This is a genomic window from Serratia marcescens (assembly GCF_006715005.1).
Classification (GTDB): Bacteria; Pseudomonadota; Gammaproteobacteria; order Enterobacterales; family Enterobacteriaceae; genus Serratia; species Serratia montpellierensis.
In genome coordinates this window covers 3,745,520-4,203,467 of the sequence record NZ_VFMJ01000001.1, presented here as the reverse complement: position 1 = coordinate 4,203,467, position 457,948 = coordinate 3,745,520, and the positions used below count along the sequence as shown (strand labels likewise).

The 457,948-nt window shown below is 57.8% G+C and carries 425 protein-coding genes, 10 tRNA genes, 11 pseudogenes and 2 other annotated features (2 of these 448 cut by a window edge); of the genes and pseudogenes, 270 read left to right on the top strand and 176 right to left on the bottom strand.

Going from position 1 to position 457,948, the window contains the following annotated elements:
• The 11 genes from FHU12_RS27470 to FHU12_RS20440 form a co-directional block, all read left to right on the top strand.
• Positions 1–6,056 carry the 3' portion of a hemagglutinin repeat-containing protein gene (locus FHU12_RS27470; RefSeq protein WP_141971471.1) on the top strand. 5,029 nt of this gene lie to the left of the window's left edge, so 6,056 of the gene's 11,085 nt are visible here — the last part of the coding sequence; its start codon lies off the left edge, out of view; it ends in the stop codon at positions 6,054–6,056.
• Positions 6,043–6,270, top strand: a complete 228-nt coding sequence (locus FHU12_RS20490; RefSeq protein WP_055313698.1) for a hypothetical protein — start codon at positions 6,043–6,045, stop codon at positions 6,268–6,270. Before FHU12_RS27470 ends, FHU12_RS20490 begins: the two co-directional genes overlap by 14 nt.
• 25 nt (positions 6,271–6,295) lie before the next feature.
• The gene (locus FHU12_RS20485; RefSeq protein WP_185742334.1) at positions 6,296–6,928 is read left to right on the top strand and encodes a hypothetical protein; all 633 of its coding nucleotides are present in this window, start codon (positions 6,296–6,298) and stop codon (positions 6,926–6,928) included.
• Positions 6,918–7,196: a hypothetical protein gene (locus tag FHU12_RS20480; RefSeq protein ID WP_141971469.1), complete on the top strand. Its 279-nt coding sequence runs from the start codon at positions 6,918–6,920 to the stop codon at positions 7,194–7,196. Before FHU12_RS20485 ends, FHU12_RS20480 begins: the two co-directional genes overlap by 11 nt.
• A 258-nt stretch (positions 7,197–7,454) precedes the next feature.
• Entirely contained in the window at positions 7,455–8,615 is a 1,161-nt protein-coding gene (locus FHU12_RS20475) for a glycosyltransferase family 9 protein (protein WP_141971467.1), read from the top strand.
• A gap of 144 nt (positions 8,616–8,759) precedes the next feature.
• Positions 8,760–9,092, top strand: a complete 333-nt coding sequence (locus FHU12_RS20465) for a hypothetical protein (RefSeq protein WP_141971466.1) — start codon at positions 8,760–8,762, stop codon at positions 9,090–9,092.
• Positions 9,093–9,402: 310 nt separating this feature from the next.
• The gene (locus FHU12_RS20460; RefSeq protein WP_141971464.1) at positions 9,403–9,807 is read left to right on the top strand and encodes a TIGR03757 family integrating conjugative element protein; all 405 of its coding nucleotides are present in this window, start codon (positions 9,403–9,405) and stop codon (positions 9,805–9,807) included.
• 1 nt (position 9,808) lies between these two features.
• Positions 9,809–10,816 carry a TIGR03756 family integrating conjugative element protein gene (locus FHU12_RS20455; protein WP_141971462.1) on the top strand — a complete coding sequence of 336 codons (1,008 nt, stop codon included), beginning with the start codon at positions 9,809–9,811 and terminating at the stop codon, positions 10,814–10,816.
• 10 nt (positions 10,817–10,826) lie between these two features.
• On the top strand, positions 10,827–12,308 hold the full coding sequence (locus tag FHU12_RS20450) for an integrating conjugative element protein (protein ID WP_141971460.1): 1,482 nt from the start codon (positions 10,827–10,829) through the stop codon (positions 12,306–12,308).
• 16 nt (positions 12,309–12,324) lie between these two features.
• Complete coding sequence (locus FHU12_RS20445) at positions 12,325–12,696, top strand: hypothetical protein (protein ID WP_141971458.1); 372 nt, start codon at positions 12,325–12,327, stop codon at positions 12,694–12,696.
• Positions 12,693–14,204, top strand: coding sequence for a conjugal transfer protein TraG N-terminal domain-containing protein (locus tag FHU12_RS20440; RefSeq protein ID WP_141971456.1), 1,512 nt, complete (start codon positions 12,693–12,695; stop codon positions 14,202–14,204). The genes FHU12_RS20445 and FHU12_RS20440 overlap by 4 nt, the downstream gene beginning before the upstream one ends.
• A 35-nt stretch (positions 14,205–14,239) precedes the next feature.
• Here the strand turns inward: FHU12_RS20440 and FHU12_RS20435 are convergent, their stop codons facing one another.
• Positions 14,240–14,539: a hypothetical protein gene (locus FHU12_RS20435; RefSeq protein WP_141971454.1), complete on the bottom strand. Its 300-nt coding sequence runs from the start codon at positions 14,537–14,539 to the stop codon at positions 14,240–14,242.
• 632 nt (positions 14,540–15,171) lie between these two features.
• Between FHU12_RS20435 and FHU12_RS27640 the strand changes: the two genes are divergently transcribed.
• The 3 genes from FHU12_RS27640 to FHU12_RS27630 all read left to right on the top strand — a co-directional run bounded on the left by FHU12_RS27640 (position 15,172) and on the right by FHU12_RS27630 (position 16,132).
• Positions 15,172–15,267, top strand: coding sequence for a DUF5375 family protein (locus tag FHU12_RS27640; protein ID WP_521084104.1), 96 nt, complete (start codon positions 15,172–15,174; stop codon positions 15,265–15,267).
• A gap of 59 nt (positions 15,268–15,326) precedes the next feature.
• Positions 15,327–15,533: a primase-helicase zinc-binding domain-containing protein gene (locus FHU12_RS27635; RefSeq protein WP_521084103.1), complete on the top strand. Its 207-nt coding sequence runs from the start codon at positions 15,327–15,329 to the stop codon at positions 15,531–15,533.
• 344 nt (positions 15,534–15,877) lie between these two features.
• On the top strand, positions 15,878–16,132 hold the full coding sequence (locus tag FHU12_RS27630; RefSeq protein ID WP_521084102.1) for a hypothetical protein: 255 nt from the start codon (positions 15,878–15,880) through the stop codon (positions 16,130–16,132).
• Here FHU12_RS27630 and FHU12_RS20420 read toward each other — a convergent pair.
• Positions 16,113–16,477: pseudogene (locus FHU12_RS20420) on the bottom strand (transposase); the annotation flags it as partial. The gene FHU12_RS27630 and the pseudogene FHU12_RS20420 overlap by 20 nt on opposite strands.
• Before the next feature lie 85 nt (positions 16,478–16,562).
• Here FHU12_RS20420 and FHU12_RS20415 point away from each other — a divergent pair.
• Positions 16,563–17,429, top strand: a complete 867-nt coding sequence (locus FHU12_RS20415) for an iron-containing alcohol dehydrogenase (RefSeq protein WP_185742333.1) — start codon at positions 16,563–16,565, stop codon at positions 17,427–17,429.
• 29 nt (positions 17,430–17,458) lie between these two features.
• Complete coding sequence (locus tag FHU12_RS20410; protein WP_141971450.1) at positions 17,459–18,061, top strand: NAD(P)H-dependent oxidoreductase; 603 nt, start codon at positions 17,459–17,461, stop codon at positions 18,059–18,061.
• A gap of 81 nt (positions 18,062–18,142) precedes the next feature.
• Here the strand turns inward: FHU12_RS20410 and FHU12_RS20405 are convergent, their stop codons facing one another.
• From FHU12_RS20405 to FHU12_RS20390, 4 genes and pseudogenes are all read right to left on the bottom strand, one after another.
• Entirely contained in the window at positions 18,143–18,847 is a 705-nt protein-coding gene (locus FHU12_RS20405) for an IS6 family transposase (RefSeq protein ID WP_141971449.1), read from the bottom strand.
• A 211-nt stretch (positions 18,848–19,058) separates the two neighbouring features.
• Positions 19,059–19,643: an aminoacyl-tRNA hydrolase gene (pth, locus tag FHU12_RS20400; RefSeq protein ID WP_185742332.1), complete on the bottom strand. Its 585-nt coding sequence runs from the start codon at positions 19,641–19,643 to the stop codon at positions 19,059–19,061.
• Positions 19,644–19,696: 53 nt separating this feature from the next.
• A pseudogene (gene tnpA / locus FHU12_RS20395) lies at positions 19,697–20,141 on the bottom strand (IS200/IS605 family transposase).
• 259 nt (positions 20,142–20,400) lie between these two features.
• Positions 20,401–21,276: a LysR family transcriptional regulator gene (locus FHU12_RS20390; protein WP_141971447.1), complete on the bottom strand. Its 876-nt coding sequence runs from the start codon at positions 21,274–21,276 to the stop codon at positions 20,401–20,403.
• Between the two features lie 98 nt (positions 21,277–21,374).
• Here FHU12_RS20390 and FHU12_RS20385 point away from each other — a divergent pair, with 98 nt between their 5' ends.
• The 7 genes and pseudogenes from FHU12_RS20385 to tnpB (FHU12_RS20355) form a co-directional block, all read left to right on the top strand.
• Positions 21,375–21,710 (top strand): SMR family transporter, encoded by a 336-nt coding sequence (locus FHU12_RS20385; RefSeq protein WP_141971446.1) that lies wholly within the window; start codon positions 21,375–21,377, stop codon positions 21,708–21,710.
• Positions 21,711–21,713: 3 nt separating this feature from the next.
• Positions 21,714–22,044: pseudogene (mdtI, locus tag FHU12_RS20380) on the top strand (multidrug/spermidine efflux SMR transporter subunit MdtI).
• 234 nt (positions 22,045–22,278) lie between these two features.
• Positions 22,279–22,632 (top strand): annotated as a pseudogene (locus FHU12_RS20375) (IS110 family transposase); the annotation flags it as partial.
• Between the two features lie 221 nt (positions 22,633–22,853).
• A protein-coding gene (locus FHU12_RS20370) for an IS3 family transposase (RefSeq protein WP_141971445.1) occupies positions 22,854–24,066 on the top strand; the annotation gives its coding sequence in 2 pieces (ribosomal slippage) (positions 22,854–23,140 and positions 23,139–24,066; 1,215 coding nt in all).
• Positions 23,132–23,247 (top strand) — a sequence feature (AL1L pseudoknot). Its footprint overlaps the gene before it by 116 nt.
• A gap of 90 nt (positions 24,067–24,156) precedes the next feature.
• Positions 24,157–26,793 carry an excinuclease ABC subunit UvrA gene (locus tag FHU12_RS20365; RefSeq protein WP_141971444.1) on the top strand — a complete coding sequence of 879 codons (2,637 nt, stop codon included), beginning with the start codon at positions 24,157–24,159 and terminating at the stop codon, positions 26,791–26,793.
• 213 nt (positions 26,794–27,006) lie between these two features.
• Positions 27,007–27,411 (top strand): IS66-like element accessory protein TnpA, encoded by a 405-nt coding sequence (tnpA, locus tag FHU12_RS20360; protein WP_260440749.1) that lies wholly within the window; start codon positions 27,007–27,009, stop codon positions 27,409–27,411.
• Positions 27,408–27,634, top strand: a pseudogene (gene tnpB / locus FHU12_RS20355) (IS66 family insertion sequence element accessory protein TnpB); the annotation flags it as partial. The gene tnpA (FHU12_RS20360) and the pseudogene tnpB (FHU12_RS20355), both read left to right, overlap by 4 nt.
• Positions 27,635–27,665: 31 nt before the next feature.
• Here tnpB (FHU12_RS20355) and tnpC read toward each other — a convergent pair.
• The 5 genes from tnpC to FHU12_RS20330 all read right to left on the bottom strand — a co-directional run bounded on the left by tnpC (position 27,666) and on the right by FHU12_RS20330 (position 31,354).
• Positions 27,666–29,258, bottom strand: coding sequence for an IS66 family transposase (gene tnpC / locus FHU12_RS20350; protein WP_141971442.1), 1,593 nt, complete (start codon positions 29,256–29,258; stop codon positions 27,666–27,668).
• A gap of 30 nt (positions 29,259–29,288) precedes the next feature.
• Positions 29,289–29,639, bottom strand: a complete 351-nt coding sequence (gene tnpB / locus FHU12_RS20345; protein WP_141971441.1) for an IS66 family insertion sequence element accessory protein TnpB — start codon at positions 29,637–29,639, stop codon at positions 29,289–29,291.
• Positions 29,636–30,049, bottom strand: a complete 414-nt coding sequence (gene tnpA / locus FHU12_RS20340; protein ID WP_141971440.1) for an IS66-like element accessory protein TnpA — start codon at positions 30,047–30,049, stop codon at positions 29,636–29,638. Before tnpA (FHU12_RS20340) ends, tnpB (FHU12_RS20345) begins: the two co-directional genes overlap by 4 nt.
• Before the next feature lie 80 nt (positions 30,050–30,129).
• Positions 30,130–30,681 (bottom strand): DUF2913 family protein, encoded by a 552-nt coding sequence (locus FHU12_RS20335; protein WP_141971438.1) that lies wholly within the window; start codon positions 30,679–30,681, stop codon positions 30,130–30,132.
• Between the two features lie 184 nt (positions 30,682–30,865).
• A complete protein-coding gene (locus tag FHU12_RS20330; RefSeq protein WP_141971436.1) occupies positions 30,866–31,354 on the bottom strand; it encodes a hypothetical protein in 489 nt (162 codons plus the stop codon).
• A gap of 10 nt (positions 31,355–31,364) precedes the next feature.
• Between FHU12_RS20330 and FHU12_RS27205 the strand changes: the two genes are divergently transcribed.
• Positions 31,365–31,532: a hypothetical protein gene (locus FHU12_RS27205; protein ID WP_185742331.1), complete on the top strand. Its 168-nt coding sequence runs from the start codon at positions 31,365–31,367 to the stop codon at positions 31,530–31,532.
• 628 nt (positions 31,533–32,160) lie between these two features.
• Here FHU12_RS27205 and FHU12_RS20325 read toward each other — a convergent pair.
• Positions 32,161–33,264, bottom strand: a complete 1,104-nt coding sequence (locus FHU12_RS20325) for an ISAs1 family transposase (RefSeq protein ID WP_141971434.1) — start codon at positions 33,262–33,264, stop codon at positions 32,161–32,163.
• 1,035 nt (positions 33,265–34,299) lie between these two features.
• Between FHU12_RS20325 and FHU12_RS20320 the strand changes: the two genes are divergently transcribed.
• From FHU12_RS20320 to FHU12_RS20265, 12 genes are all read left to right on the top strand, one after another.
• Positions 34,300–35,199 carry an integrase domain-containing protein gene (locus FHU12_RS20320; protein WP_141971432.1) on the top strand — a complete coding sequence of 300 codons (900 nt, stop codon included), beginning with the start codon at positions 34,300–34,302 and terminating at the stop codon, positions 35,197–35,199.
• Between the two features lie 533 nt (positions 35,200–35,732).
• Positions 35,733–36,071, top strand: a complete 339-nt coding sequence (locus FHU12_RS20315; protein ID WP_141971430.1) for a hypothetical protein — start codon at positions 35,733–35,735, stop codon at positions 36,069–36,071.
• Between the two features lie 90 nt (positions 36,072–36,161).
• Complete coding sequence (locus FHU12_RS20310) at positions 36,162–36,536, top strand: hypothetical protein (protein ID WP_141971428.1); 375 nt, start codon at positions 36,162–36,164, stop codon at positions 36,534–36,536.
• A 97-nt stretch (positions 36,537–36,633) separates the two neighbouring features.
• Complete coding sequence (locus FHU12_RS20305; RefSeq protein WP_141971426.1) at positions 36,634–37,212, top strand: hypothetical protein; 579 nt, start codon at positions 36,634–36,636, stop codon at positions 37,210–37,212.
• A 73-nt stretch (positions 37,213–37,285) separates the two neighbouring features.
• Positions 37,286–37,771: a hypothetical protein gene (locus tag FHU12_RS20300; protein ID WP_141971424.1), complete on the top strand. Its 486-nt coding sequence runs from the start codon at positions 37,286–37,288 to the stop codon at positions 37,769–37,771.
• A gap of 86 nt (positions 37,772–37,857) precedes the next feature.
• The gene (locus FHU12_RS20295; RefSeq protein WP_100395943.1) at positions 37,858–38,460 is read left to right on the top strand and encodes a DUF3085 domain-containing protein; all 603 of its coding nucleotides are present in this window, start codon (positions 37,858–37,860) and stop codon (positions 38,458–38,460) included.
• A gap of 75 nt (positions 38,461–38,535) precedes the next feature.
• On the top strand, positions 38,536–39,546 hold the full coding sequence (locus FHU12_RS20290; protein WP_141971422.1) for an ArdC family protein: 1,011 nt from the start codon (positions 38,536–38,538) through the stop codon (positions 39,544–39,546).
• 11 nt (positions 39,547–39,557) lie between these two features.
• Positions 39,558–39,836, top strand: coding sequence for a TA system toxin CbtA family protein (locus tag FHU12_RS20285; protein ID WP_141971420.1), 279 nt, complete (start codon positions 39,558–39,560; stop codon positions 39,834–39,836).
• On the top strand, positions 39,829–40,101 hold the full coding sequence (locus FHU12_RS20280; RefSeq protein WP_141971418.1) for a hypothetical protein: 273 nt from the start codon (positions 39,829–39,831) through the stop codon (positions 40,099–40,101). Before FHU12_RS20285 ends, FHU12_RS20280 begins: the two co-directional genes overlap by 8 nt.
• A gap of 111 nt (positions 40,102–40,212) precedes the next feature.
• Positions 40,213–41,136 carry a DUF1281 domain-containing protein gene (locus FHU12_RS20275; protein WP_141971416.1) on the top strand — a complete coding sequence of 308 codons (924 nt, stop codon included), beginning with the start codon at positions 40,213–40,215 and terminating at the stop codon, positions 41,134–41,136.
• A 114-nt stretch (positions 41,137–41,250) separates the two neighbouring features.
• Positions 41,251–41,646: a hypothetical protein gene (locus FHU12_RS20270; RefSeq protein ID WP_260440748.1), complete on the top strand. Its 396-nt coding sequence runs from the start codon at positions 41,251–41,253 to the stop codon at positions 41,644–41,646.
• Between the two features lie 161 nt (positions 41,647–41,807).
• Entirely contained in the window at positions 41,808–42,143 is a 336-nt protein-coding gene (locus FHU12_RS20265; RefSeq protein ID WP_141971414.1) for a colicin E1 family microcin immunity protein, read from the top strand.
• A 23-nt stretch (positions 42,144–42,166) separates the two neighbouring features.
• On the opposite strand, the gene FHU12_RS27465 is transcribed toward FHU12_RS20265, so the two are convergent.
• From FHU12_RS27465 to FHU12_RS20240, 4 genes are all read right to left on the bottom strand, one after another.
• Complete coding sequence (locus FHU12_RS27465; RefSeq protein WP_260440747.1) at positions 42,167–43,894, bottom strand: colicin-like pore-forming protein; 1,728 nt, start codon at positions 43,892–43,894, stop codon at positions 42,167–42,169.
• A 561-nt stretch (positions 43,895–44,455) separates the two neighbouring features.
• Positions 44,456–44,866, bottom strand: coding sequence for an Exc2 family lipoprotein (locus FHU12_RS20255; protein WP_141971413.1), 411 nt, complete (start codon positions 44,864–44,866; stop codon positions 44,456–44,458).
• A gap of 2 nt (positions 44,867–44,868) precedes the next feature.
• Positions 44,869–45,186 carry a plasmid mobilization protein gene (locus FHU12_RS20250; protein WP_141971411.1) on the bottom strand — a complete coding sequence of 106 codons (318 nt, stop codon included), beginning with the start codon at positions 45,184–45,186 and terminating at the stop codon, positions 44,869–44,871.
• A gap of 315 nt (positions 45,187–45,501) precedes the next feature.
• On the bottom strand, positions 45,502–46,506 hold the full coding sequence (locus tag FHU12_RS20240; protein ID WP_141971407.1) for an IS110 family RNA-guided transposase: 1,005 nt from the start codon (positions 46,504–46,506) through the stop codon (positions 45,502–45,504).
• Positions 46,507–46,861: 355 nt separating this feature from the next.
• Between FHU12_RS20240 and FHU12_RS20230 the strand changes: the two genes are divergently transcribed.
• Positions 46,862–47,997 (top strand): IS3 family transposase gene (locus FHU12_RS20230; protein WP_221627855.1). Its coding sequence is split into 2 segments (ribosomal slippage): positions 46,862–47,108 and positions 47,108–47,997, totalling 1,137 coding nucleotides; the frame shifts between segments, so codons are not numbered across the junction.
• 35 nt (positions 47,998–48,032) lie between these two features.
• Here the strand turns inward: FHU12_RS20230 and FHU12_RS20225 are convergent.
• A pseudogene (locus FHU12_RS20225) lies at positions 48,033–48,572 on the bottom strand (cysteine peptidase family C39 domain-containing protein); the annotation flags it as partial.
• Entirely contained in the window at positions 48,565–49,839 is a 1,275-nt protein-coding gene (locus tag FHU12_RS20220; protein WP_141971403.1) for an HlyD family secretion protein, read from the bottom strand. The gene FHU12_RS20220 and the pseudogene FHU12_RS20225, both read right to left, overlap by 8 nt.
• Before the next feature lie 362 nt (positions 49,840–50,201).
• On the opposite strand from FHU12_RS20220, the gene FHU12_RS20215 reads away from it, so the two are divergent.
• Positions 50,202–50,879: a LuxR C-terminal-related transcriptional regulator gene (locus FHU12_RS20215; protein WP_141971401.1), complete on the top strand. Its 678-nt coding sequence runs from the start codon at positions 50,202–50,204 to the stop codon at positions 50,877–50,879.
• A gap of 169 nt (positions 50,880–51,048) precedes the next feature.
• Here FHU12_RS20215 and FHU12_RS20210 read toward each other — a convergent pair.
• A pseudogene (locus FHU12_RS20210) lies at positions 51,049–52,157 on the bottom strand (IS110 family RNA-guided transposase).
• A 554-nt stretch (positions 52,158–52,711) separates the two neighbouring features.
• Between FHU12_RS20210 and FHU12_RS20205 the strand changes: the two are divergent.
• From FHU12_RS20205 to FHU12_RS20160, 10 genes are all read left to right on the top strand, one after another.
• Positions 52,712–54,334, top strand: coding sequence for a TolC family protein (locus FHU12_RS20205; protein WP_141971399.1), 1,623 nt, complete (start codon positions 52,712–52,714; stop codon positions 54,332–54,334).
• Positions 54,335–56,479 (top strand): type I secretion system permease/ATPase, encoded by a 2,145-nt coding sequence (locus tag FHU12_RS20200; RefSeq protein ID WP_141971398.1) that lies wholly within the window; start codon positions 54,335–54,337, stop codon positions 56,477–56,479.
• The gene (locus tag FHU12_RS20195) at positions 56,460–57,749 is read left to right on the top strand and encodes a beta-barrel domain-containing protein (RefSeq protein ID WP_260440746.1); all 1,290 of its coding nucleotides are present in this window, start codon (positions 56,460–56,462) and stop codon (positions 57,747–57,749) included. Before FHU12_RS20200 ends, FHU12_RS20195 begins: the two co-directional genes overlap by 20 nt.
• Positions 57,750–57,764: 15 nt before the next feature.
• Entirely contained in the window at positions 57,765–58,226 is a 462-nt protein-coding gene (locus tag FHU12_RS20190; RefSeq protein WP_141971396.1) for a phage tail assembly chaperone, read from the top strand.
• Positions 58,227–58,331: 105 nt separating this feature from the next.
• Positions 58,332–60,881 (top strand): phage tail protein, encoded by a 2,550-nt coding sequence (locus tag FHU12_RS20185; protein ID WP_141971394.1) that lies wholly within the window; start codon positions 58,332–58,334, stop codon positions 60,879–60,881.
• Between the two features lie 613 nt (positions 60,882–61,494).
• Positions 61,495–62,079: a fimbrial protein gene (locus FHU12_RS20180; RefSeq protein WP_141971392.1), complete on the top strand. Its 585-nt coding sequence runs from the start codon at positions 61,495–61,497 to the stop codon at positions 62,077–62,079.
• A 54-nt stretch (positions 62,080–62,133) separates the two neighbouring features.
• Complete coding sequence (locus tag FHU12_RS20175) at positions 62,134–62,829, top strand: fimbrial biogenesis chaperone (RefSeq protein ID WP_141971390.1); 696 nt, start codon at positions 62,134–62,136, stop codon at positions 62,827–62,829.
• 14 nt (positions 62,830–62,843) lie between these two features.
• Positions 62,844–65,339, top strand: a complete 2,496-nt coding sequence (locus tag FHU12_RS20170) for a fimbria/pilus outer membrane usher protein (RefSeq protein ID WP_141971388.1) — start codon at positions 62,844–62,846, stop codon at positions 65,337–65,339.
• A 15-nt stretch (positions 65,340–65,354) separates the two neighbouring features.
• Positions 65,355–66,419: a fimbrial protein gene (locus FHU12_RS20165; protein WP_141971386.1), complete on the top strand. Its 1,065-nt coding sequence runs from the start codon at positions 65,355–65,357 to the stop codon at positions 66,417–66,419.
• A 585-nt stretch (positions 66,420–67,004) separates the two neighbouring features.
• Positions 67,005–67,673 carry an ATP-dependent Clp protease proteolytic subunit gene (locus FHU12_RS20160; RefSeq protein ID WP_141971384.1) on the top strand — a complete coding sequence of 223 codons (669 nt, stop codon included), beginning with the start codon at positions 67,005–67,007 and terminating at the stop codon, positions 67,671–67,673.
• Positions 67,674–67,704: 31 nt separating this feature from the next.
• On the opposite strand, the pseudogene FHU12_RS20155 reads toward FHU12_RS20160, so the two are convergent.
• Positions 67,705–68,121 (bottom strand): annotated as a pseudogene (locus FHU12_RS20155) (ABC transporter transmembrane domain-containing protein); the annotation flags it as partial.
• A gap of 5 nt (positions 68,122–68,126) precedes the next feature.
• A protein-coding gene (locus FHU12_RS20150) for an IS3 family transposase (protein ID WP_141971382.1) occupies positions 68,127–69,340 on the bottom strand; the annotation gives its coding sequence in 2 pieces (ribosomal slippage) (positions 68,127–69,046 and positions 69,046–69,340; 1,215 coding nt in all).
• A 39-nt stretch (positions 69,341–69,379) separates the two neighbouring features.
• Here FHU12_RS20150 and FHU12_RS20145 point away from each other — a divergent pair.
• Positions 69,380–70,315: pseudogene (locus FHU12_RS20145) on the top strand (Rpn family recombination-promoting nuclease/putative transposase).
• A 318-nt stretch (positions 70,316–70,633) separates the two neighbouring features.
• The gene (locus tag FHU12_RS27460; RefSeq protein WP_260440745.1) at positions 70,634–70,936 is read left to right on the top strand and encodes a hypothetical protein; all 303 of its coding nucleotides are present in this window, start codon (positions 70,634–70,636) and stop codon (positions 70,934–70,936) included.
• Positions 70,937–71,415: 479 nt separating this feature from the next.
• Here the strand turns inward: FHU12_RS27460 and FHU12_RS20135 are convergent, their stop codons facing one another.
• Complete coding sequence (locus FHU12_RS20135) at positions 71,416–71,718, bottom strand: PerC family transcriptional regulator (RefSeq protein ID WP_042785956.1); 303 nt, start codon at positions 71,716–71,718, stop codon at positions 71,416–71,418.
• A gap of 244 nt (positions 71,719–71,962) precedes the next feature.
• Between FHU12_RS20135 and FHU12_RS20130 the strand changes: the two genes are divergently transcribed.
• The 4 genes from FHU12_RS20130 to FHU12_RS20115 all read left to right on the top strand — a co-directional run bounded on the left by FHU12_RS20130 (position 71,963) and on the right by FHU12_RS20115 (position 73,477).
• On the top strand, positions 71,963–72,211 hold the full coding sequence (locus FHU12_RS20130; RefSeq protein WP_042785957.1) for a CsbD family protein: 249 nt from the start codon (positions 71,963–71,965) through the stop codon (positions 72,209–72,211).
• A 69-nt stretch (positions 72,212–72,280) separates the two neighbouring features.
• Entirely contained in the window at positions 72,281–72,631 is a 351-nt protein-coding gene (locus FHU12_RS20125; RefSeq protein WP_141971380.1) for a hypothetical protein, read from the top strand.
• A gap of 155 nt (positions 72,632–72,786) precedes the next feature.
• The gene (locus tag FHU12_RS20120) at positions 72,787–73,080 is read left to right on the top strand and encodes a phage holin family protein (protein WP_260440744.1); all 294 of its coding nucleotides are present in this window, start codon (positions 72,787–72,789) and stop codon (positions 73,078–73,080) included.
• Between the two features lie 103 nt (positions 73,081–73,183).
• Entirely contained in the window at positions 73,184–73,477 is a 294-nt protein-coding gene (locus tag FHU12_RS20115) for a YqjK family protein (protein WP_141971378.1), read from the top strand.
• Positions 73,478–73,616: 139 nt separating this feature from the next.
• Here FHU12_RS20115 and FHU12_RS20110 read toward each other — a convergent pair whose 3' ends face one another.
• The 5 genes from FHU12_RS20110 to FHU12_RS20095 all read right to left on the bottom strand — a co-directional run bounded on the left by FHU12_RS20110 (position 73,617) and on the right by FHU12_RS20095 (position 77,052).
• Complete coding sequence (locus tag FHU12_RS20110) at positions 73,617–73,850, bottom strand: hypothetical protein (RefSeq protein WP_042785960.1); 234 nt, start codon at positions 73,848–73,850, stop codon at positions 73,617–73,619.
• A gap of 131 nt (positions 73,851–73,981) precedes the next feature.
• Complete coding sequence (locus FHU12_RS27200; protein ID WP_185742330.1) at positions 73,982–74,146, bottom strand: hypothetical protein; 165 nt, start codon at positions 74,144–74,146, stop codon at positions 73,982–73,984.
• Positions 74,147–74,413: 267 nt separating this feature from the next.
• Positions 74,414–74,638, bottom strand: a complete 225-nt coding sequence (locus FHU12_RS20105) for a YgdI/YgdR family lipoprotein (RefSeq protein WP_042785961.1) — start codon at positions 74,636–74,638, stop codon at positions 74,414–74,416.
• An 80-nt stretch (positions 74,639–74,718) separates the two neighbouring features.
• Positions 74,719–75,672, bottom strand: coding sequence for a YrzE family protein (locus tag FHU12_RS20100; RefSeq protein WP_260440743.1), 954 nt, complete (start codon positions 75,670–75,672; stop codon positions 74,719–74,721).
• Positions 75,673–75,916: 244 nt separating this feature from the next.
• A protein-coding gene (locus FHU12_RS20095; protein ID WP_221627855.1) for an IS3 family transposase occupies positions 75,917–77,052 on the bottom strand; the annotation gives its coding sequence in 2 pieces (ribosomal slippage) (positions 75,917–76,806 and positions 76,806–77,052; 1,137 coding nt in all).
• Between the two features lie 513 nt (positions 77,053–77,565).
• On the opposite strand from FHU12_RS20095, the gene FHU12_RS20085 reads away from it, so the two are divergent.
• From FHU12_RS20085 to FHU12_RS20065, 5 genes are all read left to right on the top strand, one after another.
• Complete coding sequence (locus tag FHU12_RS20085) at positions 77,566–78,363, top strand: SDR family NAD(P)-dependent oxidoreductase (protein ID WP_260440742.1); 798 nt, start codon at positions 77,566–77,568, stop codon at positions 78,361–78,363.
• A gap of 127 nt (positions 78,364–78,490) precedes the next feature.
• Positions 78,491–79,168: a helix-turn-helix transcriptional regulator gene (locus tag FHU12_RS20080; protein WP_141971372.1), complete on the top strand. Its 678-nt coding sequence runs from the start codon at positions 78,491–78,493 to the stop codon at positions 79,166–79,168.
• Positions 79,169–79,562: 394 nt separating this feature from the next.
• Positions 79,563–81,023: an ATP-binding domain-containing protein gene (locus tag FHU12_RS20075; RefSeq protein WP_141971370.1), complete on the top strand. Its 1,461-nt coding sequence runs from the start codon at positions 79,563–79,565 to the stop codon at positions 81,021–81,023.
• Positions 81,017–82,567 carry a TraI domain-containing protein gene (locus FHU12_RS20070; RefSeq protein WP_141971368.1) on the top strand — a complete coding sequence of 517 codons (1,551 nt, stop codon included), beginning with the start codon at positions 81,017–81,019 and terminating at the stop codon, positions 82,565–82,567. Before FHU12_RS20075 ends, FHU12_RS20070 begins: the two co-directional genes overlap by 7 nt.
• Before the next feature lie 67 nt (positions 82,568–82,634).
• Positions 82,635–83,648 (top strand): tyrosine-type recombinase/integrase, encoded by a 1,014-nt coding sequence (locus tag FHU12_RS20065; protein WP_141971366.1) that lies wholly within the window; start codon positions 82,635–82,637, stop codon positions 83,646–83,648.
• A 199-nt stretch (positions 83,649–83,847) separates the two neighbouring features.
• Here the strand turns inward: FHU12_RS20065 and FHU12_RS20060 are convergent.
• The 6 genes from FHU12_RS20060 to aspA form a co-directional block, all read right to left on the bottom strand.
• Positions 83,848–83,923, bottom strand: a tRNA-Phe gene (locus FHU12_RS20060).
• A gap of 160 nt (positions 83,924–84,083) precedes the next feature.
• Entirely contained in the window at positions 84,084–84,659 is a 576-nt protein-coding gene (gene dicD, locus FHU12_RS20055; protein WP_004929655.1) for a division control transcriptional repressor DicD, read from the bottom strand.
• Between the two features lie 39 nt (positions 84,660–84,698).
• Complete coding sequence (locus FHU12_RS20050; protein ID WP_141971364.1) at positions 84,699–86,417, bottom strand: protein-disulfide reductase DsbD; 1,719 nt, start codon at positions 86,415–86,417, stop codon at positions 84,699–84,701.
• Positions 86,393–86,716: a divalent cation tolerance protein CutA gene (cutA, locus tag FHU12_RS20045; protein ID WP_004929657.1), complete on the bottom strand. Its 324-nt coding sequence runs from the start codon at positions 86,714–86,716 to the stop codon at positions 86,393–86,395. Before cutA ends, FHU12_RS20050 begins: the two co-directional genes overlap by 25 nt.
• Before the next feature lie 109 nt (positions 86,717–86,825).
• Positions 86,826–88,127: an anaerobic C4-dicarboxylate transporter gene (locus tag FHU12_RS20040; RefSeq protein ID WP_016929379.1), complete on the bottom strand. Its 1,302-nt coding sequence runs from the start codon at positions 88,125–88,127 to the stop codon at positions 86,826–86,828.
• 249 nt (positions 88,128–88,376) lie between these two features.
• On the bottom strand, positions 88,377–89,813 hold the full coding sequence (gene aspA, locus FHU12_RS20035; protein WP_004929659.1) for an aspartate ammonia-lyase: 1,437 nt from the start codon (positions 89,811–89,813) through the stop codon (positions 88,377–88,379).
• 370 nt (positions 89,814–90,183) lie between these two features.
• Between aspA and FHU12_RS20030 the strand changes: the two genes are divergently transcribed.
• The 5 genes from FHU12_RS20030 to FHU12_RS20010 all read left to right on the top strand — a co-directional run bounded on the left by FHU12_RS20030 (position 90,184) and on the right by FHU12_RS20010 (position 95,220).
• Positions 90,184–90,672: an FxsA family protein gene (locus tag FHU12_RS20030; protein WP_019453406.1), complete on the top strand. Its 489-nt coding sequence runs from the start codon at positions 90,184–90,186 to the stop codon at positions 90,670–90,672.
• A gap of 189 nt (positions 90,673–90,861) precedes the next feature.
• Positions 90,862–91,155, top strand: a complete 294-nt coding sequence (locus FHU12_RS20025) for a co-chaperone GroES (RefSeq protein ID WP_004952634.1) — start codon at positions 90,862–90,864, stop codon at positions 91,153–91,155.
• A gap of 44 nt (positions 91,156–91,199) precedes the next feature.
• On the top strand, positions 91,200–92,846 hold the full coding sequence (gene groL / locus FHU12_RS20020; RefSeq protein ID WP_084826953.1) for a chaperonin GroEL: 1,647 nt from the start codon (positions 91,200–91,202) through the stop codon (positions 92,844–92,846).
• A 225-nt stretch (positions 92,847–93,071) separates the two neighbouring features.
• Entirely contained in the window at positions 93,072–94,697 is a 1,626-nt protein-coding gene (locus FHU12_RS20015) for a methyl-accepting chemotaxis protein (protein WP_141971362.1), read from the top strand.
• A gap of 178 nt (positions 94,698–94,875) precedes the next feature.
• The gene (locus FHU12_RS20010) at positions 94,876–95,220 is read left to right on the top strand and encodes a DUF4156 domain-containing protein (protein WP_141971361.1); all 345 of its coding nucleotides are present in this window, start codon (positions 94,876–94,878) and stop codon (positions 95,218–95,220) included.
• Positions 95,221–95,303: 83 nt separating this feature from the next.
• Here the strand turns inward: FHU12_RS20010 and epmB are convergent, their stop codons facing one another.
• Complete coding sequence (epmB, locus tag FHU12_RS20005) at positions 95,304–96,332, bottom strand: EF-P beta-lysylation protein EpmB (RefSeq protein ID WP_141971359.1); 1,029 nt, start codon at positions 96,330–96,332, stop codon at positions 95,304–95,306.
• Between the two features lie 42 nt (positions 96,333–96,374).
• On the opposite strand from epmB, the gene efp reads away from it, so the two are divergent.
• The 4 genes from efp to sugE all read left to right on the top strand — a co-directional run bounded on the left by efp (position 96,375) and on the right by sugE (position 97,910).
• Complete coding sequence (gene efp / locus FHU12_RS20000; RefSeq protein ID WP_141971357.1) at positions 96,375–96,941, top strand: elongation factor P; 567 nt, start codon at positions 96,375–96,377, stop codon at positions 96,939–96,941.
• Positions 96,942–97,015: 74 nt separating this feature from the next.
• Positions 97,016–97,147, top strand: a complete 132-nt coding sequence (locus FHU12_RS19995) for an entericidin A/B family lipoprotein (protein WP_049202118.1) — start codon at positions 97,016–97,018, stop codon at positions 97,145–97,147.
• 121 nt (positions 97,148–97,268) lie between these two features.
• A complete protein-coding gene (locus FHU12_RS19990; RefSeq protein WP_033636766.1) occupies positions 97,269–97,400 on the top strand; it encodes an entericidin A/B family lipoprotein in 132 nt (43 codons plus the stop codon).
• A 192-nt stretch (positions 97,401–97,592) separates the two neighbouring features.
• Complete coding sequence (gene sugE / locus FHU12_RS19985; RefSeq protein ID WP_004929669.1) at positions 97,593–97,910, top strand: quaternary ammonium compound efflux SMR transporter SugE; 318 nt, start codon at positions 97,593–97,595, stop codon at positions 97,908–97,910.
• On the opposite strand, the gene blc is transcribed toward sugE, so the two are convergent.
• The 5 genes from blc to frdA all read right to left on the bottom strand — a co-directional run bounded on the left by blc (position 97,904) and on the right by frdA (position 101,825).
• The gene (gene blc / locus FHU12_RS19980) at positions 97,904–98,437 is read right to left on the bottom strand and encodes an outer membrane lipoprotein Blc (RefSeq protein ID WP_141971355.1); all 534 of its coding nucleotides are present in this window, start codon (positions 98,435–98,437) and stop codon (positions 97,904–97,906) included. The genes sugE and blc overlap by 7 nt on opposite strands.
• An 84-nt stretch (positions 98,438–98,521) precedes the next feature.
• The gene (frdD, locus tag FHU12_RS19975) at positions 98,522–98,881 is read right to left on the bottom strand and encodes a fumarate reductase subunit FrdD (RefSeq protein ID WP_004929672.1); all 360 of its coding nucleotides are present in this window, start codon (positions 98,879–98,881) and stop codon (positions 98,522–98,524) included.
• A gap of 12 nt (positions 98,882–98,893) precedes the next feature.
• Positions 98,894–99,286: a fumarate reductase subunit FrdC gene (frdC, locus tag FHU12_RS19970; protein ID WP_025305010.1), complete on the bottom strand. Its 393-nt coding sequence runs from the start codon at positions 99,284–99,286 to the stop codon at positions 98,894–98,896.
• A 15-nt stretch (positions 99,287–99,301) separates the two neighbouring features.
• Positions 99,302–100,036, bottom strand: a complete 735-nt coding sequence (locus FHU12_RS19965; protein WP_108680078.1) for a succinate dehydrogenase/fumarate reductase iron-sulfur subunit — start codon at positions 100,034–100,036, stop codon at positions 99,302–99,304.
• Positions 100,029–101,825: a fumarate reductase (quinol) flavoprotein subunit gene (gene frdA, locus FHU12_RS19960; protein WP_063991637.1), complete on the bottom strand. Its 1,797-nt coding sequence runs from the start codon at positions 101,823–101,825 to the stop codon at positions 100,029–100,031. Before frdA ends, FHU12_RS19965 begins: the two co-directional genes overlap by 8 nt.
• A gap of 385 nt (positions 101,826–102,210) precedes the next feature.
• Here frdA and epmA point away from each other — a divergent pair, with 385 nt between their 5' ends.
• Positions 102,211–103,188, top strand: a complete 978-nt coding sequence (gene epmA / locus FHU12_RS19955) for an elongation factor P--(R)-beta-lysine ligase (RefSeq protein WP_141971353.1) — start codon at positions 102,211–102,213, stop codon at positions 103,186–103,188.
• Between the two features lie 67 nt (positions 103,189–103,255).
• Here epmA and mscM read toward each other — a convergent pair whose 3' ends face one another.
• The 3 genes from mscM to rsgA all read right to left on the bottom strand — a co-directional run bounded on the left by mscM (position 103,256) and on the right by rsgA (position 108,636).
• On the bottom strand, positions 103,256–106,603 hold the full coding sequence (gene mscM, locus FHU12_RS19950; protein ID WP_141971351.1) for a miniconductance mechanosensitive channel MscM: 3,348 nt from the start codon (positions 106,601–106,603) through the stop codon (positions 103,256–103,258).
• Between the two features lie 13 nt (positions 106,604–106,616).
• Positions 106,617–107,510 carry an archaetidylserine decarboxylase gene (gene asd / locus FHU12_RS19945; protein WP_141971349.1) on the bottom strand — a complete coding sequence of 298 codons (894 nt, stop codon included), beginning with the start codon at positions 107,508–107,510 and terminating at the stop codon, positions 106,617–106,619.
• A 76-nt stretch (positions 107,511–107,586) separates the two neighbouring features.
• Positions 107,587–108,636 (bottom strand): small ribosomal subunit biogenesis GTPase RsgA, encoded by a 1,050-nt coding sequence (rsgA, locus tag FHU12_RS19940; RefSeq protein WP_004929686.1) that lies wholly within the window; start codon positions 108,634–108,636, stop codon positions 107,587–107,589.
• Positions 108,637–108,881: 245 nt separating this feature from the next.
• Between rsgA and orn the strand changes: the two genes are divergently transcribed.
• From orn to FHU12_RS19920, 4 genes are all read left to right on the top strand, one after another.
• A complete protein-coding gene (gene orn, locus FHU12_RS19935; RefSeq protein ID WP_033636776.1) occupies positions 108,882–109,427 on the top strand; it encodes an oligoribonuclease in 546 nt (181 codons plus the stop codon).
• Between the two features lie 192 nt (positions 109,428–109,619).
• A tRNA-Gly gene (locus tag FHU12_RS19930) sits at positions 109,620–109,695 on the top strand.
• 66 nt (positions 109,696–109,761) lie between these two features.
• Positions 109,762–109,837: transfer RNA gene (locus FHU12_RS19925), tRNA-Gly, on the top strand.
• A 54-nt stretch (positions 109,838–109,891) separates the two neighbouring features.
• Positions 109,892–109,967: transfer RNA gene (locus tag FHU12_RS19920), tRNA-Gly, on the top strand.
• A 311-nt stretch (positions 109,968–110,278) separates the two neighbouring features.
• On the opposite strand, the gene queG is transcribed toward FHU12_RS19920, so the two are convergent.
• Positions 110,279–111,418, bottom strand: coding sequence for a tRNA epoxyqueuosine(34) reductase QueG (gene queG / locus FHU12_RS19915; protein WP_141971347.1), 1,140 nt, complete (start codon positions 111,416–111,418; stop codon positions 110,279–110,281).
• Between queG and nnr the strand changes: the two genes are divergently transcribed.
• The 16 genes from nnr (at position 111,417) to FHU12_RS19835 (ending at position 130,040) form a co-directional block, all read left to right on the top strand.
• Positions 111,417–112,931, top strand: a complete 1,515-nt coding sequence (nnr, locus tag FHU12_RS19910; RefSeq protein WP_141971346.1) for a bifunctional ADP-dependent NAD(P)H-hydrate dehydratase/NAD(P)H-hydrate epimerase — start codon at positions 111,417–111,419, stop codon at positions 112,929–112,931. The two genes, queG and nnr, sit on opposite strands and share 2 nt — an antisense overlap.
• Before the next feature lie 10 nt (positions 112,932–112,941).
• A complete protein-coding gene (tsaE, locus tag FHU12_RS19905; protein WP_141971344.1) occupies positions 112,942–113,412 on the top strand; it encodes a tRNA (adenosine(37)-N6)-threonylcarbamoyltransferase complex ATPase subunit type 1 TsaE in 471 nt (156 codons plus the stop codon).
• A 7-nt stretch (positions 113,413–113,419) separates the two neighbouring features.
• Complete coding sequence (gene amiB, locus FHU12_RS19900; RefSeq protein ID WP_141971342.1) at positions 113,420–115,216, top strand: N-acetylmuramoyl-L-alanine amidase AmiB; 1,797 nt, start codon at positions 113,420–113,422, stop codon at positions 115,214–115,216.
• Between the two features lie 22 nt (positions 115,217–115,238).
• Complete coding sequence (gene mutL / locus FHU12_RS19895; RefSeq protein ID WP_141971341.1) at positions 115,239–117,122, top strand: DNA mismatch repair endonuclease MutL; 1,884 nt, start codon at positions 115,239–115,241, stop codon at positions 117,120–117,122.
• Entirely contained in the window at positions 117,115–118,056 is a 942-nt protein-coding gene (miaA, locus tag FHU12_RS19890) for a tRNA (adenosine(37)-N6)-dimethylallyltransferase MiaA (protein ID WP_141971339.1), read from the top strand. The genes mutL and miaA overlap by 8 nt, the downstream gene beginning before the upstream one ends.
• Before the next feature lie 114 nt (positions 118,057–118,170).
• Positions 118,171–118,479 (top strand): RNA chaperone Hfq, encoded by a 309-nt coding sequence (gene hfq, locus FHU12_RS19885; protein ID WP_089196439.1) that lies wholly within the window; start codon positions 118,171–118,173, stop codon positions 118,477–118,479.
• A 98-nt stretch (positions 118,480–118,577) separates the two neighbouring features.
• Positions 118,578–119,858, top strand: a complete 1,281-nt coding sequence (gene hflX / locus FHU12_RS19880) for a ribosome rescue GTPase HflX (RefSeq protein WP_004933675.1) — start codon at positions 118,578–118,580, stop codon at positions 119,856–119,858.
• A 68-nt stretch (positions 119,859–119,926) separates the two neighbouring features.
• Positions 119,927–121,177, top strand: coding sequence for an FtsH protease activity modulator HflK (gene hflK, locus FHU12_RS19875; protein WP_033636782.1), 1,251 nt, complete (start codon positions 119,927–119,929; stop codon positions 121,175–121,177).
• Between the two features lie 3 nt (positions 121,178–121,180).
• Positions 121,181–122,185 carry a protease modulator HflC gene (hflC, locus tag FHU12_RS19870; RefSeq protein WP_004933669.1) on the top strand — a complete coding sequence of 335 codons (1,005 nt, stop codon included), beginning with the start codon at positions 121,181–121,183 and terminating at the stop codon, positions 122,183–122,185.
• A 61-nt stretch (positions 122,186–122,246) separates the two neighbouring features.
• Positions 122,247–122,447, top strand: a complete 201-nt coding sequence (locus FHU12_RS19865) for a DUF2065 domain-containing protein (RefSeq protein WP_004933666.1) — start codon at positions 122,247–122,249, stop codon at positions 122,445–122,447.
• A gap of 98 nt (positions 122,448–122,545) precedes the next feature.
• Positions 122,546–123,844 (top strand): adenylosuccinate synthase, encoded by a 1,299-nt coding sequence (locus FHU12_RS19860; RefSeq protein WP_025159583.1) that lies wholly within the window; start codon positions 122,546–122,548, stop codon positions 123,842–123,844.
• 233 nt (positions 123,845–124,077) lie between these two features.
• The gene (gene nsrR, locus FHU12_RS19855) at positions 124,078–124,503 is read left to right on the top strand and encodes a nitric oxide-sensing transcriptional repressor NsrR (RefSeq protein ID WP_141971336.1); all 426 of its coding nucleotides are present in this window, start codon (positions 124,078–124,080) and stop codon (positions 124,501–124,503) included.
• Between the two features lie 59 nt (positions 124,504–124,562).
• A complete protein-coding gene (rnr, locus tag FHU12_RS19850) occupies positions 124,563–127,037 on the top strand; it encodes a ribonuclease R (RefSeq protein WP_049205727.1) in 2,475 nt (824 codons plus the stop codon).
• Between the two features lie 61 nt (positions 127,038–127,098).
• Entirely contained in the window at positions 127,099–127,830 is a 732-nt protein-coding gene (rlmB, locus tag FHU12_RS19845) for a 23S rRNA (guanosine(2251)-2'-O)-methyltransferase RlmB (protein ID WP_099817063.1), read from the top strand.
• A 116-nt stretch (positions 127,831–127,946) separates the two neighbouring features.
• Positions 127,947–129,575 carry an isovaleryl-CoA dehydrogenase gene (locus tag FHU12_RS19840; RefSeq protein ID WP_069100488.1) on the top strand — a complete coding sequence of 543 codons (1,629 nt, stop codon included), beginning with the start codon at positions 127,947–127,949 and terminating at the stop codon, positions 129,573–129,575.
• A 66-nt stretch (positions 129,576–129,641) separates the two neighbouring features.
• Complete coding sequence (locus tag FHU12_RS19835) at positions 129,642–130,040, top strand: DUF350 domain-containing protein (protein WP_047025083.1); 399 nt, start codon at positions 129,642–129,644, stop codon at positions 130,038–130,040.
• Here FHU12_RS19835 and FHU12_RS19830 read toward each other — a convergent pair.
• Positions 130,037–130,312, bottom strand: coding sequence for a YdgH/BhsA/McbA family protein (locus FHU12_RS19830; RefSeq protein ID WP_033638652.1), 276 nt, complete (start codon positions 130,310–130,312; stop codon positions 130,037–130,039). The genes FHU12_RS19835 and FHU12_RS19830 overlap by 4 nt on opposite strands.
• Before the next feature lie 123 nt (positions 130,313–130,435).
• Entirely contained in the window at positions 130,436–130,744 is a 309-nt protein-coding gene (gene bsmA, locus FHU12_RS19825; RefSeq protein WP_038879199.1) for a biofilm peroxide resistance protein BsmA, read from the bottom strand.
• A 127-nt stretch (positions 130,745–130,871) separates the two neighbouring features.
• Between bsmA and yjfP the strand changes: the two genes are divergently transcribed.
• Together yjfP and FHU12_RS19815 are read left to right on the top strand one after the other, a co-directional pair.
• Complete coding sequence (yjfP, locus tag FHU12_RS19820) at positions 130,872–131,624, top strand: esterase (RefSeq protein ID WP_141971334.1); 753 nt, start codon at positions 130,872–130,874, stop codon at positions 131,622–131,624.
• 124 nt (positions 131,625–131,748) lie between these two features.
• Entirely contained in the window at positions 131,749–132,111 is a 363-nt protein-coding gene (locus FHU12_RS19815; RefSeq protein WP_141971332.1) for a hypothetical protein, read from the top strand.
• 99 nt (positions 132,112–132,210) lie between these two features.
• On the opposite strand, the gene FHU12_RS19810 is transcribed toward FHU12_RS19815, so the two are convergent.
• Positions 132,211–132,477, bottom strand: a complete 267-nt coding sequence (locus tag FHU12_RS19810; protein ID WP_004933636.1) for a YdgH/BhsA/McbA family protein — start codon at positions 132,475–132,477, stop codon at positions 132,211–132,213.
• Complete coding sequence (locus FHU12_RS19805) at positions 132,474–132,695, bottom strand: hypothetical protein (RefSeq protein WP_141971330.1); 222 nt, start codon at positions 132,693–132,695, stop codon at positions 132,474–132,476. Before FHU12_RS19805 ends, FHU12_RS19810 begins: the two co-directional genes overlap by 4 nt.
• A 236-nt stretch (positions 132,696–132,931) precedes the next feature.
• Here FHU12_RS19805 and rpsF point away from each other — a divergent pair, with 236 nt between their 5' ends.
• The 5 genes from rpsF to FHU12_RS19780 all read left to right on the top strand — a co-directional run bounded on the left by rpsF (position 132,932) and on the right by FHU12_RS19780 (position 134,845).
• A complete protein-coding gene (gene rpsF / locus FHU12_RS19800; protein ID WP_004933634.1) occupies positions 132,932–133,330 on the top strand; it encodes a 30S ribosomal protein S6 in 399 nt (132 codons plus the stop codon).
• Between the two features lie 8 nt (positions 133,331–133,338).
• Positions 133,339–133,656 carry a primosomal replication protein N gene (priB, locus tag FHU12_RS19795; protein ID WP_049233092.1) on the top strand — a complete coding sequence of 106 codons (318 nt, stop codon included), beginning with the start codon at positions 133,339–133,341 and terminating at the stop codon, positions 133,654–133,656.
• Positions 133,657–133,660: 4 nt separating this feature from the next.
• Positions 133,661–133,888: a 30S ribosomal protein S18 gene (rpsR, locus tag FHU12_RS19790; RefSeq protein ID WP_000135199.1), complete on the top strand. Its 228-nt coding sequence runs from the start codon at positions 133,661–133,663 to the stop codon at positions 133,886–133,888.
• Positions 133,889–133,927: 39 nt separating this feature from the next.
• Complete coding sequence (gene rplI, locus FHU12_RS19785) at positions 133,928–134,380, top strand: 50S ribosomal protein L9 (protein ID WP_004933629.1); 453 nt, start codon at positions 133,928–133,930, stop codon at positions 134,378–134,380.
• A gap of 111 nt (positions 134,381–134,491) precedes the next feature.
• Entirely contained in the window at positions 134,492–134,845 is a 354-nt protein-coding gene (locus tag FHU12_RS19780) for a DUF488 domain-containing protein (RefSeq protein ID WP_141971327.1), read from the top strand.
• A 3-nt stretch (positions 134,846–134,848) separates the two neighbouring features.
• On the opposite strand, the gene FHU12_RS19775 is transcribed toward FHU12_RS19780, so the two are convergent.
• Positions 134,849–135,520: an OapA family protein gene (locus tag FHU12_RS19775; RefSeq protein WP_141971325.1), complete on the bottom strand. Its 672-nt coding sequence runs from the start codon at positions 135,518–135,520 to the stop codon at positions 134,849–134,851.
• A gap of 267 nt (positions 135,521–135,787) precedes the next feature.
• Between FHU12_RS19775 and bamJ the strand changes: the two genes are divergently transcribed.
• Positions 135,788–136,408: a BamJ family beta-barrel-assembly machinery protein gene (gene bamJ, locus FHU12_RS19770; RefSeq protein WP_004933618.1), complete on the top strand. Its 621-nt coding sequence runs from the start codon at positions 135,788–135,790 to the stop codon at positions 136,406–136,408.
• Between the two features lie 43 nt (positions 136,409–136,451).
• Here bamJ and ytfE read toward each other — a convergent pair whose 3' ends face one another.
• Positions 136,452–137,117 carry an iron-sulfur cluster repair protein YtfE gene (ytfE, locus tag FHU12_RS19765; RefSeq protein WP_141971323.1) on the bottom strand — a complete coding sequence of 222 codons (666 nt, stop codon included), beginning with the start codon at positions 137,115–137,117 and terminating at the stop codon, positions 136,452–136,454.
• 113 nt (positions 137,118–137,230) lie between these two features.
• The gene (locus FHU12_RS19760) at positions 137,231–139,183 is read right to left on the bottom strand and encodes a bifunctional 2',3'-cyclic-nucleotide 2'-phosphodiesterase/3'-nucleotidase (RefSeq protein ID WP_141971321.1); all 1,953 of its coding nucleotides are present in this window, start codon (positions 139,181–139,183) and stop codon (positions 137,231–137,233) included.
• Between the two features lie 253 nt (positions 139,184–139,436).
• Here FHU12_RS19760 and cysQ point away from each other — a divergent pair, with 253 nt between their 5' ends.
• Positions 139,437–140,177, top strand: a complete 741-nt coding sequence (cysQ, locus tag FHU12_RS19755; protein ID WP_033644177.1) for a 3'(2'),5'-bisphosphate nucleotidase CysQ — start codon at positions 139,437–139,439, stop codon at positions 140,175–140,177.
• Position 140,178: 1 nt separating this feature from the next.
• Here cysQ and FHU12_RS19750 read toward each other — a convergent pair whose 3' ends face one another.
• The gene (locus tag FHU12_RS19750; RefSeq protein ID WP_025159587.1) at positions 140,179–140,736 is read right to left on the bottom strand and encodes a YtfJ family protein; all 558 of its coding nucleotides are present in this window, start codon (positions 140,734–140,736) and stop codon (positions 140,179–140,181) included.
• Between the two features lie 330 nt (positions 140,737–141,066).
• On the opposite strand from FHU12_RS19750, the gene FHU12_RS19745 reads away from it, so the two are divergent.
• Positions 141,067–141,273, top strand: a complete 207-nt coding sequence (locus FHU12_RS19745; protein ID WP_004933604.1) for a stringent response modulator YtfK — start codon at positions 141,067–141,069, stop codon at positions 141,271–141,273.
• 68 nt (positions 141,274–141,341) lie between these two features.
• On the opposite strand, the gene paeA is transcribed toward FHU12_RS19745, so the two are convergent.
• Both paeA and msrA read right to left on the bottom strand, forming a co-directional pair.
• Positions 141,342–142,673 (bottom strand): polyamine export protein PaeA, encoded by a 1,332-nt coding sequence (paeA, locus tag FHU12_RS19740; protein WP_049270169.1) that lies wholly within the window; start codon positions 142,671–142,673, stop codon positions 141,342–141,344.
• Positions 142,674–142,853: 180 nt separating this feature from the next.
• Entirely contained in the window at positions 142,854–143,495 is a 642-nt protein-coding gene (gene msrA / locus FHU12_RS19735; protein WP_164063737.1) for a peptide-methionine (S)-S-oxide reductase MsrA, read from the bottom strand.
• A 304-nt stretch (positions 143,496–143,799) separates the two neighbouring features.
• Here msrA and tamA point away from each other — a divergent pair, with 304 nt between their 5' ends.
• The 3 genes from tamA to FHU12_RS19720 are packed head-to-tail and all read left to right on the top strand — an operon-like array spanning position 143,800 to position 149,683.
• On the top strand, positions 143,800–145,518 hold the full coding sequence (gene tamA / locus FHU12_RS19730; protein ID WP_185742370.1) for an autotransporter assembly complex protein TamA: 1,719 nt from the start codon (positions 143,800–143,802) through the stop codon (positions 145,516–145,518).
• Positions 145,515–149,333 carry an autotransporter assembly complex protein TamB gene (tamB, locus tag FHU12_RS19725; protein ID WP_141971319.1) on the top strand — a complete coding sequence of 1,273 codons (3,819 nt, stop codon included), beginning with the start codon at positions 145,515–145,517 and terminating at the stop codon, positions 149,331–149,333. The genes tamA and tamB overlap by 4 nt, the downstream gene beginning before the upstream one ends.
• 2 nt (positions 149,334–149,335) lie before the next feature.
• Complete coding sequence (locus tag FHU12_RS19720) at positions 149,336–149,683, top strand: gamma-glutamylcyclotransferase family protein (RefSeq protein ID WP_033648686.1); 348 nt, start codon at positions 149,336–149,338, stop codon at positions 149,681–149,683.
• A 53-nt stretch (positions 149,684–149,736) separates the two neighbouring features.
• Here FHU12_RS19720 and ppa read toward each other — a convergent pair whose 3' ends face one another.
• Positions 149,737–150,267 carry an inorganic diphosphatase gene (gene ppa, locus FHU12_RS19715; RefSeq protein WP_004933594.1) on the bottom strand — a complete coding sequence of 177 codons (531 nt, stop codon included), beginning with the start codon at positions 150,265–150,267 and terminating at the stop codon, positions 149,737–149,739.
• A 260-nt stretch (positions 150,268–150,527) separates the two neighbouring features.
• Between ppa and FHU12_RS19710 the strand changes: the two genes are divergently transcribed.
• Positions 150,528–152,081 (top strand): methyl-accepting chemotaxis protein, encoded by a 1,554-nt coding sequence (locus FHU12_RS19710; RefSeq protein WP_141971317.1) that lies wholly within the window; start codon positions 150,528–150,530, stop codon positions 152,079–152,081.
• A 45-nt stretch (positions 152,082–152,126) separates the two neighbouring features.
• Here the strand turns inward: FHU12_RS19710 and fbp are convergent, their stop codons facing one another.
• Positions 152,127–153,131, bottom strand: a complete 1,005-nt coding sequence (gene fbp / locus FHU12_RS19705) for a class 1 fructose-bisphosphatase (protein WP_004933587.1) — start codon at positions 153,129–153,131, stop codon at positions 152,127–152,129.
• Positions 153,132–153,300: 169 nt separating this feature from the next.
• Here fbp and mpl point away from each other — a divergent pair, with 169 nt between their 5' ends.
• Positions 153,301–154,680 carry a UDP-N-acetylmuramate:L-alanyl-gamma-D-glutamyl-meso-diaminopimelate ligase gene (mpl, locus tag FHU12_RS19700; protein ID WP_033636810.1) on the top strand — a complete coding sequence of 460 codons (1,380 nt, stop codon included), beginning with the start codon at positions 153,301–153,303 and terminating at the stop codon, positions 154,678–154,680.
• 196 nt (positions 154,681–154,876) lie between these two features.
• Here the strand turns inward: mpl and yhcN (FHU12_RS19695) are convergent, their stop codons facing one another.
• The 3 genes from yhcN (FHU12_RS19695) to argR form a co-directional block, all read right to left on the bottom strand.
• On the bottom strand, positions 154,877–155,140 hold the full coding sequence (gene yhcN, locus FHU12_RS19695; protein ID WP_025305042.1) for a peroxide/acid stress response protein YhcN: 264 nt from the start codon (positions 155,138–155,140) through the stop codon (positions 154,877–154,879).
• Between the two features lie 120 nt (positions 155,141–155,260).
• Positions 155,261–155,524 carry a peroxide/acid stress response protein YhcN gene (gene yhcN, locus FHU12_RS19690; protein ID WP_038879766.1) on the bottom strand — a complete coding sequence of 88 codons (264 nt, stop codon included), beginning with the start codon at positions 155,522–155,524 and terminating at the stop codon, positions 155,261–155,263.
• Between the two features lie 403 nt (positions 155,525–155,927).
• The gene (gene argR / locus FHU12_RS19685) at positions 155,928–156,398 is read right to left on the bottom strand and encodes a transcriptional regulator ArgR (RefSeq protein ID WP_016929335.1); all 471 of its coding nucleotides are present in this window, start codon (positions 156,396–156,398) and stop codon (positions 155,928–155,930) included.
• Positions 156,399–156,862: 464 nt separating this feature from the next.
• Between argR and mdh the strand changes: the two genes are divergently transcribed.
• Positions 156,863–157,801 carry a malate dehydrogenase gene (gene mdh / locus FHU12_RS19680; protein WP_004933569.1) on the top strand — a complete coding sequence of 313 codons (939 nt, stop codon included), beginning with the start codon at positions 156,863–156,865 and terminating at the stop codon, positions 157,799–157,801.
• 68 nt (positions 157,802–157,869) lie between these two features.
• Here the strand turns inward: mdh and FHU12_RS19675 are convergent, their stop codons facing one another.
• Positions 157,870–158,130 (bottom strand): helix-turn-helix domain-containing protein, encoded by a 261-nt coding sequence (locus tag FHU12_RS19675; RefSeq protein WP_141971315.1) that lies wholly within the window; start codon positions 158,128–158,130, stop codon positions 157,870–157,872.
• Positions 158,131–158,310: 180 nt separating this feature from the next.
• Between FHU12_RS19675 and FHU12_RS19670 the strand changes: the two genes are divergently transcribed.
• Positions 158,311–158,667 carry a DNA-binding protein gene (locus FHU12_RS19670; RefSeq protein ID WP_141971313.1) on the top strand — a complete coding sequence of 119 codons (357 nt, stop codon included), beginning with the start codon at positions 158,311–158,313 and terminating at the stop codon, positions 158,665–158,667.
• 48 nt (positions 158,668–158,715) lie between these two features.
• Here FHU12_RS19670 and ispB read toward each other — a convergent pair whose 3' ends face one another.
• Positions 158,716–159,687, bottom strand: a complete 972-nt coding sequence (gene ispB, locus FHU12_RS19665) for an octaprenyl diphosphate synthase (protein WP_141971311.1) — start codon at positions 159,685–159,687, stop codon at positions 158,716–158,718.
• Positions 159,688–159,957: 270 nt separating this feature from the next.
• On the opposite strand from ispB, the gene rplU reads away from it, so the two are divergent.
• From rplU to cgtA, 4 genes are all read left to right on the top strand, one after another.
• On the top strand, positions 159,958–160,269 hold the full coding sequence (gene rplU, locus FHU12_RS19660; RefSeq protein ID WP_004933561.1) for a 50S ribosomal protein L21: 312 nt from the start codon (positions 159,958–159,960) through the stop codon (positions 160,267–160,269).
• 17 nt (positions 160,270–160,286) lie between these two features.
• Positions 160,287–160,544: a 50S ribosomal protein L27 gene (gene rpmA, locus FHU12_RS19655; protein ID WP_004933559.1), complete on the top strand. Its 258-nt coding sequence runs from the start codon at positions 160,287–160,289 to the stop codon at positions 160,542–160,544.
• Positions 160,545–160,649: 105 nt separating this feature from the next.
• Positions 160,650–161,621: a DMT family transporter gene (locus FHU12_RS19650; protein ID WP_141971309.1), complete on the top strand. Its 972-nt coding sequence runs from the start codon at positions 160,650–160,652 to the stop codon at positions 161,619–161,621.
• A gap of 16 nt (positions 161,622–161,637) precedes the next feature.
• Positions 161,638–162,810, top strand: a complete 1,173-nt coding sequence (gene cgtA, locus FHU12_RS19645) for an Obg family GTPase CgtA (RefSeq protein ID WP_025305047.1) — start codon at positions 161,638–161,640, stop codon at positions 162,808–162,810.
• Positions 162,811–162,846: 36 nt separating this feature from the next.
• Here the strand turns inward: cgtA and pmrB are convergent, their stop codons facing one another.
• From pmrB to dacB, 3 genes are read right to left on the bottom strand one after another with little or no spacing between them, the layout of a single operon-like run.
• Positions 162,847–163,908 carry a two-component system sensor histidine kinase PmrB gene (pmrB, locus tag FHU12_RS19640; protein WP_141971306.1) on the bottom strand — a complete coding sequence of 354 codons (1,062 nt, stop codon included), beginning with the start codon at positions 163,906–163,908 and terminating at the stop codon, positions 162,847–162,849.
• Entirely contained in the window at positions 163,905–164,567 is a 663-nt protein-coding gene (gene pmrA, locus FHU12_RS19635; RefSeq protein ID WP_019453348.1) for a two-component system response regulator PmrA, read from the bottom strand. The genes pmrB and pmrA overlap by 4 nt, the downstream gene beginning before the upstream one ends.
• 8 nt (positions 164,568–164,575) lie before the next feature.
• The gene (dacB, locus tag FHU12_RS19630; protein ID WP_025305050.1) at positions 164,576–166,009 is read right to left on the bottom strand and encodes a serine-type D-Ala-D-Ala carboxypeptidase; all 1,434 of its coding nucleotides are present in this window, start codon (positions 166,007–166,009) and stop codon (positions 164,576–164,578) included.
• 256 nt (positions 166,010–166,265) lie between these two features.
• Here dacB and greA point away from each other — a divergent pair, with 256 nt between their 5' ends.
• Positions 166,266–166,742, top strand: a complete 477-nt coding sequence (gene greA / locus FHU12_RS19625) for a transcription elongation factor GreA (RefSeq protein ID WP_025305051.1) — start codon at positions 166,266–166,268, stop codon at positions 166,740–166,742.
• Positions 166,743–166,854: 112 nt separating this feature from the next.
• Here the strand turns inward: greA and yhbY are convergent, their stop codons facing one another.
• On the bottom strand, positions 166,855–167,148 hold the full coding sequence (gene yhbY / locus FHU12_RS19620; RefSeq protein ID WP_004933536.1) for a ribosome assembly RNA-binding protein YhbY: 294 nt from the start codon (positions 167,146–167,148) through the stop codon (positions 166,855–166,857).
• A 143-nt stretch (positions 167,149–167,291) separates the two neighbouring features.
• Between yhbY and rlmE the strand changes: the two genes are divergently transcribed.
• The 19 genes from rlmE to yedF all read left to right on the top strand — a co-directional run bounded on the left by rlmE (position 167,292) and on the right by yedF (position 186,868).
• A complete protein-coding gene (gene rlmE / locus FHU12_RS19615) occupies positions 167,292–167,921 on the top strand; it encodes a 23S rRNA (uridine(2552)-2'-O)-methyltransferase RlmE (RefSeq protein ID WP_004933533.1) in 630 nt (209 codons plus the stop codon).
• 56 nt (positions 167,922–167,977) lie between these two features.
• A complete protein-coding gene (gene ftsH / locus FHU12_RS19610) occupies positions 167,978–169,909 on the top strand; it encodes an ATP-dependent zinc metalloprotease FtsH (protein ID WP_004933529.1) in 1,932 nt (643 codons plus the stop codon).
• A 92-nt stretch (positions 169,910–170,001) separates the two neighbouring features.
• Entirely contained in the window at positions 170,002–170,838 is an 837-nt protein-coding gene (gene folP, locus FHU12_RS19605) for a dihydropteroate synthase (RefSeq protein WP_141971304.1), read from the top strand.
• 4 nt (positions 170,839–170,842) lie between these two features.
• Positions 170,843–172,180: a phosphoglucosamine mutase gene (gene glmM / locus FHU12_RS19600; protein ID WP_141971302.1), complete on the top strand. Its 1,338-nt coding sequence runs from the start codon at positions 170,843–170,845 to the stop codon at positions 172,178–172,180.
• Between the two features lie 220 nt (positions 172,181–172,400).
• On the top strand, positions 172,401–172,736 hold the full coding sequence (secG, locus tag FHU12_RS19595; RefSeq protein WP_004933519.1) for a preprotein translocase subunit SecG: 336 nt from the start codon (positions 172,401–172,403) through the stop codon (positions 172,734–172,736).
• 70 nt (positions 172,737–172,806) lie between these two features.
• A tRNA-Leu gene (locus FHU12_RS19590) sits at positions 172,807–172,893 on the top strand.
• Positions 172,894–172,953: 60 nt separating this feature from the next.
• Positions 172,954–173,030, top strand: a tRNA-Met gene (locus FHU12_RS19585).
• 217 nt (positions 173,031–173,247) lie between these two features.
• Positions 173,248–173,700, top strand: coding sequence for a ribosome maturation factor RimP (rimP, locus tag FHU12_RS19580; protein ID WP_004933515.1), 453 nt, complete (start codon positions 173,248–173,250; stop codon positions 173,698–173,700).
• 21 nt (positions 173,701–173,721) lie between these two features.
• Positions 173,722–175,230: a transcription termination factor NusA gene (nusA, locus tag FHU12_RS19575; protein WP_019453340.1), complete on the top strand. Its 1,509-nt coding sequence runs from the start codon at positions 173,722–173,724 to the stop codon at positions 175,228–175,230.
• A 23-nt stretch (positions 175,231–175,253) separates the two neighbouring features.
• Positions 175,254–177,941: a translation initiation factor IF-2 gene (gene infB / locus FHU12_RS19570; protein WP_141971299.1), complete on the top strand. Its 2,688-nt coding sequence runs from the start codon at positions 175,254–175,256 to the stop codon at positions 177,939–177,941.
• Between the two features lie 70 nt (positions 177,942–178,011).
• A complete protein-coding gene (gene rbfA / locus FHU12_RS19565) occupies positions 178,012–178,422 on the top strand; it encodes a 30S ribosome-binding factor RbfA (protein WP_004933508.1) in 411 nt (136 codons plus the stop codon).
• Entirely contained in the window at positions 178,422–179,366 is a 945-nt protein-coding gene (truB, locus tag FHU12_RS19560) for a tRNA pseudouridine(55) synthase TruB (protein ID WP_039567792.1), read from the top strand. Before rbfA ends, truB begins: the two co-directional genes overlap by 1 nt.
• A gap of 124 nt (positions 179,367–179,490) precedes the next feature.
• The gene (gene rpsO, locus FHU12_RS19555; RefSeq protein ID WP_004933502.1) at positions 179,491–179,760 is read left to right on the top strand and encodes a 30S ribosomal protein S15; all 270 of its coding nucleotides are present in this window, start codon (positions 179,491–179,493) and stop codon (positions 179,758–179,760) included.
• A 256-nt stretch (positions 179,761–180,016) separates the two neighbouring features.
• Entirely contained in the window at positions 180,017–182,134 is a 2,118-nt protein-coding gene (gene pnp / locus FHU12_RS19550) for a polyribonucleotide nucleotidyltransferase (RefSeq protein ID WP_025305055.1), read from the top strand.
• Positions 182,135–182,262: 128 nt separating this feature from the next.
• On the top strand, positions 182,263–183,147 hold the full coding sequence (gene nlpI / locus FHU12_RS19545; protein ID WP_004933495.1) for a lipoprotein NlpI: 885 nt from the start codon (positions 182,263–182,265) through the stop codon (positions 183,145–183,147).
• A gap of 116 nt (positions 183,148–183,263) precedes the next feature.
• Positions 183,264–183,344 carry a protein YrbN gene (yrbN, locus tag FHU12_RS27580; RefSeq protein WP_099032700.1) on the top strand — a complete coding sequence of 27 codons (81 nt, stop codon included), beginning with the start codon at positions 183,264–183,266 and terminating at the stop codon, positions 183,342–183,344.
• On the top strand, positions 183,334–185,271 hold the full coding sequence (locus FHU12_RS19535; protein ID WP_102985550.1) for a DEAD/DEAH family ATP-dependent RNA helicase: 1,938 nt from the start codon (positions 183,334–183,336) through the stop codon (positions 185,269–185,271). The genes yrbN and FHU12_RS19535 overlap by 11 nt, the downstream gene beginning before the upstream one ends.
• A 146-nt stretch (positions 185,272–185,417) precedes the next feature.
• Positions 185,418–186,632, top strand: coding sequence for a selenium metabolism membrane protein YedE/FdhT (yedE, locus tag FHU12_RS19530; protein ID WP_141971297.1), 1,215 nt, complete (start codon positions 185,418–185,420; stop codon positions 186,630–186,632).
• Complete coding sequence (gene yedF, locus FHU12_RS19525; protein WP_004933486.1) at positions 186,629–186,868, top strand: sulfurtransferase-like selenium metabolism protein YedF; 240 nt, start codon at positions 186,629–186,631, stop codon at positions 186,866–186,868. The genes yedE and yedF overlap by 4 nt, the downstream gene beginning before the upstream one ends.
• 38 nt (positions 186,869–186,906) lie before the next feature.
• On the opposite strand, the gene FHU12_RS19520 is transcribed toward yedF, so the two are convergent.
• Positions 186,907–187,920 carry a luciferase-like monooxygenase gene (locus FHU12_RS19520; protein ID WP_049294845.1) on the bottom strand — a complete coding sequence of 338 codons (1,014 nt, stop codon included), beginning with the start codon at positions 187,918–187,920 and terminating at the stop codon, positions 186,907–186,909.
• 230 nt (positions 187,921–188,150) lie between these two features.
• Here FHU12_RS19520 and FHU12_RS19515 point away from each other — a divergent pair, with 230 nt between their 5' ends.
• The 3 genes from FHU12_RS19515 to FHU12_RS19505 are packed head-to-tail and all read left to right on the top strand — an operon-like array spanning position 188,151 to position 191,394.
• Positions 188,151–189,122, top strand: coding sequence for an HlyD family secretion protein (locus tag FHU12_RS19515; RefSeq protein WP_141971295.1), 972 nt, complete (start codon positions 188,151–188,153; stop codon positions 189,120–189,122).
• The gene (locus FHU12_RS19510) at positions 189,104–190,258 is read left to right on the top strand and encodes an ABC transporter permease (protein ID WP_141971293.1); all 1,155 of its coding nucleotides are present in this window, start codon (positions 189,104–189,106) and stop codon (positions 190,256–190,258) included. Before FHU12_RS19515 ends, FHU12_RS19510 begins: the two co-directional genes overlap by 19 nt.
• Positions 190,255–191,394, top strand: a complete 1,140-nt coding sequence (locus tag FHU12_RS19505) for an ABC transporter permease (protein ID WP_141971291.1) — start codon at positions 190,255–190,257, stop codon at positions 191,392–191,394. Before FHU12_RS19510 ends, FHU12_RS19505 begins: the two co-directional genes overlap by 4 nt.
• Positions 191,395–192,582: 1,188 nt before the next feature.
• Here the strand turns inward: FHU12_RS19505 and FHU12_RS19500 are convergent.
• Positions 192,583–193,824, bottom strand: a complete 1,242-nt coding sequence (locus FHU12_RS19500) for an SPM autocatalytic domain-containing protein (RefSeq protein ID WP_141971289.1) — start codon at positions 193,822–193,824, stop codon at positions 192,583–192,585.
• A gap of 830 nt (positions 193,825–194,654) precedes the next feature.
• The gene (locus tag FHU12_RS19495; RefSeq protein WP_221627854.1) at positions 194,655–195,053 is read right to left on the bottom strand and encodes an Ltp family lipoprotein; all 399 of its coding nucleotides are present in this window, start codon (positions 195,051–195,053) and stop codon (positions 194,655–194,657) included.
• A gap of 504 nt (positions 195,054–195,557) precedes the next feature.
• Between FHU12_RS19495 and FHU12_RS19490 the strand changes: the two genes are divergently transcribed.
• The 3 genes from FHU12_RS19490 to FHU12_RS19480 all read left to right on the top strand — a co-directional run bounded on the left by FHU12_RS19490 (position 195,558) and on the right by FHU12_RS19480 (position 198,597).
• Positions 195,558–197,384: a fimbria/pilus outer membrane usher protein gene (locus FHU12_RS19490; RefSeq protein ID WP_185742329.1), complete on the top strand. Its 1,827-nt coding sequence runs from the start codon at positions 195,558–195,560 to the stop codon at positions 197,382–197,384.
• A 355-nt stretch (positions 197,385–197,739) separates the two neighbouring features.
• Positions 197,740–197,973: a YgdI/YgdR family lipoprotein gene (locus tag FHU12_RS19485; protein ID WP_141971285.1), complete on the top strand. Its 234-nt coding sequence runs from the start codon at positions 197,740–197,742 to the stop codon at positions 197,971–197,973.
• Positions 197,974–198,378: 405 nt separating this feature from the next.
• Positions 198,379–198,597 carry a TM2 domain-containing protein gene (locus tag FHU12_RS19480; protein ID WP_141971283.1) on the top strand — a complete coding sequence of 73 codons (219 nt, stop codon included), beginning with the start codon at positions 198,379–198,381 and terminating at the stop codon, positions 198,595–198,597.
• 147 nt (positions 198,598–198,744) lie between these two features.
• Here the strand turns inward: FHU12_RS19480 and FHU12_RS19475 are convergent, their stop codons facing one another.
• On the bottom strand, positions 198,745–198,966 hold the full coding sequence (locus FHU12_RS19475) for a DUF2188 domain-containing protein (protein ID WP_141971281.1): 222 nt from the start codon (positions 198,964–198,966) through the stop codon (positions 198,745–198,747).
• A gap of 971 nt (positions 198,967–199,937) precedes the next feature.
• On the opposite strand from FHU12_RS19475, the gene FHU12_RS19470 reads away from it, so the two are divergent.
• The gene (locus FHU12_RS19470) at positions 199,938–200,726 is read left to right on the top strand and encodes an alpha/beta hydrolase (RefSeq protein ID WP_141971279.1); all 789 of its coding nucleotides are present in this window, start codon (positions 199,938–199,940) and stop codon (positions 200,724–200,726) included.
• A 13-nt stretch (positions 200,727–200,739) separates the two neighbouring features.
• The gene (locus tag FHU12_RS19465; RefSeq protein WP_025305079.1) at positions 200,740–201,282 is read left to right on the top strand and encodes a chorismate mutase; all 543 of its coding nucleotides are present in this window, start codon (positions 200,740–200,742) and stop codon (positions 201,280–201,282) included.
• Positions 201,283–201,409: 127 nt separating this feature from the next.
• Here the strand turns inward: FHU12_RS19465 and FHU12_RS19460 are convergent, their stop codons facing one another.
• A complete protein-coding gene (locus tag FHU12_RS19460; protein ID WP_141971277.1) occupies positions 201,410–202,288 on the bottom strand; it encodes a U32 family peptidase in 879 nt (292 codons plus the stop codon).
• An 11-nt stretch (positions 202,289–202,299) separates the two neighbouring features.
• On the bottom strand, positions 202,300–203,295 hold the full coding sequence (ubiU, locus tag FHU12_RS19455) for a ubiquinone anaerobic biosynthesis protein UbiU (RefSeq protein WP_048321239.1): 996 nt from the start codon (positions 203,293–203,295) through the stop codon (positions 202,300–202,302).
• A 258-nt stretch (positions 203,296–203,553) separates the two neighbouring features.
• Between ubiU and ubiT the strand changes: the two genes are divergently transcribed.
• Both ubiT and FHU12_RS19445 read left to right on the top strand, forming a co-directional pair.
• Positions 203,554–204,075: a ubiquinone anaerobic biosynthesis accessory factor UbiT gene (gene ubiT / locus FHU12_RS19450; protein ID WP_039567957.1), complete on the top strand. Its 522-nt coding sequence runs from the start codon at positions 203,554–203,556 to the stop codon at positions 204,073–204,075.
• Positions 204,069–204,572, top strand: a complete 504-nt coding sequence (locus FHU12_RS19445) for a GNAT family N-acetyltransferase (protein ID WP_033648656.1) — start codon at positions 204,069–204,071, stop codon at positions 204,570–204,572. Before ubiT ends, FHU12_RS19445 begins: the two co-directional genes overlap by 7 nt.
• On the opposite strand, the gene FHU12_RS19440 is transcribed toward FHU12_RS19445, so the two are convergent.
• From FHU12_RS19440 to speFL, 4 genes are all read right to left on the bottom strand, one after another.
• Complete coding sequence (locus tag FHU12_RS19440; protein ID WP_141971275.1) at positions 204,559–204,864, bottom strand: GIY-YIG nuclease family protein; 306 nt, start codon at positions 204,862–204,864, stop codon at positions 204,559–204,561. The two genes, FHU12_RS19445 and FHU12_RS19440, sit on opposite strands and share 14 nt — an antisense overlap.
• 86 nt (positions 204,865–204,950) lie before the next feature.
• Positions 204,951–206,267: a putrescine-ornithine antiporter gene (gene potE / locus FHU12_RS19435; protein WP_047571695.1), complete on the bottom strand. Its 1,317-nt coding sequence runs from the start codon at positions 206,265–206,267 to the stop codon at positions 204,951–204,953.
• A 62-nt stretch (positions 206,268–206,329) separates the two neighbouring features.
• Positions 206,330–208,492 (bottom strand): ornithine decarboxylase SpeF, encoded by a 2,163-nt coding sequence (gene speF, locus FHU12_RS19430; protein WP_122004259.1) that lies wholly within the window; start codon positions 208,490–208,492, stop codon positions 206,330–206,332.
• 274 nt (positions 208,493–208,766) lie between these two features.
• A complete protein-coding gene (gene speFL / locus FHU12_RS19425; RefSeq protein ID WP_004933443.1) occupies positions 208,767–208,871 on the bottom strand; it encodes a leader peptide SpeFL in 105 nt (34 codons plus the stop codon).
• A gap of 433 nt (positions 208,872–209,304) precedes the next feature.
• On the opposite strand from speFL, the gene FHU12_RS19420 reads away from it, so the two are divergent.
• Positions 209,305–209,745 carry a YhbP family protein gene (locus FHU12_RS19420; RefSeq protein WP_141971273.1) on the top strand — a complete coding sequence of 147 codons (441 nt, stop codon included), beginning with the start codon at positions 209,305–209,307 and terminating at the stop codon, positions 209,743–209,745.
• Positions 209,746–209,775: 30 nt separating this feature from the next.
• Entirely contained in the window at positions 209,776–210,408 is a 633-nt protein-coding gene (locus tag FHU12_RS19415; protein WP_033652768.1) for an NAD(P)H-binding protein, read from the top strand.
• On the opposite strand, the gene phnP is transcribed toward FHU12_RS19415, so the two are convergent.
• The 11 genes and pseudogenes from phnP to phnF form a co-directional block, all read right to left on the bottom strand.
• Complete coding sequence (gene phnP / locus FHU12_RS19410; RefSeq protein WP_141971271.1) at positions 210,365–211,147, bottom strand: phosphonate metabolism protein PhnP; 783 nt, start codon at positions 211,145–211,147, stop codon at positions 210,365–210,367. The two genes, FHU12_RS19415 and phnP, sit on opposite strands and share 44 nt — an antisense overlap.
• Before the next feature lie 12 nt (positions 211,148–211,159).
• Entirely contained in the window at positions 211,160–211,762 is a 603-nt protein-coding gene (locus FHU12_RS19405) for a DapH/DapD/GlmU-related protein (RefSeq protein WP_015376431.1), read from the bottom strand.
• Positions 211,759–212,328 carry a ribose 1,5-bisphosphokinase gene (phnN, locus tag FHU12_RS19400; RefSeq protein WP_141971269.1) on the bottom strand — a complete coding sequence of 190 codons (570 nt, stop codon included), beginning with the start codon at positions 212,326–212,328 and terminating at the stop codon, positions 211,759–211,761. The genes FHU12_RS19405 and phnN overlap by 4 nt, the downstream gene beginning before the upstream one ends.
• Positions 212,328–213,420, bottom strand: a pseudogene (gene phnM, locus FHU12_RS19395) (alpha-D-ribose 1-methylphosphonate 5-triphosphate diphosphatase). Before phnM ends, phnN begins: the two are co-directional and overlap by 1 nt.
• The gene (phnL, locus tag FHU12_RS19390) at positions 213,420–214,124 is read right to left on the bottom strand and encodes a phosphonate C-P lyase system protein PhnL (RefSeq protein ID WP_141971267.1); all 705 of its coding nucleotides are present in this window, start codon (positions 214,122–214,124) and stop codon (positions 213,420–213,422) included. Before phnL ends, phnM begins: the two are co-directional and overlap by 1 nt.
• A gap of 16 nt (positions 214,125–214,140) precedes the next feature.
• Positions 214,141–214,929: a phosphonate C-P lyase system protein PhnK gene (gene phnK / locus FHU12_RS19385; RefSeq protein WP_038879071.1), complete on the bottom strand. Its 789-nt coding sequence runs from the start codon at positions 214,927–214,929 to the stop codon at positions 214,141–214,143.
• On the bottom strand, positions 214,929–215,789 hold the full coding sequence (locus FHU12_RS19380; RefSeq protein ID WP_004933420.1) for an alpha-D-ribose 1-methylphosphonate 5-phosphate C-P-lyase PhnJ: 861 nt from the start codon (positions 215,787–215,789) through the stop codon (positions 214,929–214,931). The genes phnK and FHU12_RS19380 overlap by 1 nt, the downstream gene beginning before the upstream one ends.
• Entirely contained in the window at positions 215,782–216,867 is a 1,086-nt protein-coding gene (locus FHU12_RS19375; protein ID WP_141971265.1) for a carbon-phosphorus lyase complex subunit, read from the bottom strand. Before FHU12_RS19375 ends, FHU12_RS19380 begins: the two co-directional genes overlap by 8 nt.
• On the bottom strand, positions 216,867–217,448 hold the full coding sequence (gene phnH, locus FHU12_RS19370) for a phosphonate C-P lyase system protein PhnH (protein ID WP_141971263.1): 582 nt from the start codon (positions 217,446–217,448) through the stop codon (positions 216,867–216,869). The genes FHU12_RS19375 and phnH overlap by 1 nt, the downstream gene beginning before the upstream one ends.
• Positions 217,449–217,451: 3 nt before the next feature.
• On the bottom strand, positions 217,452–217,895 hold the full coding sequence (gene phnG, locus FHU12_RS19365; RefSeq protein ID WP_141971261.1) for a phosphonate C-P lyase system protein PhnG: 444 nt from the start codon (positions 217,893–217,895) through the stop codon (positions 217,452–217,454).
• A complete protein-coding gene (phnF, locus tag FHU12_RS19360; protein ID WP_015376439.1) occupies positions 217,896–218,624 on the bottom strand; it encodes a phosphonate metabolism transcriptional regulator PhnF in 729 nt (242 codons plus the stop codon).
• A gap of 227 nt (positions 218,625–218,851) precedes the next feature.
• Between phnF and FHU12_RS19355 the strand changes: the two genes are divergently transcribed.
• A complete protein-coding gene (locus FHU12_RS19355) occupies positions 218,852–219,907 on the top strand; it encodes a permease (protein ID WP_141971259.1) in 1,056 nt (351 codons plus the stop codon).
• A 50-nt stretch (positions 219,908–219,957) separates the two neighbouring features.
• Positions 219,958–220,143, top strand: a complete 186-nt coding sequence (locus tag FHU12_RS19350) for a hypothetical protein (protein ID WP_141971257.1) — start codon at positions 219,958–219,960, stop codon at positions 220,141–220,143.
• A gap of 366 nt (positions 220,144–220,509) precedes the next feature.
• Here the strand turns inward: FHU12_RS19350 and FHU12_RS19345 are convergent, their stop codons facing one another.
• The 5 genes from FHU12_RS19345 to FHU12_RS19325 all read right to left on the bottom strand — a co-directional run bounded on the left by FHU12_RS19345 (position 220,510) and on the right by FHU12_RS19325 (position 228,831).
• Complete coding sequence (locus FHU12_RS19345) at positions 220,510–222,402, bottom strand: restriction endonuclease (RefSeq protein WP_141971255.1); 1,893 nt, start codon at positions 222,400–222,402, stop codon at positions 220,510–220,512.
• A 391-nt stretch (positions 222,403–222,793) separates the two neighbouring features.
• A complete protein-coding gene (locus FHU12_RS19340) occupies positions 222,794–224,476 on the bottom strand; it encodes a DUF262 domain-containing protein (RefSeq protein WP_141971252.1) in 1,683 nt (560 codons plus the stop codon).
• A gap of 424 nt (positions 224,477–224,900) precedes the next feature.
• Complete coding sequence (nrdG, locus tag FHU12_RS19335) at positions 224,901–225,365, bottom strand: anaerobic ribonucleoside-triphosphate reductase-activating protein (protein ID WP_141971250.1); 465 nt, start codon at positions 225,363–225,365, stop codon at positions 224,901–224,903.
• Positions 225,366–225,533: 168 nt separating this feature from the next.
• A complete protein-coding gene (gene nrdD / locus FHU12_RS19330; protein WP_004933403.1) occupies positions 225,534–227,672 on the bottom strand; it encodes an anaerobic ribonucleoside-triphosphate reductase in 2,139 nt (712 codons plus the stop codon).
• A gap of 244 nt (positions 227,673–227,916) precedes the next feature.
• Complete coding sequence (locus tag FHU12_RS19325; protein ID WP_141971248.1) at positions 227,917–228,831, bottom strand: LysR family transcriptional regulator; 915 nt, start codon at positions 228,829–228,831, stop codon at positions 227,917–227,919.
• Between the two features lie 105 nt (positions 228,832–228,936).
• Between FHU12_RS19325 and FHU12_RS19320 the strand changes: the two genes are divergently transcribed.
• Positions 228,937–229,461 (top strand): NAD(P)H-dependent oxidoreductase, encoded by a 525-nt coding sequence (locus FHU12_RS19320; RefSeq protein WP_141971246.1) that lies wholly within the window; start codon positions 228,937–228,939, stop codon positions 229,459–229,461.
• 28 nt (positions 229,462–229,489) lie between these two features.
• Here FHU12_RS19320 and treC read toward each other — a convergent pair whose 3' ends face one another.
• The 3 genes from treC to treR all read right to left on the bottom strand — a co-directional run bounded on the left by treC (position 229,490) and on the right by treR (position 233,852).
• Entirely contained in the window at positions 229,490–231,154 is a 1,665-nt protein-coding gene (treC, locus tag FHU12_RS19315) for an alpha,alpha-phosphotrehalase (RefSeq protein WP_141971244.1), read from the bottom strand.
• Positions 231,155–231,351: 197 nt separating this feature from the next.
• Complete coding sequence (treB, locus tag FHU12_RS19310; RefSeq protein ID WP_019453304.1) at positions 231,352–232,767, bottom strand: PTS trehalose transporter subunit IIBC; 1,416 nt, start codon at positions 232,765–232,767, stop codon at positions 231,352–231,354.
• Positions 232,768–232,904: 137 nt separating this feature from the next.
• Complete coding sequence (gene treR / locus FHU12_RS19305; protein WP_141971242.1) at positions 232,905–233,852, bottom strand: trehalose operon repressor TreR; 948 nt, start codon at positions 233,850–233,852, stop codon at positions 232,905–232,907.
• Between the two features lie 423 nt (positions 233,853–234,275).
• Between treR and mgtA the strand changes: the two genes are divergently transcribed.
• The 4 genes from mgtA to FHU12_RS19285 all read left to right on the top strand — a co-directional run bounded on the left by mgtA (position 234,276) and on the right by FHU12_RS19285 (position 240,640).
• Positions 234,276–236,984, top strand: a complete 2,709-nt coding sequence (mgtA, locus tag FHU12_RS19300; protein WP_141971240.1) for a magnesium-translocating P-type ATPase — start codon at positions 234,276–234,278, stop codon at positions 236,982–236,984.
• A gap of 210 nt (positions 236,985–237,194) precedes the next feature.
• Positions 237,195–239,591 carry a family 20 glycosylhydrolase gene (locus FHU12_RS19295; RefSeq protein ID WP_141971238.1) on the top strand — a complete coding sequence of 799 codons (2,397 nt, stop codon included), beginning with the start codon at positions 237,195–237,197 and terminating at the stop codon, positions 239,589–239,591.
• A gap of 141 nt (positions 239,592–239,732) precedes the next feature.
• Complete coding sequence (locus FHU12_RS19290; RefSeq protein ID WP_047569570.1) at positions 239,733–240,311, top strand: hypothetical protein; 579 nt, start codon at positions 239,733–239,735, stop codon at positions 240,309–240,311.
• Positions 240,312–240,373: 62 nt separating this feature from the next.
• On the top strand, positions 240,374–240,640 hold the full coding sequence (locus FHU12_RS19285; RefSeq protein ID WP_141971236.1) for a hypothetical protein: 267 nt from the start codon (positions 240,374–240,376) through the stop codon (positions 240,638–240,640).
• Between the two features lie 47 nt (positions 240,641–240,687).
• Here the strand turns inward: FHU12_RS19285 and ridA are convergent, their stop codons facing one another.
• The 5 genes from ridA to argF form a co-directional block, all read right to left on the bottom strand.
• Positions 240,688–241,074, bottom strand: coding sequence for a 2-iminobutanoate/2-iminopropanoate deaminase (ridA, locus tag FHU12_RS19280; protein WP_004933379.1), 387 nt, complete (start codon positions 241,072–241,074; stop codon positions 240,688–240,690).
• Between the two features lie 157 nt (positions 241,075–241,231).
• Entirely contained in the window at positions 241,232–241,696 is a 465-nt protein-coding gene (gene pyrI / locus FHU12_RS19275) for an aspartate carbamoyltransferase regulatory subunit (RefSeq protein ID WP_038879023.1), read from the bottom strand.
• Between the two features lie 12 nt (positions 241,697–241,708).
• On the bottom strand, positions 241,709–242,644 hold the full coding sequence (gene pyrB, locus FHU12_RS19270) for an aspartate carbamoyltransferase (protein ID WP_141971234.1): 936 nt from the start codon (positions 242,642–242,644) through the stop codon (positions 241,709–241,711).
• Between the two features lie 424 nt (positions 242,645–243,068).
• Positions 243,069–244,637 (bottom strand): ABC transporter substrate-binding protein, encoded by a 1,569-nt coding sequence (locus FHU12_RS19265; RefSeq protein ID WP_141971232.1) that lies wholly within the window; start codon positions 244,635–244,637, stop codon positions 243,069–243,071.
• Between the two features lie 194 nt (positions 244,638–244,831).
• The gene (gene argF, locus FHU12_RS19260; protein ID WP_141971230.1) at positions 244,832–245,851 is read right to left on the bottom strand and encodes an ornithine carbamoyltransferase; all 1,020 of its coding nucleotides are present in this window, start codon (positions 245,849–245,851) and stop codon (positions 244,832–244,834) included.
• 162 nt (positions 245,852–246,013) lie between these two features.
• On the opposite strand from argF, the gene rraB reads away from it, so the two are divergent.
• Positions 246,014–246,460 carry a ribonuclease E inhibitor RraB gene (gene rraB, locus FHU12_RS19255; RefSeq protein WP_141971228.1) on the top strand — a complete coding sequence of 149 codons (447 nt, stop codon included), beginning with the start codon at positions 246,014–246,016 and terminating at the stop codon, positions 246,458–246,460.
• 52 nt (positions 246,461–246,512) lie between these two features.
• Entirely contained in the window at positions 246,513–247,277 is a 765-nt protein-coding gene (gene miaE / locus FHU12_RS19250; protein ID WP_015376459.1) for a tRNA isopentenyl-2-thiomethyl-A-37 hydroxylase MiaE, read from the top strand.
• Between the two features lie 15 nt (positions 247,278–247,292).
• On the opposite strand, the gene FHU12_RS19245 is transcribed toward miaE, so the two are convergent.
• The 5 genes from FHU12_RS19245 to pepA form a co-directional block, all read right to left on the bottom strand.
• The gene (locus FHU12_RS19245; RefSeq protein ID WP_141971225.1) at positions 247,293–248,900 is read right to left on the bottom strand and encodes a GMC family oxidoreductase; all 1,608 of its coding nucleotides are present in this window, start codon (positions 248,898–248,900) and stop codon (positions 247,293–247,295) included.
• Between the two features lie 226 nt (positions 248,901–249,126).
• Positions 249,127–249,630 (bottom strand): GNAT family N-acetyltransferase, encoded by a 504-nt coding sequence (locus FHU12_RS19240; RefSeq protein WP_004933360.1) that lies wholly within the window; start codon positions 249,628–249,630, stop codon positions 249,127–249,129.
• 200 nt (positions 249,631–249,830) lie between these two features.
• Complete coding sequence (locus FHU12_RS19235) at positions 249,831–252,707, bottom strand: valine--tRNA ligase (RefSeq protein ID WP_141971223.1); 2,877 nt, start codon at positions 252,705–252,707, stop codon at positions 249,831–249,833.
• A 12-nt stretch (positions 252,708–252,719) separates the two neighbouring features.
• Positions 252,720–253,169: a DNA polymerase III subunit chi gene (locus FHU12_RS19230; protein WP_025305119.1), complete on the bottom strand. Its 450-nt coding sequence runs from the start codon at positions 253,167–253,169 to the stop codon at positions 252,720–252,722.
• Positions 253,170–253,400: 231 nt separating this feature from the next.
• Positions 253,401–254,912 carry a leucyl aminopeptidase gene (gene pepA / locus FHU12_RS19225; RefSeq protein WP_033636874.1) on the bottom strand — a complete coding sequence of 504 codons (1,512 nt, stop codon included), beginning with the start codon at positions 254,910–254,912 and terminating at the stop codon, positions 253,401–253,403.
• A gap of 282 nt (positions 254,913–255,194) precedes the next feature.
• Here pepA and lptF point away from each other — a divergent pair, with 282 nt between their 5' ends.
• The 6 genes and pseudogenes from lptF to FHU12_RS19195 all read left to right on the top strand — a co-directional run bounded on the left by lptF (position 255,195) and on the right by FHU12_RS19195 (position 260,941).
• Entirely contained in the window at positions 255,195–256,289 is a 1,095-nt protein-coding gene (lptF, locus tag FHU12_RS19220) for an LPS export ABC transporter permease LptF (protein ID WP_141971221.1), read from the top strand.
• Positions 256,289–257,359 carry an LPS export ABC transporter permease LptG gene (gene lptG / locus FHU12_RS19215; RefSeq protein ID WP_019453290.1) on the top strand — a complete coding sequence of 357 codons (1,071 nt, stop codon included), beginning with the start codon at positions 256,289–256,291 and terminating at the stop codon, positions 257,357–257,359. Before lptF ends, lptG begins: the two co-directional genes overlap by 1 nt.
• 133 nt (positions 257,360–257,492) lie before the next feature.
• Positions 257,493–258,209, top strand: a complete 717-nt coding sequence (locus FHU12_RS19210) for a LuxR family transcriptional regulator (RefSeq protein WP_141971219.1) — start codon at positions 257,493–257,495, stop codon at positions 258,207–258,209.
• A gap of 1,070 nt (positions 258,210–259,279) precedes the next feature.
• Positions 259,280–259,364: transfer RNA gene (locus FHU12_RS19205), tRNA-Leu, on the top strand.
• Between the two features lie 221 nt (positions 259,365–259,585).
• Positions 259,586–259,997, top strand: a pseudogene (locus FHU12_RS27300) (tyrosine-type recombinase/integrase); the annotation flags it as partial.
• Between the two features lie 68 nt (positions 259,998–260,065).
• On the top strand, positions 260,066–260,941 hold the full coding sequence (locus FHU12_RS19195; protein WP_141971217.1) for a phosphorothioated DNA-binding restriction endonuclease: 876 nt from the start codon (positions 260,066–260,068) through the stop codon (positions 260,939–260,941).
• Between the two features lie 77 nt (positions 260,942–261,018).
• On the opposite strand, the gene FHU12_RS19190 is transcribed toward FHU12_RS19195, so the two are convergent.
• The 8 genes from FHU12_RS19190 to FHU12_RS19155 all read right to left on the bottom strand — a co-directional run bounded on the left by FHU12_RS19190 (position 261,019) and on the right by FHU12_RS19155 (position 271,781).
• Positions 261,019–261,984 (bottom strand): 5'-nucleotidase, encoded by a 966-nt coding sequence (locus FHU12_RS19190; RefSeq protein ID WP_141971215.1) that lies wholly within the window; start codon positions 261,982–261,984, stop codon positions 261,019–261,021.
• Between the two features lie 118 nt (positions 261,985–262,102).
• Entirely contained in the window at positions 262,103–262,651 is a 549-nt protein-coding gene (locus FHU12_RS19185; RefSeq protein ID WP_141971213.1) for a hypothetical protein, read from the bottom strand.
• Between the two features lie 56 nt (positions 262,652–262,707).
• Entirely contained in the window at positions 262,708–263,829 is a 1,122-nt protein-coding gene (locus tag FHU12_RS19180; protein WP_141971211.1) for a restriction endonuclease subunit S, read from the bottom strand.
• Positions 263,826–265,460, bottom strand: a complete 1,635-nt coding sequence (locus FHU12_RS19175; protein ID WP_141971209.1) for a type I restriction-modification system subunit M — start codon at positions 265,458–265,460, stop codon at positions 263,826–263,828. The genes FHU12_RS19180 and FHU12_RS19175 overlap by 4 nt, the downstream gene beginning before the upstream one ends.
• A gap of 63 nt (positions 265,461–265,523) precedes the next feature.
• Positions 265,524–268,937 (bottom strand): DEAD/DEAH box helicase family protein, encoded by a 3,414-nt coding sequence (locus FHU12_RS19170; protein ID WP_141971207.1) that lies wholly within the window; start codon positions 268,935–268,937, stop codon positions 265,524–265,526.
• A gap of 172 nt (positions 268,938–269,109) precedes the next feature.
• Entirely contained in the window at positions 269,110–270,027 is a 918-nt protein-coding gene (locus FHU12_RS19165) for a restriction endonuclease (RefSeq protein ID WP_141971205.1), read from the bottom strand.
• A 91-nt stretch (positions 270,028–270,118) separates the two neighbouring features.
• Entirely contained in the window at positions 270,119–271,243 is a 1,125-nt protein-coding gene (locus FHU12_RS19160; RefSeq protein ID WP_260440741.1) for an HNH endonuclease, read from the bottom strand.
• Between the two features lie 229 nt (positions 271,244–271,472).
• Positions 271,473–271,781 (bottom strand): hypothetical protein, encoded by a 309-nt coding sequence (locus tag FHU12_RS19155; RefSeq protein WP_141971201.1) that lies wholly within the window; start codon positions 271,779–271,781, stop codon positions 271,473–271,475.
• A gap of 406 nt (positions 271,782–272,187) precedes the next feature.
• Here FHU12_RS19155 and FHU12_RS19150 point away from each other — a divergent pair, with 406 nt between their 5' ends.
• The 4 genes from FHU12_RS19150 (at position 272,188) to FHU12_RS19135 (ending at position 274,199) form a co-directional block, all read left to right on the top strand.
• Positions 272,188–272,601 carry a putative T6SS immunity periplasmic lipoprotein gene (locus FHU12_RS19150; protein ID WP_141973037.1) on the top strand — a complete coding sequence of 138 codons (414 nt, stop codon included), beginning with the start codon at positions 272,188–272,190 and terminating at the stop codon, positions 272,599–272,601.
• Between the two features lie 149 nt (positions 272,602–272,750).
• Positions 272,751–273,578 (top strand): RNase A-like domain-containing protein, encoded by an 828-nt coding sequence (locus tag FHU12_RS19145; protein WP_141971199.1) that lies wholly within the window; start codon positions 272,751–272,753, stop codon positions 273,576–273,578.
• Between the two features lie 4 nt (positions 273,579–273,582).
• Positions 273,583–273,870 (top strand): contact-dependent growth inhibition system immunity protein, encoded by a 288-nt coding sequence (locus tag FHU12_RS19140; RefSeq protein ID WP_141971197.1) that lies wholly within the window; start codon positions 273,583–273,585, stop codon positions 273,868–273,870.
• Complete coding sequence (locus FHU12_RS19135) at positions 273,867–274,199, top strand: contact-dependent growth inhibition system immunity protein (RefSeq protein WP_141971195.1); 333 nt, start codon at positions 273,867–273,869, stop codon at positions 274,197–274,199. The genes FHU12_RS19140 and FHU12_RS19135 overlap by 4 nt, the downstream gene beginning before the upstream one ends.
• A gap of 39 nt (positions 274,200–274,238) precedes the next feature.
• Here the strand turns inward: FHU12_RS19135 and yjiA are convergent, their stop codons facing one another.
• The 12 genes from yjiA to FHU12_RS19075 form a co-directional block, all read right to left on the bottom strand.
• Positions 274,239–275,201, bottom strand: a complete 963-nt coding sequence (yjiA, locus tag FHU12_RS19130) for a GTPase (protein WP_141971193.1) — start codon at positions 275,199–275,201, stop codon at positions 274,239–274,241.
• 21 nt (positions 275,202–275,222) lie between these two features.
• Positions 275,223–275,426, bottom strand: coding sequence for a YbdD/YjiX family protein (locus tag FHU12_RS19125; protein WP_004953088.1), 204 nt, complete (start codon positions 275,424–275,426; stop codon positions 275,223–275,225).
• A 214-nt stretch (positions 275,427–275,640) separates the two neighbouring features.
• A complete protein-coding gene (locus tag FHU12_RS19120; protein ID WP_033648584.1) occupies positions 275,641–277,821 on the bottom strand; it encodes a carbon starvation CstA family protein in 2,181 nt (726 codons plus the stop codon).
• A gap of 261 nt (positions 277,822–278,082) precedes the next feature.
• Positions 278,083–278,967 (bottom strand): LysR family transcriptional regulator, encoded by an 885-nt coding sequence (locus FHU12_RS19115; RefSeq protein ID WP_141971191.1) that lies wholly within the window; start codon positions 278,965–278,967, stop codon positions 278,083–278,085.
• Positions 278,968–278,994: 27 nt separating this feature from the next.
• Positions 278,995–279,687, bottom strand: a complete 693-nt coding sequence (locus FHU12_RS19110) for an MgtC/SapB family protein (protein WP_019453282.1) — start codon at positions 279,685–279,687, stop codon at positions 278,995–278,997.
• Between the two features lie 112 nt (positions 279,688–279,799).
• On the bottom strand, positions 279,800–280,579 hold the full coding sequence (locus FHU12_RS19105) for an ABC transporter ATP-binding protein (RefSeq protein WP_141971189.1): 780 nt from the start codon (positions 280,577–280,579) through the stop codon (positions 279,800–279,802).
• 585 nt (positions 280,580–281,164) lie between these two features.
• On the bottom strand, positions 281,165–282,247 hold the full coding sequence (locus FHU12_RS19100; RefSeq protein WP_141971187.1) for a porin: 1,083 nt from the start codon (positions 282,245–282,247) through the stop codon (positions 281,165–281,167).
• 32 nt (positions 282,248–282,279) lie between these two features.
• Complete coding sequence (locus FHU12_RS19095) at positions 282,280–283,071, bottom strand: ABC transporter ATP-binding protein (protein WP_141971184.1); 792 nt, start codon at positions 283,069–283,071, stop codon at positions 282,280–282,282.
• Positions 283,072–283,086: 15 nt separating this feature from the next.
• Complete coding sequence (locus FHU12_RS19090; protein ID WP_260440739.1) at positions 283,087–284,697, bottom strand: ABC transporter permease; 1,611 nt, start codon at positions 284,695–284,697, stop codon at positions 283,087–283,089.
• Between the two features lie 594 nt (positions 284,698–285,291).
• Positions 285,292–285,981, bottom strand: coding sequence for a trehalose-6-phosphate synthase (locus tag FHU12_RS19085; protein ID WP_141971182.1), 690 nt, complete (start codon positions 285,979–285,981; stop codon positions 285,292–285,294).
• A 13-nt stretch (positions 285,982–285,994) separates the two neighbouring features.
• Positions 285,995–286,405, bottom strand: coding sequence for a GNAT family N-acetyltransferase (locus tag FHU12_RS19080; RefSeq protein ID WP_141971180.1), 411 nt, complete (start codon positions 286,403–286,405; stop codon positions 285,995–285,997).
• A 29-nt stretch (positions 286,406–286,434) separates the two neighbouring features.
• Positions 286,435–287,805, bottom strand: a complete 1,371-nt coding sequence (locus FHU12_RS19075; RefSeq protein WP_141971178.1) for a glutamine synthetase family protein — start codon at positions 287,803–287,805, stop codon at positions 286,435–286,437.
• Between the two features lie 242 nt (positions 287,806–288,047).
• On the opposite strand from FHU12_RS19075, the gene FHU12_RS19070 reads away from it, so the two are divergent.
• Positions 288,048–288,347: a hypothetical protein gene (locus FHU12_RS19070; RefSeq protein WP_077791580.1), complete on the top strand. Its 300-nt coding sequence runs from the start codon at positions 288,048–288,050 to the stop codon at positions 288,345–288,347.
• A 424-nt stretch (positions 288,348–288,771) separates the two neighbouring features.
• On the opposite strand, the gene FHU12_RS19060 is transcribed toward FHU12_RS19070, so the two are convergent.
• The 4 genes from FHU12_RS19060 to FHU12_RS19045 are packed head-to-tail and all read right to left on the bottom strand — an operon-like array spanning position 288,772 to position 290,441.
• Positions 288,772–289,167, bottom strand: a complete 396-nt coding sequence (locus FHU12_RS19060) for a hypothetical protein (RefSeq protein ID WP_141973035.1) — start codon at positions 289,165–289,167, stop codon at positions 288,772–288,774.
• A complete protein-coding gene (locus tag FHU12_RS19055) occupies positions 289,167–289,526 on the bottom strand; it encodes a hypothetical protein (protein ID WP_237731039.1) in 360 nt (119 codons plus the stop codon). Before FHU12_RS19055 ends, FHU12_RS19060 begins: the two co-directional genes overlap by 1 nt.
• Complete coding sequence (locus FHU12_RS19050; RefSeq protein ID WP_127146464.1) at positions 289,495–289,905, bottom strand: putative T6SS immunity periplasmic lipoprotein; 411 nt, start codon at positions 289,903–289,905, stop codon at positions 289,495–289,497. The genes FHU12_RS19055 and FHU12_RS19050 overlap by 32 nt, the downstream gene beginning before the upstream one ends.
• On the bottom strand, positions 289,902–290,441 hold the full coding sequence (locus tag FHU12_RS19045; RefSeq protein WP_025305148.1) for a hypothetical protein: 540 nt from the start codon (positions 290,439–290,441) through the stop codon (positions 289,902–289,904). The genes FHU12_RS19050 and FHU12_RS19045 overlap by 4 nt, the downstream gene beginning before the upstream one ends.
• Before the next feature lie 136 nt (positions 290,442–290,577).
• On the opposite strand from FHU12_RS19045, the gene FHU12_RS19040 reads away from it, so the two are divergent.
• A complete protein-coding gene (locus FHU12_RS19040; RefSeq protein ID WP_141971174.1) occupies positions 290,578–290,790 on the top strand; it encodes a hypothetical protein in 213 nt (70 codons plus the stop codon).
• Here FHU12_RS19040 and FHU12_RS19035 read toward each other — a convergent pair.
• Positions 290,780–291,697, bottom strand: a complete 918-nt coding sequence (locus tag FHU12_RS19035) for a LysR family transcriptional regulator (protein WP_141971172.1) — start codon at positions 291,695–291,697, stop codon at positions 290,780–290,782. The two genes, FHU12_RS19040 and FHU12_RS19035, sit on opposite strands and share 11 nt — an antisense overlap.
• 168 nt (positions 291,698–291,865) lie before the next feature.
• On the opposite strand from FHU12_RS19035, the gene FHU12_RS19030 reads away from it, so the two are divergent.
• The 7 genes from FHU12_RS19030 to FHU12_RS19000 all read left to right on the top strand — a co-directional run bounded on the left by FHU12_RS19030 (position 291,866) and on the right by FHU12_RS19000 (position 299,097).
• Complete coding sequence (locus FHU12_RS19030) at positions 291,866–292,564, top strand: CoA transferase subunit A (protein ID WP_004933280.1); 699 nt, start codon at positions 291,866–291,868, stop codon at positions 292,562–292,564.
• 11 nt (positions 292,565–292,575) lie between these two features.
• Positions 292,576–293,229 carry a CoA transferase subunit B gene (locus FHU12_RS19025; protein ID WP_141971170.1) on the top strand — a complete coding sequence of 218 codons (654 nt, stop codon included), beginning with the start codon at positions 292,576–292,578 and terminating at the stop codon, positions 293,227–293,229.
• Between the two features lie 14 nt (positions 293,230–293,243).
• Positions 293,244–294,428, top strand: coding sequence for an acetyl-CoA C-acetyltransferase (locus FHU12_RS19020; protein WP_141971168.1), 1,185 nt, complete (start codon positions 293,244–293,246; stop codon positions 294,426–294,428).
• Between the two features lie 18 nt (positions 294,429–294,446).
• On the top strand, positions 294,447–295,370 hold the full coding sequence (locus FHU12_RS19015; protein ID WP_033641735.1) for a 3-hydroxyacyl-CoA dehydrogenase family protein: 924 nt from the start codon (positions 294,447–294,449) through the stop codon (positions 295,368–295,370).
• 45 nt (positions 295,371–295,415) lie between these two features.
• Positions 295,416–296,807, top strand: coding sequence for a GntP family permease (locus FHU12_RS19010; RefSeq protein WP_033641736.1), 1,392 nt, complete (start codon positions 295,416–295,418; stop codon positions 296,805–296,807).
• A 12-nt stretch (positions 296,808–296,819) separates the two neighbouring features.
• Positions 296,820–297,590 (top strand): 3-hydroxybutyrate dehydrogenase, encoded by a 771-nt coding sequence (locus FHU12_RS19005; RefSeq protein WP_141971166.1) that lies wholly within the window; start codon positions 296,820–296,822, stop codon positions 297,588–297,590.
• A 370-nt stretch (positions 297,591–297,960) separates the two neighbouring features.
• Positions 297,961–299,097 carry a porin gene (locus FHU12_RS19000; protein WP_033641738.1) on the top strand — a complete coding sequence of 379 codons (1,137 nt, stop codon included), beginning with the start codon at positions 297,961–297,963 and terminating at the stop codon, positions 299,095–299,097.
• Positions 299,098–299,131: 34 nt separating this feature from the next.
• Here FHU12_RS19000 and FHU12_RS18995 read toward each other — a convergent pair whose 3' ends face one another.
• The gene (locus FHU12_RS18995) at positions 299,132–299,953 is read right to left on the bottom strand and encodes an AraC family transcriptional regulator (RefSeq protein ID WP_050594400.1); all 822 of its coding nucleotides are present in this window, start codon (positions 299,951–299,953) and stop codon (positions 299,132–299,134) included.
• 120 nt (positions 299,954–300,073) lie between these two features.
• On the opposite strand from FHU12_RS18995, the gene FHU12_RS18990 reads away from it, so the two are divergent.
• The 5 genes from FHU12_RS18990 (at position 300,074) to idi (ending at position 303,475) form a co-directional block, all read left to right on the top strand.
• Positions 300,074–300,451 (top strand): hypothetical protein, encoded by a 378-nt coding sequence (locus tag FHU12_RS18990; RefSeq protein WP_141971165.1) that lies wholly within the window; start codon positions 300,074–300,076, stop codon positions 300,449–300,451.
• 10 nt (positions 300,452–300,461) lie between these two features.
• On the top strand, positions 300,462–301,337 hold the full coding sequence (locus tag FHU12_RS18985) for a helix-turn-helix domain-containing protein (protein WP_141971163.1): 876 nt from the start codon (positions 300,462–300,464) through the stop codon (positions 301,335–301,337).
• Positions 301,338–301,569: 232 nt separating this feature from the next.
• Entirely contained in the window at positions 301,570–302,490 is a 921-nt protein-coding gene (locus FHU12_RS18980) for a L,D-transpeptidase family protein (RefSeq protein WP_025305160.1), read from the top strand.
• A 140-nt stretch (positions 302,491–302,630) separates the two neighbouring features.
• A complete protein-coding gene (locus FHU12_RS18975; RefSeq protein WP_141971160.1) occupies positions 302,631–302,858 on the top strand; it encodes a non-oxidative hydroxyarylic acid decarboxylases subunit D in 228 nt (75 codons plus the stop codon).
• 41 nt (positions 302,859–302,899) lie between these two features.
• Positions 302,900–303,475 (top strand): isopentenyl-diphosphate Delta-isomerase, encoded by a 576-nt coding sequence (idi, locus tag FHU12_RS18970; protein ID WP_141971159.1) that lies wholly within the window; start codon positions 302,900–302,902, stop codon positions 303,473–303,475.
• 55 nt (positions 303,476–303,530) lie between these two features.
• On the opposite strand, the gene FHU12_RS18965 is transcribed toward idi, so the two are convergent.
• Positions 303,531–303,833 (bottom strand): DUF5862 family protein, encoded by a 303-nt coding sequence (locus tag FHU12_RS18965; protein ID WP_004933246.1) that lies wholly within the window; start codon positions 303,831–303,833, stop codon positions 303,531–303,533.
• Positions 303,834–304,375: 542 nt separating this feature from the next.
• Between FHU12_RS18965 and FHU12_RS18960 the strand changes: the two genes are divergently transcribed.
• Genes FHU12_RS18960 through FHU12_RS18940 form a run of 5 tightly spaced genes read left to right on the top strand, consistent with a single transcriptional unit; the run spans position 304,376 to position 309,754 of the window.
• Complete coding sequence (locus FHU12_RS18960) at positions 304,376–304,783, top strand: ExbD/TolR family protein (RefSeq protein ID WP_141971157.1); 408 nt, start codon at positions 304,376–304,378, stop codon at positions 304,781–304,783.
• A gap of 1 nt (position 304,784) precedes the next feature.
• Positions 304,785–305,531: an energy transducer TonB family protein gene (locus FHU12_RS18955; protein ID WP_141971155.1), complete on the top strand. Its 747-nt coding sequence runs from the start codon at positions 304,785–304,787 to the stop codon at positions 305,529–305,531.
• A 39-nt stretch (positions 305,532–305,570) separates the two neighbouring features.
• Positions 305,571–307,814, top strand: coding sequence for a TonB-dependent receptor family protein (locus FHU12_RS18950; protein ID WP_141971153.1), 2,244 nt, complete (start codon positions 305,571–305,573; stop codon positions 307,812–307,814).
• A gap of 46 nt (positions 307,815–307,860) precedes the next feature.
• Positions 307,861–308,511, top strand: a complete 651-nt coding sequence (locus FHU12_RS18945; RefSeq protein ID WP_141971151.1) for a MotA/TolQ/ExbB proton channel family protein — start codon at positions 307,861–307,863, stop codon at positions 308,509–308,511.
• Positions 308,504–309,754: a phospholipase D-like domain-containing protein gene (locus tag FHU12_RS18940; RefSeq protein WP_141971149.1), complete on the top strand. Its 1,251-nt coding sequence runs from the start codon at positions 308,504–308,506 to the stop codon at positions 309,752–309,754. The genes FHU12_RS18945 and FHU12_RS18940 overlap by 8 nt, the downstream gene beginning before the upstream one ends.
• A gap of 38 nt (positions 309,755–309,792) precedes the next feature.
• On the opposite strand, the gene FHU12_RS18935 is transcribed toward FHU12_RS18940, so the two are convergent.
• From FHU12_RS18935 to aptA, 4 genes are all read right to left on the bottom strand, one after another.
• Positions 309,793–310,902 (bottom strand): DmpA family aminopeptidase, encoded by a 1,110-nt coding sequence (locus tag FHU12_RS18935; protein ID WP_141971147.1) that lies wholly within the window; start codon positions 310,900–310,902, stop codon positions 309,793–309,795.
• Between the two features lie 2 nt (positions 310,903–310,904).
• On the bottom strand, positions 310,905–312,281 hold the full coding sequence (locus FHU12_RS18930; RefSeq protein WP_141971145.1) for an APC family permease: 1,377 nt from the start codon (positions 312,279–312,281) through the stop codon (positions 310,905–310,907).
• A gap of 126 nt (positions 312,282–312,407) precedes the next feature.
• A complete protein-coding gene (locus tag FHU12_RS18925; protein ID WP_141971143.1) occupies positions 312,408–313,916 on the bottom strand; it encodes a CoA-acylating methylmalonate-semialdehyde dehydrogenase in 1,509 nt (502 codons plus the stop codon).
• Positions 313,917–313,926: 10 nt separating this feature from the next.
• The gene (gene aptA, locus FHU12_RS18920; RefSeq protein WP_141971141.1) at positions 313,927–315,267 is read right to left on the bottom strand and encodes an omega-aminotransferase AptA; all 1,341 of its coding nucleotides are present in this window, start codon (positions 315,265–315,267) and stop codon (positions 313,927–313,929) included.
• A gap of 135 nt (positions 315,268–315,402) precedes the next feature.
• On the opposite strand from aptA, the gene FHU12_RS18915 reads away from it, so the two are divergent.
• Positions 315,403–316,332 (top strand): LysR family transcriptional regulator, encoded by a 930-nt coding sequence (locus FHU12_RS18915; protein ID WP_025305173.1) that lies wholly within the window; start codon positions 315,403–315,405, stop codon positions 316,330–316,332.
• 141 nt (positions 316,333–316,473) lie between these two features.
• Here FHU12_RS18915 and FHU12_RS18910 read toward each other — a convergent pair whose 3' ends face one another.
• A complete protein-coding gene (locus FHU12_RS18910; protein WP_141971139.1) occupies positions 316,474–317,601 on the bottom strand; it encodes an iron-containing alcohol dehydrogenase in 1,128 nt (375 codons plus the stop codon).
• Positions 317,602–317,830: 229 nt separating this feature from the next.
• Here FHU12_RS18910 and FHU12_RS18905 point away from each other — a divergent pair, with 229 nt between their 5' ends.
• From FHU12_RS18905 to FHU12_RS18895, 3 genes are all read left to right on the top strand, one after another.
• Entirely contained in the window at positions 317,831–318,589 is a 759-nt protein-coding gene (locus FHU12_RS18905; protein ID WP_141971137.1) for a helix-turn-helix transcriptional regulator, read from the top strand.
• A 101-nt stretch (positions 318,590–318,690) separates the two neighbouring features.
• The gene (locus FHU12_RS18900) at positions 318,691–319,992 is read left to right on the top strand and encodes an NAD(P)/FAD-dependent oxidoreductase (protein ID WP_033636959.1); all 1,302 of its coding nucleotides are present in this window, start codon (positions 318,691–318,693) and stop codon (positions 319,990–319,992) included.
• A gap of 18 nt (positions 319,993–320,010) precedes the next feature.
• Complete coding sequence (locus FHU12_RS18895) at positions 320,011–320,376, top strand: cupin domain-containing protein (protein WP_015376517.1); 366 nt, start codon at positions 320,011–320,013, stop codon at positions 320,374–320,376.
• 39 nt (positions 320,377–320,415) lie between these two features.
• Here FHU12_RS18895 and FHU12_RS18890 read toward each other — a convergent pair whose 3' ends face one another.
• The 4 genes from FHU12_RS18890 to FHU12_RS18875 all read right to left on the bottom strand — a co-directional run bounded on the left by FHU12_RS18890 (position 320,416) and on the right by FHU12_RS18875 (position 324,402).
• A complete protein-coding gene (locus tag FHU12_RS18890) occupies positions 320,416–321,222 on the bottom strand; it encodes an alpha/beta fold hydrolase (protein WP_141971135.1) in 807 nt (268 codons plus the stop codon).
• A gap of 96 nt (positions 321,223–321,318) precedes the next feature.
• Positions 321,319–322,431 carry a histone deacetylase-like amidohydrolase gene (locus FHU12_RS18885; RefSeq protein ID WP_141971133.1) on the bottom strand — a complete coding sequence of 371 codons (1,113 nt, stop codon included), beginning with the start codon at positions 322,429–322,431 and terminating at the stop codon, positions 321,319–321,321.
• Positions 322,428–323,615, bottom strand: coding sequence for an MFS transporter (locus FHU12_RS18880; protein WP_141971131.1), 1,188 nt, complete (start codon positions 323,613–323,615; stop codon positions 322,428–322,430). Before FHU12_RS18880 ends, FHU12_RS18885 begins: the two co-directional genes overlap by 4 nt.
• A 139-nt stretch (positions 323,616–323,754) precedes the next feature.
• On the bottom strand, positions 323,755–324,402 hold the full coding sequence (locus tag FHU12_RS18875; RefSeq protein WP_141971129.1) for a helix-turn-helix transcriptional regulator: 648 nt from the start codon (positions 324,400–324,402) through the stop codon (positions 323,755–323,757).
• A 482-nt stretch (positions 324,403–324,884) separates the two neighbouring features.
• On the opposite strand from FHU12_RS18875, the gene FHU12_RS18870 reads away from it, so the two are divergent.
• The 7 genes from FHU12_RS18870 (at position 324,885) to FHU12_RS18840 (ending at position 332,346) form a co-directional block, all read left to right on the top strand.
• Complete coding sequence (locus FHU12_RS18870) at positions 324,885–326,597, top strand: arylsulfatase (RefSeq protein ID WP_141971127.1); 1,713 nt, start codon at positions 324,885–324,887, stop codon at positions 326,595–326,597.
• A complete protein-coding gene (locus tag FHU12_RS18865) occupies positions 326,594–327,778 on the top strand; it encodes an anaerobic sulfatase maturase (protein WP_141971125.1) in 1,185 nt (394 codons plus the stop codon). The genes FHU12_RS18870 and FHU12_RS18865 overlap by 4 nt, the downstream gene beginning before the upstream one ends.
• Positions 327,779–327,907: 129 nt before the next feature.
• On the top strand, positions 327,908–329,401 hold the full coding sequence (locus FHU12_RS18860; RefSeq protein ID WP_141971123.1) for an APC family permease: 1,494 nt from the start codon (positions 327,908–327,910) through the stop codon (positions 329,399–329,401).
• Positions 329,376–329,966, top strand: coding sequence for a DUF3156 family protein (locus FHU12_RS18855; RefSeq protein WP_089197653.1), 591 nt, complete (start codon positions 329,376–329,378; stop codon positions 329,964–329,966). Before FHU12_RS18860 ends, FHU12_RS18855 begins: the two co-directional genes overlap by 26 nt.
• Complete coding sequence (locus FHU12_RS18850) at positions 329,959–330,741, top strand: SDR family NAD(P)-dependent oxidoreductase (RefSeq protein WP_043136148.1); 783 nt, start codon at positions 329,959–329,961, stop codon at positions 330,739–330,741. The genes FHU12_RS18855 and FHU12_RS18850 overlap by 8 nt, the downstream gene beginning before the upstream one ends.
• Before the next feature lie 11 nt (positions 330,742–330,752).
• Positions 330,753–331,550 (top strand): molybdenum cofactor biosynthesis F family protein, encoded by a 798-nt coding sequence (locus FHU12_RS18845; RefSeq protein ID WP_141971121.1) that lies wholly within the window; start codon positions 330,753–330,755, stop codon positions 331,548–331,550.
• A gap of 4 nt (positions 331,551–331,554) precedes the next feature.
• On the top strand, positions 331,555–332,346 hold the full coding sequence (locus FHU12_RS18840) for an SDR family oxidoreductase (RefSeq protein WP_141971118.1): 792 nt from the start codon (positions 331,555–331,557) through the stop codon (positions 332,344–332,346).
• A gap of 56 nt (positions 332,347–332,402) precedes the next feature.
• On the opposite strand, the gene hpaR is transcribed toward FHU12_RS18840, so the two are convergent.
• Positions 332,403–332,855, bottom strand: coding sequence for a homoprotocatechuate degradation operon regulator HpaR (gene hpaR, locus FHU12_RS18835; RefSeq protein ID WP_004933183.1), 453 nt, complete (start codon positions 332,853–332,855; stop codon positions 332,403–332,405).
• A gap of 325 nt (positions 332,856–333,180) precedes the next feature.
• Here hpaR and FHU12_RS18830 point away from each other — a divergent pair, with 325 nt between their 5' ends.
• The 11 genes from FHU12_RS18830 to hpaC all read left to right on the top strand — a co-directional run bounded on the left by FHU12_RS18830 (position 333,181) and on the right by hpaC (position 343,840).
• Positions 333,181–333,813: a fumarylacetoacetate hydrolase family protein gene (locus tag FHU12_RS18830; RefSeq protein WP_060434146.1), complete on the top strand. Its 633-nt coding sequence runs from the start codon at positions 333,181–333,183 to the stop codon at positions 333,811–333,813.
• Positions 333,810–334,574 carry a fumarylacetoacetate hydrolase family protein gene (locus FHU12_RS18825; RefSeq protein WP_141971116.1) on the top strand — a complete coding sequence of 255 codons (765 nt, stop codon included), beginning with the start codon at positions 333,810–333,812 and terminating at the stop codon, positions 334,572–334,574. The genes FHU12_RS18830 and FHU12_RS18825 overlap by 4 nt, the downstream gene beginning before the upstream one ends.
• On the top strand, positions 334,571–336,025 hold the full coding sequence (gene hpaE, locus FHU12_RS18820) for a 5-carboxymethyl-2-hydroxymuconate semialdehyde dehydrogenase (protein WP_141971114.1): 1,455 nt from the start codon (positions 334,571–334,573) through the stop codon (positions 336,023–336,025). Before FHU12_RS18825 ends, hpaE begins: the two co-directional genes overlap by 4 nt.
• Before the next feature lie 37 nt (positions 336,026–336,062).
• Positions 336,063–337,136, top strand: coding sequence for a 3,4-dihydroxyphenylacetate 2,3-dioxygenase (hpaD, locus tag FHU12_RS18815; protein WP_089180517.1), 1,074 nt, complete (start codon positions 336,063–336,065; stop codon positions 337,134–337,136).
• Positions 337,137–337,186: 50 nt separating this feature from the next.
• The gene (locus FHU12_RS18810; RefSeq protein WP_004933172.1) at positions 337,187–337,573 is read left to right on the top strand and encodes a 5-carboxymethyl-2-hydroxymuconate Delta-isomerase; all 387 of its coding nucleotides are present in this window, start codon (positions 337,187–337,189) and stop codon (positions 337,571–337,573) included.
• Between the two features lie 14 nt (positions 337,574–337,587).
• A complete protein-coding gene (hpaH, locus tag FHU12_RS18805) occupies positions 337,588–338,391 on the top strand; it encodes a 2-oxo-hept-4-ene-1,7-dioate hydratase (protein WP_141971112.1) in 804 nt (267 codons plus the stop codon).
• A gap of 76 nt (positions 338,392–338,467) precedes the next feature.
• Entirely contained in the window at positions 338,468–339,262 is a 795-nt protein-coding gene (hpaI, locus tag FHU12_RS18800; RefSeq protein ID WP_074055321.1) for a 4-hydroxy-2-oxoheptanedioate aldolase, read from the top strand.
• Positions 339,263–339,265: 3 nt separating this feature from the next.
• Entirely contained in the window at positions 339,266–340,636 is a 1,371-nt protein-coding gene (hpaX, locus tag FHU12_RS18795; protein WP_141971110.1) for a 4-hydroxyphenylacetate permease, read from the top strand.
• A gap of 34 nt (positions 340,637–340,670) precedes the next feature.
• Positions 340,671–341,567 (top strand): 4-hydroxyphenylacetate catabolism regulatory protein HpaA, encoded by an 897-nt coding sequence (gene hpaA, locus FHU12_RS18790; protein ID WP_038878427.1) that lies wholly within the window; start codon positions 340,671–340,673, stop codon positions 341,565–341,567.
• Positions 341,568–341,745: 178 nt separating this feature from the next.
• Entirely contained in the window at positions 341,746–343,308 is a 1,563-nt protein-coding gene (gene hpaB / locus FHU12_RS18785; protein ID WP_043136111.1) for a 4-hydroxyphenylacetate 3-monooxygenase, oxygenase component, read from the top strand.
• A gap of 16 nt (positions 343,309–343,324) precedes the next feature.
• Positions 343,325–343,840, top strand: a complete 516-nt coding sequence (gene hpaC / locus FHU12_RS18780) for a 4-hydroxyphenylacetate 3-monooxygenase, reductase component (protein ID WP_004933156.1) — start codon at positions 343,325–343,327, stop codon at positions 343,838–343,840.
• A gap of 33 nt (positions 343,841–343,873) precedes the next feature.
• Here the strand turns inward: hpaC and ampH are convergent, their stop codons facing one another.
• Both ampH and FHU12_RS18770 read right to left on the bottom strand, forming a co-directional pair.
• A complete protein-coding gene (ampH, locus tag FHU12_RS18775) occupies positions 343,874–345,016 on the bottom strand; it encodes a D-alanyl-D-alanine-carboxypeptidase/endopeptidase AmpH (RefSeq protein ID WP_141971108.1) in 1,143 nt (380 codons plus the stop codon).
• A gap of 127 nt (positions 345,017–345,143) precedes the next feature.
• On the bottom strand, positions 345,144–345,902 hold the full coding sequence (locus FHU12_RS18770; RefSeq protein WP_141971106.1) for a FadR/GntR family transcriptional regulator: 759 nt from the start codon (positions 345,900–345,902) through the stop codon (positions 345,144–345,146).
• A gap of 235 nt (positions 345,903–346,137) precedes the next feature.
• On the opposite strand from FHU12_RS18770, the gene FHU12_RS18765 reads away from it, so the two are divergent.
• From FHU12_RS18765 to fucP, 7 genes are read left to right on the top strand one after another with little or no spacing between them, the layout of a single operon-like run.
• Positions 346,138–346,878 carry an SDR family oxidoreductase gene (locus FHU12_RS18765; protein WP_141971104.1) on the top strand — a complete coding sequence of 247 codons (741 nt, stop codon included), beginning with the start codon at positions 346,138–346,140 and terminating at the stop codon, positions 346,876–346,878.
• Positions 346,879–346,903: 25 nt separating this feature from the next.
• On the top strand, positions 346,904–347,749 hold the full coding sequence (locus FHU12_RS18760) for a fumarylacetoacetate hydrolase family protein (protein ID WP_063991488.1): 846 nt from the start codon (positions 346,904–346,906) through the stop codon (positions 347,747–347,749).
• 14 nt (positions 347,750–347,763) lie between these two features.
• The gene (locus tag FHU12_RS18755; protein ID WP_049239760.1) at positions 347,764–349,041 is read left to right on the top strand and encodes an L-fuconate dehydratase; all 1,278 of its coding nucleotides are present in this window, start codon (positions 347,764–347,766) and stop codon (positions 349,039–349,041) included.
• 14 nt (positions 349,042–349,055) lie between these two features.
• A complete protein-coding gene (locus FHU12_RS18750) occupies positions 349,056–349,919 on the top strand; it encodes an amidohydrolase family protein (protein ID WP_141971102.1) in 864 nt (287 codons plus the stop codon).
• Entirely contained in the window at positions 349,897–350,673 is a 777-nt protein-coding gene (locus FHU12_RS18745; RefSeq protein WP_141971100.1) for an L-fucose dehydrogenase, read from the top strand. Before FHU12_RS18750 ends, FHU12_RS18745 begins: the two co-directional genes overlap by 23 nt.
• Positions 350,670–351,029, top strand: coding sequence for an L-rhamnose mutarotase (locus FHU12_RS18740; protein ID WP_015376547.1), 360 nt, complete (start codon positions 350,670–350,672; stop codon positions 351,027–351,029). Before FHU12_RS18745 ends, FHU12_RS18740 begins: the two co-directional genes overlap by 4 nt.
• Before the next feature lie 40 nt (positions 351,030–351,069).
• Positions 351,070–352,299, top strand: a complete 1,230-nt coding sequence (gene fucP, locus FHU12_RS18735; RefSeq protein WP_141971098.1) for an L-fucose:H+ symporter permease — start codon at positions 351,070–351,072, stop codon at positions 352,297–352,299.
• Position 352,300: 1 nt separating this feature from the next.
• Here the strand turns inward: fucP and FHU12_RS18730 are convergent, their stop codons facing one another.
• On the bottom strand, positions 352,301–353,503 hold the full coding sequence (locus FHU12_RS18730) for an MFS transporter (protein WP_141971096.1): 1,203 nt from the start codon (positions 353,501–353,503) through the stop codon (positions 352,301–352,303).
• A 108-nt stretch (positions 353,504–353,611) separates the two neighbouring features.
• Between FHU12_RS18730 and FHU12_RS18725 the strand changes: the two genes are divergently transcribed.
• A complete protein-coding gene (locus FHU12_RS18725) occupies positions 353,612–354,523 on the top strand; it encodes a LysR family transcriptional regulator (RefSeq protein WP_141973033.1) in 912 nt (303 codons plus the stop codon).
• A 10-nt stretch (positions 354,524–354,533) separates the two neighbouring features.
• Here FHU12_RS18725 and FHU12_RS18720 read toward each other — a convergent pair whose 3' ends face one another.
• The gene (locus FHU12_RS18720) at positions 354,534–355,730 is read right to left on the bottom strand and encodes an MFS transporter (RefSeq protein ID WP_141971094.1); all 1,197 of its coding nucleotides are present in this window, start codon (positions 355,728–355,730) and stop codon (positions 354,534–354,536) included.
• A gap of 136 nt (positions 355,731–355,866) precedes the next feature.
• On the opposite strand from FHU12_RS18720, the gene FHU12_RS18715 reads away from it, so the two are divergent.
• Complete coding sequence (locus FHU12_RS18715; RefSeq protein WP_141971092.1) at positions 355,867–356,463, top strand: TetR/AcrR family transcriptional regulator; 597 nt, start codon at positions 355,867–355,869, stop codon at positions 356,461–356,463.
• Positions 356,464–356,484: 21 nt separating this feature from the next.
• Here the strand turns inward: FHU12_RS18715 and FHU12_RS18710 are convergent, their stop codons facing one another.
• The gene (locus tag FHU12_RS18710; protein ID WP_141971090.1) at positions 356,485–357,564 is read right to left on the bottom strand and encodes a GGDEF domain-containing protein; all 1,080 of its coding nucleotides are present in this window, start codon (positions 357,562–357,564) and stop codon (positions 356,485–356,487) included.
• A gap of 259 nt (positions 357,565–357,823) precedes the next feature.
• Here FHU12_RS18710 and FHU12_RS18705 point away from each other — a divergent pair, with 259 nt between their 5' ends.
• The gene (locus FHU12_RS18705) at positions 357,824–358,108 is read left to right on the top strand and encodes a DUF1435 domain-containing protein (RefSeq protein ID WP_141971089.1); all 285 of its coding nucleotides are present in this window, start codon (positions 357,824–357,826) and stop codon (positions 358,106–358,108) included.
• A gap of 88 nt (positions 358,109–358,196) precedes the next feature.
• Here FHU12_RS18705 and FHU12_RS18700 read toward each other — a convergent pair.
• The 4 genes from FHU12_RS18700 to FHU12_RS18685 all read right to left on the bottom strand — a co-directional run bounded on the left by FHU12_RS18700 (position 358,197) and on the right by FHU12_RS18685 (position 359,552).
• Positions 358,197–358,283 (bottom strand) — tRNA-Leu (locus tag FHU12_RS18700).
• A 42-nt stretch (positions 358,284–358,325) separates the two neighbouring features.
• Positions 358,326–358,412: transfer RNA gene (locus FHU12_RS18695), tRNA-Leu, on the bottom strand.
• Between the two features lie 36 nt (positions 358,413–358,448).
• A tRNA-Leu gene (locus FHU12_RS18690) sits at positions 358,449–358,535 on the bottom strand.
• Between the two features lie 72 nt (positions 358,536–358,607).
• Positions 358,608–359,552 carry a LysR family transcriptional regulator gene (locus FHU12_RS18685; protein ID WP_141971087.1) on the bottom strand — a complete coding sequence of 315 codons (945 nt, stop codon included), beginning with the start codon at positions 359,550–359,552 and terminating at the stop codon, positions 358,608–358,610.
• Positions 359,553–359,670: 118 nt separating this feature from the next.
• Here FHU12_RS18685 and FHU12_RS18680 point away from each other — a divergent pair, with 118 nt between their 5' ends.
• Entirely contained in the window at positions 359,671–360,663 is a 993-nt protein-coding gene (locus FHU12_RS18680; protein ID WP_141971085.1) for an aldo/keto reductase, read from the top strand.
• 50 nt (positions 360,664–360,713) lie between these two features.
• Here the strand turns inward: FHU12_RS18680 and rsmC are convergent, their stop codons facing one another.
• Positions 360,714–361,754 carry a 16S rRNA (guanine(1207)-N(2))-methyltransferase RsmC gene (gene rsmC, locus FHU12_RS18675; protein ID WP_141971084.1) on the bottom strand — a complete coding sequence of 347 codons (1,041 nt, stop codon included), beginning with the start codon at positions 361,752–361,754 and terminating at the stop codon, positions 360,714–360,716.
• Between the two features lie 146 nt (positions 361,755–361,900).
• Between rsmC and FHU12_RS18670 the strand changes: the two genes are divergently transcribed.
• The 16 genes from FHU12_RS18670 (at position 361,901) to yjjJ (ending at position 377,608) form a co-directional block, all read left to right on the top strand.
• Positions 361,901–362,338 carry a DNA polymerase III subunit psi gene (locus tag FHU12_RS18670; protein ID WP_141971082.1) on the top strand — a complete coding sequence of 146 codons (438 nt, stop codon included), beginning with the start codon at positions 361,901–361,903 and terminating at the stop codon, positions 362,336–362,338.
• Positions 362,283–362,726 (top strand): ribosomal protein S18-alanine N-acetyltransferase, encoded by a 444-nt coding sequence (gene rimI, locus FHU12_RS18665; protein ID WP_141971081.1) that lies wholly within the window; start codon positions 362,283–362,285, stop codon positions 362,724–362,726. Before FHU12_RS18670 ends, rimI begins: the two co-directional genes overlap by 56 nt.
• Positions 362,727–362,880: 154 nt before the next feature.
• Complete coding sequence (relB, locus tag FHU12_RS18660) at positions 362,881–363,186, top strand: type II toxin-antitoxin system RelB family anti-toxin (protein WP_185742328.1); 306 nt, start codon at positions 362,881–362,883, stop codon at positions 363,184–363,186.
• A 3-nt stretch (positions 363,187–363,189) separates the two neighbouring features.
• The gene (locus tag FHU12_RS18655; RefSeq protein WP_141971078.1) at positions 363,190–364,455 is read left to right on the top strand and encodes a type II toxin-antitoxin system HipA family toxin; all 1,266 of its coding nucleotides are present in this window, start codon (positions 363,190–363,192) and stop codon (positions 364,453–364,455) included.
• Positions 364,456–364,601: 146 nt separating this feature from the next.
• Positions 364,602–366,191, top strand: a complete 1,590-nt coding sequence (prfC, locus tag FHU12_RS18650; protein ID WP_141971076.1) for a peptide chain release factor 3 — start codon at positions 364,602–364,604, stop codon at positions 366,189–366,191.
• Positions 366,192–366,708: 517 nt separating this feature from the next.
• The gene (gene osmY / locus FHU12_RS18645; RefSeq protein ID WP_141971074.1) at positions 366,709–367,323 is read left to right on the top strand and encodes a molecular chaperone OsmY; all 615 of its coding nucleotides are present in this window, start codon (positions 366,709–366,711) and stop codon (positions 367,321–367,323) included.
• Between the two features lie 161 nt (positions 367,324–367,484).
• The gene (locus FHU12_RS18640; RefSeq protein ID WP_004857650.1) at positions 367,485–367,646 is read left to right on the top strand and encodes a DUF1328 domain-containing protein; all 162 of its coding nucleotides are present in this window, start codon (positions 367,485–367,487) and stop codon (positions 367,644–367,646) included.
• A gap of 68 nt (positions 367,647–367,714) precedes the next feature.
• Positions 367,715–367,900, top strand: coding sequence for a CsbD family protein (locus tag FHU12_RS18635; protein WP_060422311.1), 186 nt, complete (start codon positions 367,715–367,717; stop codon positions 367,898–367,900).
• Positions 367,901–367,910: 10 nt separating this feature from the next.
• Positions 367,911–369,029 (top strand): patatin-like phospholipase family protein, encoded by a 1,119-nt coding sequence (locus FHU12_RS18630; protein ID WP_141971072.1) that lies wholly within the window; start codon positions 367,911–367,913, stop codon positions 369,027–369,029.
• Entirely contained in the window at positions 369,026–369,808 is a 783-nt protein-coding gene (locus tag FHU12_RS18625) for a TatD family hydrolase (RefSeq protein WP_141971070.1), read from the top strand. The genes FHU12_RS18630 and FHU12_RS18625 overlap by 4 nt, the downstream gene beginning before the upstream one ends.
• 184 nt (positions 369,809–369,992) lie before the next feature.
• A complete protein-coding gene (locus tag FHU12_RS18620) occupies positions 369,993–371,270 on the top strand; it encodes a NupC/NupG family nucleoside CNT transporter (protein WP_038630188.1) in 1,278 nt (425 codons plus the stop codon).
• A gap of 370 nt (positions 371,271–371,640) precedes the next feature.
• Positions 371,641–372,420, top strand: coding sequence for a deoxyribose-phosphate aldolase (gene deoC, locus FHU12_RS18615; protein WP_141971068.1), 780 nt, complete (start codon positions 371,641–371,643; stop codon positions 372,418–372,420).
• Positions 372,421–372,486: 66 nt separating this feature from the next.
• On the top strand, positions 372,487–373,812 hold the full coding sequence (gene deoA / locus FHU12_RS18610) for a thymidine phosphorylase (RefSeq protein ID WP_141971066.1): 1,326 nt from the start codon (positions 372,487–372,489) through the stop codon (positions 373,810–373,812).
• A 193-nt stretch (positions 373,813–374,005) separates the two neighbouring features.
• Positions 374,006–375,229, top strand: coding sequence for a phosphopentomutase (gene deoB / locus FHU12_RS18605; protein WP_141971065.1), 1,224 nt, complete (start codon positions 374,006–374,008; stop codon positions 375,227–375,229).
• A gap of 166 nt (positions 375,230–375,395) precedes the next feature.
• Positions 375,396–376,127, top strand: a complete 732-nt coding sequence (gene deoD, locus FHU12_RS18600; RefSeq protein WP_141971063.1) for a purine-nucleoside phosphorylase — start codon at positions 375,396–375,398, stop codon at positions 376,125–376,127.
• A gap of 137 nt (positions 376,128–376,264) precedes the next feature.
• The gene (gene yjjJ, locus FHU12_RS18595) at positions 376,265–377,608 is read left to right on the top strand and encodes a type II toxin-antitoxin system HipA family toxin YjjJ (RefSeq protein WP_141971061.1); all 1,344 of its coding nucleotides are present in this window, start codon (positions 376,265–376,267) and stop codon (positions 377,606–377,608) included.
• A 1-nt stretch (position 377,609) separates the two neighbouring features.
• On the opposite strand, the gene FHU12_RS18590 is transcribed toward yjjJ, so the two are convergent.
• Positions 377,610–378,293 (bottom strand): YtjB family periplasmic protein, encoded by a 684-nt coding sequence (locus tag FHU12_RS18590; protein ID WP_141971060.1) that lies wholly within the window; start codon positions 378,291–378,293, stop codon positions 377,610–377,612.
• 110 nt (positions 378,294–378,403) lie between these two features.
• On the opposite strand from FHU12_RS18590, the gene serB reads away from it, so the two are divergent.
• From serB to FHU12_RS18570, 4 genes are all read left to right on the top strand, one after another.
• The gene (gene serB, locus FHU12_RS18585; RefSeq protein WP_016929162.1) at positions 378,404–379,381 is read left to right on the top strand and encodes a phosphoserine phosphatase; all 978 of its coding nucleotides are present in this window, start codon (positions 378,404–378,406) and stop codon (positions 379,379–379,381) included.
• A 19-nt stretch (positions 379,382–379,400) separates the two neighbouring features.
• Positions 379,401–380,786, top strand: coding sequence for a DNA repair protein RadA (gene radA, locus FHU12_RS18580; protein ID WP_025159617.1), 1,386 nt, complete (start codon positions 379,401–379,403; stop codon positions 380,784–380,786).
• Positions 380,787–380,844: 58 nt separating this feature from the next.
• A complete protein-coding gene (nadR, locus tag FHU12_RS18575; RefSeq protein ID WP_141971058.1) occupies positions 380,845–382,116 on the top strand; it encodes a multifunctional transcriptional regulator/nicotinamide-nucleotide adenylyltransferase/ribosylnicotinamide kinase NadR in 1,272 nt (423 codons plus the stop codon).
• A gap of 134 nt (positions 382,117–382,250) precedes the next feature.
• Positions 382,251–383,684: a glycosyltransferase family 39 protein gene (locus tag FHU12_RS18570; protein WP_141971057.1), complete on the top strand. Its 1,434-nt coding sequence runs from the start codon at positions 382,251–382,253 to the stop codon at positions 383,682–383,684.
• Positions 383,685–383,715: 31 nt separating this feature from the next.
• On the opposite strand, the gene FHU12_RS18565 is transcribed toward FHU12_RS18570, so the two are convergent.
• Positions 383,716–384,717, bottom strand: coding sequence for a zinc-binding alcohol dehydrogenase family protein (locus tag FHU12_RS18565; RefSeq protein WP_141971055.1), 1,002 nt, complete (start codon positions 384,715–384,717; stop codon positions 383,716–383,718).
• Positions 384,718–384,814: 97 nt separating this feature from the next.
• On the opposite strand from FHU12_RS18565, the gene FHU12_RS18560 reads away from it, so the two are divergent.
• Positions 384,815–385,726, top strand: coding sequence for a LysR family transcriptional regulator (locus FHU12_RS18560; RefSeq protein WP_141971053.1), 912 nt, complete (start codon positions 384,815–384,817; stop codon positions 385,724–385,726).
• Positions 385,727–385,752: 26 nt separating this feature from the next.
• Here FHU12_RS18560 and FHU12_RS18555 read toward each other — a convergent pair whose 3' ends face one another.
• Complete coding sequence (locus FHU12_RS18555; protein WP_141971052.1) at positions 385,753–386,760, bottom strand: NADP-dependent oxidoreductase; 1,008 nt, start codon at positions 386,758–386,760, stop codon at positions 385,753–385,755.
• A gap of 14 nt (positions 386,761–386,774) precedes the next feature.
• Complete coding sequence (locus FHU12_RS18550) at positions 386,775–387,743, bottom strand: SDR family NAD(P)-dependent oxidoreductase (RefSeq protein WP_141971050.1); 969 nt, start codon at positions 387,741–387,743, stop codon at positions 386,775–386,777.
• Between the two features lie 162 nt (positions 387,744–387,905).
• Between FHU12_RS18550 and FHU12_RS18545 the strand changes: the two genes are divergently transcribed.
• Positions 387,906–388,811, top strand: coding sequence for an AraC family transcriptional regulator (locus tag FHU12_RS18545; protein ID WP_141971048.1), 906 nt, complete (start codon positions 387,906–387,908; stop codon positions 388,809–388,811).
• A 30-nt stretch (positions 388,812–388,841) separates the two neighbouring features.
• Here FHU12_RS18545 and ettA read toward each other — a convergent pair whose 3' ends face one another.
• The 4 genes from ettA to yfiR form a co-directional block, all read right to left on the bottom strand.
• Positions 388,842–390,509 carry an energy-dependent translational throttle protein EttA gene (gene ettA / locus FHU12_RS18540; protein ID WP_063991457.1) on the bottom strand — a complete coding sequence of 556 codons (1,668 nt, stop codon included), beginning with the start codon at positions 390,507–390,509 and terminating at the stop codon, positions 388,842–388,844.
• Between the two features lie 142 nt (positions 390,510–390,651).
• Positions 390,652–391,149, bottom strand: a complete 498-nt coding sequence (gene yfiB / locus FHU12_RS18535; RefSeq protein ID WP_141971046.1) for an outer membrane lipoprotein YfiB — start codon at positions 391,147–391,149, stop codon at positions 390,652–390,654.
• 38 nt (positions 391,150–391,187) lie between these two features.
• Positions 391,188–392,435 carry a diguanylate cyclase DgcN/YfiN gene (dgcN, locus tag FHU12_RS18530; protein WP_141971044.1) on the bottom strand — a complete coding sequence of 416 codons (1,248 nt, stop codon included), beginning with the start codon at positions 392,433–392,435 and terminating at the stop codon, positions 391,188–391,190.
• Positions 392,432–393,037, bottom strand: coding sequence for a regulatory sequestration protein YfiR (gene yfiR, locus FHU12_RS18525; RefSeq protein ID WP_141971042.1), 606 nt, complete (start codon positions 393,035–393,037; stop codon positions 392,432–392,434). Before yfiR ends, dgcN begins: the two co-directional genes overlap by 4 nt.
• Positions 393,038–393,676: 639 nt before the next feature.
• Between yfiR and sltY the strand changes: the two genes are divergently transcribed.
• On the top strand, positions 393,677–395,605 hold the full coding sequence (sltY, locus tag FHU12_RS18520; RefSeq protein ID WP_260440738.1) for a murein transglycosylase: 1,929 nt from the start codon (positions 393,677–393,679) through the stop codon (positions 395,603–395,605).
• Between the two features lie 54 nt (positions 395,606–395,659).
• Positions 395,660–395,989, top strand: a complete 330-nt coding sequence (gene trpR, locus FHU12_RS18515) for a trp operon repressor (protein ID WP_016929152.1) — start codon at positions 395,660–395,662, stop codon at positions 395,987–395,989.
• A 10-nt stretch (positions 395,990–395,999) separates the two neighbouring features.
• Here trpR and yjjX read toward each other — a convergent pair whose 3' ends face one another.
• Complete coding sequence (gene yjjX, locus FHU12_RS18510) at positions 396,000–396,518, bottom strand: inosine/xanthosine triphosphatase (RefSeq protein ID WP_141971041.1); 519 nt, start codon at positions 396,516–396,518, stop codon at positions 396,000–396,002.
• A gap of 101 nt (positions 396,519–396,619) precedes the next feature.
• Between yjjX and gpmB the strand changes: the two genes are divergently transcribed.
• A complete protein-coding gene (gene gpmB / locus FHU12_RS18505; protein WP_038878534.1) occupies positions 396,620–397,267 on the top strand; it encodes a 2,3-diphosphoglycerate-dependent phosphoglycerate mutase GpmB in 648 nt (215 codons plus the stop codon).
• Here the strand turns inward: gpmB and robA are convergent.
• Positions 397,264–398,133, bottom strand: coding sequence for an MDR efflux pump AcrAB transcriptional activator RobA (robA, locus tag FHU12_RS18500; RefSeq protein WP_126179571.1), 870 nt, complete (start codon positions 398,131–398,133; stop codon positions 397,264–397,266). The genes gpmB and robA overlap by 4 nt on opposite strands.
• A gap of 340 nt (positions 398,134–398,473) precedes the next feature.
• Between robA and creA the strand changes: the two genes are divergently transcribed.
• On the top strand, positions 398,474–398,953 hold the full coding sequence (gene creA, locus FHU12_RS18495; protein ID WP_141971039.1) for a protein CreA: 480 nt from the start codon (positions 398,474–398,476) through the stop codon (positions 398,951–398,953).
• Positions 398,954–399,005: 52 nt separating this feature from the next.
• Here the strand turns inward: creA and arcA are convergent, their stop codons facing one another.
• Positions 399,006–399,722 (bottom strand): two-component system response regulator ArcA, encoded by a 717-nt coding sequence (gene arcA, locus FHU12_RS18490; protein WP_004933003.1) that lies wholly within the window; start codon positions 399,720–399,722, stop codon positions 399,006–399,008.
• 629 nt (positions 399,723–400,351) lie between these two features.
• Here arcA and FHU12_RS18485 point away from each other — a divergent pair.
• The 5 genes from FHU12_RS18485 (at position 400,352) to thrC (ending at position 406,083) form a co-directional block, all read left to right on the top strand.
• Positions 400,352–401,038, top strand: coding sequence for a tRNA/rRNA methyltransferase (locus FHU12_RS18485; protein ID WP_141971037.1), 687 nt, complete (start codon positions 400,352–400,354; stop codon positions 401,036–401,038).
• 194 nt (positions 401,039–401,232) lie between these two features.
• Entirely contained in the window at positions 401,233–401,319 is an 87-nt protein-coding gene (thrL, locus tag FHU12_RS18480; protein ID WP_071845095.1) for a thr operon leader peptide, read from the top strand.
• Positions 401,258–401,375 (top strand) — a sequence feature (Thr leader region). (Overlaps the previous gene by 62 nt.)
• Positions 401,376–401,399: 24 nt before the next feature.
• A complete protein-coding gene (gene thrA / locus FHU12_RS18475; protein ID WP_141971035.1) occupies positions 401,400–403,859 on the top strand; it encodes a bifunctional aspartate kinase/homoserine dehydrogenase I in 2,460 nt (819 codons plus the stop codon).
• Position 403,860: 1 nt separating this feature from the next.
• The gene (gene thrB / locus FHU12_RS18470) at positions 403,861–404,790 is read left to right on the top strand and encodes a homoserine kinase (RefSeq protein ID WP_103687289.1); all 930 of its coding nucleotides are present in this window, start codon (positions 403,861–403,863) and stop codon (positions 404,788–404,790) included.
• A gap of 3 nt (positions 404,791–404,793) precedes the next feature.
• Positions 404,794–406,083, top strand: a complete 1,290-nt coding sequence (gene thrC / locus FHU12_RS18465) for a threonine synthase (protein ID WP_141971034.1) — start codon at positions 404,794–404,796, stop codon at positions 406,081–406,083.
• Positions 406,084–406,129: 46 nt separating this feature from the next.
• Here the strand turns inward: thrC and yaaA are convergent, their stop codons facing one another.
• Together yaaA and FHU12_RS18455 are read right to left on the bottom strand one after the other, a co-directional pair.
• The gene (yaaA, locus tag FHU12_RS18460) at positions 406,130–406,906 is read right to left on the bottom strand and encodes a peroxide stress protein YaaA (RefSeq protein ID WP_060434199.1); all 777 of its coding nucleotides are present in this window, start codon (positions 406,904–406,906) and stop codon (positions 406,130–406,132) included.
• 106 nt (positions 406,907–407,012) lie between these two features.
• Positions 407,013–408,449 (bottom strand): alanine/glycine:cation symporter family protein, encoded by a 1,437-nt coding sequence (locus FHU12_RS18455; protein WP_025301518.1) that lies wholly within the window; start codon positions 408,447–408,449, stop codon positions 407,013–407,015.
• 382 nt (positions 408,450–408,831) lie between these two features.
• On the opposite strand from FHU12_RS18455, the gene tal reads away from it, so the two are divergent.
• From tal to FHU12_RS18440, 3 genes are all read left to right on the top strand, one after another.
• The gene (gene tal / locus FHU12_RS18450) at positions 408,832–409,785 is read left to right on the top strand and encodes a transaldolase (protein WP_004932982.1); all 954 of its coding nucleotides are present in this window, start codon (positions 408,832–408,834) and stop codon (positions 409,783–409,785) included.
• A 151-nt stretch (positions 409,786–409,936) separates the two neighbouring features.
• Complete coding sequence (gene mog, locus FHU12_RS18445) at positions 409,937–410,524, top strand: molybdopterin adenylyltransferase (RefSeq protein WP_141971032.1); 588 nt, start codon at positions 409,937–409,939, stop codon at positions 410,522–410,524.
• Between the two features lie 124 nt (positions 410,525–410,648).
• Positions 410,649–411,956, top strand: a complete 1,308-nt coding sequence (locus FHU12_RS18440; RefSeq protein ID WP_141971031.1) for an MFS transporter — start codon at positions 410,649–410,651, stop codon at positions 411,954–411,956.
• Between the two features lie 44 nt (positions 411,957–412,000).
• On the opposite strand, the gene satP is transcribed toward FHU12_RS18440, so the two are convergent.
• Positions 412,001–412,600, bottom strand: a complete 600-nt coding sequence (gene satP, locus FHU12_RS18435; RefSeq protein WP_141971029.1) for an acetate uptake transporter — start codon at positions 412,598–412,600, stop codon at positions 412,001–412,003.
• A gap of 324 nt (positions 412,601–412,924) precedes the next feature.
• Here satP and dnaK point away from each other — a divergent pair, with 324 nt between their 5' ends.
• The 4 genes from dnaK (at position 412,925) to nhaR (ending at position 418,564) form a co-directional block, all read left to right on the top strand.
• A complete protein-coding gene (dnaK, locus tag FHU12_RS18430) occupies positions 412,925–414,838 on the top strand; it encodes a molecular chaperone DnaK (RefSeq protein ID WP_141971027.1) in 1,914 nt (637 codons plus the stop codon).
• Positions 414,839–414,944: 106 nt separating this feature from the next.
• Positions 414,945–416,069, top strand: a complete 1,125-nt coding sequence (gene dnaJ / locus FHU12_RS18425) for a molecular chaperone DnaJ (protein ID WP_004932969.1) — start codon at positions 414,945–414,947, stop codon at positions 416,067–416,069.
• Between the two features lie 236 nt (positions 416,070–416,305).
• Positions 416,306–417,472, top strand: coding sequence for a Na+/H+ antiporter NhaA (nhaA, locus tag FHU12_RS18420; RefSeq protein WP_141971026.1), 1,167 nt, complete (start codon positions 416,306–416,308; stop codon positions 417,470–417,472).
• 192 nt (positions 417,473–417,664) lie between these two features.
• Positions 417,665–418,564, top strand: a complete 900-nt coding sequence (gene nhaR / locus FHU12_RS18415) for a transcriptional activator NhaR (RefSeq protein WP_025159627.1) — start codon at positions 417,665–417,667, stop codon at positions 418,562–418,564.
• Between the two features lie 71 nt (positions 418,565–418,635).
• Here the strand turns inward: nhaR and rpsT are convergent, their stop codons facing one another.
• Positions 418,636–418,899 carry a 30S ribosomal protein S20 gene (rpsT, locus tag FHU12_RS18410; protein ID WP_004932960.1) on the bottom strand — a complete coding sequence of 88 codons (264 nt, stop codon included), beginning with the start codon at positions 418,897–418,899 and terminating at the stop codon, positions 418,636–418,638.
• A 390-nt stretch (positions 418,900–419,289) separates the two neighbouring features.
• Between rpsT and ribF the strand changes: the two genes are divergently transcribed.
• The 5 genes from ribF (at position 419,290) to ispH (ending at position 425,130) form a co-directional block, all read left to right on the top strand.
• Positions 419,290–420,228, top strand: a complete 939-nt coding sequence (ribF, locus tag FHU12_RS18400) for a bifunctional riboflavin kinase/FAD synthetase (protein WP_141971024.1) — start codon at positions 419,290–419,292, stop codon at positions 420,226–420,228.
• Between the two features lie 156 nt (positions 420,229–420,384).
• Positions 420,385–423,201 carry an isoleucine--tRNA ligase gene (ileS, locus tag FHU12_RS18395; RefSeq protein ID WP_141971023.1) on the top strand — a complete coding sequence of 939 codons (2,817 nt, stop codon included), beginning with the start codon at positions 420,385–420,387 and terminating at the stop codon, positions 423,199–423,201.
• A 13-nt stretch (positions 423,202–423,214) separates the two neighbouring features.
• The gene (gene lspA, locus FHU12_RS18390) at positions 423,215–423,724 is read left to right on the top strand and encodes a signal peptidase II (RefSeq protein WP_025301524.1); all 510 of its coding nucleotides are present in this window, start codon (positions 423,215–423,217) and stop codon (positions 423,722–423,724) included.
• Between the two features lies 1 nt (position 423,725).
• The gene (fkpB, locus tag FHU12_RS18385) at positions 423,726–424,196 is read left to right on the top strand and encodes an FKBP-type peptidyl-prolyl cis-trans isomerase (RefSeq protein ID WP_038628869.1); all 471 of its coding nucleotides are present in this window, start codon (positions 423,726–423,728) and stop codon (positions 424,194–424,196) included.
• The gene (gene ispH, locus FHU12_RS18380; RefSeq protein WP_141971021.1) at positions 424,177–425,130 is read left to right on the top strand and encodes a 4-hydroxy-3-methylbut-2-enyl diphosphate reductase; all 954 of its coding nucleotides are present in this window, start codon (positions 424,177–424,179) and stop codon (positions 425,128–425,130) included. The genes fkpB and ispH overlap by 20 nt, the downstream gene beginning before the upstream one ends.
• A 273-nt stretch (positions 425,131–425,403) precedes the next feature.
• On the opposite strand, the gene FHU12_RS18375 is transcribed toward ispH, so the two are convergent.
• Positions 425,404–426,309 (bottom strand): LysR family transcriptional regulator, encoded by a 906-nt coding sequence (locus tag FHU12_RS18375; protein WP_237731055.1) that lies wholly within the window; start codon positions 426,307–426,309, stop codon positions 425,404–425,406.
• Between the two features lie 212 nt (positions 426,310–426,521).
• Between FHU12_RS18375 and pvcA the strand changes: the two genes are divergently transcribed.
• From pvcA to kefC, 8 genes are all read left to right on the top strand, one after another.
• On the top strand, positions 426,522–427,487 hold the full coding sequence (gene pvcA / locus FHU12_RS18370) for an L-tyrosine isonitrile synthase (RefSeq protein WP_141971018.1): 966 nt from the start codon (positions 426,522–426,524) through the stop codon (positions 427,485–427,487).
• A gap of 95 nt (positions 427,488–427,582) precedes the next feature.
• Entirely contained in the window at positions 427,583–428,446 is an 864-nt protein-coding gene (locus FHU12_RS18365) for a TauD/TfdA dioxygenase family protein (protein WP_049272798.1), read from the top strand.
• 24 nt (positions 428,447–428,470) lie between these two features.
• Positions 428,471–429,730 carry a glycosyltransferase gene (locus FHU12_RS18360; protein ID WP_141973027.1) on the top strand — a complete coding sequence of 420 codons (1,260 nt, stop codon included), beginning with the start codon at positions 428,471–428,473 and terminating at the stop codon, positions 429,728–429,730.
• 263 nt (positions 429,731–429,993) lie between these two features.
• Positions 429,994–430,815, top strand: coding sequence for a 4-hydroxy-tetrahydrodipicolinate reductase (gene dapB, locus FHU12_RS18355; RefSeq protein WP_060422408.1), 822 nt, complete (start codon positions 429,994–429,996; stop codon positions 430,813–430,815).
• A 470-nt stretch (positions 430,816–431,285) separates the two neighbouring features.
• The gene (gene carA, locus FHU12_RS18350; RefSeq protein WP_141971017.1) at positions 431,286–432,434 is read left to right on the top strand and encodes a glutamine-hydrolyzing carbamoyl-phosphate synthase small subunit; all 1,149 of its coding nucleotides are present in this window, start codon (positions 431,286–431,288) and stop codon (positions 432,432–432,434) included.
• Positions 432,435–432,450: 16 nt separating this feature from the next.
• A complete protein-coding gene (carB, locus tag FHU12_RS18345) occupies positions 432,451–435,675 on the top strand; it encodes a carbamoyl-phosphate synthase large subunit (RefSeq protein WP_141971015.1) in 3,225 nt (1,074 codons plus the stop codon).
• A 171-nt stretch (positions 435,676–435,846) separates the two neighbouring features.
• Positions 435,847–436,404, top strand: a complete 558-nt coding sequence (gene kefF, locus FHU12_RS18340; RefSeq protein WP_141971012.1) for a glutathione-regulated potassium-efflux system oxidoreductase KefF — start codon at positions 435,847–435,849, stop codon at positions 436,402–436,404.
• Entirely contained in the window at positions 436,397–438,250 is a 1,854-nt protein-coding gene (gene kefC, locus FHU12_RS18335; protein ID WP_141971010.1) for a glutathione-regulated potassium-efflux system protein KefC, read from the top strand. The genes kefF and kefC overlap by 8 nt, the downstream gene beginning before the upstream one ends.
• Before the next feature lie 35 nt (positions 438,251–438,285).
• Here kefC and FHU12_RS18330 read toward each other — a convergent pair whose 3' ends face one another.
• Positions 438,286–438,900, bottom strand: coding sequence for a LysE family translocator (locus FHU12_RS18330; protein ID WP_015376619.1), 615 nt, complete (start codon positions 438,898–438,900; stop codon positions 438,286–438,288).
• A gap of 126 nt (positions 438,901–439,026) precedes the next feature.
• Between FHU12_RS18330 and FHU12_RS18325 the strand changes: the two genes are divergently transcribed.
• From FHU12_RS18325 to FHU12_RS18310, 4 genes are all read left to right on the top strand, one after another.
• Positions 439,027–439,827, top strand: a complete 801-nt coding sequence (locus tag FHU12_RS18325) for a threonine/serine exporter family protein (RefSeq protein WP_141971008.1) — start codon at positions 439,027–439,029, stop codon at positions 439,825–439,827.
• The gene (locus tag FHU12_RS18320; RefSeq protein WP_055316103.1) at positions 439,824–440,288 is read left to right on the top strand and encodes a threonine/serine exporter; all 465 of its coding nucleotides are present in this window, start codon (positions 439,824–439,826) and stop codon (positions 440,286–440,288) included. The genes FHU12_RS18325 and FHU12_RS18320 overlap by 4 nt, the downstream gene beginning before the upstream one ends.
• Positions 440,289–440,431: 143 nt before the next feature.
• Positions 440,432–440,914: a type 3 dihydrofolate reductase gene (gene folA, locus FHU12_RS18315; RefSeq protein WP_141971006.1), complete on the top strand. Its 483-nt coding sequence runs from the start codon at positions 440,432–440,434 to the stop codon at positions 440,912–440,914.
• 180 nt (positions 440,915–441,094) lie between these two features.
• A complete protein-coding gene (locus FHU12_RS18310) occupies positions 441,095–442,984 on the top strand; it encodes a PhoX family protein (protein WP_141971004.1) in 1,890 nt (629 codons plus the stop codon).
• A gap of 44 nt (positions 442,985–443,028) precedes the next feature.
• On the opposite strand, the gene apaH is transcribed toward FHU12_RS18310, so the two are convergent.
• The 6 genes from apaH to lptD form a co-directional block, all read right to left on the bottom strand.
• On the bottom strand, positions 443,029–443,880 hold the full coding sequence (gene apaH / locus FHU12_RS18305; RefSeq protein ID WP_141971002.1) for a bis(5'-nucleosyl)-tetraphosphatase (symmetrical) ApaH: 852 nt from the start codon (positions 443,878–443,880) through the stop codon (positions 443,029–443,031).
• A gap of 2 nt (positions 443,881–443,882) precedes the next feature.
• Positions 443,883–444,260 (bottom strand): Co2+/Mg2+ efflux facilitator ApaG/CorD, encoded by a 378-nt coding sequence (apaG, locus tag FHU12_RS18300; protein ID WP_016929119.1) that lies wholly within the window; start codon positions 444,258–444,260, stop codon positions 443,883–443,885.
• A 12-nt stretch (positions 444,261–444,272) separates the two neighbouring features.
• The gene (gene rsmA / locus FHU12_RS18295; RefSeq protein ID WP_060422426.1) at positions 444,273–445,091 is read right to left on the bottom strand and encodes a 16S rRNA (adenine(1518)-N(6)/adenine(1519)-N(6))-dimethyltransferase RsmA; all 819 of its coding nucleotides are present in this window, start codon (positions 445,089–445,091) and stop codon (positions 444,273–444,275) included.
• Positions 445,084–446,076: a 4-hydroxythreonine-4-phosphate dehydrogenase PdxA gene (gene pdxA / locus FHU12_RS18290; RefSeq protein ID WP_141973025.1), complete on the bottom strand. Its 993-nt coding sequence runs from the start codon at positions 446,074–446,076 to the stop codon at positions 445,084–445,086. Before pdxA ends, rsmA begins: the two co-directional genes overlap by 8 nt.
• Positions 446,063–447,364 carry a peptidylprolyl isomerase SurA gene (gene surA / locus FHU12_RS18285; RefSeq protein WP_048232625.1) on the bottom strand — a complete coding sequence of 434 codons (1,302 nt, stop codon included), beginning with the start codon at positions 447,362–447,364 and terminating at the stop codon, positions 446,063–446,065. The genes pdxA and surA overlap by 14 nt, the downstream gene beginning before the upstream one ends.
• 65 nt (positions 447,365–447,429) lie before the next feature.
• Positions 447,430–449,790 carry an LPS assembly protein LptD gene (gene lptD, locus FHU12_RS18280; RefSeq protein WP_141971000.1) on the bottom strand — a complete coding sequence of 787 codons (2,361 nt, stop codon included), beginning with the start codon at positions 449,788–449,790 and terminating at the stop codon, positions 447,430–447,432.
• A gap of 228 nt (positions 449,791–450,018) precedes the next feature.
• Here lptD and djlA point away from each other — a divergent pair, with 228 nt between their 5' ends.
• Positions 450,019–450,840 carry a co-chaperone DjlA gene (gene djlA, locus FHU12_RS18275; protein WP_015376627.1) on the top strand — a complete coding sequence of 274 codons (822 nt, stop codon included), beginning with the start codon at positions 450,019–450,021 and terminating at the stop codon, positions 450,838–450,840.
• Between the two features lie 143 nt (positions 450,841–450,983).
• Here the strand turns inward: djlA and rluA are convergent, their stop codons facing one another.
• From rluA to FHU12_RS18260, 3 genes are all read right to left on the bottom strand, one after another.
• Positions 450,984–451,634, bottom strand: a complete 651-nt coding sequence (gene rluA, locus FHU12_RS18270) for a bifunctional tRNA pseudouridine(32) synthase/23S rRNA pseudouridine(746) synthase RluA (RefSeq protein ID WP_043135978.1) — start codon at positions 451,632–451,634, stop codon at positions 450,984–450,986.
• Between the two features lie 57 nt (positions 451,635–451,691).
• The gene (rapA, locus tag FHU12_RS18265; protein ID WP_141970998.1) at positions 451,692–454,598 is read right to left on the bottom strand and encodes an RNA polymerase-associated protein RapA; all 2,907 of its coding nucleotides are present in this window, start codon (positions 454,596–454,598) and stop codon (positions 451,692–451,694) included.
• 247 nt (positions 454,599–454,845) lie between these two features.
• The gene (locus FHU12_RS18260; RefSeq protein WP_141970996.1) at positions 454,846–457,212 is read right to left on the bottom strand and encodes a DNA polymerase II; all 2,367 of its coding nucleotides are present in this window, start codon (positions 457,210–457,212) and stop codon (positions 454,846–454,848) included.
• A gap of 214 nt (positions 457,213–457,426) precedes the next feature.
• Between FHU12_RS18260 and FHU12_RS18255 the strand changes: the two genes are divergently transcribed.
• A protein-coding gene (locus tag FHU12_RS18255) for a DedA family protein (protein ID WP_126179554.1) crosses the window boundary here: on the top strand, positions 457,427–457,948 show its 5' portion. The gene runs 249 nt beyond the window's last position; 522 of the gene's 771 nt are visible here — the first part of the coding sequence; it begins with the start codon at positions 457,427–457,429; its stop codon lies beyond the right edge, outside the window.

Here is a 457,948-nt window from a genome sequence, read left to right as displayed (position 1 = left end):
AACAGCTGACTTTCCAGGATGATGCGGCGGCGCAAACCACCCGCTACGGCACTCTGCTGGCCATTGATGCGGCGGGCAAGCGCGCACAGGTGCGGGTCAAGGACAATAAGGGCCAACTGACCGACCTGTGGGTCAATTACCTGGCGCTCAAGCCGAATGCCGATGGCAGCTATGCGATGACGTTCTACGAGACGCGGGGGGGAAACCAGCTGTCGAATATCCCGACGCCTTACCAAAACGGCTTCCATTGGGAGCACGACTGGACGCAGGTGATGACCTGGGATCCCGAAAAGCATGTCGATATCGACAGCGCGCCGTTCATCACCGATTACAACAACTTCCGCGAACGTACCGAGAGCGGCACGGTGACGCGCGACAAGCTGGTGAGTGAGGGGATCGGCGCGCGTATTCTGGCGGGCGGCAACATGGTGCTGCGCATCACGGGAGCGTTGCTCAATGACGCCAGCGTCATTACTGCCAACGGCAATCTGACGCAGGACGGCGGCGGCAGCGTGGACAACCGCGGTTACTCGGTTAATGAGCGGCGCCAGGCGGCTATCGTTGACCATTATGACAAGGACACGCATCACTGGTACCCCACGTTCAACCGGGACGAAACCACGGCGCTGGTGACCGTTGACGGGGTGATCACCGGCAATGGCACGGTCACCATCAACGGAGCCCGCATCACCAACACCACGGTCAATCAGGCGCAAATCAGTCAACTTGATGCGGCGTTGAAGGCGGTAGATGCCGAACGCGCCGAGCTTGAGCGCAATCCGCTGGCCTTCACGGTAGAGGGCGCTGCCCGACCTGACGGCGATACGGCGTTGGCACCGGGCGAGCAAATGACAAGACCGGGCGCCGCGCCGTCCTCGCCGCTGGGGCGCCCACTGCTGCCGTCTGAGCTGGCGCTGACGCAGTTACAGCACCTGGGCAATGTGGCCACCGCCATCCCCAATAACGGCTTGTTTAGTCAGCATACGGCGACCGGCAGCCCGTTCCTGGTGGTGACCGATGAACGCTTTACCCGCCGCGACAACTTTATCAGCAGCGACTATATGCTAGAACGCGTAGGGTATGACCCCGCGCAGGCCCATAAGCGCCTGGGCGACGGCTTTTACGAGCAGCGTCTGGTGCGCGAGCAGGTGCTGGCGCTGACCGGTAAACCGTCCGTCAAGGGCTGGGATGCGATGGAGCAGTATCAGCAACTGATGAACAATGGCAGCAAAGTCGCCCAGGACTTCCATCTGGTGCCGGGCGTGGCCCTGACGCCGGAGCAAATTGCAGCGTTGCAACAGGATATCGTCTGGCTGGTGAGCGAGACGGTGCAAACGGAAGGCGGCCCGCAAACGGTGTGGGTACCGAAGGTGTACCTGGCACAGACTACGCTGCGCCTGACCGGCGATGGCGCGGTAATTGGCGGCGGCGACCTGCAACTCTCGGCAAACAGCATCACCAATGCCGGCAACCTGTTTGCCGACAAAGCCCTGACGGTCGACGCCGGGCAGTTCCTGCATCAGGGCGGCGACATCAAAGCCGGCAGCATTGACGTGCAGGCCGACAGTCTGGCCATGAGCACTAACCTGCAGGATGCGCTGCGTCAGGCGACGATGAGCGCCGGCGATATTCGCCTGCGCGGTACCGATATCACGCTCACGGGGGCGAAACTGGATGCGGCCGATACGCTCAGCCTGAGCGCGCGTAACGATCTGACCATCACCGCCGCGAAAAGCAGCCATACCGCCGATCTTGAGGTTATCTCCGGTTCAATGGGTAACCGCACCCGCGGCGGCACGGAAGCGGCAGGCTCCCGGATGGCGCACGTCAGCGGCGAATGGCAGCAGGCTCAGGGGAGTGAGCTTAACGCCGGCGGCAACCTCACGCTCAATGCCGGGCGAGACGTCACGTTCACGGGCAGCCAGGCCAGCGCCGCCGGCAGCACCCGCGTGCAGGCCGGCGGCGATATCAACATCAGGGCCGAAAGCACCACCAATACCACGCACCTGGACGCCAACAGCCGTACTTCATCAGTCAGCAACGACCGCCAGGAAGAGCGCCTGACATTAAGCGCACTCAGCGGAGACCAGGGCGTCACCCTGGTGGCGGGCAACCGCCTGTTGGCCGAAGGCGCGCAGATTGACAGTAAAGAGGGGCGTATTGGCGTCAGCGCGCGGGACGTGACCATTAAAGACGCGCGCACCCGCGCGCAGGACCAGGACAGCGAAAACAAACGCGAGGCTAAAACCAAAAGCCGTCGCATCGAGCAAACCGAGCGCGAAATCAGCACCGGCAGCACTTTCAGTGGGCGCGACGGCGTGACGGTAGTCGGGCGTGAAGGCGACGTCACGGTCATCGGCAGCACCTTGCACAGTGACCAGGGCGCCATCGCCCTGCAGGCGAAAAACGATGTGATCCTTAACCACACCACCGACAGCGAGCATCGCGTCTCCAACGAGGAAAGTCGCGGCCGGAAAACCAAGGGTGAGCGCGCCGAAGAAGTCCTGCGGGAAAACGTGGTGGGCAGCACCCTCAGCGGGCAGGGCGGCGTCACGGTGGTAGCGCAGAACGGCAGCATCATCGCCACGGCAAGCACCCTGCACAGCGACCAGGGCGCCATCGCCCTGCAGGCGAAGCAGGATGTGACCCTCAATACCGCCACCGAACGCGAGTCGACCCTCAGTGAAGAGCGGTCACAGAAAAAAGGCTTCCTGAAAAAAAGCAGCAGCCACAGTATCGCCAATGACGCGACCACGCGCGAGAAAGGCAGCCTGCTGAGCGGCAACAGCGTCAGCGTCAGCGCCGGCAACGATCTGACGGTCACCGGCTCGGCCATTGCCGCTGACCGGGACGTGAACCTGCAGGCCGGCCGTAACGTCGACATCGGCGCGGCCACTGAGACCGACACGCATTACCTGCTGGAAGAGAAGAAAAAAAGCGGCCTGCTGGGCAGCGGCGGCATCGGCTTCACCATTGGTAAACAGTCGAGTAAACACGAAATCGACGAGAAAGGCAGGACTCAGAGCCAAAGTGTCAGCACCGTCGGCAGCAGTCAGGGCAGCGTCAACATCACGGCGGGTAACCAGTTGCACATCGGTGGCGCCGATCTGATCGCGAACAAGGACCTGGCGTTGACCGGCGACAGCGTGACTATTGACCCCGGCTACGATCAGCGTACGCGCAAAGAAACCTTCGAGCAGAAACAGAGCGGCCTGAGCGTGGCGCTGTCGGGCACCGTGGGCGGCGCGCTCAACGCGGCCGTCAGCTCGGCGCAACAGGCAAGAAAAGAAGGCGACGGACGCCTGAACGTGCTGCAAAACACCAAGGCGGCGCTGTCCGGCGTGCAGGCCGCACAGGCCTGGGAGCGGGACAATGCGCTGACCGCCTCGGCGGAGGCGAAAAACGCCGCTGCCGGTTTACAGCCGGGAGACGAAGATGCGGCGCAGGGCGCCACCAATACGGTAGGCATCAGCGCCTCCTACGGCAGCCAGTCGTCGAAAAGCGAAACCCGCACCGACAGCCGCCAGTCGCAGGGCAGCACGCTTACCGCCGGGCAAAACCTGTCGATAACGGCGAGCGGCAAGAACCACAATACGCAAAGTGGCGATATCGCCATCACCGGAAGCCAGCTGAAAGCGGGCAAAGACCTGTCGCTCGATGCGGCGCGGGACATTACCCTGCAGTCGGCGCAGAACAGCGAAAGCACCGTCGGCAAGAACAGCAGCAAAGGCGGCAACGTCGGTGTCGGCATCGGCGCCGGTTCGGGCGGCTATGGCATCAGCGTCTCGGCCGGCGTCAATGCCGGCAAGGGACATGAGAACGGCAACGGCCTGACCCATACCGAAACCACCCTGGATGCGGGCAGTAATCTCAAGGTGACCAGCGGCCGCGACACCACGCTTACCGGCGCGCAGGCCAGCGGCGAAAAGGTTACCGTCGACGTGGGCCGTGACCTGACGCTGCAAAGCCAGCAGGACAGCGACCGCTATGATGCCAGGCAGCAAAACGCCAGCGCGGGCGGCAGTTTCACCTTCGGCTCGATGACCGGTTCAGCCAACGTGAGCGCCAGCAAGGACAAGCTGCACAGCAACTTCGACTCGGTAAAAGAGCAGACCGGGCTGTTTGCGGGCAAAGGCGGGTATGACGTCAAAGTCAAAGAACATACCCAGCTTGATGGTGCCGTCATTGCAAGCCAGGCGGACAAAGAGAAAAACCGCCTCGATACCGGCACGCTGGGCTGGACGGACATCCACAACCAGGCGGACTACAGCGCAACGCATAGCGGCGGGTCATTCAGCACCGGCGGGCCGGTGGGCAAAGACCTGCTGACCAATATGGCCGGCGGCATGCTGTCGGGTGCCAACAACAGCGGGCATGCCGAGGGCACGACGAAGGCCGGCGTCAGTGAGGGTACGCTGATAGTCCGCGACACCGACAAACAGCAACAGGATGTGGCGCAGCTGAACCGGGATACCGAGCATGCCAACGACGGCAGCATCAGCCCGATATTCAACAAGGAGAAGGAGCAGAACCGGCTGAAGCAGGCGCAGTTGATTGGGGAGATTGGCGGCCAGGCAATGGACGTCATCCGCACGCAGGGCGATATCGCCGGGCTGAAGGCACAGAAAGACCCGGCGGCGCTGGCGCAGGCCCGAGAGCAACTGGAGAAGGCCGGCAAACCGACGAACGATGTGGCGGTGATGAAACAGGCGTACGACAACGCGATGCGGCAATACGGCACCGACCTGCAGAAGGCGGCGCAGGCGGTGACGGGCGCGCTGACGGCGCTGGCGGGCAATAATCTGGCCGGGGCACTGGCCAGCGGTGCATCGCCGTACCTGGCGACGGAAATTAAAAAGCGGGTCGGTGAAGACAATATCGCCGCCAATGCGATGGCGCACGCGATGCTGGGCGCAGTGACCGCGCAGCTGAACAACCAGTCGGTCGCGGCAGGGGGACTGGGCGCGGGTGGCGGTGAACTGGCGGCGCGCTACATTGCCGGCCAGCTGTTCCCGGGCAAGACGGCAGAGCAGCTGAGCGAAAACGAGAAGCAGCAGGTCAGCGCATTGAGCCAGTTGGCCGCAGGGCTTGCAGGCGGGCTGGTGACGGGCGATACTGCAGGAGCGGTGACCGGTGGGCAGGCCGGCAAGAATGCGGTGGAGAATAACTATCTGAGCAGTACAGAAGCCAGAGCGCTTGATAAAGAACTCTCCGACTGTAAAGCATCCGGTGGTGACTGTAACGCAGTGGTTGAAAAATACATAGAAATCAGCAACAAGAACAGCAAGGAACTGATTGATGCTTGCTCCGGTGGTGGCGTTGCCTGTGTGACATGGGAAGAGCTTATTCAGGGGGCGACAAATGTTGCTAATGATGCGCATCCGTCGCAAATCCGGCTGGATGTAAAGCTGAAAGATCCGAGTGCGGCAGCACTGGTGAATTACCTAAATGGAACTGACCTTAAATTCCTAAAAGACAATATCACCACTGGAGATCGCCTGTTATCTGTAATAAGCGATCCGACCCCATGGCCGGTTGCGGTTATGGGCGGGAAAGCGATTATCACCAATACCGTTACCAAGGGTAAAGAACAATTAATTGCTGTTGGGGTGGCATCTGCGGCCAGTGCAGGAATTCAGTACGGCACGACTGGTGAAGTGAAACTCTCTGACGTGATCGGATCAGGAGTGATTGGAGCTATAACTGCGGGTAAAGGTTATAACCCTACAGTATCTTGGAATGCAGCGGGTGGTTACTATCAAGCGGAGATTAAAGGCGACGATCCGTTTATGGGGGCTCTACTAAGTAAGGCTGGCGCATCGGCTGGTTATGCTGCGGGTAATGTTATCAAGGTGCCTATGAGTAAGGTACTTAATCCAGTGTCGAAGCAATATGAATGGGTTCCAACAGGAGTCTGGACTATCACAAAACCAGCCCCTCAAAATAACTTACCTTCACTTTCTGGAAATGTAGCTGACTCAGCTGTTTCTGGGTGGTTCTCTGACGCATTGCAAAACTCTATAAAAAATAAGGAGAATGGTAATGTTAATAAGTAAAAAGTCACTACTGGTCCTGTTGTATTTGTGCGTTGCCTTCTTTTTAATGATTTTTTTTGTAAGTTTTATTTTTCAAGTGGTGGGGTACTGGATTGGTGGCGGCGATCAAATGCTAGGGTACTTGAAGGAGAACTTTCATAAAGTATTGAATACAGCTTTAGTGGGGGTTGGTGTTGGATTTGCCTACTGGTTATTTTACTACCGAAAGATATAGAGCATTTTGCTATGAAAGCGGATAATTGCAGAAGAACCGATCTGTCGGAATTTTTGTAGTTGAGAATAACCATCTGAGCTTGCCGAATGGGCTAATGGATGCAGGGCGAGCCACTTCGACACTGAGCAAGTTTATGACGGAGCATGGTGCCACGCCGGAAGAGGTAACACAGGCGCAGAGCGACCTGGCAAAAGGTCTGGGAACAGGGGCACCACAGCCGGCTACCGAGCTTGTGAAAAAATGGGCACTATTGATGAGCACAGCAGCGACAATGGGCACGGGGTCAACCGCCGGTGCAGGAGCGGCCGCAACGGGAGGGGCTATTGGTGGTGCAGCGAATGTCAGTACGCAACTCACGGTGAATGGAGACAAACCCTTCAGCTACACCGATGCACTACTTGCAATAGGGACAGGGGCATTATCGCAAGGTAAAGGCCCGTTGCTGACAGGTGGTGTCAGTGTTGGCGGTGCTTATGTTGGCAGTACGATCAAAGGTGAAGATCCGACCAATGCGATGATTGGGGCTGGTAAAGTTGTTACTGATAAGTTGAAACCTATTATTAGTGATGGCTCTGCAGAGCTAATTGGAGCTGGAACTGGTGCTATAACATCAGAATTAACAGGAAGCAAAACCCAAGAAAAATTGGATGGTAAGTAAAATGTTACCTAAAAAAGTTAATTTTCATTTGCTAGTTTTTCTCATTGGATACTGCGTTATCTTTTTGTTTTTATTTGTTATGTTATTGGTTTTTGGAATAAGTGTGTATGCTTATTTTAAGATTGGGGTTTTAAATTACGGATGGGATGATGTAATTTACTCAGGAAAAACTGCTCTAGCCGGAGGCATTCCCTTAGGTATAGGTTGTTGGATATTGTCTAAGCTTGATGAACGGAAGCGTAATGCCCCCCACCCACCCGAAGAATAGCGGTCTGATTCCAGTCAATGATTGGGGGGGGAACTGTTAGATACAAGGAAGTAAGCCAGTAAAAACAAATTACACAGATTTAATTTATTTATTTTTACTGCACTGACTACTATTTGAAGTCCACAATGCTTCGGACAACCTTTCCAGGTAATGAGAACCAAATGGCACATAGTTAAAATACTCAGTATTGTTCGGTGGTTAATAAGATACTTCTCTCATGTGTTAATGAGCGGTCCCATATGAAAAGTGGAGGGAGTTGTGAGTAAGGATTTGGAAATTTCTATTTCAAGTGGTCGTTTCAAGAAGTTAAGGGAGTGGAACAGGAGACGAAATTATTACTTCAAGGAAGTAAAGCTTAATATCAAGATTTATATTGCAAAGCTTATCTGGGATAAGCGTAGAAAAAGCAATTTTGATATCAAAGCAATCAAAACTGTACTGCTCCTTCGCAATGAAGGAACAATCGGAGATGTTGTGGTTTCAACGCCACTAGTGAAGTGCCTTTATGAGTCGGGTTATACAGTTGATTTACTACTGACAAAGTCAAGTAGCGTAGCTATGAAATACAACCCCTATATCAGGAATATCTACGAAGCTGGGGACTGTAACAATGAGGTTTTCTTGAAGAGATTTAGTCACACCGTGGCTGAGTCGACAATGAGAGCGTTGAATGAAAATAATTATGACCTGGTGGTTGATCTTTGCCTGTTCGACACCCCTGTGCATAGGATGATGCTTTTTCGAGACTTAAACGCAAAGTTTGTTCTTGGATTTAATAAATGGAATTTCATTAATCACTACAGCAAATCAATTCCATTTAAGAATGGTACGGAACATGTGACAAAAGCCATTTCCTTGGCAGCGCATAACATGGGGCTTGACTTTAAAAATAGTCACACCTATGACTTGCATATCCCTGACGCGATTGCTTCCGAAGTGCGAAAGTATTTAAGCGTATGGGAGGGGGGAATTAAAATTGTCATTAATGCTTTCACTGGAAGTCCAGAAAGAAACTTATCTCAAGAGCAATTAACTCAAACTATTGAGATGATTAACGAGAAATCAGATGACATCATCATTATTATTCTTGATCACAGGAAAGAACTGAATGTGTCTCTTCCCGATAATGTTGCGATAAATCCATTCAATTCACTGCATCATGTTATGGAACTGATTAGACAAGTTGACTTGGTTATCTCTCCAGATACTTCGATTGTACATATATCTGCTGCATGGAAGAAACCACTAATATCTGTTTACAAAAACATAACTGACAATAATTACTTGTGGGCGCCGGATTATAAAGAAGCGAGTCAGATTATTGTTAATAAGAGAAAGATATCTGATGTGGAAAACGTTCCAGAACTTATATTGCAAGAGGCACGGAGTCGCGGGTATCTAAATAGAATGGATCCTTGAATCTTAGACACCCCGACACTGATGTTAAGATAGGTCCTGTTTACTTTGGAGATTGCAATGGCCTGATAGTTTTAACGTAACCTACTCTATAGGTGGTGGTCGCCCTGTAATTAAAGACATTAGTAATACTCCTGGAGGGGGGGGATGAACAATCTAGATGCTCTACACAGTAAAATTGGTCAGTTATTGGTGGATACAGGGCCTAAAAATGCCAAGGAGATTATTGCTCGTGCAAAATTATCTCTTGATGGTGAGTCATGTGAATATGAATATGATTATATTGATCAGGAAGATAACGAAGACTGGTTTGTACCAGATAAATTAGCCAGTTATGATCTTCGTCTTCTTCTGGTTGAGATGAGGGATTTTTATATCAAGAATAATATGACTAACGGGAAGTCCGCATGGACTTCTTGTGAATTAATCGTTGACATTCCAGCAGCTAAAATATGCATAAGCTTCCAATACGATGACTAACAAAACTCCCGGTCTGTTGACCCAGCTCATTGTTTTTATGTATGTTTTTAAACCCTGAGATTGCTGCTGTAATCGGGTGAAGAGAATGTAGCGGTGATTTTTCACATTTTCGCAACGCTAATCCCAAATACGATGGGCTAGTGATCTGCGATAATCAACTGGGATATCAAGAGGCAAGTATCGGCGTGCCACTACGGACTTACCCCGTAGGGGAAGAAAAATTTTTAGAAATCAATAAAGACTTCTTTGCTGCCTTTCTGACCATGTCGTAGCACCCTATGTGGATTCTATCCACGCAGGAGTGCACGCCATGAAAATCAGCACGTTGCTGACGTTGTTTCCTCTGCTGATGCCGGCATCGGTGCTTGCCGGCACGGTACTGTATACCGATTCCCACCATCCCCCGACGAATAATGATGCTTCCGTGACCGTGATTTATCTTGACGATCCGGTGCAGTTGCAGACGCAGCTCTTTGGCGCACTGTCGTCGAACCCGGATGAAGCGCAGCGGCAGGCGCAAGCCGTACTGCAGTCACCACAATGGCAGGCGCATGAAAAGGAGCTGGCCACGGTTTACCGCGCGGTGGTGCGCGCGTGGGGACTGGGCGTCAAAAAAGTCCCCGCGGTCGTGTTTGACGATCGAGATGTGGTGTATGGCACCGCTGATATCGCCCGGGCCACCGCGTTGCGCGCGAAGTCACTGGAGGGGCAGTGATATGCAACGAGCTCCCTTGCAGCTGGCGTCTTCCGGACAACCCCGGCTGACCCTTAAATCCCTCGGTGTGGCCATGATGCTGTCTGCAGCCGGCGTGCCGGCGGCGAATGCCGCGCTCAACAGTGCACAGATTGTTGCCAGTGCGGTGTCGCAGTCCTGCATCAGCTGGCGCGTCAGCGGTATTTGCTACTGGTTGTTCTGCAGTTGGGGCGGCTGCACTGTCCGAACTTCGGTCAAAGTTAGTCATTTCATCCCGGAGGCGGTGGTGTCGGCGTACAACACCCCGGGAGGCAACCCGTGGCGTGAGATGTCGATGGTCAGTCAGGCCGCCGGCGGACTCGAAAGCAGTATCACCAGCGCACTGGGCGGTGTTGCTGCCGGCGGTGGCAACAATGAGCTGAAAACCCCCGGGCAGCGTAAAACCAACCTTCACTTCAAGTATGCCGATGCCATTGGTCATCCGGCGACGACCCTGATTGGCGGCAGCATTGCCGGCTATTCGTGCCGCAGTGCGGCGACCCCCTTCGTGCCGTATTTCCTCAGCACGCTGGACAGCCTGGTATGGCGTACTGGCATGCCGGAATCCCTCTATCCCGAAGCATTGGTGCCTGGTCAGCGTGAGGTCGGCAGTCAGGCGGCCGCGAATATGTGGGGCAACGTCTATCCCCGTTCGGGATTTGTGACTCAGGTCGATGACGACAAGGCGGGTGCTCTGGTGGCACAGCGGGTGGCGGACATCATCACTCGCTCTGGTCAGCCGCACGTCTACCAGCCCCTGATGGGCCAGCGCTCGGAAGGGTACTGGCCTCCCGGGGAGGTTAAGGAGAACACCGGTACCCGCAACCATAAATGGCAACGCCTTGCGCCGCAGTTGAGCCAGTCCTGCGCCGTATTCCCGGACGGTGACCATACGCCGGCCGCGGATGCGAACGCTGCCTTTGCCCTGTGGCAACCCTACAGCTGCTGCCAGCGCCGCGGGCAGCGTTTCCTCTACAGCACGGATTTTTGAGGCATGAACGATGAATAACACGATGAATAAATCACTCTGGGGACGGCGCAGCCTGCTGTCTCTGTTGGTTGTCAGCAGTATGGCATTGGTCGGCGTAAATGCGCACGCTGACGACAATGACGATAACGGCACCCTGTTTGGTATTTCGTTGCCCCAGGTGAATGACAGCAACGTGGGGTACGGGAAGAGCGTCAGCGGCGCGGTCTCGGACAAGCTGTTTTACTCCCTGGGCGGCGGCTCGGTGATTTCACAGCCGGCGACGCGCGGCAACATGCAACGGCTGGGTATGAACCTAGGCTGGAGCTCGGATCTGATGTGCGGCAATTTCGACCTGAAGACCACCATCGGTAACCAGCTCAACGGGGTGACGGACGGCTTCAAGAACCTGATGGGCAGTGTTATCCAGGGTGCTACCGGTGCGGTGGCCAGCCTGCCAGCGATGGCTATCCAGCGAGCCAACCCGGGACTGTATGAAATGCTGACCAACGGGGTCCTGCAGGGCGGTGTCGCGTTCGACAAGGCGCAGCTGAATTGTCAGAACCTCTCCAAGCGGATGATGGATATGGCGGACTCCGGCGGCTGGAGCCAGGCCGCCGCGATGGAGGAAGCCAAGAGCCTTATCAATAACGGGGATGCCGATGCGGTGCGGTCGATGAATGCCACGGAGAAAGTGACCGGACAATCCGGCCAGACCTGGATCGGCGGTCAAAAACGGGGGGGCGCCGGTCAGCCGGCGATCAAGCCAACGCACGATCTGGCGGCCGCTGGCTACAACATGATGAATGCGTTGCCGGTCACCAGTACCTCCAGCGTATCCGGCAGCAGCTGCACCGGCGGTGCCTGTACCAAATATGCCAGCAGTGAAGAAGCGGCTGCCGCTGTGGTCAAGGTGTTGGGGGATTCCTCCCTGCGCACCTGTAAAGATGCGGCGCAATGCACCAGTGGTGAAGGCAGTGAGCAGCCAGGCAGTACCGTGGCCGGCACCGGCTTTGCCCCGATGCTGGAAGAGGCGACGAAGGAGAATAACGAGCAGTTGGCCAAACTGGTCAACGGGGCAGAGAAACCCACCTCGGCCAACCTGGTCAAACTCAAAACGGGCAGCCTGGCGGTGACCGCCGGCGTCATCAAGGCACTGCAGCGCGACCCGGATAATGCTGCCCTGGTCGGTCGCCTGGCCAGCGAACTGGCGATGGCGGACACCATTGAAACGGCCTTTATCATGCGCCGTATGGTCACCACCGGCATGTCAGAGCCCAATGCTGCTGTCCAGAAAATGGTGATGGAAGAGGGCGACCGGCGTATCGAGGCGCTGGATCGCGAAATCACGGCGCTCAAGAACGAGATGGAGATGAAGCGTGAGATTGCGCGTAACGCGGTGCTGACCATCATCGACAGGGAGAACAACCGTGCGGAAACCAACCCGCAGCGTCAGTCGGTTGACAGCCCGGATACCAGGTTCAACCAGCTGGCCGTACCGGAAAGCGACCAGTAAGCGAGGGGATGTATCAATGACTGGAACAGAGAAACAAGGTGTGTCGCCCCGCAGGGGCGGCCGGCTCGGTCACCGGGCAAAGCGTGTCCTGCAGATGCTGGGCATGCTGGTGATTGCGATGATAGTGGCGCTGGGCATGGCCCACTGGGGTGTCAATCACCCGGGAGAGAGTGCCGCGCTGCGTGACTGGGTGCACAGCACCCGGTATGGCTGGCTGAGCTGGCGCCTGGCGCTTTATGTGGCGCTGGCCTGGGGATTCTGGAAAGTCTGGCGCGCGCCGGGCTGCAAACCGGAATACCGGCAGCCCCTCAAGCGCATGGCCATCGCCTGCGCGGTATTTGCCCTGGCCTGTGAATACAGCCTCTTCGGCGGAGGGCTGAACTTATGATGACCAACAGCTATCTGGAGTATTTCCTGACGTTGCTTGGCTGGCTGATTAACAACGGTCTGTGGGAGCTGCTGGTCAGTACGGGGCTGTTTGTGCTGCCGTTGCTATTCAAGGTAGTGGCCATCTGGCTGAGGGTGCGTGAGGAAGGGGAGGATGAGGGCAACAAAGGGATGCTGTCTCTGCCACGCATCGAAAACCTGCTCTACGGGGCATTTTTTGTGATGCTGGCCTGCTGCCTGCCGCTGATGAATGTAAGCCTCGACACCATCAAGTACGACAGCAGCCGGGCGGCGACCTGTGGCACCTGGACGCCGAAGAAGCCGGATGAAACGGGCTACGCCAACATCATGTCGAGCCTGAATGGCCAGACGGCGAAGGTGCCGGTGTGGTGGTTATTGATGCATAAGCTGTCGAAGGGGATCACGTCGGCGGCCGTAGCCACCATTCCGTGCAGGCCAGATCTGCGGCAGGTCCGTTTTGAAGTCCAACACAGTCGGGTCAACAACCCTGCGCTGGCGAAGGAACTGCAGGACTTCACCAACGACTGCTACGCGCTGGCATTATATACCTGGCAGAACCGCGACCAGGGCCAGACGACGGACAAAGCCACCCTGCGTGACATCGAGTGGCTGGGGTCGAAAACCTTCCTGAACGGCGGGTACTACAACAACCTGCAGTCCAAAACTCCGCGTACCAGTTTCCCCTGGAATGAGGGGCGGGACAGCGGCCGGCCAAACACTGGACGAGGGGGATATCCAACCTGCAGCGAGTGGTGGTCAGCCGGCGAAACGGGGCTGGAAGCCCGCGTGGTGAAACAGGTCGATCCGGGCGTCATGCTGCGGATGTCTGCCGCGCTGAAGATGATGGGGCAACCGGATGCGGACTATAAAGAGGCGGTGGTGCGCCGCCTGGTCAGTCCGGATAACCTGACGGTCTCCCAGGGCGGACGCGCTTATGCCGGTTACGGCGGCAATGCAGACTTTACCTTGGACAACTCGGTTAACCGGCTCGCGTCGCTGGGCGGAACCGCGCTGGGGAGCCTGGCGGCGTACCCGGCATTTGATGCGATGCGTCAGGCACTGCCGATGGTGCAGGCGGTGCTGCTGATGGCCGTCTACATCATGGTGCCGCTTATCCTGGCGTTCGCTGCCTACGAGTACAAGACGGTGATTACGGTGACGTTCGTGGTGTTTGCACTCAATTTCCTGACATTCTGGTGGGAACTGGCGCGCTGGCTGGACAGCTGGTTACTGGAGGCATTGTACAGTTCGGACTCGCACAGCCGCTGGAATGTGGCCGGGTTCCAGAATAGTGCCGATGACCTGATTATGAACCTAGTGATGGGCTGTATGTTTATTGTGTTGCCCATCGTTTGGATGGGAGCGTTGTCATGGGCTGGTGTAAATGTTGGCCATGCTATTGCTTCCGCAGTGAATAGCGGTACAGAAACAGCCAAAAACACTGGGGGGAAAGTTGGTGATGCTGTAACAAATAAAATTACCCGATAGCCGAGACTAACTGACCGAGAAAAACAGCACCTCGGTCAGTTATCGCTAGGAGATTTATACGGAGCCCCGTCATATTCGTTGTTCATTACAGCACTTTCGTATGCATAGTCCGATGAATTTTTTGGGTTTTCCAGGCTATTGTTTTCATGGGTAACTTCCCCCGCAAGGTTTTGCCCAGCGTTTTGAAGAATGAATGCGATCGCCCAAATAAAAAGCATACAGCCGACTACGAGAAGTCCCCCGAACAGCATTGCTGCGACCGAAGCGATGAGAGCGATAACAATCGGAACATGGCCTATCCAGGCAGGTAGCCTGTTCTCTCGTACCTTAGACACGCAAAGTCGATCCCATCTCATAACCACATTTTTCAGACGACTCCACTTTCGGGCAGCCCAGACACCGCGCTGGTAGCCCTGTTGATCTCTGGCTCGGCTCATAATGCCTCTATTCACCTGCTTAGCCGTTTGACCACTATAGCCTAAATAATAACCAATGGCTATTTGCTTGGTCCTGCAGGAGGCATGTTGCACATGCTTGTTTTTTCTTTTCGCTCAGCCAGAACATAACTTAGTAGCATCAGTTGGCTATTGACCCTGACCCAAAATCCTGCTCCATACAGAAACAGAATTCCTGCATGATAATGACTCCCCTGAGCGGAGGTTGTGCTGGGGAAAAAAGGCGCTTTGCTCTGTCAATGCCTAGGTGATTTCTGCAGTAAGGCGCTTTCACAGACGAGGCGTGAGTTGGCTGAGCTGGGTTGCCAGCTTCTTAATCTTCCTGGGACACGAGTTTTTCGGGGGAGAGATATTGCTGGGGCAGATCGAACACAGCCGGGTGAGCCCGGGTTACATGCTGGACGAACTGCAGATGGCGATTGCCCTATGCCTATAGGGGGCATTTTGTGCGTCAGTACGGCATGGATATGGTGTGCACGATGTTGAGTGACATAGTATAGCCAGACGTTCTGGTGGCTGCGCCACGCCTGACCTCGCTGGGGCAAAAGATGATGGACGAGCTGTGCAGTGACAGCCTGTCGGCGGCACAGCATGCCACCGTATACTGAGGAGAGAAGGGAATGAGCGCCCAGTTCGTTTCCCAGACCGTACGCACCGCCACCGGCCGGTGATACTCCCGGCTCTTGGTATCACCTTGCAGCCGAACGGCAAGCCGCAGCCGTGCCAGACCTGTGGCGGTAAAGACCGCTTCCGCTTCGACAACCAGGACGGACGCGGCACCTCGTTCAGCAATCAGTGCGGGGCAGGTGACCTGCTGCTGCCGCTGCACAATGCCGGAAGCGAGGTGGTCAACGTGTTGGAGGCTGGCAGGTGAAAGCCTCCGGCCACACCCTCTGCGGTCCGGACAACGCGGGTATCTGGCTCACCGAGGGCTAGGCTACCGGCCTCACCGTGCACCAACTGACCGGTGAGACGGTGTGCGTGGCGCTGAACGCCAACTACCTGGCGGCCGTGGCGCAGCAGCTGCGTAGCCACTACTGGGATGCACGGCCGCCGAGGCGGCCAAACTAACCTGCGGTGTCCCGGCGCTGCCACCAACGGAGGGCGACTGGAACGAAGTTTATGGCCGGGAAGGGGACGAGCGCGCAGCTCTAGGTGTTCAGCCAGCCGCCGTAGCCGAGCCCCTTCGACACGCTGAGCGATGCCGACCTGAAAACCATGAGCGCCAGTGAGAAAGCCGAACTGCTGGCCGTGCACTACGGCAACACCTTGGCGGTGCCAACGGTGGAGGAAGAACTCTGCTGCTATACGCGCGGTGCCAAGCAGGTGCTGCCACACCGGCAACTGAGCCGGAAGATTGCCGCGCTGTTCCAGAAGGTGCGCACACCGTTCCCCTCCGCCGTTATCAACAGCTTTTTGGACACCCTCAAGCTGATATACCGCAGATGGGCGACCCGGCCCGGGCGACATTGAGTACCCGACACATCGTCATCACCCCCCATACAGTACGGTGCTCATTGATAAAGCGGTACTTCAATCGGGCTCCCTTGCAAAGTGCCGCGCGGCCTTTTTCAGGATATCCCGTTCTTCTTCGGTACGTTTTAGCTGTGCCCGTAGTTTCAGGATCTCGCTTTTGGCTTCCAGTAAATCCCTAGCATGCTGTTCGCTGTTATCAGGTTTGATAGCCCGTAGCCACTTGTAGAGGCTGTGTGCAGAAACACCCAGACGGTCAGATACTTCGGCAACGGAATAACCGCGTTCCGTTATCTGACGGACGGCTTCTTCCTTAAATTCAGGTGTAAATCGTGGTGTGCCCATACGCTCCTCCTATGCTCAAACTATAGGGCAGGATCGTCTACCGGGGTGGGGTCAGTCCAACTATAGGGCAGGATCGTCTACCGGGGTGGGGTCAGTCCATAGTATTGATGTGGCAAAAGCGATAGCTACATTAATAACTAATGGCGGTGAGTTAAAAGATTTTTTTTATCCTAATAAACTCAAGGTTGCTGCTGCACCAATAATTGCAGTGCCCACAACTGCTGGTAGCGGTAGTGAAGTAACGCCTTTTGCTGTAATTTCAGATAAAGAAAAGGGAACTAAAGAAAATATCATAGATATTAAATGTTCTCCAGCCATTGCCTTACTTGACCCTAATGTTTTGCTTAAAGCCCCCCACCATATTATGGCATCGACGGGTATAGATGCGATGGTTCATGCAATAGAAGCATATACTTGTAATCGTTCAGTACTTTATACTGATATTTACGCAATTAAAGCAATTGAATTAATCGCTAATAATTTAATAAATGCATGTGAAAACCATGATATTGAAAGTTGCACTAACATTATGTTAGCTAGTAATATGGCTGGTATTGCTTTTGGATATTCAGATGTTGCAGCCATACATTGTCTTGCTGAGGCATTAGGTGGCCAATATAATATTCCACATGGAGTAGCATGCTCTATATTCCTACCAACAGTTACAGAATATAATATTCCTTCAAACCCGAAAAAATACGCAGATATAGCCAGAGCTATGGGAATTGAAAAGGAAAGTATGACGACAGAACAGTTAGCTAATTCCGTTGTTCCCGCGCTAAAAAAACTCTGTCAAGACCTCAAGTTGCCAAAGTTAAAGGATATAGCTATAGTTGATCCAATACATTTCAAAGCTATCGCTATCAAAGCATCCCAAAATGCGTCTAATAGCAGTAACCCAGTAAAATTTAGCGTGAATAATTACCTGGATATTATAAAAAAAACCTACTAACTATTTTCTCAGTGGAGTGGAAAATCATAATGAAAAATATTTTTATTGTAAATTCTTCGACGGTATTTGGATCCTCAAAAGGTTCGCTAAATAATTACCTGGATGATGTTGCTGTAAAATATTTTGAAAACCACAGCTTTAATGTGAAAACGACAAACGTCAGATCAAGCTACGATATAAGTGAAGAGGTTGAGAAGTATTTATGGTCGGACTTTGTTATCTATCAACTCCCCGCATGGTGGATGGAGATGCCTTGGACTTTGAAAAAATATATTGATGAAGTTTTTACGGCTGGGGAAGATATATATACGAGTGGTGATGGAAGGAGTAGGAAAGATTTATCTAAAAAATATGGTAGTGGTGGATTGTTAGTAAACAAAAAATATATGTTATCTGTTACATGGAATGCTCCGAAAGAAGCATTTTTAGATAAAAATCAATTTTTTGAGGGGAATGATATCGACAATGTTTTTTTCGCTTTCCATAAAGCCCATCAATTTATAGGTATGACTCACTTACCTGCATTTGGTTTTTTTGATGTTATAAAAAATCCAGATATTGATAGAAATGTAAAGGCGTACATAAAACATCTACATGATATTTTTAAAGACTGTCATAGATTTTCAGCGTGAAATACCTGGGCCGGTTCCTGAAGCGGCACGGCACTGTTGCAAAGTTAGCGGAGAGATAGCCTTTTGTCTTATTCAAAGGCCTTACATTTCAAAAACTCTGCTTACCAGGCGCATCTCGCCCAAGGGATCTCCATAATAAAATGGTGAGACCTGGCCTTTGCGTAGTGCACGCATCACCTCAATCCCTTTGATTGTGGCGTAAGCTGTCTTCATGGATTTAAATCCCAGCGTGGCGCCGATTATCCTTTTCAGCTTGCCATGATCGCATTCAATGACGTTATTCCGGTACTTAATCTGTCGGTGTTCAACGTCAGGCGGGCATCGACCTTCGCGTTTGAGCAGTGCAAGCGCATGGCCATAGGTAGGCACTTTATCCGTGTTGATAAAACGCGGGATCTGCCACTTCTTCACGTTGTTGAAGATTTTACCCAGGAACCGGTATGCAGCTTTGCTGTTACGACGCGGGGAGAGGTAAAAATCAACAGTGCGGCCCCTGTTGTCGACGGCACGGTAAAGATAAGCCCAGCGGCCATTGACCTTCACGTACGTTTCATCAATGTGCCATGGGCAAAAATCGGAAGGGTTACGCCAATACCATCGCAGTCGCTTTTCCATTTCAGGCGCATAACGCTGAACCCAGCGGTAAAGGGTAGTGTGATCGACATTCACGCCGCGTTCTGCCAGCATCTCCTGCAGTTCACGGTAGCTGATGCCGTATTTACAGTACCAGCGTACCGCCCACAGGATGATGTCACGCTGAAAATGCCGGCCTTTGAAGGGGGGCACGTGCTGCTCCGTCAGCAAAAGGTGACGATGAGTTTATCACCTGCCGATTTTTGCAACAGTGCCGTTTATAGTACCGCAGTCTCTCCCCCCTTTAATTTTTGACAGAAGTGCAGACAGAAACCGTAAACACCGGCGTTGACATGCCGGGCAAGCCCTTATAGTACAAAAATTCCCGTTCCCCAAACTGACCCCTATTGTAGCTTCGCTCACGTTAGGCCGAGAAGGAATGTAATCTTTCCCTTGCACGATTAACACCAACAGTTTGCAATAATTCAAAACACTCGATTGCTTTATCCATTGCCTGGTAAATTAATTTCAACTCTTCTTCTTTTGGATCCTGCATAACATAATCTATTACATTACCTTTTCTTCCCGGATGACCTATCCCTATACGAAGCCGATAGAAATCAGGGTTATGCCCAGTTGCATTAACTATATCAATAACCCCTTTATGTCTATCGTGTACTCCACTATATTTTATTTTAGCTTGACCCGGCGGAATATCCAGATCATCATGAACGATTAAGAGTTCGTCATTCTTAATTTTCAATCTCTGCATAAGCGAAAAAATAAATGCGCCACTATTATTTAATGGCAGTAAAGGAATAATAACGCTAACAGCTTCTCCATTTATGTTTATGATTGCAGTTTTATATGGTTGACCTCTAACTTTAGTCATCGTTGCATGATACTGACTTACCAATCGGGTAATGAAAATGGATCCTGAATTATGCCTATTCCACTCATGAATTTGTCCTGGGTTACCAAGACCCACAGCAAGTTTTATTAATGCCAACACGTCACCTTAATCCGAAAAATGAACAACCCCGCCGCAAGCAGCGGGGTATCTCAAAACAGTGCCAATTGATGATCTGAATGCAATTTGTGGTATTCATTGCCTTGATTTTTTGACGTACTGCCCAATCATCTGCTCATCTCCATGCTTGCTGACCGTACTTGCAAAATAGCCGTCAGTCCAAAACTCACCTCCCCACAGAGCCTTCTTCACTTATGGGCAGCGTCTGAATACTTTACGAGCAGTCAGGCTTTTGATTATCGTAACGATTTTGGTCACGCTATACGTAGGCACTGATTGCACGAGAAAATGCACGTGATCTTTGTCCGTACCTATTTCGAGAAACTTCACCTGATAGCGTAGCTCTATATCCAGACACACCATTTTCAGAGTTTCATCAACACGATCATCAAACACCGCACGCCGATATTTTGCTGGCAAAACAAGATGGTACATTAGCACTGTAATATTATGGCTTTTATGGATGTATTCGCTCATCCAGTTAGTCTACGCCGCAAGCGGCGGGGAATATAACCCTCAGAGATTTAAAGACACCTAATCCTAGCAAACAGTGTAACTTTGACAGTCGGCTTGAGTAAAATCTATATACGAAATAACTCATTTTTAGCGATGTCTGCGATTAATGTAACATGTATTTCTATATGGCCGTGTCCCGTTTGCAAAGCTTCCGATGCTCTTATCTTGGCAGCAATTGTAGCGCTCTGTCCGGCACTGCTGCAGCTTGTGTTGCGGGTACTCATGTCGAAAGCTTCAGCAACTCGGCAAATCGAGTCGAAATCCACTCCGTGTTCGGGTCCAGTTGCCCACCATGGCACCATATCATGCGTACCGGCAGCGGCGGCAACACCAACGATGGGCAAAACACCTGCCGCAGTGACTTTAGGTAGCTTTCGTGCTTTGCGATGTTGACTGGCAGGATAGCCCACCCCAAGTTATCGGCTATCATTTCGGCGATACAGTAAAAGCTATCCGAACGCCACAACCTCGGGCTGTATGCAATGGCCTGCTCGTCCTCGGCATGAATCAGTAATTGCCGGTAGCGAGCCAAGTCTTTACGCGCCACCGGCTGCTCATCCAACAGTGAATGACCGCTGGCCACGAATATCCCCTGAGGCAGTGAGCCAATATAGCGTTGATCGAAACAATTCCGCAACGGCCCTCGATCAAAATGGAAAGCAATATCAGCACGCTTTTGATCAACATAGCTTGCGACCTCATTAGCAGTGCCATTGAAAAGCGCCAGCTCCATGTAGGGGAAACATTCGGATATTTCGTGCACCAAGTGACCGATCGCGGTATAGGGCAGCGCCTCGTCGAACGCCAGTGCTAGCTTGGCCTTGCCGCCGTCCGACAGCAATAGCGCCAGCTGATCTAACGACTGTGCTTGCCGCAGCAGCTCCTGCGCTTCCAGCAACAGCAACTGACCCACGTCGGACAAGGTAACCCGATGCCTGGTGCGATCAAACAGCTCCACACCCAAATCGGCCTCCAGCAAGCCGATGGCCGTGCTGACGGCTGACTGCGCCTTGCCCAAATGGCGTGCAGCCGCGCTGATCGAGCCGTGTTCAGCGGCGGCGATAAATTGACGTAACTGGTCGAGATTCCATTGCATACAGACATTCCATCAAAAAAAAGGATGGGCTTCATCTTTCTTCCGCCCATATCTATAAACATAATAACACCGTTTTAAGCAAATCGACGGAGAAAAACATGAGACTTCAACCCTGGCTATTCCTGTTTGTGGCAATTGCTGCAGAAGTCACGGGAGTGACAGTGATGAAATTTGTGTCAGGTTCGGGCTCTGTCACTGCCTTTATCTTTATGTATGCCACGATCGGCCTCTCGTTCTATTTTCTGGCGATGGCGGTAAAGGATTTGCCCATCGCCCTAGCTTATGCCACTTGGGAGACAATCGGCCTGATAACCATTGCCTTCATCGGTTTTTGTTTTTTCACCGAGAGTATGGGCATATACAAGCTATCGGGAATGGCCGTTCTAATCGCTGGTGTTGTCATGGTTAATTTCGGAGCGACAAAACGTTGGTGAATTATGCAACACACTGAATTCATTCATTACGCCCTCATGGCAATCGCTATTTCGCTGGAGGTCGTCGCCAATATATTCATCAAGTATTCGGACGGGTTCAGAAAACGCCTGATGGGTTTACTGGGTATTTTCTGCATCTTGGTGTCATTCACCGCTTTATCCCAGGCAGCAAAGGGCATTGACTTGTCGATTGCCTACGCACTGTGGGGAGGTTCGGGCATTCTGCTGACCGCAGTGGCGGGATTAGTGCTCTTTAAACAAAAGCTCACGCCAGCTCGGCTGGTTCGGAATTGTTTCAATTATGCTGGGCATCTCAATTCTCAAACTGGCGTGATCGCTGTAAGCTCCCCCAAACATCCATTTTCGATAAGGCAATCAAAGGAAGAATATCCCTGCCGTCTGGATGTTCCTGCGGTGTTGGACCAAGAGAATGAAATGAACGCATCCCAACTATTTGAGAGGGGCGAAAGAGGCGGTAGGTGGGGTGTGTGGATCCTCGCAGACTTCCGGCATCATGGTGCCCAATACGAGAGGCATAAAGCTCTCTGATAACTGGAGGATCCACGAGATGAAATATACCCCTATTGGTATCGATATCGCAAAACATCTGATGCAGGTTCACTTCATTGATAAGCACACTGGTGAGGTTATCGATAAACAGATTAAACGTGATTCGCTACTGGAATACTTCAGCAATCGTGAACCTTGCCTGATTGGCATGGAGGCCTGCGGCGGTTCCCTGCACTGGGCACGTGAGTTGGAAAAACTGGGGAATAAGGTCAGGTTACTCCAGGGGAAATTCGTCAAGGCCTGCGTGATGGGCAACAAAAATGACGTCATGGATGCGCGTGCTATCTGGATGGCGGTTCAGCAGCCGGCTAAAGCTGTCGCTGTGAAAACCGAGGAGCAGCAGGCGGTACTACATCGAGGCCCGCAGCATCGACTGCAACAAAGCTGGATATAGAGCTGCAACCTACCGTCAACGTCAACACCATGGAAGCCTTGCAAACGGGATGCGTTCATATAGCCGCCACATGGTATAGCAGTCACTGAGTTCGATTGTTATCGCGCGGGCTCCGCCCCGTTCCAGCAACTGAATAGCACCGGTTGAATTAGAACCTATACTGTTAAAGTAGAGGATCTATGAATACGACCAAACGTTACTCACCCGAAGTTCGGGAGCTCGCCGTAAATCTGGTGCTGGAAACACAGTATGAACATGCCTCTCAGTGGCAGGAGATCTGCTCCATCGCGCCCAAAATTAGTTGCATTCCGGAGACGTTACGTCTGTGGATCAAGCAGCATGAACAACGCCTGGCGGTGAAGGTCAATCTCAATGCGGATGAGCGGCAGCGTCTTAAAGAGCTCGAACGAGAGAACCGCGAGCTTCGCCGTAGCAACGATATTCTGCGACTGGCGTCAGCGTATTTGCCCAAGCGGAGCTCGACCGCCACTGCAAGAAATAGCGCCACTGACGGCACCGTTGATGGAACAACATGGGGTCGAGCCGGTATGTCAGGAACTGCATATTGCCCCGGCAACCTATTACTGGCAGCGAAAGCAACAGCAAAATCCGGAACTCCGCAGCGTCCGCCAGCGGCGCGATGAAGAGCTCAGTCAGGAGGTTGAACGCGTCTATGATGAGAGCAAACGGCTCTATGGCGTGAGGAAGGTCTGGCTCCAGCTTCGGCGCGAAGACATCAAAGTGGCGCGTTGTACGGTAGAACGACTGATGCGGGCAATGGGCCTGTTTGGTGTCCGCCGTGGCAAAGGCGTGAAAACAACGCGCAGCGATGAAAATGCGACTACCCCGGATGACCTGGTGAATCGACAGTTCGTGGCGGAACGGCCAAATCAGCTTTTGGTGGCTGATTTTACCTACGTTAGCCCAGCTCCAGGCTTCGTGTATGTGGCCTTTATCGTCGATGTGTTCGGCGGCAGCATCTTTGGCTGGCGGGTCTCAACGTCGATGGAAACTTATTTGGTACTGGATGCGCTGGAGCAGGCGCTCTGGGCCTGGCGTCCGGGTAAAAGGGGTATCCATCATTCAGACCGGGGGTCGCAATATGTCTCACTGGCGTACTCAAATCGACTGAAAGAGGAGGAAATACTGGCGTCAGTCAGCACCACCGGCGACTCCTACGATAATGCGATGGCAGAGAGTATCAACGGCTTATACAAAACGGAGGTGATCCGCAGCCAGAGCTGGAAAAACCGGACGGAAGTGGAGTTGGTCATGCTGGTCTGGGTAGACTGGTACAACAACAAAAGGCTGCTTGGTCGCCTGGGCTATATCCCTCCTGCTGAAGCTGAAATGAACTATTACGCTTCGGTGTTAACGGCAGAGTATTGCTAAAATTACTCTCTAATAAAGTCGGGGTTATTCAAACAGAACCATGTGGCCATGATCTGATCTTGGATGGACTCACGTAATACAGGAAATACTATGTCAAAGAAACTTTACGGTCATCCTCAGGTCCTGGCTGACGACAGCAATTCTGTTGTGGTTCGCGGTGCTAGGGAGAACAATCTTAAAGATGTGGATGTTTCTATTCCGCGCAATACACTGGTTGTCTTTTCTGGCGTGTCAGGCTCGGGTAAGTCATCACTGGCCTTTGGTACTATTTATGCCGAAGCGCAACGGCGCTACTTTGAATCGGTTGCCCCTTACGCGCGTCGCCTCATTGATCAGGCCGGCGTTCCGGACGTGGACAGCATTGATGGACTGCCTCCAGCCGTTGCCCTTCAGCAACAACATGGTGCTAATAACTCGCGCTCCTCTGTCGGCAGTGTGACTACTTTATCCAGCTTGGTGCGAATGATGTACTCCCGGGCGGGTTCCTATCCGGCCGGACAACCGATGCTGTATGCCGAGGATTTTTCTCCCAACACACCACATGGGGCATGTCCTTCCTGTCACGGCTTGGGCCATATCTATGAGGTGACTGAAGCGCTGATGGTGCCCGATCCCTCACTCAGTATTCGTGAAAGAGCCATTGCCTCCTGGCCCCGAGCCTGGTACGGACAGAATCTGCGAGACATTCTGGTGACCCTGGGCTATAACATCGATATTCCTTGGAAAAGCCTTCCAGCGGAAGACCGCCAGTGGATCCTGTTTACCGAAGATACCCCTACTGTACCGGTCTATCCTGGACTTAGTCCTGAAGACACGCGCGCCGCCGTCAGGGAAAAGCTGACTCCAGGTTATATCGGAACTTTCACGGGGGCACGACGTTATGTTCTGCATACCTTCGCCAACACACAAAGCATGCTGATGAAAAAACGCGTCTCTCGCTTTATGGAAAGCAAGCTGTGTCCTGTCTGTCACGGGAAAAGGCTGAAACCTGAATCATTGTCCGTCACCTTTGCCGGTGTGGACATCGGTGAATTTATGCAGATGCCCTTAGACCAATTGAGAGAACTACTCCTTCCGATTTCCAGGGGGGATTCCAGCGCCCACCACGCTGATGCGGATGTCGACAGAGATATCCGCCGTCGGGACCGGACAGAACACACTGAATCCGGCAAAGAGTCTCATCCCATTTTTGTGTTATCGGAAGAGAAACGATTAGCCGCACAGCGGCTGACCAGAGGTGTCATGAACCGGTTGTATCAGTTGCAGAAACTGGGGCTTGGTTATCTGACACTGGACAGAGCAACTCCTTCTCTGTCCGCCGGAGAGCTTCAGCGACTGCGTCTTGCCACTCAGCTTAGTTCAATGCTATTTGGTGTAGTCTATGTTCTTGATGAACCATCAGCAGGTTTGCACCCTTCGGACAGCCATGCGCTCTACGATGCGCTTGAAAATCTCCGGGATACCGGCAACTCAGTTTTTGTTGTTGAACATGATCTTGACCTTATGCGACGGGCACAATGGTTGGTTGATGTGGGCCCGGAGGCCGGTGAAAAAGGAGGACATATTCTCTACAGTGGTATGCCGGAAGGTCTGAAAGCAGTTTCTGAATCCAGAACAGCGCGTTATTTGTTTGATGAAGTGCGACAACCGCAATCTTTCGCCCGTCAGCCATCAGGATGGCTGACACTACGAGGTATTCGCCGACATAATCTTAAGGGGATTGATGTTGATATTCCATTGGGCGTGCTGACTACTGTCACGGGGATATCTGGTTCCGGTAAATCTAGCTTGATTGCTCAGGCATTACCTGAGCTGGTATTTTCTTCTCTTGGCCATGGGCCAGAATACGTGCATTCCGAAGCAGAGGAACCGGCTGTAACTGAGAAAACTTACGGTACCTTGAGTGGAGATATCGAATTGATAAAACGGCTGGTTCAGGTTGATCAGAAACCGATAGGTCGGACACCCCGTTCTAATCTAGCAACGTATACCGGGCTGTTTGACCATATCCGTAAGCTCTTTGCTGGGACACCTGCCGCGAAAAAACATCATTACGATGCGGGTCAGTTCTCTTTCAATGTGGCAAAAGGTCGTTGTGAAACCTGTGAAGGAGAAGGCCTTGTCAGTGTGGAGCTGTTGTTTATGCCTAGTGTGTATGCGCCGTGTCCAACCTGTCATGGAGCACGTTATAACCAAAACACTCTCAGGATCCGCTGGCAGGAGCGAAACATCTCAGAAGTACTTCAGATGACGGTGGATGAAGCCTGTCAGTTTTTTGCTGATGAAGAACCTGTGGCACGCCCCCTCCGGTTGCTGGGAGAAATAGGTTTGGGTTACCTACGTCTTGGGCAGCCAGCTACTGAATTTTCGGGAGGAGAAGCACAACGGATAAAGCTGATAACCGAACTACAGCGTAGTCAGCACGGACACACGCTGTACATCCTAGATGAACCAACAACCGGCCTGCATGCCTTAGATGCAGACCGTCTTTTGGTGCAGCTGCAGCGGCTTGTTGATGCAGGCAATTCCGTGATAATGATTGAACACGATATGCGTGTGGTTGCTCAGGCGGATCAGGTCATCGATATTGGTCCAGGAGCCGGCCATGAAGGGGGGCGCTTGGTTGCCGCAGGCTCTCCCGAACAAGTATCACGAGCGATGGAAAGTATTACCGCACAATATCTTGCAAAGGTGATATCACTTAACGGTAGCACGCCTGCTGCGTGAGCTCGCCTGCTGCGCAACCGAAGTCCTTTCCACCTTCCTCGACGCATTTTATACTGTGTTTCATGTACGTACCGCGACCTGCAAAGCTTCTGTTCCAGCACAACGAGGGCTGGGAACGCTTCCTTGGTAAGAGCCCCGTGGAGGACGTCTGTCAGATCCCTGTCAATCCGGCGATGATAGTGTCCACTTAAATTTAGATGGACACTATCACAGGTGACAGAGCCCACAGCCCGGCGCAAACGCGCATCTTACCCCATGTCGTTCAAAATCGACCTGGTTCAGCAATCGCTGCAACCCGGTGCCAGCGTGGCCCGACTTGCCCGCGAGCACGGTATTAATGACAACCTGCTGTTTACCTGGCGTCAGCGCTATCGCCATCTGGTCGACGCCCCCGTTGATGACGGTGCGGGTGAGGCCAGCACCATCACGGACAACATCGTTCCCGTTGTTCTCGAACGCCAGTTGCCGTTGCTACCCGCAGCGGTACCGGCATCATCGCCCAGGCCTGAGCAGACCTGCGAGATAGTCATCGGCCGCGCACGCCCGAAGCTGTCTGGCCACCTTACGCCGGCCATGCTGGCAACGTTGGTTCGCGAATTGAAGCGAGGTCGCCGGTGATCTCACTTCCTGCGGGTTCCCGCATCTGGCTGGTCGCCGGACCGACATGCGTAACGGCTTCAACGGCCTGGCGTCGCGCGTGCAGAGCGTCCTCAACGACGATCCGTTCAGCGGCCATCTGTTCATCTTCTGCGGACGCCGCGGCGATATGATAAAACTGCTGTGGGCCGACGTGGATGGGCTCTGCCTGTTCGTCAAACTCCTCGAACATGGTCACTTCGTCTGTAAGCGTTAAGCGAGCGCCGTATTGACGGCTATTTATTGGTGAGATCCACATTCCATGGCAGGAGTTCAGCCACTTTGTTCGACGGCCACTCCGGCAACACACTAAGGATATATCTGAGGTAACCTTCCGGATCGATGCCGTTCAGCCTGCACGTTCCGATCAGTCCATACAGCAGAGCTCCGCGTACACCGCCATGATCGCTGCCGAAGAAGATGTAGTTCTTTTTACCCAGGCATATCGCCCGTAAGGCCCGCTCCGCTGCATTGTTATCTGCTTCTGCAAGACCGTCATCGCAGTAGTAGCACAGGGCATCCCACTGGTTCAGGGCATACGCGAACGCTTCACCCAGACGGGATTTTTTCGAGAGCGTCGCGCTTTTTTCTACCAGCCACTCATGCAGGGATGCCAGCAGTGGTTTGCTTTGGGATTGTCTCGCTGCCAGCCGCTCAGTTGCCGGGAGACCACGTATGGCTTCTTCGACTGCGTACAGCTCACCGATACGTTTCAGGGCTTCCTCTGCTGTAGCCGTTTGAGTACTTATATAGACGTCGTGGATTTTTCTGCGTGCGTGGGCCCAGCAGGCCGCTTCTGTTAACGGGCCGCCTTCACGTTCTACGCTGAACAACCGATCGTAACCTGCGAACGCATCCGCCTGCAGCACACCATGATAGTGCTGAAGATGTTGCTGAGGATGTTTACCCTGCCGGTCTGGTGAGAAGGCGAACCATGCTGCTGGCGGGTCTGACGAGCCAGCGTTCCGGTCATCGCGAACGTACGTCCAGATGCGCCCGGTTTTCGTCTTCTTTCTGCCCGGGGCCAGTACCGGCACCGGGGTATCATCCGTATGCAGCTTGTGGCAGTCCATCACGTAGTGATGAAGGGCCTCATCCAGCGGGGCCATTAACCGGCAGCACGCATCCACCCAGTTGGAGAGCAGAGCCCGGCTCAGCTCCACGCCCTGACGGGCAAAGATTTCGCACTGGCGATAGAGCGGCAGGTGCTCGCAGTATTTGGCCGTTAACACGCGGGCCAGCAGACCCGGCCCGGCGATACCCCGATCGATGGGGCGTGATGGCGCAGGCGCTTCAACGATGCAGTCGCATCGGGTGCAGGCCTTTTTCACTCTGACCGTACGGATCACTTTCAGGGCGCTGGAGACCAGTTCCAGCTGCTCCGCGCTGACTTCGCTGAGGTACTCCATATCGTTGCCGCATTCAGGACAGCAGCTTTCCGCAGGCTCCAGACGATGGATCTCGCGGGGAAGATGTTCAGGGAGAGGCCGGCGGTGGCGGGACTGTCGAAGCTGGCGCGGAACCTGCGGATCTTTATCCCGACCGTTATAACGATCACTTTGTTGCTCCTGCTGTTTCAGCAGGGCTTCGGCTTCTTCAACCTGGCGGCGTAGTTTTTCTGAACGGGTTCCGAACAGCATCCGGCGTAGTTTTTCTATCTGAGCCCGCAGATGCTCTATTTCACGCTCTTCGTTCTCTATTTTCTCTTCAGCGCGAGCCAGCGCCGAACGCAGGAACGACTCAGTCTCTGCAACGAGGCTGAGCTGGCTGTCTTTCTGGCGAATCGCGTCTTCCAGCGCAGCGATACGGGCGAGATAGTCCTGACTCATGACCCCATTTATAATGCGGTCATGTTCTTTTTACAACATCGTCAGTGAGTTAAGGCGTGCTGTTTTTGGCTGGCGCCAGTCCAGCTTATCGAGGAGCATAGCAAGTTGTGTGCGGGTGATCGCGATTTTGCCGTCGCGTACAGCTGGCCAGATAAACTGGCCTTCTTCCAGACGTTTGGTAAACAGGCACAGACCGCCAGCATCAGCCCAGAGGATCTTCACGGTGTCCCCTTTGCGGCCACGGAAGATAAACAGATGCCCGGAGAACGGATTTTCATCAAGTGCATGCTGTACCAGCTCGCCCAGACCATTGAACGATTTACGCATATCCGTGACCCCGGCAACCAGCCAGATGCGGGTGCCTGACGGGAGAGATATCATTGACTTCTCCCGGTCAGCTCACGAAGCAGCACTGCCAGCAACTCCGGTGACGGGTTATCCAGCGTCATTTTGCCGTGGCGGAACTCAACACAACAGGAGGTGGCATTCAGCGCTGAGAACTGATCCGGGTTTGTGTTCGTCTCACCTGTTGGCGCTGGATCCGGTATCACCTCAACAGGCAGCATAGTCGGTGATGATGAAGATTCGATTGTTGCCGGAAGGCGGCGTGATATACGGCCTTCATCCTGCCAGAGCCGTAGCCATTTGAAGATGACGTTATCATTGACGCCATTTTCACGGGCGATCTGAGCAACGCAGGCTCCGGGACGGGAAGCAAGTTCGACCATACGAAGCTTGAAGTCATTGGGATAATTTTTACGGGGTTCTTTTCGCCAGGATTGGGATTCCATACTTAGATGTCCGTCTGTACAGGTGGACGTCTAAGTTACCAGTACTGGCTTAATGGCTACATACGGCGCTGGGTTTACGCTTACGATTGGTCCATTAGCGTCAGGAGTATGTCGAAATCCCCCACAATCCGAAGCTCCAGCGGGCTGATTAAGCGACCATCATCTGAATAGACGGCATGTAGTGCGCTTTCTTCAGTATAAAACCCATTGGGCGGGCATGATGCCGGAAAGCGCTCATCCTTCCAGGACTTATTGTCCATGGTGAAGTTTTTCCAGCCTTGCTCTTTCAGTTTTTCGGTAACGTAAGTAAGACGAAACAAGTCTGACTGTGTGCTTAAAGGCTCAGTACAGGATTGCCACAGGTATTGCAGCTTTTCTCGAAGCTTACTGGAAGGACCCTTTTTTCGCCCCTGCTCAAGCAGGAAAGCGATATCAATGGCAACACACTTCGGAAATCGCTTTTGCTTTTGGGCGGTGGCCAGCCAACGAACCAGAAATAGATGCTCCGACAACGGTGTGCTGGCGATGCCATCCTGACGAGCGATACCCAACGCAACAAGCGCGCAAAATGCCAGATTGCTCAGTGCTGACAGAGTGATTTCTGGTTCGTTTCCTTGCGTATCGGTTTCCATTCTCTTCCCTATGACTTTTCAGCTTCGCTGATATCCTCTGCAGTGTAATAGTGATACCTAGTGCTGTTCTATGACTTGCTATAATACATAAGCAAATCTTAGCATAATGATTTATATAACAATATGCATTGTTTGTGCGAGGTTAAGGGCCTCTATTACGGTTCTGAAGCCCTTTGTCACAGAATTACTCTTTCCTTCTCGGACAGTCTAGTTCTGTTAAGTTTAAACCTTTTATCCTGATGTTTGCTTTTCTTTCAATCTCATTACCAGGTTCTATCGATAAGTAGTAAATATCATTAACTTTAGTAACAAGGTTCAATTTGACGAGCTCGTTGTTGGAGTTGTTCTCATTTATATAAATGCGAGGTATCCCATTTCTGAGAACTTCGTTGCGTAAAAAACAGGTGTTGTCTAATGTTATGCCAATTCGATTTGATGTTGCTTGAGCTAAATTTTGCGAGAAAGTGAATGATAGCAACATAGCTGTCTCGGCAATAATAATGGCGGCAAAGAATAGAGTGCTTAAATTTCTGCTTCGTTTGGATGTTGATAAAGATGGTAGTTTTAGAAGGAAGTGAGTTACAGCGACTGTGATTGCAAATGTACCATCACCGATAGAAATAAACTCAGGCTTGAATAAGAACGACAGAAAAAGAATTAACAACAATATCATGATGAGTTCTATGACTGGAATTGTTAAGCATAGCAGTGCTCTTACAAAGAGTGTTGCTGTTTTAATGCTTACTGTTCTGATTTTTATAGGTGGGTTATTTGTTACCCTGCTGATGGAGCATGTATGTGAGGTTGCTATTGATAGGGTGAGCGCTATGCCTGTTATTACTATTAAGTAGATGAATACTATGTTTACGGAGCTGGCTTTGATAAGAATGAAGGGCCACAGGCAAATTAATAAGTTAAAGAATGCCATGATTGTTTTTTTGTATTTGTGTATTTTTTTTGCAGGGGTTTATGTAGATGAGGCAAAGAAATGAATTTTGAATCGACTCTTTGTTTACATATAAAATGGCGATCATGAGTGTGAAAATTAAAGTCAACATGAAAAGAGCTAGGGTGCCAGCACTAATTAGTATGCCTGGAGATATAAGGTCGATAAAATTGATGTTATGTTTTATCGAGAAGAAAAACAAAAGCATTGAGCCATAAACGGTTGAAGTGAACGTCATTAATGTTACTGCTTTTGAAGCTGTGTCTAATTGTGTTCTATATTTAATGGTTAAGCCGGTTTTTCTTCGCGAATTTGTTCTAGTATTCATTCCTCTTCCCTCTGTGTTGTTACTCCTGTGTATAAGGTTAGCAAGTGGCTTCATTTGTGCATTGAGAATTTTTGCGGCAATCATGTTTTTGGGAAATAACTCAACAGGATAGAGGCCAAGTGACGCCGACCCGGTGATTAAAATTCAGCTATTTGTAAGTTTATATACTCGATGATACAGGGCAAACGCATACTTTGGTTTTATTTTAACCAAAGATGATTTCGCTCCTGAACTTATCACTCCAGCCAGCCTGTTTTAGCTTACTGCGCATACTGTCTTTTTGAGGATGGAGCCTCGCGAGATTCAGCGCGAACCGCCTTATCACGGCCACATTTTCGGCTCCGTCTCCGGCTCTGATGCGACTGTCATCTTCGTTAAACGTTACATCAAGTACCCAGTGTGCTTTGTTCTCTACTTCCCAGTGGCTGCGGATGGCTCCGGCTATTCGCTCTACATCCGGCGGAAGTGAACTTATATAATACTGTTTCTCACAGGACAGCGGCTCTGTTTTACCGGTATGCCGTTCACGTTCAACTTCTATCACTGTCTGCAATCCCCGCCAGTGAGCACTTTCCGTGATCCATTCATTGACTCGTAACTGCCGGTAACGCCTGATTTCTGTTCGCCCGTGCCCCGCATCGATTTCTTCAAACCGAGCCAGGTATTCCGGGTTGTCGCGGCTGACTTTAGTGAAGTAAGCGGCAATTTCGTTGCGTAACTCTTTGTGGTTATTTTTTACGCACAGAACATAATCCACCCCTCTGCCAATAATTTTATCGGCTATCTTTTTTTGCGTATTCATGGCGTCAACGCTGATTAGCGCACCATTGATGTTCAGCGTATCCAGCAAAACAAGCACTGAAGCATTCTCGTTCTTTTTACCCAACGACTTCGTCTGGGCCAGTATCAGCCCCTGCTGCTTGCTCCATGCCGTAATGCTGTGCAGAGCAGAACCGTGATCACCCTGATATGAGTGGCGTAGCGTCTTGCCATCAATGGCAATCTGCTCATGCCCCTGTTCCTGGCGAACCTCATTCACCCAGTTAATAAACGCCTGGTTCATTTTTTCCGGCTCTATCGCCCTGATAAGCCGGGCTATCGTATCGTCGACCGGGATACCATGCGGGTAAGTTCTGTACTGCCGCAACCATTCGATTTTCTCATCGCCAAATTGTTTGATATCTTTCCAGCCTTCAGCGCCAGAGACCACGGCACAAACGGTAAGAAAAACAATGTCCAGGAAGTCGTACCTGATGTTGATGTTTTTGCGTAGGTCATCCAGCTCACTGAAGTGATCGATAAAGCACATGCCGCTATCTCTTTCATTTATTGGGATAGTTTCTGATCACCTGAACACGATTAAGTTCACTCAAAGTACGATCTTGCCCTGCTCGATGATAAACCATATATTGACGCATCTTGCTATTATCGTTTAAGGTAGCCATGTTGTACCGTCGTCTCTATGACGACCAGCCAATGCCTCAGCACTCCGTGAGAGGCGCCTTAGGGTGAGTGCCAGCCAATGTTTCATGTGACCTGTGAGAAACGCCTTCGGGTGGTCACAATATCCTCGTAGCCTGGAAGAGGATGCCCATGTGGCGGTACCTCCGTTTACCCTTTGAGAACGGAGATCACGACTGTGATGAAGGTTCATTAACGACTCAACCGCGCCAGTCCTGGTACGGTTCCTTTCACCAATAACGTATGTGTTATGTCTTTCAGCTACAAAACTCGCCAAGGCGAGGTTTTACGCTTCAACGTTCTGATTATTTTATCTTTTTCGACGTGTTGCTGACGATGCGACTTTTGAACGCACGTATAAGGCCATTTGGTACATTTGGCCGCTTACGTGAGTCTCATTAGGAGCAGAGGAGCGCGCGTCACTTGTGAAGTGGCGAAGACACTACCAAGTGACGCGCGTAGCGCATAACGTCTCAACCCACGTACGACGTGGCTTTCAACGTTTAACTACCATCTGACCAACATGTAGTCTGTGTCAGTACGGTTTTAAACACTTATTCACTTCAACGTAATAACGACGGAAAACATCGTCTTGAACGTTTCACTATCTAAAAGGAAGAAATCGACTCGGTATCGATGGCGACACTACGAACAGTAGTGTTGGAGGCAGCTTGACGAAAGTCAGCTCTGCATTAGCAGCAAACGGATCAGAGATCTGGGGTGCCTCGCAAGAACTCAACATTTCGCCGCCCCGATGCACAGATACCAGTCGAGACGCAGGAAGCGCAAAAGCAACCGTGTCGTCGGGGTTGAAATTACTGGGGTACCGATCCGTCTGCTTCTTTTAAAGCAGATGGACGTGTATCCCATTGGAGATGTTAAGATGTCCAGATTCGGTAAACAGCTGGGAAAACAACTTGTCACGCTAGCTCGTCAGGGACGAGGGAGTTTTAAAACCGTTGCTGACCGTTCCAGAATTGCAGACCGTTTTTCTGAAAGTCTGGCAAAATTAAATATTCAAATTCGTGATGTAAAACACATCAAGACGACCCATATCGAAAAATATATTCATAGCCGGCTGGCTGAAAATATATCGCTTCGCACATTGCAAAACGAGATGGCAGCTGTGCGCTCAATCATGTCAGCTGCGGGTCGGAATAAACTGGCTGATCCCAACCATGAGAAATTGAGTAACCAGGCTTTAGGGATTTCAGGTGCTAACCGTGATGGAACAAAAACCCCTATTTCGGATGAAAAGTTAACTGCTGTCATCAATCACGTCTTAAAAAAAGATGCAGGGGTAGCATTGGGTGTTCAGTTGTCTCGCTATTTAGGTTTGCGAACGGAAGAAACTGTTCAGTCAGCAAAGTCATTAAAAACATGGCGGCAGGCTTTAATTAATGGAGACGAGCGTGTTCGGGTTGTGTTTGGCACGAAAGGCGGTCGTCCTCGCGATACGACCATTTTTAATCGTGAGAAGGTTTTATCTATTTTAGAGGCGGCAATAAAACATTGTGATGATCACAATGGGAAACTGATTGATAAGCCTTCATTGCATACAGCAATAGAACGTTATCGAAATATTGTTCGTGAGGCAGGAATGACAGGGAAAGATGCTCCCCATAGTTTGCGATACGCGTATTCACGCGATGCGGTGACTCATCATGTTAAAAATGGAATGAGTCGCGTAGAAGCAGAGGCATTGGTATCGATGGATTTGGGCCATGGTGATGGCCGAGGGCGTTATATTAAGCGAGTCTATTTCAAAGGTGATGTGGAGTAACGGATTAATCGCATTCAGTGTGCGGGATTTTATTAATTTAAAATTTTCTCAACGGTATACGTGAATATGATTTATCGTACATAAGGTCGCAGCTCTCACAGGGCTGCGACCTAAAAATGATAATGGTACTGAGATGTTACGTTATTAGGATAATAGGAAATATTAATCCAAAAACAGGTGCGTATGGCCTATTGACAGAGCAGCGATTTGCTCGGAAAATAAACATGCTTACTCGTTGTCTTCGGACAACCAGCCAATGCTTCAGCACTCTGTGAGAAGCGCCTTCGGGTGAGTGCCAACCAAAGTTTCAGCGGTCTGTGAGAAACGCCTTCGGGCGACTGCGAATATCCTCGTAGCCTGAAAGAGGAAGCCCCAGTGGCGGTAACCCTGTTTAACCTTTGAGAACAGGGATCACTTAACGGTGATGAAGGTATTGACCGATGTCATAACGACTGCGGTTGCTGCAATCTGATCCCCCGGGGAAATACCTTTCCCCTGGGAGCGGTGTTTCCCTTTTTTACAGGAGAAACACCATGTCTGTTTTTACTTCTTCAGTTGTTCCTGATTTCTTCTCAACCCTGCACCGTGTCAAATCGGCTGTCCAGCGAATACCTTTTCGCATGGCGCCGCCGCGTTTTACTGACTGGTACGTCAATGCAGCCGGTAATTTTGCCGTTCGCGCGCATGTTATCTGCAGTGATGAGGGTTCGGTCAGCGCGTTACTGACGCTGCGCAAAGGTTGGTACAAAGGCGAATATACCTACGCAAGCACCCATGTTGTGCTGTCTTGCAAGCATACCGAGCGCAGAAAAGCGTACCGACTCGCCAGCCAACATGCTGAGCATTTGGCCAGACTGCGTTACCGCTTTTAGAGCGGTCGGTTTACCCACTTCATACCCTGACGGGGATTTACACCCGTTATGGGGATAAATCCCGCTTTTCTTTTTGTGGAGGATTTATCGATGCATACCCAGTTACCCAACGTACTTGACGTGAAAACCGCGCTTGATGCGTTTCATTTCCTTTGCCTGGTTGAAGGTAAGCTCATGAGTATACGGGCTTGCCAGCGTCTGGGACTGGGTCTTGAACGTGAAGACCCCTCTGAGCTGAATGATGTGGAAAATGCCGTTATCAATGCGGGAGAGGCCTTTGGTGGTTTCCTGCTGGTCATGCAGTACGGCTATATATCGACGCTTTCCGCTAACGGGCAAGCACTTATGGCTCACCTGGATACACTGAGCGCAGATATTCACGCGTCTTATTGGGCGCAGGCCGTGGAGCAAGGCAAGCGCTATGTCGAAGCCGACATTGCGATTGGCGAGCTCGAGGTTTGGTGATCGGCACGACAGCCTGACAGACACACACCCTGACGGGGATTTATTCCCGTCCGGGGGATAAATCCCCCCCAAATTTTTTGTTACCGGAGGATTTATCGTGAGTATGAACGTGTATTTTGTCGCACCACCGTCCCAGGACGCGTGGATTGATTTCACCCTGGCGGTGACCGAGGTGTTCTGGCTGTTGCCGGAAGAGGCCCGGCCAGAAGGTATCACGGAAGCCGGTCAGCTGTTTGATGGTATGATCTTCGAAACGGCCGGTTTACGTGTATCACCGGGATCAGAGGAAAATATCCCGATGCAACAGGTGCCTTACGTCAAAGAACGTATGGGGTTCTTTCAGCACCCTGATTTTTTTCACCGACTGGTTCTGATACTGATTCATAACCTGTGCCCTGGCTCTGTACGGATAGAGCGGAACGACTCCAGACTTTCCAAAAATCCAGGATGGGAGTTGCCACTACTCTGGTTGCGCCACCACCTTAAACGCCCAGAACTTCTTGCTCCGGGTGAAGTGGATGAGGCGGCACTGGCTGATGACTCTATTCTTTACCATTTGGAAGGGTATAACAGTCACAACGATGATCCCGATGAACTGCTTTGTCGCTGGCGCGTTATTGTCGGCATGGATGAAGTGCTGGCGGTGCGTCTGAATCAGGCGCATTCGGCGGCATAGTCGCGATTTTTAATTCACCCGGCAGGGCCTCCCTGCAGGGGAGCTCCTGTCCGTATACCGAGAGGAGTGACCCATGGGACTTGATATCAACTTTTTCCGTCAGCGTAAGGCTGACTATCCGAAGTTGCCGGTAAACGGCGACTGGACACCCGTCGGCGACTGGGTGCCGTGTTCACCAGCGTGGCTGGAGGACGGCGGTGATTGCGTGCAGGCGCCGCGAATATACAACCACAATACGTGTAACCACTACCATCCGCCGCTGCTGGTTCACACCTGTCATTTTCGCGGGTTTACTGCGTTGATGCATTGGGTGGCCAACAGTGTCGGGGATGTCAAAAGCGGTGAGCTGATGGCGTTCGACCGTAACGACGTCCAGATGCTGGATTTGTGTCTGTCGCGGCTGAATGAAGCGAACTGCCATGATGAGTTTCCTTCTGAATCTCGTGACTACGGCGGTATTTACTGGACGCAAGTCGATTTGCTGAAGGCGTACGTTAACAACGTGCTTGCCGGTTTTGATTTCAGTCGGGACCACCTTTACTTCCGGGCTTCGTGGTAACACCTCCCACTGGCCATAACGTTTCATTTCCCTGGAGGGGCTTTTCCTCCCGGGGAAGTCCGTCTCCGCAACTCAGGAGACTTATCATGTTGCATTTTAACCCTGCAGAACTGCGCGCCGTGGTGGCTGAAGTACGCGCCAATCAGTGTGCGCTGGTGTTGGCCAAGGATAATGGCGTCTATCTGATGCCGGCCGTGGGCGAACGAAACGCCACCGGCCGTATCAAACACCTGGCGTATGCCGACGGGTGTCATCCTGACAAGGATGAGGCCTGGTATGAAACGTCCCGGCAGCTTGCCGGCGGCGACGACTTTGGCGAGGAGCTGGTGCTGAACGACAGTTGTATCGAGCGAATACTGTCGCAAGGCCATGAGCTCTGGATACATCTGTTACCCGAAACGGTCTATATGCACGTTGCCACGGTTAACTGGGTGTGTGTCGCCGATTATCGGCGGGTGACCGCGCGCATGCTGCAGCTGGCCGAGGTCCATTACTCGGTCTGCGTCAGCCAGGATGAGTTTAAACACTGGCGTGAGCGGGCCATCAACCTGCTGGCCACGGCCTGTCATACCGATTGCAAACGGGCAAAGCCCGCCGATCGGGCTGATTACCTGGCTCTGTTCGAACGGCTGAAACAGCGTGTTGACACAGTGAATCCGAAAGGGGCGCTGCGTTACCCTGCTCTCTAACCACTTTTCCTGTCCCCTGGGGCGTATTCTTCGCCGCCAGGGGAAGAATGCGCCTTTTTCATTGAGGAGCATTCCATGAAGAAAACATTACCATCACGCCGGTCGGCAAAAGCCCGTCGCGAACGACCAGACCTGTACCAACAGGTCACGGACAACATCATTGGTGCCATCGAGCGTGGCACCTTACCCTGGCGCAAGCCCTGGCGGACTGACCGGAACCGGATTTATACCGGGTCTGTCATGCCGCAGAACGGCACGACGGGGTACCACTACAGCGGCGTGAATGTGCTGCTGTTATGGATAGCTGCGGAAGAGCGCGGTTTTCACTCCAATCGCTGGCTGACTTATAAGCAGGCGGAAGCCGTCGGTGGCCATGTACGTGCCGGCGAAACGGCAACCCTGGCTGTGGTATTCAAACCCTGGGACAAGCAGGTGGAGGATGCTGATGGCCGGCAGCTGTTTGACGAAGAGGGGAAACCGCTGAAAATGCGAATACCCATGCTGAAGCCGCTGTACCTGTTTAACGTTGCCCAATGCGACAACCTCCCCGAGACCGTTGTCGGCGTTATGCCGACAACCGAGACGGATGAGGGTGATGCGTTGGTTGATGCGAAAAAGCAGGCTCAGGTTAACACCCTCGTTGAGGCCTGCGGCGTTCGGGTTGAACAGGTTTACCAGGACAGGGCGTTTTACTCCCCGCTCCGGGACCAGATTGTCCTGCCACAGGCTCAGCAATTTCGGACTGAGGCGGATTACTGGTCGACGTTGTTGCATGAGCTGGTGCACAGCACCGGTCATGCAACACGGCTCAACCGTGAGGGTATAATGTCTTCCTCCCGTCGGTTCGGCGACCCGGTGTATGCGTTCGAGGAACTGGTGGCGGAGCTTGGCAGCGCCTTTATGTGCGCGCAGCTTGGCGTCTTTGGTGACATCCAGCACGACAGCTACCTTGAGCACTGGCTCAGGGTGTTGCGTGAAGATAAGCGCGCGCTGTTTCGTGCGGCCAAACAGGCCCGTGAGGCATCAGAATTTTTGCTGAAGCCTCTGGCGGACCCGGTGACAACCGATCCAGCCGTTGCGGCATGAGGAGTCTGGTGATGACGATTGAACAACATTACTGGCAGACCATTGCCGGCAGGTTACTGGCCAAATATTTTGGCCTGGCGTTAAACGATACCGATCTGTGTGAAGCGGAGTGCGTGATGGCTTTACAGGAAGCGGGAGTACGGCCGTTTGAGGCGATCAACAACCTGGTGGATAAATACCACCTGGTACGACTCGGCGCCAATCCCTTTACCTCATCATCACCGTATCTGCGCCAGGTGGAAGAGCTGGGCGTGATCGGTGAAACAGAACAGGAGATAACCGATGACTAAAGCCACCAACAAGGGGCTGCAGATAACCGTTGATCCTGAGATTGCCAGCGAGCTGGCCTACATGCTGAAGCTTCAGCAGACCTGTGGCGCCGTTGTTCAGCTTGAGAATGTCGAGGGCCTGATCCATTACATTCTGGCGAGTATTGCCGATGGTAGCCGACGTCCGGGCTCGTGGGAGCGCGGAATATTGGTACAGCTGGGATTGGTCGCTAATGGCGACGAACATCAGGTATACCGGGCTCACTATGGCGAGCAAGCCCACTAAGGACAGGATCAGCGTCCTGGCCATCATGAGGTAACACCTAACCCAACGGGGGAGACTTTCCCCCGCTGGGGAAAGCTCCCTCTTTTTTCTTGTAAGAAGAGGAGAACGACCATGTCGAACTGGTACAATAACCGTTTAGTGATCACTGGCCAATCCGTTTTTGTTGATGAACTGCAGCAATGGGTCAATGGCCATGTTGTTCCTGACTACCGTCATGCTGTCCAACAAAGCTGCCGGCTGTTCCTGGCCGGGTGTGCCGGCATACTGAAGCCGGCGACGACAAAACCCGGTGTTTACGTGCCTTACCCGGCACTGTTAACGCAGCTGGGGATTGCATCGCCTCAGAATCTGGCCTTTGAACACTGGTTCGGGTTGCTGAAGGCAGATGTACCGTTAACGGGTGAGAACATTCGCCTGATAGAGCGACTCTACCGCCAGTCGGGTATCGATGCGGTGAAATGGGAGAACATCCCCAACGTCGCGAAGGCGCATATGGTGGATGTACTGTCGCGTCAGTATGCGGACTGGTTCGGCCTGGTGGGGGTTAGCCCTGATATCGATGCCGGCATCTGCTGGGAACGTTTGGGGATGATGCCTGAATATACCGCACCGTGCGATATGCTGATGCTGATCCCGACGCGTCTGGCGACCGAACTGAATGGCTCTGGTGGACTGCTGCGTGATGTGCCGACCACTGTCGAGCTCTATGGTCGACAGTACGGCGTCGAATGGCCGGCAGGCCATCATGTCGGCTGCGTACGGGATGGCATTAACACGTTGACAGTGCACTTTGATTCCCCGTGGTACCCGCCAGCCGGCGAGGTTATCGGGACCGTATCGGAGCGGTTCAGTTGCCAGGTGGAACATACCTGGACTATGCCTGATGCGGAACGCAGTGGCTACGATCGTTACGACCGTGGTGAGCATGTCGACGGTGGACGAATAGCGGCTGAGGTTGAGGCTGGTGAGGTGATCCACCTGACCTACGCCGATAAGGATTCTGTGCCGTTGTCACCGAATGCAGCCGCCGGCTAATCACCGTCTTTTGTTGAAGCACTAACGTATGGCCACCGGTATCCCGGTGGCCTTTTTTTCCCGTGGGGGAGTTCTCCCACTGCGGGTGAACTCCCTTTATTAACGGAGTTCACCATGCTGACGTTTACTGAAGCACAAAACCAATTCATCGGCCTCTTTGGCCAAACGGCACGCTACTATCACCGGTACAAGGTCTTTTCTGACTTTGTTCAGTGCAGCGCGATAGCAATACACAACCGCTTTTGTCCGGACGACGCGCTGGAGAAGCAGTACATGTCGCTCATCAAAGGGTATGAACGTGAGGATGTCGAACGCCTGGCGCACCTACTTGCTCTGGTCCGAATAGCACTGGCCGCTAAACCTTGTGATTTTTTGGGCATGGCTTTCATGAGTCTGGAGCTTGGTGATAGACATCGTGGGCAGTTTTTTACGCCCTGGAGTGTGGCATCCATGATGGCCAAACTGCCCCCTACTTGGGGTTCCGGCGTAACACCCCGAACTAGAAACTAGCAAAATTATTGCAAAGACCCTCAGAAAAGGGTTTTATTATATCAACCCACACTTTGTGTTTAATGGAGATGGAATGGCGTTTACTACTTTAATAGAGCGAAAGTATACTTCTGGTGATTGCATTGACGTTCAATTTAAATAGCTAGCTCCGTGGAGGGTAAATGAATAAGAAATACTATATCCGAAATATGCCTTTTGGATGCTTTATGTTTTTATGTTTTTTTTACTTGTCTTGGGGAGATGAATTTAATTATAAATATATATTATTGTCGGTGAGCATTTTTGGATTGGTGTTTTATCCCGTTTCAAAATGGATAGTGGAAAGTTTTATATTGACCTTCACGACAAAAGAATTTTGGAATAGAGGTTTGTTTATGGATACGCCTGGGAAAATGGGCGGACTAGCGATTTACTATGGGACTGTTTTTTTATTATCAATGCCAATAATAACGATATTTGTTTTTGTTATTTTTATGAAAAGGCTACTTAGCAAGTAAGCAGCCTTTTCTATAATTACAACTCAAATGCCGATAAATTTATTCACTTGTTCCATTGCATCATCATCTATTAACACACCAACTCCTGCCATTATTAGACTATAGCCCAATAGCCCTACTGGTCCTCCTAGGATAATACTAAACGCAAAACCCGTAACCGCAGAGGCGGCCATGCCTGCCGCAATAGCTTCTGTTTTGACAAAAAACGGGCGCCAGTTATCAGTTTCTATTGCCTCTTTTAAAGCTCCGGCCCATTCTGCAGCATCGATAGCAAGGCTAGTATAGCCTAACCCTTTACCAAATTTACTTATATTCCTAGCCACTTGCTTAACGTCAACCGATTCCAAAGCTTTTGCAATGGCTTCGCGATCTTTTTTATTGATCTTTTTGTTAATGTTTGCCTTGTATTTATCATAGGCTTTCAGCGCATCATTTACATTGCGAACGTTTTTTCCTTTAGCCTGATCTGCTAATAATTTAGCAAGCTTTTCAGCTTTTTCTCCGTAAACCTTGAAAACTTCCTTATAAAAATCCGCAGTAAATTTAACAGCATCTTGTATTTCTTTCTCCTCCCTTTCTTTTGCCTCTCGAGCTAATTTCTCAGCTTCTTCCCTGGCTTTACGGGCAGCCTCTTCACGCTGACGTTGCTCTTCCTGACGTCGAGCCGCTTCGGCCTTTTCCGCCGCCACTTGCGCCTGAACATCGTTCAGCTGTTGCTGTTTCTGACTTTCCTGACTCCGTGCTTCGCCCAACCGGCGATTCACATCATTCAGTGCGCCCTGACTGGCTGCCGCTTCTCCCGAGAGCCGTTCGGCTTCCGCCTTGTTTCTCTGCGCGTCGTTCCATCGGTCTTCTTCCCACTTGCGTTGCTCCAGACTCAACGCATCGCCAGGCGTAACAATTTTTTCCTTCAGCGCCAGATTCCTGGCTTCTTCTTCTCGCTCATGGGCGGCTTGAGCGTTTTTGCTGCTGACCTCCCCCTCCAGACGCTGCCGCTCTTGCTCCAGGGCGTTAGCCTGATTGCGAACGTCTTCCAGTTCACGCGCGGCATTCACCTCTCGTACATCCTGCCACGCATCCAGCGCCGCAACGTCCGCCATCAGCTTGTTGAGGCGGGCCACGCGCAGGTCTTTTTCACTCTGTTTCACCGGAATACCGTTCCGCAGTGCGTCACGCTCGTCCATCAGCCGTTTCTGCCGGTCGCCATCGAGACGAACATCACGCGGATTCTCCCGCCAGCGGGCGAAAGAGACTTCAAAGTCGGCATTCAGTTTGTTGGCTTTGGCTTCATCAAGCGTAATTTCCTGCGCCATTTCATCCACCGAGGCAACTGCCTGCTCTGCTTCCTTCCTGAGCTTATCCGCACCGGTTAAGCGGCTGGCCTCATCGCTCAGGACTCGCATGCGCTGACTCGCTGCCTCGAGTTTCTGTGACGCGTCGGATTCCACGTTCTGAAAGAACATTAGATCCTGTTCGAACTGCGCTGCCTTTTTGGCATTGGCCGCAACCCCCAATGAGTCAGGACGTCCGGCGACGTAGTTGGTGCCATATCCGTTGAGGTTGGTGTAACCGCTTGGGGGAGTACTCCCTGAAGGCCAAACAGTCATCCCTGGTTCCGTATCTCCTATGCCGGGCGGCGTATCGACGCCCGTTGTCGGCCAGCCCCACGACTCACCGTTCCATTCATACCCAAGCTCAAGCATTTTTTTCCATTCAAGGCCGTCACTGTCTGCCAATCCTGATTTAGCCATCGTTAAACTCCTTCTTGATTTCAATAATAAGTACTGTATATGCATGCAGTAATAAAGAAAGTTACGCGCTTATCTATGGACTATCAATGGATGATAGTAGTTATCATTTACATAATGTGAGAAAAGATTAGCAGGCCGTAATGCTATAGTTGGGGTTATCGGGTCGCGCAGGAGGGAAGTTCCCCTGCGCGACCCGATAACCCCTTACGGGCTTCTGCGGCAATTCTCAGGATGTGGTCAGGCGTCACTACACGTAGCCACGTCTTTTACCCTTGACAGGTCTTTGGGGGCGCTTAGGCCGTATTTCGCGCTTACTTCGCTGCGCAGGTCATCGAAAGTCTGTTTGGCCATCTCCCCGGCTGGAGATAGCGCAAACGACAGCATCCCGGAGGTGTACCGGTGCTCGAACGCCATGAAATCTATCAGCAGGCGGGTTTGTCTGGAGAGCCGCGCAGGACTTGCGGCGGGTGCGCTTCACGGCCCGCCCGTTCCTGACTGGTGATGTACTCGACCGGCCCATGCCCGCCGGTGCCGTTCCGGGAGAAGCCAATAATCATCAGCTCAACGCCCCATGTATCCGTCCCAGTAGGTCGCCGAGGCCTCACGGGCAAGCAGGTCTTTGAGCCTGTAATTAATGCCTTTTTCTTTATTTTCCAAATCAATACCGACATCACCATAATGCTTGTCATACCCTTTAAAAAAAACGGGGCTGTAGTAAGAGTTTCGTTTCTCCTTTGCCTGTGGCTCAGGTATTCCCTCAACCCGATCTTCTTTACCCTCGTGATAAATACTTGTCAGGAAAGGAAGTATATTCTCGTAAACATCAGATCGACTCACAGGCAATACGTTAACTACACCATTTGCATAGCGCGTGGCATGCTTCTCCGGGCTGCTCTTGGTTGGTCCATCTGAAGCGACACAGCCCGACAGCAGCAACACAGAAAGTCCCAGTAAAACCAATATTTTCCTCATCACTACTCCTTGTTTTCCCTCGTCAATTCCAACACGGCGCGCTCGATGGCCATCAGGTGACTGACTGCCTCGACCGCCAGCGCACCGATGCGCCAGGTGTTCACACAGCGGGCAATCATGTTCAGGTTGTCGTTGATGCGGTTGAGCATTGCCACTCGTTCGCGTTCGTCCTGGCAATTACGTACCAGGATGCGGCCAATATGGGCACGCACCAGCTCGAACATGGTCATACCGGCATCGGCATCGGCAGCCAGCTGCTGCAGCTGCGCGTGTTCCTCATCGGAAAGCCGTACCTGCAGGATGCATTTTTTCGGTTTCATGCGGCCAAACTAGCCAAAGATCGCCATGGGCACAACATATTACTGAGGTCAGTTTGGTTATCGAATCTATGGTCACTCCCGTTTTTGCAACACTGATTTTCGACGATATCATTGGCTTGCTTAAATCTATCCGGCGTCTAAATCGCGCCACGATGAGTTCCGCGCCTGATGAACCTCAGAAAAATTATACGGCTTCAGATGAGCCATTCCGATATACAGGTTCTTCAACAGGCCGGTCGGCCGTTTGTATCATCAATGATCAGTATTCGCAAAATCAGATAAGTGATTGTTTAAGCTATTTATTGCTATAGATACTTATGACGCGAACGTCTCTTGTCGCGTCGTAAGCGCCCAGGCTATTCTGGCCAGCTTGTTTGCCAGTGCACAGGTCACAACAAAGTTGCTTTTTCTGCACAGCAATTCCCTGACCCAGTCCGCCAGTTTGCCTTTCTGGTGTTCCAGTTTTTGAATGAACACTCTGGCGCACTGAACAAGCATGGTTCGGATCTTTTTGTTACCTCGTTTGCTGATACCCAACAGAGTTGTTCGACCGCCGGAGCTATACTGACGTGGAACCAGCCCCGTTGCCGCTACTAAGTCTCGACTGCTGGCGTAGTGTTTCCCATCGCCAAGCTCAGTGGAAATAGTACTGGCCGTCAGAGTTCCCACACAGGGAATGGTCAGTAAACGTTGTCCGACCTCATCTTCGTTTAACTTTTGCTTTAATTGAGTTTCCAGCTCCTTTATTTGCTCAAGAAGATAATGGTAATGTTGCTGTAGTCTCTGCAATAACTGACTGAGATACAAGGGTAAATTATTATCTTCAAGGATAGTGCTCAGTCGGCTGATAATAGTCGGTCCCCTCGGAACGCTGATACCAAACTCCAACAGGAAAGCATGCATCTGATTAGTCGTTTTAACCTTATCCTGCACAAATGATTCTCGTACCCGATGCAAAGCACGCATGGCCTGCTGAGATTCCGTTTTTGGCTGAACGAAGCGCATTGATGGGCGTGATGCGGCCTCACAGATAGCTTCAGCATCAAAGAAATCATTTTTGTTGGTTTTAACGAATGGACGGACAAATTGTGGAGATATTAGTTTTGGAGTATGTCCCAGCTCAGTTAATTTGCGGGCCATGAAGTGAGAACCGCCACAGGCTTCCATTGCAATGGTTGTTGCAGGACAAGTTGCCAGAAATTCAATCAGCTTTGGCCGGGTAAACTTTTTACGGTAAACCGCTTTCCCATGACGGTCCTGACAACGGACGTGGAAAGAATTTTTATCCAGATCGATACCAATGAGCGCAATGTTTTCCATGATGGTTCTCCATTTTAAGCCTGTTCACAGCATACAGCTGTGAGGGAGGGAGTGACCATCTCATTAATTATTGTACGTTAAGGCTATTTTTTTACCTTTCGACTTTAGCTGGTTTCAGGCGACGAAACTTGCCTGAAGCCTGTATCCGGTTGCTTTTCCAGATATAATCGTCTATCAGTTTGATGTACTCCCAGCCTAACAGCGACAAATGCGACATGGACTGACCCCACCCCGGTAGACGATCCTGCCCTATAGTTGGACTGACCCCACCCCGGTAGACGATCCTGCCCTATAGTTGGACTGACCCCACCCCGGTAGACGATCCTGCCCTATAGTTTGAGCATAGGAGGAGCGTATGGGCACACCACGATTTACACCTGAATTTAAGGAAGAAGCCGTCCGTCAGATAACGGAACGCGGTTATTCCGTTGCCGAAGTATCTGACCGTCTGGGTGTTTCTGCACACAGCCTCTACAAGTGGCTACGGGCTATCAAACCTGATAACAGCGAACAGCATGCTAGGGATTTACTGGAAGCCAAAAGCGAGATCCTGAAACTACGGGCACAGCTAAAACGTACCGAAGAAGAACGGGATATCCTGAAAAAGGCCGCGCGGTACTTTGCAAGGGAGCCCGACTGAAGTACCGCTTTATCAATGAGCACCGCACTGTATGGGGTGTGATGACGATGTGTCGGGTACTGCATGTCGCCCGGGCCGGGTTCTACGCGTGGCTGCACAACCCGGTCTCGGCGCGTGATAAAGATAACCAGCGTCTGCTGACGCTTATCCGTGATTCATATTCACTGAGCGGAGGCGTATACGGTTACCGGCGGGTTCATGGCGATCTGAACGAAATCGGGGAAACCTGCGGCAAAAACCGGGTGGGCCGTATTATGCAACTGAACCGGATTAAAGCCGTGCGGGGCTATAAAGCACCACGGCGTATCGCCGGCCGACCTTCGGTGGTTGCTCCTAATCGCGTACAGCGGCAGTTTACCGTTGTCCGGGCCAATCAGGTCTGGGTCACCGACATCACTTATATCCGGACCTGGCAGGGATGGTTGTATCTGGCGGTGGTTATCGACCTCTTTGCCCGTAACGTGGTGGGTTGGTCGATGAAGCCGACCCTCTCACGCGAACTGGCACTGGATGCGCTGATGATGGCGGTCTGGCGACGTAAACCGGACAGCGAGGTCATCGTGCACTCAGACCAGGGCAGCCAGTACGGCAGCGACGACTGGCAACGGTTCTGTCGGGCCAATAACCTGGCACCCAGTATGAGCCGGCGTGGCAACTGTTGGGATAATGCGGTGGCCGAATCGTTCTTCAGTTCACTGAAAAAAGAACGCATCAGGAAGAGAATATACAAAACCCGGGATCTGGCCCGGGCGGATATCTTCGATTACATTGAAGTGTTCTACAACCGGGCCCGGCGTCACAGTCACCTTGGCGGCGTCAGTCCGGAGGCCTTTGAACGGGCCTCGTCGTGAGGACAGGATATGTCTACGGTCGTGGGGTCAGTCCAAAATATTTTGCCGAGCGTCCATTTAAGGCCGTGCACACTGCCTGTCAGCGTGCCAAGACTGAACGTGTTGCGAACAGTATTTGCGTTAAACGCACTGCCCGGCCAGACTTCAAGTGCCACACCGGTAAAGCTGGCCGACAATTCTGACAGGCTGACAGTACGCCGCCCACGAGCAGGGTCATGCAATACGACACGATTTTGTCCAACGCTTACCAATACGACAAAATGATTGAACTCCCAGTGGAGGACGCACGGCATCTTCAGCGCACCGAGTTCATTGATGTCCAGGGATAAAGGGCGAGTGGATAGCCCAAGTTGGTCGGCCATACCAATCAACCCGGCCAGAGTGGTGCCGCGCGCTGACAAATTGAATTGTTGTCGCAATGCAATCAGATCGACATTCTTGCCATAGTGCCCGCAGATCATCGCCAGGCAAGCTAGACCGCATTCCGATGCTTCGGTTTGATGTACCAAAGGCATTCGTTTGAAAAGATGTATATCCAGCTGATTAACCAGGCGTTTAAAAGAAAAATTAGTCATTCACCGGTCCCGTAGCGCTTTGTTTCATGTCGTAGAAAGGTGACAGCATCCATTGATAAACTTTTCTCTTTTCCAGAAACAGGGTGCTTTGCGCCTTCATACCGTTTTCCAGACTGAGGCGTTTACCATGGTAGGAAATAGCCTGCTTTTCTGGTCGTACAATCACTTTGTAATACGGTATGGCGGCAGTCAGCGCAGCTTTCGGTGCGCCCTGGTAAGTCTGCATTTCCTGCGGCGACGCCGGAGCTTTGGATATGACGGATACCGTTCCGGCGAACTGACCGAATTTCTCCGCCGGGAAAGCGTCATAGCGTACATTGACCCTATCGCCAGTGGAAATATAGGGGATGGCATCGTTAGGCACCCAGAGCACCAGTGCATAGTGGTCGACCTTGTCAGGAAGCATTTGCAACAGGCTGTCGCCGACGTTCACCATCTGACCAACGGTGACGCTCAATGAATCAACGCGTCCTTCGGATAATGCGCGTACAATGATCACCCCGCTTGCATCAATATTCAGCAGTTCCTTTTGCAGCTCGTAACGTTGCAGTTCCATCTGGTAAATCTGATTATCAAATTCTGCAGCCTGAGTGTGGATCTGACTTTCCAATGCAGTGATCTGCAGCGCATTCTGCTCGTTCTGTCCGCTCAGACCCAGCAGGTTATTTTGTTGCTGGTAATACAGCGCAACCTGATTGGTGAGTTGATCCTTGTTGATCAGTCCTTTGGCCTGATAATGTCGGTAGTTCTGCATGTTCTCCTTCATAATACGTATCCCTTCCTGAGCCCTGCGAAGGATATCGGTGGAGCGTTCAAACGCTGCTGTATATTGCGCTTTCTGTTTTTCCAACATTGCGAGGGTGGCCCGTTTATTGCCCTCCAGACGACTGATGATTTGTGCAATACGGGCCTGTTGACTATTTATATCCCGGCGCTGATTGTCACTGACCACACCGCTGCGGGTACTCTTGCTGACGTCAATTTGATAGATAGGGGTGCCGGCAGTGATGAGCTGGCCTTCAGTGACTAATTGTTTTACCACCACCCCCTGGACGGTAGAGTAAACGTTGGCAGCACGCGGGTAGGAGGTGATCTCGCCGGTTACGTTGGCTCGACGGGTGTAGGTACCGGCGATAATGAAAGTAAGAAATGCAACGATAAAAAATAGGCAGAGCCCTGTCATGAGCCAAAAGGGAATGCCGGGCAACAGCAATGCCCGTCCCCGCCATTTCATTTTTTGATGGTTAATCGCTTCCTGCCGAAACACTGTCTGCCTTCCTTATCATATTGATTGAAATGTGATTATAAGCTTACTCCAAAGGGGGGCTCATGCAAAATTTGTGGCTGCTCTAGATAATCAAGGTCATCGAAAACAGCCCAAATAATATTGATTGTTAGGATATTGAGAAGGGGGAGGGGGAGGAAGAGGGGGAAAACGCTAGGCGTACTGACTACTGGCATTAGAATTATCACTTAAAAAAGAAAGGTTAAAAAGTAGATGGCATAAAAAAACGAGAACATTCTTAAAATCAAACAGGATTTTATCCTGTTTTTTTTGCAAAACGCGATCCATTATAATGTGGATATTGAGTTTTGTGGCATTTAGATCTAATATTCTATAGGGTTAGTGTGGATGGCTCTACTATCATGGAGGATTCAATATTGATAAGTAAGGCAAGTAGCGAGAAAGATCAATTATTGGCGGTGTTAGGCAGGGATGTATTCTTTAGATGTGCTGTAAAGCACATTGCAGAGGGGGTATTTGGAAAAGATAGAGTGTTAACATATCGATCATCAAATGATTTTTTACGAGCTTTGTCAGACAACGATAAAGTAAATACAGCTATTGTTGATTACGATGTATTGTACTCCGAGAATTTTTCATTATTAGATGCTATAAATGACTACTTCCCAAAATTAAATAACATTGTAGTGATTTCGAATCCTAATATACAACTAGTTTCACTTATTAGAAGTCTGAATATTAATAAGATCATATCTGCGAAAGATGATATCTCCTCCTTTATTAAAGTGTTAACTATTGAGAGGCATGAAGAGTATTACAGCCCACGTATCATCAGAAAAATAAAAAACATGTCCATTAAACCGCCATTGCTAACCATAATGGAGAGATATGTTTTAAAGAATCTAATTAAAGGCGTGTCACCCAGGTTAATTGCAACTTGGAAAGGTATTAGTATAAAGACAGTAAGTACACATAAAAATAAGGCATTAAATAAAATAAATGTAGGAAACCTTAATGATCTTGTTTTGCGTAATAAAATAAATGTGGCTTATCGTAAATAAGAGAAGTTTAAAATTTATTTAATATAAATCTGTACTCTGGTTGCAATAATGCTAGGGGCGGTAGCGTGGGGGTTTATTAAACAATCATGGGATAACACGCTCAGGTTGCGTCAAATCACACGCAAGGAGGTTTTAATAAATGGGGGGCCTATTAAGTTGTCAAGCATGTTTATGATGCTGCAGGGATATAAAAAGCCCCGCCACGCATCATGGCGAACAGGACGTCACAGCGCCGCTTTGCCAGAGCGATAAGTGCCTGGTTGTGTCGTTTTCCCTGGCTAATTTTCGTGTGTAGTAGGCCCTGGAGATCGGAGCTCTGAGTGCCGCGAAGGCCGACAGGAACAGCGCCCGTTTGAGGCGTTTATTACCCCGCCGAGAGGGATGCTCCCCGCATATGGATGAGCCGGAGCGTCGGGTTACCGGCGTAAGACCGGCATAGGCCGCGAGATTTGCCGCAGAGTCGAAGGCGCGGCAGGCGACCTCTGTGAGGAGTCTGGCTGCGGTCCTGACACCGGCTCCGGGCATGCTGGTCAGGACCGGGTAAAGAGGGTGAGCAAGAACCCGTTGTTCTACCTTAAGTGTCACCTCGCCTCTTTGCTGACGCAGCATGATGAGCTCGAGTGCCAGTCGTGGCAGAACAACGGCAGCAGCATTCGTGTCGGGAACGACGACGCTTTGCTGTGTCAGTGCCTGAGTGATATCTGCAGCAAGGCGCTTTACCAGACGAGGCGCGAGTTTGCAGAGCTGCGTTGCCAGTTTCTTCTCACCCAGTGAAGCGAGTTTTTCGGGTGAGGGATATCGTTGGAGTCACTGCCGGGTGATCCAGTCGCGGACCGAGAACGCGCTCAAGAGCCGGATGTATCTGGGTCAACAGGCCGCGGATACGGTTGCTGGCCTGTGTTGTCTGTTCGGCGAGATCATCATCGAAGCAGCAGAGCATGGAGAGTTCGGTGATTTGCTCGTCAGCCAGCTTCAGCGTGCGTAGCGCGTGAGGCAAAGTACGGGCCACTTCAGCGATGATGGCCGCATCGCGGGTATCGGTTTAGGCTTCACCGGCGTGTAAGTCGGCGATGCGGCGCATTGCCAGCCTGGGAAGGTATCCGACAAGGATGCCTTCAGAACGGGCAATGACCAGAAGTATATGACCATGCTGTTTCAGGTCAGGTATCAGCTACTGAGTTTGGTTTTGTCGCTAGGTAATTATTTATAAAACAGTGGCTTGTGTAAACCACTAACGGCAACAGCGTGATGGATATATTTACCAACATCAACGCCAATAAAGACCTAGACTGATTTGTAATCGCTGGATTCGGCCATTCTGTCCCCCTGTTTATACGGGTTAACCAGACAACCACGGGGAGCTGGTACCGGCATCCACGTTACAGACGGTCCCGGCATAAAGTGCCTGACCAGGCTCCTATTGGCGGTTACCATCGCACCACCAGACCCGGTGACATCATGCCTCAGGATCATGGCCGACTGGGGCAGTAATCATGCCGGATCTGGCTGGTTAGCAACCGTAGTATAAGCGGTACGAATAAGGTAACGGGGGTAGAATAAAAAAGATGTGGTGTGCAATCGGTTTATGAAAAGCTGGTATTGAAATTTGAGTTTATGGGATAAATACATAGTGATTATAAAGTGGACTAAGTAAGAAGATGCATATGTAAATCAAATTGAAATTGTCTCTTATTGTTATCAGTATGAGAATTAAAGTGTTGTCCCGTATTGTGAAAGAAGTGAACATAATTTTTTGCTATTTCTCCAATATATCATCTCTTACTTATCTATAATATAAATTTTAATTTTATAAACAGGCTGAATCCGCAACTATGAAACTAATCTCGAATAAATACATAGGCGATAAGTATGGAAAAAATAAAGGATGGCTAATTGGTTTGTTAATTGTGTCACCTGTTTTTTTTTCTTATAAAGCCAATGGTAAGGATGATGTAATATATCCTGTGGTTTTTGATGATGAAAAATCACTGAACGAAAATTTTTTGCCGTTAAAGGATAAGGAAAACCCTAAAATCTTATCTAAAAATTATGAGGTAAGCTCAAAAAAGAATACAGCGAATAAAAATGAAAGCACTGATAGTGATATTTTTAAGGGAAAGTCAAGAAATAAGGATTACTTAAGCTACTATGAAGAAGAACGAATTGACTTAAATAATGGATTAAGTGAAGGTGGCGGCAAAGCAATCAAATATCAACAGCCCAGCGGTTATTATAATTTAAGGCAAGTGATAGATATGGCAATAAGTTGGCATCCTGCTATAAAAAGATCTAGCCGTGATCTTGAACGAATTAGAGAAACGATAAATGAAGCTATGGCTGCTTACTATCCATCTTTCAATGTAGGTATTCAATCTGGATTGCAAAGTAACGATTATGGTAGTGGGAATGAAAATACAAACAAACTAAAAATGGCAGCAGAACAGGTTATTTATGATTTTGGAAAGACCAAGTATAAGGTAAGGTTGAATAAATCAAATGCATTACATTCTGAAAATGAGTTGGATAAAGAAATCAATAATATTGCATATCAAGCGGTAACAATATATCTACAAGTGGTGAAGTATAAAAAATTATATAAAATAGCAGAAGAGCAACTCATAGGTTTTAATAAGATAAATAAAATCGCAAAATTACGCTCTGAGCTAGGAGCAAGTGCGGAATCCGATTATTCTCAATCAAAAGTGCGCTTGGCTTCCTCAGTGGCTTTATTAAATGATTACAAGGCGCAATATAATCGTTGGTCATCAGCGCTAGATAATATAACTAATGCTCATGTTTCAAAATCAATTCTCGTGGAGTTTCCTGTTTTAGATAATGATATATGTTTAAATAGTTTGGAAAATATAAATAATTCACCAGCAATACTAGCAGCAAAGTCACAAATAGAAGTTGCTGAGAGTCAAGTAAACTTGTCAAATACAGAGTTTTATCCCAGCATATATCTTAGCCCGTTCTATGAATATCAACTAGATAGGCAAGGCAAAGAACGTCGATATAACAGTGACTATAATCGTGATAAGTTTGGAGTGTTTTTAGATATTAAAGTTCCAATCTATCAAGGTGGTGCTACTTCATCAAGAGTTAGGCAGTCGGAACAAGCCTTATATGCAGCAAGGTATAATTGGGATAACGAATTATATAATGCAAGGTCGAAAATAACAGAAGCATCTAGTCAAGTGCGTAATTCAAGGCTAAGCTTAGATGCGAAAATAAATAGAGTAAAAGATGCAGTGCGTACCAGAGATCTTTATATACTACAATATGAAAAGCTAGGTAATCGGTCATTTTCAGATTTAATTAATTCCGAGGCTGAGATTCATCAGACAAACATAGACATAATTAACAGCAAATATAATATAATAAGTTTCTCCGTTGAATGTTTATATCAAACAGGAAAACTAACGAACAAAGAAAGAGTTATAAAGGAAGAGTAAATGAATAATGATTTCCTAGATGATGTAATAGATAGTAAAGAAGCGGAGGATAAATATTTCCTGACCCGCTGGAGGTCGGCTATTGTTCAAATAGCCCATCATTATCGGCTAAATATTTCAGAGCAGAATATATTAATAACTGAACTATGGAGTTATAATTTAGGAAGGGAGAAGATAATTAAAAATATGGCCAGGCAAGCCGGGCTTTCGCTAAAAATAGATAGTGGTAAGGATTACATATTCAATACTTGGCTCTTTCCTCAGGTGCTTGAGATGAGCAATGGACAGCTAGCTATACTTAAAAGTATTGATTCTAAAGGCAATTACATTATATCATTTATCGAAGATGATGGATTAGTATCAGTTGTTGGTCGTGATGATATAAACTCGAAAGTTAGTCGTATTGTTACACTGCGGCCTATAAAAACTCAACAAGACCCTCGTTCAGATAAGTATATAATACCGTTCAGAAAACATTGGGCCTGGAAAATTGCGTTCCCTAATCTAAAACCATATTATGTAATTATACTTGGTTCATTTTTCGTAAATATCCTTGGTTTGGCTGGAATAACATATTCGATGCAGACTTATGATAGAATAATTCCCGCTCAATCAATTCCAACCATGTGGGTGTTGTTTATTGGAGTTATACTGGCTTTTGTTTTTGATTTTCTTTTGAGGATAATGCGATATAGTATAATTGACATGCTTGGTAAGAGAGCCGATTTAATAATTTCAGATCGGGTTTTTGGTCGCTCATTAAGGATTAAAAATGGTTATCGTCCTAAATCCACCGGGACGTTTATATCTCAATTGCGTGAATTAGAACAAGTAAGAGAAATGATGACCTCGTCTACAGTCATAGCGATTGCAGATTTACCTTTCTTCTTCTTATTCTTAGCTGTTATTTACTCTTTGGCGGGGATTGTTTTTTTAGTGCCATTAGTGGGGATGGTACTGATGGTCTTACCTGGATTACTTTCTCAAAAAAAACTTTCTATTCTTGCTAATTCATCTATGCGAGAATCTAGTCTAAGAAATGCTATTTTAGTAGAAACAGTACAAGGGCTTGATGATATAAAATATTTGCAAGCAGAGTATAGATTTCAACAGCAGTGGCTTCATTACACTAATGCAACTGCAGACAACTCAATAAAAATAAAAAAATTAACACATACTCTAACAACTTGGTCGTTTTTTATTCAAAATAGTGTTTTTGTATGTGTTGTATTGGTAGGAACACCTTTTGTGATGGAGGGGAAACTATCCACAGGTGCTTTAGTAGCATCATCAATTCTCAGCTCCCGTATGATGGCGCCTATATCTCAAATAGCAAATATACTTACTCGATGGCAACAGACAAAAGTTGCTATCTCTGGCATTGATAACATAATGAAATTGCCCGTTGATCATCAAGAAGACTCAAGAATGGTACATAAACCGGCAATCTATGGAAAATATAAAATTCGTGATGCTGCTTTCATACACAATGATGAGAGTACTATGGCCGCTGTAAAGATAAAAAAACTAGATATTAAGCCTGGTGAAAGGATCGCGCTTCTTGGTAGAAATGGCTCTGGTAAATCATCATTGCTGAGTGCTCTAGCAGGCATGATGCTTAAAACAAATGGAGAATTGATTCTTGACGACATCAATTTATATAATATTGACCCATCTGACGTTCGTAGAGATGTTGGGTATCTAACTCAACACTCAAGATTATTTTATGGCACCATAAGAGAAAACTTAACATTAGGTATGCCATTATGTAAGGATGAAGATCTTTTTCAGGCTATAAGTTTAACAGGTGCAATTAATTTCATTAATCAACTTCCCGATGGGCTAGATTATCTTCTTCAAGAAGGTGGTGGCGGGTTGTCTGGGGGGCAACAGCAGATACTATTACTCAGCCGCTTACTTTTAAGGAATCCAAGTGTGATTTTATTAGATGAGCCTACTGCAGCACTAGACGAGCTTACAGAGGACGAGTTTGTTAATAATATGAAAGATTGGCTAAAAGGTAAGACTGTTATTATCGCAACACATAGAAAAAAAATTCTAGAGTTAGTGGATCGAGTCATAGTAGTTTCAAATGGGGAAATGCTTTTAGATGAGAAAAAAAAGGATGTTATCGCAACTCTTTAGCAGATTTAAAATGAATAGAGTTGCAATAAAAGAAAAGTTAAAGTCAATAAATTATTTTTTTTTCAAAAATGAAGATTTGAATTCAGAAGCGGACAGTGTAGATGATTATATAGCTTGCTATTCAGGTAAGAAAGGGGAAAGGGGGAAGATACAATTAACTCTAGCTATTATTATATTTTTCTTGTCTTTCTTAATTTTATGGGCATATATATCTGAGATTGATGAGGTTTCAAAAGGTAATGGCCAGGTTATTCCTAGCTCTAAAGAGAAGATAATTCAATCCATGGATGGAGGTATATTAAAGAGGCTATATGTTAAAGAAGGACAAATAGTTACGCCCGGTGAAGCTTTAGTACAGATGGATACGACCAGGACACAAGCATCAGTCTCAGAAACAACTGAAAGATATCATGCTTTACTAGCCCAGCAAGCACGCCTTAAGGCTGAAGTTAACAGCACAAAGATAGTTTTCCCAGAAGATTTGAAAAAAAAAGCAGAGCTAATTGAAGCTGAAACTAGACTTTTTGAGTCTAGGAAAAAACACTTTGAAGACTCATTGGTTAGCTTAAGGGACTCAAGGCTTCTGTTACAAAGAGAGTTAGATATAAATTCTAAGTTATCAAAATTAGGAGCGTCTAGTTCTGTTGATGTTATTAGATTGAAAAAACAGTTAGTTGATCTAAATATGAAAGAGGCTGACCTTATCTCTCAGTATTATTTAAAGTCTCGAGAAGAACTATCTAAAGTTTCAACAGAGATAAGTTCTCTGAGTCAAGTTATTCTCGGCAAGAATGATTTGTTATATAAATCTACGGTCAGATCTCCTGTTCGTGGGATAGTAAAAAATATAGTTACTAATACTATAGATGGTGTTATATCTCCTAATGGCATTATCATGTATATAGTCCCTTTGGACGACAGTTTACTAATTGAAGCTAAAATTTCTCCTCGTGATATTGCATTTATTCGCCCTGGGCAATCCGCGAGGATTAAAATCACTGCATATGAATATTCTATTTATGGAGGGCTTGATGGAGAAGTTGTAACTATATCGCCTGATACAATTAAAGATGAGCAAAGGCCTGACATTTTATATTATCGAGTTTATATAAGGACAACTAAGGACTATCTTGAAAAAATAAAGGGAAAGCGTTTTTACATCAGCCCGGGCATGATTGCTAGCGTTGATATTCGAACTGGAAGTAAAACTATTTTAGATTATTTGGTAAAACCTTTTAATAAAGTAAATGAAGCTCTTAGAGAGAGATGATTAGAGGATTTAAAGATGGAAAAATCGAGTGAATATAATAAAGTTTGTATCTCAGGTAAAGAGTTTTACATTATAAAGTTAGAACCTTGGAAACGTTTGACTTTCATTGCTGACTTTCAAAAAGAATTTCTAGTTCCTGTGATTAATAGCATTGGTAATGGTAAGTTAAGTAATATATTAAACGGTGATGAATTACCTGATAACGAGGTGATGTCAATTATTAGTTCACTGTCACAAACCATTGATGGGAAAACGGTAGAGAAATGGGCAAAAAGAATAACGGATGAAGGTGTCGTAATCTATATTAATGATAACAAAGAAAAGGCAAAGCTGTCTTTTGTTCAGTTGAATGATATGTTTAAAAACCCTATTGATATTATTGTTTTAATGAAGGATGCAATTATCTTTAATATGGAGGGAGTATCAACGCTCTTTGATAGTTTCAAAAGAAATCAAAGTAATGAGGAAGGAATTTAATTTTTTTAATAATCACAAATCGAATCGAAATATCACTTATATTAAAGTGTTGTGTTGTTTTAAATATATCATCATTATATAAGCCATCTCAGAGGAGAACACGCTATGATGGATAAACTTGAGGCTTACACCTCTAAAAAGGCTAAGTCTAACTTAGTAGTTAATAAAGATATTGTATCAGTCCCTCCCTCAGCTAGCGTAGTTAAAGTCGGAATATCTCCAGGGGATATAGCCGGTGTAAAAAAAACGGGGACTAGTCTAATAATATATGATAAAAACGGCAAGCAATTAACAATAAATGATTTTTTTAAAAAAACAAACAACTCCAATATAAAACTTGTTTTTGAGGATGCTGTTTCTCATTCACTCTATGAAGCAAAATACGATGCTGAGAATTTTGCGGGCCTGTCTTTCTCAAAGCTAAGCTCTTTCGACGAGGCCTTTATCTCTGATAGCGAAAATATCAACCCTGCCGTTTGGGTTATTCCTTTAATAGCCGCAGGAGTTGGTGCAATTGCCATAGCCACTCATAAAAACTCTTCTGGTTCTAAGGCGGACCCAGAGCCAAAACCGGACCCAGAGCCGAAACCGGACCCAGAGCCGAAACCGGACCCAGAGCCTAAACCGGACCCAGAGCCGAAACCGGACCCAGAGCCTAAACCGGACCCAGAGCCTAAACCGGACCCAGAGCCTAAACCGGACCCAGAGCCGAAACCGGACCCAGAGCCGAAACCGGACCCAGAGCCGAAACCGGATCCGGACCCTGAAAAAGGTATGCTCCAAAAACTGATGGAGTTCATATCAAGTTTAATCAAAGATATTTCCACTATTTCAGGGAAAGTAATTTCCGGTATTTATGACATGTTTAAAGGTGTCGGCTCGTTCATCTGGGACGGCATCAAGGGTATTGCTTCAGTACCGGGAAAAATCTTTGAGGGGATCAAGGATTTAGTCAAGGGGGTCGGCTCGTTCATCTGGGACGGTATCAAGAGTGTCGCTTCGGTGCCGGGAAAAATCTTTGAGGGGATCAAGGATGTAGTCAAGGGGGTCGGCTCGTTCATTTGGGACGGCATCAAGGGTATTGCTTCAGTACCGGGAAAAATCTTTGAGGGGATCAAGGATATAGTCAAAGGTGTCGGTTCGTTCATCTGGGACGGTATCAAGAGTGTCGCTTCGGTGCCGGGAAAAATCTTTGAGGGGATCAAGGATGTAGTCAAGGGGGTCGGCTCGTTCATCTGGGACGGCATCAAGGGTATCGCTTCAGTACCGGGAAAAATCTTTGAGGGGATCAAGGATGTAGTCAAGGGTGTCGGTTCGTTCATCTGGGACGGTATCAAAAGTGTCGCTTCGGTACCGGGAAAAATCTTTGAGGGGATCAAGGATGTAGTCAAGGGTGTCGGCTCGTTCATCTGGGATGGCATCAAGGGTATCGCTTCGGTACCGGGAAAAATCTTTGAGGGGATCAAGGATGTAGTCAAGGGTGTCGGTTCGTTCATCTGGGACGGTATCAAGGGTGTCGCTTCGGTACCGGGAAAAATCTTTGAGGGGATCAAGGATGTAGTCAAGGGTGTCGGTTCGTTCATCTGGGACGGTATCAAGGGTGTCGCTTCGGTACCGGGAAAAATCTTTGAGGGGATCAAGGACGTAGTCAAGGGTGTCGGTTCATTCATCTGGGACGGTATCAAGGGTATCGCTTCGGTACCGGGAAAAATCTTTGAAGGTATCAAGGATGTTGGTTCATTCATCTGGGACGGTATCAAGGGTATCGCATCGGTACCGGGAAAAATTTTTGAAGGGATCAAGGATATCGGTTCGTTCATCTGGGACGGTATCAAGGGTGTCGCTTCGGTACCGGGAAAAATCGTTGAAGGGATCAAGGATGTCGGTTCATTCATCTGGGACGGTATCAAGAGTGTCGCTTCGGTACCGGGAAAAATCGTTGAAGGGATCAAGGATGTCGGTTCATTCATCTGGGACGGCATTAAGAGTGTCGCTTCGGTACCGGGGAAAATCTTTGAAGGGATCAAGGATGCTGGCTCATTTATTTGGGATAGTGTGAAAACCGTAGCCTCAATTCCAGGAAAAATAATAAATGAAGTCAAAGAAACCGTTAAGGGGAGTTGGGATTTCATAAAAGAGATGGGAAATGATATACATTCTGGTTTGGAGAAAACTGTCAATATTGCGTCTAAAGCAGTTTCTGTTTTCACTGACGCACTCAGTGCTATCACATCCCCAATTAAAGATATCGGAGGGACTATAAAAGATGTTGTTACTTCGTTAAGTGACGGAGTGAAGGCTATAGCTGAACCATTTACAAAAATTGCTCAAGCCATTACTACCATTATTGAAAAAATACCATCCTTGCCAGATCTCGGCAAGATTCCTTTCATAGGTGATCTATTTAAGGGTTCTAAGGAGAATGCAATCGAGTCAAGATCCCTAGATAAGCCAAAAGATGTTGATGAAAATATTTCATTAGTAAAATCTTTAGTAAAAGATAATGGAATGATTTCACTAAATAAATTACCAGGCGGAGACAAGAGCGATGCTACTGTTAAACTTAACAAAGAAGTGGGGTCTGACTGGATAAATGCTTCACATTTACATAACGATGTCTTCAACGATATAAATCATAATCTATCTGCAGCATAATGTTTATGTGTGATATTCTATTCTGCAAGTTAATTTTATTTAAATTATTATTGCTACACTAATATAGTGCAATAGTTCATAAGTTTAGCCTGCAACGATAACTAAGTTACTATGTGAATAACGAAGTTAAAGTTGCAGGTTTTTGTTTTAATAGGTAGTAATGAGGGCTTTGTCAATTGATGAAGGTAATAATGTTAGAGAAATAGTCGAATCAGCATGGGCTTTAAAAGGCATTTTTTTAACTTGCGCCAATAGTAAAAATTAAAAAAACTCACTAATATTGTTATGCTTTTTAAGCGCGCTAACAATTTCAATATTATATGTGTAAGGTTGGAGGAAATGAGAAATATACGACGCTATACTTGGTTGATAGTGTTCCTATTATCATTTGCATTTTGGTTGTTAGTGTTGGTTGTAATATTAAAATTAAATGCGGTTTGAATTTTTAACAAGCCAGAGAGGGGTGGGGATCAAATGGGGAGGTGTACTTTAATGAGCGTCATGCAGTAAGTTAATTTTAATGATACTTTGGAAATAGTTGGTTAAATCATGTGTGCTAATTGACATAATTACCTATTACGATAAATAAATTCTTTTGACAAAGGAGTTGGAAATGAAAAAAAATAGCATATACTTGGCTATGTTGACTGCCATGCTAACCTCTGCTGGTACAATGGCAGCAGATAATTCCGCCGGTGGCGTTATTTCGTTTAGCGGTGCCGTTACGGATACCACTTGTACCATCAATGGCGGGAAAAGCGCCGATTTTACCGTTGCGCTCAGCCCGATTTCCGTGACTGATGCGGGCACCGTGGTCGGCCCCATCACCAAAAACAAGAAATCTTTCTCGCTGACGTTCTCCGGCTGCACGCCGGCGGCGGGAACGGCCGGTACACCGCTGAAGATCTACTTCTCTTCGGCGAATAATATCTCTACCGACGGGAAATATCTGCTGAACAGCTCCGTGAATGAAAGCGACGCCGCCGTAGCGAAAAACGTCGGTTTTTCTCTGGCTGAGCCGGGTTCATCCACGCCGATTCCGTTGAACGTGCCTTATGTAACCAAGATCAAAGGCGATAAAACGGCGCCGGATGCCGAAACGCTGACGCTGGACGCCTATTACTACAAGACCAATGCGTTGGAAGCAAAAGTGGGGGAATTGAGTTCCAACGTGACTTACACCATTTCTTACCTGTAATTGCTATTAAGCCAGGCCTGCGCCCAAGGCAAAGGCCTGGCTTCTGGGGTGACTATGAAACAGTGCTTAATCTTTGCTGGATTGTTTCTCAGCAGCTTTTGCGCCGATGCCAATATTGTAATTAATGGAACGCGCGTTATTTATCCGGAAAAAAACAAGGATGTTATCGTTCAGTTAGTCAACAATGGTGACGATCCGGCACTGGTGCAGGCATGGATTGATGACGGTGATATAAACTCGACGCCTGAAACGGCAAACGTGCCGTTCTTGTTATCCCCACCGGTTGTGAAAGTTGCCGGAAATAATGGCCAGCAATTACGCATACAAAAAATGAGCGCGGCGCTTCCCGGCGATCGTGAGTCGGTATTTTATTTGAATGTGCTGGATATCCCGCCTACGCCGGAGAATTTGCAGGGCGTCAATACACTGCAATTAGCCATCAAATCACGTATCAAGCTATTTTATCGCCCGGCAGGGTTAACCGGCAGTGTCAATAACATCACCGACTTCATTGAACTCCAGGCGGAGGGGAAGGGATTTAAGGTTATCAACAAAGGCCCTTACTATTTTACGTTGGCCAATGTTGATCAGAAAGGCAAAAAGAATCTGTTGGTCGATTCAGTGATGGTTGGGCCGTATTCCAGCCTCTTTGCCCCGACCAAAGTTGGCGTGAGCCGGAATATTCCCTACACCCTGCTCTATATCGACGACCTGGGGGCTTATAAATCTAAAGCCATTACAGCCCGCTAACGTGAAGAACGGCTATGAAGCTTAAACTAAAATTGCTTTCGATACTGACCGCATCTGTATTCATACCGTTAAATAAAGCATCGGCGATGAAATTCGACACTTCTCTATTGGCCGGTGCGTCCAGCGAATCCGATCTGTCGCGTTTTTACCTCAATAATGACATGCCGGCAGGCACGCAAACGGTCGACGTGTATGTCAACCAGAGTTGGAAAGGGCGGTTCTCGTTGCAGTTTGGCGAACATAAAGGCGATATTCGCATCGCCCATCGTGACGCCGCCCTGTTGGGCATCGATATGAGTAGTTTGTCCATCGGGGTGGACAAGGGGCCGATCCCCGTCCAAACGTTGGTGCAAGGAGGAAGGGCGGACTTCGATGTGGGGACGTTGAGCCTTAAGCTGACGGTGCCCCAGTCGCGAGTGATTCGCGCAGAGGCCGGCTATGTTGATGCCAAATTTTGGGATCGCGGCGTGCCTGCGTTGCTGCTGGCCTATAACACCACCTATTACCACGTGCAGTCGTTGCAGGGCGACAAGGCGTCAAACGACGATTTCTATACCGGTTTGGAATCGGGGGTCAATCTGGCGGGTTGGCAATTCAGAGACAGCAGCAATTTCCGCAGCAGTTCGCGGCAAGGCAGCGATTGGCAAAATAATACTCGCTATGTGCAGCGTGGCTTCGCCGCCATCAAATCGAACCTGACGATGGGCGATTTCTATTCGCCGGGTGATTTGTTCGACTCGATTCGGGTACGGGGCGGCGCTTTAGCCTCGGATATCAACATGCGGCCCAATTCGCAGCAGGGCTTTTCGCCGATAGTACGGGGCGTGGCGCAGAGCAATGCCCTGGTGAAAGTATTGCAAAACGGCAACCTCATCTATCAGGAGAACGTGCCGCCGGGCGCCTTTACGCTGGACAACCTATTGCCGACCGGTTCTGCGGGGGATCTGTTGGTCGTGGTCAGGGAAGCCGACGGGCGGGAACAATCCTTTACCGTGCCGTTTTCCGCCGTTCCCAACATGTTGAAGCAGGGCGTCAGCAAATACGGCCTGGTGGCCGGTAAGGTCAATCAGACGGATACCGACTATGCGCCCGCTTTTGTTCAGGGCACGCTGCAGTACGGCTTCAATAATCTGGTCACCGGTTACGCCGGTACGATCCTCAGCGAGGACTATCGCGCCTGGCTGCTGGGCAGTGGCTGGAATCTGCCGTTCGGCGCGGTATCCGTCGATGTGACTCAGGCCTCGACGCATTTGCAGGATCGCAATGAGAATGGGCAAAGTTTTCGGATCGCCTACAGCAAGTTTTTGGACGCTACCGCAACCAACTTCACGCTGGCGGCATACCGTTATTCGACCAAAGGTTATTACAGTTTCAACGATGCCATCTACACCCATCAAGGCTACCGCGAGCGTGACAAGCGCTTTCACGATTATTGGAACGATCGGGATGACGATGAGCTTGCCCCGCTGGATTTGAATACCTGGGACGCCGTTCGAACCGCTCGTCCGCGCAATACCTTCAATTTGAACCTGAATCAGAGGCTCGCAGACGGGTGGGGCACGCTCTATTTCTCCGGCACCCAGCGCGACTATTGGTCGGATACGAATAAAAGCCGGGAATACCAGCTCGGGTACTCAAACGCCTTCGCGCGCGTCAGTTACAACATTTCCGCGAGTCGCGTGAGAAACTCCGATCGCAAAGAAGAGACGCGGTTTTATCTCTCTCTGAGTGTGCCGTTGTCGATGTTCGACAACAATGCCTATCTCAGCACCAGCTTATCCGCCACCGATTCGCACTATCAGCAAAGTTCGCTGAGCCTGAGCGGCAATGCGCTGGAATCAAACCGTCTGAGTTATGCGCTTGCCGGCAGCAATCAAAGCGGCGGTAACAGCATGGCGAGCATGAATGCCGCCTATCGCGCCAACGCGACGACTGTCGGCGGCTCTTACAGTGAATCATCAGACTATCGACAGTTGGGCATTAGCGCCCGCGGCAGCCTGGTGGCGATCCCTTGGCATTTGCTGGCGTCCAACGAAATGGGCAACACCATGATGGTGGTGGACGCGCCCAAGGCCAAAGGGCTGATGGTGAACGGCGACGAGAGCATCGTCACTAACGACGAAGGGCTGGCTTTGGTGCCTTATGCCACGCCTTACCGGCAAAACTCCGTGACATTGTCGGATACCGGCAACAGTTCCGGCGCCGAGATCGTCGGCAATATCGTACACAGCGTGCCCTATGCCGGCGCCGTCAACTATTTGAGATTCGAAACCGATCAGCGTCGGCCTTATACGCTGCGCGCCTTTAAGCGCGGCAATAAGCCCCTGCCATTTGGTGCGGAGGTGGCGGATCAAAGCGGGCATGCCATTGGCTTCGTCGGGCAGGCCAGCGTCCTGTATCTGCGGGGGGAGCAGCAGCCAACGTCGCTGGAGGTCAGGCTGAATGACGGTGTCTGCAAGATTGAACGCCCGAAAATCTCGATGGACAGCGCAGCCAACACATGTCGATAAAAGGATAATTACACCATGCTCAGGATACTCACACTGACCCTGTCCCTGTTGTTCAGCGGTTACAGCTACGCTTCATGCTACGGCAACGGCATCCAATATGCGCCGCCTATCTACGTCGATTTGTCGGATAAGCTCAGCGATAAAACACCGGTCTGGGAAGGCAGTTTTTATACGCAATACAGTGGTTCATTCAGTTGTTCAACCTCGAGCAGCGAATTCGGCTATACGCGCATCCTGTCAACCGACAGCACAAAGGCGACCATCCTGGGATTCAACAACGGTAAATATTGGATACGCGCGGAAATAACCAACGACATCGCCAACAAAAAACTTAGCGGTTGGGGATCGCACTCCGCTTCGGAATTGAATCAGCCGATGAATATTCGTTTCAGTCTGGTCAGCAAGACGGGCAAATCGATACCCGGCGACACGGTTAGCCTAAAGGACGTGATGTTCGTGACCGATCTGAGCGGGATGTCCTTGCTGGAGATCATTTTATGGCCCGCCAAGCAGTTGCTGAAGATCTTGACCTGGCTGCTCAACGACTTCAATTGGCCTTACGAGCAGCGCGATATGTACGGACAGCCGATGACCATCAAGTATGCGCCCAAGATGACGACCTGCACTTTCGACAATGCCGGCCTGGCGGTGAAGTTGCCAACGCTGGGGATATCGCAGATTACTCAGGGGGCGCAAAATGGCCTGACGCCCTTTACGCTGAATATCAGCTGTCAGAATCGGCAAAGTGGCGGCACGGCCGATCGGGATATCACTATGTTTTTATCCAGCAATAATCTGTTGTCTTCGGATAATACGGTTTTGATTGATAAAAGCCCTGAGGCGGCAAAAGGCATTGGCATCCGGCTGGTCAAGATGGCTTCGCCGAATAATCCCGTCACGCTGTCGCTTTCCAGCGTGACGCCAGGCACGGCGACTTCATTATTTCATGTGGGAGCCGGCAATGCCTTGGATGCGCAATTTTCTATCCGTATGGCTGCATATTACTATCCATTTACAATCAATAGTATGAGCTCGGGGTTAATTAATACGACAGCGACAGTTAATATAATTTACAAATAAGATTTATCACTAAATATAAGCTTTGTGTAATTAATTTAGACGTTAAATTGGTTATATTTAATAAATAATCTCTTTGCATTGCAGTGGCTTGGTGGTTCAATTGATTTCTTTTTTATTTAAAGTGTTGTTCAGAACGTTACCCAGTATGTAAGCTATAACCAGTTATGCCTGGTGCATTTTCGAATAAGGTATTGGTGGTTGTTCAGAACCAGCCTTTCGTTGCTGGCTTTTTGTTAAATCAAGGTATTTGGATTGAGTATTTTTTTTATGATGGTGTTGTACATAAAGATAAGGGACAGGATTCTCTTGTTACAATTTAACCTATATTTTAATGAGCATGCTCTAAAAATTCCGTATACTTCGGCGTCTCAGCATACGCGGCGTAATATCGATGAGCTATCGCTCCACATATCGGGTTCTAGACGTATTGACACGTTGCGAGAATATCCAATAAGTTATTTGCGTGTCCCGCTGCCAGGAGTTAGTTTGGCTTGAATGTGTATGAAAAAAAATTTATTTATCTTCGAGAAATAAGATGATTATCCTAGTGGGTCATTATTGTTTATAATCCTAAAGGATTAAGCTATGTTGAGAACGTCAATTGTTGTACTTGCGTTGGTTATTCCTGCTATTACACATGCGGAGATGCACTGGGTAAAAAATGATAAAATAAAACCGGATAACGTAGATACGGTTAAAATTGTCTATAACGGTGATGTAACTCCGACACTGGTGGCTGAGTTGATTTCAGCCCTCGATGAGATCAACGTGAATTACCCTGCCGCAAAATCTATTAAATTATTCATCAGCAGTTTTGGCGGTAGTATGGAAAGCGGATATTTGGCATATCAAGCCGTTAAAGGATCTAAGATTCCGGTTGAGACTATTAATGCCGGTATGACGGCATCTTCAGCGACATTAGTCTATTGCGGTGCGCCGAAGAGATATACTTTTCCTGATGCATCCTTCATGTTACATCCGTCCGCATCGCCAAACCTCAAAGCTGAGTGGATCAGGCCGAATGACGTCGAGTTTATAAGAAAGGACGTCGAGGACGGAAACAAATATTTTAAAAGCATCTATGGTAGTTGTACAACATTGGCACGTCAGGACGTTGAAAAAATTCTTTTTAGTAATGATTATGCCAGATACTTACGTCCAAAAGACGCGGAGAAGATAAAACTGTCTCAGGGAGTTGTAGAAGGGATCGCATCGACTTCCGTCTCTTATTATATTACGGAGGTTAAGAATTGAGTGCGGGATACCTTTCTTGATAATTCCTTTAGGGAAGGTCTGGTTTACGGTTTTCTCGTGGAGGTAGAGCAATATCGGCAATGCGTTTGTTATGCAGGCTCATCATGCGCAGCTGCAGTTAAAATTCTATCAGCGACTCTATACGGACAGAAAACTGCCCCTGCAAGGCACCGAAGGCGACGAACATGCCGATGGTCATCAGATTGTCGATCACTTGGCTGGTGCTCAGCCACAGTATGACGACCAGGTCGCAGGCCTCCACGAAGGTGTTGATCCCTCCAAACAGCATGTCTATTTTGGCTACCTGGATATCGGTGTTGATGGTGTCGATTTCAAGGTTGAGCCAGTGAGCGATGCGGCGTTCCGCCATGCCATGCATCTTGATCGTGGCAATACCGTACAGCGTCCCCATAAAATACGTGCCGGAGCGGGCATTTCTCACCAGTGTAGTGGTCAAGTAATACTGGCCACGGTTTTATAGTAAGAACGGTATCTGTTCTCTGATTCTTCCGGCGTTAGCCCCCCGTTGTAATGATGAGGTCTGACGCTATTGTAGTAATTCAGGATATAACCGCCGATTTGACGCCGGGCCTCATCACTCCCTGCGTAACCATTTGTCGGAACCCATTCTGTTTTCAGACTACGGAAGAAGCGTTCCATTGGGCTGTTATCCCAGCAGTTCCCTCGCCGACTGACGCTTTGCTTTATCCTGTAACGCCAGAGAACTTGTTGATATTTAAGGCCGGTATATTGGCTTCCCTGATCGCTATGGAACATGACCTCCCGGGGTTGGCCACGCATCTCATAGGCCATCCGTAGGGCACTACTTACCAACGCTGTATCGGCATTCGCTGACAGACTCCAGCCGATAATTCTGCGGGCAAAAAGATCCATGACAACTGCCAGATAGCACCAGCGATTTCCTGCCCAGATGTACGTAATATCTCCGCACCATACACGGTCTGGCTCCGGCACAGCGAACTGACGGTCGAGTAAGTTCGGCAAGCATGTATGTTCCTGACGGGCATTTTTATACTGATGTTTTCCGGGCTGACAACTACTCAGATTCAGGTATTTCATGAGACGCCCGGCACGGTAACGACTCATCGGGACGCCGTTCTGAGTCAGCATTTCAGCCAGAGTGCGTGCGCCAGCAGAGCCCCGACTCTGGTTCCATGCTTGGCGTATTTCGCTGCACAACCTGACTCGCGCTGGATTGACAGTATCGCGTCGTTTTCGCCAATATCGGCAACTGCTACGATGTATTCCCAGAGCGGAGCAAAGGGTAACAACCGTGTGGCTGTCACTCAGTCTGGCAACTATCGTGAACCGTTCAGTGAGTCGGACATCAAGAGCGCAGTAGCCTTTTTTAATATCGTATTCTGTTCCTCCAGGCGGCGAACCTGCTTTTCCAGCTCGCGGATACGTTGCTGCTCTGCAGTAATGGGGGTAGCAGAGTGCGTGATCCCCTGACGCTCTCGCCTGAGCTGGCGTACCCAGCTCTCAAGCGTGGTAGAGCCGACATTCATCGCCTCACTGGCTTGCCGATACGAGTATCCCTTATCAACAATCAGCTGTGCACATTCCAGCCTGGACTCAGGGGTGAAAGTACGCTTAGTTCTCTTGTTCATTAAGTCACCTGTTTCATGTTGAGGTGAGAATATCACCTTTAATCAGGTGGCCAAATTTACTGTGCCACTACAGTTTTGTTGCGTTTCGAGTGGGAATGGGGCGATGCCACTTTCCGACAATTTCTGACGCAACCTGAAATTTCCCGTGACTTCATGGACATACACCTGCCGGCCGACCTGCGGGCCATCTGTAACCTCAGCACGCTGAAGCTGGAGTCCGGCTCCTTTGTCGAAGATGACCTGCGCCAGTATTTCAGCGACGTGCTCTACAGCCTGAAAACCACCGCCGGCGCTGACGGTTACATGATGGTCCTTATCGAGCACCAGTCCAGCCCGGATAAGCACATGGCGTTTCGCCTCATTCGATATGCCGTTGCCGCCATGCAGCGTCACCTCGACGCCGGCCATAAATCGCTGCCGCTGATCATCCCGATACTTTTCTATACCGGCAAACGCAGCCCATACCCTTACTCGACTAACTGGCTGCAGGAGTTTGATGATCCGACGCTGGCCAGGAAACTGTACACCGGCATTCTCCGCTGGTTGATGTGACCGTCATCCCCGACGAAGAGATCATGGGCCACCGCAGCATGGCCGCCCTGACTCTGCTGCAGAAACATATCCGTCAGCGCGACCTGACCGAACTGACCGACAGACTGTCCGCCATTCTGCTGGCCGGCTATCTCTTCGCCCCAGGTGATTTCGCTGATACACTATATTATCCAGGCCGGTGAATCCGAGGATGCGCAGGCATTTGTCCGCGAACTGGCCCTGCGGGTTCCGCAACATGAGGAGGAACTGATGACTATCGCACAACAGCTTAAACAAAAAGGTATCGAGAATGGTATCGAGCAGGGTATCCAGTTGGGTGAACAGCGCGGCATTGAAAAAGGTGAGCGTGAAGCCTCACTGAAAATTGCCCGTGCCATGCTGGCCAATGGCCTCGATCGCGATTCGGTGATGCAAATGACCGGGCTGACAGCTGACGACCTGGCCCAAATTCGCCACTAATCCTTTGCGTCGACGGGCAGGACAGCCATTGACAGATAAAACCGCATCCGTTTCCCCGGAAAACACCACCTCAGCGCTCAGCCATCTGGCGTTCTGCGCCCTGGCGGCACTGGGGCTGGCACGCCCTATGCCGAAAACCTGTTCCTGATCCGTTGGCTGGCCATCGCCCAAAAGCAAAAACGCTTCCCAAGGAGCGTGGCGATTGATATCTAGTGGTTACTCGACCGCGGCCGTAAGCACGGCCCGGCTGGTCACCTGCGCCAGCATCTGGAATACCTGTGGCGTTTCTGCAGCGGCAACCTGGCCGCTCAGTCCGACATGTTCCGGCTCACCTACGCCTCTGAAACCCTGAAAGACCAGGGCTGGGACAATTATCTGCTGGACGCGAAAGAGTGGAAGTCCGGCGTCGTGCCGACACCGTCACAGCATAACGGGTTCTATGTCGAAAAAACGGCGCTGAACGCCGCTTTTGCCCTGGACGGTCGCCATCTGCACTCTGTCACATTTCGGGTGATCGGTGACGCCGACCGGTTTATGCATGTGATGGCCGAGTACGGACTGTGTACGCGCCGGCAGGGCAGCACGTCAGCCTACCACACCATAGCGCTCGAACCAGCATAATACCGCTACCGTCACGGTTCACATATTCCGCCAACGGCGCCGTCCCCTGCTGCCAAGACGATATCCACAAATTTGGGGGATAACCTGTGCGCATCGCCGGTAAAAATATTCACCTCAAAATGTGGGGCTAGTGCCCACCTCGCGGTTGACCTCACTATAGTCCCTTACCATTCCTCGTCGGTTTTATATTGAACTGGTTATACATACAGTGTGGTTATAATAACACGTTTCGTTTCCGACCAGAGGAGAACGCCCAATGAGCAATGTATCACGACCCCGCTAACACAGGACGTGGCCAAGTCGCGCTAAAGCACTGTAAGCGCCATTACCGCCACCGAGAAGGCGTTCAGCAAAGGTGCTAATGCACAAGGGCAACAATCCCGACCGGTCCGCTCGGCCTCGACATTGTGATCGGTAGGGATCTTCCGGTCGCCGCATCACCCAAATTGGGTTCCGGCGTAGAACCCCTTCCTGTTTGATTATTCCATTCGCCACAGATCCGGGTCGTTCGGCATGCCGTTTCTCGCCACGAGCGTCGCGCCCGCCGGCGCGGTGCCGTCACTGACACGGCGGACCTGTGCTGGCGCCCGTGCCAGGCAATAGCGCAGGCGCTGCAGCACCGCTTCTATCACGTGGTCGTCTGCCTCACGAAGCAGTACCTGCTGCCAGCGCGTGGCGGCACGCCGCCACAGCCCCTGCGACTCCAGGCGAAGAGCTGTTTTATCAGCAGGCAAAGCAACATAAGGCGAAGTGTTACCACGACAATAATACTGTGCACCCATACAATCTCTCCTTATCGAGGGTTACGCCAAAACCGCCAACATTTTCGGCTAGAGGTTTTACACTAAGAATACTGTGGTCAATTTGATTATATTATGGTCAAAAGCACCAAGCAGTTCATGCTTAGCTATCAAAAAAGCTGCTATAGCGTGTGTTTGAGTATTTGGCACAGTTTTTGTATAACGTTTATGCTGGCGAAATAAAGCTGGTTAAATATTCTGAGTCATAACCGTTATGGAGAACATCATGTTTGGGAAAGCTGAAGACAAAGTAAAAGAAGTTGCTGGCGAAGCGCAGGAAAAATACGGTGAACTGACCGACGATTACGGGCACCAGGTAAAAGGAGCGGCCCGTAAAGTCGCGGCACAGGGGAGTCAGGCAGCTCAGGAGGCTGCTGAAGTCGTACGTGATAATGTGGAAAACAATCCATTTGCGGCGATCTCCATCGCTGCGGGCATTGGCTTACTGATTGGTCTGCTCATTGGCCGTAAATAAGATAAACGCGGGCGCAAAGCCCGCTTTTTCTGATAGCGGGCGCTTTGCTATAATTTAAAGGAGTTAAAAATGAATATATTAAATATGGTTATCCTTTCTGCAACATTGGTATCAACAGGCGCTCTGGCCGAATCTATCAATGCTGAACATTTAAAAAACAAAGCAGGGCAGAAGGCTGAGCAGGCCACCAATCGTGCTGAAGAAACGGCTCACAAGGCAAAAAACCGGCTGGAGGAGAAACAACTTCAGGCTGAAAACCGGCTCAAAAACGGCGGAGAAGCAACCGCGACAGATAAGGTAAAGGAAAACTCACAGAAAGCCTGGAACCGGACCAAGGAAACCACAGAAAAAGGCTGGAATAAAACAAAAGAAGCCGCTCAACAGGCGGGTGACGCGGTAAGCGAAAAAGTAGGCCATTAACTCGATTCCCCGGCCTGTCCGGGGATACCGGATTAAACTTCGCGTTAACCTCTCTGGGCTGCGATTTAAAAAACACGGCAGAGCTATTGCTCGCCGGTCAGTGATGAAGCACAGTGGCAAAGAAGCCCTGTCGTACAAAACAGAAGGACGCCGTTATGAGAAAAATGAATGATCCGCAGCGGGGCCCCTCCCGTGGCCTGATAGACACTATTCGCCGCGTATTTACCGCCCTTACCGGAACGCTGCATACCCGCCTGGAGCTTGTAGCCGTTGAGCTGGAAGAAGAGAAAAGCCGCATTACCCATCTCCTGATAATGGTGGGGCTGACCCTTCTTTTCACTGCGTTTGGTATTATATCCCTTCTGGTGTTTATTCTGTTGTTAGCCTCACCGGAACATCGCCTCATGGTACTGGGGGGGCTTCCGCTATGTTTATTGTTCTCGCATTAGCTTCGAGCATTTTCATCAGACAAATAATTTCCCGTAGCAGAATATTGCCAGAGACCCGCAGACAACTCAGTAAGGATTTGAGCATTCTTAAGGGGGATGAAGCATGAATGTCAGGGAACTCAGGGAAAACCGTAAACAACAACTGTTGCAACAAATAGCACAACAGCGACAGATATTGAGCCTGTTAAAAAGTGATTGGCTAAGACTGTCGGAACCCGTTGATCGCGGCTGGCAGGCATTATACCGTTGCCGGGCTTTTACCGTTCCCGGTATCGGGATAGCCGCCCTGTATGCGCTCAAATCTAAACCAAGTCGTCTGTTCATATGGCCACGCAGAGCTGTGGCCGCATGGGGGGCAATGAAATTTATTCGTCAACGGATCCGCCTGTTCAGATAACAAGACAAGAGGCTGGTTTAGGTTCTCGCGCTCCATGATTGAACCACCGCCCCTAGTCTGTTTCAGCCTTCGAAAAATCTGGGGTTCCCATGTAGAACCCCCTTATTATCGCCTTCAGCCAGCTGCCTACGCTTTCGCATTATTTGCCAAACGCCCGTTCACGAGTTTCCAACTCCTCATCGCTGGCCAGTAACCCGTCAACTGAGACATCCCTATCTTTCCAGGCCAACAATGACCTGATGTCGTCAGAGCGTCGTTGACGATGCGCTTTGAGCATGTTGCGCCGCCGGGCGTTGTCGGCCATTGCCTTGCGCGCCAGTTCGCCGCGCGCCTTCAACATGGCCAGGTACAGCCGGTATTCCTGTTTATCCATGGCATGATTTCCTTATTGGGGATGGATGGGTCGTGCCAATTTGATATTGGGAGTAGTCGTCTCATCCGGGGCGTATTGACGTTTAGGATGAGATCGACTTTCCAGAGTTTGCACGAACCATATTAACCTCATCATTTTTCAATTACAGCAGGATCTGAGCTATATCCAGAAGCCTTTTCAGCATCCCTTACCTGCTCCCGCAAAGATTTATTAGGGGTTTCAGGACAACCTACAAGAATTAACGTAAAAATAAACATCAGTGTAAATCGTAAAATTGCCAGGCTGTATTTATTCACCAGGCTTTCCTTAATTTATTAAAAGAATAAAGCACGCTCCAAACCTATTCCATTAAAGTTAGTTACATCTTTTTATATGAGAATCCCTCTATAAAAAAGTGGTTTCTTAGACGGCATCTTAATGGTTGGATGATGGGTGTAACATTTTAATAACTATAGATACCAATCAGTTCTGTTGATTAATGAAGACCCTTGTAATAAGGGGCTTCATTAAAAAATAACACTGTTACTTAACTAATTTATTTTACTTCTATCCTCTTAACTTCATTATGGGATCTCTGAAATTTCTTTCACTTCAGACTGGTTAATTTGCTGTTTGACGCCATTAGCATCGGTGTAGCCTACCAAGCCTGCGCTGGTCTGGGCCGGTTTAACTTTACTGACTATAGTACGGCCGTCATGTGTATAGATGGCATAACTTGAACGTGTGCATCCCGATAGGGCCATGATGGAAAAAATGACGGTCGCAGCGTACATTAGCGATTTTCTCATAAGTCTCTCCTTAACAGCATGAACATAGCTAAAATTGCACTCAATCTGATTAGATCTCTTGATAACGCTAAACCAGCCTATCAGCTTCGAATATGACGGGCATTCGTCTTTACGCCCCATAACCCGGCCAACGCACTGATGATTGCTCCAAGAAGCAAGGCAAAGAATGACCACAGAGCCGCACGCGCCAATGCATCTGCAGCTGCGGCAGCCTGCTCACGTGCTTTCTGTTTAAGCTCGGCATACTTTTGCTTCGCCTCATTAATTTTCGCTTCTGCTTCATCGAGACGTTGCTTAACGATTTGAGCTGTTTTTTCTTTTGTATCGATCAAGTTAGTGACTGTTTTATCAACCTCTGCAGGAGACATGTCGGTGTTTTCACTCAGCGCTTTTTTCAATGAGTCCTGGTTGACATCCTGAGTAATTGCATCCGCGCGCTTTTTCAGCTTACTAATAAGTTTCTGTATGATAGCGTCATTGCTATCAGGCTGGTTGAAGAAAGCCTTAATCGCATCACTCAAATCCGCTTTAGCACCATTAAGCTGCTGCTGCATAAATTCTGGCTGCAACGAAGGTATATCGCTCTTTTTCAATGCAGCTACCACATCCGATTTTAGGTTTTCCGGCTCAAGTTTTGTGTCGATGTCCAACTGGTCAAAGAGATTTTTTCCCACATTTGTCACTCCGGAAGCACCGTTTCCAAGCGCAGAGCCTGCACCTGAAAGCAGGCTACCTGAGGTAGAAGCTATGGCGCCGAGCGCATTACCAGTCATCTTAACGGCTGAGCCAACCAACAAGGTTCCCAGAACTGCAGCAACAATGAGCGCTGTAGCCCACACCAGGAAGCCATGAATGAGACCATCATTTGCTGCCAGACGACCGGCGACGAAAGCGCCGATGGCAAGACTGACAATAATCGAGATTGCAGACCAGACGGCAACGGTGGTTCCCGCTCCATTTACCGGATCGTCCGAAGCCGGGTCAACAATGGAAAGCCCAAGACTTGTACCCAGCGTTGACAACAGTAATGACACGGCCAATACAGTGATCACACCGCCTATTACGCTACCCCATGATATTTTTTTTCAACAACCATCCCATTTCCCATTTTCATTTACGATCCTTTTCATGTTGTTAACATTGTGTTAATGTTTGCTGAAAGAGATGCCACAGTCTCAATCGAGCCATAACAAACATAGCAATAATAATCAGTTATGCCAAATCTACGGAAAAAAATCGTTACTGGACTGACCCCACGACCGTAGACATATCCTGTCCTCACGACGAGGCCCGTTCAAAGGCCTCCGGACTGACGCCGCCAAGGTGACTGTGACGCCGGGCCCGGTTGTAGAACACTTCAATGTAATCGAAGATATCCGCCCGGGCCAGATCCCGGGTTTTGTATATTCTCTTCCTGATGCGTTCTTTTTTCAGTGAACTGAAGAACGATTCGGCCACCGCATTATCCCAACAGTTGCCACGCCGGCTCATACTGGGTGCCAGGTTATTGGCCCGACAGAACCGTTGCCAGTCGTCGCTGCCGTACTGGCTGCCCTGGTCTGAGTGCACGATGACCTCGCTGTCCGGTTTACGTCGCCAGACCGCCATCATCAGCGCATCCAGTGCCAGTTCGCGTGAGAGGGTCGGCTTCATCGACCAACCCACCACGTTACGGGCAAAGAGGTCGATAACCACCGCCAGATACAACCATCCCTGCCAGGTCCGGATATAAGTGATGTCGGTGACCCAGACCTGATTGGCCCGGACAACGGTAAACTGCCGCTGTACGCGATTAGGAGCAACCACCGAAGGTCGGCCGGCGATACGCCGTGGTGCTTTATAGCCCCGCACGGCTTTAATCCGGTTCAGTTGCATAATACGGCCCACCCGGTTTTTGCCGCAGGTTTCCCCGATTTCGTTCAGATCGCCATGAACCCGCCGGTAACCGTATACGCCTCCGCTCAGTGAATATGAATCACGGATAAGCGTCAGCAGACGCTGGTTATCTTTATCACGCGCCGAGACCGGGTTGTGCAGCCACGCGTAGAACCCGGCCCGGGCGACATGCAGTACCCGACACATCGTCATCACACCCCATACAGTGCGGTGCTCATTGATAAAGCGGTACTTCAGTCGGGCTCCCTTGCAAAGTACCGCGCGGCCTTTTTCAGGATATCCCGTTCTTCTTCGGTACGTTTTAGCTGTGCCCGTAGTTTCAGGATCTCGCTTTTGGCTTCCAGTAAATCCCTAGCATGCTGTTCGCTGTTATCAGGTTTGATAGCCCGTAGCCACTTGTAGAGGCTGTGTGCAGAAACACCCAGACGGTCAGATACTTCGGCAACGGAATAACCGCGTTCCGTTATCTGACGGACGGCTTCTTCCTTAAATTCAGGTGTAAATCGTGGTGTGCCCATACGCTCCTCCTATGCTCAAACTATAGGGCAGGATCGTCTACCGGGGTGGGGTCAGTCCAGTCTCGCCATTCACGTTGACGCTAAAATTGGTGCCGACCTCGACACGAGCGCATGGCGAGCTTATTCCTCTATTTCGCGATATGAAGAAAATCGAATCCTGATGAAACTCATTATTCGATAGAAATAATAATTTCAGTCGAGTACGGGCATCCAATAGCGTAACTATCTGTTGATTATGAGTTAATTGTTGATTGAAGTATGGATTGATTGTATGAACCACACCTGAAGTTGTCCAGGTAAGTCATCGAACAGGCAATAGGATCGCATTTAAAGTAAAATAAATCATTATGAGCCGTAGAGAGTCATACAGCTTTCACTCTGAAGTGTGGCTAGTGAGTGTAGCGCCCCAGCGAGGAGTCGTTATGAAAGTACATACGGATTTCCTCTGGTTGCCTTTTATAATTAAAAGGGTGTAGTCTTTTCAATAGCATTTCGTTACCCATGGTATGAGTAATGATTCTCTACCGTCAGATATTTACAACCAATCTTGAGGATTTTTTAATGTCAGCAAAAGTAGTTGTAATAACAGGTGCGCTTTCTGGGATTGGCGAAGAGTGTTGCCGTCAGTTTGCAAAAAACGGTTATAATGTAATATTTTCCGGCCGAAAAACCAAGCGTGGTGAAGAGCTACAAGAGGAGCTGAGGGACATTAATTCTCAAAGTCACTTTGTGCTTGCTGATGTTGCTTTTGAAGAACAAGTGGCCTCCTTGATGGAAATGGCCTGTCAAATGTACGGTAAAATTGACACGGTAATTCACAGTGCAGGAACAGAGGGGCTACCCGCACCCTATGCTCAAACTACCGTCGAAGACTTTCATCGGGTATTTGATACTAATGTCCTGGGCACACTGCTTGTGATGAAGCATGCTTTGCCTGTTATGTGCAAGCGGGGGACTGGCAGTTTAATTAATATATCTTCGCAAGCTGGATTGGTTGGTATCCCTAGAGGAAGCGTGTACGCTGCCAGTAAACATGCAGTCAATGGGCTTACGCGCTCCGTAGCACTTGAGGTCGCAGCTAAAGGTATTAGGGTTAATGCGATTGCGCCAGGCCCCGTTGATACTGATATGTTTGATCGCTTTGTTGGCCGGAATGAAGAAGCGAAAGCCGAATTTCTTAGTCGAATGCCTACCGGGCGTACAGCAACTACTGGGGAGATTGCTGCTACGGCTTTATTTCTCTCCTCCGATGCTGCTCGGTCCATCATAGGACAAATCATTACGGTTGATGGTGGGTATTCGGTTGGTTAGAACAAAGCCTGATGCTGTAAAGCCCACCATATTGAGTGGGCTTTACAGTATCAAATGGGTTTGAATCCATATCCACCTATTGTCAACACCTCACTTACAGCTTGTTTCCAGATATCTGAGGCATTCTATGAAAAAGGGAAAACGGATTTTCACAGGAGCAGAGCAAGCCCTTGAGCCAACAATTGAATCCTATATGGACAAACCATTAATTCATGCTGGCGGTGGTATTATCCTTGTGAAGGACCTGAACCACCGCTTTGTGGCATCTAACGCGGTATTTAGTCGTTTCTCAGGCGTACATCCACATAAGCTTCAGGGGCTTAATGACTTTGACATGCCCTGGGCTGATAGAAGGGATATTTATACCAATCATGAGAATGCGATTCTATCTGGCGAGCGTTATAATGTTCTTGAACCTTTGCCTGGAGTGATTAAGGCCTTTTTGCACACATCCAAAGAAATTATTTATGATGCAAACGGGTATCCTGCAGGAACGCTTGCAACTGCTATTATCATGAATGGTGTCTTTGATTTTTCTAACATAGCTGGAACATCAAAACTTATGAGAGTATCCCCCTACCAAGGGGTGAACCTTACTGCTAATGAGGCTAAGATCCTGTTTTTTGTTCTTAAGGGAGTGAAAAGGAAACAGGTTTCAGATGTGATGAATATTACACCGGCGAACTATGATTATTATTTGAGAAACATTAAGTTTAAATTTCATGCTGGTTCAATAGTGAATCTAATAGAGATTTGCATTGAGCGTGGGTATCATGAAAACTTTCCTTTTCAGATGGTTGTGTAATATGTTAACTTTCATGACCTATGAAAACTCATAGGTTTTCATTTTTTGGTATTTGATTCTCTGGTCTGTTAACTTTATCCTGTAATCACTGAATAGGTGGAGTGTTAATTTTCCTGCATCGAAGCGATTGCAATACCAGGGGAGTATAAGAAGATAAAAAGACCGTGTGCCGGTCAAGTGTATTAATTTTTAATCTGCAACAACATTGGGCGCTAAATATTAATGGTGTGTGACCATAGTATTTGGCGTTTTTTTTAAGACTACTGCAACAGCAATACAACGTAAGGCAATTTACCCTGTAAATCTTTTCTTTCGGAAAAAGGTTTTTTGGTGGCGCTTGTCGTGCTGAACTGCGCAGGATAAGCGCCGGTCATGTGATTACGGAGTGCTGCTGATGTCTTATTCTGATACGCCCGAACAGGCTGCCATCATCGGTTGGTCTGGCCATCGCCTGGTGGTCAGGCCCTTTGCCGGCACCGGCAAAACGTCCACGCTGGTTCGGTTTGCCCAGGCAAACCCGGACCACAAAATGCTTTATCTCGCCTATAACCGTGCAGTCAGGGATGAGGCCGAGCAAAAATTCCCGTTCAACGTCGAATGCAAGACGTCACACCAGCTGGCCTGGCCCAACTTTGGGCGCCATTACCGGCAGCGGCTGACGGCTAATCTGCGTATCACCGACGTGGCCCGTCAGCTCAATACCCGCCATTGGCCACTGGCCCGCACATCTATCACGACGTTTAACGCCTTCCTCTGCAGCGGAGATGCTGAATTAGGCCCGCAACACCTGCCTAATGAAGAGGCGCGTAGCGGCCTGTCTCCCGATAAAATTCTAGCGGCCGCGCATCTGCTGTGGCGTGAGTCTGCGTGCCAGGACGGCACCTTCCCTGTCACCCATGACATTTACCTCAAGCTTTATCAGCTCTCGCAGCCTGACCTCTCCAGACGCTGGCAGACGCTCTTGTTTGACGAGGGGCAGGATGCAAATCCGGTGACGCAGTCGCTGGTACTGGCGCAGTGCTGTGATGTGGTGCTGGTTGGCGATCGGCATCAACAAATCTATCGGTTCCGGGGCGCGGAGAATGCTCTTGACGCCTCAGAGCTGGCTTATGCGGACCAGCTTTACCTGACTCACAGTTTCCGTTTTGGCCCCGCCGTGGCCCGGGTGGCCAACAGGCTGCTGGCCCGACAAGGCGAAACGGTGCCCGTGGTCGGGGAGTGGGGAAACGACAGGGTTGTGACGTGTTTACCCGATGACGTAAAGGCGCAATCTGTTGCCGTATTGAACCGCACGGTGGCCGGTGTCATCGGCGCGGCACTGGATGCCAGTCTGGCCGGCAAGAAGGTGTATTGGGTCGGCGGTATCGTCGGCTACAAGACCGAGGAACTGGAAGACCTGTACTGGTTCTCGGCGGACATGCCCGAACGAATGCACTCCCCGCAGCTTTCCCGGGATTACCGTAACTTTGAGGAGTTTGAGGCGGTGGCCAGGGCGACCAAAGATGCGGAAATGAACCAGGGGCTCCGGTTGCTTGACCTGTACTTCCCGCTGCCGAAAAAGCTACAGGTGATGCGTGAGCATGCGGTTACTGACGAAAGTCAGGCGCAGGTGACCGTGTCGACGGCGCACCGCAGCAAGGGACTGGAGTGGCCGGTGGTGGTGCTGGACGAAGATTTTGCGGATATCACGGACCCTTTGATGACCGAGTGTGAGCGTACCGATGAAACCAACCTGCTGTATGTCGCCGTGACCCGGACCAAGGAAACGTTGGTGCTGAACGGATTGCTGCAGATGCTGATGGAGAAGGGCGACGAGGGCGAGGATGTTGCCGACACGGGAGACCCTGTATGCTGAAAGCCATCAAAGAGATGCTGGTTGGGACCAGGGAAATGCTGGTGAGGTCAACAGCACGCGTTTCAACCCCGCAGAGCCCAGCAGGCTATTTTATGCCGGCGACCGCCGAGCAGTTGCTAGACACGGCATCTCGCAAGCAGTGTCTGCAGCAACTGTGGGAGAACAGCGTACTGCCCAAAGACCTCTATACGGATTTCTATCTGCAGCCGCTGAATCAGCTAATGACGCTGATGCAGGTACTGCCGGCTGCGCAGCAGGGGGAGTATGCCCGGGAGGGCGGGTTGGCTGAGGTAACCCTCCAGACGGTGGCCTATGCGGTGCGCCTTGCCAAGGGACATATGCTGCCCCCGGGAGCGGCGCCGGAAGAACAGGCAGCCCAAAATGTGCAGTGGAACATGGTGGTGTTCTATGCGGCACTGTGGCACTACCTGCCGCTGTTTAGCCAACTGGAGGGTGAGCTCCGGAGCGGTCAGCCCTGGTTAGTTGGTGTGGTCATCCCCATAGAACCTTACCGCTTTCGGTTCACTGCTACCTCGTCAGATCCGGTATTGGTGACAAGTCAGAGCACGATGATTGCGGCACGTTTGCTGCCGGCAGCGGTCACCGACTGGCTGTCAGCACTGCCGGTGTCCATTCAGTCGTTGATGCTGATTGCGTTACGTCAACCGAGTGCATTACCGGTGATAGACGACATTGTCCAGGAGGCGGTCAGGCTGGCCCGTGGCGAGGATTTATTGGCTGCCCTGCAGGAAGGTGGGGCTGCGCTTGTAACACCGGCAGTGCCATTAACGCCGATGGTGCCGGCAGTTGAAAAAGAAACTTTCACTCCGCCGGTGTCGTCGATTGATTTGCAAAGCACAGTCAGCAGCACCCACTCACCTCTTATCGAGGAACAACTGCTGGCAGAGATAGCAGGCCCGTCTAACGGGAATGCACCGTCTGCTCCGGTGAACCAGGCAAAACAGGCATTAGGAGACGCCCCTCACGAAGATGAAGGCCCTATGCCTGCTGATAATCCTGTGCTTACTGCTGAAGTGGCTCAGGAGGTTGACGCAGCCGAAGTAAACCAGGAGTCAGACGGAGGCGATGATATCGCTTCCGAAGCGGCGTTTTCAACCCCCAAACTTGGCGCTCCTCAAATACCAACACCGGCTATTGAAGCTAATGAAGGGGTAGCGCCCGGAGACGCATTTTGGCGTTGGTTAGCTGATGGACTCAATTCTAATCAAATCCTCATTAACACTGGAGAGGCTAGGGTTCATCTTGTTTCTGGTTTTGTCTTTATAACCGTGCCTGGAGTTTTTTATTTGTATTTGAAACAGACGGGTCTGGATGGCTCTCAGCGAGAAGTCCTTCAGGAAGACTTTGAACGCCTGGAAAAACACCGCAGGGGGAAGGGTAAGCGATTTTATTTTGCGTACCTGTATAAAACATCAGAGTGCACAGGTGCGTTTAAACGAACCAAAGGTTATCTCGTTAAAGCAAGTTTGCTCTATCGGGGCGAAAAACTACCTGACGACAGTCCGGTATTAGTGATCCCTTAACAGGGATTAATCGTGTCATGCGAACATATCATGCTCGCATGATTTTTGTTTAAGCTAGGGAGATATCATGCATAAATTGCGTGCTATGGATTGGGAAACTCTGCTTGAGGAATATTTTTTCTCAAAAGCGCTACGTCCAGAAACTGAAAAGAGTTATTTCCGTGTCGTTGCCGTTTTCAGGAAGTTTATTGGGTATGACAAGTTACCTGATGACGTTACAAATCGAGAGCTGATTTTGTGGCGTAGAGACATGCTTGGAAGGGGGATTACAACAAGTACCTGGAATAATAAAGCTCGCCATTTGCGTGCGATCTACAATCAGGGGATAAAGAAAAAATGGTTAAACATAGAGGAAAATCCTTTAAACGAAACGCAAGTACCACCAGGTAGTAAGCGTAAAAAAATACTGAACCGTGACCAGTTGGTCAGGATTAATCTGGTGTTAGAGCAATTTGAAGAACGCGAAAAAAGCCACGTGGGCAAAAGCCGTTCCTGTGCTCTTTTTCCTGTTTGGTATTGGCGGACGGTTATCGACGTTTTGCGTTCGACGGGGATGAGACAAAACCAGTTGTTACATATACGTCTTATGGATGTTGATCTTGAGGCAAACTCGATGTTGCTGTGTAAAGAGGGGAGTAAAACTCATCGTGAGTGGTTGGTTCCTATCGTCAGTTTTGTCCGCGAACGTATGCGAATACTTGTTAGTCGGGCAATTGAACAGGGGGCCGAACCGGCAGATTATCTGTTCGATGTGGCGCGATTCTTGGCGCCATTGGGTGAGGTTGACTCAGAGCCAGCAATACAACCTGTTCGCTCGTTTTTCACCAGACTAACAAAAGAGTGTGGTTTTAAGGTAAGTCCACATCGGTTCAGGCATACACTGGCGACTGAGATGATGAAGTCACCAGATCGTAATTTGGCAATGGTTAAAGGTCTGCTGGGACATCGAAGTGTCAGTACAACGATGGAGTATGTTGAGCTGGATTTGAAGATGACAGGGCAAGCACTTGAGAATGAATTATCACTGTATATGGATGTCGCCACCAACGGTGAAAAAGGGCGCAGACACGCCTTGACATAATTTTAACAAGCTGTAAAAATCACCAGTGATCGAGAAAAGGACGCCTGTGCAGGAACGCAGGCATCCATTTTAAGAGGAACCTAGTTATTAACATCGAGTGTGCAAATTCGAAAAAACATTGCGATATCAATCTGTTAGTTCCATTGTTTTGCCCGTTAAAGGGATTGCCTCTAACCAGCTCGCTTTCATGCAGAATTAATGGTGCCCGGACTCGGAATCGAACCAAGGACACGGGGATTTTCAATCCCCTGCTCTACCGACTGAGCTATCCGGGCAACGCGCAGCATTAAACCGTATTGGCCGAAATCCGTCAACGGCTTTATGCGTGAAAGACGTTAAAATGCCTCCGGTTGCTGGCTTTTCAGGCAAAGGGCGCAAAAAATGCGCCTGTTCTGGCTATCACCTTGGGTTGGCTGTGCCGGCAACCCTGCCGATTCAGCTCAACGCCCCGTTGCGGCGGCACTGCGCTACCTGCAAGATGTCTTCCGCCAGTCGTTTGGCGACCGATACGTCCTGGAGCTGACGTTTTACCAGCAGTTTGCTCAGGCAGCCTTCCTGAATCAGCTCCATTTGCTGTGCCACCATGTCGGCGTCGTCGGCGTCCATGTCACGCAGCAATTCGCGGGTCAGCTCCAGCGAGGTCAGCTTTTGCTGCTCTGCCAGTTGGTGGATCGGGTGATCCGTTTCTGGGAAGAAGCTGCAGGCGGCAATAAACAGGCAGCCGGGATAGCGGTCTTGCTGCACGTATTCCGCCAGTACGTCATAGCGCGCCAGCAACTTTTGCTGCGGGCTCAGGCTTTCGTCCAGCAGCAGCTGGCGGCGCCAGGTGTCGATCTGCTGGCCGTGGTAGCGCAGGCAGTCGTACAGCAGCGCTTCGCGATCCGGCCAGAACCGTTTGAGATCGCCGGGCTGAACGTCGAGTTTTTCCGCCAGCATCTCTAATGTGGCGGTCGCCAGGCCCTGTTGTTCCAACAGACCCAGCGCAGTATCAAGGACGTGTTCACGTTGCACTTGTGCTTCCTCCCATTCACTTCCGATCTTCAGTGTCAGTTATCGCATCACTTTCTGCAAATGCGCGTTGAAGGCTTCCGCCTTCATAAAACCGGTGACCCGCTCGGCCGTCAGCTCGCGGCCTGCCGGATCGAAGAACAGGATCGTCGGCAGCCCCAGCACCTGCAGGTGCTTCAGCAGCGCCGCTTGTTCCGCGCTGTTAGCGGTGACGTCCGCCTGCAGCAGCACCGCGTTGGCCAGGCTCGCCTGCACCGCTGCATCGCTGAAGGTGTATTTCTCGAACTCTTTGCAGGCTACGCACCAGTCGGCGTACAGGTCCAGCATCACCGGTTTGCCCCGCGCCTGTTGCAGCGCGAGATCGAGCTGTTCGACGTTGTTGATGCGGGTAAAGGCCAGATGCGGTTGAGCCGCCTGCTGCGCCTGGTCGGTGCCGAAAGCCCAGTCCTGCAGCGGCCGCGCGGCGATCACCGCTGCCGCCAGCAGCAGCAGTTGCAGAGCGCGCGTCCAGCCACGTGTGCTTCTCAGGCTCAGGGCGAAGGCCCAGCCGAAGAATGCCAGGCCGAGCAGGCTCCACAGGCGCAGGCCCCACAGGTCGCCGATCACCCGCTCCAGCAGGAACACCGGTAGCGCCAGAATGACGAAGCCGAAGGCCTCTTTCACGTACTGCATCCACGGGCCGCTGCGCGGCAGCAGGCGGTTGCCGAACAGGGTGACGATCACCAGCGGAATGCCCATCCCCAGCGCGTACAGGTACAGCGTGCCGCCGCCGGCCCACAGATTACCGCTCTGGGCGATATACAGCAGGATGGCGCTGAGCGGCGCGGTGGTGCAGGGCGAACAGATCAGCCCGGCCAGGGCGCCCATCAGGAACACGCCGGTCAGTGAGCCGCCGCGCTGGGTGTTGCTCCAGTTCGCCAGCCGGGTTTGCAGCGCCGAGGGCAGCTGCAGGGAATAGAGGCCGAACATCGACAGCGCCAGCGCGATGAACAGCACCGACAGGCCAATCAGGACGTAAGGATGCTGCAGCGCCGCCTGGAACTGCAATCCGGCGGCGGCCACCACCAAGCCCAGCAAGGTGTAGGTGAGCGCCATGCCCTGCACGTAAACCACCGCCAGCGCCAGAATGCGGCCGCTGCTTTGCGGCCGGTCGCGGCCGAGGATGATGCCGGAGATCAGCGGATACATCGGCAGTACGCACGGGGTGAAGGCGATGCCGATGCCGATCAGCAATGCCCACAGCGGCGAGAACGGCAGGCTGGCCGGTGTGGCGGGGGCTTCAACTGGTGCAGCGGCCGAGAGCGGCGCGGCTGCGGTGGCGCTGACCGCATCCAGCGGGATGGTTCGGGTTTCCGGCGGATAGCAGAAGCCGGCCTCGGCACAGCCCTGATAGGTGACGCTGAGGCTGGCGTTGGCCGCCGCCTGTTGCAGCGGCACCTGCAGATTCAGCTGCTGTTTGAAAATCGCCACTTCGCCGAAGAACTCGTCCTTGTGGCTCACCCCTTCGGGCAGGGTAAAGGCGCCGAGCGTCGCCTGCTGCGGCACCAGTTTGATCTGCTGGCGATACAGGTAGTAGCCGGGGCGGATCTGCCAGTTCAGCGTTACCTGGCTGCCCTGCTGTTTGAAATCGAAGGCGAAGGCCTGATCGACAGGCACGAACTGGCTGCCGCCTTTCGGCGCGAACAGCGAAGCCTGCGCCGCCTGCGGCAGGAAGAACAGGCTGCACAGCAGCAACATCAGTTTAAGGAAGCGTTGATCCATAACAGGTAGTCTTTATCTCCGGCCATCACCGGCAGCACCAGCAACTCGGGCGTCTGGTAGGGGTGATGTTGTTTCAGGGTGTCGAGCAGGGCCTGCTGACGGCGGCGATCGCTTTTGAACAGCATCTGCACTTCGTATTCCTGTTCCAGTTTCCCTTCCCAGTAATACAGCGAGGTGGCGCCGGGCAGCAGTGTGGCGCAGGCCGCCAGCTTATCGCCCAAGACCCGCGCCGCCAGTTCCTGGGCGCTGGCTTCATCGGGTGCGGTACAGAGTATGACGACAGCTTCGCAATCAGACATCTTCAGCCCTCTCATCGATTCGAATGGGCACTATACCCTGAAGGCGGATTGGCTAGAAGGCGAGTTTATCGCCAAAAGGAAAACCGGGGCCGCAGCCCCGGTCGAAGCCTTACAGCATGACGCTGCCGAGCAGGAAGCCGAATACCACCGCGAAGATCACGCCCATGGTGCCGGGAATGAAGAACGGATGGTTGAACACGAAGCGGCCGATGCGCGTGGTGCCGGTGTCGTCCATTTGCACCGCGGCGACCAGCGTCGGGTAGGTCGGCAGGATGAACAGGCCGGAAACGGCGGCGAAGGAGGCGACGGCGGTCAGCGGCGACACGTTCAGCGCCAGCGCCATCGGCATCAGCGCCTTGGCGGTGGCGGCCTGCGAGTACAGCAGCGCCGAGCAGAAGAAGAAGATCACCGCCAGTAGCCACGGGTGCGCCTGAATGACGCTGCCGGCCGTCTCTTTGATCCAGTCGATGTTGGCCTGCACGAAGGTATCGCCCAGCCAGGCGACGCCGAGGATACAGATACAGGCGCTCATGCCGGCCTTGAAGGTGCTGGAGTTCAGCACCATGTCGGTGTCGACGCGGCACAGCAGGGTGGTCAGCGTGGCGACGCTCAGCATGATGATCAGGATGGCGTTGGTGGTGTTCATCAGCGGCTTGGCCACCAGGCCCAGGCCCGGGCTGTTGATGATGGCGTAAGCCACTACGCACAGCACGCCCAGCAGGAACAGCAGCACCGAGGTTTTGGCGCGCGGTTTGATCGCCAGCGCGTTGTTGCCGCGCAGGGTGATCAGACCCTCTTCCAGGCGTTTCAGATACACCGGGTCGTTAGACAGCTTGGAGTCGAACAGCCAGGTCACCAGCAGCGACATCACCAGCACGGCGCAGAAGGTGGACGGGATCACCACCATCAGCAGGTGCAGGTAGCTGACGCCGTGGCCTTCCATCACCGAAGACATGTACACCACCGCGGCGGAGATCGGCGAGGCGGTGATGGCGATCTGGGCGGACACCACGGCGGTCGACAGCGGGCGGCAAGGCTTGATGCCCTGTTCTTTCGCCACTTCGGCGATCACCGGCAGCGCCGAGAGCGAGATGTTGCCGGTGCCGGCGAAGATGGTCAGGAAGTAGGTGACGATAGGGGCGAGAATGGTGATGTGCTTGGGGTTCTTGCGCAGCAGCTTTTCGGTCTGCTGCACCAGGTAATCCATCCCCCCGGCGACCTGCATCGCGGAGATCGCCGCGATCACCGCCATGATGATGGAAATCACGTCGAAGGGAATGCTGCCCGGCTTGACGCCGATCAGCGCCAGGACCAGAACGCCCAACCCCCCCGCGAACCCGATACCGATACCGCCCAACCTGGCCCCTAAAAAGATGGCCAGCAGAACGATAACCAATTCTACGGCTAGCATAGTGTTTACTCCTTAAAATGAGATATCCCGTCATCCTTGAAACTGCATCGGTGTTGGCTGCGAGCACTCACCCCAGTCACTTACTTAAGTAAGTGACTGGGGACTTGCGCTCTTGCCGCCTTGATGCAGTCCCAATGATTTAGGGTGTAAATTGAAAATAAAACGTTAAAATTTTGTGGGCGCCGGAAAGTAAAAAGGCACGCTATCCAGAGGATTTAGCGTGCCTTTCAGGGCTACCGGGTAGGTCTGTTATTGTTCATTTTCATCCGTATAGCGTTTAGCTTTATAGGCCGGGTGCATCAGGTTCTCCACGGAGAAGATGTCATCCAGCTCGGCTTCGGTCAGCAGGCCGCGTTCCAGCACCACTTCGCGCACGCTCTTGCCGGTTTCGGCGCAGATCTTCCCGACGATGTCACCGTTATGGTGGCCGATGAACGGGTTCAGATAGGTGACGATACCGATCGAGTTGAAGACGTAGTGTTCGCAGACTTCTTTATTCGCGGTGATGCCGTTAATGCATTTTTCCAGCAGGTTGTAGCAGGCGTTGGTCAGGATGTGGATCGACTCGAACATCGCCTGGCCGATCACCGGCTCCATCACGTTCAGCTGCAGCTGGCCCGCTTCGGCCGCCATGGTAACGCAAGTGTCGTTGCCAATCACCTTGAAACACACCTGATTGACCACTTCCGGCACCACCGGGTTCACTTTGGCCGGCATGATGGACGACCCCGCCTGCAGCTCCGGCAGGTTGATTTCGTTCAGGCCGGCGCGCGGGCCGGAGGAGAGCAGGCGCAGGTCGTTACAGATTTTGGACAGTTTCACCGCCAGGCGTTTGAGCGCGCTGTGCACCATCACGTAGGCGCCGCAGTCGGAGGTAGCCTCGATCAGGTCTTCCGCCGGCACCACCGGCAGGCCGCTGACTTCCGCCAGTTTTTGCACCGCCAGCGGCTGATAGCCTTCCGGGGTGTTGAGCGCGGTGCCGATGGCGGTGGCGCCCAGATTCACTTCCAGCAGCAGCTCCGCGGTGCGGTGCAGGTTGCGGGTCTCTTCGTTCAGCAGCACGCTGAAGGCGTGGAATTCCTGGCCGAGGGTCATCGGCACCGCGTCCTGCAGCTGGGTGCGGCCCATTTTCAGGATGGTTTCGAACTCTTTCGCCTTGCGATCGAAGCCTTCACGCAGCTGGTTGATGGCGTCGATCAGTTTCTGGTTGGAGGCGTACACCGCGATGCGGAACCCGGTCGGGTAGGCGTCGTTGGTGGACTGGCACTTATTGAGGTGATCGTTCGGGTTCAGGTACTGGTATTCGCCTTTTTGATGGCCCATCAGCTCCAGGCCGATGTTCGCCAGCACTTCGTTGGTGTTCATGTTCAGCGAGGTGCCTGCGCCGCCCTGGAACACGTCCACCGGGAATTGATCCATGCACTTGCCTTTATCCAACACCTCGTCGCAGGCCTGGATGATCACGTCGGCGATTTTGCGCGGGATGGTTTTGAGTTCTTTATTGGCCATCGCCGCGGCCTTTTTCACCATCACCATGCCGCGAACGAACTCGGGGACATCGCTGATTTTGCTGTTGCTGATATAGAAGTTTTCAATCGCACGCAGAGTGTGAACTCCGTAGTAAGCGTCTGCGGGGACTTCACGTGTTCCTAACAGGTCTTCTTCGATACGAATGTTGTTTGACATGAGAACCTTCTCTATGTGTTGCTGCCGAATTAATAATTTGTCAGGTCAAGGCTAGTAAGGGCACAGCCTAAATTAATATTGCCGAAGGCTTGGGGCGTGAAACGATTAACCAAATCGCCCGTTGCTGCCCAGATCATATGCTGGTTGGTAAGAAATGACTGAACCCAGATCACCTTATGGTGTTTAAGGATATGCCCTTTTCCGGTTCTGTGACTTCTTTCACGTTTGTGAACTTTAGCAATAAAAACCGGCTCTCGGTTGAAATGGTGGGGTGATGCCCTCATTGTAATGGTGTCGGCCGTTTACGGCCTCTTTTTTAGCGCCGTCGCCCCCATGGCGGCCGTGCTTTACCTACCGATAGGAGAACCAGGTGCGCTGGTTACCGCTACTGCTGATATTTCTGCTGGCTTACATAGAAATATCCATTTTTATCAAAGTCGCCGCCGTGCTCGGCGTGGCTGTCACCCTGCTGCTGGTGGTGTTCAGCTCCTGCGTCGGCATTTCGCTGGTGCGCAATCAGGGCATGAAAACCTTCGTGCAGATGCAGCAAAAACTGGCGGCCGGCGAAAGCCCGGCGGCGGAAATGGTGAAAAGCGTTTCGCTGGTGCTGGCGGGCTTCCTGCTGCTGATCCCGGGCTTCTTTACCGACTTCCTCGGCCTGTTGCTGCTGCTGCCGCCGGTGCAAAAATCGCTGACGCTGAAGCTGATGCCGCACCTGTCGGTTTATCGCCCCGGCGGTTGGACGGGGGGCGACGCCGCCAACGGCAACACCTTCGACGGTGAATTCCAGCGCAAGGACGACGAACGCCCGGTGCTGGAACACCGCCCGGATGAGGAGCGCAAGCCCCACGATCGTTAAGCAAACGCGGCTCAGGCCGCGTTTTTCATCTCTGTCGCCTCCGCCCGACCAAAAATGCGAAATTTTTTTCGTTAGCCCCCTTGAAGGGGGCTGGAACGCCCCCATCTCAAATCCCACGAGGCCGGTAATAACAACCATCCGGTGTACAACCCTAAATCTGATAGAGACCTTCTTACAGGAGAGCGTTCAATGAGTATTCGTCCATTGCATGACCGCGTTATCGTCAAGCGCAAAGAAGTTGAATCAAAATCTGCTGGCGGCATCGTCCTGACTGGCTCCGCTGCGGGTAAATCCACTCGCGGTGAAGTGGTTGCAGTGGGTAAAGGGCGTGTGCTGGAAAGCGGCAACATCCAACCGCTGGATGTGAAAGTTGGCGATATCGTGATTTTCAACGACGGCTACGGCGTGAAAGCAGAGAAGATCGACAATGAAGAAGTGTTGATCATGTCCGAAAGCGACATTCTGGCAATTGTTGAAGCGTAATTGCGCTTTATCTTCTGAACTGAACGAGTTGAAGGGAAATACCAATGGCAGCTAAAGACGTAAAATTCGGCAATGACGCTCGCGTGAAAATGCTCCGCGGCGTGAATGTTCTCGCTGATGCAGTAAAAGTGACTCTGGGCCCGAAAGGCCGCAACGTAGTGCTGGATAAATCTTTCGGCGCACCGACCATCACCAAAGACGGCGTTTCCGTTGCGCGTGAAATCGAACTGGAAGACAAGTTCGAGAACATGGGCGCACAGATGGTGAAAGAAGTGGCCTCCAAAGCGAACGACGCGGCGGGCGACGGCACCACCACTGCAACCGTACTGGCTCAATCCATCATCACCGAAGGTCTGAAAGCGGTTGCTGCAGGCATGAACCCGATGGATCTGAAGCGCGGCATCGACAAAGCGGTTATCGCTGCGGTTGAAGAACTGAAAAAACTGTCCGTACCTTGCTCCGATTCCAAAGCTATCGCTCAGGTAGGCACCATCTCCGCCAACTCCGACGAAACCGTGGGTAAACTGATCGCGGAAGCGATGGAGAAAGTGGGCAAAGAAGGCGTTATCACCGTTGAAGAAGGCACCGGCCTGCAAGACGAGTTGGACGTGGTTGAAGGTATGCAGTTCGACCGCGGTTACCTGTCCCCATACTTCATCAACAAGCCGGAAACCGGTTCTGTTGAGCTGGAAAGCCCGTTCATCCTGCTGGCTGACAAGAAGATCTCCAACATCCGCGAAATGCTGCCGGTGCTGGAAGCCGTTGCCAAAGCAGGCAAACCGCTGCTGATCATCGCTGAAGACGTAGAAGGCGAAGCGCTGGCGACTCTGGTGGTCAACACCATGCGCGGCATCGTGAAAGTGGCTGCCGTTAAGGCACCTGGCTTCGGCGACCGTCGTAAAGCCATGCTGCAGGACATCGCGACCCTGACTGCCGGTACCGTTATCTCTGAAGAGATCGGTCTGGAGCTGGAAAAAGCCACCCTGGAAGATCTGGGCCAGGCAAAACGCGTTGTGATCAACAAAGACACCACCATCATCATCGATGGCGTGGGCGACGAAGCGACCATCCAGGGCCGCGTTGCTCAAATTCGTCAGCAGATCGAAGAAGCGACCTCTGACTACGATCGTGAAAAACTGCAGGAGCGCGTAGCGAAACTGGCCGGCGGCGTTGCCGTTATCAAAGTTGGCGCAGCCACTGAAGTTGAAATGAAAGAGAAGAAAGCCCGCGTTGAAGACGCCCTGCACGCGACCCGCGCCGCAGTGGAAGAAGGCGTGGTTGCCGGCGGTGGCGTAGCGCTGATCCGCGTTGCAGGCAAAATCGCCGCGCTGAAAGGCGACAACGAAGACCAGAACGTGGGTATCAAAGTTGCGCTGCGCGCAATGGAAGCCCCTCTGCGTCAGATCGTGGTCAACGCCGGTGAAGAAGCTTCCGTTATCGCCAACCAGGTGAAAGCGGGCGAAGGCAGCTACGGCTACAACGCTTACTCTGAAGAATACGGCGACATGATCGCGATGGGTATCCTGGATCCGACCAAAGTGACCCGTTCTGCTCTGCAGTACGCGGCTTCCGTGGCTGGCCTGATGATCACCACCGAATGCATGGTCACCGACCTGCCGAAGGCTGACGCACCGGATCTGGGCGCAGCAGGCGGCATGGGTGGCATGGGCGGTATGGGCGGCATGATGTAATCATCCCCCACACGCTTGTGTGCTGAGAACCCCGGTCAAACGACCGGGGTTTTTTTTATCTTAAAAATCAATAAAAAGAATGTTTATTTAGCCTGTTATTAGTTCACTGAATGAATTATTGCATTATTTTTCTTTTGCCCTAAACCGTTGCCGTTTCGTACCGATATAGCCCCTACCAGGCGGGGAATTTTCCCTCGCCGGTGTGACTGTCAACGGAGACGACTTATGCTGAAAAATATGAAAATAGCCACCTGGCTGATGTTGATGCTGTTGCTGCTGGGCTTGATGCCCATGGGAACCGGCGCCATCGCCTTCTATTTCATGCAGCAAAACGGCAACAGCATCGGCAGGATGAGCACGTTCTCCGACGAGGAAGCGGCGCTTAACCGCAGTTGGCGTGCTTTGCTGCAAACGCAGACGCTGATCGACAACATGGCATTCGAGCGCTGGGCGCAGACCAGCAGAGCCGATATTCAGCAGGGTATCGATGAGGCGCGCGGTGAGCTGCGCAGCGCCGACGTCGCGTTCAACCTGTTTTGGGAGACGCCGGGCCTGACGGTATCGCGCCCGGATCTGGGCGAGGCGATGAAAAAGGTCTACCTGGCGCAGCAGGCGGTGCTGAAGCAAGAACTGACGCTGTTGGCCGATACGCCGCAGGCGGCGCTGATCGAGCGGCTGCACGCCATGGCGGCAGAGAAGCGCCAGGTGCGCCAGCGGCTGGATAACCAGTTTGCCGACTACATGCGGGCCACGGTGGCCGCCCACCGTCTGGCGGTGGAAGAGGCGGAGCAGACCCAAAAAGTCTTCGCACGCCTGCTGAGCGGCACCCTGGCGGCGATCCTGCTGTTGCTGGTCGCCGTGCAACGTGATTTCCGCCGGCGTTTGATTCTGCCGCTGCGCCAGATCGCCGAACACTTGCAAAAGGTTGGGCGTGGCGATCTGCGCAGTGAGATCGCGGTACGCAACAACAATGAGATCGGCATGCTGTTCGCCAGCCTGCGGACGATGCAGCAGGAGCTGAGCGCCACCGTGCAGCAGGTGCGTGACGGCGTGGAGTCGATCAACCACGGTACGCACGAGATCGCCGTCGGCAACGCCGATCTTTCCAGCCGCACTGAAGAACAGGCCAGTGCGCTGACGGAAACTGCCGCCAGCATGGAACAGATCACCGCTACGGTGCGGCAAAACGCCGATAACGCCAACCAGGCCGCCGGGATGGTCAATCAGACCGCCGGCATTGCCCGCAACGGCGAAACGCTGATGGCCAGCGCGGTTGACAAGATGCGGGCGATCAACGACAGCGCGCGCCAGGTGGGGGATATTACCAGCGTGATCGACGGCATCGCTTTCCAGACCAATATCCTGGCCCTGAACGCCGCCGTGGAGGCCGCCCGCGCCGGTGAACAGGGACGGGGTTTTGCGGTGGTGGCCGGCGAGGTGCGCAACCTGGCGCAGCGCTGCGCGACTTCGGCCAAGGAGATCAGCGGGCTGGTCGACGGCGTGACCGGCGATATCGCCGCCGGCGTGCGGCTGGTGGAACAGGCGGGCGAGACGATGAATGCCATCGTCGGCTCGGTGAACCAGGTGACGTCGCTGATGGATAACATCTCGTACGCGTCGGAAGAGCAAAGCAAAGGCGTTGAGCAGGTCGGAGTGGCGGTGACCCAGATGGATCAGGTGACCCAGCAGAACGCCGCGCTGGTGGAGGAGGTGGCGACCACCGCCGTCGGCGTGGAGGAACAGGCGGCCCTGCTGGCGCAGGCGGTGGCGGTATTCAAACTGGCGGAGGGGGAATCGCGCCAGGGCGACGTGGAGGCGCAGGCATCGGCGACCGTTGCCGGTTGGGCCTAACGCCGCCGCACTGTATTTGATGATATTTTTGCCGCCCGGGGCGATTTAGCTGGTAAACTGGTAAGTCATCAGCTGTCGCTCAAGACGTTGGCCCGCTCGCGTGGCAACGGGTGCTTAAGAGATGGCATCGCTTTCTGATAAGCTTTTGCGTAATTCTCAACATCGAATGGGGAACAAGATGCGGATTAAAGCCTTACTGGGTCTCTCGGCAGCGATGCTGCTGGCGGGTTGCAGCAGCACTCATGAACTGACCGCTGCGGGTCAGCAGATCAAGTTCACCGACAGCAAGCCGGCGGCGGAATGCCAGCTGCTGGGGGAAGTGACCGGCACCCAGAGCAACTGGCTGTCCGGCAACGGCGGTGAAGGCAGCTCCATGCGCGGTGCGGCCAACGATCTGCGCAACAAGGCGGCGGCCATGGGCGGCAACGTGATCTACGGCGCCAACAGCCCGAGCCAGAATCTGCTCTCCAGCTTCGCACCGCTGGACAGCAAAATGGTCGGCCAGGTTTACAAGTGCCCATAAGGCGCTGAGGCCGCAGCCGCAAAGAGATAAAAAAAGAGGAATGCCATGGCATTCCTCTTTTTCGTTACGGCATTTAGCGCACGTCACTCCGGCATCAGGCGCAGGTCGATCGGCGTTTTGCTCGGTTCGCCGCCCACTTCACGCGTCAGGCGCGGCACCAGATAACCGGACACCTTGCTCAGCAGCGCCTGCATGATGGCGCGCGCTTCATCGTCGCTGACCATGAAGTGCGCCGCGCCCTGCACCTTGTCCAGCACGTGGATGTAATAGGGCAGGATGCCGGCGTCGAACAGCGCGTTGCTGAGCGCCGCCAGCGTATCGGCGTCATCGTTGACCTCGCGCAGCAGCACGCTTTGATTGAGCAGCGTGACGCCGGCGAGGCGCAGCTGGGCCATGGCGCTCTGCAGCTCGCGGTCGATTTCGTTGGCGTGGTTGATGTGCGTGACCATCAGCACCTGCAGGCGCGAGGCCGACAGCAGGCGGCACAGCGCCGGCGTAATGCGCGCCGGGATCACCACCGGCAGACGGGTGTGAATGCGCAGGCGCTTCAGGTGCGGGATGGCTTCCAGCTCGCCGACCAGCCACTCCAGCTCGCTGTCTTTGGCCATCAGCGGATCGCCACCGGAAAAAATGATCTCATCGAGTTCCGGGTGTTGGCGGATATAATCCAGCGCCTGCCGCCAGTTGTTCTTATTGCCCTGATTATCCTGATAGGGGAAGTGGCGGCGGAAGCAGTAACGGCAGTTGACTGCACAGCCGCCTTTGACCAGCAGCAGCGCGCGATTGCGGTATTTGTGCAGCAGGCCCGGCACCACGCTGCGCTGCTCATCGAGCGGATCGGTGGTGAACCCTGGGGCGTTGATGAACTCCTCTCTGGCGGTCAGCACCTGGCGCAGCAGCGGGTCGTTGGCATCGCCGGGGCGCATGCGCGCAGCGAAGGCGCGCGGCACGCGCAGGGCAAACAGCCGGCGGGCATCGCGCCCCTGCGGCAGTTCCGGGTGCGTATTCAGTGACAAAAGCTGCAGTAATTCATCAGGATCGGTAATAACATCGGCGAGTTGATGCAACCAATCTTCTCTATGTGCCGTACTTTGGGTTATAATGTGTGCCATTTTTTTGGCTAAGCTACCAGTTCAAATATTCAGAGGGCCATCATGGCGACTTATTCTAGCAACGATTTCCGTCCGGGTCTTAAAATCATGTTCGAGGGCGAACCTTACGCCATCGAAGCCAGTGAGTTCGTTAAGCCGGGCAAAGGCCAGGCGTTCGCACGCGTGAAAATGCGTCGTCTGCTGACCGGCAGCCGCGTGGAAAAAACCTTCAAGTCTACCGATTCTTGCGAAGGCGCAGACGTGATGGACACCAACATGAACTACCTGTACAGCGACGGTGAGTTCTACCACTTCATGCACCCTGAGTCTTTCGAACAGCATCAGGTTGACGGCAAAACCGTAGGCGACGCGGCCAAATGGCTGCAGGACAACGCAGAGTGCATCATCACCCTGTGGGATGGCCGTCCAATCGCCGTTCAGCCGCCGAACTTCATCGAAGCGGAAATCACCGATACCGATCCGGGCCTGAAAGGCGATACCGCAGGGACTGGCGGCAAGCCGGCTACCCTGAGCACCGGTGCCGTGGTTAAAGTGCCGTTGTTCGTCCAGATCGGCGAAGTGATCAAAGTTGACACTCGCTCTGGCGAATACGTCTCTCGCGTTAAATAAATAAGTTTCAAAGCAGAGGAACCCCCGTGGTTCCTCTGTTTTATCCCATCCCCGTTCGTTGGCAGAAAACCCGCATGTTCAAGAAAACGTTGTTGGCCGTGCTCTCCCTGTTGTTCCTTTTCTCCCTTAGCGGTTGCAATACGTTTCGCGGTTTCGGCGAAGACGTTCAGCATCTCGGCGGCGCCATTTCCCGCACGGCCGGCTGATCCCGCCCTTTAACCCGATGTATTTGCGCCACAAAGCCGGTGGCAATCCCACTCCTTGCGCCAATTTTGACTAAGCTTAGAAAGCCGTACTTTTTCATCAACGACAAATAAGGACTTTCTTATGCTGAAGAAAAGTATTATCGCGATCTTCTCTTTGATGATTTTGACCTCGTTGACCGCCTGTAACACCACCCGCGGCGTGGGTGAGGACATTCAGGCCGGCGGCAAGGCCATTCAGCGCAGCGCGGAATAATCCGTTCTCCCTCCGGCGGCGTTCCGCGTGCGGAGGGCCGCCGCATTTCCTCCTCTTGCCTGAGCGTTAACGCTGCTGCTATCCTGCCGCAGTGCGGGTGAGGTTGCCCGCCGTTCATCACCCCGCTGAACGGGACGACCCGTTTACGCGTCATTTTTTCGGGGACGACCCCAGTGGTAGGGAGGCCGTCTCATGGCCTGGATTATTCTGCTTATCGCCGGTTTGCTCGAAGTGGTTTGGGCTATCGGTCTGAAATACACCCACGGTTTTACCCGGCTGACGCCGAGCATCATCACCATCGCCGCGATGGTGGTCAGCATGTTGCTGTTGGCCAACGCCATGAAAACGCTGCCCGCCGGTACCGCCTATGCGGTATGGACCGGTATCGGTGCGGTAGGTGCAGCCATCATGGGCATGGTGCTGTTGGGCGAGTCGACCAATATCGCGCGCATCATCAGCCTGTGCCTGATCGTGGTCGGCATTCTCGGGCTGAAGTTCAGCAGTCACTGAGCGGCGGACTGTTGCACCCAAATCAGCTTGTCGGTGGCGAAACCGTAGCCCTTGGCCGTCTGCAATAAGCTGTCGCGTACGCCGGCGTCAAGCGTCGGCGTGCGCGACAGGATCCACAGATAGTCGCGGTTTGGGCCGCAAACCAGCGCGTAGCGGTAGTCCGGGTCCAGGGCAATCACGTTATAGCCGCCGTAGAAGGGGCCGAAGAACGACACTTTCAGCGCCGCGACCTGCGGTGAGCCGATAAAGTAGGCTTTGCCTTCGCTTTCTTGCCATTGCTGTTTCTGCGGATTGAAGCCGCGATTGATGACTTTCAGTCCGCCGTCGGCGCGTGGGCTGTAGTGGGCGGTCACCTGCTGCAAACCGCGTTCAAAACGATGATCCAGACGCGCGATTTCGTACCAGGTGCCGAGATAGCGCTGACTGTCGAAAGGGGTCACGACCTTGATGTCTTTGGGCGGGGAGACGCTGCAGGCGACGGAGAGCAGGGCGGAAAGCATGACGCTAAGGTTTGACCATAAACGCATCGGTGACTCCTGTTTACCGGGGGCGAGTAGACAGTGTAGCCGATGAGAAAAGGGCGGCCAACGGGCGTTGGCCGCCGAAGCGGTTTACAGGGTGACGACGCCGATAACGGTGACCACGCTGAGGATCGCCGCCAGACCGTAGAACACCCATTTGCCGGCCGGTACGTGGATCTTCAGATCGTGCATCGCATGATGGATACGGTGCAGGCCGCACCACAGCGGCAGGATGATCATCAGCAGCAGGAACAGGCGGCCGATCAGGCTCTGGCAGAACGCCAGCACGCGTTCGTAACCCAGTGCTTCACCGGGGAACAGCCCCAGCGGCAGCAGAATGCCGACCAGCAGCACGATGGCCGGCGCGACGATCGCGCCCCACATGCCGCCGGCGCCGAACAATCCCCAGAAAACCGGCTCGTCGGAGCGTTTAGGTGCTTGATTTATCATGTTTCCTCCGGATTAGAACAGGGCCACGGCCAGGATGACCACGCTGACGACGATCGTGACGGCCCACAGCCCTTTCACGATGGGGCCCGGCCCCATTTTCTCGCTGTTGACCACGATATTGGCGGCCTTCGGCGCCAAATCGAACCAGGTTTTGGTGTGCAGCGCCGCCGCCAGCAGGGCGACGACGTTGATCAACAGCACCAGCGGGTTCTGCAAGAAGCCGACGAAGCCGGCCCAGCTCTCGGCGCCGCCCTTCAGCGCGAACACGCCGTAGAGCAGCACGATGCTGAACCAGACCGCCAGCACCGAGGTGCCTTCGCGCAGCATGTAGAAACGGTAGAAGCCGAGCTTTTGCCACCAGGTGGGCGTCATGGTGCGCACATAGGGCTTACGTTGAGTTGTCATGGCAATTTTTCTCCCTTATTGCGGCTTCAGCATGGCGATCATGAAGTCTTTGGCGCTCTCCACCTTGCCCTGCTGGATAGCGGCGGCGGGATCGACGTGTTTCGGACAGACTTCGGAGCAATAGCCGACGAAGGTGCAGCTCCAGACACCGTTTTGGCCGTTGAGCTGCGGCATGCGCTGTTTCTTGCCGTGGTCGCGGTTGTCCAGGTTGTAGCGGTGCGCCAGCGTGATCGCCGCCGGGCCGATAAACTCGGGGTTGAGGCCGAACTGCGGGCACGCGGCGTAGCACAGGCCGCAGTTGATGCAGCCGGAGAACTGGTGGTATTTGGCCATCTGCGCCGGGGTCTGCACGTTCGGGCCGTCTTCCGGTTTGCGATTGTTGCCGATGATGTACGGCTTGATTGCCTCCAGGCTTTCGATGAAGTGGGTCATGTCGACCACCAGATCGCGCTCGATCGGGAAGTTGCCCAGCGCTTCGACCTTCATGCCGCCGACGTAATCGCGCAGGAAGGTTTTGCACGCCAGCTTCGGCACGCGGTTGACCATCATGCCGCAGGAGCCGCAGATCGCCATGCGGCAAGACCAGCGGTAGGAGAGATCCGGCGCCAGGTTATCCTTGATATAGCCCAGCGCATCGAGCAGCGAGGTCTGCTCGTCATAAGGCACGGCGTAGGTGACAAAATGCGGCTCGGCGTCGCTTTCCGGGTTATAGCGCATGACGTCGATCTTCAGGGTTTGCATCTCAGCCATTTGCCTGCTCCTTATTCTTTTTCTCCTGCGCTTCGGCTTCTGCGCCGTAGACGCGTTTGGCCGGCGGCAGCTTGGTGATTTTCACGTCGCTGTATTCGAGACGCGGCGCGCCCTGCGGGTTATGGAACGCCAGCGTATGCTTGAGGAAGTTGACGTCGTCACGCTCGGTGCAGCCTTCGTCCAGGCGCTGGTGGGCGCCGCGCGACTCTTTGCGGTTAAACGCGGAGTGCGCCATGCATTCGGCGACGTCCAGGCCGTAGCCCAGCTCGATGGTGTACAGCAGATCGGTATTGAACACGCTGGAGTTGTCGGTGATGTTGACGCGCTTGAAGCGCTCTTTCAGCTCGGCCAGCTTATCGATGGTTTTTTGCATCAGCTCCGGCGTGCGGTAGATGCCGCAGCCTTCTTCCATCGACAGCCCCATTTCGTCGCGGATCTTCGCCCAGTTTTCGTTGCCTTCCTGCTTCATCAGGTTGCTCAGGCGGGTTTCGACGTCGCGGGTTTGCGCATCCAGCGCGCTGCCGTTGGCTGGCGCGGTTTCCAGCGCGCGGCGGGCCGCTTGCTCACCGGCGACGCGGCCGAACACCACCAGTTCCGCCAGCGAGTTGGAGCCGAGACGGTTGGCACCGTGCAGGCCGACGGAGGAGCATTCGCCGACCGCGAACAGCCCCTTGATGCGGGTTTCGCAGTTCTGGTCGGTTTCAATGCCGCCCATGGTGTAGTGCGCGGTAGGGCGCACCGGGATCGGATCTTTCACCGGATCGACGCCGACGTAGGCCTTGGCCAGTTCGCAGATGAACGGCAGCCGCTCCAGCAGCTTTTTCTCGCCCAGGTGGCGCAGATCGAGGTAGACCACGTCGCCGCGTGGGGTGGCGATGGTGCGGCCGGCGCGCCATTCGTGCCAGAAGGCCTGGGACACCTTATCGCGTGGGCCCAGCTCCATGTATTTGTTCTTCGGCTCGCCCAGCGGGGTTTCCGGGCCCATGCCGTAGTCTTGCAGGTAACGGTAGCCGTCTTTGTTGACCAGGATGCCACCTTCGCCGCGACAGCCCTCGGTCATCAGGATGCCGGAACCGGGCAGGCCGGTCGGGTGATACTGCACGAACTCCATGTCGCGCAGCGGCACGCCGTGGTGGAACGCCATGCCCATGCCGTCGCCGGTAACGATGCCGCCGTTGGTGTTGTAGCGGTAGACGCGCCCGGCGCCGCCGGTGGCCATCACCACCGCGTTGGCGCGGATCTGCACGCGGGTGCCTTCCATCATGTTGAGCGCCACCAGGCCGCGCGCCTGGCCGTCATCCACCAGGATATCCAGCACGAAGTGCTCGTCGAAGCGTTGGATCTGCGGGTATTTCAGCGAGGTCTGGAACAGGGTGTGCAGCATGTGGAAGCCGGTCTTGTCGGCGGCGAACCAGGTGCGTTCGATCTTCATGCCGCCGAAGCGCCGCACGTTGACCGACCCGTCCGGTTTGCGGCTCCACGGGCAGCCCCACTGTTCGAGCTGGGTCATCTCGCGCGGGCACTGATGCACGAAGTGATCGACCACGTCCTGTTCACACAGCCAGTCGCCGCCGGCGACGGTGTCGTTGAAGTGGTAGTCGAAGGTATCGTGATCCTGGGTGACGGCGGCGGAGCCCCCCTCGGCGGCGACCGTGTGGCTGCGCATCGGGTAGACCTTAGAGATCAGCGCGATTTTCAGTTGGGGATTGGCTTCCGCTGCGGCTATTGCTGCACGTAAACCAGCGCCCCCGGCCCCAATAATGGCAAGATCGGCGTTAAAGGTTTGCACTGCATTCCTCCAATGTTCTTATTAAGAACGGCAAGTTAAATATCTATGCTTAAAATTTAGCGAACTCTTCGGGTGCTAACTAATTGAACCGATTAATGTTGCTTAAAGGTTAAGGATAGATATCTCCCACCAATAATGGGGAATTAACTATACCTAAAGTTAAGTAGTCGAAATTTGATGTGATCGATTGTTTTGTCGATTAACGCTCGACCAACAGGCTTGCCTGTTTTTTTGCGCGTTTGGCCTGCTTTACCCTTTTTAACGCGCTTTTGCCGCCCATTTATCGGAAATTGGCGTTATGGACGGTTGCGTATCGTGAAGAATTTGTTTGGCTGCAAGGATGCGAGTAGACTGCATCCCCTGTTTGATTTCGGAGTTAATTACCATGAGCGAAACGGCAAGCTGGCAGCCTAGTGCACCCATCGCCAATTTGTTGAAACGCGCAGCGATTCTGGCTGAGATCCGGCGTTTCTTCGCCGATCGTGGCGTGCTGGAAGTTGAGACGCCCACCATGAGCCAGGCGACGGTCACCGACGTTCACCTGTTCCCGTTCGAGACACGTTTCGTCGGGCCGGGGGCGGCAGAGGGCCTGACGCTATACATGATGACCAGCCCGGAATATCACATGAAGCGCCTGTTGGCGGCGGGCAGCGGCCCGATCTACCAAATGGGGCGCAGCTTCCGCAATGAAGAAGCCGGGCGACATCACAACCCGGAATTCACCATGCTGGAGTGGTACCGTCCGCACTACGACATGTATCGCCTGATGAACGAGGTGGACGATCTGCTGCAACAGGTGCTGGACTGCGAGAGCGCGGAGACCCTGTCTTATCAGCAGGCGTTCCTGCGCCATCTGGACATCGATCCGCTGTCGGCGGAGAAGGCACAGCTGCGCGAAGCGGCGGCCAAACTCGATCTGAGCAATATCGCCGATACTGAAGAAGATCGCGATACGCTGCTGCAGCTGCTGTTCACCGTGGGCGTGGAGCCGCATATCGGCCGTGAAAAACCGGCGTTCGTTTACCACTTCCCGGCCAGCCAGGCGGCGCTGGCGGAGATCAGCACCGAAGACCACCGCGTGGCGGAGCGTTTCGAGGTGTACTTCAAGGGCATAGAGCTGGCGAACGGTTTCCGCGAGCTGACCGACGGCCGTGAGCAACAGCAGCGTTTCGAGCAGGACAACGGCAAGCGCGCGGAGCGCGGCCTGCCGCAGCAGCCGATCGACTACAACCTGTTGGCGGCGTTGCAGCACGGCATGCCGGAATGTTCCGGCGTGGCGCTGGGCGTGGATCGCCTGGTGATGCTGGCGCTGGGCGCCGAGAGCCTGAGCGACGTGTTGGCCTTCCCGGTCGGGATCGCCTGAGTTTCAGGCGGTGAGAAAAGCAAAAAGGGTCGGCATTTGCCGACCCTTTTTTTATCGCGAGAACCGCTTACAGGCCCCCGGCGTCGCGCTTGGTGTTCGGTGCCGGCGTGGACGGCGGCGTGCGGCCGTTATTGGTCAGCCGCGACAGCGTCTCGGTGCGCACCTGGAACGGCGGGTACGGCAGCGTAATGCCGTGCTCGCGGTAGCCCGCCAGGATCAGCTGGTGGATCTCGTGGCGCAGCGGCATACGGTGGCCCATCTCGGCAGCGTAAATACGCATCTCGAAGATCTGGATACCTTGCTGCAGATCGACCAGGTAAACCTCCGGCGCCGGATTATCCAGCACCAGCGCGCAGCGCTCGGCGGCGTTCATCAGGATCTTGGTCACCTCTTCGCTGTTGGCTTCACCCGGCGCCGGTACGGTCAGCACCACACGGGTCAGGTTATCCGACAACGACCAGTTGACGAATTGCTCGGTGATGAAGGCTTTGTTCGGCACGATGATCTCTTTGCGGTCCCAGTCCGAGATGGTGGTGGCGCGGGTGTTGATCTTGGTGACGGTGCCGGTCAGGTTGCGGATCGTCACGGTGTCGCCGATGCGGATCGGTTTCTCGAACAGGATGATCAGGCCGGAGATGAAGTTGGAGAAGATCTCCTGCATGCCGAAGCCCAACCCCAGACTGAGCGCGGTAACCACCCACTGCAGTTTCGACCATTCGATGCCGATCCAGGCGAAGCTGAGCACCGCGCCGAACACCAGCAGCAGGTACTTGGTGATGGTGGTGATGGCGTAGCCGGTACCCGGCGTCAGATCCAGGTGCTGCAGCACCGCCAGCTCCAGCAGCGCCGGCAGGTTGCGCACCAGCTGCATGGTGATGATCAACACCAGAATGGCGATCAGGACCGCGCCGAGGGTGATCGGATGGGCGGTTTCCACGCCGTTCACCGTCGAGGTTACGTCCCACAGCGAGATGTTTTCCAGGAAGGCGAACGCGGAGTGGATCTCCGACCACAGTACGATCACCGACACCAGCGCGATCAGCGTCAGGATCGAACGCACCAGCCGCAGCGACTGGGCGCTGATGGTGTCCAGATCGAAGTCCGAATCGTCCGGATCGATGGATCCTTCGGTGCTGTTCGGGGTGTGCGAGGTTTCGTCTTCGCCGCGGGCACGCTGGGCCAGGATATCTGCACGGCGCTGTTTGGCGCGATCGAAGGCGATGCGCCGCCGCTGGATCAACATCCAACGGCGGATGATGTGGTAGACAACCAGCAGCAGGAACCAGATTGCCACCGAGGTCTCCAGGCGCGCCAACAGCGCCTGCGCGGTGGTGAGGTAACCGACGGTCGAGGCCAGCGCCGCTAACAGCGGCGCCGACAGCAGCAGCCCCCAGAAGGCGCTGTTGAGCATGTTGTCGCCGGAGCCGTTTTTATCCAGATACAGCGGGATGCCGGCACGTTTCAGGCTGTGGGTGACCAGCGCCAGCGCCAGACACAGCAGGATGAAGCACAGCCGCCCCAGGGTGTTGGCGAACTCGCGCTCTTTCAGGCTATCGAAGGTGATCAACGCCATGATCAGCGGCACGATCAGCCAGATCGACATCTTGTAGTAGCGCATGGCGCGCGAAACCTGCTTCGCCGGCCAGCGGAAGTGCACGATGAACAACCCCTGCGGGTGGGCGAAGGCGGCGCAGATCATGCAGATCCACAGGATCGGCAGCGTGGCGGTTACCCCTTTGCCGATCGCTTCCGCCACTGGGTAGTTCCAGGCGCTCTGCAGGCCGTAGCCGAGCGCGGCCCACAGTACCGGCAGCGGCATCGCCACCAGAATCGACCAGAACACGGTGCGCACCGTCAGGAAGAATTCGTCCTGCGTCACCTTGCCGACGCGGCTGCTGGCGCGCTCGAGGAAGGCGTGGTAGTGCTTGCGTGAGCTGATGCTGAAAATCACCAGCAGCAGGGCGCCGAAGATTGGGATCAGCGTTTCGCGGCTGGTCACCATCATCATGAAGGCGCCGCCGAGCTGCGACAACGTGTCCAGCGACAGGACGCGCGTCAGATCGTGCGCCACGTTGAGCGGATAAGAGAAGTTGATCGGATTGACGTCCGGCACCCAGAACAGATAGCGGTGGGTGGCGTCGCGAATTTCGTTCAACGCTTCGATCAGCTGGGTGTTGGCCACCTTCAGCTTGGTCAGCTCGAGGATTTGGGTGTCGCAACCGGACAGCAGTGAGTTGAGCAGCTCGCGCTGGGTGCGCAGCTGGGCATCGACGATGCGTTGTTCCTGGTTGGTCAGCGCGCTGCCGTCGTCGCGTTTGAACTCGCGCTGCGACAGTTTTTCCAGCTGGCTTTCAAACTGCAGGCGCTGTACGCGCAGCTGGGCCATGTCGCCGTCCAGCTGTTGCGGTTTGGGCATTTCCGGCAGCGTCGCGACCTGGGCGCGCAGGGTTTCCCCCAGCGCCGACGACGAACCGAGCCACTGGGCCTGTTCGATGATGGTGCTCAGGGCCTGGCGCACCTGCAGCGTCTGCGCCGCCGCCTGCCGCTGCTGCGATGAAATCAGATCCATGCGCTGCGCCTGGCTGTTCAGCGCGGCGGACAGTTCGCGGTTGATCTGCAGCTGTTGGCTGAGGCTTTTTGGCAAGTCGCCGTTCTGCTCGGCCAGCTGCTCGGTTTTTTCCAGCGCCAGTTCCGCTTCGCGTTGGCGCTGGGCGTTGAGGTTGTTGCGCAGCGCCTGCAGCTGAACGTCTATTTTCTCGTGGCGCTTTTTATAGACCTCGGCGCGCATGCGCGCCAGCTCCTGACGGTTGTTGGCCGACAGCTGCGCCAGCTCCAGCTCGTCCACTTTGGCTTTGCGCGCCGCGGCTTCGGTCTGCAGCAGAGCCAGGGCGGCCTGCGCGTACGGGGTGGTTGGGTTGGCGGGCTGCGCCTGCAGACGGCGCTGCACTTCGGTCAGCGCGCGGCGGGCGTCGGTCTGTTGCTGTGGCAGCTGGCCGAGCGAATCGCTGATTTCCCGCGTGCGATCCTGCTCTTGCTGCAGCAGGCGCGCCTGTTCCAGCAGCAGGCTGCTGGTTTGCAGGATCTGCTGTTCCAGCTCGGCGGCCGGCAGATCGTCGCCGTTCGGCAGGATCTTGTTGCTTTCCAGCACCAGCTGACGGCGCAGCTCCTGCGTCATCTTCGGGAAATCGTCGATCACTCTCTGATACTGCTCGGAGCGAGTCTGCGACTCTTTACGCTCCGTCAGCCAGTTAAGGGCGCTTTGCAGCGCCTCGGTGGTCTCCGCCTGATTCGGCGCGTTTTTGCTGCTTTCCGCCTGCTTCAGCTCCTGTTTGAGCTGGTTTTCGGTCGGCACGGGGGCGGCCAGCGCCGGTTGCCACAGCAGGCAACCGAGCAAAAGCGTGATGATCAGGCGCACGGCGTCGATTCCTTTAGAGCGGGGTCTGTGGTGTTTCAGCGGCGGCCGGGATTTCGGCGAAGGCCTCACCCATGCGGGTGACGGTGCCGTTATGCAGCTGCGGCGCAAACTGCACGCTGCCTGCGGTAAACAGGTTGATCACCGTGGAGCCGAGTTTGAAACGGCCCATCTCGGCGCCTTTTTCCAGCGCGATGGCGCCTTCTTCACCGGCGGCCGGGTAGGTCCAGCGCTTGATGATGCCTTCGCGCGGCGGTGTGACGGTACCGGCCCAGACGGTTTCGATGCTGCCGACGATGGTGGCGCCGACCAGGATTTGCACCATCGGTCCGATGTCGGTGTCGAACACGCAGATCACGCGCTCGTTGCGCGCGAACAGGTTAGGCACGTTGGCGGCGGTGAGCGGGTTGACCGAAAACAGATCGCCCGGCACATAGATCATTTCACGCAGCACGCCGGCGCACGGCATGTGCACGCGGTGGTAATCGCGCGGCGCCAGATAGGTAGTGGCGAACAGGCCGTTGCGGAACGGCTCGGCCAACAGGTAGTTGCCGGCCAGCAGCGCTTCCAGGCTGTAGTGGTGGCCTTTGGCCTGGAAGATTTGATCCTCGCGGATCGGGCCGAGCTGGCTGATGGCGCCATCGGCAGGCAGCGCCAGCCAGTTGGCGTCGGCGATGATCGGGCGGGCGCCGTCGCGCAGCGGGCGCACGAAGAAGTCGTTGAAGGTGGCGTAAGACGCCAGGTCCGGATTTTGCGCTTCCTGCATGTCCACGCGGTAGAAGCGGGCGAAGGCCTTGACCACCAGTTGGGTCAGCCAGCCGGCCCGTTTGTCGGCGCCCCAGCCCGCCAGGCGGGTCAGCGCCAGCTTCGGCAGCCAATATTGCAATTTAATCTTGATGCTATCCAGCACGTTAACCTCGTGAATCAGGGTAAAGGGCGCGCATTGTAACGAGGGCTCCGCCGTCGTCAATGCCCGCCCGTCAGTGTCAGTCTGCGGCGTCCGTGAAGTTCTTGCGAACCTTCACCTGCGCCATGCTTTCCAGAATGCGGTGATAGTTGTCGAAACGCTCTTCCGCGATATCGCCTTTCTCCATCGCCGCGCGGATGGCGCAGCCGGGATCGGTATCGTGGCGGCAGTCGCGGAATTTGCAACCGCCTAAATAATCACGGAATTCGACAAATCCTCGGGTAATTTGTTCCGGTTCCAGATGCCACAGGCCAAACTCGCGTACCCCCGGAGAGTCGATCACGTCGCCGCCGTGCTGGAAATGGTACAGCCGCGCGGCGGTGGTGGTATGTTGCCCGAGGCCCGATACGTCGGAAACCTGATTTACCAGAATTTGCTCTTCGGACGGCGGCAGCAGCGCGTTCAGCAGGCTGGATTTACCGACCCCCGATTGGCCGGCGAAGATGCTGATACGCCCGGCCAGCGCCTGTTCGAATTCCGCCATGCCTTCCCGCGTCTGGCTGGAGACTTCCAGCACCCGGTAGCCAATCTTGCGATAGATATCCATCATGCCGTCGACCAGCTTGCGCGCTTCGGCGTCCAGCAGGTCAATTTTGTTGAGCACGATCAGCGGCTCGACTTCGAGCGTTTCGCAGGCCACCAGATAGCGGTCGATGATGTTCAGCGACAGCTCGGGCAGGATTGCCGACACGATGACGATCTGATTGATATTGGCGGCGATCGGTTTCACGCCGTCGTAGAAGTCCGGGCGCGTCAGCACCGAGGTGCGCTCGTGCACCGCTTCCACGATGCCCTTCACCCCTTCATGGGTGCCCAGGCCGGGGCGCCACACCACGCGATCGCCGGTGACCAGCGAACGCAGCGTGCGGCGGATATTGCAGCGGTGCTGAGTGCCATCCGGCGCCTCAACGTCGGCGTGCATGCCGAAACGGCTGATGACGACGCCTTCCTGCGGCTCGCCCAGCTGGGAATCATCCGGTTCCGGTTTGTTATCAGCGCGCTTCAGACGGCGCTGATGGTTCGCCTGCACGCGGCGTTGCTGACCTTTGGACAGTTTGTTCTTACTCACTGCGCCTCACTTGAATCGGTTTTATACCTTTACGTATACGCACAGCTGCGGCGGGGGACTTGCCCCGGGCACAGCCTTGAACCCATCAGGGTATATGTCGCCGATGGCGACCAAAAAGACTATGATACACGCTATTTTATATTAAATAACCGTTGTTAGCCGCCGGCTGCGGCGCGTCGCCACCGGCGGCGCCCGTCGTCTCGTCCGCACAGCGTTTTTCTCTCGGCTTTTAGGCAGGAAACATCATGACAGGAAACGAAAATAACCTGATTTGGATCGATTTGGAGATGACCGGGCTGGATCCCGAGCGTGACCGCATTATCGAGATCGCCACGCTGGTCACCGACGCCAACCTGAACATCCTGGCGGAAGGGCCGGTGATCGCTGTGCACCAATCCGACGAACAGCTGGCCTTGATGGACGAGTGGAACGTGCGCACCCATACCGGCAGCGGGCTGGTGGAGCGGGTGAAAGCCAGCCGTCAGGACGATCGCGCCGCTGAGCTGGAAACGATAGCCTTCCTGCAGCAGTGGGTACCGGCCGGCAAATCGCCGATCTGCGGCAACAGCGTGGGTCAGGACCGCCGTTTCCTGTTCCGCTATATGCCGGAGCTGGAGGCCTACTTCCATTACCGCTATCTGGACGTCAGCACGCTGAAGGAGTTGGCGCGCCGTTGGAAGCCGGAAATTCTCGCCGGCTTTAAGAAGCAGGGCACCCATCAGGCGCTGGACGACATCCGCGAATCGGTGGCCGAACTGGCTTATTACCGCGAACATTTCATTCAGCTTTAAGGCGATGACGGCCCCTGCGGGGAAAAAACGCCGTTTTTAGCCGCTTAATTCGCCAATCTGGCGCTTTAATCGGCAATCAAACAAAAATCGCGTTTTTTTGCTTTCAGGGGCTTGCGACAAAAAGGATTTCTCGTATAATGCGCACCCCGTACCGATGAAGAATTTCGTAACGTTCCACCATCGATACGCCGGGCGGGAATAGCTCAGTTGGTAGAGCACGACCTTGCCAAGGTCGGGGTCGCGAGTTCGAGTCTCGTTTCCCGCTCCAAATTCAACAATGTCGCGATGCGGCATGATGAATAAATAAAGCAGTATCAAGCAGTACCTATGCGACGCGGGAATAGCTCAGTTGGTAGAGCGCAACCTTGCCAAGGTTGAGGTCGCGAGTTCGAGCCTCGTTTCCCGCTCCAAAAATTCAAAGGTCACGCCAGTGTTTGGTGGCCGGATGCCAAAAGCATCTCAATGCGGGAATAGCTCAGTTGGTAGAGCACGACCTTGCCAAGGTCGGGGTCGCGAGTTCGAGTCTCGTTTCCCGCTCCAATTTTCTCTTCGTTTCAAACTCAAATCCAACGCCTTATCCGGCGCGGGTTTTTGTCCCGTTTTACATACCTGGTAAAAACGTTGTGAACAGAGTTATCCACAGCCTCTGTACATAAACCCGCCTGCCTGAAAAATCAACGTCATACAAATTAAATATTTATCTATTTGATTTATAAGTCTATTTATTTATCCCAAAACGTTATGCCGATCACTTGCTCTTTTTGTTGCAGTTGAAAGACAACGTGTTTTTATTTTTATGCACAAATCCACAGAGTGAGGCATCCGCTGAGATGGCTGCGCGGCGCACGCCGTCAGGCGTCCCTCGGCAAACCTTTTTCCACAGCCCGTATCAGTCGTTTTTTCTGCGTCGTCTGCACCTCGATGCTCTGTGCTTCGCGGCGGGCGAGCTGTTGCGCCAGCGCCCAGTGGATATGTTCGTCCAGCATGGCGTCCTGGCCCAATCGCGCGCGCAGCGCGAGCACAATGCCGTCCCCATAGGGCGCATTGCCCAGCGCCACGGCGATATTGCGCAGCCAGCGCAGGTGGCCGATGCGGCGTATTGCCGAGCCTTCGGTGATGCGCAGAAATTTTTCTTCCGTCCAGTTGAACAGATCGAGCAGCTGCGGCGCATGCAGCGCGGCGCGGGGGCTGAAATCGTCTTCGTCGGTGAGCTGCGAAAAGCGGTTCCACGGGCAGATCAGCTGGCAGTCGTCGCAGCCGTAGATGCGGTTGCCGAGCAGCGGCCGGAATTCCTCCGGGATCGCGCCTTCCAACTCGATGGTCAGGTAGGAGATGCAGCGCCGGGCGTCGACGGTATAGGGGGCGACGATGGCGCCGGTCGGGCAGGTGGTGATGCAGGCGACGCAGCGGCCGCACTGCTCTTCCTGCGGCTGATCCACCGGCAGCGGCAAATCGATCAGTAACTCGCCGAGGAAAAACCACGACCCGGCTTCACGGTTGAGAATTAGTGAGTGTTTACCAACCCAGCCGATGCCCGCCTTGGCGGCCAGCGCGCGCTCCATCACCGGTGCAGAATCGACAAAAGGGCGGAAATTCAGTTCGCCGCAGTATTCCTGGATCTGATCGCCCAGCTTTTTCAGGCGCTGGCGCAACAGTTTGTGGTAGTCGCGCCCCAGCGCGTAGCGGCTGACGTAACCCAGCTGCGGATTTTGCAAGGTACTGGCAAAGGCCGCCTTGGCCGGCAGGTAGTTCATGCGCACGCTGATCACCCGCAGCGTGCCCGGCAACAGTTCGTGAGGGCGTGCGCGCAGCATGCCGTGGCGCGCCATCCATTCCATCTCGCCGTGGTACTGTTTATCGAGCCAGGCCTGCAGTTTCGGCTCTTCGAGACTCAGGTCGGTATCACAGATGCCAACCTGTTGGAATCCTAGCGATTGCCCCCATTGCTTGATATGTTGGGCGAGTTGATGGAGATCGAGGGGGTGCGTCATGACGGGCCACAGTGAAAAAGCATACGCTGACAGTTTACCACACTCTGTTTGGCCTGCGGATTGGATCCGTTGTTCGGAACCCGCGGCGGCGGCCTCGCTCGGTCTTTCTCTTTACGATTTGATGCAGCGCGCTGGTCAGGCGGCCTACGCATTGGCGCGCAACGCGTACCCGTCCCGCGACCATTGGCTGGTGCTGTGCGGCCATGGCAACAACGGCGGCGACGGCTATGTGGTGGCGCGCCTGGCGAAGGCGGCGGGCCTGCAGGTGACGCTGATCGCCTGCGAAGGTGCACGGCCTTTGCCGCCGGAAGCCGCAGCTGCCCGCGAGGCCTGGCTGGCTGCCGGCGGTGATATTCTGCCGGCGAACAGCCGCTGGCCGGCCTCTGTCTCTCTGATTATCGACGGCCTGTTAGGCACTGGCCTGGGCAGCGCGCCGCGTGCGCCTTATGACGCGCTGATCGAGGCCGCCAACCGCCATTCGGCGCCGGTGGTCGCGCTCGATATCCCGTCCGGCCTGCTGGCGGAAAGCGGCGCGGTGCCGGGCGCGGCCGTGCGCGCTGCGCACACCGTCACGTTCATCGGCCTCAAACCGGGATTGCTGACCGGGCAGGCACGCGACTGGGTCGGGCAACTTCATCAGAATGCGCTAGGCTTATCGGGGTGGCTGGCGAAGCAACCGGAGCAGATTCAGCGGCTTACCGCCGAGGCGTTGCCGCGCTGGCTGCATCCGCGCCGCCCCTGCGCCCATAAGGGCGAGCATGGCCGCCTGCTGTTGGTGGGTGGCGACCGCGGATTCGGCGGCGCCATTCGCATGGCGGCGGAAGCGGCGCTGCGCAGCGGGGCGGGATTGGTGCGAGTGCTTACTCACATTGAGCACGTCGCACCGCTGCTGGCGGCCCGGCCGGAGCTGATGGCGCAGGCGCTGGACGAGGCGACGCTGCGGCAGGCGATGCAGTGGGCGGATGTGCTGGTGATTGGCCCGGGGCTGGGCCAGGCTGAATGGGGCAAAAACGCCTTGAACGTGCTGCAAACCAGCGATAAACCGGCCTTGTGGGACGCCGATGCGCTGAACTTGCTGGCATTAAATCCCGAGAAACGGCAGAATCGCGTGATGACTCCGCATCCTGGAGAGGCGGCGCGGCTGTTGAGCTGCAGCACTGCTGACATCGAGAGTGATCGCTTACTTGCCGTGCGCAAGCTGACGGCGCGCTACGGCGGCGTGGCGGTGCTGAAAGGCGCCGGTACGCTGATCGCCGATGAGCAGGGGCAGATGGCGATCGCCGACGTCGGCAACGCCGGTATGGCCTCCGGCGGCATGGGCGATGTGCTGTCGGGGATCATCGGCGGTTTGCTGGCGCAAAAGCTCCCGCTGTATGATGCCGCCTGTGCGGGCTGCGTCGTACACGGCGCGGCCGGCGATCGCGTAGCGGAAAGACAAGGAACAAGAGGCATGTTGGCGACCGATTTACTGCCGGACATCCTTCATTTCGTTAACCCTGAGTGGGCAAAATAGACTTTATCGAATGAAAGAACTCGTTTTACCTCTGCCGGACGAGGCAGCGACTGTCGCTTTGGGCACCACTTTGGCCAAGGCCTGCGATCGCGCCAGCGTCATCTATCTCTACGGCGACCTGGGCGCCGGTAAAACCACCTTCAGCCGTGGCTTCCTGCAGGCGTTGGGGCATCAGGGCAACGTCAAAAGCCCGACCTACACGTTGGTGGAGCCCTATGCCTTGCAGCCGCTGGCGGTGTATCACTTCGATCTGTATCGCCTGGCCGATCCGGAAGAGCTTGAATTCATGGGCATTCGCGATTATTTCGCGCAAGACGCCATCTGCCTGGTCGAATGGCCGCAGCAGGGTACCGGCGTGCTGCCGGAGCCGGATCTGGCGCTGCATCTTCGCTATCAGGGCGAGGGGCGAGAGGCGAAGATCGAGGCGATTTCCGCTTACGGCAGCCAGCTGTTAGACCGCATTCATGGATCACAGGGATGATGCTGCAATGACGCACGTGTTGAAAAAATTTGCGGTCATCATGCTGATCGCCGTGCTGGGGCCGCTCGGCGCGCTGAACGCGCTGGCGGCATCCTCGCTGTCCGATATCAAAGTGTCCAACGCCCAGCGTGAAGCGACGGTGTCGGTGAGCTTCAATGGCCCGCCGGACTACGCATTTTTCCCGCTGCACGGCCCGGATCGCGTGGTGCTGGACGTTAACCAGAAGGGCAAGGTCGGCGGCCTGCCGCTCAATTTCAGCGGCCAAAACCTGGTAAAAAGCATTCGCTCCAGCGCGCCGAAAGACGCTCAGAGCGTTCGCCTGGTGTTTGATCTGACCCAGCGCGCCAAAACCCGCGTCTCCACCCGCCAGAACGGCAACGTGCATACCGTGGTGTTCACCATTACGGCCGAAGGCAGTGCCAATACGGTGGTGCGCAAGGCGCCGGTGCAAACGCCTGCGCCGGCCACGGTCAGCCAGCCACCGCGTCAGGCGCCGGTCGCAGTGCGTGAAGCGCCGGAGCCGCCGCTGCGCAAAGCGCCGACCGGATCGAATCCCTTTACCAATAAACAGACCGTGGTCGCAGGCACCGCTACAGAGGTCACGCCGCGCAGCAGCCGCGTTTCCGCCGGTTCCGGCGATCGGGTGGTGGTGGCGATTGACGCCGGCCACGGCGGCCAGGATCCGGGCGCCATTGGCCCGAGCGGGCTGAAAGAAAAGAATGTCACCATCGCCATCGCGCGCCGCCTGCAGGCGATGCTGGACGCCGATCCGCAGTTCAAACCGGTGCTGACGCGTAACGGCGACTACTTCATCTCGGTGATGGGGCGTTCCGACGTGGCGCGCAAACAGGGTGCCAACGTGCTGGTCTCCATCCACGCCGATGCCGCGCCAAACCGCAGCGCCAGCGGGGCTTCCGTCTGGGTGCTGTCTAACCGCCGCGCCAACAGCGAAATGGCCGGCTGGCTGGAACAGCATGAGAAGCAGTCCGAGCTGCTCGGCGGCGCCGGCGATCTGCTGGCCAACAGCCAGGCCGATCCTTATCTGAGCCAGGCGGTGCTGGATCTGCAGTTCGGCCACTCGCAACGCGTCGGGTACGATGTGGCGGTGAAGGTGCTGCAGCAGCTGCAGAGCGTCGGATCGTTGCATAAACGCCGGCCTGAACACGCGAGTCTGGGCGTGCTGCGCTCGCCGGATATCCCCTCGCTGCTGGTGGAAACCGGATTTATCAGTAATAGCACGGAGGAGCGGCTGCTGGGCAGTAGCGCGTATCAGGAGAAGATTGCCAAGGCCATTCATAACGGCCTGCGCAGCTACTTCCTGGCGCATCCGTTGCAAGCCGACCCAAAGGTGGAAAACCGACCGCTGGACGTCGCAGCGGCGGTTAACACCTCAACACCAGACGTGCGCCAGCCGGAGCCTATCGTGAGCTCGGCCGGCGCGAGCCGCAGCGTAAGCGGCAAGACTCAGATCCACGTGGTGAAACGGGCGGAGACGCTGTCCGGCATCGCCGACAGCTACGGCACGACCATGGCGGCGCTGCGGGATCTGAACAAACTGAAAAAAGACGGCGTGTGGGTCGGGCAACGTCTGAAGGTGCCGGCGGGGAAAACCGCCGCCGTCACCGCCGTCGCCAAGGCGAAAACGCCGGCGAAGAAGCCGTCTAAACATAAAGTGGCCCGCGGGGATACGCTGTCCTCCATCGCTTCCCGCTACGGGGTTAGCGTCGGCGATCTGAAACGGGTCAATAATCTGAAGTCGGACGTCGCGCCGCTGGATCGGACGCTGACCATTCCGCAGGCCTAGCGCCACCGCTACAGGAGTCAGCATGCCTATCCAGGTGTTACCGCCACAGCTCGCCAACCAGATCGCCGCCGGAGAGGTGGTTGAACGCCCCGCGTCGGTCGTCAAAGAGCTGGTGGAAAACAGTCTGGACGCCGGCGCAACGCGCATCGATATCGACATTGAACGCGGCGGCGCCAAGCTGATCCGCATTCGCGACAACGGCTGCGGCATCGGCAAGGACGATTTGGCGCTGGCGCTGGCGCGGCACGCCACCAGTAAAATCAGCACGCTCGATGACCTGGAAGCGATCGTCAGCCTCGGTTTTCGCGGCGAAGCGCTGGCCAGTATCAGCTCGGTTTCCCGTTTGACCCTGACGTCGCGCACCGCCGAGCAAAGCGAGGCGTGGCAAGCCTATGCCGAAGGGCGCGAGCAGGCGGTGACGGTCAAACCCGCCGCGCATCCGGTCGGTAGCACGCTGGAAGTGCTGGATCTGTTTTACAACACCCCGGCGCGCCGCAAGTTCATGCGCACCGAGAAAACCGAATTTGGCCATATCGATGAAGTGGTACGGCGCATCGCGCTGGCGCGTTTCGATGTGGCGATCAACCTCAGCCACAACGGCAAACTGATCCGCCAGTACCGGGCGGCGAAAGAAGAGAGCCAGCACGAGCGCCGTTTGGGCAGCATCTGCGGCCCGGCGTTTTTGCAGCATGCGCTGAATATCGACTGGCAACACGGCGATCTGAGCATCCGCGGCTGGGTGGCGGATCCGGCCGGGGCGCGCCAGCTGGGTGAAATGCAGTACTGCTACGTCAACTGTCGCATGATGCGCGATCGCTTGATCAATCACGCCATTCGTCAGGCCTATCAGGATCAGCTGAAGGACGATCAGCAGCCCGCTTACGTGCTGTATCTGGAGGTCGATCCGCACCAGGTGGACGTCAACGTTCATCCCGCCAAGCACGAGGTGCGTTTCCATCAGGCGCGGCTGGTGCACGATTTTATCTACCAGGCGGTAACCACCGTGCTGCAACAGGCCGGCCAGACGCCGGCGTTGCCGCTGGCGGAAACGCCTGACGAAGCGCCGGCGCCGGTCTGGCAGCCGGAAAACCGCGTCGCCGCCGGCGGCAACCATTTTTCTCAGCCTGCGCCGCGTCGCGAAACGCCGCCACCGGCCGGCGTCGCCCGCGAGCGCGCCCCCCAGCAGGGCTGGCAAGCGGCGGGCGGTTATCAGAAACGCGAAGGCGAGCTGTACGGGAAACTGATGCGGCCCGCCGCCGAGCCGCAGGAAGAGGCCGCGCCGGAAGTGTCGAGCAAGCCACCGCTGTTCCCGCCGGCGAAAGCCGCAGCGGAAACGCCGTTGGCGAGCGGCCAGCACAGTTTTGGCCGGGTGCTGATGATTCATCCGCCGTGCTACGCGTTGCTTGAACAGCGCCAGCAGCCGGCGTTGCTCAACCTGACGGTGGCGGAACGCTGGCTGCGCCAGGCGCAGCTCAATCCGCCGGCGGAAGGGCTGCGGCCGCAGCCGCTGCTGATTCCGATCAAGCTGACGTTGGATAAGCGTGAAGCAGCGGCCATCGCGCGGCATCAGACGCTGTTGGCGGCGATGGGGCTGGATCTGCAGACGGATCACGGCCGTGTGACGCTGCGCGCAGTGCCTTTACCATTACGCCAACAAAATTTACAAAAACTGATACCTGAACTGTTAGGCTATCTGGCCGAACATCAGGAGATGTCGCCCGCGGTGTTGGCCACCTGGCTCGCTCGTCGTCTTGGCAGCGAACATGAACAGTGGAACACCTCGCAAGCGATACAATTGCTGACCGACGTTGAACGACTTTGCCCGCAGCTGGTCAAGTCGCCACCGAGCGGACTTTTACAACCCGTTGATTTACAGGCCGCACTGGTGGCCCTCAAGCATGACTGAAACTGAAATGACATCACGTCCCCCGGCTATTTTCATTATGGGGCCGACCGCCTCGGGCAAGACCGCGCTGGCGATCGCGCTGCGCGAACGCCTGCCGGTGGAACTGATCAGCGTCGATTCCGCGCTGATTTATCGCGGCATGGATATCGGCACCGCCAAGCCAAGCGCCGAAGAATTGGCGCAGGCGCCGCATCGGCTGATCGATATCCGCGATCCCGCCGAAGCCTACTCGGCAGCGGAGTTTCGCGCTGACGCGCTGAAAGAGATGGCCGACATCACCGCCGCCGGCCGTATTCCGCTGTTGGTGGGCGGCACCATGTTGTATTTTAAGGCGTTGCTGGAAGGATTGTCGCCGCTGCCGTCCGCCGATCCCGCAGTGCGCGAGCGCATTGAACGGCAAGCGGCGGAGCAGGGTTGGGAGGCGTTGCACCGTCAGTTACAGGCGATCGATCCCGTCGCGGCAGTGAGAATTCATCCGAATGATCCGCAGAGACTGTCTAGAGCACTGGAAGTTTTTTTTATTTCGGGTAAAACTTTAACGGAACTGACTCAAATTTCGGGTGAATCGTTACCGTATCAAGTTCACCAATTTGCGATAGCGCCGACCAGCCGTGAGTTGATCCATCAACGCATCGAGCTGCGGTACCATCAAATGTTGGCGGCGGGTTTTGAGACGGAAGCGCGTGCACTTTTCGCACGGGGTGATTTGCATACGGACTTGCCCTCCATTCGCTGTGTCGGTTACCGCCAGATGTGGTCATATTTGTCTGGTGAAATTAGTTACGATGAGATGGTTTATCGTGGTATTTGCGCAACACGTCAGTTGGCTAAACGTCAGATGACCTGGTTACGGGGTTGGGAGTCGGTCCATTGGTTGGACAGTGAAAAGCCGGGAGAGGCTTTGGACTCGGTGACACAGGTTGTTAGTGCATAGGTTGGGTGATTGTGTACAATTGCTGAGTATTCAGCGCGCAAATTTTTTACGTCGTTTATTTTAGAGCCGACAGGTTCTTAGTTACAAACAACAAGCAAATAAGGAAAAGATAGAATGGCTAAGGGGCAATCTTTGCAAGATCCGTTCCTGAACGCATTGCGTCGTGAACGTGTTCCGGTTTCTATTTATTTGGTGAATGGTATTAAGCTGCAAGGCCAGATTGAGTCTTTTGACCAGTTTGTCATCCTGTTGAAGAACACGGTTAGCCAGATGGTGTACAAGCACGCTATCTCTACCGTTGTCCCGTCACGCCCGGTTTCGCATCACAGCAACAACCCGAGCGGCGGTTCAAGCAACTATCACCATGGTAGCAATCCGTCTGCGCAGCAACAGCCGCAGCAGGAAAGCGATGACGCTGAATAAAGCGCGTTGCAAGTCAACCATGACGGGGAGCATAAGCAGCCGCGGGCTGTTTATGTCCCCCAAACTCACGGTGAGTGTCCGTTTGAGAGGTTGCACGCTTGTTTGACCGTTATGAAGCCGGTGAGCAGGCCGTACTGGTTCATATCTATTTCTCGCAAGACAAAGATACGGAAGACCTCAACGAGTTCGAATCGTTGGTCTCCTCAGCCGGTGTCGAAGCTTTGCAAGTGGTGACTGGTAGCCGCAAAGCCCCGCATCCGAAGTACTTTGTCGGCGAAGGAAAGGCCGAAGAAATTGCAGATGCGGTGAAAGCCAGCGGCGCGTCTGTTGTCCTGTTTGATCATTCCCTTTCCCCGGCGCAGGAAAGAAACCTCGAGCGCCTGTGCGAATGCCGGGTGATCGATCGCACCGGGCTGATTTTAGACATCTTCGCCCAGCGTGCCCGCACCCATGAAGGTAAGCTGCAGGTGGAGCTGGCGCAGCTGCGTCACATCGCCACGCGTCTGGTACGCGGCTGGACGCACCTGGAGCGGCAAAAAGGGGGGATTGGCCTGCGTGGGCCGGGGGAAACCCAGCTTGAGACCGACCGTCGCCTGTTACGCGATCGCATCAGCTTGATTCTGCGCCGCCTGGAGCGGGTAGAAAAGCAGCGTGAACAAGGCAGACGCGCGCGGACCCGCGCCGATGTGCCGACCGTATCGCTGGTGGGCTACACCAACGCCGGCAAATCCACCCTGTTTAACCGAATAACGTCTGCCGAGGTGTATGCGGCGGACCAGCTATTTGCCACCCTGGATCCTACGTTGCGGCGCATTGACGTGCCGGACGTGGGGGATACCGTGTTGGCGGATACCGTAGGCTTTATCCGGCACCTGCCGCACGATCTGGTGGCCGCCTTCAAGGCGACGCTGCAGGAAACGCGCCAGGCATCTCTGCTGCTGCACGTCATCGATGCCGCAGATCCGCGCGTCGATGAGAACATCGAAGCGGTGAACACCGTGCTGGCGGAGATAGACTCGGATGAAATCCCTACACTGTTAGTGATGAACAAAATAGATATGCTGGACGATTTTGTGCCGCGTATCGACCGCAACGACGAAAACCTGCCGATCCGGGTGTGGCTGTCCGCCGCCAGCGGAGAGGGTATTCCGTTGCTGTATCAGGCGTTGACGGAGCGCTTATCGGGGGAGATCGCGCATTACGAATTGCGCTTACCGCCACGGGCAGGCCGTCTTCGCAGCCGTTTTTACCAGCTTCAGGCGATTGAAAAAGAGTGGAACGAAGAGGACGGCAGCATTGGCGTGGTGGTGCGAATGCCGATCGTCGAATGGCGTCGTCTCTGCAAGCAAGAACAGGACCTGATTGACTTTATCGTATGATCATATCCTGTTACATTTATGCTTCGCGAAAGCCTGAAGTACCCAATCACAGAATATGGAGCTAAAACATGGCGTGGAATCAGCCCGGTAATAACGGACAGGACCGCGACCCGTGGGGGAGCAGCAATAACAATGGCGGCAACTCTGGCGGTAACAACAAAGGCGGTCGTGATCAAGGGCCACCTGATTTGGACGATATCTTCCGCAAACTGAGCAAGAAATTGAGCGGTTTCGGCGGGGGCAAGGGCTCCAACAGCAATAGCGGCGGCACCGGCACCTCTGGTCCGGGCTTCAGCGGCCGCATTATCGGTATCGCGGCGGTTGCCGTGGTGGTGATCTGGGCCGCCAGTGGCTTCTACACCATCAAGGAAGCCGAGCGCGGCGTCGTGACGCGTTTCGGCAAGTTCAGCCACCTGGTGCAGCCGGGCCTGAACTGGAAGCCGACCTTCATCGACGACGTGCGTCCGGTGAACGTGGAATCCGTGCGTGAGCTGGCGGCGTCCGGCGTGATGCTGACCTCCGATGAGAACGTGGTGCGCGTGGAAATGAACGTGCAGTACCGCGTGACCAACCCGGAAGCGTACCTGTTCAGCGTCGTCAATGCCGACGACAGCCTGAGCCAGGCGACCGACAGCGCCCTGCGCGGCGTGATCGGCAAATACTCGATGGACCGCATCCTGACCGAAGGCCGTACCGTGGTGCGTAACGATACGCAGCGCATGCTGGAAGAGACCATTCGTCCTTACAACATGGGCATCACGCTGCTGGACGTCAACTTCCAGGCGGCGCGTCCACCGGAAGAGGTGAAGGCGTCGTTCGACGATGCGATCGCCGCGCGTGAGAACGAGCAGCAATACATCCGTGAAGCGGAAGCTTACGCCAACGAAGTTCAGCCGCGTGCGAACGGCCAGGCGCAGCGTCTGCTGGAAGACTCCAAGGCTTATAAAGACCGTACCGTCCTGGAAGCTCAGGGTGAGGTGGCGCGCTTTGCCAAGCTGTTGCCGGAATACAAGTCCGCTCCGCAGATCACCCGCGAGCGTCTGTATATCGAAACCATGGAAAAAGTGCTGGGCCATACCCGTAAGGTGTTGGTGAGCGACAAAGGCAACAACCTGATGGTGCTGCCGCTGGATCAGATGCTGCGCGGTCAAGGCGCGGCGCCGGAGAGCGGCAACAAGGATACCAGCCTGATTCGCCTCAATCCGAATCCTGCGCCGGCTGCCAACAGCAGCGCTCCGCGTACCAGCGGCGGTTCGATTATGGATCAGCGCCGGGCGAATGCGCAGCGTGACGACACCACTCGCGTAGGGAGAGAGTAATCAATGCGTAAGTCTTTTGTAGTTATTGTCCTCGCGGTGCTGGTGGTGCTGTACGCTTCGCTGTTCGTGGTGCAGGAAGGCCAGCGCGGCATCGTGCTGCGCTTCGGCAAGGTTCTGCGCGACGGTGAAAACAAGCCGCTGGTGTATGCGCCGGGTCTGCACCTCAAGATCCCGTTCATCGAGACCGTGAAGAACCTGGATGCGCGTATTCAGACCATGGATAACCAGGCCGATCGCTTCGTGACCAGCGAGAAGAAAGACCTGATCGTCGATTCCTATCTGAAGTGGCGTATCAGCGACTTCAGCCGTTACTATCTGGCGACCGGCGGCGGCGACGTCTCCCAGGCCGAAGTGCTGCTGAAACGCAAGTTCAGCGACCGTCTGCGTTCCGAAATCGGCCGCCTGGACGTGAAAGACATCGTGACCGACTCGCGCGGCAAGCTGATGTCTGACGTGCGTGACGCGCTGAACACCGGCACCGTGGGTGACGGCGAAGAAGTGGCGACCACCGAAGCCGATGACGCTATCGCTTCTGCAGCGGCGCGCGTTGAGCGGGAAACCACCGGCAAACAGCCACAGGTGAACCCGAACAGCATGGCGGCGTTGGGCATCGAAGTGATCGACGTGCGTATCAAGCAGATCAACCTGCCGGCCGAAGTCTCCGACGCCATCTACCAGCGTATGCGCGCCGAGCGTGAAGCGGTAGCCCGTCGTCTGCGCTCGCAGGGCCAGGAAGAAGCCGAGAAGCTGCGCGCCAGCGCGGACTACGAAGTGACTCGTACCCTGGCGGAAGCCGAGCGTCAGGCGCGTATCACCCGCGGTGAAGGCGATGCCGAAGCGGCTAAACTGTTCGCCAACGCGTTCAGCCAGGATCCGGACTTCTATGCCTTTATCCGCAGCCTGCGTGCCTATGAAGCCAGCTTCAAGGACAACCAGGACGTGCTGGTACTGAGCCCGGACAGCGATTTCTTCCGCTACATGAAGTCGCCTGATACCCTGCGCAAATAAGCGGCAGGCAATCTGACCGAGGGCCCGTTTACGCGGGCCCTTTCTCGTTTTTGGGGGATGCATGAACTCAACGATTTGGCTGGCGCTCGGGCTGGTTCTGGTACTGGAAGGATTAGGGCCGATGCTGTTTCCGCAGGCCTGGCGCAAAATGATTGTGGCGATGTCGCAGTTGCCGGACGCGACGCTGCGGCGATTTGGCGGTGGAATAGTGGTTGCGGGCTGCGTGATCTACTACATGTTGAGCGGCCGCACGGGTCTTTAAAGTCTAGCCCAAAATTTATGCAATCGTATGCTAAAAGTGCTGAAAATCGAAAATTACGGTGGTAGAATCCATTTTTAAGCAATCGGTGATTTTGAAAAATGGGTAAGAACGTCGTCGTACTGGGCACCCAATGGGGTGACGAAGGTAAAGGCAAGGTTGTAGACCTGCTGACTGAACGGGCTCAATATGTTGTGCGCTACCAAGGTGGCCATAACGCTGGCCACACTCTGGTAATCAACGGTGAAAAAACCGTCCTTCATTTAATTCCTTCAGGTATTCTGCGTGAAAACGTCACCAGCATCATCGGCAACGGTGTTGTTCTGGCGCCGGACGCATTGATGAAAGAAATGGGTGAACTCGAAGCGCGTGGCATCCCGGTACGCGAACGTCTGTTACTCTCTGAAGCTTGCCCGCTGATCCTGCCTTACCACGTTGCGTTGGATAACGCGCGTGAGAAAGCGCGCGGCGCGAAAGCGATCGGCACCACCGGTCGCGGCATCGGCCCGGCTTACGAAGATAAAGTGGCTCGTCGCGGCCTGCGCGTTGGCGACCTGTTCAACAAAGAAACCTTCGCCGTTAAGCTGAAAGAGATCGTCGATTACCACAACTTCCAGCTGGTCAACTACTACAAAGTTGAAGCCGTCGATTATCAAGCAACGCTGGACTACGTACTGTCTATCGCCGACATCCTGACCGCCATGGTGGTTGACGTTTCCGAACTGCTGGACGGCGCGCGCAAGCGTGGCGACCTGATCATGTTCGAAGGCGCTCAGGGCACCCTGCTGGATATCGACCACGGTACTTACCCGTACGTGACCTCTTCCAACACCACCGCCGGCGGCGTGGCTACCGGTTCCGGCATCGGCCCGCGTTATGTGGACTACGTGCTGGGCATCGTGAAAGCCTACTCCACTCGCGTGGGTGCAGGCCCGTTCCCAACCGAACTGTTCGATGAAACCGGCGAGTACCTGTGCAAGCAGGGTAACGAGTTCGGCGCCACCACCGGCCGTCGTCGTCGTACCGGCTGGCTGGACGCGGTAGCGGTGCGTCGTGCCGTGCAGATCAACTCCCTGTCCGGCTTCTGCCTGACCAAACTGGACGTCCTGGACGGCCTGAAAGAAGTGAAGATCTGCGTGGGCTACCGCATGCCGGACGGCCGCGAAGTGGACACCACTCCGCTGGCGGCTGAAGGCTGGGAAGGCATTGAGCCTATCTACGAAACCATGCCGGGCTGGAGCGAAACCACCTTTGGCGTGAAAGAGCACAGCAAGCTGCCTCAGGCTGCGCTGAACTACATCAAGCGCATCGAAGAAGTGACCGGCGTACCGGTAGACATCATCTCTACTGGCCCGGACCGCAGCGAAACCATGATCCTGCGCGACCCGTTCGACGCATAATCAGGCTTTGCGGCAGTAAACAAACCGGGCGAGTCCCGGTTTGTTTTTATCCTGACTCCCTCCGATTGCGGTTTCACGTCAAAAAATCCTTTCATAAACCCGCCTTAGGGCGCGGGATTCGCTAAATAATTAGCGACGAACTCTCCGGCTGGTTTATTATCCAATGAGTAATCTTTTGAATAGCGCCGAAAAGCGGCGTATCAGACGGGTAAAATGATACCCAGAGGTAAGATGTGCAGTTAACAAGTTTTACTGATTATGGCCTGCGGGCGTTGATCTATATGGCCTCGTTGCCGCAGGACAAAATGACCAGTATCTCGGAAGTGACCGAGGTTTATGGCGTGTCTCGTAACCATATGGTGAAGATCATCAATCAGTTGAGCCGGGTAGGTTTTGTCACGGCGGTGCGCGGCAAGCATGGCGGCATCCGTTTGGGCAAACCGGCCGAGAGCATTCGCCTCGGCGACGTGGTGCGGGCGTTGGAGCCGCTTGCGCTGGTTAACTGCAGCAGCGATTTTTGCCACATCACCCCTGCCTGCCGATTGAAGCAGGTGCTCCAACAGGGCGTACAGAATTTCCTTGAAGAGCTGGATAAGCATACGTTGGCCGACATGGTCGAAGACAATCCGCCGCTCTACAAGCTATTGCTTGTCGAATAAAACGACGTTGAGAAGACAAGGCTCAACGTCATCCTGCTGATGACAACGGAGGAACCGCAATGTCACAAGATCCATTCCTGGAACGAGAAGCAGAAAAATACGAATCCCCCATCCCCAGCCGTGAATATATCCTGGCCCATTTGGCGAAACGAGAAACGCCGGCCAGCCGCGAAGAACTGGGCAACGAACTGGGCCTCAGCGGTGAAGAGCAGCTGGAAGCGCTGCGCCGCCGCCTGCGCGCCATGGAGCGCGATGGCCAGTTAGTGTTCACCCGCCGCCAGTGCTACGCGCTGCCGGAACGTTTGGATCTGCTGCGCGGCACGGTGATCGGCCACCGCGACGGCTACGGCTTCCTGCGCGTTGAAGGCAGCAAAGACGATCTGTACCTGTCTGCCGAACAGATGAAAATGGCGATCCACGGTGACGTGGTGCTGGCGCAGGCCTTGGGCGCAGACCGCAAAGGGCGCCGCGAAGCGCGCATCGTGCGCGTGTTGGTGCCGAAAACCAGCCAGATTGTCGGCCGCTTCTTCATGGACGCCGGTACCGGCTTCGTGGTGCCGGACGACAGCCGTCTGAGCTTCGATATTCTGATCCCGGCGGACAGCGTCAGCGGCGCACGCATGGGCTTTATGGTGGTGGTGGAGCTGACTCAGCGTCCGACCCGTCGCACCAAGGCGGTCGGCAAGATCGTCGAGATCCTCGGCGACAAGATGGGCACCAGCATGGCGGTGGATATCGCGCTGCGCACCCATGAGATCCCGCATACCTGGCCGCCGCAGGTGGAAAAGCAGGTGGCCGATCTCAGCGAGCAGGTGCCGGAAGCGGCCAAGAAGGGCCGCGTCGATCTGCGCAAGCTGCCGTTGGTCACCATCGACGGTGAAGACGCACGCGACTTCGATGACGCCGTATACTGCGAGAAAAAGCGCGGCGGCGGCTGGCGCCTGTGGGTCGCGATCGCCGACGTCAGTTACTACGTGCGCCCGCGCACCGCGCTGGACGACGAAGCGCGCAGCCGCGGCAACTCGGTGTATTTCCCGTCGCAGGTGATCCCGATGCTGCCGGAAGTGCTGTCCAACGGGCTGTGCTCGCTGAACCCACAGGTCGATCGCCTGTGCATGGTGTGCGAGATGACCATCTCCGCCCAGGGGCGCCTGTCCACGGCCAAATTCTACGAGGCGGTGATGAGCTCTCACGCCCGCCTGACCTACAACAAGGTGTGGCACATTCTGCAGGGCGATCAGGAGCTGCGCGAGCATTACCACCCGCTGGTCAAGCACCTGGAAGAGCTGCACGCCATGTACAAGGTGCTGGATAAGGCGCGCGCCGAGCGCGGCGGCATCGCGTTTGAAACCGAAGAAGCCAAGTTCATCTTCAACGCCGAACGCCGCATCGAGCGCGTGGAGCCGACGGTGCGCAACGACGCCCACAAGCTGATCGAAGAGTGCATGATCATGGCCAACGTGGCGGCCGCGCGCTTCGTCGAGAAACGCAACGAGCCGGCGCTGTACCGCGTGCACGATCGTCCGAGCGACGACCACATCTCTGCGCTGCGCAGCGTGCTGAGCGAGCTGGGGCTGACGCTGGGCGGCGGCAACAAGCCGCAGCCGAAGGACTATGCGGTGTTGATGGATGAAGTGTCCGAGCGCCCTGACCACGAAATGCTGCAAACCATGCTGCTGCGTTCGATGAAGCAGGCGATTTACGATCCGGAAAACCGCGGCCACTTCGGCCTGGCGCTAGCGTCTTACGGCCACTTCACCTCGCCGATCCGCCGTTATCCGGATCTGGCGCTTCACCGTGCGATCAAATACCAGCTGGCTAAAGAACACGGCGAGCCGAAAGAGCGCTGGACGCCGACCGGCGGCTGGCACAGCGAATTCGAAGAGATGCTGCAGCTGGGCGAGCACTGTTCGATGACCGAGCGCCGCGCGGACGAAGCGACGCGCAACGTCGCCGACTGGCTGAAGTGCGACTTCATGCAGGATCACGTCGGTGAAGTGTTCAGCGGCATCATCTCCAGCGTGACCGGCTTCGGCTTCTTCGTGCGCCTGAACGATCTGTTCATCGACGGGCTGGTGCACGTATCAACGCTGGATAATGATTACTATCGCTACGATAATATCGGCCAGCGCCTGATCGGCGAGTCTTCCGGCACGGTCTATCGCCTGGGGGATACGGTGGAGATCCGCGTGGATGCGGTGCATATGGACGAGCGCAAGATCGACTTCGCGTTGGTATCCAGCACCCGCAAAGCGCGCGGTGAAGGCAAAACCGAGCGCGATCGCGCCAAGAAGGGCGGCCAGCGCACGCTGCGCGACAGCGGCAACGCGGGGCGCGGCAAGCGCCGCGGCGGCAAACCGCCGGCTAACTTCGAACCGGACAGCGCCTTCCGCAAGCAGGATGACGCCAAGCCCGCGGACAACGTGAAGAAGGCGAAGAAGAAAGCCAAGAAAGCGTCCGACAAAACGCGGAAAATCGCGGCGGCGACCAAAGCCAAACGCGCAGCCAAGAAGAAAGGTGCCGAGCAGGCTTAACCTGCCGCACATCGTTACCATCGGCCGGTTATCGCCGGCCGCACGAATTTAAAAGAGCATCATGAGCGAAATTATTTACGGCATCCACGCCGTCAAAGCCCTGTTAGAGCGCGACCCGCAACGCTTCCTGGAAGTGTTTATCCTGAAAGGCCGCGAAGATCGCCGCCTGCAACCGCTGATCGCCGAGCTGGAAGCGACCGGCATCGTTATTCAGGTGGCGAACCGCCAATGGCTGGATGACAAGGTTGAAGGCGCGGTGCACCAGGGGATCATCGCCCGGGTGCGCGAAGGGCGTCAGTATCAGGAGAACGATCTGCCGAGCCTGCTGGAAAGCGTGGCGACCCCGTTCCTGCTGGTGCTGGACGGCGTGACCGACCCGCATAACCTCGGTGCCTGCCTGCGCAGCGCCGACGCTGCCGGCGTGCACGCGGTGATCGTGCCACGCGACCGTTCAGCCCAACTGAACGCCACCGCCAAGAAAGTGGCCTGCGGCGCCGCCGAAAACGTGCCGTTGATCCGCGTGACCAACCTGGCGCGCACGCTGCGTCTGCTGCAAGAGATGAATGTCTGGGTGGTGGGCACCGCCGGCGAAGCCGACCATACGCTGTATCAGAGCAAAATGACCGGCCCGATGGCGCTGGTGATGGGCGCGGAAGGCGAAGGCATGCGTCGCCTGACCCGTGAACACTGCGACGAGCTGATCAGCATCCCGATGGCCGGCACCGTCTCTTCGCTGAACGTGTCGGTCGCCACCGGCATCTGCCTGTTCGAAGCGGTGCGTCAGCGCGGCTGATTCTCCTGACGGGGGCCCTGTGCCCCCGTTAATTCCCCCTCTTGTGATCCCGCCTTCGGCAGAAATCTCTGCGCCGACCATACTTACCCCTGACGCTTTTTTCAGGGAGCACTCTCATGGTCTGGACTACGCACACCGTTTTTAACCAACCCAAGCCGCTGGGCAACAGCAACCTGTTTCTCTCCGATACGCCGCTGCGCGAAGCGTTGCAGCGCGAGCAGGGCGGCTGGGACGCCGAGGTGTTGGCCTCGCTGGGCCAGCAGCTCGGCACTCAGGAGTCGCTGGAATTGGGTCGGCTGGCTAACGCCAACCCGCCGGAACTGTTGCGCTACGACGCCACCGGTCAGCGGCTGGACGACGTTCGCTTTCACCCCGCCTGGCATATCCTGATGCAGGGGCTGATCGCCAACCGGGTGCACAACCTGCCCTGGCAGGAGGATGCGCGCATCGGTTCCTTCGTGGCACGCGCCGCGCGCTTTATGCTGCATGCGCAGGTCGAGGCAGGCACGCTGTGCCCGGTGACCATGACCTTCGGCGCCACGCCGCTGTTGCTGCAGGCGTTGCCGGCCGAGTTTCGCTCCTGGCTGACGCCGCTGCTGTCGGATCGTTATGACGCTCACCTGTTGCCGGGCGGGCAAAAGCGTGGCCTGCTGATCGGCATGGGCATGACGGAGAAGCAGGGCGGCTCCGACGTTTTGAGCAATACCACCACCGCCGCGCCGCTCGGCGCGCGCGGGCCAGGGGAAGCCTACCGGCTGGTGGGGCACAAGTGGTTCTTCTCGGTGCCGCAGAGCGATGCGCACCTGGTGCTGGCGCAGGCCGAAGGCGGGTTGTCCTGTTTCTTCCTGCCACGCATTTTGCCGGACGGCAGCCGCAACGCCATTCGCCTGGAGCGGTTGAAAGACAAGCTGGGCAACCGCTCCAACGCCAGCAGCGAAGTGGAGTTTCAGGACGCCACCGCCTGGCTGTTGGGGGATGAGGGTGACGGCGTGCGGCATATCCTGAAGATGGGCGGCCTGACCCGTTTCGACTGCTCGCTCGGCAGCCACGGCCTGATGCGCCGCGGGTTGTCGGTGGCGCTGTATCATGCGTTGCAGCGGCAGGCGTTCGGCAAGCTCTTGATCGAACAGCCGCTGATGCGCCAGGTTCTGGCGCGCATGGCGCTGCGGCTGGAAGGGCATACCGCGTTGCTGTTCCGGCTGGCCCGCGCCTGGGAAAGCCGCAGCAATGAAGGTGAGCTGATCTACAGCCGTCTGCTGACCCCGGCGGCCAAATACAGTATCTGTCGCCAGGGCATGCCGTTCATCGCCGAGGCGATGGAGGTGCTGGGCGGTATCGGCTACTGCGAAGAGAGCGAGCTGCCGCGCCTGTATCGCGAGATGCCGGTCAACAGCATCTGGGAAGGTTCCGGCAACATCATGTGTCTGGACGTGTTGCGCAGCTTGCACAAACTGCCGGGCGCGCTCGAGATGCTGCAGTTCGAGCTGCAGCCGGTGCGCGGCCAGAATCGGTTGTTCGATCACGCCTGGCGGCAGTGGCAGCAGCGTGCCCGGCAACCGCGTGAAGAGATGGGGCGGCTGCTGACCCAGCAGCTGTTCGACCTGTGCTGCGCCGCGCAGCTGCTGCAGCACGCCAGCCCGCAGATAGCCGACGCCTGGTGCCACCTGACGCTGGATCATCGTGGTGAGAGCCTGCTGTCGGCCGAAGTGTGCGAACTGCTGTTGAATCGCGCTATCGGCGGTTAGGGAAAAGGGTGGCGCGCGGCGGCGAAAACCTTTTTAATTCAGCCTCACTCTGACAGGAAAATGCACATGGATATTCTCAGCGCGTTGGCGGCGTTCGCCTCTTATTTCTTCAGCGGTTTCGCCATGATTTTGGTGTTTCTGTTCGTCTATACCCGCATCACCCCACACGACGAATGGGCGCTGATCAAGGCCGATAATCAATCCGCCGCCTTTGCTTTCATCGGTGCCTGCCTGGGGTATGTGATCCCGTTGGCCAGCGCGGCGATCAACTCGATCAGCCTGCTGGATTACCTGCTGTGGGGCGTAGTGGCGCTGGTGGTGCAACTCTTGCTGTTCGCGGCAGTGAAGATTTACATGCCGCGCATCAGCGACAAGATCGAAGCGAACCACCTGGCCGCCGGGATTTTCCTGGGGGGCGTCTGCGTCAGCGGCGGCGTGTTGAATGCGGCTTGCATGAGCTACTAAAGGTATAAGATGGCCGAGGCGCGCCAGCCAAGCGGGTGCGCCTGCTCTTCCATCCGCAGGATGCGGTAATAGCTGGCGCCGTGTTGGCCGGCGGTGCGGGCGATGGCCTGCTCCGCCTCCTGCGGTGAACCGGGCAGATCGTTAAAGGTGATCTCGGCGATTTCACTGAGCGGCGTCACGCGATCGGCGGGCGCCAGCTCGGCGGACTGTGCGCCGGTGCTGAGCAGCCCTACTGAAAGCAGGAGGGAGGTGAGTGCGGTGGAGCGTTTCATAGCGTTCCCCTTCGTCAGATCCTGAATCGACACCCGCAACATGCGGCATGCTGTCCGCCAGTGTGCAACACCCTACTTCAGCCTGTGCAAAGGCAGTGTAAATCTGCTTAAAAAATCCCCGCCTTACCGATACAGGATCGCCTGGGAATACCATTGGCCCGGCACGATGGTTTCGCTGTTCATGATGATCACGTAATACCGGGCGCCGGCGGCGGTGGCCTTGCGCTGAATCTCCGCTTCCACGTCCATCGGGCTGCCGCGCACTACGGCGGTGACGGTACCGATTTTCACCAGCTCGGCGGTCTGCGCGCGGACGATCTCCTGCGCCTGTGCGGTGGGCGGCGGCGGCGGTTTCGGCGTGGTGGTCATGATGCCGCAGGCGGAAAGCTGTGCGGCCAGCGTCAGGGCGATGAGTGTGCGGACTAGCGTCATGGTGACCTCGAAAGTGCCGGTACGATGGCTTCAGTGTAACGCAATATAAGCTGGAACAGATTGAGCTAACGCTGGCTGGCGCAAGTTTGTCATGATGAATGCCAACAGGTGGGTTGAGGATGAACGGATGATCGAAATTCATGACGAGCGGGTGGGCGATATTGCGGTGATCCATGCCGTTCCCGCCGGGCACTATCACCGGCCCTTGCCGACGGTGTTCTTCTGCCATGGCTATACCTCGTCGAAAGAGGTGTACGCCTACTTCGCCTATGCGCTGGCGCGCGTTGGTTTTCGGGTGGTATTGCCGGATGCCGATCGGCACGGCGAGCGGTTCGACGGCGATGAGGCGCGGCGTCTGGCCTCGTTTTGGGAGATCCTGCGCAGCAATATCGACGAGCTGCCGCAGATCAAGGCGCATTTCGAGCGGCTCGGCCTGATTGCCGACGGGCGTATCGGCGTCGCCGGCGCCTCTATGGGCGGCATGACCGCGCTGGGCGCCTTCGCGCGTTTCCCGTGGATCCGGGCGGCCGCCAGCCTGATGGGTTCCGGCTATTACCGTTCGCTGGCGCAAACGCTGTATCCGCCGTTGGGCGAAGAGGGCGAGGCGCTCTCGCCGGCGGCGTTTGCGGCGCGCACCGCCGTATTGGCGGAGTATGAGCTGGAAGGGCGTTTGGAGACGATTGCCGGGCGGCCGCTGCTGCTGTGGCACGGCGAGACGGACGACGTGGTGCCGGCGACAGACAGCCTGCGTTTGGCGGCCGAGTTGCGGCAGCAAGGCGCGGATGGCCGCTTGACGTCGCTCATCGAACCGGGGGTGAAACACCGCATCACGCCGCTGGCGCTGTCTGCCACGGCCGACTTTTTCCGCCGCGAGTTGTAGTGTGTTTCCGTGCGCGATGCAGGGAATTGCACCGCTCTGTGCGGGCTGTTTCGGCCATCGTTTGGCTGAATGAAGGGGGAGAATGTCTGCTTGAATTCTTTCAGGGCAGCAAGGAGCAGAGGGCATGATAAAAAACATCGGCAGTACGGCCGGTTTAATGGGAACGATGAAAGCGCGCGCCGAACTGAACTCAGCGGCCTTCAGCGAGATGCTGGGGGCAGCCGACGGCAAGGCGCGACAAAACAAGGCGAATCCGCTGTCGCGTATCACCGCGCAGACGGTGCAAAACATGACGGCGCTGTTTGCCTTCGTGCCGAAAACGGCGGCCACTCACACCGCGGCGGCCGGTACGCTCTCCTTCGAGCAGCGGGCGACCCTGACGGGAAGCGCCGAACTGCTGCAAACGCGGACAAATTATCTGCAGATGGCGCTGCAATTGCATAATCCGGGCAAGGCGTTCAGCATGCCGGCCTTGCTCAAGCTGTGAAGGGTGAGAAAATGGAGCGCCCAACGGGCGGCGCTCCGGCGAGGACTGAACGGGCTTTCTGATGAAGCCCTGGGGATTTCCCTGGTGCGGCGCGTCTTTTTAGCGGTACAGCTCGGCGCTGACGTGCATCGTGCTGTTGTCGCCCGGTTCGTGCAGGGCGATGATGCGATAAGAGCTTGCGCCGCGTTGGTCGGCGATTTTGCTGACCTGGCTGCTGGCGTCATCCGGCGAAACCACGTTCTGGTTCAGGGTGACGAAGCCGACGCTCTGGCGTTGATCGGCCTGGTGCGACGTGATCTCCGTCGCGGCCATTACGTTGGCGGAGAACAGGGCGGCCAGCGCCGTTGCTAGAATGATGCGTTTCATAGTGCCTCTCTTAACCCTTTGCCGTTACTGCCTGACAGCGAATGTCGCTGCGGCAAAAAGTCATTTATCTGCATTGAATAATCTGAAATCTTTTTCGTCGCGCTGTCTGCGGCGGATATGGTTAATTTTAGTCCGTTGCGGCGGATTAAAAAGCGGGGGCTTTTGATGACCTCTTTCAAAAAAAGTGAAATAGATTTGTGACTCAACTCTGATTTCATTGAAAGATTTTTGAAACCGATGGATCGGCGTACATAGGTTCACCCACGAGCAAATCGTGCTATTTCCCATAGCGCCTCGCATTAACGCGAATAAAACCCACGCAGTCCTTGAGTTTCCCGCCCTGCGTCAGTATGATTACGCGTCATTTTTCAGCCGCACACTAAACACGTTCCTTGCTTCCATGGGCCGCGGTTGACCCTGACAGGAGGCTGAATAATCCGTAAGGAGCAATTCGATGCGTCATTACGAAATCGTTTTTATGGTCCATCCTGACCAAAGCGAACAGGTTCCGGGCATGATCGAGCGTTACAGTGCTACCATCACTAACGCGCAAGGTCAGATTCACCGTCTGGAAGACTGGGGCCGCCGTCAGCTGGCTTATCCGATCAACAAACTGCACAAAGCTCACTACGTTCTGCTGAACGTTGAAGCGCCGCAGGAAGCGATCGATGAGCTGGAAACTAACTTCCGCTTCAACGACGCCGTTATCCGCAGCATGGTTATGCGCGTTAAGCACGCGGTAACTGAAGCATCTCCGATGGTTAAAGCGAAAGACGAACGTCGTGGCGATCGCCGCGAAGACTTCGCTAACGAAACCGCAGATGATGCAGATGCTGGGGATTCTGAAGAGTAATTGCCGCCGTGACGGCTAATCGTCTGGTTTTGTCGGGCACTGTGTGCAAGGCGCCGGTTCGAAAAGTGAGTCCTTCCGGGATACCGCACTGCCAATTTGTGCTAGAGCACCGTTCGCAGCAGATGGAAGCCGGATTCAGCAGACAAGCATGGTGCCGAATGCCCGTGGTTGTCAGCGGACAACAGTCACAAGCACTAACTCAAAGATTAACGGTCGGCAGTCAGATTACCGTGCAAGGCTTTGTAAGCTGCCATCAAGGGCGCAACGGGCTGAGCAAATTGGTTCTGCATGCCGAGCAGATTGAATTGATAGATTCTGGAGACTAGCCAAATGGCACGTTATTTCCGTCGTCGCAAGTTCTGCCGTTTCACCGCGGAAGGCGTTCAAGAGATTGACTATAAAGACATCGCTACGCTGAAAAACTACATCACCGAAAGTGGTAAAATTGTACCGAGCCGTATCACCGGTACTCGTGCAAAATATCAGCGCCAGCTGGCCCGTGCTATCAAGCGCGCGCGCTACCTGTCTTTGTTGCCGTACACTGATCGTCATCAGTAATCGGCCACTGTCCATTAACGACTTTGAGAGGATAAGGTAATGCAAGTTATTCTGCTTGATAAAGTAGCAAACCTGGGCAGCCTGGGTGATCAAGTTAACGTTAAAGCGGGCTACGCTCGTAACTTCCTGGTACCACAGGGCAAAGCTGTTCCTGCTACCAAGAAAAACGTTGAGTTCTTCGAAGCACGCCGTGCTGAACTGGAAGCCAAACTGGCTGACGTTCTGGCTGCTGCTGAAGCTCGCGCAACCAAGATCAACGAACTGGGTTCAGTGACCATCGCTTCCAAATCTGGCGACGAAGGTAAACTGTTCGGCTCTATCGGCACCCGCGACATCGCTGACGCAGTGACTGCGGCAGGCGTTGAAGTTGCCAAGAGCGAAGTTCGTCTGCCGAACGGCGTTCTGCGTACCACTGGTGAGCACGAAGTGCACTTCCAGGTACACAGCGACGTGTTCGCACAGCTGAATGTAGTTGTGGTTGCAGAAGCGTAATTTACGCTGCTGTTAACCCGGTTAAAACGCCAGCCTCGCGCTGGCGTTTTGCTTTTCTGCGCCCGGCAAAACGCGCTACGCTTGAAGACGAGATAAAAAGGAGAGCGAGCGATGGCAAAGATTACGCTACAGCGGGTTTACGATTTCAGCGCGCCGGCGCCGGAACATTGTTATCTGATAGACCGGCTATGGCCGCGCGGCATCAGCAAGGAGCGGCTAGCGGGCGTCCAGTGGCTGAAACAGGTGGCGCCGGATGACGAACTGCGCAAGTGGTTCCATCAGCATACCGACCAGTGGGCGGTCTTCGAGGAGCGCTACCGCCAACAGCTGGCGGCCAACGACGCCTGGCAGCCGCTGGTGGCGCTGTTACGGCAGGGGCAAGCGCTGACGCTGCTGTATGGCAGCAAAGATACCGAGCACAACCAGGGCGTGGTGCTGCGCGAGTTTCTGCTGGCGCAGCTGTAGGGATTAACGTTCCCGGCGGTAGCTGCCGTCGGCCTGGCGGCGGAACAGCGCCTGGCTGTTGTCCACCGTGGTGACCGACAGCGCGTTAATCACGCCGTTGGCGTCGCGTTCGATACGCACTTCCTGGCCGGCTTTCATGTTGCTCAGCGGCTTGTCGCCGCCTTCCACCTGCGCCATGGCGAACACTTCATTCACCGGCAGATTGTTGTCGCGAAACAGCTGGGCCAGCGTCTGGCCGGGCTGGATCTGATAACGCTGCCAGTTGCCCGCCGGCGTCGGTTCGTTGGTAGACGTGGCGCCGCCGCCGTTTTGCAGATCGGCCTGCAGCGGCACGCTGGTTTCCTGTTGGGAAACCGGGAACGGCTGTCTTTCGGGCGAGTAGGGCCACAGCAACGCCAACAGCAGGATGATGCCGAAGATCAGCACCCAGCGGCGGTGAAAGTAGGGCAGCGGCTCCATCCAATGGAAACCGTCCGGCAGATGCCAGACTTTGGCCAGCAGCGCTTTGACCTGCTGCATTTTGTCGTTGGCCGGCGGTGGCTCCGATGGCGGTTCCGCGCCTTCAGACGTGGGTGCGGCGCCCGGTTTCAGGCGCTGGCTGACGTTCAGCCAGGTGCGCAGCAGCGGCTGGTAGATGCGGGTGGTTTTCCTTCTCCTGGGCGCGATTCTGCCCATGGTGACCTCTCTTCGACGGCGTAGTAATTAGCGCGGCGCGACAAACGCGTCGCCTGCCCGATATCCTGCTTTCAGTATAGCCCGCTAACTGATTGAAGTGAAAGGCGGCTGAGCGGCAGGGCCGGGGTTTGCGGCTGCGGGCGTTAACAGAAGGTTATTGTTTCTTTTTCTACGACAAAAGTCATCATTCTCCACACAAGATTTTACCCGGCATTGACGCGCTGTTATGCTGCGCTTTCGACTTTTTACAGACTTAAGGAAAACCCCATGACAACCCCTTCTTTTGACAGCGTTGAAGCGCAAGCAAGTTACGGGATTGGTTTACAGGTCGGCCAGCAGCTGCAAGAGTCCGGGCTGGAAGGTTTGCAACCGGAAGCTTTGCTGGCGGGTCTGCGCGACGCGCTGGAAGGGAATGCCCCGGCGGTTCCGGTAGACGTGGTGCACCGTGCGCTGCGTGAAATCCACGAGCGTGCGGATGCGGTGCGCCGCGAGCGTCAGCAGGCGATGGCCGTTGAAGGCCAGAAATTCCTGGACGACAACGCTAAGCGCGACGACGTGACGCTGACCGAGTCTGGCCTGCAGTTCTCCGTGCTGGAGCAGGGCAACGGCCCAATCCCGTCCCGTCAGGATCGCGTGCGTGTGCACTATACCGGTCGTCTGATCAACGGTGACGTGTTCGACAGCTCGGTCGAGCGCGGCCAGCCGGCAGAATTCCCGGTCAGCGGCGTGATCCCAGGCTGGATCGAAGCGCTGACCCTGATGCCGGTTGGTTCCAAATGGCAGCTGTATATCCCGCACAACCTGGCCTACGGCGAACGTGGCGCAGGCGCGTCCATCCCGCCGTTCAGCGCGCTGGTGTTCGACGTCGAGCTGCTGGAAATCCTGTAATCCCCCCGAGGATTGCTCTGGGCGCCTTCGTGGCGCCCTTATTTTATGCGCCGCGTAGCGCGCGCGGGAACAGCAGATTGTTTTCCAGGCTGATGTGTTCCATCAGATCGCCGATGAACTCGTCGATGCCGTTGTACAGCGCCCGCCAGGTGGTGCAGGCGCCCTCCGGTGGCGTCACGTTATCGGTGAGGAACTTCACCACCTCCAGTTGTTCACCCGCCTCGTCATGCTCATGTTCCATCACCGAGATCGGTCCGGCGGCCTGCGGCCCCATGCCCTGTTTGATCAGCGGGAACAGGATCTGCTCCTCTTTCATCATGTGATTCTCCAGATCCAGGCGGATCAGGTTCAACTGCTTCGCCAGTCCGCGCGGACAGGTGGGTTTGTCGCCGTGCACGCGTTCGACTTTTTCCGCCATCAGCACCAGTTCGGCCAACTGTTCGCGGTGCCGCTGATGAAAGCGCGGCAGAATGTAGTCGATCACCTCATCGAGCGGCGCCGTGCGCCAGTCCCGGCTTTGCTCCGGCGCGGCGGCGAGTGCGGCCAGCGCGTTCTCCAACTGGTCGATGTCCAGCCCTTTGCGCTCGGCGGCGCGTGCCAGCGATTGCCGACCGCCGCAGCAGAAATCCAGCTGATGCTGGCGAAACAGACGTGATGCCCGGGGAATGGCGATAGCGAGCGCGCCAAGGGATTGATTGCGGTAATCCATGGTAGTGCCTCTTTAAACGAAGGAATTTTATAACATGCATTTTAAATACAATTTAAAGGGCGCGCCAGCGGGAAAATAGAGGAGATGGCCGGGGGATTGCCCCGGCCTGGCGATTATTTCGCGCTTAAATCGATGCGATAGACCGCGAAACCGATGCGGTCATGGCCTTCGGCGGTCATTGGGTATTGGGCGTGCTCTTTGATAAACGCCGTCGCTTTGTCCGATGGCGAGGTCTCGAAGCGGATATCCAGCGGCTGCTTGCTGCTGAAGGTCGCCAAACGCCAGTTGTTGTCTGCCTGCGGATGCACTGCGCCGTGGCGCTGGGTTTCGGCGCTGATGTAGGCCGCCAGCACCGAGCGGTTTTCATCCGGCGAAGCGAAAGCGATATGTTGGTCGCCGGTGCCGGCAAACTTGCCGCCGTAGGCACGGTAGTTGTTGGTGGCGACCAGGAAGGTGGCGTTCGGATCGATCGGCTTGCCGTTGAAGGTCAGCCGCTTGATACGCTCCGCCTTCTCGTTGATCAGCTGGCATTCGCCGTCGTAGCGCGCCGGTTGGCTGACGTCGATCTGGTAGTTGACGCCGTCGATCACGTCGAAGTTATAGGTGCGGAAACCGTCCCAGTTGATCAAACCTTGCGGTTTGGCGCTGTTGACGTCGATCTGGTTGAATTGGCCGGCGGAACACTCCAGCCACTCTTTCACCTCTTTGCCGCTGGCCTTCACCACCACCAGCGTATTGGGGTAGAGATAGAGATCGGCGGCGTTGCGGAAGGTGAGCTGGCCCTTTTCCACTTCGACGAAGCTGGCCGGATCGTTCTTGCGGCCGCCGACTTTGAACGGCGCCGCCGCCGACAGCACCGGCAGATCGGCCAGATCCGGGTCGCCCTGGATGTAATGTTCGACGTAGGCCTTCTGCGCATTGTTGACGATCTGCACCGTCGGATCGTCCTGCACCAGCGCCAGGTAGCTGTACATGTTGCCGTCGGATTTGCCGATCGGCTGGCTGACGAACTCGCGCGTGCCCTTGTGATCGTCCGCCAACACCTTCACCAGCGCGGCGTCCTCAGCCGCCAGCGATTTCTTGTTCTCTTTGTCGTAGATCGGCCGTGCTTCCGCTTTGGCAGCGGTCACTTTCCAGCTGCCACCATCGTTGTTGAGCTGCAGATCGACCACGCCGAGATGATCGCCCCATTGTCCTGGCATCACCGCCGGTACGCCGTTCAGCAGGCCCTTATCGATATCCGCGCCTTTGATGTTGGCGAAGTCCTTGCTCGGGAACACCGCATGGGCGTGACCGAACATGATGGCGTCGATGCCCGGTACCTGGCTGAGGTAGTAGACCGAGTTCTCCGCCATTGCCTTGTAAGGCTCGCTGGACAGCCCGGAATGCGGGATCGCCACCACCAGATCGGCGCCCTGTTTACGCATTTCCGGCACGTAGCGTTTGGCGGTGGCGGTGATGTCGTCCACCGTCACCTTGCCCTGCAGGTTGGCCTTGTCCCACACCAGGATCTGCGGCGGCACGAAGCCGATGTAGCCGATGCGCAGCGTATGCGCCTTGCCGTCGCGGTCTTTCACCGGCGTATCGACAATGATATACGGCGTAAACAGCGGTTTTTGCGTTTTGGCGTCGATGACGTTGGCGTTGATGTACGGGAATTTGGCGCCGGCGATGGCGTTTTTCAGGTAGTCCAGCCCGTAGTTGAACTCATGGTTGCCGATGTTGCCGACCACATAATCCAGCGTGTTCATCGCCTTATAGACCGGGTGCACGTCGCCCGGTTTCAGCCCCTTGGCCGCCATGTAGTCGCCGAGCGGGCTGCCCTGAATGATGTCGCCGTTGTCCACCAACACCGCGTTGGCGGCCTGCTGGCGCGCCTGTTGGATCAGGCTGGCGGTGCGCACCAGGCCGAACTTGTCGGTCGGCGTGTCCTTGTAATAATCGAAGTCCATCATGTTGCTGTGCAGGTCGGTGGTTTCCAGCACGCGCAGGTCGACGGTGGCCGCCTGCGCCGAGGCGCATACCAGCAGCGCAAGCGCGGACAGCGTCAGTGGATGCTTCATCATTGGGGTCTCTCCATTCCATTATTCGAGTGTTATCGCAGAGGGAAATGTAATTAACACTGCTTGCCACAGTAAACTGTGAAGTGTGGCAGAAAACGGGAGCAGGTAACGCGGGGAAGTTCACAGTTGTGCCCAACAAGATCTGAGGAATTCCCGGGGGTTAGCCGGTTGAGATGGATATTCGGCGTAAAAAAAACTAGTCTGCTAGCAGAGACAGAGGGAAATTTCCCACGGAGATGCAGAGTTGAGGTGCATGATGTTAGAGCGAATTTGCCAACTGTCCCGCGAGGCGGGAGCGGCGATCATGGCGGTGTACGACGGTGAACAACCGCTTGATGTCGCACAGAAAAAAGATGACTCACCGGTGACGGCGGCCGATCTGGCTGCGCATCACATCATCAAGCGCGGCCTGGCGGCCCTGACGCCGGAGGTGCCGCTGCTGTCGGAAGAGGATCCGCCGGCGTGGGAAGAGCGCCGCAACTGGACGCGCTACTGGTTGGTCGATCCGTTGGACGGCACCAAAGAGTTTTTGCACCGCAACGGCGAGTTCACGGTCAATATCGCCCTGATTGAAGACGGGCAGGCGGTGATGGGCGTGGTGTATGCCCCGGCGATCGACGTGCTGTATCTGGCAGAGCGCGGCAAGGCATGGAAAGAAGAGAAGGGCGTGCGGCAGGCGATCGGCGTCAGCAACGCGCATCCGCCGCTGGTGGTGGTGAGCCGGTCGCATATCGACGACGAGCTGAAAGACTATCTGCAGCAGTTGGGTGAGCACCAGACCGTGTCCGTCGGCTCCTCGCTGAAGTTCTGCCTGGTGGCGGAAGGCAAAGCGCAGCTCTATCCGCGCTTCGGGCCGACCAACATTTGGGATACCGCAGCAGGGCATGCGGTGGCGGTGGCCGCCGGGGCGCAAATTCACGATTGGCAGGGCAAGCCGTTGCTCTATACACCGCGTGAATCTTTCCTCAACCCCGGCTTCCGGGTGTCGCTGTTCTGAGTTAGTTCGCCAACAGCTGGTGCAGCTTGGACATCACCTGCTGCACCTCTTCCGGCGTCAGCGCGCCGTCTTTGGCGAACTGAATGCGCCCTTGCTTATCCAGCACCACAATAGCTGAGCCTTTCGGCTGCAGATCCCAGGCCTTACGCACGTTGCCGTCGCTGTCGACGATAAACTGCGACCACGGGAACTCCTTCTTGCTGTCCTCAATGCTGCTGCGCACGAACATCGCGGTGCCCATCAGGGCATCGTCGGTGTTGACGATTGTCGTCGTTTGGTAACGATCGTGTGGTAGCTTCGCCTTCTTGATCGCTTCGATCAGTGGGTCGTTCATGTCTTTGGCGGAGCTGCGGCCGGCAATATGTTGTATCACTCGCACTTTTCCACTGAGCTGCGCGCTGTTCCAGTTCTGGTAGCTAAAATTACCGTCAGCGTAATTGAGCTCTCCTTTGTCGCTGACGCCGACCGGCGCTACGCGCTGCTGGAGCTGGAAGTTGTGCGCGGAAGCGAAAAGCGGGGCGAGCAGCAGGGATACCATCAGCATGCGACTTGTTTTCATGCTTTCTCCTTGTAATGAGTGAAATTTGTGCGACAGCACTTCGACAGCCTAAAGCATAGGATGTGATAAGAGGTCTGTCCTGTTAACCGGATCGCAGATTTTCCCTTGGTTCGCTAATCATCAGATTTTGAAGGGATATACTGAAAACGCTATAAATTATCATATACAATTCTGTCAAAAAGTGTAAATCCAGCGTAGATATCCGGGCAGAAGTGAACGTTCTGGTCTTTACTGGGTCTACTACATGCAATCAAGTTGCGTTCTGAATTTCGAGGCTGCCACCTTTGGCGGCTCGCTGAGCGCATGGATCAACGGGAGGAGCGTAAAAGAATGAGAATCTTCCAGCGTTATAACCCTTTGAAAGTGGCAAAGTACGTTAAGACTCTGTTTCGCGGAAGGCTGTATATCAAGGACGTGGGCGCATTTGAATTCGACGAGGGGAAAATCCTGCCGCCGAAGATTCGCGACAAGCGCCATTTCAGCGTGATGTCTGAAGTGAACCGTCAGGTGCTGCTGTTGCAGACCGAGATGGGGTAACACCTCGCTGACAGCGGTAAAAAAAAATGCGGCCCCGATGGGGCCGCTGATGTTTTTGCCGGCTGCCGTCAAGCCGCCGGGGTGTCTTCCGGGGCTTTCGGCAGCACCGCCGCCGGTTTGTCGCTCAGCCGGGTGACCAGCAGCTGGTCTATCTTGTAGCTGTCGATATCCACCACTTCGAACTTGTAGCCGGCGTATTTGACGAAGTCGGTACGTTTCGGGATCTTGCGCAGCATATACATCATAAAGCCGCCGATGGTCTCGTAGTTGCCGGCCTGCGGGAACTCATCGATGTCCAGCACGCGCATCACGTCGTCGATCGGCGTGCCGCCCTCAATCAGCCATGAGCTTTCGTCGCGCGCCACGATCTGCTCTTCCTGGCCCTGGCCGACCAGATCGCCCATCAGCGTGGTCATCACGTCGTTAAGGGTGATGATGCCCACCACCAACGCATATTCATTGAGGATCACCGCGAAGTCTTCGCCGGCGGTTTTGAAGCTTTCCAGCGCTTCGGACAGCGTCAGCGTATCCGGCACAATCAGCGCCGAGCGGATCTGCACGCCGCTGCTCAGCACCAGGCTCTGGTTGCCCAGCACGCGGTTCAGCAGGTCTTTGGAATCGACGTAGCCGACCACCTGATCGATATGGCCGTCGCACACCAGGAATTTGGAATGCGGATGGGTCGAGACCTTCTCCTTGATGCTCTCTTCGCTTTCGCGCAGATCGAAGTACACCACGCTTTCGCGCGAGGTCATCGACGACGGCACGGTGCGCGATTCCAGTTCGAACACGTTTTCAATCAGTTCGTGCTCCTGCTTGCGCAGCACGCCCGCCAGGGCGCCGGCTTCCACCACCGCGTAGATGTCATCGGAGGTGATGTCGTCCTTACGCACCATCGGCAGCTTGAACATGCGGAAGATCAGGTTGGCCATGCCGTTGAAGAACCACACCAGTGGGCGGAAGATCATGATGGAGAAACGCATCGGGTTGATGATCCGGACGGCGACCGTCTCTGGTGCAATCATACCGATGCGCTTCGGGGTCAAATCGGCGAACAGGATAAACAGGCTGGTCACCAGCACGAAGGAGCAGATAAAGCTGACCTGTTCCGCCAGTTCGGGCGACAGGAAGCGATCGAACAACACCTTGAAGGTGGGGGAGAAAGCCGCGTCGCCGACGATACCGCCGAGGATGGCCACGGCGTTCAGGCCGATCTGCACCACGGTGAAGAAGATGCCTGGGGTTTCTTGCAGTTTAAGCACTCTGGCGGCGTTGATGTTGCCTTCGTCCGCCATCAGCTTCAGTTTGATCTTGCGCGAGGCGGCCAGAGAGATTTCCGACAGTGAGAAAAACGCACTCACCGCGATCAGAAAAAGAATCAGTAAAATACTGTTTAACATAATCTATCCATACGTGCCGACGGGATGCCGGCGCTCTTGAGGAAGGGTAGTACATAGTAAAAAAAGCAGCGATAACAACCAGAAGAGAAGCTATCGGGCCGCAGAAGCGGCCCGCATAGTATAGCAGTTGCCCCACAGGGGCCGCCAGCGGTTAAAAAAGTGCCGCCGGCCGGCATCGGATCAGCCCTGCGGTGGCAGGCAAACGCCGATGCCGCCCAGCCCGCAGTAGCCTTCCGGGTTTTTGAACAGGTACTGCTGATGGTCGTCTTCCGCATAATAGAACGGCAGCGCCGGCGCGATTTCGGTGGTGATGACGCGCTTGTCGCCCGCCGCGTCCATCGCCTGCTGGAAGCGCTGCAGGCTGCTCTCCGCCTCGGCCTGCTGCTCTGGGCTCAGCGCATAAATCGCCGAGCGGTACTGCGTGCCGACGTCGCCGCCCTGGCGCATGCCCTGCGCCGGATCGTGATTTTCCCAGAACACCTGCAGCAGCTGTTTGTAGCTGACGACCTGCGGATCGAACACCACGCGCACCACTTCGGCGTGGCCAGTCTGGCCGCTGCACACTTCGCGGTAGGTCGGGTTCGGCGTATAGCCGCCGCTGTAGCCGGCGGCGGTGCTGTAGACGCCCGGCTGCTGCCAGAACAGACGCTCAACGCCCCAGAAACAGCCCATGGCGAAGATCGCCACCTCCATGCCTGCCGGCACCTGGGTCATCGAGTGTTCGGTGACCACGTTGAGCGTTGCGACAGGCATTGGCGTGGTGCGGCCAGGCAGCGCGCTTGCCTTATCGACGGTTTGTGATTTATCAAAAAATGGCACCACGGTTGACTCCTGTTGTCACAGTAAGAATTGACCCTACATGGCGGCGGTTCGGTTGTATCTCACCGCGTCTTTGCCCACAATAAGCGGCAAGTTGGATTTTGTATAAGCTTAACGCAGTATTTTGAGCGCCAAAAGTGAAGAATTCGCCTGTTGCGCGGCGGTGGTAAAGCGCGGCGGGCGGCGTCCGGAACAAGGTTGAAGAGGGCTGCCGTCATGATAGCGCGGAGTCTGCCCTGGCCCCGGAGCGAACACCATAACAGGAAAGTAAAATCAATAAGGAGAACACGTGCCAAAGTACCCGGTCATGTGCTTGATATCTGTGTTGCTTGCGGCACCTGCAGCCTATGCGGCGAACGTGCGGCTGCAGGTGGAGGGGTTAAGCGGAGAGTTGGAAAAAAACGTCCGGGTGCGGCTGTCGTCGATCACGCCTGAAGAGGTCGGCACCGACGGTCGCTTCCGCGCGCGGGTGGATGAGGCGGTGCGCCAGGGGCTGCGCGCGCTCGGCTATTACCAGCCGACCATCGAGTTTACGCTGGACGACCGGCCGGGGATGTCGCGCCCGGTGCTGCACGCCAAGGTCAATCCGGGCGAACCGGTGCGTATCGCCGGCGCCAACATCGTGCTGGAAGGCGGCGCGAAGACCGATGAGGACTACCTGGCGCTGGTAAAGAAGGACCGGCCGACCATCGGCGAGATCCTCAACCACGGCAAGTATGACAGTTTCAAAGGCTCGCTCACCGGCCTGGCGCTGCGCAAAGGCTACTTCGATGCCGACATGACCAAAAGCCAGCTCGGCGTGGCCGAAGATCTGCACAAGGCGTTTTGGGATATCGATTTCAACAGCGGCGAACGTTACCGCTTCGGCAAGGTGAAATTCACCGGTTCGCAAATCCGCGAAGACTATCTGCAAAATCTGGTGCCCTTTCATCAGGGGGATTACTACAGTTCGGAGGATTTGGCCGAGCTGAACCGCCGTTTGTCCGCCACCAACTGGTTCAACTCGGTGGTGGTGTCCCCTGATTTCAACGATGCCAAAGAGAACAAGATTTTGCCGTTGGACGCGCTGGTGACGCCGCGCACGCGCAACACCGTCGAAACCGGTATCGGTTACTCCACCGACGTCGGCCCGCGGGTGAAAGGCACCTGGAAAAAGCCCTGGCTCAACGATCGCGGTCACAGCCTGGAAACCAGCGCCAGCGTGTCGGCGCCGGAGCAGCAGCTGGATCTGACCTACAAGATCCCGTTACTGAAGAATCCGCTGGAGCAGTATTACCTGCTGCAGGGCGGCCTCAAGAACGTCAATCTTAACGACACCAAGTCCGTCACCTCCAAAGTGGTGGCCTCGCGCAACTGGGATCTCTCCAGCGGCTGGCAGCGGGCGATCAACCTGACCTGGCGCTGGGATAACTTTACCCAGGGTAACGTCAGCAACACCACGATGCTGTTGTACCCCGGCGTCAGCTTCAACCGCACCCGCTCGCGCGGCGGCCTGATGCCGACCTGGGGCGACAGCCAGCGCTACTCCATCGACGTGTCCGACACCACCTGGGGTTCCGGCGTGGACTTCGCGCTGATGCAGGCGCAGAACGTCTGGATCCGCACGCTGGCCGACAAGCACCGTTTCGTGGCGCGCGGCCAGGTGGGCTGGATTGAAACCAACGACTTCGACAAGGTGCCGCCGGATCTGCGCTTCTTCGCCGGCGGTGACCGCAGCATTCGCGGCTACAAGTACAAAGACATTTCGCCGCGCGATGACGACGGCAAGCTGACCGGCGCCTCCAAGATGCTGACCGGATCGCTGGAGTACCAATACAACGTGACCGGCAAGTGGTGGGGGGCGATGTTCGTCGACTCCGGTGAAGCGGTGAACGATATCAAGAAGAGCAACTTCAAGACCGGCGCCGGCGTCGGCGTGCGCTGGCAGTCGCCGGTGGGGCCGGTGAAGCTGGATATCGCCGCGCCCGTGGGGGACAAGGACACCCACGGGATGCAGTTCTACATCGGTTTGGGGCCTGAACTATGAGCCTGGTTAAAAAGATTTGTCTCGGATTTCTGGTCGTTCTGCTGTTGCTGATCGGCGGGTTGGCCTTCCTGATAGGCACCACCACCGGTTTGCATATGGTCATCAACGGCGCGGCGCGCTGGGTGCCGGGGCTGGAGATCGCCGGCGTCAGCGGCGGCTGGCGCGATCTGACGCTGAAGGGCGTGAAGTATCAGATGCCGGGCGTGACGGTCAACGCCGGGCAGTTCCATCTGTCCCTTGATCTGTCCTGCTTTAAACGCAGTTCGCTGTGCGTCAATGCCTTGACCGCCCAGGATGTGGACGTGGCGGTGAACACCAAAGAGATGGCGCCTTCCGCGCCGGTGGAGGAGAGCAGTGAGCCGACCACCAATCTCAGCACGCCTTATCCGATCACCCTGCGTCTGCTGGCGTTGAACAACGTCAAGGTCACCGTCGACGATACCGCCATTTCTCTGGCTGAGTTCCGCACCGGCGCGCAGTGGCAAGAACGCGCGCTGACGCTGATGCCGACCAAGATCGGCTCGCTGCTGATCGCCTTGCCGAAAACGCCGCAAAACCCGTTGCCGGAAGCGGTGCAACCGGCGGTCGAGGTGGCGAAAAAGGTCGGCGAGCAGGTTACCGACGCGGCGAAGCCGGCACCGCCGCCGGAAGAGAAGCCGCTGGGCGAAACGCTGAAGGAACTGTTCGCCAAACCGCTGTTGCCGGATCTGCCGGACATCCGCCTGCCGCTGGATATCACCGTCAAAGAGATCAGCGGTGAGCAGCTGCGCTTGACCGGCGATACCGACGTGCTGATCACGAGCCTGTTGCTGCAGGCTAGCACGCAGGATCAGCATATCCAGTTGGACAACTTCGACGTGAAGTCGCCTCAGGGCACGTTGTCGGTGCAGGGGCAGGCGACCCTGACCGGCGACTGGCCGGTGGCCCTGACCGCCAACAGCGCGCTGAACATCGAACCGCTGAAGGGCGAGAAGGTGAAGCTGAACATCGGCGGCGGGCTGCGTGACGAGCTGAAGGTGGCGCTGAACCTGTCCGGCCCGGTCGGCGCCCAGCTCGATGTGCAAACCCGGCTGGCCGAAGCCGGCCTGCCGCTGGCGCTGACGCTGCAGAGCAAGCAGCTGAAATGGCCGCTGAGCGGCGAGGCGCAGTACCAGGTCAATGACTTCCGCCTGCGCTTTAACGGCAAGGCGACCGATTACGCGCTATCGACGCGCGCCAATCTGAAAGGCCAGGATCTGCCGCCAGCGGTGCTGACGCTGGACGGCAAAGGCAACGTCGAGCAGTTCAAGCTGGAGCGCCTGCGCCTGGCGGCGCTGCAGGGCAATACCGATCTTACCGCGCTGGTGGACTGGAGCAAGGCCATCAGCTGGACCTCGCAATTGACGCTGAGCGGCATCAATACCGCCAAGCAGTGGCCGGAATGGCCGGCGAAGCTGGATGGCAAGATCACCACGCGCGGCAGCCTGCACGGCGGTAGCTGGCAGCTGCAAGTGCCGGTATTGCAGCTGGACGGCAACGTGAAGCAGAACAAGGTCACGGCGCGCGGCACGCTGAGCGGCAACGCCGCCGGGCAGTGGAAAATCCCCGGCATCGATCTGGCGCTGGGGCGCAATCAACTGAACGTCAAAGGGCAGCTGGACGAGAAAAGCTGGAACCTGGACGCCAACATCGACGCGCCGCGTCTGGACGGCGCGCTGCCGGGCCTCGGTGGCACCGCCAAAGGGCTGTTGAAGCTGCGTGGCAATCTGCAGGCGCCGCAGCTGCTGGCGGATTTGACCGCTTCCGGCTTGCAGTGGCAGGCGCTGCGTATCAACCGCGTGAAAATAGACGGTGATGTGCGCTCCACGGATCAGATCCAGGGGCAGTTGGCGGTACGCGTCGAACAGCTGAAGCAGGACGCGCTGGAGGTCAGCCTGCTGACCCTCGACGCCAAAGGCAGCGAGAAACAGCACCAGCTGCAGCTGAAGATCGACGGCAAGCCGGTCTCCGGCCAGCTGGCGCTGCAGGGCAGCTTCGATCGCCAGCAGCAGCGCTGGCGCGGTAATCTGAACAACACCCGCTTCGATACGCCGGTAGGGGAGTGGCGCCTGACGCGCGCCATCGCGCTGGACTACCTGAACACCGAGCAGAAAATCAGCGTCGGGCCGCACTGTTGGCTGAACCCGAACGCCGAGCTGTGCGTGCCTAAGACCATTGAAGCGGGCCAGAGCGGCCAGGCCAGCGTGGTGCTTAACCGGTTCGACCTGGCGATGATCAAGCCGTTCCTCGGCCCTGAAACCGCCCTGAGCGGTGTGTTCACCGGCCGGGCCGACGTCAGCTGGAAACCGGGCGGCGCGCTGCCGGAGGCGAAAGTCACGCTGGCCGGCAACGGCGTCAAGGTGGTACAGCAGGTGCAGGGCAACGCGCTGCCGATCGCTTTCGATACGCTGACCCTCAACGCCGGCCTGAACAACGGCCGCGCGCAGGCCGACTGGCGAATCAAACTGACCAACAACGGCCAGTTCGACGGCAATATCCAGGTGGCGGATCCGCAGGTGCGGCGCACCATCAGCGGCAACGTCAATATCACCAACATCTCGCTGGCGCTGATCAACCCGGCGCTGATGAAGGGCGAAAGCGCGGCGGGCATGCTGAACGCCAACCTGCGTCTGGGCGGCAGCGCGCAGAAGCCGCTGGTGTTCGGGCGTCTGGCGTTGGATCGGGCGAAGGTACAGGGGCACTGGATGCCGTTCGATATGACCGACGCGCGGCTGGCGGTGAATTTCAACGGCATGACCTCGACGCTGGAGGGGCTGCTCAGCACCACCCGCGGCCAACTGAATCTGGCGGGCGATGCCGACTGGCGTGACATCAACGCCTGGCGTGCGCGCATTGCCGCCAAGGGCGACAAGCTGCGGGTGACGGTACCGCCGATGATCCGCATCGACGTGTCGCCGGATCTGGTGTTCGAAGCCACGCCGCAGTTGTTCTCGCTCAACGGCAAGGTCGACATTCCCTGGGCGCGCATCACGGTGCAGGAACTGCCGGAAAGCGCGGTGGGCGTCTCTTCCGATGAGGTGATGCTGGACGACCAGCTGAAGCCGATTCAACCGAAGACCGCCTCGATCCCAATCAACAGCAACCTGATGATCCACGTCGGCAACGACGTGCGGCTGGACGCCTTTGGCCTGAAAGCCCGCTTGAAGGGCGATCTGAAGGTGGTGCAGGACAAGAAAGGGTTGGGCCTCAATGGCCAGATTGACATCCCTTCCGGTCGCTTCCATGCTTATGGTCAGGATTTGATCGTGCGTAAAGGGCAGCTGATGTTCTCCGGCCCGCCGGATCAGCCGCTGCTCAATATCGAAGCGATCCGCAACCCGGAATCCACCGAGGACGATGTGACCGCCGGCGTGCGTGTGACCGGTCTGGCGGATGCACCGAAGCTGGAAGTGTTCTCCGATCCGGCCAAATCGCAACAGGAAGCCTTGTCTTATCTGCTGCGCGGCCAGGGCTTGAACAGCTCCGGCGCCGACGGCAACGCCATGACGTCGATGTTAATCGGCATGGGGGTTGCACAAAGTGGTCAACTTGTGGGTAAAATCGGCGAGGCATTCGGCGTGAGTAATTTGGCTCTGGACACTCAAGGGGTTGGCGACAATTCCCAGGTTGTCGTGAGCGGCTATGTCCTCCCAGGCTTACAAGTAAAATATGGGGTGGGCATTTTCGACTCGCTGGCCACGCTGACGTTGCGTTATCGTCTGATGCCTAAGTTGTATCTTGAAGCGGTGTCTGGTCTCGACCAGGCATTAGATTTGCTCTATCAGTTTGAGTTTTAGCGATGCGAATAATTGTCTACGGCAGTTTACGGCGCAAACAGGGAAACAGCCATTGGATGACCAACGCCCAATGGCTCGGCGAGCACGAGCTCGAAGGCTATCAGATTTATAATCTGGGCCATTACCCGGCGGCGATCCCTGGAGAGGGCACGATACATTGCGAAGTGTATCGTATTAACTCATCGATTCTGGCAGAGCTGGACGAACTGAAAAGCAACACCAAGGACTATAAGCGCGAGCTGATTCAGACGCCTTATGGGAGTGCGTGGATCTACCTGTACAAACACAGCGTGGACGGTTACCCGCGAATTACCAGCGGTGACTGGCTGAAGCGTCTCGACGAACAGTAAGAAAAAAAACACCGCTCAATGAGCGGTGTTTTTTCATCGGACGGCGGCAGGAATTACTTCTTGGCAGCGCGTTCGAACGAGGCGATGATTTCCGCTTTAGCTGCGGCAGCGTCTGCCCAGCCTTCCACTTTCACCCATTTGCCTTTTTCCAGATCTTTGTAGTGCTCGAAGAAGTGAGCGATCTGGGCTTTCAGCAGTTCCGGCAGGTCGTTCACGTCTTTCACGTGATCGTACTCTTTGGTCAGCTTGCTGTGCGGTACCGCAACCAGCTTGGCGTCTTCACCGGCTTCGTCGGTCATCTTCAGCACGCCAACCGGACGGCAGCGGATCACGGAGCCCGGCTGCAGCGGGTATGGGGTTGGGACCAGCACGTCAACCGGATCACCGTCTAGAGACAGGGTGTGGTTGATGTAACCGTAGTTGCACGGGTAGAACATCGCGGTGGACATGAAACGGTCAACGAACAGCGCGCCGGTTTCTTTGTCGATTTCGTATTTGATTGGATCGGCGTTGGCCGGGATTTCGATTACTACGTAGATGTCTTCCGGCAGGTCTTTGCCAGCAGGGACCAGATTCAAGCTCATGTCGGTTTCCTTTAATCATCAAACCAGAAATGGAGTGGCGGCTATTATAGCGGACTCTTTTGCGATTTCCTGCCCTTTTCATCGTTGAAAACCCAGCGTGCCGGCACAGGGATAATTTCCAGATTAATCCCGCCGCGGCATGAAGTTTTGCCTCCGCCTGCCGATAACTTCAACAAACAATAATGAGCCAGCAAAGCTGGCTCCGCGTTTTGCCACCCCTACTACGTCTGATCTCACTATTCTGAAGCCGGGAAGAACTCATGCTAAAAAAGATTACGGTGAAGGCTGGGCTGATCGCCCTGCTGAGCCTGATGACCATGCTGCTGATCATGGTCAGCGTTATTGGCGTCAACGCGATTAACGAAGGATCGCGCTCGATCCATACCCTAAACCAGATCCTCGGTGAAGAGCTGGGCTCGCTGGCCAACAGCTCCAACCTGACGCTGCGCGCCCGAACCGCCGCTTCGTTGGCGGTGCGCCAACGGGAGATCGGCCAGATCGATGTGTCCGATGCCACCGTGGGCCGCATCTACGGTTACCTCGAGCAGTCGAACAAGGAAATGGCGCGCTTTGTCGGCGTCGGCACCGTAACCGATCGCGGCCGCGAACTCTCCAATCGCCTGCAAAACAGCTATCGCGCCTATCTGGAACAGGGCGTGAAGCCGATGGCCGCCGCCATCAAAGCCGGCAAAATCGATGAGTATTACCATATTCAGGAGACCCGTATCTCTGCGTTGAGCATCGCGTTTGAAAAGGATCTCAGCGATTTCCGCAGCTTCGCGATGAAGCTCGGCGCACAGCAGGTGTATGACGCGGAAAACAACGCCAGCACCAAGATCTCGCTGATCGTGGTGGCGGGCCTGCTCAGCGTGCTGCTGGCGGTGCTGGCTTGGTTCGCGCTGCGCGTGATCATTCTGCGCCCGTTGGACGAGTCCATCGCGCAGCTGGAACATATCGCCGGCGGCGATCTGACCCATGAGATCCGCGGTGAGGGCGATACCGAAATGGGCCGCCTGGTACGGGCGATGCAGCGTATGCAGCAGGCGTTGGCCAGTTCGGTCAGCAAAGTGCGCGATGCCAGCAGCCAGATCGACACCGGTTCACGCGAACTGGCGGCCGGTAACCTGCATCTGGCGCAGCGTACCGAAGAATCGGCTGCGTCGCTGGAAGAGACCGCCGCCAGCATGGAACAGCTGACCTCGACGGTGAAAATGAACGCCGAGAACTGCGAGCAGGCCAACCAACTGGCGCTGAGCGTGTCCGATATCGCCAACCAGGGCAGCGACGTGGTCAGCCAGGTGATGAGCAAGATGCAGGCGATCACCGACAGTTCGCGCCGCATCGCCGACATCATCAGCGTGATGGACGGCATCGCCTTCCAGACCAATATCCTGGCGCTGAACGCGGCGGTGGAAGCGGCGCGCGCCGGCGAGCAAGGGCGTGGTTTTGCGGTGGTGGCCGGTGAAGTGCGCAGTCTGGCGCAGCGCAGCGCCCAGTCAGCGAAAGAGATCAAAGGGCTGATCGAAGCGTCGCAGAACCGGGTGCAGGAAGGCGAACAGATGGTGGAGTCGGCGGCGCAGACCATGAGCGGCATCACCGGTGAAGTGGGCCGGGTGACGGCGTTGATGCGTGAGATCTCGGCGGCGACGCGCGAACAAAGCAGCGGTATCGAACAGGTCAACCTGGCGGTGGCGCAGATGGATCAGGTGGCGCAGCAGAATGCGGCGCTGGTGGAGGAGTCGGCGGCGGCGACGCGCTCGCTGGAAGATCAGGCTCAGCTGCTGGCGCAGAGCATGGCGGCGTTCAAGCTGTAAGGCGATAAGGGTTCGGCAAGGCGCCGAACCCTTGCAAAGAACGCGTTACTCGTCCGGGTTTTCGGCGATGAAGCGTTCTGCGTCTTCTACCATCGACTTGGTGCCGACGAAGAATGGCGCGCGCTGGTGCAGTTTCACCGGCGTGATGTCCAGAATGCGGTTTTTGCCGTCGCTGGCTTTACCGCCGGCCTGTTCGGCCAGGAACGCCATCGGGTTGCATTCGTACAGCAGGCGCAGCTTGCCTTGCGGGTGGCTGGCGGTGCTTGGGTAGATGTAGATGCCGCCTTTCAGCAGGTTGCGGTGGAAATCCGCCACCAGAGAACCGATGTAGCGCGAGGTATAAGGGCGCTGCGTCGCTTCATCCTGCTCCTGGCAGTACTTGATGTATTTCTTCACGCCGAGAGGGAACTTGATGTAGTTGCCTTCGTTGATGGAATACATGTTGCCGCTCGCCGGGAAGCGCACTTTCTCATGAGAGAGACAGAACACGCCCAGAGACGGATCGTAAGTGAAGGCGTGGACGCCGTAACCGGTGGTGTACACCAGCATGGTGGACGAACCGTAAACCACATAACCCGCTGCGACCTGGGCGCTGCCCGGCTGCAGGAAGTCTTCCTCGGTCACCGGCGTGCCGACCGGTGTGATGCGACGGTAGATAGAGAAAATCGTACCGACCGAGACGTTGACATCGATGTTGGACGAACCGTCCAACGGATCCATCAATACGACATACTTGGCATTTTCAGCTCGCTCGCCGTCGAATATCACGATTTCATCTTCTTCTTCGGAAGCGATACCCGCAACTTCACCACGCGCTTTCAACGCCGCTTTCAGTTTTTCGTTCGCGTACAGGTCCAGTTTCATCTGAACTTCGCCCTGTACGTTGGACACCCCGCTGGTTCCCAGAATATCAACCAGGCCGGCCTTGTTGATGTCGCGGTGGATGATTTTGGCGCCCAGTTTAATGGCAGAAAGTAACGCAGTCAGCTCGCCGGTGGCGTGCGAGAAGTCGTGCTGTTTCTCGACGATAAATTCGCCTAACGTTTTCATGACACAATCCCTGAATCTACGGATGGATAGCGGCCTGTTAACAAACCGCCAACGTTTTCGCGTGCAGTGTAGCCCAAAGATGCGCGCCATTCATAGGCAAATCCATTTCTTCTGGACGATTCTGAGCGTTAGAATATGCCGACATTCGATGCACTCACATGAGAAACCTATGCGCATTCACATTCTTGGGATCTGTGGCACCTTTATGGGCGGGTTAGCGATGCTGGCACGCTCATTGGGGCATGACGTCACCGGTTCGGACGCCAACGTCTATCCGCCGATGAGCACGCTGCTGGAGAACCAGGGGATCGATCTTATTCAGGGTTATGATCCAGCCCAGCTGGATCCGGCGCCGGATCTGGTGATCATCGGCAACGCCATGACGCGCGGCAACCCGTGCGTGGAGGCGGTGCTGGAGCGTGGCATCCCTTACGTTTCCGGCCCGCAGTGGCTGCACGACGCCGTGTTGCGCGATCGTTGGGTACTGGCGGTCGCCGGCACCCACGGCAAAACCACCACCGCCGGCATGGCGACCTGGATCCTCGAGGCCTGCGGTTACCAGCCCGGCTTCGTCATCGGCGGCGTGCCCGGTAACTTCGACGTATCGGCGCGCCTCGGCGGCAGCCCGTTCTTCGTGATCGAGGCCGACGAGTATGACTGCGCGTTCTTCGACAAGCGCTCCAAGTTCGTGCATTACAGCCCGCGCACGCTGATCATGAATAACCTGGAGTTCGACCACGCCGATATCTTCGACGATCTGAAAGCCATCCAGAAACAGTTCCACCACCTGGTGCGTCTGGTGCCGGGCAAAGGCAAGATCATCCTGCCGGACAACGACAGCCACCTGAAACAGGTGATGGCGATGGGCTGCTGGAGCGAGCAGGAGCTGGTGGGGGAAGAGGGCACCTGGCGCGCGCAGAAGCTGACGCCGGACGCCAGCCATTACGCGGTGTTCCTCGACGGCGAACAGGTCGGCGAAGTGAACTGGGCGCTGGTGGGCGAGCACAACATGCATAACGGCCTGATGGCCATCGCCGCTACCCGCCACGTCGGCGTTCAGCCGGCGGACGCCTGCCGCGCGTTGGGCGATTTCATCAACGCCCGCCGCCGCCTGGAACTGCGTGGCGAAGCCAACGGCGTCACGGTGTACGACGACTTCGCACACCACCCGACGGCGATCCTCGCCACCCTGGCCGCGCTGCGCGGCAAGGTCGGCGGCACGGCGCGTATTCTGGCGGTGCTGGAACCGCGCTCCAACACCATGAAAATGGGCATCAGCAAAAACGATCTGGCGCCTTCGCTCGGCCGTGCCGACGAAGTGTTCCTGTTCCAGCCGCACCACATTCCGTGGCAGGTGGCGGAAGTGGCGGATGCCTGCGTGCAGCCGGCGCACTGGAGCGCGGATCTCGACACGCTGGTGGACATGGTGGTGAAAACCGCACAGCCGGGCGATCACATTCTGGTGATGAGCAACGGCGGCTTCGGCGGCATTCACGATCGCCTGCTGGACGCGCTGGCGAAAAAGCAGGAACCGAAAGTCACCTACTGATCGTTAACCGCATTAGTCACATCAAGGGCCGCATTCGCGGCCTTTTTTATGGGCGTAAAAAAGCCCTCGCGAGCGAGGGCAACGGGGTTCGTCGGATAGGACGACGAGAGGGTCTCTGGGAAATCGGCGTTTGCGTCAGAACTCGGCAGTGGCAGTGACGAGGGTAATCAGCTCTGCAAAGCCGTTCCCAGAGTTGTTATTTGTAAATCTCGGCGGTGGCGTGGTAGTTGCCTTCATTACGCGCTTCGATCACGCGGTAGGCGGTTGCGCCTTTCGCGTCGGCTTTCTCAGACAACGCCTGGCGAATGTCGGTCGGCGCCCCGTCGATACCGCTGACGGTAATGGTACCGATAGATTGCAGGTTGGCGGTCTGATCGTTAGTCACTAACTGGGCGGCAGACGCGCCGAAGGAGATGACAGACAGCAAACCGAGTGCAGCAAGCGTAGTTTTCATGTTCATGATAGCGATCCTTGGTCATAACAGCCTGGAAGGGCTTGGCAGCGATTTTTATTCTTGAAGGCCGTTATGACAGCGTTTGATTCCAGAGAGGTATTGCCCGTTGCCGGGTAATGCCGTTACTTATTTGTAGATTTCAGCGGTCGCGTGGAAGTTGCCGTCATTGCGCGCTTCGATCACGCGGTAGGCGGTCGCCCCTTTGGCGTCAGCTTTGTCGGACAGCGCCTGACGAATGTCGGAAGGCGCAGCGGCGACGCCGCTTACGGTGATCACACCGGCCGGCTGCAGTTTTGCGGCTTGAGTTGCGTCAACAGATTGTGCTGCGAATGCACCAAATGAAAGCATGGACAGAACGCTCAGGGTTGCAACGGTAGTTTTAATTTTCATCATCTCACCTCATCGTATTCTTTTATCAGTTCCAACGAACTGTGATTCAGTTCACGAAAATGAGTATACAGCTAGTAACGCGAAAAATTAATAGTTCGCTAACAGTTGCTAGTGAAACTTTAACCTCATGATCCTTATTTTTTATAACCGTAAGGAATAAAAAACGCTCATAAAACGATCTTTTGATGTTAAATTTATGTGATTTCAATGAGGTAAGTGATTTTGACCAAAAGTGCGGAAGATCACAGTGGGTACTGCTGGTTACATGGAGATGTCATGGAAATGTGTTGTTGAGGAATAGAAAAGCAGTGTTAAACGCGCTTGAAGGTAGGAAAGGTAACGCGAGGGTTAAAGAAGCGCTAACAAAGTGCGGGCTACAGCCGCACTTTGTTAGCGCCAGGTTTCACAGCTCTTGCTCGAACACGCCCAGGATCGCTTCATGCAGTTTCTGAGCGGTAAAGCCGCTGGACGGGGTGACGAAAATCGTATCGTCGCCGGCAATCGTGCCGAGGATGCCCTGGGATTTACCCAATGAGTCGAGCAGGCGGGCGATCAGCTGTGCGGCGCCCGGGCTGGTGTGGATCACCACGACGGCGTCGTTATGGTCGACGTCCAGCACCAGATTCTTCAATGGGCTGGTGGTGGTCGGCACGCCGAGCTCGGCAGGAAGGCAATACACCATTTCCATTTTGGCATTGCGCGTACGCACCGCGCCGAACTTGGTCAGCATGCGCGATACTTTGGATTGGTTAATGTTTTCGAAGCCTTCTTCTTGCAGCGCCAAAACGATCTCGCCTTGAGAACTGAATTTTTCTTCTTTCAATAACGCTTTGAACGTCTTGATCAGATCTTCCTGTTTTGCGGGATTACGCATTTTGCACCGTGGAATGTTGATAGTGGAAGTCATGATTATGCATATAGATGAATTTTTATGCAACAAAGGCCGACCCAAAGAAAATAAACATGACCGGGCGGCGAGGAAAGGGCGGCATTTTAACAAAATCCGGCTGCGATGAATATGCCCTTTTGACGACGGAAAATCGGCCTGCGGTGGTAAATAAAATGTTATTAAAATGATGTTGTTCTGATGTTGCGTAAGGGTGTAATGTAACGGCCGGTTAACTTGCTCGTGAATAACCTCGCACTATTTTTGATTAGTGTGCGCTATGCCCTTCATGCGTAAGCGATTTAATCTAAAATGGGCGCGACAGCGGCCATTTCATTACACCTGCAGGCAAGAATTGGCTAATTTATTGTTTTGAAAGGTGTAAGGACTTAAGGTCCGTAACCAACACATTCACGGCGCTTTATATATTTAAGATAATAAAGGAGTATAGGATGAAAGTTGCAGTTCTCGGTGCTGCTGGCGGTATCGGCCAGGCCCTCGCCCTTCTACTCAAAACCCAGCTTCCTTCAGGTTCTGAACTCTCTCTCTACGACATTGCCCCTGTTACCCCAGGCGTTGCCGTCGACTTAAGCCACATCCCAACCGCAGTTAAAATCAAAGGCTTCAGCGGCGAAGACGCGACTCCGGCTCTGCACGGTGCGGACGTGGTGCTGATTTCCGCCGGTGTGGCCCGTAAGCCTGGCATGGATCGCTCTGACCTGTTCAACGTTAACGCCGGCATCGTGCGTAACCTGATTGAGCAAGTGGCGAAAACCTGCCCGAAAGCCTGCATCGGCATCATCACCAACCCGGTTAACACCACGGTCGCCATCGCGGCGGAAGTGCTGAAAAAAGCCGGCGTTTACGACAAGAACAAACTGTTCGGCGTGACTTCGCTGGATATCATCCGTTCCAACACCTTCGTGGCCGAGCTGAAAGGCAAGCAGCCGGAAGAGCTGAACGTGCCGGTTATCGGCGGCCACTCTGGCGTGACCATCCTGCCTCTGCTGTCGCAGATCCCGGGCGTGAGCTTCACCGATCAGGAAGTGGCGGATCTGACCAAACGCATTCAGAACGCCGGTACCGAAGTGGTGGAAGCCAAAGCCGGTGGCGGGTCTGCAACGCTGTCCATGGGCCAGGCGGCCGCACGTTTCGGTCTGTCTCTGGTGCGTGCACTGCAGGGCGAGAAAGGCGTAGTGGAATGCGCTTACGTTGAAGGCGACGGCAAATACGCTCGCTTCTTCGCACAGCCGCTGGTGCTGGGCAAGAACGGCGTTGAAGAGCGCAAAGATATCGGCACCCTGAGCGCCTTCGAGCAGAAAGCGCTGAACGAGATGCTGGACGTGCTGCACAAAGATATCGAACTGGGCGAGAAGTTCATCAATAACTGATCGTTGCCGATAGTCAGCCGATAAACGCCGCCGGACGCCTGTTCCGGCGGTTTTTTTTTGCCCCGCGTTCACGATTTGATGCGTGCCTTGCGATCCAGCAGGCAATCGCTGCGGGGATCGTAATAGCGGCTTGGCCATATCTCCGAAGGGTGGACGCCTATCGCTTCGGCGATCAGCCATTCCCCCTTTGGCCACGGGCGCGACAGTGCGTTGGCCAGCGTTGATGAGCTTAATCCGGCCTTGCGCGACACTGCTGCCAGCGTGGTGCCCTGTTTGCGTAGCGCCGCGATGATATCTGCCGGATGCCAATCTGGGTTCCTTGAATTCATGTTTACATTCCTTTTCTGATTAGCCAAAGTTGCGTTAGTGGTATAACTAACGGGTCAAGGTTAGGCGTTTGCACAACGTGAATCGCTTATTCGGAAACCAGAATACCACTAAATTTCTAAAAAAATACCCAAGTAATTTCCAAAAATGACTTTGCCCACTATTGCCCAGAGATGATGGCTATGAAAAACGAGTGGTTTGCCGCCAAGGAACTGACAGGCATCGCAGGATTACCTTCCTCACCACAGGGAATCAATCTGATGGCCCGGCGCGAAGGCTGGATCAGCCGCAGGCGTAAAGGCGTGCAGGGAAAAGCGTTGGAGTACCACATCGACAGCCTGCCTTCAGACGTGCGTAATCTGCTGGTGCTGAAGGAAGACGGGGCGGCATATGACGTTGAGCGTCAGGATCCGTTGGCGGTCTGGATCGAGTATTACTACCATTTGACGGAGAGCGAGCGCGAGAAAATGGTGGCTTTCCTGATGCGGGAAGGGATTGGCGGCCTGTTGGCGCGCATTGACGAAGAGAGCAATACCTAGGCAGGCCCGCGTGCGCGGGCCTGATGGTTTTTAAGAAAATTAACTTTCTTAAAAATCGCGTTGCACCGCCAGGTGGGCCAGGCCTTCCAGCGCCGTGCGATGCTCCGATACCGGCAAGACCCGCAGCGCGGCGATCGCCTTGTCGGCTTCTTCTTCAGCGCGTTTGCGGGTGTACTCCAGCGAACCGCATTGCTGCATCGCCTGCAGTACCGGCTCCAACAGATGACGACCGTTGCCTTGCTCAATCGCACTGCGGATCATGTCGCGCTGCGCGTCGTCGCCGTTGTGCATCGCGTGCAGCAGCGGCAGGGTCGGTTTCCCTTCGTTCAGATCGTCGCCGGTGTTTTTGCCCAGGGTGCTGCCGTCGGCGCTGTAGTCGAGCAGATCGTCGATCAGCTGGAAAGCGGTGCCGAGGTAGCGGCCATAGTCTTGCAACGCCTGCTCCTGTTCGGTGCTGGCACCGGACAGGATCGCCGACGATTGCGCCGCCGCTTCAAACAGACGGGCGGTTTTGCTGTAGATCACCCGCATATAGCTTTCTTCGCTGATGTCGGGATCGTGCACGTTCATCAACTGCAGCACTTCGCCTTCGGCGATGACGTTGACCGCCTCCGACATCAGCGCCAGCACGCGCAGGGATTCCAGACTGGTCATCATCTGGAAGGCGCGGGTATAGATAAAGTCGCCGACCAGTACGCTGGCGGCGTTGCCGAACGCCGCGTTGGCGGTGGCTTTGCCGCGGCGCATGTCCGATTCGTCGACGACGTCGTCATGCAACAGCGTGGCGGTATGAATGAATTCGATCAGGGCGGCAACGGTGACGTGCTTGTTGCCTTCATAGCCCAACGCCCGCGCCGCCAGGACGGCGATCATCGGCCGGATGCGCTTACCGCCACCGCTGATAATGTAATACCCAAGCTGATTGATGAGCGTGACATCGGAATTCAGCTGTTCGAGAATTGTTGCGTTCACGGCCGCCATATCTTGCGCGGTTAACTCGGTAATTTGATCTAGGTTCATTGTATTTTTTTCAGCTGTGTTTCTCTTCACCGCGTTGAGATCGCTGCTCACATCGGTACATGGCGGTAACTGTCCCTATGATTGTACTTGAAAAACGGTTCAGATAAACGCCACGAAAGAAACTGCGCTTTTTTTCTTCTTTTTTCTCCTTCTGGTCTTATTCTGCTCTTGTCATGCGCTGCTTTTTTGCGTAGAATTCGCGCCCTATTGTGAATATTTATAGCGCGCTCTGAACTAACACAGTCGGGCACGCGGAAAGCGGAGTTTTATATGTACGCGGTTTTCCAAAGTGGTGGTAAACAACACCGAGTAAGCGAAGGTCAGACCGTTCGCTTGGAAAAGCTGGACATCGCAACTGGTGAAGCGGTTGAGTTTGACCAGATTCTGATGATCGCTAATGGCGAAGATATCAAAATCGGCGTTCCTTTCGTCGATGGCGGCAAGATCAAAGCTGAAGTCGTTGCTCACGGTCGTGGCGAGAAAATTAAGATTGTTAAGTTTCGTCGTCGTAAGCACCACCGTAAGCAGCAGGGCCACCGTCAGTGGTTCACTGACGTTAAAATCACCGGCATCAGCGCTTAAGTTAGGAGAGCGGATTAATGGCACACAAAAAGGCTGGCGGCTCGACTCGTAACGGTCGCGATTCAGAAGCTAAACGTCTGGGCGTAAAACGCTTTGGCGGCGAAGCAGTACTGGCAGGCAGCATCATCGTTCGTCAGCGCGGCACCAAATTCCACGCTGGTACCAACGTGGGTTGCGGCAAAGACCACACTCTGTTTGCTTTGAAAGACGGTAAAGTCAAATTCGAAGTTAAAGGCCCGAGCAATCGTAAATTCATCAGCATCGAAGCTGAATAATTTTTCGAGCCTTACGAAATAGATGTAAGCCCCGCAATTCGTTGCGGGGCTTTTTACATTTATGGGTTGCCTGGGAACAGGCTCGTCAGCGTTGGCGATGGTGATATGGATACGAAGCAGCAGGTCGGCGTTGGCATTTCCCTGGCGTTAACCACGGCGGTTTGCTGGGGCGCGTTGCCGATCGCAATGAAAGAAGTGTTGACGGTGATGGAGCCGTTTACCGTCGTCTGGTATCGCTTTACCATGGCCGCCATCGGTTTGGGCGTGATCCTCGCGGTGCGCGGCAAGCTGCCGCCGCTGACGATGTTCCGCCAGCCGCGCTGGCTGCTGCTGTTGGCGATCGCGACGGCGGGGCTGTTGGGCAACTTTGTCTTCTTCAGCTCCTCGCTGCAATACCTGAGCCCGACGGCGTCGCAGGTGATTGGCCAGCTGTCGCCGGTGGGCATGATGTTCGCCAGCGTGCTGATTTTAAAAGAACGCATGCGCATCACCCAGGTTATTGGCGCCCTGATGCTGATTTGCGGGCTGATGCTGTTTTTCAACGTCAGTCTGATAGAGATCTTCACCCGGCTGACGGACTACACGCTGGGCGTCATGTTGGGCGTATGTGCGGCGATGGTCTGGGTGAGCTACGGCGTGGCGCAGAAGGTATTGCTGCGCCGACTGGCTTCGCCGCAGATCCTGGTTATGTTGTACACTTTATGTGCGATAGCGTTGTTCCCTCTGGCCAAACCTGAGGTGATTTTCCAGCTTAGCGGCTGGCAATTGGCATGCCTGCTGTTTTGCGGCGCCAACACGCTGATCGGCTACGGCGCGTTGGCCGAAGCGATGGCGCGCTGGCAGGCGGCGCAGGTGAGCGCGTTGGTGACGCTGACCCCGCTGTTTACCCTGCTGTTTTCAGATTTATTGGCGTTGGCCTGGCCCCAGGCATTCGCCGCACCGACGTTGAATATCGTCGGCTATGTTGGCGCGTTTGTGGTCGTGGCGGGCGCCATGTTTTCCGCAATTGGTCACCGGTGGTGGCCGCGACGGGCAGAACCCCCCCAGGTTGCTCCTTTGAAGCAGCCCGGTGAATGATTTACGGAGACGGTAAATGAAGTTTGTAGATGAAGCAGCGATTCTGGTCGTTGCAGGCGACGGCGGCAACGGATGCGTCAGCTTCCGCCGCGAAAAATATATCCCCAACGGTGGGCCTGACGGCGGCGACGGCGGCGACGGCGGCGACGTCTACCTGCTGGCGGACGAGAACCTCAACACCCTGATCGACTACCGTTTTGAGAAGTCTTTCCGCGCCGAGCGCGGCCAGAATGGCCAGAGCCGCGACTGTACCGGTAAACGCGGTAAAGACGTCATCATCAAGGTGCCGGTCGGCACGCGCGTGAAGGATCAGGGCACCGGCGAGATCCTCGGCGACATGACCCGCCACGAGCAGAAGCTGATGGTCGCCAAAGGCGGCTGGCACGGTCTGGGCAACACCCGTTTCAAATCTTCGGTCAACCGTGCACCGCGTCAGAAGACGCTGGGTACCGCCGGCGAAGCGCGCGACCTGTTGCTGGAACTGTTGCTGCTGGCCGATGTGGGCATGCTGGGCCTGCCGAACGCCGGCAAATCGACCTTCATCCGTGCGGTGTCCGCCGCCAAGCCGAAGGTGGCCGATTATCCGTTTACCACGCTGGTGCCGAGCCTGGGCGTGGTGCGCATGGACCACGAGCAGAGCTTTGTGGTCGCCGACATTCCTGGGCTGATCGAAGGCGCCTCCGAAGGCGCGGGCCTGGGCATTCGCTTCCTGAAACACCTGGAGCGTTGCCGCGTGCTGCTGCACCTGGTGGACATCGCGCCGATCGACGAAACCGATCCGGTGGAAAACGCCAAAGTGATCATCAACGAGTTGAACCAATACAGCGAAAATCTGGCTCAGAAGCCACGCTGGCTGGTGTTCAACAAAATTGATGTGATTGGTGAGGAAGAAGCCGCCGAACGCGCCAAAGCGATTGTGGAAGGCATGGGCTGGGAAGGGAAGTACTACATGATCTCCGCCGCCAACCGCGAAGGCGTCAACGCGCTGTGCTGGGACGTGATGAACTTCATCAACACTCAGCCGAAAGCGATGGCGATCGAAGAAAGCGCACCGGAAAAAGTCGAATTCATGTGGGATGACTACCACCGTGAGCAAATCGCGGAAGTGGAAGCCGAAGCGGAAGATGACTGGGATGACGACTGGGACGAAGACGACGACGAAGGCGTCGAAATCATTTACCAGAAGTAATTCGGTGATAAAGGGCTCAGCAATGCTGGGCCCTTGTTATTTGAGCGCCTTTTCCGGCAACCAGCACTGGGCGTTCAGGCCGCGCGCATCGCGGCGGTTTTCCAGCGTCAATCGCCCCTGGTGCAGCTGCGCGATGCGGATCACGATATTCAGGCCCAGTCCGCTGCCGCCGTAGCGTTGATCCATGCGGCGAAACGCCTGCGTCAGTTCCCCAACCATCTCTTCCTTGATCCCAGGGCCATCGTCGATGACCTGCAGCAGATAGCCGCTGTCTTGCGACGTTAACCGCACCTGTATCGCACCGCCTTCCGGGCCGTAACGGTGAGCGTTTTCGACCAGGTTGCGCAGCAGCAACCGCAGCAGCACCGGATCGCCGTTCACTGCGGCGACGGCCGGCAATTGCCAATCCAGCGTCTGTCCGCGTTGGGCGGTCATTTCGCCGAGTTCTTCCTGCAGCGGCTGAATCACATCGGCCACCCAATCGAAATGCTGGTAATGGCCGCTGGCGAAGTCTTGCCCGGCGCGCGACAGCATCAGCAACTGCTCGACGGTGTGCATTAGCTGATCGATGCGGGCGATCAGCGCCTGGCTGCCCTTGACGCCCTGCTTTTCCATCAGTTCCAGGTGCAGGCGGATGCCGGCCAGCGGCGTGCGCAGCTCATGGGCGGCGTCGGCGGTGAACAGGCGTTCCTGTTGAATGGTGTTATCCAGCCGTGAAAACAGCTGATTGAGTGCATTGGTGACCGCCACCATTTCCTGGCTGTCGCTGGTGATTGGCAGCGGCGTCAGGTTATCGGCAGAGCGTTTTTCCAGCCGTTGCTGCAATTGGTTGAGCGGGCGGATGATCCAGCTGATGGCCCAAAATGACGCCAGCAGCGTGACGATCATCATGATCAGCGAAGGCGCCAGCAGCGACGCGATGGCCTCGGCGATCTCGGTATCGACGCGTTCGGTACGCACTTTGGCGGACAGCGTTTCGTCCACCAGGAAGCTGATCTGCTCCTGGCTTTCGTGCCACAGCCAGAAGGCGCTGATGAGTTGCGTGACCAGCAGGATCAGCGCCAGCATCAGCAGCAGGCGGCGGCGCATGCTGATCATGACGAGGGTTCCAGGCGGTAGCCGATGCCGCGCACGGTGCGGATACGATCCTTGCCCAGTTTGCGGCGCAGGTTGTGGATGTGTACTTCCAGCGTGTTGGAACCCAAGTCGTCCTGCCAGGTGTAGAGATCCTGCTGCAGGAGTTCACGGTTTACCGTTTGCCCGGCACGCATGATAAGACGCGCCAGAATGGCAAACTCTTTCGGCGTGACCTCCACCGGCTGCTGCTGCAGGTAGACCTGCTGGCTCGAGAGGTTCAGCTGCAGGTCATCCACCTGCATCAGATTGTCGCTGTGGCCCTGGTAGCGCCGCAGAAGGGCGCGCACGCGCGCCTGCAGTTCGACCAACGCGAAGGGTTTGACCAGGTAGTCGTCGGCGCCGGCGTCCAATCCATCGACGCGATCTTCCAGGGCGTCGCGGGCAGTCAGGATCAGCACCGGCAGATCGATCTGCTGGCGGCGCCACTGCCGCAGCAGCGCGGCGCCGTCCATGTCCGGCAGACCGAGATCCAGGATCACCATGCTGTATTGACTGGTGATGAGCAGGCTGTTGGCCTCCGCCGCCGTGGCGGCGCAGTCGCAGACGTAACCTTCGCCGGTCAGCGCCAGCGCCAGCCCCTGTTGCAGCAGTTCATCATCCTCAACGACCAACAGCTTCATGACGATCCTCAGTTGTTTTGGTAAATATCCCGATACAGGCGGCTTTCGAAGCGCACCAGCGGGGCGCGGCGCTGTTTCTGATCTTCCGGCGGCACGGCGTAGCCGGAGAGATACTGCACGAAGGCCATGCGCTGGCCGCTGGCGGTGGTGATGAAGCCCGCCAGGTTGTAGACGCCCTGCAGCGCGCCGGTCTTGGCCGACACTTTGCCGTCGACGCCGGCTTCATGCAGGCCGCCGCGGTAACGCAGGGTACCGTCATAGCCGGACAGCGGCAGCATCGAGATGAAGTTCAGCTCGTTATCGTGCTGAGCGATGTACTGCAGCGCCTGCATCATGGTCGCCGGCGCCAGCAGGTTGTGGCGCGACAGACCGGAGCCGTCGGCGATGATGGTATTACCCAGATCGATGCCGGCCTTCTGGCGCAGCACCTGCCGCACCGCATCGGAACCCGCTCGCCAGGTGCCCGGCACGCCGAAGCGTTCGTGGCCGATGGTGCGGAAGACGGTGTCGGCGATCATGTTGTCCGATTTCTTCAGCATGATCTTCAACAGATCGTGCAGCGGCGCCGACTGGGTTTGCGCGATCACCGTGCCGGTGATGCCAGGGCGCGTCTGGCGCTTCAAGTGCCCATCGATCTGGATGCCGGCCTGGGTCAGTTCGTCTTTCAGGATGGCACCCGCGTAGCTGGCACCGTCCTGGATGGCGAAGGCCAACGGCAGCGGTTCGCTGCGCTGCGTCAGGCAGCCGGTCAGGGTAAAGCGGTTCAGCTCGCCCGGCACCACGTCCAGCTCGCAGTACTGCGCGTCTGCTGAACCGCGCGCCAGGGTGCGCACCTGGCTAAACATATTGACCGGATAATAGGAGGCGACGCGGATAAACGCCATGTCGCCCGGATTCGGCGCGCTGTACAGCGAGACCGAGAAACAGTTGCGATCGACGATGGCGGCGGCCGGTGGCGCGCTGAAGCACTGTGTCAGATCGTTCCACGGCCAGCCGGGCGCTTTGTCATGGCTGGCGAAGACCGAGGTATCGACCAGGACGTCGCCGCTGATTTGGCGCACGCCCTGTTTCTTCAGGACGGCTACCATATTGCGCAGGCTCTGGCGCTTGAAGGTCGGATCGCCGCTGAAGCGGGCGATCAGGTTGCCGCGCAGCACGCCATCGCGGATATCGCCCTGGCTCTCCAGCGTGGTGGTGAAACGGTAATCGGGCCCGAGTTGCAGCAAGGCCGCCAGCGCCGTCAGCACTTTTTGGGTACTGGCCGGCAGCGCCATCTGCTGAGAGTGATAATCGATCGTCGGCGCGCCGGCACCGATTTTCTGAACGACCAGGGCAAGGTTGGCCCCATCAGGCAGATATTGTGTGTACTCTTCAACCGGGGCCGCATTCGCATTCAGAACAAATGCGCAAGCCAATGCACTGACAATTCGTGAAAAACGCATAATCTCGGGATAACAGCTGGATAACGTGCCGTCATACTACGGTGCAATCAGGGAAAAAGTAAACGATGACCCTCAAGGAACTCTAGGCTAAAATGCGCATCAAAATGCAAAACCAATCTTGGCTTGGGCCTCGTTCCGAGTCAGGTTTCTTTTGTTTGTCGCCTGGAGGCGGGTGGCGGTATGCCAACCGTGTTTTCATACGAATACGTCAGGATGACGGTTATTTGAACAGGAAAGATTTAGAGGTATTTATACGATGAACCAAATTCCGATGACCTTGTTTGGCGCTGAAAAACTGCGCGAAGAGCTCGAATATCTGAAAAGCGTGCGCCGCCCGAAAATCATTGCGGATATCGCTGACGCCCGTGAGCACGGCGATTTGAAAGAGAATGCCGAGTACCACGCCGCCCGCGAACAGCAGGGTTTCTGCGAAGGCCGCATTCAGGAAATCGAAGCCAAGCTGTCCAATGCTCAGGTGATCGATATCACCAAGATGCCGAACACCGGCCGGGTGATCTTCGGCGCCACCGTATCGGTGATGAATCTGGACAGTGAAGAAGAAGTGACTTACCGCATCGTTGGCGACGACGAGGCCGATTTCAAGAAAAATCTGATTTCGGTAAACTCGCCGATGGCGCGCGGCCTGATCGGCAAAGAGCAAGACGACGTGGTGGTGATCAAAACCCCCGGCGGCGACGTGGAATACGAGATCCTGAAGGTCGAGTATCTCTGATCGAGGCCGTTGGTCATTAATGCGCCAACGTTTTGTAAAGATAGGAAAAAGGCCGCAAGCGGCCTTTTATCTTCGTCAGGCGCATGGCACCTTTTCGTTAACCTGATGGTTATTAACGCGGTAGACTGATCTTGCGCTCTTTCGACGGGCGGTAAAGAATAAGCGTACTGCCGATAACTTGCACATTGCAGGCGCCCGTTTCACGCACGATAGCGTCGGCGATCAGGGTTTTGGTTTCGCGATCTTCAGCGGCGATTTTCACCTTGATCAGCTCATGATGCTCCAGAGCCTGTTCAATTTCAGCCAGCACCCCTTCGGTAAGACCGTTATTGCCCAGCATCACCACCGGTTTTAACGGATGCGCCAGGCCTTTCAGGTGCTGTTTTTGTTTATTATTCAGATTCATTGTCTTTTTTGCTTAAGTTGGGATTGAAAACGGTACATTCTACCGCCATCTCATGTATATCACCAAATCGGTCTTCACCGGTGTGAGTCTACGTGAGCAGCGACCCTGACATAAGACTCTTTTTATGATAGTTGGAAAACGAGATGGCTAATAAAAAGCGTTCGGCTAGCTCCAGTCGCTGGTTACAAGAACACTTTAGCGATAAATATGTACAGCAGGCGCAGAAAAAGGGACTGCGTTCCCGTGCCTGGTTTAAACTTGATGAAATACAGCAGAGCGACAAACTGTTCAAACCGGGCATGACCGTGGTTGATCTCGGCGCCGCACCGGGCGGCTGGTCGCAGTATGTGGTCACCCAAATCGGCGGTACCGGGCGCATCATCGCCTGTGATATTTTGCCAATGGATCCTATCGTTGGCGTCGATTTCCTTCAGGGCGATTTTCGTGATGAACTGGTGCTGAAGGCGCTGTTGGAACGAGTAGGTGAGAGTAAGGTTCAGGTGGTCATGTCCGATATGGCCCCGAATATGAGTGGCACCCCGGCGGTCGATATTCCAAGGTCGATGTATCTGGTGGAGTTGGCGCTGGATATGTGTCGTGATGTCCTCGCACCAGGCGGAAGTTTCCTGGTGAAGGTGTTCCAGGGAGATGGCTTTGACGAGTACCTACGGGAAATTCGCTCCCTGTTTACGAAGGTTAAGATTCGTAAGCCAGACGCTTCCCGCGCCCGTTCGCGCGAAGTGTACATTGTAGCGACAGGGCGCAAACTGTAGTACCCTAACGCTGTTTGTTAACACAGTTGTAAGATGAGGTTAATCCCTTGAGTGACATGGCGAAAAACCTAATTCTCTGGTTAGTCATCGCGGTAGTGTTGATGTCTGTATTCCAGAGCTTTGGGCCCAGCGAGTCGAATGGCCGTAGGGTGGATTACTCTACCTTCATGTCCGAACTGACCCAAGACCAGGTTCGCGAAGCGCGAATCAACGGACGTGAAATTAACGTTACCAAGAAAGACAGTAACAAATACACGACCTACATCCCTGTCAACGATCCTAAGTTGCTGGATACGTTGTTAACGAAGAATGTGAAAGTTGTCGGCGAGCCGCCTGAAGAGCCGAGCCTGCTGGCTTCTATCTTTATCTCCTGGTTCCCGATGCTGTTGCTGATCGGGGTCTGGATCTTCTTTATGCGGCAAATGCAGGGCGGCGGCGGCAAGGGCGCGATGTCCTTCGGCAAGAGCAAGGCCCGCATGCTGACGGAAGACCAGATCAAGACCACTTTCGCCGATGTCGCCGGTTGTGACGAAGCGAAAGAAGAGGTGAGTGAACTGGTGGAATACCTGCGCGAACCGAGCCGTTTCCAGAAGCTGGGCGGCAAGATCCCGAAAGGCGTGCTGATGGTTGGCCCGCCGGGGACCGGTAAAACGCTGTTGGCGAAAGCGATCGCCGGCGAAGCGAAGGTACCGTTCTTCACCATTTCCGGTTCCGACTTCGTCGAAATGTTCGTCGGCGTGGGTGCATCCCGCGTGCGCGACATGTTCGAACAAGCGAAGAAAGCCGCGCCGTGCATCATCTTCATCGATGAAATCGACGCCGTCGGTCGCCAGCGTGGCGCCGGCCTGGGTGGCGGTCACGATGAGCGCGAGCAGACCCTGAACCAGATGCTGGTTGAGATGGACGGTTTTGAAGGCAACGAGGGCATCATCGTCATCGCGGCCACCAACCGTCCGGACGTGCTTGACCCTGCGCTGCTGCGCCCGGGCCGCTTCGACCGTCAGGTCGTGGTCGGGCTGCCGGATGTGCGTGGCCGTGAGCAAATCCTGAAGGTGCACATGCGCCGCGTGCCGTTGGCTGCTGACATCGACGCCTCCGTCATTGCGCGCGGTACGCCGGGCTTCTCCGGTGCCGACCTGGCTAACCTGGTCAACGAAGCGGCGCTGTTCGCCGCCCGCGGCAACAAGCGCGTGGTGTCGATGGTGGAGTTCGAGAAAGCCAAAGACAAGATCATGATGGGTGCGGAACGTCGCTCCATGGTGATGACCGAAGCGCAGAAAGAGTCGACCGCGTATCACGAAGCGGGCCACGCCATCATCGGCCGCCTGGTTCCTGAACACGATCCGGTACACAAGGTGACGATCATTCCTCGCGGACGCGCGCTCGGCGTGACCTTCTTCCTGCCGGAAGGGGATGCGATCAGCGCCAGCCGTCAGAAGCTGGAGAGCCAAATATCCACCCTGTACGGCGGCCGACTGGCGGAAGAGATCATCTACGGGCCGGAAAAAGTCTCTACCGGTGCGTCGAACGACATCAAAGTGGCGACCTCCATCGCCCGCAACATGGTGACCCAGTGGGGCTTCTCCGAGAAGCTGGGGCCGCTGCTGTATGCGGAAGAAGAGGGCGAAGTGTTCCTGGGCCGTTCCGTGGCCAAGGCGAAGCACATGTCGGATGAAACCGCGCGTATCATCGACCAGGAAGTGAAGTCGCTGATCGAACGTAACTACACGCGTGCTCGTTCGCTGTTGATGGAAAACATGGACATCCTGCATTCGATGAAGGATGCGCTGATGAAGTATGAAACCATCGATGCGCCGCAGATCGACGATCTGATGAACCGCAAAGACGTGCGTCCGCCGGCAGGTTGGGACGATGCGAACAAAGGCAACAGCTCCGACAACGGCGGCACCCCGAAAGCCCCGACGCCGGTAGATGAGCCGCGCACCCCAACGCCGGGCAACACCATGTCCGAACAGCTCGACAAGTAACAGCGGCTGTGTAATAACATCAAACCCCGGTACGCCGGGGTTTTTTTTTGCCCGGCGGGCAGTGAACCAGGCAACAGTAAGGTGGACCAACCATGCAGTTAACCGTGCGCGACATGACGCTCAACCTCTCCTATCCGCAGGTGATGGGTATCCTCAACGTGACGCCGGATTCGTTTTCCGACGGCGGCCGCCACAACACGCTGAACCAGGCGCTGCTGCACGCGCATGCGCTGATTTCGGCCGGTGCCACGATGATCGATATCGGCGGTGAATCGACAAGGCCGGGGGCGGCGGAGGTGAGCGAAGAGGAAGAGCTTGAGCGGGTCGTGCCGGTGGTGGAAGCGCTGGCGCAGCGTTTTGAAGTCTTCATCTCGGTCGATACCTCGAAAGCGGGCGTGATCCGCGAATCGGCACACGCCGGCGCACATCTGATCAACGACATTCGTTCGCTGCAGGAGCCGGGTGCTCTGACGGCGGCGGCGGAAAGCGGTCTGCCGGTCTGCCTGATGCATATGCAAGGGCAGCCGCGCACCATGCAACAGGCGCCGCACTACGATGACCTGATTGCCGATGTTCAGGCGTTTTTCGAGCATCATATTCAGCGCTGTAACGAGGCGGGGATAACAAATCAGAAATTGCTGCTCGACCCAGGCTTCGGTTTCGGTAAAAATTTGGCGCACAACTATCAGCTTCTGGCACGGTTGTCGGAGTTTCATCGTTTTGGTTTGCCGCTGTTGGTCGGCATGTCGCGCAAATCGATGATTGGACAACTGCTGAACGTGCCGCCGGATCAACGGATTATCGGCAGCGTGGCCTGCGCGGTGATCGCGGCGATGCAGGGTGCGCAGATTGTCAGAGTGCATGACGTTAAAGAAACCGTCGAGGCGATGCGTGTCGTCGAGGCAACACTTTCAGCTAAGGGACAGTAGAGACATGAGCGAGCGCAAATATTTTGGCACCGACGGCATCCGTGGCAAGGTCGGGGACAGCCCCATCACGCCGGACTTCGTGCTGAAGCTGGGCTGGGCGGCCGGTAAAGTGCTGGCGCGTCACGGTTCCCGCAAGATCATCATCGGTAAGGATACGCGCATCTCCGGCTATATGCTGGAGTCCGCTCTGGAAGCCGGCCTGGCGGCCGCTGGATTGTCCGCTTCCTTCACCGGGCCGATGCCCACCCCGGCGGTGGCTTATCTGACGCGCACCTTCCGCGCCGAGGCGGGCATTGTCATTTCCGCTTCGCATAACCCGTTCTATGACAACGGCATCAAATTCTTCTCGATCGACGGCGCCAAGCTGCCGGACAACGTCGAAGAAGCGATTGAAGCCGAGATGGAAAAGCCGCTGACCTGCGTGGAGTCCGCCGAGCTGGGTAAAGCCAGCCGCATCATCGACGCCGCCGGCCGCTACATCGAATTCTGCAAAGGCACCTTCCCGAGCGAGCTGAGCCTGAAGGGGCTGAAAATCGTGGTCGATTGCGCCAACGGGGCGACTTACCACATCGCGCCGAGCGTGCTGCGCGAGCTGGGCGCCACGGTGATCGCCATCGGCGTTGAGCCGGACGGCATGAACATCAACGAAAAATGTGGTGCCACCGACGTGCGTCAGCTGCAGGAGCGCGTACTGAAGGAAAAAGCGCACGTTGGCCTGGCGTTCGACGGCGACGGCGACCGCGTGATGATGGTGGACCACCTGGGCAACAAGGTGGACGGCGATCAGATCCTGTACATCATCGCCCGCGAAGGCCTGCGTCAGGGGCAGCTGCGCGGCGGCGCGGTCGGCACCCTGATGAGCAATATGGGGCTGGAGCTGGCGCTGAAACAGCTGGGCATTCCGTTCGCTCGTGCCAAAGTGGGCGACCGTTACGTGCTGGAGAAGCTGCAGGAGCTGGGCTGGCGCATCGGTGCGGAAAACTCGGGCCATGTGATCCTGCTGGACAAAACCACCACCGGCGACGGCATCGTGGCCGGGTTGCAGGTGCTGACCGCCATGGTGCGCAACCACATGAGCCTGCATGACCTGTGCAGCGGCATGAAGCTGCTGCCGCAGATCCTGGTCAACGTCCGCTTCGCCGGCGAGCATAATCCGCTGGAGTCTGAAGCGGTGCGTAAGGTCACCGAGCAGGTGGAAACCGAACTGGCCGGCCGTGGCCGGGTGCTGCTGCGTAAATCGGGCACCGAGCCGCTGATCCGCGTGATGGTGGAAGGCGAGGACGAGCAGCAGGTGACCGCGCTGGCGCATCGCATCGCCGATGCGGTGAAATCAGCAGGTTAAAACAGACAGTTAGCCATCGGGCTTGGCATCGCTGAGCCCGAATAGATGATTGTTGGCGTTTTTTTCCGCAAACGCGCCGGCGGCAGCAAATTGCCCTTGCGCGGGTTGGCGGCTTTGGTTAGTATTCACACCCGCTTCAGTAGGCAGTTTGTAAAAACGCCTGCTTGATGAGTGTGAAGCATTTGGCATGCGGTGAGGCCGCAAGGATACGGGTACTACTATGTACGAAGCTCTTCTGGTAATTTTCCTGCTGATCTCAATCGGGCTGGTCGCTCTGATTATGCTGCAGCAAGGTAAAGGCGCTGATATGGGAGCCTCTTTCGGAGCAGGTGCATCAGGCACGTTGTTCGGTTCGAGTGGTTCCGGTAACTTTATGACCCGCATGACTGCTGTGCTGGCGACGCTGTTCTTCGTCATCAGCCTGATTCTGGGCAACCTCAGCAGCAACCAAAGCAAGAAAGGCAGCGAGTGGGAAAACCTGGGTCAGCCAGTGAAAACTGAGCAGACAACCGCGCCGGCAGCACCTGCCAAGCCGAGCAGCGATATCCCGCAATAAGCCGCAACAAAGTTTGAAAACGGTGGTTGTGAACTCGAAAGAACAACGGCCGTTAGCAGTAAGAATCAGTACCGAGGTGGTGGAATTGGTAGACACGCTACCTTGAGGTGGTAGTGCCCTAACGGGCTTGTGGGTTCGAGTCCCATCCTCGGTACCAAATCCCAGAGATAACTTGCAATTTTGCGATTATCGGCGTAGTATTTGCCACGTTTTCGGACGCGGGGTGGAGCAGCCTGGTAGCTCGTCGGGCTCATAACCCGAAGGTCGTCGGTTCAAATCCGGCCCCCGCAACCACTTTCCTTTAAGTGTTTATTTTCAAATACACTTTTCGATTGAAACCCGCTTTTCTCGATCAACATTTGAAAATGACACTTGCTCGAAAGTTGTACCGAGGCCGCCTAGCGGCAAACAGGGTCCAGTTGCATAAAGCCCCGATTTTTCGGGGTTTTTTGTTATTTGGCAACAGAATCACTGGGCTATTTAGCCCTTTTTTTATGTCTTGGGGGTGGGCTTGTCCACATTAGAGCAACAGTTAACAGAGATGCTTTCGGCACCCGTAGAAGCGTTGGGCTTTGAGCTTGTAGGCATCGAATTCATTCGTGCGCGCCAATCGACGCTCCGCATCTATATTGATAGTGATAACGGCATCAATGTTGATGATTGCGCTGATGTCAGCCACCAGGTCAGCGCTGTATTGGACGTCGAAGATCCAATCACGGTCGCTTACAACTTGGAAGTCTCCTCTCCTGGCCTTGATCGCCCGATGTTCACCGCAGAACACTATACGCGTTACCTCGGTGAAGAAGTCAGCCTGGTCCTGCGCATGGCGGTACAGAACCGTCGCAAGTGGCAGGGTATTATCAAGTCTGTCGAAGGCGAGATGATCACGGTTACTGTGGAAGGGAAAGATGAAGTGTTCGCGCTGAGCAACATCCAGAAAGCGAACCTGGTACCCCACTTTTAAAGTTTGGAAGAGGCAACTAGGATGAACAAAGAGATTCTGGCTGTTGTTGAAGCAGTTTCCAATGAAAAATCCCTTCCGCGCGAGAAGATTTTCGAAGCGCTGGAAACTGCATTAGCCACCGCAACCAAGAAAAAATACGAGCAGGAAATCGACGTGCGCGTCAGCATTGACCGCAGAACCGGCGATTTCGATACCTTCCGCCGTTGGGTCGCCGTAGACGAAGTGACTCAGCCAACGCGTGAAATTACGCTGGAAGCCGCTCAGTTTGAAGATCCGAGCATTGAGCTCGGCGGTTACGTCGAAGATCAGATCGAATCCGTGACCTTTGACCGTATCACCACCCAAACCGCCAAGCAGGTTATCGTGCAGAAAGTGCGCGAAGCCGAGCGTGCGATGGTGGTTGACGCTTTCCGTGAACACGAAGGTGAGATCGTCACTGGCGTGGTGAAGAAAGTGAACCGTGACAGCATCGCGCTGGATCTGGGCAACAACGCCGAAGCGGTGATTGGCCGTGAAGACATGTTGCCGCGCGAAAACTTCCGCCCGGGCGACCGCATTCGCGGCGTACTGTACGCCGTGCGTCCTGAAGCTCGCGGCGCGCAGCTGTTCGTCAGCCGTTCCAGCTCGGAAATGCTGAAAGAACTGTTCCGCATCGAAGTGCCGGAAATCGGCGAAGAAGTGATTGAAATTAAAGCGGCAGCCCGCGATCCTGGCTCCCGTGCGAAAATTGCAGTGAAAACCAACGACAAGCGCATCGACCCGGTCGGCGCCTGCGTAGGTATGCGCGGTGCGCGCGTTCAGGCCGTGTCGAGCGAGCTCGGCGGCGAACGTATCGACATCATCCTGTGGGATGATAACCCAGCGCAATTCGTCATCAACGCCATGGCGCCGGCCGACGTCGCGTCGATCGTGGTAGACGAAGATAACTGCACTATGGATATCGCCGTTGAAGCCAGCAACCTGGCGCAGGCGATCGGCCGTAACGGCCAAAACGTGCGTTTGGCTTCCCAGCTGCTGAAACAACACCGCGGCGACGATCGTTGGGAACTGAACGTGATGACGGCGGACGACCTGCAGGCCAAGCACCAGGCCGAGGCTCATGCCGCTATTGATACCTTCACCAAGTATCTTGATATCGACGAAGATTTCGCCACCGTACTGGTTGAAGAAGGCTTCTCCACGCTGGAAGAGCTGGCCTACGTGCCGATCAAAGAGCTGTTGGAAATCGACGGTCTGGATGAAGATACGGTTGAAGCATTGCGCGAACGCGCCAAAGCTGCATTGACCACGCTGGCCCTGGCACAAGAAGAAAGCCTGGGCGACAACAAACCGGCCGACGATTTGCTCAACCTGCCGGGTCTTGAGCGCAGCATGGCCTTTAAACTGGCCGCGCGTGGGGTTTGTACGCTGGAAGATCTTGCCGAGCAGGGTGTTGACGATCTGGCTGATATTGAAGGGCTTAGCGATGAGCAAGCCGGCGAGCTGATCATGGCTGCACGCAATATCTGTTGGTTTGGCGACAACGCGTAATAACTGTAGCAGGAAGGAACAGCATGACGACAGATGTAACCGTAAAATCGCTGGCAGCAGAGATTCAGACTCCGGTTGATCGCCTGGTACAGCAGTTTGCTGATGCAGGGATCAACAAGTCCGAGTCGGACTCTGTTACCCAGCAAGAAAAAGAAACATTGCTGGCGCACCTGAACCGTGAACACGGCAGCGCGCCGGGTAAACTCACTTTGCAGCGCAAAACGCGCAGCACCTTGAATATCCCGAGCACCGGCGGTAAAAGTAAATCGGTGCAAATTGAGGTCCGCAAGAAACGCACTTATGTAAATCGCGATACGCAGGAAGCCCAGTTGGCTGAAGCGGCAGAGCAGGCACAGCGTGAAGCGGAAGAGCAGGCACGGCGCGAAGCGGAAGAGCTCGCAAAACGCGAAGCGGAAGCGAAGCGCGCAGCCGAAGAGCAAGCCAAACGTGAGGCCGCGGAGATTGCTAAGCGTAATTCAGCGGAAAAAGAAAAAGTGACCAATCAACATACCGACGAAATGACCAAGCCAGCTCAGGCGGAAAAAGCACGCCGTGAAGCCGAAGCCGCTGAACTGAAACGTAAAGCGGAAGAGGAAGTGCGCCGCAAGGTTGAAGAGGAAGCCAAGCGCGTAGCGGAAGAAGCCCGTCGCATGGCCGAAGAGAACGGCGAGAAGTGGGCCCAGGCCGACGCGGCAAGCGCCGCGGTTGAAAGCGCCGACTATCACGTGACCACCTCTCAGCACGCCCGTGCCGCGGAAGACGAAAACGACGCCAAAGTTGAAGGCGATCGTCGTAGCCGCACCCGCGGCGGCAAAGCGACCAAACAGAAGAAAGGCAACAAGCTGTCCGAATCCAAAGCGGATCGCGAAGAAGCGCGTGCCGTTACCCGTGGCGGTAAAGGTAAACGCAAGCCTAGCACTCTGCAGCAGGGCTTCAACAAGCCGGCGCAGGTGGTTAACCGTGACGTGGTGATCGGTGAAACCATCACCGTGGCCGAGCTGGCCAACAAGATGGCGGTAAAAGGTTCTCAGGTCATCAAAGTGATGATGAAGCTGGGCGCCATGGCCACCATCAACCAGGTTATCGACCAGGAAACCGCACAGCTGGTTGCCGAAGAGATGGGCCACAAAGTTATCCTGCGTCGTGAAAACGAGCTGGAAGAAGCGCTGATGAGCGACCGTGATACGGGCGCTGCGGCCGAGCCGCGCGCGCCGGTCGTGACCATCATGGGCCACGTTGACCACGGTAAAACCTCTCTGCTGGACTACATCCGCTCCACCAAAGTGGCAGCGGGCGAAGCCGGCGGCATTACCCAGCACATCGGTGCCTACCACGTAGAAACCGAGAACGGCATGATCACCTTCCTGGATACCCCGGGCCACGCCGCGTTTACCTCGATGCGTGCTCGCGGTGCTCAGGCGACTGACATCGTGGTTCTGGTGGTAGCGGCCGACGACGGCGTGATGCCACAGACCATCGAAGCTATCCAGCACGCGAAAGCGGCGCAGGTGCCGTTGGTGGTTGCGGTGAACAAAATCGACAAGCCGGAAGCCGATCCGGACCGCGTTAAGCAGGAACTGTCTCAGTACGGCGTGATGCCGGAAGAGTGGGGCGGCGAAGCGCAGTTCGTCCACGTGTCCGCGAAAGCCGGTACCGGTATCGACGAGCTGCTGCAGGCTATCCTGCTGCAGGCCGAAGTTCTGGAACTGAAAGCGGTACGCAGCGGCATGGCGAGCGGCGTGGTGATCGAGTCCTTCCTGGATAAAGGCCGTGGCCCAGTGGCTACCGTTCTGGTTCAGGAAGGTACGCTGAACAAGGGCGACATCGTCCTGTGCGGCTTCGAATACGGCCGTGTGCGTGCGATGCGCGACGAGCTGGGCCGTGAAGTGACCTCTGCCGGTCCGTCTATCCCTGTGGAAATCCTGGGTCTGTCCAGCGTGCCTGCAGCGGGTGATGAAGCGACCGTGGTGCGCGACGAGAAGAAAGCGCGTGAAGTGGCGCTGTACCGTCAGGGCAAGTTCCGCGAAGTCAAACTGGCGCGTCAGCAGAAGTCCAAGCTGGAAAACATGTTCGCCAACATGACCGACGGCGAAGTGTCCGAGCTGAACATCGTACTGAAGTCCGACGTACAGGGTTCTTGCGAAGCGATCAGCGACTCGCTGCTGAAACTCTCCACCGACGAAGTGAAGGTGAAGATTGTCGGCTCCGGCGTAGGTGGGATCACCGAAACCGACGCGACGTTGGCTGCGGCTTCCAACGCCATCATCCTGGGCTTCAACGTGCGTGCCGACGCTTCTGCGCGCCGCGTAATCGAAGCGGAAAGCCTGGATCTGCGTTACTACTCCGTGATCTATAACCTGATCGACGAAGTGAAGCAGGCGATGAGCGGTATGCTGGCGCCGGAATACAAGCAGCAGATCATCGGCCTGGCCGAAGTGCGCGACGTGTTCAAATCGCCTAAGTTCGGCGCTATCGCCGGCTGTATGGTTACCGAAGGGACCATCAAGCGTCACAACCCAATCCGCGTACTGCGCGACAACGTGGTTATCTATGAAGGCGAGCTGGAATCCCTGCGCCGCTTCAAAGATGACGTTAACGAAGTCCGTAACGGCATGGAATGTGGTATCGGCGTTAAGAACTATAACGACGTGCGCGTCGGCGACATGATCGAAGTGTTCGAAATCATTGAGATCCAACGCACCATCGCTTAACGATTGCACATCTGCTTATATCTGTTTACGGGGGGCCTTTGTGCCCCCCGATTTGTCTGGAGAATCCAAAATGGCAAAAGAATTCAGCCGCGGTCAACGCGTGGCGCAAGAGATGCAGAAAGAGATTGCGATCATTCTGCAGCGTGAAGTTAAAGATCCGCGCGTCGGCATGGCGACCGTTTCCGGCGTGGAAGTGTCCCGCGACCTGGCGTATGCCAAGGTTTACGTCACCTTCCTGAACGTATTGACCGAGAACCACGATCCGGATCTGGTCACCAACGGCATCAAAGCGTTGCAGGACGCTTCCGGTTATATCCGCACCCTGCTGGGCAAAGCGATGCGCCTGCGCGTGGTGCCGGAGCTGACCTTCGCTTACGACAACTCCCTGGTGGAAGGCATGCGCATGTCCAACCTGGTGACCAACGTGGTGAAGAACGACGCCGAGCGCCGTTCCGCCTCAGGCGATGACAAGGAGGATTAATGAGTCGCCCTCGTCGCCGCGGCCGTGACATCCACGGCGTGCTGTTGCTGGACAAGCCGCAGGGGTTGTCGTCCAACGATGCGCTGCAAAAAGTAAAACGCCTGTACAACGCCAACCGAGCGGGCCACACCGGCGCGCTCGATCCCTTGGCGACCGGCATGCTGCCTATCTGCCTGGGCGAAGCGACCAAGTTTTCGCAATATCTGCTCGACTCCGACAAGCGTTATCGGGTGATCGCCAAGCTGGGGCAGCGTACCGATACCTCCGACGCCGACGGCCAGATCGTGCAGGAGCGTCCGGTGAACTTCACCCAGGCGCAGCTCGACGCGGCGCTGGACACCTTCCGCGGCGACATCCAGCAGGTGCCGTCGATGTATTCGGCGTTGAAATACCAGGGCAAGAAACTCTACGAGTATGCGCGCCAGGGGATTGAAGTGCCGCGCGAAGCGCGCAGCATCACGGTGTACGAGCTGCAGTTTATCCGCTGGGAAGGGGATGAGCTGGAGCTGGAGATCCACTGCTCGAAAGGCACCTATATCCGCACCATCACCGACGATCTCGGCGAGCTGCTGGGCTGCGGCGCGCACGTGATCTATCTGCGCCGCCTGCAGGTGGCGACTTATCCGATCGCGCGCATGGTGACGCTGGAACAGCTGAACGCTTTGCTGGCTCAGGCGCAGGAACAAGCGATCGCGCCCGGCGAGCTGCTCGATCCGTTGCTGATGCCGATGGACAGCCCGGTTGAGAACTATCCGGAAGTGAATTTGCTGCCGGTGGTCGCGGGTTACGTCAAGCAGGGGCAACCGGTGCAAGTGGCCGGCGCGCCGGCTTCCGGCCTGGTGCGTATCACCGAGGGTGAAGAGCGAAAATTCATCGGCGTTGGCGACATCGCCGAGGATGGTCGCGTGGCGCCGCGCCGCCTGGTGGTCGAGCATTTCGACTGACGGCGGGGCACTGCGTCGCCTTGCGATCGCACTGCGCTAAGAGTAGAATGGCGCAGCTTATGCATTGGGTTGCTGAATTAGAGATCGGCGCCTGTTTTTATTATCTATAATCTGGAGTATTACAATGTCTCTAAGTGTTGAAGCTAAAGCTCAAATCGTAGCTGATTTCGGTCGTGGTACTAACGACAGCGGTTCTACCGAAGTTCAGGTTGCCCTGCTGACTGCGCAGATCAACCATCTGCAAGGCCACTTCTCCGAGCACAAAAAAGATCACCACAGCCGTCGTGGTCTGCTGCGTATGGTTTCTCAGCGTCGTAAGCTGCTGGACTACCTGAAGCGTAAAGATGTAGCACGTTACACCAGCCTGATCGAGCGTCTGGGTCTGCGTCGTTAATCTAGCAAGTTTCAGTGGAAAGGGGCCTATTTTGGCCCCTTTCTTCTAGGAAGCATAAGCAAATCAGGTTAATGTATTACTGATGTTTCCAAACAGGTTCTTCCGTTACAGAGGTTCGCGCGGCTAATGAGAGGCTTTATCTCCTGCCTGAGATAAGGATTGTCATTAGTCGCGAGGATGTAGTGAGAAGGCAAATCGAGTCACAGGCGTGTCGAGTCGTCAATGCGATTGCGCGCCGCTAATCAAGGATATAATTTTGCTGACACCGATCATTCGCAAATTCCAGTATGGCCAGCATACCGTCACCATCGAAACCGGTATGATGGCTCGTCAAGCCACCGCTGCCGTTATGGTGAGCATGGATGACACCGCCGTATTCGTTACCGTCGTTGGCCAGAAAAAAGCCAAGCCGGGCCAGAGCTTCTTCCCGCTGACCGTTAACTACCAAGAGCGTACTTACGCCGCCGGCCGTATCCCGGGCAGCTTCTTCCGTCGCGAAGGCCGTCCGAGCGAAGGCGAGACGCTGACTTCCCGTCTGATTGACCGTCCGATCCGCCCACTGTTCCCGGACAGCTTCCTGAACGAAGTTCAGGTGATCGCGACCGTAGTTTCCGTTAACCCGCAGGTGAACCCGGACATCGTTGCGATGATCGGTGCCTCTGCCGCCCTGAGCCTGTCCGGTATCCCGTTCAACGGCCCAATCGGCGCAGCGCGCGTAGGTTACATTAACGATCAGTACGTGCTGAACCCGACGACTGACGAGCTGAAAGAAAGCCGTCTGGATCTGGTGGTTGCCGGTACTGCAGGCGCGGTGCTGATGGTTGAATCCGAAGCGGAAGTGCTGAGCGAAGATCAGATGCTGGGCGCCGTGGTGTTCGGCCACGACCAGCAGCAAGTGGTTATCGAAAACATCAACTCCCTGGTTGCCGAAGCCGGCAAGCCGAAGTGGGATTGGCAGGCCCCTGCGGTCAACGAAGCGCTGCACGCGCGCGTGGCTGAACTGGCCGAAGCTCGCCTGGGCGACGCTTACCACATCACCGAAAAACAAGAGCGTTACGCTCAGGTTGACGCGATCAAAGACAGCGTTGTTGAAACCCTGCTGGCGCAGGACGAAACGCTGGACGCCGGCGAAATCCAGGACATCCTGGGCAACGTCGAGAAGAACGTGGTGCGCAGCCGCGTACTGCGTGGCGAGCCGCGTATCGACGGCCGTGAAAAAGACATGATCCGTGGCCTGGACGTGCGCACCGGCGTACTGCCGCGCACCCACGGTTCCGCGCTGTTCACCCGTGGCGAAACTCAGGCGCTGGTTACCGCGACCCTGGGCACCGCGCGCGACGCACAGAACCTGGACGAGCTGATGGGCGAGAAGACCGACAGCTTCCTGTTCCACTACAACTTCCCTCCGTACTCCGTAGGCGAAACCGGCATGGTCGGTTCTCCTAAGCGTCGTGAAATCGGTCACGGTCGCCTGGCGAAACGTGGCGTATTGGCTATGATGCCTAAACCGGAAGATTTCCCGTACACGGTTCGCGTCGTGTCTGAAATCACCGAATCCAACGGTTCTTCTTCCATGGCTTCCGTGTGCGGCGCATCTCTGGCGCTGATGGACGCCGGTGTGCCAATCAAGGCTGCCGTTGCGGGTATCGCGATGGGCCTGGTGAAAGAAGCCGATAACTTTGTGGTTCTGTCCGACATTCTGGGTGACGAAGATCACCTGGGCGACATGGACTTTAAAGTGGCCGGTAGCCGCGACGGTATCACCGCGCTGCAGATGGACATTAAAATCGAAGGCATCACCCGCGAGATCATGCAGGTGGCTCTGAACCAGGCCAAGGGTGCGCGTCTGCACATCCTGGGCGTAATGGAACAGGCTATCAGCTCCCCGCGCGGCGATATCTCCGAATTCGCACCGCGTATTCATACTATCCGCATCAACCCGGATAAAATCAAAGACGTGATCGGTAAGGGCGGTTCCGTTATCCGCGCACTGACCGAAGAGACTGGCACTACCATCGAAATTGAAGATGATGGTACAGTTAAAATCGCTGCGACCGACGGTGAGAAGGCGAAATTCGCTATCCGTCGTATCGAAGAGATCACGGCAGAGATCGAAGTGGGCCGTATCTATCAGGGTAAAGTGACCCGTATCGTTGATTTCGGCGCGTTCGTCGCTATCGGCGGTGGTAAAGAAGGTCTGGTACACATTTCTCAGATCGCCGACAAGCGCGTCGAGAAAGTGACCGACTATCTGCAGATGGGTCAGGAAGTGCCGGTTAAGGTGCTGGAAGTTGACCGTCAGGGCCGCGTGCGTCTGAGCATCAAAGAAGCGATGGCGCCGGAAGCGGGTTCACCTGCGCCTGAAGCAGAATAACTGTATAGATAGTTTTACAGCTCCCCGCCATGGGGTTGGGAGCTGTTCGTATCGCGCGGGTAGGATGCCCGCGTTTTAGCAAACGGAGGACAGGACGTTCATCCAATGTTTGTCTTCGGGAGTGGGAAATGAAGCCTTTCTTGCGCTGGTGTTACGTTGCGACAGCACTCATGCTGGCAGGATGCAGCAACCATGATTGGCGTAAAGACGAAGTTTTGGCAATCCCGTTGCAGCCAACGTTGCAGCAGGAAGTGATCCTGGCGCGCATGGAACAAATTCTTGCCAGCCGGGCACTGACGGATGACGAACGCGCACAGCTTTTATATGAGCGCGGTGTGCTGTATGATAGCCTCGGGTTACGTGCATTAGCGCGCAATGATTTCTCGCAGGCGCTGGCGATACGTCCCGACATGCCGGAAGTTTTCAACTACCTGGGCATTTACTTAACGCAGGCAGGCAATTTTGATGCTGCCTATGAAGCGTTTGATTCTGTACTAGAGCTTGATCCAACTTACAATTACGCGCGTTTAAACCGGGGCATCGCACTGTATTATGGCGGCCGCTTCCCGTTGGCGCAGGATGATCTGCAGGCGTTTTATCAAGACGACCCAAACGATCCCTTCCGTTCGTTATGGCTGTATCTGGTGGAGAGAGAAATCGATCCCAAGAAGGCCGAGGTAGCGCTTCAGCAGCGCTATGACAAAGCGGACAGAGGGCAATGGGGATGGAATATTGTCGAATTCTACCTGGGCAAGATCAGCGAAAAAACGCTGATGGAACGCCTCAAGGCAGATGCAACGGATAACACTTCGCTCGCTGAGCATCTCAGTGAAACTGACTTCTATTTGGGTAAACACTACCTGAGTCTGGGGGACAAGGACACCGCTTCGGCGCTGTTCAAACTGACGGTGTCTAACAACGTTCACAACTTCGTTGAGCACCGCTATGCATTGTTGGAATTGGCGCTTTTGGGCCAAGAGCAAGACGACCTATCGGAATCGGACCAGCAATAGCTGACGAACACCTATCAGCCTGATGAACATTGGTTTTTAACCAAAGTTATCGCCTTAACGGGCGAGGGCTTTTTTGTTCGTTTTATAATCTAATTTGAGCCGGTTCACACTTTTCAATGAAAATGACTGAAAATTTTCTCGACGAGTTATGTAGACTGGCTGCCATTATTAATGAGGCACGTGTACATGACGACTGAGTTTGAAACCTCTTTTGCTGATCTGGGGCTGTCTGCTCCAATCATTTCCGCCCTGAACGATCTGGGCTATGAAAAACCATCTCCGATCCAGGCTGAGTGTATTCCTCACCTGTTGAACGGCCGCGACGTGCTGGGCATGGCACAGACCGGTAGTGGTAAAACTGCAGCGTTCTCGCTGCCGCTGCTGCACAACCTGCAGGCAGACCTGAAAGCACCTCAGATCCTGGTGCTGGCACCGACCCGCGAACTGGCGGTTCAGGTTGCTGAAGCGATGACCGATTTCTCCAAACACATGAACGGCGTCAACGTGGTAGCCCTGTACGGCGGCCAGCGTTACGACGTGCAGCTGCGCGCTCTGCGCCAGGGCCCGCAAATCGTTGTGGGTACCCCAGGCCGCCTGCTGGACCACCTGAAGCGCGGCACCCTGAACCTCTCTAACCTGAGCGGTCTGGTGCTGGATGAAGCCGACGAAATGCTGCGCATGGGCTTTATCGAAGACGTAGAAACCATCATGGCTGAGATCCCGGCTGAACATCAGACCGCGCTGTTCTCCGCCACCATGCCGGAAGCGATCCGTCGCATTACCCGCCGCTTCATGAAAGAGCCGCAGGAAGTGCGCATCCAGTCCAGCGTGACCACCCGTCCGGACATCAGCCAGAGCTACTGGTCGGTCTACGGCATGCGTAAAAACGAAGCGCTGGTGCGTTTCCTGGAAGCTGAAGACTTTGACGCGGCGATCATCTTCGTCCGCACCAAGAACGCGACCCTGGAAGTGGCCGAAGCGCTGGAGCGCAGCGGTTACAGCAGCGCCGCGCTGAACGGCGACATGAACCAGGCGCTGCGTGAGCAGACCCTGGAGCGCCTGAAAGACGGTCGTCTGGATATCCTGATCGCGACCGACGTTGCGGCCCGTGGCCTGGACGTTGAGCGCATCAGCCTGGTTGTCAACTATGACATCCCGATGGACTCTGAGTCTTACGTTCACCGTATCGGCCGTACCGGTCGTGCGGGCCGCGCCGGCCGTGCGCTGCTGTTCGTGGAAAACCGCGAACGCCGCCTGCTGCGCAACATCGAACGCACCATGAAGCTGACCATCCCTGAAGTGGAGCTGCCAAACGCAGAACTGCTGGGCGAGCGTCGTCTGGCCAAGTTCGCCGCGAAAGTTCAGCAGCAGCTGGAAAGCAGCGATCTAGATCTGTACCGCGCACTGCTGACCAAACTGCAGCCGGAAGAAGAGCTGGATATGGAAACCCTGGCCGCAGCGCTGCTGAAAATGGCTCAGGGCGAACGTCCGCTGATCCTGCCGCCGGATCCGGTCTTCAAACCGCGTCAGCGCCGCGAGTTCAACGACCGTGACGATCGTCGCGGTGATCGTGGCGACCGTCGCGACAGCCGCGATAGCCGTGACGGCGACCGTCCGCGTCGCGAACGTCGTGACGTTGGCGAAATGCAGCTGTACCGCATTGAAGTGGGCCGTGACGATGGCGTAGAAGTCCGTCACATCGTTGGCGCTATCGCTAACGAAGGCGACATCAGCAGCCGTTACATCGGTAACATCAAGCTGTTCGCGTCCCACTCCACCATCGAGCTGCCAAAAGGCATGCCGGGCGAGATCCTGAATCACTTCACTCGCACTCGCATCCTGAACAAGCCGATGAACATGCAGCTGTTGGGCGATGCACAGCCGTTCGAACGCCGCGAGCGTCGTGACGGTGGCAACGGTGGCGAGCGTCGTGGCAACGGTAACGGCCGTCCGTTCAACGGCGAACGTCGCGAAGGCGGCCCACGTCGTTCCTTCGGCGAACGTCGTGAAGGCGGTAACGGCGGCGAGCGTCGTGGCGGTAACTACAACCGTGACGGCAAGCCGGCGCCACGCCGTGATGACGGCGCACCGGCAGCACCACGTCGTCGTTTCGGCGACGCGTAATCGCTGATTCACCGTTCGCGGTGAAGCGCTCTGAAAAACCAGCCTGCGGGCTGGTTTTTTTATGCCTGAAAATTGCCGTCAAACGCCCCCGAATGGCGTATCATTCATAAGGTTTTTTCTTACGGATGATATGCACGGGAGATGCCATGAGTTGGCAGCAGTTCAAATCTCAATACCTGGTGCGCTTTTGGGCGCCGCTGCCGGCGGTGATCGCCGCCGGGATCCTTTCTACCTACTACTTCGGCATGACCGGCACTTTCTGGGCGGTGACCGGCGAATTCACGCGCTGGGGCGGCCATGTGCTGCAGTGGTTCGGCCTGCACCCTGAGCAGTGGGGTTATTTCAAGGTTATCGGCCTGCAGGGCACGCCGCTGGAGCGCATCGACGGGCGCATGATCATCGGCATGTTCGCCGGCTGCATCGCCGCTGCGCTGTGGGCCAACAACATCAAGCTGCGCCAGCCGCAGCATCGCATTCGCATCGTGCAGGCGCTGCTGGGCGGCATCATCGCCGGTTTCGGCGCGCGCCTGGCAATGGGCTGTAACCTGGCGGCATTCTTCACCGGTATTCCGCAGTTCTCGCTGCACGCCTGGTTCTTCGCGCTGGCGACCGCCGTCGGCTCCTACTTCGGCGCCAAATTCACGCTGCTGCCGATGTTCCGTATCCCGGTCAAATTGCAAAAGGTGAAGACCGCCGCGCCGCTGACGCAGAAACCTGAGCAGGCGCGCCGCCGCTTCCGGCTGGGCATGGCGGTCTTCGGCCTGGCGGTGGCCTGGTCGCTGTGGACGCTGTTCGATGCGCCGAAGCTCGGCATCGCCATGCTGTTCGGTATCGGCTTCGGTTTGCTGATCGAACGCGCGCAGATCTGCTTTACCTCAGCGTTCCGCGATCTGTGGATCACCGGCCGCACCCACATGGCGAAAGCCATCATCATCGGCATGGCGGTGAGCGCCATCGGCATCTTCAGCTACGTGCAGCTTGGCGTGGCGCCGAAGATCATGTGGGCTGGCCCGAATGCGGTGCTGGGCGGCTTGCTGTTCGGCTTCGGCATCGTGCTGGCCGGCGGTTGCGAGACCGGCTGGATGTACCGCGCGGTGGAAGGGCAGGTACACTACTGGTGGGTGGGGCTGGGCAACATCATCGGCGCTACGCTGCTGGCCTATTACTGGGACGATCTGGCACCGGCGCTGGCGACCGACTACGACAAGATCAACCTGCTCGACACCTTCGGCCCGATCGGTGGCCTGCTGGTGACCTATCTGCTGCTGGCGCTGGCCTTTGCCGCCATGCTGTGGTGGGAGAAGCGCTTTTTCCGCGCCCGGCCTGAGGCGCAGGTGGTGAATTTGAGGAGCATGCCATGAAAGAGACGACGATAGTGCCGGACTACCGGCTGGACATGCTGGGCGAGCCTTGCCCGTACCCGGCGGTGGCGACGCTGGAGGCGATGCCGCAGCTGAAGCCGGGGGAAATCCTGGAGGTGATCAGCGATTGCCCGCAGTCGATCAACAACATCCCGCTCGATGCGCGCAACCACGGCTACAAGGTGCTGGATATCCAGCAGGACGGGCCGACCATCCGCTATCTGATCCAGCGTTAACGCCGAGGCGGTGGGGCTCCCCACCGCCTTTTCGCTTTTTATCCCTTCACGATGTCGCCTTGCACTCCGGCAACAATCTCGAACGAACGCAGCCGCGCCTGGTGATCGAAAATCTGGCCGTTGACCATGATCTCGTCGGCATCGGTTTCACGCAGCAGCGTTTGCAACCCGTGACGCACGGTTTTTTCATCGCCGACGATCGACATCCGCAGCGCCTGCTCGACGCCGTATTGTTCACCGGCGGTCCACAGCGCGTGGATGTTATCCACCGGCGGCGGCAGCGGGCCGGGCGAACCGCGGCGCAGATTGATGAACTGCTGCTGCATCGAGCTGAACAGGAAGCGCGCATCGCTATCGCTCTCAGCGGCGATCACGTTGACGCACACCATGGCGTGCGGCTGTGCCAGCTGTTTGGACGGTTTGAAATTCTCGCGGTACAGCTGCAGCGCCTGGAACAGCATATCCGGGGCGAAGTGCGAGGCGAAGGCGAACGGCAGGCCGAGCTGCGCCGCCAGCTGCGCGCTGTAGAGGCTGGAGCCGAGCAGCCAGAGCGGCACGTGCAGCCCCTGGCCCGGTACCGCCTGCACCGGCTGGCCGGGCTGCGCGTCGCAGAAATAGTTTTGCAGCTCCTGCACGTCGCGCGGGAAGGTATCCACATCGCCGGACAGATGGCGACGCAACGCCATCATGGTGCGCTGATCGGTGCCGGGCGCGCGGCCCAGCCCCAGGTCGATACGCCCTGGGTAAAGCGACTCCAGCGTGCCGAACTGTTCGGCGATCACCAGCGGCGCATGGTTCGGCAGCATCACGCCCCCGGAGCCGAGGCGAATGCTCTGGGTGCCGGCGGCCAGATAGCCCAGCAGCACCGAGGTGGCGGCGCTGCCGATGCCGGTCATGTTGTGGTGCTCGGCCAGCCAGTAGCGCTGGTAGCCCCAGCGCTCGGCGTGCTGCGCCAAATCCAGCGAACAGTGGAAAGCGTCGCGCGCTTTGGCCCCTTGCGGGATTGGCGATAAATCCAGTACCGAAAGCGGTACCGCAGTGTGTTCAGTCATGACATCGTCCATCAGAGAGTGGATCGCTTAAAGGGCGATTGCAGGAGTCTGCATACCAAAAAACCGAAAATGATGCTTTTTAGTGTTAAAAGCATAATCCAATTTATAGTTATAAAAGAGGAGATATGTGCTTGTGATATCCTCATGAGCGCAATGGTGTTTTTTGGAGCAATTTAAGACATGGAAATGATGATCCCCGCCCGCCGCTTACCGTTCCGGGAGCCGACATAATGAAAAAAAAGACGCTGTTTACCCTGTTGCTGATGATGGTGGCGATCGCATTGGCGATCTTGTTCCGCGCGCACAATCAGGATCTGTTACTGCAGGGTGAAGTGGATGCCCCCGAAGTGATCGTCGCTTCCAAAGCGAAAGGCCGGGTGGTTGAACGCCTGATCGAACGCGGTGACGATGTGAAAAGTGGTCAGCTGATTATCCAGCTCGACAGCCCCGAACTGATGGCGCAGCTGCGTTCTGCGCAGGCGACGCGCGACGAGGCCAAGGCGCAGCTCGAGCTGTCGCTGCACGGCACCCGTGAAGAGAGCATCCGCAACCTGCGCGCCAACCTGGCGCAGGCCGAGGCGCAGTACCGCAATGCGCAAAACGACTACAACCGCAACCTGAGCGTGGCCGGCAAAGGCTATATCTCGAAGTCCGAGCTGGACGCCTCGCGCCGGGCGCGCGACACAGGCTTCCAGCAGGTACAGGCCGCCAAGGCCAACCTGGATGAAGGCATCAACGGCGACCGCGTCGAGCAGCGGCAGCAATACGCGGCGGCGCTGCGGGCGGCGGAAGAGAACCTGCTGCAGATCCAGGCGCAGAGCGACGATCTGCAGGTGAAAGCGCCGGTAGACGGCGAAGTGGGGCCGATCCCGGCCGAAGTGGGGGAATTGCTGAACGCCGGCAGCCCGCTGGTGACGCTGATCCGGGTGCCGGACGCCTACTTCGTGTTTAACCTGCGCGAAGACATCCTGGCCCACGTGCGCAAAGGCGACAAGGTCAAGCTGCGGGTGCCGGCGCTGAAGGACAAAATGATCGACACCGAGGTGCGCTACATCGCGCCGCTGGGGGATTACGCCACCAAACGCGCCACCCGCGCCACCGGCGACTTCGACCTGAAAACCTTCGAAGTGCGCCTGTATCCGTCACAGCCGGTGGACGGCCTGCGTCCGGGGATGAGCACCTTATGGCAATGGAAAGAGTAAGGGCCGGCTGGCGCTGCTTCAGTCACGCGTTCGACAAAGAGTGTCGCGTCGCCTTTCGCAGCCCGGTGGTGCACTGGCTGAGCTGGATCTTTCCGCTGATCCTGTTTGCGCTGATCAGCAGCAACTTCTCCGAAGGCACGCTGCTCGATCTGCCGGTCTCGGTGGTGGACAGCGATCACAGCCCGCTGTCCAAATCGCTGACGCGGCGGCTGGACGCCGGTTCGCACGCCCACGTCGAGGCTTACGGCGGTGGGCTGCCGGAGTCGCTGAGCCGCCTGCGCAGCGCGCAGGATTACGCGTTGCTGTATATCCCGCCGGACTTCGAGGCCAACGCGCTGTCGGGCAAACAGCCGAGCGTGGTGATGTACTACAACGCGCTGTTCTACGGCGCCGGGCTGTATTCCACCCAGGACTTCGGCGGCCTGATGAACGAAATCAACGCCAGCACCCGCAGCATCATCGCCACCGAGATGGGCAAAACGCTGCCGCCGCTGGCGGACGTGACGCTCTCCTACGGCAGTCTGTTCAACGCCAGCGGCAGCTACATCTATTACCAGCAGTTCGCCGCCACCATCCATTTGCTGCAGCTGTTCGCGGTGACCTGCATGATCTACGTGCTGGCGCGCAGCAAGTCGCTGCTGCAGGCCAAGCCGTTCAGCCTGGCGCTGCTCGGCAAGCTGGCGCCGTACACGCTGTGTTTCACCACCCTGCTGATGGTGGAGATCGCGGCGCTGGTGGGCATCTTTGACGCCCGCGTCAGCGGCAACCCGCTGTTTATGTTGATGATCGGCCTGTTTTACGTGATGGCGGCGCAGAGCATCGGCCTGCTGCTGTATACCTTTACCGGCAGCACCATCACCGCGTACAGCCTGATCGGTATTTTGGTCAGTATCGCGATGACGTTCTCCGGCATGGCGGTGCCTGAGCTGTCGATGCCGCTGCCGGCGCGCATCATTTCCAACATCGAACCGCTGACCCACGCGCTGTACGCGATGTTCGACGTGTTCCTGCGGCAGGTGCACGCCAGCGCCATTTTCAGCGTGTGTGCGCTGCTGGCGGTCTATCCGCTGGTGACCGCGCTGCTGGTGCGTAATCGCCTGCCGGCGCGGCTGGCAAAAGAGGGGAACACCGGATGAAGCTCTATTGGCAAACCTTCGTTAAGGTACTGCTCGGCATGCTGGAGCGGCCGGTGTGGCTGATGCTGATCCTGTCGCTGTGCATCATGAGCATGGTGTACGCCAACCGCACGGTGTGGGATCTGCCGGTGGGGGTGGTCGATCAGGACCACAGCACCGCCAGCCGGAAGCTGATCCGTCAGCTGGACGCCACGTCCAAGATAGCGATTGAAACCTACGACAGCCTGGAACAGGCGCAGCGCGATCTCAGCTGGCGCAAGCTGTTTGCGGTGATCATCATGCCGGTGGATCTGGAGAAGAAGATCCTCAGCGGGCAGAACATCGTGGTGCCGGTGTACGGCGACGCCACCAACCGCTTGGCCAACGGCCAGATCCAACAGGACGTGGTGGCGGCCTACCAGCAGCTGTTGACGGAGTACAACAACGGGCTGCTGCTGCGCAGCGGCTTCAGCGAACGGCAGGCGCAGATACTGTTGACGCCGATACTGGGACAAACGCTGGACGTGTTTAACCCCGGCATCAGCTTCGCGGCGATCATCTTCCCCGGCCTGCTGGTGATGCTGTTGCAGCACTCACTATTGATCGCCTGTATCCGCGTCAACATCGCCATGAAGAGCATGCCCGGCGGCAAGGCGCCGCTGGCGGCGCACCTCGGCGGGCTAACGGCGCTGCTGCCGATCTGGCTGTTCCTGTCGATCGTGCTGTTCGTGCTGTGGCCGTGGGTATTGGGCTATCGGCAGACGGCGAACATCGCCGAACTGCTGTTGCTGACCTTCCCGTTCCTGCTGGCGGTACTGGGGCTGGGCAAGCTGGTGACCGAGTGCCTGCGCAGCGTCGAGATGATCTACCTGACGCTGGCGTTCATCACCACGCCGGTCTTCTACCTGTCCGGCACCATCTGGCCGCTGCAGTCGATGCCGGCGTGGGTGCGCGCCATCTCGTACAGCATTCCCTCCACCTGGGGCACCAAGGCGATCGCCGGCGTCAACCAGATGGGTCTGTCGCTGAACGAAGTGTGGGGGGACGTGATGATGATGCTGATGCTCGGCGTGGTCTACACCCTGCTGGGCTTTGGCGTCGGCTTCTTGCGCAACAGCGTGGCGCTGCGCGGGATGTTCAGGAAGCGGCGGGCGTAGGGGGGTATCTTGTTGTTATAGCGCAAAAACTCGGTGATCCTGCTTTATTGCTATAGGTGGTTTTTTTATTTATTAGATTTCAAAGGGTTATGTGGCTGCCCGGATGCTTAAATCGCGGTGAAATCTCGTAGATGTTTAAAGTTAATATAATTCAACTAGATATATTTAGAGTATTCCCCGCGAGAGCGGGGATAAACCGAGAATTCGTTGTACCGAGCGACAGTCGCACTTTGTCATTCACTAGGCAGGAATTTCGCGGGAATTCAGCTTTCTCGATGATATGCCAGCCGTTCACTGTGCCGACAAAAGTGCGTCTGAAAAATTATTACCTCTCCGCAATCTTCCTAACCTTCACGGCGGTGATGGTTCTCCGCAGTTTCCTGCCGTAAACATCACTCGCCTGATAATAAGTATCCATATAACCACTCTATTAAATTACCGGGCGCCCGTATCTGGTTGATCCGACTTTCTGGATTATGGCAACTTTCCGGAAATGTTCCACGGCGGGAAAATAATCATACCGTGGTTTTCGGCCCGGAGCCGCAGTTAACGATCAGGCCGGTCAAACACAGCATCTAGAAGAAAACTCAGCTGAACAAGTGCCACATGTTGTGTTGACGGGGGCTGCGGAGAAGGGGGACGATCGGGTGATCCGAAACTGCCAGAAATCGGATTTGCGTGGCAAAAAACTGAGTAAGCCGATTTTCTTTACTTCTTGCATGTCATTGTTGATAATGAAAATCATTATCAAAAGGAATGTATATGAAGAAGTTAAACAAAGTCATAGTGTGGTCAAGCCCATTGATACTGTTGATTAACATGATAATACTTTATTCTTCGAGCGTAATATTATCGTTAGACCTCTCTAAATTTCATGAATTGAAATATAGCTTTTATTTGTTCTCAATATTTATTACTCCAATCATGTTGGTTCTGTACGTGGTCAGCATTTTCAATTATCGAAAGAACAAATGGCACTCATCAACAGCAATGATTGTAATAATGGTTGCAACATTGATAGCTAATGCAGTGAGTTTTCCATTTGCATACCACTATTTTTATAAGAACGACAGTATTACTATCGCGACATTCATTCTGTCATCCCTGCTCGGTCTCTATGTCTGCTGGGTGCTATACTGCAACAAGAAAAACCTCGCGTAATAGAAACGCGAGGTGGACACATCGGTATTAGAAGTATTTAAAATACACGTCAGACATCTCGTGTTTCTTCCCGTTAATGACGGCATATGCTCTTTCACCGATCATATTGCCGTTATCGTCTTCTTCATCTACATTGTCAAATTCGACACAGAGAGATTCAACCCCAAGTTCGGTTAACGAAAAGATTTCTCCATCATCGACAATACCATCTCCATTTTTATCGATCCAGACTTTCAGTTTTGAGAAAGCAGGGTCTGATTGATCAATAACCCCATCATTGTTACTGTCGAGTCGGGCCAGTTTAAAGAATCCTTCACCCCGTTCCATCCCACCAAACATATCGTTGATGCTATCAACCTGGCCGGTGCCTTCATTATCACAAATCAGAAAGCCAGAGCCAGGTGTGATCCAGCCTGTGTAACACCGATCGCCAGACCCAGCTATGTCAAACATGGCTTTTGCCCCGACTACAGAAGTGGTTTTAATGCCAAGTCCGTCTAGATTGATGACAATGGGTGACACAAGCGTTAAATATGCGACCAAATAGTTCTTACTAGAAGGACAGTTGGTTCCCCGAGTAACGAGAAACTCTTTCACGTTATCCCATGCATAGTTTGAAGGCTCGGCAGCAGGAGCTCCATTTACCCGACGTCTAGGAATTGAATAGCTGTCGTTAACGAATTTTGAGTCGCGATAAAGTTTTAACGGGCTACCAATATTTGCAGGAATAACCCTGAGGATTTTCACGCCATAAATCCTTTCGAAGTCATCAATATTACTTTGCAAACTACGACGTTGTCGATGTGAATTATCAATAGGACATGCGGTGTCTCTGAGTTTAGAGTAGGCTTTAAGAACAGAACCATCCTTAAGATAGTTACCTAAGTTTTCATTAACCAAACACAAAGCTTGGGTAGCAAAATCAACGCAGTTCCCCCCCCATAGCTCGTATTCCTTCTCCTTGTTTTTGGTTTTTATTGAACCTTGTCGCACGTAATCCCAGGATTTTAGAAAGGCATTTTCTTCAGGATAAATATAAGACTGGTTATACCACGCTTGTCCCTTGGACATTCGTGCTTTGTTAGTCTCTGTTTCCTCCAGAATACCACTCCAGCTGTTGTCGTGGTTGGCACCATAAGTGCCAAGGTATTTTCCGTCTTTATCGTAATAGGACAGATTAACGTGACCAGGTGTGAAGTCACGTGCTGGATCGCCAACCAGGATGTTGCCGTGGAATTGGTTTACAACAATGTACGGTTTGTTAGCCATGATGAAACCCTCAAGTAATGGAATATAAGTCACACAGAAAACTGTATAAATGTACAGTAAAAAATGCTAAACGAACTTATCTATTAGATCAAGTGATAATGATTTTTATTTGCATTTATTGGATAACTGATTGAGTTTAAATAAATAACTTTTCTCAATTCAAAGTTTGAGCGTTAAGGTTGAGGTGGGGCGTATCGGTCTACTCGGTTAAATGGGGGGGCAAATGTGAGCCAATACGGTACCGGGCACTTGATAACTGCCTTACTACTTGCGAGAAGCGGGTAGCAATGGCAGCTGTAGTGGTCAAGTAATACTGGGCATGGCGAGATATCAGCGGGGTTCAGGCTGTTCGGAAATGGGTCGTTCGCCAAGTCCAGGGGGATGAGGCTTTTCTGAACCTGCTGCTGATGCTTCGGTATTATGGCACCAGTAGCGCGCAGGGCTATTATCAAGCGCTTCCGCTGGCAGATATGACCAGAATTTCTGGGCGATGTTCAGAAAGTGCAAGAGCGTATTGAACGCATCAAGCAGGCCGGCAAGTTCGCGGAACAGGTTAAACAGGTCGAACAGTCGATCAGGAGAAGCCGCTAATCACCGTGGAATTCGTTGATGGGATCTTGCCGGCCAGGGGATCACGTCACGAATGACTGTCCCCCTGCAACACAACGCACCTGTGCGACCATTCCCGTCGCCAGGCTGACGTTAACAGGGGGCGCTTGGAAAACGGAAATTATCCTAAGTGAATAAAAAACCGCATGTTGGGGGAGCAAACACCGGCGCCATGGAATTCGGTGGCTCAAGTGTAACCATCGGTTGAGCCACGCCGTTTTTTAGCAGCCACCTGCCTGTTTTGCACCGTAGGTTGCCTGGTCAACGGTGTATTTGTCTCCGGCATTTGAGGAAAGTTGATGAATGAGGCCTTTGCACGAGAAGCCCATCATACTGAGATACTGCCTGGCTGATTTCACCGCCTCCTGATTCCAATCAATGTTCAGGCTGTCCACGGCTACCGTAGCGTCAGATATCTCGTAACCATCCCCCGCATCCGATGAGAGTTGCTGAATCAGACCGCTCCGTGAGAAGCCCGCCACACTGAGATACTGCTTCGCAGATCTAGCGGCATTTTTTTGAGGCCCAGTCAAATCTCCCGCCCATGTAGGCGCAGCGACAAACACAGCGGCAGTCAGTACTATCTTCAAAAAATTCATTGAAATATCTCCATAATTCATACGGCGCCTTTCACGCCCTCTAAATCCTTGTCTCGCGAGCCAATTTTACAGGGGGCGCGTGCAAAAGTGAAAATATCCTAAGAAATATCCTAATAAAGAAATGATGGCATGGGACAAAATGCTGCATTGCGGTCAATCAACTCGAAATCAATTACAAGCAATTGATTTATTGGACATCGCGCGCATTCTTCGGCGAATTTAAGCGCTTCATGATCGGTGCATTGCGCCGGCCGTTCCTCACAGACCCCGACGCCAGGCTCTGTGCGACAGGCATGGCGGGACACCGTTTTATTCTCTCAACGAACTCAATGCCCAACGCCACATCTGTTACACTCGCGGGCTTTGCAAGTTGCCCAGCGTATTGGAACGGTCTCGTTGTTACAGGTTATCCTTCAGTCAGGCATAAGACTGCCACGTCACCAATCGTTGGGATGGGGACTCTCATTTTTAGCGGCCTTGTCTCCCTCTGGTACGTATGCGGCGAACGGCAAGGGAACAACACGGTTGCCCTCGCAAAATCATGCTTCTGATCCTCACTGGGATGACGGTATTCCCGGTCTTATCTTCGACTATACCGCCAACGCTCAACTCCAGCGGCAGCGGGACGAAGGTATCGATTACAGTTTCAGCGGTAATGGAACGACGGGGGCGAATATCGGCGCCTGGCGCTTGCGCGCAGACTGGCAGGGGAGCCTGGAACGCAAGGCCTACTTCGGTATGGATGCCTCCCACTCCCTGGATATCAGTCGCTATTACGCCTACCGCGCCATTCCTGCCTGGCGGGCAAAACTCACACTGGGTGAGAACTACCTCGACTCCAGTATTTTTGACAGCTTTCGCTTCGCCGGTGTAACGCTGCTTTCCGACGACAGCATGCTCCCTTCGACCCTGCGCGACGCGGTTCCTGACGTGGCGGGGATCGCACGCACCAATGCGAAAGTCACCATCAAGCAGCAAGGGCGTGTGCTGTATGAAACTCAGGTAAAACCCGGCCCGTTCCGTATCCAGAGGATCAACGGCGCCGTCGCCGGCGAGCTCAATGTGCGTGTTGAAGAACAGGACGGCAGTGTGCAACTCTTCTCGGTCAATTCGGCCGGCAGCCCCTATCTGACACGCGGTGGCGACATTCGCTTCAAGTTGGCCGCGGGAAAACCCTCGGCCTGGGAGCATTATTTGCAAGATCCTCCGTTTAGCGCCGGCGAGGTGTCATGGGGGGTAGGAAACGGATGGTCCTTATACAGCGGGATGATTGTCGCGGGCGATTACAGCGCGCTATCCTTGGGCGCCGGTCGGGAGTTTGCTCACCTGGGCGCACTCTCTTTAGATATGACGCGTGCCCAGGCGTATCTTCCTGCGGATAATGAAACCCTGCGCGGCAATGCGATCCGGGCCCGATACACAAAATCGTTCGACGATCTCGACAGCCAGATAAGTTTTACCGGGTATCAGTTCATGGATCAGGATTACATGGGCATGAGCGACTACCTGGACTCTCGGGTTTTGGGGTTTCGCATCAGCGGCAATAAAGCCATGGAAGTGCTTTCGGTCAGTAGACAATTCAGGGAATTGGGCCTCAGCATCAGCCTGAGCTATAACTACCAGTCCTACTGGGATTCACCGTCCAGCGATCGCTACACCCTGCAGGTTTCTCGGGATTTCGACCTTGGAGGACTCAAGGATCTGAACCTGTCCGTTTCGGCCTATCGCAATACGTATGCCGGCGCCAACGACGAAGGCATGTACGTATCGATTTCTATCCCTTTGCACAGCAACGGCTATATCAGCCAAAGCCTGGCCATAGAGCAGGGGAAAGCGTCACACAGGATCGAATACGCGGATGATATCGATGAAAATAACAGCTACCTCATCACGGCAGGGCATTCACGCAGCCAGTCCAGCTTAGGCGGTTATTATGATCATGAAGGTGACATCGTCAGCCTGAATGCCAACGTCGACTTGCAGGAAGGGCAGTATGCAGCAGTGGGGTTCTCTGCACAGGGAGGAGCAACGCTCACTCCTCAGGGCGGCGCTTTTCATCGCGTCGATGTCCCCGGCAGTACGCGCCTGTTGTTCGATTCCCGGCGTGACGTGGGTACCCCATTCTATGAAGAAAGTCATGCCATCCCCGGCAACCGCTGGGGTAAGGCCGTCATCGCAGACGTGCCCGATTATCAGCCCCTGCGCGTGGGTATCGGCAAATCAAAGATCCAGGAACCCGACGTGACGCAGTGGCAGAACGCCTTGTCAGAGGGAGCGATCGGTCATCGCCCGTTTGATACTCCCCCGACGAGAGAAAATAACGGTGACGAGGGAAGCACGAGAGGAAATTGAAAATTATTTATTAATCACTAGGATAATACTTCATAAGTGACAATAACCGACAGTATGGCCATAAAACCGGAAATGCACAGGAGCGTCCCTATGGTGACCAAGGTAGTAATTAGGAATTTTCTCATCGCAATATAAATATCTGAGTTAACCAACCGCACAGGAGGCCTGGCGAATAATGCAGAGGCTATTTGTCTGCGTGGATGCAAGATAGCAAATATTTTACGAAATGCACGCGCTGTTTAGGCAACGTTGCATAGTTTCGCCGATCTTTTGAGCGGATGAAATTTTCGCATATTGTTTGCAAACAACCGGGAATGTTATCTTTTTTGCAAGCACATAACACAGGTAGTAAACGATGAAAAAGATGTCTCTGTTGGCGATCGCCGTAAGCGCGCTGGGTATGTTCGCCGTTGCCGGTTGTTCTTCCAACCAAGCTATCAAGACCAAAGATGGCCGCACGATTGTGACCAGTGGTAAGCCCTCGGTTGATGCGGATACCGGACTGATTTCCTACAAAAACGCGCAAACCGGGAAACGGGAACAGATTAACCGCGACCAGATCACGGACATGAACACGCTCGACAACTGAGACGGCGCCGCGTTCAGCAAGTTCCGGGAGCCATTGCAGGATGGCTTCCCTTTCATTTTTTCTTTCAGATCGCACCCTGACGCTGTTCAGTCCCTTTAATTCCCCCTTGAAATAAATTTAACTTTTTCAAATCAATGCTCCACATTTATCTTGAGCAAGGCGTTAACGTGGCACGCTCTCCTTTCCTTGCGCCTGATTTCTATTTTATAGCCCGGCTGCGGGTGATGCAGATCTGCCGTTTTAATATCGCTGAGACGGTTAACCTTTCGTTTAATAATTTGTTGCTAAGCTTAATATTGAGTAAGCTTAGCATACGTGCTGGCACCATTGAGGTCAGGATCTCTGCGAAGCAGAACCCTGTTACCCATAGTGATAGTCGATTGAAAGGCAAGAAATATTTTATATATGAACAGAAAAGAGAAACTGCCGGCGGCCCTGTTGGCCATATTTCTGGGCGGATTAGGCATACATAAATTTTATTTGGGCATGAAGTGGTGGGGGCTGTTCTATCTGCTTTTATGTTGGACGGGGATCCCGTCAATTGTCGGCTTTATCGAAGGGATAGTCTTTTTATTCCAGTCGGATGATAAATTCAACCGTAAATATAATACCGGCCGAATTTAACACGCAAACTCGACGCTTCATACTGCCTCGGCAGGCGCGCAATCAGGAAGGCTCGATCACCTGGTGTGAATTGACCCTCGATGTCATTTCGGGTAACGACCATGAGCGGTATGGTGTGTAAAAAAGGCGCCCTCAGGCGCCTTAGTCTTATCCTTTCGGTGGGAAAGGGTCTTTCCCGTGCGAGTCCTTGTCACGGATCTGTCCGTTAGGTCGGTGGATCACCAACTCACTTTCCTGATTGCGAGCGATCCCTCTGCCGGCATCGATAGCCTGCTGTTGGGTTGAGTGAACCGACGTGACTCTCTGATTCCCTTCGCCACGCACAGCCCACTGCCCGTTGTGCGGTACAACATGCTGATTTTTTCCCACAGCCACACCCTCTAGTAGATGATGAAATTAGAATATACTGTGTGTTCTGAAAATATAAAACACAATATATTGATATTCAGCTCACAAATCCTCCATGAGGATACACCGTCGCGTTCACACCACACACAACTTTTCCCGGGGGACAGAAGAGCAATGATGCAACCATTTAGAAATAGGGAGAGACAGGGGGAGGGTCATATCAAACAGCGTTCACCTGCAGCTGACGAGAGCAGAGCGAACGCGATGCTCATGCTGGCCAGCATCGTGACGCTTTGCTCATGCGATGCCATTTAACATAATGCACATTATCTGTATTTCTTAACATTTTCAATTTGTTACATAATTAACTCTTGGCGTAAACTTCTGCCACGCCGCTGAATCTATACTTTGGTCATATCGACAACAAGAGCACCTGCCTATGTGTGGCCGCTTTGCGTAATTCCATAGGTGTTCCCCGCGCCAGCGGGGATAAACCGATGCGGTTCAACCGCCATCAAGTCGGACGTGATGTATTCCCCGCGCCAGCGGGGATAAACCGCTGAGCGAACTGAGCAAGCCTGTGGCGTAGGCGTATGGGAAATCGGGGTTAACGGAAACGCAACACGGCTGGAGAGCGCCTGTCTGGCGCTGCAGTGTTATGTTCTCTTTTTGATAAGGACATTCCTAATTCTTTCAAACTTATCATCCCTAAAAAATAAGCATTCGACTATTTAGCCAAAAGTGATATTTGCCGGAATAGAACATTGCGTATCCAACTTTAATTGTTATATTTCTATCTCGCGCAGAATGATTAGATTCTCTTAATTATTGATGTGTGTGATGAACTCCTCGGGATTTACGATATGAGCATGCGGAAATCATTAAGCATCGGGTAATTCAAATGATTACTCGCTCATAGCCATGAGATTGGTCTGTAAACGGGATGTTTCAGATAGGTGCCGTTATGTAATAAATATGAAGGAGCATGACTTATGACGAGTAAAGTAAGCGTTCAAACGGTGTTGTTTGAATATCATGGGCAAAAATATAAGCTCTTCCTGGCATGGGATAAAAGACACGTTGGGTGTAACAAACTAAATCCATTGTATTTCTTAGATGCCAACCGACAGTTTGATACCATGATTAAGGCGGATTATCACGGTGATGATGTTTCCCCTGTACTCTATATAGGAATAGGCTATCAGGAAGGGGTAGACATTAAGGCGGCTCGCACATTTGACTATACGGTAAGTGATGGCAGCGAGCGTTTTAAAGACGGGGGCGGGGCGGAGCAGTTCTATCGATTTATTCAGGATGTCGTCAAACCCTGGATCGAATGTCGTTTTAAGATCAATAAGCAAATGCAAACGCTGGCGGGGCATTCGTTCGGTGGGCATTTCACTTTATATGTGGCGTTTAATCATAATACGGCTTTTCAGCGCTATGTTGCCGCCAGCCCCTCCCTCTGGTGGGCGAATGGCGCGGTGCTGCCCGAAGGCGACGTTAAGCTTGCCGCAAGCATTGATTGGTTATCGCTGCTATTAGGCAGCCGCGAAGAGCGGGCGGAGCCAGACAGTACCGATCTTGAGAGAGAAATCTTCCAGCGTATTGAGGATAACCCAAGGTTGAACATCAGGAATCTGGCGTCTGAGTTAGTGAAAGAGGGCGAGCGCTGCAGCTTCGAGTTTCTTCCCGGGCGAAAACACCCGGCGGTCGTAAAAGATTATGCACGCATAGCGAATTTCGTTGCGAGCCAAAAACCACTGCCAACCGGGCTGTGACAGGAGAGGTTAAATGGATTTTAAAGTGACGAGAGGGTTGCTGCTTTTGGCTGGATTATTTTTCTCTATCACGGCGGTAGCAAAGCCTATTCAAACCGACGAGACCGCATCATTGATTAACCAGCGGTTGTCTTACATGAAAGACGTTGCCGGGTATAAGGCAAACAACCATCTGGCCATTGAGGATTTGCCTCAGGAGGCCAACGTATTGGCCAATTCAGTCCGCGAGGCAGAAACATTGGGATTGGATGGCAAGACGGTGGCTCCCTTTATACAGGCGCAAATGGACGCCGCCAAGGCGATTCAATATCGTTATCGGGCAGACTGGTTGTCGGCACCGGAAAACGGCTGGCAGCCGGAACCGCTGGATAGCGTAAGAGCGAAAATCAGCCGTTTGAATACCCAAATTTTGACCAGCGTCAGCAATAAATTAAAGAAAGGCGAGCGTTTTAACGACAGGTTTGCCTTTATGAAATCCCTTGAGCAAACCCACCTGAAAGTCGGCGATAAAGAGCGCCTGTGGCAGTCCTTAAAACAAATTGCGTTGAAAAGGTAATCGCCGCCGGCGCAGGCACTGAATACGCCCGATGAGTGATCTCGGGCGCATTTTCCTCGCTGGCGGCCAGCCGGATGATCGCGTCGAAGGGCCGCTCAGGCGAGAAAAAGAATAGCGGTGGCTTCCATCACCCCACCAACTCCAACCCCGCCACGCGGCGCCAGTAGCCGTTACAGTCGGCGTGATCGGTCAAGGACAGCGGCTGCTCGCCATGCTCGTTGGCGCGGAAGGCGTCGATTTGCGCCAGCGTCTCGGTGCCCTGCGGTGACAGCCGCACGATGTCCACCAGCCCCTGCATGCTCGGCAGCTCGTTGCCGAGGTTGTAGCAGTAGCCGCTCATGGTCTGGATGCCGTTGAGCACGAACACCTGCTGTTGCTCCTGCGAACGCATCATGCGGCCCTGCGGATACTTGATGCAGCAGGTTTCGCACTCGTCCTTGCCGCGGTTTTCCGAGCGGGCGGTGAAGCAGCGCGCCGAATAGGCCAACGGCAGGTGGCCGTAGCTCAGCACCTCCACCTCGAAGTCGTGGCGGAAGCCCAGTTCGTCGCACTGCGTCAGCAGGTTGGCCAGCCAGTCGCGTGACAGCTCGACCGGCATGCACCAGCGCATCATGCCCTGGCGGCGCAGCAGGCGCAGGGTATAGGCGTTGTAGCAGTTCAGCGCATGGCCGGCGACGAACGGCAGACCGCGTTCCGCCGCCATGTTGACCGCGCCCAGATCGTTGGCTTCAAACAGGAACTCGCCGTTCTCCACATAGCGTTTCAACTCATTCAGCTCGGACGGCGCCTGCAGCAGCGCCAGCGTGGAGATCACCACCTGCTTGCCGCTGCGGGCGATGTCGCGCGCCAGCGCCAGCCAATCGCCGACCTTCATCTCGCGCCGCTTGGTGCAGACGCTCTCGCCGAGATAAATAATGTCGGCGCTGCTCTCCGTCGCCTGTTGATAGAACGCCGCGATGTCGTTTTTCGGCCAGTAGTAGAGTACCGGCCCCAATGCGTATTTCATTTTTCCTCCGGCTACTGCCATTTGCGGTGATAGGCGCCCAGCGTGGTCTGGGTGCCCTCGGACATCGCGCCCAGCGTCTCCATCCAGGCGGCGTCGGCGCGGTAGGCGGCCGGATCGGCCTGGCAACGGTCGATCGCCTGGCGCCAGACGCGCGCCACCTGGCTGACGTAAGCCGGGCTGCGCTGGCGGCCTTCGATCTTCACCGAGGCGATGTTGGCGGCCAGCAGCTCCGGCAGCAACTCCAGCGTATTGAGGCTGGTGGGCTCTTCCAGCGCGTGGTAGCGCACGTCGTCCACCAGATAGCGGCCCTTGCACAGCGTCGGGTAACCGGCGTTTTCATGGTCCTGGTAGCGGTCGATCAGCACGTCGTTCAGGCGCGACTCCATGCCCTGCGGGGTTTGCTGCCAGCGCACGAAACGCGCCGGCGAACAGGCGCCGACGGTGTTCGGCGACTCGCCGGTCAGGTAGGAAGAGAGATAGCAGCGCCCCTCGGCCATGATGCACAGGCTGCCGAAGGCAAATACTTCCAGCGGCACCGGGCTGGTGCGCGCCAGCTGTTTCACCTGGTGCATCGACAGCACGCGCGGCAGCACTACTCGGCCCACGTCGAAGTTGCGTTGGTAGAAACGGATCGCTTCCTCGTTGGTGGCGGAAGCCTGCACCGAAACGTGGCGTTCCAACTGCGGGTAGCGTTGGGCGGCGTATTCCAGCATCGCCAGATCCGCCAGAATCAGCGCGTCGGCGCCCAATTGGGCCGCCATATCCACCGCGCGCTGCCAGCGGGCGTAGCCGTCGGGATGGGCGAAGGTGTTGATGGCGATATGCAGTTTGCGGCCGTGGCGATGCACGTAATCGACCGCTTCCTGCAGCTTTTTCTCGGTGAAGTTGAGGCCGGCGAAGTGGCGCGCGTTGGTATCGTCTTTCAGACCGATGTAAACGGCATCGGCGCCGTTATCCACCGCGGCCTTCAGGGCCGGCAGGTTGCCGGCGGGACAAAGCAGCTCCATAGATTTATCCTGGCTTAGCCGTGCGCCCGGCCGGGCGCACGCTGTCTTTAAAGGTTGCCGGCGGCGGTGTTCCGCCGGCAAACGCGAATCGGGGAGGCCATTTTAGGCAATGGAGCGCACACAGGTTTTGATTTGAGGCAGCTTATGGCGTATTGATAAACATGGCGGTGAAATGCACTATTTGTTGATATAGACCGCTGAAGCCGCGCGCCAGTGTGGCAAAATAGCGATAGTCCGTATTGAAAGGAGTGGATGACCGTGTTGGAACAACTACGAGCACGCCTTGTGCGCCAGGGGCCGTCGCTGCTGCGCATCCCGCTGAAATTCACGCCGTTCGCTCTGCAGCGTCAGCTGCTGCAACAGGTGCTGAGCTGGCAGTTCCGCCAGGCGTTGGCGGATGGGGATCTGGAGTTTCTCGAATCGCGTTGGCTGAAGATCGAAGTTCGCGATCTGGCGCTACAATGGTTTATGACGGTAGAAAACGACAAACTGGTGGTCAGCCAGCACGCCGAAGCGGACGTCAGCTTCAGCGGCGACGCCAACGATCTGATCCTGATCGCGGCGCGCAAGCAAGATCCGGATACGCTGTTCTTTCAGCGTCGGCTGCAGATTGAAGGGGATACCGAATTGGGCCTGTATGTGAAAAATTTGATGGACGCCATCGAGCTGGAAAGCATGCCCGCGCCGCTGCGCATGGGGCTGTTGCAGTTGGCTGATTTTGTCGAAGCAGGGTTGCAGGAGGGCACGGCGTCGGCTTCCCGTGTGGCGGTATCATGCTGATCCGCGTAGAGATCCCGGTAGATGCGGCGGGCATCGACGCCTTGCTGCGCCGCGCCTTTGGCCGCGATGACGAAGCCGATCTGGTGCAGCAGCTGCGTGAAGACGGCCTGCTGACGCTGGGCGTGGTCGCCACTGACGACGAAGGCGGGGTAGTGGGTTACGCCGCGTTCAGCCCGGTAGACGTGGCCGGCGAAGACCGCCAATGGGTGGCGCTGGCGCCGCTGGCGGTAGACGAAAGCCTGCGCCGCCAGGGGCTGGCTGAAAAGCTGGTGTACGAAGGCTTGGATTCGCTGAACGAATTCAGCTACGCCGCGGTGGTGGTGCTGGGCGATCCGGCCTATTACGGCCGCTTCGGCTTTAAACCGGCCGCCGCCTATGGCCTGAACTGCCGCTGGCCGGACACGGAAAGCGCGTTTCAGGTGTATCCGCTGGCGGAAGACGCCCTGAATGGCGTCAGCGGCGAAGTGGCTTTTTCGGCGCCGTTTAATCGCTTTTAACGATCGGCAATAGATACTCCAACGACAGCGGCGGGTGATTCACCAGCCGCTCTTTTTGTATTTTGCTCAGCTGTTTGACGCGATATTCCAGCTTCAGCGCCGTTGAGCGATCCCCCACCTGGCAGTGAAACGCCAGCGTCAGTTCCCCTTTACCGCGCAGCGCCTTGGCGCCTTTGCCGGCCTGATGTTGCGCCAGGCGGCGCGCCACGTCGGTGGTAATGCCGGTATACAGCAGGCCGCTCGGTAAACGCAGCATGTAGAGGTGCCAGGGAGTGGGGGAGGTATCCGTCATCGTACGCCGTTTCGGTGGCCAGGGTCGGCGTATGATGGCATGTTCGCCGTCACAATCCCATCCCCGGCCGCCGGTGCCCTACCGCTTTACCCCTTTTTTCCCGCCAGCTCGAAGCGCGGCGAAACGATGCCGTACAGCGTCCAGCCGAGGAAGGTGGCGATGGCGCCCCACATCATCGCTTCCTCACCGGAGCTGTAGAGCGCATAGAAGCTGTACAGCGCGCCGATGCCGGCGATGATATTGGCGATGCGCGCCTTGTTGTCCGGCACCTTCGCCACTTTCTGAATAATGACCAGTGCCGCCATCGAGAGGATGTAAGGGATGATGTTGGTCACCACCGCCAGGTTCACCAGCACGTTGAACTGCTTGTTCAGCGATGGGCTGATGGTCATCAGCGACAAACCGCTCTGGATGACGACGATGGTCAGCATGCCTTTAACCGGCGCGTCGGCCTTGCTCAGCTTGGAGAAGATTTTCGGGAAGAAGCCGCTGTCGGCGGAGGATTTGAACACCTGAGCGATGGTGAACTGCCAGCCGAGCAGCGAGCCGACGCAGGACATGACCATCAACGCCATGATGATCTTGCCGACCGTTGGGTTGAACATGTGGGAGAACGCCAGCCCGAACGGGGCGGTGGAATTGGCCAGATCCATGTTCGGCACAATGCCGGCGATCACGTTGGTCGAAATGATATAGATCACCGCCGCGCTGAGGGTGCCGCCCAGTACGGCGATCGGCACGTTGCGCTCCGGGTTTTCCACCACGTCGGTGTTGGCGCAGGCGGATTCCAGCCCCAGGAACGCCCACAGGGTCATCGAGATGGAGGCGCCGATGGCTTCGAAGGTCGGCACCTGATGCGGGTTCCAGGCGGCGACGTAAGCGCTGCCGCTGAACCAGTACCAGCCGATGACCGAGATGCCCACCACCGGAATGATCACGCCCCAGACGGTGATGCCGCTGATTTTGCCGGTGATACGCGCCCCGCCGAAGTTGGCGACGGTCGCCAGCCACAGCACGCCGATGGTGGCGATACAGATCCCGAGCGGGCTGAGCGTAGCGCCAAACAGCTCGGTGCCGTAACCGACGGCGGAAATGGCGATGGCGATGTTGGCGATCAGCAGCGAAACGCCGTAGGTGTAGTTCGCCATAAAGTTGCCCGATTTGCCGAAGGCGTATTCGGCGTAGCCGCCCATGCCGCCGGATTTACGGCTGAACATGCCGCATTTGGCGAAGGCGTAGGCCAGTGCCATCGAGCCGACGGCGGTCACCAGCCAGGAAACGATCGAAATCGTGCCCACTTCGGCCAGCTTGGTCGGTAGCATAATTATGCCGGAACCCATCATATTCACGGCGGTCAGGATCGTTAATTGCACGACCCCCATTTTATTATTTGACTTACTCATGATCATTTTCTCTTTTAGGATGCGATCCGGGCGGCGAGAATCATCGCCGCCCCGTAAGGTGATTAATTTTTCATGACGTAGCCGTAAGCGCGGTTCCAGCCGTCCTCATCCTGTTGGATATAAACACCCTGCAATTCCGGCGCGAACCCCGGCAATAAGTTGATGCCTTCTTCCAGTGCCAGGAAATAACGCTGCGCGGCGCCGCCCCAAATTTCACCGGGCACGACGCACAGCACGCCCGGCGGGTAAGGCAGGGCGCCTTCGGCGGCGATGCGGCCCTCGGCTTTGGCCAGCGAGACCAATTCCACATTGCCGCGCACGAACTCGGTATTGGCGTCCTGCGGATTCATCACCACGCGCGGGAAATAACTTTTGCGGAACATCTCTTTTTGCAGCTCTTTAACGTCGTAGCTGACGTAAAGGTCGTGCATTTCCTGGCACAGCTGGCGGATGGTGTAGTTTTTGTAGCGCTGCTGGTGGTTTTTATAGACCGCAGGCAGCACCTCGCTGAGCAGGGAGTTCTGCTCGATGTGCTTCTCGAAGCGGGCGATCAGGGCCACCAGATGCTGCATCTTGGCGATGTCTTCCGCCGGCGTCAGCAGGAACAGGATCGAGTTGAGATCGCATTTTTCCGGCACGATGCCGTTTTCGCGCAGATAGTTGGCCAAAATGGTCGCCGGGATGCCGAACTCGCTGTAGCTGCCGGTGGCGGTATCGATGCCCGGCGTGGTGAGCAGCAGTTTGCACGGATCGACGAAGTACTGCGATTCGGCATAGCCCTCAAAGGCGTGCCATTTCTCGCCGGGCACGAAGTTGAAGAAGCGCAGATCGTTGGCCATCGCCGCGGTGTCATAGGCCTGCCACGGTTTGCCGTCGATCTGATCCGGCACGAACGGTTTGATCATCGTGCAGGTGTCCAGCAGCATTTTGCGCGCTTCGATGCCCACGCGCACGCACTCCTGCCACAGGCGCTGGCCGCTTTTGCCTTCGTGCATCTTGGCGTTGACGTCCAGCGCGGCGAACAGCGGATAGAACGGGCTGGTGGAGGCGTGCAGCATAAAGGCGTTGTTGAAGCGCTTATGGTTGCAGTAGCGGCTCTGTCCCTTGATGTGCTTGTCTTTTTTGTGGATCTGCGAGGTTTGCGAGAAGCCAGCCTGCTGTTTGTGCACCGACTGGGTGACGATGATGCCGGGATCGTTCTCGTTCAGCTCCAGCAGCAGCGGCGAGCAGTCTTTCATCATCGGAATGAATTGCTCATAGCCCACCCAGGCGGAGTCGAACAGGATGTAGTCGCACAGGTGGCCAATCTTGTCGACCACCTGGCGGGCGTTGTAGATGGTGCCGTCGTAGGTGCCGAGCTGGATGATCGCCAGGCGGAACGGGCGGGCTTCGTTGGCGCGTTCCGGCGCCACTTCGCGGATCTGCTGGCGCAGGTAGCGTTCGTCGAAGCAGTGCGCGTCGATGCCGCCGATAAAGCCGAACGGGTTGCGGGCGGTTTCCAGATACACCGGCGTGGCGCCGGCCTGGATCAACGCGCCGTGGTGGTTGGATTTATGGTTGTTGCGGTCGAACAGCACCAGGTCGCCGCGCGTCAGCAGGGCGTTGGTCGCCACCTTGTTCGAGGCTGAGGTGCCGTTGAGCACGAAGTAGGTCTTGTCGGCGTTGAACACCTTGGCGGCGTGCTGCTGCGCGGCGCAAGGCGCGCCTTCGTGGATCAACAGATCGCCCAGTTTGACGTCGGCGTTGCACATGTCGGAGCGGAAAAGCGTTTCGCCGTAGAAGTCGAAGAACTGGCGGCCCGCCGGGTGTTTGCGGAAGAACTCGCCGCCCTGGTGGCCGGGGCAGGCGAAGGTGGCGTTGCCCATTTCCACGTACTGCGTCAGCGTGTTGAAGAACGGCGGCAGCAGCTCGCTCTCATATTTGGCGGCGGCGGCCTCCAGCTGTTTGCCGTAGAACTGGGTATTCTTGCCGCACAGTTCAAACACGCCGTGCAGCGCCGGCAGTACGGCGTTATCCAGCTCTTCTTCGCAGCAGACGGCGACGAACAGCGGGATGTTCAGGCCGTGTTCTTCGATGCGCGCCAACATACCTTGCGCGACGTCGTCTACCGACAGCACGATGGCGGCGACGTCATTGAAATCGCTGTGATGCACATCAACGATGTCGCGTTCAGTTTCAAAGCAGCCGAGGGTTTGGGTGTTGGCGGCAATTTTTAATTTTTTCATTTTTCTCATTCTTCAGGCAAAGGCAGTCCGCCGGCAAATAATTCCATTTGCCGTTAACGCCTTCACGAAAATAAAGGTGTGCGAGAACCCAGCGATGCCGAAAGGCATTAACTGTGTTCGCTGTTTTATTTAGCTTGGATGCGCTTGGCCGAAATTAAGAATGAATTGCGTGTCCTTCCCGGTTAGCGAGAAAGAGACATTATCACCGGCGTGCGGAGAATAAGTAAAAACGCAATGACACTCTTATCAACGGCGTAAGAGCGAGGGGGGAGGGTTATCTGTAGTTGAAGAATGCGAAGCTAAAGCAGCTGCGATGAGCCATCATCATAATATGGGTTGTGCGCCTGATGTGCGCCATTTTTCGGTTATTGTTTTCCATTTTCTAATCCACCTTGCTGAGTGAAAAGATGGCGCTATTTTAGCGCAAGATTCGCTAAAAATCGTGATGACAATCACATAAATGCCGGTTTTGATAAATAACTATTCACCGGTTATGCAATGTATTGCATAAGTATCATCCGGACCCAGAGGTTGGCATGTAAATGAATTGCTAATGCTCGCGGCCCTTAAGCGCTTAATTTCAATGGCGCTCGGAAAGGAATAAAAAAAGCGGTCAAATAACCGGCTACATAACGATCAAATAAATCCGCCTTGTGTTTTTTATGTTATCAATCTGCTTTATGCAAAAGTAAATAAAAATTCATTATTGTTGTGTTTATATTCATGTGTGATTTTTGGTGATTATCGTTATTTGTGACTCGCTTCAACAACGCAGGGTAAGATGAGGCGAGTGAACAGGGAGGCGAGCAACCTTGAATACCCCAGAACAACGGCAGCAGATTGCGAATTTCATCGGCAAACAACACGTCTTGACGCTGTGCGCCGGCGACGGCCTCGACATGTGGTGCGCCAACTGTTTTTACGTGTTCGACGCCGCGACGATGGCGCTGTGGCTGATGACCGAACCGCACACCCGCCACGGCGGGCTGATGCTGAACAACGGCCGGGTGGTCGGCACCATCGCGCCGAAGCCGAAAAGCATCGCGCTGATCCGCGGCGTGCAGTATCGCGCCGAGGCGGTGCTGCTGAGCGGTGAAGAGGCCGAGGCGGCGCGTGCGCGTTACTGCAAGCGCTTCCCGATCGCCAGGGCGATGAAGGCCTCGGTTTGGCGGCTGGATCTGCACGAGGTGAAGATGACCGACAACACCCTCGGCTTCGGCAAGAAGCTGCACTGGGCGCGGTCTATACTTTAAGTCGACGTATCGATTACAACGGGAGATTGCATGGCGCGAGCACTGTTAGTCGGCGCAACCGGGCTGGTGGGGCGCGAGTTGTTGCAGCTGTTGCAAAGCGATCCGCAGATAACGGCCATCGTGGCGCCGACGCGCACGCCGTTGCCACCGCACGGCAAGCTGACCAATCCGGTCGGCGATGCGCTGTTCGAACTGCTGAGTAGCCTGCAGCAGCCGGTCGATCTGGTGTTCTGCTGCCTGGGCACCACCCGCCGGGCGGCGGGTAGCGCCGATGCCTTCCGCTACGTCGATTATCAACTGGTGGTGGAGAGCGCGCTGACCGGCCGCCGCTTGGGGGCGCAGCACTGTCTGGTGGTAAGCGCATTGGGCGCCAACGCGGATTCCACCTTCCTGTATAACCGCACCAAAGGCGAGATGGAGCAGGCGCTGCGCGAACAGCACTGGCCGCGCCTGACGCTGGTGCGGCCTTCCATGCTGGTGGGGGATCGCCCCGCGCCGCGCCTGATGGAGCGCCTCACGCTGCCGCTGTTCAGGCTGCTGCCCGGCAAATGGCGCGCCGTCTCCGCCAAAGACGTGGCGCAAACGCTGCTGCAGCAGGCGTTCACGCCGGGCGAAGGGGTCAGGGTGCTGGAGTCGGATCGGCTGCACTGCTACCGAGGCTGACGCTGAGGTGATCGAACGCCAGCTCCAGCCCTGCGGGCAGTTCATTGTCCAGCAGCCACCGATCGAGATGATGGCTGATGTGCGTCAGCAGCGTGCGTTTGGGCTGCAGCAACCGCTGCGTCTCCTGCGCGCGGGTCAGGTCGTTGTGGTTGCGCGGCGCCTGCGGCTGAGGCGGCAGGCTGCAATCGAGCACCAGCAGATCCAACACCACGTTCTGCAGATAGTCGGCGGTGGCCGACGGCAGGCCGACGGTGTCGGTCAGGTAGGCCAGCGCAGCGCCCGCCGCCTGGATCAGATAACCGTGGGTCAGCTTGGAGTGTTGCAGCGGCAGCGGGGTGATGCGCATGCCGCCGAGCTCGATGGTGGCGAAGGGCGCCAGCGGCGGCTGAAACGCCAGAATGCCGGGGTGTTTGAACAGATCGTCGCAGCCCTGTTCATCCGGCGGGCCATACACCGGAATAGAATTTCCGCACCCCCAACGCAAAGGAAATAACCCCTGAACGTGATCCATGTGGTAATGTGTCAGTAAAAAACGTTGAATTTGCCCCGCCGAAAACCGCCGCTCCAAAGCCGGCAATCCCGCATCCAATAAGGTCGTTTCTCCCTGATAGTTAAGCATGGCGCTGCACGCTCGCCGCCGAAATGCCGGCTCGCGCCGCGCCCGTTGGCAGCTCAGGCAGTCGCAGCCGAACACCGGCACCTGCTGCGCGCCGCCGGTGCCGAGAAAGGTCAGTTGCATCGCTCCCCTCCGTTAAAGGTACTTCTGCGCAAAGCGGTTGATGTCGCGAAAATCCGCCAGCCGCGCCTGCAGCGTGGCGTGATCCCAGTGCCACCACTGGCTGCGTTCGATACGCTCGATCAGCGCGTCGTCAAAGCGCATGCCGATCTTTTTGGCCGCCACGCCGGCGACGATGCTGTAGGGCTCCACGTCCTTGGTGACCACCGCCGCGCTGCCGATCACCGCGCCGTTGCCGACGCTGACGCCCGGCATCAGAATGGCGTTATGGCCGATCCACACGTCGTGGCCGACGGTGACGTGGTGCTCGCGCCGCCAGTCGAAGAACGCCGCGTCGTCTTCCCCCAGCCCGTATTCGGAAGCGCGGTAGGTGAAGTGGTGTTGCGCGATGCGCTGGTAGGTCGGGTGGTTGCCGGGATTGATGCGCGCATAGGAGGCGATGGAGACGAACTTGCCGATGGTGGCGTAAAAAATCTGGTTGTGCCCGGCGGTGTAGGAGTAGTCCCCCATCTCCACCTCTTCCAGGATCGCATCGTCGGCCAGGTGCACATACTGGCCGAGCCGGGTGCGGTTAAGGGTCACGTTGTCGCCGATTTTCGGCTGGGCAAAGTCGTTCATGGCGTCGCATCCTGAGCTTGTCGGGTAGGGGTGGGCAGCAGCGCCAGCAGCGCCGCCAGGGTGTCGTCGAGTGGGCCGTCGTTGTGCAGCACCCGGCAGCCGGCGGGCAGACTCTGCTGATATTCCGCCGCCCGCGCCAGCCGCTGCTCGATCTGTTCGGCGCTTTCTCGCCCCCGATCCTGCAGGCGCCGGCGCAGGACCGCGGCGTTGACCTGCAGGCATACCGGCAGCAGCTGCGCACCATAGCGCTGCTGCGCCTGCGGCAGGTGGGCGCGCGAACCGTTGACCGCCACGTCGATCCCCTGCAGCAGCCAAAGATCCACTTCGATCCCGAACGCGTAGTGCTGCTGGTGGGCCTGCCAGTCGAGCGCGAACAGCCCCTTGGCGCGGCGGCGCAGAAATTCCGGTTCGCTCAGCGCGATGTGATTCTCGCAGCCGGCGTCCGCCGGCCGGGTGATGTAACGGTGCGCCACCAGCGGCGCGCGGTCGGCGTCGGCCCGCAGTGCGGCCAGCAGGCTGTCCTTGCCTGCGCCGGAAGGCCCCATCAGGTAGATGAGCCGCGCCATCAGAACACCTGCCTACCCTGGCGCCACACGTTCTGCACATAAACGTGCTCGCCGTGCGGCCGCGCCAGCACCAGATCCGCCCGCAGCCCTTCGGCGAGGGTGCCGCGATCCTGCAGATCCAGCGCCCGCGCCGGGTTGCGGGTGATCATGCGCACCGCCTGGGGCAGATCGTAGGCGTTGCGTTCGTCCGCCGCGAGGCGAAACGCCGCGTCCAGCAGGCTGGCCGGGTAATAATCGGAAGAGAGAATATCCAGCACGCCCAGCGCCGCCAGGTGGTGCGCCGCCACGTTGCCGGAGTGGGAACCGCCGCGCACGATGTTCGGCGCGCCCATCAGCACCTGCAGGCCCTGCTGGTGCGAGGCGCGGGCGGCCGCCTCGGTGGTGGGGAACTCGGCGATCGCGCTGCCCAGCGCGCAGGATTCGGCCACGCGCGCGGCAGTGGGCGGCGATCGCCTCGCGGTTCGGCGCGGCCCAGCGGGCGGACAGGGCGACCTGCTGCTCCTCGTACTCGCTCATCTGCTGGTCGTTGAGGTGGTACTTGCCCTGATAATATTCGCGGTACTTTTCGCGCGAGGCGAACTGGCGCTGGCCCGGTGAATGGTCCATCAGCGACACCAGCGACACGCCCGGCTTGTCCATCAGCTGTTCGAACAGCGGCAGCGTGCTCTCGTGCGGCAGCTCGCAGCGCAGGTGCAGCCGGTGCTCGGCGCGGTTCACCCCGGCGCGCTGGCTGTGGATCACCGCGTCGATCATCTTCTGCAGGTTTTCAAGCCGGTGGCCGCCGTCGCGCACGTCGCCGATCGCCACCGCGTCCAGCACCGTGGTGATGCCGTTGGCCACCATCAGCGCGTCGTGGCTGCTCATCGCCGAATGGGCCGGCCAGTCGACGTTCGGGCGCGGGGTAAAGAACTTGTCCAGGTTGTCGGTATGCAGCTCGATCAGCCCCGGCAGCAGCCAGCCGCCGTCGCCGTCCAGTGCCTGCGGCAGCCGGCTCGGGCCGTCGGCGAAGCTGCGGATCACGCCGTCCTGCATCTCCAGCGAGCCTTGCACTACCTGGTCATCCAGCACCAGCTTAACGTTATTGACGATCATCAGAGGGCCTCCAGCGCCTGCGGCGCCTGCATGTCATACAGCCGGTCGGCGACCTGTTGGCGGACGCCTTCATCGTGGAAAATGCCGACGATCGCTGCGCCGCGCGCCTTGGCGCGTTCGATAAGCTGCACCACCGCCGCGCTGTTGCGGCTGTCGAGCGAGGCGGTCGGTTCGTCCAGCAACAGAATGGGGTAATCGACGATAAAGCCGCGTGCGATGTTCACCCGCTGCTGCTCGCCGCCGGAGAAGGTGGACGGCGCCAGCGGCCACAGGCGCTGCGGCACGTTGAGCGCAGCGAGCAGCGCTTCGGCGCGTTCACGGCACTCGGCGCGTTCGACGCCCTGTTCCAGCAGCGGTTGCATCACCACCTCCAGCGCGCTGATGCGCGGGATCACCCGCAGGAACTGGCTGACCCAGCCCAGCGTATGGCGGCGCACCGCCAGAATCTGGCGCGCGTCGGCGCTGACCATGTCCAGCCAGTCGCCCTGGTGGTGGATCCAGATATGGCCGCTGTCCGGCAGGTAGTTGGCGTACAGCGAGCGCAGCAGGGTGGATTTGCCGCTGCCGGAGTGGCCGTGCAGCACCACGCATTCGCCGCCGTGGACCGTCAGGTTGGCGTCGTGCAGCACCGGCAGGCGGGTGCCGTACTGCTGGTGCAGCACAAAGGTTTTACTGAGATGTTCAACTCGGATTTGCATAGTCATCTGTTATCGCCTTGGGTTACGACAGCACCGAAGAAACCAGCAGCTGGGTGTAAGGATGGTGCGGATCGTCCAGTACTCGGTCGGTCAGGCCGCTCTCCACCACTTCGCCCTGTTTCATCACCAGCAGACGGTGGGCCAGCAGCCGCGCCACGCCGAGATCGTGGGTGACGATCACCGCCGCCAGCTGCATCTCCACCACCAGGTTGCGCAGCAGATCGAGCAGGCGCGCCTGCACCGACACGTCCAGCCCGCCGGTCGGCTCATCCATAAACACCAGCTTGGGGTGGGTGACCAGGTTGCGGGCGATCTGCAGCCGCTGCTGCATGCCGCCGGAGAAGGTGGTCGGCAGATCGTCGAGGCGCGACAGCGGGATTTCGACGTCTTCCAGCCACTGGCCGGCCTGGCGGCGAATGTCGCCATAGTGGCGCTGGCCGATGGCCATCAGCCGCTCGCCGATGTTGCCGCCGGCGGAGACCTGCGGCCGCAGCCCGTCGAGCGGGTGTTGGTGCACCACGCCCCAGTCGGTGCGCAGCAGGCGGCGGCGATCGCTCTCCGCCATGGCGTACAGATCCTGTTCCTGGCCCGCCTGCGGGCGGTAAAGGATCTGCCCGCGCTGCGGCGCCAGCCGCGCCGAGATCGATTTCAGCAGCGTGGTTTTGCCGGAGCCGGATTCGCCGACGATGCCCAGCACTTCACCGGGGTAGATGTCGAACGACACGTCGCTGAAGCCCTTGCCGGGGGCGTACAGGTGGGTGAGCCGGTTCACCGACAGCAGCGGGGTGGTGCTCAAAGGGGTGGAAGTCATCAGTGCTGCGCCTCTTGCGAAGATTGCGCCAGCTGCTGCCGGCAGTAGTCGGTGTCCGAACAGACGAACATGCGGTTGCCCCGATCGTCGAGCACCACTTCGTCGAGATAGCTGTGGCGCGAGCCGCACAGCGCGCAGGGTTCGTCCCACTGCTGCACGCTGAACGGATGGTCGTCGAAGTCCAGGCTCTCTACCTTGGTGAACGGCGGCAGGGCGTAGATGCGTTTCTCGCGCCCGGCGCCGAACAGCTGCAGCGCCGGCATCATGTGCATTTTCGGGTTGTCGAATTTCGGGATTGGCGACGGATCCATCACGTAGCGATCGTTGACCTTCACCGGGTAGGCGTAGGTGGTGGCGATATGGCCGTAGCGCGCGATGTCTTCATACAGCTTCACCTGCATCACGCCGTACTCCTCCAGCGCGTGCATCTTGCGGGTCTCGGTTTCGCGCGGTTCGATAAAGCGCAGCGGCTCCGGGATCGGCACCTGATAGATCAGGATCTGGTCTTCGCGCAGCGCGGTTTCCGGAATGCGGTGACGGGTTTGAATCAGCGTAGCCTCCGGCGTGCGTTCGGTGGTTTCCACCCCGGCGACGCGCTGGAAGAAGCGGCGGATCGACACCGCATTGGTGGTGTCGTCGGCGCCCTGGTCGATCACCTTCAGCACGTCGGCGCGGCCGATAACGCTGGCGGTGAGCTGAATGCCGCCGGTGCCCCAGCCGTAGGGCATCGGCATCTCGCGGCCGCCGAACGGCACCTGATAGCCGGGGATCGCCACCGCCTTCAGGATAGCGCGGCGGATCATGCGCTTGGTCTGCTCGTCCAGATAGCCGAGGTTATAGCCGGTCAATACTTCACTCATCGCGGGCCTCCTGACGCTCGCTGTATTCCTGTCGCAGCCGCTTGAGCAGCTCCAGTTCGGCCTGGAAGTCGACGTAGTGCGGCAGCTTGAGATGGGAGACGAAGCCGGCGGCCTCGACGTTGTCGGCGTGGGCCAGCACGAACTCTTCGTCCTGCGCCGGGCCGGCGACGCCTTCGCCGTAGTCGGGGCTCTGCAATGCGCGGTCCACCAGCGCCATCGCCATCGCCTTGCGTTCGGCGCGGCCGAACACCAGCCCGTAACCGCGGGTGAAGTGCGGCGGGTGGTCCTTTGGATCGACGAAGCCGTTGACCATTTCGCACTCGGTCAGCAGGATTTCGCCGATATCGATGGCGAAGCCGAGCTCTTCAGGCACGATCTCCACCGAAACGTGGCCGGTGCGGATCTCGCCGGCGAACGGGTGGTTGCGGCCGTAGCCGCGCTGGGTGGCGTAGCCGAGCGCCAGCAGAAAACCTTCATCGCCGCGCACCAGCTGCTGCAGGCGCGCCGAGCGCGAGCAGGGGTAAACCGGCGGGTTGCGGGTAATGTCGTCCGGCGCGCTGCCGTCGTCCTGTTCCTCCCGCGCCAGCTGCTGGCGACACAATAGATCGAACACGTGGCTGCAGTTGTCCGGCAGCGGTTCGTCGGCCTGCGGCGCACGTGGCGCTTCGCCCTCCGCCAGCAGCGCGAAGTCCAGCAGCCGATGGGTGTAGTCGTAGGTTGGCCCCAGCACCTGCCCGCCGGGCAAGTCCTTGTAAACCGCCGAGATGCGCCGCTCCAGCCGCATGTTTTCGCTGGCCAGCGGCTCGCTGACCGCCAGGCGCGGCAGGGTGGTGCGGTAGGCGCGCAGCAGGAAGATCGCCTCCACCAAATCGCCGCTGGCCTGTTTGATGGCCAGCGCCGCCAGCTCGCGATCGTAGATGCCGCCTTCGGTCATCACCCGATCCACCGCCAGCCCCAGCTGCTGTTCGATGTGTTCCGCGCCGATCGCCGGCAGCGCGTCGTCGCCGCGCCGCAGCTGTTCCTGCAGCTGATGGGCGGCCTCAATGGCTTTTTCGCCCCCTTTTACCGCTACGTACATCAGCACACCTCCACGCGGGTGGTCCGCGGGATCGCCAGCAGGCGATCGCCGCAGGTCAGCAAAATATCCAGCCCCAGCGGGAAGCGCTGCGGACGGTTGACCAAGTAATCGAGCAGCGCCGGCGGCAGGCGCGGCGCAATCAGGCGTTGGCTCTCGATGCCGGGGCCGGTCAGGCGCAGCGCGGCGCCGTTCTCCAGCTCAGCAAGCTGCACCACCACCGTGGCGCCGCATTCCGGCGAGATTTCCGTGCCTTGCGGTAAGGCCTGCAGATCGGCGGCCTGCAGCTGCTCATCGAACAGGGCAAAACAGACCTCCTGCGCCGCGGTGGCCAGCGGCGCGCCGCTGTGAAAACGAATGTTTGTTAGCACTTGCTCACTTTTAAGCGCCGCGCACAGCTGCAGCGGCGTTTCCTGATCGGCCAACGTCAGCAGCGCGGCGGTGCTGGCGGCGTTCAGCGGCGCCCAGGCCGGGCCGGCCGGCAGCGTCACCCGGTGGCCCGGTTCGCTCAAGGCTTTAAGAATCAAACGAAAAGCGTGCTGCGATTGGTCTATCGGTTGTTCAAAACCGGTCAATAAACTCATGGCTTAATCCCCTCGCACCAGCGTAAAGAAGTCCACCCGGCTGGCGGCGATCGCCCGGGCGCGCAGCTGGCGCTGTTCGTGCTGCAGCGCGGCCAGCGGCGCGATCAGCTGTTGTTGCAGGCGTTCGCCGTGTTCCGGCTGTTGCAGCAGCGCATCGGCCAGCGCGCACAGCTCGGCGTGCGCCTTGTCGCGCCCGGCGATATAGCTGTAGCCGTAGCCGCCGTTGTCCAGCTGCACCACCGCGCGGGTGACCGTCATGTCCCCCAGCACGAAGCGGCGGCCGGTGGCGCCCATGCGCCCATGCAGCTGCGCCAGGCCGATCTCCGGCGCGCGGATGCTGCGGTAACCCGGGCTGAGGTTCAGCGCCTGCCAGTGGCTGCGCAGCTGCTCGGGCCGGCTGTGCGCCAGCACCGACATCCAGCGTTGTCTCGACTCTAAGGCTTGCATTCAGTGCTCCATCGTCAGTTCAATCATGTCGGCACGGGCCAGGCTGACGGAGTATTCCGCCACGTCTTCGCCGCCGCTGCGGACGTTAAGGGTGCGCACGCACAGCAGCGGCGCGTGGGTGGCGATCTCCAGCAGCCGGCTCTCTTTGGCCTGCGCGCGGCGCGCGCTGATGCGCGTCTGGCGGCGGGTCAGCGGCTGCTGCAGGTGCTGTTCGATAAACTGGTGCAGCGAACCGCTGTGGAACTGCTGCAGCGCCGGCCACCAGTCCAGATCGGGCAGATAGTGGTCGATGACGCTCATCGGCACGCCGTTGACCCGGCGCAGGGTGCGCAGGTGGATCACCATTTCGCCTTCTTCACGCGAGAGTGCGCTGGCGACATGCCCATTGCACGGGCGCAAGACAGCGAGTAAGCGCTCACTGGTGGGATGGCTGCCCTGCTCGAACAGGTTCTGGCTGAAGCGGGTATTGGCGTGCAGCGGGTAGTCGTAAGGCCGCATCAGCACCAGAATGCCGACGCCGTGGCGGCGCTGCAGCCAGCCGCGCTCCACCAGCTGATCCACCGCGCGGCGCAGGGTGTGGCGATTGACCTGATAACGCTCGGCCAGCTGCTGTTCCGAAGGCAGGTAGTCGCCGCAGCGGTATTGCGTGCGCAGCTCCTGTTCCAGCTGCGCGGCGATCTGCTGATAGCGCGTGGGGTAAGTGGTCGGATGTCTAGATAACTCCATCATAATAAAAACCTCGTCATACCGATGGCTGTGCGATGAAGGCGGAAGCGGTGCGTTTCATCGTGCGTCTACCCTGTGGTTTTCAAGTTGGCATCATGGTGCCGGGCGCAGATGACAATCGCGTTACGCGTCGGTGGCGAACAGATGAACTATTTAGGACAGCCCGGGCGTGCACGGGCGGCGACGGCGCGCTATGCTGGCGCCTCTGTTGACTGACTCTGGCCGCTACTATGCCGCAACCTCTGAACGCCCCTGAACCCGCCCCACGCGCCTGGCCGCTGTGGAAACCGATCCTGTTTCTGCTGGTGGTGGCCGTCGGCCTCTACTACGTCAAATGGCAGCCTTACTACGGCAAGGCGTTCGTGGCGGCGGACAGCCACTCGATCGGCAAATCGATCTTGGCCGACGGCGCCGCGAGCCCCTGGCTGGCAGCCTGGCAGTATGCGCTGGTCTACTTCACCGCGGTATGGAAGGCGGCGCTGCTCGGGGTGCTGTTAGGTTCGCTGGTGCAGGTGCTGATCCCGCGCGACTGGCTGGCGCGCACGCTCGGCCACCGGCGTTTTTCCGGCACCGTGCTGGGGGCGCTGATCGCGCTGCCGGGCATGATGTGCACCTGCTGCGCCGCGCCGGTTGCCGCCGGCATGCGCCGCCAGTCGGTGTCCAGCGGCGCTGCGCTGGCCTTTTGGCTCGCCAACCCGGTATTGAACCCGGCGACGTTGGTGTTCATGGGGTTTGTGCTCGGTTGGCCGTTCGCCGCCATTCGCCTGGTGGCAGGTGTGGTGATGGTGCTGGGCATCGCCTGGCTGGTGCAGCGCGTGACCGCCAACGATCCGCAACCCGCTGCGCCGCAGCCTTTGGTGCTGACGGCGCAGAACGACGAGCAGCCGTTCCTCGCCCGTTGGGGGAAAGCGCTGTGGGCGCTGTTTTGGTCGACCATCCCGATCTACGTGCTGGCGGTGCTGGCGCTGGGCGCGGCGCGGGTCTGGCTGTTCCCGCACGCCGACGGCGCCGTCGACAATAGCCTGCTGTGGATCATCGGCCTGGCGATCGTCGGCTGCCTGTTCGTTATCCCCACCGCAGCAGAAATCCCGATCGTACAGACCATGATGCTGGCGGGCATGGGCGCGGGCCCGGCGCTGGCGCTGCTGATGACCCTGCCGGCGGTCAGCCTGCCTTCGCTGCTGATGCTCAACAAGGCCTTCTCCGCCCGGGCGCTGTGCCTGACGGCGGTGCTGGTGGCGTTGTGCGGCGCGGTGACCGGCGTGGTGGGAATGGGGTTGGTGTAACTTACCGTTGCTGATGAGTGGTTCGATGCTGTCTCAAGGAAGAGATCGCAATGGAGCAGCGGAATAAACCTGAAATGGACTTAGAGGCAATGTTGCAGGAGCAAGCGTTGCGTGAAAGGGTGGATGCCGCCCTTGAACGTTTGAGAAACGGCACCGCGGTTTATCTCAGCCATTCGGAGGTAGAAAAACGAATGGCTTTATTCAAGGTGAAAATCCGGGAGCGCTATCGAGGATGATGTTGAGCTGTGCTAGCTCACAGCTGGACTTACAGTGTCTAAGGTCGCCGCTGGTCGGCTTTGAGCGAGAAGCCGACATTAACACTTAGAAGACGGTTATCTCGTTATGACCTTGATTTCTCTCCATTGGATTTCAAATCCTTGCTAGAACAGAAAGTGAACATCATGGCATGCAAGCCATTTTGGGTCTGTCGAAATCAATTAGTTAAATTCATAACACTAAGTTACAGCTGGCGGTCTTGGAGAAAAAATGGCGGAAGTCTTAAATAATCATTACCGTTATATGTACATTTTAGAGTCGAAAATGAATGAGTGGACTTGATATAGGGCTCCGAAGGTAAAAGTGGCCAACGGGCCCTCTATTTGCTATTTTTTTTCTGCTAACTGATCGGGTCGAATAATATATAGCTCCGGAGACTGGTCGGGAGTGTTTTCAGGAGGCATCAGCATAACCCATGGACGGCCTATAAATTTACCGTCTTCAAAAAACATGCCTACTTCGTCGCGCCAAAAACGTTTCGTCGCTAACACAGCTCCAGGCCAAATTGATCCAATGATTTCTTTAAGTGAGGGAGTCATATTGCTCACAAGGTTAATTAATCGATTAGCATGATGGGTAGCACTTTCAGGACCTATACTTTTAGCTGTTAACATCACCATTGCAAATAACCGTTCTGTGCGCCTTCCCATTTTGACATCTAGCTTAAGCGTCAACCCATCTGGAAGTTGAGCTTCTAAGGTTCTAATATCTATATCCACTTCAAAAACGGATTCATCAACACTTTCCAACATTTGTAAGTAAGTCATGCTTCGATCGAGTAAGTAACTGGGTGACGGTATATTATCGTAATATTCTAAAATCTGTACTGCAGGCGCTCTATCATATGACTTTGTATAGACCAGTGGTCTTGCTAATGCAGCGGCTAAATGAATTGCTCGAGCGGGTTCAAACTCATCAATACCCATTTTTTTTAGCTGATGACGAATATTTTCTGCTTCTACAAAAAATATTTCTGCTTCAGGATGAAAAGGGATATACTTTCCATCTTCGATTTTGACGCTTCTTTGTTGCTCTTTTTCATTATGACACAAATAAGGATGTAGCCATCCCAGAACAGTTTTCCCTCCCAAGCTTTCAAACCAGTCCGGTTGAGGAACAAGGTCTTGACGTATTAACTCAAGTTGTTCGTCATTAACAGCTACAAAAAGGGATTGATTAACGGCCTCCCGTTCGGAATGCTCATAAATTTCAATGGATTGATTGCTTCCAGTAACATAAGGCCATCGAAGTTCGTACATCAAGAATGCATCATGATTTTCTGAAAACCAACCGGCCCACTCAACTTCAGCAACTGAAATATTTTCAGGGAATTGCCAGTCCTCTCCCATTTCAGGAAGAAGCCATTCCTTCTCAGTCTTTATCTCTCCATTAAAATTTATGATATAACTCTCTGGCTCAATTCCTCCTATCCAAATATTGTCGTCCTCATTTTTAGATTTTGGGTTAATCAAAGCGGATTTACCAAATCTAACAGTCACTCCGGTGTAACTTCCCTTTAATGTTTGCAATACATCCTGTTTCATATTAGCAATAGCAATAGGTAGTTCTGTCAGAGATAGTCTACGCTCTCCGCTAATCGAATTAGCCGACAAATCACCAACGCCTCCAGACTTAATTGATGGTCGGAATGGTTCAAATAATTCACGTGATCCCCAAAAGTTAGCAACACCTTCATATTGAGTTGTATTTAATTTTACAGTGCTATCGTCACTTATATTCCGAATGATGAAGGGAATAAGTAAGCGCTGGGTAATCATTCCCAAGGTAGAACCATGTAGCCACATGCGCGATAGTAGCGGACTTTCTTCAACATATTGCAACATTAAATCGCCGTCAATATAGTCCAGAGAATAATCAGGGAAATTATCTATGTATTCACGCTTTCCCTGTGGGGAAATGCGACCATTCGTAAAAAATAAAGCAGACTTAACTCCAAACTTTGCCAAAGCTATAACAATTTCATCTGTTTCACGTGAGCTAACAGACTTTGAGTCATCAGAGTGGTGTTTACATTGGGTTAAATGTTGTATTCCTTCAGGGGTTATTGAAAGAATATCTCTTCTGCCATCACCAGGGCCATCAAGAATACGAACCTTAGTATGACCAAGAGACCATTTAAGAATATCTGCAGCAAGGACAGGGAGCGAATTAGGGTTTAAAGACCCGCTTAGTTTATATCGAGAATCAATTTCAGTCATTTATCTAATCCTATAAAAATCATTGTAATGATTCACTTTGCTTAGTTATATCATATATTAATAATCTATTCTCGATAGAAATTCTAACTATGATTTTACAGTATAATTAATAGTGATACTAAAATATATAGTTTTACTTTTTAACCAACTTAGTGCTCAGGTAAATTTGCTTACTAAGATGTCCGCTCCTGGCCCGTTGCGGTCAGTTAACCGAGCCGGACGTCTGCTGCGAGCGAGGAGAAGACGTTGACTTAGCCGGATTGCTTAGGACTTCTAAAGTTACTGGCGCGGATTTCTGGGATACTTTCAAGATCTTCCCTCAACTAAAACGGAAAATTTCGGCGGACTTTCTACTAGATAGTCCGCCATTATAGTTGCTTTTATACAGTTATTAATCAACCTTCCAAACGTTGACAGCTTGTTTTGACATCCATTTCTGAAACTCATTGACAGTTTCTAAATTCCATTCTGCATATTCAGTGACTTTTGAAGCCAGTATATATCCAGATTTTTTATATTCTTTTTTCTTATCTTCAAATGATGAGCGCTTTAAGTTATCTTTATCCATTAAAATCATGTTTCCAAGCCTATCTTTTACATCATTAATTCCTTCACCAAAAGAATCGCACCATTCTTTTTCGGGGTGATAAGGACAAATATGTTCTAATGTGGTTTTTTCATAATCACATTGATTACCTAAATGCCCCTCAATCTCAGAAAGTAAAAACCGTATTTTTTTCGCCGTTTGCCTACTAGGCATCCTATGAAACTCAAAAGCATTAAAGAATGAATTATCGTCAGGATACAAGCGTTTAAATTCTTCACTATTTTTTACATGACTAGCTCTTAAAAACTCTCGGTTATAAACTTTGTTAGCAATTTGATTGTAAATATTCTCTTGCTCACTGGGCGATAAGTGGCAAATAACATTATAACGAATAGATAATATGTATAAATATCTTGCGAGCTTAATAAACTCTTCAGGAGAGAAGTTACCGAAGGCAGCAAGGAATATTGTAAGTGGTTGCTTGATATTGAATAACCTTATTCCATTAAGGTAATGCAAAACATTTCTGTATTTCTCATCTTGATCTCCCCACCATGCATCATTAGGGTTAATCAATGATGCATAGATAGGTGAGTAGTCAATTAATGATTTTAAATACTGATACGCTTCTTCCGGTTTCGTTAATATCTTTCTCATAGAGGAAAACAGGTTGTTCTTAGTGACCATTTTTCTCTGCGAGTTATAGTGATATCTAATGTAATCAGAAACATTGCTTTCGCCAAGTTGGACGATCATTTCTGACCATTGCTCGTCCAAATCATTGAGTTCATCTTCTCCGATTTGATCATCTTTTGTCACAATTGAGAATAAATAGTTCTTAAGTAGATCCGGGGTGGAAAGTTGAACACCTCTCGCATTCAAAGTTTCAAAAACTTTATAAGCATTAAGATCATCTTGCACTATTATCTTTGTGAAAACCATGCTCGAAGAAAAATCTGCAATGAACTGAGCAATATCAGCACCTGTTCTACCAAAATCTTTCTTAGTAAAAAAATCAAAACATTTTCGTATCAATTTATTAGTCGATGTTATACCTCGAGGGTTTTGAGCCTCTAAATGCGATGACATTCTTTGAAAATAACTTTTGTTGTTTCTATTTAGTTCTAATTTATTAATCACCTTAAGCGTAACGAAGTTCTTACTTCCTACAAAGTTTTGAGTTATACCATTGAGTCGCTCAGTATTTCCCTCTACATCCTCTCCATTATCAATTAAGGTTTTGATAGCTTTCATTGCAGCCAGAACTATAATCGATAACGTAACTAAACGTTGTTGCCCATCGATAATTTCATGTTGATACTGTTCTTTTTGTTGAAGGACAATGTAGCCCATATAATGGAACCCTTCATCATCAAGTGCATTTATATCCCCCCACAAGTCCTCCCATTGCCCTACATCCCATGCGTAGTCTCGCTGGAACCTGGGTACAATATATTTGTTTGGACCACCAATTAATTCATTAAAATTCTCATTTTTTGGTTCCATCAACATAAATTGCTTTGCCATTTAATCAAATCCCGTTATTTTAAAATGACGTCATCATAAGACCGCTAATTATTAACAAGGCAATATGATGAAAGTTTGCATAATTTTGATGTACTATGAACAATTCAAGCATTAAAAGGGACTCTCGACGATCAACTTCATAAAAGATAATCATCTAGGCAGCTTTGAGCAAGCTATAGAGTTGTTAAAAGGCCTCCTATATATCTGAACTACTGTCTGGAGCAACTGTAACTTAGAGCGCTAACACTCAAGAATCCCCGCTGGTAGTGGCAGCTTTTGACAATTCGCTCCCATCGCCGGTTGACTGGCCTGTTCTCAGTTGATTAACACATTTTGAGGTCAGCTATGTCCGCTCCTGGCACAAAGCAGCCCATCAGATTAACGCCGTGCCGTAGCGCTGCCAGATCGAGTCTGTGCAGCTCGCTCATCGCAACCTATGCACCACCTGGTTGCTGCTGCCGCGCCAAATCAGCGCTGGGTCTTTCAAATCTTGCACGAACTTACCGTCGATCAGCACGTTGATCCTGTCCACCACCTGCATTTGCTGTGCGTCCAGTTCCGCCAGCCGGTAGCCGGTCCACAGCCAGATATCCTTGCCGGGGCACTCGGCGCGCACCCGTTTCACGAACTGCAGGATGCTCGGCACGTTGGCCGGGTGCAGCGGATCGCCGCCGGAGAGCGACAGCCCCTGGCGCGGCACGCGCGCATCGTTCAGATCGGCGATGATGCGGTCTTCCAGCGCCGGGGTAAACGGCTGGCCGGAGTTGAGCCGCCAGGTGCTTTTGTTGTAGCAGCCGGGGCACTGGTGCACGCAGCCGGCGACAAACAGCGTGCAGCGGGTGCCGGGGCCGTTGACGACGTCGATCGGGTAATACTGGTGATAATTCATGTGAGGCCTGCCCATCAGGCTATTTTACTGGCCATTTTGCCTTCGGGCAGTGCTGCCAATCCTCACGTACTGCGTGTACGCTGCGGTTGGTGCGCGCTGGCCGAAGGCAAACTGGCGGCGACAATCACGCCTGATGAACAGGCTTCTGCCTAGGCTGCACGGCGCTTTTCAGCCGAGCTGCCCGTTGCCGAGGTGTTTCACCCGGCGTTTCACCTCTTCCTGCTTGCCGGCGTTGAACGGCCGGGCATCGGGGCTGCCGAGATAGCCGCACACCCGGCGGGTGACCGAAACCTTGGCCGAGTCGTGGTTGCCGCATTTCGGGCAGGTGAAGCCTTTGCTGGTGCAGGAGAATTCACCGGTGAAGCCGCATTCGTAGCATTCGTCGATCGGCGTGTTGGTGCCGTAGTAAGGCACCCGGCTGTAGCTGTAGTCCCACACGTCTTCCAGCGCCTTCAGGTTGTGCTGCAGGTTCGGGTATTCGCCATAGCAGATGAAGCCGCCGCTGGCCAACGGCGGGTAGGGCGCTTCGAAGTCCAGCTTGTCGTACGGGTTAACTTTCTTCTCCACGTCGAGGTGGAAGCTGTTGGTGTAATAGCCCTTGTCGGTGACGCCCGGCACTACGCCGAAATCGGCGGTGTCCAGCCGGCAGAAGCGATCGCACAGGTTCTCGCTCGGCGTGCTGTAGAGGCTGAAGCCGTAGCCGGTCTCGTCTTTCCAGGCGTCGACGGCGGCGCGCAGCCGTGCGACGATCGCCACCGCTTTGGCGCGCAGCGCCTCGTCGTCATACACGTGGTTTTCGCCGCCGAACAGCGCGTTGATGGTCTCGTGCAGGCCGATATAGCCCAGCGAAATTGAAGCGCGGCCGTTCTTGAAGATATCGGCGATGTTGTCGTCGGCCTTGAGCCGCACGCCGCAGGCGCCTTCCATGTACAAGATTGGCGCCACCCGCGCCTTGATGCCTTCCAGCCGGGCGATGCGCGTCATCAGCGCCTTTTTCGCCAGCTGCAGGCGCTGATCCAGCAGCGCCCAGAAGCGTGATTCATCGCCCATCGCCTCCAGCGCGATGCGCGGCAGGTTGAGGCTGATGACGCCGATGTTGTTGCGGCCATCGTGCACCAGCTCGCCGTCCTGCTCGTAGGTGCCGAGGAAGCTGCGGCAGCCCATCGGCGTTTTGAACGAGCCGGTGACTTTAACCACCTGATCGTAGTTGAGGATATCCGGGTACATGCGCTTGCTGGCGCACTCCAGCGCCAGCTGCTTGATGTCGTAGTTCGGATCGCCGTACTGGTGGTTGAGGCCGTCGCGGATGGCGAACACCAGTTTGGGGAACACGGCGGTCTTGCGGTTTTTGCCCAGCCCGGCGATGCGGTTTTTCAATATCGAGCGCTGGATCAGGCGCGATTCCCAGCTGGTGCCGAGGCCGAAGCCGAAGGTGACGAACGGCGTCTGGCCGTTGGCGGTGTGCAGGGTGTTGACCTCGTACTCCAGCGACTGGAAGGCGTCGTAACACTCTTTCTCGGTGCGCGCCATGGCATAGCCTTTGGCGTCCGGGATCTGCCATTCTTCCGCCACCTGCAGGTGTTTGCGGAAGCTCTCGTCGACGAACGGCGCCAGAATTTCATCGATGCGGTTGATGGTGGTGCCGCCATAAATATGGCTGGCGACCTGGGCGATGATCTGCGCGGTCACGGCGGTGGCGGTGGAGATCGACTTCGGCGGCTCGATTTCGGCGTTGCCCATCTTGAAGCCGTTGGTCAGCATGCCTTTCAGATCGATCAGCATGCAGTTGAACATCGGGAAGAACGGCGAGTAGTCGAGATCGTGATAGTGAATTTCGCCGCGTTCATGGGCCAGCACCACGTCGCGCGGCAGGATGTGCTGCTTGGCGTAGTGTTTGGCGACGATGCCCGCCAGCAGGTCGCGCTGGGTGGGGATCACCTTGCTGTCCTTGTTGGCGTTCTCGTTCAGCAGGGCGCGGTTGCTTTGTTCGACCAGGCCGCGAATTTCCTGGTTCAGGCGGCCGCGCAGCTCACGCGCCACGTCGCGATCGTGGCGGTATTCGATATAGGCGCGCGCCAGCTGTTTGTATTCACCGGCCATCAGCTGGTTTTCCACCGCCTGCTGGATCTCGTGGATATCGACGCGCGGCTGCTGCTCCATGCGCTGAGCGACCACGCGGGCGACGGTGGCGCAGTAGTCGGCGTCGACCACGCCCACCGCCAGCGCGGCGCGCTCGATGGCCTGCGCGATGCGCGCTTCGTCAAAAGGTACCTGGCAACCGTCCCGCTTAATCACTACTGGTTTCACGTTGTACTCCTTGTTCCCCGAGGGAGCGTTCATACCCGCCTGGCATGGCGAGCAACCGTCAAATTTCGCTTATCCACAGGGCAAAGCCGCAGCGCGCAAGGGCTGTGGCGACGTGTGGATGATTTTGTGGATAACTACTATATATAGGTGTTCGTAATTCTTAATGCACTATATATAGATATTGGCGAGATTCTTTTGATGTAGAACAAGGAAAACGGAAGAGCGTGTGCAAGCTGAACAGACGTCAATCGCCGGTTGGCCGATCGCGAAAATGCGCCAGCAGAAAATCGACCCAGACGCGCACCCGCGGCGGCAGATCCGCCGAGGCGTAATAGAGCCACAGCTGTACCGGGCGCGGCCAGCATTGCGCCAGCACCGGCCGCAGCGTGCCCTGTTCGAAGTGCTTGTCGAGGTACCAGCGCGCCAGGTTGACGATGCCCAGCCCGGCCAGCGCCGCATCCAGCAACATCTCCGGGCGGCTGACCACCAGCCGGCCGTTCAGATCCAGCGCCAGCGTTTCGCCCTGATGGCGCAGCTGCCATTTGACGTGGCGGCCGTTGGCCGGGTTGCGGTGCAGCAGGCAGTCGTGCCGCAGCAGATCGTGCGGCGTTTGCGGTTCACCGCGCCGCGACAGATAGTCGGGCGACGCCGCCAGCACCATGTGCATCGGGTAGAGCGGGCGGGCCACCAGCCGGCTGTCGGGATCGACCCGGCTGCCGATACCGACGTCGAAACCTTCGCCCACCAGATTCACCACCCGCGCATCCAGCGACAAATCGAGATCGATCTGCGGGTAGCGCGCCAGAAATTGCGGGATCAACGGCATCAGCATCTGGCGGCCGAAGCCGGGGATCATGCTGACGCGCACCACCCCGGCCGGCGCCTGCCGTTCGCCGCCGGCGCTTTCCAGCGTGGCCGCCAATGCCTGCCACAGCGGCGCTACCTGCGCCAGCAGCGCTTTGCCCTCGTCGGTCAGCAGCACGTTGTGGGTGTTGCGCTGAAACAGCCGCAGCGCCAGCTTCTCTTCCAGCGCGCGGATGTTTTTGCTGACCGCCGCCGGCGTCACGCCCAGCTGGCGGGCGGCGGCGGAGAAATTTTGCGCCTGCGCGGCGGCGAGGAAGGCCGGCAACAGGCGATGCACGTCAAAGGGTAGTGACATAGTGGTTGATACTTTCGGTTGAAATTGAAGTGACCTCTAACAGCCTACACCCGAAGCGGCGGAAATGGAAAAATGCCCCCATCTTCTTATGACCGAGGAATCGTTATGTCACGCATTTTAGTGTTAACCGCCCACCGCACCCCCGACGAGTCACGCATTAACCAGGCGCTGATCGAGGCCGTACGCACGCTGCCTAACGTGACCGTACATGAGCTGATCCGCGCGTACCCGGATTACCGCATCGACGTGGCGCGCGAACAGGAGTTGCTGCAGAACCATGATGCGGTAGTGATGTTGTTCCCGTTTTACTGGTACAGCTCGCCGGCGATCCTCAGCGAATGGCAGGATGCGGTATTAACCTACGGTTTCGCCTACGGCAGCGAGGGCACTAAACTGCACGGCAAGCCGCTGCAGCTGGTGGTGAGCACCGGCGGTAACGCGCAGGCTTATACGGCGGAAGGGTACAACCGTTATCCGGTGCAGGATCTGCTGCTGCCGTTCCACGCCATGGCCAACCTGACCGGCATGGATTATCTGTCGCCGCATCTGGTGCAGGGCGTGTTCGACATGAGCGATGAACGCCTGGCGCAAGAGGCCGCCGGGGTGGTGGCGCTGCTGGGGAAATGGTAGGGCGCAGCGCTCGCCGCGCCCTGCGGGGTTAGTCTTCGAGCAGCCACCACACCGCTTCGAACGGCCGCAGCGTCAGCGCCTGCGGCTGGTCTGCCGAATCGGCGTAGTTGCTCATCAGCGGGCGCCACTGCGCGGAGGCTTCCACGCCCTCCGCCGCCCAGGCCAGCGGCTCGCGGCTCAGGTTGGCCGCCACCAGCAGGCGCTGGCCGTTCCAGCTGCGCTGGTAGCACCACAGCGCCGGGTGATCCGGCGCCAGATCCTGATAGTCGCCGTGGGTCAGCAGCGGATACTGCTTGCGCAGGGTGATCAGCTGGCGGTATGCGTAAAACACCGAATCGAGATCGGCCAGCGCCGCGTCGGCATTGATCTGCGGGTAGTTCTCGGCGCAGCCGATCCACGGCGTGCCGGTGGTGAAACCGGCGTGCGGCGCGGTGCTCCACTGCATCGGGGTGCGGCCGTTGTCGCGCGATTTGTCGGCCAGGATCGCCAGCAGTTCGGCATCGCTGCGGCCCTGGGCGCTCAGTTCGGCGTACATGTTCAGGCTTTCCACGTCGCGATACTGCTCGATGGCGCGGAAGCCGGGGTTGGTCATGCCGATCTCTTCACCCTGGTAGATATAAGGCGTGCCCTGCATGCCGTGCAGCACCATCGCCAGCATTTTGGCGGCCGGTACCCGCAGTGCGCCTTCATCGCCGAAGCGCGACACGATGCGCGGCTGATCGTGGTTGCACCAGAACAGCGCGTTCCAGGCGCGGTTATGCATCCCTTGCTGCCAGTGGCGGAAGATCTGCTTCAGTTCCACGTAATCCGGCGCCGCCCGCGTCCATTTTTCGCCGTTGGCGTAGTCCACCTTCAGGTGGTGGAAGTTGAAGGTCATCGACAGCTCTTCGCCGCTCTGCGCCGCGTACTGCTGGCAATGCTCAAGCGTGGTGGAAGACATCTCGCCCACCGTCATCAGGCCGCGCGGCTGAAACACCTCGCGGCTCATCTCCTGCAGGAACTCGTGGATGCGCGGGCCGTCGGTGTAGAAGCGGCGGCCGTCGCCCAGGCTGTCGGACGGGAAGTCCTGCTGTTTGGACACCAGGTTGATCACGTCGAGGCGCAGGCCGTCGACGCCTTTGTCCGCCCAGAACTGACACACTTTCTTCAGCTCTTCCCGCACCGGTGGGTGTTCCCAGTTGAGATCCGCCTGCTCGGCGGCGAACAGGTGCAGATAGTACTGGCCGCTGTCGGCGTGCCACTGCCAGGCGTTGCCGCCGAACTTGGAGCGCCAGTTGTTCGGCGGCGTATCGCCTTCGCCGTCGCGCCAGACGTAGAACTGACGATACGGGCTGTGGCGATCCTGCGCGGCCTTGAACCACGGATGTTCGGTCGAGGTGTGGTTGAACACCATGTCCATCACGATGCGGATGCCGCGCCGGTGGGCGGCGGCGACCAGCTGCTCGAAGTCCGCCATCGTGCCGTAAGCCGGATCGATGGCGCAGTAGTCCGCCACGTCATAGCCGTTGTCCACCTGCGGCGATACGTAGACCGGCGTCAGCCAGATGGCGTCGACGCCCAGCTCCTGCAGATAGTCCAGCCGCCGCGTCACGCCGGCCAAATCGCCGTAGCCGTTGCCGGTGCTGTCCTGAAAACTCTTCGGATAAATTTGGTAGATGACGCCGTTCTGCCACCAGGGGGTTGGGTTGCTCATAGTTCAATACCTTTGAATCGTGACAACGGGCCTGTACCCTTCATCTTTCAAACCGCAGCGTTGTTGGCTGCTGGCGCTGCACCCCAGTCACTTACTTGAGTAAGCTCCTGGGGATTTGCACCCTTGCCGCCTAGCTGCAGCTCGAAAGCTATAGGGTATTTCCAGCCCCTACATTCATGTTGCGTATTTTGCGTCAATTAAACCGGCAGCTCGCCGCGGGCGGCCTTGCGTTTGTAGACCATGATGGTCAGCACCAGCGGGATGACGATCGCCACCAGAATCGCCAGCGAGTAAATCAGCCAGAACTGCGGCTTGATAGACAGGATGCCCGGCAGGCCACCGACGCCGATGCCGTTGGCCATTACGCCGTCCAGGCCGCAGATAAGGCCCGCGATCGCGGAGCCGATCATCGCGCACAGCATTGGGAAGCGGTATTTGAGGTTGATGCCGTACATCGCCGGTTCGGTCACGCCGAGGTAGGCGGAGATCGCGGCCGGCACTGAGATTTCACGCTCGTTGGCCTTGCGGCTGATGATGATGATGCCGAGCACTGCCGAGGCCTGCGCGATGTTGGACAGCGCAATCAGCGGCCATACCGGGGTGCCGCCCATGCTCTGGATCATCTGCATGTCGATGGCCAGCGTGGTCTGGTGCACGCCGGTGATCACCAGCGGCGCATACAGGAAGCCGAACAGCGCGGCACCCACCGGCGCGAAGCTGCCGGTCATCACCGCTTTCACCGCCCAGGCGACGCCATCGCCGATCATGCGGCCGAACGGCCCGATCAGCGCGTGCGCCAGGAACACCGCCAGCAGTAGCGAAACCACCGGCACCACCACCAGATAGAGATAGTCGGGGACGATCTTTTTCAGCCGGGTTTCGATCCAGCCCAGCGCCATGCCCGCCAGGATCGACGGGATCACCTGCGCCTGATAGCCGACTTTCTGGATCACGAACCAGCCGAAGTTCCACACTTCCGGCGTTTGCTGGCCGAGCAGGTAGGAGTTCATCAGCTGCGGCGACACCAGGGTGACGCCCAGCACGATGCCGAGCACCGGCGTGCCACCCATCTTTTTCACCGTCGACCAGCAGATGGCCACCGGCAGGAACATGAAGATCGCTTCACCCAGCAGCCACAGGAAGTCGTAAACGGTTTTCCACGCCGGGTGCATCTGCGCCAGCGTTTGGCCGCCGGACATCGGGATGTCGCCGATCACGTTGCGGAAGCCGAGGATCAGACCGCCGCTGATCAGCGCCGGCAGCAGCGGGAAGAAGATCTCGGCGAAGTGGGAGATGGTGCGCTCGGTCCAGGTCATGTTCTGGCGCGCCGCCACCTTGGCCTGTTCTTTGTCAGCCTCGTTGACGCCGGTGCTGGCGATCAGCGCCTGATAGTAGTCGCCGACGTCGGTGCCGATCACCACCTGGAACTGCCCGGCGTTGGTGAAGCACCCTTTGACCATCGGCAGCTCTTCGATTTCTTTGGGGCTGGCCTTGCTGGGATCATTGAGGACGAAACGCAGCCGGGTAATGCAGTGGCTGACGGTGGCGATGTTCTCGCGGCCGCCGACCAAAACAATCAGGCGATCAATATCCTGCTGTTTTACTTTGCTCATTATGGGATACCTGCAGAGGTGTTGACTGAGTAATGATCAAAGCTTAGCCACTCGGCTTTTTGAATGAAATGGGAACGTTCCCGGTTTGGGGCGAGGATCACAAAATGACAAAAAATGGTCAACTTCTAAGCAGATCGTCAGGAAAGTTTGCTGGGCACCACCAGGCGGCGGATCCCCTGTTCGCCGCTGAGCTGTGCCAACAGCTGCTGCGCCGCCAGCTGGCCGGCGCTGCCGTAGCCGAACTCGACCGACAGAGTATCGGGGAACAGGAAGCTGAGCAGCGGGGTGTTGCCGATGGCGCACACCTGAATGGCGCGCGCCGGCTGCTGCTGCAGGTATTTGATCGCCCCCAGGGCGATGCTGTCGGAGGCGCAGATCAGCGCGCTGGTGTGCGAGTCGATCACCTCGGCGGCGTGCTGGAAACCGCTCTGGTAGCTCAGCTCGCCCAGCGTGGCGCGCGGCGTAAGCGTGAGGCGTTCACAGGCGTCGAGATAGGCCTGGTAGCGGCGTTGGCCGGTGGTGGCGTCGCTGAGCTGCACCCCCAGATAGCCGATATGCCGATGCCCTTGCCGGTACAGACGGTCCATCAGCAGGTTCACCGCACCGGCGTCGTCGTAGCAGACGGACGAGAAGCCGTCATATTCGCGCACCATCACCACCATTTTTTCCTGCCACGGTTTGAGCATCGCCGCGGTCAGGCCGGTGAAGCCGAACAGGATCACGCCGTCGACGTTGCGCTGGTGCAGCACGTGCAGGTGCTCCTGCACCAGGCGGGTTTCGAACTGGCTCTCCATCACGATCGGGTCGAAGCCCTGCTGATACAGCAGCGGCAGCATGGTGCGCACCGCCTGGTTTTCCGACGGCGAATCGAGACGGGAAACGATGATGCCTACTACCTTGTCGCTCTGGCCGCGCATGGCGCGCGCCGACTTGGAGGGGGTAAACCCTTGCTGACGGATCACCGATTCCACCCGTTCACGGGTTTGCGGGCTCACGCTGCCTTCATTGTTCAGCACGCGTGAGACGGTGGATTTGCCTACGCCGCTCAGGCGTGCGATGTCCTTGATGGTCAGCCGGTTTTGCATGGTTTACTTGTCGTTTAGGTTGTAAGGCGTAAATTGACGGCCAATAATGAATGCCCGTCAGCATAGCTCATTTTCCGACGCGGATCTTGATGCAAAACGGGATTGTGACATTGCGATGAACGGCCGCTCCTGCCGCTCTGTTTTTCCCTTTACCGGAGGTTATTCCCCATATGGACCCCGACCCGACTGCTTTAGACACTCACTCGGTTCTCCGGTAAAACCTCTCCGCCTGGCGCTGCTGTTTTACCGGTGAAGTACATCACGGTAACCGGTGGCGCGCGCTTCGTCGTTCGCTCCTGCTGCTGAAAAAAAGAATAAGGATCTGCATTGGCAGAGGCTTTTTGGCGTGCCCGCCATCCGCCCGGCCGATGACGATCCCCGTTTACCCGCTGCCGTGAGGCACCGGGCGACGAGGTGCGAACCATGAAACTGAAAAAACTCCCCCGTCAGCTGCTGGGCCTGTTTGCCCGCGGCCTTCCGCGCCGTTTGGTGCGCCGCGACAGCCTGCTGGACAGCGTCGGTGGCGCTACGCGCGATATGCCGGCCGGCCTGGCGCAGCAGCGGCTGGAATGCGCCGCCGCAGAGACGATGCAGCTGTTTGAGCGTTTCCACAGCCACCCGGAAGGCATCACCGCCCATGAGGCGGAACAGGTGCGCCAGCGCTGCGGCGAGAACGTCATCGACGATCAACAGAAAGAGGCCTGGTGGCAACACCTCTGGCACTGCTACCGCAACCCGTTCAACCTGCTGCTGACCGCGCTCGGCATGATCTCTTATGCCACCGAGGATCTCACCGGCGCCTTGGTGATCGCGCTGATGGTGGTGATCTCCACGCTGCTCAACTTCATCCAGGAGGCGCGCTCCAACCGGGCGGCCGACGCGCTGAAGGCCATGGTGAGTAACACCGCCACGGTGATCCGCAGCGATGCGCTCACCGGCAGGAGCGAGCACGTGGAGCTGCCGATCGCGCAGCTGGTGCCGGGCGATATCATCAAGCTGGCGGCCGGCGACATGATCCCGGCGGATCTGCGCGTGCTGTCGGCCAAGGATCTGTTCATCAGCCAGGCGGCGCTGACCGGCGAATCGCTGCCGGTGGAAAAATCCGCGGCGCCGCAGGCGTTGGCGGCCGATCCGCTCGACTGCCAGAACCTGTGTTTCATGGGCACCAACGTGGTCAGTGGCACCGCGCTGGCGATGGTGATCGGCACCGGCGGCAACACCTATTTCGGCCAGCTGGCGCAGCGCGTCACCAGCCAGGATGAGCAGCCGAATGCCTTCCAGAGCGGCATCAGCAAGGTCAGCTGGCTGCTGATCCGCTTTATGCTGGTGATGACGCCGATCGTGCTGTTGATCAACGGCTACACCAAGGGCGATTGGTGGGAAGCGGCGCTGTTCGCGCTGTCGGTAGCGGTCGGGCTGACGCCGGAAATGCTGCCGATGATCGTCACCTCGACGCTGGCCAAAGGGGCGGTGAAGCTGTCGCGCCAGAAGGTGATCGTCAAACGGCTGGACGCCATCCAGAACTTCGGCGCCATGGACATTCTGTGCACCGACAAGACCGGCACCCTGACCCAGGACAAGATCGTGCTGGAGCGCCACACCGACGTGTTCGGCGCCAGCAGCGAGCGGGTGCTGCGCTACGCCTGGCTGAACAGCTTCTACCAGACCGGGTTGAAAAACCTGCTCGACGTGGCGGTGCTGAGCTGCGCGGAGCAAAATCAGCAGCCGGAAGCGCTGCAGCACTACCGCAAGGTGGATGAGATCCCGTTCGACTTCGTGCGCCGCCGCATGTCGGTGGTGGTGGCGAAAGACAACGAGTATCACGAGCTGGTGTGCAAGGGCGCGCTGGAAGAGATGCTGGCGATTTGCAGCCACGTGCGCCACGAAGACGAGGTGATCCCACTCAGCGAGGCGCTGCTGGCGCGCATTCGCCGCATCACCGACGATCTCAACCAACAGGGGCTGCGGGTGGTGGCGGTAGCCAACAAGATCCTGCCGGCGCAAACCCATGAATACGGCGTGGCGGACGAGTCGGATCTGATCCTCGAAGGCTACGTCGCCTTCCTCGATCCGCCGAAGGAGAGCACCGCGCCGGCGCTGGCGGCGCTGAAACAGAACGGCGTCACGGTGAAGATCCTCACCGGCGACAACGAGCTGGTGGCGGCCAAAGTGTGCCGGGACGTCGGGCTGGCGGCCGAGCACCTGCTGCGCGGCAGCGAGATCGAACAGATGGACGACGAACAGCTGGCGCAGGCGGCGGCGCGCACCACGGTATTCGCCAAGCTGACACCGCTGCACAAGGAGCGCATCGTCAAACTGCTGCGCCGCCAGGGGCACGTGGTGGGCTTTATGGGCGATGGCATCAACGACGCGCCGGCGCTGCGCGCGGCTGATATCGGCATCTCCGTCGATTCGGCGGTGGACATCGCCAAGGAAGCGGCGGACATCATCCTGCTGGAAAAAAGCCTGATGGTGTTGGAGCAGGGGGTGATCGAAGGGCGCCGTACCTTCGCCAACATGCTGAAATACATCAAGATGACCGCCAGCTCCAACTTCGGCAACGTGTTCAGCGTGCTGATTGCTAGCGCCTTCCTGCCGTTCCTGCCGATGTTGCCGCTGCACCTGTTGATTCAGAACCTGATGTACGACATCTCGCAGATCGCCATCCCGTTCGATAACGTCGACGAGGATCAGATCACCCAGCCGCAGCGCTGGAACTCCGCCGATCTGGGGCGGTTTATGGTGTTCTTCGGGCCGATCAGTTCAATCTTCGACGTGCTGACCTTCTGCCTGATGTGGTGGGTATTCAAGGCCAATACCCCGGAAATGCAGACGCTGTTCCAGTCCGGCTGGTTCGTGGAAGGGCTGCTGTCGCAAACGCTGATCGTGCACATGATCCGCACGCGCAAAATTCCGTTTATCCAGAGCCGCCCGTCCTGGCCGCTGTGCATCATGACGCTGGCGGTGATCGCCACCGGCATCGGCCTGGTGTTCTCGCCGCTGGCCGGCTTCCTGCAGCTGCAGGCGCTGCCGCTCGGCTACTTCCCGTGGCTGGTGCTGATCCTCGCCGGTTACATGGTGCTGACCCAGTGCGTGAAAGGCTGGTTCGTGCGCCGCTACGGCTGGCAATAACCCGTTCGCCCCCTCCGGCCGGGAGGGGGCAACTGTGATCCCGTCCGCTTTTTCACCGCAACGGTTGGACATCTGTTCTGTGCTGCGTCTTTATCTACAGCGTTGGCTGTTTTCCCCTGCGCCTTTCAAACCAACGCGTTGTTGTTTATCGCCTAGCGGTGGTTTGAAATTCATTGGGGATATTTTGTTTTTTCCTCTGAGGAATTTCCGATGCACAGACCTTTCCGTTATACGCTACTGGCTTCATCGTTATGGTTTTCTTGCGGCGCGCTGGCGCAGCCGGCGGGCGATCTGCCGCTGATGCCCTGGCCGCAGCAGGTGGACGTGACGCAACCGGCGGGCAAGCTGGTGCTGGATCACCGCTTGTCCCTGACGCTGCAGGGTGACGACTTGGGCGACGCGCTGCCGCGCTGGCGCCAGCGCATCGAACTGCAGACCGGCTGGACGCTGGCGCCGGCGGGTGAAGCGAAGGGCGGCGCGACGATCAGGGTGATGATTAAAGACCGGGTGGCGGCGCAGCCGCTGCCGGGCAGCGACGAGAGTTACCGGCTGGCGGTCACGCCGCAGGGTGCCACGCTGACCGCCAACACCCGCTTCGGCGCGCTGCGCGGCATGGAAACCCTGCTGCAGCTGCTGCAGACCGACGGGCAAAACACCTTCCTGCCGCTGGTGGATATCCGCGACGTGCCGCGTTTTCCGTGGCGCGGTGTGCTGCTGGATTCGGCGCGCCATTTCCTGCCGCTGCCGGACATTTTGCGCCAGCTCGACGGCATGGCGGCGGCCAAGCTTAACGTGTTCCACTGGCACCTGACCGACGATCAGGGCTGGCGCTTTGCCTCCGAGCATTACCCCAAACTGCAACAGCAGGCCAGCGACGGCCAGTTCTACACCCGCGAGCAGATGCGGCAGGTGGTAGCTTACGCCACGGCGCGCGGCATTCGCGTGGTGCCGGAGATCGACATGCCGGGGCACGCCTCCAGCATCGCGGTGGCCTATCCCGACCTGATGAGCGCGCCGGGGCCGTATCGCATGGAGCGCGAGTGGGGCGTGCATAAGCCGACGCTCGATCCGACTCGCGACGAGGTGTATCAGTTTGTCGACACGATCGTCGGCGAGCTGGCGGCGATCTTCCCCGATCCTTATCTGCACATCGGCGGCGACGAAGTTGACGCCAGCCAGTGGCGGGCGTCGCCGTCGATTCAGGCGTTTATGCAGAAGAACGGGCTGGCGGATACCCATGCGCTGCAGGCCTACTTCAACCAGAAGCTGGAAAAGATCCTCGAGAAACACCAGCGGCAGATGGTCGGCTGGGATGAGATCTACCATCCGTCGCTGCCGCGCTCGATCGTCATTCAGTCCTGGCAGGGGCAAGACTCGCTGGGCGCCAGCGCGCAGGACGGCTATCAGGGCATTCTTTCCACCGGTTTCTACCTCGATCAGCCGCAAAGCACTGCCTATCACTACCGCAATGAAATTCTGCCGCAGCCGCTGGGGGTCGAGACGGCGGTGCAACCCGGCGAACAGGCGCAAAGCTGGCGTTTCAGCATGCCGCGCCTGAAGGGCAGCGCGGTGGAGGGCAGCTTCACGCTGATCGAGGGCAAGCAGGGCTGGCGCGGCTTTATCGATTTCAACGGCAAATCGCGCCGCGCGGTGCATGACATCGTCTGGCGCACGCCGCAGCAGGTGACGTTCCGCGTCGATACCTGGATGGGCGACACGCGGCCGATGTTCACGCTGCAGCAGGACAAGCTCAGCGGCTATACGTTGATCGGCAACGTGCGTTACCCCACCCGCGGCGACAAGCTGGCGGCGGCGCCGGCGGGCAAGATGCCGGTGGTGCCGGACGAGAAGGGACAGGCCAACATTCTCGGCGGTGAAGCGGCGCTGTGGGCGGAAAACGTCCGTGCGCCGCTGATCGATCTCAAGCTGTGGCCGCGCGCCTTCGCGGTGGCCGAGCGGCTGTGGTCGGCGCAGGATGTCACCGACGAGAGCAACATGTACCGGCGGCTGGCGGCGATCGATGCCTGGTCGGTGGTATCGGTCGGCCTGCAGCAGCACGCGGAAACGGCGCGCGAATTCACCCGGCTGAGCAACAGCGTGCAGATCCTGCCGCTGCAGATCCTGGCCGAGGCGGTGGAGCCGGCGCAGTATTACACCCGCCAGCACCTGAAGTTCCAGGCCGGCAACTATCACCAGTTCGAACCGCTGAACCGCTTTGCCGATGCGCTGCCGCCGGAGAGCGGCGCGGTGCGCGACATGCATGCGCAGGTCGCGGCCTTGTTGAAGGATAAGCGCGATAAGGCGGCGGCGCAGGCGCTGCGCGAACGGCTGCAGCGCTGGCAGGCGAATGGCACGGCGTTGCAAACGGCGATCGCGGGCAACCGCACGTTGCGGGATCTGGCGCCGGTAGCGCAGGACGTCGGTGCCTTGGCCTCGCTGGGCTTAACGCTGCTGGATCGCCATCAGCAGGGCAAACCGCTGAGCCGGGCCGAGGCCGAGCAAGCGCAGCGCCAGCTGGATGCGGCGGCGCAGACGCGCGACGAAGTGGTGATTGCGGCGGTGTACCCGCTGGAGGCGCTGCTGCGGGGGATGCAAATGGCGCCGTAAGGAGAGGTGGCGAAGAAACTGCGGGGCGTATTCCATATCTCGACATTGCGATGTGGTTGAAAGAGCAGAAACGACGGGCTGGTTGTAAAATCCAGCCCGATTTGTTCATTCAATACGGTTTACGCATTCAAGGGATTGATAATGCCGCATGTTTTTAATGTCCGATTGATTGGAGAAGGCGCACTGGCTGCAACCAATGACCTCTTTGCTGAGGCCGGGTATGGCGTCCGGGTGCAAATGATGAATGCTGAAGATTTTGAGTGGTGCGTTGCGTTAGCTCGCCAACAACCCGAAGAGCGCCGTATTCCCTGGGCGTTGAATGGCGCCGCGTTGGGCGATCCTGACGGCTTTATGTTTAGCTTTAAGATACAGGGCATCGATGACCGGCCGGCAGGCGCCTGTCTCTGCCGGTTTTGTCCGGCTGCAGGCGAGCATCTGGCGATGTTAAATATTGAGATGCTGCAGAATTTTCGTATTAGAGACTCGAGCCTTGATGGAAATACGCTACGTTTTGCGCTCTATGTCGCCGTGCTCTTTATGGTGGATACCGCATGCGCAGGTTTGCGCTTAATATCGCCGATTAATACGGAGTTGGCTGATTATTATATAAATCATCATCATTTTGTCGACCTCACCGGGGGGCTCAAACAGATACTTTATCGAGACGCTGAGGCGCTTTTCCTGTGGTTCCAGGAAGGTTTTTCGCCGCCGGCCTCATAATTGAAGGTGGGTGAAATTTGCGCAATAATGGCGAAATGCCGGTAGGGTCACAGGAGGTTCGCATGGTGATAAAGTCAACAAAACGTCAGGTAACACAACCTGCCTCTTATGAGCTGAAGGTGTATAAATTCGGCATGGAAGGTGTAGATGCAGTGAACACCTATACATCTGAACAGATTGACCGCATAACGCCTCGCGGCAAATCGATTTCGGCTTCGCGAGAAGAGGTTATCGCCGTTTTAAAACAGGCGGTTAAACAGGTTAACGCTTCATCCTCTCCGGCTGCTGAAACTCTGGGCTGTGTCCGTCGGCGCCCAGCATTCAAGTAATGTAAAAACGGCCAGTCTGCACTGGCCGTGATTCGCGTGTGTGTCGATTAACGACGCACGGCGATGGCTTCGATTTCGATCTTCACGTCTTTCGGCAGACGCGCCACTTCTACGCAAGAACGGGCCGGGAACGGCGCGCTGTGCTCGGTGAAGAAGGCTTCGTACGCGGCATTGACGGTGGCGAAGTCGTTCAGGTCTTTCACGAACACGGTGGTTTTCACGATGTCGGCAACGATCAGGCCGGCGGCTTCGACGATCGCTTTGACGTTTTCCAGCGACTGGCGCGCCTGAGCGGCCACGTCGTCGGCGACGGCGCCGGTTTTCGGATCGACCGGGATCTGGCCGGAAGTGATGATCATGCTGCCCAGATCAACGCCCTGCACATAAGGACCAATGGCTGCCGGGGCGAGTTCAGTGCTGATGTTACGTGACATGTTTTCTCCTGATAGACCCGTTGTCTTTCACGCCGCCGCGCGGTCGGCCGCAGCGTAAAATTCGGTGGGTAGCAACGTGGGTAGAGTTATTTTCAGGCATCCATTATAGGGAGTGGCGCGCAGATTAACAGCGCCGCTCCCGCTAAAGGGGCAGAATTCAGTCGGCCTGCAGCACCACCTGATGCTCGAACTCTTTTTCGCAGTAGCGGCACTTCAGGTGCACTTCGCCGTCGCGCGGCTTCACGCTGAAGCTCGACGCCACCGGCTCGCTGCGGCTGATGCAGTTGCTGTTCGGGCAGGTCAGCACGCCGTCGATGTGGTCCGGCAGGCTGAGGGTCAGTTTGCGCACCACTTCATAGTTATCGATGCGGTTTACCGTGGCCTTCGGCGCGTACATCGCCAGCTGGTTGGCCTGCTGCTCGGTCAGGAAGGTGTTCTCGATCTTGATCAGATCCTTGCGGCCCAGCTCGTTGGAGGGCAGGTTCAGGCCAATGGTGATGCGCTGGTCGGTGGCGGTCAGCTTGAACAGCGTCAGCAGTTTGAAACCGATCTGCGCCGGAATGTGGTCGATCACCGTGCCGCATTTGATCGCTTCGACCTGCAGTTTGTTGTCGTGAGTCATGGCGGTTCCCCCTTAAAGATCCAAATCTGCGTTGAGCACCAGCGCCAGCAGCGCCTGGCGGGCGAAGATGCCGTTGCCCGCCTGCTGGAAGTAGTAAGCGTACGGCGTTTTATCCACGTCGGTGGCGATCTCGTCGATGCGCGGCAGCGGGTGCAGCACCTTGAGGTTGGCGCGCGCGCCGGCCAGATCCGCAGCGCGCAGGACGAACTGCGCCTTCACGTTGGCATACTCGGACGGATCGAGGCGCTCTTTCTGCACCCGGGTCATGTAGAGAATATCCAGCTCCGGCACCACTTCTTCAATGCTGCTGTGCAGGCTGTACTCGATGCCTTTCTCTTCCAGCATTTTCAGGATGTAGGCCGGCATCGCCAGCGCGTCCGGGGCGATGAAGTAGAAGCGGTTGCCTTCGAACTTGGCCAGCGCCTGGGTGAGCGAGTGTACGGTACGGCCGTACTTCAGGTCGCCGACCATGGCGATGCTGAGGTTGCTCAGGCGGCCCTGGGTTTCCTGGATGGTGAACAGATCCAGCAGGGTCTGGGTCGGGTGCTGGTTGGCGCCGTCGCCGGCGTTGAGCACCGGCACATTGCCGGAGAATTCAGCGGCCATGCGCGCCGCGCCTTCCTGCGGGTGGCGCATCACGATGGCGTCCACGTAGGTGCTGATCACCGAGATGGTATCGGCCAGGGTTTCGCCTTTCTTGCCGAGCGAGGTGTTGCTGCCGTCGGCGAAGCCCACCACCGAGGCGCCGAGGCGGTGCATCGAGGTTTCGAACGACAGGCGGGTACGGGTCGAGGCTTCAAAGAAGCAGCTGGCGATCACCTTGTGTTTCAACAGTTCCGGCTGCGGGTTGGCTTTCAGACCGGCGGCGGTGCGCAGCACCAGCTCCAGATCCTCGCGGCTGAGATCGTTAATAGAGATGATGTGTTTGTGATACAGCGGGTTGGCCATTTTTCACTCCTCCTCGACGCGTGCCCGTGGCGCGGGACTTTGGGTATGCCCTTTATCTTTCAAGCCGCAGCGGCGTTGGCTGCCCGCCGTCACCCCAGTAACTTAGTTGTCTAAGCTCCTGGGGACTCCAGCGGTTGCCGCCTGGCTGCGCCCCGAAATCTTTCGGGCATAATTTTTTAAGGCAAAAAAAAGCCCCTCAATGAGGGGCTTGAAACGATCGGTTTAGCAACAGGAGAAACAACGGCAGCTGGCCGCCGATAGGCAGTCGGTTTTGTCGATTGCGGCTAACAAAACAAACGTCGTTTTTCATGCTTTCTCCTGGCAAATTGTGGCGCATTATACTCGCGCTTTTCGCCACTGCAAGCGTTAAAACGCCGTTTTTTGCCGCCCCGCAATCGATTGGCCGGCGATGGCCGTCCGCGGGCTATTTGCTGACGCGATCGTAGTAGACCATGTCGGCGTTCAGCCCCTGCTGGTAGCCTTTGACGTTGTCGCGCAGCACCACTTCGGTTTTGGCCTGATCGATAAACACGTACGGCGAACTGCGCTGCAGCTCCTGCTGCATGGCGGTGTACAGCGCGCGGCGCTTGGCCGGATCGGCTTCGGCCAGCGCCGCCAGCGTCTGCTTATTCAACTGCGGAATCTGCCAGCCGTTCAGCCCGGCCACCGTGCTGCTCTTGCCGTCGTTGTAGGCGAAGGCGCTGGCGTTGGAGTGGGCGTCGAAGTAATCCGGGATCCACAGGCGGATCGCCGCCTGATGCTGCCTGGTGCGCACGCGGGAGTAAACCTGGCTACCCGCGGCCGGCAGCAGCTCGACCTTCACGCCGGCGGCGGCGAAGCTGCCCTGCAGCGCCTGCGCGATGGTGATGAACGGCGGTTTGTTCTCTACGTCCAGCGTAAAGGCGGCGTGGGTGATGCCCGCCTTGGCCAGGATGGCTTTCGCCTTGGCCGGATCATAGCTGAACGGGTTGGTCTCCAGCGCGCCCGGCAGCCCGACCGGCAGGAAGCTCTGGTGCACGAAGTATTGGCCCTTCAGCAGATCCTGGGTGATGCCCTGATAATCCACCAGATAGCGCGCCGCTTCCCAGAAGGCCGGGTTGTTCAGCAGCGGATTGGCGCCGTTGCCGGTGTTGAACACCAGGTAGTTTTGCTCGGCGGACGGGATCTCCAGCACCTTGACGCCCGGCTGGTTTTTCAGCGTGTCGGTCTGATCGGCGCCCAGTTCGCGGGCGATATCGGCGTCGCCCTGCTGGATCAGCAGGCGGCGGGTGGCCGGATCCGGCACGTTTTTAATGATGATGTTTTTCAGCTGCGGCTTGTCGCCCGGCGAGGTGGGGTTGGCGTCCAGCACGATCGCCTGATGCGGCTGATAGACGCGCATCTTGAACGGGCCGCTGCCGGCGGAGTGCATCTTCAGCCAGGCGTTGCCGAAGTCGCCGTCTTTGACATTGGCCAGCGCCGCCTTGCTGTCGACGATCGAGGCGATCGGCGTCGAGAGGATATTCAGCGCCACCGCCGGGCTGACGTCCGCCGTCCAGCGCAGCTGCACGGTATGTTCGTCAATCTTCTTCAGCTGTGCGTCAATGTTGTCCGGCTGCCAGCCGAGCACGTTGAGGATGAACGCCGGCGATTTGTTCATTTTGACCGCGCGGCTGTAGGAAAAGATCACGTCGTCGGCGGTCAGCGGGTTGCCGGAGGCAAACGTCGCCTGCGGCCGCAGTTTCACCGTCAGCGTTTTGGCCGCCGCATCGCTCTGCCAGCTTTCCGCCAGCACCGGCGCCACCTTGGCCGGATCGTCGCGATCCGCCTGCACCAAGCGCTGGTACAGGCTGGGCACCGTCTGGATGCTGGATAGTTCGTTGGCTTCCGCCGGATCGAGGCTGACGATGTCATCCAGCGATTGCACCACCACCAGCGTATTCGGCGGCGTGGCGGCTAACGCGGCGGCGGGTAGGGCGGCGAGCAGGAACAGCGGCAAGAGTTTGGTTTTCATCGGTGTGTATCCCCCGAAGGCGCCGCCAGGCGGCGCTGAGAACGGTTTGTTATCGTTGGTTTTTATGGCGCGGGCGCCGTCGGCCTGTCACGGTAGAACCTTTGCCGGCGGCGGGCAAAGGCCAATCCGCTATTTGATATTCCAGGAATATATTAGCCGCCCTGGCCGGGGGCGCCAGGGCGGAGGGGGGACAATCAGAGGGTTTCGCTCAGCGTGGCGACCAGTACCGCCTTGATGGTGTGCAGCCGGTTTTCCGCCTGATCGAACACCACACTGTGCGCCGATTCGAACACCTCGTCGGTCACTTCCATGCCGCCGTGCAGGTCGTACTGCTGCGCCATCTGCTTGCCGAGCGTAGTTTGGTCGTCGTGGAACGCCGGCAGGCAGTGCAGGAACTTCACGTTCGGGTTGCCGGTCAGCTTCAGCATCGCCATGTTGACCTGATATGGCCGTAGCAGCGCGATACGCTCCTGCCAGGTCTCTTTCGGTTCGCCCATCGAGACCCAGACGTCGGTGTAGAGGAAGTCGGCGTCTTGCACCCCTTCGGCGATGTCTTCGGTCAGGGTGAGTTTCGCGCCGGTTTGCTGTGCCAGTGCCTGGCACTCGGCCACCAGCTCCGGCTGCGGCCAGCAGGCCTTCGGTGCCACCAGCCGCAGATCCATGCCCGCCAGCGCGGCGGCTTCCAGCAGCGTGTTGCCCATGTTGTTGCGCGCGTCGCCGATGTACGCCAGCTTCACTTCGCTCAGCGCCTTGCCCGGCAGATGCTCTTGCACGGTGAGCAGATCCGCCAACAGCTGAGTAGGGTGGAACTCGTCGGTCAGGCCGTTCCACACCGGCACGCCGGCGTGTTGCGCCAGGGTTTCCACCAGCGCCTGGCCGTAGCCGCGATACTGAATACCGTCGTACAGGCGGCCCAGCACCCGGGCGGTGTCTTTCATCGACTCTTTATGGCCGATCTGGCTGCCGCTTGGGCCGAGATAGGTCACCTGTGCGCCCTGATCGAATGCGGCAACTTCGAAAGAGCATCGCGTACGGGTCGAGTCTTTTTCGAAGATGAGCGCAATGTTTTTGCCCTGCAGCCGGCGCTGTTCCTGCCCCAGCTTTTTGGCCTGTTTCAGATCGGCCGCCAGTTTCAGCAGCGCCTGCAGTTCGGCGGGGGTGAAATCCATTAACCTCAGAAAGTGACGTTGGTAGAACGCATTGCCGGTGCTCATAGTCCGATTCCCTGATTGTGTAATTGAATTAAAATTCACTTTATATGTATGAATATTCAATTTCAACCCCAGCATGGAAATCTTTCACGTTTATCGTGGAAGCAACGTCGGCGGTGTGTGAAAATAGAAGGAATGAAGGCCATTTGACTTGAGGATATAGGCATGGCAAACCGCGAATTGCTGGAAGAACAACGTGAAGAGACCCGCCTGATCATCGAAGAACTGCTGGAAGACGGCAGCGATCCGGACGCGCTCTACACCATCGAGCACCATCTGTCCGCCGAGAAATTTGAGGTTCTGGAGCAGGCCGCCGTTGAAGCCTTCAAGCTGGGCTACGAAGTGACCGACGCCGAAGAGCTGGAAGTGGAAGACGGTTCGCTGGTGATGTGCTGCGACGTGATCAGCGAAGTCGGCCTGAACGCCGAGCTGATTGACGCCCAGGTAGAGCAGCTGGTGGCGCTGGCGGAACGCTGCGGCGTCAACTACGACGGCTGGGGCACCTACTTTGAAGATCCGAACGGTGAAGACGGTGAGGATGACGAAGACGGCGACTACATCGACGAAGACGGCGACTACATCGACGAAGACGACGACGGCAAACGCCACTGATTAACCCCGCTTATTCACCTGGGCCGGCTCTCGCCGGCCCCTGATAAACGCCATGACATACCAATCCCTGTTAGCCCCGATTTTAAGCTTCCTGCACTGTGAAACTCCTGACGCCTGGATCGATGCCGCGCGCCGTCCGGAAAACCTGCAGCTGTTGCTGACCGACCACCTGGTGTGCGAGCTGAAAGCCGCGCAGACCGGCATGTGGCTGATCCGCCGCTACGTGGCGGACAAAGAGAGCGGCGACGCGCTGTTGGCGCTGCTGCGGCCCTATGAGGCGTTTCTGCACGAGGCGCAGGGCGCGCCGGACACGCTGTTCCGCCAGGGCCAGTTTACCCGCAAGATCCTGCCGAAAAACGGCTCGGCCTACGGCCAGGATCTGGCGGATCGCATGGTGCTGTTGATCAAGGAAGAGTTGCACCACTTCTCGCAGGTGCTGGAGATCATGCAGGCGCGCGGGATCCCGTATCGCAAGATCACCGCCAGCCGCTACGCTAAGGGGATGATCCGCGAGATCCGCACCCACGATCCGGCGACGCTGATCGACAAACTGATCTGCGGTGCTTACATCGAAGCGCGATCCTGCGAGCGCTTCGCCAAACTGGCGCCGCACCTGGACGACGAGCTGAACCGCTTTTACGTCTCGCTGCTGCGATCCGAAGCGCGCCACTATCAGGACTACCTGACGCTGGCCGAGCAGATAGCCGGCGGCGACATCAGCGAACGGGTGGCGCATTTCGGCCGCCTCGAAGCTGAACTGATCCTGTCGCCGGACAGCGAGCTGCGCTTCCACAGCGGCGTGCCCGCCGCCGCCTGAGGTTGAGGGGCGCCCCTACTGCGGCGCGCCCAGCAACAGATCCACCGCCTTTTCCGCCAGCATGATGGTCGGCGCATTGGTGTTGCCGCTGGTGAGCTGCGGCATCACCGAGCAGTCGATCACCCGCAGCTGTTCAAAACCGTGCACCCGCAGCTGCGGATCGGTCACCGCGTCCTGCGGCGACGGCCCCATGCGGCAGCTGCCCACCGGGTGATACACCGTCTTGCAGAAGTTGCGCACGAACTCTTCCAGCTGCGCCTCGTCGCGCGTCCACTCCGGCTGCGGCATCAGCAGATCTTTGATCAGCGGCTTCAGCGCCGCGGTTTGCAGGAAGTCCAGCCCGAACTTCACCGCGCGCACGCTGCCGGCCAGATCGTCCGGGTGGCCGAGGTAGTTGGCGTGCAGCTTGACCGGATCGCGCGGGTTGCTGCTGCGCAGCTGCACTTCGCCGCGCGCCTTCGGCTGCAGGTAGCCGACCTTGAGCGTGAAGCCGTGAATGTTCGGCAGCGGCTCGCCGGGCACGTCGTCCCAGCTGTCCAGCAGCGGCAGGAAGTGGATCTGCACGTCCGGCCGGCCGTCGCCCTGGCTGTCGGTGAAGGCGGCGCCTTCCAGCACGTTGGACGAGAGCACCCCGCTGCGAAACGCCAGCCACTGCGCGCCGTGGCTCAGCGCCTGCAGGCCGCGGTCGGCGCCGAACAGGCTGATCGGCTCGCGGGTGCTGACGTTGATCGACATGTGCAGGTGGTCGTGGAAGTTTTTACCCACCGGCAGATCCGCCCGCACCTCAATGCCCAGTTGCTGCAGGTGGTCGCGCGGGCCGATGCCGGACAGCATCAGCAGCTTCGGCGAACCGACCGCGCCGGCGCTGACGATCACCTCTTTGGTGGCGCGCGCGGTGACTTCCGCGCCGCCGTTCTGGCTGTAGACCACGCCGGTGGCGATGTTGCCCTCAAAGGTCAGCCGGTGCGCCAAGGCGTTCAGTTTCACCACCAGCCGCCGTTCGTCACGCACCGCCTTCAGGTAGGTGCGGGCGGTGCTGGCACGTTCGCCGTTGTGGGTGGTGGTTTGGTAGAAACCGACGCCGTGCTGGCTGTCGCCGTTGAAGTCGTTGCGATAGGGCAGGTTCAACTCCTGGCCGGCGCGGATAAACGCCATGCTGAGCGGGTGGCGATAGCGGTTTTCGCTGACCGGCAGCAGCCCGTCGGCGCCGTGGTAGTCGTCGGACAGGCTTTCGTTGGCCTCGGCGCGTTTGAAGTAGGGCAGCACCTCCCGGTAGCTCCAGCCGGTGCAGCCGTAGCGTTCGGCCCAGTCATCGTAGTCCTGCGGCTGGCCGCGCAGGTAGATCATGCCGTTGACCGAGCTGCTGCCGCCCAGCACCTTGCCCTGCGCGATTTGCATGCGGCGGTTATTGGCATGAGGTTCCGGTTCCGTCTCGTAGGGCCAGCTCTTTTTGGCGATGATCTTGGCCACCCCGGCCGGCATCTTGATGAACAGGTTATTGTCGTCGCCGCCGGCTTCCAGCAGCAGCACCCGCGCCTGGGTGCGGCGGATCAGCTGCGCCGCCAGCACGCAGCCGGCGGATCCGGCGCCGACGATGATGTAATCAAAGGTATTTTCCGACATGACAGCTCTCCGTGCGCGATTGGGATACTGGCAGAGTAACGCGGGGGAAAAAGCGGTCAATTTGCGATCGTTAATTTATTAACGAACTTCACATTAAATTTACATCATGGTTTTTAACGTCAGTTTATCTGCTTGAAAAACGGCGTTATAGCGAGTTTTACTGATTGATTGCGATATTAATAAAATGGCGCAGCACGCTGCGCCATGATAGAGAGACGGGGGACGATTACAGCGTTTTCAGCATGGTGACTTCGCAATCGACGTGGCCGGTGGCGCCCATTGCGTGGTCGATGTGTTCGAAGCCCAGATGTTCGTACAGCGCAACGGCCTGCGTCAGGCTGGCGGTGGTCTCGAGGTAACAACAGCGGAAGCCGTGCTGGCGGGCGAAATCCAGCGCCTGCAGCGCCAGGCGTTTCGCCAATCCCTTGCCGCGCAACACCGGTAGGAAATACATCTTCTGCAATTCGCAAATATCGTCTGCGCCGCCCTGCAGCGGCGCGATGCCGCCGCCGCCGGCGACCTGGCCGTCCACCTCGATCACCCAGTAAGCGCTGCGCGGCAGGCTGTAGAGCTGATACAGGGCGTCCAGATTGGGATCGGAGACGGTATAGCCTTTATCCGCCGTCAGGCCGTGCTCGGCGGAGACTTCGCGAATGACGTGAGCAATGGCGGGATTATCTTCCGCCGTGATGGGGCGCACCAGCAGGCGCGCCGGGGTTGCTGTTGTCATGTTTACACTCGCCATTGAAAGAGACCACGTTCGTTTTTCGTTTTTATCGCAGCACGAAACGCGCCGGGGATTATTTCCCGGCGGCGTCCCTGCAGCAGTAATATCTTGTAATAACATCTAACCCGGCCCGGATGCAACGGCGATAAAAAAACAGCGGGGAAGACCCCGCTGTTTTTCAGGCGTTGGCGTGAGCCGGTGGATTACAGCGCGGCGATGGTCGCCTGCTGTTCCTGCAGCTTCACTTTGCCTTCTTTGCAGGCCGCCAGACGATCGCGCTCTTTGGCGACCACCGCCTCCGGCGCGCGCGCCACGAAGCCTTCGTTCGCCAGCTTGCCTTCGATCGAAGCGATTTCCGCATCCAGTTTGCCCATCTCTTTGGCCAGACGCGCGATCTCGGCGTCCTTGTCGATGAAACCGGCCATCGGGATCAGCAGCTCGGCGCCGTCCACCAGCTTGGTGACGGAGACCGGGCCTTTCTCACCGGCAGGCAGCAGCGCGATGGATTCCAGGCGCGCCAGACGGGCGATAAAGCTTTGGTTCTCCTGCACGCGGCGCTGGGCGTCGGCGCTGCAGTTGCGCAGCAGCACGTCGAGCGCTTTGCTTGGCGCGATGTTCATCTCGGCGCGGATGTTGCGCACGGCGATGATGGTTTGCTTGATCCACTCCAGATCGTTCAGCGCCTGCTCGTCTTCCAGCGCGGCGTCGTAGGCCGGGAACGGCTGCAGCATGATGGTGTCTGCGGTCGTGCCGGTCAGCGGCTTCACGCGCTGCCAGATGGTTTCGGTGATGAACGGAATGATCGGGTGCGCCAGGCGCAGCAGCGCTTCCAGCACGGTGATCAGCGTGTGGCGGGTGCCGCGCTGTTCCGCTTCGCTGCCGTTGCTCACCACCGGCTTGGTCAGCTCCAGATACCAGTCGCAGAACTGGTTCCAGGTGAATTCGTACAGGATGTTGGCCGCCAGATCGAAGCGGTAGGTATCCAGCGCTTCGCGGTAGGCTTTCACCGTGCGGTTGAATTCGGCCAGGATCCAGCGATCCGCCAGCGACAGCACTTTCTCGCCGCCGTTGAAGCCGCAGTCGTGCGCTTCGGTGTTCATCAGCACGAAGCGGCTGGCGTTCCACAGCTTGTTACAGAAGTTGCGGTAGCCTTCCAGGCGCTTCATGTCCCAGTTGATGTCGCGGCCGGTCGAGGCCAGTGCCGCCAGGGTGAAGCGCAGGGCGTCGGTGCCGTGCGGCTCGATGCCGTTCGGGAACTGCTTCTCGGTACGCTTGCGGATTTTCTCCGCCAGCTGCGGCTGCATCATGTTGCCGGTGCGTTTTTCCAGCAGATCTTCCAGCGAGATGCCGTCGACCATGTCCAGCGGGTCGATCACGTTGCCTTTGGACTTGGACATCTTCTGGCCTTCGTCGTCACGGATCAGGCCGGTCATGTAGACGGTCTTGAACGGCACCTGCGGCTTGCCGTTTTCATCCTTGATGAAGTGCATGGTCAGCATGATCATGCGCGCGATCCAGAAGAAGATGATGTCGAAGCCGCTGACCATCACGCTGGTCGGGTGGAAGGTTTTCAGCGCCTCGGTCTGCTCCGGCCAGCCCAGGGTAGAGAAGGTCCACAGGCCGGACGAGAACCAGGTGTCCAGCACGTCTTCGTCCTGGGTCAGCACCACGTCGGCGCCCAGGTTGTTCTCGCTGCGCACTTCTTCTTCGCTGCGGCCCACGTAGACTTTGCCGTTCACGTCGTACCAGGCCGGGATGCGGTGGCCCCACCACAGCTGACGCGAGATGCACCAGTCCTGAATGTCGCGCATCCAGCTGAAGTACATGTTTTCGTACTGCTTCGGCACGAACTGGATGTCGCCCTGTTCGACCGCTTCCACCGCCACTTTGGCCAGCGGCGCGGTGCGCACGTACCATTGATCGGTCAGCATCGGCTCGATCACCACGCCGCCGCGGTCGCCGTAAGGCACCGTCAGGTCGTGCGGTTTGATCTCGTCCAGCAGGCCCAACTGATCGAAGGCGGCAACCACCGCTTTACGCGCCGCGAAGCGCTCCAGGCCGCGGAACTCGGCCGGGATCTCGCTGCAGTAGTCGGTGCAGACTTCGCCCAGGGTGTTGAACACTTCCGCTTCCTGACGGATGTCGCCGTCGAAGGTCAGAATGTTGATCATCGGCAGGCCGTGGCGTTTGCCGACTTCGTAGTCGTTGAAATCGTGCGCCGGGGTGATCTTCACGCAGCCGGTGCCTTTTTCCATATCGGCGTGTTCGTCGCCGACGATGCGGATGCGGCGGCCGACCAGCGGCAGAATGATCTCTTTGCCGATCAGATCTTTATAGCGCGGATCTTCCGGGTTGACCGCCACACCGGTATCGCCCAGCACGGTTTCCGGACGGGTGGTGGCGACCACCAGATAGTCATTGCCCTCGGCGGTTTTCGCGCCGTCGGCCAGCGGGTAGCGCAGGTGCCACATGGAACCTTTGGATTCGCGGTTTTCCACTTCCAGATCGGAGATGGCGGTGCGCAGTTTCGGATCCCAGTTCACCAGACGCTTGCCGCGGTAGATCAGGTCTTCTTTGTGCAGACGGACAAACACTTCGCGCACCGCGTTCGACAGGCCTTCGTCCATGGTGAAGCGCTCGCGCTCCCAGTCCACGGAGTTGCCCAGACGGCGCATCTGGCGGGTGATGGTGCCGCCGGATTCCGCCTTCCACTGCCAGATTTTGTCGATGAACGCGTCACGGCCGTAGTCGTGGCGGGTTTTGCCTTCTTCCGCGGCGATCTTGCGCTCCACCACCATCTGGGTGGCGATGCCGGCGTGGTCGGTGCCCGCCTGCCACAGGGTGTTTTTACCCTGCATGCGCTGATAGCGAATCATGGTGTCCATGATGGTCTGCTGGAACGCGTGGCCCATGTGCAGGCTGCCGGTGACGTTCGGCGGCGGGATCATGATGCAGAAGCTTTCCTGGCTGGTGTCGCCGTTCGGCTTGAAGTAACCCTGATTCTCCCAGTGATCGTACAGCTTCTGTTCGATCTGTTTTGGGTCGTATGCGGTGTCGAGCTGACTGTTTGTCTTTTCCATTCTTTATCGTATTCAGTGAGTTGGCGGCGTAGCCGTGGTCAAATGGAAGCCGACGCTGCGATAGGCCTTGTAACGGTCGCGCGCCAACTGTTTCAGAGTGTCTTCGTAAGGAACGAAGTCTACCACTTCATGGAAAGCGGTAGCAAAATCGGCAAACTGCGGCAGCAGGGCGATCAGCAGATCGCGCGGGGCGTTGCCGCGCTTGCCGGGCCAGCACAGTTCCACCGGCGCGCCGTAGTGCGGCCCTTCGCCGGCCAGGTTGTGCGGCACAAATTCATGCGGCTCGCGCTGCCACAGCGCTTCGTCCAGCCGCTGGGCCTGCTCCTGGCTCTCGCAGGCGATCAGCACCCGCTTGCCGGAACGGAAGCCGCTGGCGGCAACGGCGCAGGCCACGGCCTCATGGGCGCTGAGCGCACCAGACGGTTCCGCGTTGTCGAGCAAATAAAACGTCGCCTGTTTCATTAAGGATCCACCGCTGCCGATAAAAAAACAGGGCACAACATGTAGGTTGCGCCCTTTTTGGGAACGGAGCAGATAACTCTACCCCTTCGCTGCTGAGAGGATTATATACCCAATAGATTTCAAGTTGCAGCTAGGCGGCAAGTTCGTTCATCCCCAGGAGCTGACATCAAGTCAGTGACTGGGGTGAACGAATGCGGCCAACAACGCTGCGGCTTGAAAGATGAAGGGTATTTAATCGTCGCCGTTCAGACCTGCACGGTTCAATAGGAACTGCGACAGCAGCGCCACCGGGCGGCCGGTCGCGCCCTTGGCTTTACCGGAACGCCAGGCGGTGCCGGCGATATCCAGGTGCGCCCAGGTGTACTTGCGGGTGAAGCGCGACAGGAAGCAGGCAGCGGTGATGGCGCCGCCAGGGCGGCCACCGATGTTTGCCATATCGGCGAAGTTGGAGTCCAGCTGCTCGTAGTACTCGTCGGCCATCGGCAGGCGCCAGGCGCGGTCGCCGGCCTGCTCGGAAGCGCCCAGCAGCTCGTGCGCCAGCGGATTGTGGTTCGACATCAGGCCGGTGATGTGGTGGCCCAAGGCGATCACGCAGGCGCCGGTCAGGGTGGCGATGTCGATCACCAGCTCCGGCTCGAAGCGCTCGACGTAGGTCAGGGTGTCGCACAGCACCAGACGGCCTTCGGCGTCGGTGTTGAGCACCTCGACGGTCTGGCCGGACATGGTGGTCAGCACGTCGCCCGGACGGTATGCCCGGCCGCCCGGCATGTTTTCACAGCCGGCCAGCACGCCGATCACGTTCAGCGGCAGGTTCAGCTCCGCCACCACGCGCATCACGCCGTACACGGTCGCCGCGCCGCACATGTCGTATTTCATCTCGTCCATGCCGTCGGCCGGTTTGATCGAGATGCCGCCGGAGTCGAAGGTCAGCCCTTTGCCTACCAGCACGATCGGCTTAGCGTCCGGATTTGGGTTGCCCTTATATTCCATCACCGACATCAATGATTCGTTCTGCGAACCGGCGCCGACCGCCAGATAGGCGTTCATGCCCAGCTCTTTCATCTGCTGTTCGCCGATGACGCGGGTGGTGATGTGGGTGCTGAAGGCGTCCGCCAACTGGCGGGCCTGCGAGGCCAGGTAGCCGGCGTTACAGATGTTCGGCGGCATGTTGCCGAGATCTTTGGCCGCCTTGATGCCGGAAGCCACCGCCAGACCGTGTTGAATCGCGCGCTCGCCGCTGGTGAGCTCACGGCGGGTCGGCACGTTGAACACCATTTTGCGCAGCGGACGGCGCGGCTCCACCTTGTTGCTTTTCAGCTGATCGAAGGTGTAGAGCGTCTCTTTGGCGGTTTCTACCGCCTGACGCACTTTCCAGTAGGTGTTGCGGCCTTTCACGTGCAGCTCGGTCAGGAAGCAGACCGCTTCCATCGAGCCGGTGTCGTTGAGGGTATTGATGGTTTTCTGGATCACCTGCTTGTATTGGCGCTCATCGAGCTCGCGCTCTTTGCCGCAGCCGATCAGCAGGATGCGCTCGGAGAGAATGTTGGGCACATGGTGCAGTAGCAGCGTCTGCCCGACCTTGCCTTCCAGTTCGCCACGGCGCAGCAATGCGCTGATATAACCATCACTGATTTTGTCGAGTTGTTCTGCGATAGGGGACAGGCGGCGCGGTTCGAAAACGCCGACTACAATACAGGCACTGCGCTGTTTTTCCGGGCTACCGCTTTTTACACTGAACTCCATGCACTCTCCTGAATCTTAAAGACAAAGGCGGACGCTACGGCTAGAATAACCGACTCCGTAACGATCTCCTGCCATTTGAGTTAACGGATTATGTTAACCTGAACGGCATAAATTGCTCTGTTTTGGCGACTATAAGCAAGTTCCTATAGGACACCCAAACGGCTTGATGTTGTAATACTATTTTAGCTGTGAAGGTTGCCATATGATGAGAATAAATGGCGGATTAACGATGAAATTATCGATTTTCCTGCAAAAAGACAAGTTTTCACAGGCGTAATAAGCGTGATCATCATAAGATATCTGGTACGGGAAACGCTCAAGAGCCAAATCGCCATCCTGTTCATCCTGCTTCTGATCTTCTTTTGTCAGAATTTGGTCAGGGTGTTGGGCGACGCGGTGGACGGCAATATCCCGACAAACTTAGTACTCTCCCTGCTCGCGTTGGGCGTGCCGAAAATGGCGCAGCTCATCCTGCCTTTGAGCCTGTTTCTCGGCTTGCTGATGACGCTTGGGCGGTTGTATACCGAGAGCGAAATCACCGTTATGCACGCCTGCGGGCTGGGCAAACGCACCCTGATTATCGCCGCCATGATCCTGGCGCTGCTCACCTCTGCGGTCGCGGCGGTGAACGTGTTTTGGGCCGGCCCCTGGGCCTCGCGCTATCAGGACGTGGTGGTGAACGAAGCCAAGGCCAACCCGAGCATCGCCGGGCTGGCGGAAGGGCAGTTCAAACCCTCGCAGGACGGCAACGCGGTGCTGTTTATCGGCAACGTGAAGGGCAGCACCTTCAACGACGTGTTCCTGGCGCAGCTGCGGCCGAACGGCAACCAACGCCCGTCGGTGGTGGTGGCCGAGCACGGCAACATCGTGCAGCAGAAAGACGGCTCACAGGTGGTGACGCTCGACAAGGGCACCCGCTTTGAAGGCACCGCGCTGCTGCGCGACTTCCGCATTACCGACTTCACTGACTACAAGGCGGTGATTGGCCACCGCACCGTGGTGGCGGACAACACGGAATCCGAACAGATGTCGATGCAGACGCTGTGGGAATCCGACGATCCTGACGCGCGCGCCGAGCTGCACTGGCGCCTGACGCTGGTGGTGTCGGTGGCGCTGATGGCGCTGCTGGTGGTGCCGCTCAGCGTGGTAAACCCGCGCCAGGGCCGCGTGCTGAGCATGCTGCCGGCCATCCTGCTGTATCTGATCTTCTTCCTGCTGCAGACCTCGCTGCGCTCCAACGCCGGCAAGGGCAAGCTGGATCCGATGCTGTGGCTGTGGCTGGTTAACGGCGTTTACTTGGCGATCGCGCTGGCGCTGAACCTGTGGGATACCGTGCCGATGCGCAAGCTGCGCGCACGCCTGAGAGGAGCGGCCTGATGTTTGGCGTATTAGACCGGTATATCGGCAAAACGATTTTCAACACCATCATCATGACGCTGTTCATGCTGGTGTCGCTGTCCGGCATCATCAAGTTCGTCGATCAGCTGCGCAAGGTCGGCCAGGGCGAATACACCGCGCTGAGCGCCGGCATGTACACCCTGCTGAGCGTGCCGAAAGACATCGAGATCTTCTTCCCGATGGCGGCGCTGCTTGGCGCGCTGCTCGGCCTGGGCCAGCTGGCGACGCGCAGCGAACTGGTGGTGATGCAGGCTTCCGGCTTCACCCGCCTGCAGATCGCCGGCTCGGTGATGAAAACCGCCATTCCGCTGGTGCTGCTGACCATGGCGATCGGCGAATGGGTGGCGCCGCAGGGCGAGCAGATGGCGCGTAACTACCGCGCCCAGCAGATGTACGGCGGCTCGCTGCTCTCCACCAAGAGCGGGCTGTGGGCGAAGGACGGCAACGACTTCATCTACATCGAGCGCGTCTCCGGCGATAAAGAACTCTCCGGCGTGAACATCTACCACTTCAACGACCAACGTCGCCTGGAGACGGTGCGCTATGCCGCTACCGCCAGCTTCGAGAACGGCCTGTGGCAGCTTTCGCAGGTGGACACCTCGGATCTGACCAACCCGAAACAGGTAACCGGCACCCAGACGCTGACCGGCGAATGGAAAACCAACCTGACCCCGGACAAGCTGGGCGTGGTGGCGCTGGATCCGGATTCGCTCTCCATCAGCGGGCTGCACAACTACGTGAAGTACCTGAAGCAGAGCGGCCAGGAATCCAACCGTTACCAGCTCAACATGTGGAGCAAAATCTTCTCGCCGCTGTCGGTGGCGGTGATGATGCTGATGGCGCTGTCGTTCATCTTCGGCCCGCTGCGCAGCGTGCCGATGGGTATCCGCGTGGTGACCGGCATCAGCTTCGGCTTCCTGTTCTACGTGCTGGATCAGATCTTCGGTCCGCTGAGCATGGTCTACAGCATGCCGCCGGTGCTGGGCGCACTGCTGCCGAGCATGCTGTTCCTGCTGATCAGCGTGTATATGCTGCTCAAACGCAAGTAGCGGGGCGATCGGTAGTGAAGAAAGGCGTGGCCGCGGGGCCGCGCCTTTTTTGTGGGTGCGGCATCCCCCCGCCCGCGGTTTTTGTCGTGCTATAGTCACTTCAGCGGCAATGCAGGGAGAGGGAGGGCAGCCAATGGAAGACGAATATAATCTCAGCAATATCATCGGCAAGCGCCTGGAAGCGGCACTAGGAGAGTTGGGCGATCTTCTGTGGGCGTATGTGGTGTTATCCAAAAAAGACATTGCCTGCATCTTTGGCGTCACCAACTACCCGAGTGAATGGGTAAAAAAGTATCAAGAGCAGGGATTGCAGTACATTGATCCGGTGGTGCTTACCGCCCGCAACCGCCTGACCCCGTTCGCCTGGGACGAGCAAATCATGGCCGACGCGGGGCTGCACTTTCCCGAACTGTTCGAACAGGCCCGCGAGTTTGGCGTAACGCACGGCTATACCTTCGTGCTGCACGATTACAACGACAATCTCGTCACGCTTTCCTTTGCCTTCAACCTTGAGCAGAGAGCAGAAGCCATCCAGGCGCTCACCGATCGTAAAGGCGATATTTCGGTATTGCTGGCCTCAATCCATGAGTCCTATCTGGCGCTGTCCCCACTGTCAGCAAAAAACGCCGCAGCGCTGGAGCGTAACGCCCGCTTTACCGACAGGGAAAACGAGATCCTCTATTGGGCCAGCGTGGGTAAAACCTACCAGGAAACGGCGATGATCCTGGGCATAAAGACCGGCACCATCAAGTTTCATATGTCCAACGTCGTCAAAAAGTTGGGGGTCACGAATGCCCGACATGCCGTGCGCCTGGGGATGGAGCTGCGGCTGATTAAGCCGGTGGAGTGACGGGCTAGCTAGCCCGTGGAATACTGAGGCAACGACTGCGCAGAACTCATCAGCGGGATACGTCTAAAGGGAGAAAATATCGGCTAGAGAACAGCGTCTTTCGATTCAGGAAATGACGGACGTTAATCGGTATTGATTGGGCCGCATGGCGCTTCAAGTGAAGGACGTAATAAAGTGCGGGTCCCGACCTCTGTGCTTTGAAATAATCACCAGCTTGAACTGATAAAGGTCTAGTAAGGGACTGTACTTTAGTCTAACTGGTTTCTCACCCCGTAAGGCGATACACTTTCCCGGTAATTTTTTGATAAAAATACAAAAAAAAACCTGACCGCGTAGGGCCAGGTTGCCAATATTGGCCAACACCAGGGAAAATTTTCTTACCTCATCTTAAAGCTATTAACTCCGCAGAGGCAAGCGATCTCAGCTGCTTTTTAGGCATTAACTAGCCATTTTGTTAGGTCTGTACGCTATTTTATGGTGATTTAAGATAAAAACCATCTAATAGAATTACTCTTTCGCCTTTGAGAGCGCCATTCCGATTTTTTTATTTCCTGCCTGATATTCATCAATGAAAAAATAGTGTTCTCGAAATGTTGCGCAACCTCATTCTTTATTGGCTGACACATGGGTACGCAATTATTTGCAGCATTGCCATTGCGGCTGGGGATTATTTGATTTTTGATAGGGGCTGTGTGAGACAGTGGGGATGGGGGGGGGCGGGTGTGACCTTCAGCTTGACGGGTTTCTGAACCTGTTTCGCTAGCTGGGCGAGTGGTTCTGGCTAGTGGGAGGGAGTGACGTTCGGCACATGAGCCATCATTGTTCTATGAAGCGTGGAACCTGGAATCGGACGGTATCGCTTGAGTGTGGTGACGGAGCTCCCGATGCTCTCTGCAATAGCCTGATGCTCATCATCAACGTGGTTGTGAAGGGTGCACAGCGGAAAGGTGGGTCGGATAAACGCGCGCTGCGGCGGTTTTTTCGACACTTAACTCATTGAACAACGGATAAGTGTTGCGTGCTGGTCGCGGGAAGGTATAATTCACCCGTTTTCCGCATACTACTTCAGTGCCGAAGTGGCGAAATCGGTAGACGCAGTTGATTCAAAATCAACCGTAGAGATACGTGCCGGTTCGAGTCCGGCCTTCGGCACCATTAAGTACCGCGCGAACAAGAAGCCACCGAAAGGTGGTTTTTTTGTGCCTGGAATCCAGTATCTGCAAGGCTTTCCTCGCCTTTTCACTCAACCTAACTCAATTCTGACTCAATCTGCATCAACTTACTGGTGCGGGTACAACTGGAGGCATATCCCGGTTCGATAATGTTTGTACCAACGGGGGACATAAGCAGGCGTTAACAGAGATCAAAGTCTGTATAAGGCCATAGAAATGTCTGAACGTCTTGAAGTTGCAGCCTGGCTTCAACAGCGTGCCACAGCTATTATGCGTTATATAGTGCAGAGCGGACTGGTTGATTATAATCCTGCGCAGAAGAGGATAGGGGCAGTTGCTTCTGGAAATAGACAATGTCGTTCGGCTTTGGAGCTAAAGTACATCCCTGAGTTATTAAAGAAAATAAATGGTTATACTGGTAGACCACTTACCGCTGGGCTGCGTAACTCACTCTACTTATCTTTATTCGTTCCAGTGAGCTGCGTTTGGCTCGCTGGTCAGGGATAGATTTTGAAACGTCAATGTGGATGACCCCTTCTGAACGAGAGCCTATATTTGGCGTGAGACATTCTCACCGGGATCAAAAATTCGTACACCTCATCTGGTGCCGCTTTCATAATGCCTTGAATGTACATATAGTTGCGAGCATCATCGCAAACATGTGCTCATGGATTCTTCAATGCAATGACCTCTGACAAAACCCTAAAGAAAGCGATATCAAATATCACTATCTGGCGCAAAGGCGAACAGCGTGCGCCACATAAGCCTTTATTGCTGCTGCACGTCCTCTCACACTATCGGCAGGATCATGAGCGCCTGTTTAACTATGGCTCTGAAATCTACGAGCCCCTGTTGGATCTCCTGGAACGTTATGGACCGCAGCGTCGTGACCAGCGCCCGGACATGCCGTTCTGGCGTCTGAAGGGCGATGGCTTCTGGGAACTACAAAACGCGGAACTGTGCTCAACCAATGGTAGCCGCCAGCCTCCCCGACGTGAACTCATCGAATATAATGTCGCGGGTGGATTTGATGCCGATAATTTTGCGTTGGTGGCAAAAAACCATAGGTTAATTGATACACTGGCGCAGCAGCTTCTGGAGGCGCATTTCCCGGCGAGTATTCAGGAAGACATCGCTGACGAAATGGGTTTTGATATTCGCACCTCTCTCCGTCAACGCGACCCGAAGTTCCGCCAGATGGTGCTACGTGCTTACAATTATCAGTGCACTATCTGCGGCTTTAACATGCGCCACGATAATGCGCCGATTGCTCTGGAAGCTGCCCATATCAGATGGAAGCAGCACCATGGGCCTTGTGAAGTACCTAATGGCCTGGCATTGTGCGCAATCCATCATAAAGCGTTTGATCGTGGTTCGATTGGTTTGGATGAAAATATGCGTGTGATGGTTTCCGGCGCGGTAAATGGTGGTGGGGTGGTACAGCGGCTGTTCTGGGATTTTGCGGGAAAGGCGATTGCGTTGCCACCGGTTAAAGAAAATTATCCGGGCGAGCAGTTTGTGGAATGGCACAGGAAAGAGGTGTTCAGAGGAGAGTATTGATCTGGGGTAGGGGTGTTATTTTGGCTGTGGCATACAAACCATTCAGCCTTGATGACTAAATGGTTTGTCAGCGATAATTACGATGCTTCACGTTCTGCAAGTTCGGAGTTGCTGGCATAAGGGACTTTTCCAGAAGGTACAACCTTTGCCGCCGCGATCAAATGCACATCCTGATCGTCAAAGAAAATGTGTGGTTTAAACGCCTTCAGAACTTTTGTTTTCTCTACACCGCCAAGAAAAAAAGCTTCATCGACATACACCCCCCAGCTTCTCAGTGTTTTAATGACGCGCATTTCCGAAGGGCTGTTTCTGGCTGTCACCAGTGCAATACGGACAGGTGAATACTCAACCCTTGTCGGTAGTCGCTCCTGAAGCTTGGCTATTTTTTTTAGCAAAGTTGCATAGGGCCCTTCAGCCATCGGGATATCTTGCTGCGCATCCTCCAAGGCGTGAAAAGCGGCCATCCCTTGAGTTTTATAAACTAACTCACTTTCATCAGAGAAAAGCACGGCATCACCATCAAACGCGATACGTACCTGCCCTTCCGGGATATCGGAGGCGTCGGAGGGAGGATCTTTGAGGATTGCAGCGGCGCAGAATCGAGAATCAATAACCTTTTGCGCGTCCTCGACGTTGGTCGTTAAAAACAAATCGACATCAAAGGCATCAAGATAATCGGCAACGGTTTCGCCTGCTGTAAAAGCAGAGCGAGTGATATCGAGTTTGTCATGACGAATTGTATTCAGAACGCGGATACCTGTATCAGGGCTGTTACGCGACATCACAACAACCTCAACCAGCGGCGATTTATCATCCGGCTGGCGGTACCGGTTCAGACCCAGAAGCGCTTTGACTAAGGGATAACCTGTTCCGGGCTGTAAAGGCTGGTTTTCGTGTTCCAGCATGTAGGCTCGATACTTTTCAATAGCACTGTCAGGATCGGTTGCATACGTTTCGCGAAACATGCGGTCGGATTCGCTCATGTCGAAAAGCGCAGTTGCGCTGATGCCAATAACTAAAGTGTTACTTAAATCTAAAGGCATGGTTACTTTCCTGACGTGAAATCACAAGGTTGTAGAAGCAAAGCATCATAACGCAAAGAAAGTATTTCAGCCATTAGAAGAGTTCCACATCAATAAATTATAGCCACTGGGGTTATTTTTACTGATCAACAATATCAAGAATAGATTTACATTTTTCTTTTACATCTAACTTCATGCTTTGGAATTCTTTTTTACCACTTGCTAATTCACCTTCCAACTTATTAATATTGCTTTCATGCTTGGAAATAATATTATGAAGGCAAAATATATTATCTAGCAATAACATTTCTTTATTTGCAATATCAAGAAGATATACTTCATCCGCTGCCACATAAGATATTTTAACGATGCTATAGCTTTCTTTTTTTATACCTATCGCGATTCTTCGCTCATCTGGAAATATCGTTAGAATAGCAAGATGGATTTCTTTTAATGATAAATATTTTCTGTACTCCTGACGCCTACGCTCGTAGTAAGAATCATTTCCATAGTACAAATAGCTAATAAAAATATCACCACTATAACTTTCTGATATATGTGGTTGGTAAGGATTTCCTGCATGAAGCTTAAATGAGTACACACTAATCTCATAGCCATCCTCGACTTTTTCGATTAAAGAATATTCATCAAAACATGTTTCTGTTTTATCTGAGATATATGTACCCATTTGCCCCTCTATGTGTTTAATAATCTCTTGTAATGAATGAGTTATTCTATAAACCATCACTCATTAAATATGAAAAAATCGCCAGTCAAAGCATCGAAGAGTTTTTCAGATTCAGACATTTTATCATATTGTTTTTTCAAAATAGATGCACGGAAATCAACCAATTTGGCAAAAGCAAGTTGTTTATCCAATGGAGGTACAGGTATCCTGAGTGCAGATAAGGTACCTTGGCTAATATTCTGAATATTTGCTCCCTGGCCCCCGCTTAACATTTGCCGTTTCATTGAAGGTGTACGGAAGAGAAAGTTAAGATACTCTGCCGTTATTGCAGATTTTTCTATTCTGTATCGAATGCAAAATCCACTAAATGTGACTTTCTCTTTATTTGGATAAATAGTAAGACATCTTCCGACCAAGGCTTTATTACCATTAGAGCGGACAAAGACGATATCACCATCTTTCAAAAGATAATCATCTGAAGGAAGAGTATTTAATTCAATTTCATCGATATTGTCCATACAGGTAATAGTTGCTAGTGATTTGAAATTGCCAACTCCCAGGCACTTCAGTACCGAGCCTGACTCACCTTTCGTAAAATTCATTCCATTTTTAAATGAACCATATTCTAACAAAGAAGCCACATCCCATTTCTTCGGATTTGCAACAGGATCACCAAACATCTCCAAAAACGTGGCACGCAAAAAATCATCAGCGAGTTTGACAGCTTGCTCACGTTTTTGGCGTATATCATTGGCTTTATCAAGAATAGCTGCAATTCGTTTTTGTTCTAATAACGGAGGGAGAGGAATCTCTACTTTAGTTAAACCCTGGCCAGTAATTTGTGGTTGTGCTGAGCCAGAAATCACATCGTCAAATCCCCGTTTTAGAAAAAAATAGTACAAATACTTGATGTCAACCTTACTTCGGTCTATATCGTCCAATGCCATGGCATTCCCATTAATATATGCCATGGGCTCAGAAATGTGCACATTACCGCAAGTAGCTCCACGGCAAGTAATCATCAACGTTGGGAATTCATGCGTGAATTTAGAATAAAACCCTATTTTCCCATTTGCACCATAAACTGGGTAACCAGATGCAATTAAACTACTGGCAGCTATAGTTTTCCACTGTTTTGGTCTACAAATATCATGAAGTTTCACCATCGGCCAACTCATAGCATCCCCTCCAGCTCATCTAAATCCGCGAGAATTTCTTTCTCCAAGTCCTTCAGCCGCTTCAGTATCACCTTTGGATCTTCATACTCTTCAGCCTGATACACCACTTCTTTATAACGATTAATAGAGAGGTCGTATTTCTGCGCGGCAATGTCCTCTTTCGGCACTATAAACGCCGCCTGAGTACGATCTTTAAAATCAACGCCAGCATCAATCCCTTCCGGTTGCTGCTGTTTCAGCAGCGAGGCTAACTTCTCACCCATAAAGTTATCAACCGGTAGCCCGCGCAAAGTACGGTAATGCTTCCAGCTTGCCAGTAGATGCGGCAGATCGTTGTCTTTTATCGGGATGCGCTTGTCATCCAGGCTGTAGCCGTCATTTTTTAGATCGTAAAACCAGACCTCATCCGTCTGGCCGCCTTTGGTAAAGATCAGGATCGCCGTCGCCACACCAGCGTAAGGTTTAAATACGCCGGAAGGCAGATTGATCACCGCTTCTAACTGGTTATCTTCTACCAGCGTTTTACGCAGTGATTGGTGCGCCTTACTGGAGCCAAACAGCACGCCCTGCGGCACGATAGTGGCGCTGCGTCCGCCTACTTTCAGCATTTGCAGAATTCGCGCCAGGAACAGCAGCTCAGTTTTCTTGGTTTTCACCATCGCCGACAGCGTGGCGTCGATATCTTCCTCATCTAGTGAACCGGTAAAGGGTGGGTTCGCCAATATCAGGTTGAAAGCATTTTTGCTGGCCTGTGGGAAGTTGGTGCTGAAACTCTGGCTCATGGTGTCCTGATAGTGGATATCCGGCTCTTCCACGCCGTGCATAATCAGGTTCATAGCGGCGATACGCAGCATAGTAGTATCAAAGTCGTAGCCGTGGAACATGTTGTTATCCACATGGTCACGCCACGGCGTCAGCAGATCACCAGTAAAGATTTTTTGCTCTTCCAGCTCACCGCGTTCGTTGCTGCCAATCTCGGTATGAATGGACTCCAGCGAGCTGTATTTTTCCAACAGGTACTCATAGCTGGTCGCCAGAAAACCACCAGTGCCACAGGCCGGATCGCAAATCGTCTCACCACGTGCTGGATTCGGCTCCATCATTTCAACCATTGTGCGGATAATGTGGCGCGGCGTACGGAACTGACCGTTGATCCCGGCGGTGGTTAGCTTGCTTAATAGGTATTCGTAGAGATCGCCTTTGGTGTCGCCACGATCCAGCGGCAGGTTTTTGATCACCTCCACGGCTTTGGTCAGCAGTGACGGTTTAACAATCTCCAGGCGAGCATCTTTCATAAAGTTGCCCAGCAGCGTCACTTTCGTATCTTCAGCTTGCCCAAGCTGACGGAAATGCTGGAATACGCCGTCGCGCACTACTTCCATCATTTCGTCTGAGCCAAGGTTGCTGTAGTGGCTGAAGCGGAACTCCTGCTGCTCAGGCGCAAAGCGTGGTTTAAAATCAACGCCCGCGATTTGTTTACGCTTCTCGTCGCGTTGTTCCTGGGTATCCAGCATCCGGGAGTACATCAGGTAGGTGATCTGTTCGATAACGGTCAGCGGGTTAGTTATGCCGCCTACCCAGAAATCTTCCCACAGGCCGTCGATTTTACTTTTTAAGTCACCGGTGATCATTGTTAACGTCTATACCTTGTTATAAATACAAAAGCCCCGCTGCCGGGGCTTGTCATGTGCGTATTATACCGTCGCTGCGTCGGTCACAACACCCAGCTCTTCGACTATCTTTTGCAGCCGGGCGATCTGCTCTAGATCCGGGAACACGCCAGTAACGCCTTCGTTGTGGATATGCGTAAACGGCTGTTCAAAGAGCTGTCGCATTTCAATGGTGCCGTAATCGCGAATGTGGTTTTTCAGCAATGACAGGAAGCGCAGTTGTTGGCTGGTCAAACTGTTGTCAGCGGCGAACTGGGCAAAGCGCACTTCCACCGCGTCGCTGTCCATCCCGATGATGGTACGCAACAGTTTATCCAGGCTGGCGGTTGCCTGCGGATAGAACTCTTTCAACGCACGAATATCAACGTTGGGGTTCTGGATCAGCACCAGCTTTGCCAGCTCATCCAGCTCGCTTTGCGTCACCGGCTCGCCGTTGCGGATTTTCTTCAGCACCGGGTTTTGCTGGAACAGCGGCTCCAGCGCTCCTTGAACCTGCTGACGATAGAGTTTGAAATCAATTGAGCGGATGTTGGTTTTGCGGGTCTCCGTCTGGATCAGGTTCGCATCTTCGGTAATATCCACCTGTATCGAACCAAATTGCGGCGTCGCATCTTTTTCCATCAGGTGCATAATGCCGCGCAAATGAATGCGGATATCCTCCAGCTCTTCCAGGCTAGCTTGCTTCCACCAGCCTAAATCACGAAGCTGATTAATTCGCTCCCCTTGCTGCTGAACCTGTGCCAGATGTGGCGGCAGGCGCTCCACTTTCTCCACGATGACCGGCCAGAGCACATCCAGTTCTTCCGGGTTGGTATAGCGTGCAGTTTGCGCCGCCAGAATATCCATATCAAAGCGCATGGCATCACTTTGCCCGCGCACGTCCAGCCACTGCATCAGTGGGGCCAGGACAGATAGCAGATCCTGCTGTGTCTTCGGGGAAAGCTGGCGCAGCACTTTTTCATCGCTGTACTGCGCTTTTTGCTGCCACTTCTCCTGCACGGCAATCGACTTTTCATCCAGTGCGTTGATCTGCTCACGAAGCTGGTGAGCGACTAAATCCACCGCCTGTTTATCGAACTTACGCTGCGCTGCGGCCCCTAGAGTGATCCATGCCTCGAAACGTTTTTGCGCCAGCGATTTTGTTGCTGTGACTTCGGCCTCTTCGGTATGCAGCTCGTGATACTCAAAATTGCCCCAGTGATCGAAGATACGGAATTTTTGTTTATCCAGCGGTTTGCCGTTGTCATCATAGCCGTACAACCCTGAACAAAGACGCGTACCACGGCCAATCATCTGCCAGAACTTCACTTTCGATTTGACTGGTTTGGCAAAGACCAGATTCACAATCTCCGGGACATCAATACCGGTATCGAGCATGTCAACAGAGATAGCAATGGTCAGCTCTTTGTTGGTGCTTTCATCCAGCCCTTTAAAATCGTCAATCAGTTGCTCGGCACGAGGATCGTAGTTGTCGATAACCTGGCAGAAGCGTCCAGCAAACTGCGGGTACATATCGTCGAACAATTCATTCAACAGCAGCGCGTGTTTGTGGTTACGGGCGAAAATGATGGTTTTACCGGGCAACTGGCCGTCCTGATCTTTCAGGCCATTTTCCATCAGGTTACGCAGAATATAGCGGTTGGTGTCTTTGTTATAAATTGCTTCATCAAGCGCCTTGCCGTCAAATTCCAGCGTATTGGGATCGATACCCTGTTCTTCCAGCTCGCGGATTTGAGCGTCACTTAATCTCTCCCGTTTTATGCCTTCGCGCAGGAATTCTGTGGTATGCGTGACAACCTCATAGGGAACCAGATTGTTATCGGCGATGGCATCTTCCAGGCTGTAGTTGGCGGTAGGGATACGTCCTTCACAACCAAACAGGCCGAAAGTAGTTTTACTCACCATGTCGATCGGCGTGGCCGTCAGGCCAATCTGGAGGGCATCAAAATACTTAAACAGATCGCCGTAGACGTTGTAGATAGAGCGGTGGGATTCATCGGCGATGATCAGATCGAAATAACCGACATCGAAATGGTCCATGATTTTCATCATGCCCGGATAGGTAGCGATGTAGATTCTGGCATTCTGTCTGTCTGCTTTCTTTGATTTCCCGACCACATACAGCGGCTCATTGGTGAACTGATTGAAGGCATTCGCCGCCTGTTTACGCAGCTCTTTACGGTCGCAAAGAAACAGGACGCGTTTTACCCAGCGAGCATCAATCATCAGTTTACTTAGTGCAATTGCCACGCGGGTTTTGCCTGTACCAGTGGCCTGTACAATTAACGATTGTCGGTACTTGTTGGTAAACCGTTCGCTGACGCGGGCAATAGTTTCAAGCTGATACAAACGTCCGGCAACGGCCTTACCTTCGTTGTCTTTGACATGCGGCACACTGTTCAGCGGCAGACGGGTTTCACGCTGCTGAATAAGATATTGCAGGCTTTCCTTACAATAGAAGCCAAATACCCGGCGCGGAGGATAGCCATGAGTTTTATGATCGTCCCATAGCCAGACATCGTAGCCGTTGGTGTAGAAAATGACCGGACGCTGACCGTATTCTTTTTCCAGCCAGTCTGCATACAGTCGGGCCTGAATTCGTCCTTGTTCGGCATTGACGCTGGTTTTTTTTGCTTCCACCACTGCCAGCGGTTTATGCGCCTCATCCCACAAGACATAATCCGCATAACCGTCGCCGGTTGCAGTAGGTTGTTCTTTAACCGGGTGTTCCTGCGTAACCTGATCGGTATTCTTAAGTTCTTCACCTACATTCCAGTCAGCAGCAAGCAGACGAGAATCAATCAGGCGGCGGCGGGTTTCCGCTTCATCAATAGAGAGGATATCGGCAACATGCTGGTTACGCGCCCTGGCTTCATTCAGGCGCTGAGTGAGGTGTTCGGCCTTTTCCTGCTCCTGTTGTAATGCGCGTTGTAATGCCAATTCGCGCTCACGGCTTTCATCTTGAGCCCTGATTGCATCTTCCAGACGTTTTTCATCTGCACGACCTGAAGATTGCGTTAACGGAGGGAGAGAAAATTTGGGGCAGTTATCAACATTACCGTGGGCGTAACGAACATATAGCCAGACACCTAATAAATACGCTTCCTTAAGCAGCCAGTAGGTATCTTTGGCCTTGATACGTCCACCGTGCGCGGCGCGGTTGCCGTGTATACGTAGCGCATCCATTTTCATGATGATGGCTTCCGGCATCATGCTGGTAAAGACATCGGCGTTCATTAAATCATACAGATTTGCTTTGATGCCTTCAGGCAGCCGTTCCTGACGATATAACCAACGCACCATCAATTCGGTGTAGTTGCGCAGCTTCACCAGACTGCTTTCCGGGTCGGTGTGAACGTAACGTTCTGCCATACACGCGAGTTCCGCCAGTTCCGGCCACTGGCTGCGCAACATTTCAAAATTGAGAGACTGCTCCATCAATCATCGCCTTATATCGTGGATACAACAGCATTTCTGGAAAGGATATCACATTACTTTTGGCAGCAAAGCGAGAGGGAGTCATAGCTGATTCATCCTAAGACCAATCGATGACTGCTGATCATTTTATTAGTCTCCAAAGCAATTCTTTATTTGAGATTGGACGCACTTATTACTGATCAAAATAATCACTATCCAACTTTGGCACTTTAAGCAAAGTCGAACTGACACCCACCTCGTTGTCCATCATCAGATGCACTAGTCGGTTACCGTCGATGAGTACCATGCCTTCCACTGATTGCGCGTAGGCAACGGCATGTTTAGTAAAGCCAGAGGTCGTGATGAAGACCCCTCGTTTAGCCTTTTGTCCCACAAGTGCACCGTAGAAGGCATGCAACTCAGGGCGGCCTACGGTGTTTTGCCAGCGTTTGGCTTGTACATACACTTTTTCTAAGCCGAGCTTGTCTAAAGAAATTACGCCATCAATCCCCGCATCACCGCTGCCTCCGACACGCTTTAAATCATCGCGGTGGCCGCCGTAACCTAAACGGTGCAGTACATCCAACACGATAACTTCGAAGCGGCCTGGGGATACCTGGCTAAGGTTCTCCAGCAGTTCTGTTGCTACCGCATCGCGGATCTCTTTGATTGATTGTTCCAGGCGGTCGTCTGGGCTATTCGTTAACATCGCTTCGGTGAGAAGGGGTTCTGTAACTGGGTCCAAATCTACCGCATCACTATTTTGTTGAAGTTTGACGTTGGTATAAGCCAAAGCGAGATGTTCGACTTCTGCTGCAGTGAGCGGGTTTGGATGCTGCTTTAACCAGTCGATGCCTTTGGCGGTTAAGCACCATTTTCCTCTGGATAAGCTGTGCGAGAGCCCAGCACGTTTCAAACGATCGTGAGCCCAGCCGGTACGGTTCTTGTAAACCAATTGGCCGCTGGCAATGGTCTCTGCCCGTTGTGCTTCGTTTAGGTTGAGTATGTCTGCTGCTGCATCTTGCACATCCCGAGCAACTGCGCCTTCGGGCTTAGTTGCTAAAAAGCGAAGCACTGGCTCGATGAATTGGTCGTAGGTAGGTACTGACATGCTGAGGTTCCCTGTTTTTCCTTATTATTCCTATGATACTGCACAAACTCTGTTTTGAAGTTGACAGGTAGCACGGTGTGGCAGGCAACTTTTAACCTATAGCGGCCTCTTTCAGCTCCAACTTCACCATCAGCTGCTTATTCACCTCTTTCCCATCCACCCCGCTATGAATCCGGCGATGGCAAGTTGGGCAGATGGCACCCACCCACTGCGGATGATCGGGGCCTTCGTCGGCTAGGCGCTTGGTGTGGTGAGGTTCAAGGTAGGGCTCGCCGTTTCTTTTCTTGAACGGTGCCGGCTGATCGCAGGCTTCGCAGATGCCATTGGCGCGCTTGAGCACGTATTTTTTTACGTCTTCGCTGCGTTTGAACCAGGATTTTTTGCTGTCGCTCTGTTGGCGCTGGCCTGATTGCTGTGAGGACTGCAGTGCCTTCTTGCGTAACTGCTCGAGCGTCTTTGTCTGCGTATCAGCTTCATCGGTGTCTGCATCTTCTTCAACCGCGTGCAGTGACGAGACTTTGAACAGGTTAAAGGTAATGCCTTGGCGCATGTTATTTTCTAAGTCTAAGCACTGAATATGATCCCAAGAATCGCACTCAAACATGCCAAGATAGCGGACGCCTTTTTCTTTCTTGTTGTCTTCGAACAGGAAGATGTCTTTGCCGTCTTTTTTATGGTCGCGGATGGATTTATTACCTCGAATAAATTCCATAGGGCCTTTTTGGCCTTCTCCCGTATAAGAGAAGCTGCCTTCGGCTGTCCATCCATCTTTATAGCCGTAGGTTTCGCCGCTTTCTCCGGTGAAGATAAAGATTACCGGGAATTCCCGTGGGGTCCAGATACCGCCTTGCAGCTGCCCGCCGTAAAGCTCGATAAGTGCTTTGCGTGTGTACAGTTTGCCTTCGGTTAAGTAATCAAAAGGATGCGGTGTTTCGACGATCTCAAAACCGAGGTTTTTGAGAAATTGGATAGCTTTTTCCGTGCCGCTATCGGCGTTGATTCCCTTAAACGGATAGCCATGTTGCTCACTGTATGCTCTAGCGGCAATGCCTCGGATGTCGTACTTCTCGCCATTATAAATAAGGGTGTGTTTTTTAAATCGTTTTATTTTATGTTGTTTTAAGAATTCATCTCGGCCAAGTTTTTTATATTCTTCGATGGCTTTTAAAACGGATTCTTTTGAAGATAATGCTTCTATTGCTGTTGCCAAAACCACTCCCTCACATTGCCGAGTTGGCTCTGAGCAATGTGCTTGCTGACGAGAGCAGTATGCATCAATACCCAGCAGTTAACTCATCGATTTACCGAATGCGTTAACTATGCCAGGTAGGGGAGGAAATGCCTACCTTGATGAATGCTTTTGTTGTGATATGTCAGTCAGATCTATTGGAAATCGTGGGTAGGAAGAGCGATGAGTGCAGGCATCGCCCTGATTTTCTCTTACGTTAGCTGCAGGCTTCCATTTCCCGCAGTGCCCGCCCATACAGGTTACACAGTGCAGGAACCAGATGCGCTGTAGCATTGAGATAGCGATTCAGCTGTTCCCAGCCTTCAGTGTCCAGCTGTGGGTGCTTTTGCAGTAAATGGCCGAATAGCATCAGGCCGTGGCACAAACCTTCCGCCTGTTCGGCAGAGAGGGCGGCCAGGTCTAAAAGTTCTGAGGGACTGAAAGCGCTAAGATCGAGGTGGTTAAACAGTTGGCGGTAGAGGGTAAGGGTGCTTGCAACGGATTCTGTAGTGGGAACCTTTGTCATGGGTGCATCTCCGTATGTCATTGATTAATGACTACCACCAGAGACGCTAAACTCGGGTGGTAGCCCAGACGGGGTTAGCGTCACCGGGACATACGAACCGGCGCTTCTTACGAAGCCCCCGCCTGAGCCACCATTATTTGGAGTGAACTAAAGCTGCTGCATTATTACATAATACAGCGGTAGTATGTCAGATTCGGAACGCTAACTCCGGTTGCGGATTTTGCCGCAGCAAAAAAACTATAACGTTATCAGTAAAAGGAAAAAATAAGCTGTATGGAATTACAGTTTATTTACTTTTAGGATTGGAATGTACCTCGCAATTCGGTATATCATCTTTGCGTTGAATTATCAGCCATCCATTCATGAGTTATATTTACTCATTAAGATTTATAAATAATGGAATATGATGAAACCTAATTGCTTGCTGGCCATTGCAGGATCGATATTGTTAAGTGCCTGTACTGGCGATCGTCTCGATCAGCGCTATGCGCCGGACATCCCTATCGCCGCCCATGCTAAAGCGAATGGAGACATCTGCATCTATCCGTCACCAAAGGAAAATGAAAGGCCAGATACGCTCTTTATCAGTGGTGATACGGATGAGAAATTGATTGAGGTGGGGAACCAGGATCTTAAAAAGGGCATTTGCGTTACGCAGAACGATTACCCGTTTCAGGAAAATTATATCTACAGCATGAGGCTAAATTTTGTGCCTATTGATAAGCGCAGAAATCTGCAGGATGTGTCTGGCAGGGCCTTTATCGCTCACTTCAAAGTGAAAAGATTCAATAATCACTTTGCTATCGAAAACATCCAATAATGAGGCGCTCTATTGAAATAACAGTGCTTCAGCACTGCCCGAACTTTGCAGATAAGGTGCAGGTCAATTTGGCGTTAACCGTTCCAGTATTTCTCCTTTCTAGAGCTTATGCTAATCATACGGTTTTGCTCATTCACGGATGAACGAACATGGCGAATGAAGATGAGTTGCGTATTGCCTTGTCGCCGGTGCAGCTTGCGGCGGTACTGTCTGATGAAAGCGTCACTGAAGGCGAAACGCTCAGTAACCGTCTGCTTGGCGGTTTGGGGCTTGCCGGTGGTGTCGTTGAGCTGATGGGGGCAGGGGTGTTGTGTTATGCGCCGGATCCGACGTTTATCACCAAGGTCGGGTGCGTGGTGGTGGGAACGCATAGTCTGGACAGCATCAAAGCCGCTTCCAATCAGATGATTACCGGGCACCCAACGACGACTGATACTTATCAGTCTGCCGTTTTATTGGCGCAAACATTGGGTGCCGATCGGGAAACGGCCTATAACGTCGGTTTAACGGTCGATATTGCCGTGCCTTTTGTCTTTGCCGGAGCGGTTGGCGCAGCCAGGGTCGCATCCGTGCGTATGGGGCGGGTTAAGCTGGTTGAGCATGAGTCCGTTAGCGGTAAATATCCGGGCGGGCACACATTGGCTCGGCATATAAACATAGCTCCGGAAGCGCTTATTGCCAGGCTAGCCAGGCGCCCGAAACTGATCGCGGCAAGTACCTTCAGATCGGTAAAGGAGGCCGAAAAGTATGTATCTGTCACGGTAAAGGCGAACCGTGCAGATATTGTGAATTGGATGAAGTACGCGTCTCCCGGCAGCCGTTTGAGCGTGTATCACAATTTCACAGAATCAGTAGGCTATGGCGTGTTACGCAGCAGCACTGACGTCTATCAATGTCATCGGGTTGGCGTCGTGATTGAATTTACCCGCTATAATGGCAAACCTTACTTTATCCTTAGCGCTTTCCCTGCGAGATAAGCCGATGAAAACCAGCGAACTTGATAACCTGATCGTCGTTTATTTTGGTCAAGATTATGACCTGATAAATGCAGAGGGCGATATTACTGCGCTGATCGCAGAGTACATTCGTCTGGCGACTCATCAGCAGTGCGAGGCTTTGGTCAATGAGATCGATGAGTTACTGGCGCAGGATAATGTGGAGTCATTATTCAACCAACGTTTCGGTTTTACCTTCAGCCCTGAGCTATGGGGAACCACGGTTCCCGAATTCCTGCAACAGGCCAGAAGTGCTGCAGTGAAAGCGCTTTGAGCACCATCGTGATTCGTAATCACTTTAGCGAGCTCAGTAGCTTATTCAGTATTTACTTCGGTCAGGATTATGATCTGTTTACTGATGCCGAAACGGCCGAGGGTGTGATTGACGGCTTCCTTGAGCAAAACGGCAGTCAGGTCATCCGCGATATCCTCGAGGAAGCCAAAAAATTTCAGGCCACCTATGCGGGGCGTATAAACGAAGGCATGGCGGAGCATTTTTCAGATGAGTTTGTGCCGGAGAGCTGGGGCACTACAGCGGTAGCGTTCTTTACCATGCTGCAATGGAAAACAGAACACAAGCTGGAACAGCTCAAACGAACTTAGGAGTTTGAGCCCTCACAGGCCCCCATATCCCAACCCCGCTTACCCCAACCCTCCAATCCTGCCCCGAATCTCCTCCTCCGGCAGGTTCACACCAATAAATACCAAGGTGCTCCGGCGTTCCTCATCAGGCAGCCATTCCCGATCCCAGTCGGCGTTATACAGCCGCTGCACGCCCTGGAACAGCAGGCGGCGCGGCTCGTCTTCGATAGACAGAATGCCTTTGTAACGCAGCAGGTTGTCGGCGTATTCCAGCAGCAGGCCTTCCATCACGTCGGAGATTTGCATCAGCGGCAGCGGGCGTTCCAGCGTCACGACAATTGAGCGGATGTCGCTCTGCGGCTGCGGGATGCGGCGGAACAGCGGGGTGGCTGGCGTCAGGTTGAGCTTGTCGTTCAGCGTAAAGCCTTCGATGTCGAACAGCACGCTCAAATCGATGTCGCCGTGCGTCACCTTGTAGACCGGCGCGCGGGCGTTCATCCGCTGCAGCCGCTGGATCAGCGCTTCGCAGTCCGGCGCCACGTCGGTTTTGGTCAGCAAGATGCGGTCGGCGTAGCCCACCTGCGCCTGGGCGATGCTGAACTGGCTCAGCTGCTGCTCGGCGTGCGCCGCGTCCACCAGGGTGATGATGCCGTCCAGCAGGAAGCGCTCGCACAGGATCTCGTGCGAGAAAAAGGTCTGGGTAATCGGGCCGGGATCGGCCATGCCGGTGCATTCGATGATCAGCCGATCGAACGCCAGCTGGCCGCTGTCGACGCCGTCCAGCAGATCCAGCAGCGCGTCCGCCAGTTCGTTGGACTTGCTGCAGCAGATGCAGCCGTTACTCAACGTGGTGATGCGGCTGGCGCGATCGCCGATCAGCGCATCGTCGATCGGCACTTCGCCGAACTCGTTCTCGATGACCGCGATTTTATAGCCGTGTTCGGCGTTCAGGATGTGGCGCAGCAGGGTGGTTTTGCCGGCGCCCAAAAAGCCGGTCAGGATGGTGACTGCAATGGGTTTCATACGGATCCTTGTGACTGCGGGTTAACAGCAGCGCATGCCGCCTTTGCCGTCGCCGCCGTAGCGCGCTTGCTGGCGCTCGCGGAAAAATTCTTTATAGGTCATCACCGGCTTGTCCGGGTGGTTGTCTTTCATGTGCTGGACGTAGGTATCGTAGTCAGGCACGCCCACCAACATGCGCGCCGCCTGCCCGAGATATTTCCCCGCCTGGCCGAGATTTCCGAACATAGTTTCTTACTCCCAAATACCCTGCTTACCCTTCGTCTTTCGAACCGCAGCGGTGTTGGCTGCACTCCCGAACCCCAGTCACTTACTTGAGTAAGCTCCTGGGGATTCGCTCACTTGCCGCCTTGCTGCGGCCCGAAATCCTTTGGGTACCGGTTAACTTTCATGTCGGTACTGCATAACTGATTTTATTATGCAGGGTATCCGTTAAATCACATCAATGCTGGGTCGAAACTTTGACCTCCCCCTCAGTTACGCCGTCGGCGGGCGCGGCCTGCGGCACCGGTACGTAAGGCGTTTCCTGGTCGGTGCGTTTCGGGTTTTTGTGCGCCGCCATCGCGGTTTTCACCCCGTAGAAGATGATGCTGTACACCACCAGCAGGAACAGAATGCTCAGCCCGGCGTTGGTGTAGTTGTTCACCACGATGTGGTTCATGTTGGCGATCTGCTGGGCGCTCAGCTCGGCGCCGCCTTCGGCGATCTTGCGCTTGTACTCGCCGGCCAGGAAGAAGAAGCCTTCCAGCTGCGGGTTGTCGCTGAACAGCTTCAGGCCCAGCGCGTAGGTGGTGCAGATCAGCAGCCACACCGCCGGCAGCACGGTCACCCAGATGTATTGGGTGCGCTTCATCTTAATCAGCACCACGGTGCCCAGCACCAGCGCCACGGCGGCCAGCATCTGGTTGGAGATGCCGAACAGCGGCCACAGGCTCTTCACGCCGCCGAGCGGGTCCACCACGCCCTGATACAGCAGGTAGCCCCACAGCCCGACGCAGCCGGCGGTGCCGACGATGCCGGCCACCAGCGAGTCGGTTTTCTTCAGGAACGGCACGAAGTTGCCCAGCAGATCCTGCAGCATAAAGCGGCCGGAGCGGGTGCCGGCGTCCAGCGCGGTCAGGATGAACAGCGCCTCGAACAGAATGCCGAAGTGGTACCAGAAGCCCATGTTGGCGCCCGGAATGATCTGATGGAACACGTGGGCGATGCCCACCGCCAGCGTTGGCGCGCCGCCGGCGCGGTTCAGCACCGAAGGTTCGCCGATGTCGGTGGCGGTTTGCAGGATCTGTTCCGGGCTGATGACGAAGCCCCAGGAGCTGACCGCCGCCGCCGCATGCACGGTGACGTCCTTCAGCGAAGCCATGATCATCGGCGCGTCTTCGGTGCCCAGGCGGTGCAGATCCGGCATGGTGATGCCCAGCGCCGCCGGCGGGGTGTTCATGGCGAAGTACAGGCCCGGCTCGATGATGGACGCCGCCACCAGCGCCATGATGGCGACGAAGGACTCCATCAGCATCGCGCCGTAGCCGATAAAGCGCGCGTCGGTCTCATTGGCCAACAGCTTCGGCGTGGTGCCGGAGGCGATCAGCGCATGGAAGCCGGAGACCGCGCCGCAGGCGATGGTGATGAACAGGAACGGGAACAGGGTGCCTTTCCACACCGGGCCGGTGCCGTCGACGAACTGGGTCACCGCCGGCATTTTCAGCTCAGGGTTGAGGATCACGATGCCGATCGCCAGCCCGACGATCACGCCGATTTTCAGGAAGGTGGCCAGGTAGTCGCGCGGCGCCAGGATCAGCCACACCGGCAGCAGGGCGGAGACAAAGGCGTAGCCGATCAGCGTGAAGGTAATGGTGGTGTCTTTAAAGGTCAGCGCCGGGCCCCAGTACGGGTCGTGCGCCACCACGCCGCCGAACCAGATGGCGGCCACCAGCAGCACGATGCCGATGATTGACACTTCACCCACGCGGCCGGGGCGCAGATAGCGCATGTAGATGCCCATAAACAGCGCGATCGGCACGGTGGAGCAGACGGTGAACACCCCCCACGGGCTTTCCGCCAGCGCTTTCACCACGATCAGCGCCAGCACCGCCAGGATGATGATCATGATCAGGAAGCAGCCGAACAGCGCGATGGTGCCCGGTATCGGCCCCATCTCTTTTTTGATGATCTCACCGAGCGAGGCGCCGTTGCGGCGTGAGGAGATGAACAGCACCATAAAGTCCTGCACTGCCCCCGCCAGCACCACGCCGCCCAGCAGCCACAGCGTGCCGGGCAGGTAGCCGACCTGCGCGGCCAGCACCGGCCCCACCAGCGGCCCGGCGCCGGCGATGGCGGCGAAGTGGTGGCCGAACAGCACGTTCTTGTTGGTCGGCACGTAGTTCAGGCCGTCGTTGTTGACCACCGCTGGGGTGGCGCGGCCGGCGTCCAGCTTCATCACCTTGGTGGCGATGTACAGGCTGTAGTAGCGGTAGGCCACCAGATACACCGCCACCGAAGCGACGACGATCCACAGCGCGCTGATGTGTTCGCCGCGGCGCAGCGCCACCACGCCGAGGCAGGCTGCGCCGAGTATCCCCAGCAGCATCCACGGAATGTGCTTTAAAATCCCCTCTCGTTTCATGAGGTATCCTTAATTCCAGTCTGCAAAATATGAATGAACTCATCCGCTTGTAAGAGATGTCAGAGTGGCGCGGTGAGCCGTAGCGTCTTTCCCGAGGTAAGGCGGGTTTAGGAACAGCTCATCATCGCCGGGGGTAAGGGGGGAAGACAGGTGTATTTCGCTCAGCGGTCAGATCCGCCGGGTGAACGGTTGGATTGGCGGGGTAAGCGGTTGGCGGCCTGAGCCAGAGAGTCGGCCGCCGGCGGGCGGCGACCTGTCTCCTCAAACCGTCTGCATGGCCTGCAGCAGGTGGATAAACGCGGCGCTGAGCGGCGGCGTGGCCGGCTCATGGCGGGTAAAGACGTAAAAGCGCGCGCTGATGTCGATCTCCTGCGTCGGGATTTTCTGCAGGTGCAGCTGCGGGGCGTAGTGTGCGACCACCCGATCGCTCAGCAGTGCGATATAGCCCTGTTGCCTGACCAGGCACCAGGTCGCCAGAAAGGAGTCGGTCTCGACGATCTGGCCGTGCGGCGTATAGCGTTCGGCGATCTCGCGGATGGCGGCATGCCCCACCGAGCAGGAGCGCGGCACCACCCATTTGGCCTCGGCCGGCGGCTGCCCGGCTGCGGTACGGCCGCCTCCCTGATAGAGCGAGAAGCGCTCGCTTTTCAGCGCCTGCATGGCCAGATCGGCGCCGCCCGCCGCGCCGTTCAGGCTGCTGACCGCCAAATCCAGCTCGCAGTTTCGCAGCCGGGCCAGCAGGCCTTCCGGGCCGTCTTCCACCACCGTCACCCGGGTATGCGGGTAGCGGCGGTTGAAGCCTTCGAGCACCTGAGGCAGGTAGCACAGCAGCGGATCGACGCTCATCCCCACCCGCAGGCGCTTCTCGCCGTCGGCACTCAGGCCGCGCAGCTCGTCAAACGCGTTGAGCAACTGATTGGTGGCGGCGTCTATCCGCCGGTAAAACAGCTCGCCGACCGCCGTCAGGCGCACGCCGCGGTTGCTGCGCTCCAGCAGCCGGGCGCCGATGGTCATTTCCAGCTCTTTCAGCACCCGGCTGAGCGTCGGTTGCGAGATGGCCAGCTTTTTCGCGGCCTCGTGCAAGCTTCCACAGTGGACGATGTCTTTGAACATCGTCAGATGCGCCAGTTTTGGCATGGTTTTCATGATTGATCTCCCTGGAAGTGAACGGCATTAGCCGGAGCCGGCGATGCGGCTGTAATAGGCCTGTTTCATCATGCTGTCGTTCAGCAATTTATTGATGGTCTGGTCGAGCACCGGCGTGGTGACGGAGGCCGGCATCAGCGTGGCGGTGATCTCCACGTCGTCGTCGCCAAAGGGTTCGATATCCAGATGCGAGATAAAGCAGTTTTCCCCTTGCAGCACCTGTTTGAATTTGGCCAGCGCCTCACGCTGCTCATGCTCGAAGGCAATGACGCAAATCTGGTAGGTAGACTCGCCGTTAACGTCATTGAAGGGCTGTTTGTTGACCATATTGACCAGCGGGCGCAACAGGGTATTGGCGGCGAGCACGAACAGCGTGGCGGCCAGCGCATCGCCGTACAGGCCGCAGCCGGCGCAGGCGCCGACCGCCGCGGAGCCCCAGAGCGTGGCGGCGGTGTTCAGGCCGCGGATGTTCATCCCTTCTTTCATGATGGCCCCGGCGCCGAGAAAGCCGACGCCGGAGACCACGTAGGAGATGACGCGCACCGCGCCGCCGCTGCCGTCGATGGTCATGGCCAGATGGACGAAGATCGCCGCGCTGGTGGCCACCAGCGTGTTGGTGCGCAGCCCGGCGGTGCGCTGGCGGAACTGTCTTTCGTAGCCGATGGCGGCGCCCAGGACGGACGCGGTCAGCAGCGTCAGCAGTGTATGAATGAAATGCATGATAATAACTCGATGTATTATCCGCTTATCATGAGCCACCCGTGGCGGGGTAACTCTTGATAAACAGGTAGTTAAGTTGGCGGGGTTCCGTCCCGCCAGTCCAGGGCGGCGCTCAGTGCGCGGCGGCGATCTGCCGGCTGAGCGTCTCGCTGATTTTGTCCGTCAGCGGCTGCATCCCCTCGCGGGTGCGCGCCTCGCGGCGCTGCGTGATGTGATAGCAGCCGTCGAGGGTGCCGGCGCCCAGCAGGAGGACGCGGTCAGACATCATCACCGCCTCCTCTACGCTGTGGGTAACCAGCACGATGGAGCGGGTTTTGATCTGGCGCGTGCTCCAGATGCGCAGCAGATCGCTGCGCAGGTGTTCGCCGGTATAGACGTCCAGCGCGGAAAAGGGCTCGTCCAGCAACAGCAGCATCGGTTCTACCGCCAGCGCGCGCGCGAAGCCGACCCGTTGGCGCATGCCGCCGGAAAGCTCACGCGGGTAGGCGTCGCGGTAGGGCGCGAGCCCGACCAGATCGAGCATTTTCAGCGTCTGGGCTTCGACCACCTGCGGCGGCAGATCCTGCGCCTGCAACCCGAAGGCGATATTTTGGTAGACGTTCAGCCACGGGAAAATGGCGAAGGTCTGGAACACCATGTTGATCTGCGGATTCGGCCCCGAGACTTTTTTATCCCCCAGCATCACGCTACCTAGATCCGGCGCGATCAGGCCGGAAAGCATGCGCAGCAGGGTGGATTTACCCGAGCCGGACTGCCCCAAAATGCTGACGACCTCGTTGTCGTAAAGGCGCAAATTGATTTCATCCAGCACCAGACGTTTTTCTTTACCGGTAGGCTGAACGCTTTTGCTGACGTTATTGACCGTCAGCAGCGTGGTTTTTTTTACCATCATGATCCGTCTCCACCCAATTAAAAATATGAGCATGGAAAAAGGGCCGATATTTATCGCCGGGCAGGCGTAAAATAAATGCGGGTGTAAATAAGCCTGACCGTTATCGGACTGTTAATACGCTTATGCTGGAGGGGGTAGCCCATCGGGCGTGCCGGTGCGGCGTGCGCGCAGGCCAGAGGCTGAAGGGTAAAGCGAAGGGATGCTATAACTGACTCATATCCTGACACTTTCAGGATGCAATGGGATGACTATTGCTCCTGTGACCTCAGCGATTCCAACAATAAAATAAACAACCAACTGTCGCCGTCCATATCATTCTCCCGTTATTTTTCGTGTGGCCATAATACGCGTGCCATAGCCTATTGTTCAATGTGGTTGCACCGAATTATGGCGGCAAAATGTAATTTAATATGAATGCGGGAAAGATTTTCTTTATTCATTAAACGGGGCGTAAACAGAAAGCGCGATAATGAATATAGGCGTCATTTTATGGAAATATAAACCTGAATTAAACGAGAGAATAAGGGGCGGGCGGAAAGTCGAATCATGAACCGGCCGGAGAGCGCCCTCCGGCCGGGATGAGGATCAGAACTGATACATGATGCCGGTTTCGACGATGTCGTCGGCGCCGGCACCGACGGCGTTCTGCCGTTGCAGCAGGTTGAGTTTGTACTCCACGTAGGTCGACATGTTGGCGTTGAAGCTGTAATTCAGCGCCAGATCCAGGTATTTGACCAGATCGGCGTCGCCAATGCCGGGCAGGTTGCGGCCGCGCGTTTGCAGGTAGGCCAGCGAGGGCGTGACGCCGGAATCGAAGTGATACTGCGCGACCGCCTCGACGGCGTCTGCGCCAGGGGCGAAGCCGGCGTAGCGATCGCCGTCGACGTAGGTCATGTTTTCGGTGCGCGCGTAGCTTGCCGCCAGGTAGAGGTTGTCCTGGTCGTATTTCAGCCCCAGCGTCCAGGCCCGGGCGCGATCGCCGTCAGCCAGGCCGAAGCGCTGTTGTGCCAGCGTGCGCGCAGAGTTAGCGTAGGCGCCGCCCACGTTGAGCCCCACGCCGGTGTCGTAGGTGGCGGAAAAGGCGTAGCCATCGCCGTTTTGCGTCTGGATATCCTTCGCCCGTTGAGCGTCGTCCCCCCGATTCTTCCCCTGATATTGCAGGCCGAGATCCAGGCCGTCGACCAGGCCGCCCAGGCTGCGGTTGTGGTAGGTCAGCAGGCCGTTGGCGCGGCCGGTCATAAAGTTGTCGGCCGCTTCGTAGCTGTCGTTGCCGAATTCAGGCAGCACGTCCGTCCAGCCGGCCACGTCATACAGCAGGCCATAGTTGCGGCCGTAATCCAGGCTGCCCCAGGGGCCGAACGTCAATCCGGCGAAGCCCAGGCGGGTATAGCTGTCGCCCGGCCCGGCGCTTTCCGGCTGATCGAGCCCTGCCTGATATTCCCATTGGCCATACCCTGTCAGCGCGTCGCCGATCTGCGTCTCGCCTTTGAAACCGAAGCGGGTATAGGAGCGGTCGCCGTTATTGTCGGCGTCGCTGCTGAAGTAATGCACGCCGTTCAACTGGCCGTACAGATCCAGTTTATTGCCGTCTTTATTGACGATTTCTGCCCCGGTGGCGGCGGCCGGCAGCAGGATGATCAGCGTCATCAGCACGCTTTTATGGTTCATTTCAGTTCCCCAAGTGGATGAAAACAGGGCCGTTAACCGGCCGATTGCGCTTGCGCGATTTTTTTGTACAGGCAGCTGCGGATCCGATCGGTGAGGTGCCGCAGGCTGTCCCGGTTGCGCGCCGCACGCGGGATATTGACGCTGAATTCGTCGTCGATCCGTTTGCTGGCCGCGTCCAGGATCAGCACCCGATCGGACATCAGCACCGCTTCTTCGACGTCGTGCGTCACCATCACCATGGCGCGCGTGCGCAGCCGGCTGTCTCCCCACAGCGCCAGCAGGTCGCCCCGCAGTTTTTGCGCGGTAAAGATATCGAGGGCGGAGAAGGGTTCGTCCAGCAGCAAGAGGTCGGGCTCTACCGCCAACGCCCGGGCGAAGCCCACCCGTTGACGCATGCCACCCGAGAGCTCGCGCGGCCAGGCGTGCTCATAGCCGGTCAGGCCCACCAGGCGCAGCAGCGCCCCCAGCCGCTCGGCGATCGTCTGCGGCGGCAGCTTTTGCGCCAGCAGCCCGAAGGCGATGTTGTCGTACACCGTCAGCCAGGGATAGAGCGCGTAGGACTGAAACACCATGCCGACGTTGGCGCTCGGGCCGTTGACCGGTTTGCCCGCCAGCGTGAGCGTGCCGCTGTCCGGTGGGATCAGCCCGGCCAGCATGCGCAGCAGCGTGGACTTGCCCGAGCCGGATTGCCCCAGAATGGTGACGAACTCGCCGGCGTGTACGGTCAGCGATACGTCGCGAAGCACGGGTTTGGGGCGCTTGTTTTCGCCGATAAACGTCTTGTTCAGCCGGCGGGCGCTGATAATTACCTCTTGAGTCACCATGTGGTTCCCCCTTGATCAGTCATATTTGAATTTGGTTTCCGCGATGCGATACAGCGGTTGCCAGACGAAGATGATGCACAGCGCTACCAGCGCGCACATGGCGGCGCAGCCCAGCGCGGACTCCGGGTTCTTGCCGGCGTCGGTGACCACGGAAATGAACGCGCCCAGCCCGGTGGCGCTGAGGGTGGTGCTGCCCCACTGGATCACCTCGGCGGCGATGGCGCTGTTCCAGGCGCCACCGGCGGCGGAGATGATGCCCGTCACGATGTAGGGGAAGATCGCCGGCAGCATGTAGTAGCGCCACCAGCGGAAGCGGCGCAGGCCGAAGGTTTCGCTGACTTCGGTGATCTGTGTTGGAATGGCGGAAACGCCGGCGATCACGTTGAACAACACGTACCACTGGGTGCCCAGCATGATCATCGGGATGGCCCACCAGCCGAGATCCTGATGATAAATGGCGATGAAGGCGGCGATCAGCGGGTAGAAAATGTTGGGCGGAATGGCCGCCAGGATCTGGATGATCGGCTGGAAGATCTTCACCAGCCGCGGATTCATGCCGATCCACACCCCCAGCGGCGTGAAGATCGCCACGCTGAGCAGCATGGCCGCGGCCACGCGCGCGGTGGTGAGCAGCATCCATTCCGGCAGCATGGCGAAGTACTGTTTGGGGAAGTATTCCCACAGCCGGTAACCGAACCAGACGCAGGCCAGCACCACGCCGAGATACCACAGGCTGCGCCACAGCCAGTTCCCCTTGGCGGCGAGCCTGAACAGGCGGTGCAGGCCGAGGGCGTACCACAGCCGCGGCAGCTTGAACAGCCACAGGTCAGCCAGCGCGCGCAGCGTGCGGCCGAGTGCCGCGCCGACGTGCGAGAAGGCCAGGCTGTTGTAAAACCACGGATTGCCGAGCGGGCGATTGGCGGTGACGTCTTCGTATTTGAAGCGGGCGGTGTAGCGCACCAGCGGGCGGAAAACCAGCTGATCGAGCAGCACGATGTTGGCGGCCAGCGCGACGATCGCATACAGGATCGCCGGCACGTTCTGCTGCGCCAGCGCTTCGGCGATGTAGGAGCCGACGCCAGGCAGTTCGACCGAACGATCGCCGACCGGAATGGCTTCGGAGGCCACCAGGGCGAACCAGGCGGCGGATTGCGACACCATGGCGTTCCACAGCAGGCCCGGCACCGAATAGATGAACTCCAGCCGCCAGAAGCGTTGCCACGGGTTGTAATTGAAGCTGCGGGCGGCTTCGTCCAGCTCCTTGGGCACGATGCGCAGCGTCTGATACAGCGTCAGCATCATGTTCCAGGCCTGGCCGGTAAACACCGCGAAGATGGCGGTGCACTCCAGCCCCATCACGCTGTGCGGGTAGAGGTTGAGAAAATACACGGTCGTGAAGGTCAGGAACCCCACCAGCGGCACCGACTCCATAAAGTTGACGAAGGGCAGGATCACCCGGCGCAGCGGCGCATAGCGCGCGGCCAGCACGGCGAATACCACAGAAAACAGCAGCGACCAGGCCATGCCGAGGAGAAAGCGCATGCTGGTTCTGAGCGAATAATAAAGCAGGTTCCAGGCATCGAGATTAATGGCAGAGACGTTTTGTTCATTGAAGTCAGCGTGCATGTCACCCCAGGCACGAATAAAAAAGGCAATGAAAAAAACACCGATGGCGATAACGATAAAGTCATTTAAATAAGACTTTTTGAAAACAGATGTACCCCGGTTATTTTGCATAACGCAATACCTTATTTTTCCCATAAGAAATCCGTCGCCGCTCGGGGAATATGCCCGGCGACACCAGATAAATACCGCTGTAGCGGTTGAGACAGACGTTGTTTTCGCAGCGGGGCGATGGGCGGGCAGGCAGAGCGGGAAAACCGTCAGAAGGGGAGCGGATGCCGCATTCTGTGTCTTTCAGAATGCAACGCGGATGGCATTACTGAAAGACGCCCAATAGCATTAGCGTAAAACTAAAACTTTCATCGCCCATGGGGCCCTCCTCGGTTTAAATATGGCAGGGAGAGGGTAATGTGTTTCGCTAATAAAAAGCAATTGGCGGCGTAGGGTTTTTATGGTTGATATGTAACAGGATGAATATTCATTTTTTAATCGCTATATTCATAAAATGAAATAACGCATGGTGATGGCAATAAAAACGGTAAAAATAAATCGCGGCGAAATAAAACGGCGCGCCAGAAGGGGGCGCGCCGCCGTAAATCAATAAACCTGCCTGCCGTTGATGCCGGCGGGGAAAATGCCGGTGGCGAACAGATGTCCGTTGGCCTGGATCTGGTCGTCGGGCAGCATCTCCAGCGGGAATTCGCCTGCCAGGCAGCTGAGAAAGGCGTTGCGATCTTCGGTGGTGGTAAAGCCGATCAAATCGTAGAACAGCAGTGAGGCGATCAGCTGGCGATGTTCCGGGATGCGCCGCAGCAGCGCCGCCGACGGGAACGGCAGGTGGAAGAAGAACGCGCAGGCGTTCAGCAACCCCTGTTCCTTCAGCGCCTGGGCGCAGGGCAGCAACTGGTAGTCGTCGATGCAGACGATGTCGCCCGGGCACAGGTGTTCGCAGGCGATATCGGCAAACCGGCGGTTCAGCTGCCGGTAGGCGCGGTAGTTTTCCGGCGTGAAGTGCGCTTTCTCCGGCTGGTTGTGGAACACCGGCCACAGTCCGTCGTGGTAATAGCCCTGATAGTGACGGCGAAACTCCTCGATCGACAGCGGAAAGGTCACCTGAACGTAACCGGCGCGTTGGCAGCAACTGATCGGGCGCTGCGCGAAATTCTGCACGTCGCCGTTCCAGCCGAGCCACAGCCCCGGTTCGGCGTCGGCCGCCAGCGTCTGGCCGGCGCAGGCCAGATCCTTACCGTCGCACTGCTTGTTGGAAATCAGCACCAAACGAGACATGGGGGTCTCCTTATCAGTGAAGGGCGCGCAGGGCGTGCGCCGCACCGTCGGCGCGCCAGGGCGCCTGCAGCGCGGGCAGCGTGACGCGCAGGCCGCGCAAGGCCGGATGCGCCAGGCAGCAGCGCGTCAGCCAGCTTCCCAGCCCGACGCCGCGGTATTCGGCGCTGACGAACAGTTCGCTCACCGACGCGAAGGTGGCGTAATCGGTCACCATGCGGGCGAAACCGAGCAGGTGGCGCTTGCGGTACAGCCCGAAGCACAGGCCGTGGTGCACCAGGCGCTCGGCCGCCGCCCGATCCTGCAGGCTGAGGAAACGCTGGATCGCCTCGATATCCAACAACTGCCGATCGGTGCTGATATGAAAAACGCCTTTGCGCCAGCAGAGCAGCGGCTGCACGGGCGCCCGTTGCGATTGCATGTTCATGATTGTCCTTAGGTTAATGAACCGGGTGGTTACAGCATCCAGCCGAGTTCGGCGGCGGTGACCTGTTCCTCGAAGCGGCGCAGTTCGGCGCTTTTGCAGGTATGCCACAGGGTGCAAAACGCCGGGCCGAGCAGCTCGCGCAGCGGATCGCTGTGGCGGAACAGTGCCAGCGCTTCCTGTTGGCCGAGTGGCAAGGGCGCGGCGTTGTCGCTCTCGCAGCCGTTGGCGGCGGGCGGCAGCGGCAGCGGGTTTTCCAGCCCGTGCAGCAGGCCGCCGAGCATCACCGCCAGCGCCAGATAGGGGTTGGCGTCGGCGCCGGCCAGGCGGTATTCGATGCGCTGGTTGGCGCTGTCGGCGCAGGGCAGGCGCAGCGCCACCGTGCGGTTGTTGTGGCCCCAGGAGGCGCGCAGCGGCACGTGCATGCCGGGGCGGAAGCGGCGAAACGCGTTGATGTTGGGCGCCAGGATCGCCATCGACGCCGGCATCAGCGCCAGCATGCCCGCCATCGCCTGCTGCATGTTGTCGCTCAGTTCGCCCGGCGCGCCGGTCAGCAGGTTCTCGCCGTGCTCGTCCTGCAGGCTGATGTGGAAATGCAGCCCGCTGCCGGCGGCGTGGGCGCAGGGCTTGGCCATAAAGCAGGCGTGCTGGTGATGTTGCTCGGCAATCTGCCGCGTCAGGCGTTTCAGCGCCATGATCTGGTCGCAGGCTTCCAGCACGCGCCGGCTGTGATGCAGATTCAGCTCGTATTGGCCGGAGGCGGCTTCGGCCACCACGCCGGTCAACGGCAGGCTCTGCAGCCGCGCGTGCCGTTCGATGTCGCTCAGCAGCGCATGGTGGCGCTCGGGCGCATCCACCGCGAAGCTCTGCGTTGGGCAGGTTTCCGCCTCGGCGGGATGCTGCGGATCCTGCAGGTAGAACTCCAGTTCGGCCGCCACCACCGGGAAGCAGTTGCGCTCGTGCAGGCGCTTCAGCACCCGTTGCAGCACCACGCGCGGCTCCAGCTCGCAGGCGCCGCCGTCGGCGTTTTGCATCGTCAGCAGCAGCTGGGCGTGGCGTTCGGGATCGCGCGCGCAGGGGCGCAGCGTGCCGGGCACCGGCAGGCACAAGCGGTCCGGTTCGCCCGCCCGTTGCCCCAGCCCGCTTTCTTCAACCACCCGGCCGTGCAGATCCAGGGCGTAGATCGACAGCGGAAAGTAGCAGCCTTTCTCCAGCCCAAAGGCTTCGGCGATCGGCAGCCGCTTGCCGCGCAGCTGGCCGTTTAGATCGTGCAGATAAATATCCAGCTGTTCGGTCTGCGGATAGCGCTGCAGGTAGTGTTCCAGCTCTTTGTGGAAGGCGCGCGTTGGCGAAGTGGGCAGCACCGCCAGCAGCGGATTGAAGCCGATGATATTAGCATGCATGGCGCGCTCCAGAACGGCGACCGGTCACGGCCAGAGGCAGGGATAAACGCATGGGACAACTCTCTTGTGAGGCCATAGCGGCGATGTGAAAAGGGTATCTGCGGCGGCAAAAACTGTCTGTAAAAACGCCGTAACGTTAACGGGGCACGGAATAAAAATGCCGTAAAGAGTTCGGTGGCGTGAGTGGGGGGCGTATCGACAGGGTCTATACTGGCGAGACGGAGTATCGAAGAGGGATAACGATGAAGAGAATAGGGCTGCTTATCGCCGCGCTGGCCGCGTTCAATGCCACCGCGTCTTCCCCACAGGCGTGGGCCGAGAGCGAAAGGGCGATGCGCGCCGCCTGCCTGAAAGCCAGCGGGCTAAAAAACGCCAGGGTGGAAGGGGCGATCGTTCACTACGGCGATGACGTCGGCTATTCGGCGCTGTTTATCGGCGGGCGCTACCCGCAGCCGTTTATGAAAAACAAGCCGGGCAGGGAGCTGTGCTTATATCAGCGCGCCACGCAGAAGGCGGCGGTGCAGGCGGTGGAGGGAGATTAGACCGACTTCAGGAGATAGTTCAGGAGACACATGATGATTAAGAGTGCTCCTTGTAACATTAATAATCTGAAATCATTACGGATCCAATTTTTTAACCTTGGTGATGAAGTTGCTCGAACGAAATCGTAGGTTTTGGGGCTTAGCCAAACGTTGCGAGTCAGTTTTAATTTCCGGTTGTTCAAAATCCAACGAAACCACTGGGCTTTTAGTGAAACACCGATGAAGTTAAGGTTGTCCGCTATCACGACAAAAAGTGGAACAGGGTGTTTACTCACCACATAGTGTTGATAAAAGAGATCAAACTCTTTTTTATGAAGCCGATAGTAAATAAATTGGATAATAGCGATAAGAAGGCAAAGAAAGAATAGTAATACCACTAAGAGTTTTATCTCTTTTATGTAAGACTCAATATAATTGATCATTTTTATACGTTGATTTTGATGAGATAAATAAAAATACAGCCCACGGTGGTAATAATGGCCTCTACGAGCAAAAGTATAAAATCCATCGCCAGCCACTTCTGTAGCTCAGGAGAGGCGGTTTTTTGCACGAAATCGTAGGTTTTCGCATCGAGCCAAACTTGATCCCTTATTTTTATTTTTTTCCTTTTCAGAATCCAAAGAAACCACTGTGCTTTCAATGAGGTTCCAAGCATGCCGAGGCTATCGGCAAAGGCGACGTAGGGCGGAATAAAATGTCCGCTGCCGGCGTAACGTTGATAGAAAGCATCAAACTCTTTTTTATGGCGACGGTAACCAATGAACTGGATGAAGGCGCTTAAAACCAGCAATATCAAACACGATATGACGATAAATTTCATCATTCACCTACCACTAACGTCGTCAAATAATCGGAACCCATGCCATCCAGTGTGGATCCTGCTGCGCCGCCTATAGCGGCTCCAGCGATACCACAAACGATCACACCTGTTCCTGCTGTTGCTGCACCTAACACAATTGAACAGGCTGCAATCGCAAGACCTGCACCTGCATTCCCTACCCAAATCCCCGCCGCAGTACTTGCCGCAAAATGACTGTATCCCTTCACCGCGATCTTGGCGCACTCCTGTTCGCGGCCGGTGGTGCAGGCCAGGTTCTGGCTCACGCTCTCGATCGGAGAATCATCTGAAAATACAACGATGGGTAGCTTAATGATCGCTACGTAATAGTGTCTTTCCATTACGCTCGATGCTCAAAGTAAAGGTTCTCATGTATTTACGCCTTTCCGTATCGTTATTCATCGAGACGCCGAGCAAGACCGAGTATTCTCCCGCAGCCCAGTTTACCTGCGGATAAGTGACGCATTGCCCTGGTTTCAGGTCAGGCAACGGAGTGACTTCTGGTGAGGTCCAGACGATATGCCATTGCCGTTGTTCCTGTCGTGAGACGATCACTCCCCGGTTTTGCAGGCTGTCGCCGCTGCGAACACTGTTGATAGGCACTGCAAAGCAAGGTTGGTTGTCTTTTAGTGAGACATCCAACGGATGGTACCAGGGTTGAGTGGATTGGCAGCCGTTCAGTAGCAGTGCGCACAGTAACGAGAGATAAAGTCTTATCATGACAAGGTGTTCCGGTTCTTTGGATTGTTCAGGAAAGCTCGCAATACCCATTCATAGCGTTTTTTGATGTCTGGCCCAATAATGCCGCTGTAGTTGGTGATTACTTGAAAGCCATTGCGTCCGAATTTAGTTAGGTAGAAATAGTCAGCAATGATACTTGCCTGTGCCTCCATTCCATAATCGGATAGAAGATGATAATTGGGCAAGGAATACTGGTAGGAAACCGCCCAACTAGCCAACCCGCGCAGGCGTACGTTCATGCCTAATTGATATTGCCAGACATGCGCCATTTCATGGATAAACCAATGCTGATCGTAGGCGTTTGCCGTGGCAAAGTCTTCTTGAAAGTGTTTGGGCATAAAATAGAGCGTGCCATTTGGTGTTACGGCCGTATCTTCATGCTGTAAGCCGAAGGGGAAATAGCTGCCGTTATGGACGCGAACGCGGGAGTAATCGACAGCATTTTTGTAGAGCAGTCTGGCCAATGTGATTTCACCGGCCGTAAGTTTTCTGGCGTTTCCTTGAGTTGTGGCCATGGTTTTAATCCGTTAAAACATGAAAGAAACACCATAGCGAAAGTTCAGACACGATTAACCCACTTTGTCACAATCTTTTGCGTTCGCTCACAAGATGGAAAGGTAAAGGGATTTTTAGTTCAATCTATTGATTGATATGGAAAATGATTTTATTTCTTTATATATATTCAAAAATAAAAACGCCGGGTTGCGTGCTTTATTACCTCGCCAAACCCGCATGTTTTCTTCTCTGGCCGATACTGATGCCGCTGTTCCCGTATCTCGTCGCATCCCCTGTTCAAGCCGTAAGGCAATAACCACCTTCTTTTTCGAGCTGCCGGGCGGCAAGCACGTCGGGCTTACGGTTTAAGCGCAGGCTGCCCGCCACTCCCCGTCATTTCCCGTTCGATCACCGTCGCCAGCGCCTGCGCAGCGGAAGAGAGCTGATGCTGCGCCAGGCGGATCAGGCCCACGCGCCGTTCGATAATCGGGCCGATCAGCGGCACGCAGACCGCCCCCAGCTCATCCATCTGTTTCTCGCACAGCGCCGGCACCGCGCTGGCACCGAGGCCGTTGGCCACCATGCGCCCGACCGTCACCAGCTGGTGGCTTTCAAACGCCACCTCCAGCGTTCGCCCGCTGCGGGCCAGCTCCTGCTCCAGCAGCAGCCGCACCGCCGATGGCCGCTGCAGGGTGATGAAATCCAGCGTCAGCAGCTCCTTCCAGCTCACCTGCGCCTTGCGCGCCAGCGCCGAATCCTTCGGCACCACCGCCAGAAAGCGATCGCGGCACAGCGGGGTAAAGTGCAGGGTGTCGCTCGGCTCCGGCTCGAAGGCGATGCCCATCTCCACCCGCCCTTCGCGGATCATTTCAAACACCTGCTCGTTGATGACGTCGTGCACCGCCACGTTGATGCCGGCGTAGCGATCGCGAAACGCCTTGAGGATCGGCGGCAGCGGGTTGCCGGCGAACGACGGCATGGCGGCGAGCGCCACCTTGCCCATCTGCAGGGTGAAGCGCTGGCGCATTGCCTCTTCCGCGTTGTCCCAATCCGCCAGCAGCTGGCGCGCCATCGGGAAGAAGGTTTCCCCCTCTGGCGTCAGCGTCACCCGGCGGGTGGTGCGCAACAGCAGCGGCCCGCCCAGCGCGTCTTCCAGCCCACGGATCGCCAGGCTGAGCGCCGGCTGAGAAATATTCAGCCGCTCGCTGGCCTGGGCGAAATTCAGAGTGTGAGCTACCGCTAAAAACGCGCGTAACTGTTTGATGCTCATTTTCATTTTGGCTTTCGTTAACTCTTTGTTAATTGTCGGTTAACGACTGATTGATAAAAATTCTAAATGAATGCGGCATAAAAACAAAATTAACAAATCATTTTTGTGACCTGAAGATGCCCTCACGCAAGCCAGGGCATTTCGCCCTGCGCCGCAACATGCAGGGGCAACGATATGGCAGGGCTCGACAAACGCGTCGGCAGCTACCAGGAAGCGCTGGCAGGCCTGACGGACAACATGACGGTGCTGGCGGGCGGCTTTGGCCTGTGCGGCATCCCGGAAAATCTGATCGAAGAGATCCGCCGGCGCGGCGTGCGCGGGTTGACGGTGGTCTCCAACAACTGCGGCGTCGACGGGTTCGGTCTCGGGCGGCTGCTGGAAACCCATCAGATCCGCAAGGTGGTGGGATCGTACGTCGGCGAAAACGCGCTGTTCGAGCAGCAGGCGCTCAGCGGCGAGCTGGAGGTGGATCTCACGCCGCAGGGCACGCTGGCGGAGAAGATCCGCGCCGGCGGCGCCGGTATCCCGGCGTTCTTCACCGCCACCGGTTACGGCACGCCGATCGCCGAAGGCAAAGAGGTGCGCGAGTTCAACGGCCGCCCTTACATCATGGAAACCGCCATCACCGGTGATTTCGCCATCGTGAAAGGCTGGAAGGCCGATCACTTCGGCAACGTCATCTACCGCCACACCGCACAGAACTTCAATCCGCTGATGGCGACCGCCGGGCGTATCACGGTGGTGGAAGTGGAAGAGATCGTCGCACCGGGCGAGCTGGATCCGGCGGCGATCCATACCCCCGGTATCTATGTCGATCGGCTGATTCAGGGCACCTTCGAAAAGCGTATCGAACAACGCACCCTGCGGGCATAAGGAGAATTCGCATGCTTACCCGTGAACAAATGGCGCAGCGCGTGGCGCAAGAGCTGAGGGACGGTTACTACGTCAACCTGGGCATCGGCATCCCGACGCTGGTGGCCAACTACGTGCCGGCGGGCATGGACGTGATGCTGCAGTCGGAAAACGGCCTGCTGGGGATGGGCGAGTTCCCGACCGAGCAGCAGCTGGACGCCGACATGATCAACGCCGGCAAGCAGACGGTCACCGCGCGCCTCGGCGCGTCGATCTTCGATTCGGCGCAGTCGTTCGCCATGATCCGCGGCGGCCACGTCGATCTGACCGTACTGGGGGCGTTTGAAGTGGACGTCGAGGGCAACATCGCCTCGTGGATGATCCCCGGCAAGATGGTCAAGGGCATGGGCGGCGCGATGGATTTGGTGGCGGGGGCGGAGAACATCATCGTGGTGATGACCCACGCCGCGAAAGGCGGCGAGTCCAAGCTGCTGCCGCGCTGCACGCTGCCGCTGACCGGCGCCAACTGCATCCGCAAGGTATTGACCGATCTGGCCTATCTGGAAATTGAAGACGGGGCCTTCGTGCTGCGCGAACGCGCGCCGGGCGTCAACGTGGCGGAGATTGTCGCCAAAACCGCCGGCCGGCTGATCGTGCCGGAGCATGTGCCGGAAATGCGTTTCTGAAACGGGAGGTGAATGTGCAACAACGTGAAGTGGTGATTGTGGCGGCGACGCGCACGCCGGTCGGCAGTTTTCACGGCGCGCTGGCGCCGCTGACGGCGGTGGAACTGGGCACGGCGGCGGTGCAGGGGCTGCTGGCGCAAAGCGGCGTGGCGCCGCAGCAGATCGATGAAGTGATCCTCGGCCAGGTGCTGACCGCCGGCTGCGGGCAGAATCCGGCGCGCCAGACCGCGCTGAATGCCGGGCTGCCCGTGACGACGCCGGCGCTGACCATCAACAAGGTGTGCGGTTCCGGTTTGAAGGCGGTGCATCTGGCGGTGCAGGCGATCCGCAGCGGCGACGCCGAGGCGGTGATCGCCGGCGGCCAGGAGAGCATGAGCCAGTCGCCTTACCTGATGGCCGGCGCGCGCGCCGGTCTGCGCCTCGGTCACGCGCAGATGGTCGACAGCGTGATCCACGATGGCCTGTGGGACGCGTTCAACGACTACCACATGGGCATCACCGCCGAGAACCTGGCGGAGAAATACGCCATCAGCAGGGAAGAACAAGACAGGTTCGCGCTGCGCTCGCAGCAGAAGGCGCAGGCGGCGCAGCAGGCCGGGCGTTTTGTGCAGGAGATCACGCCGGTGACGGTGCCGAAGCCGAAGGGGGAAGCGCTGAGCGTTGAGCACGACGAACAGCCGCGCGACACCAGCCTGGAGGCGCTGGCGCGGCTGCGCCCGGCGTTTCGCAAGGAAGGCACGGTAACCGCCGGCAACGCTTCGTCGCTCAACGACGGCGCCGCCGTGGTGCTGCTGATGAGCGCGGAAAAAGCCGCCGCGCTGCGCTTGCCGGTGCTGGCGCGCATCGCCGGTTACGCGTCGTCGGGCGTCGATCCGGCGATCATGGGCATCGGCCCGGCGCCGGCCGCGCGCCGCTGCCTGGAAAAAGCCGGCTGGCGGCTGGAGGAAGTCGATCTGATCGAAGCCAACGAAGCCTTCGCCGCGCAGGCGCTGGCGGTGGGCAAAGAACTGGGCTGGGAGGCGGAGCGGGTCAACGTCAACGGCGGGGCGATCGCGCTGGGGCATCCGATCGGTGCGTCCGGCTGCCGCATTTTGGTGTCGTTGCTGTTCGAAATGCAGCGCCGCGGGGTGAACAAGGGGCTGGCGATGCTGTGCATCGGCGGCGGGCAGGGCGTGGCGCTGGCGGTAGAGCGCCCGTAAACAACCGAGGAGGGCACCATGCAGTCATCTGACTATGCGGTACTGGGCGCCGGGCTGATGGGGGTGGGTATCGCCACCCACTTTATTCGCCACGGCCATGAGGTGCTGCTGTATGACCCGGATCCGCAGCGGCGGGTGGAAGCGCCTGCGGTGGCGAGCGGCATTCTGGCCGAGCTGAGCGACGTCGGGCAGTTTGATAACGCTGAGCGCGATGCGGCGCTGGCGCGCCTGCGTGTGACCGGCGATCTGAACGACGTGGCGCGCGCCCGGCTGCTTATCGAGGCGATCCCGGAACGGCTCGAGCTGAAGCACGCGCTGTATGAGCAGTTGGAGGGGCTGATCGCCGACGACGCGGTGATTGCCAGCAACACCAGCGGCCTGCCGCCGGACGAGTTGGCGGCGCGCATGACCCATCCGCAGCGCCTGCTGATCGCCCACTTCTGGCACCCGCCGCACCTGATCCCGCTGGTGGAGATCGTGCCCGGCCGCGCCACCGATCCGCGCCATCTGGCGGCGGTGCAGGCGCTGCTCGGCGGGATGGCGTTGGAGGCGGTGCTGCTGGAGCGCGCCGCGCCGGGGTTTGTCGGCAACCGGCTGCAGTTTGCGGTGCTGCGCGAGGCGCTGCACATCGTCCACAGCGGCATCGCCAGCGCCGAGGTGGTGGATCAGGTGATGCGCGCCTCGCTGGGGCGGCGCTACGCCATGGTCGGCCCGCTGGAGGCCGCCGACATGACCGGGCTGGCGACGGTGGCGGACATCGCTCGCCACCTGTTCCCGGAACTGGCGACCGGCGACGAGATGATGGCGCTGGTGGAACAGCGGCTGCAGCGCGGCGATACCGGCCAGCGCAGCGGCCGGGGATTTTATCTTTGGGATGACGCCCGCAGGGAACGCATTCAACGGCGACGGGCGCATCAGCTGCGCTTTGCGCTGAAACCGTAATTTCGCACTCCGTACCTGACAATAACAACGATAGCGAGGTGTCCGATGAGCGTTTTGATTGCCCTGGCAGCACTGGGATTACTGATGCTGGCCGCCTATCGCGGCTACAGCGTGATTTTGTTCGCCCCGATCGCCGCGCTGGGCGCGGTGCTGTTGACCGATCCCGGCGCGGTGGCGCCGACCTTCACCGGGCTGTTTATGGAGAAGATGGTCGGCTTCGTGAAGCTCTACTTCCCGGTGTTCCTGCTGGGGGCGGTGTTCGGCAAGCTGATCGAGCTGTCCGGCTTCTCCCGTTCGATCGTCGCGGCGGCGATCCGCATTCTCGGCCGGCGTCACGCCATTCCGGTGATCGTGCTGGTGTGCGCGCTGCTGACCTACGGCGGGGTTTCGCTGTTCGTGGTGGCGTTCGCGGTCTATCCGTTCGCCGCCGAGCTGTTCCGCCAGAGTGGTATCCCCAAGCGGCTGATCCCGGCTACCGTGGCGCTCGGCGCCTTCTCCTTCACCATGGACGCCTTGCCCGGCACGCCGCAGATCCAAAACATCATCCCGACCAGCTTCTTCGGCACCAATGCCTGGGCCGCGCCCTGGCTGGGGCTGATCGGCTCGCTGTTCATCATCGCGGTCGGTCTGCTGTATCTTGAACGCCAGCGGCGTAAGGCGCAGCTGAAGGGAGAAGGGTACGGTACCGATCTGCTGAACGAGCCGGAAACTCCGGACGACATCAACCTGCCGAACCCGCTGATCGCTATCCTGCCGTTGATTTTGGTCGGGGTATTCAACCTTGGCTTCACCCATTGGATCCCGCAGTGGTACGGCGCCAGCCACGAGCTGACGCTGCCGGGGCTGGCCAAGCCGATCACCACCGACGTGGCGAAGATCACCGCCATCTGGGCGGTGGAAGCGGCGCTGGTGTCGGGTATTCTGCTGGTGGTGGTGTTCGGCTTTCGCAATATTCGCGGCCGGCTGGCGGAAGGCAGCAAGACGGCGGTCGGCGGCGCGATCCTGGCGGCGATGAACACCGCCTCCGAATACGGCTTCGGCGCGGTGATCGCCGCGCTGCCGGGCTTTTTGGTGCTGTCGCAGGCGCTGTCGGCGATCCCCAACCCGCTGCTGAACGAAGCGATCAGCGTCACCCTGCTGGCCGGCATCACCGGATCGGCCTCCGGCGGCATGAGCATCGCGCTGGCGGCGATGTCCGACAGCTTTATCGCCGCCGCCCATGCGGCACAGATTCCGCTGGAGGTGCTGCACCGTGTGGCCTCGATGGCCAGCGGCGGCATGGACACCTTGCCGCACAACGGCGCGGTGATCACCCTGCTGGCGATCACCGGCCTCAGCCACCGGCAGGCCTACGGCGGCATCTTCGCCATCACCCTGATCAAGAGCGCCGCGGTGCTGTTCGTGATCGGCGTGTTCTACCTGACCGGCATTGTTTAAAGGAGCGATACCATGAGTGTACAAGGCAAAACCGCGCTGGTGACCGGCTCGACCAGCGGCATCGGCCTCGGGATAGCGTCCGTGTTGGCCGCCGCCGGCGCGCGCGTGATCCTCAACGGCTTCGGCGACGTGGAGCAGGCGCAAGCGCAGGTCGCGCGGCTGGGCGCCGCGCCGGGGTATCACGGCGCCGATCTCGGCGATGCGGGCCAGATAGCGGACATGATGCAGTATGCCGAACGCGAGTTCGGTGGCGTGGACATTCTGGTGAACAACGCCGGCATTCAGCACGTGGCGCCGCTGGATCAGTTCCCGGTGGAGAAATGGAACGCCATCCTCGCCATCAACCTGTCGGCAGTGTTCCACACCTGCCGATTGGCGCTGCCGGGGATGCGCGAGCGTAACTGGGGGCGCATCATCAACGTGGCGTCGGTGCACGGGCTGGTGGCGTCGAAAGACAAGTCGGCCTATGTGGCGGCCAAGCACGGCGTGGTGGGGCTGACCAAGACGCTGGCGCTGGAGACCGCACGCACGCCTATCACCTGCAACGCCATCTGCCCCGGCTGGGTGCTGACGCCGCTGGTGCAGCAGCAGATCGACAAACGCATTGCCGCCGGGACCGATCCGCAGCAGGCGCGCGATGAGCTGTTGGCGGAGAAGCAGCCTTCGCAAGCGTTCGTCACGCCTGAGCAGCTCGGCGAGCTGGCGCTGTTCCTGTGCAGCGATGCGGCGGTGCAGGTGCGCGGCGCCGCCTGGAACATGGACGGCGGCTGGCTGGCGCAGTAGTGAATTCTTTCTCCCGGAGCGCGCGACGCGCTCCGTCGTTATTTCCCGCCTTTAGTTAATTCCCCTGCGTGACGGTTTATCTGTGGCAATAATATTTATTTGTTATTTGCTATCTTTATTCCCGGATAATCGCGCCGGGTTATTTTGGATGAAACGTGCGGATTGGTTTATTTCGTGCTGCAGTTATTACATTGTTTTTCTTCGCGTTACAGATGAACACGTTTATGCTGAAAATAAAGCCAACCTGGAATAATGGCAGATTATGACGTGAATTTTTATATCTTGCGTGCGCTGTTTACATCGGGTAATTATTTCCGCGTGGCTTAAGACCACCGTGTTTATAACAATAATTTTTCGGGCAGGGGTAATAATGAGAAAAAATACAACGCCAATATTCATTGGCGGCGTCTTGCTGTCGGCGTTATCCGCCGGCGCACAGGCCGAGATCACCATTCTGGATAAAAACCCGCAGAGCAATGTGTTGCTGGCACCGCTCAGTGTCAAGGTGGGCGGCAGCATTCGCCCCGAGTGGATCTTCAATAACGGCCCGGAGCCGGGCTATGACAAAAATGGCCACGACGGCGGCACGCGTTTTCGCTTCAGCGGCGACTATGCGCTGACGCAGGACACCTCGATCATCGGCTATTACGAGTGGGGCGTGGATCTGGCGCACGCGCTCAGCTGGGACGGGCACTATAACGAAGACGGCAAGCGCGACTATCAGCGCCAGCTGTACGCCGGTTTCAAAGACGATCGTTACGGCACCCTGACCTACGGCCATCAATACGGCATCTATTATTCGGTGGTCGGCATCAAAAGCGACGTCTGGGATAACGATGGCCATGCGGGCGGCACCGGCATCGGTATTTCCGGCGACTACGACGGCGGCAATAAACCGAAAAACAGCCTCAAGTACACCAATGATTTCGGGCCGGTGACGCTGTACGCCAACTATTTATTGCCGGAAGACGATCTGCACACTGCGGATAACCTGATTTATCGCCGCAAGGGCGGGGGTGGGTTGGGCTTCGATTACAAGGTGACGAAAGACTTCACCTTCAGCGCGGCCTACAGTTATACCGACGCGAAGATCAAAGACAATCTGTACAGCGAAAAGGATTATCACCAGCAGCTGTCCGGCACCGCGTTAACCTGGCAGCCGAACAACTGGTACATCGTCGGCACCGCCAGCTATTACAAAGACTATGTGCCGAGCACCCGCCAGCGCACGCTGTCGCACTTCTTCGCCGGTGACGGCTACGGGCTGGAAGGCTTTGTCGGTTACACCTTCAATATCGACAAGCCGTTCCTCAAATCCGTCCAGCCTTACGTGGCGGCGGACTCGCTGCGGTTGAAGGGGGACGAGGCGTATCACGCCAACCACGTCTATCTCGGCGCGGGCACCACCATCGGTTACGGCCTGTCGGTGTATGTGGAGCGCACGCTGGCCAACAGCAGCGACAACGAGCCGGATTCCACCTGGATTACGGTGTTCTACGACTTCTGATCGGTGTCTTGCCGGGCCGGCATTCGCCGGCCGTTCACATGCTGATCGCGCCGCCCAGGGGTTGCCCGGAGGCGTTGCGTTCCGCCAGATAACGCGCCGGCGGTTTGCCCACTGCCTTTCTGAACATGGTGACGAAGCCGCTGGCGCTTTCGTAGCCCAGATCCAGCGCCACCGTCTGTACGCTCTCACCCTGCGTCAAGCGCTGCAGCGCCAGCATCACGTGTAGCTGGCGCCGCCAGTGGCCGAAGCTCATGCCCATCTGCTGTTGCAAGGTGCGGCTGAGGGAACGCTCGCTCATGCCGATGCGCTGCGCCCACTGCCCGAGGGTGGATTTGTCCGCCGGGCTGTTCAGCATGCCTTCGGTCAACTGCCGGATGCGCGCGTCGTCGGACACCGGCAGGTGCAGATTCTCGATCGGCGCGGCCACCAGCTGATCCAGCAGTACCGCCGTCAGGCGCCCTTCGGCGCCCTGTTCGTCGTAGAGCGGTTCGAAGGTGGTGGCCTGCAGCAGCAGTTCGCGCAGCAGCGGCGAGACCGACAGCGTGCAGCAGCTTTGCGGCAAGCCGGCGACGACGTGTTGATCGACGAACAGGCAGTAAGCTTCCGTTGAGCCGGCGCCCTGGGCGTTGTGCAACACGTTGCCCGGCATCCACAGCGCGCACTGAGGTGGCACCAGCCACAGGCCGTTTTCCACTTCGCAGCGGATCATGCCGCGCACGGTATAGATCAGCTGCGCCTTTTGATGACGGTGCGGCTCGACTTCCCAGTCTTGTTCGATAGTGGAACTCTGTACGGCGAACAGCGGGCGTGGCACCTGATCGATATCGATATTGCGGCGAGGGATCTGTACTTTCATGAGAACAATTCTCAATTTGGCGGAATTGAAAAGTATTATGTCCTGATTGCGCAATGTGGTCTAGCGCCGGTGCCGATAAAGTAAGCGCCAGTCCTAAACCCTTTCGCGAGGAAACTGATTATGTCACTCGATACCGCCACTTTTCCGCTGGTGTGGATGCGCCGCAACGGGCGCGATACCCAGGCCGAGCTGGCTGAGTTCAGCGCGCTGTTGGCGCGCGCCGAACCCTTTGTCTTGATGACCGACCGCAGCGTCGGCGATGAAGGTGAAGAACACGATCGCGATGCTCGCACCCAGGTGGCGCTGTGGAAACGCGATAACCGCGAGGCGCTGAAGCTGTGGGTGAAAGGCATGATCATGCTGGAGCCGGACGACGCCAAACGCGCGGCGGCGGAAGAATTCGCCGAATACGGCGCCAAATTCTGGGGCTATCCGATACTGGTGGCCGCCGATGAGGCCGCAGGCCGGGTATTGGCGCAGACGTTACTGTTAAAATAAGGGGAATACCATGCACCAGCAACAGGTGATTGAACAGCTGCTGGCCTGGATCGAGCAGAGCCTGGATCAGCCGCTGACGCTGGACGACATCGCCGCCAAGTCCGGCTACTCCAAGTGGCATTTGCAGCGGATATTCAAGCAGCATACCGGCCATATTCTCGGCACTTACGCGCGCCGCAGAAGGCTGACCGCCGCTGCGCGCGAACTGCGCCTGACCGGCACCAGCGTGGCCTGCATCGCCGATACTTACCAGTTCGATTCACAGCAAACCTTCACCCGTTGCTTTCGCAAGCAGTTCGGTCTGCCGCCGGCCAGCTATCGCCGCAGCCAGGATTGGTCGAGCTATGGCCTGCAGCCGCCGCTGCGGCTGACCGAGGCGCCGTTGCCGCAGGCCGACATCGTGACGCTGCCCGCCATGCAGCTGGTGGGCAACACCCAGCGCCGCAGCTTCACGCTGGGGCAGTTGGCGGATTCCAAATGCGAGCTGCGCCGCCATGCCTGGCGGCAGCTGCTGCGGCCGCAAGCACTGCCGGAGGTGGTGTACGGCCTCACCAGCCTGGAGGTCGACAGGCAACGCCGGGGCTGCCCGCGCATGGCCTATACCGCCGCTCTGCCGGATGAAGGGGCGATGGGAGAGCGGGTGACTATCGAACAGGGGGAGTATGCCCGTTTCACCTATCAAGGGCTGGCGGAAGGGTTACAAAACTTTATCGTGCGGCTGTATGACACCGCGATGCCACAGATGAACGCCATCCGCCGGCCGGGGCAGGATATCGAGCGTTTCTACCCGGCGCAGGAGGGCAGCTGCCCGCTCGGCGGCGCGGCGATCCGCTGTGAATATCTGATCCCAATCCGGCGGGTGGAAGCGTTGGCCGCCGCCAGTTAGGCGGCGGTTCTCGCAAAAAATCGCCTTCGTGGCGCGTCAGGTTACAAAAAATTGCGATATTACATCGGTAATGGTTCACACTTTGATTGATGTGCACATATAATGCGCATCCGGTCAAACCCCCCTGGCTTTTCAGGCCGCAGCGCCGTTGGCTGCCGGCTGAAATTCAGCGGGGCAAAGTGGCCGTAGAAACCGATACCCATAATCGCCAGTGGCCTTGACCAACACGAAGATGAAAATGAGCATTCGCGCGTTACTAACCCTGTTTACGGCACTGGTTGCATTCAGCCAGGCTGCCTTCGCCGTCGTCTACCCGCTGCCGCCAAAAGACAGCCGTTTGGTGGGCGAGAATATCCAAATCACCGTACCGGAAGACAGCAAACTGCCGCTGGAAAGCTTCGCCGCCCAGTATCAGATGGGGCTGAGCAACATGCTGGAGGCTAACCCGGGCGTGGATCCGTTCCTGCCGAAGGCCGGCAGCACCCTGACCATTCCGCAGCAGCTGATCCTGCCGGACGCGCCGCGTGAAGGCATCATCATCAACAGCGCCGAGATGCGTCTGTACTACTACCCGAAAGGTTCCAACACCGTGGTGGTGCTGCCGATCGGCATCGGCCAGCTGGGTAAAGACACCCCGCTGAACTGGACCACCACCGTGCAGCGCAAGAAAGACGGCCCGACCTGGACGCCGACCGCCAAGATGCGCGCTGAATATGCGGCTGACGGCGAGATCCTGCCTGCGGTGTTCCCGGCCGGCCCGGACAACCCGATGGGGCTGTATGCGCTGTATGTTGGCCGCCTGTACGCCATCCACGGCACCAACGCCAACTTCGGTATCGGCCTGCGCGTGAGCCACGGCTGCGTGCGTCTGCGTGCCGACGACATCAAGTACCTGTTCGAGAACGTGCCGGTTGGCACCCGCGTGCAGTTCATCAACGAACCGATGAAAGCCACCGTCGAACCGGACGGCTCGCGCTACGTGGAAGTGCACAACCCGCTGTCGGCCAACGAAGAGCAGCTGCAATCCAAAGATCCGGTACCGCTGACCATTTCCGCCCCGGTCGGCAAAGTGCTGATGGACGCCGGCGTTAACCAGAGCGAAGTGGACGCGGCGATCAAAGCCCGTTCCGGTATGCCGGTGAAAGTGAACTGAAAGCCTTCCGGTCCCAGTGAAAATGCCAAGAAGACGCCTGCGGGCGTCTTTTTTTATGATTTTTGTACCCTCTGATGAGGCCGGCCTGGGGGGAGAGACAATTAACCGCCATGCCGGCTAACCGTCCTTAAGGCGAGCCTATGATTTGTCCTTGTCGGGCCGATAAACAGACAGACATCATGATACATTCACCGGTGAAGGGCGTAGGGACGGTATATCAATGCCAGCACTGTCTTTATACCTGGCGGAATACCGAGCCTGCTGGCAGAACGGAACGGGAACATTATCCGCCTGAGTTTCGCATGACTCAGCAGGATATCGATAATGCGCCGGACGTGCCGGCCATTCCTCCTCTTCTGACGAAATGAGACTGAAGGCGGGCAAGCATCCGTCTTTTATGGAAATCGCAATGATGAATAACGAAGACGTCGTTTTGCTCGATGCCGCCTGGCAGCCTTGCGGGACGATGCCGAAAAATCAGGTGCACACGCACCATACGCCGCTGCATTTGGCCTTTTCATGTTACCTCTTTACCTCAGAGGGCAACGTGCTGGCCACAAGGCGCGCATTGAGTAAAACCGCGTGGCCGGGCGTTTGGACTAATTCCTTTTGCGGCCACCCCTTGCCGCAAGAGGCGCTGGCACAGGCGGTGAGGCGCCGCGCCCAGGTTGAACTGGGCACGGAGGTGGAGCAGATAATGCTGTTGAGCGAGGCATTCAGCTACCAGGCTACCGACGCGTCCGGCGTGATGGAGAATGAAGTTTGCCCGGTATTTGCCGCGCAAATTAAAGGCACGCTCCATGGCAATCCGGATGAGGTTGCGGATTATGCCTGGGTCGAGCTCAATCATTTAATGGCGGCGGTAAAATTAACGCCTTTCGCTTTCAGCCCGTGGATGGTTTCGCAATTGAATACCGAGGCGATAACCTCAGGCTTGAAAGAATATCGGGATGCGATAATGATAACGCGTTCAGCGGGCGCGTAGGGTGAGGGTGGCAATAAAATAAATAGCCACCGCGAGGGTGACTATCTATTCGTGCTTACAGGCTGCCGCCGACCGAGGTCGAGGTGGAGCCGATAGTTTCGCGGAAATGTTTTGCGTAGTCCGCCACTTCCTGCTGCGTATGCGTCAGGCCATACAGCCCCAGCCCCACGCCGCCTGCGACGCCGCCGATAATGGTACCGACCAGTTGGCCGACGGCGCCGGCAATAAAGCCGCCGGCCCCTGCGGATTTGCCTGCAATCAGCGCGCCGGTCATAGCGCCGTCCAGCAACCCATCCCAGGCCGCGTTCAGATCGCCACCGCTAACGTACTGCTCTTCATATTGACTAAGTACTTTCATATACAATCCTTATAAATAAAAGGGTGACTTAGTGAGTTTAATTAATACCGAAAATAACGCTGCCGCGCTATTTCAATTTAAAAATATAACAGCTGATAAGCCGTTGGCAATAATATATCCAACGTGGAATATTGTTTGGTTATATATGCGAGTATTTATTTTCTGTCGATATTTTTATGACGGGAATTGAGAATCTTCTTGGCTAAAAAAGGTGATATCACTGGAGGCAGCGGTGGAAAGCATCATAATGCCCTTATTGCGGACGGGCTGAGGCGATTTCTTCTCGTCGTTGCCCTGGGCCCGGTGCGGCTGTCACTATTTTCACATTTCAGGCTCTGCTACCCGTTAGGTGAGTGCGCCCGTCCTGTGATTATTCCATTAAAAACTATAGCTAATTAATAAGTTATATCTTCTCCGTTATCGCCTGCCATTGAAAGAATTCTCGCAAAAAATCCACGCTGTGAAAATAAGATCACACAAGCGTAACAAAAGGTAAACAAACCCCTCCTATATTGGCTGCTTCGCTTTTGGGAGGGAGTGTCATGCGTAACTGGAACGAACCGAAAAAGAACAAAGCGCACATCGAGCTGATCCCGATGATCGACGTGATGATGTTTTTATTGGTGTTTTTCGTCTTGATTAGCCTGAACGTCATTCCGGCGCTCGGGCTGAAAACGCAGCTGCCGTCTGCCGGCAGCGCGCAGCAGCTGAAACCGCAGAAAAAAGCGATCGTCACGCTGGGGGCCGACGAACAGCTGCAGCTGGATGGCCAGCCGATCGCGCTCGACGCGTTGGTCAACACGCTGAAGCAACAGCAGCAGGCCAACCAGACTACCACCATCATCGTCAACAGCGACAAGGGCGTGTCGGTCGAGCGGCTGGTGGCAGTCATGGACAACCTGCGCCAGGGCGGTTTCTTCTCCGTCTCCATCGCGACACGGAAGCTGTGACATGTATCTGCTCTATCGCTCACGTCATCTTTTCAGCTGGTTGCCGGCGCTGATTGTCGCCGGTTGCCTGCTGTTCGCCAGCCAGCAGGCGGCGCTGAAGATCCAGCCGCGCTACGACGAAACCGCCATCGAGCTGGCGCTGGTGGAGCCTGAACCGGCGCCTGAACCTCAACCGGAAACGCCGCCGGAACCCCAGCCCGAACCGCCGCCGCCCGAGCCGGAGCCGATCCCCGAACCGGTGGTGCCGGCGCCGGAACCGATCGTGGAAGCCAAGCCGGTGCCGAAACCGCAGCCGAAGCCCAAACCCAAACCGGTGAAAGAGAAAGCCAAACCGGTAGAGAAGCCTAAACCGACGCCGGTGCCTGCTGCACCGCGCGCGCTGGTCAGCAAACCGGCGACGCAATCCGCACCGGCTGCCCCGGCGGCGCCGAAGGTGAATGCGCAGGCGATTGAAAACGGCTATCTGCTGGCCTTACGCCGCGAGCTGGAACAGCGCAAGCGCTACCCGAGCGGGCGTCAGGCTTCGCTCGAGCGCCCGCAGGGCAACGTCGAAGTGTGGCTGGAGGTCGATCGCAGCGGGCGGGTGCTCTCTTCCGGCATCGCCAACAAAGCCGCCAGCATGCTGCTGAACCGCGCGGCGATGGGCAGCTTGCAAAGCATCAGTTCAGTAAAGCCGTTCCCGAGCGAGGCATTCGCCGGGCAAACAACCAAAAGATTTACCGCGACGTTCAATTATCAGGCGCCTTAGCGCAAGGGTTAATCGTTTGATTTTTATGGGATGCACACAATGAAATCGTTTAATCGTTCTGGGATCTATCTGGCGGTGATGTCGGCGATGCTGCCGGGCGCCGCGCTGGCGGCCGACGCCACCGATGTCGGCACCATCAGCGTCAAGGGGCAGTCGCTCGGCGGCGGCATGATGGTGCAGGATGACAGCGCCAAGGCGCGTTCTACCGTCACCAAAGAGGCGATGGACAAAATGCCGTCGGCGGCCAACGCCATCGATAAGCTGAAATACACGCCGGGCCTGAACGTCAACAGCAACGACGCCAGCGGCCTGAGCGGCGTGGACTACACCATGCGCGGCATGAACTCGGATCAGATCGGCCTGTCGATGGACGGTATTCCGATCAACGACTCCGGCAACTACGCGGTATACCCGAACCTGCTGGGCGATGCGGAGAACCTGGAAGAGGTGTTCGTCACCCAGGGCTCTTCCGAAGCGGACGGCCCGCACATCGGCTCCAGCGGTGGCAACATCGGCCTGGTGACGCACCGCCCGGCGAAAGACTTCGGCGGTTTCGTCAAGCAGACGCTGGGCAGCAACAGCCTGAGCAAAACCTTCGCCCGCCTCGAGACCGGCGAGTACAACGGCTTCAGCAACTGGCTCTCCTATTCGCACACCGAAGCGAAGAAGTGGCGCGGCGAGGGGCGACTGTATTCCGACAAGTTCGAGATGAACTCGCTGTATGAAGACGGCAACGGCAACAGCAGCAATCTGGTGATGAAGTACAACCGCCAGAACAACACCAACTACAACACCCTGAGCAAGGCACAGTTCCAAAACGACGGCCGTGACACCGACTACGTCACCACACCGGAGTACAACAACAAAGGGCAGTTGAACAAGTATTACAAGATTGAACGCAACCCGTTCGAGAACTTCACGCTGTCGTTCACCCAGAAGCTGCAGTTGCGCGATAACCTGTCGCTGACTCTGCAGCCGTATTACTACTGGGGCAACGGCGGCAGCTTCAACGGCCAGACGGCCTCGGTGCTGTCCAACACCTCCAGTAAGGCCGGGCAGTACGATCTCAGCAACCTGAAATCCGACACCTATTACCGCCCGTCGTGGACCCAGACCTGGCGGCCGGGCATCACCACCAAGCTGAAGTGGGACATCAACGAGCAGCACAGCCTGGACGTCGGTTACTGGTACGAACGCGCGCGCCAGCTGCAGACCCAACCGTTCATCAGCATCAAGGGCGACGGCAATCCGTCGCAGATTTGGGGCCAGCCGGGCGGATCCGATCAGGTGAAGGATGCCAACGGTAATACGGTGCAGGGGCGCAACCAGTACACCATCACCCCGGCGCAGAAGGTGTGGCTGCAGGACACCTGGTTCGCCACGCCGGACTGGACCTTTGTTGGCGGCCTGGCCTATCAGTACGTAGAGCGTAAAGGGGACAACCGCGGCAGCCTGTACAACGTGCCGGAGAAGCGCAAAGCCACCTATCACGAATTCCTGCCGAACTTCAGCGCCAGCTATAAGGTGAACCAGGAAAACCAGGTGTTCTACAACCTGACGCGCAACATGCGCACGCCGCCAAACTACGTGCTGTACAACGTTGGCGACTCGCTTAGCACCAAGCCGGAGCTTAGCTGGAACCACGAACTGGGCTGGCGTTTCCAGCAGGAAGACATGCTGCTGAGCGCCACGCTGTTTTACATGCGCTACAGCGATCGCCAAATCTCCACCACCAACTCGGCCGGTGACTACGAGATGATGAACATCGGCAACGTGGAGAACAAAGGGCTGGAGCTGGAGTGGAGCGGCCAACTGCCGCATAACTTCAACTACTACACCTCTTATACCTACACCGAGTCGAAGCAGAAGAGCGATATCGTCAGCAACGGCGGGCTGCCGCTGCCGACCTCCGGCAAGGAGGTGCCGAACGTGCCGAAAAACCTGCTGAACATGACGCTGGGTTATGACGACGGGCTGTATTACGGCAGCGTCAGCGGCAAGTACGTCAGCGCGTTCTACGGCGATCTGACCAACGACGAGAAGATCGGCGGCCGCACGGTGTTCGATCTGGCGGCGGGGGTGCATCTGCCGGTGGACAAGAAAATCGTCAAGAGCGCCGCGCTGCGCTTTGGCATCAGCAACCTGTTTGACAAGGAATACCTGACCTCGGTGCGCACCACCACCTTCAACGCGGCGCCGTACGGCGGCGTGAAGGCCAGCACGCCGTATTACAACGTCGGCGAAGAACGCACCTTCAGCGTTTCGCTGGAAGCCACCTTTTAACTGAATACCCCGCCGCCTGCCCGGCGGCGGGAAAGAGGAGCCCTGTATGGACGCCAATCTGTTGCACGACATTATTTTCTACGTGATGTACGCCGCGCTGGCGATTGCGCTGGTGATCATCATCGAGCGCACGCTGTACTTCGCCTATACCCAGCGCCAGGCGCGCCGGCTGGAGCAGGCGCTGACGCCGGACGTGCGCCGCGCCGCCGATCTGCCGGACGCGCTGACTCAGCGCAACAGCCTGCCGATGGCGGTGATCGCGCCGGTATTGGCGCAGAAGCACCGCGCCGGCGATCGTGAAACGATCGGCGATCTGATCGACGCCCAGTACCTGCTGAGCAAGCCGCCGATGGCGCGCGGCCTGTGGCTGCTGGAAACCGTGGTCACCGCCGCGCCGTTGCTGGGCTTGCTCGGCACGGTGATGGGGATCATCGAAACCTTCAAGGCGCTGGCCGCCTCGGGGGTGTCTGAGCCGAGCCTGGTGTCGGCCGGGATGGGCACCGCGCTGTATGCCACGGGGCTGGGCATCGCCATCGCGCTGCTGTGCCTGGTCGCCAACAACTTTCTGCAGAGCCGCATGGAGCGCATCAACGAGCTGCTGAAGGTGCTGCTGATCCGCGCCGGTCAGCCGGCCAGCCGCCCGGATAACGGCAGCGGCGAACAATGGGTTGACAGCGGAGCGCCGCGCTATGCCTAATGGCCATCCAGTACGGCGGCCGCTCGGCCGCCTTTATACGGCATTGTGGGGCGGTTGTTTGTTGATGTTGAGCCAGAGCGCTGCGGCGCGTTTTGCTATTCCAGGCTATGAGCTGGTGTACACCGCGCCGGTGGAAACCGCGCTGCAGGCCGATGACCTGCGCAACACCGCCGAGGTGTGGCGCGAGATGTTCGACGCGGCGAAAACCCGCATCGACCTGGGGCAGTTTTACGTGGCGAATCAGGACGGTTCGCTGCTGGACGGTGTGCTGCAGCACCTGAAGGCGGCCGGCGAGCGCGGGGTGAAAATTCGCTTTTTGGTGGAAGAGAAGGGCATTCGCATTTCTACCGCCGAAACGCTGGAACAGCTGAAGGCGATCCCCAATCTGGAGCTGCGCATCATTCCTTACCAGAAGCTGAGCGGCGGCATTCTGCACGCCAAATACCTGCTGGTGGACGGCGAACAGGCGTTCGTCGGCAGCCAGAACTTCGACTGGCGCGCGCTGGAGCATATTCACGAAACCGGGCTGCGCATCAGCGACGCCAAAGTGGTGGGACAAATTCAGGCGATCTTCGAACAGGACTGGCAGGCGCAGGCGCTGTTGGCGCAGGATAAACCGGTGCCGGCGTTGCCCGATTCGCCGACGATGGCGCAGCCGCAGGGCAACTATCTGGTGGCCAGCCCGCGCGCCTACAACCCGGCGGGGGTGATTGACTCGCAGGCCGAGTTGCCGCGCCTGCTGGCCGACGCCAAACGGCGGGTGCGGGTGCAGGTGATGGACTACGCGCCGTTGTCGTTTGGCCCGGAGCGCAGCCGCCCCTTCTACGCGGTGATCGACAACGCGCTGCGCGGCGCGGCGGCGCGCGGCGTGCAGATCGAGCTGATGGTGGCCAACTGGAACACCAAAAAGCCGGATATCGCCTGGCTGAAGAGCCTGGCGCTGGTGCCGAACGTGCAGATAAAAGTGGTGACCATTCCGCCGGCCAGCAGCGGCTTCATTCCGTTTGCCCGCGTGATCCACAGCAAGCTGATGACCATCGACGATGAGATTGCCTGGGTGGGTACCAGCAACTGGACCGGCGGCTATCTGGACAACTCGCGCAATCTGGAGCTGGTGATGCGCAGCGCGGCGATGAGCGGGCGGTTGGACCAGCTGTACCAACAGCTGTGGAACAGCGTCTACGCTGAACCGCTGCGGGTGGATTACGACTACCCGACGCCCAAGCCGGGCGGCGAATCCTGATAAGCAGGGCGCGGTTAATCCCCGCGCCCTGTGTTTTTTTACCGCCGCCAGCCGGCCTGCTCCAGCGCCGTCACCAGCTGCTCGGCGCTCAATCCTTCCGCCCGATGGCCGTTGCCGCTGACGCTATTGGCCGCCAGCAGCGCATTGACGATCGCTTCCTCTACCGCTTCCGCCGCCGCGGCGAACAGCGCCGAAATGTAGTCGTTGTTCACCATGCGCAGCGGCGTGGTGAAGGCGCCTTTATTGGCGTAGTCGGCGGGCGGCAGGTCGTCGTTGCCGGTGGCGAAGGCGATGAAAATGTCGCCGCTCGAATCCTCGGTGCCGCCGCCGGTGCGGGCGATGCCGATGCTGGCGCGCTGCGCCAGCCGCGTACACTGGTGCGGCAGCAGCGGCGCATCGGTCGCCAGCGCCACCACGATGGAGCCCATGCCGGGATGCGGCAACTGCGGCGTGAACGGCGAGGGGAGATGCCCCAGGTGCCGGCCCACCGGGTAACCGCCGACCAGCAACGACTCGCGCTTGCCGTGGTTGGCCTGCACGATGGCGCCCACCGTCCAGCCGCCCTGATCGGCGGGCAAGCGGCGCGACGCGGTGCCGCTGCCGCCTTTGAACTCATGGCAGATCATGCCGCTGCCGCCGCCGACCGCGCCTTCCTGCGGCAAGCCGCCTTGGGCCGCCTGCTGCGCCTGGCGCACGTGCTCGGCCTTGACGTGAAAGCCGTTGATGTCGTTGAGCAGGCCGTCGAAGGTTTCCATCACCACCGGCATATTCCAGTACACTGCATTGTCGCTCGCGGGCAGCGCTTCACGCTCCAGCGCGATCAGCGCATCGCGCACTACCCCCACGCTGTGGGTGTTGGTGAAGGCGATCGGGCTGGTCAGCAGGCCCGCTTCGCGCACCCATTCCAGGCCGGTGGCGTCGCCGTTGCCGTTCAGCACGTGCACGCCGGCGAAACAGGGGGCGTGGCGGGCGGAGCCGGGGCGCGGTTCGATCACCGTCACGCCGGTGCGCACGCTGCGCCCGTCCGCTAAATCGGCATGAATGCTGGCATGGCCGACGCGCACGCCGGGCACGTCGGTGATGGCGTTCAGCGGGCCGGGCGTGCCCTGTCCGATGATAATGCCCAGATCCTGAGCGCGCTGCGTCATGGTTATTCTCCTTCTATTGAGGGGGCGGCGAGGGGCGCCGTCTGGCGGCCGCGCAGATGGTTCAGCGCCAGCCCGAAGCCGATGATGCCGGCAATGATAATAAAGTCTTTCAGGCTGCTGGCGATCAAAATCGTCCACAGCACGTACAGGCAGCACAGCAGCGCCACCACCACCGGCAGCGGCCACAGCGGCATCAGGTACGGATGGTGGAAGTGGCGGCGACGGCGACTGATCAGCGCCGCCACCGCCATGATGATGTACACCAGCAGCAACAGGATCACGGTGAACGAGGTCAGCGATTCGAGATCGGAGCAAAACGCCAGCAGCGCCGAGGGCACGCCGAACAGCAGGGTGGCGATCCAGGGGGTGCCGAAGCGCGGGTGGATGATTTTCAGCGCCCGGTTGAACGCCGGCAGCCAGAAGCCGTCACGTCCGCTGGCGAACATCATGCGGCTGAACTGCGCCACGATGGCGATAATGGCGTTGAACACCGACAGATAGATTGCGCCACTCACCACCCGCGCCAGCGTCGGGCCGCCGAGCTGGGTGACCACGTAGCCGACCGGATCGGCCTGTTTGGCCATCTCCGTCAGCGACGGCGAGCCGATCAACAGGGCAGTGAACGGCACCAGTTCCACCAGCACCACGATGACCAGCGTCAGCATGATCGCGATCGCCATCGGCCTGCCCTGTTCGCGCATGTCTTCCGCCATGTACACCGCCGCGCCGTAGCCGTTGTAGGAGAACAACGCGACCCCGACCATGGCGACGATCAGCGGCAGCGACACCGGCGCCAGGCTGCCCTGCGCGTCCAGCATCACCGGCGCGGTGAGGATCTCTGTACTTTGATGCGGGTGGCTGAAGCCGAGCCAGGCGATCAGCGCCAGCACCGCCACTTCCACCACCAGAAAGGCGCCGGTCAGCAGGGCGTTGGCTTTGATGTTGAAAATGGCGCAGATACCGCCGACCAGCACGGTGAGCATGCCAGCGGTCGAGGCGTCGAACTGGGTGCCCAGCGCGGTGTTCAGGTAAGGCACCGCGCCGGTGGCCAGTACCGCCGGCACGAACAGCGAGGCGCTGAGGATAAACAGGTAGGTCTGCAACCCGCACAGGGTGCCGAACAGGCGCTTGATGATGCTGTATTCACCGCCGGCGCTGGGGTGTGCGGCGCCGAGCTCGGCATAGCACAGCGCGATGGAGGCGGCGACGCAGGCGGCGATCAGAAACGACAGAAAGGCGCCGCTGCCGGCGTTGGCGATCGCCAGCGGCGCGATAACGAAGATCGAACTGGCCGGCGTCACGCCGGACGCGGTGATCATCACCACGTCGAGGACGCTGAGATTGCCTTTGAAGGTGTGTTCAGGGGCGGACTCTTTCATGGGATAACGACTCCATTAACGTGTGAGTGAGTTATTGTTTTGCTGCACAGGCTGTACGCAGGAATCAAATGGAGCGCGCTAAATGCCGGGGAGCGTTGCTCCCCGGAAGTTCATTGTTCTTATGTGTTACCCCTGCCCCGACGGGAAGCTGAAGCTGGCGCGGCGGGCATCGCCGGAGGCCGGCCAGCGCTGGGTCACGGTCTTGCGTTTGGTGTAGAACCTGACGGCGTCCGGGCCGTAGGCGTGCAGATCGCCAAACAGCGAGCGCTTCCAGCCGCCGAACGAGTGGTAGGCCACCGGCACCGGCAGCGCCACGTTGATCCCCACCATGCCGACCTGAATGCGGCTGGAAAAGTAGCGCGCCGCTTCGCCGTCGCGGGTGAACAGGCAGGTGCCGTTGCCGTATTCGTGGGCGTCGATCATGGCCATCGCCTCCGGCAGCGATGCCGCGCGCACCACGCCGAGCACCGGGCCGAAGATCTCTTCCTGATAGATGCGCATGCCGGGCGTCACGCGATCGAACAGCGTCGGGCCGAGGAAATACCCCTGGCTGGGGCGGCCGTCGGCGCCGATCACGCTCAGTTCGCGGCCGTCCACCAGCAGCTCGGCGCCTTCGGCCACGCCCTGATCGATATAGCCTTTCACCTTCTGATAATGCTGTTGGGTCACCAGCGGCCCCATGTCGTTGCGGTTGTCGCTGCCGGGGCCGACGCGCATGGCGGCCATCTGTTGCCGCAGCCCGGCGATCAGCGCGTCGGCGGTGCCGTCGCCCACCGCCACCACCAGCGGGATGGCCATGCAGCGCTGGCCGCAGGAGCCGAAGGCGGCGCCCATCAGCGCGCCGACCGCGCCGGGGATATCGGCGTCCGGCAGCACCACCGCGTGGTTTTTGGCACCGCCCAACGCCTGCACCCGTTTGTTCTGCCCGCAGCCGGTGTGATAGATGTGTTCCGCCACCGGCGTCGAACCGACGAAGCTGATCGCTTTGACGCGCCCGTCATGCAGCAGCGTCTCCACCGCTTCACGATCGCCGTTGATCACGTTGAGCACCCCCGGCGGCAGCCCGGCTTCCGCCGCCAACCGGGCGATATACAGCGCGGCGGAAGGCACGCGCTCGGAAGGTTTCAGCACGAAGGTGTTACCGCAGGCGACCGCCATTGGCCACATCCACAGCGGCACCATCGCCGGGAAGTTGAACGGCGTGATGCCCGCCACCACGCCCAGCGGTTGAAACTCGCTCCAGCTGTCGATGCCCGGGCCGGCCTCTTTGCTGTGTTCGCCCTTCAGCAGTTCCGGCACATAGCCGGCGTATTCGATATTCTCGATGCCGCGCTGCAGTTCGCCCAGGGCGTCGCTGAGCACCTTGCCGTGCTCGGCGGTGATCAGTTGGCAGACGGCGTCGGCGTGCTGCTCCAGCAGATCCTTGAGCTTCATCATGATGCGCGCGCGCTTCAGCGGCGGGGTGTCGCGCCAGGCGGGATAGGCCTGTTCGGCGGCGGCGATGGCGCGCTCCACCGTGGCGCGGTCGGCCAGCTGCACCTCCTGCGCCGATTGGCCGGTGGCCGGGTCGTAAACCGGCTGGCTGCGTTCGCCGCCGGCGGCAGGCTCGCCGTTGATCCAGTGGGTGATGGTCATGGTTTTCTCCTTATTCGGTGGCGTTGAGGGCGTCGCCCACGGCGTTGATCAGCGCATCGATCTGCGCTTCGCTGCTGATGAACGGCGGCGCCAGCTGCAGGGTGTCGCCGCCGTAGCGCACGTAAAATCCGCTTTCCCAGCAGCGCATCGCCGCCTCGAAGGGACGCCGCGCCGGTTCGCCCGGCCGCGCCGCCAGCGTAATGCCGGCCGCCAGGCCGATGTTGCGAATGTCGGCGACGTGTTTGGCTCCCTGCAGGCTGTGCACCGCGCGCTCGAAGTAGGGCGCCAGCGCCTGTACGCGCTCCACCATCTGTTCGCGCTGCAGGATGTCCAGCGTCGCCAGCGCGACCGCGCAGCTGACCGGGTGGGCGGAGTAGGTGTAGCCGTGCGGGAATTCGAGCTGGTAGTCCGGCTCGCCGCCGTTCATGAAGGTGTGGTAGATCTCCGGCCGCACCACCACCGCGCCCATCGGCTGCGCGCCGTTGGTCACCTGTTTGGCGATGTTCATGATGTCCGGCGTGACGCCGAACGCCTCGGCGCCGGTCATCGCACCGCAGCGGCCGAAGGCGGTGATCACTTCGTCGAAGATCAGCAGGATGTCATGCTGGGTACAGATTTCGCGCAGGCGCTGCAGGTAGCCGACCGGCGGCACGATCACCCCGGCGGAGCCGGAGAAGGGTTCGACGATCACCGCGGCGATCGTTGAGGCGTCGCGCAGCGCGATGATGCGGTTGAGCTCTTCCGCCAGCTCCGCCCCCTGTTGCGGCATGCCGCGCGAAAAGGCGTTGCCGGCCAGCAGGGTGTGCTGCAGGTGGTCCGCCTCGGCGCCGGCGCCGAACGTCTTGCGGTTGCCGGCGATGCCGCCGACCGAGATACCGCCGAAGTTAACGCCGTGATAGCCCTTTTCCCGGCCGATAAAGCAGGTTTTGCCTGCCTGGCCTTTGGCGCGCCAGTAAGCGCGCGCCATTTTCAGCGAGGTGTCCGCCGCTTCCGATCCTGAGCCGGTGAAGAACACGTAATCCAGCCCCGCCGGCGTCAGTGCCTTGATCTTGTTGGCCAGTTCGAACGACAGCGGGTGGCCGAACTGAAACGCCGGCGAGTAATCCAGCGTCGCCAGCTGGCGCTGGGCGGCGTCGGTGATTTCCTGCCGGCCGTGCCCCAATCCGCAACACCATAATCCGGACAGGCCGTCGAAAATCTTTCTGCCGTCATGGCTGGTGTAATACGCCCCCGCGGCTTGAGTAATGATGCGCGGCTGCGCTTTAAAATTACGGTTACCGGTAAAAGGCATCCAATGGGCCTCTAACCCTTCGGCATCGAGACTATTTAGCGGGTGATTTTCAGCGGCCATGTTTTCCTCCGAACAGGAAAATAAGAGCGATTAATGAAATAAACCGAGTTGTTAACGAATTGTTGTGCGAAATTGACTATGTACCGCTTGTTCTCTACTGTGAATAATCATATGTCGAAACTTACTTAAGGTTTTATGCAAGTAAAAAAGCGCGCGCTGTTAGGGCAATTGTCGGATATGGATCTGCGTTTGCTGCGGGTATTCAAGGCCGTGGTTGACTGCGGTGGCATGAGCGCCGCCGAACTGGAACTGAACATCAGCCTGTCGACCATCAGCAAACACATCAAGGATCTGGAGCAGCGGCTGGGCCTGACGCTGTGCCAGCGCGGGCGCGAGGGCTTTGCGGTCACCGACGAGGGGCTGTTGATCTACCAGGAAACGGTCAACCTGCTGGCGGCCACCGAGGCGTTCCGGCGCGGGGTGGACGAGGTGCACCAACGCATGGGCGGGCAGCTGCACGTGGCGATATTCGACCATACGGTCAGCAATCCGCAGGCGCAGATCGGCCGGGCCATCGCGTTATTCAGCGAGCGTGCGCCGGAGGTTTCTTTGCAAATGTACGTGGAGCCGATTAATACCATTGAACGCGGCGTCATAGACGGGCAATTTCAGGTTGGCGTTATTCCCATGCACCGCAGCGCGGAAAGTTTATCTTATCATTCGTTATTCAGTGAGAGGATGTTCTTATATTGCGGCGCGCAGCATGAATTATTTTCCGGCCCCCATGAAACATTAAATTGGGATCTGCTGCACAATTATGCCTTCGCCGGCTTAGGCTATCATTCGCCGAATATGGAACTGAGCCTGCAGCAACATTTGCATCGCAAGGCGACGGGGTTTGCGCAGGAGTCGATCGCCACGCTGATCCTGTCCGGCAAATACGTCGGCTTTTTGCCGGATCACTATGCGGCGTTTTTCGTGGCGCAGAATATGATGCGGGCGATCAAACCGGCGCTGTTCCGCTATCACTGCGAATATTCCAGCGTGCTGCGCCGCTCGCCGGTGCCACAGCGGGTGGTGAAGCTGTTCCATGAGTGCCTGCTGGCGGCCCACGGAACAGCGTGACGCTGACGCTTACTGCTCTTTCTTCTTGCCGAAGATCCTGATCAGCGCGCCGACCAGGATGCCGACCGCGATGCCGGCGAAGATCCAGCCGATGATGCCCATTTCCTTAACTCCTGCTAGTGCGTTGATCTGATTATATAATCATTCGACGCGAAACGCCTCTTCGATCATCCGTTGCCGCTGCGCCGGCGCATAGTCGATCCAGGAATTCTTGCTGTTGGATTTCTCCAGCGCGACCGCCAATTCCTGGCCGGAAATCGGCAAATCGTCCTGCCAGAACAGCGCAATGGCGTGGCGGGTGATGAAATCGGTCAGGTAGCTCTCCGGGCTGCCCTGCCAGTGCGGGAATAGCCTGGCGGCCAGCTCGGCCATCAGTGCGCGTTGCTGCGGCTGCTCGCTGCTTTCCAGCAGGGCGAGGAACGGCAGCAGCAGGCGGCCGCAGACCTGGCCGTGGTGGTAGTCGCGCAGCGCGCCGATCTCGCCGGCGATGCCGTGGATCACCCCCAGCCCGGCGGCGCTCAGCGTCAGCCCCCCGAGGTACGAAGCTTGCATAATCGCTTCGCGCGCTGCATCGCTGCGGTTGAGCGCCGGCCAGGCGGCGAGGAAGTGGCGTATGCCGTTCAGCGACATGTCGCGCGTCATGGCGCCGGCGGTTTTCGACAGATAGGCCTCGAACAGGTGGGTGAAGGCGTCGATGGCGCAGTAGGCCAACACTTTGTCCGGCGCGCCCGCCAGCAGCTGCGGATCGAGAATGGCGGTGTGCGGCACGAAGTTATTGTGGCGCAGCGAGGCCTTCACTTTGCTGACCTGGGTATCGGTGATCACCGCGTTCTGCGTCACCTCGCTGCCGGTGCCGGCGGTGGTGGGAATGGCGATCAGCGGCAGGGTGGCGCCGCTGATTTTGCTGTCGCCGACTTTTTCCATATAGCGCAGCGTCGGCAGCGGATGCTCCACCAGCGCGGAGAACGCCTTGGCGGCGTCCAGGACGCTGCCGCCGCCGATGGCCACCACGCGCCGCGCCTGGCCGCGCCAGCGCGCCACCCAGGCGTCTATTTCCTGCGGCGACGCCTCGTGGCTGACGATCTCAGTGCCGATAAGCAGCGGCGTCAGCGATTCGCGCAGGCCGGCGTACACCGGGCCGTTGAGAAAAGATCGGCAGCTGAACAGCAGCGTCGGCTGCGGATCGGCAAGCAGCAGCGGCGGCAGTTGCTGGATGCTGCCGTGGCCGAACCAGGTCTGGCGGTTGGCGATGATGTGGCTGACGGACATGAGGTCTCCTTGACGACGTTGCAGAGCGCGATGCCACAGCATAAGCCAGCGGGCGCGGAGCGGCCACCGCTTTCCCCGCTGCGGCAACTTGTGAGTTGTTTAACATGTAAACGATCGCGTTCTTGCATTTCGGCGCGCCGGATGCTTTTTTTAACAGTACTGGCCGCCATGCGGCTAACCCCATCCGAAATCGGTAGATTGTTAATGTATTAATAATGGCGAGGCGGGTATGGAAATTCAGGTTGAACGCTTGTCTGCGGTGATCGATGCGGTGGCCAGCCCGCGCTTTTATCCCAGCCTGTTGAATTGGCTGGAGGGGTTTTTCGCCTTCGACAACGCCATCGTCTATGCCTTCGAACGCGGCCGGCCGCCGCGCTGCCTGATCAAAACCGAGCGGGAAAACAGCGATGCGGTCAACCAGATCTACCAACAGGGTGCCTACCTGCAGGATCCGTTTTACCGTGCGCTGAACGACGGTGGCGAAGGTGAGGTGCTCACGCTGCGCCAGCTGGCGCCCTGCGGGTTTTATCACAGCGACTATTACCGCAATTTTTATCGCAAGACCGGCTGGCATGACGAGGCCGGCGTGCTGCTGCAGCTGACGCCGGAGCGCGGGCTTGGGGTATTCTTCGGCTCGGCGCGCCGCACGGTGGCGGTGCGCTACCCGCAGCGGGCGGATCTGCGCAGCGCGCTGACGCTGGTGAAAAGCGTGGCGCGGCTGCACGGCGAAGTGGTGGCGGCACCGGCCGAGGCCGACACGATGAACGACGACGGTGGGCAGGCGCGTTATCTGCTGACGCCGCGCGAGCGGGAGATCGTCGATTTGATCCTCGCCGGCTGCGGTTCGCAGCAGATTGCCGACCGGCTGTTCATCAGCCTCGGCACGGTAAAAAATCACCGCAAGAACATTTACGGCAAGCTGAACATCGGCTCGCAGGCCGAACTGTTCAGCCTGTTGCTGACCGTCCCGCAGCGGCGCAGCGCGTGAATGTTAATTTTTTGTAGCAAATGTCCCTAAGGGGACATAGCGAACGATCCCACGGCTCCCGATAATCCGATGTCATGGCATAGGCAATCGGGAGTGCGGCAGTGAACAACGAAATCGAGTCCTTAACCTACTACGCGGCGACCAAAAAATACGATCTGCGCTTCCCGACGCTGGAAGAGGATCTGGACGTTGACGTGGTGATCATCGGCGGCGGCTTCTCCGGCATCAACACCGCGCTGGAGCTGGCGGAGAAGGGCATCACCAACATTGCCATTCTCGAAGGCCGCTATCTGGGTTACGGCGGCACCGGGCGCAACGGCGGCCAGGTGATGGCCGGTATCGGCCACGATCTGGAGAAGATCAAGCGCCACGTTGGCCCGGCCGGGCTGGAAACCATCTTCAAAATCAGCAACCTCGGCGCCGGCATTATCCGCGAGCGCATCAAGAAATATGACATCGACGCCGACTTCTGCTTCGGCTACGGCTATCTCGGCAGCAACGCACGCCAGGAGAAGACCCTGCGCGGCTGGCTGAAGGAGTTCAAGGCGGTAGCGCCGCAGGAGGAAATTGAGCTCTACACCGGGGCGGAGGTGAAGCAGGTGGTGGGCTCCGACGCCTACACCTGCGCGCTGAAACACATGGGCGGTGGCCACGTGCATTCGCTTAACCTGTTGCTGGGCGAGGCCAAGGCGCTGAGCGGCTACGGGGTGAAAATCTTTGAGAACAGCAGCGTGCTCAACGTGGAGTATGGCCCGCGCATCACGGTGCGTACCGCCATGGGCTCGGTGCGCGCCAACAAGATGCTGTGGGCCTGCAACGGCTTCCTCAACGGCATGGAGCCGCAGATCTACCGCAAGACCATCAATACCTACGCCTTCCAGCTGGCCACCGAGCCGCTGTCTGACGATCTGATCCGCCAGATCAGCCCGATCCGCGGCGCCTACAGCGACATCCGCCCGGTGATCGACTATTACCGGGTGACCAACGAAAACCGGCTGCTGTTCGGCAGCGCCACCCGCCTGATCGAATATTTCCCGTCGGATCTCAAGGCCTGGAACCGCAACCTGATGCTGAAGGTGTTCCCGTACCTGAAAGACGTGAAGATCGATCTGGCCTGGGGCGGCCCGCTGTGCTGCAGCGCCAACCTGTTCCCGCAGATCGGCACGCTGCCGGATCGCGACAACGTGTTTTACGTGCAGGGCTACTCCGGCTTCGGCGTGACGCCGAGCCACATCGTGTGCAAGGTGCTGGCGGAGGGCATGAGCGAAGGGTCCGATCGGTACGATCTGATGAGCTCGATCCCGCACGTCAACATCTTCGGCAAGGACAAGCTGCGGCGGGTGATGACCACCGCCGGTAAGGTTTGGCACCAGACATCCGGCTACTGGAAAGGCCGCCGTTAACCCTCAGAGGAGAATCACATGAAACCGTTACTGCTTAAACAACCGCTGCCTGAACTGCTGGAGATCGGCAGCGTCAGCAACCTGGGCGCCACGGTGATCGCCGGCACGCCAAACGTCGGCGTGGCCAGCATCTTCGGCGAACCGACCGACAACCTGAACTGCGGCGTGTTCAGCTGCACCCGCGGCAGCTTCGTGATGGAGTATCCGTTCGCCGAGCACGCCACGGTGTGGGAAGGCAGCGCGACCCTGACCAACGAACGTACCGGCGAATCGGTGCAGTATCAGGCCGGCGATTCCTGGTTCGTCGAGAAAGGCACCCCGGTGCGCTGGGACATCACCTCGGATCGCTTCGTCAAACACTACCTCGCCATCGTCGAGGGCTGACGCCGTCATGCCCCCCTCAGCTTGCTGAGGGGGAGCGTTTTAGCCTAATACCCGCGCAATAAAATCGGTCACCCGCGTGAGGATCTGATCCTTATTGGTTTCGTTAAAGCTCTCGTGCCGCCCGTCCGCATTGATCATCCGTTCGAAATCGTCGCCCTGCAGACGATCGAGCGCGGTTTGCGTTTCGCTCAGCAGCACCAGCCGATCGTCGTCGCCGTGGATCCACAGCGTGGGCAGCGCGCCGAAGCCCGGCCCGGCGTTGATGGCGGCGAGGATCCGCTGCATGGCGCGCAGGGTGGGGCGCTTGAACGGCCCGTGCCACACCAGCGGATCTTCCTGATAGGCCGCGCCAACCGCCGGATCGCGCGCCAGGGTGGCGGTATCCAGCGGCGCGTCGGGGATCGTCGGCAGTTCGGCCAGATCGGAAATCGCCGTTCTGTCGCCGAGCAGCGGGCCGGACAGCACCAAGGCGCGCACTTCCTCGCCGTGACGCTGCACGTAGCGGGTGGCGATCATGCCGCCCATCGAGTGGCCGATCACCACCAGCGGCAAGGCGGGGTATTGCTGCCGGAAATGGCTGACCACGCGCTGCACGTCGTCGACCACGGCGTCATAATCTTCGATCAGCACGCGTTCGCCCTGCGACAGGCCGTGGCCGAGGTGGTCGGGGCCGAACACCCGCGCCCCCTGCGCCTGCAGCGTACGCGCCACGTATTGATAGCGGCCGAGGTGCTCGCCGTAGCCGTGCACCAGCAGCGCCAGATAGCGCGGCTTGTCGTTGCCCCAGTCGTGCACGGCGATGTCGCCGTGACGGCCTTTGATAAAGCTGACGGTTTGTTCGGACATGTTATTGTTCTCATGGTGGGTAGGGTTGCCCTTCAGCGTAGCGGCTGGCGGCGAGGTTGTCAGGGGCGCCGGGTGCGGCGCCCACAAAGGGGGGGATTACAGGCCGAACTGGCGCGCCAACGCGTCGAGCGCTTCGCGCTGGAAGCGGTTGAAGGCGTCGCGCGGCTGCTGTTGCTGGATGAACGCCAGCAGCGGATCCTGCACTTCAGTGCGCACGCCGCTTAGCTGTTCCATCACCGCCAACCCGCAGAACGGCACGTAGGATTCGGCGTAGCCGCCTTCATGCACCATCACCAGTTTGCCGCCGCACAGCCGGTCGGCGGCGTCCTGCACCAGCGCGGTCATGGCACGGAAGCTGTCGCTGTGCAGCTGCATGCGCGCCAGCGGATCGAGGGCGTTGGCGTCGTAACCGCAGGCGACGATGATCAGCTCCGGCTCGAATTTTTCCAGCGCCGGGATGATGATGCGCCGCATGGCGTGCAGGTAGCCGTCGTCGCCGGCGCCGGCCAGCATCGGCACGTTAACGTTGCAGCCCGCCCCGGCGCCCTCGCCGCGATCCCGTTCGCCGGAATAGCCTGCCGGGAAGCAACCGTCCTGATGCAGCGACAGCGTCAGCACGTCGCCGCACTGCCAATAGATGTGCTGGGTGCCGTTGCCGTGGTGCACGTCCCAGTCGAGCACCGCTACTTTGCCGAGGCCGTAGCGGGCCTTGGCGCGCTCGATGGCGATGGGAATATTGGCCAGGAAGCAGAAGCCCATCGATTGATCCGGCAGGCAGTGGTGGCCCGGCGGGCGCGACAGCGCATAGGCATTATCCAGTTCGCCCTGCAGCACCGCCTCTACCGCCGCACAGGCCAGCCCGGCGGAGAGTTTGGCGATTTCATAGCTGCCCGGCCCCAGCGGCGCTTCCTCTCCCAGCAGGCCGCCGCCGCTGTCGCTCACCTGTTTGAAGCGCTGCAGGTAGTGGGCGGGGTGGATGCGCAGCAGGTCTTCTTCCGTCGCCGGTTCGGCGCTCAGCAGGGTGAGCTGGCGCGACAGGCCGGATACGTCCATCAGGTTCTTCATACGCCGTTTGGTTTCCGGCGATTCGGCGTGGCCGGCGCCCGAGGGCGGTTGTACCCAGCCGCCGACCGGCAGGGTGGTGGCGTGCAGGCCGGTGCTGTGCCAGAAACAGCGTTCATCAAACAAGAAACCGGTTGTTCTTTTCACCTTTCTCCTCCTGTTATACGGCGCGGTGCGCGCGGTGAAGCCAGCGAAATCAACAGCAGCGACAGCAGCGCGCAGCCCAGCGCGCCAAGCAGCAAGGCGTTGAAACCGCCGGAAGATTCGATCAGAGAGCCGGCCAGCGTCGGACCGATGGCCATGCCGCCGCCGATCACCAGGTTGATGCCGTTCATCAGCTTGCCGTCGTTATCCAACCCGGCGACCCGCGCCAGAATGAACGGCAGCACGAAGGTCCAGGTGAATTTGAACAGCAGGGCCGCCAGGGCGAAGCGCAGCAGCAGGGGCTGGCCCGTCAGCAGCGCCACGCTGGCCAGCAGCAGGGCGTATCCCAGCACGATCAGGCGTCCGCCGCCGAAGCGCGCGCCGATCAGCGCCGCGGCCCCCGCGCCGACGATGCCGAGCAAGGTGGCGACGGCCAGCACCTGGCCGCTGTGGGCCGGCGACAGCCCGGCGCCGGCGGCGATGCCGCCGATAAAGGTCCAGACCGCGCTCAGGCTGATGTAAAAGGTCAGCACCGCCAGCACGGCGCACAGCTTGCGCGCCAGCGAGGCGGCGGGGCCGCTGCGGGCGGTGCGGGCGGCGGTGAAACCGTTGGGGAACGCCGGGATGAGCGGCAGGCAGCACAGCATGATGGCGGCCAAAATCAGGTAGACCGCCATCAGGCCGAAGTGCGCAAACAGCGGTGGCAGCACCAGCAGCCCGACCGCACCCAGCACCAGCTGGCCGAGCACCCAGAAGGCATAGACGCGGCTGGGATTGGCGGTGCCGGCGGCGCAGGTGATGCACAGGATCATCAGGGTGCCGCCCGCCAGCGAGGCGATGAAGCGCAGCGGCAGCAGCAACGTAAAATCTTGCACCAGCGCCGAAGCCAGGTTGCCGGCGATAAACACCAGCGCCGACAGCGTAGCGACCCGCCGCCAGTTGATGCGCCCGATCCACCACCACGCCGGCAGCGTGGCCAGGCTCATGGCGCCGAGTTCGGTGGAGAACAGGTGGCCGATCTGCGCCGGGCCGAGCTGCCACTGAGTAGCGAGCTGGGCGGCCACGGCGGGGGCGGTCATCAGAATGCCCGGCGCGATGGCGGCGAAGACGATAATGGCGGTCAACAGCCGCGGCGGGCAGGGGAGCGCCGTGCCGACGGCGGGCGCGGAAACCGAATCACTGGACATAAACCTTTTCCCCGAGCGTTGAGTGACGATGAATTATCCCGCCCGGCCCGATTGCGGGCAGGGGGAGGCCGCGCCATAAATGGCGAATACGTTTTGGCGTTATTTTCCGGCCGTCGGCAGCGGCGGCCGTTATCGGGCGTTAACCGTGGGCGAGAAAGCCGCCGGCGACCAGCTCGGTGCGGTTCACCACGTCGGTTTTGGCGAAAATATTGCGCATATGGGTTTTCACCGTGGACAGCGAAATGCCCAGCTTCAGGGCGATGCGCTTATTGCTGGCGCCTTCGCGCACCAGGTTGACGATCTCTTGCTCTTTGGCGGTCAACAGCTGCGCCTCGCTGTCGGGCAGCAGATCGCGCGTCGCCAGCTCGATCAGCGGCAGCACCGCGCGCAGGCGGCCGCGCTCCACTTCGGTAAACGGCGTATCGCGGATCAGCGACACCCCGGCGACGATGCGTTTGCGTTGGCGAATGAAAATCTCCGTCATGTCGCGCATGTCGTTCGGCAGCATAAAGTCGTGGTAATAGCGGCGGTTGCCGGCGATCGCCGCCGGGCTCATGCCGACCATGGTGATGTCCTGGCGATGGAAATTGGCCGGCTGCAGCGGGTCTATCTGTTGGAAGTGGTTCAGGTACTGCTGATGCGTTTTATCGGGCATGCCGTGCAGGATGTAGTGATCTGGCCGCAGGTCGCGATCGACCAGATAAAACACCCCGGCAGACACCGGGATCAGGTGCGCAATAGTCGCCAAACAACTGTTGATAAAGGCATCGGATGCTGTGCTGTGCATGATTCGTGTTCCTCCCTTTATCGTTCAATCTGGAGAATGTTGGCGGTCAATATATGAACGATACAAGCATAGTTGTAGCAATTTGGCAACACAATAAAAACATATTAACAACGTGAGGCCGATTACAATAAAACACATAAATAACAAGATGACACTGCGTTAATCAGGGCTTTTCAGTTCGGATTTATCGCGATTTTCATTAATAGGTTAATGAAATAATTCGCCGCTTTTCCCGCTGAATTTACAGCGCTTTTCACTGCTTGCCTGGACGAAGCCCTCGCCGCCCTGCGCGTGCTACAACCGGCACGACCGTCGCCGCCCCTCGTTCTTAAGAACGATAGCCAGGCTTTTCCACCGCTTCCTACACTGCGAATTGAAGATAGCGCCAGGCGGCGCCAAACGTATAAGACGAAAAAATGATGACCTTTCTCGGGCTGAGGCGTCGGGTTGTTCAGTCCGCATGACCATACGGGGAACGAACGATGCAGAAAAAAACGCTGGCGGTGGCGTTGAGCGGTGCCTTATCGGGCCTGGCTCAGGGGGCGGACGCCGATCGCCCCAATGTGCTGATCATTCTGGTGGACGACATGGGCTATTCCGACATCAGCCCGTTCGGCGGCGAGATACCGACCCCCAACCTGCAGGCGCTGGCCGAACGGGGCGTGCGCATGAGCCAGTACTACACCTCGCCGATGTCGGCGCCGGCGCGGTCGATGCTGATGACCGGCAACACCAATCAGCAGGCCGGCATGGGCGGCATGTGGTGGTATGAGAGCACCGCCGCGCAGCCGGGCTATGAAATGCGGCTGACCGACCGCGTGACCACATTGCCGGAGCGTTTTCGCGACGCGGGTTACGCCACCATGATGGCGGGCAAATGGCACCTGGGCTATGTCGACGGCGCCAAACCGACCGATCGCGGCTTCGAGCGCGCTTTCGCCTTTATGGGCGGCGGCACCAGCCATTTCGACGATGCGAAACCGCTGGGCACCGTGGAGGCGTTCCACACCTTCTACACCCTGAACGGCAAACGCGTGTCGTTGCCCAAAGATTTCTACTCCAGCAAGGCCTATGCCGATCAGCTGGAACAGTGGATCCGCGATACGCCGCAGAATAAGCCCGTCTTCGCCTATCTGGCGTTCACCGCGCCGCACGATCCATTGCAGGCGCCGGATGACTGGATCGCCAAATTCGACGGCAAATACGACGCCGGTTACCAGCAGGCCTATCAGCAGCGCATTCAGCGCCTGAAAGCGCTGGGGTTGATTTCCGATCGCACGCCGATGCCGACGCTGGCGCTGGATAAGGCCTGGAACGCGCTGACGCCCGAGCAGCAAAAATATGAAGCCAAGACCATGCAGGTGTACGCGGCGATGATTGCTTACATGGACGATCAGGTCGGCGCGGTGCTGAACACCCTGAAGCAGACCGGCCGCGACCAAAATACGGTGATCGTGTTCGCCACCGACAACGGCGCCAACCCGGCCAGCGGCTTCTACTACGGCTCGAAGCCGGAGTATTGGCGGCAGTTCGACAACAGCTACGCCAACCTCGGCCGCAAGGGATCGTTCATCTCTTACGGGCCGCACTGGGCCAACGTCAGCAATGCGCCGTACGCCAACTACCACAAAACCACCAGCGCGCAGGGCGGCATCAATACCGATTTCATCATCTCCGCGCCGCGGCTGAAGGGGCGCGGCGGCATCGACCGCACGCCGATGGCGGTGTATGACATCGCCCCGACGCTGTACGACTATGCCGGCATCGACGCCAACAAACCGCTGAAGGCCAAACCGAGGCTGCCGATGGTCGGCGTCAGCTTCAAGCGCTATTTCAGCGGCGAGGCCGACGGCGTGCCGCGCGCGACCTACGGCGTGGAGCTGCATAACCAGGCCGCCTACGTGGACGGCATCTGGAAGCTGCGGCGGTTGGTGAAGGCCGGGCCGACGGCGCAGATGGCGCCGTGGGGGCTGTTCAACCTGCATGACGATCCGCTGGAAACGCGCGATCTGGCCGCCGCCAACCCGGATCGAGTCAAACGGCTGAGCGAGGCGTATCGCCGCTTTGCGCAGCAGGGCATGGTCATTGAGGCCAAAGGCGCAGCGATCGACTACCTCGGTGTTGACGCCAGCACCGGCGACTACATCGGCCTGGATCCGCAGACCCACAAACCGTTGCCGCAGGCGGCGCCATGAACCTGGCCCAGCTGCGCGCGCAGCAGATCCCGGTAGAGAGCGAACCGCGCGCGGCGGCGCCTTTTCATTTGCTGGTGAAGCCGATCGGCGCCGGCTGCAACCTGGGTTGCCGCTACTGTTACTACCCGCAGCGCCAGCAAGAGCGGACGCGCAAGATGGACGACGACCTGCTGGCGGAATTTATCCGCGGCTACATCGCCGCCCAGCCGCGTTACAGCCGCGAGATCAACTTCGTCTGGCAGGGCGGTGAGCCGCTGCTGGCGGGGATCGGTTTTTACAAGCGGGCGCTGGCGTTGCAGCGCCGCTATGCGCCGCCGGGCGTGCGGATCAGCAACAGCCTGCAGACCAACGGTACCCTGCTGAACGACGCCTGGTGCCGGCTGTTCCGGCAGCATCACTTTATCCTCGGCGTCAGCCTGGACGGCGATCGCGAGGTGCAGGACGCCCACCGGCCGGACAAGCGCGGCGGCGCCAGCTATGACGCCGCGTTGCGCGGCATTGCGTTGTTGCAGCGCCATCAGATCGACTTCAACCTGCTGATGGTGGTGCACGACGGCGTCGCGGATCGCGCCGAGGCGATCTACGATCATGCGGTGGCGATCGGGGCGCGTTATCTGCAGTTTCAGCCGCTGATGCTGGAAGGGGATGCGCCCACCGCCGGTTACGGACTGAGCGCCGCCAACTGGGGGCGCTTCATGCTGGCGGTATACCGCCGCTGGCGCAGCCGCGGGCATATCGGCCAGGTCTTCGTGATGAACATCGAACAGGTCTACGCGCAGTATTTCACCCACGTCAGCCTCAGCTGCGTGCACGCCGAACGCTGCGGCGGCAATCTGGTGATGGAGCCGGACGGGCGGCTTTACGCCTGCGATCATCTGATCAATGCGCAGCATCTGCTCGGCCATGCCGATCGCCACACGCCGCTCGCCACCCTGGCGACAAGGGCGGTGGAAATGCCGTTCGGTAAAAACAAGAGCCTGCGCCGCGAGTGCCAACGCTGCAGCGTGAAAAGCGTCTGCCAGGGCGGCTGCCCGGCGCATGTGGGCGAAGATCGCTACAACCGGCTGTGCGCCGGCTATTACGCCTTCTTTTCCGCGCTGCTGGCGCCGCTGCGCGCCTACCCGCGCAGCCCGCAGGGGGCGATGCAATGGCGCGCCGCCGTGAGCGCCACCGCAGGTTGAAACCGTCTCGTCCTTAAGGACGATAGTCAGCATTTTCCTTTCCTCTCTATAGTGAGATTACCGCCGCTGGCGGTGAAAAACCTGCAAGCACCTGCATGCATCAGGCCAAAACTATAAGAGGAAATAACCATGAACCTGTCGTCGCGGTTGCACGCCCACCTGGCTCGAGGCAAGGTCGGCTTTCCCACCACCCTGGCCAGTTCGGTCGGGGTGATCATGGCCAGCCCGGTGATCCTGACGGTCACCAGCGGCTTCGGCATCGGCGGCGACACCTTCGCGCTGGCGATGCTGATCGCCTTCATCATGATGCAGGCGCAGCTCACCACCTTCTCCGAAGCGGCGTCGCTGCTGCCGACCTCCGGTTCGGTTTACGACTACATCTCCTGCGGCATGGGGCGCTTTTTCGCCATCACCGGCGCGCTGTCGGCCTACCTGATCGTGCACATCTTCGCCGGCACCGCCGAGACCATTCTCTCCGGCATCATGGCGCTGGTGAACTTTGAGCACCTCAACACCCTGATGGAAAGCCACAATGCCTCCTGGATGGTCGGCGTCGGGCTGGTAATCGTGTTCGGCCTGCTCAACGCGTTCGGCATCGAGGCCTTCGGCAAGGCGGAGATCGTGCTGACCTTCGCCATGTGGAGCACGCTGGTGATTTTCGGCATCGTCGGGCTGCTGTCGCCGCATGCGGTGCCGCTCGAGGGCTGGTTCGGCAGCACGCTGAGCCTGAACGATCCCTTCGCGGTGTTCAGCCTGATCGGCATGGCGATGTTCATGTTCGTCGGCTGTGAGCTGGTGACGCCGATGGCGCCGGAGATCAAACGCTGCGATCGGGTGATCCCGCGCGCGATGGCGCTGGGGCTGTGCGGCGTGGCGGTGTGCATGGCGCTGTATGGCGCGGCGCTCAGCCATCAGGTGGAAAACGTGGTGATCGACGCCGCCAGCGGCACGCGCCTGCTGGAAACGCCGATGGCCATCCCGGCGTTCGCCGGCCAGGTGATGGGCCAGTTCGGCAAATACTGGCTCGGCGTCGGCCTGTTGTTGGCGGGCGCCGCGACCATCAACACGCTGATGGCGGCGGTGCCGCGCATTCTGTACGGCATGGCGCTGGACGGCGCGCTGCCGCGCATGTTCGCTTATCTGCACCCGCGCTTTAAAACGCCGGTGGTCGGCATTCTGGTGGCGGTGTTGATCCCCTGCGTACACGCCTTCGCCATTCAGGGCAACCTCGACAGGATCATTCCGCTGGTGCTGGCGGCGGTGTGCGCCTGGGGCGTGGCCTACCTGCTGGTGACCTGTTCGGTGGTGATCCTGCGCGTGCGCCGCCCCGACCTGCCGCGCGCCTATAAATCGCCGTGGTTCCCGCTGCCGCAAATCGTCTCCAGCGTCGGCATCGTGCTGGCCATCGTCTACATCACGCCGCCGGGGATGAACCCGAGCGACATCTACATTCCCTTTGGCTGGATGATCGGCCTGACCGCCGCCTATGCGCTGTTCTGGACGCTGTGCGTGCAGAAAGTGAACCCGTTCAAGCCGGTGCCGGTCGAGCAGGTGCTGGAGAACGCGTTCGCCAAGGGTGAAAACGAGGAGGCGCAGTTTGATCGGCTTACTTCCCTCACTTAATCGCGCCTGGCGGCGCGCGCCGTCGGGCTATCGGCCGGGCGCCGCGCTGGATCGTCTGGCGCGCAATCTGGAACCCTACGCGTGCGAACGCCTGGCGCCGGGCCTGCTGCGGCTGACGCTACCGCAGGGGCCGCAGATCGAGATCGGTGAACAGGTGCAGGGGCTGTTTATGGCGCATATCGTCAGCCACCGCTTTCGGTTGCAGGGCACGTGCGCAGCGCAGCCTCCGCTGACGCTGGACGTGGTGACCGGCGGCTGGCTGCGGCGGCGCGGGGTGCGTTATCTGTTGCGCCAGCGCCATGCGGCCGCGCAGCGGGTGCTGGACGGCCTGCAGCGCTACCCGCAGATCGGCGAGACGCTGGCGCAGCTGGATTTTCGCCGCGTGCGGCTGACGGTGAACGACGGGCGCTGGCAGGTGGATATCGAGCATTTCGCCGCGTCGGAGGTGGTCAGCCGTTTACCGGCCGGCCGCCGCTATCTGCGGCTGGATGCCGAACAGCGGCGGCTGCTGTTGAGCAGCCTGCTGATGATCGGCCAACTGATGGAGAAGCTGAATCATGAATAGAGTGGTTGTGATTACCGGCGGCGGTACCGGCGTCGGCGCCGCCTGCGCCCGCCTGCTGGCGGCGCAGGGCGATCGGGTGTTCATCATCGGCCGCCGCCCGGAACCGCTGGCGGCGCTGGCGCAAGAGATCGGCGCGCAGGCGCTGGTGGGCGACGCTGCCAGCGGCGAGAGCTGGAACCACACGCTGCTGCCGGCGATTCTGCGCGACGCCGGTCGCATCGACTGCCTGATCGGCAGCGCCGGCGGCATGGGCTTCAAGCGCATCACCGAGATGACCGACGCGCAATGGCAAGGGGCGATGGACAGCAACCTCAACAGCGCTTTCGCCAGCGCGCGCGCCTGCCTGCCGGAGCTGATTAAAAGCGGCGGCAACCTGCTGTTCGTGGCCTCGATCGCCTCGCTGGCCGCCGGGCCAGAGGTCTGCGGCTACGTTACCGCCAAACATGCGCTGATCGGGCTGATGCGTTCCATCGCCCGCGATTACGGCCCGCTGGGCGTGCGTGCCAACGCGGTGTGCCCGGGCTGGGTGACCACGCCGATGGCGGACGAAGAGATGCAACTGCTGATGGACGCCCATCAGATTTCGCTGGAGCAGGCCTACCAAATGGTCTGTCGCGACGTGCCGCTGCGCCGGCCGGCCAGCGCCGAGGAGATCGCCCGCGTCTGCCGTTTCCTCTGTTCCAGCGAGGCTTCAATCATAACCGGCGCGGCGCTGGTGGCCGACGGCGGCTCCACCATCGTCGATGTGCCGACCCTGGCTTTCACTTCCCTGTAAGGAGCATTTCCATGAGTTCAGAAGCGGTATTCATTCAGGTTGGCGCGCTGGCGGAAGGCTTTGCGCCGCACAGCAATACGCTGGAACGCCAGCACGGCCTGGCGGGCACCACGCTGACGCTGCGCTTTAGCGACGGCGCGACGCAGCGCTGTCGGTTTACCGACGAGCAGACGCTGGAGTGGGGGGAGCGGCGCGGCGTCGCCTATCGCGCTACCAGCATTCGCCCTGGTGTGTTGTTCATCGATTTTCTCGATCCTGCCCGCGCCAACGCCAGCATTACGCTGGTATGCGACCGCAATCAGGGCAACTTTACTGCGGTGTACGGCCAACTGCCGGACGAAGCGCAGACGCGGCTCGACGCCTTCAGCCGGGTGGAGCAGGGGCTGCCGCTGACCGCGGTCGAGGCCGAATTCCGCTTCGGCACGCTGGACGACGCCGACGCGGCACCGCCGGGCTTTACCGACGAGCTGATCGGCATGCGCAATATGTACACCTACAGCCCGACCGAGCGGTACGAGCATATCTACCTGAACGACAACTTCTACGCCTGGCAGTGTCTGGACGGGGTGGAGAAAGGGCTGGCGGACGTCGATCGCTGCCACTACGTGAAGGTGGCGGAGCAGCTTTATCTGTTCGTCTGGCGCGAGAAGATCATCCCGACGCTGGGCGTGGTGATGATCGATCTGCAGGGCATGCGCACCGACGGTAAGATCCTCGGTTATCAGGGCAGCGATTTCAGCGCGCTGAGCAACTTTGCGGTCGGCGCCCACGCGCAGGTGCTGAACACCACGCACCACCCGCGAGGATAGGCCGATGAGCGCAACCTATGCGGCCAATGCCTTCGCGGGGCAGGTGGTGCTGGTGACCGGCGGCGCTCAGGGCATTGGGCTGGCGATCGTCAGCGCCTTTGCTCGGCTGGGCGCCGAGGTGACGATCGCGGACGTGCAGCTGCCGCAGGCGCAGGCGGCGGCGCAAACGCTGCGGGACGAAGGGCTGAGCGTACAGGCGCTGGCCTGCGATCTGGCCGAGCCGGGGCAGATTGCCGAGGGAGTGGCGGCGGTGGGTGAGCGCCGTCAACGGTTGGACGTGGTGATCCACAACGCCGCCTATTTTCCGCTGACGCCGTTTACCGCCATCGACGCGGCCTTGTTGCAACGCACGCTGAGCGTCAATCTGATGGCGCCGTTCTTTCTGGCGCAGGCGGCGCTGCCGTGGATGCGCCGTCGGGGCGGGGGCTGCATTCTGGTGACCTCGTCGGTGACCGGCCCGCGGGTAGCCTACCCGGGGCTGGCGCACTATGCGGCCTCTAAGGCCGGGGTGAACGGATTTATTCGCGCGGCGGCGCTGGAGTTGGCGGCGGAGAACATTCGCGTCAACGGCGTGGAGCCGGGGATGATCCGCACGCCGGCGATGGCCAATCTGGGCGACACGCAGGTGAATCAGGCGATCGCTGCCTCGGTGCCGCTCGGGCGGCTGGGGGAACCGGAAGACATCGCCGCGGCGATGGTGTTTCTCGCCTCGCCGGCGGCGGCCTACATCACCGGCCAGACGCTGGTGGTGGACGGCGGCGCGCTGTTGCCGGAAACGAATTCTCTGCTTACTTGACGCTGCAGCGTTGTTGGCTGCAACGCCAATTAATTTGAGAATTCCGGTGGGTTAAATCACTGCTTGGCGGGATGCGCGGTGACGTTGGCGGGCAGGCTGTCGCCCAGGGTGATCAGCTCGTCCAGCAGCGTCATCAACTGGTCCATTTTCTGCCGCGAGAAAGCGGCTTCAATCTCGGCGTAGCCCTGTTCCACCTGGTGGCGCGCCACTTCATACAGATCCTGACCCTGCTGGGTCAGCGACACGTACAGCTTGCGCTGATCGTTGACCGGCTTGAGGCGGAAGATCAGCTTATCACGCTCCATGCGCGACAGAATGCCGGTCAGGCTGGGGCGCAGAATGCAGGTTTCCGCCGCCAGTTCGTGGAATTCGATCGAGCGGCTGTTGGCCAGCACGCGGATGATGCGCCACTGCTGCTCGGTCAGGTTGTGGCTTTTCAGGATCGGGCGAAAGAACCCCATGGCGGTTTCGCGCGCCTGCAGCAGGGCGATGGTTAACGATTCATGCATAAGTTTGGCCTTAGCTATCAAGGTGTTCGTTGTCACGGCGCTTACCGCAGGGCTATTACCCCGCAGGCCCGATTTTGTTAATAACTTAATAGTAGCCAAAGTTACCCGCAGGGATAAAGCAAAAATGCGCGGCGCAGCGAAAAATGGCGAGAAAAATGATTAATACGCTGAATAATCACGCTAATGTTCGTTGTTTGTGAATATTTTGTTATCACGATCACAAATCACTCCAAGCGCGTTGCGTAAAAGCTGCACAGCGTATAAAAGTAATCATTAATATGTTAATGAATGCCGGTTGTCATGTTTTGCCATTGGAGGAGTTCGCATGAAAGGCACCGTATTTTCCGTTGCGCTGAACCACCGCAGCCAACTGGACGCCTGGGATCAGGCGTTTCACCAGCCACCGTATCAAACCCCGCCCAAAACCCCGGTGTGGTTTATCAAACCGCGCAACACCCACCTCGCCAACGGCGGGGCGATCCCGTTTCCGGCCGGTGAAACCGTGCAAAGCGGCGGCACGCTGGCGGTGATCATCGGCGACACCGCGCGCAAGGTGCCGGCGGCGCAGGTGGGCCGTTATCTGGCCGGTTACGCGCTGGCCAACGACGTCAGCCTGCCGGAAAGCAGCTTCTACCGCCCGGCGATCAAGGCCAAATGCCGCGACGGGTTCTGCCCGCTGGGGGAGATCGGCCAACTGGCGACTGCCGATCGGCTGGAGATCGTCACCGAGATCAACGGCGTGGAGCGGGATCGCTGGTCCACCGCCGATCTGGTGCGCTCGGTGCCGGAGCTGATCGCCGCCATCAGCGACTTCATCACCCTGCAGCCGGGCGATGCGGTGCTGATCGGCACCCCGCACCAGCGGGTGGAGATCAAACCGGGGGATGAGGTGACGGTGCGCGCCGCCGGCCTGCCCACTCTGACCAACCGCGTCACCCAGGCAGGAGCCGCATCATGAAACATGCTCGTATTCGCCATCATGGCCAGGTCTTCAACGTGCAGGTGGATGACCAGCTGCGCGTCACGCTGCCGAACAGCGAGGTGCTGCAGGAGCGCGAAGTGGAATGGCTGCCGCCGGCGCAGGGCACGGTGTTCGCCCTGGGGCTGAACTATGCCGACCACGCCAGCGAGCTGGAATTCAAGGCGCCGGAAGAGCCGCTGGTGTTCCTCAAGGCGCCGAACACCCTGACCGGTCACCGTCAGGTGTCGGTACGCCCGGCCGGCGTGGAGTACATGCATTACGAAGCCGAGCTGGTGGCGGTGATCGGCAAGACCGCGCGCAACGTCAGCCGTGAGCACGCCATGGAGTACGTGGCGGGTTACACCCTATGCAACGACTACGCCATCCGCGATTACCTGGAGAACTACTACCGGCCAAATCTGCGGGTGAAGAGCCGCGACACCCTGACGCCGATCGGGCCGTATATCGTCGATCGCGACGACGTCGCCGATCCGCACCGGCTGGCGCTCGGCACCTATGTCAACGGCGAGCTGCGCCAGCGCGGCAGCACCGCCGACATGATTTTCGACATTCCGTTCCTGATCGCCTACCTGAGCGAATTCATGACGCTGCAGCCGGGCGACATGATCGCCACCGGCACGCCGAAAGGGCTGGCCGACGTGCAGCCGGGCGATGAAGTGGTGGTGGAGATCGAGGGCATCGGCCGTCTGGTTAACCACATTATCAGTGAAAAAGATTACGAGGAGAGCCTGCGATGAAAACCATCAACCACTGGATCAACGGCAAGAACGTCGCCAGCAAAGAGTACTTCACCACCACCAACCCGGCGAACGGCGAGGTGCTGGCGGAGGTGGCTTCCGGCGGTCAGTTGGAGATCGACCAGGCGGTGGCGGCAGCGAAAGAGGCGTTCCCCAAATGGGCCAACACGCCGATGAAAGAGCGCGCGCGCCTGATGCGTCGTCTGGGGGAGCTGATCGACCAGAACGTGCCGCAGATCGCCGAACTGGAAACCGCCGACACCGGCCTGCCGATCCACCAGACCAAAAACGTGCTGATCCCGCGCGCCTCGCACAACTTCGAGTTCTTCGCCGAGGTGTGCCAGCAGATGAACGGCAAGACCTACCCGGTGGACGACAAGATGCTCAACTACACGCTGGTGCAGCCGGTGGGGGTGTGCGCGCTGGTATCGCCGTGGAACGTGCCGTTCATGACCGCCACCTGGAAAACCGCGCCTTGCCTGGCGCTGGGCAACACCGCGGTGCTGAAGATGTCTGAACTGTCGCCGCTGACCGCCGACCGCCTGGGCGAGCTGGCGCTGGAGGCCGGTATCCCGGCCGGGGTGCTGAATGTGGTGCAGGGCTACGGCGCCACTGCCGGCGACGCGCTGGTGCGCCATAAAGACGTGCGCGCGGTTTCCTTCACCGGCGGCACCGCCACCGGCCGCCGCATCATCGAAAGCGCCGGGCTGAAGAAATTCTCCATGGAGCTGGGCGGCAAGTCGCCGGTGCTGATCTTTGAAGACGCCGACATCGAGCGGGCGCTCGACGCCGCGCTGTTCACCATCTTCTCGATCAACGGCGAACGCTGCACCGCCGGTTCGCGCATCTTCATTCAGGAGAGCATCTACCCGGAATTCGTCAAACGCTTCGCCGAGCGCGCCAACCGTCTGCGCGTGGGCGATCCGCAAGATCCCAATACCCAGGTGGGGGCGCTGATCAGCCCGCAGCACTGGGAAAAAGTCTCCGGCTATATCCGCCTCGGGGTGGAAGAAGGGGCAACCCTGCTGGCCGGCGGCCCGGACAAACCGGCCGGTTTGAGCCACGGCAACTTCCTGCGCCCGACGGTGCTGGCGGATGTCGATAACCAGATGCGCGTGGCGCAGGAGGAGATTTTCGGGCCGGTGGCCTGCCTGCTGCCGTTCAAGTCAGAAGAAGACGGCCTGCGCATGGCCAACGACGTGGAGTATGGCCTGGCGTCGTACATCTGGACGCAGGATGTGAGCAAGGTTCTGCGCCTGGCCCGCGGCATCGAAGCCGGCATGGTTTTCGTCAACACCCAAAACGTACGCGATCTGCGCCAACCGTTCGGCGGCGTGAAAGCCTCCGGCACCGGCCGCGAAGGCGGCGAATACAGCTTCGAAGTGTTCGCCGAAATGAAGAACGTGTGCATTTCCATGGGCGACCACCCGATCCCGAAATGGGGCGTTTGAGCCTCAGGCCACAATAATAACGAAAGAGATGAGAACAATGACGACAAAACTTACCACTGATGCTGTCCCTGCTCCCGACGTCGTTCGCTGTGCCTACATGGAAATTCAGGTCACGAACCTTAAAGCCGCACGCGAATTTTACGTCGATATCCTCGGCCTGGTCGTGACCGCCGAAGAGGATAAAACCCTCTACCTGCGTTCGATGGAGGAGTTTATTCACCATAACCTGGTGCTGCGCGAAGGCCCGGTCGCCGCCGTGGCGGCGTTTGCTTTCCGCGTGCGCACGCCGGAAGACGTCGACCGCGCCGAAGCGTATTTCAAGGCGCTTGGCTGCCGCACCGAGCGTCGGGTGAACGGGTTCGCCAAAGGCATCGGCGATGCGGTGCGGGTAGAGGATCCGCTCGGTTTCCCATACGAGTTTTTCTACGACGTGCAGCACGTCGAGCGCCTGGCCTGGCGCTACGATCTGTATACGCCAGGCGCGCTGGTGCGCCTCGACCACTTTAACCAAATCACCCCTGACGTGCCGCGCGCCGTGGAATACATCCAGGGGCTGGGCTTCCGCGTGACGGAAGACATCCGCGATGAAGACGGCGTGGTTTACGCCGCCTGGATGCGCCGCAAGGCGACGGTGCACGATACCGCGATGACCGGCGGCGCCGGGCCGCGCATGCATCACATCGCCTTCGCCACTCATGAAAAGCACAATATTTTGGCCATCTGCGACAAGCTCGGCGCGCTGCGCAAATCCGATTTGATCGAACGCGGCCCTGGCCGCCACGGCGTCTCCAACGCGTTCTACCTCTACCTGCGCGATCCCGATGGCCACCGGGTGGAAATCTACACGCAGGATTACTACACCGGCGATCCGGACAACCCGACCGTGACCTGGGACGTGCATGACAACCAGCGCCGCGACTGGTGGGGCAATCCGGTGGTGCCGAGCTGGTATACCGAAGGATCGCTGGTGCTGGATCTCGATGGGCAGCCGCAGCCGGTCATCGAGCGCAGTGCGCCCAGCGAAATGGCCGTCACCATCGGCGCAGACGGTTTTTCCTATACCCGCGAGGGCGATACGGAAAAAGGTTTCAAACTTGGCAATACGCTGTAAATGCCGCTGCGCGGGCCGCGCCCGCGCCTATGCGCCGTCTGGAGAACGTTATGCCCCATTTTTACGCTGAATGTACCGACAACATCCGCCGCGAGGCGGATTTGCCCACCCTATTCGCCAAGGTCAACGAGGCGCTGGCGGCGACCGGCATCTTTCCGCTGGCCGGCGTGCGCAGCCGCGCCATCTGGCTCGACACCTGGCAGATGGCCGACGGCAAGCAGGATTACGCCTTCGTGCACATGACGCTGAAGATCGGCCACGGCCGCAGTCTGGAAAGCCGGCAGCAGGTGGGCGAGATGCTGTTTGCGCTGATCAAGGAACACTTTGCCGCGCTGATGGCGCAGCGTTACCTGGCGCTCTCTTTCACCATGGAAGAGCTGGATCCGGTGCTGAATTACAAACAGAACAATGTCCACGCGCTGTTCAACAAGGCGTGAATAAGGGGTCGTACATGCTGGATAAAGAGCAGATTAACCGCGCCGTGCAGCGCCTGCATCAGGCGGAAAAGAGTCGTGAGCAGATCCGCGCGCTGTCGCTCGATCATCCCGAGATCACCATTGAAGACGCCTACGCCATTCAGCGGCAGTGGGTGGAGCTGAAGATCGCCGATGGGCGCACGCTCAAAGGCCACAAGATCGGCCTGACCTCGCGCGCCATGCAGGTGAGCTCGCAGATCACCGAGCCGGACTATGGCGCGCTGCTGGACGACATGTTCTTCAACGACGGCAGCGACATTCCGATCGATCGCTTTATCGTGCCGCGGGTGGAGGTGGAGCTGGCTTTCGTGTTGGCCAAGCCGCTGCGCGGGCCGAACTGCACGCTGTTCGACGTCTACAACGCCACCGACTACGTCATTCCGGCGCTGGAGATCATCGATGCGCGCAGCCACAACGTCGATCCCGAGACGCAGCGGCCGCGCAAGGTGTTCGACACCATTTCCGACAACGCCGCCAATGCCGGGGTGGTGATGGGCGGGCGGCCGATCAAACCGGATGCGCTGGATCTGCGCTGGATCTCCGCGCTGCTGTACCGCAACGGCGTGATTGAAGAGTCCGGCGTAGCGGCGGCGGTGCTCAACCACCCGGCCAACGGCGTGGCCTGGCTGGCCAACAAGCTGGCGCCGTATGAGGTGGAGCTGGAAGCGGGACAGGTGATCCTCGGCGGCTCCTTCACCCGGCCGGTGCCGGCGCGGCGCGGTGATACCTTCCACGTCGACTACGGCCCGATGGGCTGCATCAGCTGCCGCTTCGTCTAATAAGCAGGTCCGGCGAACCGGGCCGCAATAACCGGGCGGGGGCCACGCGCCGCGCCCGCTTGTCAGGGAGAATGCGATGTTAACCAACCACTTCAAGCGTGCGCTGCAGGAAAAACGCCCGCAGATCGGGCTGTGGCTCGGGTTGTGCAGCAGCTACAGCGCCGAGCTGCTGGCCGGCGCCGGTTTCGACTGGCTGCTGATCGACGGCGAACATGCGCCCAACAACGTGCAAACGGTGCTGGGGCAGCTGCAGGCGGTCGCGCCTTACCCGAGCCAGCCGGTGGTGCGGCCGCCGTGGAACGACGCGGTGATCATCAAGCAACTGCTGGACGTCGGCGCGCAAACCTTGCTTATCCCGATGATTCAAAACGCCGAACAGGCGCGCGACGCGGTGCGCGCCACGCGCTATCCGCCGCACGGCGTGCGCGGCGTCGGCAGCGCCCTGGCGCGCGCTTCACGCTGGAACCGGGTGCCCGATTACCTGCAGCAGGCCGATGAGCAGATGTGCGTGCTGGTGCAGATTGAAACCCGCGAAGCGGTGAAAAACCTCGACGCCATTTTGCAGGTGGAAGGGGTGGACGGCGTGTTTATCGGCCCGGCGGATCTCAGCGCCGACATGGGCTTTGCCGGCAATCCGCAGCACCCGGAGGTGCAGCGCACTATCGACGACGCCATCGCGCGCATCCGCGCCGCCGGCAAGGCGCCCGGCATTTTGATGGCCAACAAGGCGCTGGCGCAGCGCTATCTGGAGGCCGGCGCGCTGTTTGTCGCGGTGGGGGTGGATACCACCCTGCTGGCGCGGGCGGCGGAAGCCCTGGCGAACGAGTTCAAACAGGGCGGGGCGCAAGCGCCTTCATCGGGAGTCTACTGAACCATGAACCACGTCGATTCGCTGCAGCCGGCCAACCCGGCGCAGCAACATAAAGCGTTAACCGCCGCCGAGCAATCGGTGATTAAAAAGTTGTTTCGGCGCCTGATCATTTTCCTGTTTGTGTTGTTTGTTTTCTCTTTCCTCGATCGCATCAACATCGGCTTCGCCGGGCTGACGATGGGCAAAGATCTCGGCCTCAGCTCGACCATGTTCGGGCTGGCGGCGACGTTATTCTATGTCACCTATGTGATCTTCGGCATTCCGAGCAACATGATGCTGAGCAGGGTCGGCGCGCGGCGCTGGATCGCCACCATCATGGTGCTGTGGGGCATTGCCTCCACCTGCACCATGTTCGCCACCGGGCCGACCAGTCTGTACGTGCTGCGCATGATCGTCGGCATCACCGAGGCCGGCTTCCTGCCGGGCATTCTGGTGTACCTCACCTACTGGTTCCCGGCGTTTTACCGTGCCCGCGCCAACGCGCTGTTCATGATCGCCATGCCGGTGACCATGGCGATCGGCTCGCTGGTCTCCGGCTATATCCTGGCGCTGGACGGGGTGATGAACCTGAAGGGCTGGCAATGGCTGTTCCTGCTGGAAGGCATTCCGTCGGTGCTGCTGGGCGTGGTGGTGTGGTTCTATCTCGACGATACGCCGGCCAAGGCCAAGTGGCTGACCGACGAGGAAAAAGCCAGCCTGCAGGCGATGATGGCGGCCGACAAGCTGCAGCTGGTGCAACCCAATGGGCCGAGCAGCCACCGTGCGCTGCAACAGCGCAGCCTGTGGCGCGAGATCTGCACGCCGATCGTGCTGATGTACACGCTGGCCTATTTCTGCCTGACCAACACCCTGAGCGCAATCAACATCTGGACGCCGCAGATCCTGCAGAGCTTTAACCAGGGCAGCAGCAACGTGACGATCGGCATTCTGGCGGCGATCCCGCAGATCTGCACCATCGCCGGCATGGTGTGGTGGAGCAAACGATCCGACAGGCTGCAGGAGCGCAAGCATCACACCGCGCTGCCGTACCTGTTCGCCGCCGCCGGCTGGCTGTTGGCGTCCGCCACCGATCACAGCCTGATCCAGCTGCTCGGGATCGTGATGGCTTCGGTCGGCTCCTTTACCGCCATGGCGATCTTCTGGACCACGCCGGATCAGTCGATCAGTCTGGAAGCGCGGGCGGTAGGGATCGCGGTGATCAACGCCACCGGCAACATCGGATCGGCGCTCAGCCCGCTGCTGATCGGCTGGTTCAAGGACATGACCGGCAGCTTCAACTCCGGGCTGTATTTCGTTTCGGCGCTGTTGATCGTCGGCGCCGTGCTGGTGTGGCGCATTCCGATGAAGGATTCGCGCCCGAGAGCCACGCCTTGATGCGCAAGTGGGCATGATTGCAGGAGGTCATGAGGTGCGGAAAAGTACCGGCTTTATCGCCAACATCGATATTTGCAAAGAGTATGACGCGCGCTACGCCGCCGACGAGGTGCACTACGAAACCTTCGCCGGGCTGGCGGCATTCTTCGGCCGCGACATGCAGGTGCACTGGCACGACTGCTTCTTCCAGGTGCATTTCCTGGAGACCGGCAAGATAGAGCTGCAGCTCGACGATCAGCACTATTCGGTGCAGGCGCCGCTGTTCATCCTCACGCCGCCGTCGGTGCCGCATGCGTTCTTCACCGAACCGGACAGCGACGGCCACGTGTTGACGGTGCGCCAGGAGCTGATTTGGCCGCTGCTGGAGCGCTTGTATCCCGGCAGCAACCTGGCGCTGGACATGCCGGGCATCTGCCTGTCGCTGGCCGACGCGCCGCAGGAGCTGACGGCGCTCAGCCACTACTGGGCGCTGATCCGCCGCGAGTTCGGGCAGAACCTGGCCGGGCGCGAACAGACGCTGGCGCTGCTGGCGCAGGCGGTGTTCACGCTGCTGCTGCGCAACACCGCGCTGGAAGACAGCGCCAACAGCGGCGTGCGCGGCGAACTGCAGCTGTTTCAGCGGTTCAACAAGATGGTGGACGAGCGTTTTCGCGAGCACCTGCCGGTACCGGAGTATGCGCAGGCGCTGGGGGTGACCGAATCGCGGCTCAACGACCTGTGCCGGCGCTTCGCCAACCGGCCGCCCAAGCGGCTGATCTTCGATCGGCTGCTGCGCGAGGCCAAACGGATGCTGCTGTTCAGCGCCTGTACGGTGCATGAAACCGCCTACAGCCTCGGCTTCAAGGATCCGGCCTATTTCGCCCGTTTTTTCAATCGGCTGGAAGGCTGTTCCCCCTCGACCTACCGCGCGGCGCAGCACGCCCTTTCGTAACCGCGATCACAGTTTGCCGCGAAAGCGGCAAACTGACCTGAAAAGTACCGGCGATTGCCGCAAAAGTCTCTTCTCGAAACCGGCTTTGGCAGCTTCAATTAAGCAACCAAAAGAAAACATTATTTTAACAAATGGCCGGCTCCACGGCCTGAAAAATGCCGATGACGAGGAAGACCCGATGAAACCAGAAGACTTTCGTGCCGACAGCAAACGCCCGTTCACCGGCGCCGAATACCTGAAAAGTTTGCAGGACAGCCGCGAAATCTACATTTACGGCGAGCGCGTGAAAGACGTGACTACGCACCCGGCGTTCCGCAACGCGGCGGCGTCAGTCGGCCAGCTGTACGACGCGCTGCACGATCCGGCCAGCCAGGATCGCCTGTGCTGGAACACCGACACCGGCAACGGCGGCTATACCCACAAATTCTTCCGCTACGCCCGCAGCCCGGAAGAGATGCGCCAGCAGCGCGACGCCATCGCCGACTGGTCACGCCAAAGCTACGGCTGGATGGGGCGCACGCCGGACTACAAGGCGGCCTTCGGCTGCGCGCTGGGCGCTTACCCGGAGTTCTACGGCCAGTTCGCCGACAACGCGCGCCACTGGTACAAACGCATTCAGGAAACCGGGCTCTATTTCAACCACGCCATCGTCAACCCGCCGATCGACCGCCACAAGCCGGTCAATGAGGTGAAGGACGTCTACATTCAGGTGGAGAAAGAGACTGACGCCGGTATCGTGGTCAGCGGTGCCAAAGTGGTGGCTACCAACTCGGCGTTGACCCACTACAACTTCATTGGCTTCGGTTCGGCGCAGGTGATGGGCGATAACCCGGACTTCGCGCTGATGTTCGTGGCGCCGATGGACGCCGAAGGGGTGAAGCTGATTTCACGCGCCTCCTATGAGCTGGTGGCCGGCGCCACCGGATCGCCGTTCGACTACCCGCTCACCAGTCGCTTCGACGAGAACGACGCGATCCTGATCATGGATCATGTACTGATCCCGTGGGAAAACGTGCTGATCTACCGCGATTTCGACCGCTGCCGCCGCTGGAGCACCCAGGGCGGTTTCGCCCGGCTGTTCCCGCTGCAGGCCTGCGTGCGCCTGGCGGTGAAGATGGACTTCATTACCGCGCTGTTGCAAAAAAGCCTCTCGTGTACCGGCGTGTTGGAGTTCCGCGGCGTGCAGGCGGATCTGGGCGAAGTGGTGGCCTGGCGCAACCTGTTCTGGTCGCTGAGCGACGCGATGTGCGCCGAAGCCACTCAATGGGAAAACGGCGCCTACCTGCCGGATTCCGCCGCGCTGCAAACCTACCGCGTGATGGCGCCGATGGCCTACACCAAGGTGAAACACATCATCGAGAAGAACGTCACCAGCGGCCTGATCTACCTGCCGTCCAGCGTGCGCGACATGAACAACCCGGAGATCGACAAGTACCTGGCGCGCTACGTGCGCGGATCGGACGGCATGGATCACGTCGAACGCATCAAGATCCTCAAGCTGATGTGGGATGCGATCGGCAGCGAATTCGGCGGCCGTCACGAGCTGTATGAGATCAACTACGCCGGCAGCCAGGATGAGATCCGCCTGCAGTGCCTGCGCCACGCGCAGGGATCCGGCAACATGGATCGCATGATGCAGATGGTCGACAAGTGCCTGGCCGATTACGATCAGCACGGCTGGAAGGTGCCGCACCTGCGGAACAATGACGATATTAATCAGTTGGATAATCTGCTGAAGTAATTCAGGAGGAGGTTGTATGTCTCAGGAAAATGAACAGCGCCTGCGCTTTCGCGACGCCATGGCCAGCCTGTCGGCGGCGGTGAATATCGTCACCACCGACGGCCCGGCGGGGCGCTGTGGCATCACCGCCACGGCGGTGTGCTCGGTAACCGATACGCCGCCGACGCTGCTGGTGTGCATCAACCGCAACAGCGCGATGAACCCGGTGTTTCAGGAAAACCGCAGGCTGTGCGTCAACGTGCTCAACCACGAGCAGGAGCTGATGGCGCGCCACTTCGCCGGCATGACCGGCGTCAGCATGGAAGATCGTTTCCGGCTGGAAGAGTGGCAGCTCGGCGCGCTGGGGCAGCCGGTGCTGCGCAATACTCTGGCCAGCCTGGAAGGGGAGATCGAGCAGATCCAGAGCATCGGCACCCACCAGATGTACCTGGTGCAGATCAAGCAGATCGCGCTGAGCGAAGCCGGTAATGGCCTGATCTACTTCAAGCGCAACTTCCATTCGGTGATCCATCAGATGGCGGTGCCGGCCTGAGGCGTTGGGGCGCAGCAGGCTGCGCCCCGCATATCAACTCTTGTTGGCCGCCAGATCGCTCACCAGGCGGTTGACCGGATCGCTCATGTTGGTGAACTTGCTCAGCTCCGAGCGGGTCACCACCACGAACACCCCGACGTTTTTCGCCGGGATCATCGCCATGTAGGTAATGAATCCGCCGCCGCCGCCGGTCTTCTGAATGATGCCCGGCAGCCCATCCTTCGGCGCCATATACACCCAGCCCAATCCTAATGCATCCGCTTGCCCCGGCACGTCCATGCCCTTCAGCGACACCAGATCGTGGCGCTGGAAGTACATGGTTTGCTCGCTGGCGGCGGTGGCTTTGCGCGGGCCGCTGGCGCTGGAGGAGAGGAACTGCTGCATCCAGCGCTGCATGTCGCGCGGGGTGGAGTAGACGCCGCCGCTGCCGGCCGCGGCGGTGGTGTCGCGGCAGGCGCTCGGGCCGGCCGCCGCCACCATCAGGCGCGAACATTGTTCAGGGCTCGGCGTCAGCGTGGTATCCACCATGCCGAGCGGCGCGGTGATGTTCTCTTTCAGCAGCGCGTTGTAGGGTTTGCCTGCGGCGCGCGACAGCGCATCGGCCAGCAGATCGTACGCCAGGTTGGAATAAGCGGCGTGTACGCCCGGCGGCACCGTGACGTTGGCATGCGCCAGCCATTGCCAGCGCTGGGCCTTGGTTGGCCAGGTGAAGACCGGCGTTTTAGGCGGCTTCTTGCCCGGCTGCTCGCGCGGCAGCGCGCTGGTGTGGGTGGCCAGGTTCAATAACGTGATCGGCTGGCCGGCGTTGTAAGCCGGCACATAGGCGCCTTTGGGGGCGTACTTGCGCAGCGGATCGGTCAGTTTGACCTGACCTGCCGCCGCCATTTTCACCATCACTTCGCTGGTCATCAGCTTGGTGATCGACGCGATGCGGATCAGCGAATCCGGGCGCGGGCGCAGGTTGTTGCCGGGCTTGGTGTCGCCAAAGCTGCGGTTAACCACCTGATTGCCGTCGATGACCACCAGCGCCATACCGGTGGCGCCGCTGTTGTAGAAAATATGTTCGGCATACTGGTCGACGATTTGCGAAGCCAGCAGCGGGGGCGCGGCCTGCACGGCCAGCGGCGCGGCGCACAGGCCCAGCGCCAGCAATAAAGCGGAGACAGAGTTCTTCAACGGTCGTTATCCATTTAACAATGCAGCGGGGAAAGGGCTTATTCGTCGCCCAGTGTAATGCCCCCAGGCCCCGGCTGCATGTAGAAAAAAGAGCGGTGGCGATAAAATTTTTTCACCGCCGGTGGCGCTACTGCGCGCGGGCGAAAATGGCGATCACTTCGTCCAGATGCGCCTTCATCGCCTTGCGGGCGCCGCGCACGTCGCGCGCTTCGATCGCCGCCAGGATCGCCCGGTGTTCCAGCTCGGAGCGGTGCGGCATGTCGTCCGGCGTATAGTGGCGCTGCAGCACGCGGAACATGCTGCCGTAACGGTGGCCGAGCAGGTGGCCGATGATGAACGCATAGGCCGGGTTGCCGCTGGCCTGGGCGATGCGGATGTGGAACAGCCGATCGCCGGGGTGGGTGGCGGAACCGGCGCGGTTATCGCGGCAGTTCTGCTCATAGGCGGCGCGAATGCCCGCCAGCTCTTCGTCGGAGGCGTGGCGTGCGGCCAGCGCGGCGGTCTCCGGTTCGATCAGCAAGCGGGTTTGCAGCAGAGAAAACGGCGGCAGCTCGGCGTTGAAATCCAGCTCGATGTTCAGTTCGTCGTCGATCTCCGCCCACTGGTTGCGGCCGGCCTGGGCCATCACCGGCTCCTGCGACGCCGCCAGCGACGTTGGCGAGCGCACGATCACCCCGTTGCCGACCTTGACGTCCACCAGGCCGATCACTTCCAGCGCGATCAGCGCCTCGCGCACCGACGCGCGGCTGACCTGTAACTGCTGGGCGAGATCGCGCTCCGAGGGCAGGCGACTGCCCGGCGGAAATTCGTTATTTTCGATAAGACGTTTGAGCTGGTCAGCTATCTGTCTGTAAATTCTTGGGTTTTCCAGTCGGGTAATCGGCATTTTTGACCTTTGACGATTCGGCGTTCAGTGATTTGGCGCACAATTATGCGACAAGGTGCTTGAGTAATCGTTATTCAAGTGTAAAAAAATGGTTAATTGAAATGCGGTTTCAAGGCTGTTTTATTAACTTCTTCCCCCAACGATAACGCGTAAAGCGTCTTTTGTCATGTTAGAGGCCTGACCTTTAACCGCCTTTAGTGGCCTGACCATTAGACCTTTAGGCCGAGGAGTCAAGATGGATTTAACCGGGAAACGCGTACTGATCACCGCCGCCGGGCAAGGGATCGGTTTTACCACCGCCAGGCTGTTCGCCGCCGCCGGTGCGGAAGTGATCGCCAGCGACATCAACCTCGAACGCCTGCAGGGTTCCGCCGGGATCCGCGCGCTGGAGCTGAACGTCACCGATCCGGCCGCCATCGCGGCGGCGGCGGAAGCGATCGGCCCGATCGACGTGCTGTTCAACTGCGCCGGCGTGGTGCACAGCGGATCGATCCTCGACTGCAGCGAAGATCAGTGGGCGTTCGCGCTCGATCTCAACGTCACCGCGATGTTCCGCATGATCCGCGCCTTCCTGCCGGGCATGTTGGCGCGCGGCAAAGGCTCGATCATCAACATGTCCTCGGTGGCCTCGAGCGTGAAAGGGGTGCCGAACCGCTTCGCCTACAGCGCCAGCAAGGCGGCGGTGATCGGCCTGACGCGCTCGGTGGCGGCGGATTATGTCACCCAGGGCATCCGCTGCAACGCCATTTGCCCCGGCACGGTGGAATCGCCGTCGCTGCGCCAGCGCATCGCCGAGCAGGCGCGCGAACAGGGGCGCAGCGAGCAAGAGGTGTATCAGGCGTTCGTCGCCCGTCAGCCGATCGGGCGCATCGGCACCACCGAGGAAATCGCCCAATTGGCGCTGTATCTGGCCTCCGACGCCAGCTCGTACACCACCGGCACGGTGCAGATCATCGACGGCGGCTGGAGCAACTGAGCCGCCATTTTTGAGAGAGGAAGGCATGAAACTTTTACGTTACGGGCAACCTGGGCAAGAGCGCCCCGGCATGTTGGATGCGCAGGGCCGCCTGCGCGATCTGTCGCAGCATATTGCCGACGTGGGGGGCGCCGCGTTATTGCCGGCGTCGCTCGCCAAACTGCGTGCGCTGGACAGCGCCGCGCTGCCGTTGGTCGAGGGGCAGCCGCGCCTCGGTGCCTGCGTCGGCGGCATCGGCAAGTTTATCTGCATCGGCCTGAATTACGCCGATCACGCGGCGGAAACCGGCGCGGCCATTCCTGAAGAACCGGTGGTGTTCAACAAATGGACCAGCGCGGTGGTCGGCCCCCACGATCGGGTGGAGATCCCGCGCGGCTCGCAGAAAACCGACTGGGAAGTGGAGCTGGGCGTGGTGATCGGCCAGGGCGGACGCTACATCAGCGAAGCCGACGCGATGCGCCACGTCGCCGGTTACTGCGTGATCAACGACGTCTCCGAACGCGAGTATCAAATTGAACGCGGCGGCACCTGGGACAAGGGCAAAGGCTGCGACACCTTCGGGCCGATCGGCCCCTGGCTGGTGACCGCCGACGAGATCGCCGATCCGCACAGCCTGAACCTGTGGCTGGAGGTGGACGGCAAGCGCTATCAGGACGGCAACACCAGCACCATGATCTTCCGCATTCCGCAGATCGTCAGCTACCTCAGCCGCTTCATGAGCCTGCAGCCGGGCGATGTGATCTCCACCGGCACGCCGCCGGGCGTTGGCATGGGGCAGAAACCGCAGCCCATCTACCTGCGGGCGGGTCAGACGATGCGTCTGGGCATTGAAGGGCTGGGCGAACAGCGCCAGCAAACCGTACAGGCTTAACCGGGAGCGCCGCCATGACCACCATTACCGCACTGCGGGTTGAAGACATTCGTTTCCCCACGTCGCTGGGGCTGGACGGATCCGACGCCATGAATCCGGATCCCGACTATTCCGCCGCCTACGTGATCCTGGAGACCGATCGCGCGGATCTCAGCGGCCATGGGCTGACGTTCACCATCGGCCGCGGCAACGAGATCTGCTGCGCGGCGATCCGCGCGCTGGAGCATCAGATCGTCGGCGAGCGGCTGGAGGATATCGCCGCCGACATGGGCGCCTTCTGGCGGCGCTTCACCAGCGACAGCCAGCTGCGCTGGATCGGGCCGGACAAAGGCGCCATTCACCTGGCGACCGGCGCGGTGGTCAACGCGGTGTGGGATCTGTGGGCCAAATCGGTCGGCAAGCCGGTATGGCGGCTGGTGGCGGAGATGACGCCGGAGGAACTGGTGCGCTGCATCGACTTCCGTTACATCACCGACTGCATCACGCCGCAGGAGGCGCTGGCGCTGCTGAAACAGCGGGCCGAGGGCAAAGAGCGGCGCCTGGAGCGGCTGCTGCAGGAGGGGTATCCCTGTTACACCACCTCCGCCGGCTGGCTGGGCTACCCGGACGACAAGCTGCGCCGCCTGTGCCAGGAAGCGGTCGACGCCGGTTTCTCCTACCTGAAGCTGAAGGTCGGGCGCGATCTGGAAGACGACATCCGCCGGGTGCGCATCGCCCGCGAGGTGATCGGCCCGGATCGCCGGCTGATGATCGACGCCAACCAGGTGTGGGAGGTGGACGAAGCCATTCCGTGGGTGAAGCACCTGGCGTTCGCCAAACCCTGGTTTATCGAAGAGCCGACCAGCCCGGACGACGTGGAAGGGCATCGTCGCATCCGCGAAGGGGTGGCGCCGGTCAAGGTGGCCACCGGTGAGATGTGCCAGAACCGCATCATGTTCAAGCAGTTCATCATGCGCGGCGCGGTAGACGTGGTGCAGATCGACGCCTGCCGCCTCGGCGGCGTCAACGAAGTGCTGGCGGTGATGCTGATGGCGGCCAAATACCAGCTGCCGGTCTGCCCGCACGCCGGCGGCGTCGGGCTGTGCGAGTACGTGCAGCACCTGTCGATGATCGACTACCTGTGCATTGCCGGCACCCACGAAGGCCGGGTGATCGAGTACGTCGATCATTTGCATGAACACTTTGTCGATCCCTGCGTAATCAACGGTGCGGCCTACATGCCGCCGAGCCGTCCCGGCTATTCGATCGAGATGCATCCGTCGTCGATCGAGCAGTATCGGTTCCGCGGGTGAGGCGGGAGGATCGCATGCCGCGCATCGACGCGCATCAGCACTACTGGCGCTATCACCCACGGCACTACCCGTGGATCGACGAGCGGATGCGGGTGCTGCGGCAGGATTTCGATCCGCCCCGGCTGCGGCCGCTGTTGCGGGAACACGGTTTCGACGGCGCGCTGGCGGTGCAGGCGCGCCCCAGCGAGGACGAGACGCTGGCCCTGCTGGCGCTGGCTGAGCAGAGCGAAGGCATATGCGGCGTAGTGGGCTGGCTGGACATCGCCGCGCCGCAGCTGGCGCAGCGTCTGGAGGCCTTGCGGCCGCGCATCGCGCTGCGCGGGGTGCGTCATCAGGTGCAGGACGAAGCGGATCCGGCGGCCTGGTTGGCGCGGCCGGAGGTGGAACGCGGCATGCAAACGCTGCAGCGCGCCGGGTATGTGTACGAGATCCTGTTGACGCACCGGCATTTGGCACCCGTGGCGGCGTTCGCCGCCCGCCACGATGAGCACTGGCTGGTGCTGGATCATTTCGGCAAGCCGGACATCGCGCGCGGCGCGCGGCACTGGGCGCAGCAAATCCGGCCGCTGGCGGCGCTGCCGCACGTGGCCTGCAAGCTGTCGGGGCTGATCACCGAGGCGCCGGGTGGCCGGTGGCGGGCGGAAGAACTGCTGCCGTTCTTCGACGCCGCGCTGGAGGCGTTCGGCCCGCAGCGGCTGATGTTCGGCTCCGACTGGCCGGTGTGCCTGCTGGCCGGCGACTACCGCCAGGTGGTGCAACTGTGCGAACGGGCGCTGTCGACGCTGGGGGCCGCCGAGCAGGCGGCGATTTGGGGCGGCACCGCCTGGCGAATTTACGGTTTAACGGAGTCTGGTTATGGATCTGTATCTGCAAGATAAGGTGGTGCTGGTGACCGGCGGCGGTGCCGGCATCGGCGCGGCGATTGCTCATGTGCTGGCCGAGGAAGGGGCGATCCCGGTGCTGGTCACCAACGCCGTGCCGGAGGCGGCGCTGCTGGCCGATTTGCAGCGGCTGCAGCCGCGCACCGAGGTGATCCTCACCGAATTGTGCGACGAGGCGGCCTGCCGCCACGCGGTCAGCCAAACGCTGGCGACCTTCGGCCGCATCGACGGGCTGGTGAACAACGCCGGGGTCAATGACGGCGTCGGGCTGGAGGCGGGGCGCGAAGCGTTCGTCGGCTCTTTGGAAAAGAACCTGGTGCACTACTACCTGATGGCGCACCTGTGCCAGGCGGCGCTGCGGGAGAGCCGGGGCGCCATCGTCAACATCGCCTCCAAGACCGCGCTCAGCGGGCAGGGGGGCACCAGCGGCTACACCGCCGCCAAGGGCGCAGTGCTGGCGCTGACGCGCGAATGGGCGGTATCGCTGCGCCATGACGGGGTGCGGGTGAACGCGGTAGTGCCGGCGGAGGTGATCACCCCGCAGTACCAGCGCTGGCTCAACACCTTCGCCGAGCCGCAGCGGCAGATGGAGAAAATCACCGCACGCATTCCGCTCGGGCAGCGCATGACCACGCCGCAGGAGATTGCCGATACCGTGGCGTTTTTGCTGTCGTCGCGGTCATCGCACACCACCGGGCAGTGGCTGTCGGTGGACGGCGGCTACCTGCATCTCGATCGGGCGCTGACGTGAGCGGCGCGGCGGCAGGGCGGCGCCGTTTCTGCCAGGCGCTCGATCTGATTGACTCACCGGCGCTGATTGCGGAGTACCAGCAGCATCATCAGCGCATCTGGCCGGGCATCGCCGCGCATTTGCGCGAGCACGGCATTCTGGACATGGAGATTTACCGGTTGGGCACCCGGCTGTTCATGATCGTGGAGGTCAGCGCCGATTTCGACGCCGCGCGTTTTGACGCCGCCAGCCTGAACAACCCCGAAGTACAGCGATGGGAAGCGCTGATGTGGCACTACCAGGCCGCCACCCCCTGGACGCCGCAGGGCGAAAAATGGGTGGAAATGGCGCGGATTTTCTCTCTGCAACAGCAATAACGCCAACATCATCATCGCCAGACGATACGAGGGTATCACCATGCTTGCTGAAAAAAGTGCGGCCTCCGCGCAGCCGGGCGTCCCCGTGACCGCCAATCTGCGCTGGGCATTTATCCTGGTCACCAGCCTGTTCTTCATGTGGGGGCTGTCTTATGGCCTGCTGGACGTATTGAACAAACATTTTCAAGAGACGTTGCACGTCACCAAGGCGCAGTCGGGGCTGCTGCAGGCGGCCTATTTCGGCGCCTATTTCCTGGTGGCGCTGCCCGCCGGGTACTTTATGGATCGCAAGGGCTATAAGGCGGGCATTCTGGTTGGACTGTGCCTGTATGCGCTGGGGGCGCTGCTGTTCGTGCCGGCGGCGTCGGCCAACAGCTTCGGCGTATTCCTGTTCGCGCTGTTCGTTATCGCCAGCGGCCTGGGCTGCCTGGAAACAGCGGCCAACCCGTACGCCACGGTGCTGGGCGATGCGCAGGGCGCCGAACGGCGGCTGAATATGGCCCAGTCGTTCAACGGCCTCGGGCAGTTTATCGGCCCGCTGATCGGCGGCACGCTGTTCTTCTCCGCCAGCCAGTCCGCCGGCGACGGCGATCAGAGCGCGGTGAAGATCACCTATGTGGCGATCGCCGTGCTGGTGCTGCTGATCGCGCTGTTGTTCAGCCGCACCCGGCTGCCGGCGATCCGCGAGGAGGAAAAACCGGTGCATGGCGTGATAGCGCAGGGATTGTGGCAGCATCCGCATTTCGTCGGCGGGGTTATCACACAGTTCTTCTACGTGGCGGCGCAGGTGGGCGTAGGGGCGTTTTTCATCAACTATGCCACCGAGCACTGGCACGAGGTGTCTAACCAGAGCGCCTCTTACCTGCTGTCGATCGCCATGATCTGCTTTATGGTCGGGCGCTTCTTCAGCACCTGGCTGATGGGGCGAGTCAAACCGGCGACGCTGCTGGCGGCCTATGCGCTGATCAACATCGCACTGTGCGGCGTGGTGATGCTGAGCGTCGACGGCGTGTCGGTGGTGGCGCTGATCGCGGTGTTCTTCTTTATGTCGATCATGTTCCCGACGATTTTCGCCCTGGGGGTGAAAAATTTGGGTAAACACACCAAGCGCGCCAGCTCCTTTATGATCATGGCGATCGTCGGCGGCGCCATCATGCCGTACTTTATGGGGGCGCTGGCCGACCGTTACAGCACTGCTCTCTCTTATCTGCTGCCGCTGCTGTGCTTCGCGGTGGTGCTGGTTTACGGCCTGCGGCAGCGCCGCGCCTGATTCAACCCGGCGGCGAATCGGCCTTCGCCGCCGTTGTCAGCGCCTGTGGGCGCGTTCGCATCAGGATCGTCAACGCCAGCAGCAGCACCATGCCGGACAGCACGCCGTTTATCGTCAAGCCTCCGGCATCCACCACCAGCCCACCCGCCAGCGAACCGCAGGAAATCGCCAGATTAAACAGCGCGATATACAGCGAAGAGGCGACCTCGACCGCATCGGGGGCCGCCTTGAGCATCCACGCCATCAGTGAAACGGAAACGCCGCCGTAGGCGATGCCCCACAGCAGGAGGAAGGCACTGCCGCTCAGCGGCGCGTGGCCCAGCAGCGGCAGCAGCAGGACGGCGAGCGCCAGCCCGAGGGCGATCAGTGCCAGGGTGCGGCGCAGCCGCTTGGCGGCGGCCTGGCCGGCGATGAAATTCCCGGCGATACCGGCGACGCCGTAGGCGAACAGCAGCGGCCCCACCCAGCGGCCCTCGATGCCGGCGACCGTCTGCAGCAGCGGGCGGACAAAGGTGTAGGCCATAAAGTGGCCGGCGACCAGCAGAAACGTCAGCAGCAGTCCGAGGAGCAGTCGGCGATTCGCGCGCTGCGCGGTGAACGACCGCCAGCTTATCGCCTGCGTGACCGGCAGCGACGGCAGCACGCACAGCAGCAACAGCAGGGTCAGCGCCGCCAGGACGGCGACGGCCAGAAACGCCATGCGCCAACCCAGCGCTTCGCCGAGGAACACCCCGAGTGGCACGCCGAACACCGAGGCCGCCGCTACGCCGCCGAAGATGACGGACAGCGCCAATCCGACGGAGGCCGGCGGCACCAGGCGTTCCGCCAACCCGCCGGCGATGGCCCAGATACCGCCGATGCAAAAACCCAGCAGGATGCGCGCGGCGAACAGCAGGGCCATGGAGGTGGCAGCGGCGGCCAGCAGGTTGGCGGCGATCAGCAGCAGCAGAAAGCCCACCAACAGGCTGCGGCGATCCGTGCGCCGGGCACCCAGCACCACCAGCGGGGCGAACAGCGCGGCGAACAGGGCCGGCAGGGAAATCAGCAATCCGGCACGGCCGATCGATGCGTTCAAGGTGCTGACGATCGGAGTCAGCAGCCCGACGGGCAGCATTTCTGCGGTAACGACGGTAAAGGTGGACAGGCCGATGGCAAAGGTCGCCAGCCAGGGTTTTGCGCCGCCGCCGGCGTGTAAGGCACTCATAAGGATCCTCCCAACAGATGAAGAGCCTCAGTGTATCCGCGCCAAAATGACTGATAAACTGGCCTGAATGCGCAACATTGGGGACACATCGTGGCTAATTTACCGTCTATGCCGTTGGATAACCTGACCGACCTGCTGGTGTTCATTCGCGTCGCCGACGCCTGCAGCTTCACGCTGGCGGCCGAGAGGCTGGGCATTTCCCGATCGGCGGCGGGCAAATGCGTGAACCGGTTGGAGGAGCGACTGGCGACCCGGCTGTTGCAGCGCACCACGCGCAGCGTCAGCCTGACCGAAGACGGCGCGGTGTTTTACGAGTATGCGCAGCGCATCCTGTCGCAGGCCGAAGAGGCGGAAACGGCGCTCAATACGCGGCGGCAAACGCCGCGCGGGCGGCTGCGGCTGGATCTGCCGGTCTCGTTGGGGCGATTGCATATCTTGCCGATTCTGCGGGAGTTTTTGGCGCAGTGGCCGGAGGAGGACGCCGACGTCAGCTTCTCCGATGAGTACAGCGATCTGGTGCGCGACGGCATCGACGTAGCTATCCGGGTCGGCGGCAGCGACGATAGCCGGCTGGTGCGGCGGGTGCTCGCGCCGCATCGCCTGATCACCTGCGCGGCGCCGGATTATCTGGCGCGGCACGGTACGCCTGCAAAACCGGAGGCGTTGGGCGATCACGAGACGCTGGTCTTCAGTCATCAGGGGCTGCCGGCGCCCTGGCGCTATTTGGTCAACGGCCAACTGCACGAACAGCCGGTGCGCGGCAGGATGCGTTTCAACAACGTCGAGGCCTTACGGGATGCGGCCGTCGCCGGGGCCGGCCTGTGCCAGGTGGGGGCGTTTCTGGTCGGCGAGCAGATTGCGGCCGGCACGCTGGTGCCGGTGCTGGAGCGCTATTGTCGCCCAGGGCCGCCGATCTGCGCCGTCTACCCCAGCCGACGCCATCTCTCCCCCAAGGTGAAACTGTTTCTGACGGCGATCGAACGGCGCTGGCAGGGCAAGGCGATTTGGGAAACCGCTTAGCGCGGGCGATTCACGCCGCTTTCAAGGCCAGCGTTCGCCGCATTAAGCGGTAGCCGCCGGCCGCCACCAGCAATACGATCAGTCCGGCGGTGAGCGTGATGCTGAAGCCGGCCGTTATCCCTATGGCATCGATCGCCAGGCCCGCCAATGCGGCGCCGAGCGCCACGCCTATCCCCAGGCCGGTGACCATCCAGGTCAACCCCTCCGTCAGCCGGGAGGGCGGCACGATGTTTTCAACCAGCCCCATGGCAACGATCATGGTCGGCGCAAAAAACAATCCGGCGACAAACATCGCCGCCGCCAGCGTCAAGACATTGTGCACCCACAGCAGCGGCAAGGTGGTGAAAGCGGTGGCGAACGCCGCGTATAAGAACAGACGAGGCAAGGGGACGGGGATCTTCATTGCGCCGAAAATCAGCCCGGCCAGGCAGGAGCCGAACGCGTAAACCGACAGTACGATGCTGGCGGCGGCCGGCTGCCCTTGCTGCTCGGCGAAGGCCACGCTGATGACGTCCACGGTGCCGACGATGGTGCCGAGGGCGATCAGCGCCAGCACCAGGATCTGCATCGACGGCATGGTCAGGATGGCGCGCTGCCGCTGGTTATTGTGGGCGTAAACCGGGGGCTGGGTGCTTTTTTGCGCGGCGAATGCCGCAACGCCCGCCACCAGAAGCAGCGCGGCCACCAGAGGGCCGGCCTCTGGGAAGAGTGAAACGCTAAGCCCCACGGCGATCGGTGGGCCGACGATAAAGGCCACCTCGTCCAATACGGACTCGAATGAAAATGCCGTGTGCAGCTGTGGCGTGCCGCGATAAATTTCGCTCCAGCGGGCCCTGACCATCGCGGAGATGCTGGGCATGCCGCCCGCGAGCGCGGCGAAGACAAACAGCGTCCAGTCCGGTGCCCGATAGTGGGTGCAGAGCAACAGCAGCAGCAGGGCGATCGCGCTGATCCCGGTGGCATACGGCAACACGCGGCTTTGGCCGTGACGATCCGCCGCGCGCGCGATTTGCGGCGCAAGCAGCGCCATGGAAAAGGCGAACGTCGCTGCCACCGCGCCCGCCAACCAATAGGACCCGCGTACCTGCGAGAGCATGGTGATGATGCCGATACCGGTCATCGAGACCGGCAGGCGCGCGATTAGACCGGCAGAGGAAAACGCCTTGCTGCCCGGGGCGTTGAACAGTTTGAAATAAGGATTTGCCATGGAAAGGGCTCCGGAATGTTGGCGGCTAGGTATTCGCTCAATGTCCATCATTGACATACGCCACGTATGTTACGTTAATTGACATACATGGCGTATGTCAATTATAACGTCATCAATAACGAGGCGGAGTGGACCCATGGCACGTAAAGCGCGCACCGAAATGATTGAAGAAACCCGACAAAAGCTGGTGGCGGCGGCCCGCCGACAGTTTGGCAGCGTGGGGTATGCCGAGACGGTGATGGATGAACTTACCGCGCAAGCCGGCATGACGCGCGGCGCGCTCTATCACCATTTTGGCGATAAAAAGGGGTTGTTCCTGGCGGTGGTGAAGGCGATTGACGCTGAAATGGATGCGCGTCTGGCCGACATTACCGCGAGTGCGGCGGATGACTGGGAGGCGTTTGCGGCGCGTTGTCGCGGGTATTTGATCATGATGACGGAGCCGCAAGCGCAGCGCATTCTGTTGCGCGATTCACCTTCGGTGCTGGGGGCCGAATATCTGCAGGCCAGCAAGCTGGCGTGCATTGTCTGGATGACGGGCGCATTGCAGGCGTTGATGGCACAGCGGCGCATCGCCGTCGCCGAGCCGGAATCGCTGGCGCATTTGCTCAATGGCGGCCTGATGGATGCCGCGCTGTGGGTCGCCCATCACCCGGAAAAAGACGCCGCGCTGGAGCAGGCCTTGGCCAGTTTGAACCTGTTGCTGAACGGACTGCGTTTCACCGCCGCCTGAGTTTCAATACCGGCCGCCGGCTTAAGGGTGAATGGCCGCAGGCTGGACGTTTTGCGCCAGCTGGATATTGTTGCGGCCGCTGTGCTTCGCCAGATAGAGCGCGGCGTCGGCTGCGCCGATCGCCGATTCGACGTCCAGTTTTTCCAGGGCCGAGATGCCGGCACTGAGCGTCAGCGTGTCGCTGTGTTGCGGGCTGGCGCCGTGCGGGATGTTCAGTTCCGCCACCCGCTGGCGAACCCGTTCGGCCAGCTGCGCCGCGTAGCCTTCGTGCACGTTGGTCAGCAGTACCAAAAACTCTTCTCCGCCGTAGCGCACCACGATGTCGCGCGAACGTACCGCATCGCGAATGGCGACCGCCACCTGCACCAGCGCCCGGTCGCCCATGGCGTGGCCGTAGCTGTCGTTGTAGACCTTGAAGTGGTCGATATCCAGCAGCAGCACGTAGTGGCGGCCGGTTTGCGGTTCGAGCAGCATATTGATCTTATTTTCCAGCCCGCGGCGGTTATAAAGGCCGGTCAGGGGATCGAGCATGCTCAAATTATTGAATTTGTCCCGCTCGTTATACAGGTTGGCCACCAGCGCGTGGGTAAAGATTTCACTGCGTTTCAACATCAGGTGATGAATGGAGAAAGCGATAATAGGTAATAGCGTGGTGAATAATATCCGCAGGGTATTATGCATGCCGTCTAAAGCCAGGATCACCATTGCGGAAGGCACGGCGTGTAAACAAAAGGCGGTAAAGTTATCCGTCAGAGAAATAGCGCTGATAAAAAAGATGCTGAACAAACTAATTAATAAAAAATCTTGGTTATTCGGCAAGCAATATTGACTTTTAACGTAAATATGTGCGGCCCACAGCAGGCCAAGCACGCTGGAAAACAGGTTGAGTTTGCACAAGTATTTCCGCGGCGTTTGCAGGGAAAATAGCGCCGTCGCCAGACAAAATAGCGGTATACATAATAAAGGTAGGGTAAATGCGGGCGTATCCCTAAAAGGGAACAATAACGTAAATACGGAAGAGGCGGCATTCATCACCAGAAAAAGAAATAATGCCAGGCGCTGCTTGCTGTTCAGTAATTCCTGATAAGAACGGGCGTTCATACGGAGGTCACTCTTTGCAAAGTCGTTCTGTCGAATAATTAAGGTTGAGAAGCATTCCTTTGGCGCGAATATCCACTTGAATTGCATGGTTGAGGATTGTGATTATTATCATGCAAACAGGACTAGGAATTTTCTTATGTCAAATTATCATTTTTTCATGCTGGTGTCATCTGGGTTTGGTCACCGCAGTGAAAATGATGCGGCGGCCAAAAAAGTGTTATATGATATTGGTTATCATTATCACTTAAAGGGGGTTGTCATGCTTACTGCCATGATTGCCGCGTGTGGACTGTGGGGCGTCAGCTGGTGCCTCGGCGATCGCTTGGCCAGCGCCTGGGGCGTTTTGCTGCCGTGCGCGCTGATGCCGCTGTTGGCCTTGATCGATCTGAATATGATGCAGTTACGCACCCTGATTGTGATAGCGATGTTGGCGACGCTGGTGATGCTGTTCAACAGCCGGCTGCGCCACTATCTGCTGCTGCCTTCCTGCATGGCGCTGGCGGGCGGCCTGGCGGCAATCAGCCTCAACTTCAGCTTCACGTAAACGCCGGAAACGGCAAAACCACGCTTAGGCGTGTTGTTCATCAATGCGTTGGGATTTTTTCGAGGACACTACCGGAGAGATCATCAATTGGTGCGAAGAGAGGGACTTGAACCCTCACGTCCGTAAGGACACTAACACCTGAAGCTAGCGCGTCTACCAATTCCGCCACCTTCGCACAGTCGATGTTGTTGCTTTGATTTATATTACGTCGCCAGCTTGGTGCGAAGAGAGGGACTTGAACCCTCACGTCCGTAAGAACACTAACACCTGAAGCTAGCGCGTCTACCAATTCCGCCACCTTCGCATCGATGCTGAGTGCAATATAAATCATGTGGTTATTTGGTGCGAAGAGAGGGACTTGAACCCTCACGTCCGTAAGGACACTAACACCTGAAGCTAGCGCGTCTACCAATTCCGCCACCTTCGCGTACCAGAAACATTACCGGAGTAACGTTACCACGGAGGCGAATTCTAGAGATTTTGGCGGACACGTCAACAGTTATTTCCCCGCTTTGCGGGCGTTTGCTGGAAAAACAGCCATATCGCCGCTTTTCTGCTGGTCAAACAGCCAAATCAGCCAATCAATCAACACCCTGACCCGTGGCGCCAGGAAACGGCCGGGCGGATACATGATGTAAATCGGCATCGGCGGGGGCGGCGTGTCCGCCAACACTTCCACCAGTTCGCCCCGTTTCAGCCAGGGGGCAAGCGAATAGCGCGCCGCCTGAATCAATCCCATGCCGGCCCGCGCGCCGGCGATGTAGGCGTCGGCGCCGCTGATGCTCAGCCGGGCGGGGAGTTCGCGCCGTTCCACCTTGCCGCCGCGGCAGAATTCCAGCGGATAATCGCGGTTGCTGGCCAGGGAGAAATACCCCACCGCGCGATGCGGCTGCAGGCTATCGATGTCGAGCGGCGTGCCGCAGGCCTGCAGGTAAGCGGGGGAAGCGCAGGTGACCTGCGGCAACTGGGCGATGCGCCGCGCCACCAGGCTGTCGTCTTCGGTTTCCCAGGCGCGCAGCACGCAGTCAACGCCTTCTCGCAACAGATCGACGTGGGTGTCGTTGGCGCCCAGCGCCAGGGTGATGTCGGGGTAACGCCGGTAAAAGTCGCCCAACGCCGGAATGACGATCTGGCGCGCCAGCGAATGGGGCATGTCGATGCGCACCTTGCCGGACGGTTGCAGCTTATGGTGGCTGAACAGCGTGTCCGCCTCCTCCAGCGCCCCCAGCAGCTGCACGCAGCGTTGATAGTAGAGGCTGCCTTCGCTGGTCACCTGCACCTGGCGGGTGGTGCGGATCAGCAGGCGCACGCCAAGCCGCTGCTCCAGCCGTTTTAACGCGTTGCTGACCGTGGCGCGCGGCAGCTGCAGCCGTTCGGCCGCCCGACTGAAGCTGCCCAGTTCGACGATGCGGGTAAAAATGCGCATGGCTTGAACCTGATCCATGTCCACTCCGGATTGTTGGTGATTTTGGAACAGTGATGTGCAATCTGCATTATTTATCTTTGTAGCGTAAACAACCAGACTTTGCTGCGTTATCCATTCACCGCATGAGGGCAGCACAATGCAACAACGTAAACTGGGTTCCCACGGTCCCGTCGTCTCCGCCCTGGGGCTGGGATGCATGGGCATGAGCGACTTCTACTCCACCGGCGCCGATAGGCAAGAAGCCATCGCCACGCTGCACCGGGCGCTGGAGCTGGGCGTCACGCTGCTCGACACCGCCGACATGTATGGCCCGCACACCAACGAAGAGCTGGTGGGGGAAGCGATCAAAGGCAAACGGCAACAGGTGTTCCTGGCCACTAAGTTCGGCATCCTGCGCGATCCGGCGGATCCTTCGGCGCGCGGCGTCAGCAGCCGCCCCGAGTATATCCGGCGCTCCGTCGAGGGCAGCCTGCGGCGCTTGGGCGTGGAGGAGATCGATCTTTATTATCAGCACCGGGTCGATCCGCAGGTGCCGATCGAAGACGTCATCGGCACGATGGCGGATCTGATCCGCGAAGGCAAGATCCGCCATATCGGCCTGAGCGAGGCGTCGGTGGCCACGCTGGAGCGGGCGCACAAGGTACATCCGATCACGGCGCTGCAGACCGAGTATTCGCTGTGGACGCGCGACGCCGAGCAGGGCGTGCTGGCGGCCTGTGAGCGACTGGGGATCGGTTTTGTGCCTTACAGCCCGTTAGGGCGCGGTTTCCTCACCGGCGCTATCCGGCGGCCGGAGGATCTGGCCGAGGACGATTTCCGCCGCGGCAACCCGCGTTTCCAGGGGGAAAACTTCGCCCGCAACCTGGCGCTGGTGGAGAAGTTGGGGGAGCTGGCGGCGCAGAAGGGCGTCAAGCCTTCACAGCTGGCGCTGGCCTGGGTGTTGGCGCAGGGTGAGCACATCGTGCCGATCCCCGGCACCAAACGCCGTCGCTATCTGGAAGAGAACGTCGCGGCGGCGGAGATAACGCTGAGCGCGGCCGAGCTGGCGGCGATCGAAGCGGTGTTCCCACTGAGTGCGGCGGCCGGCGAACGCTACGGCGCCGAGTCGATGACCTATATCAACGGCTAAAAAAAAGCGCGGCCTCCGGCCGCGCTCTGTCGTTTTCCGCCAACGGCGAATTATTTCTTCTTCGGCGCGCGCGGCGGGCGGCCGACGGTGGCCTGATACACCTTGAAGCGGCCGTTCTGCGCCAGCACTTCGTGGCTGCCGAAGGTGGCGTCCAGAATGTCCGGGTACGGCAGGAAGGCGTTGGCGACGATGCGCAGCCGGCCGCCGATCGGCAGGTGCTTCACCGCGCCGCGGATCAGGGTCTCGGCAGCGGTCAGGCTGGTCTGCAGCCCGTCGTGGAACGGCGGGTTGGAGATGATCATGTCGAAACGGCCGGTGATGTCGGAGTAAACGTTGCTGACGATCACTTCGCCTTCGATGCCGTTGGCGGCCAGCGTCGCGCGGCTGGACTCCACCGCGGCGGCGTTGACGTCACTGAGGGTCAGTTTCACCTTCGGCGACAGCTTGGCCATCACCGAGGCCATCACGCCGGCGCCGCAGCCGATGTCCAGCACCTTGCCTTTCATGTGTTTTTCCAGCGTCGACAGCAGCAGTGAGCTGCCGACGTCCAGGCCGTCGCGGCTGAACACGCCCGGCAGCGTTTTCACTTCCAGATCGTGCAGCTGATAGCTGTCCCACCAGTCGTTCAGGTCGAATTCGGTCTGCGCGTCCAGGCGGCCGTGATACAGGCCACAGCGGCGCGCGCTGTCGATTTTCACCAGCGCAACGTGGCCTTCCAGCGTTGGCTCGGCGCTGCGCACGCCGCTGCGGTTTTCACCGACCACGAACACGTCCACGCCTACCGGCAACAGCGCCAGGATGTTGCACAGCTGGAATTGCGCTTCCTGCTTGCTCTTCGGCCAGTAGTAAACCAGCGTGTCGCAGTCGGCGACGAAAGCGGGATCGACGGTCAAACCGAACTGCACGTTATCGCCCATCGTCCGGTTCAGTAACTGCCAGTGATGGTAATGCTGAGTGTGGACGCGCACGTCCGCGGCCTCGAATTGGGCCGGCAGGCTGTCCTGCAGGTCGCCGGCAAACAGCACGCGGCGTTCGATAAATTCATCACTGTGGCGCAGCATGACTTCACTGGCGGGGGTTAATGCAGACATCAGATATTGGCTCCTGGAAATGAGACCGGGGATTATAGAGCTTTGTGGCGATATGTTCGACGGGTTTGTTGGCGCGGGCTGCGCGGGTTTGTTAGCATAGCGCGGCGCATGGCAGGCATGGCGCACCACAACGGGTAGGAATCGGCATGGCATCAAAACGCGACTGGCTGTTACAACAACTGGGTATTACGCAGTGGACATTGCGCCGCCCGAGCGTGTTGCAGGGCGAAGTGGCGGTCAGTCTGCCGCCCGAGGCGCGCCTGCTGGTGGTGGCGCAGACGCTGCCCGCACCCGACGATCCGCTGTTTTGCGACGTGCTGCGCAGCCTGGGGCTGACGCCGGCGCAAACTTACAGCCTGACACCGGAACAGGCGGCGATGCTGTCTGAAGAGACCGCATGCAACAGTTGGCGGCTGGGCGTGGCGGAACCGCTTGCGGTCGCCGGCGCGCAGCTACACAGCCCGGCGCTGGCCGAGCTTTCCCAAGACGCGGGGGCCAAACGCGCCCTCTGGCAGCAGATTTGTCATCATGAACACGATTTCTACCCTGACGGCGGCCGATCTGGCCACGGCCTTCACCATTGAGCAAGCCAGCCACGCTTTTCCCTGGACGGAAACCACCTTCGCCAGCAATCAGGGCGATCGCTACCTTAACCTGAAGCTGAGCGCCGACGGGGCGATGGCGGGGTTCGCCATCACGCAGATCGTGCTGGACGAAGCCACGCTGTTCAACATCGCCATTCATCCGCAGTATCAGCGCCGGGGCTTTGGCCGCCTGCTGCTCAACGCGGTGATCGAACAGCTGGAGAGCCGCGGCGTGGTTACGCTGTGGCTGGAGGTGCGCGCTTCCAACCAGGCGGCGATCGCACTGTATGAAGATCTCGGTTTCAACGAGGTCACCGTGCGCCGCAATTATTACCCGAGCGTCCACGGCCGCGAAGACGCGATCGTGATGGCGCTGCCGCTGGCGTAATCTAAAACATCCTGTTTATTGTTTGCATTCCCTTTTACAACTAAAAAGTTGTTTCTTCATTAATTTACATCAAAAAAGTTGTTTTTCACTGTCTAGACAACTAATTTGTTGTTTATTGCTGGTGAGACAATCAATGCGTTGTTTGGAGGCGCGGATGAGAAAATTATCCGAAGTATCAGCGTTGCTGAAAGAAAAACGCAGTGAGCTGGGTTGGAGTCAAAAAGACTTTTTAATGAAGATTGGCATGACCCAACAGCAATACCAGCGTATTGAAGCGGGGAGCGATATGCGGGTAAGCACGTTGCTACGCATATTGGCGGCGATGAATTTGGAATATGTCATCGTGCCAAAAAAGTCTGCCCGTGATGTGGAGTGCCTGCTGCAACAGGAAGTGAGTAGCGCACCGGAAGTCGGTAAGCCGCAGGGTTTTGAAAAAAAACTGAAAGATCTCGAGGACTAGCTGATGAAAGGGCTGCGACAGGTTGAATCGGTACAGGCATTAGCCTTGATATTGCATGGCGTGCGTGTTGGCGTGCTGGCGCATTACAGCGGCGGCAGAAACATCCTGACGTTTGATCCACACTACCTCGCTTTGCCGGAGCGTGTTCGTCCTTTGTTTACGCTCAGGCAGAAGGCGCACGCGGGGTATCTTGAGCAAGTTTTACAGTCATCGCAGCGTCTGCCGCCCGTTTTATCCAACTTGTTGCCCGAAGGCGCACTGCGCGCTTGGGTGGCTCAGTCATTGAAAGCCCATGTGAATGAGGAGTTTCCTTTAATTGCCTGGGCCGGTGGAAACTTGCCGGGAGCGCTTGAAGCACGGCCGCTGGCTGCCAGTGACATACCCGCCTGGGCGTTAACGTCGCGCGGCGAGTTGGAAGCCGTGCAAATTGATGTTGGGATGGAGGCGCAAAAGTTTTCTCTGGCAGGGGTACAAATGAAATTTTCCTCTGTGCGTAAAGAGGGTCGCTTCAACATTTCTTCTCAGGTGGGCGCTGATAGCTGGATCATTAAAACGCCTTCAACGGTTCATCGTCATCTCCCTGAAAATGAATATACGGCAATGCGTTTGGCGCAAGCCATCGGCGTGGATATTCCTGATATTGAGCTGGTTGAACTGACACGACTTGAACACTTGCCTGATATTCGCTTGGCGGATGAACCCTATGCTTATGCCATCCGTCGTTTTGACCGCAGCGAAAGCGGGCGAGTGCATGCAGAAGATTTTGCCCAGATATTCGAGATTTACGCGCACGATAAATATCGCGGCAAAAATTACGATCAAATAGCGGCTTATCTCTATGAGTATGGCAGTGAATCTTTAGCGGATGTGCAGCAAATGGCGCGCCGTCTGTTGGCGAATATTTTGCTCGCCAATGGCGATGCGCACGTAAAAAATTGGTCCATGTTCTATCCAAACCAGACTGATATCCGGCTTTCTCCCGCTTATGACATCGTCACTACGTTGGCTTATATTCCTGGTGAGTCTGAGGCTGCGCTCAATATGGCGAAGGAAAAGCGCTGGGATAGGATCTCAATGCAAACCTTCGAGCGCTGGGCTGAGCGGGTCGATATTCCCTGGTCTGCGATACGGGTGCACCTGGTGGATGCCATCGACAAGGCGCGAAATTTGTGGCCGGCCTTATTGGAAGAGCTGCCTATGGCGGACGATCACAAATCGGTATTGCGCCGGCATTGGGCCGCTTTGTCTCCCGATTTCCGCCTGCGTTAGCGGGAAATCGGATCCATTGATTGTCACCGGTTGGCAAATCGGCGAAAATGCCCGGCTGTTATCTTTTATTCACCGCTTTGCCCGGCGCCGCGATCGGCGCGTTCTGATGATGTCGCAGGGCGGACTAACCGTAGAACCTGAAAACCATGTCTCCTAGTGAATTTGCCCGCGAAGTCTCCAAAAGAAGAACTTTCGCCATCATCTCGCACCCCGATGCCGGTAAAACCACCATTACCGAAAAAGTGCTGCTGTTCGGACAGGCGATCCAGACCGCCGGTACGGTAAAAGGCCGTGGCTCCAGCCAGCACGCCAAATCCGACTGGATGGAAATGGAAAAGCAGCGTGGGATCTCGATCACCACCTCCGTGATGCAGTTCCCGTACCGCGACAGCCTGGTCAACCTGCTGGACACCCCGGGGCACGAAGACTTCTCCGAAGATACTTATCGCACCCTGACCGCCGTCGACTGCTGTCTGATGGTGATCGACGCCGCCAAGGGCGTTGAGGATCGTACCCGTAAGCTGATGGAAGTTACCCGTCTGCGCGACACGCCGATCCTGACCTTCATGAACAAACTGGACCGCGACATCCGCGATCCGATGGAAGTGATGGATGAAGTCGAGCGCGAACTGAAGATCGCCTGCTCGCCTATCACCTGGCCGATCGGCTGCGGCAAGCTGTTCAAGGGCGTTTACCACCTGTACAAGGATGAAACTTACCTGTACCAGACCGGTAAAGGCCACACCATCCAGGAAGTGCGCATCGTCAAAGGCCTGAACAACCCGGAGCTGGATGCGGCGGTGGGTGAAGATCTGGCGGCGCAGCTGCGCGATGAGCTGGAGCTGGTGCAGGGCGCTTCCCACGAGTTCGATCAGGAGGCCTTCCTGAGCGGCGAGCTGACCCCGGTGTTCTTCGGTACCGCACTCGGTAACTTCGGCGTGGATCACATGCTGGACGGCCTGGTGGCCTGGGCGCCGGCGCCGATGCCGCGTAAAACCGACACCCGTGAAGTGACAGCGGCGGAGGAGAAATTCACCGGCTTCGTGTTCAAGATCCAGGCCAACATGGATCCGAAACACCGCGACCGCGTGGCCTTTATGCGCGTGGTGTCCGGCCGCTACGAGAAGGGCATGAAGCTGCGCCAGGTGCGCACCGGCAAAGACGTGGTGATCTCCGACGCGCTGACCTTTATGGCCGGCGACCGTTCGCACGTGGAAGAAGCCTACCCGGGCGACATCATCGGCCTGCACAACCACGGCACCATTCAGATCGGCGATACCTTCACCCAGGGTGAAGACATGAAGTTCACCGGCATCCCGAACTTCGCGCCGGAACTGTTCCGCCGCATTCGCCTGCGCGATCCGCTGAAGCAGAAACAGCTGCTGAAGGGGCTGGTACAGCTGTCCGAAGAGGGCGCGGTGCAGGTGTTCCGCCCGATTGCCAACAACGATCTGATCGTCGGCGCAGTCGGTGTGCTGCAGTTCGACGTGGTGGTGGCGCGGTTGAAGAGCGAGTACAACGTGGAAGCGTTGTACGAGTCGGTCAACGTGTCGACCGCGCGTTGGGTCGAGTGCGGCGATGTGAAGAAGTTCGAAGAGTTCAAGCGCAAGAACGAGCTCAACCTGGCACTGGACGGGGGGGACAACCTGTCCTACATCGCGCCGACCATGGTGAACCTCAACCTGACGCAGGAACGCTATCCTGACGTGACCTTCCGCAAAACCCGCGAACACTGATAATTCTGCAGGGCGCCCAGTGCGCCCTGCATGCTTCTCCTAACCTCACTGCGCTAATTAATAAATCTTCCTCATATTTTATCCTGCGAACCGTTATCGCCAGGCGATGTTCGTTCGGCCTGCGTTTTCCGTCTGATGGTCTATCTTTAACGAGATGTCCGCACATTGCTTGAGAGTAAATCACTGCAATACGCTATTTGTTTGGTGAGTTATTCTGATGTGTTGCCGATAGGAGACAGTCAGTGTCTTTAAATATCAATGAGATAGCTATATTTCAGTTTTGTGTAACTTAGCCTGTCGCCAATAAGCGACAGTTTTTTGGCTAAAAATACGACTTATGGATTTTTTTCTTTGATTTTTAAAGTGTTTTTTGAGTTGGCACGGCCGTTGCAATACTCCTGTCGTGAACGCTTAATCGTATAGCGATGATGAAGTATTTACCGAGAAGGCCGCGTGAAGGTGGCCGCAGGGTTCCGGCGCTCTGGCGCTGCGGGCCCCCAACAAAAGGAAGAGATCGATGAAAAAGACCAAATTTGCACACTCGCTGATGGCTGTCGTATTGGGTTCTGTTTTGGTAAGCGGCAGTGCGCTGGCCGAAGACAGTCTGCTCAACAAGGCGTCTAACGCCGCGGATAGTGCCGGTGCCAAAATCGATAGCTCCATGAAAAAAGTTGACGGTTACATGGATGACAGCGCGATAACGGCTAAAGTTAAAAGTGCGTTGGTGGACGATAAGAGCATCAAAAGCACTGACATTTCGGTGAAAACCGAAAAAGGCACCGTGACCCTGAGCGGGTTCGTCGGCAGCCAGGCGCAGGCGGAGCATGCGGTCGCGGTCGCCGGTAAGGTGGAAGGCGTCAAGACCGTCAGCGACAAGCTGCATGTGAAAGATGAAGCCAACCAATCGATCAAATCGTATGCCGGCGACACCGCCACCACCAGCGAGCTGAAAGCCAAGCTGCTGGCCGATGACATCGTGCCGTCGCGCAATGTGAAAGTGGAAACCACCGATGGTGTGGTGCAGCTTTCCGGTGAGGTGAAAACGCAGGCGCAGTCTGAACGTGCCGAAAGCATCGCCAAGGCCATCGACGGCGTGAAAAGCGTGAAAAACGACCTGGTGGTCAAGCAGTAATTCCGCCAGGCGCCCGTAACAAGCAACAACAAGCCGCATCTGTCGGGCCGTGAAGGCGGCCCGGCATGTAACACCAAAAAAAGAAACTGATTTGCCGTCGACGTCCCGTTGTTGGGGTGGTAGATGGCAGCGAATTTTTTCACAATGGTAAGGAGAAGCTTATGTTTCGTTGGGGCATTATCTTTTTAGTCATCGCGCTTATCGCTGCGGCGCTGGGGTTCGGTTCGTTGGCGGGCACCGCTGCCTGGGCGGCTAAAATCGTGTTCGTTGTCGGCATCATCCTGTTCCTGGTCAGCCTGTTCACCGGCCGCCGGCGCCCTTAGCCGGCAGGCATTTTCCCGTAAACTGTAACAAAGCTTAACTCCTTTTCTCACGTCGGGGAGGGCCGGCCATGAACAGCGACATCATCGTCGGGCGCTGGAAACAGCTGAAAGGCCAGGTATGGCAGGCGTGGGCAGAATGGTCCGGCAGCGATTATGCCTGGCTGGCCGGCAGCAATGATTTCCTCGCCGGCGTACTGCAAGAGGATTACGGAAGAGAGCGAGACGCGGTATCCTCGGAGAAAACGTCTCACTGAGGATGCCAAGTTGGGATACAGAATACCCATCACGCTCGGCAATATAGAACCGCTGTCGTCTAAACCCTTTCGGCCAGGCAAGATGGCGCTGGTCTGCGAAGGTGGCGGCCAGCGCGGCATTTTCACCGCCGGCGTGCTGGACGAGTTTCAGCGTGCGGGCTTTAACCCTTTCGATCTGCTGATCGGCACGTCGGCCGGTGCCCAGAATCTGTCCGCCTATATCTGCGGGCAGGTGGGTTACGCACGTCGGGTGATCACCCGTTACACCACTTCTGCCCAATTCTTCAATCCGCTGCGCTTTGTGCGCGGCGGGCATCTCATCGATCTCGATTGGTTGGTCGATACGGCAGCGGCGCAGATGCCGCTGGCGATGGACGTGGCGGAACAGCACTTTACCGACGGGCGAGAATTCCTGCTGTGCGCCTGCCGCAGCGATGACTTTGAGCCGACCTATCTGCCGGCGCAGCGCGAACGCTGGCTGCCGGCCATTAAAGCGTCCAGCGCCATTCCCGGTTTTTATCGCCAGGGCGTAGAGTTGGACGGCGTCAGCTATCAGGACGGCGGCATCAGCGATGCTATTCCGGTGGAAGAGGCCTATCGCCGTGGCGCCGACACCATCGTGGTGATCCGCACCGTGCCTTCGCAGATGTACTACACCCCGCAGTGGATGAAGCGCATGGAGCACTGGCTGAGCGACAGCAGCCTGCAGCAGATGGTGCGCATCCTGCAGCATCACGAGCAAAGCTATCACCGCATCCAGCGCTTTATCGAGAAGCCGCCGGGCAAGCTGCGTATCTTCGAAATCTTTCCGCCGAAGCCGCTGGCCAGCAATGCGTTGGGCAGCCGACTGGGGTCGCTCAATCAGGATTATCACCTGGGACGCCGCTGCGGCCGCTACTTCCTGGCCACCGTCGGCCAGTGGATGGCGCAGCCGGAGCCGGACGGCATGAAGGTGAAAAAAGCGCTGTCGCGCCGCCTGATCCAGCCGGAGAACGTCAGAATGCCTTCGCCGATCGTGACCGATATCGTCATGCCGTCCGATCTGGGCGCGCAGCCGGAGGCCGCGGTAGCGGCGCCGAAGATCATTCTGCCGGGTGATTTGCCGCCGGGTGAAGGGGGGGCGCTGTGAGTTACGCCTTCACCGATACTCACTGCCATTTCGATTTTCCGCCCTTTACCGGGCATGAGACCGAGAGCCTGACGCGGGCGGCAAGCGCCGGCGTGCAGCGCATCATCGTCCCGACGGTCACCGCCGATCGCTTCGCCCGGGTGCTGCGGCTGGCGCAGGATCACGCGCCGCTGTTCGCCGCGCTGGGGCTGCACCCGCTGTATATCGCGCAGCATCATGAGCCGCAGCTGGAACAGCTGGCGGCGCTGTTGGCCGAACGGCCGCACAAGCTGGTGGCGGTGGGGGAGATCGGGCTCGATCTGTATATGGACAACCCACAGTTCGAGCGCCAGCAAAGCGTGCTGCTGGCCCAGCTGAAGCTGGCGAAACGGCATGACCTGCCGGTGATCCTGCATTCGCGCCGCACCCACGATCAGCTGGCCGCGGCGCTGCGGCGCATGCAGCTGCCGCGTCGCGGCGTGGTGCACGGCTTCGCCGGCAGCCTGTCGCAGGCGCAGGCCTTTATCCGCCTCGGCTATTACATCGGCGTGGGCGGCACCATCACCTATGAGCGGGCGCAGAAAACGCGCGGCGTGATGGCGCAGTTGCCGCTCGAGGCGCTGCTGCTGGAGACCGATGCGCCGGACATGCCGCTGGCCGGCTATCAGGGGCAGCCGAATCGCCCCGAACGCGCCGCCGAGGTGTTTCAGACGCTGTGTGAACTGCGGCCGGAACCGGCTGACGAGATCGCCGCCCACCTGCAACGCAATACCCAAACGCTGTTCGCCATGCCAAATTGAGGTCAACATAACGTGACTTGCGTCACGTTATAAGATTTTCATTTGCGTCTCGTTGTATACATTTGTGACATAAATCGGTGCGAGGGTGACCTCGCTCAGTATAATCCCCCCCGAAACACTCCAATAGCAGACCTCTCTTCATGAGCAGGGATGTACTTTATTTTTTGCAACAGGGAAACTTTGCATGCAACTCATCATGAGTCTGGTCGGCATGGCGGTGCTGATCGCCATTGCGGTGCTGCTCTCCAGCAACCGCCGGGCCATCAAACTGCGCACCGTCGTGTGGGCGTTCATCATTCAGATCGGCATCGGCGCGCTGGTACTGTATGTGCCGCTGGGCCGCAGCATCCTCGGCAGTATGTCTAACGGTGTGGCAAACGTTATCGCCTACGGCAATCAGGGCATTTCGTTCATTTTTGGCGGGCTGGTGTCCGACAAGATGTTCGAGGTGTTCGGCGGCGGCGGCTTCGTGTTCGCGCTGCGCGTTCTGCCGGTGATCGTGTTCTTCTCCTCGCTGATTGCGGTGCTGTACTACCTCGGCATCATGCAGTTGGTGATCCGCGTTCTGGGCGGCGGTTTGCACAAGCTGCTGGGTACCTCGCGCACCGAATCGCTGTCGGCGACCGCCAACATTTTCGTTGGCCAGACCGAAGCGCCGCTGGTGGTGCGCCCGTATATCGCCACCATGAGCCAGTCAGAATTGTTCGCCGTGATGTGCGGCGGCCTGGCCTCGGTAGCCGGTTCGGTATTGGCGGGGTACGCGCAGATGGGCGTGCCGCTGGAATACCTGATCGCCGCGTCCTTCATGGCCGCGCCGGGCGGGCTGCTGTTCGCCAAGCTGATGGTGCCGGAAACCGAGCAGACCCACGATAAAGACGATGCGATGAAACTGATCGCCGAAGAAGAGCGTCCGGCCAACGTGATCGACGCGGCGGCTTCCGGCGCAGCCTCCGGCATGCAGCTGGCGCTGAACGTCGGTGCGATGCTGTTGGCGTTTATCGCGCTGATCGCCTTGCTTAACGGCATTCTCGGCGGTATCGGCGGCTGGTTCGATTATCCGCAGCTGTCGCTTGAACTGATCCTCGGTTGGGTGTTCTCACCGATCGCCTTCCTGATCGGCGTGCCGTGGAGCGAAGCGATGACCGCCGGTTCGTTTATCGGCCAGAAGATCATCGTCAACGAGTTCGTCGCCTACATGAACTTCGGCGCCTATCTGCGCCCGGACGACGTGGTGGCGGCGGAAGGCCTGCAGGTGCTGTCGACGCATACCAAGGCGATCATCTCCTTTGCGCTGTGCGGTTTCGCCAACCTCTCTTCGGTGGCGATCCTGCTGGGCGGTTTGGGGAGCATGGCGCCCAACCGTCGCCATGACATCGCGCGCTTCGGTCTGAAGGCCGTGGCGGCGGGCACGCTGTCCAACCTGATGAGCGCCACCATCGCCGGTTTCTTCCTGGCGCTGTAAGCCATCCCTGAGCCCGCGACGGCGCGACCGATCGCGGGACTCTGCCTATACTCTAAGCAACGCGGGTGCTTGCCGCACCCGCGATCTTCAGCCGCTTCTTTAGCGAATTTGTGAACGATATCGCGTTATTTTGTGATGCTCTTCACATATAATTCCGGTCTGTTACAGTGCTATTTCATATAGTGTGATGATGAACGCGAATCGCCCTCGGCATTCGTGTTCAAATAGCTATTACTGGCCGGCCGCAAGGCGGGTGGCCATGTGCGGTGAGAAGGATCTCAGTTGCCGCCGCGGGAACGGCGTTCCCCAGCGCTATCTTCATGGAACCAAGTCCGCTCGCCAACACCCAGGTACTCAGTTGGAGAGTTTTATGACCGAATTAACCGCAGCAGCGCAACGTGCGCTGAACCTGATGGATTTAACCACGCTGAATGATGATGACACCGACGAGAAAGTGATCGCCCTCTGTCGTCAGGCCAACAGCCCGGCCGGCCACACGGCGGCCATCTGCATCTATCCGCGTTTTATCCCGGTAGCGCGCAAGGCGTTGCGTGAGCAAGGCACGCCGGACATCCGTATCGCCACCGTGACCAACTTCCCGCATGGCAACGACGATATCGACATCGCGCTGGCGGAAACCCGCGCGGCCATCGCCTATGGTGCGGATGAAGTGGACGTGGTGTTCCCTTACCGCGCGCTGATCGCCGGCAACGAACAGATCGGCTTCGAACTGGTGAAACAGTGCAAGCAGGCTTGTCAGGCGGCCAACGTGCTGCTGAAAGTGATTATCGAAACCGGTGAGCTGAAGCAGGCCGACCTGATCCGCAAAGCGTCCGAGATCGCCATCAAGGCTGGTGCGGATTTTATCAAGACCTCCACCGGCAAGGTGCCGGTCAACGCCACCTTGGAGAGCGCCGAGCTGATGATGTCGGTGATCCGCGATATGGGCGTGGCGAAGACGGTGGGCTTCAAGCCGGCCGGCGGCGTGCGCACCGCGGAAGACGCGCTGCATTATCTGCAACTTGCCGATCGTATTCTGGGCGAAGGCTGGGCCGACGCGCGGCATTTCCGCTTTGGCGCTTCCAGCCTGTTGGCCAGCTTGCTGACCACGATGGGCCACCAGACCCAGACCGCCGGCGGCGGCTACTGATCGATTTCGTTGGCGGGCGCCAGGCGCGCCCGTCTGCACCGACTCTCGGCGACACAGGGGGATGCCTTGTTCCTGGCTCAAGAAATTATTCGTAAGAAACGCGACGGCCAGCCGTTAAGCGAAGCGGAAATCCGCTTTTTCATCAACGGCATTCGCGACAACGTGGTGTCGGAAGGGCAGATCGCCGCGCTGGCGATGACCATTTATTTCCATGACATGAGCATGCCGGAGCGCGTGGCGCTCACCATGGCGATGCGCGATTCCGGCACCGTGCTGGACTGGAAGAGTCTGGCGCTGAACGGCCCGATCGTCGACAAACATTCGACCGGCGGCGTGGGCGACGTGACCTCGCTGATGCTTGGCCCGATGGTGGCGGCCTGCGGCGGCTATGTGCCGATGATCTCCGGCCGCGGCCTGGGACATACCGGCGGTACGCTGGACAAGCTGGAAGCCATTCCGGGCTTCAATATTTTCCCGGACGATAACGCCTTCCGCAAAATCATTCAGGACGTCGGCGTGGCGATCATCGGCCAGACCAGCTCGCTGGCGCCGGCGGACAAACGTTTCTACGCCACCCGCGACATCACCGCCACTGTGGATTCGATCCCGCTGATCACCGCCTCTATTCTGGCCAAGAAGCTGGCGGAAGGGCTGGATGCGCTGGTGATGGACGTGAAGGTTGGCTCCGGCGCCTTTATGCCGACCTATGCCCTGTCGCAAGATTTGGCGCAGGCGATCGTCGGCGTGGCCAACGGCGCGGGCTGCAAGACCACCGCGCTGCTGACCGACATGAACCAGGTGCTGGCCTCCAGCGCCGGCAACGCGGTGGAAGTGCGCGAAGCGGTGCGCTTCCTGACCGGCGAATACCGCAACCCGCGCCTGCTGGAAGTGACGCTGGCGCTGTGCGTGGAGATGCTGCTGTCCGGCGGCCTGGCGCAAGACGAGGCCGACGCGCGCGCCAAACTGCAGGCGGTGCTGGACAACGGCAAGGCGGCGGAGGTGTTTGGCCGCATGGTGGCGGCGCAGCAAGGGCCGATAGACTTCGTCGAACGCTACGATAGCTATCTGCCGGCGGCAACGCTGAGCAAGCCGGTGTATGCTGAAACCCCGGGCATCATCAGCGCTATGGATACCCGCGCGCTGGGCATGGCGGTGGTTTCGCTGGGCGGCGGCCGCCGCCGGGCGAGCGACGCCATCGATTACAGCGTTGGCCTGACCGAGGTGGCGCGCCTGGGCGAGAAAGTGGATGCCCAGCAGCCGCTGGCGATGATCCACGCCAACGATGAAGAGAGCTGGCAGCTGGCGGCCGATGCGGTGCGCAGCGCAATGACGCTGAGCGACAAGGCGCCGGAAGCGACGCCGGTGGTGTATAAGCGCATCACTCAAGCGTGATAACCCTCGTCTTTCAAGCCGTAGCGTTGTTGGCTGCACGCGTGCACCCCAGTCACTTACTTGAGTAAGCTCCTGGGGATACACGCACTAGCCGCCTAGCTACAATTTGAAATCCATTGGGTATAAATTTAGAGAATAAGGGCGATTGCAGTTTTGCGATCGCAATAGCGTGAGAACACGCAGGAGAGCACAAATGAAACGTACATTTATTATGGTATTGGACTCCTTCGGTATCGGTGCCAGCGAAGACGCCGAACGTTTTGGCGACCAGGGTTCCGACACCCTGGGCCACATTGCCGAAGTTTGCGCGCGCGGTGAGGCCAACGTGGGCCGCCAGGGCCCGCTGACGCTGCCTAACCTGAGCCGTCTGGGCCTCGGCAAAGCGGCGGAAGAGTCCACCGGCAACTTCCCGCAGGGGCTGGATCGCAACGCCGACATCATCGGCGCTTACGCTTACGCCAGCGAGCTCTCTTCCGGTAAAGACACGCCGTCGGGCCACTGGGAAATCGCCGGCGTGCCGGTGCTGTTCGACTGGGGCTACTTCACGGAAGAGCACAACAGCTTCCCGCAGGCGCTGCTGGACAAGCTGGTCGAGCGCGCCAAGCTGCCGGGTTACCTGGGCAACTGCCACTCGTCCGGCACCGTGATCCTCGATCAGCTGGGTGAAGAGCACATGAAAACCGGCAAGCCGATTTTCTACACCTCCGCTGACTCGGTGTTCCAGATCGCCTGCCATGAAGAAACCTTCGGCCTGGATCGCCTGTATGAGCTGTGCGAAATCGCACGTGAAGAGCTGACCGAAGGCGGTTACAACATCGGTCGCGTGATTGCGCGTCCGTTCGTCGGCGATAAGCCGGGCAACTTCCAGCGCACCGGCAACCGTCACGATCTGGCGGTAGAGCCGCCGGCGCCGACCGTGCTGAAAAAGCTGGTGGACGAGAAGGGCGGCGAAGTGGTGTCGATCGGTAAAATCGCCGACATCTACGCCAACGTCGGCATCACCAAGAAGGTGAAGGCGACCGGTATCGATGCGCTGTTCGACGCGACCCTGATTGAAATGGAAAAGGCCGGCGACAACACCATTGTGTTCACCAACTTCGTGGACTTCGATTCCTCCTATGGTCACCGCCGTGACGTGGCCGGCTACGCCGCCGCGCTGGAGCTGTTCGATCGCCGCCTGCCGGAGCTGCTGAAGCTGGTGAAAGACGAAGACATCATCATCTTCACCGCCGACCACGGCTGCGACCCGACCTGGCCGGGCACCGACCATACCCGCGAGCACATCCCGGTGCTGGTTTACGGCCCGAAAGTGAAGCCGGGCTCGCTGGGCCACCGCGAGACCTTTGCCGACATCGGCCAGACCGTCGCCAATTACTTTGGCCTGTCGCCGATGGATTACGGTAAGACCCTGTTCTAAGCCCTGTCTTTCAAGCCGCAGCGTTGTTAGCTTCACGCGTGAACCCCAGTCACTTACTCAAGTAAGCTCCTGGGGATTCATCCGCTAGCTGCCTGGCTGCAACTCGACATTCAAGGCTTAGATGTTTGACGTTTTTATTAAATAAGATTTCTAAAGGAAGAAAATTATGGCTACGCCGCACATTAATGCTGAGATGGGTGATTTCGCTGACGTAGTACTGATGCCGGGCGATCCGCTGCGTGCAAAATACATCGCCGAAACCTTCCTGGAAGGCGCAGTGGAAGTGAACAACGTGCGCGGCATGTTGGGCTTCACCGGCACCTACAAAGGCCGCCGCATCTCCGTAATGGGCCACGGCATGGGCATCCCGTCCTGCTCCATCTATGCGCGCGAGCTGATTGCCGAATTCGGCGTGAAGAAGATCATTCGCGTTGGTTCCTGCGGCGCGGTGCGTGACGATATCAAACTGCGTGACGTGGTGATCGGCATGGGCGCGTGCACCGACTCCAAGGTGAACCGCCTGCGCTTCAAGGACAACGACTTCGCGGCAATCGCCGACTTCGACATGGTGCGCAACGCGGTCGACGCGGCGGCGGCGCAGGGCATCCCGGCGCGCGTGGGCAACATCTTCTCCGCCGATCTGTTCTACACCCCGGATCCGGACATGTTCCAGGTGATGAAGAAGTACGGCATCCTGGGCGTGGAAATGGAAGCGGCCGGCATCTACGGCGTGGCGGCGGAGCTGTACGAAGAGTTCGGCTGCAAGGCGCTGACCATCTGCACCGTGTCCGACCACATCCTGCGTCACGAAGCGACCACGGCGGCGGAACGCCAGACCACCTTTAACGAAATGATCGTTATCGCGCTGGAATCCGTGCTGCTGGGCGACAAAGCGTAATACCCCGGCGGGCGTCATCATGGCGCCCGCCCGTCAATCTATTCATTCCGCTTGGCCAGTTTTGGCTAACGCTTTACCTTTCTGCCGTTTAACGCTATTACTTCCTCTATCAATCTATTCACCAATCTATTCATCTGATGATCACCGTTGAACAAGTTTTGCGCCATGGGCCGGCTACGGCTCGTCAACTGACAGAAGCGTTAGGCATCAGCCAGCCGACGCTATCGCGCCGTATCCGCGAACTGGCGGGCGCGGTATTGATCCTTGGTAAAGGTAAGGCGACGCGCTATGTATTGCGGCGCGGGATCGGCGGTGAGAGGCAGTTTCCGATGTATCGGGTTGATGAACGGGGTAAGGCGCACCTGTTTGCCACGCTTTGCCCGCTGTATCCTGCCGATAACTGTGCGGTGTGCGATGAGCGCAGCGGAGAGTGGCAGCTCTATGATGGTATGCCATGGTATTTGAACGACCTGCGGCCGATTGGCTTTCTCGGGCGAGCCTGGGGAAAAGCAGCGGCGCGCGAGTTGAATTTGCCGGAGGATGTGCGGCGATGGGATGAAGGCCAACGCTTGTTGGCGCTCTGCCGTTATGGCGAAGACATGACCGGCGATCTGCTGCCTGGTGCCGATAGCTATCAGCGCTGGTTAATGCGGGATACTGCCCTCGCCATCACGGTGGAAGATAAAGCCGAGCGTTACGCCGCATTGTCTGTCCAGGCGCTGGCCGGGGAACTGGTGGGCTCTTCCGCCGGTGGCGAGCAGCCCAAATTTGCCGCCTATGCTGAGCTGGCGTCTGGGCGCCGCGCGCATGTTTTGGTGAAGTTCAGCCTGGCGCCGACGCATGTCATTGCACAGCGCTGGAGCGATTTGCTGATCGCCGAGTCGCTGGCGTTGCAGACGGTCGCCGCTGCGGGATTGCCTGCCGCATCGGCGCAAATCCTGTTCGGTGCCGACCGGCAATGCTTTTTAGAGATTGAGCGCTTTGATCGCATCGCTGAAGAAGGGCGGGTAGCGATGGTGTCGCTGGAGGCGTTGGATGCCGAGTTCAGCGGCAGCGGCCATGCCAACTGGGTCGTGGCCGCCGAGAGGCTATTACAGCAAGGGGTGATCAATCACTCTGCCTACCAACGGATTGCCCTGTATTGGGCCTTTGGCCGGTTGATCGCCAATAGCGATATGCACCAAGGCAACCTGTCGTTCTTGCGGATAACCCAGCGGCCGGTCATGTTGGCGCCTTTGTATGATATGTTGCCGATGGCTTTTGCCCCGGCAAGCAGCGGTAATCTGCGCCACGACGCGGTGGAGATCCGTTTGAGCAACGAGGTGAGCGGCGCCGTCTGGCGGCAAGCGGAGCGATTGGCTCTCGAGTTCTGGCGGCAAACGGCGCAACATGACGACATCAGCGAGGCGTTCCGGGCGATTGCCGAGCAAATGTTGGTGCAACTGCAGAAGCTGCACCAGCGCATTCAGCGCCTGGCCTGAGTTACTCCTTCTTCGGCGCTTCCTGTGTTTTCTCCGGCGCATCCTCTTCGTCATCTTCCACCGTATTGCCTTCTGCCAAGGGCGTGTTGGCGGTCAACAGGTACGGCGACTGCTGCCAGCGGCTGCGGCGGTGTTGCAGCAGGGTGCGCGCCAGAATGATGCCGATCGCCAGCGCCAGCAGGATCATCAGGCGCAGCAGGTTGGTGGTGTTGTCCACCTGCTTGGATTCGGTCGCCAGCACGTGGGTGTCGAGGGTGATGCGGATAAAGCCGATCGGGCCGTCTTTGCCCTGAATGGATTCGACCAACTGATGGTTGAAATAGCTGCCGGCGCGTTTGCCGTCGAGCGACAGGCGATCGCGTATACTTATCTGTTCCCCGGCGTGGGAGACCAGCGTGCCATCCTGCTGATACACGCTGACGTCGAGAATGCGGCTGTGATCGGTGAGCTGCTTGAGGATGGCGTCGATGCGCGGGGTGTTGCCGTCGTCGTCCAGCAGCGGCGCCAGGCTGTAGGCGACCTGTTTGGTCAGCGTCTGCGCCAGCTCTTCAACCTGCTCGGATCGCGCCATTTGGTGACTCAGGCTAAAATAAGAGGCGCCCTGCATCAGCAGCACCAGCAAAGCCAGGCAAATCAGGATAATAGCGGTGCGGTGCAGGCGAAATTTCAGTTTAGCGCGAGCCATGCAGGTTCCTTGGGCATCGGGGACACTTTATGTTGCCAGAACCGCTGGCGATAGGATAGCTTGATGCGTCGTTTTATCATGCAGCGTTTTTGTCCATTCAGGAGTCAATGATGTCAAACAGTCTGACCTATTGCGATCTTCCGGCGGAGATCTCTCAATGGCCGGGTCTTCCCCTTTCGCTCAGCGGCGACGAAGTGATGCCGCTGGACTACCGGGCGGGCAATACCGGGTGGCTGTTATATGGCAGGAAGCTGGACAAGGCGCGCATTACGCAATTCCAACGCAAGCTGGGCGCGGCGATGGTGATCGTCACCGCCTGGGGCGTGGACGACTATCAGGTGGTGCGCCTGGCGGGCACGTTGACGCCGCGCGCCAAGCTGCTGGCGGCGGAGAGCGGGCTGGACGTGGCGCCGCTCGGCAAGATCCCGCACCTGCGCACGCCGGGGCTGCTGGTGATGGACATGGATTCGACGGCGATCGAGATCGAGTGCATCGATGAGATCGCCAAGCTGGCGGGCGTCGGCGAACAGGTGGCGGAAGTCACCGAACGTGCGATGCGCGGCGAACTGGACTTTACCGCCAGCCTGCGCCAGCGCGTCGGCACGCTGAAAGGGGCCGACGCCAACATCCTCAAGCAGGTGCGCGACGAGCTGCCGCTGATGCCGGGGCTGACCAGCCTGGTGGGCAAGCTGCAGGCGATGGGTTGGCATGTGGCGATCGCCTCCGGTGGTTTCACCTACTACGCCGAATACCTGCGCAACCGGCTGCGGCTGGTGGCGGCGGCAGCCAATGAGCTGGAGATCCGCGACGGCAAGCTGACCGGCGAAGTGCTGGGGCCGGTGGTGGACGCGCAGTTCAAAGCCGATACGCTGCTGCGGCTGGCGGAGAAGCTGGAGATCCCGCTGGCGCAGACCGTGGCCATCGGCGACGGCGCCAACGATTTGAAAATGATGCAGGCGGCGGGGTTGGGCATCGCCTACCACGCCAAGCCGAAAGTGTATGAAAAAGCGCAGGTGGCGATCCGGCATGCGGATCTGATGGGCGTGCTGTGTATTCTCACCGGCAGCCTGAAACACGAAGTGCGATAACGAAAGATTGAGGTAAGACGTGGCAAAAGCGGCAAAACGGGCATTTGTGTGCAATGAGTGCGGGGCGGACTATCCGCGTTGGCAGGGGCAGTGCAGCGCCTGTCATGCTTGGAACACCATCACGGAAGTGCGTTTGGCCGCGTCGCCGGCCGCGGCGCGCAACGATCGCCTCAGCGGCTATGCCGGCGACGCCGGCGTCAGCAAGGTACAGAAGCTGTCGGAAATCAGCCTTGAGGCGCTGCCGCGCTTCACCACCGGCTTTCTCGAGTTCGACCGCGTGCTGGGCGGCGGCGTGGTGCCCGGCAGCGCCATTCTGATCGGCGGCAACCCCGGCGCCGGCAAGAGCACCCTGTTGCTGCAGGTGCTGTGCAAACTGTCCGAACAGATGAAAACCCTGTACGTCACCGGCGAGGAGTCGCTGCAGCAGGTGGCGATGCGCGCTCACCGTCTGGGGCTGCCGACCGGCGGCCTGAACATGCTGTCGGAAACCAGCATCGAGCAGATCTGCCTGATCGCCGAGCAGGAGCAGCCGAAGCTGATGGTGATCGACTCGATCCAGGTGATGCACATGGCGGACATTCAGTCTTCGCCGGGCAGCGTGGCGCAGGTGCGGGAAACCGCCGCCTATCTGACGCGCTTCGCCAAGACGCGCGGCGTGGCGATCGTCATGGTCGGCCACGTCACCAAAGACGGCTCGCTGGCCGGGCCGAAAGTGCTGGAACACTGTATCGACTGTTCGGTGCTGCTGGATGGCGACGCCGATTCCCGCTTCCGCACTCTGCGCAGCCACAAGAACCGCTTCGGCGCGGTCAACGAGCTGGGCGTGTTTGCCATGACCGAACAGGGGCTGCGCGAAGTCAGCAACCCTTCGGCGATCTTCCTCAGCCGCGGCGACGAAGTCACCTCCGGCAGCTCGGTGATGGTGGTGTGGGAAGGCACCCGGCCGCTGCTGGTGGAGATCCAGGCGCTGGTGGATCACTCGATGATGTCCAACCCGCGCCGCGTGGCGGTGGGCCTGGAGCAGAATCGGTTGGCAATCCTGCTGGCGGTGCTGCACCGGCATGGCGGGCTGCAGATGTCGGATCAGGACGTGTTCGTCAACGTGGTCGGCGGGGTAAAGGTCAGCGAGACCAGCGCCGATCTGGCGCTGCTGATGTCGCTGGTCTCGAGCCTGCGCGATCGCCCGCTGCCGAACGATCTGGTGGTGTTCGGCGAAGTGGGGTTGGCGGGGGAGATTCGCCCGGTGCCGAGCGGCCAGGAGCGCATCTCCGAAGCGGCCAAGCACGGCTTCAAGCGCGCCATCGTGCCGCACGGCAACATGCCGAAGAAGCCGCCGGCCAACATGCAGGTGTTCGGGGTCAAGAAGCTGGCGGACGCGCTGGACGTGCTGGAAGAGTTTTATTAATGTCGCCGACGGCGAGAAAGATATGCTATTTTGTTTAGCATACTAAACGGAGGTGGCCATGCCGCAATTTGATTATCTGAAGACGTCCATCAAGCAAAAGGGCTGTACTTTGCAGCAGGTGGCGGATGCCAGCGGCATGACCAAAGGCTATCTCAGCCAGCTGTTGAACGACAAGATCAAAAGCCCGAGCGCGCAAAAGCTCGAGGCGCTGCACCGTTTTCTCGGGCTGGAGTTCCCGCGTAAAGAGGTTAAAGTCGGCGTAGTGTTTGGTAAATTTTACCCGCTGCACACCGGCCACATCTATCTGATCCAGCGCGCCTGCAGCCAGGTGGACGAGCTGCACGTTATCTTGTGCCATGACGAGCCGCGCGATCGCGAGCTGTTCGAGAACAGTTCGATGTCGCAACAGCCGACGGTCAGCGATCGCCTGCGCTGGCTCCTGCAGACCTTCAAGTACCAGAAAAACATCCATATCCACTCGTTCGACGAGCAGGGCATCGAGCCCTATCCGCACGGCTGGAACGTGTGGAGCGATGGCATGAAGGCCTTTATGGAGCAGAAGGGCATCGTGCCGAGCTTCATCTATTCCAGCGAAGCGCAGGACGCGCCGCGCTATCGCGAGCATCTGGGCATCGAAACCATTTTGGTCGACCCCGAGCGTTCGTTCATGAACATCAGCGGCAATCAGATCCGTCAGGATCCGTTCCGCTATTGGGACTATATCCCGACCGAGGTGAAGCCGTTCTTCGTGCGTACTGTGGCGATCCTCGGCGGTGAGTCGAGCGGCAAGTCGACGCTGGTCAACAAGCTGGCCAACATCTTCAACACCACCAGCGCCTGGGAATATGGCCGCGATTACGTGTTCTCGCACCTGGGCGGCGACGAGATGGCGCTGCAGTACTCCGACTACGACAAAATTGCTCTCGGGCAGGCGCAATACGTGGATTTCGCGGTCAAGTACGCCAACAAGGTGGCGTTTATCGATACCGATTTCGTGACTACGCAGGCGTTTTGCAAAAAGTACGAAGGGCGTGAGCACCCCTTCGTGCAGGCGCTGATCGACGAATACCGTTTCGATCTGGTGATCCTGCTGGAAAACAACACGCCGTGGGTGGCGGACGGTCTGCGCAGCCTCGGTAGCAGCGCCGATCGCCTGGCGTTCCAGCGCCTGCTGGAGGAGATGCTGCGCGCCAACAACATCGAGTACGTGCACGTTGAATCCAGCGATTACGAAGAGCGTTTCCTGCGCTGCGTCGAGCTGGTGCAACAGCTGCTGGCGGCGGATGCCGGCAGGTTGAGCGCGCCCGCCCATCGCCACGCTGCAGGCTGAGGGAAATTAGCGTAATGTGCGATCGCGGCGGCAGAAACGGCCGCCCTGGCGCACATTTAACGGCTTGTTTAAACATGGTTCATTCGAGAGCGACTACGTTAAGGTTTTCTTTACAATAACGCTCAGAAGAAGACATGTCTTATCGCTTACTCGCTCTCTGGTTGGTCTGCTATGCCGCAGCCTGGACGCTGCTGACTGTTCATCTCGATCCTACCCTGCCTTACGACGCCGTCGAGGCGCTCAACTGGGGCCTCAACGGAGAGTGGGGCTCACCGAAAAATCCGTGGCTGGTCGGTGCGGCGATGCATCCGGCGATCTGGCTATCGTGGCTGCCGCTGAACGTTTACTGGTATGGCGGGCACTTCATCGCCATCGCCATCGGCATGTTGGGCGTCTGGCTGTTGGCGCGGCGCCTGAGCGGCAGCACCTCGCTGGCCTGGATGGCGCTGCTGACGCTCAACCTGTCCGGCATCATCAATTTCGACATTATTCCCTACAACGACAACTACCTGTTGGTGATGCTGTGGCCGTGGATGGCGCTGTTCTTCCACATGGCTATCTCGCGTTCGGCCAACTGGTGGCCGGCCTTCGCGTTGGTGGCCGGTCTGGCGATGATGGCGAAGTACTCGACCTTCGCCTTCGTCTATTTCGTGGCGCTGTCGACGCTGTTCGTGCCGCAGGTTCGGCGTTGCTATCGGCAGCCGCAGTTCTATCTGGCGGTAGCGATCTGGCTGGCGCTGGTGTTGCCGAACGTGTTCTGGCTGTGGAATCACGACTTTGCCGCCTTCAAATGGGTGGATTCGCAGATCAAGATGCAGCTCAACCTCGATATGCTGCAGTCGCTGCTGCTGGTGTTCTATCCGTCGCTGGTGCTGTGGGCGATCCTGCGGCGCAGCGGGGCGGTGCTGGCCTGGCCATCGGCGTTGCCGATGCGGGTGCTGCTGTGGATCTATCTGTTGCCGCTTGGCATTATCACTTTCTGGTTCTCCTTCAACGTCGGCGGCCGGTTGACCGAATGGCTGCAGCCGTTCTTCATGCTGGCGCCCGCGCTGCTGGTTGGCTGCGTGCGTCAGCCGCCGGTGCGTTCACTGCGCGCGGCGACCCTCGGGCTGATGTGCGCAGCGCTGGCGGTCTATCTGGGGTATGCCGCGGTGATGTTGGGCAACGTGCGCAACGCCGGCCAGAAGATGGTGGGTATCAAGGCGTTCAGCGCCGGGGTGGAGCGGCTGTGGCAGGAGCGGTATGGCGTCGACCTACGCTACGTCGGCGGCGAATACCTGTCGCAGTGGATGACGGTGTACGCCGATTCACGGCCGCAGACCATTACGCGCTGGTCCAATCATACGCGGCCGAATATCTACAACGTCAACATCAGCTATCCGCAGATTGCCCAGCACGGCGTCGCCCTGTTTGGGCGGTTGGGTGAAGACTGCGCGCACAGCGACTTCGGCGGTGAGTTGGCCCACTGGCCGAAGATGCGCCTCGATTGGCAGCAGACGCTGACCTTCCGCGCCGATCCGCATGCCGACGAGCAGACGCTGTGCGTCGGCTTCGTTCGTCCGCAGTAGCGGCGGCGCAGGGCGCCGCCGCGATTCAGGCTTAGTAAGCGATAACCAGCTTGCCTTGCATATGACCGCCGAGCAGCTGTCGATGCGCGGCGGTCAGCGTGTCTACCGACAGCCCGTGCAGGGTTTCGCTCAGCGTGGTGCTCAGCTTGCCCTCGTCCAGCAACTGCGCCATCTGCTGCAGGATCTTGCCCTGTTGCGCGATGTCCGGGGTGGTGAACATGCTGCGGGTGAACATGAATTCCCAGTGCAGCGCGGCGCTTTTCAGCTTCAGCGCGTTTTGATCCAACGGCTGCGCGTTCTCGACGATGGTGCAGATATGGCCCAGCGGCGCGACCAGCTCGGCCATCGCCGGCCAGTGGCCGTCGGTATCGTTCAGGCATAGGATGTAATCCACCTGCTCGATGCCGTGCTGCGCCAGGTTGCCTTTCAGATCGCGGTAGTCCACCACCAGGTCGGCGCCGCGTTCACGGCACCAGGCGGCGGACTCCGGCCTTGAGGCGGTGGCGATCACTTTCACCTTGCTGCGCAATGCGGCCAGCGGAATGGCCAGCGAGCCGACCCCGCCGGCGCCGCCGATGATCAGCAGCGTCTTGTGCTCGGGCGCGTCCTGAATGTTCAGGTGTTCGAACAGCGCCTCCCAGGCGGTGAGGGCGGTGAGCGGCAGGGCGGCGGACTCGGCCCAGTTCAGGCTGCGCGGTTTGTGCGCGGCGATGCGTGAGTCGATCAGCTGATGGCTGCTGTTGCTGCCCGGACGGGTGATGTCGCCGGCGTACCACACCTCATCGCCGGGCTTGAAGCCGCTGACGCCGCTGCCTACGCTCACCACGATGCCGCTGGCGTCCCAGCCGAGGACGCGCGGCTGCTGCAGGCCGCTTTTCTGCAGACCGGCGTGCACTTTGGTGTCCACCGGATTGACCGACGCCGCTTTCACTTCCACCAGCAGATCGCACTGGCCGGGAACCGGCATCTCCGGTGAGATTTCGATGAAACCGGCGGGGTTCTGCGGGTCTACGGCAATGGCTTTTATCGACATGATTGTACTCCTTTCAAATGATGCTCCCAGTGTAGACCCGCGGCAGTAGGGTGATAAGATGGACAATATCTAACTGAGTGTTCGTTTAAGGTGAACAATGGAATTCAAACAGCTGCAGGACATGGCGCTGTTCGCGCTGGTGGCGGAGTGCGGCAGCTTCACCGCCGCCGCGCAGCGCGTCGGGCTGCCGAAGTCCAGCGTCAGCCAGCGCATCAGCCAGCTCGAACAGACGCTGGGGCTGCGCTTGCTCAATCGCACTACGCGCCAGTTGAACCTGACCTTCGCCGGTGAGCGCTATCTGGAACATTGTCAGGCGATGATGTCCGCCGCCGAGCGGGCCGATCTGGCGCTGCAGCGGCTGCGCGATAACCCGAGCGGCCGCCTGCGCATCTCGACGCCCGCCGGGCTGGGGGCGACCCTGGTGGCGCGGCTGGCGGCGGATTTTCAGCGCCAGTATCCGGACGTTTCGCTGGAGGTGTCGGTGTCCGATGCCATGGTGGATCTGGTGCAGGAAGGCTTCGACGCCGCGTTGCGCACCGGCAAGCCGCAGGATTCTTCGCTGATCGGTCGCCGTCTCGGGTATGCGCCGCGCTATTTGTTGGCGGCGCCGTCCTATCTGGCGCAGCATCCGCCGATCGAACATCCGCAGCAGTTGCAGCAGCACCGCTGCATTGCCCACCGCGCCTGGACGGCCTGGAACCTGCGCTGCGGTGACGACTATTACCGCTGGCAGCTGCCGCTGGCGCACACCACCGACAACCTGCTGTATGCGCGCGAATGCGCCATCGCCGGTGCCGGCATCACGCTGCTGCCGGCGTTTCTCAGCCGTGAGGTGGTGGCGCAGAAACTGTTGGTGGAAGTGTTGCCGACATGGCGCGCGGAAGGGAACGAGCTGTATCTGGTCTACCCGAGCCGCAAGCTGAATTCCCCGGCGCTGGCCTGTTTCATCGATGTGGTGCTGCAGCACCCGGCATTCGACGACTATGCGCGCGAGCTGGCGCGGGAATGATGACCGGGGCGCGCAGAGCCTTCTCTTCAGGCGGAGGGCCGCGCCACCTGAACGATGCGCTTCCCTCTATTTTTGCCCGCCAGCAGGCCGACCAGCGCAGCGGGCAGCAGCTCGAAACCGGTGATCAGGTCTTCGATGACCGCAAGTTTTCCTTCAGCGATCCAGACCGTGAGCGCCGCCAGCGCCTGTTCTTGGCGGTGAAGGAAATCGGCCAACAGGAACCCACGCATCGTCAAGCTGTTGACGATCAACACACCGGGGATCCCGGCAGGTGCTGCCGGCGGAGAGGCCGTATCGTACTGCGATACCGCGCCGCAGCAAACGATGCGCCCCTGTTTTGCCATGTGCTGCAGACTGGTCGCCAAAATATTGCCGCCGACGTTGTCGAACAGCACATCGATGCCGTTGGGGCACGAGCGGCGCAGGGCGTCATGCAGATTTTCCGCTTTATAATCTATCGCCGCGTCGAACCCCAGCCTGTCCGTCAGCAGCGCCGTTTTGGCGCCGCCGCCGGCAATGCCCACCGTGCGGCAGCCGTGAAGCCGGGCGATTTGTCCGGAGAACATGCCTACCGCCCCCGCGGCGGCGGATACGACGACGGTTTCACCGGCCTTGGGGCGTCCGCATTCCAGCAGGCCGAAGTAAGCGGTGAGTCCAGGCACGCCGTAAACGCTGAGCAAGTGCGTATGCGGAACGATATCCGACTGCTTGAGCGCGCCTGCCGCCGGTACGACTGCGAAGGTTTGCCAGCCGGTTTCTGCCAGCACTAAATCTCCGGCGGCCAGCAGGGGAGAGCGCGACTCGACGACTTCGGCCAGCACGGTCGCAGCCATGACGTCTCCCGCCTGCAGTCCGGAACGATAGGTGACGCCCTGCATCCAGGCTCGGCTGGCCGCATCCAGAGGCACGTAAAGCGTGCGCAACAAAACCTCTTCAGGGCCGGGGATCGGCATGGGTGCCTCCCGAGTCTGAAAACAATCGACGGTCAGTTTTCCTTGCGGGAGTTTGACGAGGATGATTTGGCGATTCTGCATCGGTGGGCTCCTGATTAAATCTTGCCGAAGGCATCGACGCCGGTGAGTTGCGCCGAGAGTTTCCACAGGCGTTGGGCCTGTTCAGGATCGACGGCGTAGCTTTTTACGCCGCTGAAGGAAAAGCCGGTGTCATCGTTGCGCCGGGCGACATCGCAATCTTCGCAATACAATCCGCCAAGGCCATTGAGTTGGGGCGATGTCGCCGCCCAGACCTGGGTTGCCGCTCCTTGTTGCGGGGTCTTCAGCATTTCCGGGTGGGCGGGTTTGCCGTTGGCGTCGATCCAGTCCAATGCGAGCATCTCTTCCTGCGAGAGATAGCGCTGCAGCGGCGTTGGGATCATGCCGGGATGCAGTGAGAAGGCGCGCACGCCGGCGTTTTTCCCCAGCTTGTCAAGCTGGAGGGCGAAGAGCGCGTTAGCGGTTTTCGATTGGCCATAGGCCAGCCACTTGTCATAGCCGCTGTGAAACTGAACGTCATTCCAGCGTATGGCGCTGGCATGGTGACCGGAAGAGGAGATGACGACAACGCGGGCGCCGCCCGCCAATGCCGGCCAGAGGTGGCTCACCAGTGCGTAATGCCCCAGATGGTTGATCGCGAATTGTGTCTCCCAGCCTGGGCCGATACGGGTTTCAGGACAGGCCATAATGCCGGCGCCGCAGATCAACATATCGAGGTGGACGCCGGTCGCCAGAAGTTGTTGCGTGAACTTTCTGATGTTGCTCAGATCGGCCAAATCAAGCTCATAAATGTCGATGTTGCTGATACCGGCGATGGCCAGACGGGTACGGGCGATGACGGGATCGCGGGCGGCGACGATCACCTGTGCTCCCGCTTGCGTCAATGCGCGAGTCGTTTCCAATCCCAGGCCGGAATGACCGCCGGTTATCAGCGCCGTCATGCCGGCCAGTTGCCGATCTTTGAGCACGTCGGCGGCGGCGGTGGTGGCGTTAAAGCTGGTGTTGAGGGGTATTTGTCGGTTCATTGGGCGTTCCTCGCTGCGGTTGGCTGTGACACTGGGAGTGTAAGTCGGCTCTATCAGCGGCTGAATGCAACAAAAACCTAATTTCTGTCGCCATCGTCCTAAGGCCTTTGGCTGGAGCATCGCACGGGCTATGCTCTTGAAAGGGCCTTGGGGGGAGAGGGTATGGATCCTTTATCGGAAGTGCTGGCGCCACTGAATAGCCAGAATGCGTTTTTCGGCGGCCTGAAGGCCGGCGGCGACTGGGCCGTTCATTTTCCCGCTCCGCAAGGCGGGAAGTTCAACGCGGTGGTGCGCGGCGGCTGTTGGCTGGCGGCGGAAGGGCTGGCCGAGCCGCTGTGGCTGGCGGCCGGCGACTGTTTATTGCTGACTCGCAGCCTGCCGCTGACCGTTGGCAGCGACTTGTCACTGCCGGCGCTCGACGCCGACGCGCTCTATCTGCAGGCGAAAAACGGCATGGCGAGCTGCGGCGAGGGGGAAACGTGCCTGTTTATAGGCGGCCGCTTTAGCTTCGGCCAGGAAGTGGAACGGCTGTTTGGCAGCCTGCCCGCGCTGATGGTGATCCGCGGAGGCACGGAAGAGGCTGCCGTGCTGCAATGGGCGTTGCAACGGCTGGCGGATGAGTTGGTTAGGCCTTCGCCGGGCAGTACGCTGATGACGCATCATCTGGGGCAAATCATGTTGACCCAGGCACTGCGGATTTACCTGATGGGGGAGGAGAGTGCGGCGTCGGGTTGGCTGCCCGCCTTGTTCGATCCGCGCATCGGCGCCGCGATGCTGGCGGTGCACGCCGATCCCGCCCGGCGCTGGACGGTGGCGGCGTTGGCCGACGCGGCGAGCGTTTCCCGTTCGACGTTGGCGCTGCGCTTCAAGCAGAAGGCCGGCATGGCACCGCTTGAATACGTGTCGCGCTGGCGCATGTTACTGGCGGCGCGGGCTTTGCGTACCGGCAGCGAACCGGTGTCCGTCATCGCGCAGCGTTTGGGATACGACTCAGACAGCGCGTTCAGCCACGCCTTTAAGCGCATGATGGCATGCTCGCCGCGCGACTATCGGCGGGCGCGGGCATAAAAAAAGGCGCCGCATGCGGCGCCTTTCGTATTACTTGGCGATCTTCTTGTACTTGATGCGGTGCGGCTCGAGCGCATCGGCGCCCAGCGTACGCTTCTTGTACTCTTCGTACTCGGTGAAGTTGCCTTCGAAGAATTCCACCTTGCCCTCGTCCTGGTAATCCAGGATGTGGGTGGCGATGCGGTCGAGGAACCAACGGTCGTGCGAGATCACCATGGCGCAGCCAGGGAATTCCAGCAGGGCGTTTTCCAGCGCGCGCAGGGTTTCGATATCCAGGTCGTTGGTCGGTTCATCGAGCAGCAGTACGTTGCCGCCAACCTGCAGCAGCTTGGCCAGGTGCAGACGGCCACGCTCACCGCCCGACAGCTCGCCCACGCGTTTGCCCTGATCGACACCTTTGAAGTTGAAGCGGCCGACATAGGCACGGCTCGGCATCTCGGTGTTGCCGATGCGCATGATGTCCTGCCCGCCGGAGACTTCTTCCCACACGGTTTTCGAGCCGTCCATGCTGTCGCGGAACTGATCGACGGACGCCAGCTTGACGGTATCGCCCAGCACGATGCTGCCGGAATCAGGCTGTTCCTGACCGGACATCATGCGGAACAGCGTGGATTTACCCGCGCCGTTCGGGCCGATGATGCCGACGATTGCCCCTTTCGGCACCGAGAACGACAGATCGTCGATCAGCAGGCGGTCGCCGTAGGACTTGCGCAGGTTGCTGACTTCGACCACTTTATCGCCCAGGCGTGCGCCAGGTGGAATGAACAGTTCGTTGGTTTCGTTACGTTTTTGGTATTCGGTGTTGTTCAGCTCTTCGAAGCGGGCCAAACGGGCCTTGCCTTTGGACTGACGGCCTTTGGCACCCTGACGCACCCACTCCAGCTCTTTCTCGATCGACTTGCGGCGAGCGGCTTCGGCGGACGCTTCCTGCGCCAGACGCGCGTCTTTCTGCTCCAGCCAGGAGGAGTAGTTGCCTTCCCATGGAATGCCTTCGCCGCGGTCCAGTTCGAGGATCCAGCCGGCTACGTTATCCAGGAAGTAACGGTCGTGGGTGATCGCCACCACGGTGCCTTCGAAGTCGTGCAGGAAGCGTTCCAGCCAGGCCACGGACTCGGCGTCCAGGTGGTTGGTCGGTTCGTCCAGCAGCAGCATGTCCGGCTTTTCGAGCAGCAGGCGGCACAGCGCTACGCGGCGGCGCTCACCCCCGGACAGATGGGCGATTTTGGCGTCCCAGTCCGGCAGGCGCAACGCATCGGCGGCGCGTTCCAGCTGCGTATTGAGGTTGTGACCGTCGTGCGCCTGAATGATCTCTTCCAGGCGGCCCTGTTCGGCGGCCAGCTTGTCGAAGTCTGCGCCTTCTTCCGCGTACAGCGCGTACACTTCGTCCAGGCGTTTCAGCGCGCCGACCACTTCCGCCAGCGCTTCTTCCACCGACTCACGCACGGTGTGTTCAAGGTTAAGCTGCGGCTCCTGCGGCAGGTAACCGATCTTGATGCCCGGCTGCGGGCGCGCTTCCCCTTCGATATCGGTATCGATGCCGGCCATGATGCGCAGCAGGGTGGACTTACCGGCGCCGTTCAGGCCCAGTACGCCGATTTTGGCCCCAGGGAAGAAGCTCAGGGAGATGTTTTTCAAAATATGACGCTTCGGCGGTACGACCTTGCCGACGCGGTGCATGGTATAGACGTATTGAGCCACGTTGCTCTAAGCCTCTCTATATCAGTATTTATAGGATGTCTGGCGGCATGAGTGTAGCCCGTTTCGATCTCGGATCCCAGACATCGCTCAGCGATCGCTAAGTATAACCGTTTATGCGCCGATAAAGGCGCATATTGGTGGCTTATGGCGTGACGACGATCGCGACGCGGCGGTTTTCCGCGCGGCCGCTGGAGGTGCGGTTGTCGGCAACGGGATCGCGCTTGCCCATGCCGCGGGTTTCGATATTGGCACGCGGAATGCCGACGCTGGCCAGCAGATCGGCCACCGCATCGGCGCGGCGCAGGGAGAGCTGGTCGTTATAGCTGTCTTCACCGTAGTTGTCGGTATGGCCGTCCAGGCGGAACTTGGTGATGCCGACGCTCAGCAACGCACGGCCCATCTTCTGCACCGTCTCGGTGCTTTCCGGGTTCAGCTTGCCGATGTTGTTGCCGAACAGCACTTTATCCGACAGACCGAACTCCCAGCCGTTGTCAGTCAGTTTGAAGCCCTGCGATTGCAGCAGCGCAACCTGCTCGGGCGTCAGGCCCTGCGGCTTGCTCTGGCAGCCGGCGAGCGCCAGCAGGACGACGAACACCATCGTCAGCAGTGAAAAACGACCTTTAAACAGTTGCTGTATCATAGTCAAAATCCCTAGTTCAAGTGTTATAGCCGGGGCTCTTATTTATGTATAGCCAGCCGCCAGCCTCCGTTATAACGATGCTTTGCCTGATACATCGCATCGTCAGCTTCGTGCAAAAGACCCTGAGGCGTTGACGCGTGATCAGGGTACAGCGCAATACCGATACTCAGAGAGGTAATGACCGCCTCGTCGTTCGGCAAAATGACCGGTTGTGTCATGCAGTCGATGATGTTGTCGGCGATCTGCAGAACATCTTCCGTGCCGTGAACCGGCGCCAGCAGCACGGCGAATTCATCCCCGCCCAGACGCGCGACCAGATCGGTCTCGCGCAGCTGCGCGCGAATGCGTCCGGCAATGGTGGTCAGCACCGCATCGCCTGCGGCGTGGCCGTAACTGTCGTTCACCTCCTTGAAGCGATCGCCGTCGATAAACAGCACCGCCAATTTTGCCGGTGGCGCGATATCGCCCAGGGCGCGGCTCAGCCGCCCTTCGAAGAAGGCGCGATTCGGCAAGCCGGTCAGGCTGTCGTGCGTCGCCCGGTGGGCCAGCGAGTCGTTCTCCTGCTTCAGGTGGGCTTGCCAGGCTTCCAACTCGTCGAGCAAGCCGTTGAAATCGTTGCTGAGCTCATGCAGCTCGGCGATGGGCGCCGACGGCACTCGCAGGCCGAAGGTGCGATCGCGACGCACCGCGTGCGCCACGTTGGCGATATCGTCCAACGAACGGACGATGCCGGCCAGCATGCGGCGCGATAACACCAGGGCGCATAGGGTACTGAGCACCATGCAGGCGATCATGCCGACCAGGCCGCGCAACAGGAAACGCAGCAGGCTGCCACCGTTGCCGCTCAACCAGACCTGGCCGACCTGTTTGCCCTCGTGAGAGATAGGCAAGATGACCGGCTCGGGCAGCGCCCAGTGAGCAACGATTTGTTCCAGACCGTGCAGCGGGCCGTCGGTGGGATGACGCCAACAGGCCAACATCTTGCCTTTATTATCCAGAATGCGCGCCTCCAGGATCTCTTCGTTGGAGGAGATCAACATCAGCGCCTCACGCGCGGCGGTGCGGTCTTCAAACACCACGGCGGCCTCGACGGTATAGCTGATGGAGCGCGCGATCAGGTGCAGGTTGTGGTTGGCGTAAGCGCGCAGCGCAAACAGCGCCACCAGCGTCAGAAAGATGCCGGCGGTGCCGACGGCGATCAGCGCCAGCCCAAGATGCACCCGCTGCAGCACCCGGCCCAATGTCGGGCGCGCATTGCCGGAACGGTTTCTACGCAACAGCCTCATAGCGGCGGCGCCTGTTTGCGTGCCAGCTGCAGCACGTTGGGGTGAACGCGCACGCCGCTGCGTGCCAGGGCGTCCAGGTTGACCTTGAAACTGGCCTGATCCCCATCGATAAGCAGGCAAAATGCGCTGCCGGCGGAGCATTCGCTATCGTTCTCGCTGATGCTGAGAATGGAGTTGCCGGAAATGCGCTGCATGAAATTTTGTCTCTGCGCGGCGTTGATGTTCCCTAAATAGATGACATCACAGCCGGTACTCAACGTTGGGCTGTCGAACGGCACGCGTTCGGTTTTAATCGGACGCGGCGCGCTGAGCAGGATCGGATCGAACAGCCCTTCGGCATACTGGGTGGGTGCGGTCACGCACAACCGGATCGGATTGGGTTCACGCGACCAGCGGGCGTAGCTGATGATGCCGACCACTACGGTCGTCACGGCATGCGTGCGCTTTTGATAGGGATCATCGGCGGCGCGCGCAGGCCCGGGCAACGTCAGCAGCACCAACAAAACGATCAGCAACAGGCGGCCGATATTCAGGCGTGCGGCATGGAAGCCCGGTACGGGGCTTTTTGCGCAACGCATCGCTATCGCGGTCTTACTCGCCATTTTCACCCGCCATTCCGGCCTGATCTACCGCCCGCAGGCCGGGGCCTGACAAGGAAAAATCCGGTCCGCTTGAAGGGACAATCGTTTTGCTGAAAGCTGTCAGTCGCACTGCCTAATGAACACTATCTAACCCATAATTGGCGCGGATTGTATTATAAGATGTCTTCGTTGGGCGCTTTATGTGCTGTTTTCTCGGAATTATCCTACTTATTTTTGATAGTATAAAAATGCCTACCCGGGTTTGCCACCGCTTTTCTGCAAAGTTGGCGCGTTTGGCCAGCTGTCAGGCGATTTGCGCAACGGCTGTACCCTCTATCAAATGAAATAATGTGATAGCTAATAATTAAAAGGTATTTTACTTCTCCAATAAACGCCGCTGCGGCTAATAAAAATCCGGTGGCCGTAAATATCCCGTCGGCCTGATTTGTCAGCCAAAGTAAACGTTTTTTACCTGACTCCGGTCATGGCGATACACTTCTTCTTCTACAGTATTGAATGGATAAGCGATTGCGCTGTCTATGGTAGATATCTGCGTCCGGGCCGTGTGCCCGGCATTATTTTGTCCCGCGGCGCCGTGGCGCGGCGGTCACCGGGGAGCTGGGCGGCTCCTGCGGTATAACCAGTGAGGAAAGAGCGAGGATGGTCAAGGTGGACAAGCGACGGCTGTTGGCGATGGGGCTGTGCCTGACGGCGTTTTCAGGCGCGGCGCTGGCGGATTCTCTGGATGCGCAACGTCAGCGCTACCAGCAGATCAAACAGGCGTGGGACGGCAATCAGATGGACGTGGTGGCGCAGCTGATGCCGACACTGCGCGATTATCCGCTTTATCCTTACCTGGAATACCGCGAGCTGACTCAGGATCTGAGTCAGGCGGGGTTCTCCGAGGTGAACGACTTTATCAAACGCAACCCGACGCTGCCGCCGGCGAAATCACTGGCGCCGCGCTTCGTCAATGAGTTGGCGCGTCGCGAGGACTGGCGCACCCTGCTGGCCTTCAGCCCGCAGCCGCCCAAACCGGTGGCGGCGCGCTGCAACTATTACTATGCCAAGTGGGCCACCGGCGATCAGCAGGCGGCCTGGAGCGGCGCTGACGAGCTGTGGCTGAACGGCAAAACGCTGCCGGGTGCCTGCGATCGGCTGTTCAGCGTCTGGCGCGGCGCAGGCAAGCAGACGCCGCTGGATATTCTGGCGCGCATGAAGCTGGCGCTGAAAGAGGGCAACAGCTCGCTGGTCAGCAACCTTTACAGCCAGCTGCCGGCCGACTACCAGACCATGGGCAACGCACTGGTGCGTTTGCAAAACGATCCGACCACCGTGGAAGCCTTCGCCCGCAGCGTGGGGCCGACCGACTTTACCCGCGCCGCCACCGGCATCGCCTTTGAGCGCCTGGCGCGGCAGGATGTGGAAAACGCGCGGGCGATGATCCCGACGCTTGCGCGGCTGCAGAAAATGAGCGACGACGAGCGGCTGGGGCTGGAAGAGACGGTGGCCTGGCGCCTGATGGGCAGCGATGCCACCCTTGAACAGGCCCAGTGGCGCGATCAGGTGATTCTGCGCAGTCGTTCGCCGTCGCTGCTGGAGCGCCGGGTGCGCATGGCGCTGGGCAACGGCGATCGGCAGGGTGTGGCGACCTGGCTGGCGCGCCTGCCGGAAGCGTCGCGCAACAAGGATGAGTGGCGCTATTGGCGCGCCAGCCAGCTGATGGACGAGGGCAAACGCGCCGAAGGCGAGGAGATGTTGCGCAACCTGATGACCGAGCGTGGCTTCTACCCGATGGTGGCGGCGCAGAAGCTGAACGCCACCTACCCGGTGATGGTGGCGGTGGCGGCCAAGCCGCGCGCGTCGCTGACCGACGGGCCGGAAGTGGCCCGGGTACGCGAGCTGATGTACTGGAATATGGACAACCTGGCCCGCAGCGAGTGGGGCTCCTACGTCGCCAGCCGCAGCCAGCCGGAACAAGAGGCGCTGGCGCGTTACGCCTTTGAGCAAAAATGGGCCGATCTGAGCGTGCAGGCGACCATCGTCGGCAAGCTGTGGGATCATCTGGAGGAACGCTTCCCGGTCGCCTGGCCACAGGAGTTCCGCCGCGCCACCGATGACAAGGGGATCACCAGCAGCTATGCGATGGCGATAGCGCGTCAGGAGAGCGCCTGGAATCCGAAGGCGCAGTCGCCGGTTGGCGCTTCCGGCCTGATGCAGGTGATGCCGCGCACTGCGCAGCATACGGTGCAGATGTTCAACATTCCCGGCTATGTCGGCCCGAGCCAGCTGTTCGATCCGCAGACCAACATCACCATCGGCACCAGCTATCTGGAGTCGGTCTATCAGCAGTTCGGGCGCAACCGCATTCTGTCGAGCGCCGCTTATAACGCCGGCCCGTCGCGGGTGAATACCTGGCTGGGCAACAGCGCGGGGCGGATCGATCCGGTGGCGTTCATCGAAAGCATTCCGTTTTCGGAAACTCGCGGCTACGTGAAGAACGTGCTGGCTTATGATGCGTTTTACCGTTATCTGACGCACCGGCCGGCCAAGGTGCTGACCGACGCCGAGTGGCAGAGACGTTATTGATTTTGACGGCCCTATGGTATGCTGCTGTACTAGTTAAATAGTATGGTGGCTGCCATGACGCAATTATCGTTAAACGACCCCGCTCTTTCAGAACAAGGCAATGAGGATTGGCTGCGCTTCGTCGCGCTGCTGCAGAATTCGTTTGCGCAAGAGTTGCATCAACCCCTGTTGCAACTGATGCTGACGCCGGACGAACGCACCGCGCTGGGCACTCGGGTGCGGATCATTCAGGAATTGATGCGCGGCGAGATGAGCCAGCGCGAGCTGAAAAATGAATTGGGCGCGGGGATCGCCACCATCACCCGCGGCTCGAACAGCCTGAAAGCGGCGTCACCCGCGCTGAAACAGTGGCTTGAGCAGCAGTTGCTGCACGACGCGCCCTAACAGGCTCGGGTTATTGCTGATAGATGGCGTTGTGGAACGGCACCAGTGCCAGCAGCAGCGCCTGATGATAAACGCTGGTGCGGCTCAGCCGGCCGTCGGTGAAGACGCCGATGGCACCGCCCTGACGCTTCACCTCGGCATTGCCGGTGATTGCCGCCATTTCGCTGCCCAATTCGCGGCCGTCGCGAATACCTTGTAAGATGACTTCCGGCAGCATCAGGCTCGCCGAGCGGGATTCACCGCGGATGGATGGGTTCTCGATGGTCATCCAGGCGAAGGTCATATTCTCTTCAATCCCGGCTTCCACGCCGACCCAAAAATCGGCTTCGGGCCTGACCTGGCGAGCTTCCATCACGCGTTGACGCGCGCCGGTGCGCGTTTCGTGATTGCCTATCGGCTGTAGCGAGACGCCGCTGGCGACGTCGACGGGTTCAATACGATATTGGCCCGCGCCGAAGACGTCGTCGAAGGCCAGTTGAATAGCCTTGATCTTTGCCGGGTTGGTAGTTGCAGCGACAACATGGTACATAACGGGTTTGATATCCTTCTGGCCGATACGCCGGGCAGCGGCGAAGGCGCCGCCGGGCCGGGGATAAACGCAAATTTCACGCAGTATAACGGAAAACAAAAATGTTACAGGTATACCTCGTTCGCCATGGCGAAACGGAATGGAACGCGGCTCGCCGCATCCAGGGTCAGTCCGACAGCCCGTTAACCGCCATGGGTGAACACCAGGCCCGTCTGGTCGCCAGGCGCGTCAGCAAAGAAGGCATTACGCATATCATTACCAGCGACCTGGGGCGCACACGCCGCACCGCGCAGATCATCGCCGAAGCCTGTGGCTGCGAAGTGATTTGCGATCCGCGTTTGCGTGAGCTGCACATGGGGGTTCTGGAAGAACGCCTGATCGACAGTTTAACGCCGCAGGAAGAGCAGTGGCGCAAACAGATGGTCGATGGTACTCCTGACGGCCGTATCCCTCAAGGCGAATCCATGGAGGAGCTGGGCGAGCGCATGCGCGCCGCGCTGGAGAGCTGCCTGATGCTGCCTGAAGGCAGTAAACCGCTGCTCGTCAGCCATGGCATCGCGTTGGGGTGTTTGATCAGTACGGTGCTTGGGCTACCGGCCTATGCGGAACGCCGCCTGCGCTTGCGCAACTGCTCATTGTCGCGCGTCGATCACCAGCAGAGCCCGTGGCTGGCTTCCGGCTGGATCGTGGAAACGGCGGGCGATGTCACGCACCTGGACATGCCCGCGTTGGACGAACTGCAGCGTTAACGCCGAATCGGGATCAGGTAATCGCACTTGATCTCGATAGGCGCCTGATGCGGACGGCGCTCGCCTTTCGGATAGAAACGCTCGATGTCGTGCCCCTTGCGACGCGTCAGCTGGAGCGCCGGCAGGCAGGTGCCATACACCGTCAGGATGAAGTCTTGCAGCCCCTCGGTGGGCCCTTCGTAGCTGAACATCGCAAATTCGCCGCCCGGCAACACCAGTGGCTGGCCTTCCTGCACCTTGTCAGGCACCTGATCCGGCTCCAGCGCCGTGGTGTACAGCACTTCCTGTTCGTCGTCCTTCTCCTGGCTCGGGCGCGAGTGGTGCAGCCCGTATAGCACCGGTGGCAGGGTATCGACGTCACCGAGGAACTGGCGCCAGAACTGCGAGCGCAGTTCGGTGCGCACGGTGGTGATCTGTTCCAGCGTACAAGAGTAGCTTTGGGTCAGGCCGACCAGAGGCTTATCCGGCAACGAGACGAATTCCGGCTGCGGCAGGGTGAAGGCCCCCAGACGGATCGGCGGACAGATGCCGAACGCGTTCCAGTCTTCGGCGCGGCGGTATAGCGCCGGCGTTTGCGCAAACTGTTTCTTGAAGGCGCGGGTGAAGGTCTGCTGCGAGTCGAAGCGATATTGCAGGGCGATATCCAAAATCGGCCGGCCGGTCAGGCGCAGCGCGACGGCGGCTTTGGACAGTCTCCTTGCCCGGATGTAAGCACCGATGGCGTTACCGGTAATATCTTTGAACATCCGTTGCAGATGCCATTTGGAGTAGCCAGCCTTGGCCGCTACGTTATCCAGCGACAAGGGTTGGTCCAAATGGCTTTCCAGCCAGCTAAGCAGATCACGAATGATACCGGCTTGATCCATAGATCTTCCTCGTAAAGCTTGGGGTAGGAACCCGAACTGTTGATTTGTCACGCTGGTGCTGCGCTATCAGACCGATCCATGAGCCATTATGCGTTGCACTCTTTGCCTCTGCTGCGCATGCCGCGCCAGAGTTGGATTGGGGTACACCGTAGTGGGCGCAAAGAAATAACGACGCCGCATCATAGCAATTTTTTTACTCCGCGACTCTCAAAGATTTTTGTCACGCTCTGTGCTAAAACGGTCGGTGCGGACCCGTAAAAACCGATTCCGTGAGCTTAGACATAAATAATGGCGATCGCCGAACCTATTTTTGCGGCAAGGTTACATCGGAGTTAAGTAAATGAAAAAAGGCTGGATATTTTTATTCGGTTTGGTTTGCGCAAGCGTTGGCAGCGCGCAGGCGGAGCAGGTGGGCTCCGTTGATACTGTGTTTAAATTGTTGGGGCCGGACCACAAAATCGTGGTGGAGGCGTTCGACGATCCGGATGTTAAAAATGTAACTTGTTATATCAGCCGCGCCAAAACCGGCGGCATCAAAGGCGGCCTGGGGCTGGCGGAAGACACCGCCGACGCGGCCATTTCCTGCCAACAGGTGGGGCCTATCGAGCTGAGCGACAAGATCAAAAACGGCAAGGCGGAAGGCGATGTGGTGTTCCAGAAACGCACCTCGCTGGTGTTCAAGAAGCTGCAGGTGGTGCGCTTCTACGACGCCAAGCGCAATTCGCTGATTTACCTGAGCTACTCTGACAAGGTGATCGACGGCTCACCGAAGAATGCGCTGAGCGCGGTGCCGATCATGCCGTGGGCCGAGGCGAAATAAAAAAAACGGGGTTCAGCATGCTGAACCCCGTTTTCATGACGGCAGGCCGGAATTACTCTTCCAGATCGCCGCAGAAGCGGTAGCCTTCGCCGTGAATGGTGGCGATGATTTCCGGCGTGTCCGGCGTCGATTCGAAGTGTTTGCGAATGCGACGGATGGTGACGTCCACGGTACGATCGTGCGGCTTCAGTTCGCGGCCGGTCATTTTCTTCAGCAGTTCGCCGCGGGACTGGATCTTGCCCGGGTTTTCGCAGAAGTGCAGCATGGCGCGGAATTCGCTGCGCGGCAGCTTGTATTGTTCGCCGGCCGGGCTGATCAGCGAGCGGCTGTTGATGTCCAGCTCCCAACCGTTGAACTTGTAGCTCTCGACCAGACGGCGCTCTTCGCCGAGGCTGCCCAGGTTCATGGTACGCGACAGCAGGTTGCGTGCGCGGATGGTCAGCTCACGCGGGTTGAACGGTTTGGTGATGTAATCGTCGGCGCCGATTTCCAGGCCGAGGATTTTATCCACTTCGTTATCGCGACCGGTCAGGAACATCAAGGCGACGCTGGCCTGTTCGCGCAGTTCGCGCGCCAACAGCAGGCCGTTTTTGCCTGGCAGGTTGATGTCCATGATGACCAGATTGATATCATTTTCAGACAGGATATTGTGCATCTCTGCACCATCATTGGCTTCATGAACAATGTAGCCTTCCGCCTCGAAAATGCTCTTCAGGGTGTTACGAGTGACTAACTCGTCTTCGACAATCAGAATGTGCGGGGTCTGCATATTTGCTACCTAAAATTGCCAACAAAATAGAAAATCGGAAGTACAGAAGTCTCTGTTTTCTTAGAGGAGGGCAGAGATAGCGCCACGTTCCCTCTCAGCAAATGACTAAAGTACGTAAACTCGTTCTTGATGCACTTTCCATCTCATGTCAACAAGATCGCTAGCCTGGTGGGGATGCTGTTCCCTACAACCCCTGGGGGGCCAAATTGGCGCATATCCTAACCCCATTAACAGCAATATAACAGCGCGTGCCGAATTCATCACCCAACAAAACTACGCTTTGTTGACATATATCAAATTCAATTGTAGCACGTTAACAGATTTGTGAAAAACACTTACAGAAATGCCAGTTTAAGTCACAGAACGTCAAATTCTGTGAACGATTCAGCATTATCCGGCCCGATAGGATACAATTATTCGCTTATTGATCATGGCGTTGTTTTAACTCATTGATAAATAAATGCAGTAAAACATAAGCAGGAATAATGACTATTACGACGGGTTTATTAGCTCAACGAGCCGTTTAATCTTGTTTGTTGCTATTAACGCGTTTATTGTTGCGCAATTGTAAATATAAGCGGGCGCTGCGTCACCGTCAAAAACGCAGACCCGCATTCGGTGGAAGAGTGATGCAGCTTCATATTGTTTTAGTGGCTCCGGCGCGGCCGGAAAATGTCGGCGCGGCGGCGCGCGCGATGAAAACCATGGGCTTCACGTCGCTGCGCATCGTCGACAGCGAGGCGCACCTGCAGCCGGCTGCGCGTTGGGTCGCGCACGGGGCCGGCGAGATCCTCGACGGCGTGCAAACGTTCTCCACGCTGGAGCAGGCGTTGGCGGATGTCGACTTCACCGTTGCTACCACCGCCCGCAGCCGCGCGCGCTTTCACTACTACTGCACGCCGCCTGAGCTGCTGGAGCAGTTGAGCGAGCGCCGGCAATGGGTCGGTCAGACTGCGCTGGTGTTCGGTCGCGAGGATTCCGGCCTGACCAACGAAGAGCTGGCGCTGGCGGATTTGCTGACAGGGGTGCCGATGCAGGCGGACTATCCGTCGCTTAACCTGGGCCAGGCGGTCATGGTTTACTGCTACCAGTTGGCGAGCTTGATGGGCGTCAGCACGCCGCAGGAAACGGCGGCCTCTGAAGGGCAGCTCAGAGCGCTGCGCCACCGCGCCGATGCCTTGTTGGACACCTTGGATGTCGGCGATGACCAAAAATTGCGCGACTGGCTGCACCAGCGCCTCGGGGCGTTGCAACAGCGAGATACGGCGATGTTGCATACGTTGCTGCACGACATCGAAAAAAAACTCGCCAAGTGATAGCGGCTTCATCAAGCAGTTACCCAGCGTAATCAACTGGTAAGTAGGCTTTAATTTGTTTTTTTGTTCTGTTGTTTTGCTTTTCACCTGTTGCATCGCGCATTACCGCCGCTGAACGGAAAATAAGCAAAAAAAAGAAATCGTTTGACTTGGGATAGCGATTGCTTTAACCAATAGAGGGGACAGAGTATTTCATGAGACAGACAGACAACATGCGCAATATCAGCCTGACTACCACAATTATTACCACCACCGATACCACAGGTAACGGGGCGGGCTGACGCGCACAGGAAACACAGAAAAAAGCCCGCACCTAATCAGTGCGGGCTTTTTTTTCGGCTTAAATTCGGAGAGATCACACATGCGAGTGCTGAAATTTGGCGGAACCTCGGTGGCGAATGCAGAACGTTTTCTGCGCGTCGCCGACATCATGGAGAGTAACGCGCGTCAGGGACAGGTAGCCACGGTCTTGTCCGCCCCCGCAAAGATCACCAACCATCTGGTGGCGATGATCGACAAAACGGTGGCGGGCCAGGACATTCTGCCGAATATCAGCGACGCCGAGCGGATCTTTGCCGATCTGCTGAGCGGCCTGGCGCAGGCGCTGCCGGGCTTTGAGTACGATCGCCTGAAGGGCGTCGTCGATCAGGAATTCGCGCAGCTCAAGCAGGTGCTGCACGGCGTCTCGCTGCTGGGGCAGTGCCCGGACAGCGTGAACGCGGCGATCATCTGCCGCGGCGAAAAGCTCTCCATCGCCATCATGGAAGGGGTATTCCGCGCCAAGGGCTACCCGGTCACGGTGATCAACCCGGTGGAGAAACTGCTGGCGCAGGGTCACTACCTGGAGTCCACCGTGGACATCGCCGAGTCCACGCTGCGCATCGCCGCAGCGGCGATCCCGGCCGACCACATCGTGCTGATGGCCGGTTTCACCGCCGGTAACGACAAGGGCGAGCTGGTGGTGTTGGGCCGTAACGGCTCCGACTATTCCGCCGCCGTGCTGGCCGCCTGCCTGCGCGCCGACTGTTGCGAGATCTGGACCGACGTCGACGGCGTGTATACCTGCGATCCGCGCACCGTGCCGGACGCCAGGCTGCTGAAATCGATGTCGTACCAGGAGGCGATGGAACTCTCCTATTTCGGCGCCAAAGTGCTGCACCCTCGCACCATCACGCCGATTGCCCAGTTCCAAATCCCTTGCCTGATTAAAAACACCTCCAACCCGCAGGCCCCCGGCACGCTGATCGGCAAAGACAGCACCGATGACGCGATGCCGGTGAAAGGCATCACCAACCTGAACAACATGGCGATGATCAACGTCTCCGGCCCGGGCATGAAAGGCATGGTCGGCATGGCCGCGCGGGTGTTCGCCGTGATGTCGCGCGCCGGCATTTCGGTGGTGTTGATCACCCAGTCCTCTTCTGAATACAGCATCAGCTTCTGCGTGCCGCAGGGCGAACTGCAGCGCGCCCGCCGTGCGCTGGAGGAGGAGTTCTATCTGGAGTTGAAAGACGGCGTGCTGGATCCGCTGGACGTCATGGAACGCCTGGCGATTATCTCGGTGGTCGGTGACGGCATGCGGACCCTGCGTGGCATCTCCGCGCGCTTCTTCTCCGCGCTGGCGCGCGCCAACATCAATATCGTCGCTATCGCCCAGGGCTCTTCCGAGCGTTCAATTTCGGTGGTGGTCAGCAATGATTCCGCCACCACCGGCGTGCGCGTCAGCCACCAGATGCTGTTCAACACCGATCAGGTGATCGAAGTGTTCGTCATCGGCGTCGGCGGTGTCGGCGGGGCGCTGATCGAGCAAGTCTACCGCCAGCAGCCGTGGCTGAAGCAAAAACATATCGACCTGCGGGTGTGCGGCATCGCCAACTCGCGCGTGATGCTGACCAACGTGCACGGCATCGCGCTGGACAGCTGGCGCGACGAGCTGGCCGGCGCGCAGGAGCCGTTCAATCTCGGCCGCCTGATCCGGCTGGTGAAGGAGTATCACCTGCTGAACCCGGTGATCGTCGACTGTACCTCCAGCCAGGCGGTGGCCGATCAATACGTGGACTTCCTGGCGGACGGTTTCCACGTGGTGACGCCGAACAAAAAGGCCAACACCTCGTCGATGAACTATTATCAGCAACTGCGCGCGGCCGCTGCCGGTTCGCACCGCAAGTTCCTCTATGACACCAACGTTGGCGCCGGTCTGCCGGTGATTGAGAACCTGCAAAACCTGCTGAACGCCGGCGATGAGCTGGTGCGCTTCTCCGGCATCCTGTCCGGGTCGCTGTCCTTTATCTTCGGCAAGCTGGACGAAGGGCTGTCGCTGTCGGCGGCGACCCTGCAGGCCCGGGCCAACGGCTACACCGAGCCGGATCCGCGCGACGATCTGTCCGGTATGGACGTGGCGCGCAAGCTGCTGATCCTGGCGCGCGAGGCCGGTTATAAACTGGAGCTGAGCGATATCGAGGTCGAGCCGGTGCTGCCGCCGTCCTTCGACGCGTCGGGCGACGTGGAGCCGTTCCTGGCGCGGCTGCCGGAGCTGGATAAAGAATTCGCGCGCAACGTGGCCAACGCCGCCGAACAAGGCAAGGTGCTGCGCTATGTCGGCCTGATCGACGAAGGGCGCTGCAAGGTGCGCATCGAGGCGGTGGACGGCAACGATCCGTTGTATAAAGTGAAGAACGGCGAGAACGCGCTGGCCTTCTACAGCCGCTACTATCAGCCGCTGCCGCTGGTGCTGCGCGGCTACGGCGCCGGTAACGATGTGACCGCAGCGGGTGTGTTCGCCGATCTGCTGCGCACACTGTCATGGAAGTTGGGAGTTTAATATGGTTAAGGTGTATGCACCGGCCTCGATCGGTAACGTCAGCGTCGGTTTCGATGTACTGGGCGCGGCGGTTTCGCCGATCGACGGCACGCTGCTGGGCGACTGCGTCAGCGTCGAAGCCGCCGAGACGTTCAGTTTGCAAAATGCCGGGCGCTTCGTCAGCAAGCTGCCGGCCGAGCCGAAAGAGAACATCGTTTATCAATGCTGGGAGCGCTTCTGCCAGGAGATCGGCCGCGAAGTGCCGGTGGCGATGCGGTTGGAAAAGAACATGCCGATCGGTTCGGGGCTGGGTTCCAGCGCCTGTTCGGTGGTGGCCGGGCTGATGGCGATGAACGAATTTTGCGATCGCCCGCTGGATAAGATGACGCTGCTCGGCCTGATGGGCGAGCTGGAAGGGCGCATTTCCGGCAGCGTGCATTACGACAACGTGGCGCCATGCTATTTGGGCGGCCTGCAGTTGATGCTGGAAGAAGAAGGCATCATCAGCCAGGAGGTGCCGTGCTTCGACGATTGGCTGTGGGTCATGGCCTATCCGGGTATCAAGGTCTCTACCGCCGAAGCGCGCGCCATTTTACCCGCCCAATACCGTCGTCAGGATTGCATCAGCCACGGCCGCTATCTGGCCGGCTTTATCCATGCCTGCCACACCCGGCAGCCGCAGCTGGCCGCCAAATTGATGCAGGACGTGATCGCCGAACCGTACCGCACCCGTCTGCTGCCGGGCTTCGCCGAAGCGCGCAAGGCGGCGCAGGAGATCGGCGCGCTGGCCTGCGGCATCTCCGGTTCCGGCCCGACGCTGTTCGCCGTCTGCAACGACGGCGCCACCGCGCAACGCATGGCCGCCTGGCTGCAACAACACTATCTGCAAAACGACGAAGGTTTTGTTCATATTTGCCGTCTGGATACCGCAGGCGCTCGACTACTGGGATAACGCATGAAACTGTACAACCTTAAGGATCACAACGAGCAGGTCAGCTTCGCGCAGGCGATCAAACAAGGCCTGGGCAAGCAGCAGGGGCTGTTCTTCCCGCTGGAGCTGCCGGAGTTCGAACTGACCGAGATCGACCAGCTGCTGGAGCAGGACTTTGTCACCCGCAGCAGCCGCATTCTGTCGGCCTTTATCGGCGAAGAGGTGCCGGAAGCGGCGCTGAAGAAACGCGTGCAGGCCGCCTTTGAGTTCCCGGCGCCGGTGGCGAAAGTGACGGAAGACGTCTCCTGCCTGGAGCTGTTCCACGGCCCGACGCTGGCGTTCAAAGACTTCGGCGGCCGCTTTATGGCGCAGATGCTGGCGGAAGTGGCCGGCGATCAGCCGGTGACCATTTTGACCGCCACCTCCGGTGACACCGGCGCCGCCGTGGCGCACGCCTTCTACGGCCTGAAAAACGTCCGGGTGGTGATCCTCTACCCGCAGGGCAAAATCAGCCCGTTGCAAGAGAAACTGTTCTGTACCTTGGGCGGCAACATTCACACCGTGGCGATCGACGGCGACTTCGACGCCTGTCAGGCGCTGGTGAAGCAGGCGTTCGACGATCAGGAGTTGAAAGATGCGCTGCACCTGAACTCGGCCAACTCGATCAACATCAGCCGCTTGCTGGCGCAGATCTGTTACTACTTCGAAGCGGTGGCGCAGCTGCCGCAGGAAGCGCGCAATCAGCTGGTCATTTCGGTGCCGAGCGGCAACTTCGGCGATCTGACCGCCGGGCTGCTGGCCAAGTCGCTGGGGTTGCCGGTGAAGCGCTTCATCGCCGCCACCAACGCCAACGACACCGTGCCGCGCTTCCTGACCAACGGCCAGTGGCAGCCGCACGCCACGGTCGCGACGCTGTCCAACGCTATGGACGTCAGCCAGCCAAACAACTGGCCGCGCGTGGAAGAGCTGTTCCGTCGTAAGGTCTGGCAGCTGAAAGAGCTGGGTCACGCGGCGGTCAGCGATGAGACCACCAGGGAAACGATGCGTGAACTGGCCGAGCTGGGCTATATCTCAGAACCGCATGCGGCCATTGCCTATCGCGCGCTGCGCGATCAGCTGCAGGACGGAGAGTTTGGCCTGTTCCTCGGTACCGCGCATCCGGCCAAGTTTAAAGAGAGCGTAGAAGCGATCCTCGGCCAGGAACTGCCGTTGCCGAAAGCGCTGGCGCTGCGGGCCGATCTGCCGCTGCTGTCGCACACGCTCCCGGCCGGCTTCGGCGAGCTGCGCAAGTTCCTGATGGGACTGCCGGCCTGAAGTTCAGCAGGCTAGAATGCGAAAAGCCGTCTTGCGACGGCTTTTTTTATGCCTGCTCCGGGCGTTTGAACACCAGTTCATTACCCTGCGAGGCGGCTTCGTCGAAGGCGTAGCCTTCCAGGTTGAAGTCCACCAGCTGTTCGCTGCGCGTCAGGCGATTTTTGATGATAAAGCGGCTCATCAACCCGCGCGCTTTCTTGGCGTAGAAGCTGATGACCTTGTACTTGCCGTTCTTCTCGTCGAGGAACACCGGTTTGATCAGCGCGCCGTGCAGTTTGGCCGGCTTCACCGCCTTGAAATACTCGTCGGACGCCAGATTGACCACCACGTCGTCGCCCTGCTGCTCCAGCGCTTCGTTGAGCTTCTGGGTGATTTTATCGCCCCAGAAGCTGTACAGGTCTTTGCCTTTCGGGTTTTCCAGCTTGATGCCCATCTCCAGCCGGTACGGCATCATCAGATCGAGCGGGCGCAGCACGCCATACAGGCCGGACAGCATGCGCAGATGCTGCTGGGCGAAGTCGAAATCGGCTTCGTTGAAATCCTGCGCCTGCAGGCCGGTGTAAACGTCTCCCTTGAACGCCAGCAGCGCCTGACGGGCATTGTCCGGGGTAAATTTCGGCTGCCACTCGCTAAAGCGCGCGGCGTTCAGCCCGGCCAGCTTGTCGCTGATGCTCATCAGGCTGGCGATTTGCGCCGGCGTCAGCTCGCGGCAAATTTTGATCAGCTGTTTCGACTTGTCCAGCAGTTCGGGCTGCGTGAAGCGTTCTGTCGCCAGCGGGCTTTCGTAATCGAGAGTTTTTGCAGGGGAAATAATAACGAGCATGGCCAGATCCTGTTTATCCAAGTTCGGATACTGTAGCAAAAAGCGCGGGAAAAAGGGGCAATCGGTCCAATAGGCCGGGGCGCGTATCGCAGGCGCCCCGGAAAACTCAGCGCGGCGGCTTTTGGTCGTCCCACACGCCCGGCTCCAGCTGCGACTTCAGCTCCGGATAACGGGTGGCGTCGAAGGTTGGCAGCTTGCCCAGGCGGCGTTGGCGATGGTAGTCGTCGGCCAGTTTCAGCGCCACCCGCGACAGCAGCAGGATCGCCGTCAGGTTGGTGATCGCCATCAGGGCCATGGAGGTATCTGCCATTTTCCACACCAGCGGCAGCTCCGCCAGCGCGCCGAACATCACCATGCCCAGCGCCACGCAGCGGAAAATCAGCAGGCCGCCCGGGTGGTTGTGCTCGAGGAACACCAGGTTGCTCTCGGCATAGGCATAGTTGGCGATGATCGAGGTGAAGGCGAAGAAGAAGATGGCGATGGCGACGAACGGTGCCCCCCAGCTGCCGACGGCGGTCGACAGCGCGCGCTGCGTCAGATCGATGCCGCTGATGCTGTCGGTCGGCTGATCGAGTATGCCGGAAGAGAGGATGATCGCCGCAGTGGCGCTGCAGATGACGATGGTATCGATAAACACCCCGAGCATTTGCACATAGCCTTGCGAAGCCGGATGGGGCGGATAAGGCGAGGCGGACGCCGCCGCGTTGGGCGCCGAGCCCATGCCGGCTTCGTTGGAGAACAGGCCACGCTGCACGCCCTGGGTCATCGCCTGGGAGATGCCGTAACCGACGGCACCGGCCGCGGCTTCCTGCAGGCCGAAGGCGCTTTTGAAAATCAGCGCCAGGATCGCCGGCATATGTTCGATGTTATGGCCAATCACCCAGAGAGCCAGCAGCAAGTAGGCGCCCGCCATCAGCGGTACCACCAGCTCGGCCACTTTGGCGATGGAACGGATGCCGCCGAAGATCACCACGCCGCTCAGCAACACCAGGCCGATGCCGACGTGCAGCGGCTGCAAATGGAAGGCGACGGCGGAGGCCTGGGCGATGGAGTTGGCCTGCACGGCGTTGAATACCAGGCCGAACGCGATGATCAGGAAGATGGAGAACAGCACGCCCATCCAGCGCATGCCGAGGCCCTTTTCCATGTAGTAGGCCGGGCCGCCGCGGTAGTTGCCGTTATCGTCTTTGGTTTTGTAGAGCTGAGCCAGCGAGCTTTCCACAAAGGAGGTGGCCATGCCGATAAACGCCACCACCCACATCCAGAAGATGGCGCCGGGGCCGCCGGCGGTCAGGGCGATGGCGACGCCGGTCAGGTTGCCGGTGCCGACGCGCGCCGCCAGCGTAGTGCACAGCGCCTGGAAAGAGGAGATGCCGGCGCTGTCGCTTTTATTGCTGTTTTTCAACACCGAGAACATGTGGCTGAAGTGGCGGAGCTGGATAAAACGGGTGCGCAACGTGAAGTAGATGCCGGTGCCGAGCAGCAGATAAATCAGCACCGACCCCCACAAAATGTTGTTTATAAAGTTCATCAGGTCCGTCAAGGGATCCCTCCTTTTATCGAAATTTAATGCGCACCTTGCAGCATCCACCGCAGGTGAAAAACATTGGCCTATTTTTACAAGAGCTTAGCTGGAATCGGTCCGGCGTCAGTCGATTAAGATTTTTCGCAGATTAGCGGACGAATTGCATCAATTTTTTCGAATTTAACATAATTTATTCGGACAATAGCACGTTATTGCCTTTCCATCCGTTCGGTTATGGCGAAAGATATCGGCGTAAACGGTTGCTCGCCCAAGGATAAAACAGATGCTTGCGCGCCGCGGTTTTCCAGCCTTGCACCGGGCTTGGCGCATGTTATTATCAGGGTAGGGCATGGTTGAACAATGCCAAAAGTTCATGCACAAACGATGAGATAATGCCAACATGACCGACAAATTAACTTCCCTGCGCCAGCTGACCACGGTGGTTGCAGATACGGGTGATATCGCGGCAATGAAGCTGTATCAACCGCAGGACGCTACAACCAACCCTTCGCTGATCCTCAATGCAGCCCAAATTCCTGAATACCGCAAACTGATTGACGAAGCCATCGCCTGGGCGCGCGGCCAGAGCAGCGATCGCGAGCAGCAGATCGCTGACGCCGCCGACAAGCTGGCGGTCAACATCGGTCTGGAAATCCTCAAACTGGTTCCGGGCCGCATCTCCACCGAGGTGGATGCGCGTCTGTCTTACGACACCGTCGCCAGCGTGGCCAAGGCCAAGCGCCTGATCAAACTGTACAACGAAGCCGGCATCAGCAACGATCGCATCCTGATCAAACTGGCCTCGACCTGGCAGGGCATCCGCGCGGCGGAGCAGCTGGAGAAAGAAGGCATCAACTGTAACCTGACGCTGCTGTTCTCCTTCGCTCAGGCTCGCGCCTGTGCCGAAGCCGGCGTTTACCTGATCTCGCCGTTCGTTGGCCGTATCCTCGACTGGTACAAAGCCAACGGCGACAAGAAAGAGTTCGCCCCGCACGAAGATCCGGGCGTGATCTCCGTGACCGAAATTTACCAGTACTACAAACAGCACGGTTACAACACCGTGGTGATGGGCGCCAGCTTCCGTAACGTCGGCGAAATCATCGAACTGGCCGGCTGTGACCGCCTGACCATCGCCCCTGCGCTGCTGAAAGAGCTGGCGGAGAGCGAAGGCGCGCTGGAGCGCAAACTGTCTTACACCGGTGAAGTGAAGGCGCGTCCTGCCGCACTGACCGAACCTGAGTTCTACTGGCAGCACAACCAGGATCCGATGGCGGTTGAAAAACTGACCGACGGCATCCGCAAGTTCGCCGTAGACCAGGGTAAACTGGAAAAAATGATCGCCGACCTGCTGTAATTCCCGCAGATCGCGCAGTAAAAAGGTGGCTCAGGCCACCTTTTTTTATGCCCGGCGCTCCCGTCGGCGGGGGAAGCCCTTATACTCTCGGCAATGACAACAGAACGGGAGACGAACCCGTTCGAACCCCATCAGGCTGTAGAGGTTACGCATGGATATTTTACGTATTGGTTTGGTTTCCGTTTCCGACCGCGCTTCCGGCGGCGTTTACCAGGATAAAGGCATTCCGGCGCTGGAAGAGTGGCTGAGCGGCGCGCTGGCGACGCCGTTCAAGCTGGAAACCCGGCTGATCCCCGATGAGCAGACGCAAATTGAACAAACGCTGTGCGAGCTGGTGGACGAAATGGGCTGCCATCTGGTGCTGACCACCGGCGGCACCGGGCCTGCGCGCCGCGACGTCACCCCCGACGCCACGCTGGCGATCGCCGATCGCGTGATGCCCGGCTTCGGCGAGCAAATGCGTCAGATCAGCCTACACTATGTGCCAACGGCAATTCTTTCTCGCCAGGTGGGCGCGATCCGCAAACAGGCGCTGATCATCAACCTGCCCGGCCAGCCGAAGTCGATCAAGGAAACGCTGGAAGGGGTAAAGGATGAGCAGGGCAAGGCGGTGGTGCACGGTATCTTTGCCAGCGTGCCTTATTGCATTCAACTGCTCGATGGGCCCTATGTCGAAACGCACGCCGCAGTGGTAGCAGCATTTCGGCCAAAGAGCGCGCGTCGCGAGATAAACCTCTAAATTTCAGCATTCTGCGAGATCGGCCTCAGCCCGTCTGGTGTGAAAATAATTTGCCGTTATAGTAAGGATTCTTTTACAGAAAGCCTGCGGCTTTTATTTTTACAGCCTTTACCGACGGTGCCCTATGCCTCACGACACTAATCGCCGGCTGAACCGGCAAGACTACAAAACGCTGACGTTGGCCGCGTTGGGCGGTGCGCTGGAGTTTTACGACTTCATCATCTTCGTGTTCTTCGCCGCCGTGGTCGGCGATCTGTTCTTCCCGGCGGATATGCCGGAGTGGCTGCGGCTGGTGCAAACCTTCGGCATTTTCGCCGCCGGCTATCTGGCCCGCCCGCTGGGCGGCATCGTGATGGCGCACTTCGGCGATCTGGTCGGCCGCAAGAAGATGTTTACCCTGAGCATTCTGCTGATGGCGTTGCCGACGCTGGCGATGGGCCTGCTGCCGACCTACGCCAGCATTGGCATCGCCGCGCCGCTGTTGCTGCTGCTGATGCGCGTGCTGCAGGGAGCGGCGATCGGCGGTGAGGTGCCGGGCGCCTGGGTCTTCGTCGCCGAACACGTGCCGCGTCGACGTATCGGTTTCGCCTGCGGCACGCTGACCGCCGGGCTGACGGTGGGCATCCTGTTGGGCTCGCTGGTGGCGACGGTGATCAATACCACGCTCAGCCCGCAGAGCATTGCCGGCGGCGGCTGGCGCATTCCTTTCCTGTTGGGCGGCATGTTCGGCCTGGTGGCGATGTACCTGCGACGCTGGCTGCAGGAAACGCCGATCTTTATCGAGATGCAGGCGCGTAAAACGCTGGCCGAGGAGCTGCCGCTGAAGTCGGTGGTGCTCAACCACAAGCGGGAAGTGGCGGTATCGATGCTGCTGACCTGGCTGCTCTCCGCCGGTATCGTGGTGGTGATCCTGATGACCCCGACCTATCTGCAAAAGCAGTTCGGCATTGCGCCGGCCTTGACGCTGCAGGCCAACAGCATCGCCACCATCATGCTGATCGCCGGCTGCATCGTCGCCGGCTTATCGGCCGATCGCTTCGGCGCCAGCAAAACGCTGGTGGTCGGCAGTGTGCTGCTGGCCGGCTGCAGCTGGCTGTTCTATCAGACGGTGGGCGTGCGCCCGGAAATGTTGTTCGCCTGCTATGCGCTGGTGGGGTTCAGCGTAGGCGTGGTGGGGGCCGTACCGTACGTGATGGTGCGGGCGTTCCCGGCGGAAGTGCGGTTTACCGGCATCTCGTTCTCATATAACGTCTCGTACGCTATTTTTGGCGGTTTAACCCCTATTTTTGTGACGCTGATCATGAAATTGACCCCGTTAGCGCCCGCTTACTATGTGCTGGCGCTGTCGCTCATCGGGCTGTTGCTCGGTGTCTACCTGCATCGCGATCTGAACAGCGAAGCCGGGGAGCGGCGAGCCGATTCCTACAGCTAAAAAAAAGCCCTGCACTGCAGGGCTTTTTCATCAGGGAAGGGCGATTACGCCGTGACCGGCGAGGCCGCGACGCGGGCCGGAGCCGGCTCGCCAATCGGCAGCACGGTGCGGCCGTATTGCTCGTTGAGCACTTCGGCCATCGCCAGGTAAATGGCGCTGGCGCCGCAGATGATGCCCTCATAACCGGCGAAGGTCAGCAGCGCGTGATTGCCGGTGATGTTGCCGGCGGCCAGCAGGGCGAACAGCAGCGTCAGGCTGGCGAACACGAACTGCAGCACGCGGTTGGCGGCCAGGGTGCCGAAGAACATGAACAGGGTGAAGACGCCCCACAGCGCCAGGTAGATGCCCAGCACGTGCGCCTCGGTGGCTTCAGCCAGGCCCAGACGCGGTAGCAGCAGCAGGCCGACCAGGCTCAGCCAGAAGCTGCCGTAGGCGGTGAACGCGGTCATGCCGAAGGTGTTGCCCTTCTTGTATTCCAGCAGACCGGCCAGGATCTGGGCCAGGCCACCGAAGAAAATCCCCATGCTGATGATGGCGGAGTTCAGTGGGAAAAAGCCCGCGTTGTGCAGGTTCAGCAAGACGGTGGTCATCCCGAAGCCCATCAGGCCGAGAGGGCCGGGATTCGCCAACTTGTTGGTGTGCATAAGTCCTCTGCGATAACAGAAAATTAACGGAAACAGCGAAGTAAAATAATAAATGGTCTGAATGGCCAAAAAATCGAAGTTTTCCATCAGAGCGCGCGCATCATAATGATCCCCGCAGCCGGAAACAATGATCTGAATGACGATAAAAAAAGAAATTTTTTTCGCCTTGCCCCTTGATGCCGAGTTGGATGGCCCCATCTTATTTGCAACCGCAGTTGCTAACCGCGGGTCGCACTGAGATATCGGGCAGTTGAAAAGCAAAAAATCGCCCGCATATAGGTTAGCAACCTGACTGATTATGAATTTTTTAGTGGAGACGTTTAGATGGGCAAAATTATTGGTATCGACCTGGGTACTACCAACTCTTGCGTAGCAATTATGGATGGTGCCAAGGCACGCGTGCTGGAAAACGCCGAGGGCGACCGCACCACTCCTTCTATTATCGCATATACCCAGGACGGTGAAACTCTGGTTGGCCAGCCGGCTAAGCGTCAGGCAGTGACCAACCCTGAAAACACCCTGTTCGCCATCAAGCGCCTGATCGGCCGCCGCTTCCAGGATGATGAAGCGCAGCGCGACAAAGCGATCATGCCGTACAAAATCGTCGAAGCCGACAACGGCGACGCCTGGCTGGAAGTGAAAGGCCAGAAAATGGCTCCGCCGCAGATCTCTGCGGAAGTGCTGAAAAAAATGAAGAAAACGGCGGAAGATTACCTGGGCGAACCGGTAACTGAAGCGGTTATCACCGTACCGGCCTACTTCAACGACGCCCAGCGTCAGGCGACCAAAGACGCCGGCCGCATCGCGGGTCTGGAAGTCAAACGCATCATCAACGAACCAACCGCTGCGGCCCTGGCCTATGGCCTGGACAAAGAAGTCGGCAACCGCACCATCGCGGTTTATGACCTGGGCGGCGGTACTTTCGATATCTCCATCATCGAAATCGACGACGTTGACGGCGAAAAAACCTTCGAAGTGCTGGCGACCAACGGTGACACCCACCTGGGTGGCGAAGACTTTGACAGCCGTCTGATCAACTACCTGGTGGAAGAGTTCAAGAAAGATCAGGGCATCGATCTGCGCAACGATCCGCTGGCGATGCAGCGTCTGAAAGAAGCCGCTGAGAAAGCGAAGATTGAACTGTCTTCCGCTCAGCAGACCGACGTTAACCTGCCGTACATCACGGCAGACGCGACCGGTCCAAAACACATGAACATCAAAGTGACTCGCGCCAAACTCGAGTCGCTGGTTGAAGATCTGGTTGCGCGTTCCATCGAGCCGCTGAAAGTGGCGCTGAAAGACGCAGGCCTGTCGGTTTCCGATATTCAGGACGTGATCCTGGTGGGCGGCCAGACCCGTATGCCAATGGTGCAGAAGAAAGTTGCAGACTTCTTCGGCAAAGAACCGCGTAAAGACGTGAACCCGGACGAAGCGGTTGCCGTGGGCGCTGCGGTACAGGGCGGCGTGTTGGCCGGTGATGTGAAGGACGTTCTGCTGCTGGACGTGACCCCGCTGTCGCTGGGTATCGAAACCATGGGCAGCGTGATGACGCCGCTGATCACCAAAAACACCACGATCCCGACCAAGCACAGCCAGGTGTTCTCTACCGCTGAAGACAACCAGTCTGCGGTAACCATCCACGTGCTGCAGGGTGAGCGTAAGCGCGCCAGCGATAACAAATCTCTGGGCCAGTTCAACCTGGACGGCATCCAGGCGGCACCGCGCGGCATGGCGCAGATCGAAGTGACCTTCGATATCGATGCCGACGGCATCCTGCACGTGTCTGCCAAAGACAAGAACACCGGTCGTGAGCAGAAGATCACCATCAAGGCATCTTCTGGCCTGAACGAAGACGAGATCCAGAAAATGGTGCGCGACGCCGAGCTGAACGCTGAAGCTGACCGCAAGTTCGAAGAGCTGGTACAGACGCGTAACCAGGCGGATCACCTGATCCACGGCACGCGTAAGCAGCTGGAAGAAGCGGGCGACAAACTGCCGGCGGAAGATAAGACGGCGATCGAAGCGGCGCTGAAAGATCTGGAAGCGGCGGCGAAAGGCGAAGACAAAGCCGAGATCGAAGCGAAGACTCAGGCACTGGTGCAGGTTTCCGGCAAACTGCTGGAAATGGCCCAGGCGCAGCAGGCTCAGCAGGGTGCTGACGCCGGCGCGGACAACGCGGCGCAGAAAGATGACGACGTGGTTGACGCTGAGTTCGAAGAAGTTAAAGACAAAAAATAATCGCCCTTAAGCGGGCACGGGGCGGCCGCGATGCCGCTCCCGGAAACCAGCACGGGCGTCGAGGCAACTCTGCGCCCGTGCACGCATGTTAAGGGTAAGCGAAAGAATGGCGAAGAAAGACTATTACGAGATTCTCGGCGTCAGCAAGACGGCGGATGAACGTGAGATCAAAAAGGCGTACAAACGCCTGGCGATGAAATACCATCCTGACCGCAACCAGGAACAAGACGCCGAAACCAAGTTTAAAGAAGTTAAAGAAGCTTACGAAGTCCTGACCGACGACCAGAAACGCGCGGCCTATGACCAGTATGGCCACGCGGCCTTTGAGCAAGGCGGCATGGGCGGCGGTGGCTTTGGCGGCGGCGCCGACTTCAGCGATATCTTTGGCGATGTGTTTGGCGACATCTTCGGCGGAGGCCGCCGTCAGCGCGCCAGCCGCGGTTCCGATCTGCGCTATAACATGGAGCTGACCCTCGAGGAAGCGGTACGTGGCGTCACCAAAGAGATCCGCATCCCGACGCTGGAAGAGTGCGACGTCTGCCACGGCAGCGGCGCCAAGCCAGGCAGTTCGCCGGTAACCTGTCCAACCTGTCACGGTCAGGGCCAGGTGCAGATGCGTCAGGGCTTCTTCACCGTGCAGCAGGCGTGTCCGCACTGCCATGGCCGCGGTCAGATCATCAAAGATCCGTGCAACAAGTGCCACGGCCACGGCCGGGTAGAGAAATCCAAAACGCTGTCGGTGAAAATTCCGGCCGGCGTGGATACCGGCGACCGCATCCGCCTGGCGGGTGAAGGCGAAGCCGGCGAGCACGGTGCACCGGCGGGCGATCTGTACGTTCAGGTGCAGGTGAAGGCACACCCGATCTTCGAGCGTGAAGGCAACAACCTGTACTGTGAAGTGCCGATCAACTTCGCCATGGCGGCGCTGGGCGGCGAGATTGAAGTGCCGACGCTGGACGGCCGGGTGAAACTGAAGGTGCCTTCGGAGACCCAAACCGGCAAGCTGTTCCGCATGCGCGGCAAGGGCGTGAAATCGGTGCGTGGCGGTAGCCAGGGCGACCTGCTGTGTCGCGTAGTGGTGGAAACCCCGGTCAATCTGAACGACAAGCAGAAGCAGCTGCTGCGTGAGCTGGAAGAGAGCCTGGGCGGCCCGTCCGGTGACAAGAACAGCCCGCGCTCGAAGAGCTTCTTCGACGGGGTGAAAAAGTTCTTTGACGACCTGACTCGTTAACCTGCTGTTTATTATAGGTTATATTAGAACCCCGGGCGTCTGCTCCGGGGTTTTTATTTGCATGCTGCACCCCTAATTCCCTATCAATAATGTGACTTATTCGTGCTTTTAATCGGTTTTTTCGAGTTATTTAGCATTTATAAACTTATTTTTTCGAACTAAAACGCCCTCTATACTCACTTCATGACTGTGGTTCGCAGGGCGCTACGCCCTGCACAGATTTGGAGAGACGTATTGTGACCAACATCATTCGTCAATTTTTACGTCAGGAAGCCGCGGGCGGCATCATTCTGATCGCGGCGGCGATCGTCGCCCTGATCATGGCCAACACCCCGGCGCAGGGGATCTATCAGGCATTCCTCAACCTGCCGGTGATGGTAAAAATTGCTTCGCTGGAAATCGCCAAGCCGCTGCTGCTGTGGATCAACGACGGCCTGATGGCCATCTTCTTCCTGGTGGTGGGGCTCGAGGTCAAGCGCGAGCTGATGCAAGGCTCGCTGTCCGGGCGCGACAAGGCGGTGTTTCCGGCGATCGCCGCGCTGGGCGGCATGCTGGCGCCGGCGCTGATTTACCTGCTGTTCAACGGCGCGGATGAAGTCACCCGCCAGGGCTGGGCGATCCCGGCCGCGACCGATATCGCCTTCGCGCTGGGCGTAATGGCGCTGCTGGGCAACCGCGTGCCGACCAGCCTGAAAGTGTTCCTGCTGGCGTTGGCGATCATCGATGACCTGGGCGTGATTATCATCATCGCGCTGTTCTACACCCACGAAGTGTCGATGGTGGCGCTGGGCGTGGCGGCGGCGGCGACGGTGCTGCTGGCGGTGATGAACTGGCGTGGGGTGGGTAAAACCTCACTGTACATGATGGTCGGGCTGGTACTGTGGGTAGCGATACTCAAGTCCGGGGTGCACGCGACGCTGGCCGGGGTGATCGTCGGCTTTATGATCCCGCTGAACGTCAAGAAAGGGCCATCGCCGTCGGAAACGCTGGAGCATGAGTTGCACCCTTGGGTCGCGTTTATGATCCTGCCGCTGTTCGCGTTTGCCAACGCCGGGGTCTCTTTGCAAGGCGTGTCGCTGGAAGGGTTGACGTCGCTGTTACCGGTAGGGATTGCGGCCGGGCTGTTTATCGGCAAGCCGCTGGGGATTTTCCTCTTCAGCCTGCTGGCGGTGAAAATGGGCATCGCCCGTTTGCCCGAGGGGATCGGTTTCAAACAGGTGTTTGCCGTTTCGGTGCTGTGTGGTATTGGTTTCACCATGTCGATTTTCATCGCCTCGCTGGCGTTCGGCGATGCGGATGCGGCGCTCAGCACCTATTCTCGCCTGGGGATCCTGCTGGGCTCCACCGCGGCGGCGGTGACAGGATATGGATTGCTGCGTCTGGCGTTGCCGCGGGTGCGTTAATCCTGCGTGTGCCCGATAAGGGCACACAATAAAATGGCTGGTCGGAGCTGTGCGGTATAAAATATGTGCAGCTTCGGCCGTTCTTCGTTGGGACTAATGGGGCTACACGTTGTCTGAAGCAGGGAAAGGAAGTTTGTCGCTCGTCACGGCACACCGTTTGCCGCTGCGAAACGTTGTTAAGGAGAGCTGCTCGTGAGGATGTCGCATATCAACTTTAATCACCTTTACTATTTCTGGCAGGTCTGCAAGGCCGGTTCCGTGGTCGGCGCCGCCGAAGCGTTGTTTTTGACGCCGCAGACCATCACCGGCCAGATCAAAGCGCTGGAAGAGCGGTTGGACGGCAAGCTGTTCAAACGCCAGGGGCGCGGGTTGGTGCCTTCGGAGCTGGGGCAGCTGGTGTTCCGCTACGCCGACAAGATGTTTATGCTCAGCCAGGAAATGCTGGATATCGTCAACTACCGCAAAGAGTCGAACCTGCTGTTCGACGTCGGCGTGGCGGACGCGCTGTCGAAGCGCCTGGTCAGCCAGGTGTTGGAAGCGGCGGTGGTGGTGGACAACGAACAGATCCACCTGCGCTGTTTTGAATCGACGCACGAGATGCTGCTGGAGCAGCTCAGCCAGCACAAGCTGGATATGATCCTGTCGGATTGCCCGGTAGACTCCAGCCAGCAGGAAGGGCTGTTTTCACTGAAGCTGGGCGAGTGTGGCATCAGCTTCTTCTGCCGCCAGCCGGCGCCGGAGCTGCCGTTCCCGGCCTGCCTGGAACAGCGCAAGCTGCTGATCCCCGGCCGCCGTTCGATGCTGGGGCGCAAACTGCTCAACTGGTTCAATACGCAGGGCATCCAGGTCGAGATTCTGGGCGAGTTCGACGATGCGGCGCTGATGAAGGCCTTCGGCATGTACCACAACGCGATCTTTGTGGCGCCGACGCTGTATGCACAGGATACCTATAACGATGACAACGTGGTGGAGATTGGGCGCATCGACAGCGTGCAGGAGGAGTATTACATCATCTTCGCCGAGCGCATGATCCAGCATCCGGCGGTGCAGCGCGTGTGCAACAAAGACTTCTCGGCGCTGTTTTCCTGCTAGCGGTTCACTGAACGCAGGACGTAAAAAAACCGGCCTGAGCCGGTTTTTTTATCAAGCAGATAACGAAATGCTTATTGCATTGCGTTGATGCGTGCAGTCAGGTTTGACTTATGACGCGCTGCTTTGTTTTTGTGGATCAGGCCTTTAGCTGCCTGACGGTCCACCAGTGGCTGCATTACCAGGAATGCATTTTGTGCTGCTTCTTTGTCGCCAGCTGCGATAGCTGCGTCTACCTTCTTGATGAAGGTACGCACCATTGAGCGACGGCTTGCGTTATGCTTGCGGCGTTTCTCAGACTGTACGGCGCGTTTCTTAGCTGATTTGATATTAGCCAAGGTCCAACTCCCAAATATATTCTATTGAGGACAATTCAAAGGCCGAGGAATATGCCCTTTTAGCCTTCGTTTGTCAATGGATTTGTGCAAATAAGCGCCGTTTGTACAGGCGGCACTCGCTACGTTGTGATGGCGCAGGATTTTACCAGCTTCCCTCTTGGGAATACAGTGTTTCGCGAGAAAATTCGCCAATGTTTTGCCGCAGCGGACGCAAGCCGTTGGCCGCGGTCGAGAATCGGCCCAGCGGCGCCGGATAAACTGCGGCGAAGCCGTTTCACGCGCAGATTATCTCCGGTATGGTATGTCTATTACATAAAGGCACCAATCGCGGGTTAACCTTACCGGCTGTACAAGGTATAATCCGCCGATTTCCACTGTTTTGAGCCAGCTATGGAGCTAATTCGCGGCATTCACAATATCCGGGCGCGCCACCATGGTTGCGTGCTCACCATCGGCAACTTTGACGGCGTGCATCGCGGTCATCAGGCGTTGCTGGAGCAGTTGAAGCAACAAGGGCAACGCCTCGGGCTGCCGGTGATGGTCATGATCTTTGAGCCACAGCCGCTGGAGATGTTCGCCGCAGACAAGGCGCCGGCCCGTTTGACGCGCCTGCGCGACAAGGCCAGCTACCTGGCGCAGGCGGGCGTCGACTACCTGCTGTGCGTCAAGTTCGATCCGCGTTTTGCCGCCAACACCGCGCAGGCGTTCGTCGCCGAGCTGCTGGTGGAGAAACTGGGCGTCAAATTCCTGATGGTAGGGGATGATTTTCGCTTTGGCGCTGGGCGCCAGGGCGATTTTCCGCTATTGCAGCAGGCCGGAAAAGAGTACGGCTTCGACGTGGTCAGCACCCCGACCTTCCGCGAAGGCGATCGGCGTATCAGCAGCACCGCGATCCGCACCGCGCTGAGCGAGGACGATCTGCCGCTGGCGGAGACCTTGCTGGGCCACCCGTACAGCATCTCCGGGCGCGTGGTGCATGGCGATGAGCTGGGCCGCACCATCGGCTTCCCGACTGCCAACCTGCCGCTCAAGCGCCTGGTGGCGCCGGTGAAAGGGGTGTATGCGGTAGAAGTGTACGGCCTGGGGCCGCAGCCGCTGCCGGGCGTGGCCAATATCGGTACGCGCCCGACCGTCGCCGGCGTGCGCCAGCAGCTGGAAGTGCATCTGCTGGATGTCACAATGGATCTTTACGGGCGCCATATTGAGGTGGTGCTCCGCGCAAAATTGCGCAATGAACAACGGTTTGCTTCGCTCGATGCCCTGAAGCAGCAAATCGCCAATGATGTGGTGACGGCCCGGAAGTTCTTCGGGTTAAAAACACTGGTTTAATCGTTTACCCTAAACAATTCGAGTAGCATCGCGGCGGCAACCGCGCGAATCCCGATGAGCTTGCACAGGCAAGTGATTCGGGTGAGAAAGGGCGGCCGACAAAGATGCAGCTTGAAGTGTGACGGGTAAATAGCCGAAAACGGAAACGAGAATCTCATGAGTGACTACAAGAATACCCTGAACTTGCCGGAAACAGGGTTCCCGATGCGCGGCGATCTCGCCAAGCGCGAACCTGGCATGCTGCAACGTTGGTATGAACAGGATCTGTACGGGATGATTCGTACTGCCAAAAAGGGCAAAAAAACCTTCATTTTGCATGACGGCCCTCCGTATGCGAACGGCAGCATTCACATTGGTCACTCGGTTAACAAGATTCTCAAAGACATTATCATCAAGTCGAAAGGGATGGCCGGCTTCGACTCGCCTTATGTGCCGGGTTGGGACTGCCACGGCCTGCCGATCGAACTGAAGGTTGAACAGCTGTACGGCAAACCGGGCGAGAAGCTGACGGCGGCCGAGTTCCGCCAGAAGTGCCGCGAGTACGCGGCCGAGCAGGTTGAAGGCCAGAAGAAGGACTTCATCCGCCTGGGCGTGCTGGGCGACTGGGATCGCCCGTACCTGACCATGGACTTCAAAACCGAAGCCAACATCATCCGCGCGCTGGGCAAGATCATCAGCAACGGCCACCTGCTGAAAGGCGCCAAGCCGGTTCACTGGTGCACCGACTGCGGATCGTCGCTGGCGGAAGCGGAAGTGGAGTACTACGACAAGACTTCGCCGTCGATCGACGTGAGCTTCCATGCGGCCGACGCGGCTGCCGTGGCGGCCAAGTTCGGCGTGAGCCACTTCAACGGGACTATCTCCCTGGTTATCTGGACCACCACCCCGTGGACCCTGCCGGCCAACCGCGCGATCTCGCTGCACCCGGACTTCACCTACCAGCTGGTGCAGGTTGACGGCCAGTGCCTGATCCTGGCGGCCGAGCTGGTGGAAAGCGTGATGAAACGCGCCGGCATCACCGAATGGACGGTGCTGGGCAGCTGCAAAGGCGCCGATCTGGAACTGCTGCGCTTCAAACACCCGTTCATGGACTTCGACGTGCCGGCGATCCTCGGCGAGCACGTGACGCTGGACGCCGGTACCGGTGCGGTGCACACCGCGCCAGGCCACGGCCCGGATGACTTCGTGATCGGCCAGAAATACGGCCTGGAAGTGGCCAACCCGGTAGGGCCGAACGGTTGCTACCTGACCGGCACCTACCCGCTGCTGGACGGCAAGTTCGTCTTCAAGGCCAACGATCTGATCGTCGACCTGCTGCGTGAGAAAGGCGCGCTGCTGCACGTCGAGAAGTTCCTGCACAGCTATCCGTGCTGCTGGCGCCACAAGACGCCGATCATCTTCCGTGCCACGCCGCAATGGTTCGTCAGCATGGATCAGAAAGGCCTGCGTCAGCAGTCGCTGGAAGAGATCAAAGGCGTGCAGTGGATCCCGGATTGGGGCCAGGCGCGCATCGAAATGATGGTGGCCAACCGCCCGGACTGGTGCATCTCGCGTCAGCGCACCTGGGGCGTGCCGATGTCGCTGTTCGTGCACAAAGAAACCGAGCAGCTGCACCCGCGCACCGTTGAGCTGATGGAAGAAGTGGCCAAGCGCGTCGAGCAAGACGGCATTCAGGCCTGGTGGGATCTGGACGCGGCCGACATCCTCGGCGCGGAAGCCGCCGACTACGTGAAAGTGCCGGACACGCTGGACGTGTGGTTCGATTCTGGTTCCACCCACGCTTCGGTGGTCGACGTGCGCCCTGAGTTCCAGGGCCACAGCGCCGACATGTATCTGGAAGGCTCCGACCAACACCGCGGCTGGTTCATGTCATCGCTGATGATCTCCACCGCGATGAAAGGTAAGGCGCCTTATAAAGAAGTGCTGACCCACGGCTTCACCGTCGATGGCCAGGGCCGCAAGATGTCCAAGTCGATCGGCAACACCGTCAGCCCGCAGGACGTGATGAACAAGCTGGGCGGTGACATTCTGCGCCTGTGGGTGGCGTCGACCGATTACACCGGCGAAATCGCGGTGTCCGACGAGATCCTCAAGCGTTCCGCCGACTCTTATCGCCGCATCCGCAACACCGCGCGCTTCCTGCTGGCCAACCTGAACGGGTTCGAGCCGAGCACCGACTGCGTAGCGCCGGAAGACATGGTGGTGCTGGATCGCTGGGCGGTCGGCCGTGCGCTGGCGGCGCAGCAGGATATCGAGCAGGCTTACGCCAACTACGATTTCCACGAAGTGGTGCAGCGTCTGATGCAGTTCTGCTCGGTCGAGATGGGCTCCTTCTACCTGGATATCATCAAGGATCGTCAGTACACCGCGAAGAGCGACAGCGTCGCCCGCCGCAGCTGCCAGACCGCGCTGTATCACATCGTGGAAGCGCTGGTGCGCTGGATGGCGCCGATTATGTCGTTCACTGCGGACGAGATCTGGGGCTTCATGCCGGGCAAACGCGCGCAGTACGTGTTCACCGAAGAGTGGTACGACGGCCTGTTCGGGCTGGCGGAAGGCGAGCCGATGAACGACGCTTTCTGGGCCGAGCTGCTGAAAGTGCGCGGTGAAGTGAACAAGGTGCTGGAGCAGGCGCGTGCAGACAAACGCCTCGGCGGTTCGCTGGAAGCGGCGGTGACGCTGTATGCCGACAGCGAGCTGGCGGCGCGCCTGAACAGCCTGCAGGATGAGCTGCGCTTCGTGCTGCTGACCTCTGCGGCAAGCGTTGCGCCATTGGCGGATGCGCCGGCCGACGCGCAGGCTTCCGAGCTGCTGAAAGGGCTGAAGATCGCCTTCAGCACGGCGCCGGGTGAGAAGTGCCCGCGCTGCTGGCATTACACCACCGATATCGGCCTGGTGGCGGAGCATGCAGACATCTGCGGCCGCTGTGTAAGCAACGTCGCCGGTGACGGCGAGAAGCGTAACTTTGCCTGAGAATTCGCGCCTGATGAGTAAACCAATTTGTTCGACCGGCCTGCGTTGGCTGTGGGTTGTGGTGGCGGTGCTGGCGCTGGATTTCGGCAGCAAGCAGTGGATCCTCGCTAACTTTACGCTGGGCCAGTCCCAGCCGTTGATCCCGTCGTTCAACCTGTTTTACGCGCGCAATTACGGCGCTGCGTTCAGCTTCCTGGCCGATCACGGCGGTTGGCAGCGCTGGTTCTTCGCCGGCATCGCCATCGCCATCGTCGCGGTGCTGCTGGTGATGATGTACCGCAGTGCGGCGCAGCAGAAGTTGAACAACATCGCCTACGCCTTCATCATCGGCGGGGCGTTGGGCAATCTGTTCGATCGCCTGTGGCACGGTTTCGTAGTCGATTTCATCGACTTCTACGTCGGTGACTGGCACTACCCGACCTTCAATCTGGCGGACAGCTTTATCTGCGTGGGTGCGGCGATGATCGTGCTGGAAGGTTTCCTGTCGCCGGCGAACAAAGGCGCAAAGAGTAAAGGTGAGTAACATGACGGCTCAGATTATCAGTGACAGCGCGGTGCTGGTTCACTTTACGCTGAAACTGGAAGACGGTTCGACCGCCGAATCTACCCGCAGCAGCGGCAAACCGGCGCTGTTCCGTCTGGGTGACGGTAGCCTGTCGGCGCCGCTGGAGGCGCAGCTGCTCGGCCTGCGCGCGGGCGACAAATGCGCCTTTACCCTGCAGCCGGAAGCGGCGTTCGGCGCGGAGAACCCGGATCTGGTCCAGTTCTTCTCGCGCCGCGACTTTGCGGAAACCGGCGTACCGGACGTGGGCACCATCATGCTGTTTACCGCCATCGACGGCAGTGAAATGCCGGGCGTGGTGCGCGCGGTGGCGGAAGATTCGATCACCGTCGATTTCAACCATCCGCTGGCGGGCCATCCGGTGACCTTCGATATCGAAGTGCTGGAGATCGATCCGCAGCAGGAGGAGACGCATGCAAATATTGCTGGCTAACCCGCGCGGCTTCTGCGCCGGGGTTGATCGTGCGATCAGCATCGTGGAACGCGCGCTGGAACTGTATGGCGCACCGATCTACGTGCGGCATGAAGTGGTGCACAACCGCTACGTGGTCGACAGCCTGCGTGAGCGCGGCGCGGTGTTTATCGAAGAGATCGCCGAAGTGCCGGACGGTTCTATCCTGATCTTCTCGGCGCACGGCGTTTCTCAGGCGGTGCGTGCCGAAGCCAAGGCGCGCGATCTGACCATGCTGTTCGACGCCACTTGCCCGCTGGTGACCAAGGTGCATATGGAAGTGGCGCGCGCCAGCCGCCGCGGCACCGAAGCGATTCTGATCGGTCACGCCGGGCATCCGGAGGTGGAAGGCACCATGGGCCAGTACAGCAACCCGCAGGGCGGCATGTACCTGGTCGAGTCGCCGGAAGACGTGTGGAAGCTGCAGGTGAAAGATGAAAGCAACCTGTGCTTCATGACGCAGACCACGCTGTCGGTTGATGATACCTCGGACGTGATCGACGCTCTGCGCCAGCGTTTCCCGAGCATTATCGGCCCGCGCAAGGATGACATTTGCTACGCTACCACCAACCGTCAGGAAGCGGTGCGCAACCTGGCCGGCGATGCGGACGTGGTGCTGGTGGTGGGGTCTAAAAACTCCTCCAACTCCAACCGTCTGGCGGAACTGGCGCAGCGCGTCGGCAAACCGGCTTATCTTATCGATTCGGCGGCGGATATTCAGGAGAGTTGGCTGAGCGGGGCGCGCCACATCGGCGTTACCGCCGGTGCCTCAGCGCCGGACGTGCTGGTGCAGGAGGTGATCTCTCGCCTGAAAGCGCTGGGCGGCCTGGACGTGCATGAAATCAGCGGGCGTGAAGAGAACATCGTGTTCGAAGTGCCGAAAGAGTTGCGCGTGGACGTTCGCCAGATTGACTGATATGCGTTAATGAATGACAACGGGGAGCTTAGGCTTCCCGTTTTTTTTGGGAATACGGTGCGGGGTTAAAAATAACATTCTGGCATATTCAAATTTTCTGCTAACTAAAGTCAAATTTATTCTGAGTATTTGAAATAGAGTCTGCATCATTAATTATATCGGCTGGAGAAAAGTCATTAAGAGGAGTATCATTAGGCTGCAATCTAAATAGGGCCTGGTGTTGGTAAAGTGATTACAATAATTACAATAGTGGTCTTGCAGATGTTTCTTATTTTATTCTTGTCGAATATGTTCTACGGCGTTTAATCCTTTCTCCTTTAAATAGAGCTTCATATGCTCCAGCAATCGTCGGACTTTTAATGGCTGGATCTCCCGGCGCGGCATTATGGCATAGCAATTAATTTCCGGTAATCGCCAGTCGGGCAATATTTCAATCAGCTCGCCGCTGCGCAACTCACGCTCAACGTTGGCGAAGAAATTGCGAATGATGCCTTTGCCGGTCAGCGCCAGTTCCTTCATCGCCATACCGCTGTTGGTGAACAAGCGCCCGGTCATGCGCATGCGGTGTTCACCACCGTCGCGATGGATCAGACGAACAAACTGCGGGTTGCCGAGCGGTGTAAAGGTCACCCAGTGGTGATGCGTCAGCGCCTGCGGCGAATCCGGCACGCCGTGGTGCGCCAGGTAGGCCGGCGAGGCGCACAACACTTCGCGGCAGCGTGCCAGCCGCGTGGAAACGTAGCTGGAGTCGGCCAGCACGCCGCCACGTATCGCCAGATCGATGCGTTGCGTGATGAGGTCTATCTTCTCATCGTGGATTTCCAGTCGCAGCGTAAGCTGCGGGTGTTCATCGAGGAAGCTCTGCAGCGCCGGCACCAGATAGTGGGTGGCGAATTCGGTCGAGGTGGCGACGCGCAGTTCGCCGACCAGTTCGCCACGCAGCGCGGCGATCCGTTGTTGGCCTCTTTCGGCGGCGTGGATCATCAGCAGGCAATCTTCATAAAAGCACAATCCGGCTTCGGTCAGACTCAATGAACGCGTCGATCGCAGCAGTAATTGAATGCCCAGATGTTCCTCCAACTGGCGAATATGTTGGCTGACGGCCGATGTCGTCATGCCCAATTCTTTTGCCGCCATGCTGAATGCGCCGCAATCGACCACTTTTGAGAAAATGGCCATGCGTTTTAAAATATTGCTCATAGTTTGTTAAGCACAACTTAACCAAGATTGTGAATTATACGGGCTAATAATATAGCACCATCTCTTCTATATTGCCTGAAGCATATAAACGCCGGGCTGATTATTATCTCGCAGAGGTTTTTTCTCTTTTTGATAAATCTTATTGCGCTTTTCAATAATACACCCGCGCCGCATCGCAACAGGAGCACATTGTGGACAGCGTTCAGAAAGATGAAATAGCGTTAAAAATCCTACGTGAATTATTGCAATACCGCCGCCGTTTCCCCGGCGGCGACACCTCAATTGCCGAAGAAGAACAGCGGGTCACTCAGGTGCAGTTGCCACGCATTCGGGCATTCATTGAAAACGAGCAGCGTATCGAATTCGTGCTGCCGGCCTTTCCGACCAAGTCACCCAACACCAACAAGGTGATCGGCGCGGTGCCGGATATGGCGGAGCGGCTGTCGCTGATCTTCCTCAATTCGCTGTGCCAACGTATTCAGCTCTATTACCCGCCGGGTGCGCATATCGTTATCTGCTCCGACGGCCACGTGTTCGGCGATCTGATCCGCGTCAGCGACGACGCGATCAACCACTATCAGCGTGAGATTGAAAGCCTGCTGCATGAAGTGGGCGCGACGCACCTGAGCGTGTTCAACCTCGGCGACGTCAAAGGCCTGGCGGAGCATACCGATGATTACGACCTGCTGCGCCGGCTGTTGGTGGACGGCTACGCCGAATCGGAAGAGGCGATCAAGCAACAGCTGATGCAGGACGAACAGGGTCTCTTGCTGTACCGCGCCATCACGCGCTTCCTGTATGAAGACAGCCAGCTGCCGGGCTACAGCGGTTCCAACGCCGCGCTGCAGAAAGACGCCAAACAGCGTGCCTGCGGCGTGATCCAGCGCAGCTGGGCCTGGGGCAACCTGCTGGCGCAGCACTTCCCGGCGGCGATCCGTCTGTCGATTCACCCGCAGCCGGTCGACAGCCTGAAGATGGGCATCCATATGATGCCGACCAAAGACGACTGGCTGACGCCGTGGCACGGCGTGGCGGCCAACGTGAACGGCCAGTTCGTGCTGATGAAGCGTAAAGACGCGCAGAGCCTGGACGGTGAACTGGTGGAGATTCGCGGCACGCCGAGCCATTACCTGATCGAGCAGCCGCAGATGGCCTAAGGCCGCTGCAAGCTTTTGCGCCCGAAATCCTGGCGGGCGCGTTTTTGACGGCACGTTGCCGTGTGAGCAGCACATTCGATGCAAGGAGAATACCGATGAACAACCAACCGCTTAATTGCCACATCCAACCGAATACCCCGTTCGGCGCGATCCTGACGCCGCAGCATCCGGGGCAAAAGATCGGCGAGCTGCCGGTGGCGGCGCTGCGAGCGCTGGCGCAGGAACACCACTTGCTGGTGCTGCGCGGATTCGACTCCGGTTTCAGCGAGGCGGAAGTCCTGACTCGCTATGCCGAACAGTGGGGCGAGATCATGATGTGGCCGTTCGGTGCGGTGCTGGACGTGAAGGAGCATCCTGACGCCAAGGATCATATCTTCGACAGCAGCTACGTCCCGCTGCATTGGGATGGCATGTATAAGCCGACCATCCCCGAGTTCCAGCTGTTCCACTGCGTAGCGGCACCTTCTCAGGACGAAGGCGGATGCACCACCTTCGTCGACACCACGCGGCTGCTGGCCAATGCGGACGAAGCGCTGCTGGATCAGTGGCTGTCGGTCTCTATCACCTACCGCATCAAACAGGTGGTGCATTACGGTGGCGAAGTCTGTTCGCCGCTGGTGGTGCAGCACCCGAACGGCAGGGGGTTAATCATGCGCTACAATGAACCGCCGACGGAGGGGAAAAAATTCCTCAACCAGCATGCGCTGGAATATCACGGCGTGCCTGAACAGCAGCAGGAACAGTTCCACCACACCCTGCAGCAGCATCTGTACGATCCGCGTCACTATTATGCTCACCAATGGCAACAGGGTGACGTAGTGGTGGCGGACAACTTCTCGCTGCTGCACGGCCGTGAGGGCTTTACCGCCCGTTCCGCGCGTCATTTGCAGCGCGTGCATATCCAGAGCAACCCGGTGTGCGCCAATCTGGCGCTGAAGCCGGCCAACGCAGAAGCGTAAAGGAGCATTATGGCAAGGATACTGATGGCGGCGGTCGCCACTCCGGGGCACGTCTACCCGATGTTAGCCATCGCTCGCCACCTGATTGCCCAAGGGCATCAGGTGCGGGTGATGACCGGCGCGCTGTTCCGCGAACGCGCTGAGGCGGTTGGGGCAAGCTTCGTGCCGTTCGACGCGCAGGTGGATTTCGATTATCGCCACCTGGAGGAACATTTCCCCGAGCGCGCCGCGCTGCCGCCGGGCAATGCGCAGATGGCGCTGGCGCTGAAGGATTTCTTCGCCGCACCGATCCCGTTGCTGGATCGGCAGCTGCGTGCGGCCATCGCCGCCGAAAAGACCGACCTGCTGATGGTGGAGAACTGCTTCTACGGCGTGCTGCCGCTGCTGCAGTCCGCCGAGCGGCCGCCGGTCTTCGGTATCGGCGTCACACCGCTGTCGTATTCTTCGCGCGATGCTATTTTTTATGGCCCGCGTATCCCGCCGGCGCTGCTGCCGCGGGCGCTGACCCGCGAGCAATTGGTGGATGAAGCGACGCGAGTGTTGCTTGATGAGGTGCAGCAAAGCTTTGATGCGGCACTGGTGCAGGCGGGCGGGCGGGCGCTGAATCGCCCGTTTACCGACGCGCTGATCGGCGGCTGCGAGCGTTTCCTGCAGTTGGCCACCACGGCGCTGGAATATGAGCGCGACGATCTGCCGAGCGGCGTGCGCTTCGTCGGCCCGCTGCGCAGCGGCGGCCAGCCGGCGGCGGAAGAGACGCTGTGGGAGAAGGACGATGATCGACCGCTGGTGATCGTGTCTCAGGGCACGCTGGCCAATGTCGATTTGCATCAGCTGATCGTACCGACGCTGCAAGCGCTGGCGCATCTGCCGGTGAGGGTGTTGGCCACCACCGGCGGGCGGGCGACGGAAGGGCTGATGGAGGCACTGCCGGGCAATGCCAGGGTGCGGGAGTTTATCTCCTTCGAACGCTGGCTGCCGGAGGCGGCGCTGCTGATCACCAACGGCGGTTATGGCTCGATCAACTATGCGCTGGACAGCGGCGTGCCGCTGATCGTCGCCGGCACCGGCGAAGACAAACTGGAGGCGGCCGCGCGCGTGGTGGCCGCCGGCTGCGGCATCAGCCTGCACACCAGCACGCCGAGCGCCGAACAGATTCTGGCGGCGGCGACGCGTATTCTGCAACAGCCGATCTATCGGCAACGCGCGGCGCTGGTGCGTGAGGACTATGCTCGCCACGACGCGCTGACGGCGATTGCCAACGAAGTGGCCGCCATTACCGCCTGACCTCGCCGTTCTCCCTTCCTCAGGCGCCGTTTTCGGCGCCTTTTTTCTGCATTTTTTTGCCATGCAAACTGCATGATTATGTACAATCGTCGCAGGCCGCCAAATCGGTTGAATGTTAATCTCACGACAGCGCCGCTGATGAGAACGGAGGAATATCATAATTTTCTAATTATGAAATGAATCCTCTGGCGACGCTGAAGCGGGGCGGTTACCCTGAATCGATAGCCTAATGGGATAGGCGTCAAATCAAGAAGAGAGCAAGCATGAGTGATTCACAAATCCGCATTGCGATTGCGGGCGCCGGCGGCCGGATGGGCCGTCAATTGATCCAGGCGGTGCAGCAGGCGGAAGGCGTGGTGTTGGGGGCAGCGTTGTCGCGCCCGGGCTCCAGCCTGGTCGGCGTCGACGCCGGCGAACTGGCGGGCATCGGCGCGTTGGGCGTCAAGGTGAGCGACAGTCTGGAGAAGGTGGCGAACGAGTTCGATATTTTGATCGACTTCACCCGCCCGGAAAGCACCCGGGGCTACCTGGATTTTTGCGTGGCGCACCATAAGGCGATGGTGATTGGCACTACCGGCTTCGATGACGCCGGCAAACAGGCGATCCGCGATGCGGCGCAGCATATCGGCATCGTGTTCGCCGCCAACTTCAGCGTCGGCGTTAACCTGGTGCTGAAACTGCTGGAGAAGGCCGCGCAGGTGATGGGCGACTATACCGATATCGAAATCGTCGAGGCACACCACCGCCACAAAGTGGATGCGCCGTCGGGCACGGCGTTGGCCATGGGCGAAGCGATCGCCGGCGCGCTGGGGCGCGATCTGAAAAGTTGCGCGGTCTATGCGCGCGAAGGCCATACCGGCGAACGCGATCCGAAAAGCATCGGCTTTGCCACCATTCGCGCCGGCGACATCGTCGGCGAGCACACCGCGATGTTCGCCGACATCGGTGAACGGGTGGAAATCACCCATAAGGCCTCCAGCCGTATGACTTTTGCCAGCGGCGCGGTGCGCGCGGCCGCCTGGTTGCATAATCGGGATAAAGGCCTGTTTGATATGCGCGACGTGTTGAATTTGGACCAATTATAATTGATTTGCATACCATCGTGATGTGGTTGTATTGATCATAATGCTATGATAATCTGACAATAATTTTATTGTCCTTTTTTTTAACATGAAAAACGAAGCATTGGCGTGATTTTGTTTCATTTACTGTTATTTATTGATGTTTACCTTGTTAATCATCCCGTTTTTATCCGCCAAATCCCATTTTAAGGTCTTTTTGAGTCTATTCTGGCGCCATTTTCCGTCATTCAGCCTCGCAACCGTTTTCCAGCCCCGGTTTTCTGTGTTTTTATCGTCGCTCAAGCCGCATGAGCGGCGAGAACTGCAAAAATAAAACAAAAAACGGCAGTTTGGGTAGACAAGCCGGGCACTCATCATTAAAATGCGCCCAATTTGCCAAAAATTGGCCTCGCGGACGGTTTTTGCATTGATTTAGATCGTGACATCTGAATTAATATGCAAATATTGTGATTGATTATTCCTCGGAGGATGTTTTGATAAAGTCAGCGCTATTGGTTCTGGAAGACGGAACCCAATTCCACGGTCGGGCCATCGGGGCAGAGGGAACGGCAGTGGGGGAAGTGGTCTTCAATACGTCGATGACCGGTTATCAAGAAATCCTCACTGATCCTTCCTATTCCCGCCAGATCGTTACTCTTACTTATCCTCATATCGGCAATGTCGGCACCAATGCTTCCGACGAAGAATCCTCCGCAGTACACGCCCAAGGCCTCGTCATTCGTGACCTCCCGCTGATCGCCAGCAACTACCGCAACGAAGAAAGCCTGTCCGACTACCTCAAGCGTCACAACATCGTGGCGATCGCCGATATCGATACCCGTAAATTAACCCGCCTGCTGCGCGAGAAGGGCGCCCAGAACGGCTGCATCATCGCCGCCGACTCGCCGGACGCCGCGCTGGCCCTGGCCAAGGCGCAAGGTTTCCCGGGGTTGAAGGGCATGGATCTGGCGAAAGAAGTCACCACCCGAGAGGCCTACAGCTGGCAGCAAGGCAGCTGGACGCTTGAAGGCGACCTGCCTGAAGCCAAAACCGCCGCGGAGCTGCCGTTCCACGTGGTGGCTTACGACTACGGCGCCAAGCGCAACATCCTGCGCATGCTGGTGGATCGCGGCTGCCGCCTGACCGTGGTGCCGGCACAGACCCCGGCCGACGAGGTGCTGAAAATGAATCCGGACGGCATCTTCCTGTCCAACGGCCCGGGCGACCCGGAGCCGTGCGACTACGCCATCGCCGCCATCAAACAGTTCCTTGAAACCGACATTCCGGTGTTCGGCATCTGCCTGGGCCACCAGCTGCTGGCGCTGGCCAGCGGGGCGAAAACCATGAAGATGAAGCTCGGCCACCACGGCGGCAACCACCCGGTGAAGGATCTGGACAACAACACCGTGATGATCACCGCGCAGAACCACGGCTTCGCCGTCGATGAAAACAACCTGCCGGCGAACCTGCGCGTGACGCACAAATCGCTGTTCGACCACACGGTGCAGGGCATTCACCGCACCGACAAGGCGGCGTTCAGCTTCCAGGGGCACCCGGAAGCCAGCCCAGGCCCGCACGACGCCGCGCCGCTGTTCGATCACTTTATCGAACTGATTGAGACTCACCGTTCTAACGCCAAATAATCAGGAGCAGTAAAAAATGCCAAAACGTACAGACATAAAAAGCATCCTGATCCTCGGCGCTGGCCCGATCGTTATCGGCCAGGCGTGTGAGTTCGACTACTCGGGTGCCCAGGCGTGTAAAGCGCTGCGCGAAGAGGGTTACCGCGTCATTCTGGTCAACTCCAACCCGGCGACCATCATGACCGACCCGGAAATGGCCGACGCGACCTACATCGAGCCGATCCACTGGGAAGTGGTGCGCAAGATCATCGAAAAAGAGCGCCCGGATGCGGTGCTGCCGACCATGGGCGGCCAGACGGCGCTGAACTGCGCGCTGGAGCTGGAGCGTCAGGGCGTGCTGGCCGAGTTTGGCGTTACCATGATCGGCGCGACCGCCGATGCGATCGACAAGGCCGAAGACCGCCGCCGTTTCGACGTGGCGATGAAGAAAATCGGTCTGGACACCGCGCGTTCCGGCATCGCGCACACCATGGAAGAAGCGCTGGCGGTGGCCGCTGACGTCGGCTTCCCGTGCATCATCCGTCCTTCCTTTACCATGGGCGGCACCGGCGGCGGCATCGCCTACAACCGCGAAGAGTTCGAAGAGATCTGCGAACGCGGTCTCGACCTGTCGCCGACCAAAGAACTGCTGATCGACGAATCTCTGATCGGTTGGAAAGAGTACGAGATGGAGGTGGTGCGCGATAAGAACGACAACTGCATCATCGTCTGCTCCATCGAAAACTTCGACGCCATGGGCATCCACACCGGCGACTCGATCACCGTCGCACCGGCCCAGACCCTGACCGACAAGGAATACCAAATCATGCGCAACGCCTCGATGGCGGTGCTGCGTGAGATCGGCGTCGAAACCGGCGGCTCCAACGTGCAGTTCTCGGTCAACCCGAAAACCGGCCGCCTGATCGTTATCGAAATGAACCCGCGCGTGTCGCGCTCCTCGGCGCTGGCGTCGAAAGCCACCGGCTTCCCTATCGCCAAGATCGCCGCCAAGCTGGCGGTGGGCTACACCCTCGATGAGCTGATGAACGACATCACCGGCGGCCGCACCCCGGCGTCGTTCGAACCGTCCATCGACTATGTCGTGACCAAGATCCCGCGCTTCAACTTCGAGAAGTTCGCCGGCGCCAACGACCGCCTGACCACCCAGATGAAATCGGTCGGCGAAGTGATGGCCATTGGCCGCACCCAACAGGAGTCGCTGCAAAAAGCGCTGCGCGGTCTGGAAGTGGGCGCCACCGGCTTCGATCCGAAAGTCAGCCTGGACGATCCGGAAGCGCTGACCAAAATCCGTCGTGAGCTGAAAGACGCCGGTTCCGACCGCATCTGGTACATCGCCGACGCCTTCCGCGCCGGTCTGTCGGTCGACGGCGTCTTCAACCTGACCAACGTCGACCGCTGGTTCCTGGTGCAGATTGAAGAGCTGGTGCGCCTGGAAGAGCAGGTGGCCGACGCGGGCATCAACGGCCTGAACAAAGAATTCCTGCGCACCCTGAAGCGCAAGGGCTTCGCCGATGCGCGTCTGGCCAAGCTGGCCGGCGTCGCCGAGAGTGAAATTCGCAAGCTGCGCCACAGCCACGGCCTGCATCCGGTGTACAAGCGCGTGGATACCTGCGCGGCGGAATTCGCCACCGACACCGCCTACATGTATTCCACCTATGAAGAAGAGTGCGAGTCCAACCCGACCAACGACCGGCCGAAAGTGATGGTGCTGGGCGGCGGGCCGAACCGTATCGGCCAGGGCATCGAGTTCGACTACTGCTGCGTGCACGCCTCGCTGGCGCTGCGCGAAGACGGTTACGAGACCATCATGGTCAACTGCAACCCGGAAACCGTCTCTACCGACTACGACACCTCCGACCGCCTGTACTTTGAGCCGGTAACGCTGGAAGACGTGCTGGAAATCGTGCGTATCGAGAAGCCGAAAGGCGTTATCGTGCAGTACGGCGGCCAGACCCCGCTGAAGCTGGCGCGCGAGCTGGAAGCTGCAGGCGTGCCGATCATCGGTACCAGCCCGGATGCCATCGACCGTGCCGAAGACCGCGAACGCTTCCAGCAGGCGGTCAACCGCCTGGGCCTGAAGCAGCCGGCCAACGCCACCGTCACCGCCATCGAGCAGGCGGTAGAGAAGGCGGCGGGCATCGGCTATCCGCTGGTGGTGCGTCCTTCCTACGTGCTGGGCGGTCGGGCGATGGAAATCGTCTATGACGAAATCGACCTGCGCCGCTACTTCCAGACCGCAGTCAGCGTGTCCAACGATGCACCGGTGTTGCTGGACCGCTTCCTGGACGACGCGGTGGAAGTGGACGTCGATGCTATCTGCGACGGCGAGCGCGTGCTGATTGGCGGCATCATGGAGCACATCGAGCAGGCGGGCGTGCACTCCGGCGACTCCGCGTGTTCGCTGCCGGCGTACACCCTGAGCCAGGAAATTCAGGACGTGATGCGTCGTCAGGTGGAAAAACTGGCGTTCGAGCTGCAGGTGCGCGGCCTGATGAACGTGCAGTTCGCGGTGAAAGACAACGAAGTCTACCTGATTGAAGTGAACCCGCGCGCCGCGCGTACCGTGCCGTTCGTGTCCAAAGCGACCGGCGTACCGCTGGCCAAAGTAGCCGCGCGCGTGATGGCGGGCAAAACGCTGGTCGAGCAGGGCGTGACCGAAGAAATTATCCCGCCGTACTACTCGGTGAAAGAAGTGGTGCTGCCGTTCAACAAATTCCCGGGCGTCGACCCGATTCTGGGGCCGGAAATGCGCTCTACCGGGGAAGTGATGGGCGTGGGCCGCACCTTTGCGGAAGCCTTCTCCAAAGCGATGCTGGGCAGTAACTCGGGCATGAAAAAGCAGGGCCGCGCGCTGCTGTCGGTGCGTGAAGGCGACAAGGCTCGCGTGGTCGATTTGGCCGCCAGCCTGCTGAAGCAGGGCTTCGAGCTGGACGCCACCCACGGCACCGCGGTGGTGCTGGGTGAAGCGGGCATCAACCCGCGCCTGGTCAACAAGGTGCACGAAGGGCGTCCGCACATTCAGGACCGTATCAAGAACGGCGAGTACACCTACATCGTCAACACCACGGCCGGCCGCCAGGCGATTGAGGACTCCAAGCTGATTCGCCGCAGCGCCCTGCAGTACAAGGTGCACTACGACACCACGCTGAACGGCGGCTTTGCCACCGCGATGGCGCTGAAAGCGGATCCGACCGAGCAGGTGACTTCGGTGCAGGAAATGCACGCGCGTATCGGCAAGTAACCGCGCGAGAACGTTATGCCAGGGCGCTGCAGATGCAGCGCCTTTTTTTTATTCAGCGAATTTGTCGGCTGACGTTAAAAATTTCCGCTATCAATCAGTGGGCAAACTGTCACTCTGTGTGATTGGTATATGCTTGGTGTATTGGCAAGGAACGAAGGAACGACGATAACAATGATTTTGATAATTTATGCTCACCCGTATCCCCGGCATTCGCATGCCAATCAGCGCCTGTTGCAGGCGGTGAGGGATCTCCCCGAGGTAGAGGTGCGCTCGCTGTATGAGCTGTATCCTGATTTCAATATCGACATCAACGCCGAGCAGCGGGCGCTGGAGCGCGCCGACCTGGTGGTGCTGCAGCATCCGATGCAGTGGTACAGCTTCCCACCGCTGTTGAAGCTGTGGATCGACAAAGTGCTGGAGCACGGCTGGGCCTACGGCCACGACGGCAATGCGCTGGTGGGTAAAGACTGCCTGTGGGCGGTGACCAGCGGTGGCGACGAGCACCACTTCGAGCTGGGCGACTTTCCCAACTTTGCTACGCTAGGACAGCCGCTGCAGGCCACGGCGATCTACTGCGGCATGAACTGGCAGCCTTATTTCGCCCTGCACAACACCTTTACCTGCAACGAGCCGGCGCTGCTCGCCGCCGGCGAAGCCTATCGCCAGCGGTTGGTCGACTACTTGATGGAACATGCCGAAGCGGAAACACGGGAGGCCAGCCATGGATAACCACCACATGATGATCGAGGGGCTGATCTACCTCGGCTCCGCCGCGCTGTTTGTGCCGATCGCGGTGCGACTGGGGCTGGGCTCGGTACTCGGTTACCTGATCGCCGGCTGTATCATCGGCCCCTGGGGGCTGAAGCTGGTGTCGGACGCCGAGTCGATCCTGACCTTCGCCGAGATCGGCGTGGTGCTGATGCTGTTTATCATCGGCCTGGAGCTGGATCCCAAGCGGCTGTGGACGCTGCGCGCCTCGGTGTTCGGCGGCGGCAGCATTCAGATGGTGGGCTGCGGCCTGGCGCTGAGCGCTTTCTGTTACTTCCTTGGCCTCAACTGGAAGGTGGCGCTGCTGATCGGTTTGACGCTGGCGCTCTCATCCACCGCCATCGCCATGCAGGCGATGAGCGAACGCAATTTGACGCCGTCGCCGATCGGCCGCAGCGCGTTTGCGGTGCTGCTGTTCCAGGACATCGCGGCGATCCCGCTGGTGGCGATGATCCCACTGCTGGCCAGCAGCGGCGCCAGCACCACACTGGGCGCATTCGTGCTGTCGGCGGCCAAGGTGGTGGGCGCGCTGGTGATGGTGGTGCTGCTCGGCCGCTACGTCACCCGCCCGCTGCTGCATTTCGTCGCCCGCTCGGGCATGCGCGAGGTATTCAGCGCCGTGGCGCTGTTCCTGGTGTTCGGCTTCGGCATCCTGCTGGAGATGGCCGGGCTGTCGATGGCGATGGGGGCGTTTCTCGCCGGGGTGCTGCTGGCGAGCTCGGAATACCGCCACGCGCTGGAGAGCGATATTCAGCCGTTCAAAGGGTTGCTGCTGGGGCTGTTCTTCATCGGCGTCGGCATGTCGATCGATTTCGGCACCCTGTTCCATCATCCGTTGCTGATCGCCTCGCTGCTGCTGGGCTTTATGCTGATCAAAGCGGCGCTGCTTTGGCTGATCGGGCCGCTGCTCGGCGTGCCGAAGCGCCAGCGCGGCCTGTTCGCCATTCTGCTGGGGCAGGGCAGTGAGTTCGCTTTCGTTATCTTCAGCGCCGCGCAGCTGGCCGGCGTATTGCCGGTCGAGTGGGCCAAGTCGCTGACGCTGGCGGTGGCGCTGTCGATGGCGGCCACGCCGCTGCTGTTGGTGATCGCCGCGCAGCTGGAGAAAAATGCGCCGAAAGAGGAGCGCCCGGCTGACGTCATTGACGACGAAAATGCCAGCGTGATCATCGCCGGTTTCGGCCGTTTCGGTCAGATCGCCGGTCGCTTGCTGTTGGCCAACGGCGTACACACCGTGGTACTGGATCACGATCCGGACCATATCGAGACGCTGCGCAAATTCGACACCAAGGTGTTCTACGGCGACGCCACGCGCGCCGATTTGCTGGAGGCCGCCGGTGCCGCCCACGCCAAGGTGTTGATCAACGCCATCGACGACGTGGAAGACAGCCTGGCGTTAACCGAGCTGGCCAGGCAGCACTTCCCGCATCTGAAGGTGGTGGCGCGGGCGCGCGACGTCGATCACTGGTATCAGCTGCGGCAGCTGGGGGTGGAAAAACCGGAGCGAGAAACCTTTGAAAGCTCGCTGCGCATCGGCCGTGAAACGCTGGAGCTGCTGGGGCTGGACGCCTATGAGGCACGCGAGAAGGCAGACACGTTCCGCCGCTATAACCTGAAGATGCTGGAAGACACGCTGGAGAATTATCAGGACACCGAGTTCCGCATCGCCAGCCTGCAGCGGGCCAAGGAGATGCTCAGCGCGGCCATCGAGCAGGATCAGAATCGGCTGGCGCGGGTGCAGCAGACCGGCTGGCGCGGCAGTATCGACGGCAAGGCGCCGGAGGATGAAGTGGTGGAAGCCAAAGGATAAGAGTAGGGGCGCCAGATCGGCGCCCCTTTTTTTGCTTAGCTCAGTGCGACCTTGATGCCCAAGGCGATCAGCATACCGCCCAGCAGCTTGTCGACGATCTTCTGGGTCTTTTCCAACCCGCGGCGCACCGGCCCGCTCTGGATCAGGAACACCAGCAGCGGCCACCAGATGACCGACAGGCCGAGAATAATCCCCGCGTACCACAGCTTGTCGCCCAGGCCGGAATCGATCTGCAGCACCTGGGTGAATACCGCCAGGAAGAACAGGGTGGCTTTCGGGTTCAGCAGGTTGCACAGGTAGCCTTGCGCAAAGGCGCTCTTCAGGCTGACCTGTTGCTGCGGCAGATTGCTGACGTTCATCTTGCCGCCGCCGCGCGACAGCAGCGCCTGGATGCCGATCCACACCAGATACACCGCCCCGGCGTATTTCAGCAGGTTGAACAACCACGGCGTGGTGGTGATCACCACCGCCAGCCCGGCGACGCAGTAGGACATGTGGGTGGCGACACCGCAGATCACGCCAAAGGCGGTCATCATGGCGGCCAGCCGCGGATAGCGGGCGGCGTTTTTGATCACCAGGAAAAAATCCGGGCCGGGGGAGAGCATGCCGAGGGCGGCAATGCCGGCGACGAACAGCGAAGTTTCAAGCATGGGGCGTCTCGCGCAAAAGACAGAGTTCTGGCGATAATAACGCCGCTTCCTCTGATGCGCATCAACCCAATGAGGTATTGTTAGGCTCTATGATAATAATTCATCTACCGCCAGCGACGGAGCACCATGCAGCAGACTACCGCCACAGACATGCCGGAGCCGCACCGGCAACAGCGTGAAATTACCCGCCTGTGCATTCAATGCGCGCTGCTGCTGTTGCAGCATGGCGCCGAGAGCACGGTGGTGGAACAGCTGTCGACCCGCCTGGGGTTGGCGCTGGGGATGGACAGCGTGGAAAGTTCAATCTCCGCCAATGCGGTGGTGTTGACCACCCTCAGCCACGGCGCCTGCCTGACCACCACCCGCAAGAATGTCGATCGCGGCATCAATATGCAGGTGGTGACCGAAGTGCAGCATATCGTGATCCTCGCCGAGCACCACCTGGCGGATGCGCACGACGTGGCGCGTCGCTTTGAAAGGATCCGGCCGCTACGCTACCCGCGCTGGCTGGTGGTGCTGATGGTGGGCCTGTCCTGTGGATGTTTCAGCATGCTCAACGGCGGCGGCGGCGACGCCTTTTTGGTGACCTTTATCGCCAGCGGCGCGGCGATGCTGGTACGTCAAATCCTCACCGCCCGTCATATGAATCCGCTGATCAATTTTTGCCTGACGGCGTTTGTCGCGACGTCGATCTCCGGACTGCTGCTGCGCCTGCCGGCGTTTAAAGACACCTCCAGCGTGGCGATGGCCGCCAGCGTGCTGTTGCTGGTACCGGGCTTCCCGCTGATCAACGCGGTGGCCGATATGTTCAAGGGGCACGTCAATACCGGGCTGGCGCGCTGGGCGATGGCCAGCCTGCTGACGCTGGCGACCTGCATCGGGGTGGTGATGGCGATGTCGCTGTGGGATCTGCGGGGGTGGTCATGAGTCTGCTGTGGGCATTGTTGCAGGAGATGCTGTTGGCGGCGGTGCCGGCGCTGGGCTTTGCCATGGTGTTCAACGTGCCGCTACGCGCGCTGCGCTATTGCGCGCTGCTCGGGGCCATCGGGCGCGGCTCGCGCATGCTGATGATGCACGGTGGCATGAACATCGAGTGGGCCTCGCTGCTGGCGGCGATCCTGATCGGTATCATCGGCATCTACTGGTCGCGCTGGCTGTTGGCGCATCCCAAGGTGTTCACCGTGGCGGCGGTGATCCCGATGTTCCCCGGCATTTCCGCCTATACCGCGATGATAACTGTGGTAGAGATCTCACATCTGGGCTACAGCGAAGCCTTGATGGAGATCATGATCACCAACTTCCTCAAGGCCAGTTTCATCGTCGGCGCGTTGTCGATCGGCCTGTCGTTGCCGGGCCTGTGGCTGTACCGCAAACGCCCCGGCGTGTGAAATTTCCCGGCGGGAGATCGTTGGTTATTAGATATGCTGATAAGAGCTATCTTATATATTCATCTTGCTTGATTAGCCTATCGACGGCACTCAGGCCTTTACGTATAGTGTCACCAATTTTGCTGCCTACACAGGGTTAAACAATGATTATCAGCCTGATCGCTGCCTTGGCGGCGGATCGCGTTATTGGCATGGAAAACGCCATGCCGTGGCACCTGCCGGCGGACCTTGCGTGGTTTAAACGCAACACGTTGAACAAACCGGTTATTATGGGCCGCAAGACCTTCGAGTCCATCGGCCGCCCGTTGCCGGGCCGCCACAATATCGTTTTGAGCAGCCGTCCGGGCAGCGAAGCCGGGGTGACCTGGGTGACCTCGATGGATGAAGCGCTGGCCGCTGCGGGTGAGGTGGAAGAAGTGATGGTGATCGGCGGTGGGCGCATCTATACCCAGCTGCTGCCACGCGCCGATCGCCTGTACCTGACGCACATCGACGCCGAGGTCGGCGGCGATACCCACTTCCCGGATTACGAGCCGGACGAGTGGGAAACCACGTTCAGCGAGTTCCACGACGCCGACGATCTGAACTCGCACAGCTACTGCTTCGAGATCCTGCAGCGCCGCTGATTTCAGCGCGTTAGCCAACTCTCCCCGGGGGCGCAAGCAATTGCGCCCCCGGCCTTTTTGCGCCCGTCGTCCGTAACCTTTCCGTCACATTACCTGATTAGTATGAAGCCCAACTCCGAGCGCCCCGGCAACTCTGGTGAATCTTGACCGCGGCGCCATAACTAAAAAGGTAACCACGCTATGACCAAGCAATTTGAGCAAGTAGACGCCGACCGCCTGATCGATCCCACTCGCCGTAAACTGCTGCTCGGCAGCGCCGGCGCCGTCGGCCTGGCCGGCTTTCTCGGCGGCGGCATCTGGTCGGTCTCCGCCGAGGCGTTGGCCGAGGATCTGCCGCCCAACACGCTGCTGGGCTTTCAGGGCATCGCCGCGTCTACCGCCGACGAGGTGACCATCACACCGGGCTACCGCGCGGAGGTGCTGATCTCCTGGGGCGAGCCGCTGGTGGATGGCGCACCGGCCTTCGATCCGCAGGGCAACAACAGCGCCGCCGATCAGGAAAAACAGTTCGGCGACAATAACGACGGCATGAGTTTCTTCCCGATCGACGATCGCCACGGCGTGATGGCCATCAATAACGAATACGTCAACGAGCAGTACCTGTTCGCCCACGGCGGCGCCAAGGCCACCAGCCTGGAAGAGGTGCGTAAATCCCAGGCGGCGCACGGCGTTTCCATCGTAGCGGTAAAGCGCGTCGGCGACGGCCAGCGTTGGGAAGTGGAGCGCCCGTCGCGCTATAACCGCCGCATCACCGCCAACACCGACATGCAGTTCAGCGGCCCGGCCGCTGGGCATCCGCTGCTGCAGACCGCCGCCGATCCGAGCGGGCGCAAGGTGCTGGGCACCTTCGGCAACTGCGCCAACGGCAAGACGCCGTGGGGCACTTACCTGACCTGCGAAGAAAACTTCGATACCTACTTCGGCACCCGTCAGGCCGATTACCCAACCACGCCGGAACAGAAGCGCTACACGCTGAAGGTCAGCGAGCCGGAGCGCAACTGGCCGGACTATGACGAGCGCTTCGACGTGGCGAAGAACCCCAACGAATTCAACCGCCACGGCTGGATCGTGGAGATCGATCCGCTGAATCCGACCTCGACGCCCATCAAGCACACCGCGCTGGGCCGCTTCAAGCATGAAAATGCGGCGGTGACCGTGGCCAAAGATGGCCGTCTGGTGGTGTACATGGGGGACGACGAGCGCGGCGAGCATATCTATAAGTACGTTTCCAAAGGCGTGGTCGACGCCGCTAACCCGGCCAACAATCGCACGCTGTTGGACGAGGGAACGCTGTACGTGGCGCAGTTCGACGGCGACGCCGCCGGCACGCCGCTGAAGGGCAAAGGGCGCTGGATTGCGCTCGAGTTCGGCAAGAACGGCCTGACGCCGGAGAACGGCTTCCGCGATGAGGCCGAAGTGCTGATCTTCGCCCGCAAGGCGGCGCAGCAGGTCGGCGCCACCAAAATGGATCGCCCGGAGTGGATCGCGGTGAACCCGCATGACGGCCGTGCGTACTGCACGCTGACCAACAACAGCAAACGCGGTGAGGAAGGGATGCCGCTGAACGCCGCCAACCCGCGGCCGAACAATATCTATGGCCAGATCATTCGCTGGGACGAAGGCGGCGACGCCACCGCCGGCACCTTTGCCTGGGACATGTATGCGCTGTGCGGCAACCCGATTGCCCACCCGGAAGGCGTCAACCGCGGCACGCCGAATATCACGGCGGACAACACGTTCAACAGCCCGGACGGGCTGGGCTTCGATCGCGCCGGCCGCCTGTGGATCCTCACCGACGGCAAGTACAGCAACAAGGGGGATTACGTTGGGCAGGGCAATAACCAGATGCTGGTGGGCGATCCGGTCAGCGGCGAAATTCGCCGTTTCATGGTAGGGCCGAAGTCCTGCGAACTGACCGGCATCACCTTTACTCCGGACTACAAGACGATGTTCGTCAACGTGCAGCATCCGGGAGAAGAAGGCGATTCGCACTTCCCGAACAACAGCCCGCGTCCGCGTTCATCGGTGTTGATGATTACGCGTGAAGATGGCGGGGTGATTGGGGCGTAAGGCAGTAAAGAGAACCAAGGCGGCCCTGGGCCGCCTTTATGTTTTCAGGATGCGGCCAGTCTGCCGGCGTGGTCAGGCGCCTCGCCACGGTTGGCGGGCTGCGTGAAGTAACGACGGTCTTCCCAGCGCAGCATCGTCAGATCGCCGCCCCAGCAGCAGCCGGTATCCAGCCCGATCACGCCCTCCGGCGTGCCCTTGCCTTCCAGCGAGGCCCAGTGGCCGAAAATGATGGTGTATTCCGGATCCACCAGGCGCGGCAGTTCGAACCACGGCTTCAGCGGCGCCGGCGCGGTGCCCGGCGCATCTTTGCAGATCATGTCGAGCTGGCCGTTGGGGAAGCAGTAGCGCATGCGCGTGAACGCATTGGTGCTGAAACGCAGGCGCGCCAGGCCGCTCAGCTCCGGCGACCAGTTGTTCGGCATGTCGCCGTACATGGCGTCGAGAAACAGCGGGTAGCTGTCGCTGCTCAATACCGCTTCCACTTCGCGCGCGCACATTTTCGCGGTGTCGATATCCCACTGCGGGGTGATACCGGCGTGCGCCATCACCAGCTTTTGCTCATCGTCCACCTGCAGCACCGGCTGGCGACGCAGCCAGTTGATCAGCTCGTCGGCGTCCGGCGCTTCCAGCAGCGGGGTGATGCGATCTTTGGGTTTGTTGCGGCTGATGCCGGCGTAGACCGCCAGCAGGTGCAGATCGTGGTTGCCCAGCACCATGCGCACCGCCGGGCCGAGCGAGCGCACGAAGCGCAGCACGTCCAGCGAGGCGGGGCCGCGCGCCACCAGATCGCCGGTCAGCCACAGCCGATCGCGCTCGGGATCGAAAGCAGCCTGAGCCAGCAGCGACTTCAGTTCATCGTAACAACCGTGAACGTCGCCGATAAGGTATGTCGACATAATTAATGGATCAGCGTTGGAATGGCTAAGCGAAACACGGGAATAGCGGTGCGGAATGGCTGACCCTGATGGTCCACCATTTCGTAATGGCCTTCCATGGTGCCCAGCGGCGTTTCCAGAATGGCGCCGCTGGTATACTGAAACTCTCCGCCGGGCGGAATGACGGGCTGTTCGCCGATCACGCCTTCGCCCTGAACTTCGGTTTGGCGGCCGTTGCTGTTGGTGATCAGCCAGTAACGGCCCAGCAGTTGCACGTCGGTCCGCCCCAGATTGCGGATAGTGATGGTATAGGCGAAGACGTAACGCTCTTCTTCAGGGATCGACTGTGATTCCACATAGATGCTCTGAACCTGAATACACACGCGGGGCGAATCAATCATGACAACAACTCCTTATTGCTGCGGCGTCGGATTGGCTGACAGCCAGTTCGCCAGCTTACAGTACTGCGCCACAGAAATATTTTCTGCTCTGAGCGAAGGATCGACGCCCAGCTCCGTCAGCTGCTCCGGCGTGAACAGGTCGCCCAGGCTGTTGCGGATGGTTTTCCGCCGCTGGTTAAAGGCCTGCGTAGTGATGCGGCTCAGCATGCGCACGTCGCCCACCGGGTTCGGCAGCACGCTGTGCGGCACCAGGCGCACCACGGCGGAATCGACCTTCGGCGGCGGTGCGAACGCGGTCGGCGGCACTTCCAGCACCGGAATGACGTTGCAGTAGTACTGCGCCATCACGGTCAAACGCCCGTAGGCCTTGCTGTTCGGGCCGGCCACCAGACGGTTGACCACCTCTTTTTGCAACATAAAGTGCATGTCGCGGATTGCCTGAGTATAGCTGAAAAGGTGGAACATCAGCGGCGTCGAAATATTGTACGGCAGGTTACCAAATACGCGCAGCGGTTGGCCAGCTTCCTCGGCCAGTTCGGCGAAATTCACCGTCATGGCGTCCTGCTGGTGGATGGTCAGCTTGTCTTTCAGGCGCGGGTGGTTCTCCAGCCGGGTGGCCAGATCGCGGTCCAGTTCGATCACCGTCATGCGGTCCATGCGTGCGCCGACCGGCTCGGTCAACGCGCCGAGGCCGGGGCCGATCTCGACCACCGCTTCGCCCGGCTGCGGGTGAATGGCGGAGACAATGCTATCGATGACAAACTGATCGGTTAAAAAGTTTTGTCCAAAGCGTTTGCGGGCAAAGTGCCCTTGGTGGACTCTGTTATTCATTACAATTAATTATCATTTTAATGGCGAGATTCAGGGCCGTTTGGAAACTGCCGACATCGGCGGTGCCGGTGCCGGCCAGTTCCAGAGCGGTACCGTGGTCGACCGAGGTGCGTATGAAAGGCAAACCGAGGGTGATATTCACCGCGCGGCCGAACCCTTGGTATTTTAGCACCGGCAGCCCCTGATCGTGATACATCGCCAGCACCGCATCGGCATCTTGCAGATATTTGGGCTGGAACAGGGTGTCCGCCGGCAGCGGGCCGACAAGATGGATGCCGTCAGCGCGCAGCGCATCGAGCGCCGGGATGATGGTATCTATCTCTTCGTGCCCCATATGGCCGCCTTCCCCGGCGTGGGGGTTCAGACCGCAAACGTAAATGTGCGGCTGGGCGATGCCAAATTTGGTTTTCAGATCGTGGTCGAGGATACGGATGACTTCGAACAGGCTCTGTTGCGTGATGGCGCCCGGCACCGCCAGCAGCGGCAGGTGGGTGGTCGCCAGCGCCACGCGCAGCTCTTCGGTCGCGAGCATCATCACCACGCGATCGCAGCGGCTGCGATCGGCAAAGAATTCGGTATGGCCGATAAACGGCACGCCGGCGTCGTTGATCACGCCCTTGTTCACCGGGCCGGTGATCAGCGCCGCGAACTCGCCGTTCAGGCAGCCGTCGCAGGCGCGCGCCAGGGTTTCCACCACATAGGCGCTGTTGCCGACGTTCAACTCACCGGCGGTAACCGGGTGAGCGAGCGGGACCGGCAGCACGGTCAGCGTGCCGGCGCGTTGCGCTTCGGCCGGTAGCTGCGGCTGGTAGTCGCGCAGCGTCAGCGGCAGGCCCAAACGCTTGGCGCGTTCAAGCAGCAGGGCCGGATCGGCGCACACCACCAGCTCAACAGGCCAATCCTGTTGCGCCAGCGCTGCCACCAAATCCGGCCCAACCCCGGCAGGTTCGCCGGGGGTAATGACGACGCGTTTATTGCTGTGCATCGCTGCCATCGAGGATCTTCACGTAAGCCTGGGCGCGCTGTTCCTGCATCCAGGTCTGCGCTTCTTCGGCGAACTTACGGTTGAACAGCATACGGTAAGCGCGATCTTTCTGCGCGGCGTCGGTCTTATCCACCTGGCGGGTATCCAGCAGCTGGATCAGGTGCCAACCGAAGGAGGAGTGGACCGGCGCGCTGATTTCACCCTTGCTCAGCTTCAGCAACGCATCGCGGAAGGCCGGATCGTAGATGTCCGGGGAAGCCCAGCCCAGATCGCCGCCCTGCATCGCAGAACCCGGATCTTGCGACAGCTGTTTGGCTTCGTCGGCAAACTTGGCGCGGCCGCTCTTGATCGCTTCCGCCACGGATTGCAGTTTGGCGCGCGCCTGATCGTCGGTCAGCACCACTGAAGGTTTCAGCAGGATGTGACGGGCGTGCACTTCGGTGACCGACACTGACTGGCTCGCGCCGCGGATGTCGTTCACTTTCAGGATGTGGAAGCCGACGCCGGAACGGATTGGGCCGACGACGTCGCCTTTCTTGGCGCTCACCAGACGTTCCGCGAACAGGGTCGGGATCTCTTGCAGTTTGCCCCAGCCCATGTTGCCGCCTTTCAGCGCCTGAGAGTCGGCGGAGTAGGTGATCGCCAGCTTGCCGAAGTCGGCGCCGCTGTTGATCTCACCCACCAGGCGTTTGGCCAGCTCTTCGGCTTTGTCGACCTGCTGCTGCGACGGGTTCTCCGGCAGCGGGATCAGGATGTGGCTGATGTTCATTTCGGTGTCGCTGCCGTTCTGCGCGCCCACCTGTTTCGCCAGCGAGTCCACTTCCTGCGGCAGGATGGTGACGCGGCGGCGTACTTCGTTGTTACGCACTTCGGAGATCAGCATCTCTTTACGGATCTGCGAACGGTAGGTGTTGTAGTTCAACCCTTCGTACGACAGGCGGCTACGCAGCTGATCGACGCTCATCTTGTTTTGCGCGGCGATGTTGGCGATCGCCTTGTCCAGATCGGCGTCGGACACGGTGATGCCCATTTTCTTGGCCATCTGCAGCTGGATGTTATCCATGATCAGGCGTTCGATGATCTGATGACGCAGCGTCTTGTCGTCCGGCAGCTGTTGGCCGGCCTGCTGGGCGTTGAGCTTCACGGACTGCAACAGACCGTTGACGTCGCTTTCGAGTACCACGCCGTTATCCACGACGGCGGCGACTTTATCCACTTCTTGGGGTGCTGCGAACGCGGCATTGGCGCAAACCACCAATCCGAGAATAAGCGTTCTCCAGTTCTTCATACATTTCCCATTATGTAATCCGCAAATGCGGGTGAAAGTTCTCGTTTTCAAAGTGTTGCAAAGCGTCAGAATGCGCGCTGATACGGCAGAATGCCGGAGCGCAGCATTTCTGCGGAGCCGAGACTATGATCGCTGCTCAGGCCGCGCAGTTCGACGTTGAACGAAACTCTGTTGTCGTAAACGCTGGTATTGTTGCTGTTGTTCCAGTCGGTGATCTTGCGCTCATAGCCCAGAGTCACCGCCCAGCAGCAGGTGTTGTACTTCAGCCCCACCAGCTGATCGGCGGATTGTTTGGCGCGGGTGTCGTAATAATACGCCCCGACCACCGCCCAACGATCGGCGATCGGCCAGCTGCCGGTGATGCCCACCTGCGAGATGCCGTCCTGGAAGGCCGGAACCTGCCGGGTGTTCAGCGCCGTCTGGATATATTCCGGCGTGGCGTAACGGTAGTTCAACTGCACCACGCGCTCGCTGTCCTGGCGGTATTCCACCACGCCGTTGCCCAGCGAGATGCTGTTCAGGCGGGTGTCGTACTGCAGGCCGCCGCGCAGGCCCCAACGATCGTCGATTTTCCAATAGGTATCGCCGGCCCAGGCCACGCTGCCGGTGTCGTCGTTGTTGTCATAACCGGTCATCCGGTCACCGGTACGGGAACGGCTGAAGTAGTAGATTTGACCTACGGAAGCGTTAAAACGTTCAACCAGTGCGTCATCATAAATGCGGGTGGTCAAACCGGTAGAGACGCGGTTCTGCGAAGCGATGCGATCCAGGCCGCTGTAGGTGCGGTCGCGGAACAGGCCGGAGTAGTCGGTCTGCAGCAGCGTGGTGTCGTAGGTGTAGATGTTACTCTGGTCGCGGTACGGTACGTACAGGTACTGCACGCGCGGCTCCAGCGTCTGGGTGGCGCCTTCGGCCCAGATCATCGGGCGTTCGAACACCAGCTTGCCGTCGACCTTGAACTGCGGCAATACGCGGTTGACCGAGTCATCAAGTTCCGGTGCAGCGGCGCCTTTGCGGTTCTGGTAGTTGGTGGCGAAACCGTCAGGAATATCCTGCTGGTAGTGGGTCGCCATCACCTTGGCCTCGGTGTTCAGGCTGGCCCAGCCGTTGGTGAGCGGCAGGCTCAGCGTCGGCTCCATGTGCAGACGGGTAGCGTCCGGGCTGTACGGGTTGACGCTGGTGAACTTGGCCGCCTGGCCGTAAATATGGAAGTCGAACGGGCCGAGGTCGTTCTTGTAATAGTTCAGGTCCAGCTGCGGCTGAACTTTATATGAGTCCGACTGTGAACGATCGGTATCGTCGTAGATCTGGAACTGCTTGGAGCTCAGCGTGGCGTTCCAGTTCTCGTTGGCGTAGCCGAGGCTGAATTTCTGCGTGGCGTAGCCGTCGGTGGTGGAACCGTATTTGGAGTCAAGATCGGTGAAGTATTTGGAATCGCTGACCTTGGTGTAGTCGACGTTGAAGCGCCATACCTGATCCATGACGCCGTTGTGGTTCCAGTAGAACAACCAGCGTTTGTTGTCGTCATGATCTTTGCCGTATTCCTTGTCGTCCGGCAGCCAGTCGAACTCCATCAGGCCGAGGCCCGGCTGCACCAGATAACGGAACTCGGTCTGCCACTGCAGGCCGCGCTTGGACATATAGTGCGGCGTGATGGTGGCGTCGTAGTTCGGCGCAATGTTCCAGTAGTACGGCAACATGAACTCGAAGCCGTTGTTGCTGCCGTATTTGGCGTTCGGGATCAGGAAGCCGGAGCGGCGCTTGTCGCCGACCGGTAATTGCAGGTACGGGCTGTAGAACACCGGCACGCCACCGATGCGGAAGCGGGCGTTCCATATTTCCGCCACCTGCTCTTCGCGATCGTGGATCACTTCGGAGCCGACCACGCTCCAGCTGTCGTCACCCGGCAGACAGGAGGTAAAGGTGCCGTTTTCCAGGATGGTGTAGCGGTTGGCGCCGCGCATTTTCATCTTGTCGGCGTCGCCGCGCCCCTGGCGGCCTACCATCTGGTAGTCGCCTTCATAGACGTCGGTATCTTTGGTATTCAGGTTCGACCAGGCCTTCGGGCCTTTCAGTTTGATCTGATTGTCGCTGTAGTGCACGTCGCCGGTGGCGGTGACGGTGCGAACCGGATCCGTCTGGCCGGGTTTTTCCGTCTGGTTCAGCTCAACTTCTTTGGCGGTCAGGGTGCTATTGCCCTGCTCGACGCGCACGTTGCCGCTGAACAGGGCGCTTTTCGGGTAGTCGGCGCGCGAGTCATCGGCATTGATGGTCACCGGTTGGCTGTTCGGATCGCCGCTGACCAAAGGCTTGTCGTAAACGGGAACGCCAAGCATGCATTGCTCGGCCAGATCAGCCAGCGCATGCTGACTGTAGAGTGCCGTCCAAATCATCGTGGCCAGCAGTGTTGGGAAACTTTTTTTCATACGCGGTTTTGGTGTTCCGTCATCAGAGGCGTCATGTCCGGCAAACGGTCAGAGACTATATTACTCATCTGCGTTGCGCTAGTGCTAAATCCAGCCGTTTACTTGCGTCGTCGTTAGGCGCAAAGATAAATGACAGGTATGATAATCCAAATTCTAGGAAAAATCGCCTGCGCCCTTTCCTGAAACGGAGGAGAGCGGGCGGCTTTCGGCATGATAATTGAGGAGTATATGCAGTATTGGGGAAAACTGCTCGGCGTCATCGTTGCCATCTGGTCTGGCGCGGGATTCTGGGGTGTAGTTCTGGGGCTGATTATCGGTCATATGATCGATACGGCGCGCAGCAACAAGCGCAGCCGGGGATTTTTCACCGATCAGCAAACGCGGCAAACGCTGTTTTTCCGCACCACTTTTCAGGTCATGGGCCACCTGACCAAATCCAAAGGACGCGTCACCGAGGCGGATATCCAGATCGCCAGCCTGTTCATGGATCGTCTGCAGCTGCACGGCGAAGCGCGCACCGCCGCGCAGCAGGCGTTCCGCGAGGGCAAACAGAGCCAGTTCCCGCTGCGTGAGACGCTGCAGCAGTTCCGCAGCATCTGTTTCGGCCGCTTCGATTTGATTCGGATGTTTCTGGAAATTCAGATTCAGGCGGCGTTCGCCGACGGGTCGCTGCACCCGAATGAACGTCAGGTACTGTATGTCATCGCCGAAGAACTGGGCATTTCGCGGGCGCAGTTCGATCAGTTCCTCAGCATGATGGAGGGCGGGCGCCAGTTCGGCGGCGGTCAGCAGGGCGGGTATTCGCAGGGCGGCTATCAGCAGGCTCAGCGTGGCCCGACGCTCGACGATGCGTGCAAGGTGCTCGGCGTGCGCAGTAGCGACGATGCCGCCACCATCAAACGTGCCTACCGCAAGCTGATGAGCGAACACCATCCGGATAAGCTGGTGGCGAAAGGCTTGCCGCCGCAAATGATGGAAATGGCCAAGCAGAAAGCGCAGGAAATCCAGGCGGCGTACGACCTGATCAAACGCGAGAAAGGCTTTAAATAACGATACCCGTCATACTTCGAGCCGCAGGTGTGTTGGCTGCCCGCGCTTACCCCGGTCACGTACTTTTTGTACGCTCCCGGGGCTGCGCTTAGTTGCCGCCTTCCTGCAACTCGAATTATTTAGGGTATCCCTGAGTGATGGGCTCAGAAATCCGGCTCGGCGCGAAAGTGCATCGGCGTCTGGAAAGCGGGGTGGGTGATGCGCAGCTCCTGCGCGTGCAGCTGCAGCCGTGGCGCCATCGCTTTGGCTTCCGGCGGGGCATAGAAACCGTCGCCGAGGATCGGGTGTCCCAGCGCCAGCATGTGCACCCGCAGCTGATGCGAGCGGCCGGTGATCGGCGTTAGCTTCACGCGGGTGCTGCCGTCGGCGTCGCGCGACAGCACCCGATATTCCGTTTGCGCCGCTTTGCCGGTGTCAAAACAGACCTTCTGCAGCGGCCGGTTCGGCCAATCGCAGATCAGCGGCAAGTCCACCAACCCTTCGTCATGCGCCATATGCCCCCAAACGCGGGCGATATAGGATTTCTTCGGTTCGCGTTCGCGAAACTGACGCTTCAACTCACGCTCGGCGGCCTTGTTGAGCGCCACCACGATCACCCCGCTGGTGGCCATATCCAGCCGGTGCACCGATTCGGCGGCCGGGTGATCGGCCTGAATGCGGGTCATCAGGCTGTCTTTGTTTTCCGGCGCGCGGCCGGGCACCGACAGCAAGCCGCTCGGCTTGTTGACCACCATGATGTGTTCATCCTGATACAGGATGTGCAGCGGGTCCTGCGGGGGATTGTAGGGTTCCATCTTGGCTCCGCGAAAAGGGCCGAACGGGGAGACGGTGGTCTCCCCGCATCGCGCCGGTTACTGGTGGGTGACCACCACCAGACGAATGGCGTCCAGGCGCCAGCCGGCTTCATTGAGGTTAGCCAACACCTGACGGCGGTTGAACTCCAGCGTTTCGACTTCGTCGTCGCGGATGTTCGGGTTGACCGCCTTCAGCGCTTCCAGACGCGCCAGTTCGGCGCTCAGCTTGTCGTCCGCCTCTTGCTTCGCCTGTTCGATAAGCGTGCGTGCCTGCGCTTCCACCAGGCTTTCCGCCTGCTGCAGCATGGCGTGCACATCTTGCTGCACGGCGTTGACCAGCTTGCTGGAGGTGTGGCGGTTGACCGCGTTCAACTGGCGGTTGAAGCTTTCGAACTCGACCTGCGCCGCCAGGTTGGTGCCCTTGCGGTCCATCAGCATGCGGATCGGCGTCGGCGGCAGGAAGCGGGTCAGCTGCAGGTGCTTCGGCGCCTGGGCTTCCACCACGTACACCAGTTCAACCAGCAGAGTGCCAACCGGTAACGCTTTGTTTTTCAACAGGGACACCGCGCAGCTGCCGGTATCGCCGGAGAGGATCAGATCCAGGCCGTTGCGGATGATCGGGTGTTCCCAGCTGACGAACTGCGCATCTTCGCGCGACAGCGCCTGATCGCGGTCGAAGGTGACGGTGCAGCCGTCCTGCGGCAGGCCAGGGAAGTCCGGCACCAGCATATGATCGGACGGCGTCAGCACGATCAGGCTGTCGCTGCGGTCTTCCTGATTGATGCCGACGATGTCGAACAGGTTGAGCGCGAAGCCCACCAGATTGACGTCGTTATCCTGCTCGGCGATGGCGGCGGCCAGCGCCTGGGCCTTGTCGCCGCCGTTGGAGTGCATCTCCAGCAGCCGGTCGCGGCCCTGTTCCAGCTGCGCTTTCAACTGATCGTGCTGCTGGCGGCAGGCATGGATGAATTCGTCGAAGCCTTCCTGCTCGGTCGGCGCGGCCAGATAGCCGATCAACTGCTCGTAGCAGCTGTCGTAGATGGTGCGGCCGGTCGGGCAGGTGTGTTCGAAGGCATCCAGACCCTCGTGGAACCAACGGCCCAGCACCGCCTGCGCGGTGTGCTCCAGGTAAGGCACCATGATTTGGATATCGTGCATCTGACCGATACGATCCAGACGGCCGATACGCTGCTCCAGCAGATCCGGGTTGAACGGCAGATCGAACATCACCAGCTGGCTGGCGAACTGGAAGTTGCGGCCTTCGGAGCCGATCTCGGAACACAGCAGCACCTGTGCGCCTTCTTCTTCGGAGGCGAAGTAGGCGGCGGCTCGGTCGCGCTCGATGATCGACAGCCCTTCGTGGAACACGGCGGCGCGGATCGCTTCACGCTCGCGCAGTACCTGCTCCAGCTGCAGCGCGGTGTCGGCCTTGGCGCAGATCACCAGCACTTTTTCGTTACGGTTGGCCAGCAGGTAGTCCAGCAGCCACTCGACGCGCGGGTCGAAGTTCCACCAGGTGGCGTTTTCGCCCTCGAACTCCTGATAAATCTGCTCCGGGTACAGCATGTCGCGCGCGCGTGCTTCGACGGACTTCTTGGCGCCCATGATGCCGGAGACTTTGATCGCGGTCTGATACTGGGTCGGCAGCGGCAGCTTGATCTGGTGCAGGTTGCGGTGCGGGAAGCCCTTCACGCCGTTACGGGTGTTGCGGAACAGCACGCGGCTGGTGCCGTGGCGATCCATCAGCATGGAAACCAGCTCTTGGCGCGCCTGCTCGGCGTTGTCACCTTCGCTGTTGGCGGCTTTGAGCAGCGGTTCGATGTCCTGCTCGTCGATCAGCTCGCCCAGCAGGTTCAATTTGTCGTCGGTCAGGCGCTCACCGCTCAGCAGCAGGGTGACGGCGTCGGCCACCGGGCGATATTTTTGCTGCTCGGCAACGAACTCGCCGTAGTCATGGAAACGATTTGGATCGAGCAGGCGCAGGCGCGCAAAGTGGCTCTGTTGGCCCAGCTGTTCCGGGGTGGCGGTCAGCAGCAGCACGCCGGGGATATGCTCGGCCAGCTGTTCGATCACCTGATATTCGCGGCTCGGCGCTTCTTCGCTCCAGGCCAGGTGGTGCGCTTCGTCGACCACCAGCAGATCCCACTGGGCGTCCGCCAGCTCTTCCAGGCGCTGCTTGTTGCGGCGCACGAAGTCCAGCGAGCAGGTCACCAGCTGTTCGGTTTCGAACGGGTTGCTGCTGTCGAGCTTGGCTTCGGCGTAGCGGCTGTCGTCGAACAGCGAGAAGTAGAGGTTGAAGCGGCGCATCATCTCCACCAGCCACTGGTGCTGCAGCGTTTCCGGCACCACGATCAACACGCGTTCGGCGCGGCCCGCCAGCAACTGCTGGTGGATGATCATGCCGGCTTCGATGGTTTTACCGAGGCCGACTTCGTCTGCCAGCAGGACGCGCGGCGCATGACGCTGACCGACTTCATGGGCGATGTGCAACTGGTGCGGGATCAGGCTGGCGCGCATGCCGCGCAGGCCGGCGAACGGCAGCCGATACTGCTCGCTCTGGTATTTGCGCGCGCGGAAACGCAGCGCGAAACGGTCCATGCGGTCGATCTGGCCGGCGAACAGGCGATCCTGCGGTTTGCTGAAGGTCAGCTTGCTGTCCAGCAGCACTTCGCGCATCGCCACGCCGCCTTCCTGGGTGTCCTGGCGGGTGCCGATATAGGTCAACAGACCGTTTTCCTCTTTCACCTCTTCCACCTGCAGCTGCCATCCCTCGTGGCTGCTGACGGTATCGCCCGGGTTGAACATCACGCGGGTGATCGGCGAATCATTTCTGGCATAGAGGCGGTTTTCACCGGTGGCGGGGAAAAGCAGGGTAACCATGCGCGCGTCCAGCGCCACGACGGTGCCCAGTCCTAATTCGCTTTCCGTATCGCTGATCCAGCGTTGACCAAGAGTAAAAGGCATATATTGTCGGCTCGATTCTTTGTAAGTAAGTCTTGTTACCGGGCGGGAAGGGCCGCGGCACCTGTACTGAACGTCTGCTAATCCCGGTTTGTTTTAAATTTGACGGGCAATAGCCGTTCACGCCATGCAGACGTCGCGAGACGGCAGGGCTAAGCGTGGTTCAGTTTTGGGAAGGGCGCTATGGTAATGGAAGGCGGCGCGTTCGTCACCTGCAAAACCGGATGATTTTTCTTAACCTGGCGCAATCTCAAAACAGCCCCATCTGCCCGGTGACCAGCGTAGTGAAATCGTCGTGCAAGAAAGGGAGTATAGCGTCTGCCACCGGTTGCAGCTGGCGTTCGAGGTAATGCTGATAGTCGATGGGCGAATGGCGGGTTTCCAGTGGTTCCGGCCCGGCGACGGTCATCACATAGCTGATCCAGCCGCCGTTCTGATACTGCAGCGGCCGCCCCTGGCTGCGGTTGTAGTCGTCGGCGATGCGCGCGGCGCGGGCGTGCGGCGGCACGTTGCGCTGATAGTCGTCGAGTTTCCTGCGCAGCCGTTTGCGGTACACCAGCTGATCGTCGAAGTCGCCGTTCAGGGTTTTGCCGACGTAGTCGCGCACGTAGTCCTGGTAGGGTTGCCGTTTGAAGATGCGCTGATAGAGCTGCTGCTGGAACTCCTGCGCCAGCGGCGTCCAGTCGGTGCGCACCGTTTCCAGGCCTTTGTACACCATTTCTTCCTGGCCGTCGGCACGCGCGATCAGGCCGGCGTAGCGTTTCTTGCTGCCCTGTTCGGCGCCGCGAATGGTCGGCATCAGGAAGCGGGAATAGTGGGTTTCGAACTCCAGCTCCAGCGCGTTCTCCAGCCCGAACTGCTGCTGCAGATGCTGCTGCCACCAGGCGTTGACCCGTTGCACCAGCGCCCGGCCGATCTGCGCGGCCTGCTGCTCGTCATGCGGCTGTTTCAGCCACACGAAGGTGGAGTCGGTGTCGCCGTAAATCACCTGATAGCCATCGGCTTCGATCAGCTCGCGGGTTTGGCGCATGATCTCGTGGCCGCGCAGAGTGATCGACGACGCCAGCCGCGGATCGAAGAAGCGGCAGCCGCTCGATCCCAGCACGCCGTACAGCGCGTTCATGATGATCTTCAACGCCTGCGACAGGGGCTTGTTGTGCTGGCGCTTGGCGGCCTCGCGCCCCTGCCAGATCTGTTCGACGATCGCCGGCAGGCAGTGTTTGTTGCGCGAGAAACGGGCGTTGCGAAAGCCGGGCACCGAATCGGCGTCGCTGGGGTGGCGCATGCCTTCCACCAACCCGACCGGATCGATCAGGAAGGTGCGGATGATCGACGGGTACAGACTTTTATAGTCCAGTACCAGCACCGAATCGTACAGGCCGGGCTGGGAGTCCATCACGAAGCCGCCGGGGCTGTGCTCCTCCGGCTGTTCGCCAAGGTTGGGGGCGACAAAGCCCAGGCGATGCATGCGCGGCATATAGAGGTGGCTGAAGGCCGCCACCGATCCGCCGCTGCGATCGGCCGCCAGCCCGGTGACGGTGGCGCGCTCCAGCAGGAAGTTGAGCAGATCGGCCTTGGCGAAGATGCGCGTCACCAGCTCGCAGTCCTTCAGGTTGTAGCGGGCCAGCGCCGGCTTGTCTTCGGCGAAGCGTCGGTCGATCTCCGCCATGCGCTGATAAGGGTTGTCGATCGCCTTGCCTTCGCCCAGCAGCGCCTGCGAAACGTATTCCAGGCTGAAGGAAGGAAAGTTCCAGGTGGCGGATTTCAGCGCCTCGATGCCGTCGATGATCAGGCGGCCGGCGGCGGCGGCGAAAAAGTGATTCTGCTTGAAGCCGTGCTCGCGCCACTCCAGCAGGTTGCCGCCACGCCCCAGCCGCAGCGGGATTTGGTAGCGTTCGGCGTGCTTTTGCAGTACTCGCAGATCGAACTGCACCAGGTTCCAGCCGATGATGGCGTCGGGATCGTGGCGCTCCAGCCACGCGTTCAACCGTTCCAGCAGCTGAGGGCGGCTGGCGCAGTATTCCAAATCGAAATCCAGCGGCTCATCGCCGCCGTTGGCCGGCCCCAACATGTAGACCTGCCGCTGGCCACAGCCTTCCAGCGCGATGGAGTAAAGCTCGCCGTGGGCGGTGGTTTCGATATCCAGCGACACCAGCCTGAGCGTCGGGCGGTAGTCCGGCGCCGGCTTCATCTGGCCGCTGAGCAACGGCCCATCGCCGTTGTCCTGGCCGTTGAACCACACCGGCGCGGTGATGAAGCGTTCCATCAGGTAGCGCTCGGGCGGGCGAACGTCGGCTTCATAGACCGCAACGCCGCCTTCCCGCAGCAGCTTTTCCAGCTTGATGAGCTGACGGTGCTGGCGGCAGTACAACCCCAGCATTGGGCGGTGGTGAAAATCCGTCAGTGCCAGCGGTTTCAGTTCGACTTGCCGTTCTTCACGCAGCAGCAGTTCCGCGCGCTGCCTTTGTTCGGCGGGGATAAACGCCACCGAGGTTTGCGGCGGCAGGCGCAGTTGACGCGGGCCTGCGTCGGTCGCCAGCCAAAATTCGACCTCGGTGCCGGCGGGCGTGTCGCGCCAGTGGCGAGTGAGCAGGAAACCCTGTTGCAGTGCTGTCATAACCCCTTCGTCTTCGGCCGGGCGGCGTGCGCGACATTCAGCGAGATGTCGGTTTTGGCGCTAATATAGATAAATTATAGTATGTGTTTTTATACAGTCATTGTCCATCGGCGTACGGCGCTGCCAAATACGCATACAATTCATCGATTGACTCGTCTGCGGCGGCACTGGAAAATCCTCCGCCCCGTTTGGCCGAATAATCTGCAGAGGTGTAATGGAAGCCTATTTACAAGATTTGATCACCCAGTCCCTGGCTTTCACCCTGATGGTCGTTCTGCTGGTCGCTTTTCTCGAGTCGTTGGCGCTGGTGGGGCTGCTGCTGCCCGGCACGGTGATGATGGCCAGCATCGGCGCGCTGATCGGCAGCGGCAAAGTGGACTTTTACTACGCCTGGGCGGCGGGGATCGTCGGCTGCCTGCTCGGCGACTGGATCTCCTATTTCGTCGGCCGCGCCTTTAAGGGGCCTTTGCACCGCTGGTCGTTCCTGAAGAAGAACAAAGCGCTGCTCGACAAAACCGAACACGCCTTGCACCAGCACAGCATGGCGACCGTTCTGATCGGCCGCTTCGTTGGCCCGACGCGCCCGCTGGTGCCGATGGTGGCCGGCATGCTCGATCTGCCGCCGTACAAGTTCGCGCTGCCGAACATCATCGGCTGCCTGACCTGGCCGCCGGTCTATTTCTTCCCCGGCATTTTGGCGGGCGTGGCGATCGACATTCCCGCCGGCGCCAACAGC

What these genes read in the sequence shown, in the direction of transcription:
- FHU12_RS20490 (WP_055313698.1), top strand. Translation starts at nt 6,043, where the DNA reads ATGTTAATAAGTAAAAAGTCACTACTGGTCCTGTTGTATTTGTGCGTT.
- FHU12_RS20480 (WP_141971469.1), top strand. Translation starts at nt 6,918, where the DNA reads ATGGTAAGTAAAATGTTACCTAAAAAAGTTAATTTTCATTTGCTAGTT.
- FHU12_RS20465 (WP_141971466.1), top strand. Translation starts at nt 8,760, where the DNA reads ATGAACAATCTAGATGCTCTACACAGTAAAATTGGTCAGTTATTGGTG.
- FHU12_RS20460 (WP_141971464.1), top strand. Translation starts at nt 9,403, where the DNA reads ATGAAAATCAGCACGTTGCTGACGTTGTTTCCTCTGCTGATGCCGGCA.
- FHU12_RS20455 (WP_141971462.1), top strand. Translation starts at nt 9,809, where the DNA reads ATGCAACGAGCTCCCTTGCAGCTGGCGTCTTCCGGACAACCCCGGCTG.
- FHU12_RS20450 (WP_141971460.1), top strand. Translation starts at nt 10,827, where the DNA reads ATGAATAACACGATGAATAAATCACTCTGGGGACGGCGCAGCCTGCTG.
- FHU12_RS20445 (WP_141971458.1), top strand. Translation starts at nt 12,325, where the DNA reads ATGACTGGAACAGAGAAACAAGGTGTGTCGCCCCGCAGGGGCGGCCGG.
- FHU12_RS20440 (WP_141971456.1), top strand. Translation starts at nt 12,693, where the DNA reads ATGATGACCAACAGCTATCTGGAGTATTTCCTGACGTTGCTTGGCTGG.
- FHU12_RS27630 (WP_521084102.1), top strand. Translation starts at nt 15,878, where the DNA reads ATGAGCGCCAGTGAGAAAGCCGAACTGCTGGCCGTGCACTACGGCAAC.
- FHU12_RS20410 (WP_141971450.1), top strand. Translation starts at nt 17,459, where the DNA reads ATGAAAAATATTTTTATTGTAAATTCTTCGACGGTATTTGGATCCTCA.
- FHU12_RS20390 (WP_141971447.1), bottom strand. Translation starts at nt 21,276, where the DNA reads ATGCAATGGAATCTCGACCAGTTACGTCAATTTATCGCCGCCGCTGAA.
- FHU12_RS20385 (WP_141971446.1), top strand. Translation starts at nt 21,375, where the DNA reads ATGAGACTTCAACCCTGGCTATTCCTGTTTGTGGCAATTGCTGCAGAA.
- FHU12_RS20365 (WP_141971444.1), top strand. Translation starts at nt 24,157, where the DNA reads ATGTCAAAGAAACTTTACGGTCATCCTCAGGTCCTGGCTGACGACAGC.
- tnpC (WP_141971442.1), bottom strand. Translation starts at nt 29,258, where the DNA reads ATGAGTCAGGACTATCTCGCCCGTATCGCTGCGCTGGAAGACGCGATT.
- tnpB (WP_141971441.1), bottom strand. Translation starts at nt 29,639, where the DNA reads ATGATATCTCTCCCGTCAGGCACCCGCATCTGGCTGGTTGCCGGGGTC.
- tnpA (WP_141971440.1), bottom strand. Translation starts at nt 30,049, where the DNA reads ATGGAATCCCAATCCTGGCGAAAAGAACCCCGTAAAAATTATCCCAAT.
- FHU12_RS20335 (WP_141971438.1), bottom strand. Translation starts at nt 30,681, where the DNA reads ATGGAAACCGATACGCAAGGAAACGAACCAGAAATCACTCTGTCAGCA.
- FHU12_RS20330 (WP_141971436.1), bottom strand. Translation starts at nt 31,354, where the DNA reads ATGATATTGTTGTTAATTCTTTTTCTGTCGTTCTTATTCAAGCCTGAG.
- FHU12_RS27205 (WP_185742331.1), top strand. Translation starts at nt 31,365, where the DNA reads ATGACTGGAATTGTTAAGCATAGCAGTGCTCTTACAAAGAGTGTTGCT.
- FHU12_RS20325 (WP_141971434.1), bottom strand. Translation starts at nt 33,264, where the DNA reads ATGTGCTTTATCGATCACTTCAGTGAGCTGGATGACCTACGCAAAAAC.
- FHU12_RS20320 (WP_141971432.1), top strand. Translation starts at nt 34,300, where the DNA reads ATGTCCAGATTCGGTAAACAGCTGGGAAAACAACTTGTCACGCTAGCT.
- FHU12_RS20315 (WP_141971430.1), top strand. Translation starts at nt 35,733, where the DNA reads ATGTCTGTTTTTACTTCTTCAGTTGTTCCTGATTTCTTCTCAACCCTG.
- FHU12_RS20310 (WP_141971428.1), top strand. Translation starts at nt 36,162, where the DNA reads ATGCATACCCAGTTACCCAACGTACTTGACGTGAAAACCGCGCTTGAT.
- FHU12_RS20300 (WP_141971424.1), top strand. Translation starts at nt 37,286, where the DNA reads ATGGGACTTGATATCAACTTTTTCCGTCAGCGTAAGGCTGACTATCCG.
- FHU12_RS20295 (WP_100395943.1), top strand. Translation starts at nt 37,858, where the DNA reads ATGTTGCATTTTAACCCTGCAGAACTGCGCGCCGTGGTGGCTGAAGTA.
- FHU12_RS20290 (WP_141971422.1), top strand. Translation starts at nt 38,536, where the DNA reads ATGAAGAAAACATTACCATCACGCCGGTCGGCAAAAGCCCGTCGCGAA.
- FHU12_RS20285 (WP_141971420.1), top strand. Translation starts at nt 39,558, where the DNA reads ATGACGATTGAACAACATTACTGGCAGACCATTGCCGGCAGGTTACTG.
- FHU12_RS20280 (WP_141971418.1), top strand. Translation starts at nt 39,829, where the DNA reads ATGACTAAAGCCACCAACAAGGGGCTGCAGATAACCGTTGATCCTGAG.
- FHU12_RS20275 (WP_141971416.1), top strand. Translation starts at nt 40,213, where the DNA reads ATGTCGAACTGGTACAATAACCGTTTAGTGATCACTGGCCAATCCGTT.
- FHU12_RS20270 (WP_260440748.1), top strand. Translation starts at nt 41,251, where the DNA reads ATGCTGACGTTTACTGAAGCACAAAACCAATTCATCGGCCTCTTTGGC.
- FHU12_RS20265 (WP_141971414.1), top strand. Translation starts at nt 41,808, where the DNA reads ATGAATAAGAAATACTATATCCGAAATATGCCTTTTGGATGCTTTATG.
- FHU12_RS27465 (WP_260440747.1), bottom strand. Translation starts at nt 43,894, where the DNA reads ATGGCTAAATCAGGATTGGCAGACAGTGACGGCCTTGAATGGAAAAAA.
- FHU12_RS20255 (WP_141971413.1), bottom strand. Translation starts at nt 44,866, where the DNA reads ATGAGGAAAATATTGGTTTTACTGGGACTTTCTGTGTTGCTGCTGTCG.
- FHU12_RS20250 (WP_141971411.1), bottom strand. Translation starts at nt 45,186, where the DNA reads ATGAAACCGAAAAAATGCATCCTGCAGGTACGGCTTTCCGATGAGGAA.
- FHU12_RS20240 (WP_141971407.1), bottom strand. Translation starts at nt 46,506, where the DNA reads ATGGAAAACATTGCGCTCATTGGTATCGATCTGGATAAAAATTCTTTC.
- FHU12_RS20205 (WP_141971399.1), top strand. Translation starts at nt 52,712, where the DNA reads ATGAAACTAATCTCGAATAAATACATAGGCGATAAGTATGGAAAAAAT.
- FHU12_RS20200 (WP_141971398.1), top strand. Translation starts at nt 54,335, where the DNA reads ATGAATAATGATTTCCTAGATGATGTAATAGATAGTAAAGAAGCGGAG.
- FHU12_RS20195 (WP_260440746.1), top strand. Translation starts at nt 56,460, where the DNA reads ATGTTATCGCAACTCTTTAGCAGATTTAAAATGAATAGAGTTGCAATA.
- FHU12_RS20190 (WP_141971396.1), top strand. Translation starts at nt 57,765, where the DNA reads ATGGAAAAATCGAGTGAATATAATAAAGTTTGTATCTCAGGTAAAGAG.
- FHU12_RS20185 (WP_141971394.1), top strand. Translation starts at nt 58,332, where the DNA reads ATGATGGATAAACTTGAGGCTTACACCTCTAAAAAGGCTAAGTCTAAC.
- FHU12_RS20180 (WP_141971392.1), top strand. Translation starts at nt 61,495, where the DNA reads ATGAAAAAAAATAGCATATACTTGGCTATGTTGACTGCCATGCTAACC.
- FHU12_RS20175 (WP_141971390.1), top strand. Translation starts at nt 62,134, where the DNA reads ATGAAACAGTGCTTAATCTTTGCTGGATTGTTTCTCAGCAGCTTTTGC.
- FHU12_RS20170 (WP_141971388.1), top strand. Translation starts at nt 62,844, where the DNA reads ATGAAGCTTAAACTAAAATTGCTTTCGATACTGACCGCATCTGTATTC.
- FHU12_RS20165 (WP_141971386.1), top strand. Translation starts at nt 65,355, where the DNA reads ATGCTCAGGATACTCACACTGACCCTGTCCCTGTTGTTCAGCGGTTAC.
- FHU12_RS20160 (WP_141971384.1), top strand. Translation starts at nt 67,005, where the DNA reads ATGTTGAGAACGTCAATTGTTGTACTTGCGTTGGTTATTCCTGCTATT.
- FHU12_RS27460 (WP_260440745.1), top strand. Translation starts at nt 70,634, where the DNA reads ATGTTCCGGCTCACCTACGCCTCTGAAACCCTGAAAGACCAGGGCTGG.
- FHU12_RS20135 (WP_042785956.1), bottom strand. Translation starts at nt 71,718, where the DNA reads ATGGGTGCACAGTATTATTGTCGTGGTAACACTTCGCCTTATGTTGCT.
- FHU12_RS20130 (WP_042785957.1), top strand. Translation starts at nt 71,963, where the DNA reads ATGTTTGGGAAAGCTGAAGACAAAGTAAAAGAAGTTGCTGGCGAAGCG.
- FHU12_RS20125 (WP_141971380.1), top strand. Translation starts at nt 72,281, where the DNA reads ATGAATATATTAAATATGGTTATCCTTTCTGCAACATTGGTATCAACA.
- FHU12_RS20120 (WP_260440744.1), top strand. Translation starts at nt 72,787, where the DNA reads ATGAGAAAAATGAATGATCCGCAGCGGGGCCCCTCCCGTGGCCTGATA.
- FHU12_RS20115 (WP_141971378.1), top strand. Translation starts at nt 73,184, where the DNA reads ATGAATGTCAGGGAACTCAGGGAAAACCGTAAACAACAACTGTTGCAA.
- FHU12_RS20110 (WP_042785960.1), bottom strand. Translation starts at nt 73,850, where the DNA reads ATGGATAAACAGGAATACCGGCTGTACCTGGCCATGTTGAAGGCGCGC.
- FHU12_RS20105 (WP_042785961.1), bottom strand. Translation starts at nt 74,638, where the DNA reads ATGAGAAAATCGCTAATGTACGCTGCGACCGTCATTTTTTCCATCATG.
- FHU12_RS20085 (WP_260440742.1), top strand. Translation starts at nt 77,566, where the DNA reads ATGATTCTCTACCGTCAGATATTTACAACCAATCTTGAGGATTTTTTA.
- FHU12_RS20080 (WP_141971372.1), top strand. Translation starts at nt 78,491, where the DNA reads ATGAAAAAGGGAAAACGGATTTTCACAGGAGCAGAGCAAGCCCTTGAG.
- FHU12_RS20075 (WP_141971370.1), top strand. Translation starts at nt 79,563, where the DNA reads ATGTCTTATTCTGATACGCCCGAACAGGCTGCCATCATCGGTTGGTCT.
- FHU12_RS20070 (WP_141971368.1), top strand. Translation starts at nt 81,017, where the DNA reads ATGCTGAAAGCCATCAAAGAGATGCTGGTTGGGACCAGGGAAATGCTG.
- FHU12_RS20065 (WP_141971366.1), top strand. Translation starts at nt 82,635, where the DNA reads ATGCATAAATTGCGTGCTATGGATTGGGAAACTCTGCTTGAGGAATAT.
- FHU12_RS20050 (WP_141971364.1), bottom strand. Translation starts at nt 86,417, where the DNA reads ATGGATCAACGCTTCCTTAAACTGATGTTGCTGCTGTGCAGCCTGTTC.
- cutA (WP_004929657.1), bottom strand. Translation starts at nt 86,716, where the DNA reads ATGTCTGATTGCGAAGCTGTCGTCATACTCTGTACCGCACCCGATGAA.
- FHU12_RS20040 (WP_016929379.1), bottom strand. Translation starts at nt 88,127, where the DNA reads ATGCTAGCCGTAGAATTGGTTATCGTTCTGCTGGCCATCTTTTTAGGG.
- aspA (WP_004929659.1), bottom strand. Translation starts at nt 89,813, where the DNA reads ATGTCAAACAACATTCGTATCGAAGAAGACCTGTTAGGAACACGTGAA.
- FHU12_RS20025 (WP_004952634.1), top strand. Translation starts at nt 90,862, where the DNA reads ATGAGTATTCGTCCATTGCATGACCGCGTTATCGTCAAGCGCAAAGAA.
- groL (WP_084826953.1), top strand. Translation starts at nt 91,200, where the DNA reads ATGGCAGCTAAAGACGTAAAATTCGGCAATGACGCTCGCGTGAAAATG.
- FHU12_RS20015 (WP_141971362.1), top strand. Translation starts at nt 93,072, where the DNA reads ATGCTGAAAAATATGAAAATAGCCACCTGGCTGATGTTGATGCTGTTG.
- FHU12_RS20010 (WP_141971361.1), top strand. Translation starts at nt 94,876, where the DNA reads ATGCGGATTAAAGCCTTACTGGGTCTCTCGGCAGCGATGCTGCTGGCG.
- epmB (WP_141971359.1), bottom strand. Translation starts at nt 96,332, where the DNA reads ATGGCACACATTATAACCCAAAGTACGGCACATAGAGAAGATTGGTTG.
- efp (WP_141971357.1), top strand. Translation starts at nt 96,375, where the DNA reads ATGGCGACTTATTCTAGCAACGATTTCCGTCCGGGTCTTAAAATCATG.
- FHU12_RS19995 (WP_049202118.1), top strand. Translation starts at nt 97,016, where the DNA reads ATGTTCAAGAAAACGTTGTTGGCCGTGCTCTCCCTGTTGTTCCTTTTC.
- FHU12_RS19990 (WP_033636766.1), top strand. Translation starts at nt 97,269, where the DNA reads ATGCTGAAGAAAAGTATTATCGCGATCTTCTCTTTGATGATTTTGACC.
- sugE (WP_004929669.1), top strand. Translation starts at nt 97,593, where the DNA reads ATGGCCTGGATTATTCTGCTTATCGCCGGTTTGCTCGAAGTGGTTTGG.
- blc (WP_141971355.1), bottom strand. Translation starts at nt 98,437, where the DNA reads ATGCGTTTATGGTCAAACCTTAGCGTCATGCTTTCCGCCCTGCTCTCC.
- frdD (WP_004929672.1), bottom strand. Translation starts at nt 98,881, where the DNA reads ATGATAAATCAAGCACCTAAACGCTCCGACGAGCCGGTTTTCTGGGGA.
- frdC (WP_025305010.1), bottom strand. Translation starts at nt 99,286, where the DNA reads ATGACAACTCAACGTAAGCCCTATGTGCGCACCATGACGCCCACCTGG.
- FHU12_RS19965 (WP_108680078.1), bottom strand. Translation starts at nt 100,036, where the DNA reads ATGGCTGAGATGCAAACCCTGAAGATCGACGTCATGCGCTATAACCCG.
- epmA (WP_141971353.1), top strand. Translation starts at nt 102,211, where the DNA reads ATGAGCGAAACGGCAAGCTGGCAGCCTAGTGCACCCATCGCCAATTTG.
- orn (WP_033636776.1), top strand. Translation starts at nt 108,882, where the DNA reads ATGACAGGAAACGAAAATAACCTGATTTGGATCGATTTGGAGATGACC.
- nnr (WP_141971346.1), top strand. Translation starts at nt 111,417, where the DNA reads ATGACGGGCCACAGTGAAAAAGCATACGCTGACAGTTTACCACACTCT.
- queG (WP_141971347.1), bottom strand. Translation starts at nt 111,418, where the DNA reads ATGACGCACCCCCTCGATCTCCATCAACTCGCCCAACATATCAAGCAA.
- tsaE (WP_141971344.1), top strand. Translation starts at nt 112,942, where the DNA reads ATGAAAGAACTCGTTTTACCTCTGCCGGACGAGGCAGCGACTGTCGCT.
- amiB (WP_141971342.1), top strand. Translation starts at nt 113,420, where the DNA reads ATGACGCACGTGTTGAAAAAATTTGCGGTCATCATGCTGATCGCCGTG.
- mutL (WP_141971341.1), top strand. Translation starts at nt 115,239, where the DNA reads ATGCCTATCCAGGTGTTACCGCCACAGCTCGCCAACCAGATCGCCGCC.
- miaA (WP_141971339.1), top strand. Translation starts at nt 117,115, where the DNA reads ATGACTGAAACTGAAATGACATCACGTCCCCCGGCTATTTTCATTATG.
- hfq (WP_089196439.1), top strand. Translation starts at nt 118,171, where the DNA reads ATGGCTAAGGGGCAATCTTTGCAAGATCCGTTCCTGAACGCATTGCGT.
- hflK (WP_033636782.1), top strand. Translation starts at nt 119,927, where the DNA reads ATGGCGTGGAATCAGCCCGGTAATAACGGACAGGACCGCGACCCGTGG.
- hflC (WP_004933669.1), top strand. Translation starts at nt 121,181, where the DNA reads ATGCGTAAGTCTTTTGTAGTTATTGTCCTCGCGGTGCTGGTGGTGCTG.
- FHU12_RS19865 (WP_004933666.1), top strand. Translation starts at nt 122,247, where the DNA reads ATGAACTCAACGATTTGGCTGGCGCTCGGGCTGGTTCTGGTACTGGAA.
- FHU12_RS19860 (WP_025159583.1), top strand. Translation starts at nt 122,546, where the DNA reads ATGGGTAAGAACGTCGTCGTACTGGGCACCCAATGGGGTGACGAAGGT.
- rnr (WP_049205727.1), top strand. Translation starts at nt 124,563, where the DNA reads ATGTCACAAGATCCATTCCTGGAACGAGAAGCAGAAAAATACGAATCC.
- rlmB (WP_099817063.1), top strand. Translation starts at nt 127,099, where the DNA reads ATGAGCGAAATTATTTACGGCATCCACGCCGTCAAAGCCCTGTTAGAG.
- FHU12_RS19840 (WP_069100488.1), top strand. Translation starts at nt 127,947, where the DNA reads ATGGTCTGGACTACGCACACCGTTTTTAACCAACCCAAGCCGCTGGGC.
- FHU12_RS19835 (WP_047025083.1), top strand. Translation starts at nt 129,642, where the DNA reads ATGGATATTCTCAGCGCGTTGGCGGCGTTCGCCTCTTATTTCTTCAGC.
- FHU12_RS19830 (WP_033638652.1), bottom strand. Translation starts at nt 130,312, where the DNA reads ATGAAACGCTCCACCGCACTCACCTCCCTCCTGCTTTCAGTAGGGCTG.
- bsmA (WP_038879199.1), bottom strand. Translation starts at nt 130,744, where the DNA reads ATGACGCTAGTCCGCACACTCATCGCCCTGACGCTGGCCGCACAGCTT.
- yjfP (WP_141971334.1), top strand. Translation starts at nt 130,872, where the DNA reads ATGATCGAAATTCATGACGAGCGGGTGGGCGATATTGCGGTGATCCAT.
- FHU12_RS19815 (WP_141971332.1), top strand. Translation starts at nt 131,749, where the DNA reads ATGATAAAAAACATCGGCAGTACGGCCGGTTTAATGGGAACGATGAAA.
- FHU12_RS19810 (WP_004933636.1), bottom strand. Translation starts at nt 132,477, where the DNA reads ATGAAACGCATCATTCTAGCAACGGCGCTGGCCGCCCTGTTCTCCGCC.
- FHU12_RS19805 (WP_141971330.1), bottom strand. Translation starts at nt 132,695, where the DNA reads ATGAAATCAGAGTTGAGTCACAAATCTATTTCACTTTTTTTGAAAGAG.
- rpsF (WP_004933634.1), top strand. Translation starts at nt 132,932, where the DNA reads ATGCGTCATTACGAAATCGTTTTTATGGTCCATCCTGACCAAAGCGAA.
- rpsR (WP_000135199.1), top strand. Translation starts at nt 133,661, where the DNA reads ATGGCACGTTATTTCCGTCGTCGCAAGTTCTGCCGTTTCACCGCGGAA.
- rplI (WP_004933629.1), top strand. Translation starts at nt 133,928, where the DNA reads ATGCAAGTTATTCTGCTTGATAAAGTAGCAAACCTGGGCAGCCTGGGT.
- FHU12_RS19780 (WP_141971327.1), top strand. Translation starts at nt 134,492, where the DNA reads ATGGCAAAGATTACGCTACAGCGGGTTTACGATTTCAGCGCGCCGGCG.
- FHU12_RS19775 (WP_141971325.1), bottom strand. Translation starts at nt 135,520, where the DNA reads ATGGGCAGAATCGCGCCCAGGAGAAGGAAAACCACCCGCATCTACCAG.
- bamJ (WP_004933618.1), top strand. Translation starts at nt 135,788, where the DNA reads ATGACAACCCCTTCTTTTGACAGCGTTGAAGCGCAAGCAAGTTACGGG.
- ytfE (WP_141971323.1), bottom strand. Translation starts at nt 137,117, where the DNA reads ATGGATTACCGCAATCAATCCCTTGGCGCGCTCGCTATCGCCATTCCC.
- FHU12_RS19760 (WP_141971321.1), bottom strand. Translation starts at nt 139,183, where the DNA reads ATGATGAAGCATCCACTGACGCTGTCCGCGCTTGCGCTGCTGGTATGC.
- cysQ (WP_033644177.1), top strand. Translation starts at nt 139,437, where the DNA reads ATGTTAGAGCGAATTTGCCAACTGTCCCGCGAGGCGGGAGCGGCGATC.
- FHU12_RS19750 (WP_025159587.1), bottom strand. Translation starts at nt 140,736, where the DNA reads ATGAAAACAAGTCGCATGCTGATGGTATCCCTGCTGCTCGCCCCGCTT.
- FHU12_RS19745 (WP_004933604.1), top strand. Translation starts at nt 141,067, where the DNA reads ATGAGAATCTTCCAGCGTTATAACCCTTTGAAAGTGGCAAAGTACGTT.
- paeA (WP_049270169.1), bottom strand. Translation starts at nt 142,673, where the DNA reads ATGTTAAACAGTATTTTACTGATTCTTTTTCTGATCGCGGTGAGTGCG.
- tamA (WP_185742370.1), top strand. Translation starts at nt 143,800, where the DNA reads ATGTGCTTGATATCTGTGTTGCTTGCGGCACCTGCAGCCTATGCGGCG.
- tamB (WP_141971319.1), top strand. Translation starts at nt 145,515, where the DNA reads ATGAGCCTGGTTAAAAAGATTTGTCTCGGATTTCTGGTCGTTCTGCTG.
- FHU12_RS19720 (WP_033648686.1), top strand. Translation starts at nt 149,336, where the DNA reads ATGCGAATAATTGTCTACGGCAGTTTACGGCGCAAACAGGGAAACAGC.
- ppa (WP_004933594.1), bottom strand. Translation starts at nt 150,267, where the DNA reads ATGAGCTTGAATCTGGTCCCTGCTGGCAAAGACCTGCCGGAAGACATC.
- FHU12_RS19710 (WP_141971317.1), top strand. Translation starts at nt 150,528, where the DNA reads ATGCTAAAAAAGATTACGGTGAAGGCTGGGCTGATCGCCCTGCTGAGC.
- fbp (WP_004933587.1), bottom strand. Translation starts at nt 153,131, where the DNA reads ATGAAAACGTTAGGCGAATTTATCGTCGAGAAACAGCACGACTTCTCG.
- mpl (WP_033636810.1), top strand. Translation starts at nt 153,301, where the DNA reads ATGCGCATTCACATTCTTGGGATCTGTGGCACCTTTATGGGCGGGTTA.
- yhcN (WP_025305042.1), bottom strand. Translation starts at nt 155,140, where the DNA reads ATGAACATGAAAACTACGCTTGCTGCACTCGGTTTGCTGTCTGTCATC.
- yhcN (WP_038879766.1), bottom strand. Translation starts at nt 155,524, where the DNA reads ATGAAAATTAAAACTACCGTTGCAACCCTGAGCGTTCTGTCCATGCTT.
- argR (WP_016929335.1), bottom strand. Translation starts at nt 156,398, where the DNA reads ATGCGTAATCCCGCAAAACAGGAAGATCTGATCAAGACGTTCAAAGCG.
- mdh (WP_004933569.1), top strand. Translation starts at nt 156,863, where the DNA reads ATGAAAGTTGCAGTTCTCGGTGCTGCTGGCGGTATCGGCCAGGCCCTC.
- FHU12_RS19675 (WP_141971315.1), bottom strand. Translation starts at nt 158,130, where the DNA reads ATGAATTCAAGGAACCCAGATTGGCATCCGGCAGATATCATCGCGGCG.
- FHU12_RS19670 (WP_141971313.1), top strand. Translation starts at nt 158,311, where the DNA reads ATGAAAAACGAGTGGTTTGCCGCCAAGGAACTGACAGGCATCGCAGGA.
- ispB (WP_141971311.1), bottom strand. Translation starts at nt 159,687, where the DNA reads ATGAACCTAGATCAAATTACCGAGTTAACCGCGCAAGATATGGCGGCC.
- rplU (WP_004933561.1), top strand. Translation starts at nt 159,958, where the DNA reads ATGTACGCGGTTTTCCAAAGTGGTGGTAAACAACACCGAGTAAGCGAA.
- rpmA (WP_004933559.1), top strand. Translation starts at nt 160,287, where the DNA reads ATGGCACACAAAAAGGCTGGCGGCTCGACTCGTAACGGTCGCGATTCA.
- FHU12_RS19650 (WP_141971309.1), top strand. Translation starts at nt 160,650, where the DNA reads ATGGATACGAAGCAGCAGGTCGGCGTTGGCATTTCCCTGGCGTTAACC.
- cgtA (WP_025305047.1), top strand. Translation starts at nt 161,638, where the DNA reads ATGAAGTTTGTAGATGAAGCAGCGATTCTGGTCGTTGCAGGCGACGGC.
- pmrB (WP_141971306.1), bottom strand. Translation starts at nt 163,908, where the DNA reads ATGATCAGCATGCGCCGCCGCCTGCTGCTGATGCTGGCGCTGATCCTG.
- pmrA (WP_019453348.1), bottom strand. Translation starts at nt 164,567, where the DNA reads ATGAAGCTGTTGGTCGTTGAGGATGATGAACTGCTGCAACAGGGGCTG.
- dacB (WP_025305050.1), bottom strand. Translation starts at nt 166,009, where the DNA reads ATGCGTTTTTCACGAATTGTCAGTGCATTGGCTTGCGCATTTGTTCTG.
- greA (WP_025305051.1), top strand. Translation starts at nt 166,266, where the DNA reads ATGAACCAAATTCCGATGACCTTGTTTGGCGCTGAAAAACTGCGCGAA.
- yhbY (WP_004933536.1), bottom strand. Translation starts at nt 167,148, where the DNA reads ATGAATCTGAATAATAAACAAAAACAGCACCTGAAAGGCCTGGCGCAT.
- rlmE (WP_004933533.1), top strand. Translation starts at nt 167,292, where the DNA reads ATGGCTAATAAAAAGCGTTCGGCTAGCTCCAGTCGCTGGTTACAAGAA.
- ftsH (WP_004933529.1), top strand. Translation starts at nt 167,978, where the DNA reads ATGGCGAAAAACCTAATTCTCTGGTTAGTCATCGCGGTAGTGTTGATG.
- folP (WP_141971304.1), top strand. Translation starts at nt 170,002, where the DNA reads ATGCAGTTAACCGTGCGCGACATGACGCTCAACCTCTCCTATCCGCAG.
- glmM (WP_141971302.1), top strand. Translation starts at nt 170,843, where the DNA reads ATGAGCGAGCGCAAATATTTTGGCACCGACGGCATCCGTGGCAAGGTC.
- secG (WP_004933519.1), top strand. Translation starts at nt 172,401, where the DNA reads ATGTACGAAGCTCTTCTGGTAATTTTCCTGCTGATCTCAATCGGGCTG.
- nusA (WP_019453340.1), top strand. Translation starts at nt 173,722, where the DNA reads ATGAACAAAGAGATTCTGGCTGTTGTTGAAGCAGTTTCCAATGAAAAA.
- infB (WP_141971299.1), top strand. Translation starts at nt 175,254, where the DNA reads ATGACGACAGATGTAACCGTAAAATCGCTGGCAGCAGAGATTCAGACT.
- rbfA (WP_004933508.1), top strand. Translation starts at nt 178,012, where the DNA reads ATGGCAAAAGAATTCAGCCGCGGTCAACGCGTGGCGCAAGAGATGCAG.
- truB (WP_039567792.1), top strand. Translation starts at nt 178,422, where the DNA reads ATGAGTCGCCCTCGTCGCCGCGGCCGTGACATCCACGGCGTGCTGTTG.
- rpsO (WP_004933502.1), top strand. Translation starts at nt 179,491, where the DNA reads ATGTCTCTAAGTGTTGAAGCTAAAGCTCAAATCGTAGCTGATTTCGGT.
- nlpI (WP_004933495.1), top strand. Translation starts at nt 182,263, where the DNA reads ATGAAGCCTTTCTTGCGCTGGTGTTACGTTGCGACAGCACTCATGCTG.
- yrbN (WP_099032700.1), top strand. Translation starts at nt 183,264, where the DNA reads ATGAAAATGACTGAAAATTTTCTCGACGAGTTATGTAGACTGGCTGCC.
- FHU12_RS19535 (WP_102985550.1), top strand. Translation starts at nt 183,334, where the DNA reads ATGACGACTGAGTTTGAAACCTCTTTTGCTGATCTGGGGCTGTCTGCT.
- yedE (WP_141971297.1), top strand. Translation starts at nt 185,418, where the DNA reads ATGAGTTGGCAGCAGTTCAAATCTCAATACCTGGTGCGCTTTTGGGCG.
- yedF (WP_004933486.1), top strand. Translation starts at nt 186,629, where the DNA reads ATGAAAGAGACGACGATAGTGCCGGACTACCGGCTGGACATGCTGGGC.
- FHU12_RS19520 (WP_049294845.1), bottom strand. Translation starts at nt 187,920, where the DNA reads ATGACTGAACACACTGCGGTACCGCTTTCGGTACTGGATTTATCGCCA.
- FHU12_RS19515 (WP_141971295.1), top strand. Translation starts at nt 188,151, where the DNA reads ATGAAAAAAAAGACGCTGTTTACCCTGTTGCTGATGATGGTGGCGATC.
- FHU12_RS19510 (WP_141971293.1), top strand. Translation starts at nt 189,104, where the DNA reads ATGGCAATGGAAAGAGTAAGGGCCGGCTGGCGCTGCTTCAGTCACGCG.
- FHU12_RS19505 (WP_141971291.1), top strand. Translation starts at nt 190,255, where the DNA reads ATGAAGCTCTATTGGCAAACCTTCGTTAAGGTACTGCTCGGCATGCTG.
- FHU12_RS19500 (WP_141971289.1), bottom strand. Translation starts at nt 193,824, where the DNA reads ATGGCTAACAAACCGTACATTGTTGTAAACCAATTCCACGGCAACATC.
- FHU12_RS19495 (WP_221627854.1), bottom strand. Translation starts at nt 195,053, where the DNA reads ATGAATTATGGAGATATTTCAATGAATTTTTTGAAGATAGTACTGACT.
- FHU12_RS19485 (WP_141971285.1), top strand. Translation starts at nt 197,740, where the DNA reads ATGAAAAAGATGTCTCTGTTGGCGATCGCCGTAAGCGCGCTGGGTATG.
- FHU12_RS19480 (WP_141971283.1), top strand. Translation starts at nt 198,379, where the DNA reads ATGAACAGAAAAGAGAAACTGCCGGCGGCCCTGTTGGCCATATTTCTG.
- FHU12_RS19470 (WP_141971279.1), top strand. Translation starts at nt 199,938, where the DNA reads ATGACGAGTAAAGTAAGCGTTCAAACGGTGTTGTTTGAATATCATGGG.
- FHU12_RS19465 (WP_025305079.1), top strand. Translation starts at nt 200,740, where the DNA reads ATGGATTTTAAAGTGACGAGAGGGTTGCTGCTTTTGGCTGGATTATTT.
- FHU12_RS19460 (WP_141971277.1), bottom strand. Translation starts at nt 202,288, where the DNA reads ATGAAATACGCATTGGGGCCGGTACTCTACTACTGGCCGAAAAACGAC.
- ubiU (WP_048321239.1), bottom strand. Translation starts at nt 203,295, where the DNA reads ATGGAGCTGCTTTGTCCCGCCGGCAACCTGCCGGCCCTGAAGGCCGCG.
- FHU12_RS19445 (WP_033648656.1), top strand. Translation starts at nt 204,069, where the DNA reads ATGCTGATCCGCGTAGAGATCCCGGTAGATGCGGCGGGCATCGACGCC.
- FHU12_RS19440 (WP_141971275.1), bottom strand. Translation starts at nt 204,864, where the DNA reads ATGACGGATACCTCCCCCACTCCCTGGCACCTCTACATGCTGCGTTTA.
- potE (WP_047571695.1), bottom strand. Translation starts at nt 206,267, where the DNA reads ATGAGTAAGTCAAATAATAAAATGGGGGTCGTGCAATTAACGATCCTG.
- speF (WP_122004259.1), bottom strand. Translation starts at nt 208,492, where the DNA reads ATGAAAAAATTAAAAATTGCCGCCAACACCCAAACCCTCGGCTGCTTT.
- speFL (WP_004933443.1), bottom strand. Translation starts at nt 208,871, where the DNA reads ATGGAAAACAATAACCGAAAAATGGCGCACATCAGGCGCACAACCCAT.
- FHU12_RS19415 (WP_033652768.1), top strand. Translation starts at nt 209,776, where the DNA reads ATGGCGCGAGCACTGTTAGTCGGCGCAACCGGGCTGGTGGGGCGCGAG.
- phnP (WP_141971271.1), bottom strand. Translation starts at nt 211,147, where the DNA reads ATGCAACTGACCTTTCTCGGCACCGGCGGCGCGCAGCAGGTGCCGGTG.
- FHU12_RS19405 (WP_015376431.1), bottom strand. Translation starts at nt 211,762, where the DNA reads ATGAACGACTTTGCCCAGCCGAAAATCGGCGACAACGTGACCCTTAAC.
- phnN (WP_141971269.1), bottom strand. Translation starts at nt 212,328, where the DNA reads ATGGCGCGGCTCATCTACCTGATGGGGCCTTCCGGCGCAGGCAAGGAC.
- phnL (WP_141971267.1), bottom strand. Translation starts at nt 214,124, where the DNA reads ATGACTATGCAAATCCGAGTTGAACATCTCAGTAAAACCTTTGTGCTG.
- phnK (WP_038879071.1), bottom strand. Translation starts at nt 214,929, where the DNA reads ATGACTTCCACCCCTTTGAGCACCACCCCGCTGCTGTCGGTGAACCGG.
- FHU12_RS19380 (WP_004933420.1), bottom strand. Translation starts at nt 215,789, where the DNA reads ATGAGTGAAGTATTGACCGGCTATAACCTCGGCTATCTGGACGAGCAG.
- FHU12_RS19375 (WP_141971265.1), bottom strand. Translation starts at nt 216,867, where the DNA reads ATGTACGTAGCGGTAAAAGGGGGCGAAAAAGCCATTGAGGCCGCCCAT.
- phnH (WP_141971263.1), bottom strand. Translation starts at nt 217,448, where the DNA reads ATGAGTTTATTGACCGGTTTTGAACAACCGATAGACCAATCGCAGCAC.
- phnG (WP_141971261.1), bottom strand. Translation starts at nt 217,895, where the DNA reads ATGCAAGCCTTAGAGTCGAGACAACGCTGGATGTCGGTGCTGGCGCAC.
- phnF (WP_015376439.1), bottom strand. Translation starts at nt 218,624, where the DNA reads ATGATGGAGTTATCTAGACATCCGACCACTTACCCCACGCGCTATCAG.
- FHU12_RS19355 (WP_141971259.1), top strand. Translation starts at nt 218,852, where the DNA reads ATGCCGCAACCTCTGAACGCCCCTGAACCCGCCCCACGCGCCTGGCCG.
- FHU12_RS19350 (WP_141971257.1), top strand. Translation starts at nt 219,958, where the DNA reads ATGGAGCAGCGGAATAAACCTGAAATGGACTTAGAGGCAATGTTGCAG.
- FHU12_RS19345 (WP_141971255.1), bottom strand. Translation starts at nt 222,402, where the DNA reads ATGACTGAAATTGATTCTCGATATAAACTAAGCGGGTCTTTAAACCCT.
- FHU12_RS19340 (WP_141971252.1), bottom strand. Translation starts at nt 224,476, where the DNA reads ATGGCAAAGCAATTTATGTTGATGGAACCAAAAAATGAGAATTTTAAT.
- nrdG (WP_141971250.1), bottom strand. Translation starts at nt 225,365, where the DNA reads ATGAATTATCACCAGTATTACCCGATCGACGTCGTCAACGGCCCCGGC.
- FHU12_RS19325 (WP_141971248.1), bottom strand. Translation starts at nt 228,831, where the DNA reads ATGTCACTACCCTTTGACGTGCATCGCCTGTTGCCGGCCTTCCTCGCC.
- FHU12_RS19320 (WP_141971246.1), top strand. Translation starts at nt 228,937, where the DNA reads ATGTCACGCATTTTAGTGTTAACCGCCCACCGCACCCCCGACGAGTCA.
- treC (WP_141971244.1), bottom strand. Translation starts at nt 231,154, where the DNA reads ATGAGCAACCCAACCCCCTGGTGGCAGAACGGCGTCATCTACCAAATT.
- treB (WP_019453304.1), bottom strand. Translation starts at nt 232,767, where the DNA reads ATGAGCAAAGTAAAACAGCAGGATATTGATCGCCTGATTGTTTTGGTC.
- treR (WP_141971242.1), bottom strand. Translation starts at nt 233,852, where the DNA reads ATGCAAAACCGGCTGACCATCAAGGACATCGCACGCCTGAGCGGCGTA.
- mgtA (WP_141971240.1), top strand. Translation starts at nt 234,276, where the DNA reads ATGAAACTGAAAAAACTCCCCCGTCAGCTGCTGGGCCTGTTTGCCCGC.
- FHU12_RS19295 (WP_141971238.1), top strand. Translation starts at nt 237,195, where the DNA reads ATGCACAGACCTTTCCGTTATACGCTACTGGCTTCATCGTTATGGTTT.
- FHU12_RS19290 (WP_047569570.1), top strand. Translation starts at nt 239,733, where the DNA reads ATGCCGCATGTTTTTAATGTCCGATTGATTGGAGAAGGCGCACTGGCT.
- FHU12_RS19285 (WP_141971236.1), top strand. Translation starts at nt 240,374, where the DNA reads ATGGTGATAAAGTCAACAAAACGTCAGGTAACACAACCTGCCTCTTAT.
- ridA (WP_004933379.1), bottom strand. Translation starts at nt 241,074, where the DNA reads ATGTCACGTAACATCAGCACTGAACTCGCCCCGGCAGCCATTGGTCCT.
- pyrI (WP_038879023.1), bottom strand. Translation starts at nt 241,696, where the DNA reads ATGACTCACGACAACAAACTGCAGGTCGAAGCGATCAAATGCGGCACG.
- pyrB (WP_141971234.1), bottom strand. Translation starts at nt 242,644, where the DNA reads ATGGCCAACCCGCTGTATCACAAACACATCATCTCTATTAACGATCTC.
- FHU12_RS19265 (WP_141971232.1), bottom strand. Translation starts at nt 244,637, where the DNA reads ATGAAAACCAAACTCTTGCCGCTGTTCCTGCTCGCCGCCCTACCCGCC.
- argF (WP_141971230.1), bottom strand. Translation starts at nt 245,851, where the DNA reads ATGAGCACCGGCAATGCGTTCTACCAACGTCACTTTCTGAGGTTAATG.
- rraB (WP_141971228.1), top strand. Translation starts at nt 246,014, where the DNA reads ATGGCAAACCGCGAATTGCTGGAAGAACAACGTGAAGAGACCCGCCTG.
- miaE (WP_015376459.1), top strand. Translation starts at nt 246,513, where the DNA reads ATGACATACCAATCCCTGTTAGCCCCGATTTTAAGCTTCCTGCACTGT.
- FHU12_RS19245 (WP_141971225.1), bottom strand. Translation starts at nt 248,900, where the DNA reads ATGTCGGAAAATACCTTTGATTACATCATCGTCGGCGCCGGATCCGCC.
- FHU12_RS19240 (WP_004933360.1), bottom strand. Translation starts at nt 249,630, where the DNA reads ATGACAACAGCAACCCCGGCGCGCCTGCTGGTGCGCCCCATCACGGCG.
- FHU12_RS19235 (WP_141971223.1), bottom strand. Translation starts at nt 252,707, where the DNA reads ATGGAAAAGACAAACAGTCAGCTCGACACCGCATACGACCCAAAACAG.
- FHU12_RS19230 (WP_025305119.1), bottom strand. Translation starts at nt 253,169, where the DNA reads ATGAAACAGGCGACGTTTTATTTGCTCGACAACGCGGAACCGTCTGGT.
- pepA (WP_033636874.1), bottom strand. Translation starts at nt 254,912, where the DNA reads ATGGAGTTCAGTGTAAAAAGCGGTAGCCCGGAAAAACAGCGCAGTGCC.
- lptG (WP_019453290.1), top strand. Translation starts at nt 256,289, where the DNA reads ATGTTTGGCGTATTAGACCGGTATATCGGCAAAACGATTTTCAACACC.
- FHU12_RS19210 (WP_141971219.1), top strand. Translation starts at nt 257,493, where the DNA reads ATGGAAGACGAATATAATCTCAGCAATATCATCGGCAAGCGCCTGGAA.
- FHU12_RS19195 (WP_141971217.1), top strand. Translation starts at nt 260,066, where the DNA reads ATGACCTCTGACAAAACCCTAAAGAAAGCGATATCAAATATCACTATC.
- FHU12_RS19190 (WP_141971215.1), bottom strand. Translation starts at nt 261,984, where the DNA reads ATGCCTTTAGATTTAAGTAACACTTTAGTTATTGGCATCAGCGCAACT.
- FHU12_RS19185 (WP_141971213.1), bottom strand. Translation starts at nt 262,651, where the DNA reads ATGGGTACATATATCTCAGATAAAACAGAAACATGTTTTGATGAATAT.
- FHU12_RS19180 (WP_141971211.1), bottom strand. Translation starts at nt 263,829, where the DNA reads ATGAGTTGGCCGATGGTGAAACTTCATGATATTTGTAGACCAAAACAG.
- FHU12_RS19175 (WP_141971209.1), bottom strand. Translation starts at nt 265,460, where the DNA reads ATGATCACCGGTGACTTAAAAAGTAAAATCGACGGCCTGTGGGAAGAT.
- FHU12_RS19170 (WP_141971207.1), bottom strand. Translation starts at nt 268,937, where the DNA reads ATGGAGCAGTCTCTCAATTTTGAAATGTTGCGCAGCCAGTGGCCGGAA.
- FHU12_RS19165 (WP_141971205.1), bottom strand. Translation starts at nt 270,027, where the DNA reads ATGTCAGTACCTACCTACGACCAATTCATCGAGCCAGTGCTTCGCTTT.
- FHU12_RS19155 (WP_141971201.1), bottom strand. Translation starts at nt 271,781, where the DNA reads ATGACAAAGGTTCCCACTACAGAATCCGTTGCAAGCACCCTTACCCTC.
- FHU12_RS19150 (WP_141973037.1), top strand. Translation starts at nt 272,188, where the DNA reads ATGAAACCTAATTGCTTGCTGGCCATTGCAGGATCGATATTGTTAAGT.
- FHU12_RS19145 (WP_141971199.1), top strand. Translation starts at nt 272,751, where the DNA reads ATGGCGAATGAAGATGAGTTGCGTATTGCCTTGTCGCCGGTGCAGCTT.
- FHU12_RS19140 (WP_141971197.1), top strand. Translation starts at nt 273,583, where the DNA reads ATGAAAACCAGCGAACTTGATAACCTGATCGTCGTTTATTTTGGTCAA.
- yjiA (WP_141971193.1), bottom strand. Translation starts at nt 275,201, where the DNA reads ATGAAACCCATTGCAGTCACCATCCTGACCGGCTTTTTGGGCGCCGGC.
- FHU12_RS19125 (WP_004953088.1), bottom strand. Translation starts at nt 275,426, where the DNA reads ATGTTCGGAAATCTCGGCCAGGCGGGGAAATATCTCGGGCAGGCGGCG.
- FHU12_RS19120 (WP_033648584.1), bottom strand. Translation starts at nt 277,821, where the DNA reads ATGAAACGAGAGGGGATTTTAAAGCACATTCCGTGGATGCTGCTGGGG.
- FHU12_RS19115 (WP_141971191.1), bottom strand. Translation starts at nt 278,967, where the DNA reads ATGAAAACCATGCCAAAACTGGCGCATCTGACGATGTTCAAAGACATC.
- FHU12_RS19110 (WP_019453282.1), bottom strand. Translation starts at nt 279,687, where the DNA reads ATGCATTTCATTCATACACTGCTGACGCTGCTGACCGCGTCCGTCCTG.
- FHU12_RS19105 (WP_141971189.1), bottom strand. Translation starts at nt 280,579, where the DNA reads ATGATGGTAAAAAAAACCACGCTGCTGACGGTCAATAACGTCAGCAAA.
- FHU12_RS19100 (WP_141971187.1), bottom strand. Translation starts at nt 282,247, where the DNA reads ATGAACCATAAAAGCGTGCTGATGACGCTGATCATCCTGCTGCCGGCC.
- FHU12_RS19095 (WP_141971184.1), bottom strand. Translation starts at nt 283,071, where the DNA reads ATGGTGACTCAAGAGGTAATTATCAGCGCCCGCCGGCTGAACAAGACG.
- FHU12_RS19090 (WP_260440739.1), bottom strand. Translation starts at nt 284,697, where the DNA reads ATGCACGCTGACTTCAATGAACAAAACGTCTCTGCCATTAATCTCGAT.
- FHU12_RS19085 (WP_141971182.1), bottom strand. Translation starts at nt 285,981, where the DNA reads ATGTCTCGTTTGGTGCTGATTTCCAACAAGCAGTGCGACGGTAAGGAT.
- FHU12_RS19080 (WP_141971180.1), bottom strand. Translation starts at nt 286,405, where the DNA reads ATGAACATGCAATCGCAACGGGCGCCCGTGCAGCCGCTGCTCTGCTGG.
- FHU12_RS19075 (WP_141971178.1), bottom strand. Translation starts at nt 287,805, where the DNA reads ATGCATGCTAATATCATCGGCTTCAATCCGCTGCTGGCGGTGCTGCCC.
- FHU12_RS19070 (WP_077791580.1), top strand. Translation starts at nt 288,048, where the DNA reads ATGAAGAGAATAGGGCTGCTTATCGCCGCGCTGGCCGCGTTCAATGCC.
- FHU12_RS19060 (WP_141973035.1), bottom strand. Translation starts at nt 289,167, where the DNA reads ATGAAATTTATCGTCATATCGTGTTTGATATTGCTGGTTTTAAGCGCC.
- FHU12_RS19055 (WP_237731039.1), bottom strand. Translation starts at nt 289,526, where the DNA reads ATGGAAAGACACTATTACGTAGCGATCATTAAGCTACCCATCGTTGTA.
- FHU12_RS19050 (WP_127146464.1), bottom strand. Translation starts at nt 289,905, where the DNA reads ATGATAAGACTTTATCTCTCGTTACTGTGCGCACTGCTACTGAACGGC.
- FHU12_RS19045 (WP_025305148.1), bottom strand. Translation starts at nt 290,441, where the DNA reads ATGGCCACAACTCAAGGAAACGCCAGAAAACTTACGGCCGGTGAAATC.
- FHU12_RS19040 (WP_141971174.1), top strand. Translation starts at nt 290,578, where the DNA reads ATGGAAAATGATTTTATTTCTTTATATATATTCAAAAATAAAAACGCC.
- FHU12_RS19035 (WP_141971172.1), bottom strand. Translation starts at nt 291,697, where the DNA reads ATGAAAATGAGCATCAAACAGTTACGCGCGTTTTTAGCGGTAGCTCAC.
- FHU12_RS19030 (WP_004933280.1), top strand. Translation starts at nt 291,866, where the DNA reads ATGGCAGGGCTCGACAAACGCGTCGGCAGCTACCAGGAAGCGCTGGCA.
- FHU12_RS19025 (WP_141971170.1), top strand. Translation starts at nt 292,576, where the DNA reads ATGCTTACCCGTGAACAAATGGCGCAGCGCGTGGCGCAAGAGCTGAGG.
- FHU12_RS19015 (WP_033641735.1), top strand. Translation starts at nt 294,447, where the DNA reads ATGCAGTCATCTGACTATGCGGTACTGGGCGCCGGGCTGATGGGGGTG.
- FHU12_RS19010 (WP_033641736.1), top strand. Translation starts at nt 295,416, where the DNA reads ATGAGCGTTTTGATTGCCCTGGCAGCACTGGGATTACTGATGCTGGCC.
- FHU12_RS19005 (WP_141971166.1), top strand. Translation starts at nt 296,820, where the DNA reads ATGAGTGTACAAGGCAAAACCGCGCTGGTGACCGGCTCGACCAGCGGC.
- FHU12_RS19000 (WP_033641738.1), top strand. Translation starts at nt 297,961, where the DNA reads ATGAGAAAAAATACAACGCCAATATTCATTGGCGGCGTCTTGCTGTCG.
- FHU12_RS18995 (WP_050594400.1), bottom strand. Translation starts at nt 299,953, where the DNA reads ATGAAAGTACAGATCCCTCGCCGCAATATCGATATCGATCAGGTGCCA.
- FHU12_RS18990 (WP_141971165.1), top strand. Translation starts at nt 300,074, where the DNA reads ATGTCACTCGATACCGCCACTTTTCCGCTGGTGTGGATGCGCCGCAAC.
- FHU12_RS18985 (WP_141971163.1), top strand. Translation starts at nt 300,462, where the DNA reads ATGCACCAGCAACAGGTGATTGAACAGCTGCTGGCCTGGATCGAGCAG.
- FHU12_RS18980 (WP_025305160.1), top strand. Translation starts at nt 301,570, where the DNA reads ATGAAAATGAGCATTCGCGCGTTACTAACCCTGTTTACGGCACTGGTT.
- FHU12_RS18975 (WP_141971160.1), top strand. Translation starts at nt 302,631, where the DNA reads ATGATTTGTCCTTGTCGGGCCGATAAACAGACAGACATCATGATACAT.
- idi (WP_141971159.1), top strand. Translation starts at nt 302,900, where the DNA reads ATGATGAATAACGAAGACGTCGTTTTGCTCGATGCCGCCTGGCAGCCT.
- FHU12_RS18965 (WP_004933246.1), bottom strand. Translation starts at nt 303,833, where the DNA reads ATGAAAGTACTTAGTCAATATGAAGAGCAGTACGTTAGCGGTGGCGAT.
- FHU12_RS18960 (WP_141971157.1), top strand. Translation starts at nt 304,376, where the DNA reads ATGCGTAACTGGAACGAACCGAAAAAGAACAAAGCGCACATCGAGCTG.
- FHU12_RS18955 (WP_141971155.1), top strand. Translation starts at nt 304,785, where the DNA reads ATGTATCTGCTCTATCGCTCACGTCATCTTTTCAGCTGGTTGCCGGCG.
- FHU12_RS18950 (WP_141971153.1), top strand. Translation starts at nt 305,571, where the DNA reads ATGAAATCGTTTAATCGTTCTGGGATCTATCTGGCGGTGATGTCGGCG.
- FHU12_RS18945 (WP_141971151.1), top strand. Translation starts at nt 307,861, where the DNA reads ATGGACGCCAATCTGTTGCACGACATTATTTTCTACGTGATGTACGCC.
- FHU12_RS18940 (WP_141971149.1), top strand. Translation starts at nt 308,504, where the DNA reads ATGCCTAATGGCCATCCAGTACGGCGGCCGCTCGGCCGCCTTTATACG.
- FHU12_RS18935 (WP_141971147.1), bottom strand. Translation starts at nt 310,902, where the DNA reads ATGACGCAGCGCGCTCAGGATCTGGGCATTATCATCGGACAGGGCACG.
- FHU12_RS18930 (WP_141971145.1), bottom strand. Translation starts at nt 312,281, where the DNA reads ATGAAAGAGTCCGCCCCTGAACACACCTTCAAAGGCAATCTCAGCGTC.
- FHU12_RS18925 (WP_141971143.1), bottom strand. Translation starts at nt 313,916, where the DNA reads ATGACCATCACCCACTGGATCAACGGCGAGCCTGCCGCCGGCGGCGAA.
- aptA (WP_141971141.1), bottom strand. Translation starts at nt 315,267, where the DNA reads ATGGCCGCTGAAAATCACCCGCTAAATAGTCTCGATGCCGAAGGGTTA.
- FHU12_RS18915 (WP_025305173.1), top strand. Translation starts at nt 315,403, where the DNA reads ATGCAAGTAAAAAAGCGCGCGCTGTTAGGGCAATTGTCGGATATGGAT.
- FHU12_RS18910 (WP_141971139.1), bottom strand. Translation starts at nt 317,601, where the DNA reads ATGTCCGTCAGCCACATCATCGCCAACCGCCAGACCTGGTTCGGCCAC.
- FHU12_RS18905 (WP_141971137.1), top strand. Translation starts at nt 317,831, where the DNA reads ATGGAAATTCAGGTTGAACGCTTGTCTGCGGTGATCGATGCGGTGGCC.
- FHU12_RS18895 (WP_015376517.1), top strand. Translation starts at nt 320,011, where the DNA reads ATGAAACCGTTACTGCTTAAACAACCGCTGCCTGAACTGCTGGAGATC.
- FHU12_RS18890 (WP_141971135.1), bottom strand. Translation starts at nt 321,222, where the DNA reads ATGTCCGAACAAACCGTCAGCTTTATCAAAGGCCGTCACGGCGACATC.
- FHU12_RS18880 (WP_141971131.1), bottom strand. Translation starts at nt 323,615, where the DNA reads ATGTCCAGTGATTCGGTTTCCGCGCCCGCCGTCGGCACGGCGCTCCCC.
- FHU12_RS18875 (WP_141971129.1), bottom strand. Translation starts at nt 324,402, where the DNA reads ATGCACAGCACAGCATCCGATGCCTTTATCAACAGTTGTTTGGCGACT.
- FHU12_RS18870 (WP_141971127.1), top strand. Translation starts at nt 324,885, where the DNA reads ATGCAGAAAAAAACGCTGGCGGTGGCGTTGAGCGGTGCCTTATCGGGC.
- FHU12_RS18865 (WP_141971125.1), top strand. Translation starts at nt 326,594, where the DNA reads ATGAACCTGGCCCAGCTGCGCGCGCAGCAGATCCCGGTAGAGAGCGAA.
- FHU12_RS18860 (WP_141971123.1), top strand. Translation starts at nt 327,908, where the DNA reads ATGAACCTGTCGTCGCGGTTGCACGCCCACCTGGCTCGAGGCAAGGTC.
- FHU12_RS18850 (WP_043136148.1), top strand. Translation starts at nt 329,959, where the DNA reads ATGAATAGAGTGGTTGTGATTACCGGCGGCGGTACCGGCGTCGGCGCC.
- FHU12_RS18845 (WP_141971121.1), top strand. Translation starts at nt 330,753, where the DNA reads ATGAGTTCAGAAGCGGTATTCATTCAGGTTGGCGCGCTGGCGGAAGGC.
- FHU12_RS18840 (WP_141971118.1), top strand. Translation starts at nt 331,555, where the DNA reads ATGAGCGCAACCTATGCGGCCAATGCCTTCGCGGGGCAGGTGGTGCTG.
- hpaR (WP_004933183.1), bottom strand. Translation starts at nt 332,855, where the DNA reads ATGCATGAATCGTTAACCATCGCCCTGCTGCAGGCGCGCGAAACCGCC.
- FHU12_RS18830 (WP_060434146.1), top strand. Translation starts at nt 333,181, where the DNA reads ATGAAAGGCACCGTATTTTCCGTTGCGCTGAACCACCGCAGCCAACTG.
- FHU12_RS18825 (WP_141971116.1), top strand. Translation starts at nt 333,810, where the DNA reads ATGAAACATGCTCGTATTCGCCATCATGGCCAGGTCTTCAACGTGCAG.
- hpaE (WP_141971114.1), top strand. Translation starts at nt 334,571, where the DNA reads ATGAAAACCATCAACCACTGGATCAACGGCAAGAACGTCGCCAGCAAA.
- hpaD (WP_089180517.1), top strand. Translation starts at nt 336,063, where the DNA reads ATGACGACAAAACTTACCACTGATGCTGTCCCTGCTCCCGACGTCGTT.
- FHU12_RS18810 (WP_004933172.1), top strand. Translation starts at nt 337,187, where the DNA reads ATGCCCCATTTTTACGCTGAATGTACCGACAACATCCGCCGCGAGGCG.
- hpaH (WP_141971112.1), top strand. Translation starts at nt 337,588, where the DNA reads ATGCTGGATAAAGAGCAGATTAACCGCGCCGTGCAGCGCCTGCATCAG.
- hpaI (WP_074055321.1), top strand. Translation starts at nt 338,468, where the DNA reads ATGTTAACCAACCACTTCAAGCGTGCGCTGCAGGAAAAACGCCCGCAG.
- hpaX (WP_141971110.1), top strand. Translation starts at nt 339,266, where the DNA reads ATGAACCACGTCGATTCGCTGCAGCCGGCCAACCCGGCGCAGCAACAT.
- hpaB (WP_043136111.1), top strand. Translation starts at nt 341,746, where the DNA reads ATGAAACCAGAAGACTTTCGTGCCGACAGCAAACGCCCGTTCACCGGC.
- hpaC (WP_004933156.1), top strand. Translation starts at nt 343,325, where the DNA reads ATGTCTCAGGAAAATGAACAGCGCCTGCGCTTTCGCGACGCCATGGCC.
- FHU12_RS18770 (WP_141971106.1), bottom strand. Translation starts at nt 345,902, where the DNA reads ATGCCGATTACCCGACTGGAAAACCCAAGAATTTACAGACAGATAGCT.
- FHU12_RS18765 (WP_141971104.1), top strand. Translation starts at nt 346,138, where the DNA reads ATGGATTTAACCGGGAAACGCGTACTGATCACCGCCGCCGGGCAAGGG.
- FHU12_RS18760 (WP_063991488.1), top strand. Translation starts at nt 346,904, where the DNA reads ATGAAACTTTTACGTTACGGGCAACCTGGGCAAGAGCGCCCCGGCATG.
- FHU12_RS18755 (WP_049239760.1), top strand. Translation starts at nt 347,764, where the DNA reads ATGACCACCATTACCGCACTGCGGGTTGAAGACATTCGTTTCCCCACG.
- FHU12_RS18750 (WP_141971102.1), top strand. Translation starts at nt 349,056, where the DNA reads ATGCCGCGCATCGACGCGCATCAGCACTACTGGCGCTATCACCCACGG.
- FHU12_RS18745 (WP_141971100.1), top strand. Translation starts at nt 349,897, where the DNA reads ATGGATCTGTATCTGCAAGATAAGGTGGTGCTGGTGACCGGCGGCGGT.
- fucP (WP_141971098.1), top strand. Translation starts at nt 351,070, where the DNA reads ATGCTTGCTGAAAAAAGTGCGGCCTCCGCGCAGCCGGGCGTCCCCGTG.
- FHU12_RS18730 (WP_141971096.1), bottom strand. Translation starts at nt 353,503, where the DNA reads ATGAGTGCCTTACACGCCGGCGGCGGCGCAAAACCCTGGCTGGCGACC.
- FHU12_RS18725 (WP_141973033.1), top strand. Translation starts at nt 353,612, where the DNA reads ATGCCGTTGGATAACCTGACCGACCTGCTGGTGTTCATTCGCGTCGCC.
- FHU12_RS18720 (WP_141971094.1), bottom strand. Translation starts at nt 355,730, where the DNA reads ATGGCAAATCCTTATTTCAAACTGTTCAACGCCCCGGGCAGCAAGGCG.
- FHU12_RS18715 (WP_141971092.1), top strand. Translation starts at nt 355,867, where the DNA reads ATGGCACGTAAAGCGCGCACCGAAATGATTGAAGAAACCCGACAAAAG.
- FHU12_RS18710 (WP_141971090.1), bottom strand. Translation starts at nt 357,564, where the DNA reads ATGAACGCCCGTTCTTATCAGGAATTACTGAACAGCAAGCAGCGCCTG.
- FHU12_RS18705 (WP_141971089.1), top strand. Translation starts at nt 357,824, where the DNA reads ATGCTTACTGCCATGATTGCCGCGTGTGGACTGTGGGGCGTCAGCTGG.
- FHU12_RS18685 (WP_141971087.1), bottom strand. Translation starts at nt 359,552, where the DNA reads ATGGATCAGGTTCAAGCCATGCGCATTTTTACCCGCATCGTCGAACTG.
- FHU12_RS18680 (WP_141971085.1), top strand. Translation starts at nt 359,671, where the DNA reads ATGCAACAACGTAAACTGGGTTCCCACGGTCCCGTCGTCTCCGCCCTG.
- rsmC (WP_141971084.1), bottom strand. Translation starts at nt 361,754, where the DNA reads ATGTCTGCATTAACCCCCGCCAGTGAAGTCATGCTGCGCCACAGTGAT.
- FHU12_RS18670 (WP_141971082.1), top strand. Translation starts at nt 361,901, where the DNA reads ATGGCATCAAAACGCGACTGGCTGTTACAACAACTGGGTATTACGCAG.
- rimI (WP_141971081.1), top strand. Translation starts at nt 362,283, where the DNA reads ATGAACACGATTTCTACCCTGACGGCGGCCGATCTGGCCACGGCCTTC.
- relB (WP_185742328.1), top strand. Translation starts at nt 362,881, where the DNA reads ATGAGAAAATTATCCGAAGTATCAGCGTTGCTGAAAGAAAAACGCAGT.
- FHU12_RS18655 (WP_141971078.1), top strand. Translation starts at nt 363,190, where the DNA reads ATGAAAGGGCTGCGACAGGTTGAATCGGTACAGGCATTAGCCTTGATA.
- prfC (WP_141971076.1), top strand. Translation starts at nt 364,602, where the DNA reads ATGTCTCCTAGTGAATTTGCCCGCGAAGTCTCCAAAAGAAGAACTTTC.
- osmY (WP_141971074.1), top strand. Translation starts at nt 366,709, where the DNA reads ATGAAAAAGACCAAATTTGCACACTCGCTGATGGCTGTCGTATTGGGT.
- FHU12_RS18640 (WP_004857650.1), top strand. Translation starts at nt 367,485, where the DNA reads ATGTTTCGTTGGGGCATTATCTTTTTAGTCATCGCGCTTATCGCTGCG.
- FHU12_RS18635 (WP_060422311.1), top strand. Translation starts at nt 367,715, where the DNA reads ATGAACAGCGACATCATCGTCGGGCGCTGGAAACAGCTGAAAGGCCAG.
- FHU12_RS18620 (WP_038630188.1), top strand. Translation starts at nt 369,993, where the DNA reads ATGCAACTCATCATGAGTCTGGTCGGCATGGCGGTGCTGATCGCCATT.
- deoC (WP_141971068.1), top strand. Translation starts at nt 371,641, where the DNA reads ATGACCGAATTAACCGCAGCAGCGCAACGTGCGCTGAACCTGATGGAT.
- deoB (WP_141971065.1), top strand. Translation starts at nt 374,006, where the DNA reads ATGAAACGTACATTTATTATGGTATTGGACTCCTTCGGTATCGGTGCC.
- deoD (WP_141971063.1), top strand. Translation starts at nt 375,396, where the DNA reads ATGGCTACGCCGCACATTAATGCTGAGATGGGTGATTTCGCTGACGTA.
- yjjJ (WP_141971061.1), top strand. Translation starts at nt 376,265, where the DNA reads ATGATCACCGTTGAACAAGTTTTGCGCCATGGGCCGGCTACGGCTCGT.
- FHU12_RS18590 (WP_141971060.1), bottom strand. Translation starts at nt 378,293, where the DNA reads ATGGCTCGCGCTAAACTGAAATTTCGCCTGCACCGCACCGCTATTATC.
- serB (WP_016929162.1), top strand. Translation starts at nt 378,404, where the DNA reads ATGTCAAACAGTCTGACCTATTGCGATCTTCCGGCGGAGATCTCTCAA.
- nadR (WP_141971058.1), top strand. Translation starts at nt 380,845, where the DNA reads ATGCCGCAATTTGATTATCTGAAGACGTCCATCAAGCAAAAGGGCTGT.
- FHU12_RS18570 (WP_141971057.1), top strand. Translation starts at nt 382,251, where the DNA reads ATGTCTTATCGCTTACTCGCTCTCTGGTTGGTCTGCTATGCCGCAGCC.
- FHU12_RS18565 (WP_141971055.1), bottom strand. Translation starts at nt 384,717, where the DNA reads ATGTCGATAAAAGCCATTGCCGTAGACCCGCAGAACCCCGCCGGTTTC.
- FHU12_RS18560 (WP_141971053.1), top strand. Translation starts at nt 384,815, where the DNA reads ATGGAATTCAAACAGCTGCAGGACATGGCGCTGTTCGCGCTGGTGGCG.
- FHU12_RS18555 (WP_141971052.1), bottom strand. Translation starts at nt 386,760, where the DNA reads ATGCAGAATCGCCAAATCATCCTCGTCAAACTCCCGCAAGGAAAACTG.
- FHU12_RS18550 (WP_141971050.1), bottom strand. Translation starts at nt 387,743, where the DNA reads ATGAACCGACAAATACCCCTCAACACCAGCTTTAACGCCACCACCGCC.
- FHU12_RS18545 (WP_141971048.1), top strand. Translation starts at nt 387,906, where the DNA reads ATGGATCCTTTATCGGAAGTGCTGGCGCCACTGAATAGCCAGAATGCG.
- yfiB (WP_141971046.1), bottom strand. Translation starts at nt 391,149, where the DNA reads ATGATACAGCAACTGTTTAAAGGTCGTTTTTCACTGCTGACGATGGTG.
- dgcN (WP_141971044.1), bottom strand. Translation starts at nt 392,435, where the DNA reads ATGAGGCTGTTGCGTAGAAACCGTTCCGGCAATGCGCGCCCGACATTG.
- yfiR (WP_141971042.1), bottom strand. Translation starts at nt 393,037, where the DNA reads ATGGCGAGTAAGACCGCGATAGCGATGCGTTGCGCAAAAAGCCCCGTA.
- sltY (WP_260440738.1), top strand. Translation starts at nt 393,677, where the DNA reads ATGGTCAAGGTGGACAAGCGACGGCTGTTGGCGATGGGGCTGTGCCTG.
- trpR (WP_016929152.1), top strand. Translation starts at nt 395,660, where the DNA reads ATGACGCAATTATCGTTAAACGACCCCGCTCTTTCAGAACAAGGCAAT.
- yjjX (WP_141971041.1), bottom strand. Translation starts at nt 396,518, where the DNA reads ATGTACCATGTTGTCGCTGCAACTACCAACCCGGCAAAGATCAAGGCT.
- gpmB (WP_038878534.1), top strand. Translation starts at nt 396,620, where the DNA reads ATGTTACAGGTATACCTCGTTCGCCATGGCGAAACGGAATGGAACGCG.
- robA (WP_126179571.1), bottom strand. Translation starts at nt 398,133, where the DNA reads ATGGATCAAGCCGGTATCATTCGTGATCTGCTTAGCTGGCTGGAAAGC.
- creA (WP_141971039.1), top strand. Translation starts at nt 398,474, where the DNA reads ATGAAAAAAGGCTGGATATTTTTATTCGGTTTGGTTTGCGCAAGCGTT.
- arcA (WP_004933003.1), bottom strand. Translation starts at nt 399,722, where the DNA reads ATGCAGACCCCGCACATTCTGATTGTCGAAGACGAGTTAGTCACTCGT.
- FHU12_RS18485 (WP_141971037.1), top strand. Translation starts at nt 400,352, where the DNA reads ATGCAGCTTCATATTGTTTTAGTGGCTCCGGCGCGGCCGGAAAATGTC.
- thrL (WP_071845095.1), top strand. Translation starts at nt 401,233, where the DNA reads ATGAGACAGACAGACAACATGCGCAATATCAGCCTGACTACCACAATT.
- thrA (WP_141971035.1), top strand. Translation starts at nt 401,400, where the DNA reads ATGCGAGTGCTGAAATTTGGCGGAACCTCGGTGGCGAATGCAGAACGT.
- thrB (WP_103687289.1), top strand. Translation starts at nt 403,861, where the DNA reads ATGGTTAAGGTGTATGCACCGGCCTCGATCGGTAACGTCAGCGTCGGT.
- thrC (WP_141971034.1), top strand. Translation starts at nt 404,794, where the DNA reads ATGAAACTGTACAACCTTAAGGATCACAACGAGCAGGTCAGCTTCGCG.
- yaaA (WP_060434199.1), bottom strand. Translation starts at nt 406,906, where the DNA reads ATGCTCGTTATTATTTCCCCTGCAAAAACTCTCGATTACGAAAGCCCG.
- tal (WP_004932982.1), top strand. Translation starts at nt 408,832, where the DNA reads ATGACCGACAAATTAACTTCCCTGCGCCAGCTGACCACGGTGGTTGCA.
- mog (WP_141971032.1), top strand. Translation starts at nt 409,937, where the DNA reads ATGGATATTTTACGTATTGGTTTGGTTTCCGTTTCCGACCGCGCTTCC.
- FHU12_RS18440 (WP_141971031.1), top strand. Translation starts at nt 410,649, where the DNA reads ATGCCTCACGACACTAATCGCCGGCTGAACCGGCAAGACTACAAAACG.
- satP (WP_141971029.1), bottom strand. Translation starts at nt 412,600, where the DNA reads ATGCACACCAACAAGTTGGCGAATCCCGGCCCTCTCGGCCTGATGGGC.
- dnaK (WP_141971027.1), top strand. Translation starts at nt 412,925, where the DNA reads ATGGGCAAAATTATTGGTATCGACCTGGGTACTACCAACTCTTGCGTA.
- dnaJ (WP_004932969.1), top strand. Translation starts at nt 414,945, where the DNA reads ATGGCGAAGAAAGACTATTACGAGATTCTCGGCGTCAGCAAGACGGCG.
- ribF (WP_141971024.1), top strand. Translation starts at nt 419,290, where the DNA reads ATGGAGCTAATTCGCGGCATTCACAATATCCGGGCGCGCCACCATGGT.
- ileS (WP_141971023.1), top strand. Translation starts at nt 420,385, where the DNA reads ATGAGTGACTACAAGAATACCCTGAACTTGCCGGAAACAGGGTTCCCG.
- lspA (WP_025301524.1), top strand. Translation starts at nt 423,215, where the DNA reads ATGAGTAAACCAATTTGTTCGACCGGCCTGCGTTGGCTGTGGGTTGTG.
- fkpB (WP_038628869.1), top strand. Translation starts at nt 423,726, where the DNA reads ATGACGGCTCAGATTATCAGTGACAGCGCGGTGCTGGTTCACTTTACG.
- ispH (WP_141971021.1), top strand. Translation starts at nt 424,177, where the DNA reads ATGCAAATATTGCTGGCTAACCCGCGCGGCTTCTGCGCCGGGGTTGAT.
- FHU12_RS18375 (WP_237731055.1), bottom strand. Translation starts at nt 426,309, where the DNA reads ATGGCCATTTTCTCAAAAGTGGTCGATTGCGGCGCATTCAGCATGGCG.
- FHU12_RS18365 (WP_049272798.1), top strand. Translation starts at nt 427,583, where the DNA reads ATGAACAACCAACCGCTTAATTGCCACATCCAACCGAATACCCCGTTC.
- FHU12_RS18360 (WP_141973027.1), top strand. Translation starts at nt 428,471, where the DNA reads ATGGCGGCGGTCGCCACTCCGGGGCACGTCTACCCGATGTTAGCCATC.
- dapB (WP_060422408.1), top strand. Translation starts at nt 429,994, where the DNA reads ATGAGTGATTCACAAATCCGCATTGCGATTGCGGGCGCCGGCGGCCGG.
- carB (WP_141971015.1), top strand. Translation starts at nt 432,451, where the DNA reads ATGCCAAAACGTACAGACATAAAAAGCATCCTGATCCTCGGCGCTGGC.
- kefF (WP_141971012.1), top strand. Translation starts at nt 435,847, where the DNA reads ATGATTTTGATAATTTATGCTCACCCGTATCCCCGGCATTCGCATGCC.
- kefC (WP_141971010.1), top strand. Translation starts at nt 436,397, where the DNA reads ATGGATAACCACCACATGATGATCGAGGGGCTGATCTACCTCGGCTCC.
- FHU12_RS18330 (WP_015376619.1), bottom strand. Translation starts at nt 438,900, where the DNA reads ATGCTTGAAACTTCGCTGTTCGTCGCCGGCATTGCCGCCCTCGGCATG.
- FHU12_RS18325 (WP_141971008.1), top strand. Translation starts at nt 439,027, where the DNA reads ATGCAGCAGACTACCGCCACAGACATGCCGGAGCCGCACCGGCAACAG.
- FHU12_RS18320 (WP_055316103.1), top strand. Translation starts at nt 439,824, where the DNA reads ATGAGTCTGCTGTGGGCATTGTTGCAGGAGATGCTGTTGGCGGCGGTG.
- folA (WP_141971006.1), top strand. Translation starts at nt 440,432, where the DNA reads ATGATTATCAGCCTGATCGCTGCCTTGGCGGCGGATCGCGTTATTGGC.
- FHU12_RS18310 (WP_141971004.1), top strand. Translation starts at nt 441,095, where the DNA reads ATGACCAAGCAATTTGAGCAAGTAGACGCCGACCGCCTGATCGATCCC.
- apaH (WP_141971002.1), bottom strand. Translation starts at nt 443,880, where the DNA reads ATGTCGACATACCTTATCGGCGACGTTCACGGTTGTTACGATGAACTG.
- apaG (WP_016929119.1), bottom strand. Translation starts at nt 444,260, where the DNA reads ATGATTGATTCGCCCCGCGTGTGTATTCAGGTTCAGAGCATCTATGTG.
- rsmA (WP_060422426.1), bottom strand. Translation starts at nt 445,091, where the DNA reads ATGAATAACAGAGTCCACCAAGGGCACTTTGCCCGCAAACGCTTTGGA.
- pdxA (WP_141973025.1), bottom strand. Translation starts at nt 446,076, where the DNA reads ATGCACAGCAATAAACGCGTCGTCATTACCCCCGGCGAACCTGCCGGG.
- surA (WP_048232625.1), bottom strand. Translation starts at nt 447,364, where the DNA reads ATGAAGAACTGGAGAACGCTTATTCTCGGATTGGTGGTTTGCGCCAAT.
- lptD (WP_141971000.1), bottom strand. Translation starts at nt 449,790, where the DNA reads ATGAAAAAAAGTTTCCCAACACTGCTGGCCACGATGATTTGGACGGCA.
- djlA (WP_015376627.1), top strand. Translation starts at nt 450,019, where the DNA reads ATGCAGTATTGGGGAAAACTGCTCGGCGTCATCGTTGCCATCTGGTCT.
- rluA (WP_043135978.1), bottom strand. Translation starts at nt 451,634, where the DNA reads ATGGAACCCTACAATCCCCCGCAGGACCCGCTGCACATCCTGTATCAG.
- rapA (WP_141970998.1), bottom strand. Translation starts at nt 454,598, where the DNA reads ATGCCTTTTACTCTTGGTCAACGCTGGATCAGCGATACGGAAAGCGAA.
- FHU12_RS18260 (WP_141970996.1), bottom strand. Translation starts at nt 457,212, where the DNA reads ATGACAGCACTGCAACAGGGTTTCCTGCTCACTCGCCACTGGCGCGAC.